The organism is Streptomyces sp. CNB091, assembly GCF_000377965.1.
This window is the reverse complement of the sequence record NZ_KB898990.1, coordinates 1-461,373: the sequence shown is the minus strand read 5'-3', so window position 1 is coordinate 461,373 and position 461,373 is coordinate 1. Positions and strand designations below refer to the sequence as shown.

At 71.9% G+C, this 461,373-nt stretch carries 365 protein-coding genes, 3 tRNA genes, 10 pseudogenes and 1 riboswitch (1 of these 379 only partly in view); of the genes and pseudogenes, 146 read left to right on the top strand and 232 right to left on the bottom strand.

The window, feature by feature from the left end; all coding sequences use genetic code 11:
• From D581_RS0101900 to D581_RS0101870, 8 genes are all read left to right on the top strand, one after another.
• Positions 1-645, top strand: partial view of a hypothetical protein gene (locus D581_RS0101900; protein WP_018955532.1) — the 3' portion only. Its footprint begins 276 nt before the window's first position; only the last 645 of its 921 coding nucleotides appear in the window; its start codon lies off the left edge, out of view; the stop codon is at positions 643-645.
• A gap of 72 nt (positions 646-717) precedes the next feature.
• Positions 718-906 (top strand): hypothetical protein, encoded by a 189-nt coding sequence (locus D581_RS1000000141170; protein WP_158688567.1) that lies wholly within the window; start codon positions 718-720, stop codon positions 904-906.
• Between the two features lie 374 nt (positions 907-1,280).
• Positions 1,281-1,544, top strand: coding sequence for an acyl carrier protein (locus D581_RS0101895; protein WP_063738186.1), 264 nt, complete (start codon positions 1,281-1,283; stop codon positions 1,542-1,544).
• A 39-nt stretch (positions 1,545-1,583) separates the two neighbouring features.
• Positions 1,584-2,555: a chlorinating enzyme gene (locus D581_RS0101890; RefSeq protein ID WP_018955530.1), complete on the top strand. Its 972-nt coding sequence runs from the start codon at positions 1,584-1,586 to the stop codon at positions 2,553-2,555.
• A gap of 295 nt (positions 2,556-2,850) precedes the next feature.
• Positions 2,851-3,576: a thioesterase II family protein gene (locus tag D581_RS1000000138900; protein ID WP_018955529.1), complete on the top strand. Its 726-nt coding sequence runs from the start codon at positions 2,851-2,853 to the stop codon at positions 3,574-3,576.
• A gap of 19 nt (positions 3,577-3,595) precedes the next feature.
• The gene (locus D581_RS01000000136690) at positions 3,596-5,137 is read left to right on the top strand and encodes an amino acid adenylation domain-containing protein (RefSeq protein WP_078625545.1); all 1,542 of its coding nucleotides are present in this window, start codon (positions 3,596-3,598) and stop codon (positions 5,135-5,137) included.
• A 44-nt stretch (positions 5,138-5,181) separates the two neighbouring features.
• The gene (locus D581_RS0101875; protein ID WP_018955527.1) at positions 5,182-6,522 is read left to right on the top strand and encodes a cation:proton antiporter; all 1,341 of its coding nucleotides are present in this window, start codon (positions 5,182-5,184) and stop codon (positions 6,520-6,522) included.
• Positions 6,519-7,802: a LuxR family transcriptional regulator gene (locus D581_RS0101870; RefSeq protein WP_026290095.1), complete on the top strand. Its 1,284-nt coding sequence runs from the start codon at positions 6,519-6,521 to the stop codon at positions 7,800-7,802. Before D581_RS0101875 ends, D581_RS0101870 begins: the two co-directional genes overlap by 4 nt.
• Here the strand turns inward: D581_RS0101870 and D581_RS0101865 are convergent.
• The 9 genes from D581_RS0101865 to D581_RS0101825 all read right to left on the bottom strand — a co-directional run bounded on the left by D581_RS0101865 (position 7,737) and on the right by D581_RS0101825 (position 25,371).
• Positions 7,737-9,167, bottom strand: a complete 1,431-nt coding sequence (locus D581_RS0101865) for an amidase (protein ID WP_018955526.1) — start codon at positions 9,165-9,167, stop codon at positions 7,737-7,739. The two genes, D581_RS0101870 and D581_RS0101865, sit on opposite strands and share 66 nt — an antisense overlap.
• 33 nt (positions 9,168-9,200) lie before the next feature.
• The gene (locus D581_RS1000000140530) at positions 9,201-10,547 is read right to left on the bottom strand and encodes a phthiocerol/phthiodiolone dimycocerosyl transferase family protein (RefSeq protein ID WP_018955525.1); all 1,347 of its coding nucleotides are present in this window, start codon (positions 10,545-10,547) and stop codon (positions 9,201-9,203) included.
• 12 nt (positions 10,548-10,559) lie between these two features.
• Entirely contained in the window at positions 10,560-10,955 is a 396-nt protein-coding gene (locus D581_RS0101855) for a cupin domain-containing protein (RefSeq protein WP_158688566.1), read from the bottom strand.
• Between the two features lie 44 nt (positions 10,956-10,999).
• Positions 11,000-12,208 carry an acyl-CoA dehydrogenase family protein gene (locus D581_RS0101850; protein ID WP_018955523.1) on the bottom strand — a complete coding sequence of 403 codons (1,209 nt, stop codon included), beginning with the start codon at positions 12,206-12,208 and terminating at the stop codon, positions 11,000-11,002.
• Between the two features lie 13 nt (positions 12,209-12,221).
• Positions 12,222-12,716: a flavin reductase family protein gene (locus D581_RS0101845; protein ID WP_018955522.1), complete on the bottom strand. Its 495-nt coding sequence runs from the start codon at positions 12,714-12,716 to the stop codon at positions 12,222-12,224.
• Between the two features lie 226 nt (positions 12,717-12,942).
• Positions 12,943-13,866 (bottom strand): SDR family oxidoreductase, encoded by a 924-nt coding sequence (locus D581_RS01000000136685; protein WP_018955521.1) that lies wholly within the window; start codon positions 13,864-13,866, stop codon positions 12,943-12,945.
• Positions 13,863-15,059, bottom strand: coding sequence for an FAD-dependent monooxygenase (locus tag D581_RS0101835; RefSeq protein ID WP_018955520.1), 1,197 nt, complete (start codon positions 15,057-15,059; stop codon positions 13,863-13,865). Before D581_RS0101835 ends, D581_RS01000000136685 begins: the two co-directional genes overlap by 4 nt.
• A 1-nt stretch (position 15,060) precedes the next feature.
• Entirely contained in the window at positions 15,061-22,308 is a 7,248-nt protein-coding gene (locus tag D581_RS0101830) for a non-ribosomal peptide synthetase (protein WP_026290093.1), read from the bottom strand.
• A 228-nt stretch (positions 22,309-22,536) separates the two neighbouring features.
• Positions 22,537-25,371 (bottom strand): BTAD domain-containing putative transcriptional regulator, encoded by a 2,835-nt coding sequence (locus tag D581_RS0101825; protein WP_018955518.1) that lies wholly within the window; start codon positions 25,369-25,371, stop codon positions 22,537-22,539.
• A gap of 100 nt (positions 25,372-25,471) precedes the next feature.
• Here D581_RS0101825 and D581_RS0101820 point away from each other — a divergent pair, with 100 nt between their 5' ends.
• Positions 25,472-27,040, top strand: coding sequence for an MFS transporter (locus D581_RS0101820; protein ID WP_026290092.1), 1,569 nt, complete (start codon positions 25,472-25,474; stop codon positions 27,038-27,040).
• A gap of 63 nt (positions 27,041-27,103) precedes the next feature.
• Here the strand turns inward: D581_RS0101820 and D581_RS0101815 are convergent, their stop codons facing one another.
• Positions 27,104-27,967, bottom strand: a complete 864-nt coding sequence (locus D581_RS0101815; RefSeq protein ID WP_026290091.1) for a LysR family transcriptional regulator — start codon at positions 27,965-27,967, stop codon at positions 27,104-27,106.
• 497 nt (positions 27,968-28,464) lie between these two features.
• Here D581_RS0101815 and D581_RS1000000141165 point away from each other — a divergent pair, with 497 nt between their 5' ends.
• From D581_RS1000000141165 to D581_RS01000000136680, 3 genes and pseudogenes are all read left to right on the top strand, one after another.
• Positions 28,465-28,608 (top strand): hypothetical protein, encoded by a 144-nt coding sequence (locus D581_RS1000000141165; RefSeq protein WP_018955515.1) that lies wholly within the window; start codon positions 28,465-28,467, stop codon positions 28,606-28,608.
• Between the two features lie 927 nt (positions 28,609-29,535).
• The gene (locus D581_RS0101805) at positions 29,536-31,119 is read left to right on the top strand and encodes an amidase family protein (protein WP_026290090.1); all 1,584 of its coding nucleotides are present in this window, start codon (positions 29,536-29,538) and stop codon (positions 31,117-31,119) included.
• Between the two features lie 140 nt (positions 31,120-31,259).
• Positions 31,260-31,768 (top strand): annotated as a pseudogene (locus D581_RS01000000136680) (tyrosine-type recombinase/integrase); the annotation flags it as partial.
• A 133-nt stretch (positions 31,769-31,901) separates the two neighbouring features.
• Here D581_RS01000000136680 and D581_RS0101795 read toward each other — a convergent pair.
• Positions 31,902-31,975, bottom strand: a tRNA-Pro gene (locus D581_RS0101795).
• A gap of 49 nt (positions 31,976-32,024) precedes the next feature.
• Entirely contained in the window at positions 32,025-34,679 is a 2,655-nt protein-coding gene (locus tag D581_RS0101790; protein ID WP_026290089.1) for an ATP-binding protein, read from the bottom strand.
• Positions 34,680-34,789: 110 nt separating this feature from the next.
• On the opposite strand from D581_RS0101790, the gene D581_RS0101785 reads away from it, so the two are divergent.
• Positions 34,790-35,269, top strand: a complete 480-nt coding sequence (locus D581_RS0101785; protein WP_018955511.1) for a DUF309 domain-containing protein — start codon at positions 34,790-34,792, stop codon at positions 35,267-35,269.
• Between the two features lie 87 nt (positions 35,270-35,356).
• Complete coding sequence (locus D581_RS0101780; RefSeq protein ID WP_026290088.1) at positions 35,357-35,806, top strand: hypothetical protein; 450 nt, start codon at positions 35,357-35,359, stop codon at positions 35,804-35,806.
• Positions 35,807-35,832: 26 nt separating this feature from the next.
• Here D581_RS0101780 and D581_RS0101775 read toward each other — a convergent pair whose 3' ends face one another.
• A complete protein-coding gene (locus tag D581_RS0101775) occupies positions 35,833-36,639 on the bottom strand; it encodes a sulfite exporter TauE/SafE family protein (protein WP_018955509.1) in 807 nt (268 codons plus the stop codon).
• Positions 36,640-36,774: 135 nt separating this feature from the next.
• Here D581_RS0101775 and D581_RS0101770 point away from each other — a divergent pair, with 135 nt between their 5' ends.
• On the top strand, positions 36,775-38,700 hold the full coding sequence (locus tag D581_RS0101770) for a DUF2264 domain-containing protein (protein WP_018955508.1): 1,926 nt from the start codon (positions 36,775-36,777) through the stop codon (positions 38,698-38,700).
• A gap of 236 nt (positions 38,701-38,936) precedes the next feature.
• On the opposite strand, the gene D581_RS0101765 is transcribed toward D581_RS0101770, so the two are convergent.
• Positions 38,937-39,224: a DUF3040 domain-containing protein gene (locus tag D581_RS0101765; protein ID WP_018955507.1), complete on the bottom strand. Its 288-nt coding sequence runs from the start codon at positions 39,222-39,224 to the stop codon at positions 38,937-38,939.
• A gap of 278 nt (positions 39,225-39,502) precedes the next feature.
• Between D581_RS0101765 and D581_RS0101760 the strand changes: the two genes are divergently transcribed.
• The 3 genes from D581_RS0101760 (at position 39,503) to D581_RS0101750 (ending at position 42,132) form a co-directional block, all read left to right on the top strand.
• Positions 39,503-40,456: a HAMP domain-containing sensor histidine kinase gene (locus tag D581_RS0101760; RefSeq protein WP_018955506.1), complete on the top strand. Its 954-nt coding sequence runs from the start codon at positions 39,503-39,505 to the stop codon at positions 40,454-40,456.
• Positions 40,457-40,458: 2 nt separating this feature from the next.
• Complete coding sequence (locus D581_RS0101755; protein WP_032752453.1) at positions 40,459-41,151, top strand: response regulator; 693 nt, start codon at positions 40,459-40,461, stop codon at positions 41,149-41,151.
• 75 nt (positions 41,152-41,226) lie between these two features.
• Positions 41,227-42,132, top strand: coding sequence for a DUF2510 domain-containing protein (locus D581_RS0101750; protein ID WP_078625579.1), 906 nt, complete (start codon positions 41,227-41,229; stop codon positions 42,130-42,132).
• 95 nt (positions 42,133-42,227) lie between these two features.
• Here the strand turns inward: D581_RS0101750 and D581_RS0101745 are convergent, their stop codons facing one another.
• Both D581_RS0101745 and D581_RS0101740 read right to left on the bottom strand, forming a co-directional pair.
• Positions 42,228-44,294 carry a phosphocholine-specific phospholipase C gene (locus D581_RS0101745; protein WP_026290086.1) on the bottom strand — a complete coding sequence of 689 codons (2,067 nt, stop codon included), beginning with the start codon at positions 44,292-44,294 and terminating at the stop codon, positions 42,228-42,230.
• Positions 44,295-44,385: 91 nt separating this feature from the next.
• Positions 44,386-45,042, bottom strand: a complete 657-nt coding sequence (locus tag D581_RS0101740) for an alpha/beta hydrolase (RefSeq protein ID WP_078625577.1) — start codon at positions 45,040-45,042, stop codon at positions 44,386-44,388.
• A gap of 64 nt (positions 45,043-45,106) precedes the next feature.
• Here D581_RS0101740 and D581_RS0101735 point away from each other — a divergent pair, with 64 nt between their 5' ends.
• On the top strand, positions 45,107-45,823 hold the full coding sequence (locus tag D581_RS0101735; protein WP_026290084.1) for a DUF899 domain-containing protein: 717 nt from the start codon (positions 45,107-45,109) through the stop codon (positions 45,821-45,823).
• A 16-nt stretch (positions 45,824-45,839) separates the two neighbouring features.
• On the opposite strand, the gene D581_RS0101730 is transcribed toward D581_RS0101735, so the two are convergent.
• The 7 genes from D581_RS0101730 to D581_RS0101700 form a co-directional block, all read right to left on the bottom strand.
• On the bottom strand, positions 45,840-46,151 hold the full coding sequence (locus D581_RS0101730) for an NIPSNAP family protein (RefSeq protein ID WP_018955500.1): 312 nt from the start codon (positions 46,149-46,151) through the stop codon (positions 45,840-45,842).
• Positions 46,148-48,064 carry a hypothetical protein gene (locus D581_RS0101725; protein WP_018955499.1) on the bottom strand — a complete coding sequence of 639 codons (1,917 nt, stop codon included), beginning with the start codon at positions 48,062-48,064 and terminating at the stop codon, positions 46,148-46,150. Before D581_RS0101725 ends, D581_RS0101730 begins: the two co-directional genes overlap by 4 nt.
• Positions 48,061-52,092, bottom strand: a complete 4,032-nt coding sequence (locus tag D581_RS0101720) for a DUF5682 family protein (RefSeq protein ID WP_018955498.1) — start codon at positions 52,090-52,092, stop codon at positions 48,061-48,063. Before D581_RS0101720 ends, D581_RS0101725 begins: the two co-directional genes overlap by 4 nt.
• A gap of 3 nt (positions 52,093-52,095) precedes the next feature.
• On the bottom strand, positions 52,096-53,346 hold the full coding sequence (locus D581_RS0101715) for an ATP-binding protein (RefSeq protein WP_018955497.1): 1,251 nt from the start codon (positions 53,344-53,346) through the stop codon (positions 52,096-52,098).
• A complete protein-coding gene (locus D581_RS0101710) occupies positions 53,343-58,550 on the bottom strand; it encodes a hypothetical protein (RefSeq protein WP_018955496.1) in 5,208 nt (1,735 codons plus the stop codon). Before D581_RS0101710 ends, D581_RS0101715 begins: the two co-directional genes overlap by 4 nt.
• Positions 58,547-59,407, bottom strand: a complete 861-nt coding sequence (locus D581_RS0101705; protein WP_018955495.1) for a DUF4132 domain-containing protein — start codon at positions 59,405-59,407, stop codon at positions 58,547-58,549. Before D581_RS0101705 ends, D581_RS0101710 begins: the two co-directional genes overlap by 4 nt.
• Positions 59,408-59,833: 426 nt before the next feature.
• Positions 59,834-60,769, bottom strand: a complete 936-nt coding sequence (locus D581_RS0101700; RefSeq protein WP_018955494.1) for an NADP-dependent oxidoreductase — start codon at positions 60,767-60,769, stop codon at positions 59,834-59,836.
• Between the two features lie 280 nt (positions 60,770-61,049).
• On the opposite strand from D581_RS0101700, the gene D581_RS0101695 reads away from it, so the two are divergent.
• Positions 61,050-61,523, top strand: a complete 474-nt coding sequence (locus tag D581_RS0101695) for a MarR family transcriptional regulator (protein WP_018955493.1) — start codon at positions 61,050-61,052, stop codon at positions 61,521-61,523.
• 75 nt (positions 61,524-61,598) lie between these two features.
• On the opposite strand, the gene D581_RS0101690 is transcribed toward D581_RS0101695, so the two are convergent.
• Genes D581_RS0101690 through D581_RS0101665 form a run of 6 tightly spaced genes read right to left on the bottom strand, consistent with a single transcriptional unit; the run spans position 61,599 to position 74,766 of the window.
• Positions 61,599-62,744: a cytochrome P450 gene (locus D581_RS0101690; RefSeq protein ID WP_018955492.1), complete on the bottom strand. Its 1,146-nt coding sequence runs from the start codon at positions 62,742-62,744 to the stop codon at positions 61,599-61,601.
• Complete coding sequence (locus tag D581_RS0101685) at positions 62,741-63,715, bottom strand: methyltransferase (RefSeq protein WP_486585779.1); 975 nt, start codon at positions 63,713-63,715, stop codon at positions 62,741-62,743. The genes D581_RS0101690 and D581_RS0101685 overlap by 4 nt, the downstream gene beginning before the upstream one ends.
• Before the next feature lie 2 nt (positions 63,716-63,717).
• Positions 63,718-71,223, bottom strand: coding sequence for a non-ribosomal peptide synthetase (locus D581_RS0101680; RefSeq protein WP_018955490.1), 7,506 nt, complete (start codon positions 71,221-71,223; stop codon positions 63,718-63,720).
• On the bottom strand, positions 71,220-71,792 hold the full coding sequence (locus tag D581_RS0101675; protein ID WP_018955489.1) for a DUF6875 domain-containing protein: 573 nt from the start codon (positions 71,790-71,792) through the stop codon (positions 71,220-71,222). Before D581_RS0101675 ends, D581_RS0101680 begins: the two co-directional genes overlap by 4 nt.
• Positions 71,786-73,054, bottom strand: coding sequence for an FAD-dependent oxidoreductase (locus D581_RS0101670; RefSeq protein WP_026290082.1), 1,269 nt, complete (start codon positions 73,052-73,054; stop codon positions 71,786-71,788). The genes D581_RS0101675 and D581_RS0101670 overlap by 7 nt, the downstream gene beginning before the upstream one ends.
• On the bottom strand, positions 73,051-74,766 hold the full coding sequence (locus D581_RS0101665; protein ID WP_018955487.1) for a non-ribosomal peptide synthetase: 1,716 nt from the start codon (positions 74,764-74,766) through the stop codon (positions 73,051-73,053). The genes D581_RS0101670 and D581_RS0101665 overlap by 4 nt, the downstream gene beginning before the upstream one ends.
• Before the next feature lie 340 nt (positions 74,767-75,106).
• Here D581_RS0101665 and D581_RS1000000139235 point away from each other — a divergent pair, with 340 nt between their 5' ends.
• Complete coding sequence (locus tag D581_RS1000000139235) at positions 75,107-76,120, top strand: ParB/RepB/Spo0J family partition protein (RefSeq protein ID WP_078625539.1); 1,014 nt, start codon at positions 75,107-75,109, stop codon at positions 76,118-76,120.
• On the opposite strand, the gene D581_RS0101660 is transcribed toward D581_RS1000000139235, so the two are convergent.
• Positions 76,028-77,383, bottom strand: coding sequence for an MFS transporter (locus D581_RS0101660; RefSeq protein WP_026290081.1), 1,356 nt, complete (start codon positions 77,381-77,383; stop codon positions 76,028-76,030). The two genes, D581_RS1000000139235 and D581_RS0101660, sit on opposite strands and share 93 nt — an antisense overlap.
• Entirely contained in the window at positions 77,380-78,534 is a 1,155-nt protein-coding gene (locus D581_RS0101655) for a sulfatase (protein ID WP_018955485.1), read from the bottom strand. Before D581_RS0101655 ends, D581_RS0101660 begins: the two co-directional genes overlap by 4 nt.
• 173 nt (positions 78,535-78,707) lie before the next feature.
• Here D581_RS0101655 and D581_RS0101650 point away from each other — a divergent pair, with 173 nt between their 5' ends.
• From D581_RS0101650 to D581_RS0101620, 7 genes are read left to right on the top strand one after another with little or no spacing between them, the layout of a single operon-like run.
• Positions 78,708-80,372 (top strand): B12-binding domain-containing radical SAM protein, encoded by a 1,665-nt coding sequence (locus D581_RS0101650; RefSeq protein WP_018955484.1) that lies wholly within the window; start codon positions 78,708-78,710, stop codon positions 80,370-80,372.
• A 3-nt stretch (positions 80,373-80,375) separates the two neighbouring features.
• A complete protein-coding gene (locus D581_RS0101645) occupies positions 80,376-81,395 on the top strand; it encodes a sulfotransferase family protein (protein ID WP_018955483.1) in 1,020 nt (339 codons plus the stop codon).
• Positions 81,392-82,135 carry a class I SAM-dependent methyltransferase gene (locus D581_RS0101640; RefSeq protein WP_018955482.1) on the top strand — a complete coding sequence of 248 codons (744 nt, stop codon included), beginning with the start codon at positions 81,392-81,394 and terminating at the stop codon, positions 82,133-82,135. The genes D581_RS0101645 and D581_RS0101640 overlap by 4 nt, the downstream gene beginning before the upstream one ends.
• 1 nt (position 82,136) lies before the next feature.
• The gene (locus D581_RS0101635; RefSeq protein WP_018955481.1) at positions 82,137-82,589 is read left to right on the top strand and encodes a rubrerythrin family protein; all 453 of its coding nucleotides are present in this window, start codon (positions 82,137-82,139) and stop codon (positions 82,587-82,589) included.
• Positions 82,586-84,517, top strand: a complete 1,932-nt coding sequence (locus tag D581_RS0101630) for a methyltransferase domain-containing protein (protein WP_018955480.1) — start codon at positions 82,586-82,588, stop codon at positions 84,515-84,517. Before D581_RS0101635 ends, D581_RS0101630 begins: the two co-directional genes overlap by 4 nt.
• On the top strand, positions 84,510-85,763 hold the full coding sequence (locus tag D581_RS0101625) for a sulfotransferase (RefSeq protein WP_026290080.1): 1,254 nt from the start codon (positions 84,510-84,512) through the stop codon (positions 85,761-85,763). The genes D581_RS0101630 and D581_RS0101625 overlap by 8 nt, the downstream gene beginning before the upstream one ends.
• Before the next feature lie 37 nt (positions 85,764-85,800).
• A complete protein-coding gene (locus tag D581_RS0101620; protein ID WP_018955478.1) occupies positions 85,801-86,691 on the top strand; it encodes an arginine deiminase family protein in 891 nt (296 codons plus the stop codon).
• 23 nt (positions 86,692-86,714) lie between these two features.
• Here the strand turns inward: D581_RS0101620 and D581_RS0101615 are convergent, their stop codons facing one another.
• Entirely contained in the window at positions 86,715-87,125 is a 411-nt protein-coding gene (locus D581_RS0101615; protein ID WP_026290079.1) for a DUF6027 family protein, read from the bottom strand.
• Positions 87,126-87,200: 75 nt separating this feature from the next.
• Here D581_RS0101615 and D581_RS1000000141810 point away from each other — a divergent pair, with 75 nt between their 5' ends.
• The 3 genes from D581_RS1000000141810 (at position 87,201) to D581_RS0101600 (ending at position 89,720) form a co-directional block, all read left to right on the top strand.
• On the top strand, positions 87,201-87,332 hold the full coding sequence (locus D581_RS1000000141810) for a hypothetical protein (RefSeq protein ID WP_018955476.1): 132 nt from the start codon (positions 87,201-87,203) through the stop codon (positions 87,330-87,332).
• A gap of 125 nt (positions 87,333-87,457) precedes the next feature.
• Entirely contained in the window at positions 87,458-87,685 is a 228-nt protein-coding gene (locus D581_RS0101605; protein ID WP_018955475.1) for an MbtH family protein, read from the top strand.
• A 178-nt stretch (positions 87,686-87,863) separates the two neighbouring features.
• On the top strand, positions 87,864-89,720 hold the full coding sequence (locus D581_RS0101600; protein ID WP_026290078.1) for a KedN5 family methylcobalamin-dependent radical SAM C-methyltransferase: 1,857 nt from the start codon (positions 87,864-87,866) through the stop codon (positions 89,718-89,720).
• Positions 89,721-89,799: 79 nt separating this feature from the next.
• On the opposite strand, the gene D581_RS0101595 is transcribed toward D581_RS0101600, so the two are convergent.
• Complete coding sequence (locus tag D581_RS0101595) at positions 89,800-90,564, bottom strand: hypothetical protein (protein WP_026290077.1); 765 nt, start codon at positions 90,562-90,564, stop codon at positions 89,800-89,802.
• 93 nt (positions 90,565-90,657) lie between these two features.
• Complete coding sequence (locus tag D581_RS1000000141530) at positions 90,658-92,526, bottom strand: NACHT domain-containing protein (protein WP_486585786.1); 1,869 nt, start codon at positions 92,524-92,526, stop codon at positions 90,658-90,660.
• Between the two features lie 433 nt (positions 92,527-92,959).
• On the opposite strand from D581_RS1000000141530, the gene D581_RS0101580 reads away from it, so the two are divergent.
• Positions 92,960-93,184 (top strand): hypothetical protein, encoded by a 225-nt coding sequence (locus tag D581_RS0101580; protein ID WP_018955470.1) that lies wholly within the window; start codon positions 92,960-92,962, stop codon positions 93,182-93,184.
• A gap of 160 nt (positions 93,185-93,344) precedes the next feature.
• On the opposite strand, the gene D581_RS1000000141525 is transcribed toward D581_RS0101580, so the two are convergent.
• The 7 genes from D581_RS1000000141525 to D581_RS01000000136665 all read right to left on the bottom strand — a co-directional run bounded on the left by D581_RS1000000141525 (position 93,345) and on the right by D581_RS01000000136665 (position 103,562).
• A complete protein-coding gene (locus D581_RS1000000141525) occupies positions 93,345-94,520 on the bottom strand; it encodes a flavin reductase family protein (protein WP_018955469.1) in 1,176 nt (391 codons plus the stop codon).
• A 67-nt stretch (positions 94,521-94,587) separates the two neighbouring features.
• Positions 94,588-95,679 carry an acyl-CoA dehydrogenase family protein gene (locus D581_RS0101570; RefSeq protein WP_199787759.1) on the bottom strand — a complete coding sequence of 364 codons (1,092 nt, stop codon included), beginning with the start codon at positions 95,677-95,679 and terminating at the stop codon, positions 94,588-94,590.
• 39 nt (positions 95,680-95,718) lie between these two features.
• Positions 95,719-96,573, bottom strand: a complete 855-nt coding sequence (locus tag D581_RS0101565; protein ID WP_018955467.1) for an alpha/beta fold hydrolase — start codon at positions 96,571-96,573, stop codon at positions 95,719-95,721.
• Between the two features lie 17 nt (positions 96,574-96,590).
• Complete coding sequence (locus D581_RS0101560; RefSeq protein WP_018955466.1) at positions 96,591-97,700, bottom strand: DUF3419 family protein; 1,110 nt, start codon at positions 97,698-97,700, stop codon at positions 96,591-96,593.
• Positions 97,701-97,842: 142 nt separating this feature from the next.
• The gene (locus tag D581_RS0101555) at positions 97,843-100,458 is read right to left on the bottom strand and encodes an aminotransferase class III-fold pyridoxal phosphate-dependent enzyme (protein WP_018955465.1); all 2,616 of its coding nucleotides are present in this window, start codon (positions 100,456-100,458) and stop codon (positions 97,843-97,845) included.
• Positions 100,459-100,473: 15 nt separating this feature from the next.
• Positions 100,474-101,517, bottom strand: coding sequence for a 3-oxoacyl-[acyl-carrier-protein] synthase III C-terminal domain-containing protein (locus D581_RS0101550; RefSeq protein ID WP_018955464.1), 1,044 nt, complete (start codon positions 101,515-101,517; stop codon positions 100,474-100,476).
• Complete coding sequence (locus D581_RS01000000136665; RefSeq protein ID WP_018955463.1) at positions 101,514-103,562, bottom strand: AMP-binding protein; 2,049 nt, start codon at positions 103,560-103,562, stop codon at positions 101,514-101,516. Before D581_RS01000000136665 ends, D581_RS0101550 begins: the two co-directional genes overlap by 4 nt.
• A gap of 817 nt (positions 103,563-104,379) precedes the next feature.
• Between D581_RS01000000136665 and D581_RS0101540 the strand changes: the two genes are divergently transcribed.
• The 3 genes from D581_RS0101540 to D581_RS0101530 all read left to right on the top strand — a co-directional run bounded on the left by D581_RS0101540 (position 104,380) and on the right by D581_RS0101530 (position 106,916).
• A complete protein-coding gene (locus D581_RS0101540; protein ID WP_018955462.1) occupies positions 104,380-105,387 on the top strand; it encodes a beta-ketoacyl-ACP synthase III in 1,008 nt (335 codons plus the stop codon).
• A 63-nt stretch (positions 105,388-105,450) separates the two neighbouring features.
• Positions 105,451-105,693 (top strand): acyl carrier protein, encoded by a 243-nt coding sequence (locus D581_RS0101535; protein ID WP_018955461.1) that lies wholly within the window; start codon positions 105,451-105,453, stop codon positions 105,691-105,693.
• Positions 105,690-106,916 carry a beta-ketoacyl-[acyl-carrier-protein] synthase family protein gene (locus D581_RS0101530; protein ID WP_018955460.1) on the top strand — a complete coding sequence of 409 codons (1,227 nt, stop codon included), beginning with the start codon at positions 105,690-105,692 and terminating at the stop codon, positions 106,914-106,916. The genes D581_RS0101535 and D581_RS0101530 overlap by 4 nt, the downstream gene beginning before the upstream one ends.
• A gap of 121 nt (positions 106,917-107,037) precedes the next feature.
• On the opposite strand, the gene D581_RS0101525 is transcribed toward D581_RS0101530, so the two are convergent.
• The 4 genes from D581_RS0101525 to D581_RS0101510 are packed head-to-tail and all read right to left on the bottom strand — an operon-like array spanning position 107,038 to position 111,009.
• Positions 107,038-107,862: an S-methyl-5'-thioadenosine phosphorylase gene (locus D581_RS0101525; protein WP_026290076.1), complete on the bottom strand. Its 825-nt coding sequence runs from the start codon at positions 107,860-107,862 to the stop codon at positions 107,038-107,040.
• Positions 107,859-108,617 (bottom strand): acireductone synthase, encoded by a 759-nt coding sequence (gene mtnC, locus D581_RS0101520; RefSeq protein WP_018955458.1) that lies wholly within the window; start codon positions 108,615-108,617, stop codon positions 107,859-107,861. Before mtnC ends, D581_RS0101525 begins: the two co-directional genes overlap by 4 nt.
• Positions 108,614-109,192, bottom strand: a complete 579-nt coding sequence (locus tag D581_RS0101515) for a hypothetical protein (RefSeq protein ID WP_018955457.1) — start codon at positions 109,190-109,192, stop codon at positions 108,614-108,616. The genes mtnC and D581_RS0101515 overlap by 4 nt, the downstream gene beginning before the upstream one ends.
• Before the next feature lie 26 nt (positions 109,193-109,218).
• Positions 109,219-111,009: a bifunctional S-methyl-5-thioribose-1-phosphate isomerase/methylthioribulose 1-phosphate dehydratase gene (locus tag D581_RS0101510; protein ID WP_018955456.1), complete on the bottom strand. Its 1,791-nt coding sequence runs from the start codon at positions 111,007-111,009 to the stop codon at positions 109,219-109,221.
• 1,120 nt (positions 111,010-112,129) lie between these two features.
• Here D581_RS0101510 and D581_RS1000000141805 point away from each other — a divergent pair.
• Positions 112,130-113,305, top strand: a complete 1,176-nt coding sequence (locus D581_RS1000000141805; RefSeq protein WP_018955455.1) for an RsbRD N-terminal domain-containing protein — start codon at positions 112,130-112,132, stop codon at positions 113,303-113,305.
• A gap of 296 nt (positions 113,306-113,601) precedes the next feature.
• Here the strand turns inward: D581_RS1000000141805 and D581_RS0101500 are convergent, their stop codons facing one another.
• Positions 113,602-114,735, bottom strand: a complete 1,134-nt coding sequence (locus D581_RS0101500; protein WP_158688565.1) for a PucR family transcriptional regulator — start codon at positions 114,733-114,735, stop codon at positions 113,602-113,604.
• 138 nt (positions 114,736-114,873) lie between these two features.
• On the opposite strand from D581_RS0101500, the gene D581_RS0101495 reads away from it, so the two are divergent.
• Positions 114,874-116,391 (top strand): amidase, encoded by a 1,518-nt coding sequence (locus D581_RS0101495; protein WP_063738185.1) that lies wholly within the window; start codon positions 114,874-114,876, stop codon positions 116,389-116,391.
• A gap of 427 nt (positions 116,392-116,818) precedes the next feature.
• Positions 116,819-118,432, top strand: coding sequence for an FAD-dependent oxidoreductase (locus D581_RS0101490; RefSeq protein ID WP_078625525.1), 1,614 nt, complete (start codon positions 116,819-116,821; stop codon positions 118,430-118,432).
• Positions 118,433-118,779: 347 nt separating this feature from the next.
• Here the strand turns inward: D581_RS0101490 and D581_RS0101485 are convergent.
• A tRNA-Pro gene (locus D581_RS0101485) sits at positions 118,780-118,853 on the bottom strand.
• Positions 118,854-118,980: 127 nt separating this feature from the next.
• On the opposite strand from D581_RS0101485, the gene D581_RS0101480 reads away from it, so the two are divergent.
• Entirely contained in the window at positions 118,981-119,691 is a 711-nt protein-coding gene (locus D581_RS0101480) for a transketolase (RefSeq protein ID WP_018955451.1), read from the top strand.
• Between the two features lie 65 nt (positions 119,692-119,756).
• The gene (locus tag D581_RS0101475; protein WP_018955450.1) at positions 119,757-120,659 is read left to right on the top strand and encodes a transketolase family protein; all 903 of its coding nucleotides are present in this window, start codon (positions 119,757-119,759) and stop codon (positions 120,657-120,659) included.
• 274 nt (positions 120,660-120,933) lie between these two features.
• On the opposite strand, the gene D581_RS01000000136660 is transcribed toward D581_RS0101475, so the two are convergent.
• The 7 genes and pseudogenes from D581_RS01000000136660 to D581_RS0101435 all read right to left on the bottom strand — a co-directional run bounded on the left by D581_RS01000000136660 (position 120,934) and on the right by D581_RS0101435 (position 125,843).
• Positions 120,934-121,344, bottom strand: coding sequence for an MmcQ/YjbR family DNA-binding protein (locus D581_RS01000000136660; protein ID WP_018955449.1), 411 nt, complete (start codon positions 121,342-121,344; stop codon positions 120,934-120,936).
• Between the two features lie 43 nt (positions 121,345-121,387).
• Positions 121,388-121,643 (bottom strand): annotated as a pseudogene (locus D581_RS1000000139220) (ABC transporter ATP-binding protein); the annotation flags it as partial.
• 56 nt (positions 121,644-121,699) lie between these two features.
• Positions 121,700-122,284, bottom strand: a complete 585-nt coding sequence (locus D581_RS0101455) for a GAF domain-containing protein (protein ID WP_018955446.1) — start codon at positions 122,282-122,284, stop codon at positions 121,700-121,702.
• Complete coding sequence (locus tag D581_RS0101450) at positions 122,281-122,904, bottom strand: GTP-binding protein (RefSeq protein ID WP_018955445.1); 624 nt, start codon at positions 122,902-122,904, stop codon at positions 122,281-122,283. Before D581_RS0101450 ends, D581_RS0101455 begins: the two co-directional genes overlap by 4 nt.
• Entirely contained in the window at positions 122,882-123,253 is a 372-nt protein-coding gene (locus D581_RS0101445; protein ID WP_018955444.1) for a DUF742 domain-containing protein, read from the bottom strand. Before D581_RS0101445 ends, D581_RS0101450 begins: the two co-directional genes overlap by 23 nt.
• A 2-nt stretch (positions 123,254-123,255) precedes the next feature.
• A complete protein-coding gene (locus D581_RS0101440) occupies positions 123,256-123,690 on the bottom strand; it encodes a roadblock/LC7 domain-containing protein (protein ID WP_018955443.1) in 435 nt (144 codons plus the stop codon).
• Positions 123,687-125,843, bottom strand: coding sequence for an ATP-binding protein (locus D581_RS0101435; protein WP_026290073.1), 2,157 nt, complete (start codon positions 125,841-125,843; stop codon positions 123,687-123,689). Before D581_RS0101435 ends, D581_RS0101440 begins: the two co-directional genes overlap by 4 nt.
• Before the next feature lie 423 nt (positions 125,844-126,266).
• Here D581_RS0101435 and D581_RS0101430 point away from each other — a divergent pair, with 423 nt between their 5' ends.
• Positions 126,267-127,718 carry a glyceraldehyde-3-phosphate dehydrogenase gene (locus tag D581_RS0101430; protein ID WP_018955441.1) on the top strand — a complete coding sequence of 484 codons (1,452 nt, stop codon included), beginning with the start codon at positions 126,267-126,269 and terminating at the stop codon, positions 127,716-127,718.
• Positions 127,719-127,809: 91 nt separating this feature from the next.
• Here the strand turns inward: D581_RS0101430 and D581_RS0101425 are convergent, their stop codons facing one another.
• A complete protein-coding gene (locus D581_RS0101425) occupies positions 127,810-128,283 on the bottom strand; it encodes a nuclear transport factor 2 family protein (RefSeq protein WP_018955440.1) in 474 nt (157 codons plus the stop codon).
• Positions 128,284-128,455: 172 nt separating this feature from the next.
• Between D581_RS0101425 and D581_RS0101420 the strand changes: the two genes are divergently transcribed.
• On the top strand, positions 128,456-129,235 hold the full coding sequence (locus tag D581_RS0101420) for an SDR family oxidoreductase (RefSeq protein ID WP_018955439.1): 780 nt from the start codon (positions 128,456-128,458) through the stop codon (positions 129,233-129,235).
• A gap of 90 nt (positions 129,236-129,325) precedes the next feature.
• Here the strand turns inward: D581_RS0101420 and D581_RS0101415 are convergent, their stop codons facing one another.
• Entirely contained in the window at positions 129,326-129,754 is a 429-nt protein-coding gene (locus D581_RS0101415) for a pyridoxamine 5'-phosphate oxidase family protein (protein WP_018955438.1), read from the bottom strand.
• A gap of 151 nt (positions 129,755-129,905) precedes the next feature.
• On the bottom strand, positions 129,906-130,385 hold the full coding sequence (locus tag D581_RS0101410; protein ID WP_018955437.1) for a hypothetical protein: 480 nt from the start codon (positions 130,383-130,385) through the stop codon (positions 129,906-129,908).
• Between the two features lie 148 nt (positions 130,386-130,533).
• On the opposite strand from D581_RS0101410, the gene D581_RS0101405 reads away from it, so the two are divergent.
• Both D581_RS0101405 and D581_RS0101400 read left to right on the top strand, forming a co-directional pair.
• Positions 130,534-131,031 carry a hypothetical protein gene (locus tag D581_RS0101405; protein ID WP_018955436.1) on the top strand — a complete coding sequence of 166 codons (498 nt, stop codon included), beginning with the start codon at positions 130,534-130,536 and terminating at the stop codon, positions 131,029-131,031.
• A 145-nt stretch (positions 131,032-131,176) separates the two neighbouring features.
• On the top strand, positions 131,177-131,938 hold the full coding sequence (locus D581_RS0101400) for a MerR family transcriptional regulator (protein WP_018955435.1): 762 nt from the start codon (positions 131,177-131,179) through the stop codon (positions 131,936-131,938).
• Between the two features lie 187 nt (positions 131,939-132,125).
• Here the strand turns inward: D581_RS0101400 and D581_RS0101395 are convergent, their stop codons facing one another.
• Both D581_RS0101395 and D581_RS0101390 read right to left on the bottom strand, forming a co-directional pair.
• On the bottom strand, positions 132,126-132,590 hold the full coding sequence (locus D581_RS0101395) for a GNAT family N-acetyltransferase (RefSeq protein ID WP_026290072.1): 465 nt from the start codon (positions 132,588-132,590) through the stop codon (positions 132,126-132,128).
• 459 nt (positions 132,591-133,049) lie between these two features.
• Complete coding sequence (locus tag D581_RS0101390; RefSeq protein ID WP_018955433.1) at positions 133,050-134,279, bottom strand: GNAT family N-acetyltransferase; 1,230 nt, start codon at positions 134,277-134,279, stop codon at positions 133,050-133,052.
• A 384-nt stretch (positions 134,280-134,663) separates the two neighbouring features.
• Here D581_RS0101390 and D581_RS0101385 point away from each other — a divergent pair, with 384 nt between their 5' ends.
• Positions 134,664-135,137 (top strand): hypothetical protein, encoded by a 474-nt coding sequence (locus tag D581_RS0101385; protein ID WP_018955432.1) that lies wholly within the window; start codon positions 134,664-134,666, stop codon positions 135,135-135,137.
• 349 nt (positions 135,138-135,486) lie between these two features.
• Here the strand turns inward: D581_RS0101385 and D581_RS0101380 are convergent, their stop codons facing one another.
• The 5 genes from D581_RS0101380 to D581_RS0101360 form a co-directional block, all read right to left on the bottom strand.
• Positions 135,487-135,984 carry a hypothetical protein gene (locus D581_RS0101380; RefSeq protein ID WP_018955431.1) on the bottom strand — a complete coding sequence of 166 codons (498 nt, stop codon included), beginning with the start codon at positions 135,982-135,984 and terminating at the stop codon, positions 135,487-135,489.
• A gap of 537 nt (positions 135,985-136,521) precedes the next feature.
• Positions 136,522-137,718 (bottom strand): MBL fold metallo-hydrolase, encoded by a 1,197-nt coding sequence (locus D581_RS0101375; RefSeq protein WP_018955430.1) that lies wholly within the window; start codon positions 137,716-137,718, stop codon positions 136,522-136,524.
• A gap of 104 nt (positions 137,719-137,822) precedes the next feature.
• Positions 137,823-138,263 (bottom strand): PPOX class F420-dependent oxidoreductase, encoded by a 441-nt coding sequence (locus tag D581_RS0101370; protein WP_018955429.1) that lies wholly within the window; start codon positions 138,261-138,263, stop codon positions 137,823-137,825.
• Between the two features lie 353 nt (positions 138,264-138,616).
• Positions 138,617-139,618, bottom strand: coding sequence for a DUF6745 domain-containing protein (locus D581_RS0101365; RefSeq protein WP_018955428.1), 1,002 nt, complete (start codon positions 139,616-139,618; stop codon positions 138,617-138,619).
• Between the two features lie 66 nt (positions 139,619-139,684).
• Positions 139,685-140,011, bottom strand: a complete 327-nt coding sequence (locus tag D581_RS0101360) for a hypothetical protein (protein WP_018955427.1) — start codon at positions 140,009-140,011, stop codon at positions 139,685-139,687.
• 176 nt (positions 140,012-140,187) lie between these two features.
• Between D581_RS0101360 and D581_RS0101355 the strand changes: the two genes are divergently transcribed.
• From D581_RS0101355 to D581_RS0101330, 6 genes are read left to right on the top strand one after another with little or no spacing between them, the layout of a single operon-like run.
• Entirely contained in the window at positions 140,188-141,138 is a 951-nt protein-coding gene (locus D581_RS0101355; protein ID WP_018955426.1) for an STM4015 family protein, read from the top strand.
• A gap of 5 nt (positions 141,139-141,143) precedes the next feature.
• On the top strand, positions 141,144-142,103 hold the full coding sequence (locus D581_RS0101350) for an STM4015 family protein (protein WP_018955425.1): 960 nt from the start codon (positions 141,144-141,146) through the stop codon (positions 142,101-142,103).
• The gene (locus D581_RS0101345; protein ID WP_026290071.1) at positions 142,084-143,241 is read left to right on the top strand and encodes an STM4014 family protein; all 1,158 of its coding nucleotides are present in this window, start codon (positions 142,084-142,086) and stop codon (positions 143,239-143,241) included. The genes D581_RS0101350 and D581_RS0101345 overlap by 20 nt, the downstream gene beginning before the upstream one ends.
• A 43-nt stretch (positions 143,242-143,284) precedes the next feature.
• Positions 143,285-144,115, top strand: coding sequence for an STM4013/SEN3800 family hydrolase (locus tag D581_RS0101340; RefSeq protein ID WP_026290070.1), 831 nt, complete (start codon positions 143,285-143,287; stop codon positions 144,113-144,115).
• On the top strand, positions 144,112-145,494 hold the full coding sequence (locus D581_RS0101335) for an STM4012 family radical SAM protein (protein WP_018955422.1): 1,383 nt from the start codon (positions 144,112-144,114) through the stop codon (positions 145,492-145,494). The genes D581_RS0101340 and D581_RS0101335 overlap by 4 nt, the downstream gene beginning before the upstream one ends.
• 7 nt (positions 145,495-145,501) lie before the next feature.
• Positions 145,502-146,425 (top strand): STM4011 family radical SAM protein, encoded by a 924-nt coding sequence (locus D581_RS0101330; protein ID WP_018955421.1) that lies wholly within the window; start codon positions 145,502-145,504, stop codon positions 146,423-146,425.
• A 12-nt stretch (positions 146,426-146,437) separates the two neighbouring features.
• Here the strand turns inward: D581_RS0101330 and D581_RS0101325 are convergent, their stop codons facing one another.
• Entirely contained in the window at positions 146,438-147,265 is an 828-nt protein-coding gene (locus tag D581_RS0101325; protein ID WP_018955420.1) for an SGNH/GDSL hydrolase family protein, read from the bottom strand.
• A gap of 186 nt (positions 147,266-147,451) precedes the next feature.
• The gene (locus D581_RS0101320) at positions 147,452-148,390 is read right to left on the bottom strand and encodes a M23 family metallopeptidase (RefSeq protein WP_018955419.1); all 939 of its coding nucleotides are present in this window, start codon (positions 148,388-148,390) and stop codon (positions 147,452-147,454) included.
• Positions 148,391-148,392: 2 nt separating this feature from the next.
• A riboswitch (cyclic di-AMP (ydaO/yuaA leader) is annotated at positions 148,393-148,553 on the bottom strand.
• A gap of 444 nt (positions 148,554-148,997) precedes the next feature.
• Between D581_RS0101320 and D581_RS0101315 the strand changes: the two genes are divergently transcribed.
• Entirely contained in the window at positions 148,998-149,810 is an 813-nt protein-coding gene (locus D581_RS0101315; RefSeq protein WP_018955418.1) for a tyrosine-protein phosphatase, read from the top strand.
• A 49-nt stretch (positions 149,811-149,859) separates the two neighbouring features.
• Here D581_RS0101315 and D581_RS1000000141520 read toward each other — a convergent pair whose 3' ends face one another.
• From D581_RS1000000141520 to D581_RS0101230, 17 genes are all read right to left on the bottom strand, one after another.
• Positions 149,860-150,033: a DUF6126 family protein gene (locus tag D581_RS1000000141520; RefSeq protein WP_018955417.1), complete on the bottom strand. Its 174-nt coding sequence runs from the start codon at positions 150,031-150,033 to the stop codon at positions 149,860-149,862.
• Between the two features lie 65 nt (positions 150,034-150,098).
• Complete coding sequence (locus D581_RS0101305; RefSeq protein WP_018955416.1) at positions 150,099-150,707, bottom strand: helix-turn-helix domain-containing protein; 609 nt, start codon at positions 150,705-150,707, stop codon at positions 150,099-150,101.
• Positions 150,708-150,789: 82 nt separating this feature from the next.
• Positions 150,790-152,187, bottom strand: a complete 1,398-nt coding sequence (locus D581_RS0101300; protein WP_026290069.1) for an aspartate aminotransferase family protein — start codon at positions 152,185-152,187, stop codon at positions 150,790-150,792.
• A 91-nt stretch (positions 152,188-152,278) separates the two neighbouring features.
• Positions 152,279-153,298 (bottom strand): adenosyl-hopene transferase HpnH, encoded by a 1,020-nt coding sequence (hpnH, locus tag D581_RS0101295; protein WP_018955414.1) that lies wholly within the window; start codon positions 153,296-153,298, stop codon positions 152,279-152,281.
• Positions 153,299-153,303: 5 nt separating this feature from the next.
• Positions 153,304-153,951, bottom strand: coding sequence for a phosphorylase family protein (locus tag D581_RS0101290; protein ID WP_018955413.1), 648 nt, complete (start codon positions 153,949-153,951; stop codon positions 153,304-153,306).
• Positions 153,951-155,948 carry a squalene--hopene cyclase gene (gene shc, locus D581_RS0101285; RefSeq protein WP_018955412.1) on the bottom strand — a complete coding sequence of 666 codons (1,998 nt, stop codon included), beginning with the start codon at positions 155,946-155,948 and terminating at the stop codon, positions 153,951-153,953. Before shc ends, D581_RS0101290 begins: the two co-directional genes overlap by 1 nt.
• A 107-nt stretch (positions 155,949-156,055) precedes the next feature.
• Complete coding sequence (locus D581_RS0101280) at positions 156,056-157,159, bottom strand: polyprenyl synthetase family protein (RefSeq protein WP_051114522.1); 1,104 nt, start codon at positions 157,157-157,159, stop codon at positions 156,056-156,058.
• Positions 157,156-158,541 (bottom strand): hydroxysqualene dehydroxylase HpnE, encoded by a 1,386-nt coding sequence (gene hpnE, locus D581_RS0101275; RefSeq protein ID WP_018955410.1) that lies wholly within the window; start codon positions 158,539-158,541, stop codon positions 157,156-157,158. Before hpnE ends, D581_RS0101280 begins: the two co-directional genes overlap by 4 nt.
• 118 nt (positions 158,542-158,659) lie before the next feature.
• Complete coding sequence (gene hpnD, locus D581_RS0101270; RefSeq protein WP_199787767.1) at positions 158,660-159,580, bottom strand: presqualene diphosphate synthase HpnD; 921 nt, start codon at positions 159,578-159,580, stop codon at positions 158,660-158,662.
• A 29-nt stretch (positions 159,581-159,609) separates the two neighbouring features.
• The gene (gene hpnC / locus D581_RS0101265) at positions 159,610-160,521 is read right to left on the bottom strand and encodes a squalene synthase HpnC (protein WP_018955408.1); all 912 of its coding nucleotides are present in this window, start codon (positions 160,519-160,521) and stop codon (positions 159,610-159,612) included.
• Positions 160,522-160,935: 414 nt separating this feature from the next.
• Complete coding sequence (locus tag D581_RS0101260) at positions 160,936-161,721, bottom strand: ABC transporter ATP-binding protein (protein ID WP_003964853.1); 786 nt, start codon at positions 161,719-161,721, stop codon at positions 160,936-160,938.
• Complete coding sequence (locus D581_RS0101255) at positions 161,714-162,643, bottom strand: ABC transporter permease (protein WP_018955407.1); 930 nt, start codon at positions 162,641-162,643, stop codon at positions 161,714-161,716. The genes D581_RS0101260 and D581_RS0101255 overlap by 8 nt, the downstream gene beginning before the upstream one ends.
• Before the next feature lie 101 nt (positions 162,644-162,744).
• Positions 162,745-163,617 carry a glycosyltransferase family 2 protein gene (locus D581_RS0101250; protein WP_018955406.1) on the bottom strand — a complete coding sequence of 291 codons (873 nt, stop codon included), beginning with the start codon at positions 163,615-163,617 and terminating at the stop codon, positions 162,745-162,747.
• 8 nt (positions 163,618-163,625) lie between these two features.
• Positions 163,626-164,405 (bottom strand): CDP-alcohol phosphatidyltransferase family protein, encoded by a 780-nt coding sequence (locus D581_RS0101245; protein WP_026290068.1) that lies wholly within the window; start codon positions 164,403-164,405, stop codon positions 163,626-163,628.
• Complete coding sequence (locus tag D581_RS0101240) at positions 164,383-165,444, bottom strand: iron-containing alcohol dehydrogenase family protein (RefSeq protein WP_018955404.1); 1,062 nt, start codon at positions 165,442-165,444, stop codon at positions 164,383-164,385. The genes D581_RS0101245 and D581_RS0101240 overlap by 23 nt, the downstream gene beginning before the upstream one ends.
• A complete protein-coding gene (locus D581_RS0101235; protein ID WP_018955403.1) occupies positions 165,432-166,169 on the bottom strand; it encodes a phosphocholine cytidylyltransferase family protein in 738 nt (245 codons plus the stop codon). The genes D581_RS0101240 and D581_RS0101235 overlap by 13 nt, the downstream gene beginning before the upstream one ends.
• Positions 166,166-167,920: a DUF5941 domain-containing protein gene (locus D581_RS0101230; protein WP_018955402.1), complete on the bottom strand. Its 1,755-nt coding sequence runs from the start codon at positions 167,918-167,920 to the stop codon at positions 166,166-166,168. Before D581_RS0101230 ends, D581_RS0101235 begins: the two co-directional genes overlap by 4 nt.
• A gap of 306 nt (positions 167,921-168,226) precedes the next feature.
• On the opposite strand from D581_RS0101230, the gene galE reads away from it, so the two are divergent.
• The 4 genes from galE (at position 168,227) to idi (ending at position 172,572) form a co-directional block, all read left to right on the top strand.
• Positions 168,227-169,204: a UDP-glucose 4-epimerase GalE gene (galE, locus tag D581_RS0101225; RefSeq protein WP_026290067.1), complete on the top strand. Its 978-nt coding sequence runs from the start codon at positions 168,227-168,229 to the stop codon at positions 169,202-169,204.
• A gap of 179 nt (positions 169,205-169,383) precedes the next feature.
• Complete coding sequence (locus D581_RS0101220) at positions 169,384-170,325, top strand: cation diffusion facilitator family transporter (RefSeq protein ID WP_026290066.1); 942 nt, start codon at positions 169,384-169,386, stop codon at positions 170,323-170,325.
• Positions 170,326-170,562: 237 nt separating this feature from the next.
• Positions 170,563-171,831: a bifunctional class I SAM-dependent methyltransferase/N-acetyltransferase gene (locus D581_RS0101215; RefSeq protein WP_018955399.1), complete on the top strand. Its 1,269-nt coding sequence runs from the start codon at positions 170,563-170,565 to the stop codon at positions 171,829-171,831.
• A 147-nt stretch (positions 171,832-171,978) separates the two neighbouring features.
• On the top strand, positions 171,979-172,572 hold the full coding sequence (idi, locus tag D581_RS0101210; RefSeq protein WP_018955398.1) for an isopentenyl-diphosphate Delta-isomerase: 594 nt from the start codon (positions 171,979-171,981) through the stop codon (positions 172,570-172,572).
• Positions 172,573-172,599: 27 nt separating this feature from the next.
• Here idi and D581_RS0101205 read toward each other — a convergent pair whose 3' ends face one another.
• Positions 172,600-173,055 (bottom strand): ATP-binding protein, encoded by a 456-nt coding sequence (locus tag D581_RS0101205; RefSeq protein ID WP_018955397.1) that lies wholly within the window; start codon positions 173,053-173,055, stop codon positions 172,600-172,602.
• Positions 173,056-173,201: 146 nt separating this feature from the next.
• On the bottom strand, positions 173,202-173,825 hold the full coding sequence (locus D581_RS0101200; protein ID WP_018955396.1) for an HdeD family acid-resistance protein: 624 nt from the start codon (positions 173,823-173,825) through the stop codon (positions 173,202-173,204).
• Positions 173,826-173,905: 80 nt separating this feature from the next.
• Between D581_RS0101200 and D581_RS0101195 the strand changes: the two genes are divergently transcribed.
• Positions 173,906-174,670, top strand: a complete 765-nt coding sequence (locus tag D581_RS0101195) for an enoyl-CoA hydratase-related protein (protein ID WP_026290065.1) — start codon at positions 173,906-173,908, stop codon at positions 174,668-174,670.
• On the opposite strand, the gene D581_RS0101190 is transcribed toward D581_RS0101195, so the two are convergent.
• Positions 174,660-175,295 carry a DJ-1/PfpI family protein gene (locus tag D581_RS0101190; protein ID WP_018955394.1) on the bottom strand — a complete coding sequence of 212 codons (636 nt, stop codon included), beginning with the start codon at positions 175,293-175,295 and terminating at the stop codon, positions 174,660-174,662. The two genes, D581_RS0101195 and D581_RS0101190, sit on opposite strands and share 11 nt — an antisense overlap.
• Positions 175,296-175,342: 47 nt before the next feature.
• Positions 175,343-176,305 (bottom strand): GlxA family transcriptional regulator, encoded by a 963-nt coding sequence (locus tag D581_RS0101185; protein ID WP_018955393.1) that lies wholly within the window; start codon positions 176,303-176,305, stop codon positions 175,343-175,345.
• A 235-nt stretch (positions 176,306-176,540) separates the two neighbouring features.
• Between D581_RS0101185 and D581_RS0101180 the strand changes: the two genes are divergently transcribed.
• Positions 176,541-177,410: an SCO6745 family protein gene (locus D581_RS0101180; protein ID WP_018955392.1), complete on the top strand. Its 870-nt coding sequence runs from the start codon at positions 176,541-176,543 to the stop codon at positions 177,408-177,410.
• A gap of 188 nt (positions 177,411-177,598) precedes the next feature.
• Positions 177,599-180,046 carry a Tex family protein gene (locus tag D581_RS0101175; RefSeq protein ID WP_018955391.1) on the top strand — a complete coding sequence of 816 codons (2,448 nt, stop codon included), beginning with the start codon at positions 177,599-177,601 and terminating at the stop codon, positions 180,044-180,046.
• A gap of 59 nt (positions 180,047-180,105) precedes the next feature.
• Here D581_RS0101175 and D581_RS0101170 read toward each other — a convergent pair whose 3' ends face one another.
• Positions 180,106-181,743: an ABC-F family ATP-binding cassette domain-containing protein gene (locus D581_RS0101170; RefSeq protein ID WP_018955390.1), complete on the bottom strand. Its 1,638-nt coding sequence runs from the start codon at positions 181,741-181,743 to the stop codon at positions 180,106-180,108.
• A 129-nt stretch (positions 181,744-181,872) separates the two neighbouring features.
• On the opposite strand from D581_RS0101170, the gene D581_RS0101165 reads away from it, so the two are divergent.
• Positions 181,873-182,796 carry an FAD-dependent oxidoreductase gene (locus D581_RS0101165; RefSeq protein WP_018955389.1) on the top strand — a complete coding sequence of 308 codons (924 nt, stop codon included), beginning with the start codon at positions 181,873-181,875 and terminating at the stop codon, positions 182,794-182,796.
• 217 nt (positions 182,797-183,013) lie between these two features.
• On the opposite strand, the gene D581_RS0101160 is transcribed toward D581_RS0101165, so the two are convergent.
• Entirely contained in the window at positions 183,014-184,780 is a 1,767-nt protein-coding gene (locus tag D581_RS0101160; RefSeq protein WP_018955388.1) for a BCCT family transporter, read from the bottom strand.
• A gap of 73 nt (positions 184,781-184,853) precedes the next feature.
• On the bottom strand, positions 184,854-186,245 hold the full coding sequence (locus D581_RS0101155; protein ID WP_026290064.1) for a M14 family metallopeptidase: 1,392 nt from the start codon (positions 186,243-186,245) through the stop codon (positions 184,854-184,856).
• 255 nt (positions 186,246-186,500) lie between these two features.
• Here D581_RS0101155 and D581_RS1000000141150 point away from each other — a divergent pair, with 255 nt between their 5' ends.
• Positions 186,501-186,638, top strand: coding sequence for a hypothetical protein (locus tag D581_RS1000000141150; protein ID WP_018955386.1), 138 nt, complete (start codon positions 186,501-186,503; stop codon positions 186,636-186,638).
• Positions 186,639-186,668: 30 nt separating this feature from the next.
• Here the strand turns inward: D581_RS1000000141150 and D581_RS0101145 are convergent, their stop codons facing one another.
• The 3 genes and pseudogenes from D581_RS0101145 to D581_RS01000000136655 all read right to left on the bottom strand — a co-directional run.
• Positions 186,669-187,568 carry an oxygenase MpaB family protein gene (locus D581_RS0101145; protein WP_018955385.1) on the bottom strand — a complete coding sequence of 300 codons (900 nt, stop codon included), beginning with the start codon at positions 187,566-187,568 and terminating at the stop codon, positions 186,669-186,671.
• 119 nt (positions 187,569-187,687) lie between these two features.
• Positions 187,688-187,867 (bottom strand): annotated as a pseudogene (locus D581_RS1000000139095) (Appr-1-p processing protein); the annotation flags it as partial.
• Positions 187,868-187,929: 62 nt separating this feature from the next.
• Positions 187,930-188,364, bottom strand: a pseudogene (locus D581_RS01000000136655) (TipAS antibiotic-recognition domain-containing protein); the annotation flags it as partial.
• Between the two features lie 197 nt (positions 188,365-188,561).
• On the opposite strand from D581_RS01000000136655, the gene D581_RS0101130 reads away from it, so the two are divergent.
• Positions 188,562-189,293 carry a MerR family transcriptional regulator gene (locus D581_RS0101130; RefSeq protein WP_018955382.1) on the top strand — a complete coding sequence of 244 codons (732 nt, stop codon included), beginning with the start codon at positions 188,562-188,564 and terminating at the stop codon, positions 189,291-189,293.
• A gap of 24 nt (positions 189,294-189,317) precedes the next feature.
• Here D581_RS0101130 and D581_RS0101125 read toward each other — a convergent pair whose 3' ends face one another.
• The 4 genes from D581_RS0101125 to D581_RS0101110 form a co-directional block, all read right to left on the bottom strand.
• Positions 189,318-191,489 (bottom strand): 3-hydroxyacyl-CoA dehydrogenase NAD-binding domain-containing protein, encoded by a 2,172-nt coding sequence (locus D581_RS0101125; protein ID WP_018955381.1) that lies wholly within the window; start codon positions 191,487-191,489, stop codon positions 189,318-189,320.
• A 34-nt stretch (positions 191,490-191,523) separates the two neighbouring features.
• The gene (locus tag D581_RS0101120) at positions 191,524-192,738 is read right to left on the bottom strand and encodes an acetyl-CoA C-acetyltransferase (RefSeq protein ID WP_018955380.1); all 1,215 of its coding nucleotides are present in this window, start codon (positions 192,736-192,738) and stop codon (positions 191,524-191,526) included.
• A gap of 70 nt (positions 192,739-192,808) precedes the next feature.
• On the bottom strand, positions 192,809-193,951 hold the full coding sequence (locus D581_RS0101115) for an acyl-CoA dehydrogenase family protein (RefSeq protein ID WP_018955379.1): 1,143 nt from the start codon (positions 193,949-193,951) through the stop codon (positions 192,809-192,811).
• Positions 193,952-193,959: 8 nt separating this feature from the next.
• Complete coding sequence (locus tag D581_RS0101110; protein WP_018955378.1) at positions 193,960-195,099, bottom strand: CaiB/BaiF CoA transferase family protein; 1,140 nt, start codon at positions 195,097-195,099, stop codon at positions 193,960-193,962.
• Positions 195,100-195,304: 205 nt separating this feature from the next.
• Here D581_RS0101110 and D581_RS0101105 point away from each other — a divergent pair, with 205 nt between their 5' ends.
• Positions 195,305-196,495, top strand: coding sequence for a saccharopine dehydrogenase NADP-binding domain-containing protein (locus D581_RS0101105; protein ID WP_018955377.1), 1,191 nt, complete (start codon positions 195,305-195,307; stop codon positions 196,493-196,495).
• Positions 196,496-196,532: 37 nt separating this feature from the next.
• On the opposite strand, the gene mmpA is transcribed toward D581_RS0101105, so the two are convergent.
• The 3 genes from mmpA to D581_RS0101090 all read right to left on the bottom strand — a co-directional run bounded on the left by mmpA (position 196,533) and on the right by D581_RS0101090 (position 197,960).
• Entirely contained in the window at positions 196,533-196,676 is a 144-nt protein-coding gene (gene mmpA, locus D581_RS1000000141515; protein ID WP_018955376.1) for a morphogenic membrane protein MmpA, read from the bottom strand.
• An 81-nt stretch (positions 196,677-196,757) separates the two neighbouring features.
• A complete protein-coding gene (locus tag D581_RS0101095; protein ID WP_018955375.1) occupies positions 196,758-197,195 on the bottom strand; it encodes a glutaredoxin domain-containing protein in 438 nt (145 codons plus the stop codon).
• A 72-nt stretch (positions 197,196-197,267) separates the two neighbouring features.
• Positions 197,268-197,960: an endonuclease V gene (locus D581_RS0101090; protein WP_018955374.1), complete on the bottom strand. Its 693-nt coding sequence runs from the start codon at positions 197,958-197,960 to the stop codon at positions 197,268-197,270.
• 107 nt (positions 197,961-198,067) lie between these two features.
• Between D581_RS0101090 and D581_RS0101085 the strand changes: the two genes are divergently transcribed.
• Positions 198,068-198,364, top strand: a complete 297-nt coding sequence (locus D581_RS0101085) for a YciI family protein (RefSeq protein WP_018955373.1) — start codon at positions 198,068-198,070, stop codon at positions 198,362-198,364.
• Between the two features lie 72 nt (positions 198,365-198,436).
• A complete protein-coding gene (locus tag D581_RS0101080) occupies positions 198,437-199,306 on the top strand; it encodes an alpha/beta fold hydrolase (RefSeq protein ID WP_018955372.1) in 870 nt (289 codons plus the stop codon).
• Positions 199,307-199,312: 6 nt separating this feature from the next.
• Here D581_RS0101080 and D581_RS0101075 read toward each other — a convergent pair whose 3' ends face one another.
• Positions 199,313-200,449 (bottom strand): oxidoreductase, encoded by a 1,137-nt coding sequence (locus tag D581_RS0101075; RefSeq protein WP_018955371.1) that lies wholly within the window; start codon positions 200,447-200,449, stop codon positions 199,313-199,315.
• Between the two features lie 207 nt (positions 200,450-200,656).
• Here D581_RS0101075 and ssgD point away from each other — a divergent pair, with 207 nt between their 5' ends.
• Together ssgD and D581_RS0101065 are read left to right on the top strand one after the other, a co-directional pair.
• Entirely contained in the window at positions 200,657-201,073 is a 417-nt protein-coding gene (ssgD, locus tag D581_RS0101070) for a spore wall synthesis regulator SsgD (RefSeq protein WP_026290062.1), read from the top strand.
• A gap of 210 nt (positions 201,074-201,283) precedes the next feature.
• Positions 201,284-202,915 carry an ATP-binding cassette domain-containing protein gene (locus D581_RS0101065; RefSeq protein ID WP_018955369.1) on the top strand — a complete coding sequence of 544 codons (1,632 nt, stop codon included), beginning with the start codon at positions 201,284-201,286 and terminating at the stop codon, positions 202,913-202,915.
• Between the two features lie 201 nt (positions 202,916-203,116).
• Here D581_RS0101065 and D581_RS0101060 read toward each other — a convergent pair whose 3' ends face one another.
• Positions 203,117-203,926 carry an alpha/beta fold hydrolase gene (locus tag D581_RS0101060; protein WP_018955368.1) on the bottom strand — a complete coding sequence of 270 codons (810 nt, stop codon included), beginning with the start codon at positions 203,924-203,926 and terminating at the stop codon, positions 203,117-203,119.
• A 290-nt stretch (positions 203,927-204,216) separates the two neighbouring features.
• On the opposite strand from D581_RS0101060, the gene D581_RS0101055 reads away from it, so the two are divergent.
• Together D581_RS0101055 and D581_RS0101050 are read left to right on the top strand one after the other, a co-directional pair.
• Positions 204,217-206,592 carry an excinuclease ABC subunit UvrA gene (locus tag D581_RS0101055; protein ID WP_018955367.1) on the top strand — a complete coding sequence of 792 codons (2,376 nt, stop codon included), beginning with the start codon at positions 204,217-204,219 and terminating at the stop codon, positions 206,590-206,592.
• Between the two features lie 176 nt (positions 206,593-206,768).
• A complete protein-coding gene (locus D581_RS0101050) occupies positions 206,769-207,743 on the top strand; it encodes an acyl-ACP desaturase (protein ID WP_018955366.1) in 975 nt (324 codons plus the stop codon).
• Between the two features lie 184 nt (positions 207,744-207,927).
• Here the strand turns inward: D581_RS0101050 and D581_RS0101040 are convergent, their stop codons facing one another.
• A complete protein-coding gene (locus D581_RS0101040; protein WP_026290061.1) occupies positions 207,928-208,182 on the bottom strand; it encodes a WhiB family transcriptional regulator in 255 nt (84 codons plus the stop codon).
• Between the two features lie 112 nt (positions 208,183-208,294).
• Positions 208,295-209,089: a VOC family protein gene (locus tag D581_RS0101035; protein WP_018955363.1), complete on the bottom strand. Its 795-nt coding sequence runs from the start codon at positions 209,087-209,089 to the stop codon at positions 208,295-208,297.
• A gap of 477 nt (positions 209,090-209,566) precedes the next feature.
• Here D581_RS0101035 and D581_RS0101030 point away from each other — a divergent pair, with 477 nt between their 5' ends.
• Positions 209,567-211,795: a DEAD/DEAH box helicase gene (locus tag D581_RS0101030; RefSeq protein ID WP_018955362.1), complete on the top strand. Its 2,229-nt coding sequence runs from the start codon at positions 209,567-209,569 to the stop codon at positions 211,793-211,795.
• A 145-nt stretch (positions 211,796-211,940) separates the two neighbouring features.
• On the opposite strand, the gene D581_RS0101025 is transcribed toward D581_RS0101030, so the two are convergent.
• Positions 211,941-213,017, bottom strand: a complete 1,077-nt coding sequence (locus tag D581_RS0101025) for a multicopper oxidase domain-containing protein (protein WP_026290060.1) — start codon at positions 213,015-213,017, stop codon at positions 211,941-211,943.
• Between the two features lie 257 nt (positions 213,018-213,274).
• Between D581_RS0101025 and D581_RS0101020 the strand changes: the two genes are divergently transcribed.
• A complete protein-coding gene (locus tag D581_RS0101020; RefSeq protein WP_486585778.1) occupies positions 213,275-215,779 on the top strand; it encodes a ThuA domain-containing protein in 2,505 nt (834 codons plus the stop codon).
• On the top strand, positions 215,776-218,013 hold the full coding sequence (locus tag D581_RS0101015; protein WP_026290059.1) for an OmpL47-type beta-barrel domain-containing protein: 2,238 nt from the start codon (positions 215,776-215,778) through the stop codon (positions 218,011-218,013). Before D581_RS0101020 ends, D581_RS0101015 begins: the two co-directional genes overlap by 4 nt.
• A 14-nt stretch (positions 218,014-218,027) precedes the next feature.
• Here D581_RS0101015 and D581_RS0101010 read toward each other — a convergent pair whose 3' ends face one another.
• A complete protein-coding gene (locus D581_RS0101010; RefSeq protein ID WP_018955358.1) occupies positions 218,028-219,095 on the bottom strand; it encodes a membrane protein in 1,068 nt (355 codons plus the stop codon).
• A complete protein-coding gene (gene ligD, locus D581_RS0101005) occupies positions 219,092-220,138 on the bottom strand; it encodes a non-homologous end-joining DNA ligase (protein ID WP_020679160.1) in 1,047 nt (348 codons plus the stop codon). Before ligD ends, D581_RS0101010 begins: the two co-directional genes overlap by 4 nt.
• Positions 220,139-220,214: 76 nt before the next feature.
• Here ligD and D581_RS0101000 point away from each other — a divergent pair, with 76 nt between their 5' ends.
• Both D581_RS0101000 and ppk2 read left to right on the top strand, forming a co-directional pair.
• Positions 220,215-221,276: an ATP-dependent DNA ligase gene (locus D581_RS0101000; RefSeq protein ID WP_018955356.1), complete on the top strand. Its 1,062-nt coding sequence runs from the start codon at positions 220,215-220,217 to the stop codon at positions 221,274-221,276.
• Positions 221,277-221,408: 132 nt separating this feature from the next.
• Complete coding sequence (ppk2, locus tag D581_RS0100995; protein ID WP_018955355.1) at positions 221,409-222,377, top strand: polyphosphate kinase 2; 969 nt, start codon at positions 221,409-221,411, stop codon at positions 222,375-222,377.
• Between the two features lie 83 nt (positions 222,378-222,460).
• Here ppk2 and D581_RS0100990 read toward each other — a convergent pair whose 3' ends face one another.
• The 17 genes from D581_RS0100990 to D581_RS0100910 all read right to left on the bottom strand — a co-directional run bounded on the left by D581_RS0100990 (position 222,461) and on the right by D581_RS0100910 (position 240,541).
• The gene (locus D581_RS0100990; RefSeq protein WP_018955354.1) at positions 222,461-223,759 is read right to left on the bottom strand and encodes a lytic transglycosylase domain-containing protein; all 1,299 of its coding nucleotides are present in this window, start codon (positions 223,757-223,759) and stop codon (positions 222,461-222,463) included.
• Between the two features lie 25 nt (positions 223,760-223,784).
• Positions 223,785-224,555 carry a hypothetical protein gene (locus D581_RS0100985; protein ID WP_018955353.1) on the bottom strand — a complete coding sequence of 257 codons (771 nt, stop codon included), beginning with the start codon at positions 224,553-224,555 and terminating at the stop codon, positions 223,785-223,787.
• Between the two features lie 59 nt (positions 224,556-224,614).
• Entirely contained in the window at positions 224,615-225,112 is a 498-nt protein-coding gene (locus D581_RS0100980) for a nuclear transport factor 2 family protein (RefSeq protein WP_018955352.1), read from the bottom strand.
• 179 nt (positions 225,113-225,291) lie between these two features.
• On the bottom strand, positions 225,292-225,879 hold the full coding sequence (locus D581_RS0100975) for a hypothetical protein (RefSeq protein ID WP_018955351.1): 588 nt from the start codon (positions 225,877-225,879) through the stop codon (positions 225,292-225,294).
• Positions 225,880-225,902: 23 nt separating this feature from the next.
• A complete protein-coding gene (locus D581_RS0100970) occupies positions 225,903-226,424 on the bottom strand; it encodes a hypothetical protein (protein WP_018955350.1) in 522 nt (173 codons plus the stop codon).
• Entirely contained in the window at positions 226,421-227,656 is a 1,236-nt protein-coding gene (locus D581_RS0100965) for an MlaD family protein (protein WP_018955349.1), read from the bottom strand. Before D581_RS0100965 ends, D581_RS0100970 begins: the two co-directional genes overlap by 4 nt.
• Positions 227,653-228,924 carry an MCE family protein gene (locus D581_RS0100960; RefSeq protein ID WP_018955348.1) on the bottom strand — a complete coding sequence of 424 codons (1,272 nt, stop codon included), beginning with the start codon at positions 228,922-228,924 and terminating at the stop codon, positions 227,653-227,655. The genes D581_RS0100965 and D581_RS0100960 overlap by 4 nt, the downstream gene beginning before the upstream one ends.
• Positions 228,921-230,075 (bottom strand): MCE family protein, encoded by a 1,155-nt coding sequence (locus tag D581_RS0100955; protein ID WP_018955347.1) that lies wholly within the window; start codon positions 230,073-230,075, stop codon positions 228,921-228,923. The genes D581_RS0100960 and D581_RS0100955 overlap by 4 nt, the downstream gene beginning before the upstream one ends.
• Position 230,076: 1 nt before the next feature.
• Entirely contained in the window at positions 230,077-231,096 is a 1,020-nt protein-coding gene (locus D581_RS0100950; protein WP_018955346.1) for an MCE family protein, read from the bottom strand.
• Complete coding sequence (locus D581_RS0100945; RefSeq protein WP_018955345.1) at positions 231,093-232,124, bottom strand: MCE family protein; 1,032 nt, start codon at positions 232,122-232,124, stop codon at positions 231,093-231,095. The genes D581_RS0100950 and D581_RS0100945 overlap by 4 nt, the downstream gene beginning before the upstream one ends.
• The gene (locus tag D581_RS0100940; protein ID WP_018955344.1) at positions 232,121-233,458 is read right to left on the bottom strand and encodes an MCE family protein; all 1,338 of its coding nucleotides are present in this window, start codon (positions 233,456-233,458) and stop codon (positions 232,121-232,123) included. Before D581_RS0100940 ends, D581_RS0100945 begins: the two co-directional genes overlap by 4 nt.
• A complete protein-coding gene (locus D581_RS0100935; protein ID WP_007454792.1) occupies positions 233,458-234,261 on the bottom strand; it encodes an MlaE family ABC transporter permease in 804 nt (267 codons plus the stop codon). Before D581_RS0100935 ends, D581_RS0100940 begins: the two co-directional genes overlap by 1 nt.
• 3 nt (positions 234,262-234,264) lie before the next feature.
• Complete coding sequence (locus D581_RS0100930; protein ID WP_018955343.1) at positions 234,265-235,137, bottom strand: MlaE family ABC transporter permease; 873 nt, start codon at positions 235,135-235,137, stop codon at positions 234,265-234,267.
• Positions 235,134-236,120: an ABC transporter ATP-binding protein gene (locus D581_RS0100925; protein WP_018955342.1), complete on the bottom strand. Its 987-nt coding sequence runs from the start codon at positions 236,118-236,120 to the stop codon at positions 235,134-235,136. Before D581_RS0100925 ends, D581_RS0100930 begins: the two co-directional genes overlap by 4 nt.
• A 577-nt stretch (positions 236,121-236,697) precedes the next feature.
• On the bottom strand, positions 236,698-238,194 hold the full coding sequence (locus D581_RS0100920) for a DUF6801 domain-containing protein (protein WP_018955341.1): 1,497 nt from the start codon (positions 238,192-238,194) through the stop codon (positions 236,698-236,700).
• Between the two features lie 544 nt (positions 238,195-238,738).
• Complete coding sequence (locus tag D581_RS0100915) at positions 238,739-239,395, bottom strand: hypothetical protein (RefSeq protein ID WP_018955340.1); 657 nt, start codon at positions 239,393-239,395, stop codon at positions 238,739-238,741.
• 210 nt (positions 239,396-239,605) lie between these two features.
• Complete coding sequence (locus tag D581_RS0100910) at positions 239,606-240,541, bottom strand: hypothetical protein (protein WP_018955339.1); 936 nt, start codon at positions 240,539-240,541, stop codon at positions 239,606-239,608.
• A gap of 806 nt (positions 240,542-241,347) precedes the next feature.
• Between D581_RS0100910 and D581_RS0100905 the strand changes: the two genes are divergently transcribed.
• From D581_RS0100905 to D581_RS0100880, 6 genes and pseudogenes are all read left to right on the top strand, one after another.
• On the top strand, positions 241,348-242,562 hold the full coding sequence (locus tag D581_RS0100905; protein WP_026290058.1) for a PucR-like N-terminal domain-containing protein: 1,215 nt from the start codon (positions 241,348-241,350) through the stop codon (positions 242,560-242,562).
• Between the two features lie 200 nt (positions 242,563-242,762).
• Positions 242,763-243,026 carry a hypothetical protein gene (locus D581_RS0100900; protein ID WP_018955337.1) on the top strand — a complete coding sequence of 88 codons (264 nt, stop codon included), beginning with the start codon at positions 242,763-242,765 and terminating at the stop codon, positions 243,024-243,026.
• 60 nt (positions 243,027-243,086) lie between these two features.
• Positions 243,087-243,263, top strand: a pseudogene (locus D581_RS1000000139210) (acyl-CoA dehydrogenase family protein); the annotation flags it as partial.
• Between the two features lie 414 nt (positions 243,264-243,677).
• Positions 243,678-243,854: a hypothetical protein gene (locus D581_RS1000000141145; protein ID WP_158688564.1), complete on the top strand. Its 177-nt coding sequence runs from the start codon at positions 243,678-243,680 to the stop codon at positions 243,852-243,854.
• Between the two features lie 66 nt (positions 243,855-243,920).
• The gene (locus D581_RS0100885) at positions 243,921-244,775 is read left to right on the top strand and encodes a hypothetical protein (RefSeq protein ID WP_018955334.1); all 855 of its coding nucleotides are present in this window, start codon (positions 243,921-243,923) and stop codon (positions 244,773-244,775) included.
• Between the two features lie 60 nt (positions 244,776-244,835).
• Positions 244,836-246,929 (top strand): MDR family MFS transporter, encoded by a 2,094-nt coding sequence (locus D581_RS0100880; protein ID WP_018955333.1) that lies wholly within the window; start codon positions 244,836-244,838, stop codon positions 246,927-246,929.
• 90 nt (positions 246,930-247,019) lie between these two features.
• On the opposite strand, the gene D581_RS0100875 is transcribed toward D581_RS0100880, so the two are convergent.
• From D581_RS0100875 to D581_RS0100860, 4 genes are read right to left on the bottom strand one after another with little or no spacing between them, the layout of a single operon-like run.
• On the bottom strand, positions 247,020-247,454 hold the full coding sequence (locus D581_RS0100875) for a YchJ family metal-binding protein (protein ID WP_018955332.1): 435 nt from the start codon (positions 247,452-247,454) through the stop codon (positions 247,020-247,022).
• A 28-nt stretch (positions 247,455-247,482) separates the two neighbouring features.
• Positions 247,483-248,292: an SAM-dependent methyltransferase gene (locus tag D581_RS0100870; RefSeq protein ID WP_018955331.1), complete on the bottom strand. Its 810-nt coding sequence runs from the start codon at positions 248,290-248,292 to the stop codon at positions 247,483-247,485.
• 44 nt (positions 248,293-248,336) lie between these two features.
• Positions 248,337-248,573, bottom strand: coding sequence for a DUF397 domain-containing protein (locus D581_RS0100865; protein WP_018955330.1), 237 nt, complete (start codon positions 248,571-248,573; stop codon positions 248,337-248,339).
• Positions 248,573-249,433, bottom strand: coding sequence for a helix-turn-helix domain-containing protein (locus D581_RS0100860; RefSeq protein WP_018955329.1), 861 nt, complete (start codon positions 249,431-249,433; stop codon positions 248,573-248,575). The genes D581_RS0100865 and D581_RS0100860 overlap by 1 nt, the downstream gene beginning before the upstream one ends.
• 207 nt (positions 249,434-249,640) lie before the next feature.
• Here D581_RS0100860 and D581_RS0100855 point away from each other — a divergent pair, with 207 nt between their 5' ends.
• Positions 249,641-250,117 carry an ATP-binding protein gene (locus D581_RS0100855; protein WP_018955328.1) on the top strand — a complete coding sequence of 159 codons (477 nt, stop codon included), beginning with the start codon at positions 249,641-249,643 and terminating at the stop codon, positions 250,115-250,117.
• Positions 250,111-250,551: a hypothetical protein gene (locus tag D581_RS0100850; RefSeq protein ID WP_018955327.1), complete on the top strand. Its 441-nt coding sequence runs from the start codon at positions 250,111-250,113 to the stop codon at positions 250,549-250,551. The genes D581_RS0100855 and D581_RS0100850 overlap by 7 nt, the downstream gene beginning before the upstream one ends.
• Positions 250,552-250,645: 94 nt before the next feature.
• On the opposite strand, the gene D581_RS0100845 is transcribed toward D581_RS0100850, so the two are convergent.
• From D581_RS0100845 to D581_RS0100810, 8 genes are all read right to left on the bottom strand, one after another.
• Positions 250,646-251,992 (bottom strand): 6-phospho-beta-glucosidase, encoded by a 1,347-nt coding sequence (locus tag D581_RS0100845; RefSeq protein WP_026290057.1) that lies wholly within the window; start codon positions 251,990-251,992, stop codon positions 250,646-250,648.
• Positions 251,993-252,125: 133 nt separating this feature from the next.
• Positions 252,126-253,751, bottom strand: a complete 1,626-nt coding sequence (locus D581_RS0100840) for a cytochrome P450 (RefSeq protein ID WP_018955325.1) — start codon at positions 253,749-253,751, stop codon at positions 252,126-252,128.
• Positions 253,752-253,978: 227 nt separating this feature from the next.
• Positions 253,979-254,593, bottom strand: coding sequence for a GTP-binding protein (locus D581_RS0100835; protein ID WP_003964952.1), 615 nt, complete (start codon positions 254,591-254,593; stop codon positions 253,979-253,981).
• A complete protein-coding gene (locus D581_RS0100830; protein ID WP_026290056.1) occupies positions 254,574-254,945 on the bottom strand; it encodes a DUF742 domain-containing protein in 372 nt (123 codons plus the stop codon). The genes D581_RS0100835 and D581_RS0100830 overlap by 20 nt, the downstream gene beginning before the upstream one ends.
• Positions 254,942-255,349, bottom strand: a complete 408-nt coding sequence (locus tag D581_RS0100825; protein WP_006128841.1) for a roadblock/LC7 domain-containing protein — start codon at positions 255,347-255,349, stop codon at positions 254,942-254,944. Before D581_RS0100825 ends, D581_RS0100830 begins: the two co-directional genes overlap by 4 nt.
• On the bottom strand, positions 255,346-256,986 hold the full coding sequence (locus D581_RS0100820; RefSeq protein WP_026290055.1) for a sensor histidine kinase: 1,641 nt from the start codon (positions 256,984-256,986) through the stop codon (positions 255,346-255,348). The genes D581_RS0100825 and D581_RS0100820 overlap by 4 nt, the downstream gene beginning before the upstream one ends.
• A 464-nt stretch (positions 256,987-257,450) precedes the next feature.
• The gene (locus D581_RS0100815; RefSeq protein WP_018955322.1) at positions 257,451-257,957 is read right to left on the bottom strand and encodes a MarR family transcriptional regulator; all 507 of its coding nucleotides are present in this window, start codon (positions 257,955-257,957) and stop codon (positions 257,451-257,453) included.
• Positions 257,954-259,669, bottom strand: coding sequence for an FUSC family protein (locus tag D581_RS0100810; RefSeq protein WP_018955321.1), 1,716 nt, complete (start codon positions 259,667-259,669; stop codon positions 257,954-257,956). The genes D581_RS0100815 and D581_RS0100810 overlap by 4 nt, the downstream gene beginning before the upstream one ends.
• 157 nt (positions 259,670-259,826) lie before the next feature.
• Here D581_RS0100810 and D581_RS0100805 point away from each other — a divergent pair, with 157 nt between their 5' ends.
• From D581_RS0100805 to D581_RS0100790, 4 genes are all read left to right on the top strand, one after another.
• The gene (locus D581_RS0100805; RefSeq protein ID WP_018955320.1) at positions 259,827-260,258 is read left to right on the top strand and encodes a hypothetical protein; all 432 of its coding nucleotides are present in this window, start codon (positions 259,827-259,829) and stop codon (positions 260,256-260,258) included.
• A gap of 123 nt (positions 260,259-260,381) precedes the next feature.
• The gene (locus tag D581_RS0100800) at positions 260,382-261,032 is read left to right on the top strand and encodes a thioredoxin-like domain-containing protein (RefSeq protein WP_018955319.1); all 651 of its coding nucleotides are present in this window, start codon (positions 260,382-260,384) and stop codon (positions 261,030-261,032) included.
• Positions 261,029-261,688, top strand: coding sequence for a DUF305 domain-containing protein (locus D581_RS0100795; RefSeq protein ID WP_018955318.1), 660 nt, complete (start codon positions 261,029-261,031; stop codon positions 261,686-261,688). The genes D581_RS0100800 and D581_RS0100795 overlap by 4 nt, the downstream gene beginning before the upstream one ends.
• Positions 261,689-261,824: 136 nt before the next feature.
• On the top strand, positions 261,825-263,072 hold the full coding sequence (locus D581_RS0100790; protein ID WP_018955317.1) for an ROK family protein: 1,248 nt from the start codon (positions 261,825-261,827) through the stop codon (positions 263,070-263,072).
• A 224-nt stretch (positions 263,073-263,296) separates the two neighbouring features.
• Here the strand turns inward: D581_RS0100790 and xylA are convergent, their stop codons facing one another.
• Positions 263,297-264,463, bottom strand: coding sequence for a xylose isomerase (gene xylA / locus D581_RS0100785; protein ID WP_018955316.1), 1,167 nt, complete (start codon positions 264,461-264,463; stop codon positions 263,297-263,299).
• A gap of 221 nt (positions 264,464-264,684) precedes the next feature.
• Here xylA and xylB point away from each other — a divergent pair, with 221 nt between their 5' ends.
• Entirely contained in the window at positions 264,685-266,169 is a 1,485-nt protein-coding gene (xylB, locus tag D581_RS0100780; protein WP_018955315.1) for a xylulokinase, read from the top strand.
• On the opposite strand, the gene D581_RS0100775 is transcribed toward xylB, so the two are convergent.
• Both D581_RS0100775 and abc-f read right to left on the bottom strand, forming a co-directional pair.
• Positions 266,156-267,331, bottom strand: a complete 1,176-nt coding sequence (locus D581_RS0100775) for a macrolide family glycosyltransferase (protein WP_032752475.1) — start codon at positions 267,329-267,331, stop codon at positions 266,156-266,158. The two genes, xylB and D581_RS0100775, sit on opposite strands and share 14 nt — an antisense overlap.
• A 145-nt stretch (positions 267,332-267,476) precedes the next feature.
• Positions 267,477-269,096 (bottom strand): ribosomal protection-like ABC-F family protein, encoded by a 1,620-nt coding sequence (gene abc-f / locus D581_RS0100770; protein WP_018955313.1) that lies wholly within the window; start codon positions 269,094-269,096, stop codon positions 267,477-267,479.
• 153 nt (positions 269,097-269,249) lie between these two features.
• On the opposite strand from abc-f, the gene D581_RS0100765 reads away from it, so the two are divergent.
• The 6 genes from D581_RS0100765 (at position 269,250) to D581_RS0100740 (ending at position 275,763) form a co-directional block, all read left to right on the top strand.
• A complete protein-coding gene (locus D581_RS0100765; protein WP_018955312.1) occupies positions 269,250-269,942 on the top strand; it encodes a TetR/AcrR family transcriptional regulator in 693 nt (230 codons plus the stop codon).
• A gap of 19 nt (positions 269,943-269,961) precedes the next feature.
• The gene (locus tag D581_RS0100760; RefSeq protein WP_018955311.1) at positions 269,962-271,242 is read left to right on the top strand and encodes a VWA domain-containing protein; all 1,281 of its coding nucleotides are present in this window, start codon (positions 269,962-269,964) and stop codon (positions 271,240-271,242) included.
• A complete protein-coding gene (locus D581_RS0100755; protein ID WP_018955310.1) occupies positions 271,242-272,099 on the top strand; it encodes a hypothetical protein in 858 nt (285 codons plus the stop codon). Before D581_RS0100760 ends, D581_RS0100755 begins: the two co-directional genes overlap by 1 nt.
• Before the next feature lie 99 nt (positions 272,100-272,198).
• Positions 272,199-273,779, top strand: a complete 1,581-nt coding sequence (locus D581_RS0100750) for an aspartate-alanine antiporter-like transporter (protein WP_018955309.1) — start codon at positions 272,199-272,201, stop codon at positions 273,777-273,779.
• A gap of 61 nt (positions 273,780-273,840) precedes the next feature.
• Positions 273,841-274,281 carry a hypothetical protein gene (locus D581_RS0100745; protein ID WP_018955308.1) on the top strand — a complete coding sequence of 147 codons (441 nt, stop codon included), beginning with the start codon at positions 273,841-273,843 and terminating at the stop codon, positions 274,279-274,281.
• A 114-nt stretch (positions 274,282-274,395) separates the two neighbouring features.
• Positions 274,396-275,763, top strand: coding sequence for a cytochrome P450 (locus D581_RS0100740; RefSeq protein ID WP_018955307.1), 1,368 nt, complete (start codon positions 274,396-274,398; stop codon positions 275,761-275,763).
• 49 nt (positions 275,764-275,812) lie between these two features.
• Here the strand turns inward: D581_RS0100740 and D581_RS0100735 are convergent, their stop codons facing one another.
• The 14 genes from D581_RS0100735 to D581_RS0100670 all read right to left on the bottom strand — a co-directional run bounded on the left by D581_RS0100735 (position 275,813) and on the right by D581_RS0100670 (position 297,893).
• The gene (locus tag D581_RS0100735; RefSeq protein WP_018955306.1) at positions 275,813-276,787 is read right to left on the bottom strand and encodes an ABC transporter substrate-binding protein; all 975 of its coding nucleotides are present in this window, start codon (positions 276,785-276,787) and stop codon (positions 275,813-275,815) included.
• A 1-nt stretch (position 276,788) separates the two neighbouring features.
• Complete coding sequence (locus D581_RS0100730; RefSeq protein WP_018955305.1) at positions 276,789-278,774, bottom strand: ABC transporter permease subunit; 1,986 nt, start codon at positions 278,772-278,774, stop codon at positions 276,789-276,791.
• The gene (locus D581_RS0100725; protein WP_018955304.1) at positions 278,774-279,934 is read right to left on the bottom strand and encodes a glycine betaine/L-proline ABC transporter ATP-binding protein; all 1,161 of its coding nucleotides are present in this window, start codon (positions 279,932-279,934) and stop codon (positions 278,774-278,776) included. Before D581_RS0100725 ends, D581_RS0100730 begins: the two co-directional genes overlap by 1 nt.
• Entirely contained in the window at positions 279,931-281,538 is a 1,608-nt protein-coding gene (locus tag D581_RS0100720; RefSeq protein ID WP_018955303.1) for a GMC oxidoreductase, read from the bottom strand. The genes D581_RS0100725 and D581_RS0100720 overlap by 4 nt, the downstream gene beginning before the upstream one ends.
• A 97-nt stretch (positions 281,539-281,635) precedes the next feature.
• Positions 281,636-283,138: an aldehyde dehydrogenase family protein gene (locus tag D581_RS0100715; RefSeq protein WP_018955302.1), complete on the bottom strand. Its 1,503-nt coding sequence runs from the start codon at positions 283,136-283,138 to the stop codon at positions 281,636-281,638.
• A 211-nt stretch (positions 283,139-283,349) separates the two neighbouring features.
• Positions 283,350-285,248, bottom strand: coding sequence for an aKG-HExxH-type peptide beta-hydroxylase (locus D581_RS01000000136650; protein WP_018955301.1), 1,899 nt, complete (start codon positions 285,246-285,248; stop codon positions 283,350-283,352).
• A gap of 66 nt (positions 285,249-285,314) precedes the next feature.
• Positions 285,315-285,503 carry a hypothetical protein gene (locus tag D581_RS1000000138460; protein ID WP_018955300.1) on the bottom strand — a complete coding sequence of 63 codons (189 nt, stop codon included), beginning with the start codon at positions 285,501-285,503 and terminating at the stop codon, positions 285,315-285,317.
• 105 nt (positions 285,504-285,608) lie between these two features.
• Positions 285,609-286,745, bottom strand: a complete 1,137-nt coding sequence (locus tag D581_RS0100700) for an effector-associated domain 2-containing protein (RefSeq protein WP_018955299.1) — start codon at positions 286,743-286,745, stop codon at positions 285,609-285,611.
• Positions 286,742-287,905, bottom strand: a complete 1,164-nt coding sequence (locus D581_RS0100695; RefSeq protein ID WP_018955298.1) for an alpha/beta fold hydrolase — start codon at positions 287,903-287,905, stop codon at positions 286,742-286,744. The genes D581_RS0100700 and D581_RS0100695 overlap by 4 nt, the downstream gene beginning before the upstream one ends.
• A gap of 94 nt (positions 287,906-287,999) precedes the next feature.
• Positions 288,000-292,454: an FxSxx-COOH system tetratricopeptide repeat protein gene (fxsT, locus tag D581_RS0100690; protein ID WP_018955297.1), complete on the bottom strand. Its 4,455-nt coding sequence runs from the start codon at positions 292,452-292,454 to the stop codon at positions 288,000-288,002.
• Positions 292,454-293,569, bottom strand: coding sequence for an AAA family ATPase (locus D581_RS0100685; protein WP_018955296.1), 1,116 nt, complete (start codon positions 293,567-293,569; stop codon positions 292,454-292,456). The genes fxsT and D581_RS0100685 overlap by 1 nt, the downstream gene beginning before the upstream one ends.
• Positions 293,566-295,131 (bottom strand): VMAP-C domain-containing protein, encoded by a 1,566-nt coding sequence (locus D581_RS0100680; RefSeq protein WP_026290052.1) that lies wholly within the window; start codon positions 295,129-295,131, stop codon positions 293,566-293,568. The genes D581_RS0100685 and D581_RS0100680 overlap by 4 nt, the downstream gene beginning before the upstream one ends.
• A gap of 210 nt (positions 295,132-295,341) precedes the next feature.
• Positions 295,342-296,595 carry a cytochrome P450 gene (locus D581_RS0100675; protein ID WP_018955294.1) on the bottom strand — a complete coding sequence of 418 codons (1,254 nt, stop codon included), beginning with the start codon at positions 296,593-296,595 and terminating at the stop codon, positions 295,342-295,344.
• The gene (locus D581_RS0100670) at positions 296,592-297,893 is read right to left on the bottom strand and encodes a cytochrome P450 (protein ID WP_026290051.1); all 1,302 of its coding nucleotides are present in this window, start codon (positions 297,891-297,893) and stop codon (positions 296,592-296,594) included. The genes D581_RS0100675 and D581_RS0100670 overlap by 4 nt, the downstream gene beginning before the upstream one ends.
• 300 nt (positions 297,894-298,193) lie before the next feature.
• On the opposite strand from D581_RS0100670, the gene D581_RS0100665 reads away from it, so the two are divergent.
• The 6 genes from D581_RS0100665 to D581_RS01000000136635 all read left to right on the top strand — a co-directional run bounded on the left by D581_RS0100665 (position 298,194) and on the right by D581_RS01000000136635 (position 305,529).
• Positions 298,194-298,916 (top strand): response regulator, encoded by a 723-nt coding sequence (locus D581_RS0100665; RefSeq protein ID WP_018955292.1) that lies wholly within the window; start codon positions 298,194-298,196, stop codon positions 298,914-298,916.
• Position 298,917: 1 nt separating this feature from the next.
• Positions 298,918-300,975, top strand: coding sequence for an ATP-binding protein (locus D581_RS0100660; protein WP_018955291.1), 2,058 nt, complete (start codon positions 298,918-298,920; stop codon positions 300,973-300,975).
• Positions 300,976-301,101: 126 nt separating this feature from the next.
• Positions 301,102-301,578 carry a hypothetical protein gene (locus tag D581_RS0100655; protein WP_018955290.1) on the top strand — a complete coding sequence of 159 codons (477 nt, stop codon included), beginning with the start codon at positions 301,102-301,104 and terminating at the stop codon, positions 301,576-301,578.
• Positions 301,579-301,712: 134 nt separating this feature from the next.
• Positions 301,713-302,375, top strand: coding sequence for a class F sortase (locus D581_RS1000000138895; protein ID WP_018955289.1), 663 nt, complete (start codon positions 301,713-301,715; stop codon positions 302,373-302,375).
• 169 nt (positions 302,376-302,544) lie between these two features.
• Positions 302,545-303,522 (top strand): sphingomyelin phosphodiesterase, encoded by a 978-nt coding sequence (sph, locus tag D581_RS0100645; RefSeq protein ID WP_018955288.1) that lies wholly within the window; start codon positions 302,545-302,547, stop codon positions 303,520-303,522.
• A gap of 117 nt (positions 303,523-303,639) precedes the next feature.
• Positions 303,640-305,529 carry a hypothetical protein gene (locus D581_RS01000000136635; RefSeq protein ID WP_018955287.1) on the top strand — a complete coding sequence of 630 codons (1,890 nt, stop codon included), beginning with the start codon at positions 303,640-303,642 and terminating at the stop codon, positions 305,527-305,529.
• On the opposite strand, the gene D581_RS0100635 is transcribed toward D581_RS01000000136635, so the two are convergent.
• Positions 305,444-307,630 (bottom strand): tetratricopeptide repeat protein, encoded by a 2,187-nt coding sequence (locus D581_RS0100635; protein WP_018955286.1) that lies wholly within the window; start codon positions 307,628-307,630, stop codon positions 305,444-305,446. The genes D581_RS01000000136635 and D581_RS0100635 overlap by 86 nt on opposite strands.
• A gap of 199 nt (positions 307,631-307,829) precedes the next feature.
• Between D581_RS0100635 and D581_RS0100630 the strand changes: the two genes are divergently transcribed.
• Positions 307,830-308,663 carry an N-formylglutamate amidohydrolase gene (locus tag D581_RS0100630; protein WP_018955285.1) on the top strand — a complete coding sequence of 278 codons (834 nt, stop codon included), beginning with the start codon at positions 307,830-307,832 and terminating at the stop codon, positions 308,661-308,663.
• Here the strand turns inward: D581_RS0100630 and D581_RS0100625 are convergent.
• Together D581_RS0100625 and D581_RS01000000136630 are read right to left on the bottom strand one after the other, a co-directional pair.
• Complete coding sequence (locus tag D581_RS0100625) at positions 308,623-309,243, bottom strand: Rv1352/Rv1906c domain-containing protein (protein WP_063738184.1); 621 nt, start codon at positions 309,241-309,243, stop codon at positions 308,623-308,625. The genes D581_RS0100630 and D581_RS0100625 overlap by 41 nt on opposite strands.
• 130 nt (positions 309,244-309,373) lie before the next feature.
• Positions 309,374-310,600 (bottom strand): DNA sulfur modification protein DndB, encoded by a 1,227-nt coding sequence (locus D581_RS01000000136630; protein ID WP_018955283.1) that lies wholly within the window; start codon positions 310,598-310,600, stop codon positions 309,374-309,376.
• A gap of 210 nt (positions 310,601-310,810) precedes the next feature.
• Here D581_RS01000000136630 and D581_RS0100615 point away from each other — a divergent pair, with 210 nt between their 5' ends.
• The 4 genes from D581_RS0100615 to D581_RS0100600 all read left to right on the top strand — a co-directional run bounded on the left by D581_RS0100615 (position 310,811) and on the right by D581_RS0100600 (position 319,620).
• The gene (locus D581_RS0100615; protein ID WP_199787757.1) at positions 310,811-313,024 is read left to right on the top strand and encodes an N-6 DNA methylase; all 2,214 of its coding nucleotides are present in this window, start codon (positions 310,811-310,813) and stop codon (positions 313,022-313,024) included.
• 88 nt (positions 313,025-313,112) lie between these two features.
• Positions 313,113-315,125 carry an HsdM family class I SAM-dependent methyltransferase gene (locus D581_RS0100610; RefSeq protein WP_018955281.1) on the top strand — a complete coding sequence of 671 codons (2,013 nt, stop codon included), beginning with the start codon at positions 313,113-313,115 and terminating at the stop codon, positions 315,123-315,125.
• Positions 315,122-316,438 carry a restriction endonuclease subunit S gene (locus tag D581_RS1000000139090; RefSeq protein ID WP_063738183.1) on the top strand — a complete coding sequence of 439 codons (1,317 nt, stop codon included), beginning with the start codon at positions 315,122-315,124 and terminating at the stop codon, positions 316,436-316,438. Before D581_RS0100610 ends, D581_RS1000000139090 begins: the two co-directional genes overlap by 4 nt.
• 2 nt (positions 316,439-316,440) lie before the next feature.
• Positions 316,441-319,620 carry a type I restriction enzyme subunit R domain-containing protein gene (locus D581_RS0100600; RefSeq protein ID WP_018955279.1) on the top strand — a complete coding sequence of 1,060 codons (3,180 nt, stop codon included), beginning with the start codon at positions 316,441-316,443 and terminating at the stop codon, positions 319,618-319,620.
• A 74-nt stretch (positions 319,621-319,694) separates the two neighbouring features.
• Here the strand turns inward: D581_RS0100600 and D581_RS1000000139205 are convergent, their stop codons facing one another.
• Positions 319,695-319,895: a DUF397 domain-containing protein gene (locus D581_RS1000000139205; RefSeq protein ID WP_078625519.1), complete on the bottom strand. Its 201-nt coding sequence runs from the start codon at positions 319,893-319,895 to the stop codon at positions 319,695-319,697.
• A 49-nt stretch (positions 319,896-319,944) separates the two neighbouring features.
• A complete protein-coding gene (locus D581_RS0100595) occupies positions 319,945-322,083 on the bottom strand; it encodes an AIPR family protein (RefSeq protein ID WP_018955278.1) in 2,139 nt (712 codons plus the stop codon).
• A gap of 207 nt (positions 322,084-322,290) precedes the next feature.
• On the opposite strand from D581_RS0100595, the gene D581_RS0100590 reads away from it, so the two are divergent.
• The gene (locus tag D581_RS0100590) at positions 322,291-322,590 is read left to right on the top strand and encodes an NIPSNAP family protein (RefSeq protein ID WP_018955277.1); all 300 of its coding nucleotides are present in this window, start codon (positions 322,291-322,293) and stop codon (positions 322,588-322,590) included.
• On the opposite strand, the gene D581_RS1000000138455 is transcribed toward D581_RS0100590, so the two are convergent.
• The 4 genes and pseudogenes from D581_RS1000000138455 to D581_RS1000000138450 form a co-directional block, all read right to left on the bottom strand.
• Positions 322,553-325,315 (bottom strand): WD40 domain-containing protein, encoded by a 2,763-nt coding sequence (locus D581_RS1000000138455; protein WP_486585785.1) that lies wholly within the window; start codon positions 325,313-325,315, stop codon positions 322,553-322,555. The genes D581_RS0100590 and D581_RS1000000138455 overlap by 38 nt on opposite strands.
• A 215-nt stretch (positions 325,316-325,530) precedes the next feature.
• Positions 325,531-326,001: pseudogene (locus tag D581_RS1000000141800) on the bottom strand (nSTAND1 domain-containing NTPase); the annotation flags it as partial.
• A gap of 537 nt (positions 326,002-326,538) precedes the next feature.
• Positions 326,539-326,739, bottom strand: a complete 201-nt coding sequence (locus tag D581_RS1000000139200) for a DUF397 domain-containing protein (RefSeq protein ID WP_078625517.1) — start codon at positions 326,737-326,739, stop codon at positions 326,539-326,541.
• Positions 326,736-327,520 (bottom strand): annotated as a pseudogene (locus D581_RS1000000138450) (helix-turn-helix domain-containing protein). Before D581_RS1000000138450 ends, D581_RS1000000139200 begins: the two are co-directional and overlap by 4 nt.
• 213 nt (positions 327,521-327,733) lie before the next feature.
• Between D581_RS1000000138450 and D581_RS1000000138445 the strand changes: the two are divergent.
• A pseudogene (locus tag D581_RS1000000138445) lies at positions 327,734-328,175 on the top strand (ATP-binding protein).
• Positions 328,176-328,321: 146 nt separating this feature from the next.
• Complete coding sequence (locus tag D581_RS0100570) at positions 328,322-329,308, top strand: hypothetical protein (RefSeq protein WP_158688563.1); 987 nt, start codon at positions 328,322-328,324, stop codon at positions 329,306-329,308.
• A gap of 44 nt (positions 329,309-329,352) precedes the next feature.
• On the opposite strand, the gene D581_RS0100565 is transcribed toward D581_RS0100570, so the two are convergent.
• From D581_RS0100565 to D581_RS0100555, 3 genes are all read right to left on the bottom strand, one after another.
• Positions 329,353-330,597, bottom strand: a complete 1,245-nt coding sequence (locus D581_RS0100565; protein ID WP_018955273.1) for a DUF2201 family putative metallopeptidase — start codon at positions 330,595-330,597, stop codon at positions 329,353-329,355.
• Complete coding sequence (locus D581_RS0100560; protein ID WP_026290048.1) at positions 330,594-331,871, bottom strand: AAA family ATPase; 1,278 nt, start codon at positions 331,869-331,871, stop codon at positions 330,594-330,596. The genes D581_RS0100565 and D581_RS0100560 overlap by 4 nt, the downstream gene beginning before the upstream one ends.
• Positions 331,872-331,977: 106 nt before the next feature.
• Positions 331,978-333,447 carry a hypothetical protein gene (locus tag D581_RS0100555; RefSeq protein ID WP_018955271.1) on the bottom strand — a complete coding sequence of 490 codons (1,470 nt, stop codon included), beginning with the start codon at positions 333,445-333,447 and terminating at the stop codon, positions 331,978-331,980.
• A gap of 309 nt (positions 333,448-333,756) precedes the next feature.
• On the opposite strand from D581_RS0100555, the gene D581_RS0100550 reads away from it, so the two are divergent.
• The 3 genes from D581_RS0100550 to D581_RS0100540 all read left to right on the top strand — a co-directional run bounded on the left by D581_RS0100550 (position 333,757) and on the right by D581_RS0100540 (position 340,998).
• Entirely contained in the window at positions 333,757-335,349 is a 1,593-nt protein-coding gene (locus tag D581_RS0100550) for a serine/threonine-protein kinase (RefSeq protein ID WP_018955270.1), read from the top strand.
• A gap of 77 nt (positions 335,350-335,426) precedes the next feature.
• The gene (locus D581_RS0100545; RefSeq protein WP_018955269.1) at positions 335,427-337,562 is read left to right on the top strand and encodes a UvrD-helicase domain-containing protein; all 2,136 of its coding nucleotides are present in this window, start codon (positions 335,427-335,429) and stop codon (positions 337,560-337,562) included.
• Positions 337,563-337,686: 124 nt separating this feature from the next.
• Positions 337,687-340,998, top strand: a complete 3,312-nt coding sequence (locus D581_RS0100540) for a type ISP restriction/modification enzyme (RefSeq protein WP_018955268.1) — start codon at positions 337,687-337,689, stop codon at positions 340,996-340,998.
• A gap of 13 nt (positions 340,999-341,011) precedes the next feature.
• Here the strand turns inward: D581_RS0100540 and D581_RS0100535 are convergent, their stop codons facing one another.
• From D581_RS0100535 to D581_RS1000000139195, 9 genes are all read right to left on the bottom strand, one after another.
• Positions 341,012-341,395, bottom strand: coding sequence for a hypothetical protein (locus tag D581_RS0100535; RefSeq protein ID WP_018955267.1), 384 nt, complete (start codon positions 341,393-341,395; stop codon positions 341,012-341,014).
• A gap of 120 nt (positions 341,396-341,515) precedes the next feature.
• Entirely contained in the window at positions 341,516-341,905 is a 390-nt protein-coding gene (rbsD, locus tag D581_RS0100530) for a D-ribose pyranase (RefSeq protein ID WP_018955266.1), read from the bottom strand.
• On the bottom strand, positions 341,902-342,831 hold the full coding sequence (locus tag D581_RS0100525; RefSeq protein ID WP_018955265.1) for a ribokinase: 930 nt from the start codon (positions 342,829-342,831) through the stop codon (positions 341,902-341,904). Before D581_RS0100525 ends, rbsD begins: the two co-directional genes overlap by 4 nt.
• Before the next feature lie 196 nt (positions 342,832-343,027).
• Complete coding sequence (locus D581_RS0100520) at positions 343,028-344,986, bottom strand: ABC transporter permease/substrate-binding protein (protein WP_018955264.1); 1,959 nt, start codon at positions 344,984-344,986, stop codon at positions 343,028-343,030.
• Positions 344,976-346,589, bottom strand: coding sequence for a sugar ABC transporter ATP-binding protein (locus tag D581_RS0100515; protein WP_018955263.1), 1,614 nt, complete (start codon positions 346,587-346,589; stop codon positions 344,976-344,978). The genes D581_RS0100520 and D581_RS0100515 overlap by 11 nt, the downstream gene beginning before the upstream one ends.
• Positions 346,586-347,602: a LacI family DNA-binding transcriptional regulator gene (locus tag D581_RS0100510; RefSeq protein ID WP_018955262.1), complete on the bottom strand. Its 1,017-nt coding sequence runs from the start codon at positions 347,600-347,602 to the stop codon at positions 346,586-346,588. The genes D581_RS0100515 and D581_RS0100510 overlap by 4 nt, the downstream gene beginning before the upstream one ends.
• 273 nt (positions 347,603-347,875) lie before the next feature.
• Complete coding sequence (locus D581_RS1000000138890) at positions 347,876-348,256, bottom strand: helicase-associated domain-containing protein (RefSeq protein ID WP_026290046.1); 381 nt, start codon at positions 348,254-348,256, stop codon at positions 347,876-347,878.
• A gap of 14 nt (positions 348,257-348,270) precedes the next feature.
• Positions 348,271-348,621, bottom strand: coding sequence for a hypothetical protein (locus D581_RS1000000141140; protein WP_158688562.1), 351 nt, complete (start codon positions 348,619-348,621; stop codon positions 348,271-348,273).
• The gene (locus D581_RS1000000139195; RefSeq protein WP_486585777.1) at positions 348,618-349,091 is read right to left on the bottom strand and encodes a transposase; all 474 of its coding nucleotides are present in this window, start codon (positions 349,089-349,091) and stop codon (positions 348,618-348,620) included. Before D581_RS1000000139195 ends, D581_RS1000000141140 begins: the two co-directional genes overlap by 4 nt.
• Before the next feature lie 439 nt (positions 349,092-349,530).
• Between D581_RS1000000139195 and D581_RS0100490 the strand changes: the two genes are divergently transcribed.
• On the top strand, positions 349,531-350,862 hold the full coding sequence (locus D581_RS0100490; protein WP_018955260.1) for a cytochrome P450: 1,332 nt from the start codon (positions 349,531-349,533) through the stop codon (positions 350,860-350,862).
• A 237-nt stretch (positions 350,863-351,099) separates the two neighbouring features.
• Complete coding sequence (locus D581_RS0100485) at positions 351,100-352,191, top strand: glycerophosphodiester phosphodiesterase family protein (protein ID WP_018955259.1); 1,092 nt, start codon at positions 351,100-351,102, stop codon at positions 352,189-352,191.
• Between the two features lie 172 nt (positions 352,192-352,363).
• On the opposite strand, the gene D581_RS0100480 is transcribed toward D581_RS0100485, so the two are convergent.
• Positions 352,364-352,451 (bottom strand) — tRNA-Leu (locus D581_RS0100480).
• Positions 352,452-352,614: 163 nt separating this feature from the next.
• On the opposite strand from D581_RS0100480, the gene D581_RS0100475 reads away from it, so the two are divergent.
• On the top strand, positions 352,615-353,919 hold the full coding sequence (locus D581_RS0100475; RefSeq protein WP_018955258.1) for a DUF2254 domain-containing protein: 1,305 nt from the start codon (positions 352,615-352,617) through the stop codon (positions 353,917-353,919).
• Between the two features lie 66 nt (positions 353,920-353,985).
• Here the strand turns inward: D581_RS0100475 and D581_RS0100470 are convergent, their stop codons facing one another.
• From D581_RS0100470 to D581_RS0100395, 16 genes are all read right to left on the bottom strand, one after another.
• Positions 353,986-355,068 (bottom strand): sugar phosphate isomerase/epimerase family protein, encoded by a 1,083-nt coding sequence (locus tag D581_RS0100470; protein WP_018955257.1) that lies wholly within the window; start codon positions 355,066-355,068, stop codon positions 353,986-353,988.
• A gap of 67 nt (positions 355,069-355,135) precedes the next feature.
• Positions 355,136-356,554 (bottom strand): alkaline phosphatase family protein, encoded by a 1,419-nt coding sequence (locus D581_RS0100465; RefSeq protein ID WP_018955256.1) that lies wholly within the window; start codon positions 356,552-356,554, stop codon positions 355,136-355,138.
• The gene (gene eboE / locus D581_RS0100460; protein ID WP_018955255.1) at positions 356,551-357,726 is read right to left on the bottom strand and encodes a metabolite traffic protein EboE; all 1,176 of its coding nucleotides are present in this window, start codon (positions 357,724-357,726) and stop codon (positions 356,551-356,553) included. The genes D581_RS0100465 and eboE overlap by 4 nt, the downstream gene beginning before the upstream one ends.
• Before the next feature lie 7 nt (positions 357,727-357,733).
• Complete coding sequence (locus tag D581_RS0100455; RefSeq protein WP_018955254.1) at positions 357,734-358,582, bottom strand: TatD family hydrolase; 849 nt, start codon at positions 358,580-358,582, stop codon at positions 357,734-357,736.
• Positions 358,582-359,271, bottom strand: a complete 690-nt coding sequence (locus tag D581_RS0100450) for an EboA domain-containing protein (RefSeq protein ID WP_018955253.1) — start codon at positions 359,269-359,271, stop codon at positions 358,582-358,584. Before D581_RS0100450 ends, D581_RS0100455 begins: the two co-directional genes overlap by 1 nt.
• Complete coding sequence (locus D581_RS0100445) at positions 359,265-360,137, bottom strand: sugar phosphate isomerase/epimerase family protein (RefSeq protein WP_018955252.1); 873 nt, start codon at positions 360,135-360,137, stop codon at positions 359,265-359,267. The genes D581_RS0100450 and D581_RS0100445 overlap by 7 nt, the downstream gene beginning before the upstream one ends.
• Positions 360,134-361,528: an SCO3242 family prenyltransferase gene (locus tag D581_RS0100440; RefSeq protein WP_018955251.1), complete on the bottom strand. Its 1,395-nt coding sequence runs from the start codon at positions 361,526-361,528 to the stop codon at positions 360,134-360,136. The genes D581_RS0100445 and D581_RS0100440 overlap by 4 nt, the downstream gene beginning before the upstream one ends.
• Complete coding sequence (locus D581_RS0100435) at positions 361,525-362,727, bottom strand: inositol-3-phosphate synthase (RefSeq protein WP_018955250.1); 1,203 nt, start codon at positions 362,725-362,727, stop codon at positions 361,525-361,527. Before D581_RS0100435 ends, D581_RS0100440 begins: the two co-directional genes overlap by 4 nt.
• 92 nt (positions 362,728-362,819) lie before the next feature.
• Positions 362,820-366,539: a ThuA domain-containing protein gene (locus tag D581_RS0100430; protein WP_018955249.1), complete on the bottom strand. Its 3,720-nt coding sequence runs from the start codon at positions 366,537-366,539 to the stop codon at positions 362,820-362,822.
• Positions 366,540-366,826: 287 nt separating this feature from the next.
• The gene (locus D581_RS0100425; RefSeq protein ID WP_018955248.1) at positions 366,827-367,831 is read right to left on the bottom strand and encodes a sugar phosphate isomerase/epimerase family protein; all 1,005 of its coding nucleotides are present in this window, start codon (positions 367,829-367,831) and stop codon (positions 366,827-366,829) included.
• 6 nt (positions 367,832-367,837) lie between these two features.
• Positions 367,838-369,082, bottom strand: a complete 1,245-nt coding sequence (locus tag D581_RS0100420; protein ID WP_026290043.1) for a Gfo/Idh/MocA family protein — start codon at positions 369,080-369,082, stop codon at positions 367,838-367,840.
• A 69-nt stretch (positions 369,083-369,151) separates the two neighbouring features.
• Positions 369,152-370,186 (bottom strand): substrate-binding domain-containing protein, encoded by a 1,035-nt coding sequence (locus D581_RS0100415; RefSeq protein ID WP_018955246.1) that lies wholly within the window; start codon positions 370,184-370,186, stop codon positions 369,152-369,154.
• 129 nt (positions 370,187-370,315) lie between these two features.
• Positions 370,316-371,368 carry an ABC transporter permease gene (locus D581_RS0100410; protein ID WP_018955245.1) on the bottom strand — a complete coding sequence of 351 codons (1,053 nt, stop codon included), beginning with the start codon at positions 371,366-371,368 and terminating at the stop codon, positions 370,316-370,318.
• Positions 371,365-372,888 carry a sugar ABC transporter ATP-binding protein gene (locus D581_RS0100405; protein ID WP_026290042.1) on the bottom strand — a complete coding sequence of 508 codons (1,524 nt, stop codon included), beginning with the start codon at positions 372,886-372,888 and terminating at the stop codon, positions 371,365-371,367. The genes D581_RS0100410 and D581_RS0100405 overlap by 4 nt, the downstream gene beginning before the upstream one ends.
• A 224-nt stretch (positions 372,889-373,112) precedes the next feature.
• Positions 373,113-374,294: an ROK family transcriptional regulator gene (locus tag D581_RS0100400; RefSeq protein WP_018955243.1), complete on the bottom strand. Its 1,182-nt coding sequence runs from the start codon at positions 374,292-374,294 to the stop codon at positions 373,113-373,115.
• Between the two features lie 240 nt (positions 374,295-374,534).
• Positions 374,535-375,494 carry a beta-ketoacyl-ACP synthase III gene (locus tag D581_RS0100395; protein ID WP_018955242.1) on the bottom strand — a complete coding sequence of 320 codons (960 nt, stop codon included), beginning with the start codon at positions 375,492-375,494 and terminating at the stop codon, positions 374,535-374,537.
• A 330-nt stretch (positions 375,495-375,824) separates the two neighbouring features.
• On the opposite strand from D581_RS0100395, the gene fdhD reads away from it, so the two are divergent.
• Entirely contained in the window at positions 375,825-376,673 is an 849-nt protein-coding gene (gene fdhD / locus D581_RS0100390) for a formate dehydrogenase accessory sulfurtransferase FdhD (protein WP_018955241.1), read from the top strand.
• A gap of 106 nt (positions 376,674-376,779) precedes the next feature.
• Here the strand turns inward: fdhD and D581_RS0100385 are convergent, their stop codons facing one another.
• Positions 376,780-376,995: a DNA-binding protein gene (locus D581_RS0100385; protein WP_018955240.1), complete on the bottom strand. Its 216-nt coding sequence runs from the start codon at positions 376,993-376,995 to the stop codon at positions 376,780-376,782.
• A gap of 89 nt (positions 376,996-377,084) precedes the next feature.
• Positions 377,085-377,399 (bottom strand): annotated as a pseudogene (locus tag D581_RS0100380) (bile acid:sodium symporter); the annotation flags it as partial.
• 311 nt (positions 377,400-377,710) lie between these two features.
• Here D581_RS0100380 and D581_RS0100375 point away from each other — a divergent pair.
• From D581_RS0100375 to D581_RS0100365, 3 genes are all read left to right on the top strand, one after another.
• Positions 377,711-379,510, top strand: a complete 1,800-nt coding sequence (locus D581_RS0100375) for a long-chain fatty acid--CoA ligase (RefSeq protein WP_018955238.1) — start codon at positions 377,711-377,713, stop codon at positions 379,508-379,510.
• Between the two features lie 115 nt (positions 379,511-379,625).
• On the top strand, positions 379,626-380,462 hold the full coding sequence (locus D581_RS0100370) for an aldo/keto reductase (RefSeq protein ID WP_018955237.1): 837 nt from the start codon (positions 379,626-379,628) through the stop codon (positions 380,460-380,462).
• A 107-nt stretch (positions 380,463-380,569) separates the two neighbouring features.
• Positions 380,570-381,037, top strand: coding sequence for an RICIN domain-containing protein (locus D581_RS0100365; protein ID WP_018955236.1), 468 nt, complete (start codon positions 380,570-380,572; stop codon positions 381,035-381,037).
• Positions 381,038-381,104: 67 nt separating this feature from the next.
• Here D581_RS0100365 and D581_RS0100360 read toward each other — a convergent pair whose 3' ends face one another.
• Complete coding sequence (locus D581_RS0100360; RefSeq protein ID WP_018955235.1) at positions 381,105-382,058, bottom strand: class I SAM-dependent methyltransferase; 954 nt, start codon at positions 382,056-382,058, stop codon at positions 381,105-381,107.
• 365 nt (positions 382,059-382,423) lie between these two features.
• Between D581_RS0100360 and D581_RS0100355 the strand changes: the two genes are divergently transcribed.
• The gene (locus D581_RS0100355; protein WP_018955234.1) at positions 382,424-383,386 is read left to right on the top strand and encodes a LysR family transcriptional regulator; all 963 of its coding nucleotides are present in this window, start codon (positions 382,424-382,426) and stop codon (positions 383,384-383,386) included.
• Positions 383,387-383,514: 128 nt separating this feature from the next.
• Here the strand turns inward: D581_RS0100355 and D581_RS0100350 are convergent, their stop codons facing one another.
• A complete protein-coding gene (locus D581_RS0100350) occupies positions 383,515-383,820 on the bottom strand; it encodes a 4a-hydroxytetrahydrobiopterin dehydratase (protein WP_018955233.1) in 306 nt (101 codons plus the stop codon).
• A gap of 100 nt (positions 383,821-383,920) precedes the next feature.
• On the opposite strand from D581_RS0100350, the gene D581_RS0100345 reads away from it, so the two are divergent.
• The gene (locus D581_RS0100345; RefSeq protein ID WP_026290041.1) at positions 383,921-384,751 is read left to right on the top strand and encodes a helix-turn-helix transcriptional regulator; all 831 of its coding nucleotides are present in this window, start codon (positions 383,921-383,923) and stop codon (positions 384,749-384,751) included.
• Between the two features lie 86 nt (positions 384,752-384,837).
• On the opposite strand, the gene secD is transcribed toward D581_RS0100345, so the two are convergent.
• The 4 genes from secD to ligA all read right to left on the bottom strand — a co-directional run bounded on the left by secD (position 384,838) and on the right by ligA (position 391,448).
• Complete coding sequence (gene secD, locus D581_RS0100340; protein WP_018955231.1) at positions 384,838-387,249, bottom strand: protein translocase subunit SecD; 2,412 nt, start codon at positions 387,247-387,249, stop codon at positions 384,838-384,840.
• Between the two features lie 35 nt (positions 387,250-387,284).
• Complete coding sequence (locus D581_RS0100335) at positions 387,285-387,845, bottom strand: hypothetical protein (RefSeq protein ID WP_486585784.1); 561 nt, start codon at positions 387,843-387,845, stop codon at positions 387,285-387,287.
• A 56-nt stretch (positions 387,846-387,901) separates the two neighbouring features.
• Entirely contained in the window at positions 387,902-388,618 is a 717-nt protein-coding gene (locus D581_RS0100330) for a rod shape-determining protein (protein WP_018955229.1), read from the bottom strand.
• A gap of 694 nt (positions 388,619-389,312) precedes the next feature.
• A complete protein-coding gene (gene ligA / locus D581_RS0100320) occupies positions 389,313-391,448 on the bottom strand; it encodes an NAD-dependent DNA ligase LigA (protein ID WP_032752449.1) in 2,136 nt (711 codons plus the stop codon).
• Between the two features lie 153 nt (positions 391,449-391,601).
• Between ligA and D581_RS0100310 the strand changes: the two genes are divergently transcribed.
• A complete protein-coding gene (locus D581_RS0100310) occupies positions 391,602-392,654 on the top strand; it encodes a LacI family DNA-binding transcriptional regulator (RefSeq protein ID WP_018955225.1) in 1,053 nt (350 codons plus the stop codon).
• A 210-nt stretch (positions 392,655-392,864) separates the two neighbouring features.
• Here the strand turns inward: D581_RS0100310 and D581_RS0100305 are convergent, their stop codons facing one another.
• Positions 392,865-395,042: a phage holin family protein gene (locus tag D581_RS0100305; protein ID WP_018955224.1), complete on the bottom strand. Its 2,178-nt coding sequence runs from the start codon at positions 395,040-395,042 to the stop codon at positions 392,865-392,867.
• A 285-nt stretch (positions 395,043-395,327) separates the two neighbouring features.
• Between D581_RS0100305 and D581_RS0100300 the strand changes: the two genes are divergently transcribed.
• Both D581_RS0100300 and D581_RS0100295 read left to right on the top strand, forming a co-directional pair.
• Positions 395,328-396,110, top strand: a complete 783-nt coding sequence (locus D581_RS0100300; RefSeq protein ID WP_018955223.1) for an MBL fold metallo-hydrolase — start codon at positions 395,328-395,330, stop codon at positions 396,108-396,110.
• A complete protein-coding gene (locus D581_RS0100295) occupies positions 396,107-396,745 on the top strand; it encodes a DedA family protein (protein WP_018955222.1) in 639 nt (212 codons plus the stop codon). The genes D581_RS0100300 and D581_RS0100295 overlap by 4 nt, the downstream gene beginning before the upstream one ends.
• Positions 396,746-396,827: 82 nt before the next feature.
• Here the strand turns inward: D581_RS0100295 and D581_RS0100290 are convergent, their stop codons facing one another.
• Positions 396,828-398,060 carry an aminotransferase class I/II-fold pyridoxal phosphate-dependent enzyme gene (locus tag D581_RS0100290; protein WP_018955221.1) on the bottom strand — a complete coding sequence of 411 codons (1,233 nt, stop codon included), beginning with the start codon at positions 398,058-398,060 and terminating at the stop codon, positions 396,828-396,830.
• A 368-nt stretch (positions 398,061-398,428) separates the two neighbouring features.
• On the opposite strand from D581_RS0100290, the gene D581_RS0100285 reads away from it, so the two are divergent.
• From D581_RS0100285 to D581_RS0100275, 3 genes are all read left to right on the top strand, one after another.
• The gene (locus tag D581_RS0100285) at positions 398,429-399,949 is read left to right on the top strand and encodes a bifunctional phosphatase PAP2/diacylglycerol kinase family protein (RefSeq protein ID WP_026290038.1); all 1,521 of its coding nucleotides are present in this window, start codon (positions 398,429-398,431) and stop codon (positions 399,947-399,949) included.
• A gap of 175 nt (positions 399,950-400,124) precedes the next feature.
• Positions 400,125-400,934, top strand: coding sequence for a methyltransferase domain-containing protein (locus tag D581_RS0100280; protein ID WP_018955218.1), 810 nt, complete (start codon positions 400,125-400,127; stop codon positions 400,932-400,934).
• 106 nt (positions 400,935-401,040) lie between these two features.
• Positions 401,041-401,394 (top strand): VOC family protein, encoded by a 354-nt coding sequence (locus D581_RS0100275; RefSeq protein ID WP_026290037.1) that lies wholly within the window; start codon positions 401,041-401,043, stop codon positions 401,392-401,394.
• Between the two features lie 22 nt (positions 401,395-401,416).
• Here the strand turns inward: D581_RS0100275 and D581_RS0100270 are convergent, their stop codons facing one another.
• The 7 genes from D581_RS0100270 to D581_RS0100240 form a co-directional block, all read right to left on the bottom strand.
• The gene (locus tag D581_RS0100270; protein WP_018955216.1) at positions 401,417-403,405 is read right to left on the bottom strand and encodes a DUF5107 domain-containing protein; all 1,989 of its coding nucleotides are present in this window, start codon (positions 403,403-403,405) and stop codon (positions 401,417-401,419) included.
• 166 nt (positions 403,406-403,571) lie between these two features.
• Complete coding sequence (locus D581_RS0100265) at positions 403,572-403,811, bottom strand: LapA family protein (RefSeq protein ID WP_018955215.1); 240 nt, start codon at positions 403,809-403,811, stop codon at positions 403,572-403,574.
• Between the two features lie 138 nt (positions 403,812-403,949).
• The gene (locus D581_RS0100260; protein ID WP_018955214.1) at positions 403,950-405,707 is read right to left on the bottom strand and encodes a CocE/NonD family hydrolase; all 1,758 of its coding nucleotides are present in this window, start codon (positions 405,705-405,707) and stop codon (positions 403,950-403,952) included.
• 219 nt (positions 405,708-405,926) lie between these two features.
• On the bottom strand, positions 405,927-406,889 hold the full coding sequence (locus D581_RS0100255) for an LD-carboxypeptidase (RefSeq protein WP_018955213.1): 963 nt from the start codon (positions 406,887-406,889) through the stop codon (positions 405,927-405,929).
• Complete coding sequence (locus D581_RS0100250; RefSeq protein WP_018955212.1) at positions 406,886-408,901, bottom strand: S9 family peptidase; 2,016 nt, start codon at positions 408,899-408,901, stop codon at positions 406,886-406,888. Before D581_RS0100250 ends, D581_RS0100255 begins: the two co-directional genes overlap by 4 nt.
• A 42-nt stretch (positions 408,902-408,943) precedes the next feature.
• Positions 408,944-410,287 (bottom strand): M20/M25/M40 family metallo-hydrolase, encoded by a 1,344-nt coding sequence (locus D581_RS0100245; protein ID WP_018955211.1) that lies wholly within the window; start codon positions 410,285-410,287, stop codon positions 408,944-408,946.
• Entirely contained in the window at positions 410,280-411,113 is an 834-nt protein-coding gene (locus tag D581_RS0100240) for a M55 family metallopeptidase (RefSeq protein WP_018955210.1), read from the bottom strand. Before D581_RS0100240 ends, D581_RS0100245 begins: the two co-directional genes overlap by 8 nt.
• A 236-nt stretch (positions 411,114-411,349) precedes the next feature.
• On the opposite strand from D581_RS0100240, the gene D581_RS0100235 reads away from it, so the two are divergent.
• Positions 411,350-412,756 (top strand): PP2C family protein-serine/threonine phosphatase, encoded by a 1,407-nt coding sequence (locus D581_RS0100235; RefSeq protein ID WP_018955209.1) that lies wholly within the window; start codon positions 411,350-411,352, stop codon positions 412,754-412,756.
• Positions 412,757-412,923: 167 nt separating this feature from the next.
• Here D581_RS0100235 and D581_RS0100230 read toward each other — a convergent pair whose 3' ends face one another.
• Positions 412,924-413,928, bottom strand: coding sequence for an aldo/keto reductase (locus tag D581_RS0100230; protein ID WP_018955208.1), 1,005 nt, complete (start codon positions 413,926-413,928; stop codon positions 412,924-412,926).
• 141 nt (positions 413,929-414,069) lie between these two features.
• Between D581_RS0100230 and D581_RS0100225 the strand changes: the two genes are divergently transcribed.
• Positions 414,070-414,996: a LysR family transcriptional regulator gene (locus tag D581_RS0100225; RefSeq protein WP_018955207.1), complete on the top strand. Its 927-nt coding sequence runs from the start codon at positions 414,070-414,072 to the stop codon at positions 414,994-414,996.
• 141 nt (positions 414,997-415,137) lie between these two features.
• Here the strand turns inward: D581_RS0100225 and D581_RS0100220 are convergent, their stop codons facing one another.
• From D581_RS0100220 to D581_RS0100210, 3 genes are all read right to left on the bottom strand, one after another.
• Positions 415,138-417,621, bottom strand: coding sequence for an MFS transporter (locus tag D581_RS0100220; RefSeq protein WP_026290036.1), 2,484 nt, complete (start codon positions 417,619-417,621; stop codon positions 415,138-415,140).
• A gap of 246 nt (positions 417,622-417,867) precedes the next feature.
• Positions 417,868-418,311 carry an SRPBCC family protein gene (locus D581_RS0100215; RefSeq protein WP_018955205.1) on the bottom strand — a complete coding sequence of 148 codons (444 nt, stop codon included), beginning with the start codon at positions 418,309-418,311 and terminating at the stop codon, positions 417,868-417,870.
• Between the two features lie 87 nt (positions 418,312-418,398).
• Complete coding sequence (locus D581_RS0100210; RefSeq protein ID WP_018955204.1) at positions 418,399-418,791, bottom strand: VOC family protein; 393 nt, start codon at positions 418,789-418,791, stop codon at positions 418,399-418,401.
• A 138-nt stretch (positions 418,792-418,929) separates the two neighbouring features.
• On the opposite strand from D581_RS0100210, the gene D581_RS0100205 reads away from it, so the two are divergent.
• Both D581_RS0100205 and D581_RS0100200 read left to right on the top strand, forming a co-directional pair.
• Positions 418,930-419,967, top strand: coding sequence for an Rv2578c family radical SAM protein (locus D581_RS0100205; RefSeq protein ID WP_018955203.1), 1,038 nt, complete (start codon positions 418,930-418,932; stop codon positions 419,965-419,967).
• A 155-nt stretch (positions 419,968-420,122) separates the two neighbouring features.
• A complete protein-coding gene (locus tag D581_RS0100200; RefSeq protein ID WP_018955202.1) occupies positions 420,123-421,709 on the top strand; it encodes an alpha/beta hydrolase in 1,587 nt (528 codons plus the stop codon).
• Positions 421,710-421,785: 76 nt separating this feature from the next.
• Here the strand turns inward: D581_RS0100200 and D581_RS0100195 are convergent, their stop codons facing one another.
• Positions 421,786-422,358, bottom strand: a complete 573-nt coding sequence (locus D581_RS0100195; protein WP_486585776.1) for an adenylosuccinate lyase — start codon at positions 422,356-422,358, stop codon at positions 421,786-421,788.
• 357 nt (positions 422,359-422,715) lie between these two features.
• On the opposite strand from D581_RS0100195, the gene D581_RS0100190 reads away from it, so the two are divergent.
• Positions 422,716-424,497: a 3-hydroxybutyryl-CoA dehydrogenase gene (locus D581_RS0100190; protein ID WP_018955200.1), complete on the top strand. Its 1,782-nt coding sequence runs from the start codon at positions 422,716-422,718 to the stop codon at positions 424,495-424,497.
• Between the two features lie 91 nt (positions 424,498-424,588).
• Positions 424,589-425,407, top strand: a complete 819-nt coding sequence (locus D581_RS0100185; RefSeq protein WP_018955199.1) for a TetR family transcriptional regulator — start codon at positions 424,589-424,591, stop codon at positions 425,405-425,407.
• On the opposite strand, the gene D581_RS0100180 is transcribed toward D581_RS0100185, so the two are convergent.
• Positions 425,394-426,197, bottom strand: a complete 804-nt coding sequence (locus D581_RS0100180; protein WP_018955198.1) for a restriction endonuclease — start codon at positions 426,195-426,197, stop codon at positions 425,394-425,396. The two genes, D581_RS0100185 and D581_RS0100180, sit on opposite strands and share 14 nt — an antisense overlap.
• 154 nt (positions 426,198-426,351) lie before the next feature.
• Here D581_RS0100180 and D581_RS0100175 point away from each other — a divergent pair, with 154 nt between their 5' ends.
• The 8 genes from D581_RS0100175 (at position 426,352) to pssA (ending at position 435,272) form a co-directional block, all read left to right on the top strand.
• The gene (locus D581_RS0100175; protein WP_018955197.1) at positions 426,352-427,149 is read left to right on the top strand and encodes a GNAT family N-acetyltransferase; all 798 of its coding nucleotides are present in this window, start codon (positions 426,352-426,354) and stop codon (positions 427,147-427,149) included.
• Between the two features lie 353 nt (positions 427,150-427,502).
• On the top strand, positions 427,503-428,840 hold the full coding sequence (gene ccrA, locus D581_RS0100170; protein ID WP_018955196.1) for a crotonyl-CoA carboxylase/reductase: 1,338 nt from the start codon (positions 427,503-427,505) through the stop codon (positions 428,838-428,840).
• A 9-nt stretch (positions 428,841-428,849) separates the two neighbouring features.
• A complete protein-coding gene (locus D581_RS0100165; RefSeq protein WP_018955195.1) occupies positions 428,850-430,862 on the top strand; it encodes a protein meaA in 2,013 nt (670 codons plus the stop codon).
• Entirely contained in the window at positions 430,859-431,833 is a 975-nt protein-coding gene (locus D581_RS0100160; RefSeq protein ID WP_018955194.1) for an HpcH/HpaI aldolase/citrate lyase family protein, read from the top strand. Before D581_RS0100165 ends, D581_RS0100160 begins: the two co-directional genes overlap by 4 nt.
• Before the next feature lie 2 nt (positions 431,834-431,835).
• A complete protein-coding gene (locus tag D581_RS0100155) occupies positions 431,836-432,339 on the top strand; it encodes a MaoC family dehydratase (protein WP_018955193.1) in 504 nt (167 codons plus the stop codon).
• Positions 432,340-432,388: 49 nt separating this feature from the next.
• The gene (locus D581_RS0100150) at positions 432,389-433,594 is read left to right on the top strand and encodes an acyl-CoA dehydrogenase family protein (protein WP_018955192.1); all 1,206 of its coding nucleotides are present in this window, start codon (positions 432,389-432,391) and stop codon (positions 433,592-433,594) included.
• A gap of 180 nt (positions 433,595-433,774) precedes the next feature.
• Positions 433,775-434,422 (top strand): phosphatidylserine decarboxylase, encoded by a 648-nt coding sequence (locus tag D581_RS0100145; RefSeq protein WP_003965076.1) that lies wholly within the window; start codon positions 433,775-433,777, stop codon positions 434,420-434,422.
• Positions 434,423-434,444: 22 nt separating this feature from the next.
• Complete coding sequence (gene pssA, locus D581_RS0100140) at positions 434,445-435,272, top strand: CDP-diacylglycerol--serine O-phosphatidyltransferase (RefSeq protein ID WP_018955191.1); 828 nt, start codon at positions 434,445-434,447, stop codon at positions 435,270-435,272.
• A gap of 115 nt (positions 435,273-435,387) precedes the next feature.
• Here pssA and D581_RS0100135 read toward each other — a convergent pair whose 3' ends face one another.
• The 3 genes from D581_RS0100135 to D581_RS0100115 form a co-directional block, all read right to left on the bottom strand.
• On the bottom strand, positions 435,388-436,140 hold the full coding sequence (locus tag D581_RS0100135; protein WP_018955190.1) for a PIG-L family deacetylase: 753 nt from the start codon (positions 436,138-436,140) through the stop codon (positions 435,388-435,390).
• Positions 436,141-437,106: 966 nt separating this feature from the next.
• Positions 437,107-437,997, bottom strand: coding sequence for an imine reductase family protein (locus D581_RS0100120; RefSeq protein WP_018955187.1), 891 nt, complete (start codon positions 437,995-437,997; stop codon positions 437,107-437,109).
• Entirely contained in the window at positions 437,990-438,886 is an 897-nt protein-coding gene (locus D581_RS0100115; RefSeq protein ID WP_018955186.1) for an NAD(P)-dependent oxidoreductase, read from the bottom strand. The genes D581_RS0100120 and D581_RS0100115 overlap by 8 nt, the downstream gene beginning before the upstream one ends.
• 163 nt (positions 438,887-439,049) lie before the next feature.
• Here D581_RS0100115 and D581_RS0100110 point away from each other — a divergent pair, with 163 nt between their 5' ends.
• Positions 439,050-442,181, top strand: coding sequence for a BTAD domain-containing putative transcriptional regulator (locus D581_RS0100110; RefSeq protein ID WP_018955185.1), 3,132 nt, complete (start codon positions 439,050-439,052; stop codon positions 442,179-442,181).
• 190 nt (positions 442,182-442,371) lie between these two features.
• On the opposite strand, the gene D581_RS0100105 is transcribed toward D581_RS0100110, so the two are convergent.
• Genes D581_RS0100105 through D581_RS0100085 form a run of 5 tightly spaced genes read right to left on the bottom strand, consistent with a single transcriptional unit; the run spans position 442,372 to position 447,349 of the window.
• Positions 442,372-443,622, bottom strand: coding sequence for an ABC transporter substrate-binding protein (locus D581_RS0100105; RefSeq protein WP_026290034.1), 1,251 nt, complete (start codon positions 443,620-443,622; stop codon positions 442,372-442,374).
• Entirely contained in the window at positions 443,619-444,875 is a 1,257-nt protein-coding gene (locus D581_RS0100100; RefSeq protein WP_018955183.1) for a branched-chain amino acid ABC transporter permease, read from the bottom strand. Before D581_RS0100100 ends, D581_RS0100105 begins: the two co-directional genes overlap by 4 nt.
• Positions 444,868-445,758 (bottom strand): branched-chain amino acid ABC transporter permease, encoded by an 891-nt coding sequence (locus D581_RS0100095; protein WP_018955182.1) that lies wholly within the window; start codon positions 445,756-445,758, stop codon positions 444,868-444,870. The genes D581_RS0100100 and D581_RS0100095 overlap by 8 nt, the downstream gene beginning before the upstream one ends.
• A complete protein-coding gene (locus D581_RS0100090) occupies positions 445,755-446,555 on the bottom strand; it encodes an ABC transporter ATP-binding protein (RefSeq protein ID WP_026290033.1) in 801 nt (266 codons plus the stop codon). Before D581_RS0100090 ends, D581_RS0100095 begins: the two co-directional genes overlap by 4 nt.
• Positions 446,552-447,349 carry an ABC transporter ATP-binding protein gene (locus D581_RS0100085; RefSeq protein ID WP_018955180.1) on the bottom strand — a complete coding sequence of 266 codons (798 nt, stop codon included), beginning with the start codon at positions 447,347-447,349 and terminating at the stop codon, positions 446,552-446,554. Before D581_RS0100085 ends, D581_RS0100090 begins: the two co-directional genes overlap by 4 nt.
• A 271-nt stretch (positions 447,350-447,620) precedes the next feature.
• Here D581_RS0100085 and D581_RS0100080 point away from each other — a divergent pair, with 271 nt between their 5' ends.
• On the top strand, positions 447,621-448,340 hold the full coding sequence (locus D581_RS0100080; protein WP_018955179.1) for a PucR family transcriptional regulator: 720 nt from the start codon (positions 447,621-447,623) through the stop codon (positions 448,338-448,340).
• A 174-nt stretch (positions 448,341-448,514) separates the two neighbouring features.
• On the opposite strand, the gene D581_RS0100075 is transcribed toward D581_RS0100080, so the two are convergent.
• The gene (locus D581_RS0100075; RefSeq protein WP_018955178.1) at positions 448,515-449,633 is read right to left on the bottom strand and encodes a glycerate kinase; all 1,119 of its coding nucleotides are present in this window, start codon (positions 449,631-449,633) and stop codon (positions 448,515-448,517) included.
• Between the two features lie 138 nt (positions 449,634-449,771).
• Between D581_RS0100075 and D581_RS0100070 the strand changes: the two genes are divergently transcribed.
• A complete protein-coding gene (locus D581_RS0100070) occupies positions 449,772-450,269 on the top strand; it encodes an NUDIX domain-containing protein (protein ID WP_020679157.1) in 498 nt (165 codons plus the stop codon).
• Between the two features lie 86 nt (positions 450,270-450,355).
• Here the strand turns inward: D581_RS0100070 and D581_RS0100065 are convergent, their stop codons facing one another.
• The gene (locus tag D581_RS0100065) at positions 450,356-450,556 is read right to left on the bottom strand and encodes a type II toxin-antitoxin system VapB family antitoxin (protein WP_018955176.1); all 201 of its coding nucleotides are present in this window, start codon (positions 450,554-450,556) and stop codon (positions 450,356-450,358) included.
• Between the two features lie 65 nt (positions 450,557-450,621).
• Between D581_RS0100065 and D581_RS1000000138435 the strand changes: the two are divergent.
• A pseudogene (locus D581_RS1000000138435) lies at positions 450,622-451,348 on the top strand (SIR2 family NAD-dependent protein deacylase).
• A 149-nt stretch (positions 451,349-451,497) separates the two neighbouring features.
• Here the strand turns inward: D581_RS1000000138435 and D581_RS0100055 are convergent.
• Positions 451,498-451,905 (bottom strand): (2Fe-2S) ferredoxin domain-containing protein, encoded by a 408-nt coding sequence (locus D581_RS0100055; RefSeq protein ID WP_018955173.1) that lies wholly within the window; start codon positions 451,903-451,905, stop codon positions 451,498-451,500.
• 377 nt (positions 451,906-452,282) lie between these two features.
• Here D581_RS0100055 and D581_RS0100050 point away from each other — a divergent pair, with 377 nt between their 5' ends.
• The gene (locus tag D581_RS0100050) at positions 452,283-452,867 is read left to right on the top strand and encodes a TMEM165/GDT1 family protein (RefSeq protein WP_018955172.1); all 585 of its coding nucleotides are present in this window, start codon (positions 452,283-452,285) and stop codon (positions 452,865-452,867) included.
• Positions 452,868-452,914: 47 nt separating this feature from the next.
• On the opposite strand, the gene D581_RS0100045 is transcribed toward D581_RS0100050, so the two are convergent.
• The 5 genes from D581_RS0100045 to D581_RS0100025 form a co-directional block, all read right to left on the bottom strand.
• Entirely contained in the window at positions 452,915-453,451 is a 537-nt protein-coding gene (locus tag D581_RS0100045) for a methylated-DNA--[protein]-cysteine S-methyltransferase (protein ID WP_018955171.1), read from the bottom strand.
• A 36-nt stretch (positions 453,452-453,487) separates the two neighbouring features.
• Positions 453,488-454,960, bottom strand: coding sequence for an AlkA N-terminal domain-containing protein (locus tag D581_RS0100040; RefSeq protein WP_018955170.1), 1,473 nt, complete (start codon positions 454,958-454,960; stop codon positions 453,488-453,490).
• 112 nt (positions 454,961-455,072) lie between these two features.
• Positions 455,073-455,606 carry an O-acetyl-ADP-ribose deacetylase gene (locus tag D581_RS0100035; protein ID WP_018955169.1) on the bottom strand — a complete coding sequence of 178 codons (534 nt, stop codon included), beginning with the start codon at positions 455,604-455,606 and terminating at the stop codon, positions 455,073-455,075.
• 45 nt (positions 455,607-455,651) lie between these two features.
• The gene (locus D581_RS0100030) at positions 455,652-457,070 is read right to left on the bottom strand and encodes a phytoene desaturase family protein (RefSeq protein WP_018955168.1); all 1,419 of its coding nucleotides are present in this window, start codon (positions 457,068-457,070) and stop codon (positions 455,652-455,654) included.
• Positions 457,071-457,166: 96 nt separating this feature from the next.
• Entirely contained in the window at positions 457,167-458,012 is an 846-nt protein-coding gene (locus tag D581_RS0100025; RefSeq protein ID WP_018955167.1) for an inositol monophosphatase family protein, read from the bottom strand.
• A gap of 399 nt (positions 458,013-458,411) precedes the next feature.
• Here D581_RS0100025 and D581_RS0100020 point away from each other — a divergent pair, with 399 nt between their 5' ends.
• Complete coding sequence (locus tag D581_RS0100020) at positions 458,412-459,107, top strand: type 1 glutamine amidotransferase domain-containing protein (RefSeq protein WP_026290032.1); 696 nt, start codon at positions 458,412-458,414, stop codon at positions 459,105-459,107.
• 44 nt (positions 459,108-459,151) lie between these two features.
• Here the strand turns inward: D581_RS0100020 and D581_RS0100015 are convergent, their stop codons facing one another.
• Together D581_RS0100015 and D581_RS0100010 are read right to left on the bottom strand one after the other, a co-directional pair.
• On the bottom strand, positions 459,152-459,532 hold the full coding sequence (locus tag D581_RS0100015; protein ID WP_018955165.1) for a Zn-ribbon domain-containing OB-fold protein: 381 nt from the start codon (positions 459,530-459,532) through the stop codon (positions 459,152-459,154).
• A 125-nt stretch (positions 459,533-459,657) separates the two neighbouring features.
• The gene (locus D581_RS0100010) at positions 459,658-460,464 is read right to left on the bottom strand and encodes a TetR family transcriptional regulator (protein ID WP_018955164.1); all 807 of its coding nucleotides are present in this window, start codon (positions 460,462-460,464) and stop codon (positions 459,658-459,660) included.
• A 169-nt stretch (positions 460,465-460,633) separates the two neighbouring features.
• Here D581_RS0100010 and D581_RS0100005 point away from each other — a divergent pair.
• On the top strand, positions 460,634-461,373 hold a 740-nt coding region (locus D581_RS0100005; RefSeq protein ID WP_051114528.1), incomplete at its 3' end, for an electron transfer flavoprotein subunit beta/FixA family protein.

Genomic DNA, 461,373 nt, shown 5'->3' with positions numbered 1-461,373 from the left:
GACCGGCTGTGGAGCGGCGACTGGCCACGCGTACTTCGGTGGCCCAGTGCACGACTGACCCGCCGCCGGAGAGCGCGGTGGGCCCTCGCCGACGAGCGGGTCAGGGATGCCTGGCGTGCTCACGCCCGGCTCCGCGACACCCCGGAAAGCGGCCGGACGGAGTTCAGCGACCAGGAACCGGCACGGTTGATCGCGGAACGCGACCGAGTCTGTCTCGTCCCACCGGAGGGGCCCACCTGGGCGGGTGACCGCGTCCGCGCGGCGGACCGGAGGGTCCTCACCACGTACGGATTGGATCTGGGTGCGGCCTGGCCCCGACTGTGGCTGCTGACCTCCGAGGACGTCCACGCGGAGTTGCGCACGGCACGCCAGGCGTACGACGCGGCCTCCCAGCTCGTCGCCTGGTCAACGCTCTATCTGGCACTCGCCGCGTGGTGGTGGCCCGCGCTGCTGGTCGCGGCAGCCACCTGCGCGGTCGGCATCCGGCGCGGCCACGCGGCGATGGAGACGTTCTGCCTGCTGGCCGAGTCCGTGGTCGATCTTCACGGCCGTGGTCTGGCTGCCGCACTCGGATTCCCCCACGCGGGCCCGCTGCGCCCGGGCGTCGGACGGGACGTCACCATCCAGCTGCGCAAGGACGTGTAGGCGGCCCCGCTTCGCGGCCTCCGCGCTCACCTGCACCACTCCGGTAGCGCGGTCCCGGCCCGCGTCGGCGGGGTGATCCGCGCGGCGGGCCGCATCCCGCTGCTCGTGGGGCTGACCGCCCGCGCCGGACCCGCAAGACTCCGGCCCGGCTGGAACGCCGCCGTGCCGTGGTCGACCACCGTCATGGTCCGACGCGCCGCCGCGCGTACGGCGATCGGCTCCGCCCTCGGGGCGGAGCCCCGTCCTGGTTGCCCCGGCTGAGTGGTCGTCCCGTTCCCCGACGGTGCACCGTGGGCCTCGGTACGTCGGCGGAAGACCGATCCGGTCCGGCCACGACCGACCGGGCGTTCAGCCGTTCCGGCGCTCCGGCGCTCCGGAACGAGAGGGCGGAACTCTCGTCCGGCAGAAACCCGCACCATGTTCGTGGCGCAATTTCCTGGCGTATGTTCGCGGGGCATACCCCCCAATTATCCGGCATTACCGTGCTCGCCCAGGCGGCCATAGAGTGAGGCGCGCAGCAAGCCATGCACATTTGCCTGGCCCTGCGCGAAGTGTACGGAGACGCTCCGGCTCGCAAATGATTCCGACTATGGCCGGAGGCCCGTACGGGACCCTACGAGAGGAGTCTGGCGACCATGCCCGTTTCCATTCCTGAGGGCGTGCACGAACTTCAGAAGCTGCTCGTCGACTGGGTGGGCGAAGCCGTCGAGAGTCCGGATGTGTCCCCCGAGGACAACTTCCTGGATCTCGGCGGTCACTCGCTCCTCGCCATGAACCTCAACACACTCGTCCAGCAGCGCTTCGGACACGAACTGGACGTGAAGGTCCTGTTCGAGGAGTCCCTCGGCAGCGCGATCGCAGAACTGCACGAGCGGATGGCCGGACAGCCTGCCACGTAATTCGTTCACCCAGTATTCAGACCAGAGACTGGAGTCGCCGTGAATGACCGCACCGCTGATTTCCGACTGAGCCCCGAAGAACTCGCCACGTTCGAGGAGCAGGGCTTCATCGGCCCCATCAAGGTGTACGAACCCGAGGAGATGGAGAAGCGCTGGAACCAGATACGCCGAGCCATTCCGGACCGTTCACGGGCGATCTACCCGGAAGACGCGCTGGGCGCGGTGACCAACCTCTCCAACTACGACCGGCACCTCGACATAGACCTGCTCAGCGAGCACATCATGCAGCAGGCGATCGTGGAGCGGGTGGCCTCCATCCTCGGCCCGGACCTGCTGTGCTGGCGCACCGAGTTCTTCCCGAAGTACCAGGGCGACGAGGGCACCGACTGGCACCAGGCGTCGACGTTCGCCCACTCCAGCGGCCGCCCCCAGATCCGGTGGCCCGCGGAGAACAACGCGCCCGCGTTCGGCGGCACGATCACCGCCTGGACGGCGTTCACCCATTCGACCCGTGAGAACGGCTGCCTCCAGCTCATGCCGGGCACGCACCGGGTGATGAACTACGACGAGTCCCTCGGCATGTCCTACAACCCGGACTCGATCAACAAGCGGGAGAAGGACAGCGTCCGGCGCGGCTTCTTCGGATACGACTACCGCGACCTCCAGAAGGACCCCGACTGGCGCCCCGACGAGTCCAAGGCGTTCTCCCTCGTCATGCAGCCCGGCGAGTGCGTGATCTTCTGGTCGACCCTGATGCACGGTTCGCTGCCGCACACCGGCAGCAAGAAGGACTACCGCATGGGGTTCGCGACCCGGTACGTGCCGACCCAGGTCGAGGTCTACCCGGACCTCGGCGACGTGTCCGAGTACGGCGGCACCATCCCGCTGGACAACTTCGCCTCCGTGCTCGTCTCCGGCAAGGACGAGTACGGCCACAACACGGTCACCGACCAGAACCGTCGCGGCCGCAGGTTCAGCCCGTGGGACTTCCGGGAGGCATACAGCGGCTGACGCCCCGGGCCCGTGCCGGCGGCGGGCCGGCCGCACGGGCCGTGAGAGCCCGGCCCGCAGGCCGGTCCCGCAGCACGTGACCGGCGACGCCCGGAAGGGGCGCGGCGGTCCACCGCCCCGTCGCATCGCGGCCCCTGCCCCGGGCAGGGGCGGCGGTGCCGTGGCGGCCCACCGCCCCACCACCGCGGCTCCCACCCCGGCCGGCGCCGCGCCCGCGCGCCCGGCCCGGACCCCCGCGCCCCCGCGTCCCTTCCGGTCACGCTGCTCCGCCCCCACCTTTCAGGAAGGCGTACCGATGACCGTGCTCGCCCTGTTCCATCACGCCGGAGGCTCGGCGGCCGTGTTCCGCCGGCTGGTCCACCTGCTGCCCGACGACATCCGGCCCGTGGTGGCCGAGCTGCCCGGCCGGGGCCGCCGCTGGCGGGAGCCCGCCCCGCGCACCGCGGAGGAGGCTGTCCGGGATCTGGCCGACCTGCTCACCGCGGAGGTGCGACCCGACGAAGAACTGTCCATCTTCGGCCACAGCATGGGCGCCTACCTCGGGCTCGGCGTGGCCGCGGCCCTGGAGCGGCGCGGCGGACCGCGCTGCCAGACCCTCTTCGCCTCCGCCAACCTGGCCCCGCAGCTCGGCTCCCCGCTGTTCCCCGACGGCGTCGCCGCCGCGTCCGACGAAGAAGTACTGGCCTGCGCCGCCCGGTTCGAGGCACTGGACGAGCGGCTGCTCGGCCACCCCCACATCGCCGACCGCGCCGTGGCCCTGCTGCGGTGCGACTTCGACGTCTGCGACTCCTTCGTCCGCACCATGGCCGGGACCGTGACCGAGAGCCACATCGTCGTCTGCCGCGGAGAGCAGGACGCCTTCGGCGACGAGCACACCGACCCGTGGCAGTGGCGCAGCGTCCAGCCGCTCACCACCCTCACGTTCCCCGGCGGCCACCTCTACCTGGAGGCGGCCGGGGCCGAACCGCTCGCGGTGGCGATCGCTTCGGTCATGAGCGAACCGGCGCGGTCCCGCACCTGATCCGGCCTGGGAGCCCCCAATGAACGAGGCAGTGAGTTCCAACGGCAACCCCCCTCTCGCCCATGAACTGTTCGAGGCACGGCGCAGCTCCCACCCCGACCGCCCCGCCGTGCTGTGGGGCGAGCGGTCCCTCGGCTACGAGGAGCTGGGGCGCGACGCCGACCGGCTCGCCCACGCGCTGCGGCGGGAAGGCGTAACCGGGCAGCCCGTCGGGGTGTTCTTCGAGCGGGGCTTCTCCATCGCCGTCGCGGTCCTCGGCGTGCTCAAGGCCGGGTGCGCCTACGTGCCGCTCGACCCCGCCTATCCCGAAGAGCGGCTCGCGGCCATGGTGCGCGACAGCGGTACGCGGGTCCTGCTGACCGAGAAGGCGCTCATGGACCGCATACCGCTGCCGGACGGCACCCGCGCGCTCCTCCTGGAGGACGCCCTGTCCGCCGTCGAGGACGCGCCCCCGCCGACGGTGCCGGAGATCGGCCCGGACACCCTCGCGTACGTCATCTACACGTCCGGGTCCAGCGGGGTGCCCAAGGGCGTGGCCATGCCCCACGGCCCGCTCGCCAACCTGATCGACTGGCAGTGCGCCCACTCCGCCTGCGGCGCCGGCGACCGGACCCTCCAGTTCTCCGCGCTCAGCTTCGACGTCTCCTTCCAGGAGATGTTCAGCACCTGGGCGTCCGGCGGGGCCCTGGTGGTGGCCGACGACGCGACCCGCCGGAGCTGGCAGGCCCTGATCGACCTGCTGAACAGCGCCTCGGTGCGGCGCATGTTCCTGCCGTTCGTCGCGCTCCAGTCGATCGCCGCGCACGCCGACTCGGTCGGTGTGTGGCCGGCCTCCCTCCGCGAGGTCGTCACCGCCGGCGAACAGCTCCAGGTGACACCCGCCGTACGTGCCCTGTTCCGGCGCCTGGACGGGGCGGTGCTCGTCAACCAGTACGGGCCCTCCGAGACCCATGTGGTGACCTCGCTCGAACTCCGCGGCGACCCGGACGAGTGGCCCGACCAGCCCAGCATCGGCCGTCCCATCGCCCGCGCCGAGGCGTACGTCCTCGACGAGCGGCTGCGCCCGCGGCAGCCCGGCACACCGGGAGAACTGTGCGTCGGCGGCCCGGTGCTCGCCCAGGGCTACCTGGGAATGCCCGAGGCGACCGCCGCGCGGTTCCGGACCGTACCCGGCCTGGCCGGCGGCGGGCGGATCTACCGCACGGGCGACCTCGTCAAACTCCGGCCGGACGGCACCCTGCAGTTCCTCGGCCGGCTGGACGACCAGGTGAAGATCCGGGGCCACCGGGTGGAGACCGGAGAGGTCGAGGCGCACCTGCGGACCCTGCCGGAGGTCGCCGACGCGGCGGTGGTGGTGCGGGAGGGGCCCGGTGGCGTCAAGCAGCTGGTGGCGTTCTGCGTCCCGGCACGCGGCGCCGAGGTGGTGCCCTCCGCGGTCCGGCGCAGTCTGTCCGCACGGCTGCCCGACCACATGGTCCCGTCGTCGGTCCGTCCGCTGCCCGCGCTGCCGCTCACCTCCAGCGGCAAGGTCGACCGCAGGACGCTGGCGCGGGGTCTCTGACCGTCATCCGCTCCCCCTTTTTTTCGAGAAGGAAGAGGCCAAGCATGTCGACGCACGGTCCGGCCCCGCACGGTCCGGCCCTCAGCGCGGGAGAGGGTGCCGGCGTCACCGGGAGCGTCCTGGTGGGCGTGGCGCTGGTGCTGATCGCCGCGTTCCTGTTCTCCACCGCGGCCAAACGGGTCCGCCAGCCCGCGGTGATGGGCGAGATCGTCGCCGGAATAGCCCTGGGGCCGAGTCTGCTCGGGCTGCTGCCCGGCGATCCGCCCGGACTGCTGTTCCCTCCGGCGGCCCGCCCGTATCTGGAAGTCCTCGCCCAACTGGGCCTGGTACTCTTCATGTTCGGGGTCGGCTACCAACTGAGCCTGTCGCACGTGAGGGGCGTCGGACGGCACATCGCCCTGGTGTCGTTCAGCTCGGTGGCGCTGCCGTTCGTCATGGGCGCCGCACTCGCCGTCCTGCTCTACCCGTGGCTCGACACGTCGCAGCTGAAGACGGACGGGATGCTCGGCCCCGCGCTGTTCCTCGGCGCCGCGATGTCCATCACGGCCTTCCCCGTGCTCGCCAGGATCATCATCGAACGGGGCCTGCAGAAGCACCGGGTGGGCGCGGTGGCCCTGGTCAGCGCCGCCATCCAGGACGTGATCGCCTGGACCGTGCTGGCCGCCGTCGTCACCGTCGTCAGCGTCAGCGGCCTGTGGTCGCTCGGCCGGACCATCGGCGGCGCCCTGGCCTTCGGCCTCGTGCTGATCCTCCTGGTGCGGCCGGCCCTGGCCTGGCTGCTGGCCCCGCAGCGGTCCTGGGCCGGCAACACGCCGACCGTCCACGTCGTGCTCTGCTCCGGGCTGCTGGCCAGCGCGTGGATCACCGACGAGATCGGTCTGCACGCGGTGTTCGGCGCCTTCCTGTTCGGGGCCGTCGCGCCCCGCCGCCACATCGACGCGACCGCCCCCGAGGTGCCGGAGCGCATCGACCAGACGAGCCTGCTGCTGCTCCCGGTGTTCTTCACCGTCACCGGGCTCTCGGTGGACCTCGCCGGGCTCGGCGCCCAAGGGCTCGTCATGGTCCTGGCGACCGTCGCGGTGGCGTGCGCGGGCAAGTTCCTCGGCGCCGTGGGCGCCGCCCGGATCTCCGGCTCCGGCGGCCGCGAGGCCACCGTGCTGGGCATCCTGCTCAACGCCCGCGGACTGACCGAACTCGTCGTCCTCAACGTGGGGTTGAGCCTGGGTGCGCTCGACAGCCGGCTGTTCACCGCGATGGTCGTGATGGCCCTGCTCACCACCCTGATGACGGGCCCCCTGCTGAGCCGCTTCCCGCTCGACGCCGAGCCGGTCCCGGCGTCCGCGCCGCGGCCCGTGAAGCACGCCGGAAAGGACGCTGCCCGATGACCGGAACCACCACGGGGCAGCTGGCCTCGCCGCCCGCCACGCGGGTCATGTCCCTCTCCCCCGTCCCGCCGCGCCCGCCGCTCCTGCCGCTGCGCGGGCGTGAGGAGGAGATGGCCCGCGCGCGGCAGGCGCTGGAGTTCGGCGCCGACGGCGGCTGCGCCCTTGTGACGGTCGAGGGGCCGCCCGGCTCCGGCCGGACGCGGTTCCTCGACGAGTGCGCGGCCCTGGCGCGGCAGCTCGGCTATGTGACGGGCCCCGGGTCCGGGCATCCCGGGCCCGCCGCCGGCCCCCGGCTGATCGTTCTGGACGACCCGCACTTCCTGGCGGAAGAGCCGGGTGAGACCCTGCTCGCCCGGCGGCACGCCCCGTACGGCGACCGGGCGCTGGTCCGGCTGGTGGCGCGCCGCCGGGGCGCCGGGCCGGGGGGCGCCGGGCCGCTGGCCGACTGTCCCACCGGGCACCACGTGCGGATCCGCCTCGACGCGTTGTCTCCCCCGGCCGCCCTCCAGGTCGCCGCCGACCTGCTGGGGGTTGTGCCCTCCGCGCCGCTCGCCCGCGTCCTGCTGGGCGCGGGCGGGCATCCGAAACTGCTGGTGGAGCTGGTGGAGGGGATGCGCGAGGAGCAGTCGCTCCGGGTGGGGGCCCATGAGGCGCAGCTGGTCGAGGACCGTATCCCGCGCCGGCTGCGGGTGCTCCTGCAGTCGATGCTCCTGGACTTCCCGGACGAGTGCCGCCAGCTGCTGCGGGTGGCGGCCGTCCTCGGCAGGGAGAGCACGGTCGACGACCTGCTGCCGATCCTCCAGGTGCCGCCTTCCGCCCTGCTGCTCGCCCTGGACCGGCTGATCAGCACCGGCGTGCTGGCGGTCGGCAGCACCCAGGTCCGCTTCCGCAACGAGCTGCTGTGGCGGCTCGTCGTCGACTCGGTGCCGGTCCCGCTGAGGCAGGCGCTGCGCCGCCAGGCGGCCGACTGCCGGCAAGGCCCGCGTCCGGTGGCCCGGCCGGCGGCACCGGACGGGCCGCCGGACCTCAACGACCAGGAGAGCCGGATCGTGCAGCTGGTCGCCGAAGGGCTGACCAACAAGCAGATGGCCCGGCGGCTGGGGATCTCGCCCCACACCGTCAACTACCACCTGAAGAAGCTGTTCCAGAAGACCGGGGTCAACTCCCGCATCGCCCTGCTGCGGGAGACCGGCTGGAACGACCCGTCCGAGGAGTCACCCGAGCCGGGGCCGCGCGTGCGCCCACGGCCGGGCGCCCTCGAATGCGGCGGCCAGCTCTAGCAGCCGGTCCTCGGCCCCGGGGGCGCCGACGAGCTGGACGCCGACCGGCAGGTCCCCCGCGGCCGTCCCGGCGGGCACCGAGAGCGCCGGCTGGCCGGTGATGTTGAAGGGGTAGGCGAAGGCCAGCCAGTCGGCGTACTCGCGCCACCGCTCCTCGAACCCCGTGCCCTCGGGAACCGCCCCGAGGACCGGCGGGAGCACGGTGAGCGTGGGGGTGAGCAGGACGTCGTACCGGGTCCAGAAGCCCAGGACCTCGGCCGCCCGCCGCTGGGCGGCCGCCAGGGCGGCGCAGTAGTCGACCGCGCCGAGCCGTTCGCCGTGCAGGGCGATGTCGAGGCTCGTCGACTCCAGCTCGGCCAGCTCCCCGGGCGGTATGCCGCGGACCATGGTGGCCACGTTCGCGGCGATGACCGTCAGCAGCGGGTCCAGGAGTCCGCCGAGGTCGGGGGCGTCCTCGACCAGCTCGACGTCCAGCTCGCCGAAGGCCGACACCGCCCGCTCGAACACCTCCCGCACCGCGGGGACGACCGTGCCGTGCGGCGGTGTGCACGTGTAGGCCACGCGCGGCCGCCGCGACGGCCGCGCCCCGGGGGCGAGGAAGGGGGTGGAGCGCGCGGGCAGCCCGTACGGTTCCCCGACGGACGGGCCCGCCATCACGTCGAGCATCAGGGCCGTGTCGCCGACCGTACGGGCCATCGGGCCGTTGCTGACGTAACCAGCCCACTGCTCCTGTGAGGCGGGCGCCCACGGGATCCGGCCGCGGGTGGGTTTGAGCCCCACGACGCCGCAGGCGGACGCGGGGGCCCGCACGGAGCCGGCCCCGTCGGCGGCCAGGGCGAGCGGGCCGATGCCGGCGGCCACGGCGGCGGCCGCGCCGCCGCTGGAGCCCGCCGGGCTGTGCTCGGTGTTCCACGGGTTGCGGGTGGGCGGGAAGGCCCGGTTGTCCGTCGTGATCCGCAGCCCGAACTCCGGCATGTTGGTGGTGCCGACGAGGATGCCGCCCGCCCGCCGCAGCCGGGCGACCACCTCGCTGTCGAAGCCGGACCGGTAGCCGGTGAAGGGCCGCGACCCGTAGGCGGTCGGCAGGTGGGCCGACTCGTGAGCGTCCTTGACGGTGAACGGGACCCCGTGCAGCGGGCCCCGTTCCTCCGGCGGCAGGGCGTCCGCGGCACGGGCGTCGGCGAGCGCGCCCTCCGCCCGTACGGCGGTCACCGCGTTCAGCCGGGGGTTCACCTCCGCCAGGCGGGCGAGGACCGCTTCGGTGACCTCGAGGGCGGAGAGTTCCTTGTCGTGGATCAGGTCGCGCAGCTCGGAGGCGGGCCGGAAGACCGGGGACCCGGTGGGCGGGTGGGGCGGTGATTCCATCGGAAGGTGCTCCCTTGCGGTTCGTGACGGGCTTCAGTCGTCCGCTCGTACGAGGGCGAGGACGAGCTCCACACAGCTGTCGGCGAGCCGCTCCGCGCGGTCGTCCCGGACGATCCCCTGGGCGTAGGTGAAGTTCCAGGCCAGCTGGTGGTGGGTGGAGTTGACGGTGGCGACGAACGCGCCCACCACCGAGAGCGAGGCGACGAACTGGGCGCCGGACGCCCGCAGCGGTCCGATGGTGTCCGGGAACGGGAACCTGCCGATGTTGGAGAGGCAGAAGTTGATCGGCCCCTTCTCGTCCAGGTGCCGCACGAACGGCAGGCTCTCGGCCAGGTTCCGGGGCCCGGCCCCGCCGATCCCGTTGATCATGGAGAACTGCTCGCCCCGCGCCTTGCGCGCCTTGAGGTCGGCGCTGATCTCCCGGGCCGTCTCCCACAGCGGGCGGTCCGCCCGGTGCTCGACGAGGGTGGGGATCGTCGCCACGTAGCTGCCCACGTCGTCGGGGCCCACCGCCGGCTCCAGGTCGCCCCGGAAGTCGACCGGGGAGCCGATCGAGTACCAGGCGCCCTCGTCGGCCCCGGCGTCCACGGCGAGCGCCCGCACCATCGCGGCGGCGAGCACCCCGTGAACGGTGACCCCGCGGGCCCGGCAGGCGCGGGCGAGCCGGTCCAGAGCCGGGCCTTCCAGCGACCGGTGGAGGAACCGGGTGCGGCGCTCCTCGAAGGGCACCGGCCGGTCCGCGTCCACCCGTCGGGGGCGCAGCCGTTCGAGGTCGCCCTCGTCGCGGTCGGCCTTCGCCTTCGCCCGTACCTGTCCCGCGGCGCCGCGGTGCTCGGGCGGGAACAGTTCCTCGGCCGGGGGCAGCACCGTACGCGGTTCCACGGTGCCGCCGACGGCCAGCTCCGCCCACTGCCGCAGCAGCGAGATGAGCGTGGTCCCGTCCGCGACGACGTGCAGCAGGCTCAGGATCAGGTCGTGCACCTCGCCGTCCGGCCCGGGGCCGCTGAGGACGACGGCCGTGGCGAGCGGGCCGGCCTGCGGGTCGATGCGGCCGTTGACGAGTTCCTCGTCCACGACGCGCCGCCAGCCGTCCTCCACGGCCTGCGGCGAGCCGAGGGTCCGGTGGTCGAGCGGGATAGGACGGTCGTCCACCGCGACGAAGCGCGGGTGCCGGCCCGTGGGGTCGGCCTCGACCGCCACCCGCAGCAGCGGGTGGCGGGCCTGGAGTCCGTCCAGGGCGGTGCGCAGCGAGGCGCGGGAGACAGGCCCGTGCAGGCGGACCCGTCCGACGACGTTCAGCGGTGAGATCTGGTCGGCTATCCAGTACCAGCGCTCCAGCGGGCTCAGTTCCCGCCGGACCGCCCCGGAGGTCGTGGACACGGGCGTCCCCGGTCAGTCGACCGGCGACGCGGAGAGCGGCCGGAACATGCCCGCGCTCGCCCGGGTCTCCGGGGTGGTCTGCCAGGGCGGGTTGGTGCCGAAGGCGATCAGGACCTTCTCGCCGTCGGCCCGGAAGGCGACGGGCTTGCCCTGCTCCACCCACACCATCTCGTGCGGGCCGGCGCTCACCGAGCCGCCTTCGAAGTCCACGGCGAACCGGCCGGTCAGCACGACGATGAACTCGTCGTAGCTGGGCACCCATTCCATGACATCGCCGGGGTGCAGGCAGGCGAAGCCCGCCCCCATCGACTTCGGGACGCCGTCGTCGGCCAGGTCGCCGATGTAGATGCGGGTGTCCGCGAACTGCTGCCAGTTCGCCTCTTTCGTTCCGTACGTGTGTGCGGCCATGTCCGACTCCTTCACGAGGTGTTCCGCCTGGCGGGCTGTCCGCGTCAGACCAGTGGAGAGATCTGCTCCTCCACGCCCAGCAGGGCCTTGCCGTACATTTCCTTGATCATCGAGGGCTGGAGGATGGCGTGCCGGGCGCTCACGGCCGAGTCCCGCCAGATCCGCTGGAGCGGGTTGGTCTCGGCGAAGCCGGCCGCGCCGTGCGCGGTCAGCAGGATGTCGATCGCCTCGGTGACGTGCCCGATCGCCCCGCTGAGGTCCGCCCGCGCCCGGATGCGCTGGAGCGGGTCCAGGGCCTCGCCGCGCCGCGCCGCGCCGTCGATGTCCGCGGTGGCGCGGTGGACGTGGAGGTGAGCGGTGTCGATCTTCTGCGCCGCTTCGGCGAACCGCAGTTGGAAGGCCGTCGAGTCGCGCTGCTTCTCGAAGTAGGTGAACGTGATGGCCTTCTCGGCGGACTTGCTCCTGACCAGCTCCAGCGCCGCACGGCCCAGCCCGAGCTGGGGGGCCACCAGGGGGGCGGCGGTGAGGAACTGCGCGAAGGCGGAGCGGGCGTGGGGTCCGCCGGACCGCTGCACCGGGTAGTCGCCTGCCATTGCCTTCGGCACCGACACCACCCGGTGCTCCGGTACGAAGATGTCCTGGGCCACCAGGCAGTTGCTGCCGGTCGCGCGCATCCCGGCGACGAACCAGGTGTCCTCCACCGTGTAGTCGGCGGCGGGGATCAGGGCGATGCCCTGGTCGACGATCTGCCCGGTGGAGTCAGGGACCGGGAAGCCGATCACGGACCAGCCGGCGTGCCAGGAGCCCGAGGCGTAGTGCCAGCGGCCGGAGACCCGGTAGCCGCCGTCGACCCGCTCGGCGGTCGCGCTGGGCGTCAGCACGCCGGAGATCCGGGTGTCGGGGTCGGCCCCGAACACCTCGTCCTGGGCCTGCTCCGGGAAGAGGCTGGTGACCCAGGCCAGCGAGCTGCCGACCCCGACCACCCACGAGGCGCTGCCGTCCCCCTCGGCGAGGGTCGCGGACACGTCGACCAGGGTGCGCAGGGACACCTCGTGGCCGCCGTACCGCTTCGGCACGGCCAGCCGGAACATGCCTCCGGCGGTGAGGGACTTGACGGATTCATCGGTCAGCCGGCGGTCGCGCTCCCCCTGCTCGGCATTGCGGGCGAGAAGCGGGACGAGTTCCCTTGCGGTGCGGAGCAGCTCGGACGATTCCGAGGAATGGAGTTCGTTCTCGGTCCGGGTGTCGGCCATGGAAATCTCCGTCTCAGTGGGCGAATGCCGCGATGTGGTCGGTGAGGGAACGGGTAGGCGTCGGTGCCGCCGCGGAATGCGTGCCGAACGTCCGGCGGCCGTAGACGAGCGGGGCGGCGCCCCGGGTTCCGGAGACCCGGGTCACCAGGCCGAGCAGCAGCAGGTGGTCCCCGCCGGGGACGTGCCGCTGGAGCTCGCACACGAGCCACCCCGGGGCCGTGCGCAGACGCGGGAGGCCGTCGTCCGGGCACCAGTCGACCCGGTCGAACCGGTCGGCGGCCGAGGAGGCGAACGCCCCGGCCACCTCCGCCTGTCCGGCCCCGAGCAGGTTCACGCCGAACCGCTCGGACCGCAGGATCTTCGGCAGCAGCCGGGAGCGCTGCTCCAGCGCGACGGTCACCATGGGCGGCCGCAGCGACAGCGAGGTGAGCGAGCCGACGGTCGTGCCGTGGGGCAGCCCGTCCGCCATCGCCGTGACCACCGCCACCGGGGTGCAGACATCGGCCATGAAATCCTTGAAATCTCGCTCCGTAACCATTCCTTCTCCCCAGAGCGTGAATGGGCCAGGCGTTTTCACGGGACCGTTCCGGCGGGTTCGCCGGCCGTGCGGAAATACGGCCGGGCTTTTCTTCCGTGCCGTGCGACGCTGCGTACGCTAGCCAGGGGCGCGGGGCGCGTACAGGCATATCCGCCCGGTACTACGCGAACACGCAGTCGCCCCGGGTCTGCCGCGGTTACCGGCCTGTGTCCCTGCCGCCGGGCGTGCCCACCAGGGCGGTGATCGCCCGGAACCGGCGGTCGAGCAGCGGGTCGGGAAGCAGCCGCGCCATCCGGGCCATCCGGCGGGCGTCCGTCCCCACCCAGTAGCGCGCCCGGGGGCGTACGTCGGTCAGGGCGCGCAGGACCGTGCGGGCGAAGTCCTCCGGGGTGGTCCTGCTCGCCATCGCCCCCTGCGCGTTGCCCTCCAAGAACCCCTGGAGGGCGGACCGGTAGAGATCGGCGACCGAGGGGGCGGCATCCGCCAGCGCCCGTTCGCCCGCCTGCGACACCTTGGTCCAGATCGGCGTGAGAATGGCTCCCGGCGCCACCACCGAGACGCGTACGCCGGTGGGCCCCAGCTCGCGCCGCAGGGCGTCGCTGAGCGCTTCCTTGGCGAACTGGGCGGCGGAGTAGGCCCCGAGGAAGGGGACCGCGGCCTTGCCGAGGCCGGACGTGACGTTGACGATCCGGCCGTTCGACCGGCGCAGCAGCGGGAGATGGGCCCGGATCATCGCGAGGTGCCCGACCACGTTGACGTCGAGCTGCCGGCGGAACTGGTCGCCGTCGATGCACTCCAGCGGGCCCGGTACGCAGATCCCGGCGTTGTTCACCAGGCCCCGCAGCCCGCCGTAGCGGTGTTCGACGAGTTCGGCCGAGGCCCGTACGGACGCGTCGTCGGTGATGTCGATGACGGCGTGGCGGAGCCTGCCGTGCTGCGACTCGGTGAGCAGCTTCTCGCCGTCCTCCTCCCGGCGGACCCCCGCGAGCACCTGGAAGCCCCGGTGCTCCAGCTCCAGGGCGCACTCGCGGCCCAGCCCCGAGGAGGCGCCCGTGACGACGACCGCGCCGCGCGGCGGGATGCTCCCGCCGCGCGGTCCGCGTACCGTGTTCCGGCTCATCGGCCCGCCTCCCCGCCCGCGCCGGCGGGAAGGCCGGCGCCCGGGAAGGTCAGCGCCGGTTCGAGCTTGCCCACCAGCTTCCGGTGGGACATCCACCGGAAGTAGCCGTCCCGGACCCGGCGGCGCACCGGGCCCTGCGACTGCTCGAACTCGCTGATGGCGCGGGTGGCCTCCACCATCGTCCGGGTGCGTTCGTACCGCGCCGACTCGTAGCCGCGCAGCCCTTGGGGCACGTCCGGGGCGTGCCGCAGGTGCTGGGCCAGGACCGCGGCGTCCTCCATCGCCATGGCGGAGCCCTGGCCGAGGCTGGTGAGCATGGGGTGGGCGGCGTCCCCGAGCAGGGTCACCGGCCCCGTGCCCCAGGGCTGGAGGAACGTCCGGTCCCGGGTGTTCAGCGTCAGCAGGTCCTCCGCCGGGGTCACCCGGATCGCCTCCCGGACCTCGTCCGGCCAGCCGGAGTAGGCGTCGAGGACCCCCGCCTTGCCGCCGTCCCAGGTGCTGGACTCCTCGAACGGCATGTTCTTCGTGCCCCACCAGTAGAGCCGGCCCCGGCCGATGTCGACCAGGCCGAACCGCATCCCGTCGCCCCACAGGTGGACCACGGAGCCGGGGGCGAACCGGGGGTGGCTGTACTCGGTGATACCGAGCCACGCGATGTACCCGCTGTCGTGCACGGGCTCGTCCGGTCCGGTCAGCCGGCGCCGCACGGCCGAGTTGAACCCGTCGGCGCCCACCAGGAGGTCGGCCTCCGCCTCCCGGCCGTCGGTGAAGTGCACCCGCGCCCGGTCGCCCTCCACCTCGAACCGGTCGGCGGCGGCGTTCAGCCGGATCGGGATGTCCGCCGTCTGGTCGAGGAGCGCGGCGAGCAGGTCGGACCGGCTGATGCAGACGCACGGGACGCCGATGCGCCGGGTGATCTCGGGGAACGGGAACTCCCGTATCAGCCTGCCCTTCCAGTCCTTGACGTGGTACGTCTCCATGACCCGGCCGCGCTTCTCCAGGCCGAGGTCGATGTCCAGGGTGGCGAGCGCGGCCGTGGCGTTGCTCATCACGGAGAGTCCGAAGCCGGCCGCCCGCATCTCCGGCGCCCGCTCGAACACCTCCACGTCGAAGCCGACGCGCCGCAGCGCGATGGCCGTGGTCAGTCCGCCGATCCCGGCGCCGACGACGATGGCTGTTCGTATGCTGCTCATGTCAGTCCTGCCCGCTTTCGCCCGTGAGGAGTCCCATGGCCCTGAGTACCGGGCCGACGACGTCGGCCACGCGTGGTTCCTCCATGATCGTGAGGTGGTCGCCCTCGGTGTCGATCACCGTGAGGCGGCCGGAGGTGCGCTCCCGCCACCCGTTGGTCTCGTCCGCGTGCATGCTGTCGATGGCGGTGTGCATCTCCAGGAGCACGCCCGGCAGCGGATCGCGGGCCCGGAGGAGGACCACGTCGTAGTCCACGACCCCGGGCCGGTAGTCGAAGGCGGAGCGCCAGTTCGCCTCGTACACCTTGAACAGCCTCCGCACCACGGCGTCGCCGCTGCCCGCGGGCAGAACGCCCTCGTCGATGGCCAGCCGGGTCATGAACGCGAACTTCTCGTCCAGCGTGGCCAGCCCGGGCGGCAGGAGGTCGCCGGCGGTGGCGCTGCCGTGCTGGAGCCAGAGCAGTTCCCAGAAGAACCAGCCGAGCAGGGCCTCGTCGTCGGTCCAGGGCCGCCGCCCCGGGTTGAGCGCCGTCGTGTCCAGGAGGACGAGGGAGGCGACGCTCTCCCCGGCGGCGTGCAGCTGGCGGGCCATCTCGAAGGCGACGAACCCGCCGAAGGACCAGCCGCCGAGGTGGTAGGGGCCGGACCGCTGGACCCGGCGCATCGCCGCGATGTAGTCGGACGCGAGCTGCTCCAGCCCGCGCACCGGCTCCGTGCCGACGTCCGCCCCGGCGGCCTGGAAGGCGTAGAAGGGCTGGTCCGGCGGGAGTTGCTTGGCGAACGGTACGTAGCAGAGCACGTTGCCGCCCATGGGGTGCGCGAAGAACAGCGGCGGTCGGGTGCCCTCCGGCCGGATCGCCACCAGCGGGTCGAAGCCGGCGGTCGTGCTGCCCGCCGAGCGGAGCCGTTCGGCCAGTTCGGCCACGGTCGGCGCCACGATGAAGTCCGACAGGGGGATCGCGGTGCCGAACCGCTCCTCCATGAGGACGACCAGCCGCATCGCCGTGATCGACGTGGCGCCGAGGTCGAACAGGTTGTCGTGGACCCCCACGTCCGGCAGGTGCAGCAGGTCGGCCAGCATCCCGGCCAGCACCCGCTCGTGGTCGTCCCGGGGGGCGACCTGGCCGGCCGGCCCGGTGCGGGCCGGCCGCACCTGCTGGAGCGCGGCCTCGTCCCGCTTGCCGTTCGGGGTGAGCGGGATGGCGGGCAGCCAGACGAAGTGCGCGGGCACCATGTACTCCGGCAGCTTCGCGCGCAGCCGGCGCCGCAGCTCGTCCAGGTCCGCGCGCTCGGCGTCGCCGACCAGGAAGGCGACCAGGGAGGTGTCGCCCGCCTCGTCGCGCCGGGCGATCACGGCGACGTCGGTGATCGCGTCGGGACCGCCCGCCGCCGCCCCGGCGGCGACCAGTTCGATCTCCCCGGGCTCGACCCGGTAGCCGCGGATCTTGACCTGCCGGTCGGCGCGGCCCAGGCAGACCACGTCCCCGCCGGGCAGCACCATGCCGATGTCCCCGGTGCGGTAGACCAGCCCGTCGCCGTCCGGGGCGGGCAGGAACCGCTCCTCGGTCAGGTCCGGCCGGCCCACGTACCCGTCGGCCAGGCCGGCGCCGCCGATGTAGATCTCGCCCCGGCTCCCGACCGGCGCCCGGCGCATCCCCTCGTCCAGGACCAGCACCCTGGCCCCGTGGATGGGCTGTCCCACCGGGGGCAGCGCGGGGAACGCGGCGGGATCGCCGGTCATCCCGTGGAAGGCGGCGGCGTGGGTCTCGGTGGGACCGTAGTGGTTGTCGAGCACCACGTCGCCGAGCGAGGCGCAGAACCGGCGGATCTCGTCCGTCGTGCGGAACTGCTCGCCCGACGAGCACAGCACCCGCAGGCTCCGCGGCACCAGGCCGAGCGTCACCGACGCCTCCGCCAACTGCTGGAGGGCCACGTACGGCAGGTGCATGCGTTCGACGCGCTCCCGGTCGAGCAGCCGCAGCAGACCGGGCATGTCACGCCGCAGCGCCTCCGTGACGACGACCAGGGTCCCGCCGCCGGCCAGCGTGGCGTACAGCTCCTGGAAGGAGACGTCGAAGCTGAGCGGCGCGTACTGCACCGTGCGGGCGCCCTCGGCGGTGCTGGCGATCCCGTTCTGCCAGGCCACCAGGTTGGACAGGGACCGGTGAGGCGCCGACACCCCCTTCGGGCGGCCCGTCGAGCCCGAGGTGAACAGCAGGTACACCTCGTCGTCCTCGGAGATCTCCGGCAGTTCGACGGTGTGCCCGGTGGCGGCCAGCGTCTCGTACGGGAGGACGGGTACGGGGGTCTCCAGGGCCTCCACGAGGCCCCGGTGCTCCGCGTTCACGACGACGCGGGCAGGGCGGCCCTGCTCGATCATGGCGCGCAGCCGGTCCACCGGATAGGCGGTGTCCAGCGGCATCGCCGAGCACCCCGCCTTCGCGGTGCCCAGGAACGCGGCGACGGTCCCGGCCGCCCGGCCCATGGCGAGGCCGACGCGGTCGCCCGGGCGCACTCCCGACTCCAGCAGACCCGTGGCGAACCGGGTGGCAACCCGGTCCAGCTCCTCGTAGGTCCACGTCCGGTCCTCGGAGACCACGGCCTGCGCCCCGGGGGCACGGCGTGCCCGTTCCTCGAAGGCGCGGACCACGTTGACCGGCGGCCCCCCGGTCCGCGGCGGCTCCGGCGCCGGAGCGAGGAAGCCGAACTCCACGGCGCCGTCCGGCTCCTCGGCGAGCCTGCGCAGGATGCGCACGTACGTGTCGGTGTACAGCCGCGCCTGCGCGGGGGTGAACGACTGCCCCGAAAAGTCGAGACGGAGCCGGATGCCCTCGTCCACCGGGTCGACCATGGCGTTGACGACCAGGGAGAAGTTCGTCTCCTCCCGGACCGCGAAACCTCGGCTGGCGATCCCGGGGGTCCGGAAGACCTCCCCGAGCTGGCGGAAGTGGATGAAGTTGAACAGGGTGTCGACCAGCGACGTCCGGCCGAGGTCCTCCTGGATGACCGCCAGCGGCACCCGCCGGTGGGGATAGCTCTCCCGCTCCCGGTCCAGGGCGCGTCCCACGACGTCGAACCAGGTGGCCCGCTCCGTGTCCACCCGCACGGGCAGGGTGTTGAGGAAGAGGCCGCAGGTGCGCTCCGCGCCCTCGACGTCCGGCCGGCTGTGGGTCACCAGACCGGTCATGACGTCGCGTTCGCCGGAGAAGGCCCGCAGCATCAGGACGTGCGCGGCGAACAGGACCGACTTGACCGGGACCCGCCGGTCGCCGGCGGTGGCGCGCAGGGTGTCGACGAGATCGGCGGGCAGCCGCAGGTCGCACTCCACCCGCTCGTCCGTCCCCGGCGCCTCGTGCGGACGGAAGCTCTCCAGATGGGGCTGCGTCGCGTCGGTCAGCAGGTTCCGCCAGTAGGCGCGGCCCGCCTTGGTGTCGATGGCCGCGCGCTCCTGGGCGACGTGCAGCGCGGCCGAGGGCGGCGCGGTGTCCGGCACCGGTTCCAGGTCCAGGCCCAGCAGGTGGCCGTAGTCCTGGAGGAGTTCGGAGACGAGGTTGGCGACGCTGCCGCCGTCGAGGATGGCGTGGTGGAAGCTGAGGACCAGCTCCACCGTGTCGGGCAGGGCGAACGCCCGGAAGTGGTACAGCGGCGCGTGGTCGAACCGGTAGTCGTACCGGCGCCGGGCGGCGATGTGCTCGTCGACGGCCGCCTCGGCCTCCGCGGCCGGAGCCTCCCTCAGATCGCGGACGCTCAGCCCGCCGTCGGCGCAGGAGCGGACGATCTGGAGCGGCTCGGCGTGACCGGCCAGGGCGAACGACGACCGCAGCACCGGATGGCGTGCGACGAGCCGGTCGAAGGCCGTCCGGAACTCCCGCTCCCGCCACGGCATGGCCAGGCTGTAGCGGAAGACGTCCTTGTACGTCGCGGAGTCCTCCTTCTCCCGGCTGTGGAACAGCAGGCCGAGCTGGAGACGGGTGATCGGGTAGGCGTCCTCGTACGTCTCCAGACGGGCCCGGTCCACCGGGGAGACCAGGGCGAACGGGTCCGGGGCCGCGGAGCCGGCCGGGACGGCCGAACCAGCGTCCTCGGCGCACGCGGCCAGCCCCGCCACGGTGGGGTTGCGCACGAAGTCGTCGGTGGTGAACCGGATGCCCGCCTTCTCCGCGAGCGCCCGCACCCGGAGCATGCTGATCGAGTCGCCGCCGATCACGAAGTAGTCCGTGTGGACGCCGACCCGGTCGACGCCGAGCACCTGGGCCCAGATGCCGGCGAGCACCGACTCACGGGGGGTGCTCGGCGCGCTGTCCGTGGCCTCGGCCGCGTTGGTGGACGGGGCGGGCAGGGCCCTGCGGTCCACCTTTCCGTTGGGCGTGAGCGGGAGGCTGTCGAGGCGTTCGAAGGACGACGGGATCATGTAGGCGGGCAGCACGTTCCCGAGCGCCGCCCTCAGGCGGCCCGGGTCGAGGTCCCGGTCGGCCGTGCAGTAGGCGACGAGGACCGGCCCCCGGCCGCCGCCGGGCCGGTGGTCGACGACCACGGCGTCGCGGATCGCGTCCAGCGCGACCAGCGCGTTCTGCACCTCGCCCAGCTCGACCCGGTTGCCGCGGATCTTCACCTGGTCGTCGTTCCGGCCGAGGTACTCCAGGTTGCCGTCGTTCAGCAGCCGGGCCAGGTCCCCGGTCCGGTAGAGGCGGCCGCCGGGGACGAAGGGGTCCTCGACGAAGCGCTCGGCGGTGAGTTCGGGCCGGCCGAGGTAGCCGCGGGCGACCTGGACGCCGCCGATGTGCAGTTCGCCGGGGACGCCGACCGGCTGCGGGCGGCCGTGCCGGTCGAGCACGTAGAGCGTGGTGTTCTCCACGGGACGTCCGATGGGCACCCGCGTGACGGGGCCCTCGGACGCGGGCGGGCAGTCGAAGCAGGTCACGTCGACCGCGGCCTCGGTGGGGCCGTAGAGGTTGACCAGGCGGGGCCGGTCACCGCCGTCGAAGATCCGGTTGAACTGGGTGACCCGCTCGGGGGGCAGGGCCTCCCCGCTGCAGAAGACGGAACGCAGTGAGCCGACCCCGGCGGCCGGCCCCGGGCAGTCCTCCAGCAGGTCCAGGAACGGGCCGAGCATCGAGGGCACGAAGTGGATCACGCTCACCCGGTGGTCACGTATCGTGCGCGCGATCCGCTCCGGGTCCTTCTCCGCTCCCGGCGGCAGCAGCACCACCCGAGCGCCCTGGACGGCCCACCACAGCAGCTCCCACACCGAGACGTCGAACGAGATGGGCGTCTTCTGCAGGAGCGTGTCGCCCGGACCGATGGGGTAGCGGCGCTGCATCCACGTCAGCCTGTTCCCCACCGCGTGGTGCTCGACCAGCACGCCCTTGGGACGCCCGGTGGAGCCGGAGGTGTAGATGGTGTACGCGACGTCCTCCGGGCCCGCGGTGCGCCCGAGGGACCGGCTGGAGCCCCGGTACAGCTCGGAGATCCGGAGCACCGGGGCGCCGGTGGGCAGGTCATCGGCCGCCTGCGCACCGCGCAGGACCAGCTTCGCCCCGCAGTCCTCCAGGAGCAGCCGGACGCGGGAGGGCGGGTAGCCGGGATCGACGGGTACGTAGGCGGCGCCCGCCTTGAGGATGCCGAACAGGCCGGGCAGCAGCTCCGGGCCGCGCTCCGCGAGGATCGCCACCCGGTCGCCGGGGCCGGCGCCCCGCTCGCGCAGCACCCGCGCCACCTGGTTGGACCGCCGGTCCAGCTCGGCGAAGGTCAGCGTGGCGCCGGAGGCGCCGTCGACCACGGCCGTCAGATCGGGGGTGCGCGCCGCCTGTTCGGCGAACAGCTGGTGGAGCGTCTTCTCGCGCGGGTAGGGGGCGCGAGCGCCTTGGCGGCGGCGGACGACGTCCTCGTACTCGTCATCGGTCAGCATGGGCAGCTCCGCGAGCGGCAGCTCCCGGAAGTCCAGTCCCCGGCGGAGGAGTTCCCCGACGTGCCCGGCGAGGGCCGCGGCCGTGAGGTGCCCGTCGAACACGTCGTCGGCGTACTCCAGGTCGACGCGCAGGCCCGGCTCGTCGTCGAACGCCTGCACCATGACGGAGAGCGCGTCGGCGGCGTGGACCGGGGCCATGATCGTGGTGGTCCGCTCCACTCCCGGGATCGCCTGCGGCCGGGGGAAGCGCAGGTAGGACGCGGTGACGTCGAAGAGTCGGCGGCCGTCGGCGCCCTGTACGGGGGCCTCGCGGAGGATGTCGCCGTACGGCAGCCGTTCGTGCTGTCTGAGCCGGTCGATCTGTCGGCGGACCCGCTCGGCGAGTTCGACCAGAGGCAGGTCCTCCGCCACCGGGATGCGTACCGGCAGGTTGTTGGCGAACTGGCCCACGATCGAGCGTTCGCCTTCGGTGCGGCGGTTGAGGAAGGGCACCCCGAACACGACCTCGTCGGCCTGGTGGATACGTCCGAGGCACACCGCGAACGCCGAGAGCAGGTAGGGGAAGGGGGACGCGCCCGCGTCGAGGATGCGCCGCACCAGCTCCTCGCCGACCGGGAAGGAGTGCCGGCCGCGGCCGGGCCGGGCGGCGCCGGAACGTGTGAAGAGAGCGGGCTCCACGCCCGTCAGATATTCTCGGTAGAACGCGCGGTCATTCTCGCGGTCCGCGTCACCGAAGGCGGAGTCGCCTTTCCGGATGGAATCCCAGTATGAGGAGGATGCGGTCCGTCCTGCCGAATCGGCTGCTTTTCCACCGGCAGCCGGAACGCTTTTTCCGGACAGGCGGGAGCGGTAGTCGGAGAGAATCCGCAAGGTCAGCGCGTTCAGGGCCCAGGCGTCGGTCACGATGTGGTGCGAGGTCAGCACCAGGTGGACGGCCTCCGGCCCCTCGGTGACCACGGCGGCCCGGAACAGCGGGCCGCCCTCGAGGTCCAGCGGCCGGCCCAGCTCCTGCTCGCACCGGATCCGCACGGCCCCGGCGGGGTCCGGCCCGCCGGAGAGGTCGATGTGCTCGAAGGGCGGCGCCCCGGCGTCCGGCTCCTCCGTGATCCGCCGGACCCGGGGGATGCCTTCGTCGTCCTCGCCGAACCGCAGCCGGAAGGCGTCGTGCTCCCGCACCGCACGGGCCAGGCAGGCACCGAGCAGCTCCCGGTCCACGGCCCCCGCCAGCCGCTCGTGGACCAGTACGTTGAATTGGCAGTTCCCCGGTGTCCTTGCTTCGGCCGCCCAGATGTCGCGCTGGTAGCCGGTTAATCCGAGGGCCCCTAATTCAGCTGCTATCCCCACGGAAAGCCACTCCTTCGCCTGCCATTCGTACGCGAATAAATAACGGCTCGGATCAGGCTAGGGCGAAGGGGTTGGTGCGGCTACTGCGTAATCGAGTAGGGCGTATTCGAGTAGGGAGCACGAACGAATACGGCCCGCTCCGGCGCACGCCGCCGGAGCGGGCCGGACCACCGGAGCGCGGGGCCTCCCACCCGGAAGACGCGCCGGCCACGCCCCCGGCGGATTCGGTCACGCCCGGGCGACGAGGTCCAGTTCCGCCAGCGCGGCCGCGGCGTGCGTGGCGTGTTCCGAGGACTGGCTCTTGGCCAGGGCGCGGTTCAGATGGGACGTGGCGGCGTCCCGGTCGCCGCGGAGCCGCGCGGCGTGCCCGAGGCCGATCTCGGCACGGATCTCGCCCCGGTGGTAGGCGCGTTCGGCCGACACGGACAGCGCGCGCTCGTACAGCTCCGTCGCCCGCTCGGTGAGTCCGCTCGTCAGCGCGGCCCGGCCGAGGAAGGTCAGCGTCTCGACGACCTCGGTCCACAGGCCGAGCTCCTCGGCCATCAGGAGCCCCTCGCGGTGCAGCCGTTCGGTCCGTACGCGGTCGCCCTCGCGTTCGGCCGCGAGTGCCAGGGACCGGGTGGCCCGGAGCTGACCCCAGCGGTCGTCGACCTCGCGGAACAGCGCGGCGCCCAGCTCCGCCGACCCGTCCCGGTCCGGGGCGTGGCTCGCCAGCTCCACCAGCGCCGCGGCCTGGCCCCAGCGGTCCCGGGCGGCGCGGGCGCCGGCCAGGCTGGCCTCCACCAGCCGCCGACCCTCGCGGGGGTGGCCGCGGCCGGTCAGCCCGGTGCCGACGAACCACTGGAGCCGGGCCTTCAGCACCGGGTCCTCGACCCCGGCGGTGGGGTCCTCGCCCGCCGGGCCGGGCACGGCGTCGGCCTGCGAGGTGCGCAGCTCGACACCGGCCAGCCAGACCCGTGCCGTCAGGCGCGCGGCCGGCTCGGCGCCGACGTCGGCCGTCAGCGCCGTCCGCAGCGACCTGCGGGCCTCGGGGAACCGTCCGCGCAGGAACCAGTACCAGGCAAGCGCGTTCACCAGCCGCACCGCGTACCCGGCGGGGTCCTGGGCGACCGCGAGGTCCAGTGCGCGGCGCAGATTGACGGTCTCCGCGTTGAGGCGTTCCAGGGAGCACCGCTGGTCCGGGCCGCGCAGCCGCTCGCTCTCCCGCTCGGCCGACTCGGTGCAGTACCGCACGAAGCGCGCGCGTACGGCGCTCTCCTCCTCCGCCTCCGCCAGCCGCTCGGCGCAGTAGGCGGCCACCGATTCGAGCAGCCGGAACCGGTCGCCCTCACGGACCACCAGCGAGCGGTCCACCAGCCGGGAGAGCAGGTCGGGGATCCGCTCGGCGGGCAGCTCCCCGTCGGCGCAGACCGCCTGGGCGGAGGGCATGACGCAGCCGTCGGCGTGCACGACCAGGCGGCGCAGCACGGTGCGCTCGTCCGGCGGCAGCAGCTGCCAGCTCCAGTCGAGCATGCCCCGCAGCGTCTGCTGGCGGCTCGGGAGCCCGCGCACCCGTACGTCGGGCCGGGCGAACCGGTCGTCCAGCCGGGCGGCGAGCTCCTGCGGGCTCAGCGTCCGCAGCCGGGACGCGACGAGTTCGAGGGCGAGCGGAATCCCGTCGAGGCGGCGGCAGATGGTGGCGACGGCCTCCGCGTTGTCCGTGTCCAGGACGAAGCCGGGCGCCGCCGCGGCGGCTCGCTGCACGAACAGCTCGACGGCGCTGGACCGGGCGACCGCTCGCGGATCGGTGTGCGCCGGCAGCGCCAGCGGCGGCACCGGGTGCACCACCTCCCCGGGGATGTCCAGGGCTTCCTGGCTGGTGAGCAGGAGATGGGCCGCCGGCACGGCCGACAGCAGGGACTTGGCGAGCACGGCCACCGGCTCGACGAGGTGCTCGCAGTTGTCCAGCAGGATCAGCAGCCGCTTGTCGGCCACCGCCTGGCACAGCCAGCCCACCAGGTCGTCCAGGTCCGGTTCGGTCGCGGCCGTGTCGCACAGGCCCAGCGTCGTGATGACGCGTTCGGCGATGTCGTCCGGGTCGGACGCGGCGCCCAGGCCGGCCAGCTCTACCAGCCACACCCCGTCGGCGTACCGCCCGGCCGCGTCACCCGCCGCGGCGATCGCCAGCCGCGTCTTGCCCACCCCGCCGAGGCCGGTGAGGGTGACGAGACGGGTGCTCGCGCCGGGGTCCAGCCGGGACAGCACCTGTGCGGCCGCCTCGCGCCGGCCGATCAGCGGGGTCAGCGGAGCGGGCAGGTTCGTCCGGCACGACCGCGACCCGATCGCCGGTGTGGCCAGCTCCGGCTCCTGGCGCAGGATCGCCTCGTGCAGCGCGGCGGCATCCGGACCGGGCGAGGCGCCCAGCTCCTCGGCCAGCTCCCGGCGCAGCTCCTGGAAGCTCTGCAGCGCGTCGCCCTGCCGCCCGGAGCGGTACAGGGCGCGCATGTGGGCCATGCGCAGCCGCTCGCGCAGCGGGTACCGGGCCACCACCGCCCCCAGTTCCGCCGCGAGTGCCGTGTGCTCGCCCAGGGTCAGCCGGACCTCGGCGTGGTCCTCGACGACGGCCAGGCGCAGCTCTTCCAGCCGTGCGATCTCACTGCGGGCGAACAGGGACTCGGCCACGTCCGCGTAGGCCGGGCCCCGCCACAGGGCGAGCGCGTCCGCGAACAGGTCCGCCTTCACCGCCGGCTCCCGGTGGGCGCGGGCGCGGTCGGCGAGCTCCTGGAACCTCAGTGCGTCGACCACGGCGTCCGCGAGCAGCAGCCGGTAGCCGGCGGGCTCACGGACCACCTGCTCCCGGCCCAGCACCCGCCGCAGCTGGGAGACCTTGGTCTGCAGGGTGTTGGCGGACCCGCCCGGCGGGTTGCTCGCCCACAGGTCCTCGATGAGGCGGTCCGCCGGCACCGGCCCGCCACCGTGGACGAGCAGGTTCGCCAGCAGGGCGCGCACCTTCGCTTCGGGGACCCTGATCAGCCGCCCCTCGGCGTCCCAGACGGCCAGCGGACCGAGCACCCCGTAACGCATGGCCGCAGTCTATCGCCGAACGACCCTCAGGAAACCGTGCGTGGTGGGCGGCACAGTGGCGATCGCATATCGACGATCCGAGAAAAAGGCAGGGAGTGCCATGAGCACAACGACCACAGGCAGAGCGGGAGCCCGGGAGTGGGGAGGGCTGGCCGTCCTTTCGTTGCCCACCGTGCTGCTGGGCCTCGACGTCACCGTGCTGTACCTGACCCTTCCCTCACTGGCCGAGGATCTGCGCCCGTCCGGTACCCAAGAGCTGTGGATCATGGACGCCTACGGGTTCCTGATCGCCGGTTTCCTGCTCACCATGGGCACGCTGGGTGACCGGATCGGCCGCCGTCGGCTGCTGATGATCGGGGCGGCGGCCTTCGGGATCGTCTCGGTGCTGGCGGCCTACGCCACCAGCGCCGACATGCTCATCGCCGCGCGAGCGGCCCTCGGGGTCGCCGGTGCCACCCTGATGCCGTCCACACTGGCGCTGATCAGCAATATGTTCGCCAACCAGCGGCAGCGCTCCCTGGCGATCGGTGTCTGGGCCACGAGCTTCGCGCTCGGCATGGCGCTCGGCCCGGTGGTCGGCGGAGTGATGCTGAACCACTTCTGGTGGGGTTCGGTGTTCCTCCTGGCGGTGCCGGTCGCGATCGTGCTGCTGGTGGCCGCGCCGCTCCTGATCCCCGAGTACTCGGCGCCGCAGAGCGGCAGGTTCGACCTGATCAGCGTGGCGCTGTCGCTGCTGGCGATCCTGCCGGTGGTCTACGCGGTGAAGCGCGTCGCCAAGGACGGCTTCGATCTGCCGATGATCGCCGCCACGGTGATCGGAGTGGTCTTCGCGGTGCTGTTCGTCCGCAGGCAGGGCAAGTTGGAGAGCCCGCTGCTGGACGTGCGCCTCTTCGCCAACCGGACCTTCAGCTCCGCGCTGAGCGTGCTGCTCATCGGTCTCGTCGGCGTCGGCGGCTCGATGCTGCTGATCACCCAGCAGCTCCAGTTCGTGGAGGGGCTGCCGCCGGTCGAGGCGGGGCTGTGGATGGGCCCGCCCGCCCTGCTGATGTTCCTGGCCGCGATCGGCTCGCCCCTGGTCGCGCGGCGGGTGCCGCCGGGCCTCGTGGTGGCGGCCACCCTGACGCTGTCCACGGTCGGATACGTCCTGCTCGCCCTGGTGGGTCCCTCGGGCGGCATCGCCCTGATGGTCGTCGGGTTCGGCCTCGTCTACCTCGGGCTCGGGGCGATCGCGGCCCTGGGTACGGACCTGGTGGTCGGGGCGGCGCCGCCGGAGAAGGCGGGCTCGGCCTCGGCGATGTCGGAGACCGTGCAGGAACTGGGCCTCGCGCTGGGCGTGGCGATCCTGGGCAGCCTGGCGACCGCGATCTACCGCGGCCAGATCGCCGACGAGATCCCCGCCGGCACGCCGGCGGACGTGGCCGACGCCGCGGGCGACAGCCTCGCCGGCGCCGTCTCCTCGGCCCAGCAGATGCCCGCCGGCTGGCTCGACCTCGCCAAGGAGGCCGCCACCTCCGGCATGAACACGGCGATGGTCGTGGCCGCGGCGTGCACGGTGGTCCTGTCGATCCTGTCCGCCGTCGTGCTGCGGCACGTCGGAGCCATCAGCGACGAACCGGAGCCCGCGTCGGAAGCGGAGCCGGAGGCGGAGCCGGCGAAGTCGCGGGTCTGACCGGCTGCGGCCCGCACCCGTCGCCCCCGCTCGCGGGGACGGCGGGGCGGCACGCGTGCGGGCCTACTCGGTTCCCTCCGCGACCACGTCCCGCGCCAACTGGATGAAGGAACTCAGCGCCGGATGTCGATTGTTGGAAGCCCAGACCAGGTACACCGGTACCGCGGGCGCGTCCCGCAGGGGGAGGTAGCTGATCTCGGCGTGCGGGTGCATCCAGGCGGTGGAGGCCGGGGTCACGCCGATCCCGACACCGGCGGCGATGTAGCTCTGCCAGTCGTCGATCGTGTCCACCTCCACCGCCACCACGGGTTGCCCGCCCTCCTCCCACAGGTCGAGGTTGGTGGTTCCGGAGAAGGAGTTGATCACCAGCGGGTAGTCGGCCAGGTCCCGCAGCACCACCTCGTCCAGATCGATCAGCGGGCAGTGCGAGGGCACCGCGACGACCCGGGGCTCCATGACGAGCAACTCCTCGTGCAGACTGCGCCGCCCGGTGTGCGTGCGCATGATCGCCACGTCCGACTGGCCGGTGGTGAGCCCGCCCGCGGGGTCGTCGACCCGCTTCAGGCGTACCAGGACCTCCGGGTTCGCCTCCTTCCACTGGCGCAGTATCTCGCTGGTGTACACGCCGATCGCCGACCAGGCGTGCCCCACTCGCAGGGCCCGCACCCGGTGCAGGTCCACGTGCATGGCGTCGTCGAAGGCGGTGACGGCGGCATCCGCCTTGGCGCAGAACATCTTTCCCGCCACGGTGGGCTGCACCCCCTCCGCGGAGCGTTCCAACAGGGTCTGTTTCACGTGGCGCTCCAACTCCGCGAGTCTGCGCGACACCGCGGACTGGGCCTCGTACAGACGGGCCGCGGCCTTCGAGATGCTGCCTTCGTCGACCGCCATGAGGAACGTCCTCAAGTGGTGGATTCCCACAGCCATGACGCTGCTTTCCTTTCGCAGAGAAATACGGGCAGTGCACGGAGACCGCACCGGCGCGCGTTCGACGAGAACGGGGGGCGCGCCGGGGAGAGGGCGCCGGTAGGCCAGGGCGGAAAGGCGGCCCGGCCCGGGGACCGGAGGACGTGACGCGGCCAGGAGGCTCACCCGGTCAGGAGCGTGCGAGGGTTCCCGGACATCGGAAGAAGCGCCCATCGGCGCCCGTCGTCCGCCGGTCCGCCCGCGGCGCCCGTGTCATCGCCGGCCCGGACGCGGCCGGCTCCGTACCCCACTCCACGAGACCGTCCCGGACATGTCGCCCTCACTCCGTCGCAGCACCGGTGCCATGCCACCCGCTCCACGGGCCGGCCCCGTAGGCGGGCCCATTCCCCTTACGGGTCGGGGAGATATCCCCGGGGCCGGTTCCCGGCAGGGGCCGACCATGGCTTTCGGGTCACGTCATCGCTTTCCAGGAAGAGGGCACACGTGCAATACCCCGCATGGGCGTAGAGGGAACGACGGATATCGGCGTGCAGGAGACCCTGGAGCCGACGAATCAGGCACTGCCCGTGCCCACGGCGGCTTCGGTCCTCAGTGTGACCGGTGGCGTTTACGTGTTCAACAGCGTCTCTGCGAAGGACTGATATACACCTGTCACGTGGCTCGCGTTCGGGTTGTGTGAAACGTCGGGCCGAAGCGTTTCGGTGCAGGTGAGGCGCTGAGTACGGCCGGCAGAACAGGGGACGATCGGTCGGCACGGACCGTTCATGGCGGCGAAAATGAGATGTGCCCCGTCCTGAATGGCGGAAAGTCGGCACATCACTTTTCGGACACCGGTCATCCGCCATCTCCACCTCCGCCCCGCCCATGAACGAGCGGTCCCACGGAAGTTGAAGTCTAGACAGTTCGCCGGCCGGTGAAGGTATTGCAGCAGTAAAGGGTGTGCCAGGAATCTCGTGGTCTGCACACCTATCCTTCGTAAGTCACGGAAACGGTGGGACGGCCCGGCGTATCTTTTCGTTCTTCACCAAGCATCAACGTGTGCAGTGAGTTCTCACCGGGTGTTCACCGGGGCCCGCCGACCCCGCCCGACGCCTCAACGCGACGCCCACCACCTGCCTGGCGAGGAGGAGAACGGGGTGCGCCGGGGCTCGGCAGCGGCAAGGGTGAACATCACGCGACGCGCCTGCGCGACCAGCAGTCAGGCGGCCTGGCAGCGGCCTGGCCACCCCGCAAGCCGATGTTCGGTGGCTCCCCCGCCTTCCCGAACCACCAGCGCGCCCGCCGGCCACGGTTCGCAGACCCGGTCAGGACGACGGACCTCCCGCCGGCCCCCAACTGGTCCTCCAAAATGATCAAGGGCTGGTTTCGGGTTGCTCCGAAACCGGCCCTGATCTACGACCAGCCCGCTGTGACGATTCCCTGAGTGGAACCCGTCAAGAGGGAGCGCGGCCCGCCCGGGCTGCGAACTCCGTTCCACGCGCGGGGCCTTGGGACATGCGGCCGGATACGCCGGGGCCGGCGGCGAGGCATGCTTGTGCCGCACGAGCCCCGTGTAGTGGGGTGTCCGCATGAAGATGAGAAGCATGGCGGCCCTGACCGCGATCCTGGTCGTGGCCCCGTTCGCAGCGGTGGCGCCCGGTCCTCAGGCAGCCGCCCAGAACCGCCCCGGCGGCTCGGCGCGATCCGTCGAATCGACGATGGTCGGCGGCATCGACCTCGACACCGTCACCATCCCCGAACTACAGGCCCGTATGGCCCGCGGCTCACTGTCCTCGGTCCGGCTGACCTCCGCCTATCTGCAGCGGATCAAGGCCGTCGACCCCAAGATCAACGCCGTCCTGCAAACCAGCCCGACGGCCCTGGGGCAGGCTGCGGCCAGCGACATCAGGCACCGCCTCGGCCGGACGCGCGGTCCACTGGACGGCATCCCCGTCCTGCTCAAGGACAATCTGGACACCCGAGACATGCCGACGACCGCCGGCTCCCTGGCCCTGGCGGGGAAGCCGCCGCGGTCCGACGCCGAACTCGTGGCGAAGCTGCGGGCGGGCGGCGCGGTGATACTCGGCAAGGCCAACCTCTCCGAGTGGGCCAACTTCCGTGCCGCGAGGCCAACTTCCGGCTGGTCGGCGGTGGGCGGCCAGACGCACAACCCGTACGTCCTGGACCGCAACCCGTGCGGCTCGTCCGCCGGTTCGGCCGCCGCCCTCGCCGCCTCGCTGGCGCAGGTGGCAATCGGCACCGAGACGGACGGCTCCATCGTCTGCCCCGCCGGGATGAACGCCGTCGTCGGCCTCAAGCCGAGCCTCGGCGTGGTCAGCCAGGCGGGCGTCGTGCCGATCTCGGCCGAACAGGACACCGCCGGCCCCATGGCCCGTAACGTCATCGACACCGCGCTCACCCTGTCGGTCATCGGCGGCACCGCCACGACCCGGGACCTCGCAGAGGCGGCGGCCCGCCCCGGCTCACTGCGCGGCAAGCGGATCGGCCTGTGGCGGCTGCCGGTGCTCGGCACCGAGGTGGAGGCCCTCATGACGCGCACCGCCGAGCAACTGCGGGGCGCGGGCGCCGAGGTCGTCGAAGTGGACCTCCCCTACCAGGACCGGCTGACCGAACTCGAATTCCCGGCCCTGCTCAGCGAGTTCCACCGGGACATCGACGCCTACCTCGCCACCCGGAAGGGCCCGCGCGACCTCGCCGAACTGATCGAGTTCAACCGGACGCACCCGCAGGAGCAGGCCTGCTTCGCCGGCCAGGAGCTGTTCGAACAGGCCCTTGTCGCGCCGCCCACCACGGACCCGGAGTACCGGGCGATGCGCGCGGAGCTGGCGGACCTGTCCCGCCGCTCCATCGACGAGGTCATGGCCGAGCACGACCTGGACGCGATCGCCTCCCCGGCGAACCCGCCCGCGTGGACGACGGACTGCGCGCGCGGCGACAACGACGTGATCCCGTCGTCCACGCCCGCCGCCGTGGCCGGCTACCCCTCACTGTCGGTGCCCGCCGGCTTCGTGGGCGAGCTGCCGGTGGGCCTGCTCCTCATGGCGGGCAAGGGCCAGGACGCAGACCTGCTGACCCTGGGCGCGGCCGTTGAGCACCGCCTGGACGGCCGCCAGGCGCCCCGCTACCTGCCGACGCTCCCGGCCGTCGGCTGAAACCCCGGCGACGGCACCGGACCCCAGCGGCCCGGTGCCGTCGCCCCACCCGGAGCGGCCCTGAGCGCGTACACACGTTCGACTGAGTGGCGCGGCCCATAAGGGCTTCGGCGGCTGTCGACGACCATCGGTCCATCTACCGCGTCGGAGGCATCGACACCACCCAGTGGATCTGGACCGCGCGGCGTCAGACCACACCCCGCGCCCGGCGGGCTGACCGACAAGGGCACCAAGGGCAAGCGGGCCCGGAAGGTTCCCATCGTCGAGGAGGTCCGCCCCCTCGTCGCCCAGCGCATCCTGTCCGCCGGCCCCCATCCGGCCGCGCGCCTGTTCACAGGCGCGCGGCCGACGCATCTCCACCGCCGTCCTGCGCGACGCCACACACTGGGACGACGTGGTCACCAAGCTCGGCTACGAGCATCTGCGCCGCCACGACCTCCGGCACACCGCACTCACCTGGTTCACCGACGCCGGGGTCCATGTACACGTCCTCCGCAGGATCGCCGGCCACGGTTCACTGGCCACCACCCAGCGCTACCCGCACCCGGACGTCCACAAGATCACGGCCGCCGGGGCGGCGCTCTCTGCCCACTTCAACGTGCTGCGCGCACCACGCTCACTGCCGAGCCCCATCGTCATGACCCGCTGACCCGCTGACCCGGTGACCCGTTGACCCGGTCGAGGACGCCGGATCCCAGCTGGTCCCCAACTGGTCCCAAAAATGATCAAGGGCTGGTTTCGGATTGCTCCGAAACCAGCCCTTGATCTACGACTGTCTCCAGTCGGGACGACAGGATTTGAACCTGCGACCCCTTGACCCCCAGTCAAGTGCGCTACCAAGCTGCGCCACGTCCCGTCGCGTTTCCCCGGTTTTCCCCGGTTGACCGCGCAGGACAAACATTACCTCACTCGGAGGACCGTATCGACGCCCGTGCCTGTTGGGCGCGGGCGGCGAGCCCCTCGGCGCCGCAGGCCATCGCCTGCTTCTGGGCGCGGGCGAGCTCCCGGTGCGAACCGATCGCGATTCCGTAGTCGACTCGGGCGAGGGCGTGCTCGTAGGCGGAGGAGGACTTCTCCAGGTGCCCCACCGCCTGGGCGAGCAGTTGCGCGGCCCGCTCCGGGGGTGCGAAGAGGGCGACGCAGCGGAGCGCCTCGCCCATGGCGGTGGGCGTCCCGAACCTCTCGGCGTGCACGCGGTTCCGGGCGGCGAGGTGGGCCGCGCGGGCCGGGTCGTCGTCGGCCAGGGCCCGCGCCAGGTCGCCGGCCCAGGGAGCCCAGACGCCGTTGAAGCGTTCACGCGACTCCAGAACCGCGCCCGCCGCTTCGAGCTCGGCGATCGCCTCCTCCTTGCGGCCCTCCGCCAGCAGCAGACGGCCCCGCATGGATGGCCCGTCGGGCAGCACCATGGCGCTGGGGTAGGGCGGGCCGAAGTCGTAGCGGTCGGCGATGCGGCGGGCCTCCTCAGTGCGCCCGCGGGCCAGCAGGGTGTCGATGAGCAGGCAGGCCGCGTCCCAGTGCACGGGGAGTCCGGAACCGACGCGGTCGGCGAGGCGGAGCCCCTCGCGCAGGAAGCCCTCGGCCTCGGCGAGGCGGCCGCGACGGCGGTGGACCATGCCGAGAAAGGTGTGCGCGAACGCCAGGTGGGCCCCGCTCCAGCCGGAGATCTCGAAGGCCCGTACCGCTTCGCCGAAGAGGCTCTCGGCGCGGTCCAACTGGTCGACGAAGGTGTAGGCGATGCCGACCATGGTGGGGAGTTCGAAACCCCACTCCGAGTCGGTCCAGCCGAGCCCCCGGGCGGGACTGCCGTCGATCAGGGCGCGTTCGCACAGGTCCACGATGAGCTGGGCGTTCTCACCGCGCATCATGGCGTCGAAGGCCCGCAGCGTGAGCAGCGCCCGCTCCGCGTTGTCGCGGCCCTTGAGGTGGTCGGCGTTGCGGGTGAGCCGCCGGGAGCGGGCGGGTCCGTCGTCCTCGGTGGCCTGCATGCCCTCCCACATGAAGTGCGCTGCCTGCAGCCGCATCAGGCCGGGGCCGGGTGCGGTGCGCGCTGCCTCGGCGGCCAGCGAGAGCGCCGCGTCCTTGAGCTGGTTGTTGTGGGCGAGCGCGGCGGCGAGGCGGAAGGTGGCGTCGACCCGCAGCCCGTCGTCGAGCCCCGGCATGTCCAGGGCGGCGCGCAGGTGCTGGACCGTGGTGGGCGGGGAGCTCAGCAGCGTCGCGCAGCCCAGCTCGTACAGCAGGACGGCCCGGTCCTTGGGGCGCGGCGGCTCCTCCAGTGCCCGTTCCAGGCAGCGCCGGGCCGCTTCGGGGGCACCGACGGCGAGGTGCTGGCCGGCGGCTTCCCGTAGTTGCGCGACCAGTTCCTGGTCGTCGTCCGGGTGGACCTCCAGCAGGTGCCGGGAGGCCGCGGCGGCGCCGAGGCCGGCCCGGGTGATCGCCCAGGCGGCGCGCCCGTGCATGGCGGTGCGGGTGGCCGGCGGGATCGAGCGGTAGACCGCCGTCGCGATCAACGGGTGGACGAACTCCAACGGGTCGAAGCCGCTGACGATACGGGCGTCACGCAACCGGGCCGTGCAGTCGGCGGCCTCCGCCGAGCTCATTCCGGCGAGTGTGGCGGCCAGTTCCTGCGAGATGTCGGTACCCAGCACGGCGGCTGCCCAGGCGAACCGGTTGGCGTTCGTGCCGAGCCGTTCCAGGCGGGCGACGAGGCCGCTGCCCTTGGCGGACGCGCCGAGTTCGCGCAGTTCGCCCGCGGATTCCTCCACCGGCGGCAGTTCGCGGTCCTGGACCTTGGCGACCAGTTCGACCGCCTCGTACGGATTGCCTCCGGTGACGGCCCACACCTCACGGCAGAACGGGTCGTCGGCATGATCACCGAGGCCCGCGCGGACCAGCACGGCGGTGGCGTCCGGGGTCAGAGCCCGCAGGGCGACCCGGATCACCGTCCCCTGACCGCCGAAGCCGCGCTCGGCCTCACGGTCGGCGATGTAGTTGGCGTCGCGCTCGGCCAGCTCCTGCGGGCGGTGGGCCTGCACCACCAGGAGCGGCAGTTCACCGAGACGGGCCGTGAACGAGGCCAGCCAGGCGAGGGATTCACCGTCCGCCCAGTGCGCGTCGTCCACGATGAGCAGTAACGGCCGGTGGCTGAGCCGGGACGCGAGTCGGCCGACGACGAAGTCCAGACCGTCGCGCACACCCTGCGGATCGGGCTGCGGCCCGCTCGGCTCGGCGAGTCCCAGGGCCGGGGCGGTCGTCTCGTACCAGTCGCCGAACAGGGCGCGGGTCTCGTCGGGCGGGAACTGATCGAGTGCGGGCTGCAACAACTGCCGTACGACGTGGAACGGTACGGAGGTGATGGTCTCGCCTCCCCGGGCGGACCAGACGGTGCAGCGGTCGGCGGCCATCCTCCGGATCTCCGCGAGCAGTGCGGTCTTGCCGATCCCCGCCTCTCCGCTGAATACCAGGAGTCCGCCGACGGCCTGCGCACCACAGAGGGCGTCCACCGCCTCCGCGGCGGCGGCGAGTTCCGGTTCACGCTCGTACAACGGTTGGGACGGCTTCATGCCCACCCTTCCCACAGAGGCAGTCTTCTCGACGGTCGAGCCTAGTCGTGCGCGGGTGCTCGTCGACAGGGTTCGCGCGATTCTCCGCAGGTGCGGGGCACAATCGAGGGGTGAACGAGACGCGCAGAGACCGTGATGCCGAGGGCCGGGCGCGCAACGCGCGCCCCCGTGACGGGCTGGGACGCCCCCTGCCGTACGGCACGCCCGGCGTCGAACGACAGCCGGAGGGGGTCGTCCGCACGCCCTCGGAGACGCTCCGGGAGGCGCAGCGACTGCTGGACGCGGGAATGCCGTTCCACGCGCACGAGGTCTTCGAAGACGCCTGGAAGTCGGGTCCGGAGGACGAGCGTGAGCTCTGGCGCGGCCTGGCCCAGCTCGCGGTGGGGCTGACCCATTCCGCGCGGGGCAACACCGCGGGCGGCGCGCGGCTGCTGCGCCGGGGCGCGGGGGCGCTCGCCCCGTTCACCGCGTCCGGGCCGCACGGGATCGCGGTCGCGGGACTGTCCGACTGGGCCCGGCGGTTGGCGAACCGGGTGGAGGCAGGCCCGACGGTTGACGCGGCGGCCGAGGCGCCCCGCCTGCGGAGGTAGCCCGAAGGCCGGGGCCGGGGCGCGGCCAGGAGCGGAAGAACCGGGTCCGCGGGTCCCGGCTCCGTGCAGCTACTACGATCCGGCTCCATGAGCACTTCTGACCAGGCCCAGGACCACGACCAGCACCGGGACCAGCACGCGAAGGACGGGGGCCCCGACTGCCTGATAGCCGACGCCGCCGCGGAGACGGAAGCGGCCACGGAGACGGCTACGGCTACGGTCGGAGTCGATGTTCCCGGTGGTGAGGACCGTGGGGACGGTCAGGACGGTCAGGACGGGAAGAGACTCACCCCTCGCCAGGCCCGGCGGCTGCGGATCGTGCTCTCCTCGGTGGGCATGGCGGCGATGGCCCTCGTGCTCGGGCTGCGCATCGCGAGCCGCTCGTCGGTGCTCGTCGTCGGCGTCTACGGGCTCGCGCTCATCTTGTGCGGCGTGGTCATCGAGCTGAGCAGGAACGGACGCACCCGGCTGGCCAGCTGGCTGCTGGGAACCGGGCTGCTGGCCGCCGTGGGAGCGGACTGGCTGCTGCTCCCCTGAGGAGGCGGTCCGGCGGTCCGGCCCCCTCAGATCAGCAGCAGTTGAAGTCCGCCGATCACCGTCGCGCCGATGACGATCCGGTCGAAGACCTTCTGGTTGATCCGGTCGACGCACACCCGGCCCAAGTAGGCGCCGGGCAGGACGAACAGCAGCAGGCAGGCGTCGAGCAGCAGGGAGCGGGCGTCGATCAGGCCGAGGCCCACGCTGAACGGCACCTTGGACACGTTCAGGATCAGGAAGAACCAGGCCGAGGTGCCAAGGAAGCCGAGCTTGCGGAAGCCGGCCGAGAGCAGATAGAGCGACATCACCGGCCCGCCGGCGTTGGCCACCATCGTGGTGAACCCGCCGAGAACCCCATAGCCGCGCGCGGCGGTCCGACCGGCGCCGGTAGCGGCTTCGTCAGCCGCGGCGGGACCGGTGCCCGCCTCGGTCCCGGTCTCCTGCTCCCCGGTCCCGGTCGTCTTCTCCGCGATCCGGCGGCGCCACAGGGTCACGCCCGTCATGAACAGCAGGATCGCGCCGATGGAGGTACGGACCGCAGCGTCGTCGGCCCACAGCAGGAACAGGGCGCCCGCCACGACGCCCACGGCGACGGCGGGGAACAGCCGGAGCAGGGTGGGCCAGTGCGCGTGACGGCGGTAGACGCGTACGGCGAGGAGATCGCCGACGATGAGGATCGGGAGCAGCACCCCGGTCGATTCGCGGGCCGGGAGAACGGCCGCGAAGACCGCGAGGCTGATCGTATTGGCACCGCTGACAGCTGTCTTGGAGAAGCCGACGAGGGTGGATGCCGCCGCGAGTGCGGCCAGTTGCCAGAGGCTGATGGTGTCCATGTCGGGAAAGATGCTAAGCGCACCGGTTTTTGGCCGCTGGGCCCTTACCCTCGCCCCTCCATGAGCGTTTGATCGATTTAGCCCGCTTTTGATTGATCCATTGACCCTCTTCGATCAGTCGCTCAGGATTCCCGCATGACCGTCTCCCCTGGCGCCCTTTTCGAACTCCTCCCGGAAGACCGCGCGTCGAGCCCGTACACCGGATACACCCGCGCCCACTGGGAGGCGGCCGCCGACGGGATGCTGGACGCCGCGTGGAAGTGGGCCACGCCGCGTGGCGCCCGGCTCGACCTGCCCGGTCCCCCGTCGCACTCGGGCGTCCGCTCCGACGGGCTGGAGGGGTACGCGCGCACGTTCCTGGCGGCCGGCTTCCGGGTCGCGGGGGCGGGTGGCAAGGACCCGAACGGCTGGCTGGAGCGGTACGCGGACGGGCTCGACGCCGGTACGCGGGCACCGGGCCGGGACGACGCGGAGTCCTGGCCGCTGATCCTGGACCACGATGTGCGGGGGCAGCCCATGGTGGAGTCGGCCTCGGTGGCCCTCGGGCTGCGGCTCACCCGGCCCTGGCTCTGGGACCGGCTGACGCCCGACGTGCGGGACCGGGCGGAGCACTGGCTGCGGGGCTCGCTGCGGCACGTTCCGGCGGGTAACAACTGGTACCTCTTCCCGTACACCGTGGCCGGCTTCCTGGATTCGGTGGGCCGGGGCGACGCGGAGACGGCACGGGCCCGGGAGCGGGCTCTGGAGCTGCTGGAGAGCTGGTACCGGGGCGACGGCTGGTACGCCGACGGGGACGGGCGCGCCTTTGACCACTACAACGGCTGGGCGCTGCACCTGTATCCCCTGCTCGACGCCCATCTCTCGGGCGACGCACGGGAGTCGGCGCGGCACGGGGCGCGGTTGCGCGAGCATCTGGAGAGCTTCGCGCTGATGTTCGGCGGCGACGGGGCCCCGCTGCATTTCGGGCGCTCGCTGACCTATCGCTTCGCCGCCTGCGCGGGTGTGGGTCTGGGCGCGGTGACCGGGCACACACCACTCGCCCCGGGGGCGTCCCGGCGGGTGGTCAGCGGGGCGCTGCGGTACTTCCTGGAGCGCGGCGCGGTCGACGGGAGCGGGCTGTTGAGCCTCGGCTGGCACGGCCCGCACGCGGCGACGCTGCAGTCCTACTCCGGCCCCGCGTCACCCTATTGGGCGTCGAAGGCGTTCGTGTCCCTGTTGGCTCCCGCCGAGCATCCATTCTGGTCGTCGCCGGAGGAGGCGGCCCCGAGCGAGGGGCCCGACCGGGTGTTGTCCGTGCCCGCGGCGGGCTTTCTGGTGCAGTCGACGCGGGCGGACGGCGTGGTGCGGCTGCACAACCACGGCAGCGACCATGTCCGCCCGGACGAGGGCGAGTCCGCGGCCGACGAGAACCCGCACTACGCGCGGCTCGCGTACTCCACCGTGACCGGGCCCACCTCGGCGGCGAACACCGCGGACAACCATCTGTCGTTGACGGTCGGCGGGGCGCGCAGCGCACGGCGGCGCATCCATCCGCTCGGGTCCGGGCACGGCGACGGCTGGGGCTGGGCGGCCTCCTGGCACCTGCCGGTGTTTCCGGCGGGCCCGCCCACCGTCCCCGGGCTGCGGGTGGAGAGCGCGATCGTGGCGCGGGGCTGCCATGAACTGCGGGTGCACCGGGTGCTGGGCGCGCCGGACGGGGCGCGGGCCGAGCTGACGGGCTGGGCCACCGACCCCGGCGGCACGGTGCGCTCACGGTTGTGGGGGCTGCACGGCTGGGAGGCTGCTGAGAACGTACGGGTCCCGCAGGGGACGGCGTTCGCCCGTTGGGCGACCGTGCCCCGGCTCGCCGCCGAGGTGACCGGCACGGTGGTCCTGGCCGCCCTGGCCTCCCTCACCGCCGGCCCGGAAGCCGACCCGGAGCCCGCCGAGGTGGTGGGCCGGGTGTGGGTGACCGGTGACACGGTCGAGGTGCGCTGGACGCAGGACGGGGCGCGGACGCGGATCACGTTCGGCGGTGCGGTGGTGACGGTGGATCACGGGCCGGAGGGCACCGACGCCTGAGGCCTCGCGGCGCGGGCACCGCCGCCTGAAGCCTCTCGTTCGGATCAGGCCGGATCGGCGGTCAGACCTGAACGCGTGATCGGGCCTCGTATGGTCCGCCCTCACCTCATGGACAGCGCTCCTCCCTCCCGTACGCGCGAAGGCCCCGCCCGGAGGTCCGGACGCGGCCTCGACGCCGGTCGGCAGGGGTCGGCGGGGGCGGTGCGTGCGGGCACCGCCGGGACGAGGGGCGCGGGTCAGCGGGCGCTGGGGATGTCCCGCCCGTGCAGACGTCCGCGCTGCGGGTCGAAGAGCTGCGCCGCCGCTCCGGCGACGACCAGGCCGGCGGCGATCAGAAGACCGTGGCCCACGGCGATCCCGGTGCCCAGTGCGGCGAGCCCGACGACGAGCCACACCCAGGCGTTGCGGCGGCGGTACTCGCGCGGGGGGCGCGGGGTCCCGCCGGACATCGCCTCGACGAACCCGGGATCGTCGCGACGCAGCTGCTCTTCGAGGTCACGCAACCGCCGGTCGTGCGTGGGCATGGTGTCTCCCTCCCGGTACGGAAACCCTCTCGGCTCCTGTTCTCCGGACCCCGCGGTGCGGCACGGGCCAGGGCCCCCTGGGGCCCTGGCCTCATGGTCGTCGGGGGAGGCCGCCGGGGACCATCGGGGACAGCACCCATTTCCGGGGGTGCGCACCATGCAGACCGGGCGCGCGGGGTGCCGGGGCTGGGCGGCGACGGCCGGCCCCGCGCGCGGCAGCGATAGTGGAGGCTGTCAGCGCGCCTGTCCGACCCGACCTCCGAAGGAGCCGTTCGACCTTGTCCCTGTTCTGGCGGATCTTCCTGCTCAACGCCGCCGTGCTGGTGGCGGCCGGCGCCCTGCTGCTGCTCGGGCCGATCACCGTCTCCACCCCGGTCCTGCTGACCGAGGCCATGATCCTGACCGGAGGCATCGCCTTCATGCTCGCGGCCAACGCGGCCCTGCTCCGGCTCGGCCTCTTCCCGCTCCAGCGCGTCACCCGCGCGATGACGACCACCGATCTGCTGCGTCCGAGCCCGCGCCCCGAGGTCGCGGGTCACGGTGAGATCGCCGCGCTGATCGAGACGTTCAACACGATGCTGGACCGGCTGGAGGCCGAGCGGGCCACCAGCAGTGCCCGCGCGCTCTCCGCGCAGGAGGCCGAGCGGCGCCGTGTGGCGCAGGAGCTGCACGACGAGGTCGGACAGACGCTGACCGCTGTCCTGCTGGAGCTGAAGCGGGTCGCCGACCACGCCCCGGAGCCGCTGCGCGGGGAGTTGCGGCAGGTCCAGGAGATCACCCGGGGGTCGCTCGACGAGATCCGCCGGATCGCCCGCCGGCTACGGCCCGGGGTGCTGGAGGAACTGGGCCTGGTGAGCGCGCTGACGGCGCTGATCACCGAGACCCCGACGCCGGACGGGCTGACGATCCGCCGCCGGATGGCCAAGGATCTGCCCGAGTTGGGCGCCGAGGCCGAACTGGTCGTCTACCGGATCGCGCAGGAAGCCCTCACCAACACCGTTCGGCATGCCCGCGCCACCCGGCTCGAACTGTCGCTGCGGCGCGGCCCCGGCGGAGTGGAGCTGCGCATCCGCGACGACGGCCGCGGCCTCGGGAACGCCCCGGAGGGGGCGGGCCTGCGCGGTATGCGCGAACGCGCTCTGCTGATCGGCGCCGAGGTCTTCCTCGGTCCGGGTCCGCAGGGCGGCACCGAAGTACGTCTCGATATGCCCGTCCCGAACGGAAGCAAGTGACCATGCCCACCTCACCGTCCATCGCCACACCTTCCAGGGGCGCGACCGCTCCGACCCGCATCCTGCTGGCGGACGACCACGCCCTCGTGCGCCGCGGCGTCCGGCTGATCCTCGACGGCGAGCCGGACCTGACGGTCGTCGCCGAGGCGGGCGACGGCGCCGAGGCCATCGAGATGGCCCGCGCCGAACGGCCCGACCTGGTCATTCTGGATATCGCGATGCCCCGCCTGACCGGCCTCCAGGCGGCGCGCGAGCTGTCCCGGGTCATGCCCGGCCTGCGGATCCTGATGCTCACGATGTACGACAACGAGCAGTACTTCTTCGAGGCGCTGAAGGCGGGGGCGGCCGGGTACGTCCTCAAGTCGGTCGCGGACCGGGACCTGGTGGAGGCCTGCCGGGCGGCGATGCGCGACGAGCCGTTCCTCTACCCGGGCGCGGTGACCGCCCTCATCCGCGACTTCCTCGACCGCGCCAGGGACGGCGAGGACCTGCCGGCGCGGGCCATCACGGAGCGTGAGGAGGAGATCCTCAAGCTGGTCGCCGAGGGCCACTCCTCCAAGGAGATCGCCGACCTGCTCGTCATCAGTGTCAAGACCGTGGAGCGGCACCGCGCCAACCTGCTCCAGAAGCTCGGTCTGCGCGACCGCCTGCAGCTCACCCGCTACGCGATCCGCGCCGGGCTGATCGAACCCTGACCGGCGGGATCGAGGGCGGCGCGGGCAGTTCATGTGATTCTCACCCGGTCCGCATAGGGTGCCCCCGTGACCCAGATGACCCCGCCCGGCTGGCATCCAGACCCCGGGCACTCAGGCAATGGCCCCGCTCAGGAACGCTGGTGGGACGGAGCGCAGTGGACCGGCCATGTCCGCGCGTCGCCCGGCGCGGCGCGCCGTCGCGGGATCCGCGTCGGCGTCGGTGTGACGGTGGGCGCGGTGGTGCTCGCCGCCATCGGGGGCGGTGTGTATCTGCTCGGCGAGGACAGCGGCGGCCGGCCGGACACCGCGGCCTCCTCGCCGTCCGCCGTCCCCGACCCGCCGGGCGCACCGGACGGCGGCGAGAAGGACGGCCAGGAGGGCGACGGGGAGAACGGCGGGGAGAACGGAGACGATCAGGGACCCGGCGACCGGCTCCCGCCGGCCGAGCCGGGCTTCGCCACCGACCTGGCCGCGGGGATCAGCCTTCCGGTGCCCAAGGGCTGGAAGGGAACCTCCGGGGCTGTCGGCGCCGGACTGACGACGGGTGAGCACGCGTGTCCCGGCGACACCGCCGAGACCTGTGTGCGCGGCGGGGTGTTCTCCGCCCCGGCGGCTGCCATGAAGCTCACCGCGGGGACGCCCGAGGAGGCGGCCAAGAAGGACATCGCCCTCAACGCGCAGGAGTCCTACGGCGGTAAGAGCTACGGGAAGATCTCCTCGCACGAGGAGCTGAAGTCCGAGGCCGTCACGGTGGCGGGCGGCAAGGGCTATGTCGTGCGCTGGAAGGTGGTGACGGAGAAGGGCGACGACGGCTACGTGGAATCGCTGGTGTTCCCCTCCCCCACGGCCAAGGACATGCTCGTCGTGGTCCGGTCCGGGTTCGACGTCAACAAGGACGCGCCGAAGCTGTCCGTCCTGGACGACATCACCCGCGGCATCAAGGCCGCGTCCGGTGCCGGAGGAGGAGGCGGAGCCGTCTGAACGGCCCCGCTCGGCTCGTGTGACCGGCGGGGCCCGGACCGGATACGCGGATACGGTCCGGGTCCCGCCGTTTCGCTGTCGGGTACTCCGTCCCGTCAGCCCGTGGCCGTTGCCGGGTCGCTGACCCCGGCGGCCCCCGTCTCGACATGACCGGCGAAGCGGCGCAGGAAGACCGGGTCGCCCTCGGCCGTGACGGACACGTCGTACCAGCGCTTTCCCGCCCTCAGGTCCATGGTGCGCGACACGGTGGCGCCGGGCCGGACGGTGACCGACTGCTCCGCTCCCCCGTAGGCGTCGGCGTTGGCGAGCGTGAGGCGGACTTCGGTGTCGCCGGGGTTGGTGAGGGTCAGGTCGAGGTTGCCGCTCCCGTCGTTGTGGCGGGCGGCGACCTCGGGACCGACGGTGGAACCCGGGCTCCTGAACGTACGGAGGAAACCGTTGGGGCCATGGACCGTGAGGTCGTGGGTACCGCCGGAGTAGGCGGAGTTCCAGGCGTCCGACACCGTCCGGCCGGCCTCGGCGGTGTACGTCCACGGGGCGTCGGTCCGGTTCCCGGAGGTGACGTAGAACTGCGCGCCGGCCGCCGTGCCCGGGCTGAAGGTGAGCGCGATCTTCCCGGTGCCCGCGTCGACGGCACCGTCGACGTACGGGGCGTACGGGAGCGGCCAGGCGGGTCGGCTGCCCGGCTCCTGCTTCGGCAGCGATCCGACGGCGGGCGGGGTGGGCCGGTAGTCGGGGTGACGTTCGCGGTCCGGGGGCTCGTAGGCGGAGGTGTCCGGCAGGTCGCCGGGGGCGGGCCCGGTGCGGGCGAAGTCGAAGGCGGAGGTCAGGTCGCCGCAGACGGCACGCCGCCACGGTGAGATGTTCGGCTCGCGCACGCCGAAGCGCTGCTCCATGAACCGCAGCACCGAGGTGTGGTCGAAGGTCTCGGAGCAGACGTAGCCGCCGGTGCTCCAGGGCGAGACGACCAGCATCGGGACGCGCGGCCCGAGGCCGTAGACACCGGGGCCGTACGAGGCGCCGCCCGCGTACACCTCGGTCGAGGTGTCGGCCGTGGACAGGCCCTGGTCGGCCGAGGTCGGCGGATAGGGCGGCACGACGTGGTCGAAGAAGCCGTCGTTCTCGTCGTAGGTGATGAACAGGGCTGTCCGGCTCCACACCCCGGGGTCGGACGTCAGCGCGTCCAGCAGCCGCGCGATGTACCAGGCTCCGTAGTTGGAGGGGAAGTTGGAGTGCTCGGTGAAGGCCTCCGGGGCGGCGACCCAGGAGATCTGCGGCAGTGTTCCGGCCCGGACGTCGGCGGCGATGCCGTCGAAGTAGCCGTCGCCGCCGGCCACGTCCGTGCCGGTGCGCGCCTTGTCGTACAGCGGGTTCCCGGGCCGGGCGTCGCGGTACGTGTCGAAGTAGAGCAGCGAGTTGTCGCCGTAGTTGCCCCGGTAGGCGTCGTCGATCCAGCCCCAGCCGCCGGGCCCGTCCAGGCCGTCGCCGATGTCCTGGTAAATCTTCCAGGAGACTCCGGCCTCTTCCAGTCGTTCGGGGTACGTCGTCCAGCCGTAGCCGCGCTCCTCGTTGCCGAGGACGGGTCCGCCACCGGTGCCGTCGTTGCCGGTGTGCCCCGACCAGAGGTAGTAGCGGTTGGGGTCGGTGGCCCCGATGAACGAGCAGTGGTAGGCGTCGCACACGGTGAACCGGTCGGCGAGCGCGTAGTGGAACGGGATGTCGTCCCGGGTCAGATGCGCCATCGTCGTCGGCGTCTTGGCCGGGATCCAGCGGTCGTACCGCCCGTCGTTGTACGCCCGGTGGCCGCCCGCCCAGTCGTGGTTGAGGCCCTGCAGGAACTGCATGCCCAAGTCGTCGGCGGTCGGGTGGAACGGCAGGGTCTCCTTGCCCGTCGCGTCGGCCTGATGCCAGACGGACTTGCCGCTCGGCAGCGTCACGGGCCGCGGATCCCCGAACCCCCGCACGCCTTTCAACGCCCCGAAGTAGTGGTCGAAGGAACGGTTCTCCTGCATCAGGACGACGATGTGTTCGACATCCTGGAGCGTCCCGGAGGCCCGGTGGGCGGGGATGGCGGCGGCGCGGTCGATGCTGCCCGACAGTGCGGCGAACCCCGCCGTCGCGCCGGCTATCCGGAAGAAGCGGCGCCGATTCATATCAGCCATGAGTGAGGGGCCTCTTGGAGTGTGGGGGAACAGAAGCGAACAGGATGTTCCAAGAGAATCGAACAGAAAGGAAGGGGTCGTGACGGACCGGTTAACGCCGTATGAGTTCCTCCAGGAGTTCGGCGAGGAGACCGGGGTGCCCCACGAACGGGGAGTGGCCCGTCCGCCACTCACGTACCTCCGTGCACCGTGCGGCCATCTTCCGTTGCAGAACGGGGTCGATGACCCGGTCCTGGCCGCAGACGACGTAGGTGGAGGGCGTGTCCTTCCAGCTGTGGTGGAGCGGGACTCCTCGTCCGCAGCCGGGGGCTTGCGGACGGAGCAGGCCGGCCGCCCAGGCGGCCAGGGGTTCGGAGCAGCCGTTGTAGAGAACCTCGGTGGCCGACTCGGGACGCAGACTGGTCGATCCGTCGGGCTCGGGGTTGATCGCCTCCTGGAGTCGCGGCGACGCCCCGCCCAGGGTGGCCGCGCTTTCGCCGGTGTCCGGCACGAAGGCCGCCAGATAGACCAGCTGTCCCACTCCGCGCACCCCGGTGATCACCGACCCGCCGTAGGAGTGGCCGAGCACGAGGGGAGGCTCCGCCAACGCGTCAACGGCGGCCTGGACCGCCGCGGTGTCGGCGGACAGCGAGCCTCGGTGGAGCTCGGGCACGACGACCTCGATTCCCGCGGTCCGCAAGCGTTCCGCCACCCTGCCGAAGTGCTCGGGACAGTGGTACAGGCCATGAACCAGCAGTACGACAGACAGAGCGTCCGCCTCCTCACGTAACCTTCCGACAGCTGGAAATATACGACGACAGCGAGGACCGAGAATGAACAGTCCGGCGATTGTGTCGAGAGAAGAATGGTTGGCGGCCCGGAAGGAACTACTGGCGCGGGAGAAGCAGTTCGACCGGGAACGGGACGCGCTCAGCGCACAGCGCCGGGCCCTTCCCATGGTCGAGGTCACCGAGCCGTACGTCTTCGACGGTCCGGACGGCACGGCAAGCCTCGTCGACCTGTTCGACGGTCGCAGCCAGCTCATCGTCTACCACTTCATGCTGGCACCCGACTGGGAGGCCGGCTGCACCGGGTGCTCGCTCCTCGCCGACAACATCGGCCACTTGGCGCATCTGCACGCGGCCCGGACATCATTCGCCGCGGTCTCGCGCGCGCCTCTCGCGAGGATCACGAAGTTCCGTGAACGCATGGAGTGGACCTTTCCCTGGTTTTCCTCCCACGGCACGTCGTTCAACTACGATTTCCACGTCACCATGGATGAATCCGTGACGCCCGTTCTCTTCAACTTCCGCACGAAGGAAGAGCTGCGGGAGGCCGGAGTCGGATCCTGGGCCCTGAGCGGCGAACAGCACGGCCTGAGCGTCTTCCTGCGCGAGGACGACCGGGTGTTTCACACCTACTCGACGTACTCGCGTGGCACCGATCTCCTCAACGGCACCTTCAACTACCTGGACCTGACCCCCCTCGGGCGCCAGGAGGAGGCCGGGATCATGGACTGGGTCCGCCACCACGACGACTACGGCGGTTAGCCGTCAGACGAGGTCGTCAGGCGAGGTCGTCGAGCGGCCGGAGGAAGCGGCGTTCGTACCGCTTGATGCAGCGGGTGTCACGGGCCAGCCGGAACGCCTCCTGGCACTCCGGGTCGGACATGCTGTCCTTACGGTACTGCTCGTACGCGGCAAGACCGGGAAAGGAGAAGAGGGCGTAGGCGATGTCGCTGTCGCCCTCACTCGGCAGGAAGTAGCCGTGGTGCGTTCCGCCGAAACGGTTGACGAGGCGGACCCAGCGGCGACCGTACTCCTCGAAGTCCTCGAGCTTGTCCGCGTCGATCTCGTACTTCAGATGAATGGTGATCATGCCTGCATGATGCCGTGTGCCGGTTCGGACCTCGTGAGCGGGGACGTCGGCATGGGCAACGCCTGGGCAAGGCCCTCCCGCGCCGGTTCCCAGGCCGCCGAGCACAGGGACTCGGCCACGGCGGCCGTGTAGCGGGCGGCGGCCAGCCAGTGGGAGGCGAACCCGTCCGTGTCGGCGGGGAGCAGGCGGCCGAACAGATCGCGGTCGCGTTGGGCCGCCGATGCGCACAGGGCGGTGAGGAGTCCGGCGGCCGTAGGGAGACCCGCGCGGCGGATCCGGCGGGTCTCGGCGGTGACGTCGCCGAGCAGGCCGAGGGCCGCACGGCCCGCCGGGACCGTCTGTTCCACCCGGCGCTCCAGGAGGTACAGCGGCGGGTGCGCGCCGGAGTCTTCGGGCCAGGGCGGGGCGGGGTGCACGGGGGCGTTCGGGTCCGGGAGGTCGGCCCGGCGCAGACGGTCGAAGCCGAGGTCGATCGTGCCGTCGCCAGAGGGATGCGAGCAGGCGAGAAGGGTGAGCCGGGGGTGGGGGGCGGGCACCAGACGGCCGATGATCCGCAGCCGCGTCCCCGGTGCCGCGGCCAGCAGCATCACGTTGTCACGATGGGCCAGCGCGGGGTCGTCGTCGGCGACGGCGAGCCGGACGAGAACGCCGCCCTCGCACCGCGCGAGCAGGCAGGAGCCGCCCGACTCCCGTACCGCACCGAGGAGTTCGACGTCCAGGAAGAGCAGGTCGCTGCCGCCGCCCGCCGGGTCCGCGTAGCGGGCGGTGGACCGCAGGGCGCGGGCGGCCTGTTCGGACGGCGGCGTCTCCCACAGGGCGGCGAGCGGCGTTTCCGTCCATGCCGCACCCCGGGCGGTCACGGCCTTGACGCCCTTCCCGGCTCCCAGTCTGCCGTCCGGCGACGCCGTCGCCCCGGAGACCGCCAGGCCGGCCCGGCCCAGCTCCCGGTGGGTGAGCGCGCTGTCCCCCAGGCGCACGGCCCGGTCGGCCACGCCCAGGGCGCGTCCGACGCCGCCGGGCGCCACGTCGCCGACCGTGAAGAGGCGGCCGTCCGATGCGGCGACCCAGGTACGGACGCCGCCGTGCCCCGAGTCGGTGACGACGGGTTCGGTGAACAGGCCGTACAGGCGCAGCGAGCCGTCCGGGCTGTACGGGCGGCGGGCCCGGCCTCGGACGGCGGCCAGCTCCGTCCCGGACGTCGTCCCCACCCGGTGCGCGGTGCCGAGGAGTTCGGCCAGGGCCGTGACGAGGTCGGCCGTGCGGTAGGACGGGTCACCTGCGCGGGCCGCTCGCAGCAGGGTGACGACGGACAGCGCGGCGGCCGCGGCACGGGGCAGCTGCCGGAGCCGGGCGGTGTGCGCGGCGCGGAGAAGGGCCGACTGGGTGACGGCGCCGGCCCCGTCGACGCCGGCCTCCAGCACGGCGGCGCCCGCCGACCACAGGGCGCCTGCGGCGGCGCGCTGGGCCGGGCTCGCCACCTCGGGCGGGGAAGCGGAGTCGGGAGCGGGAGCGGGAGCGGAGGCCGGGTCCGTCACGGAGCCGGGTGCACGGGCCGGGCCCGCTGGCGAGCCGGGTCCGGGGGCCTCCGCGGTGGGCCGGTCGACGGGCTCGGGCGGCAGGTCCGCCGCGGGGGCGGCGCAGGCGGCGGCCGCGCGGTGGACGCACGCGGGGGCGAGGAGGCAGCCGCAGGTGATGGCGTCGGTCGTCGCCACCACGCCGCCGCCCGGGGCGTGCAGGCGCAACTCGGTCTCGGCGTCGATCTCGATCGTCACCGTGTCCCCGTCGCGGCGCTTCGGGCGGGCGTCGATCTTCGTGACCGCCGCGTCCAGCCGCTTGCGCAGCCGGGGCGAGAGGTCCTCCACGAGCGTGGCCGTGACCTCCGGTGCGACGGGTGGCAACCGGTCGTCGTTCATGCGGTCTTCTCCCCTATCCAGCGGGCCAGTTCGAGTGGGCTGAGGGCCGCCACGGGCATGCCGGCGGCCACGAGCTGCCCGGCGACGCCCGTCGAGTAACGGGGCCGGCCGGCGTCGTCGAGGCTCGCGCACCCGAGGACGTGGCAGCCGGTGGTCACCAGGGCCCGCACCTCGGCCAGCAGTCCGGCGAGGGGCGCGCCCTCCTCGAAGTCGCTGATGACGACGGTGAGGGTGCGGCTGGGCACCTCGATCAGACTGCGGGCGTGCCGCAGCCCGGCGGCGATGTGCGTGCCCCCGCCCACGCTCACCTCCAGCAGGAGGGAGAGGGGATCGTGCACATGGCCGGTGAGGTCGACAACCTCCGTGGAGAAGGCCAGGAAATGGGTGCTCAGCGTCGGCACCCCGGCGAGCACCGAGGCGGTCAGCGCGGACCAGATCGTGGAGGACTCCATGGATCCGGAGACGTCGGTGACCAGGATCAGGCGCCAGTCGGCAGACCGGCGGGCACGGCTGCGGAACACGGGATTCTCCGGGATCACCTGGATCGTTCCGTCGGCCGTGCGGCGGGCGGTGGCCAGGTTGGCCCGCAGCGTGCGCGGCAGGTCCAGCCTGCCGCCCGGGCGGCGGGTGGGCCTGGCCGACATCGTGCCGGTGAGGGCGGGGCGCAGCCGGGTGGCGAGCTGCCGGGTCAGTTCGTCGACCAGGTGGCGGACCAGGGGGCGGAGCGCCGCGAGGCGGGCTTCGGGGAGCCCGCCGGCGTACCGCAGGATCGTCCGGAGCAGTTCCACGGAGGGGGTGGCGGCCGCCGGGTCGAGTTCGGCGAGGACGTCCTGTCGCCCTGTCACGGCCGCGGCGGCGAGGACCTCCTCGCGGACGCCGGGGCCGAACAGCGCGGCCAGCTCCTCGGACCACTCGCGGACGCCGGGGAACGACGGCTCCCGGCCACCGCGCGGTCCGGAGCCGCCGTGACCGGGCAGGCCGCCGCGGGATCCCTCGCCGTGTCCCGCGCCGTACAGCTCGTCCAGAGCGGTCGCCAGGCGGGCGGCGCCGGACGGCAGTTGATCGGCGCGCCGGCCGAGCACGAGCCGCCAGCGGTCGGCGGGCGCGAGGGTCCGCGCGGGGGCGCCCTCGGTGGAACCCGTGGAAGGTACGGGGGTGGGTGCGGTGTCGGGTGAGGGGGTGTGTTCGGCGGAGGGTACGGGGGCGGGGTCGGCGTCGGGCGGGATGGCGGGCTCGGCGTCAGGTGCGGCGGCGGGCTCGGTGCCGGGTGTGGCGGTGGGACTCGTTGTCGTGGGGCTCGTTGTCGTGGGGCTCGTTGTGGTGAGGCTCGTTGTCGTGGGGCTCGTTGTCGTGGAGCGGCCGGACTGCGGTGGGGCCGGGAGCCGGTGGTTCCGCTCGGGTGGCGGGACGGGCAGGCCGAGGCCGGTCAGGAGTTCGCGGGCCGCGAGGTCGGCTGTCGTCCGGCGGGCCAGCTCGATCGGGTCGTCCGCGTCGAGGGTGTCCACCCGTTCACCGAGCCGCTCCTCGACCGTGTCCAGCAGCCGGTCCCGGGCGGCCGGGCTCAGGGTGTCGAAGCCACCCCGCAGGGCCGGCAGCCGGGCAAGGAACGCGGTGTCGTCCAGCTCGACGACCCGGTGCAGCAACGGGTCCAGGGCACCGACGCCGACGGTCAGCAGCGGGCCGGCCACCGTCAGGACGCCGGTGAGGCGGGCGGTGAGCGCGGCCCTGGAGGCGCTGCCCACGGCTCCGTCCACCCAGGAGGCGACGCGCTCCCCGAAGGACTCGGCCTCCTCGTGGCCCGTGAGCACCCTGACCGCTCCGGCGGCCGCGGCGATCAACGGGGTGCCGTCGGCGGCCAGCCGGGCGAGGGCGCCGGTGAGCCGGATGCCGCCCACCCGGTCGGCCCGCTGGGCCAGTTCGAGCAGGGCCCGCGCGTCCTCGGGGTCCTCGGAACCGGTCAGACCGTCGACCTGGCGTACCGCGGCCGAGGTCAGCAGTTCGGCCGCGTGCGCGGTACGGGCGGCACGGGCGCTGGTGTCCGGGGCCGTGGAACCGTCGGGCGAGGCGATCCCGGGCAGGTGGCCGGCGTCCACACGATCCAGCAGGTCCAGCCCGGCGAGAAGTTCGGGAAGGGCCCCGCTCGCGGGGAGTACGGCGGCGAGTTCCGTCAGCCGCTCGTCGGCCAGGGCGGGGAGTCCGCACTCGGCGGCCTCCGCGAGGCCGCCGACGACCTGGGCGGCCGTTGGACCGCCCTCCGCGCGCTCGGCCGCGTGCCGCTGCCGCAGCACGCCCTCGGCCGCCTGGGCCGGGGTGACGCCGCGGGCCCCGGCAGCGGTGAGCATCGCGGCCGTCGCCGGGGTCCACCGCACCTGCCAGCGCGTCGTCAGTCCTTCACCGCCCGCCGCACCGGCCACCCCCTGCTCCTGCGCGTAGGGGATGCCGCACACCGTCAGTCTGCGCAGCAGCAGTTCGCGGCGTCGGTCCAGGGTGGAGCGCGCCGGGTCCAGCCGGAGGTCGCGCGGTGTCTTCTCGTGCGCGTCCTCCGGCCCGGGCAGCGCGAGCGCCGCGGCCTCGGCCTCCACGGCGGGGCCCAGTCCGCTGCGCGGCGCGGCTGGTGCGGGCCGCCCGGTGCGGGTGCCGACCAGTACGCGTTCGAGGGCTCCGGCGACGGCGCGGCCCGTGCCGTAGGTCTCTCCGCGCCCGAGCACCGTCTGTACGGCTTCGAGGAGTTCACCGCGACCGGGGGCGGGCAGGCCGCGCAGGCGGGCCAGGTCACCGGCCACCCGGACGACCTCGCGGCCGTCCGCCGGGCCGTAGGGGTGGCCCTGTTCGCGGAGGGCGGCGCAGACGCGGACCGCGGTGCGGATCAGCGCCTCGTGCAGCGCCGCCGGGTCCCCGGCCGCGTCCAGGACGGTGTGCTGCCACTCCGGGTCCCGGATGCCGGCCGGGTAGCCGGAGCGTGAGTCGAGCAGCGGGTACGTGTACGGGACCAGGGAGACCGTGCAACCGGTCGTCGTCCCGGCGGTGCCGTGCAGGTGGCCGTCCGCACCCTCCGCACCCGGCTCGGGCGCGGCGGCCCGGTTCGGCGTTTCCGTGCCGGTCGCCGCTTCCGGCGTTGCGGGTGCCTCCGGCGCTGCTGATGCTTCCGGCGCTGCCACCGCTCCGGGCGCAGCTGGTGCTTTCGGTTGTTCCGGCGCTTCCGGCGCTTCCGGCACTTCCGGCACTTCCGACGAGTGCGGCGCGCGGCTCTCCGTGGCGGACGTCAGCAGCGCCGGGGTGTGGAAGGCTCCCACCACCACGGCGGGCCGCCGCCCGCTCGCCAGGGCCTCGGTGACATGTCGGCGCATGCACGCCTCGCGCACCAGGTCCGTGCCGTGCACACCGCCCCGCGCTTCGGCCTCGTAGCGCAGTGCCCAGCCGGTGAGCAGGGCGGCGCGGCGGAGCGCCTCGGGTGTCGAACCGGGCGCGAGGGCCTCCACCAGCCGGTCCCACAGGTCGTCGCCCTCGCGGCCGGTGAGCCGGGACCGGAGCGCGGCGGACAGCCCGCGCCCCTCCTCCGGCGCCGGTGCGGAGTCGGCGCCGGGGACCGGAGCGGGGTTGTCGGGGCCGCCCCCGGCCCACGCCCGGTCGGCCAGCGGCAGATCGCAGGCCACGGCCGGGACCCCGTTTCTCGCCGCCCAGCGCAGGGCGACCAGCTCCGGCGAGAAGTCGGCGAACGGGTAGAAGGCAGGCCCCCGTTTGTCTGCCGGGCCGGCGCCGGGCCCGTCCGCGGGCACGGCGGCCAGCGCGACCGGCGCCTCGGTCTCCTCGTGGGCGAGCCAGCCCAGCCACGGCTGGAACTCGGCGGGAAGTTCGACGAGGAGGACGTCGGGGGCCGCCGCGTCCAGCAGCGCCGGGAGGGCGGCCGCCAGTGAGGGCGCGTGGTGACGCACCCCGATCAGGAACGGCTGCCCCGGGCCGGTCGCCGCGAGGGCCGCCACCGCGGCCTCCGAGGTGGACCGCGCCCCGGGGATGGTCGACTCGCTCATCCGTCAGTTCTCCAGCACCGCGCGCAGGTCCCACAGGGCACGCCAGGTGGCCGACCCCTGCTCGGCGCGTCTGCGCACCGGGCCGTCCCAGTACCCCAGCAGCCGTGCCGCGTCGGCGGGATCGTCCTTGCGGACGACGCCGAGCAGATGGCCGGGCAGGAGGGAGAGCACATCGCGGTCGCCGGGGAAGTAGGCGGCGGCCAGGCCGAGGGAGCCCGCGACGGACACCGCCTCCGCCGTGCTCATCACCGTGGAGGGGCGCTCCACCTCCCAGCCCTCCACGGAGCGGCCGTCGCGCAGGTCCCGGAAGGCGGTGACCAGGGCTTCGAGGACCGCGTCGTCCACCTGGTAGGCGGTGCCCACGCGTTCGACGGCTGCCCGCGACTGGCGCCGTACGAGCGCGGTCTCGGCGTCCACGTCCCCGATGGGGCCCACGGTCTCGAAGTTGAAGCGGCGCTTCAGCGCGGCGGACATCTCCGAGACGCCCTTGTCCCGCAGGTTGGCGGTGGCGATGAGCGTGAACCCGGGGGCCGCGTGCACCTGGGCGCCCTCGCTTCCCGCGAGTTCGGGGACCGCGATCCGCCGCTCGGAGAGCAGCGAGACGAGAGCGTCCTGGACCTCCGGCAGGCAGCGGGTGACCTCCTCGACGCGGGCGACGGCCCCCCGGGTCATGGCGGTGAGTACCGGGGAGGGCACCAGGGCCTGCTCGGTGGGGCCCTGGGCGAGCAGCAGCGCGTAGTTCCAGCCGTACTTGAGCTGGTCCTCGGTGGTGCCCGCGGTCCCCTGCACGGTGAGTGCGCTGGTCCCGCAGACGGCTGCCGACAGCAGTTCGGAGAGCATGGACTTGGCGGTGCCGGGTTCGCCCACGAGGAGGAGCCCGCGCTCCCCGGCGAGGGTGACCACGCACCGTTCGACCAGGGCGCGTTCGCCGACGAACTTCTGCTCGATCACCAGGCGGCGCGGCACCCCGGCACCGGGGGCGGCGCCCTTCGGCAGGCCCAGTGGCTCGCCCGCGCTGCCCGTCACGAAGGTGACGACGGCGCGCGGGGTGAGCAGCCAGCCGGGTGGCCGGGGGCCGGGGTCGTGGGCGGCGAGGAAGGCCAGCTCGGTGGCGTACCGGTCCTCGGGGAGCGTGATCTGGCGGCGCTCCCGGCCGGGCGCCTCCGTCTGGCCCGGGATGCCGCCCTTGGTGGTGCCGTCGGTGGTGGTGGCGCCTTCCGAGGTGGTCGTGGTGGTCGTGGTGTCGTTCGTCATCGACGGCGGCCCTTCCTGGTTGCGCGGGTGTCCAGTTCTTCGAAGGCGGGTGCGTCACCGTCGCGGACCCGTGTCCAGGCGGCCGCATACAGCGCGGGCACGGGGAGGTGGGGCAGGGTCCGGGTGGACCCGGCCACCGGGTACAGGCGTTCCTTCCAGGTCTCCAGCGGCAGTCCGGGGGCTCCGCGTTCCAGCCAGCCGCAGGGGAGGAACAGGGTGCGGCCGGCGCGGGAGCGCTTCGCCTCCACGACGAGGTCGGTGGCGGCGAGTTCCGCCCGGGCCTTCTTGATCCGTGCGGGCTTCCACTCGGTCCAGCGGGCGCAGTTGCGGTCCGTGGGGTCGGGCAGGGCGAGCAGCATCAGGTAGAGGGCGGCGGCGTCCGCGCTCAGGTCGAGGGCGTCCGCGGCCTCGGCCACCAGCTCCGGCACCGCACGCGTCGGGTCCTGGGCCGGGTGGTGCGGGGAGCCGTCGGGGGCGCCCACCGAGGCAAGCGCGTCGGTCTCCTCGCCCAGCAGTGCGCGCAGGGCGAGGAGATCGCCGGTGCCGTGTCTGGCGACGGTGCCCTCGACGAGGCCGAACGCCGGGTCGTCGGGGCCTGCCAGGCCGGCCGGGCGGATCAGCAGCTTCTCCTTGTCGCCGTAACCGGGGGCGAGGAGCAGCGCAGCGCCGGCCCGGACCAGTCCGTCGGCGTCGGCGCCGCCGGACTCGGGGAGCCCGTGGGCGGCGCGGACCGTGGCGCCGATCGGGCCTCCCGTCTCGGTCCAGTGCAGACCGAGGTCCAGCACCAGGTCCGGGTCGGCGAGGCGGCCGCGCAGGGCCGCGAGCCCGACGGGCAGGTGCACCCGCAGGGGGTGTCCGTACGGCAGCGTGTAGGCGAGGGTGTGCAGGGCGGTCAGGGCGGAGGAGACCGTACCGCGTGCGCCCGTCACGCGCGGGCCCGGGCGACCGGTGCCGTCCTGGACGGCGGTGCCATGGGCGAGCCAGGGTCGGGAGCCCGCGTTGAGGACCAGGTCGACGGCGTCCGGGGTGGTGCCCGAGAGGTCGAGCTCCAGTTCCTCGGGGACCCGGGCGAGGGAGGCCAGGTGCTCCTGCCAGACCTCGGCGGCGGCCCGGACGTCGGGGCCGGTGGACCACAGCTCGGCCGTGTCCTCGGGCAGCAGCGCCCGGAGCAGGGCGTGCCGGTCGTCGCGCGGCAGGGCGTCCAGCCGTGCCCCGGCTTCCTCGAAGGCACGTGTCTTCACACCGAGCAGCGCGAGCGCCTCGGCGCCGGGCTCCTGGACGGCCGCCGACAGCAGGGCGGCGGACTGGAGGGGCCCGATTCCGGTGGCGGTGTGGAACGCCTCGGCGGCCTCCGGGCGCCAGGGCGCCGGGCCCCGCTCCCGTACCAGGGCGGTGAGCCGGGTGAGCCGGTCGCGGGCGATGCCCTGCCGGTGAACGCGCTCGCGGTCCAGGGTGAAGCCGGGGACGGGGCCGAAGGCGCCGGTCGGGTCGTGGTCCAGGGCGAGCCAGCAGGCCGCGTCGTCCCGGGTGTTCCGGCCGCGGTCGGCGAGGACGACGACCGTGCGGGCGCCCTTGCGCAGCACCTGGCCGAGGCGGTGCACGGCCTCGGGGCGCCCCCGCCCGGGCGTCGCTCCGCCGAGCGGTTCGACGAGCTCCACCTGCCGGACCGTGCCCGCCGGGTCGGCCAGCGGGCCCGCGGCGAGGGCTTCCAGCAGCACGAGGAGTCCGGTGCGGTGCGCGGCCGAGGTGGTCTCCGAGGCGGCCCGGTAGGCCAGTTCGGGCAGCTTGTCGAGGAGGGAGAGCCAGCTGAGGGAGTCTCCGGGCACGGTGTACTCGTCCCGCTGCCAGCCGTCCACAGGGGTGAACGGGACCTTCGACGGGGTGGGCGGGCCGAACGCCGGCCCGCCGCCGAGAACATGGTTGACGGCGAGGATCTGGCGGATCACGGTCCACCGGTGCCCGCCTCCCCACCAGCTGCCGTGCATCCGCTCGGAGCCCCAGGCGGAGGCGTCCCGCAGCGTCGCGTCGTCGCCGTGCTCGGGCTCGTAGTCGAAGAACATGCCCTTCGTGCGCGCGGTGTCGCGGGGGGTGGCCGGCTCCACGGGCTCGGGCGGTTCCACATACCGGGCGGCGGAGACAGCCCGGTCCACCGCGTTCCGGACGAGCGCGGTGACGCCGGCGAGGAGCCGGGCGTCGGACACCTCGGGCAGCACCCGGGCGGCGGCCTCCTCGGTCAGCTGCCGCGAGGAGGGGCCTGTGTACTCCTCGACGGCCCGGAACGCCTCCAGGTGCCGGGCGACCGCGGCGGCGACCTCGTTGAACAGCTCCTCCGCCCGGGAGTCCGTCAGGTTCCGCAGGGCCAGGGAGCCCCGCTCGTCCCTCGGGCGCAGGGCGTGCCAGTAGGAGACGGGAGGCACATAGGGGGTGCCCGCCGCGTCGTTCCCGCCGGAGGAGTCGGTGGTGACGGACCACAGGCGGCCACCGGTGCCGTCCGTGTCCGCCGGGTGCGCTTCCACGGAGCGGTGGTTCAGGGCCGCTACCAGCCGTGAACCACCGGGCAGTGCGAGGGCGCCGAGCGGCACCGGGGAGCCGCCGCCGGGCAGCGGGTGCGGCAGGGTGACCGTGTGGCCGTCGGGGGTGCCGGCGATGATCCGGTCCCCGTCGGCGGGGGCGGCCGTGCCGGTCTCGGTGACCGTGCGGCGGACCCAGCGGCCGAGGACCGTGCCGTCCGTGCCGAAGGGGGTGGTCTCCAGGCCGGGCTGGAGGGGCAGTACCTGGCAGTGCTCGGCGAGCAGCCGGGCGCCGTCGCGCACCCCGGAGCGTAGGAAGGCGGGGAGGGAGGCGCGACCGTGCGTGCCGCCGGCCGGGTCGTACTCCAGCCACACCCGCTGGGTGCCCTGGTGGCCCTCGCGCCAGTGGCCGGTGCCGTCGGAGATGACGGCGCGCTGGGGCGGGAGGGAGGTGTCGCCCGCGTGAAGGGCCTTGCCGCCCGTGGCGCGGCCGCCGCCGGGCAGCGGCAGGCAGACCTCGTCCGAGGGGCCGGAGCCGCCCCAGCGGGGGAGTTGCTCGCCGCCGACGGTGAAGACCTCGGCGGGGCGGTGCGACCAGTAGCCGCGCTGCTTGCCGTCCTCCCACCAGATGACCAGCAACTCGCCGTCGACGTACCGCAGGGCGATGGTCCGCCAGTGGTCGACAGTGGCGGGCAGCCGCAGGGTGTGCCGCAGCAGAACGCCTTCCGGGCCGACGACGACGGCCCGTTCGAGGGTGTTCAGGATCAGTGCGGGCCAGGCGCCGGTGACGCCGGCGGTCTCCCGCCGGTTGTGTTGCCGGCGCCCGGCGGCCGCGGCCTCGGCGGCCAGTTCGGCGTAGGTCTCGTCGAGCGCGGGCCAGCCCAGTTCGTCGAGGACGCCGGTACGCAGGGTGGCAGCGAGCAGCGGTACGACGTCGTGGCTCTCGATGCGTCGTACGACTTCCGGGGCTACGTCCGCGACCACGGAACGGAACGACGAGAGCCTGTTGAGGGCGGTGCGCAGCCCGGGGAGTCCTCGCGCGGCCGTGTACTCATCGGCGCGGGCGGTCAGCCACTCCCGCAGGATGACGGAGAGCACCGGGTGCGCCACGAGCTTCACCAGGCCGGCGTCGCTCAGGCGCTGGCGGTTTCCGTCGCCCAGGTCGCCGACGTTCCGGCTCAGCAGGGCACGGAAGAACGGACGTCCGGCGACGGCGGTGAGATCACGCGCGCCGGGCGTGGTGTCGGTGAGCCACGGGCCGATCGGGAATCCGAGGGACCGCACGGTCCCCGCGTCCTGGTCGTCCGGCTCGGCGACGGGGATGCCGGAGGCCAGGCAGAGGTCGAGGAGGTCCAGGTCGGCGGTGCGCCGCCAGCGCCCCTGGAACAGTTCGACGGGGTGCCCGTCGGCGCGCAGCCGGTCCGCCATCCGGGCGGCCAGATCGAGGGTCCCCGGGCAGCGGCCCGAGGTGACCCGGCCGCGCCCGCGGTGTGCCTCCCAGCGGGCGAGCCAGTCCGCCGGGGAGACGGACGGGGTACGGAGGGCGGAGAGGGTGGCGGAGTCGGACGTGAGGGCGCCGGAGGGGTCCGGGAGGGCGGTCAGCAGCTCATCGGCGCCGGACTCGGCCAGCAGGGCGAGCCAGGCCGGTCGGCCGTGCGCGTCCCGGCCGCTCTCGCTGAAGGTCTCCGGGAAGAAGCCCAGGAGCCGGGCCCGCACGCCCGCGTCCCGTCGGGCGAGGTCGATGAGTGAGGAGCGGTAGGTCTCCCAGAACGAGGCGGGGGCGCGGACGACTCCCGGCGAGCCGATCAGATCGGCCACCAGTTCGCGTTCGGCGGCCTCGCGGTCCAGCCCGGCGGCCTTGACCAGCGCGCGCACGTCCTGCGGCAGCGCCGCGTACGGCGGCATGCCGGCCGCGCAGCGCTCGACCAGCAGACGGCGGAACTGCGCCCAGGCGTCCGCCGGTGCGAGCCGGGCCACCAAGTCCCGTACGTACTGCCGGAGCGCCTTGACGGTCAGCGCGCCGGCGAGGGCGAACTCCAGGAAGACAGCGCGCTGCCGCTCCTCGTCCACGACCAGCCCGTGCACCCGCTCGGCCTCACGGGCCTTGCCGAAGAAGGAGGCGGCGTAGCTGGTGTTCTCGGCCTGGAGGAAGAGGCGTGCCACCTGCTCGTAGTAGGTGGGAAGGAAGTGGGGCACGGCCCGGCCGAGCCGGGTGCCGAGTGCGTCGAAGCCCTCCTTGGCCGCTCCGGCACGGCTCCTGGCCTGCCGGCCCAGCCGCTCGATGTCCTTGACCAGGGCCAGGGCGTGGTGCCCGTTGGCCGGGTCGTTGACCAGCGCCCAGGCCGGGAAGCCCAGCGTCTCGCGGCGCACCTGACCCACGACGGGGGCATCGGCGGTCCGGGCCAGCCCGAGGAACTCCAGGGCCAGGTCCTCCGCTTCGCCGAGTGTGCCGGGCACGAGGCGGACCACGGGGCGGTCGCCGAGGGCGGTGTGCGTGTAGGTGCGGGCGGTCAGCGCGTCGGCGTCGTCCCGGTCGGTGGTGCCGGCCGGGAGGATCGCGCCGGCGTCCAGCAGGGCTGCCGCGCGGGCCCGGGCGGCGGGGCCGGCGGCGCTCCCGCCCCGGGCCTGGCCGGGAAGCGACGCCGCGTCCGCTGCCGTCGTGTTCGCGTCCGTGTTCGTCGTCGTGATGCTCATGCCGCCCGCTCCTCGTCCTCGACGTCGCGGCCGGCGTAGAGCGCCGCCGCCATCCGCATGCCCTCCGACCACGCCACGGGGCCGACCTCGGCCGCCGTCAGCGCGCGCCCCGCGGGGTCGGTCCAGCCCAGGGGGCCCGTCTCGGTGTCGTACGCGTCGTATCCGTCGTGTTCGCCGATCCAGATGCGTGCCTCGGCGGTGGCGCCGTCCTCGACCACCGGGCAGACCGCGTATCCCCCGCGTGACCGGTACCCGAGCTGAGTGACGCGGCCGTGCAGGAAGCGCAGTTCCTTGAACACGCCGCCGGCGTACGTATCCACGGAGGTGGTCTCCGGGGCGAGGCCCGGCGGACGGTGCCACACCTCGCGGAACAGCTGCTCCACGTTCTGGCGCACTCCCAGCTCGACCGCGAACTCCCGCAGTTCGTCGAGGTCGTCGAGGAGCACGGGATGGGGCACGCTGACCACGTCGGGGGTGATGCGGACCGTGTCGCCGTCCAGGTCGACGAGGCCGAGACCGCGCTCGGGATCGACGTCGCGCAGGAACCCGGCGACCCCGCCGTCCGCGCCGGTGACCACCACGTCCCGCAGGGCCGCCTGCCACGCCGGGTCGGGCCAGACCCTGGCGAGCACGGCTGTGGGAACGGGCAGCGAGCGCACCATCCACTGCTCGACGTCGGTCAGGCACCGGCGTTCGTGCCGCTCCATCCACTCGGTCAACTGCCGGAGACCCACGACCGCCGGATCGTCCTTCAACTTGGCCGGAACGGACTTCAGCCGCCGCCCCTTCCCGTTGCGGCAGACCACCTTGCCCGCCTCCAGAGCGACTTCGTAGTCGCCTGCCGACACCCACCCCATGCGCTGTTCTCCCCTGTTTCCGAACGGCCGCCGAACCGGTGGCACGCTGATGAGACCCGCCGACGGCAACGCACCGTGACGAGTGGAAGAGACTCTAAGCGGCCCCAGTGACAACGGGTTCGGACCCCCTCATCAGCGTCCTGCGGCGGGCGCCCCGGGAGGAGCGCCCGCCGGGGCGCCGAGGTCCGGTCCTCCACGTCGAGGGACCCGCCGGAGCATCGGGCGGAACGTCAGCCGTGAGCGGCGCCGACGGCCGAGGGCACCGCCGATGCCACGGGCGCAACGTCCGGCGTGTGCGGCGCCGACGGCCGAGGGCGCCGAGAGCCTCGACGTCCTCGGTCGGCTGCCGGGCCGAGAAGCTCGCGACGCGCTCGGCCCGGCTGCCCGCGCCGCCCAACGAACAGCGTGCGGCCCGCGCGGGTGCGGTCAGGGAGCGAGTACGACCGTCTTGCCGGGCAGGCGCCCGGCGCCTGCGTCCTCGTGTACGGCGGCCAGTTCGGCCACCGGGCGGTGGGCGGCGACGTGGACGCGGAGCTTGCCGGCATCCACCTTGGCGACCAGCTCGGTCAGCTGGGCTCCGTCGCTGCGGACCCACAGGCTCGCGCTGCGCACGCCCCGGGCGGGGTCTTCCGGGACCGGACCGGCCGTACTGGCGGAGACCCCGCCGTCGGCGACGTAACTCGTCAACTGCGCCAGCTCCTCCGGCGAGACACGAACGTGGTTCACCACGACCTGGAACGGGCCGCCCACGGCGCCCGGGCCCGCGGCGAGGTCGAGGGGGCCGGCGACCCGGTCGGCGCCGTAGCCCCGAAGGCGGTCGGCGTGCCGTGGTGCGTCAACCGCCGTAACGTGCGCCCCCGCGTCGACGGCGAGCTGCACCACGAGACTGCCGACCGCGCCCCCCGCTCCATTGACCAGCACGGTCTGACCGGACTTCAGCTCGGCGAGCTCGAACAGCGTCTGCCAGGCCGCCAGCCCGGTCAGCGGCAGCGCCGCGGCGTCGACCAGCTCGGTCGTCCGGGGCGCTGGGGCGAGCGACTCGGCCCGGACGAGCACGTACTCGGCGGCGCCACCGGCGGAGTCGAGGGGCAGCATCGCCACGACGCGGTCGCCGACCTCCGGGCCGGTCACGTCCGCACCGAGTTCGGCCACGGTGCCCGCCAGGTCGAGCCCCGGAACGTACGGGAAGGCGATCGGGATCATCTCGGCCAGAAGACCGGCGCGGATGTGGTCGTCGACCGGGTTGAACGACGTGGCCGCCACCCGCACCAGCACCTGACCGGCACCGGGGACCGGACGCTCGACGTCCTCGTGGCGCAGGACCTCGCTGCTGCCGAACTCGTGGAAACGTATGGCCTTCATGGCACTTTCCTCCAGGGTGTGTTGACGCCGCCGCCCACGGACGGTGCGGTCGAACGGGACGGTGCGATCGGGCGGGACGGTGCAGCGTTTCGGGGCACTCGGGGTCCGGCGGTCACACGACCGGAACGTCGGCCGGGCTGCTCGCGCGGCCGCCATCGAAAATCAACCCCTTCACTTGCCCGGGAAAGTGTATTCACTTGCCCAGGCAAGTCAGAAAGTAGCCTACAAAGGCTTGCCCAGGCAAGTGATGGAAGTTGCCTGGGCAAGTATGATGAGGCGCATGGACACTCAGTCACCCTGGCTCGACGACGACCAGCAGGACCTCTGGCAGGCGCTCCTCACGGTCGTCATCGCCCTCCCGGCGGCCCTCGACCGTCAGCTGCAGCGAGACGCCGGCATCTCCAACTTCGAGTACGGCGTCCTGGCCCAGCTCTCCATGGCCGACGAGGCCACGCTGCGGCTCAGCGAACTGGCCCGGCTCTGCGACAGCACCCAGCCCCGGCTCTCGAAGGTGATGGACCGGTTCGAGGCCCGCGACTGGGTCGCCCGCCGAACCGACCCCGGCGACGGCCGATACACCCTCGCCTCCCTGACCGACGCCGGCCGGCAGAAGCTCGTCGAGAGCGCACCGGAACACGTCGCGCAGGTGAAGCGACTCGTGTTCGATCCGCTCAGCGCCGCCCAGCGCCGCCACCTCGAAACCGCGCTGACCCGCATCGCCGCCACCGTACGCCGGGAACTCGAAGGAGGCTGAGCACCGGGGCCGCGGCGCCCGCACGGATGTACGCCGGTCCGTGCAGTGCGCTCCTCCTCGCTGAAGAAGGGCGTCTCAGTGGGGAGGGGACGGTCGGCTCATGGAGGGGGTGAAGGTGACCGGGAGGGCTTGGGGGCCACGGAACGTCGGGGCGTAGCCCCAGGCGACCTCGCCGCTCGGGATGTCCAGGGTCAGGTCGGGCAGGCGGCCGAACAACGTGGTGATCGCGATCTCCGTCTCCAGCTTCACCAGATGGCTGCCCAGGCAGGTGTGCGCGCCGTGGCCGAACGCCAGGTGCGGGCGGGCGTCACGGGTGAGGTCCAGGGCGCCGGGGTCGGGGAACCGGTCCGGGTCGCGGTTCGCCGCCGCCAGCGACAGCAGCACCACGTCGCCCTCCGCCACGCGGGTGCCCGCGATCGTCATGTCCTCGCCCGCGTACCGGTACTCCGCCACGTGCGACGGCGAGTCCAGGCGCAGCAGCTCGTTGATCGCCCGGGACCAGTCGATGTCTCCGCCGAGCAGGGCGGCTCGCCGCCCGGGGTGGCCGAGCAGGCGGAGGATGGTGGTCCCGAGGAACTGGATCGTGGTGATGTGTCCGGCGCCGATCAACGTCATGACCATCACCTCCAGTTCGTCCCCAGTCAGTGCGCCCGACTCGATCAACCGCGTCGGCAGGTCGTCCCCCGGGTGCGTCCGTTTGTAGGCCACCAGCTTCCGGACGTAACCCAGCAACTCGGCCAGCTTCGCCTCGTCGCGCGGCTGCTGGAACTTCGCGCAGTACCACAGGTCCAGCACGTCGGCGGCGGGCGCGCGCTCGGCTTCGGGGACGCCGAGCAGGTCGTGCATCACGGCGACCGGGACCTCCCGGGTGTACTCGGCGACGAGGTCCGCGTGCCCCCGCCCGGCGAACGTCTCCACGGCGTGTGCGCAGGTCCGGGCGGTGCGATCGCGCAGGCGGGACACTGCGGCGGGGGTGAACGCCGCGGCGACGAGCCGGCGCAGCCTGGCGTGTCCGGAATCATCGAGATGGGACAGACCGGGCGGGTGCGGGTCGGGGTTGACCGGGGCGCGGCTGCCCAGGCGGCGGTCCGCCAGACAGGCGCGGACGTCGTCGTACCGCGTCACCAGCCACATCCGGCCCGGTACGTGCGGGCCGCCGACGGGGCAGACCGGTTCGTGCTCGCGCAACCAGGCGTAGCCCGGGTACGGGTCGGCCGTCACGACGGCCGGCCGGCGATCAGCAGCTTCTCCAGCGGGGACGCGGTGAGCCGCACGACCCGCGTCTCGGTGAGCCCGGCCTCGCCCAGCCATGCCGCGAGGTCGGTGTAGCGGTGCACGCCGCCGGCGTGGCCCTGCCACAGGGTCAGGTCGAACATGGCGAGGTACCCGCCCGCGGCCGGGCCCAGTTCGGCCGGTGGTTCCCGGTCGTGGTCGAGGATGACGATGCTTCCGGTGGGGGACAACGATTTCGCCGCACGCCGGAACAGCTCGCGGCATTCCTCGGGGCGGTGGCCGTGCAGGACGTTGAACAGCAGCACCAGGTCGTGCCCGGAACCCAGGTCGTCGGTGAGGTAGTCGCCCGCCCGCCCCGTCACCTGGTCCGGCGGGGCGTCCTCGCGGAGGGCCGTGATCGTCTCGGGCCGGTCGAAGACGGTGACCCGCACGTCCGGGCGACGGCGGCACAGTTCGACGGCGTGGTCGCCGTGGCCGCCCCCGATGTCCAGGACGCTCGCCGCGGGAGGCAGCGCGGCGGCGATGTCGTCGGCCAGGTCCACGGCGGCGGCGGCGAGCATCCGGCGCAGGCGGGCGCCGGAGGCGGGGCGCTCCAGCCAGCTGTAGAAGCCGCGGCGGGGCGTGCCGGTACGGATGGTGTCCTCGATGTCGGCCCAGTGCTCGAACAGGACCTCGTGCCAGAACAGTTCGGCGTCCACCGGGCCGGGCTTCGCGACGGCCGCGACCCCGTCCTCGTCGTGCCGCAGGTAGCCGAAGGTCACCAGGACGTTCACCAGGCTGCGCACCCCGGCCGGGTCACCGCCGATCGTGGTGGCCAGCTCCCCCACGGGCAGCGGGCCGGCTTCCAGCGCGGTGAACACCCCGAGCCGAACGCCGGCGATCATGGCCCGGTACCCGGCCGCGGCGAGTCGGTCCAGTACCGGAGCCGGGACACCAGAGGATTCTTCGGGCAAGGGCATGATCATCCACTTCCGGAAAGCGCGCCGGCACCGGTGAGGAAGTCCAGGTGCCTGCGCAGCATTCGCTCGTCGGCCGGGGGGAACCCCACTCCCGCCCCGGCCGCGGCGGCCCAGGTGCGGGAGCAGTCGAACCGCGGGTGCGGTCGGGGGCGTTCGGGCAGGGAGAAGGCGAGCGGGGCGAAGGGCCCGGCCGGGTCGGCGAGCATCCGCTCCCGCCATCGGTGGTACGGCACCACCTCGACCGGGTGACCGGCCGAGGTGAGAGCGGCGGCGAGGGCGGCACGGGTGAGGCCGCCGTCGCCGTGGTAATGGTGGTCCCGGCCCATGTGGTTCGGGGCCTGTGAGAGCGCGACGATCGCCGCGGCCACCGTGTCGACGGGCACCATGTCCAACACCTCCGCGGTGTCCGGGACGGCGCCGGCGGCGACGCATCCGGTGAGCCAGCGGCTGAACGCGGAGCGCGGGTCGGCGGCGCCGGTGGCGGTGTCGCCGACGATGGCCGCGATGCGGTGGATCGAGACGGGCAGACCGTGGCCGCGGGCGGCGACGGCCATGGCGTCGGCCACCCATTTACTGAGGTCGTAGCCGCTGGTGAGGCCGCTCGGGTCGGTGGGAACGTCGGCCTCGGTGACGACGCGGCCGTCGTGGGCGTCACCGAGGAAGACGCCGAGGGTAGAGATCAGGTGCAGCGGGGCGCCGCCGGCGCCGGCCAGGCGCAGGATCGCCGCGGTGGCGTCGACGTGGGCGGGTTTGAGGGCGTCGTAGGACGCGGTGAAGTGCGGAACGGCGGCGTTGTGGTAGATCGCGTCCACGGTCGTGAGGGTGTCGTGATCCTCCGTGGACAGACCGAGGCCGGGAGCGGTCAGGTCGCCGGGGACCGGGATCACGCGGTCGGTGACCGGCAGCCGATCGATCGAACCCTGGCGGACGAGGCAGTGGACCTCGGCGTCGGTCCGGGCCAGGAGCTGGTCGAGGAGGTGGCGGCCGAGAAAGCCGGTGGCACCGGTGAGCAGGATCCGGCACGGCGTGCCGGCCGAGGGGATCCCGGGTGCGTGGACGGTACGCAGACGGATCTCGGGTGGGGGGACGGTACGCAGACGGATGTCGGGTGGGGGGACGGCGTCGGCACGCAACCGGTCGACCGTGGGCAGGTCCGCCGGGGCGCCGTCGTCGATGGCCGCCGCGAACGCCGCCACGGTGGGGGCGGTGAACAGTGTGCGCATCGGCACCGTGACGCCCAGGCGGTCGCGGACGGCGGCGAGGACGTGGGCGGCGATGAGCGAGTGCCCGCCGATGGCGAAGAAATCCGCGGCGCGGTCCACCTCGGACCGGTCGAGAACGGTGGCCCAGATGGTGGCGACGGCTCGCTCGGTGGCGGTCCGGGGCGGATCCACCGGGACGGAGGGGGTGGTGGGTGGCTCGGGGAGGGCTGTTCTGTCGACCTTGCCGGTGCTTGTGGTGGGAAGGGCGTCGAGGACGACCACGGTGTCCGGCACGAGATGCGCGGGCAGGCGGTCGGCGCAGAAGGCGCGCAGACCGGGAACGTCCGGGACGGCGACCCGCGAGTCGAGGGTGGTCGGGGCGGGAGTGTTCCCGGTGGGTGCGGTCGAGGCCGGACCGGAAGCACTCCCGGTGAGCGCCGCCGAAACCGGACCGGAAGCACTCCCGGTGAGCGCCGCCGAGGCCGGACCCGGAGCGCTCCCGGTGAGTGCCGTCGGGGCCGGGACGCCGACGTAGCCGATGAGACGGTCCCCTCTGGCCACCACCACGGCCTCCGCGACGGCCGGGTGGGCGGCGAGCACGGCCGCCACCTCCCCCGGCTCCACCCGGTTGCCGCGGATCTTCACCTGGTCGTCGGCCCGGCCGACGAACTCGAGCGTGCCGTGCCGGTTCAGCCTCGCGAGGTCGCCGGTCCGGTACATGCGGGCGCCGGGGCGGTCGCCGTACGGGTCGGCGAAGAACGCCGCGGCGGTCGCGGCCGGGTTTCCCCGGTACCCCCGGGCGGGCGCCCGCCCTCCGATGTAGACCTCACCGACCACGCCGACGGGTACCCGGCGCAGAGCCCGGTCGAGGAGGTGGACGCGGACGTGTCGCAACGGGCGGCCGATTGGCAGTCGGGAGGGGTGCTCGCGGCCGTCGACGGTGCGGTGGCTGGTCGCGCAGACGGTGGCTTCCGTCGGGCCGTAGTGGTTGTGGAGGGGAATGCCGTGCTTCGCCCACGCGCGGACGGTCGCCGCCGGGACGATGTCGCCGCCGACCATCATGAACTCCAACGGCAGGCGTTCCCCGGCGAGATCAGCCACCCAGCGCTGCCAGAGGGGGGCCGCCGTGTCCACCGCGGAGACCCGGTGCTCGACGCAGAGCCGGAGGAGGTCCGGTCCGGTGAGGCCGCCCGGGTCGGGGTGGATGACCAGGGTGGCCCCGGCCGCGAGGACCGGGAAGATGTCGCCGAACGCGGCGTCGAAGTGCGGGGGCGGAACCATGAGGAGGCGGTGCGCGGCGGTGAGGCCGTGTTCGGCGATGAACGCGGTGGTGAGGTTGAGGAGCGTGTCGTGCTGTACCTCGACGCCCTTGGGTTCGCCGGTGGAGCCGGAGGTGTGGACGACGTAGGCGAGCTGGGACGGGTGGAGGGGCGTCGGTTCGTGGCGGCCGGTGGCGGGGAGGGCGTCGCGGGTCAGGACGGTCCTCGCACCGCTGGCGGTGATCAGGGCACGTTGGCGGGAGGGCGGCTGGGCGGGGTCGATGGGGACGAAGCATCCGCCCGCCTTGAGCACGCCGAGGATCGCGATGATCGCGTCGGCGCTGGACGGGATGGTGATCGCGACCGGGTCCTCGCTCCGGATGCCGGCCTCGCGCAGGTGGCGGGCGACCGCTGAGGATCCGCGGTCCAGGTCGCGGTAGGTGAGGGGGGTGGCGGCGAGGTCGAGGACGGCGATGGCGTCAGGAGTCCGGGCGATCCGGGCCGCGATCAGGTCCACGACGGTCGTGGCCGCCGGTCGCGCGGGGGCGGCCGGGCCGGTAAACGGCGTGTCCGGTCCACCGGCAGCGGTCAGGCCGGTGCACGGCGGCGTGTCCGGTCCACCGGGAAAGGCCGGGCCGGTGCACGGCGGCGTGTCCGGTCCACCGGGAAAGGCCGGCTCGGACCGATTGCCGAGGGCGGTGTGGACGGCGTTGTCGGCCGGCGACAACAGGTCCAGGTGGGACAGGGGCAGACCGGGGTCGCGGGCCACGGCCTCCATGACCGCCAGCACCTGGTCGGCGATCCTGGTGATCGTGTCCGCCTCGTACCGGTCGGTGCGGTAGTCGATCAAGGCGTGCCAGTCGCCCTCGCGTTCCCTGAAATGGAGGGTGAGGTCGAAACGGCTGGTGGCACGGTCGATCGGCAGCGGGGTGGTGGTCAGGCCGGTGAGGGCGACGGGGGCCTGCTCGCGGTTGAGGACCAGCATCGTCCGGAACACGGGGTGGTCCTCCCGGGGGGTGGGGACCGTGGTGAGGATGTCGGCCAGGGAGATGTCGGCGTGGTCCATCGCGTCGGCCACCACCCCGGTGGCGTCGGCGAGCAGGTCGCGAGGGGTGGCTCGGCTGTTCGTGCGGAGCCGGAGCGGGAGGGTCGTGACGAACATGCCGACCACGTCGTCCCAACCGGTCGGGCGGGTGCTGACAGGGGCGCCGACGACGAGGTCCACGCCGCCGTCCCGGGTGGAGGAGACGATGGCGTAGACGGCGAGGAGGCCGGCGAAGGTGGTGGCCCGCTCGCCCCGGCACCAGGTGGCGAAGCGGCGGGCGAGCCCGGCCGGGACGGTGAACCGGTGGGTGGCGCCGGGGGCGGCGCCCGCGCGGCGGGGGCGAGCCGGGGCCGGGCCGGACTCCGGGGGCGGCGGTCCGCCCGGCGTGGGAGCCCAGGCCGGGCCGTACGGGTGGTCCGGCAAGGGTCCGGAGGCAGGTGGGGCGTCACGGAGTGTTTCGGCCCAGAACGCGGTGGTTCGTCGCCGTGGACCCACGGCTGCCGGCACGGGGACGAGTGGTCCCGGCGCGCCGGTTCCCCTGCTGAGCGCGGCCTGCGGCCCCTGGACGTCCGTGGCACCGGGCAGGGGCGAGGAGATCGGATCCGCGGTGGTCAGGGTCGCCAGCAGGATCGCCATCGATGTGTCGTCGCAGATGATGTGGTGAGCCGTGATCGTCAGGAGATGCGTCGTGGGGGCTGTTCTGATCAGGTGGGCCCGCACCAACGGGCGGCGCGTCAGGTCGAAGGGGTGGTCGGCGTCCCGGGCGGCCAGGCGTTCGGCCTCCGGCCACGGGTCCGCGTGGACGCTCAGGTCGGTGGTGCGCCAGGCCCGCGCCGGCAGTTCGTCCGTGTAGGGCGCCGCGATCAGCAGCGGGGTGTCGTCATGGACGACGATCGCCGATCGCAGGGCGGGATGGGTGGCCAGGGTGTGGGCGAACCTGGCGCGCAGGTCCGCCTCGTCGAGCGCGCCCTCCAGCCGGACGGCGGCGTGCACGACGTAGGCGCCGTTGTCCTGACCCGTCTGGTGGATGATCCAGAGTCCGTGCTGCGGGCCGGAGAGCCGCCCTGGTGAAGCGGGCACCGACCCGGAGTCGTCCGGAATGCCGGGATTCTCCAGGCCCGCATCGATCGCGCCGGCCAGGGCGGCGACGGTGGGGTTGGCGAACAGGGTTCTGATCGTCACCTCCACGCCTACCGCCGCCCTGATCCTGGCAACGGCCTTCGCCGCCGCCAGGGAGTGGCCGCCGGACAGGAAGAAGTCGTCGTCACGGTTGACCGGGCGAGCCAGCAGGCGGGCGAAGATCTCCGCGAGCGTGGTCTCCAGGCCCGGGTGGGGGGCAGGGGCGATGACGTCCGCCGCCGGTGGGGGCAGAGCGCGTACGTTGAGTTTTCCGGCGCTGGTCAACGGGAACGCGTCCACGGTCACCATCGCCGACGGCACCAGGTAGGCGGGGAGGACACGGCTCAGCCGCTCCCGCACCCTCGCCCAGCGGGGACGCCCCGCGGCCGGGATCACGTAGGCCACCAGGCGGTCGCCGTCCCCGGCCACGCGGGCGTCGGCGACCTCCGGGTCCGTGCGCAGCGCCGCCTCCACCTCGGCCGGTTCCACCCGGTGACCCCGTACCTTGAGCTGCGCGTCCACCCGCCCGACGAACTCCACGAGACCGTCCGGCCGGCGCCGCGCCAGGTCGCCCGTCGCGTACATGCGCGCGCCGGAGACCGGTGAGAACGGGTCGGCGACGAACCTCGTCGCGGACCGGCCGGGTGCGCCGAGATAGCCGCGCGCCAACGGGAAACCACCCAGGTACACCTCGCCGACCACGTCGTCGTCGACCGGTCGCAGGCCCGCGTTCAGCAGATGCACGGCCACACCGTCGAGCGGGTCGCCGATGCCGAACCGGCCGCCTCCGTGCACCCGTTCGGCGGTCGACCAGATCGTCGTCTCGGTCGGGCCGTACGCGTTCCACAGCGCGGCCCCGCCCAGCGACCCGGCGAGCTCCGGCGTCAGCACCTCCCCGATCGACACGCGGACCCGCACGCACTCCGGCACGCCCCCGGCCGCCGCCAGCACCGCCCACACCGACGGGGTGACCTGGACGACCGTGACCGCCTCGGCCCTCAGTCGCCGCGCCAGCGCGGGACCGTCGCCGACGGTCTCCGGCGGTATCGGCGCCACCCGGGCGCCCACCGTCAGCGGCGCCACGAGTTCCCACACCGAGATGTCGAACGCCGGGGAGGTCATGGCCGCCACCACGTCGCCGGCGGCCAGCCCCACCAACGCCGTCGACCGGGCCAGCATCCCGGCCACCGCCCGGTGCGGCACGCCCACCGCCTTCGGGCGGCCGGTCGACCCGGACGTGTGGAACACGTACGCCAGTGACTCGGGGGCGATTGCGGGTTCGACGCGCTCGAACTCCTCCGGCAGGTCCGGGAGCCCGGTCAGCACGACGCGGGCGGCCCCGGTGACGGCCCGACGCCTCGGCTCGGGCCACAGCGGTTCCACCGGCACGTACACCGCGCCCGCCCGCCAGATCCCGAGGATGGCCACCACCAGGTCCGTGCCGCGCGGCAGGTCCACCGCGACCCACACCTCCGGCCCGGCGCCCTTCGCCCGCAGCACCGAGGCCAGTGCCGCCGAACGGCGCTCCAGCTCGGCGTAGGACAACTCCCCCACCGCGAGGCCGTCCGCGCCGAACCGGATCAGCTCCAGCACGGTCGACGGCGCCGGAGCACCGGCCGGCCCGGCCACCGACGCGGCGACCGGAGTCCCCGCCGTCAACGCCGACAACCGGCGATCGGGGTCGGCGCACGCACGGTCCAGCAGGGCCAGCAGCCGCCCGGCGACACCGTCGACCGTCTCACCGTCGAACAGATCCGTGTCGTGCTCGGTGACCACGGCCATCTCCGTGCCGCCGGACTCCACCATCACGGTGAGGTCGACGTCGGCCGTGCCCGTGTCTGGCGTCATCCGCTCGGCCCGCACGCCGGGGAGCACCAGCTCGGGTGGGTCCTGCATCACGATGTGCGCCTGGCACAGCGGCGCGTGGCTCGGGTCGCGGGAGGCGCCGACCGCCTCGACGATCCGGTCGAAGGGGACCGCAGCGCCGCCCAGTCCCGCCGCTACCGCGCTGCGGGCCCTGGCCACCAGTTGGCGGAACGTCGGATCGCCGCCGATCCCCATCCGCAGCGGCACCGGGTTCACGAACATTCCGACGACGTCGGCGAACTCCGGGCCCGGCCGCCCGGACACCAGGGTGGCGACCACTACGTCGTCCTGACCCGCCGTCGTGCCCAACGTGGCGGCGTACGCGGCCTGCAGCACGACGAACCGGGTGGCGCGGGTGGCGCGGGCGAGCGCGTCGACCCGCGCGGTGAGACCCGCGGGGACGGCGTGGCGGCGCAACTCGCCCCGGAAGGCGCGCATCCTCGGGCGGGGCCGGTCGGTGGGCAGGGTGAGCAGGTCCGGCACACCGTCCAGATCGGACGCCCGGCGGGACGGGTCGTGGTCGATGATGTCCGGCGGCGCTCCGGGATCCGGCAGTGGCCGGGCCGGGTCGGCGTACAGGGCGCTGATCTCTGCGCACAGCACCGACAGTGACCTGCCGTCGACGACCGCGTGATGCGTGTTGATCACCAGGATGTGGTCGGTCGGCGTGATCCGGCCCAGGCGGATCCGGAACAACGGCCCGGTGCGCAGGTCGAACGGTTCCCGTGCGGCTTGCGCCGCGAACGACTCAACGTCCGCGGCCGGCACTGTACGTATGACGACGTCCGCGGCGCCCACCGGACCCGCCCGTCCGACCGGCTCGCCGTCGACCTCGTCGCATGTGGTGCGCAGCACCGGGTGGCGGGCCACCACCAGATCCGCCGCGCGCCTGAGCGCGTCCACCGACACCGGGCCGGCCAACCGGAACACCGCCGGGTTGTTGTGCAGGGGCGCGCCGTCGGCGAACGCCTCCAGGAACCACAGGCGCCGGGCCCCGGGCGGGAGCGGAACCGTCATCGGCCCGCTCCCCGGTCTCCGAACCGCCGCTGGTATGAGGCCAGTTGCTCCGGGTCGGCCCGTAGGAACGGCGCGTCGGCGGACACCATGTGCCGCACCGCCAGCAACGGCAGCGGGCTGCGCATCGGCCGGAAGTCGGCGTTCCAGAGACCAGGTGCGGACGGAGGTCCCGGGTGGAACTCTCCGATCATCAGGCCGCGTTCCACGAACCCGGGCTTCAGCTCCCGCTGCGTGCGGTCGATCTCCCCGGGCGGGACGTCCGGCAGCACCACCAGGACCGTCCGGTATCTGGCCCCCGGCCCCTCACGCGGAGGCAGGTCGGGGAACCAGTCGCGGTAGGCGGCCATCACCGCCCGCAGGTCCGGCCGGCCGGGGTGTACGGCGAGGAAGAGTCCGCCCCGTTCCAGCGCGCGGGCCGTGTACGGGCAGACGTCGCCGCCCCGTCCCAGATCGGGGTGCGGTCGGCACAGGTAGGACCGCGCCCACGCCAGCACCACCTCGGCGGCGGCAGGCAGGTCCGGGTGGTCCGGCTCGAACAGCGCGACGTCACCCGCCGGGTGGCTCAGCATCTCCCGCTCCGCTTCCGCCGCGCCGCAGCGAGCAACGTGACCGCGCCGAGCCCGGCGAGTCCACCGAGGAGGCGGTCCTGGCGGCGGGCCCGGGCGAGCGCGTCGCCGTACGGGAGGCTGCTGTGGCTGATCATCGCGTACAGCGTCCGCCACCCCGGTAACAGGCGGCCGAGCTCGAAGTCGATCCGTTTGCGGGCCCGGAACGCCGGTGACCGCACCCGGTCGCGCAGCTCCACGAAGTTGCGCGCGGACAGTTCGGCGAGCACGTCGGTGTGCGGGCGGCGGCGGGACTCGAACGCGGCGAGCGCGTCGCCCGGGGCGTGCTCCGCGAGACACGCGTCGAGCACCGCGCAGTCCTCGAACGCGGCGTTCATCCCCTGGCCGTAGAACGGGAACACGGCGTGCGCGGCGTCGCCGACGAGGACGACACGGTCGTGCTGCCACGGGGCGGTACGCACCGAGACCAGGGTGCCCGGTTCGTGCGCGAGGAACTGCGTGACCAGGTCCGGCACCAGATCGGTCAGGTCGCCGAACTCCTCGGCCAGGAACGCTCCGGCCCGCGCCGGGTCGCGCAGCCCCGAGAACCCGGTGTCGCCGTCGAACGGCAGGAAAACGGTGCCGGTCAGCGATCCGTCCGGGTTGGGGTGTGCCACCACCAGTCCCCGTCGGCCGGGCCACACGTGCAACGCCTCCGGTCGGTCGACGGCCGGGATGGTGAACTCCCGGTAGCCCCAGTCCAGGTGCGTCTGGTGGAACTCGGCGCGCACCCGGCGGTGCAGGTGCGTGCGCACGGTCGAGTACGCGCCGTCCGCGCCCACGACGAGATCCGCCGAGAACGTCCGGGCGGGGGTCAGCACCTCGGTACCGGTCAGTCCGGTGACGCGGTGCCCGAACCACAGCCGCACCCGGGGAACCGACGCGGCGGCGTCGAGCAGGGTGATGTTGAGGTCGTGGCGGCGGACCGAGTGCAGCACCTCGGTGTCGTCCGCGCCGTAGGGCTGGTAGCTGACCCGGCCGCTGTGGTGGACGATCCGCCCCCGCATGGGAACGGCTTTGGCCAGGGCCTCCTCCAGGAGGCCGATGTCGCGCAACGCCGCCCGCCCGCGTTCGGACAGCCCGACGCTGATCGATCCGGCGTCCGGGCCGTTCGTGCCGCGTGGGTCGCCGCGCCGCTCCACCACGTCCACCCGGTGGCCGCGGCGTGCCAGCCGGATCGCCAGCATCGTTCCGGCCATACCCGCCCCGACTATGACGACGTTCATGTCCGGCCCCGGGCCGAGTCCACCGGGGTCACCGGGGTCACCGAGGTCTCCGAGTCCACCGGGGCCGCCAGGTCCGTCGGGTCCGTCGGGTCCGTCGCGGAGAGGGCTTCGGCGAGTTCGGCGGGGGTGGAGGCGTCGAACACGGTGGCGACGGACGCTTCCACGGCCAGTTCGAGCCGGATCCGGCTGACCAGCGCGGTGGCCATGAGCGAGGTGCCGCCGAGGGCGAAGAAGTCGTCGTCCGGCGCGACCGAGTCCACCGACAGCACCTCGGCGAACAGCCGGGCGAGGTCGTCGGCGAGAGCGCCCGACGCCCGCGTCGCGGGCTCCGCGAACGCGGCCCGGTCCAGTTTCCCGTTGGGGGTCAACGGGAAATGCCCGACCACCTCGATCAGATCCGGGACGAGGTGGGCCGGCAGCCGCTCGGCCAGGTGCGCGCGGAGGTCCGGCACGCTCTCGCCGCGCGGCACCACATAGCCCACCAGGTAGGCGCCGAGCGGTCCGGGGCGGGCGACGACCGCCGCCCGCGCCACCGCCGGGTGAGCGCCGAGCGCGGCCTCCACCTCGGCCGGTTCGACCCGGTGGCCGCGGATCTTCACCTGATCGTCGGCCCGGCCGAGGAACAGCAGGTCGCCGTCGGGCAGCACGCGGACCAGGTCGCCGGTGCGGAACATACGCGCCCCGGGCGGCCCCCACGGGTCGGCGACGAACCGTTGCGCGGTCGGCCCGGGGCAGCCGAGGTAGCCGCGCGCGACCCCGGCGCCGCCGATGTACAGCTCGCCCTCCGCGGCCGGGGCGCACTTCTCGTCCAGCACCCGTAGTCCGGTGCCGGGGATCGCCGCCCCGATCGGCACCACCGGGCTGTCGGTGAGCGGCGCGCTCATGGTGGCGCACGCCGTCGTCTCGGTCGGGCCGTAGGCATTGATCATCCGGCGGCCGGGGGACCATCTCGCGACGAGGTCCGGGCCCGGGGCCTCCCCCGCGACGATCAGGCAGGCGACCGAGGGCAGCGCCAGGTCCGGCTGGGTGGCGAGCGCGCTCGGCGGCATGCACACGTGGGTGACGCCGTGCTCGGCGATGAACCGGGCGAACGGTTCGCCGGGCGGAAGGCCTTCGGGCGGCGCGAGAACGAGCGTGGCCCCGGTGAGCAGCGTCATGCACAGGTCGGCGACGGCCACGTCGAAGCCGACCGACGCGTACTGCAACACCCGGGCACCCGGTCGGGCGCCGAAGCGTTCCCGTTGCGCCGCGACGAGATGAGCGATCCCCGCGTGGGGAACGACCACGCCCTTGGGTTCTCCGGTCGAGCCGGAGGTGTAGATGACATAGGCGGCGCACGCCGGATCGGGTTCCGCCGCCGGGGCGGCGGACGCCTCGGCGGCCTCCAGCACCCGCAGCTCCCCCGGTGTCAGCACCAGGGCGGGGCGGGCGTCGGCGAGCAAGGCGGCCACCCGGTCCGGCGGTTGGGCAGAGTCGACCGGCAGGTACGCGGCTCCCGCGGCGAGCACGCCGACGACGGCCACCACCATGTCCGCGCCGCGCGGGATCACGACGGCGACGATGTCGTCCGGCCCGATCCCGCGGTCCCGCAACCCGCCGGCCACCGCGGAAGCACGGGCGTCGAGCTCACCGTAGGAGAGCGTGCCGTCAGCGGTGACCACCGCGATCGCCTCCGGGGCCCGGGCGACCTGGCGACGGAACGCCCCCACCATCGTCCCGGCCGGTAGGGAATTCACCGTATCTATTCGCGCGTCCACTGCCGTTTCACACTCCGTGACCCACGGAAATCTATGAGAGAGAACGGGGGAACTCTGTCTCATAAAGCAGATCGGTGTCAACGAGGTCGACGAGGCGCTTACCTCGACGCTAACCCGAAGCGCCGGCCGGGGCGATTATGAGAACTTGCTAAGGAAATCTTCGTCTCGTCGGCCTGTTCAGTGCCATAATCTGGCCAGTATCTTGTAGCCGCTTCCCGAGATCTGATCAGTCACGCTCTGCCGAGCGTGACCGCGTCGTGCTCGGAAATGGGTTGGCCCATCTGGAGGAGTTCGGATGAGCGGGACATCGCTGGATACGCGACCGAGGGACACGGCACCGACGTTCGTGCCGGTCGACCAGGTGACCGAAACGTCTCTCGTGCGGGTCGCCGGCTCCCTTCCCGACCACGTCAGCGCACTCGCGCAGTGCCCGGACGACCTCCCGCCGATCCTCGTGCACCGGCCGACCATGCAGGTGATCGACGGCGTGCACCGCCTACGTGCGGCCAAGCTGCGCGGGGAGACCACCATCGGTGTGCGGTTCGTCGACGGCACGGAGGAGGACGCGTTCGTGCTGGCCGTGAGCGTCAACGTGACCCAGGGGTTGCCGTTGACGCTGGCCGACCGCACCGCCGCGGCCTCCCGGATCCTGTCCTCGCATCCGCACCTGTCGGACCGCCTGATCGCGTCGACGGCCGGACTGTCCACCAAGACGGTGGCCGCGATCCGGCAGCGTACAACCGGGGAAATGACTCAGTTGCACACCCGCCTCGGCCGCGACGGGAAAGTGCGGCCACTCGACGCCTCCCACGGGCGCACGATGGCGAGTCAGGCGATTTCGAACAATCCAGATCTTTCCTTGCGTGCGATTGCCCGCATCGCCGGAATATCGGTCGGCACCGCCCGGGATGTCCGGGAAAGAATGCGCCGCGGCGAGGATCCTATTCCGCTGCGGTATCGCCTTTCCACCGGACACCGCACGGAAAGCGGCGCACCGGAGGACAAGGCATCGGGCCATCAAACCGGTGGTGACAACGGCGCCCCCGGCGCCCCCGGCACGCCTCGCGCCGAACGGGACCGGTTCCTGCTTTCGCTGCGCACCGATCCGTCGTTGCGGTTCTCCGAGATCGGCCGCGCGCTCCTGCGGCTGCTCGACGCCAACACCCTCGACAGCGCGCAGTGGGACCGTCTCGCCGCCGCCGTGCCCCATCGCTGGTCACCGGTGGTCGCCGACCTCGCCATGGACTGCGCGGCCGACTGGTCGGCACTCGCCTGCCGGGTCCGCGACCAGGTCCGCGTCAGCGCGTGAGTCCGGCGCGCACGCCACGGCGATCGCCGCCGCCAGCTGGACCACCGCGAACAGCGCGATCACCGGAAGCAGCGACGACGAATCGCCGGTGATCGCGACCGCGACCAGCGGCCAGAAGCTGGAGACCGTGACGCCCACCTGGTAGGTCACGGCGATCGCGGAGAACCGCACCATGGTCGGGAACAGGTCCACCAGGAACGCCGCCAGCCCACCGTAGATCGCACCGTGCGCGATGGTCAGCGCGGGGACGAGCACCAGGACGGCCAGTGTCGGATCGCCCGAGGACAGCCAGGCGCCCGCCGGGATCATCGCCGCCACCGAGACCGCGTAGCCGAAGATCATGACCGGCCGGCGGCCGAACCGATCGGACAGTGCGCCGAACACCGGCAGTGTCACGCACTCTCCCAAGGCCGCGATCATCAGCGCGGTCAGCACGGTCGACCGCACCTCCGGCCCGGCCTTCGCCGCGTGAGCCACCAGGAAGACGGTGAACATCGCGATCACCGACCCGGTGCCGAGCGAGGCGAGAATGCCGATCACCACGCGGCGCGGCCACCGCCTCAGCACCATGATCACCGGCACTTTGGCGGGGCGGTTCTCCGCCCGGCCACGCACGAACTCCGGTGTCTCCTCGATCCCCAGCCGGACCCAGATGCCGATGCCGACGAGGACGATGGACCCCAGGAACGGCAGCCGCCACCCCCAGGTCAGGAAGTCCTCCTCGGGCAGCTTGGAGATCAGCACGAAGGTCAGGTTGCTGCCGAACAACGCCAGCGCGAAGCCCATCGCGGGCCAGCTGCTGAAGAAGCCGCGACGTTTGGGCGGGCCGTGTTCGGTGCTGAGCAGCACCGCGCTTCCCCACTCGCCGCCGATGCCGATGCCCTGCGCGATGCGCAACGTCACCAACAGGACCGGCGCGAGGACACCGGCCGTCTCATAGGTGGGCAGCAGGCCGACGCCGAACGTGGCGATGCCCATGACGAGCAGCGTCCACACCATCATCGACTTGCGGCCCACCCGGTCGCCGAAGTGGCCGAACAGCAGGCCGCCCAGCGGGCGCGCGACGAACCCGGCCGCGTAGGTGGCGAACGACGCGAGCACACCGCCGGCAGCCGACGAGCCGGGGAAGAACAGCGGGCCGAACACCAGCGCGGACGCCGTCGCGTAGAGATAGAAGTCGTACCACTCGATGGCGGTGCCGATCGTGCTCGCGATGAGCACCCGGCGGACCGAACGGGGCGGCGAGGTCGCTCCTGGTGTCATGCGTCCTCATCGGACACGAGAACCCGCCCGCCGAACTCGTCGGGATCGGTGGCGAGGTCATAGGCCCACACCTGCCGCCCGTCCGCCTCCCAGATCACCTTCCGCCCGTCCGCCCGCACCGCGTGCAGCGCCTTCAGGTCCGGGTAGTCGTCCGAGGCGGCGGCCCTCTCCTGCGGGAAGTAGGTCTCCGAGTACGCCTCGCGGGACGCCCCGGTGCCGTCCGCGAAGAACTCGGTCAGCGAGGCGCCGTCCGACGACAGCGGGTCCAGCCCGAGATGGTCGAGGACGGTCGGCATGATGTCGACCAGCCGCACCTGGCTGTCCACGCTCATCCCCACCGGCACCCCGGGACCGCTGATGACCAGCGGCACGTGCTGGGTCGCGTCGAACAGCAGGCAGCCGTGGCCCTCCTCGTACGGGTGGCCGAGGTCGCCGGCGTGGTCGTTGGGGTACCACCCGGCCAGGTCCTCGCCGTGATCGGAGAAGCACACCACCAGCATCGACTCGATGTCGTGGCCCATCTCGGCGATGCGGCGCAGCAGGAGCTGGACGTAGTGGTCGGTGTAGGCGATCTCGCCCTCGTACGGGTTGGCCACCTCGACGCCGACGTCCTCCGGCGGCTCGTACGGCCAGTGCGCGTCGAAGAAGTGCGCGAACAGGAAGAACGGGCCGGCGCCGTCCAGCGACCCGAGCCAGCGGGTGGCGCGTTCGACCACCACCGGCGCGCGCTTGAGCGCCAGCCCGCGCAGCTTCACGTCGCCGACCGACAGCGGGTCCCGGCCGTCCGGCAGCAGCGGGATCTCGTCGTCGTAGAAGTCGAACCCGCGATCCATCCCGTACCACTGGTTCATACCGGGGCAGGACACCACCGCGCCGGTCGTGTACCCGGCCGCCGACAGGCGCTCCGCCAGCGTCGGTACCCGCTTGTCCAGCGCTTCGCGGAACAGGTGCCTGACCCCGTGGCGGGGCGGCTGGAGCCCGGTGAACACCGTGGCGTGGCTGACCGGCGTCAGGGGGCACGACGAGATCGCCTGCGTGAAGCTGACCCCGCTCGCGCGCAGCCGCTCGATGCCGGGGTACTTCCCCGAATAGGCCACGTCGGCGCGCACGGTGTCCAGGGAGATGAACAGGATGTTCGGCTGTGTGGTCACCGGGATACCTCGGTATTCCTCTGTCGACTCCAGCGGCCCCGAAAGGTAACAACGAGCTCGCGGCGTACGACAACGACGAGCTGTGCGACCTGAACACCCGTGCTGAACAGCGCGTCCGGCTCCTACAGTTACGCGGCGGAGACTCCACGACCGTGAAGCGAGGGAGCATTCACATGGCGCGTAAGTTGTCCCTGGCCCTGGAGCTGTATGCCGACGCGAACGGCACCGTCGACCAGCGCTACATCGATCAGATGCGCGACCAGGACGCCGAACCGGTGCCGCTCGATCCCACGTTGCCGAGGTTCACCCTCGTCGTCGGGCCCTCGCCGTTCACCATGCCGCGCGGTTGGGAGTTCTTCCTCACCTCCCCCTACGAGGGGGCGACGTACATCTCGACCGTGCTGCACAACGCCGGATACCCGGTGCGCATCGTCGACGTCCGCTACACCCCGAACCCCCTGCAGGCGGCGTACGAGCAGATCAACGAAGGCACCGACGTGCTCGGCATATGCACGTTCGAGGACAACTTCCCTTTCTGCCGCGCGCTGATGGCGATGGTCCGCGCATCGCACCCGGACGTACCGATCATCTGCGGCGGCTCGCTGGTCACTTCCGCGCCGGCGGTGTTCATGTCGGACACCGCCTGCGACATCGCGGTGATCAGCGAGGGCGAGATCACCATCCTGGAGCTGATGGAGAGTTACGCCCGCGGCTCGTGGAAGCAGGACCTCCCGACCGTCAAGGGCATCTGCTACCGGGACGAGAAGGGAAACGCCCGCCGCACACCGCCGCGTGGCCAGATGATGGATCTCGACGCGCTGCCCAGGATGCGTCTCGACCTGTGGCCCCAGTCGCGGTCGCCGCTCGGCATGCAGCCGCAGGTGATCTCGTCCTACAGCCGCGGCTGCAAGATGGACTGCTCGTTCTGCTACCGCACCACCCCGCAGGTGCGGGCGAAGTCGCCGGAGAAGATGGACCGCGACCTCGACTGGCTGAAGACCCAGTACGGCGTGGAGTTCTGCTTCTTCGTCGACCTCACGTTCAGCTCGCACCGCGGCCAGACCATCGAGATGTGCGACGTGATCTCCCAGCACGATCTGCGGTGGACCTGTCTGACCCGGTGCGCCGACATGGACGTACCGCGCATCGACGCGATGCGGGAGGCGGGTGCGGACATCATCCTGTACGGCGTCGAGTCGCTGGGGCGCGAGGTGTTGCGCGAGGCCCGCAAGGGCAGCAGCGAGAACCTGACCGTCCGCGCGATGCGCACCACGTTCGAGGGCGGCGTGCGGTTCGGCTCGCTGCTCATCGTCGGTCTGCCGAACGAGACCGAGGAGTCCCTGTCGGACATGGTGCAGTTCGCCGAGCAGTACAACCACGTGACCCGGGTGAAGTACCTGTCGGCCATGCCCGGCACGACGGTGTACCAGGACGCGGTGCGGAACAAGGTGATCCGCACCGAGATCGACCACCTCAACTGGCTGTCGGTCGAACAGGCGCTGCACGAGGACGAGTTCCTGAACGTGAGCGGGCTGCCCGAACAGGTCTGCCGGGACGCCTACAAGCGTGTGTACGACGCCTATCAGCCCGGCCCGGTGATGGACTTCCAGCACTGGCCGGAGCACTTCCAGTACTTCCACCCGCAGCCGGCCGACGGCACCGAGCGGTCGACGTCGTACGCCGGGAACGGCTGGCGCGCGGAGTGGAGTTCCGCCGCCGCGCCCCTGGTCCCCGGGTCCGAGCAGTACACCTTGGACAAGGTCGCCGACCCGGAGGTGGCCGCGGTCGGGAGCACGCTGATGGACTGCGGCGCGAAGAAGCTCGCGGTAGGGGGCTGACCCGTGTCCACCCAGGACGGCCCGATCCTGATCATCGGGACCGAACGCTCCGGGTCGAACCTGCTGCGGCTGGTGCTCGACGCGCACACGCGGATCGCGGTCCCGCACCCGCCGCACTTCATGCGGTACCTGTCCGGCATCCCGTACGACGGTGATGTCGACGCGATGGTGGGCGACGCGATGTCGTTGCTGCGCGACCACATCCACCCGTGGCCGCACGTGATCGACCGGGCCGCGGTGACCGGGGCGGCCGGCCCGTCGCTGTTCGGGGTGGTGGCGGCGATCTACGACCAGTACCGCGTCGCGGAGGGCGCGGCCCGGTGGGGGTGCAAGAGCACGTTCATGGTCGAGCACGTCGACGAGGTGCTCGCCGCACTCCCGGACGCGCGGTTCCTCTGGCTGGTGCGTGATCCCCGCGATGTGGCCGCGTCGGCGAAGCGGGCCGTGTTCGGCCACTGCCACCCCTATCGGATGGCGCTGCGGTGGACGGCCGAACAGGAGCTCGCCCGCGCGGCCCTGGAGCGGTGGGGGCCGCAAGTGGTGCACCTCGTGCGGTACGAGGACCTGGTGTCCGAGCCCGACCGGGAGATCCGGGCGATCTGCGACTTCGTCGGTGAGGCGTTCGAGCCCGCGATGCTGGCGCACCACCTCAGCGGCAACGCCAGGGTGACCGCGTCGCTGTCGGCGTCCTGGCGCACGGCGGGCGACCCGATCACCACGGCCCGGATCGGCGCCCACCGGCGGGGGCTGTCCGACCGGGAGCGGCGGCAGGTCGAGAGCGTGACCGCGCGGGCGATGGAGACGCTTCGCTACCCGTTCGACCGGGCCTCGCTGGACGAACCGGCTCCTGGTCCGCTCGGCGTCGCGCTGCGCGGGTTCGCGGTCCGGATGGCCGTGGAGGCGCGATCGCTGCGCACCGACCGCAACCACTTCCGGCGCTGGCGGCGCGACGCCACCGTCCGCCGGCTGCGCCGCCGCGCGAAGCCCCGCCGCGCCCTTGTTCCGGCAGGAGAGAGCAGATGAACGAAACGGGAAGCGTTCGCACGCACTTCGCCGACCGGGCGGGCACCTACGACCGGTCCAGCTCGTGGTGCACCGACGACGCGCTCGGCGAGCTGATGCTGTCCGCGGCCGCGCCCCGGCCGGGCGACGCGGTCCTGGACGTGGCGTGCGGCACCGGACTGGTGTCGAGGCTGTTCGCCGGGCGGGTGCGGCGGCTGGCGGGCGTGGACATCACGCCGGAGATGGCCGAGCAGGCGCGCGACGTGCTCGACGAGCTGGTGATCGCCCCGGCGGAGGAACTGCCGTTCGACGACGGCACGTTCGACATCGTGGTGTGCCGTCAGGGGATCCAGTTCATGACCCTGCCGGACGCGGTGCGGGAGATGGCGCGGGTGACCCGGCCTGGTGGGCGGGTCGTACTGACCCACCTGTGCGCCTACGGGGACGACGACCGCGACGAGTACGCCGAGATCCTGCGGCTGCGCAACCCGGCCCGGCGGCACTTCTTCCGGCCCGGCGATGTCGAGGCCCTGCTCGCCGGCGCGGGGTGCGGCCCGGTGCGGTCGCGGCGGTACGTGTCGGTGGAGGACGTGGACGTGTGGTCGGACAACGGCGCGATCGGCGAGGACGCGCGGGAGGCCATCCGGGACTGCTACAGGAGGGCGTCACCCGCGTTCCGCGCACGGCACGCGGTGGCGGAGGCGGACGGGCGGATCACCGACCGGATGCTGTTCGTCGTCGTCTCGGGAACGAGGGTCTGACATGGAACCGGACCAGTCCCCCGCCGACGGCGTACGGGCCGCGTTCCTCGCCGAGGCGGCCACCGCGGCGCGGTACACCTACTTCGCACAGGTCGCCGAGATCGAGGGTCACACCGAGGCGGCCCGGGTGTTCGGCGAGCTCGCCGAGAGCGTGGCCTGCGCCGCCCACGGCCACCTGGATCTGCTGCGCGACCTGCTGGGCGGCGACGACCCGGGCACCGGCCACGCGCCGGGCGACACCCGCCGCAATCTCGCCGCGGCGATCAGCGGCGACCTCGGGGAGGCCACCGAACGCTATCCCGGCCTGGCCGCGCGGGCGCACATGGGCGGCGTGGCCGATCTGGCGAGCTGGCTGGAGACGCTGTGCACGTTGAAGAAGACGCACGTGGACCGGCTGGAGCAGGCCCTCACCGGGCTGGACGAGCCGCGGTTCGCCGGGAACGGAGCGCCATGACCACCGCATACGACGCCGAGGCGATCACCGTCTACTCCGGTCTTGAGGCGGTGCGCCGCAACCCGTCGATGTACGTCGGGTCGACCGGCCCGGACGGCGCCCACCACCTGGTGCTCGAACTGGTCGACAACGCCGTGGACGAGGCCGCCGCCGGGCACTGCGGCGCGATCTCGGTGGAGCTGCACGACGACGGCTCCTGTTCGGTCACCGACGACGGCCGGGGCATCCCCACCGCCCCGCACCCGGAGGCCGGGATCCCGGCGTGTGAGCTCGTGCTCACCACGCTGCACTCGGGGGGCAAGTTCGACCACTCCTCGTACGCGACCTCGGCCGGGCTGCACGGTGTCGGCCTGGCCTGCGTGAACGCGTTGTCCCAGTGGTTGCGGCTGGACGTGTGGCGCGACGGCGCGCACCACAGCGAGTCGTTCGCCCGAGGCTCGGTCGAGACCCCGCTCAAGCGGGGCGGCGACAGCGGCCGCCGCGGCACGCGGGTGTGGTTCCGCCCGGACCCGGAGATCTTCTCCTCCTGCGTGCTCGACGCGGAGCTGCTGCACGCCCGGCTGCTCGACATCGCGTACCTGCACCCGGGCCTTCGGGTCGAGCTCATCGACCACCGCACCGGGCGAAACGAGTCGCTGTGCGAGATGACCGGGGTGCGGGGCCTGCTCACCTACCGCGCCCGCGACGCCGAGAAGGTGCACGCCGAGCCGACCACCATCACCTGGGCGGGGGACGGGTGTGTGATCGACGCCGCCGTCCAGTGGACCGAGGGGTACGCGGAGCAGATCTTCGCTTACGTCAACACCATCCGCACCGACCTGGGCGGGTCGCACGTGGACGCCCTGCGCGCGGCGCTGGCCGGGGTGGTGGCCGAACACCTCGGCCCGGCCGCGGACAAGATGACCGCGGTCGACATCCTGGAGGGGCTGACCGCGGTGATCGCGATCCGGATCCCGGACGCGCGGTTCGACGGCCAGACCAAACGGACCCTGCGCAACGACGAGGCGGGCGCCCGCGTGTTCGACGTCGTCACCGAGCAGGCGCGACGGGCGCTGGCGGCCGACCCGGAGCTGGCCCGCCGCATCGCCGAACGGGCCGTCGACGCGAGCCGGGCCCGGCTCGCCGCGCGGCTGGCCGGGCGGACGGCCCGCTCCCGGACCCGGGCCGTCGAGGTCGACTACGCGGTCTACCAGCGGCAGTTCGGGATCCGCTCGAAGGACTGGCACGACTCGTGCTCCTGGCTCACCGACGAGGACCTGCTCGGCAAGCACGCGGAGCTGTGCGCGGTGCCGCCGGACGCGCGGATGCTGGACGTGTGCTGCGGCAGCGGTGTCGTCGGCGGCGCGTTCCGCGGCCGGGTCGGCGAGATGGTCGGGCTGGACCTCACCCCGGAGATGGCCGCGCTCGCCGCCACCCGGCTGGACGTGGTGCACCAGGGCACCGTCTACGACCTGCCGTTCCCCGACGCCAGTTTCGACCTCGTGGTCACCCGGGAGGTGCTGCATCTGCTGCCTCAGCCGGAGCGGCCGGTGTCGGAGATCTTCCGTGTGCTGCGGCCGGGCGGGCAGTTCATCGTCGGGCAGATCGTGCCGTACGCGGACGTGGACGCGTTCTGGATGTTCCGCGTGTTCAAGAAGAAGCAGCCACTGCTCTACCAGATGTTCCGTGAGGAGGACTTCCGGGCGTTGCTCACCGGCGGCGGGTTCACCGATGTGCGGATGGAGGAGTACTTCCTGTGGGAGTCGATCGACCGGTGGATCGACACCCACGAGACGACACCGGCGAGCCGGCAGGAGATCTACCGCCTCTATTACGACGCGCCGCGCGAGGTGCGCGCCGTACACCCGTTCGAGGTGCTGCCGGACGGTTCGGTGCGCGACCGGTGGCGGTGGTGCGTCTACTCGGTGCGGAAGCCCGACCATGCCTAGCCGCACCGTGGACAGCCCCGTCGCCGAGGTCGTGCGCCGGCTGGAGGTGCTGCGGCCGCTGCGGGGCACGCCGGCGGAGCACTTCTGCGCGAAGGTGCGCGATCTCGTCATCGTCGCGTCGAGCTCGCGGGGCGGGTCGAGCATGCTCGCCGAGCTGCTGCGAACCTCGCCGCACCTGCTGCACCTGCGCGGAGAGCTGAATCCGCTGCTGCGGCTGGTCGGCCTCGACCACCCCCGCAGCGGCACCGGATCCGACGCGCTGGACGCGGCGCACTGGCACGGGCTTCCGCCACGGTCCCGGGCGTTGTTCGAGGCGGAACTGGCACTGGACGCGGGCTCTCCCGGGACCGACGTGGAGAACCTGGCGGTGGACGCGGCGTGGCGGCTGGTCGTGCAGTGGCCGGGGCGGGACCTCGATCCCGTCGGCCTGGTGCGGACCGCCGAGAAGGTGCTGGACCGTGATCTCCCCCGGTTCGCACGGGCGTTGATCGGCAGCGCCGGTGTGAACCCGTGGTACTACGACCTTCCCGGGCAGTCACCGGGACCACGACCGGCCGGGCCGCCCGGTGACGTGCTGCTCGAAGAGCCGCCCTTCGTCCTCCCCCGTCCGTGGCGGCCCGCGGACGAACACGATCTCGCCACGAAGCCCCTCGTGATCAAGACGCCGGGCAACGCCTACCGGCTCGGCTTCCTGCGGGCCGTCTTCCCCAACGCGCGCCTGCGGGTCCTGCACCTGACAAGGAACCCGGCCGCGTCGATCAACGGCCTGGTCGACGGGTGGCTGCACCACGGGTTCCACGCGTACCGGCTGGACGAACCACTGCGCATCGCCGGATACGCCGACGTGCGGCCGGCCGACCGGCACTGGTGGAAGTTCGACCTGTCACCCGGCTGGTACGCGTACACCGCCGCCGCCCTGCCCCGGGTCTGCGCCCACCAGTGGGTGTCGAGTCACCGTGCGGTCCTCGCGCACGGGGCGGATCACACGGTGCGATTCGAGGACCTGATCAGCGGTCCGCACGGCCGCGCGGACGCCGTCGAGCGGATCGCCGACTGGCTGGGGATCCCGTTCGACGGACCGCTGAAGCGGTCCGCGACCGACGGCATCGCCGCCACCGTGTCCACCGCCGCGCCACGCCCCGGCAGGTGGCGGGCGAGGGAAGAGGAAGTCCGGTCGGCACTGAGTACCGACGTGCTCGCGATGGCGGAGAGGCTCGGTTATGCCCGTGACGACCACTGGATCTGAGCTGAGCACCCACGGCGGCCCGGGGTGGGTCCCCCGCGTGGCGTCACACGTGGACGACGTCGCGGCCGGGAGTGTGTGGGCGCCGTGCGGGTACCGGTCGGAGACGGCCGCGCTGCGGTCCGTGCTGCTGGTCCGCCCGCCGGACAGCATCGCCGCGGTGCGACGCCCGGGGGCCTCGCTCATGCTCGGGCCGGTGGATCTGGCGGCGATGCGGGCCCAGTGCGACGCGCTCGCGGACCGCCTGCGGGGCCACGGCGTCGAGGTACACCTGACCTCCCCCGAGGCGACGCCGAACGTGGTGTTCGCGCGGGACCTGTTCTGGATGACCCCGGCCGGAGCGGTGGTGGCACGGATGGCGTCGGCGCAGCGGGCCGGTGAGGAACGGCATGCCGCGCTCGCGCTGGCCGGGGCAGGGTTCCCGATCCTGCGCACGGTGTCGGGCACCGCCGTGTTCGAGGGCGCCGACGCGCTGTGGATCGACCCGTCGACCGTGATCGTCGGTACCGGATTCCGCACGAACGACGCCGGCGCGGCCGAGGTCGCCTCGGCGGTCGCGGCACTGGGAGCGCGGGTGGTGACGGTGCCGCTGGCGCCGGGCGTACAGCACCTGCTGGGGACGGTGGTGTTCCTCGACCCGTCCACCGCCGTCGTCCACCGGGCCGCGACCTCGCCGCAGTTGGCGGCGCTCCTCGCGGAGTACGGCTATCGGGTGATCGCGCTGCCGCCGGACGAGGAACTGCTGGTGGGGCGCGGGATGAACCTGCTGGTACTCGCGCCGGGACGGGTGCTGATGCCCGCGGGCTGCCCGGGGATCCGCCGAACGCTGGAGCGGGCGGGCGTGGCGGTCGAGGAGATCGACGTCGGCGAGTATCTGTGGGCGGCCGGCGGGGTCGGCTGCGTGACCGGGGTGGTGCGCCGTGAGCACTGAGAGCCGACCGGTCACCGGGCCGGCTACTGAGCCGGGTACACCGTGGGGTCGTCCAGCGGCACCTTCAGCCAGGAGATCATCTGCCGGAGCTGGTGGTACGCCGCGAGCCGCTGCTCGTCGGAGTCGGCCTCCTCCGCGGCCGCGATCGGCTCCCACAGGCGCGGCACCATCACCGGCCCGAGTTCGAGCAGGCCGCCGCTGCCGCCGGTGGCCCACTTCGCCAGCACGTACCGGACGATCGCGCCGACCGGGATGTCCAGGTTCCGGGACATGCCGCGCACGGTCTCCAGCGGGTCGAGGAGCCCGTAGTCGACCACCTCGGCCTTGAAGTTGGCATGCGGGTCATCCGGTGGCCAGCACCGCTCCCACTGGCGCAGCCGAACCGCCGGCGTACCGGTCACGTCGTAGGCCAGGTCATCCATGTCGCCATCCATGCCGCCACCCTAAGGCGGCACCGAGCTTGTCCGACCGGGCAGGGATGAACACCGAAGTCAGGAAAGGAGAAACCAGTGAACGAGAACCTTCGTGAGGAGCGACTCGCCCTCGTTCCGGCCGACTCGGGCGCCGCGACCAGCGGCACCGCCACGGCCGACGACGAGGCGATCCGCCAGCAGCTGCGCAGCCTCGGCTACCGCATCTGACCGAACACCGCCCCGGTCCGCCCGCACGGGCGGGCCGGGGCGTCCCGAGCAGGGTCACCGTGCTGGTGGGCGGGGGTGTTGACCACCCGCCGGCGCGTTGTAGCGTGCGGCGACCTGGAGGCGGCATGGCTGAGACGACCAACCCGTTCGACGACGACAACGCACCGTTCTGGGTGCTGCGCAACGACGAGGACCAGCACTCCCTGTGGCCGGAGTTCGCTCCGGTGCCCGCCGGGTGGCACGTGGTGCACGGCCCGGACGGCCGGGCGGCGTGCCTGGCCTACGTCGAGGAGAACTGGACCGATCTGCGTCCGGCCTCCCTGCGCCGCGCCATGGACGACGCGACCGGGTGAGCTACCGGATGGATACGCGGTCTTCGCAGGGGCGGCGGCGTTGGACCGCTTCGTCACCCGCGTCGCCCGCGGGAACCTGGCGGCATGGCCGCATGGGGGCAGAACAGTGAGCCAGTCCGCACTTCCGTTTCCACGACCACGACCACGTTCACGGGAGAAGCGCGGGCGCGCGCTGATCGTGCAACAGGGCGCCTGGGACATGCCGAAGGAGTCGATGCCGCTCGCCGCCGGCTATCTGACAGCCGCGGCACGGGTCGATCCCCTGGTGGGACCCGAGTTCGACGTGGCGATACAGAACTTCCGCGGTGGAGAATCGCTCGGCTCGATGGCGCGCACGGTCTTCTCCGGTGTGGTGCCGGACGTGCTGGCGTTCTCGGTCCTCGGCTGGAACCTCAACCAGTTCGGCGCGCTCGCCGAGACCTACAAGTCGGTGCGCCCGGACGGCTGGGTCGTCTTCGGCGGAACGCACGTCGCCCACCAGGCGGAACGCGTCTTTAGGCGCTTCCCCGAGGTCGACGTCGTCGCCAACGGCGAGGGCGAGTTCACCTTCCGCGACCTGCTGCTCGCCGTCCTGGAGGAGAAGTCGCCGCACGATCTGGCCCAGGTGCCGGGAATCTCCTACCGCGACGAGGAAGGCACGATCCACACCACTGCCGAGGCACCGCGCATCGACGACCTGGACATCATTCCGTCACCCTTCCTCACGGGGGCCATCCCGCTGCTCGACCACCGTGGCCGGTTCCCCTACGACGTCGCGCTGATGGAGACCAACCGAGGCTGTCCGTACAAGTGCTCGTTCTGCTATTGGGGCGGCGCGGTCGGCCAGCGGATGCGCGACTTCTCCCGTGAGCGGCTGCGCGCGGAGCTCGACCTCTTCGGCTATCACCGGATTCCGACGGTGGTGCTGTGCGACTCCAACTTCGGCATGCGACAGCCGGACGCGGAGTTCGTCGAGGATCTCGTCAGGACACGCGAGAAATACGGGTTCCCGAAGTCGTTGGAGACGTCATGGGCGAAGAACAAGTCCAAGACGTTCCACGACATCATCCGCCGGATGAAGGCCGAGGGGTTCCAGAGCTCGTTCACCGTGGCGCTGCAGACACTGGACGACACGGCGTTGCGTGACATGGGCAGAAGCAACATGCGGCTCAACCAGTGGAAGGAGCTGGCGGCATGGCTCGCGGCGGAGGGGCTCGACGCCTACGCGGAGCTGATCTGGGGCGCGCCAGGTGAGACGGTCGACTCCTTCCTGGCGGGCTACGACCAACTGTCCGAACACGTGTCCCGTATCGCCGTTTACCCCCTGTTGCTGCTGCCCAACACGAACTACACGGAGAACCGCGAGGAGCACGGCTTCGTCACCGTCCGCGGCGACAGCGACGACTTTGAATACGTTCTCGCCAACCGCACCGTCACGGTCGCGGAGAACACGACGATGCAGCGGTTCATGTTCTGGGCCCGGATGATGAGCGAGAACATGTACTTCCGGCACATCTGGGTGCCGCTGCGGGAGCTCGCCGGGCTCACCCAGAGCGCCGTACTGCTGATCCTGTCGGACTGGTTCCAGGACTCGACCGACGCCGCCGTCGCCGAGTTGCTCGGCCACGGCCGCGAGTTCACCGACTCCGGCCTGGTCGTCGAGTCGCTGCACAAACTCTACGCCGACCCGCGGTTCGCGCCGGTCTTCCAGCGGTGGTGGGACGAGGCGATCCTGCCGAAGGCGCCCGAGCGGCACAGGCCTCTGCTCGACGAGATCTTCCGCTACGACAACGCGACCCGCCCGATCTACGCCGGCTCGGGCGCCGAGGACGCCGAGCTGTGCAGCATCGACGGCCTGCCGCACTACGTCCGCGGCGGCCAGCGGTTCCAGTACGCGATGCCGCACATTCTCGATGCCATCCGCACCGGCCGGCCGTTCGACGACGCACCCTCGCCGGTCGAACTCACGCTCGCGTACCGCGTCGGATTCGACGACTACCTCGACAACCACGAACTCGCGACCTACTACGCCGGTCGCTGCCTAGAGATCCGGTAGCCGACAGCGCCACGGACGAACGCTACGTGAGATCGCGGCCGCGGCTGCCGTCCCACGGTCGATGGCTCGTGGTCACCGGTCAGGATTCGACCTCGAATGCGAGTTCGTCGTAGCGGCGCTCCGCGATCTGCTCCCGAGACCCCGAGACGAGGGTGATGCAGTCCCCGCCGAAGACCGCGCTCTCCGGGATGGACATGAACAGGACGCTCCCCCGGTCCTCCAATGGATCGTGCCAGGCAGGAGAGAAGCCGCCGAGCTGAATGCCGTAGCCCCAGCGCACGGCGAGAACCGCCCCCATCTCCTCTATCAGGCTGTCCACGAGGCGGGCCCGCTCGGCGTCTCCCTCGGCGTAGTCGACCGCTTCCGCCACGTGCGACCGGTGGAGGGCGCCGGGCATGGTGGTTCCGGGCACCGCGTACAGCGGGAACGATTCGTCAGTGTTCAGGCCGCCCGGCTCCGCTTCCCGGGAGTGGCGTTCGACGGTTTCGGTCCCCACCGGCAGGTGGATGACGAAGCCTTCGTCCTGGTCCGTGACTTCGGCGAGGACGGCCACCTCGCCGTCGGTGGGAAAGTCGATGTCGAGGACGCCGGCGGGTATGGCCGCGCAGTCGACGGTCACCACGTGCGGCACGTACGCGGGCACGACCACATCCTCCGGCAGATGAGCGGGCCCGCCCGCCCGAGCGGCCGGAGCGGCGTTCATCCGCAGCTCTTCCGGCAGTTCCTCGTGGCGGCAGAGGTAGACGCAGGGGCGCAGGAGGCGGACGAACGCCTCGGTCACCGGCTCGGGTACGCCAAGGGCCCGCCCGGCATCGCGGACGCTTTCAGATGCGGTCGCAGTCATGGATGTCACCGTGCCATACCCCACTGACAGCACTGACACCACTGACACCACTGTGTGGTCGTCATCGCTACTGCCCTGCCCGGGCCGGACGCCTCAAGAACAGCATGAACCGCTCTCATCGGATGCGCGACGCCTCGGGTCCGCTTTCAGGTAGCTGGTGACTCGGCCGGAGCGGTCGTGGACGCGAGCGAGGTGTTGCCGCAACCGGATGTGCCGGAACTGGTACACGGCACCGGCCTGCCGGAGCACCCCTCGGCGATAGGCGTCATCCAGAAAGGCGGCGGTGTCCCACGGCAGCTTGCGCGTCAGCGGTAACCAGAACCGGGCCACCGTCACCCACTGCCCCCACGCCGTGAGTGCGAGCACGTACGTCGCGGAGCCGCCGAGCCCGCCGACCGCTCCCAGAAGCAGAGCCGTGTCCAACGGCCACACGACCGTCCAACGCAGCACCTGCTGGAGCAGGCCGACGACGACATGTCCGCAGACAGCGAGTCCGGCAGTGACAGCGGCAGCGAGCACGAGGAACTGCCGGGTGGCGGTTGCCCGGTTGACGGACAGCAGTCGCATCGGCGTGGCCGCGGCGGCGATGTCCACGGGTGCCTCGAAGGCCGCGAGGAGCCCGAAGGTCAAGCCGGCCGTCAGGCCGAAGATCAACCCCAGGATCAGCGTGTCCTGAATCGTCGCGCCGATCAGATCCGCGTGGGGGACTGTTCCGGCCAACGCCCGGGACATTGCGTTCGTCCAGCCGTGTGCGACCCCCAGCGCGGAGCCGCCCAGCACCCCTACTCCGAAGCGCGTGAGGATTTCACGAAGCGGCCTGTGCCCGTCCCGGGGGGCCACGGCCGCCAGCCGAAGACGTACCTGGGTCGGAACGGCCACGGCACGGCCCGCCGCGGCCAGGGCGCAGTGCGCGATACCGAAGACGACCGCAGAGCAGAGCCCGAACACCGCCACCTCGAGCTTCGCCGGCCTCTGCACGAAGGGCATGTACCCGATGGAAACGGCAAAAAGTATCACAAGCCAGTTGGCCGCGAACATGCACAGTCCGCCGAGCAGCGCGGTGTGCAGGACGCGCACCGGCAGCCGTACGGACGCGCCGAGGCGCCACCAGGCAAGGTCTCGACGCTCGTGGGCGCCGGTGGCCAGGCTGTGGGCGAGGTAGCCGAGCCAGCGTTCGGCTTGGTCGGGGTCGCGGTTGCGCTGACCGGGGGCGGGGGCGGCCCGTTCGCGGGTGCGGTGTCGGTAGACCGTGGGCACGAAGTTCGCCAACAGATGTTCCTCAAGGTGGCGCCCAGTGGGAAAGGTCGCGACGTCAAGCAGTTCGACGGGGTCGTTGCCGGGCACCTCGCTGTACATCGTCCGCGCCAGGGTGACCATCAGGGGCGTTCCCAGGACCTGTCCGAGCTGGATGCTCGCCGGGGTGTCACGGGCCCGCAGTTCGTCCAGGACGGCACCCCACACGCCGGTGGCACCGCGGTTGCCCAGAGAGTCGCCGAGGCGGTCGGTCCGGGGCAGGTACGCGGCCAGGTCTTCGACGGTCAGGTCGGCGAGTTCGACGCAGGCTGCCAGCACCAGAGGCGCGTGCACGTCGCGGACCGCTCGGGCGTACTCGTCCCGTCGGCTGGTCAGGACCACTGGGTGGGACGTGGCGTTGAGTGCTTCCAGCGCGGGGCCGCGCAGGGCTTCGGCGAGCTCGTCGAAGCCGTCCAGGACGGGCAGGATCAGATCGGAGTCGACGAGTTCGGCGGCCAGCGTCGCACCCTCGGGAGTCGTACGGGCCAGATGCGGGTGGTCCCGTAAAAGATGGTCGACCAGCAGGTCTCGCGGTGTGAGGGTCAGCGGGTCCCAGGATCCGATGCTGAGAATGACCGGCACCCGGAGGGCGGGGCTGGGGGCTGAGAGGAGTTCGAGGACGAACTTGATGGCCAGGATGGACTTGCCCGAGCCGGCGCGACCGAGAATGACCAGTCGCTGCGACTCGATACGACGACGGCCGCTACGTCTCCATCGTCACCAATATGTTGGTGACGATGGGCCAGCGCCCGGACGCGCAGCTACGGCAACTGCTGGACACGGCGCTGGGCGAGGACGCACCACAGCGCGACTGACGCCGGCACACAGCGTCCTCGCACCGTGTCCCCCTCACCCGCACCGTGGCACCACCGTCTGACGTGGCCGGTGTGCGCGTCGCGTCGGCCCCGTCTCCCGGGACGCGGCCGACGCGACGGGGGAGCGCACACCGGCCGCCCCTCCAGCACACGCCTTGCCGCGCACTCACTCCCCTTTCCTCTTGCCTACGAGCGCGCGCCCTCCAGCCCGGCTCTTCGTACGCCGGCGCTCGGTGTTCAGGCCCTCCTCCCCCATCCCCCGTGTCCCACGGCACCAAGGAGTTGACATGGCACACCGGTACCGGTGCGGCGAATGCAGGTTCGCCACCCGGTGGACCACCGAATCCGAGGTCGGCGATCTCGCGGCGGCCCACTACGCCGAGAACCACCCCGGTCTGGCACTCGGCGGCATCGTCGAGATCAACCAGAAGAACCCAAACTCCCTCAGGTTCCTCCAGATGCTCGGGATCGCGCTTCTCCTGCTCGTGATCGTCGCCACCTGCCGGCGGTAGGCGGCGTTGTCTTCCTCCGGCCTGCCGAGTCACTGCAGGCCAAGAGAGGTGCGGGGACGGCGATCGCCTCCCTGTTCCCCGAGCAACGGCAGCGGGTCGGCCACCGTTCGCGGGCCAGGTGGTGAATCCGCGCACGACGGGGCCGCACGTGGCGCCCGCCTCAGTTCGGTCCCGTGGTGACCGGGGGCGCCGCCGGCACCGCCAGGGGCCGGTGCCAGTTCCTCCGGTAATGGATCAGAGGCGTTTCGTCCAGGAGGGTGATGGCCTCCAGGCGGCCTATGAGGATGCTGTGGTCGCCTCCCGGGAGAACGTTCTCGCGCGTGCAGAGGAAGCGTGCCGCCACACCGGTCAGCCCTGGCAGCCCGCCCTCCAGCCGGGCGAGTTCCGCTTCCGCCTCCGCCCTGTCGTGCCGCGCGAACGCCTTTGCCACATGGGCCTGTTCGTGCGTGAGCACATTGACGAGGAAGCGGTCCGCCGTGGTGAAGACGTCATGGGCGCGGCCGGCCCGGTTGACGCAGACGAGAAGCAGCGGCGGATCCTCGGAGAGGCTGCACATCGCGCTCGCGGTGAAGGCGCGCGGTTTCCCGTCCTCGCGGCAGAGGGTGGTGACCACGGAAACGGGTGCGGCGACCCGCGCCATCGCCTCCCGGAACGCCTCCCGGGTCACAGGCGGGACGGATGGCGGCGCGGGATCCTCCGCCAGCACCGTACGAATCCGTCCGGCGATGCGCCGTGCGCGGGCATCCCCGTGCCCCTGGTCCGCGGTATCGGCCCTGAGGTGTGTCACGGGTGCCGCGGCACGTCCGGCCCACAGTTCGTCCGTGCAGCGTTCACACGCGGCGGACTCCTCGTGGCCCGCGATCACCGTGACCGGACACCGCAGCCGCGAGGGCCCGGCCGGATGACCGTAGGGACGGTAGCCGTCGTGGGGTTTGCGCGGGTCTGTGACATCGACGGCCCGGCCCTCCCCGGGGCACCGGCACTCCGCCGACGGACCAGCCGATACGAACAGGTGCCGCGGATCGCGGTGGCCGGCGGCCACCAGCGCATGCGCCAGGGCGTATCCGGTCTCGCCCCCGGGGCCGCAGTCGTAGACGGCGTAGTCCGCCTCGCCGAGCCGGCGCGCCGCACGGGCCGCCAGACCGTCGATGTCCTCACCCGGGATCATGTGCGGCCCGTCGCGGTGTCCGGCCGGTTCCGTCGTCAGGATCTCGGTCCCGGTGCCCAGGGCGTCCAGCACCCGTCGGCAGACGTGCGGGACCTGCTCGTCCCGGCAGGGAATCCACAGGAGCTTCCCGGCCGGCGGCTCCACGTCTTCGGTCCGTTGCGGCTTCACGGCTGATGCTCCTGACTCCCGGCAAGGCTGACGCGGTGGGAAGGGATTTCACGGCCCCCACGGCATGTCACGGCATCACGAGAGGTCCGCCCAGAATGAAGCGGTCGAGAGGCTCGGCCATGGCGCTCCTGGCCGGCGGGTGAAGCGCCAGGGCACGGGCCGACATGAAGTACGTCGTACTGAAGCCGCTGATCATGTACGACCCGCCGCCGAGCAGCTCGGTGGCGTGCGCGGCTATGCGCGCGACGGTGCGCTGTGCGGAGTACCGCACGTACAGCGCACGGGCGACGCCCTGCGGATCGTCGTCCTCCTGCGTCACCGCACGGGCCACGGCTTCCAGCGAGGCCATGGCGGTCTCCAGATCGCCGACGAGCTCGATCCGCTCCGCGGCGGAACCGCGACGCTGCTCGATCACCGCCTCGACCAGCCCGCTGGCCACCCCGATGTAGCTGGCCGAGACCATCAGCTCGAAGATGTGAAAGACCATCGCGAGCGCGGCGTTCAGGGTCTGGGGGTCGCCCAGGGACGATATGTGGCCGTCCGGCACATCGACGTCGGTCAGCACCACCTCACGGGTTTCGGACCCCGGCAGCACCTGCGCGTCCCCGAGCGGCCGTACCTCGATCCCCTCGGCACCGGCCGGGATGATCGCGAGGGCCATCTCCTTCTCGCCCGTGTCCGGCGACGTCACCATGACACTGGCCGTGAGGAAGTCCATCGACTCCGCGAGGCTGCAAGGCTTCTTCGCCCCGTTGAGGCGCCACCCGTCGCCGTGGCGCTCGGCCCTCAACATCGGTACGAGGATGCTGGCGGCCGGCTTGCCCTCACCGAAGCCTGACGCAAGGTACAGCTTGTTGTCCACGACCGCGGTGAGCAGTTCCTCCGTGGCGGGGCACGGCGGCATCGCCATGACCGTGCAGTGGTGCATGTTCGCGGCCAGGGCCAGGGACGGGGACCGCGCGCCCAGCAGCCGCTGGACGTGCAGGCCCTCCGTCAAGGAGGCCGCGAGCCCGCCGTATTTCCCGGGGACCATGAGAGCGGGCCCGCCGAACTCCCGGAATATGTCGAGTCCGGGGGACTTTCCGGACTCCAGCTCGGCTACAGGGACCTCGCGGAGCCTCTGATCGAGGCCGGGGAACAGGCGTTCAGCAGTGGACATTTCCCCGACCATGAAGTTCATGGACACGTATGCACCTCTCTACGTGGCATCGTGCGACGGCCCGCCGCCGTCAATGAATTCCGCGAGCCGCTCGGTGAGCCAGTCCGGCTCGTCGAGCGAGACGAAGGCACGCGATTTCTCGGCGATGGCGACCGAGCTCCGAGAAAAGCAGCCGGCCAGCTTCTCCGCGTGACCGAACGGGAAAAGGGGGTCCTTCCGCGACCAGACGATGAGGACGGGCCCCTTGAACCGGTGCAGTTCCTCCGCCACCGCTTTGGTGACCGCCGGCCGCAACCCGTCCAGCAACTTGACGAAATCCCGCTGCACACCGCGGTTGCTCGGCAGTTCACCCAGCATCTCGTCGATACGGTCCGTCGGGACCTTGTTGCGCGCCACCACCGCCATCAACGCCCGCTTGGCGAGGCCCAGCCTCAGCGCCCGCGCCACCACGCCGACGGTGCCGGGGATCCCGAGCAGTGCGCGCATGGGGACAAGGAGTTTCGGGGGGCAGTTGTCGAAGGCGTCCGAGGGGAGGAGCACCAGCCGCTCGAAGAGTTCCGGTTCCCGCGCCACGGCGATCTGGGCGATCGCCCCGCCGGTGTCGTTGCCCACCAGCACAATGGGCCCGGGAAGCTCCCGCGCGATGTCCAGGACACGCGCCGCATGCGCTTCCAAGGAGCAGTCCGCATCCGGGTCCAGGGGGGTGCGGTGCCCGCCTAAGGGCAGGTCGGGCAGCACCATGTGGCACCGGTCGCGCAGTCCCGCGATCAGCGGGTCCCACACGTGCCCGTTGACCATCAGGCCATGTACGAACAGGACGGTCCTGCCCTGCCCGACACGTCGGAGGTCGATCCGGCCGCCGGCCGTCTCCACCCTGGTGGTCTCGGTTGTCATTTCGGACACCTTCCCTTTCAGGCCGCCCTTGCGGGCGAGCCCTTTACTGTGAGCACCTCGATGTCGTAGACGAATGCCTTGTCGTCGTGAGTGAGCGACGTACTGAGCGCCTCGTCCCGGAACAACGTGGAGCGTGCTTCTTCAGGCACCTGGTGTTTCGCCAGAAAATTCCGGTAGCACACCCGCCCGCCGGGCCTGCCGGCACGAGCGATGTTCCGCATGATCTGGTCGAAACCGTCCTGGGGGATACAGCTTGTCACATCGGACAGGGAGAACTTGTCCAACGATCCGTCAGGAGCCTTCTGTATGTACTCGATGAGGTTCCCCGTCACGATCTCGACTTTCGTCGGAGCGGAGCGGATCGCCTCGTAGTTCTCCCGCAGCAGGTAGTGCGGCAGGGTGCCGCGGTGCGGATAGCGTCCCAGGAACGTGAACGCGAGCCAGTGGTTGTCCTTGGCGAGATGGTTCATGAACGTGTGGTGAACGCGCTCGAGTATGTAGCCACCCACGGAGTCCACATCGATCGTGATGCGGTAACCGGGGTCGTTCAGGACGAACTTGAGGATACGCTCGGAGAAGCCGTGGCGGACCAGGGTCCGCCACATGACGCCGTCGATCCTCCGCTGGTAGATGGCTCTCTGCTCCTCCAGCGTCTGCGCCGAGAACAGATCGCGCATGGCGCGGCCGTACAGGAGCCGCATCGAGGGGGCGACCACGCGCTTGTAGAACTTCTCGTGTCGGCCCGACAGGACCAGGCCCCGCCGGACCTCCTTGCGGTGCCGTGAGAAGTAGCGGAACGCCGCGGGACTGATCTTGCCCTGGAGCTGTACGAACAGCCGCCACCGGTCCGGACAGGGATCGATCCCGAGAAGGGCGAGGAGCGAGTCGTAGTCGAAGTGCCTGATCGCCGCCAGTTTCACTTCGAGCAGGTAGTTCTGGCCGGGGGCCATGTCCACCGAGATGACCGACCGGGGGTGGTTCGCGACCAGGCTCAGGGTGCGGCAGCCACTGCCCGTGACACTCAGCACGTCCTCACCCGCCGAGACGTCCAGGGCCCGCATCTCGGAGTCGGAGTCCTCGTCGCACGTGCTGTACAGAATCCACTTCTCTGAGCCCTTCGAGCTCATGGTCACCATCCTCATCGAGCGTACTGAACCTGGTACGGCGGCCGCGGAACGGCCGACGAAGGCATCCGGGCCGAAAGGGGTGCGGCCCGGAACCCCGTTGCGCGGTGCGCGGCGCCCCGGCGGAGCAGGGCGCCGCGGGCACTCACGTCATGAAGAAGCCGTCATTCGCCATGTCCGCCACACTGAGGTCGAAGGCCTTGCTCGTGGCGGCCAGGTCCTCGTCCGTATGTGCGGTGCTGAGCAGGAAGCTGTGCAACTCGGGCATGTACACGCCGTGCTGTCGCATGTAGTAGGCGAGCGCGATGGTGGCCTTGAAGTTGCTGCCGGCCATCCGCTCCCGGTAGATGCCCGCCGACCGGTGGCTGAAGTTGATCGAGAAGATCGAGTTGCGGGCGTTGATACGGCAGGAGATACCGCGTTTGCCGGTGCTCTCGGCGAACGCGTCCCGCAGCCATCGCGTCTTGGTCTCCAGCTCCTTGTACAGATGCTGGTTCGCACGCAGATGGGTGAGCACCGCCGTACCCGCCCGGCATGTCAGCGAGTTGCCGCTGAGCGTGCCGCCGGCGAAGGCCTTCTGCTCGTAGTCGAGGAAGGGGTCCTCGGAGCTCCTGCACATCTCCACCAGTGCGGCGCGTCCCACCACCGCACCACAGGGCAGGCCACCGCCGATGATCTTTCCCAGGCAGGTGAGGTCGGGCTCGATCCCGGCCATCGTCTGGGCCCCGCCGTACTCCACCCGGAATCCCGTGACGACCTCGTCGAACACCAGGGGAACGCCCGTCTCGGTGCACACCTTCCGCAGCGCGGCGAGGAATTCCAGGTCGAACGTCGTCGTCGAGGACGGCATCGGCTCCGCGATGACGCAGGCGAGCTCGTCGGCGTGCTCGCGCAGCCGCTCCAGACCGCCTATGTCCCCGTACTGGAGCACCATCGTGTTCTCCACGACGTCCGCGTTCGAGCCGAGGGTTCCGGCTATCGGCTCGGGTGCGTGCTTGTTTCCGGTGAAGCGGAACCAGGAGCTGACCATGCCCTGGTCCGAGAAGCCGTGGTAGTGGCCCTCGAACTTGGCCACGACCTTGCGCTTGCGGGCCGCGCGGCACAGCCGTATCGCCAGGAGTACGGCCTCGGTGCCGGAGTTGCACAGCAGTGCCCGGTCCGCCGCCGGGAAGGCGTCGACGAGCATTTCGGCCAGCTCCACCTCGGGCTCGTGGCCTATCCCGTTCACCAGGCCGGCCGCCACACCCGAGGTGATCGCCTCGTTGACCACCGGATGCGAGTAGCCGAGGATGTGCGGCCCGTACCCGCCGGAGAGGTCCACGTACTCATTGCCGTCGACGTCCCGGACCCGGCCGGCCTGGGCTTCCTTGACGAAGATCGGGTAGGTGCTGGGGAAGAAGTAGCGGTGGATATGGGTCGGCGCGACGAGCGAACGGTCCGCCCGGTCCCGCATCTTGAGGGAGCCCGGGATCTGGAGCGTGAACTGCTCGTCGAACCGTTCGCGCACCGCCTTGCTCATGTAGGGCGAGTACCGGTCCGTGAACTTGCGGGCGTTCTCCCAGATGTTGATCTCCGGGTCCAGCTGTGTGGCGAACCCCTCGCACGACAGGAAGACCAGCTCGACCTTGGTGAAACTGGTGGTGTACCGGGCGCCGTACTTCCGCAGGATGTCGCTGACGTCCCGGAAGTAGCTGATCGTCGACCACCGGTTCGAGGCGGTGTCGAAGTGGTGCTCCAGTGCCGCCACGAGTTCGGAGCGGTACTCGGCCCAGTTCTCGCGCAGCTGCTCGCCGCCGGTGACGAAGTGGGCGGTGAACCGCTCCACGGCGATGTCCCACTCCTTGCGGGTACACGCGTAGTAGAAGGACGACAGGCCCCACTTCTCGTCCTCGGTCAGTTCGACCGTGATCCCGAAGTCGAGCAGGATCAGGTCGCCCTCCTCGGAGAAGAGGATGTTCCCGGGGTGCGGGTCTCCGTGGGACAGGCCGTGCATGTACAGCATCGTGTAGATCGTGTCCTGCAGGCGCCGGGCCAGCTGCGCCGCCGGCAGCCGCACCTGGTGGGCGGCGTTCCCGCGGATGCCTTCCATGAACTCCATGGTGAGCATGCGCGGGGTCACCAGATCGGGAATCACGCGCGGCACCCGTACGTAGGGATGGCCCTGGAAGTTCCGGTACACCTCCTTCTGCCGAACCGCTTCCTGCAGCATGTCGGCCTGGGAGCGGAACAGCGAGGCGACCTCGGTGAAGCGCCGCAGACCGTCCGAGGCGGCCACGACCGGGACCACCTTCTCGGCGAGGCGGACGCCCCGGCCCATGATGCGCAGATTCTGCTCGATGTGCTCGGGAACGCCTTCCTTCACCAGCTTCACGGCGACCTGCTGGCCGTCCAGCAGCCGGGCCCGGTGCACCTGGGCGACCGAACCGCTGGCCACCGGTTCGAGGTCGAACTCCCGGAAGACGCTGTTCATGGGCGCGCGCAGTTCCCGTGTGACGACGGCATGGGTGGTGGCCGCGTCCATGTGCGGAGCGTCGTCCTGGAGTGTGCGGAGCTTGTCGGCCCACTCGGCGGGGACCAGGTCCGACCGTGTGGCGAGCAGCTGGCCCAGCTTCATGTAGATCGGCCCTGCCTCCACGAGGCAGTCCAGCAGCCGCTCGGCCTCCTCGGCCCGCAGCTCGTCGCGGTTGGACCGGAAGCGCGATACGGCGTACCCGAAACCGTGCCCCAACGCGTTGCCGACGGACTTCAGCGGTGTGCCCATTTTTTCGTCCTCCGGTCAGTAAACGAATGAGAAGGCGCTGAAGGACATGCCGGCGCTTCCGACCCAGCCGATCGCGCGGTCTCCCCGGCTCAGGCGCCCCTCGCCCACCGCGGTGGCGATGGCGGTCGGCACCGAGGCCGAGACGATGTTCCCGGTGTCCTGGAAGACGTGGTAGATCTGGTCGCGCAGGCCGACGGTGTCCGCCATCTCCTGCCAGAACCGTTTCGACGAGGCGTGCGTGAAGACCGCCGTGACCTCGTCCACCGGTGCGTCGAGGCGCTTGAACACCTCCATGGCCTCGATGCGGGCGGCCTCGTGCAGGTCGAATCCGAAGGAGGTGAACCGGCCGACCCCGTTCTTGGCCACCTTCTCCGACGGCAGGGAGAAGTCCGCGTAGCCCGCCATGGGGATGTTGCACAGCTCCGCCAGGTCCGGGCGAGACGAGAACTCGAAGGACCAGGGAGTCTCCCCTTCCGCGGTCAGGATCGTCGCGGACGCGGCCTCGCCGAGGGTGTAGGCGGGAAAGCTCCAGGTGATCTCGTCAGCGTGTCGCAGGGTGAACACGTCCGGGTAGACGGCCCCGCCCGGCCGCATGTTGAACTCGGCGTTGACGAGCATCGCCGTGCGGCACGCCCCCGAGGCGAACAGGCCCTCGGCCAGCTGGACCGCCCGCGTCCAGCTCATGCACGCGTCCAGGACGTCGAAGCACTGGGCCCGCTTGATGCCCAGGGCCGCTGCCGCGTGGTAGGCGCCGCCCGGCTCCAGGAACCCCCTGCCGATGCCGGTGTAGATGACGACATCGATGCTCTCGCGCGCCATTCCCGCCTCGTCGAGGGCCTGTTCGGCCGCGCGTACCAGCAGGTCGATCGGACGCTCCTGCTCGGTGGCCCACAGGCGGGCCTCGGATCCCGAGTAGGCGAGCCAGAAGCTGATCTTCCGGAGTGCGTCCTCCATATCGCCCTCGAAGCCGGCGGTGCTGTGCTCACGGACCAGGTCGAGGATGTCGTCGTTGGTGACGCGTCGGGACGGCAGGGCGGCGGAGACGGCGGCGATCCTCATCGGTTCACCCCCGCACCCGTGGTGTCCGCGGTGGGACGGGCCAGCCGGTCCGCGACCAGGCCGGCCAGCGCGTCGATCGACTCCGATTCCCACATCGACTCCGGTGGCAGCCGGAGTCCGCTCCAGTCCTCAAGGCCCTGGTGCAGTTCCAGCATGTGCCGTGAGGTGACGGCGTGGGCGGACAGCGGCAGTCGCGCGTCCACGTCCCCCTGTCCGTCCAGCACCCGTTCGACGATCCAGCTCTCGATGTACGTACGGCAGCCGAGGCGGAGCGCGTCGGCGGCGGAAGCGGCGGGCGCCGGGGCGGGCCGCGCGGACGGTGTGCCGTCGGAACCGGCCGCGCCCGCGTCGACACGGGCGAGAACGGCGATGCGGTCCTCCAGGACGTCGGCCTTGCACCGCGTCCGCTGGATCTTCCCGCTCGTGGTGACGGGGACGGAGCCCGCGCTGGTGATGAGGACCGAGGCGCCGATCTCATGGCGGCGCCAGACCTCGTCACGGATCACAACGGCGACCTCCTCGGCGCTGCCCTCCGCGCGGGGGGCGCACTCCGCCACCACCACGACGCTCTCGTGTCCGTCCTTCCGTACGCTGAACGCCGCGGTGCGGCCACGCCGGACGGCGGCGTGGCTCTCCTCGACGGTCAGTTCGATGTCCTGGGGGTAGTGATTGACGCCGTCGATGATGACCAGGTCCTTGAGTCGTCCGCAGATGTAGAGCTCCCCGTGGTGGAGGAAGCCCAGATCGCCGGTCCGGAGGTACGTGTCGGTGTCGTCGCCCTCGATGCGGGCTCCGAAGGTCTGCTCGCTCTCCTCCGGCCGTCCCCAGTAACCGCGGGCCACGGTCGGGCCGTTCACCCAGACCTCGCCGGCATGGCCGTCGGGGAGACGGCGACGCGTCTCCGGCTCGACGATGGCGACCCGGGTGTCCGGCACGGTCGTCCCGCACGAGACGAGGGGGCGTACGGCGTCGTCGGAGGGCAGTTCGGTGATGGGGGCACCTATGGTGATCTTGTCGAAGGTCCCCCACGAGGTGTCGGCGCCGGGCACTTTGTTGGTGACCTTCAGAGTCGCCTCCGCAAGGCCGTAGGAGGGGCACAGTGCCTCGGGCTTGAGGCCGTACGCGGTGAACGTCCGGCTGAACCGCCGGTGCGTGTCGGACTGCACGGGCTCGGCGCCGTTGCCGACCGTGATGAGCGAGCTGAGGTCCAGTCCCGCCCGCTGCTCCTCGGTGGTTCCGTCGACGCAGAGGTCGTACGCGAAGTTCGGCGCCCCGGTGTGCGTTCCGTGGTACCGCGAGATCGCCTGAAGCCATCGGACCGGGCGGCGCACGAAGGTCGTCGGTGCCATCAGTACGGAGTGGCAGCCGGCGTAGACGGGAAGCAGGACCGAGCCGATCTGCCCGTAGTCGTGGAAGTGCGGCAGCCACGACACCCACCGGCTGGTGCCGTCGACCTGCCAGGAAAGGGCTGCCTCGGCGCACTGGACCACGGCGTTGCGGTGGTCGATGACCACGCCCTTGGGGGAGGAGGTGGAGCCTGAGGTGTACTGCAGATAGGCGATGCCGTCCGGGGAGATGTCAGGTTCGGGCAGCGGGGGAAGGTCGCCCCCGAGCTCGTCCGTGGCCAGCCAGGGCAGGCCCGCGACCCGTGTGTCCGAGGCGAACAAGGACTTCCGCCGCACCCCCTGCCCTGTGGTCAGCACCGCGCCGGCCGCGCAGTCCCGCGCAATCGCCTCCACCGTCGGAGCCGTTCGCTGCTGCGGGACGTAGAGGGGGACGGCGATGATTCCGGCGTACAGGCAACCGAAGAATGTGACGATGTAGTCGAGGCCCGCCGGGTAGAGCAGCAGAACGCGGTCGCCGGGCGCAACGGCCTCCCGCAGCCGGCCGGCCAGAGCTCGGGCCCGGTCGTGCAGCTCCGCGTACGTCAGCGCACCCACGACATCGAGGTCGCCCTCAAGGAATGTGAACGCCGGCTCGTGCGGCTTCTCGTGTGCACGCCTCAGCAGAACGCGGACGAAGTCGGTTTCCGTTACAGATTCCACTTGGTTCCTCAATCTGAGGGCTACTAGTGAAGTTACCCGTCGGCTACAACCAGCCGACCGCCGATACATGCGGATTCGCACTGGAGGAAATGAGCGGGGTGAAGACAGGGTTTCTGCGGCCTCCACGCCAAAATTGGGTCCCCGCCCTTCCGTTCAGGGGACGCGGCCCGATGGCGCCAACGTTGTGATCCATGAGGCTGCCACAGGCCGACGTGCACAGACAATGACAACAGTCCGAAGAGATCTCCGGGAGAGCTTCCTAATGAGGGAAGCCGCACGGTGAATCCCCGTTGGCCCGCGGTTCGCGAAATGCCACGCCGGCACGGCCGCGGACCGGCCGACTCAGCTGGTCCGCCCGGCAGGCGGCCACCATTGCTCCCCACCCCATTACGGCCTTCCCGCTTTCCTCTCCCCCGGCAAATCCGGTACGAGAGACTCCGGTTATCGCGGCCCTCGCCACTCGGCCCGGGATTACTGCCCGGTACCCCGGCAGCCCAAAGGTTTGGGTACCAGAATTTCCTCACCTCCGAAGCAAGGAACCAGGAATTTCCGACTCCTGTTCTTGCTCGCACAAGCCGCCCGATGGAAGGATCATGGCGCTCTGGTCCACCTTTCCCCGCCCGGCACGAGAGGCGTCACGACTTCCGTTGGCCACGGCTTGTTCCAGGCCTGAGCACGCGGTCGACGCCCCCTCGATCAACGGACCGAGGGCCCACTCGTCCAGTGCCACGACCCCCCTGTGCCGACGTCGGTGGAGCCGTCCTCCCCGCCCGCCGCCACTTCCTCTTCGTCCCTCAGGACCACGGAGTCATCTGGTATGACCTACGCATCCCCACGTGCCGCCGTTCTGGCCGGCATCGGATCCTGGATACCGCCCGACATACTGACCAACGCGCAACTGGCGTCGCGGCTCGACACCAGCGACGAATGGATCCGCTCCCGAACAGGCATCGCGAGTCGCCACCGTGTCACGGCGGGTACGTCGACCTCGGACCTCGCCGTCGAGGCCGGCCGTCGCGCGCTGAAGTCCTCGGGATCGGACGCGGCCGACGCCCTGGTGCTGGCGACGTCCACACCGGACGAGCTCTGCCCGGCGACAGCGCCGTCCGTGGCGTCCCGGCTGGGCCTGGGCCAGGTCGCCGCCTTCGATGTATCCGCCGTCTGCGCGGGGTTCGTCTACGGCCTGGGCACGGCCGCCGGTCTCATCGCCGCCGGCATCGCCGAGCGGGTTCTGCTGATCGGCGCCGAGGCGTTCACCAGTCTCGTCGACCCCGACGACCGCACCACCGCCGCGATCTTCGGAGACGGCGCGGGGGCCGTCGTGCTGAGGGCCGGCCGGCCGGACGAGCCGGGAGCGATCACCTCCCTCGTGCTCGGCAGCGACGGCAGCGGAAGCGAGCTCCTGCACGTGCCCGCCGGAGGCGCCCGCCGACGCGTGCCCGCCGAAGGGGACTCCCGGTTCCTGCAGTTGCAGGGCCGGGAGATCTTCCGCCACGCGGTACGGCACATGGCGTCCTCCTGCCGCGAGGCGACGGCGAGGGCGGGCTGGGAGCTCTCGGACGTCGACCGGCTGGTGGCCCATCAGGCCAATGCCCGGATCACCGCGTCGCTGGGCGGCACACTCGGCATTCCGCCCGAGAAGGTGGCCTCCAACATCGCGCACATGGGCAACACCGCCGCCGCATCGGTGCCGGTACTGCTCGACGAGGACAACGCCGACGGCGGTCTGACCCCCGGCCAACGGGTACTGATCACGGCCTTCGGCGGCGGGCTCGCCTGGGGTGCGGCCACGCTCGTCTGGCCCTCGCTGGACAGCGTCGGCTGATCCGGGCCACCCGGCCGGGCCGCACGCTCACGATTTCACCGACACAACGGTCAAGGAGCTGACATGAACGGTTTTGAGGCGCTCAAGAAGATCTTGATTGACGAACTCAAGGTCTCCTCCGATCTGATACGGCCGGAGGCGACCCTGGAGGAGGTCGAGTTCGACTCCCTCACCCTGGTGGAGCTGACCGTCATCCTCGAACGCGATCTGGATGTGGACATCCAGGACCACGAGCTGCGCGACCTGGCGACCCTCGCCGACGTGGGCCGGCTGGTGGAGGACCGGGCAGCCCAGGGCGCGGTATGACGCTGCCGACCGACATCGCGGTCACCGGCCTCGGGCTCGTCACCCCGGCCGGGGTCGGCGTCGGGCACAACTGGGCGGCAGTGCGCGCGGCCCGAGGGACCGAGGCCGCCCTCGACCCCGAACTGAAGGGCATGCCGGTCGAGCTGTCCTGCCGGGTCCCCGGCTTCGATCCCGATCGTCTGCTGGGCGGCCAGAGGGCCCGCCGCCTCGACCGCTTCGTCCAGTTCGCCCTGGTCGCCGCCCGTGAGGCCCTGGCCGACTCCGGTCTGGACCCCGCCGGCTGGGACGGCGCCCGGGTGGGCGTGGTCCTGGGAAGTGCCGCGGGCGGCATCCACACCTACGAGCAGCAGCACGAGGTGCTCCTCGGCCAGAAGCCCCAGCGCGTGACACCGCTGCTGCTCGCCATGCATCTGCCGAACATGCTGGCCGGACAGGTGGCGATCGAGTTCGGCGCCACGGGCCCGAATCTCGTGGTGGCCACGGCCTGCGCCTCCGGCAGCACCGCCGTGGCCACCGCCTGCGACCTGCTGACGCTCGGGCGGTGCGATGTCGTCCTGGCCGGAGGCAGCGAGGCGATGATCACGCCGCTGGCGATGTCGGGCTTCGCCAATATGGGAGCCCTGTCCCGGCGCAGCGAACACCCCGAAGGGGCCTCGCGCCCCTTCGACCGCGAACGCGACGGCTTCGTCGCCGGCGAGGGCGCCGGACTCCTCGTCCTCGAACGCACCGCGGACGCGCGTGCCAGGAGTGCTCGCGTCCGCGCCCGGATCCTCGGCCACGGAACGAGCGCGGACGCCCATCACATCACCGCACCCCATCCCGAAGGACGCGGTCTGGAACAGGCCATGCGCCAGGCACTGGCCGACGCCGGCGCCACGCCGGGCGACGTCTCGTACATCAACGCGCACGGCACGTCCACGCCGCTCAACGACCTCGCGGAGGCGAGGACGCTGCGCAGAGTCGTTTCCGGCGGGCCGTTCGTCAGCTCCACCAAGGGGGTCACCGGACATCTCCTCGGTGCCGCGGGAGCGGTCGAAGCCGCCTACACGGTGCTCACCGTCGAGGAGGGCGTCATCCCTCCGACGGCCAATCTCACGGACCTGGACCCGGAGATCGACATCAACGCGGTCACGGCCCCGACGGCCCACCAGGTCGGCCTCGCGCTGAGCAACTCGATGGGCTTCGGCGGTCAGAACACCGTTCTGGCCTTCAGCCGCGTGTGACCGTGCGGTTCCTCGTGGCGCCGAACATCCCGCTTGTTCGCGGGGGACGTGGGCTCCGGCAGCGTACCGAACCGCTGCCGGAGCCCACGCGCCCCGGTCACGCGCCTGCCCGGCGCTTCGTTCAGCCGGCGAGGAAAGGCGCGTCCACGCCGTCCAGCGCGCGTGCGCAGTGGCAAACGCGGTCCTCGGGAAGCCCCGCCACGGTGGCCAGGACCAGATCGCGCAGGCGCCCGAGATTGCGGGAGAAGACCTCGTAGACGTCCTCCTGGGCCACGCTCTCCTCGGCGTCGAGTCCCGCGTCCAGATCCGTCACCAGCGCCACCGACGTGTAGCACAGGGCCAGTTCGCGGGCGAGGGACGCCTCCGGCATCCCCGTCATGTTCACCAGCGACCACCCCTGCGCCGCGTACCACTGGGACTCGGCGCGGCTGGAGAAGCGCGGACCCTCGATCACGACCATCGCTTCCCCGTCGACGAGCGGCTCGCCGCCGCTCTCGGCCCCCGCCTTGAGCACGGCGGCCCGGCCCGCGGCGCAGTAGGGGTCCGCGAACGACACATGGGAGACGACGTCGTCGAAAAAGGTCGCGGGCCGGCCCGCCGTACGGTCCACCACCTGATCCGGGACGACGACGGTGCCCGGCCCGAATTCGCGGCGCAGCGATCCCACGGCGCAGGGGGCGATGATCTGCCGTACGCCGAGGGAGCGCAACGCCCAGATGTTCGCCCGGTAGTTGATGCGGTGAGGCGGGAGGGAGTGGTCGCGGCCGTGCCGGGGCAGGAAGGCGACCCGCCGGCCGCCGACCGTGCCCACCGTCACGGCGTCGGCCGGGTCTCCGTACGGGGTGGACACGGTGACTTCCGTGGCGTCGGACAGCAGGGCGTAGAACCCGGTGCCACCGATCACTCCGATCTCGGCACGAGCGAGGGCATCACTAGCGGTGTTCATGCGGAGGGCACCTTTCCGGTGTTCTTCTCAGGGGTACGGTCGGAGTCCTTCGCCGGCCGCACGCTCAGGGCGGTCAGGGCCGGCACCGTGACGTGATCGGGCACACCGGAGCCGCGCGGATCGTCGTCCCTGCGGACGCCGACGCTGTGCCATCCCGCTGCGGTGGCGGCGTCCAGTTCGGCCCCGCTGTCGCTCAGAAAGACACACGTCCCGGCCGGAACCCCGATCATGTCCCGGATCCGCCGGTACGAGTCCGGGGCATTCTTGGGGCCCGCGGTCTCCAGGTCGAAGCGGCCGTCCAGCAGAACGGACAGGTCCCCGAACTCGGTGTGGCGAAACCAGTCGAGCTGGGCCTCCGCGGATCCGGAGGAGTACGTATAGAGGCTGATGCCGTCGGCCCGCCACCTGCGCAGCACCTCGGGCACCTCCGGGTACACATGCCCGTGCAAGGAGCCCGCCGCATAGCCTTCGGCCCAGATCCAGCCCTGGACCCTCTTGAGCGGGGCGGCCTTGACGTCCGCGTCCGACCAGGCTGCCAGTTGCGCCGCCGCGTCCGCGATGCCGAGTCCGGGGCGTCCCGACTCCTGCCGTATGTCGGCCAGCAGGTCCTTCAGGCGGGGGTCGTCCCGGTGCTCGTGGAGCCAGCCGGACAGCCTCTGTCGCGCGTAGGGGAACAGCACGCCCCGCACATGCGCCAGCGAGCCCGTGGTGCCCTCGATGTCGAGCACCACCGCGTTCGCGCGGAGACTGGTCACAGGGCGGTTCCCATCAGCTCGTCCAGCCGGGGGAAACGGTCGGCGATCGGCGCTCCGGTGAAGTCCCCCACCCAGCCGTCCTCCTCCTGGAAGAAGCGGATGGCCGCGAAGTCGGGGCGCTCCCCCATGTCGAACCAGTGGCGCACACCGGCAGGCACCGACAGCAGGTCTCCGGCCTCGCACAGGACGGCGAGAACATGCGTGTCCAGGTGCAGGGTGAACAGGCCGCGGCCGTGCGCGAAGAAGCGGACCTCGTCCTCACTGTGCTGGTGCTCCTCCAGGAAGGTCGTACGGGCCTTCGCTGCCCGTTCGCGCCATTCCTCGGTGGGGGCGGGATGCAGCCGGGCCACGTCGACGAGCTTCATGGAATCGCGGTCGCACACCTCTGCGATCTTGTCGCTGTACAGGTCCAGCAGGGCCTGATCGTCCAGCCCCGGCGTGTCGCCGGTCCGGAGCGGCCAGCGCCGCAACGTGACGCCGTGAGCGTCGAGTTCGCTGATGACGCGCTCGTCGTCACGGGTTCGCAGCAGCACCGTCTCCGGTGCGTCGTCCGGCATGATCTGCAGGAGAGTCACGTCGAATCTTCCTTTCGCATGGGGCGTTACGCGGCCGGACGGGTCGTGTCCGGCTCACCGGTGAGCAACAGCAGTTGGCACATGGCCTCGACGCACTCCAGACGGTTGCGCGCCTGCTGCAGATCGCAGCCCCAGACCGTCACCCCGTGGTCCGCCAGGAGAAGCACCGGCGGCGACTCGGGGCGGTCGGACAGATACGCGGCCACGTCGTCGGCGATACGGGCGACGTCCGGCCAGTTGGGGAAGATGGGCAGATCGGCGTGGGTGGAGTCCTTGAGACCTAGCCCCTTGAGCAGTTCGAGGTCCTTGAGGGCCAGCCAGGAGAGCCGGTCGGCCGCGCCCAGCCGCCGGGCCAGGGCCGTGGCATACGGTGAGTGCACGTGCACGACGGCGTTCGCATCCACCGAGCGGTAGACGGCCGCGTGGATGGCGGTCTCGGCGGACGGACGCGGTCCGTCCCCGACAGGCAGGACGGGCCGCCCGGTGCCGGCGTCCACCAGCACCATGTCGGCCGGTCCGAGGGAGCCCTTGGCGAAACCGCTGCCCGTGATGAGCGCTTGGGAGGGCTGTCCGGGCAGCCGCACCGAGAGGTTGCCCGAGGTCCCCGGCATCCAGCCCTGTACGTAGAGAGGGCGGCAGTGGTCGGCGAGGGCCCTGGCCGCGCGTATCCGGTGGCCGGACTCCGCGCCGCTGCCGCTCTGCCGTCCGTCCGTCTCCCCATCCGGGGCGGCGTCCGACTTCTGCGACGGCCGCAGGACCCGTGACTCGGAGACGATTGCCGTGATCAGCTCACGCGGTGTGACGTCGAAGGCCGGGTTGAACACCGGGGCGTCGTCGGGTGCGATCCTGACGCCGCCCAGGGTCGTCACCTCCTCCGCACCGCGTTCCTCGACGACGATCCCGGAACCGTCCGGCAGTCGGGGGTCCCACGAGGATTCCGGCGCCACGACGATGAACGGAATGCCGTGCCGCGCGGCTGCCACGGCCAGCGCATACGTGCCGATCTTGTTAGCCGTGTCACCGTTCGCGGCGATGCGGTCCGCGCCCACCAGGACGCAGTCCACCATGGACCTCGACATGGCCGCCGCGGCCGCGGAGTCGGGGCACAGCCGGTAGGGCACGCCCGCCTCCCGCAGCTCCCAGGCGGTGAGCCGGGCGCCCTGGAGAAGGGGGCGGGTCTCGTCCACCAGCACTTCGGCCACGCGGCCGCGGGCCGCCAGTTCCAGGATCGCGCCGAGCGCGGTGCCGACCGCCGCCGTGGCCAGACGGCCGGTATTGCAGTGGGTGAGGATGCGAAGGGGGCGGTCGGGCCGGATCGCCGTCACCAGGTCCGCGGCACCGACGGCGGCCCTCCGGTTCGTGGCGATGTCCTCCTCGATCGCCTCCTGTGCCGCGCTTAGCACCGCGTCGGGCCCCTCCGGCAGTCGTTCGAGCACCCGCGCGACCGCCCACGCCAGATTCACCGCGGTCGGCCGGGCGGTCGCGATCCTTTCGGCGTCGGCGCGGACCGCCGCCATGTCGGTGGTGCCGTTGTCCGCCGTGTGTGCGCGCGCGGAGAGGGCCACGCCGAGCGCTCCGGCCAGGCCGATCGCGGGGGCGCCGCGCACCGCGAGCGAGCGGATGGCTTCGATCACCTCGTCCACGGTTTCCAGGCGCGCCCAGCGGGTCTCGTGCGGCAGCACTCGTTGGTCGATGACGCAGATGGCCCCGTCGGACCAGACGAGCGAGGGAGCCACGTGCGGGCGTCGGACCTCGTCGGTCGACGGGGGCACGGCGGGGCCAGTGCCCGTGTCCGTGGAAGCGGGACGGGTGGTCATGATCCTCCCTTGGGACGAGCCGGACTGCTGTATGTCGTACGGAGGGGTATGTCCCCTCCGTACGCGAGGAGTGCCGGACGCCGAACACCGCATGACGGGCGGACGGTTCGCGGCACGGCGCATCGCCTCGGCTCGAACCGAGGCGTGCGGGGGAGCATGAGGAACGGGAGAATCGACGGGGGACGACCGGGACGCAACGGTGTGGGTGGCGGGGCCTTTTCGATATTGGTCAGCCTGCCATCGCCCGATGCGCCCGGACAATGACAGCAGCGGGAAATATATTCTGGAGATCTTCCCGGTCCGGGAAATCGGCGCGCTGCCGAAGCGCCCGGGTCCCTCGCGGGCGGCCGTGCCCCCTTTTCGGACAACGCCCGCGGGCGTTGTCCGAAAAGGGGGCACGGCCACTCCCGACGACGGCGTCCAGCGGAACCGGCGCCTCACCTTCCTCTCGCCTTCCCGCTCCCGCGCCGCCAGGTGTTACCGACCATTCAGTATTTGTTTTTTTCGGCCAAGCTCCGGCACGTGTGGCACCGGCCGCAGGCCGCGCTCTCCGGTGGCTCACGGGGCGGGCACACCCCCGGCGTTTTCATGGGAGTCATGCGCGTCCCGGAACAGACGTCGAGTCGACATACTATTGACCGGCCTGTACATTCACCCGGGCTCATATACTTGACGCCCGTAAGTGGAATGCTGACAGCCAAACGACGGGTGGGAGCAAGAGTTGGCGGGTATTGGCCGAGCCCTGCGCCCCACCGCCCCTCGCCGGCGTATGAACCACACGTACAAGCGAGGCATGGCTCCCGCCCTTCGGCGGCGGGAGACCTCGTCACCGCGAGCGGCCCTGCCACCGGGGCTCCAACGTCGCAGGCCCCACGCCCGCCGTCGCGCACCCCGCCCCGGGAAGAGCCTCACGAGCGGTTCCCCCCGTCCCACGGGCTGATGCCCGCCGGACGTCCGCGTCTGGACTCGCCCGGACTCCCCGCCCGGCAAGCCGTCCCGCACGGCCGCGCTCACCCCAACACCGCGCCGCCCTCCAGCCCCGCCCCCCGTCGGCCCGCAGCCGGCGGACACCTCCGCGACACAGGTCTGGTCACTCTGAGCATCGAAGGACGCGATCGATATGACGGCACCCGACAGCAGTATCCGCATCTTCACGGAATGGCTTCTGGAGCATCAGTCCGTCCTCGTCGACAAAGTACTCATAGCGATCTGGCGCGACGGAATACCCACGAGTCCGCTCGCGACCGATCCAGCGCTGACGGGGGTGGTCCGGCTGGAGACCGAGATGCTCGTCGCACAGTTCCTGCGAGGGCTCGGGAACCGGCAGAGAGTCCCCATACAGTCGCACGGGGCCCGGCATCTCGCCCGTCTCGCGGCGTTGCACGATACGCCGCTGGAGGATGTCATATCGAGTTACCGGATAGCGCACGGCGTGGTCCAGGACTCCTTCTTCCAAGCGGCACGGGAATCGGGAATAGGGCCCTCCTCCGCCTTGAGCGTCCTGCAGTTCTGTTGTCTTCAGTTACTGCGCCAGACGGAATGTCTCATCGGCCTCGTGACCACTGAGTACCTGGACGAGACGGAGATGATCGGAAGCGACGAGAACGCGCTGCGGCTGCAAGCGGTGCGGTCGGTTCTCGACGAGGCGGGGCCCGTACCCGAACTGCCCTCCTACGACCTGAGCGCGGAACATGTCGCCGTCGTGGCGCAGGGCCCGACGGCGACGAGCCTGGCGGCCTTCGCGCACCAGTGCAAGAACAACGCGATCTCCGTGTTCACCGACCGCAACATCGTATGGGCGTGGTTCAGCGGTTCCGTCGGTCCGGCGGACGTCCATGAGGCCGTGGCGGAACGGACGCAGCGCGGCTGTCTGGGTGCCGGTGAGCCGGGCAAGGATGTCGCGGGGTTCCGGCGGTCCCACCGGGAGGCCCAGTCCGCCTTCCGGGTGTGCGACTGGACGGGACGCAGGAGCGCGCGTTTCGCCGACATCGAACCGGAGGCCATCGGCCTCGCTGATGTCGATGCCACACGCGCCCTGGTCCACCGCCGCCTCGGCCAGCTGGTGGGCGGGAGCGCCCGGCACAAGTCGCTCCGGACGACGCTTGAGGTCTACCTCGCATCCGGACAGAACGCCCGGTCCGCGGCCTTCAGGCTCGGGCTCACGGAGCGAACGGTCGCCAACAGGCTTCAGGCGGCGCGCGCTCTCCTGCCGCCGGACACCCGGATCTCCTCCCTCGAACTCGGGCTCGCGCTTCGGCTGCTGCCCCTGACCATCAGCCGGCCGACGGTGCGCTAGGCCCTGTCGTCGAACTCCCGTCTGCCCCGCGAGGTCAGGTGCGTACTCTCGCCGCACGGGGCACCCGCCCAAGTACGTCCAGTACGAGGACGTGAGCCCGGCACGCCGAGAGCACGCACCTGACCTCGCGGGGCCGCCCTCCGGGCGACGACGGGAGTTCGACGACAGGACCCAGGGGGTGGTCTTGCCCGGGTGTCCCGCTCCACCCGGAGCCGCACACGGGCGGCGCCGAGACGGCGCCCCGTCGCGTCCCGGCTTCCGCGCCCCCGGGGAGGACCGGCAACGGCCCGCCGGTCTCAGGGCCGCTGGTCCCGGCCGTCCGGATCAGCGGCTCCCAGGGTCTCCAGCAAGCGCAGCGCGAGGGCGGTCTCCAGCGATCCCGCGTCCGTGCCCGGCGGAAGAAGGTCACCGGCGTGCCGGAGCCGGTAGGCGACGGCCCGGCTGCTGACGTGCAGACGCCGCGCGGTCTCCCTGGCGTTCGACCCGCAGCCGAGGTAGATGCTGAGCGTCCTGCGGGCGGTCGCCGCCTGGCGGGTCGGCTGCGACAGGTCCCCGAGCTGCCGCCGGATCAGGGTCCGCGACGCCTCGATGTCGGCCAGTGCTATGGCCTCGGGCGCCGAGGCGGAGAACCGCAGCACGGGCCGCTTCTGGTACGCGGCGACCCGGAGGGCCATGCGTGCCTCCGCGTGTGAATCGCAGAAGCCCTTGGGCCCCCGGGCCGGCTCTCCCACACCGACCCAGCAGCCGCTCTCGGCGGCTGCCTCCGCCGCGGCGATGACCACGTCCGCCTGGGGGACGGCGATCCACATCCAGCTGAGCTCCTCATCCGGCCGGACCACGCAGTGCGGTGCCTTGACCGCGCGCGCCAGCGTCCGTACGACCCGCTCGGACTCCGGACCCGAAGCGGCCAGCGCGACATGGTCACCGCGCACGTTGTAGAAATCCAGACTCGCGGGACGCTCCCCGCTCAGCACCGCCCGGACCGCGCGGAGCTGACGCGGGCCCCGGGCACGCATGATCGCCTCCGCCTCCTCCCGGTACTCGACGACCACCAGCTCGCAGAGGTGCTCGATCTCGGCGAACAGGCGCCTGGTGCCGAGCCGTACCGCGCCGAGGGCCGCGTACGTGTCCGCGGAGTCCGGTATCGCGTCGATCAGCGCCTCCTCCAGGAAGCGATGGCCCACGCGGTAGGCGTCCAGCACGTCGCGCTCCGGTGTGCCGTTGCGCGCCGCCAGCCGGGCTATGTGGCGTGTCTCCGGGGGGCACAGGGGCTCCGCGTCGTCGGTCAGCGCGTTGATCAGCTGGTGGAGCACCGCACGGGTCTCGGCCACCACCGTCTCCGCGAGCCCCGGCTCGTCGATCAGTTCCCGGCCGACGCCTAATCGTCTGATCCCGTCGATGACCCTCCCCGTCAACACATCTCTGGACACAAGGAGTTGATCCCTGGCAACACACAGCAATTCGGCCTCGTCAGTCACAGGTGAAGCTTCTCAGGGTGCGCAGCTTTACGTCGAGGCTTGCCCACCCTGCACATGGCATGGCGCGCATCGAGCCACCACAGTTGGGTCATGAGCAGCACCGAAAACAAGCCGCGGGCTTCGTTGTCCGAGATCACCGAGTTATGTCTGACCCCGGCGACCGAACTCGCGAGCCGGATCCGCCGGCGTGACATCTCGCCACGCGAACTGACCGCGGCGTTCCTCTCCCGTATCGAGCAGCGCAATCCCGCGCTCAACGCCTACGTTCACGTGGCGGCGGACCAGGCACTGGCGGCAGCGGCCGAATCGGAGCGGCAGCTCATGCGCGGGCGCCTCGCCGGCCCCCTGCACGGGGTGCCGATCGCCATCAAGGATCTGTTCGACTACAAGGCCGGCATGCCCAACACGTATGGGGTCACGGCGTTCCGGGATTACGTGCCGGAACAGACCGCCCGGCATGTCGCCGCGCTCGAGAACGTCGGGGCGATCGTGCTGGGGAAGACCAACACGCCCGAGTTCGGGCACAAGGGACTCTGCGACAACAAGCTGTTCGGGCCGACCAGTACGCCGTTCGCCCTGGGAATGAACTCCGGTGGTTCGTCGGGCGGTTCCGCCGCCGCGCTGGCCGATGGGCTGTGCGCGCTGTCGCAGGGCTCGGACGGTGGCGGGTCGGTGCGGATCCCGGCCGCTCTGTGCGGCGTGGTCGGGTTCAAGCCGAGCTTCGGCCGTGTCGCCGACGCGGTGCGTCCTGACGCGTTCCTGTGCCAGATCCCGTACATGAGCAACGGCCCCTTGGCGCGTTCGGTCGAGGACTGCGCACTGCTGCTGTCGTGCATGGTCGGCGACGACCCTCGCGACCCGAGCAGCGTCCCCCATGACGGTACGGACTTCCTGGCGGCCACGCGCAGCGATCCGGGCGGTCTGCGCGTGGCCTACCTGCCCACGCTGGGCGGGTTCCCGGTCGAGGCCGGTGTGCGCGCGGTGGTCGATGACGCGGTGGCGGCCCTGGAGGAGGCCGGCGTTCACGTGGACAGGCCGCGGTTCGTGCTCCCGGTCTCGCACCGTGAGGCCACCGACCTGTGGGTGCGCAACGCGGGCGCCATCGCGTCGACCGTCGTCGAGGCGTTCGCCGCCGAGGGCGTCGACCTGCGCGACGAACCGTGGGAGGACTTCCCGTGGGCCCTGCGCGCGATGATCGAGCGCACCGACGGACGCACTCTGATGGACGGACGCCGTGACCAGGTCGTACGAACGGTGATCTACGACGCCTTCGCCGACCTCTTCGACCGCTACGACCTCGTCATCAGTCCCACACTGGCCATCGCCGGCTGCGACAACGCGGACGACGGATGGACCGTCGGCCCGGACAACGTCGACGGCGAGGACGTGGATCCCATCCTGGGCTGGTGTCTGACCCAGGTGTTCAACTTCACGGGGCATCCGGCCATCTCGGTGCCGGCGGGGCTCACCGACGACGGCCTGCCCGTCGGCCTGCAGATCGCGGGCCGCCGCTTCGCGGACGCCGACGTTCTCTCGGCAGCGGCGGCCGTCGAGCGCATACGGCCCTGGGCCCCGCACTACCGCACGATCGCGGCGGTCAGCCGCTGAGACCGTCCTCCCGCGGCCGGATCCAGGCCGGGGAGGCGTACAGGTACGGCCGGCGCGTCGTCCGCAGCGGAGAAGGACCGCGCGGGCGGGAGGGCGGGGTGAAGGCGCATGGACTGGACTGCGCCCACCGCCCTCCGGTGCCGGGCCGGACCATCAGGCGTCGCGTCGCCTCGCGACGCGATACGACGGCCGGACCATCCGTTGGGTGTCCTCATGACGGATCGGTGCGCTCGTCACACCATCGCCCGGCCGGCACGGCCTCGGCACATGCCGCGGCCTTGCCCGGGGCGATGAGCACGGTAAACACGTTCACGACACAAAGCCCATGGAGCCTCTCCGGGTGCACGGCCACTGTCACGCCTCCCCCCACACGGCCAGAGCGTCACCGAGAAGCAGCACCGGACGAGGTATCCCGGGCCCTGGGGGAATGGAGAAAATGGTGGCACAGACTTCTCGACGCAATTTCCTGAGATCGGTGGGGGTATCGGGGGGCGCCGGTGTGCTGTATTCGGCCATGGGGGCACTCGGGTTCGCACCAGCTCCTCAGGTGCACGCGAGTGAATTCCGTTCGCCGAGGCAGGGCGACTTCACCTCGGTCGGCAGGCGGAACGGCAGGAAGGTCATCATCCTCGGTGCCGGCATCGCCGGCCTCGCCGCGGCGTACGAACTGGGCAAGGCCGGATACAACTGCCGCGTCCTGGAAGCGAAGGACCGTCCGGGCGGCCGCAACTGGACGGTCCGCGGCGGAACGAAGGAGACCGATCTCGACGGCCGCACCCAGACGGCCAATTTCGCTCCCGGCCACTACATGAACGCCGGACCGGGCCGAATACCCCAGTCGCACGTGACGCTGGAGTACTGCCGTGAACTGGGCATCCCGCTGGAGGCGTTCGCGAATCAGAACGCCAACGCGTACATCTACCACGAGAACAGCGCGGCGCTCGCCGGGAAGCCGGTACGCTGGCGGACCGCGAAGGCCGACGTGTACGGCTATGTGTCCGAACTCCTCGCCAAGGCCACCGACCAGGGCGCGCTGGACCAGGCGCTGACCGCGACCGACAAGGAGCGGCTGCTCGAATTCCTTAAGGACTTCGGCGACATCAAGGGCCGGGACGGCAACTGGGCGTACACCGGCAGCAGCCGGCGCGGCTACTCGGTCGAGCCCGGAGCCGCTTTGGAGGCCGGTACGGTTCTCACCCCGCCTCCCTCCCTCTCCGATGTCATCGCGAGCGGACTGGGACTCCGCTTCTCCTTCGAGTTCGACTACCAGCAGGCCATGATGATGTTCCAGCCGGTGGGCGGCATGGACGCCATTCCCAGGGCGCTGGCCAGAGCGATCGGCAGCGGCCGCATCGAGTACGGAGCCCGTGCGACCGCCGTGGCCAACCGCTCGGACGGCGCCTCGGTCACCTGGGTGAACGCACAGGGGGGGTCCGTCACGGAGCACGCCGACTTCGTGGTCGCGGCCATCCCGCCGATGGTGATGGCCCGCGTCCAGCACAACCTCGGCTCGGACGTCACGGCCGCGCTCCTGTCACCCCAGCCATGGGAGGCCGGCAAGATCGGCCTGGAGTACCGGAGCCGGTGGTGGGAGACGGATGAGCGCATCTACGGCGGCGTCACACCGACCGACAACGACCTGAGCACCATCTGGTACCCGTCGCACGGCTATCACGCCAACCGCGGTGTCATCATCGGCTACTACAACGCCCTGGAATCCGCTGCCGCCTACGGCAGGCTGTCACACGCCGACCGTGAGCGCAGGGCGGTCAGCCAGGGGGTGAAGATTCACGGCGAGAAGTACCGCACCGAGCTGGCCTCCTCCTTCAGTGTGGCGTGGCATCGCACCCCGTTCATCGAGGGCGGCTGGGCAGGATGGTCCTCACAGACGGGGATCGAGTACCAGACCCTGAACCGGCCGACCGGGAACGTCTATTTCGCCGGTGACTGGCTCAGCAACACCGTCGCCTGGCAGCACGGAGCGTTCACCTCCGCCCGCAAGGTCGTCACGGAGATCCACACCAGGGCGCTGGCCCGATAGGCCGGTGCGGCGTCGCCGTCCCAGCGGACTGCGAGAGGCGACGGCGCCGCCGCGCGTGGGCGGATCGTGGACGCGATCATCCATGTAGTACGCACCGGGTGCGCCTGGCGTCGTGCTACCGAAGGACATCCCGCTCCGGTCGACGGTGTACCGGTATGTCACTGCGGGATGATGGACGCGCAGCACTGGTCACCGCCGCCGGCGTCTCCGACAACGCCGGCGGCATCCACCCGCCCCTGACGGCAAAGGACGCCGGACCCCAACTGGTCCCCAACTGGTCCCCAAAAATGATCAAGGGCCGGTTTCGGATTGCTCCGAAACCGGCCCTGATCTGCGACTGTCTCCAGTCGGGACGACAGGATTTGAACCTGCGACCCCTTGACCCCCAGTCAAGTGCGCTACCAAGCTGCGCCACGTCCCGCTGCCCGTCTGACCTGGGGTTTCCCCTGGCTGAACGCGCATGAGAACAATACCGCACTCCAGCAGGTGGTCACCAACACCATTCCGTGCTTGACCTCAACCGTGGTTGATGTTGAACGCTCGGTGTCATGACGAACACGACCGCCTCGACGGTACGCGGCCCCCTCGCATTCCATGACCTGGACCGCCTGATCGCCCTGATGACCGGCGCCGAGAAGCACGCCCCCGCCGCCCATTCCACGCTCGACGCCCTGTGGGTGCTCTACGACAGGGTGCTCCGCGTCACACCGGACACGGCCGACGCCCCCGGGCGGGACCGCTTCCTGCTGTCCAAGGGACACGGGCCGATGGCGTACTACGCCGTCCTCGCCGCGCACGGCTTCTTCGGCGAGGAGCTGCTGCCCGGCTTCGGAGCGTACGACTCGCCGCTCGGCCACCACCCGGACCGACTGCTGGTGCCGGGGGCGGAGATCGGCAGCGGATCCCTCGGTCACGGGCTGCCGCTCGCCGTCGGAACGGTGCTCGGGCTGCGCGCCCAGGGCCTCACCGACCCCCGGGTGTGGGTCCTGATCGGCGACGCCGAGCTGGACGAAGGCAGCAATCACGAGGCCATCGCCCACGCTGGCCCCGCCGGGCTCGAACAGCTGCACACACTGGTGATCGACAACGCGTCCGCCACCCACGGCTGGCCCGGCGGCATCGCTTCCCGCTTCGCGTCCGCCGGGTGGGCGGCGGTGACCGTGGACGGTCGCGACCACGAGGCCCTGTACACGGCGTTCACCACATCCCACCCGGGTGAACCCCTGGCCGTCGTCGCCCGCGTCGAACCCAAGAGCTGACCGCACCGACCGCCCCCCGCACCACCACCGCTGCGCACACCGGAGCCCCCGGGAAGGACCCCTTCATGGACACCATGCGTGACCGATTCATCAGCACCGCTTCGCGGCTCCTGGACGAGGAGCCCCGGCTGGCCGTCGTGCTCGCCGACATCAGCGCCGACGGCTTCGCCCCGGCCCGGCGCGCCCACCCGGACCGGGTGATCAACGTCGGAATCCGGGAGCAACTGCTGGTCGGGGCCGGTGCGGGGATGGCGCTGACGGGAATGCGGCCGATCGTGCACACCTTCGCCAGCTTCCTGGTCGAGCGACCGTTCGAGCAGGTCAAGCTGGACTTCGGACACCAGGGGGTCGGGGGGATCCTGGTGAGCGCCGGCGGCTCGTACGACTGGCCGGCCGGGGGCTTCACGCACATGTCCCCCGGTGACGTGGCCCTCCTGGACACGCTCGACGGCTGGACCGTGCATGTGCCGGGCCATCCGGACGAGGCCGAGGCCCTGCTCCGGGAGTCCGTCGTCGGCGACGACCGGGTGTACGTACGCCTCTCGCTCCAGGCGAACCGGGAGGCGCTGCCGGTGAGCGGCACGGCCGGGTTCACCGTGGTGCGCGAAGGGCGGCGCGGGACCGTGATCGCGGTCGGCCCCATGCTCGACAACGTCCTCGCCGCCACCGAGGGGCTGGACGTCACCGTGCTGTACGCGACGACCGTGCGGCCGTTCGACGCGGCGGGGGTGCGCCGGGCCGCCGGTGCGGCCACGACCGCGGACGTGGTGATCGTGGAGCCCTATCTGGCGGGCACCTCCGCCACCGCGGCGGGCGAAGCGCTGATCGACCTGCCCCACCGGGTGCTCGGGCTGGGGGTGGGCCGCGCCGAGCTGCGTCGGTACGGTCAGCTGGAGGAGCACCTCGCGGCGCACGGTCTGGACCCGCAGGGCCTGCGGAAGCGGATCACCGCGTTCCTGCACCCTTGATCCGCAGAGCCCACCCACCAACCCGACCCACTGGCTCCGCCCGCCCCGTCAGCCCGGCCAGGCCGGGCACTCCCCCGTGATCGGGCCGCCCCGTCAGCCCGGCGGAGGCAAGCCCGCGCGATCGGGCCGCCGCGCGCCCCCGCAGTCGGCCCGCCCGCCGGTCCCCGCACACTCGCACCGCCGGCCCGGCCCGCACTCCCGCACCGCCGGCCCGGCCCACCCCACCGACGCGGCCGCACACCCCCGGCCGCCCGCGACCGGTCACCCACCACGCTCACCCCTCGGCCTCACCCTCGCCCTCCTTCGCCACCCCGCCCCCCGGCCCGTCCAGCTCCGGGTGCGCCGCCACCAGTCGGTGCGAGGCGACCTGCCGCCAGGCGTCGGCGAGGATGGCGGCCAGTTCATCCGCGTCCTCCAGGGCGGACAGCCGGACGCGCATCCAGGCGTAATGGTCGTCGTGCCCCTCACGGACGAAGAACTTCTCCGGCTCGGCGGCGATCAGCTCGGCACGGTCCTCCCTGGGGCACTTCACTCCCATCGCCGTCTCGTCGTCGCCGAGCGAGGCGAAGATCTTGCCCGCCACCCGGAAGGTGGGCTGCCCCCAGGCGAGCTTCTCCGTGGTGTCGGGCAGGGACAGCGCGGCCGAGCGGACATCGGCGGCGGTGATCGCGGCATGTTCGGTCATCCCGGGCCTCCGTTTCCCCGCGCCCAGCAGATCACGGATGTACGCGGAACGCCGGGCGGCCCAGCGTCTCGTCGTAGTCGCGCTCGACGGGCGGGCCCACCTCGATGATCTCCGTGAGGGTCCCGGGGCGCGGCCTCATCACCACGACCCGTTCGGCCAGGTGGGGCTGCCTCCGGGATGGAGTGGGTGACCAGGAGGACCGTGGTGCCGGTGGTGCGCCGGATCCGGTTCAGCTCGGTGTTCATCTGCTCGCGGGTGAGGGCGTCGAGCGCGCCGAACGGCTCGTCCATCCGGAGGACCCGCAGCGTCGGTGCGTCGCCCGGGAGTTGAGTACGGCACCACCCGCGGGGGGATGTCAGAGGGGGTGGTGGCCCTCCCGGCCGTCGATCTGGCGGACGAGTTCATGGGCGAGTGACTTGATGGTGTCGAGCCCGGCCCGGCCCCAGGGGCGCGGCACGGTGTCGACGGCACAGACGGTGCCCAGCGCGATGCCGGTGCGGTCGATCAGCGGCGCCCCGAGATAGGAGCGGATGCCTATGTCGTCCACCACCGGATTGCCCGCGAAGCGGGGGTAGTCGCAGACGTCGTCCAGGACGAGGGCCTTGCGCCGGACGAGGACGTGCGGGCAGTAGCCGTGGTCGCGGGCCATGTACCGGCTGCTGCGGTTGCTGCCCGCCGCGGCCGAACCGAGGTCCTGGCCACCGCGGTTGCCCGCCGGAGTGTGCAGTCCCGCGAAGAACTGCCGGTTCTCGTCGATGAAGTTGACCATCGAGAAGGGCGTGGCGGTCACTTCGGCCACCTTGTCGGCGAAGGCGTCGAAGTTGTCGTAGGAGGCGTCGGGGCGTTCGCCGAGATCCAGCTTGCGCAGCCGCTCCGCGCGGGCCGGGCCGTGCCGGTCGGTGGGCGTCAGGAGCATCCGGCCGGCGGCGAAGGATGTCACGGGCGGGCTCCGAAGGTCTGTAGTGGGGCGGGCGCCGTGGTGGCGTTGATGAGGTGTTGTACGAGGGTGACGAGGGCGCCCGTTCCGGAGCTGGCGATCCGGGCGTCGCACAGGACCACGGGTACCTCGGGCCCGAGGTCGAGCGCGGCGCGGACCTCGTCCGGCTCGTAGCGGTAGGCGCCGTCGAACTCGTTGACGGCGACGATGAAACCGATGCCGCGCCGTTCGAAGAAGTCCACGGCGGCGAAGCATTCGGCGAGGCGCCGGGTGTCGGCCAGCACCACGGCCCCGAGCGCGCCCTGGGAGAGTTCGTCCCACATGAACCAGAAGCGTTCCTGGCCCGGTGTGCCGAACAGATAGAGCACGTGCTGCTCAGAGAGGGTGATGCGGCCGAAGTCCATGGCGACGGTGGTGGCCGTCTTGGACTCGACGCCCTCCAGATCGTCCGTCCCCACACTGACCTGGGTCAGCAGTTCCTCGGTGCTCAGCGGCGCGATCTCGCTGACCGCGCCCACGAACGTCGTTTTGCCGACTCCGAATCCACCGGCGACCAGGACCTTGAGTGCCACGGGGAAGAACTCGGAGGTTCGGGTGCGGTCAGAGCTGTCGTCGTAAACCATCGAGCACTGCCTCCAGCAGGGATCGGTCGGTGGGCATGTCTTGGAAAGCGGGAGCGTGCGCGGTGACCGCGCCGCAGGCGACCAGGTCGGAGAGGATGACCTTGGCGACGACCGCGGGCAGCCGGAGGTGTGCGGCGATCTCGGCGACGGACATCGGCCCTTCGCACATGCCGAGGGCCACGGTGTGCTCCGGGCCGAGCGGAATGTCCGGCTCGATGCCCGTGGCCATGATCAGGGACAGCAGGTCGAACGCGGTGGACGGCCGCGTGCGGCCGTTGCTGATCGTGTACGGGCGGATCAGCCGGCCGGCCGCGTCGTCGAGCAGGGGTCCGTCCTGCGGAGCCGGCATCCTCAGTGCCCCGGGGTGAACGGCGACCCGGTCGGCTGCCGCGGCGGGGTCGCCAGATAGGGGCGGACACTCTTGACCAGCATCGCCATCTCGTAGCCGAGCACCGCGGCGTCCGCCTCGCGTCCCGAGAGGACGGCGAGACAGGTGCCGGATCCGGCGGTGGAGACGAACAGAAGGGTGGAGTCCAGCTCGACGACCACCTGCCGTACGTCCCCGTTGTCGCCGAAGCGGGCCCCGGCACTGCGCCCCAGCGAGTAGAGGCCGGCGGCCAGGGCCGCCATGTGGTCGGCACTGTCGGGGTCCATGCCGTGCACGGATTTCACCAGCCCGTCGGCGGAGAGCAGGACCGCGCTGCGTGTGTAGGGCACGCGTTGGACCAGTCCGCTCAGCAGCCAGTCCAGGTCCGAGACCTGACCGGACGGCATTTCGGTCGTCATGGTGTCTGCTCCTTGAAGGTGGCGTCTTTTCGGGGTTCCGGGACGACCCGGCCCGGCAGGAAGGGGGCGGACGCGGACGCTCCGGGCTCGCCCGGAGCGCGGTTGTGGGCGCTCTCGGCGTAGGTGTCGCGCCGGTACGCGGGGCTGTCGTGCGGGTACGCGTCGGGCGGGTACGCGTCGGGCGGGTGGCCGTCCGGCATGGGCAGACCGGCAGCGGGCAGTGCGTGGTCAGCCCGTGACGCGTCGGCCGGGCCGGGGAGGTCGCGCGGGGCGGTGGCTCCGCGTACGGGTAGGGGCGAGAGGGACTCCAGCGGGGCGTCGAGGGCGGTCTGTCCCCCGGTCCCCGTGTCGCCGGGGCCCGCGTATCCGCCGCCGGGGCTCTCTTCCTGGGCGGTCCGGGCCTCGGCGAGATCGACGCCGCGCCGGAAGGCCGCCATGAGACCCGGGTCGTGCAGGGCGTGTTCGTCCTCGACGCGGGGGGCGGGCGCCTCGCGCAACTGCGGGACGAGAGACTCCTGGTTCGTCCGCTTGGGCAGTTCGGGCCGGGAGCGGGACGGAGCCGGACGGTCGTCGCGCTCCTGGGCGGCCGCCGGGGCGCGCCGGCCGTCGTGCTCGGGCGGGGAGGCGTGGGGCGTGGGCCGGTCGACGCGTTCGGCGCGCAGCGGGAGGGGCGGTGCGTCGCCCGCGGGCGGCTGCGGGCGACCGTTCGGCGGGTGATCGCCGGCCGCCGAATACGGGCTGCCGTTCTGCCCTTGGCCGGGCCTCTGGTGCGCTCCGTCCGTGGACGCCCGGGCCGGATGCGAAGGCCGGGCCGTACCGCTCTGCGGCGGGGCGGCGGGGGGCTGGGCCTCCACGGGGGGCCGGTGCACGGCGCCGGGGGGCGGCACGGGCACGGCGTCGGGCGACCGCGGAGCGTCGGGGTCGGTCCCGAGCAGCGACTGCGGGAGTACCAGCACCGCCTGCGTACCGCCGTAGATGTTGCTCTGGAGGCGGACTGCGATGCCGTGGCGGCGGGCCAGGGCCGAGACGACGAACAGCCCGATCCGGCCGTCCTGGAGCAGGTGGGCGACGTTGACCTGGTCGGGGTCGGAGAGCAGGGCGTTCATCCGCTTCTGCTCGTGGTCCGGCATTCCCAGACCGCGGTCCTCCACCTCCAGGGCGAGGCCGGCCGTGACGTGCTGGACGCGCAGCAGGACCTGGGTGTGCGGGGCGGAGAACACCGTGGCGTTCTCGACCAGCTCGGCCAGCAGGTGGATCACGTCGGCGACGGCGTGGCCGCGCAGGGTGCCCTCCATCGGCGGTACCAGCTTGACCCGGGGGTACTGCTCGACCTCGGCGATGGCCGAGCGGAGCACCTCGGTCATGGTGACCGGGTTGCTCCACTGCCGCCGGGAGACGGCCCCGCCGAGCACGGCGAGGTTCTCCGCGTGGCGGCGGATCCGGGTGGCGAGATGGTCGACGTGGAAGAGTCCCTTGAGGAGGTCGGGGTCCTCGACCTCGTGCTCCAGCTCGTCGAGGATCTGGATCTCGCGGTGGACGAGGGATTGCAGCCGTCGCGCGAGGTTGACGAAGACCTCGACCTTCTGGTCGTTGCCGGTGCTGCTGAAGAGCTGGGACGCCTGGACGACGGCGGCGAGGGCGGCTTCCTGGGCCCGCGCCATCTCCTGTCCGAGCAGGTCGAAGGCGTCGGCCCCGGGCGCGGGGGGCTGCGCGGGCGGCCGGGCGGCGACGGCTTCCCCGTTGCGCAGCTGTTCCATCACCCGTTGCAGCTCGGCCTGGCCCTGGGCGCTGGCGCGCCGGAGCGCGAGGGCCCGGTCGAGCACCTGGCCCGCGACGCGGTTGGCGCCGAGGTAGGCGGCCGCGACGGCTGCGACGGCGAGCGCGCCGGATCCGCCGAGTGCCGCCCAGAGGCTGGACGAGGCGTCGACGGCGCCCGCGCGGACGGTGAAGATGACGGCCGCGGCGCCGCTGAGCACGGCGGCGATGGCGGGGAGCAGTGCGGTCCGCAGCAGCTGGGGCCGTATGCGGGCGTCGGGGGGAGGCCCTGCGGCGCGCGGCCTGGTAGTGGCCGAGTGGGCGCGCGTGCCGGGGCGGCCGTGCCGCCCGCCTTCACGGCGGTCCGGTCGCGCGTCGGGTGCGCGAAGTTGAGACATCAGCGTCCTCGGTACAGGGGGCACCGGGGATCGGCGGTCGTGCCGGCGTCCATGCGGTGGCCCCTACGGTGGTCGGTCAGGCGCGGGTCATCGGTCGGGCAGGCCCGAACGTCATGAGCCCACCGTTGATCACCGGGCACACACGGTAGTCGTCAATGACGTATGCGCGACGGGCAGTTGTCGAACTTGCCCGCCATCCGTCCCACTCTGGTATGACGTCTCGCACGCGCGCCCGATTGCGCCGCCTTGGCCCCGATGCGTCCCGAGACGTCGCCAGGCCGCCCAGATGCTGGACACTTCAGGCCCGCCGGGGCCGCCCGACGGGTGCCTGCGCGGGGTTTACCCGCAGGCAGGGGACCACCCGATGGGGCGAGGACGCGGCCGGTTACCATATGAGCGCCGCCTAGCTCGAAAGATAAACTTGTGACTGTCAATGACGACTCGTTCACCAACTGGATGCACCGCGAGGAGATCGCGGAGTCGATGATCCCGATCATCGGGAAGCTGCACCGCGAGCAGGACGTCAATGTCCTGCTGCACAGCCGCTCCCTGGTGAACAAGTCGGTGGTCAGCATCCTCAAGACGCACCGCTTCGCCCGGCAGATCGCGGGCGAGGAGCTCTCGGTCACCGAGACGATGCCGTTCCTGAAGGCTCTGACGACGCTCGATCTCGGCCCCTCCCAGATCGACATAGGCATGCTGGCCGCGACGTACCGGGCCGACGGGCGCGGACTCTCCGTCGAGGAGTTCACCGCGGAGGCCGTCGCCGGGGCGACGGGCGACAACAAGATCGAGCGCCGCGCCTCGCGTGACGTGGTGCTCTACGGCTTCGGCCGCATCGGCCGGCTCCTGGCCCGCCTGCTCATCGAGAAGGCCGGCTCGGGCAACGGCCTGCGCCTGCGGGCCATCGTCGTCCGCAAGGGTTCCGGCCAGGACATCGTCAAGCGCGCCTCGCTGCTGCGACGCGACTCGATCCACGGCCAGTTCCAGGGCACGATCACCGTCGACGAGGCGAACAGCAAGATCATCGCCAACGGCAACGAGATCCAGGTGATCTACTCCGACGACCCGACGGCGGTCGACTACACGGCGTACGGCATCAAGGACGCCATCCTGATCGACAACACCGGCAGGTGGCGCGACCGTGAGGGCCTCTCCAAGCACCTGCGGGCGGGCATCGCCAAGGTCGTGCTGACCGCACCCGGCAAGGGCGACGTCCCGAACATCGTACACGGCGTCAACCACGACACGATCAAGCCGGACGAGCGGATCCTGTCCTGCGCGTCCTGCACGACCAACGCGATCGTGCCGCCGCTGAAGGCGATGGCGGACGAGTACGGCGTGCTGCGCGGGCACGTGGAGACCGTCCACTCGTACACCAACGACCAGAACCTGCTGGACAATTACCACAGCTCCGACCGCCGTGGCCGTTCGGCGGCGCTCAACATGGTCATCACCGAGACCGGTGCCGCCTCGGCCGTGGCGAAGGCGCTGCCCGACCTCGACGCCCCGATCACCGGCAGCTCCATCCGCGTCCCGGTGCCGGACGTCTCGATCGCGATCCTCAGCCTGCGGCTGGAGCGCGAGACCACCCGTGAAGAGGTCCTCGACTACCTCCGCAACGTGTCGCTGACCTCGCCGCTCAAGCGTCAGATCGACTTCATCAGCGCGCCCGACGCGGTCTCCAGCGACTTCATCGGCTCGCGCCACGCCTCGATCGTCGACGCCGGCGCCACCAAGGTCGACGGCGACAACGCGATCCTCTACCTCTGGTACGACAACGAGTTCGGCTACTCGTGCCAGGTCATCCGGGTCGTCCAGCACGTCTCCGGAGTGGAGTACCCGACGTACCCGGCCCCGGCCCCGGCGGTCTGACCCCGGAACGCCTCGTGCGCGTACGTCCCCGGTGCCCGGCAGGCCTCCTGCCGGGCACCGGGCAGGTGAGCGGCGCGGGCCGATGGCCGCCTCAGCCCGGGGCGGCCGGCTCCAGCCGTTCGGTCGGCCCTCCGAAGTCGAGGAACGTGGCCCGCTCGGCGAGGAGCCACCGTCCGTCGACCTTTCGGAAGGTGTCCTCGTAGTGTCCGACCTGGACGGGAAGGCGCGGCGGAAGCATGGCGCCGGCATGGCCGTCCACGCGGTACGTCGTGAAGAACGTGCTCGCGCTCGCCGACGTCGCGGACGTCAGGTTCACGAGGATGTTGGTGCACAGGCGACGGGAGAGCCGGTCGGCGGGACGCCCGCCGAAGTAGCCCCGCAGAGCGTCCCGGCCCTCGATCCGCCGGTCGCCCTCGGCCCATTCCCAGACCCCGTCGGGGGTGAACAGCTCTGCCACGTCGCCGGGTTCACCCAGATCGAGGGTGCGGACGAACTCGACGACCAGCCGCTCACAGGCTCGCTCGGCGATCAGACGGTCCAGGGGATCCAGCGCATCGGCTTCCATGACCCCTTCCTACCAACGCCCCACGGGGGCACACGACTTGTTTTCGGCAGCCCTGGAAAGCCTCACGCGGCGTCGCCGTCCGGTCCCGTCAGCGGCCGGGCGTAGCGCGCTCCGGACGCATCGGGTTCGAAACGGCTTGCGTGGGGGCCGACGCGTCCCCGACGCTTGAGGAATGATCGATACACGTCTCGCCGAACACATCGTGCTCGTGACCGGGGGGAGTGGGGGAATCGGCAGAGCGATCAGTCGTGCCTTCGCCGCCGAGGGTGCCCGCGTGGCCGTGCACCACTACGTCCCGGAGCAGGCACCTCCTCCGGGAAGGCGCTGGGAGCATGCGATTCCGCCGGCCGAGGAGGCGGTGGATCTCGTACGGGAGCTGGGCGACGCCATCACCGTCGCGGCCGACCTTTCCGCCCCGGACGCCGCGGATCGCCTGTTCGACGAGGTCGAAGGCCGGCTCGGGCCCGTTGACGTGCTGGTCAACAACGCCGCCCACTGCGAGAGTCCGGACACCGTCGACGCGTTGACCGCGTCCGGTCTGGAGCGCCACTACCGGGTCAATGTCGCCGCTCCGGCGCTGCTCACGTCCGCGCTCGCCCACCGTGCCCGCGCCGACCGGTCGCCCTGCGTGGTGAACATCTCCACCGATGCCGCACGCGCCTTCCCCGGGCAGATCGGCTACGGCACGTCCAAAGCGGCACTGGAGGCGTTCACCAGGGCTGCCGCGCTCGACCTCGGACGCTCAGGGATCAGGGTCAACGCCGTGGCCCCCGGGCCCGTGCAGACCGGCTGGATGGACGCGGCGCTGATCGACGGGGCCCGGCGGGCCATCCCCCTGGGGCGGGTGGGCGAGCCGGAGGACATCGCCGACGCCGTCGTGTTCCTCGCCTCCCATCAAGCGCGGTGGATCACCGGACAGGTGCTGCAGGTAGCCGGCGGGCATGCCTTGTGAATTCGTCTCCGGCGAAAGCGAGTCGGTACCGAAGGCGCGTCCGGGCGAGGCCGGCGGGAGAACCCGCCGCGCGGGCCGCACGGCCGAGGCTCAGACCTGGCCGAGGTCCGAGCTGACCCAGCGCTCGGGGCGCAGGGTGATCACCACCTGCTCGCCGTGGTTCTCCCAGGCGAAGTCCACGTAACCGGCGACCTTCTCGGCCGCGAGGTAGCGCGCCGACATCTCCTCCAGGTCCGCGCGCGTGGCGGGGCGGGTGTCGACGACGGGCCCCTCGACGGAGACGTAGCGGATGGTCGGCTCCAGCCGGTCGACCAGGAGCGTGAACCGGCCCGCCGCGTCGATCAGTCCGGCCTTGCGGGAGGTGCGGCCGGTGAGGATGCGCACGTCGCCGCCCGGCACGTACTGGTACCAGATGGGAACGCTGAGCGGGGCCCGGTCGCTGTCCCGCGACGCGACGGCCAGGGCGGCGACATGGGGTTCGGCGAGGAACTGTTCGCGCTCTTCACGGGTGAGTGCCACTGCACGCTCCTTCGTACGGGGGTTCCGGGGCTGCCTCAGTGTGCCCCGCGCTCCGGCGTGTCTCCCGTCACCGGCGCCGGAGTGTGCGGCGTGTCGTACGGGGCGCCGCGCGGCCCGCCGCGAGACACCCCGCGGTCCGGCGCGCGGGACTCTAGGAGACACCGGGAGCGTCCTGGGACCGTCGTACGACGGCCGCCCCACGCAGGGCCACGGCGCACCAGACGGCCACCAGGAGCAGCGCGGCCGCGGCGAGGCCCGTGACTTCGAGGGGCTCCGGCCGCCACCCCAGAGACAGCCGGGTGCCGATCATGACGGTGCCGAGGAGGACCTCCGACGGGGAGTAGACCGGCACCTTGGCCGCCACGAACCGCAGGATGGCGCCCAGCACCAGACCGATCACGGCCCAGGCGAGCAGATAGGGCCAGAGCGCTCCCGGAGCGGCGGGCGGCAGGCCGTACTCCTCCGGGCCGATGCGGAACAGGGCGCCCAACCATCCCAGCGTCACTCCGGCGGCGGTGACGAGCGCCGCCCACAGCGCATGACGCCACAGCGGGCCGGACCGCACGCGCTCGTCCTCGTGCTCGTGCTCGTCCTGGGTGTCGACGGGGTTCGTGGTCTCGGGAAGATCCATCACACCCGATGAGACGCTCACCGGCCGCCGATCGTTGCGTCGCGGGCGGTGTCGGGTGCATGCCGAAAACGCAACGGCCGTCCGGAGGGCCGTAGCTCGTCGGCGACGAGCCATCCATGATCCAGACGGAGGCTCTACGCTCCCGTACATGAGCAAGGACCATGACGACGAACCGATATTCGTCCGCTCGAACTCGGGGACAAATCGATACGTCTACAACCCGAATAATCCGGTCGGTGTCGCCCTCATCATCGGATCCCTGCTGTTCGCCGCCGGGGGCATGTACTACCTCCACGCGAGTTCTTCGTGGAGCGAGGGCGAGCTGCGCGACGCCGTGCACACGGCCGTCCGGGACCTGGAGTCGGAGCGGCACACCTTCAGCACCTGGACCGGCGGTTACGACCGTCTGATCCGCGACGCGCTGGAGGAGAGCGGCGAAGCCCCCTCGACCGGCGGCATCGTGTACGTCGACGACGCGAACGACCCCTACGACGAGGACCCGGACCCGTCCGTCGACCTGTTCGAGGTCACGGCGAAGGACGTCGACGCCACGTTCTGTCTGAGCGTGTCGCCGCCGGAGCCCGAGTCGGCGCTGGAGAACATCACGGTGAGCCTCTCCATCACCGTCGAGGAGGGCCGGTGCTGAAACCGGCCGCCACGCCCCGGCGAGCCGGTCTTCCGACCGGCGCGGACGCGGGCTTGCAGTTGCCGCAACGGCAGCTTCTACGGTCATGACCAGGGCCGGAGGAACCGGCCCCGTGAGGCGCTCGTGAGGGAGTGAGGAAGTGGCGATGGACTGGCCGATCTCCGAGGTCGCCCGGATGTCGGGGGTGACCGCCCGGACCCTGCGGCACTACGACGAGATCGGTCTGCTGCCACCGGCCAGGATCGGCTCCAACGGCCACCGCTACTACGAGGAGCACCAGCTCCTGCTGCTGCAGCAGATCCTCGTGCTGCGGGCGTTGGACGTCGGACTGCCGGAGATCGGCAGGGTCCTCGCCGACCAGGTGGACACGGTGGAGGCCCTGCGCGGACACCATCGACGGCTGCTCACCGAACGGGAGCGGCTGGACAGCCTGGCCGCGACCGTCTCCCGCACGATCGCCGAGCTGGAGCAGTCCAGAAAGGACGGTACCGCCATGACCGCCATCAGCCGGCCGGAGAACCTGTTCGAGGGCGTTCAGCCCTCCCGGTACGAGGAGAACCTGCGCGACTTTCCCGGCCTCGCCGAGGAGGCCGGCCGACGGGCCGCCACCATGACCCCGGCGGAGACCGAGGCCGGGCAGCGCGAGCGCACGGCGCTGATGATCCGGCTGGCCGAGCACATGGCCGCCGGCTCCCCGGCAGACGCCGAGCCCGTACAGACCGAGATCGAAGGTCAGTACCGGGCACTCACGGCACTGCACCCGGTGTCCGCCGACGAGTTCCGTGCGATCGGGCGCTCCTGCGTGGACAACGAGCAGTGGCGCGCCGCGTACGAGGCGATCGCCCCGGGCCTGGCCGCATACCAGCGGACCGCCATCGAGGCGTACGCCTCTTCCCGGCTCGCCTGACCAAGACGGCGCCGCCGCAGGACGAGCCGGCGGCGGCCCTCAGCCATCAGCGGCGCGGACCGGAGGCGTCCGTGCCGCGCGTGGCCGGCGCTCCCCAGCCAGGCCGAGACCGCTCCGCGCCACCGGTACGGGGCCGAGGCCGGCCGGCTCCTCGACCTCGACGGCACTCGCTGGGGAGCGCAACAGGTCACGGGTGCATCGTCCTGGTGTGCTGCCGACAGAGGTAGAACAGCTCGGGATCTCCCTCATCGAGGCCGTGGAGAAGGCCGACCGGGCTCCATCCGTTTCGTTGCAGCAGCCGCTGCATCGGCTGGTTGGACACGTTCGTCGAGGTGAAGAGCTTCGGGGTGGTGCACGAGGCTGCCGCGGCGTTCAGCAACCGATGGCCAACGCCTCTGCCGCGGGCGGAGGGAGTCACCATCAGCATCGTCACGAAGCCCTGCTCGAAGAACGTGTACTCAACCACGCAATAGCCGAGCGGGCCGGACGCACCCTCCGCTACGACCGCCAGGCCCTGCCGACACCACCTTCGGATGCTCGCCCGCCGTTCGCCGTTACCTTCGACCGCAATCGCGTCGATCCCGATCAGCGTGTCCGCCTCCGACTCACTCGCGCGGCGCACACCGAACTCGCCCGGATCCACTGCATTCATGTGGCCATGTTGTCAGCTCGCAGCAGTCCGCCCTGCATCCGATCGTCCATCGCGGACCAGGTAGTCGTCGTGATCAAGGAGCAGGGAATGCCGTGGCAGGCAGGGTCGCCGACGGGCCGCAGTGAAGTTCCGGCCCAGCGGCTCCTCGCTGGTCCCGCTGACACGCAGTCGGCAGCACGTGGTCGTTGCTCCGGTCGCCCCGTCGAAGTCGAAAGTCGGGGACATCGTCCTCGCCCGTGTCACCGGGACCTGCCACCGGTTCACGGGCCCTGCGCTGCTTCACCCTCGATGGCACCGACCACGTCGGTCACAAGGAAGCGGGGCAGTCTGATCCGTCGCTTCATCATCTGGCGGAAGCCCATCCCGACGACGGCGCCTGCGTGCCGCCGTCGCAGGGCAAACGTTGCTTGATGCGGCACGGGGATTTCAGTGCTCGGACCAGGGTCGGCGTGTGCGTGGTCAGAACCAGTGCAGGCAGTGCGGGGAGCGCTCGGCGCGGAAGAGGGCGTCAGCAACGGTGGCCGCGCCCGGTCGGTGAGCCTTGATGTGTCCGGCACGCACGAGCGTGCTCGGGGCGGTGCCGCCGAGGTAGACCGAGCCCAGGTCGCGCACGTCCAGGGACAGCTCGGGCTCCCGGTCCGTGGGGACACAGTCGGCCTTTCTGTCCCGGATGGTCAGCAGGTAGCGGTCGTGTTCGCCGAGGAACGGGTCGTCGATGTCGAGGACGAGCTCGCCGTCGGTGAACCAGCCGCGCGCGGCCAGTGCACGCGGGACGTCCAGCAGCCGCACCCAGAGCCAGTCGGTGTCGCCGCTCACCTCGCCGGCGCGTAAGTCCGCGAACTGCCAGCGCAGCGGGTGTTCGGGCGGGACGTGCTTGAACACGATCCGGGAGACCAGGTCATGTCCGAGTACGAACCGGGCCAGTGCCGTGAAGACGGCGTCGTCGGTGACGATGGTCTCGTCGACTGTCAGGGTGTCGGACTCGATCGAGTAGCTGGCATATCCATCCGGGACGCCGTCGGCGTCCCGGTGGACGGCGACGTAGCGCGGCGCCGGCGATACCGGCGGCTGGCCCGCGCGCAAGGCCCACCAGCGGTGCGGTCGGGACAGTGCGCCGGGCTGGGCGCGGCGATACCGGTCGTAGACCTCTTCGAGGATCTCTCCGCACTCGGCACGACGCAGCACCTCGACCGAGTCGTTGTTCGAGCCGGTCGACGGAACGTCGGCCGTTCCGCGCGCCCGGGGAGCGGCGAGGGCGGCCTTGTGGCGCGGCACCGCCAGCCGTGCCGTGTAGGTCGCCGGTCCGTAACCGAACCTGCCGTAGATCTGGGCCTCGGAGGCCAGCAGCACGGAAAGGAACTCCCCGCGGGTCCGCAATTCGGCGAGCTGATGCCGCATCATCGCGCTGAGCACGCCCTGGCGCCGGTGCGAGGGCAGCACGCCGACGGCGGTCACCCCGGAGGCCGGTACCAGGGTTTCACCGGGCAGCGTGAGCTCGAAGGAATGCGCGGCCGCGGTGCCGACGGGCCGCCCATCCGGCGTCAAGGCCAGCAGGCAGCGGTCCATTTCGAGCGCCGACCACCACAACCCGCCGCCCTCGACCGGGGTCTCCGGAAACCGCCCGAACGCCGCATGGACCGTGTCGACGAAGACGTCGAAGTCCTCATTGGTCGTGGGGCGAATCTCCATTGCCGCCGCTGCCTCCTCGACATGCCGGGCACCACGACTCGTGATGTCCGGCCACCGTGCAGCAGACCTGCGGCCAGGGCAAACGAATTACGGTCCGGCCCGAGGCCGGTCCCAGACCCGCCGCGGGCGAGTTGCAACGATCGGGTTCAGCGGCAATCACCTCCGCCACCGACCTGAGTGTCCGCGCCTGCGTCGGCCGTGCACCTCGCGGCCAACCCAACCGATCGGACCTCGGGCCCCCCCGCCCGTGCCGTCACCCGGTGTGGAGCGATTGCTCTCCGTCGCCGTATTACTGCGGGCAGGCGCTCGGTCGGTGAGATTTCTCGACGAGCCGCAGGAGCTGCGGGCTCGGCATGTCAGAGGTGACCAGTAGCCTCAGGCTCCATGGGCATACAGATCGATGTAGTGGCCGGTTACCCGATCAACGATGAGATGGAGAGGGTGCTCGGATTGGCCGAAGCGGTCGGCGAACCCGTCTCTGTCACGTTCATGTGGGAAGGGCGTGAACAGCCGGAACGCGCGGTGCTGGTGCCCGCGGCCACGCTGGCGCTCTGGGAGCACTGGGCCCCCACCGCGCACCCTACGAGCGGAGCTGAGGACGAGGACCAGCCTGCGGCGGAGGAGCCGGAACTGGCCCATCCCAAGGAATTCGGCGCGTTCACGCTCTTTCGTCGTCGTGCGGGAGGGCGTACGGCGGTTGCCCGCGAAGGCGTGGTGGTCGCCGAGCTGTTGGCCCCCGACGAAGCTCACTGGCTCCAGGAGAAGGCCCGCAATGTCCGCCAAGGCTTCATGGATCCGAAGCAGAGTGCGGCGTTCGAGGAGTTCCTTGCCCGGCAGTCGTCCCTGGACGAGCAGTGAAGCGCCGACTCTCGCAACGTAGCCGTGTCGTAAATCTGCGGCTCTTGGGTCTCACGAGATCGTCTGGAACCTGCCGGCACCGTTCGCGTTCGGCTTGATGGTTCTGACGGCGCGCAAGGTACGGCTCAGGCTGGAAAAACTGCTCTTCCCGGCGGATCCGGAATCAGGGCAGAGTCGGTGGAGGACGACGGCGAGGTAGTTCGATTCGGTGCCAGATGCCGGACTGCCAGGGCTCGGCGCCCAGGCTGCGGAAGCTGGTCGAGGCGGGTGCACGGCCCTGCCAAGTGTACGGCCGGATCGGCTTCGGCCTCTTGCGGTAACGAGTCCTGCAGGCATCCTGACGGAACGGTCACGAGCTCTGCTGGAGCCGCTCCGCAGCTTGAGCAGGGGTGTCGTCATAGCCGGGCCGAGCCAGCAGGACCGAGCTGAAGTAGTAGCCCTGCTCTTCGTCCGGCTCGTCATCGGCTGCGAACGGACGCCAGAAGCTCACCAGCAAGTCCCGGGCAATGAAGGAAGCATCGTCGTCAGGATCCTCCACGATCGAGGCGAACTCCCCGACGCGCCGGACAACCTCGCGGGCCGGAAGCGCGAATACGTCCACACCCTGGAGCAGGACGCGGTCCGTCCGGGACGACGGCCTTCCCAACTCGGTGGCTTCAAGCATGTCGCGCACGCAGTGGATGCTGATCATCAGCCCACTGGGACGAAAGACGTGCTGCCCCGGCCGATCGGACTCCGAGATCTCAGAAAGATCCCTGAGCGAGTCCAGCGCCGTACTGGCCGCATGTCGAGTCATACCGATGCGCAACGGGCCGACGCCGGCCGGCGGGGCGAGGTCGAAGTCCATAGGGGCATGATCCCAAACAGACCTGTCAGCGAGCCACGAAGGGCCATCCCGCCCCGACAGGTTACGGACCGTAAGAGCTCCACAGAATGTGGACCGGACCCCGTGAAGGGGCAACGGGCACCGCACCCCCCGGCTACTACTCAGGGCCCGGCACCCAGGCGTCTCACCGGCCGCTCAGGGGGCCGGGTCTTTGCACTGTCCCGCATGATGCGCTCGAACGCATAGATGCCACAGAGGCGAGGTTCGGTGCGCTGGAGGAGTCGCACCGGACAGCGGACACCCTGTTCGCGGACTCGTAAACGATCACGCGCCCCGCGCACAGCGCCCCAGCCGCGGCTCAGGCGCATCAGAGCGTGCGGGTTTTCACCGAGATCCGCGCTGTCCCCTGCGTGGAGGGCAGCGGCTCACACTGTCGCGGCACAGTCGGCCGTCCGCCTCAGGAGAGCGCATCCACAGCTGCCCGTGGACCGGCCCTCTGTTCGCGCGGCAGATCACTCAACAGCTGAGGGAGCTGTTCGAGACCAGCCTCGTCCTTCATCACCGCTCACCCGCGAGGTCGACCTCCTCCCGATGCACCGGTGGCGCATCCGTCACCTTCGGACGGCGCCACGGGGTCGCGATCGGCTGGGACACCGCACGCCACCACGGCTCGGTCGGCAGCTTCCCCGCCGGCTCGAACGGCTCGCCCGGCCGGGGGAACGCCACCGACTGCCCGGCCTCCTCGCCGGCGTCCTTCGTCCACTCGCCCGGCTCCGCCCAGGGGTGCGGGGCCAGATTGAAGGTGCCCCAGTGGATCGGCAGCAGTACGCCGTGCGGGCGACCGCCCTGGAGGTCCAGGTGGGCGCGCATGCCTTCGGCGGGGGTCATGTGGATGTCCGGCCAGTACTCCGAGTACGCGCCGATCTGGATCATGGTGGCGTCGAAGGGCCCGTGCTCGGCCCCGATGTCCCGGAAGCCGGGGAAGTAGCCGGTGTCCCCGCTGTGGTAGATCCGGTGCTCCGGACCCGCGACGGCCCACGACGCCCAGAGCGTGTGCTGCTGGTTGCGCAGTCCGCGGCCGCAGAAGTGGCGTGCGGGGGTGGCGGTGAGGCTGATTCCGGCGACGGTCGCGGTCTCGTTCCAGTCGAGCTCGCGCATCCGGCTCGTGGGGACGCCCCAGCGCTCCAGATGGGCTCCGACGCCGAGGGGCACGGCGAAGACCGTGTCGGTGCGGGCCAGTGCGCGGATCGTCGGCAGGTCGAGGTGGTCGTAGTGGTCGTGGGAGATGACGACCACGTCGACGGGTCCGAGCGCGGCCAGCGACAGCGGAGCGGGGTGCAGGCGCTTGGGCCCGGCGAAGGGGAACGGGGAACAGCGCTCGCCCCAGACCGGGTCGAACAGGATCCGCCGCCCGTCGATCTCCGCCAGCACGCTGGAATGGCCCATCCAGGTCAGCCGGAGCCCGGTGGCGGGGGGTACGGCCAGATCGGCGAGGGTCGTGGCATGGACGGGCACGGTGCCCGTCGGCGTCCTGCGGGCCCGCTGCTCCTTGTGGAAGTAGATCTTGGCGAACTCGACGGTGGACCCGGACGGCCTGGTCCGCGCCCCCACCGGGTTCTGGAACACTCCGTCGACGAAATGAGGCGAGCGGCGGATGCGCTCCATCCGCGCTCCGGCCGGATCGGCCCCGAAGGACTCGGTGCGCATCGAGCGCAGTTTCGTGCGGAACGGAAGCAGGTAGTCAGCGCCGGTCACAACATCTCCTGGGGGAGTCGGTGTCGTCTCATTATGGTCGGCCTGTACGACAGGGCGAGCCCAGAAGATGCTGAACGGGGCAACCGGCCCGGCCGGCGGCGACGTCAGCCACGCGGTTGCCCGTAGACATGGTCGATGCGCAGGGTGAGCAGCACCCTGCGGTCCTCGACCATGGCCCGCCGGTAGTCGTCCCAGTCGGGGTGCTCGCCCCTGACGTCCCGGTAGAGCTTGATCAGCTCCTCCACGGTGGCGTCGTCGGGCGCCGCGGCGGGCGGGGTCAGTTCGGCGGTCCCGTCGGCGACGGTCCAGGCCCAGCGGTCGTCACTGGTGACGTGGTAGCTCGCCCGGGGGTCGCGCCGCAGGTTACGGGTCTTTGCGCGGTCCTCGGTGATCGAGACCCGGACCACCCGCTCCTCGGGATAGAAGGCGTGATTGACGTTGGACAGCTGGGGGCGGCCGTCCTGTTTCAGAGTGACCAGGACTCCGCCGTCGTGCTCACCGAAGAGACGGAGCAGTGCTTCCTGTGCCGGTTCGATTCGCGTCATGCAGGATGCAACGTCAGGGCCGTCCGGAGGATTCCGGTGCGCCGCGTCCGCCGATGCGTCCGTCGGACGCCGTCCCACCGTCGCTGACCTGGCGTATGGGGCAGGGGGCGAGGGTGGCCCGGTGGCTGGAGTCCGGTTGAACGTGGCGGAGCGGCGTGAGGAGCTGTTGCGCGCGGCGGTCGGGCAGACCGAAAGCCCCTTGGGGACTCGAAGGCGCCCGCACGTGGGCTGGTGGGCATCGGCCGGGCGGAGCTGACCGGTCGGTCCGCCGACCGCCGAAACCCCACGGCACGGATCCTTCCCGCGGCGGGCTGACGGCCCCGCCCGAACGCCCGGCGCACCAGCTCCTCGGGTCAGGTCTGACGCACCGGTGCGTAGGCCGCTCCGTCCAGTCCGAACGTCCAGGCGACCCCGTCCTTCGCGGTCCGGGTGGCGGGCGGCACGCGCAGCCAGTAGGTGCGGTACGTGCCGTCCGGCTCGGGGGTGGAGTTGACCACCTCGACCATCACCACGTCCTCGTCGCCCGCGAGGGAGATCCGCCAGAGGATGCCCGTCTCGTCGCGGTGGACAGGTTCGGCGCCCGACTCGGTGAGATAGCGGTCGTAGCCGTAGTACTCCAGCATCACGCGGCGCAGCTCCGCGTTCTCCTCGGCGCGGATCCGCTCGGGGGTGAGGGAGGACAGCTCGGCCAGGAACGTGGCGGGAACGGGCATGCCGCGCCAGGCGTGGAGGGCGAAGCCGTCCCCGTAGGCGAGGGCCGGTCCCTCGCCGTGGTCGAGCCGGCCCGCCTCGTCGCGGTGGAGGACGTCGGGCCGCTCGCTGATGACCGCGGCGTGTTCGTAGGGCCACCACCAGCCGGCGTTGCGGGCCACCTCCGCGAGGCCCGTCAGCCGGTCGCCCCGCCCGTCGAAGGCGGCGAGCCAGGCGGCGTCGTGCTGGCCGAGCACGGCGTCCAGGAGCACCAGCCGCACGGCGCCCTCGTCCGCGGGCCGCGGCGCCAGGTCCGCGACGACACCGGTCCGTATCCGCTCGGCGAGTGCACCCGTGGTCTCCCACAGCTGGGCCCCGGTGGCGGACCACAGCGCCGACCAGCCCGCCGGGCCCAGCTCGTCGTACATCCGGCGGCGTTCCTCGGCCCATGGGCGGGTGCGGACCTCCTCGCGCACCGACCGTCCGGCGTCGGCCAGCTTCTCCACCGTCTCGACAGCGGCCCGCGGCGATGCGGCCCAGATGATCCGGTCCGGCTCGGCCAGGCCCGCGGTGCGATAGGCGCGCCGCACACCGGCCTCGGCCGCCGCCCGGTCCGCCCGGCCGGTCGCCGCCGCCACGCTCCGCCAGGAATTCACGTTCTGCATCGGTTGTCCCCGTCCCCTGCTGTGCTCGTTCTGGAAAGCTGTGCTTGCTCCGGCATGGCGGAGCGGTCAGTCCGCCACGATGCGGATCGCGCCGGGTGCGTACTCCCGCTGCCGCACGACGCGGAACCAACCCTCGGGGAGCGGGACCACCGCGTGCTCCTCGTGCACCACCCGCCCGCCCTCGGGGAGATGGAGCAGCATCGGGCCGAACTGACCCGCTTCCCGGATCAGCCGGCCGGGACCCTGCACGGCGTGCGCGTGTCCGGTGACCTCTCCCAGCGCGAGCACCAGCCGCCCCCGCCCGTCACGCAGTTCCCCCGGGGCCTCCAGGAAGGGAGCGGGCACCGCCGACTCCTCCAACTCCATGATCAGTACATCGCCCTGCCGGTACACAGACGTCTCCCCTCGGTCGCGGCACCCGCTGTGCCGACCATGGGAAAAACGCTACGGGCAGGGTCTGACAACGGACCGCCGCGACGGCCCCGGCCGGGTCCCGGTCGCGGCGTTGTCAGTGCGGCTTGATAAACCTTGCGGACATCAGCAGTCCCCAGGATCAGGAGTTCAGGGCCATGTACGGTGCGCAGCATCTGCACGAGTTCGGCGGCCTTCCGGTCGTCGACTTCCAGCACACGTCCGACGGGGGCCCCCGGCCCGCCGCGCACGCCGTGGCCTGGCGCGTCTCCGTCGACCCGTACGACGACGACCGGCCCTGGGAGGAGGAGTTCGCCGACTTCCTGGACAAGGTCGACCCGGCCGGCGTCCGGGCCCTGGTCATCGGCCAGTGGGGCGAGGCGTACGAGGAGACCTCCTCCGTGCCGATCGGCCTGGTGATCGCCGCCGCCGACCGGCTCACCTCGCTGGAGGCGGTGTTCGTCGGGGATCTGGAGGCGGAGGAGGCCGAGATCACCTGGATCCAGCAGTCGGACGTGACCGTGCTGCTGGCCGCCTTCCCCGCGCTGACGGAGTTCGGCGTGCGCGGCGGCTCCGAGCTGGTGTTCCCGCCGACCAAGCACGACCGGCTACGGTCGCTGACCGTGCAGGCGGGCGGCCTTCCCGCCGAAGTGGTGCGGGGTGTGCTGGACAGCGAACTGCCCGCGCTGGAGCGGCTCGACCTCTGGCTCGGTGTGTCCGCCTACGAGGGCGACACCGACCTCACCGACCTCGCTCCGCTGCTCGCCGGCACCCGTTTCCCCCGGCTGAACCACCTGGGAGTGCGCAACAGCGAGATCGAGAACGAGATCGCTTCGGCCATCGCCTCGGCTCCGGTCGTCGCCCAACTGCGCGTGCTCGACCTGTCGAACGGGACGCTGGGCGACGAAGGCGCGGCCGCCCTCCTCGAAGGGCAGCCGCTGACCCATCTGGAACTCCTCGATCTCCACCACCACTTCCTCACCGATGCGATGGCGGAGCGGGTCCGTTCCGCCCTGGAGCCGCACGGCGTGCGGGTCGACCTCTCCGAGAAGTGCGAGCCCTGGGGCGACCGGGGTGCCGAGGGCCGCTACACCGCCGTCTCGGAGTAGGCGCCATGACGTATATCGGCATTCAGCACCTCGACCGTTTCCACGGGCTGCCCGTCCACACCCCGGCGCCGTCGTCCGGGTTCCTGCCCGCCGCCGAGACCGTGGCCTGGCGGCTGGAGGGCGACTACGGCGAGGACAGGGACTTCGCCGGCTGGTGGCAGGAGTTCCTGGACACAGTGGACACGGCCCGGGTCCGGGCGCTCGTCGTCGGCCCCTGGTGGCATGACGGCCACACGCCGTTCGCCCCGGTGATGGAGCTGATCGTCGCCCACGCGGACCGCTTCCCCGGGCTGCGCGGGCTCTTCCTCGCCGACGTCACGGATGAGGAGTGCCATGTCTCCTGGTTGCAGATGTGCGACATCACCCCGGTGCTCGAAGCACTGCCGCTGCTGGAGGAGTTCGCCGTGCGTGGCTGCGGCCGGGAGGGGCTGGGGCTGCGCCCCCTGCGCCATGCGTCGCTGAAGTCGCTGCGCTTCGAGTCCGGCGGCCTGCCGGGCGAGGTGGTGCGGGCGGTCTCCGCGAGCCAACTGCCCGCGCTGGAAAGGCTGGACCTGTGGTTCGGCAGTTCGTGGTACGGCGGCGACGCCACCGTCGACGACGTCCGGCCGGTCCTGTCAGGGGGCGTGTTCCCCCGGCTGCGCCATCTGGGGCTGCAGAACAGCGAGATACAGGACGAGATCGCCGCCGCGGTCGGTTCCGCGCCGGTCGTCGCCCAGTTGGAGACCCTGGCGCTGTCGATGGGCACCCTGAGCGACACGGGCGGCGAGGCCCTGCTCAACGGGCAGCCCCTGAACCACCTGGCCACGCTCGACCTGCGCCACCACTACCTCACCGAGCCGGTGCTGGACCGCGTCAGGACCGCGTGTGCCCCGGCCGTCGTCGAGGCCGGCGAGGCCGAGGAGGACTACGGGGACCCGGACGACGAGGACTACGAACCGGAACGCTATGTCGCGGTCAGCGAGTAGCGGCGGGGACGGCCCGGTGCCGCGCTTCGCGGTCGTCGGCAATCCGGACAACCGCCGGGTCGCCTTCTTCGAGGAGGCCGTGCGCTCCGCCGGGCTGCCGTCGGCCCGGGTGGTGCCCTGGCTCCGGGTGCTGCGCGGCGAGGCGGTGTTCGCGGCGGGCGAGAGCGTACGGATCGATTCGCCCGGTGAGGACGCCGAAGTGGAGCGGCTGCTCCGCGGGGTCGACGACCCGACCCGGGTGGAGGGTTCGGCCCGGTGGTACGCGCGCTTCACGGCGGCGGTGGACGCCGTGGCGGGCGTGGCCTCGGCCGCCGGCGCGGAGGTGCTGGGCTCCCCCGGTGACATCGCCGTGCTCTTCGACAAGCGGCTGTGCCACGGGGTTCTCGACCGCGCGGGGGTCCCCGTGCCCGCCTCGCCGACGTCCGGCCCGGGGGCGGCCCCGGTGCGCGACTGGTCCGACGTACGGGAGTTGCTGCGCGAGCACCGGATGCCCCGGGCGTTCGTGAAGCTCGCGCACGGCTCCTCCGCCTCCGGGGTGCTGGCGGTGGAGACGGCAGGTCCCGGCCGGGTCCGGGCGAGCACCTCCGTGGAGCGGGACGCGTCGGGTCGGCTGTTCAACTCGCTGCGGGTGCGGCGCTACACCTCGGAGGCGGAGGTCGGCGCCGTCGTGGACGCGCTGGCCCCGGACGGGCTGCACATCGAGCGCTGGCTGCCGAAGGCGTCCCAGCGTGGTCGGGCCGCGGATCTGCGGATCGTGGTGGTAGGCGGCCGGGCGACGCACGCCGTGGTGCGGACGAGCACGAGCCCCATGACCAATCTGCATCTGGGCGGAGCGCGCGGCGACCTCGACGAGGTCCGGGCCGCCGTGGCGGCCGCCGGCGGCTGCTGGCGCGAGGCGCTGGTGATGTGCGAGCGGGCGGCGGCCTGCTTCCCCGGGACGCCCTGCGTGGGTGTCGACCTCCTGCCCACGGCCGGCTGGCGGCGTTTCGCCGTCTGCGAGGTCAACGCCTTCGGCGATCTGCTGCCCGGACTGACCGGTCTGCCGGGCAGCGGCGCCGAGGGCCTGAACACCTATGCGGCGCAGGTCGCCGCCGTACTGGACCGAGCAAGGAACCACCGTGCCGTCACCCCTTCCTGACCCCGACATGTCCCCGCTGCCCGTCGATGGTGGCCGGCCCGACATGGGCGAGGTCGTGGGCAGCCACGATCTGCTGCTGGTCACCCTGGACACTCTGCGCCACGACGTCGCCGTCGAGCTGGCGGCCGCCGGGCGGCTCCCCAACCTCGCCCGGCATCTGCCCGGCGGCGTCTGGGAGGAGCGGCATGCTCCGGGCAGCTTCACCTACGCCTCGCACCAGGCGATGTTCGCCGGGTTCCTGCCGACGCCCGCCTCCCCGGGACCGCATCCCCGGTTGTTCGCGGCGCGGTTCGCGGGCAGTGAGACGACGGCGGACGGCACGTTCGTGTTCGACACGCCCGATCTGGTGTCGGGGCTGGCCGCCGAGGGCTACCGCACGGTGTGCGTCGGCGGGGTCGGCTTCTTCAACCGCCGGGGACCGCTCGGCTCGGTGCTGCCCGGGATGTTCCAGGAGAGTCACTGGGAACCCGGCTTCGGCGTCGCCTCGCCCACCTCGTTCGAGGAGCAGGTGGCCAGGGCGGAGCAGGTCGTCGCGGCGCTCCCCCGGGAGCAGCGGCTGTTCCTCTTCGTCAACGTGTCCGCCCTGCATCAGCCGAACTGGTTCCATCTGCCCGGGGCGACCCGTGAGGCGGGTGACTCCCGGGCCACGCACGCGGCGGCCCTGGAGTACGTGGACCGGCACATCGGCCGGCTCTTCGCCGCGGCGAGCAGCCGTCGCCGGTGCTTCGCCATCGTCTGTTCGGACCACGGCACGGCCTACGGCGACGACGGCTACACCGGTCACCGGCTCGGCCACCCGGCCGTCTGGACCGTCCCGTACGCCCACTTCTTCCTCGAACCACCCGCACCGCTCGCCCCGGGGGCCGCCCGATGACCACCACCGTCGCCGCCGAAGCGGCCACCGCCGTCCGGCCGTACGAGAGTTACGTCTACGCCTATCCGCACAAGACGGCCTACCGGCCGCTGAAAGACCGCCCGTCACTGCGGTCACTGTGGGCGGCGGAGCCCAAGGACGCGCTCTCCCTCTACCTCCACATACCGTTCTGCGAGGTCCGCTGCGGTTTCTGCAACCTCTTCACCCGGATCGGCGCGCCCGAGGAGCTGACGACGCGCTATCTGGACGCGTTGGAGCGGCAGGCCGTCGCCGTGCGGGACGCGCTGGGCGACGAGGAGCCGGTGCGGTTCGCCGCGGCGGCGTTCGGGGGCGGCACGCCGACGTTCCTGACCGCGGGTGAGCTGGAGCGGCTCTGCGACATGGCGGAGAAGCGGATGGGCGCCGACCTGCGCTCGGTGCCGCTGTCGGTGGAGACCTCCCCGTCCACGGCGACGGCGGACCGGCTGGCGGTGCTGGCCGACCGGGGCACGACGCGGATCAGCATCGGTGTGCAGAGTTTCGTGGACGAGGAGGCGCGGGCTGCCGTCCGCCCGCAGCGCCGCGCCGATGTGGAGGCGGCGCTCGGCCGGATCCGCGAGGCCCGGATCCCGGTGCTGAACATCGACCTGATCTACGGCATCGACGGGCAGACCGAGCGCAGCTGGCTCGTCTCGCTGGACGCGGCGCTGGCCTGGCGCCCGGAGGAGCTGTATCTGTATCCGTTGTACGTCCGCCCGCTCACCGGTCTGCACCGCCTGGGCGCGGCCACCGGCGCCGAGGCGGAGGCCCTGGAGCAGGCCGCCTGGGACGAGCAGCGGCTGCGGCTGTACGCGGTGGGGCGGGACCACCTGCTGGCGCACGGCTACGAGCAGGTGTCGATGCGGATGTTCCGGCGGTCCGACGGACCGCGGGAGCAGGAGGGTCCCGAGGACTACGCCTGCCAGACCGACGGCATGATCGGCCTCGGCTGCGGTGCCCGTTCGTACACGGCGGCCCTGCACTACTCCTTCGACTACGCGGTGGACATGCGGGAGATCCGGTCGATCATCGACCGGTTCACCTTCGCCGAGGACTTCTCCCGGGCCGAGGTCGGCCGGTACGTCGACGCGGACGAGGCGCGACGGCGGCATCTGCTGCAGTCGCTTCTCCAGGCGGCGGGGCTGCCGGTGGCGGAGTACCGGGCGCGGTTCGGCACGGATCCGGGCGCGGATTTCCCGGCCGAGCTGGCGGGGTTCGCGGCCCGTGGCTGGCTGGACGCGTCGGCGCCGGACGGTCTGCTGAGGCTGTCCCCGTCGGGCCTCGCCCACTCCGACGCGCTGGGTCCCGCGCTGTTCTCCCCCGGGGTGCGGGCCGCGATGGCCGCGTACGAGCGGAAGTGACGGGGCCATGGACCTGACGATCCTCTACCGGGGCCCGCTCGCCTCCTGCGACTACGACTGTCCGTACTGCCCGTTCGCCAAGCGGCGGGACAGCCGCGCGCAGCTCACGGCGGACCGGGAGTCGCTGGAGCGGTTCACCGGCTGGGCCGCGGAGCGGACCGGCGACCGGCTGTCCGTGCTGTTCACCCCGTGGGGCGAGGGCCTGGTGCGCTCCTGGTACCGCCGGGCGCTGACCGATCTTTCACGGCTGCCGCACGTCGGGCGGGTGGCGATCCAGACGAACCTGAGCGGCCGCACCGACTGGCTGGCCGACGCCGATCCGGAGCGGATCGCGCTCTGGTGCACGTACCACCCGGGGCAGACACCGTACGAGCGGTTCCTGGGCAAGTGCCGGGAGCTGTCCGCGAAGGGGATCCGCTACAGCGTGGGCGTGGTGGGGTTCGACGAGCACCTCGACGAGGCGAGGCGGCTGCGGGCGGCGCTGCCGGAGGAGGTCTATCTCTGGGTGAACGCCGCCGAGGGGCACACCTACACCGACGAGGAGGCGGCGCGGTGGACGGAGCTGGATCCGCTGTTCCCCTTCAGCCGTGATCCGCACCGTTCGGCGGGGCTGCCCTGCCGGACGGGCGAGTCGGTGATCTCGGTGGACGGCGACGGCACGGTGCGGCGCTGTCACTTCGTCAAGGCGGAGCTGGGCAATCTCTACGACGGCAGCTACCGCCGGGCGCTCGGCCCGCGGGTCTGTCCGCTCGCCGTGTGCGACTGCCACATCGGCTATGTGCATCTGGAGTCGCTGCCGCTGTACGACGTGTTCGCGGGCGGTGTCCTGGAGCGGATACCGGCAGGGCACCCCCCGGGCGGGGGCACGCCGCCGGACGGGCTCGTGGTGCCGGGCCCGTCCCGGCGTGCGCTTCCCCTGCTGGGGCCCTGACCGGCTCGACGGCTACAGCGGCAGGAGGTCCGGGCGCTTCGCCTCGACGTGGTCGCCGGAGGACTCTCCGCGCAGTCGGCGGCCGATCCAGGGCACGAGGTATTCGCGGGCCCACTGGATGTTGTCGCGCCGTGCGTCGAAGGGGCGGCGCTGGGCCTGCGGCGGCCAGGGCTGGTCGGGGTCGGCGGGCACGTCGTGGCCGAGGACCTGGGCGGCGCGCAGCGCCACGCGGGTGTGGCCCTCGGGCGACAGGTGCAGCCGGTCGTTGTCCCACGCGCGCCGGTCCTGCACGGAACGCAGCGACCACAGGTCCAGCACGGGGCAGTGGTAGCGGTCGGCGATGGCCCGCAGATGGACGTTGTACGTGGCGATCTTGCCGCGCATGTGGCGCAGCACCGGAACGCCCCGGGTGTCGAAGCCGGTGGTGACCATGACCGTGCCGACGGCGTTGCTCAGGTCGGCGACCGCCCGCTCGAAGCGCTCGGCGAGGTCGTCGGGGTCGGTGCCGGGCCGGATGATGTCGTTGCCGCCCGCGCAGAAGCTGACCAGGTCGGGGGCCAGTTCCTTGGCGCGCGGGATCTGCTCCTCGACGATCTGGTCGAGGAGACGTCCTCGTACGGCGAGATTGGCGTAGCGGAAGTCCCCGTGCGGGGAGTCCAGGGGGCCGGTCGCCCCCTCGGGGGCCGGGAGCCGGTCGGCGAGGAGCACCGCGAAGCGGTCCGCCCAGCCGAGATACGTCCCGTCGGGGCCGGGATCGCCGACGCCCTCGGTGAAACTGTCGCCAATCGCCGCGTACGACCCGATGGTGTGCTGCTGGTTGTTTCTCGAATCGTCTGCCACAAGCACTTATCCTGCATCGTGCGATGTGACCTACGCGACCGTAATACGGGGTTGACGGGTGGTGAGATAGACCACCCGGTCAGTTTTTGGTAAGCCGGAATAAGTGGAGGGGCGGTGCGCCGCCGCGCACCGCCCCTCGATCACTTCTCGCCGCGTCCGGTCGGACGGAGCCGTCGGACGAAGACGTCAGACAGAGACGCCGTGCTGACGCAGGTACGCGATCGGGTCGATGTCCGAGCCGTAGCTCGGGCCGGTGCGGACCTCGAAGTGCAGGTGCGGGCCGGTGGAGTTGCCGGTGGAGCCGGAGAGGCCGATCTGCTGGCCGCCGGTGACGGTCTGGCCGACGGAGACGTTGAGCGAGGACTGGTGGGCGTACTGGGAGTACATGCCGTCCTCGTGCTGGATGACGACCTCGTTGCCGTAGGAGCCGCTGTTGCCGGCCGAGACCACGGTGCCCGGGCCGATGGCGAGTACGGGGGTGCCGGAGGCGGCCTGGAAGTCCGAGCCGGTGTGGTAGCCGCTGGACCAGCTGGCGCCGGAAGCCCGGTACTGGGTGGTGACGTTGGCGCTGGCCAGCGGGGCGGACCAGCCGGAGCCGGTGGCCTCGGAGGAGCCGGTCCGCGAGGAGCTGCCGGAGCCCTCGGAGTCGTCGGCGGAGACGGTGTCCGCCTTCGGGGCCTCCTTCGGCGCGGCCTTCTTCGGGGCGGCCTCGGGAGCCGCGGACTTCTCGGCCGGGGCGGAGCCCTGGGCGCCGAGGGTCAGCTTCATGCCCGGGTGGATCAGGCCGGGGTTCTCGCCGACGGTGGAGCGGTTGTCCTGGTACAGCTTCTCCCACCCGCCCTTGAGCTGGTGCTCGGCCGCGATCTTCGCCAGGTAGTCGCCGGAGACGACGGCGTACGTCTTCGGGGTGGCCTTCGACGCGGCGGGGGCGGCGGCCGGGGCGCTGTGCGCGGCGGCGACCGAGGCGGCGGCGGACTTCGCGGCCGGAGCGGCCTGGTCCGCCGCGTTCGCGACGGTGGCCCCGATGAGCGGGAGGACGAGTGCGGCGCCTCCGGTCCCTGCGACGAGGACGCCGCGGGAGATCGGGCCGGACTTCGGACGACGGTGCTTACCCTTTGCGGGCATGGGAAGTTCCTCTCCGGCGCCTGCGAGGTGAGCTGTCGGGTTCGGGCTGGAGATGCCCGGTCGCGTTGCGGCGACTTCACCCCGAGCCGGTCCGGATCGCTCCGGATCGGCGGCTTACCTGGTTCCCCCGCTCCTGCCACGCGTGAGTGGGTGGGTGCGAATTCCGGGCGGCGGCAGGATTAGGCGGTCCGTCCGGATTGCGGCGACCGTAAACGAGTCAGGACGAGCTGAACAAGCCATCGGTTGCTCGCCGGAATCATCGGTTCACTATCGCCCCGGAATTCCCGTCACACTCCGTGGATTACGGATCTTGGATTTCCGTGCGGGCAACGGGAATGCCTTGGGGCGCGCCCACCACGGACCGTCACGGATATGATCCCGCTCACCTCCGAAATCCCATCTCCCCCATTAGCGGGGCATGTTCTGCGAAATGCACCAATACGGACATTGGGTCAACCTCCCCCCTGACGCCGGGTCAGCCTGGACGTCTCGGCACCCCGCACCGGAGCTCTCGACCGTGATGATTTTCCGTCGAATCGATGTCGTATCGTCACGGGAGCGCCCTCGCCGGCGAGCCGCGCCGACGCCAGAGATCCCAGGAGCCACCGTGACGCAGCAGGTGCCGCAGGTCCCGCCGACAGAGACCGCGCTGACCGGAGTCCGCAACTTCCGCGACGTGGGCGGGCTCCCCACCGCGGACGGCCGGCGCACCGCCTTCGGGCGGCTCTACCGGAGCGGCCACCTGGCGCACGCCACGGCCGAGGACGCGGCCTTCCTCGGCGGGCTCGGGCTGCACACGATCTTCGACTTCCGCCACTCCGCCGACCACCGGCTCGACGGCTACGACATCGAGCTGGCCGGTGTCCGCAATGTCAGCATTCCGCTCTCGGACCCGGCCGACGGCGCCGAGTTCTGGCGGCTGGTGGGCGACGGAAACATCGAGCAGCTGCGCTCGGCCCTCGCGAACGGCCAGGGCGTCGACCGCATGATCCGGATGTACCGCGCGACGATTCTGGACCGCACCGCCGAGCACAGCCGGGTGCTGCACTCCCTGGCCGAGGACAGCGTCCCCGCCCTGATGCACTGCGCGGCGGGCAAGGACAGGGCCGGTCTCTCGATCGCGGTCACCCTGCTGGCGGTCGGCGTCGAGCCGGAGGCGGTCGAGGAGGACTACCTCAAGTCCAACGACCTCCACCGCCGCTACGCCGTGAAGCGCTCCGACGCGTCCGGCACCGGCATGTCGCCCGAGGTGCTGGAGCTGCTGGACCCGCTGTTCGGGGCGCGGCCCGCCTACCTCGCGGCGGCCTTCACGGCCATCGAGGAGAACTGGGGAACGACGGACCGCTACCTGTCGGAGGGGCTGAAGGTCTCCCCCGAGACCCGGGAGCGGCTGCGCGAGCGCCTGCTCGACCAGGGCTGACCCGGACGGGAGGCGATCCGTCCGGGGGTGGTCGGTCGTCCGCCCGGCGTCACTTGCTCCCGGCCACCACGAAGAGCAGGTAGAGGAAGCCCGCGATGACGTGGCCCGCCACCAGGTAGGCGAAGAGGCGGATGATGACACCGCGCGGCATCCGCTTCTCCTGCGGGTCCTCGTTCGGGCGGCGGCCGGGGCCCAGCGGGTCGTAGTGCTCGGAATCGGACATGACGGTCCTCTCTGTCGGCCTCGCGGCCGGTGGAGCGAAGGAGGGAGCCGGCCGGGACGGCCGGTTCAGCGCGCGTGGAGGGCGTTGCCGAGGCACAGCTCGGCGGCGGGGCTCTGGAGCAGGGAGTGGACGAAGAGCAGCTCCGCGCCGCAGCGGTCGACGGCCGCGATCCGGTGCGGGGTGAGCGAGTCGAAGTGGGCGCTGTCGCCGGGTTCGAGGTCGTGGACGGTGTCGCCGAGCCCGATCCGCAGCCGCCCCTCCAGGACGTACAGCCACTCCTCGCCGGGATGGACCCGGACCAGGTCGCCCTGGGCCCCGTGCGGAACGCGCACCCGCAGCGCCTGCATCGCGCGACCGGATCCGCCTGCCTGCCGGTACATCCAGCCGTCGGCCTCCGCCCCCTCGAAGCCGCCGCCGCGGACGATCGCGTCCCGTTCGGGAGGCTGCTCGCCGAGCAGCTCGGAGACCGTCGTACCGTAGATACGGGCCAGGCCCAGCAGCATCGGCAGCGAGGGCTGCCTGCGGCCGGTCTCCAGGCGGGAGAGATGGGCCGGGGAGAGCCCGGCCCGGCCGGCGGCGGTCTCCAGGGTGAGGCCGCGGTCGCGGCGCAGGTCGCGCAGTCGGGGTGCGACGCCGGGGAGCTCGTCCGGCGCCCCTTCGTCCGGAGGGTTCATGGCTCCATTGGGCCAGGATCTTTCCTCTGAGGCAAATAACTTGCCTCAGAGGCAATTCTCATCGTCCCATCGCGGAAGCCGGTCAGCGATGGGCCACGGCCTGCTTGACCAGCGTCCGGCCGAAGTCCCACATCAGTCCGCCCCCGCTGTGCGCGTCGTCCATCACGGACGTGAAGGCCGCCACGAAACGGTCCACCTCGGCGTCCCCGATGACCAGCGGCGGGATCAGCTTGATCACTTCGAGGTGGTCGCCGGAGACCTGGGTGAGGATCCGGTGCCTCTGGAGCAGCGGCACCACGACCATCTGCGCGAAGAGGCCCTTGCGGGCCGCCTGGAGCATGGTCCAGCGGCTGCGGAGCCTGAGCGAGGACGGCCTGCCGAACTCGATGCCGATCATCAGCCCGCGCCCGCGGACCTCGTGCAGCAGCTCGTAGCGGTCCACCAGGGCGGCCAGCCGCTCGCGCAGCAGGTCGCCGGTGCGCCGGGCGTTGGCGACGGTCTCCTCGTCCTCCATCACCGTCAGGACGGCGAGCCCGGCCGCCATCGCCTGGGCGTTGGAGCCGAAGCTCGCGGAGTGGACGAGGACCCGGTCCATCGAGGAGTAGACCTTGCGGAAGATCCAGTCCTTGCCGAGGGTCGCGCCGACGGGCACATAACCGCCGGAGAGCGCCTTGGCGACGCACACCAGATCGGGCTCCACCCCCTCCTCGTGCTGGTAGGCGTAGAAGTCCCCGGTCCGGCCGAGGCCCGTCTGTACCTCGTCGACGATCAGGAGCGCCTTGTGCCGGTGCAGCAGTTCCTGCGCCCCGCGCAGATAGCCCGGCGGCGCGGCGTGCACGCCCTTCCCCTGGATCGGCTCCACGACCAGGGCCGCGACGTCACCCCGCCTCAGCTCCCGCCGCAGCGCTTCCAGGTCGCCCAGCGGGACGGCCGTGTCCGGCAGCAGGGGGGCGAAGCCGTCGCGGAAGCCGCTCTCCCCGTTGACCGAGAGGGAGCCGGTGGTGAGCCCGTGGAAGGCGTGGTCGCAGTAGAGGACCCTGGGCCTCCCGGTGGCGTAGCGGGCGAATTTCAGCGCCGTCTCGACCGCCTCCGTGCCGCTGTTCCCGAAGAAGACGCGGTCCAGGTGCGGGCTGTGGGCGAGGAGCTTCTCGGCGAGCAGTCCGGGCAGCGGCTGGCAGTCGAAGCGGGTGAGGTCGGCGAGCTGGGCGTCCAGGACGTCGTGCAGGGCCTGGCGGACGACGGGGTGGTGACGGCCGAGGCCCATGACGCCGAACCCGGCGAGCATATCGAGGTAGTCGTTTCCCTCCGCGTCCCAGAAGTACGCGCCCTCGGCCCGCTCGTAGACCTTGTCGAAGCCGATGGTGTGCAGCATGCGCGGCAGTTGGTGGTTGAGGTGGCGTGCGTGCAGGTCGTACCGTTCGGCCCCGCGCTCGGCGAGGAGCCGAGCCAGGTCGAAGCCCTGGGATCCGCCGTCCGTCATCGCCCGCTCTTCCCTTCGGGTGTGCTGCGCCATGAGGGCCGGCCGCCCCGGGAGAACCGTGGCGGCCGGCCGTACCTCGTCGGACACCGCCTCAGCGGTTGCTGCTGATGGTCTCCCTCGCCGCGCGCAGGGATTCCTTCAGGGACCCCATCGTGGCGAGCACCGCCGTGGGCTCGTAGCCGCAGTGCGCCATGCAGTTGGCGCAGCGAGGGTCCTTTCCCCGGCCGTACTTCTCCCAGTCGGTCTCCTCGATGAGCTGACGGTACGTCGGTACGTAGCCGTCGTTCATCAGGTAGCAGGGGCGCTGCCAGCCGAAGAGCGAGTAGTTGGGGATCGCCCACGCGGTGCACGGGAAGTCCGCCTTGCCCTCCAGGAAGTCCAGGAAGAGCGGTGAGTGGTTGAGCCGCCAGCGGGCCCGGTTGCCGCCCGCGAAGGCCTTCTTGAACAGCTCGCGGGTCTGCTCGACGCCGAGGAAGTGCTCCTGGTCGGGGGCCTTCTCGTAGGCGTAGGCGGGAGAGATCATCATCTCGTCGACGTGCAGGTCGTCGTTGAGGTAGTTGAGGACCTCGATGATGGTCTGCGGGGTGTCGGTGTTGAAGAAGGTGGAGTTGGTGGTGACCCGGAAGCCGCGCCGCTTGGCCTCCTTCATCGCGGCGACGGCCTCGTCGAAGACGCCTTCCTTGGCGACCGACTCGTCGTGCCGCTCGCGCAGTCCGTCGATGTGCACGGCGAAGGCGAAGTACGGGGACGGGGTGAACTTGTCGAGCTTCTTCCGCATCAGCATCGCGTTGGTGCAGAGGAAGACGTATTTCTTCCTGGCGACGAGCTGGCGCACGATCTCGTCGATCTGGGGGTGCATCAACGGTTCGCCACCGGCGATGGACACCATGGGAGCGCCGGATTCGAGCACCGCGCCCACCGCCTGGGCGACCGGCATGCGCTGCTTCAGGACACCGGCCGGGTGCTGGATCTTCCCGCACCCCTCGCAGGCGAGGTTGCAGGCGAACAACGGCTCCAGCTCGACGATCAGGGGGAACTTCTCACGCTTGCGGAGCTTCTGTTCGAGGAGATACGTCGCGACCTTGATGGACTGACGGAGCGGCATGGCCATCTGGCTCACCTCCTGGGGAGCGTTAAGGATCGGTGCCATTCGTAGAAAGCCGGAAGGACGGCACGAAGAACGCGGAACGCCGATATTCCACCGCGTACGGTGCCGATACGGACGAGCTCATGCTCTGGAGCGTCCACGACCACCCGGACGGCCGCAACCGGGCGCGGCCCGTGACACAGGGCGGTACGCAGCGTCGCGGCGGACTCCATGTCCACCGCGATGGCCCCGCCGGCTCGCAGCGCGGCCCGTTCGGAGCCCCGTACGACGTGGTCGGAGCCGGTCAGCGGGCCGGTGTGGACGGTACCGCCCGGAACGGCCCTGGCCAGCGCGGCGACCAGGACGCCGGTGCCCGTGCAGGGTGTGGTGCCGTCCGCGTCCCGGGTCTCCTCGGCGACGACCAGGTCCCCCGGGTGCATCCCCGGGGCGAGGCCGGCGCAGAAGCCGGAGGCGATGACGGCGGCGTCGGGGACCCCGCCGGGGCCCAGGAGACGCGCCACGGCCGCCTCCGCCGCCCGGGGGCCCATGCCGGTGCGCAGGACCCGGACCGGGCCCGGGGCACCCCTGCCGCTGCGCAGGGCCACCTGCTCGATGCCCAGCGCGCAGGCGACCAGCAGGGGCGTCGCGGGACTCCCCGGCCGTCTCGGATCGCCCATCAGGCCCCCTCGGCCGCGGTCGCGCGGTCGGCGAACGGGTCGCCGTACACATAGCGCCCAAGAGCGGTGAGAGGGAAGACCTGGCGGTAGAGGTGGTAGTTGATGGAGAAGTCCCAGGGGAAGCCGGTCCCGGTGAAATACGGCTCGTCCCAGGAGCCGTCGGCCTGCTGCGCCTCGGTCAGCCAGGTGACGCCGCGGGCGACCGGGCGGGTGTCACGACGGCCGGCGGCGAGGAGCGCGAGGAGCGCCCAGGCGGTCTGGGAGGCGGTGGACTCACCGTGCCCGATCCACTTCTCCTCCTGGTAGGAGCGCAGGTCCTCGCCCCAGCCGCCGTCGTCGTTCTGGACGGACTCGAGCCAGGCGACGGCCCGGCGGACCGCGGGATGCCCGGCGGGCAGTCCGGCGGCGATCAGGGCGGGCACCACGGACCCGGTGCCGTATACGTAGTTGACCCCCCAGCGGCCGAACCATGCTCCGCACGCCTCCTGTTCGGCGAGCAGCCACGCGATGCCCGCGCGGGTACGGGGGTGGTTCACGAGCCCTTCGACGGCGAGCATCTCCACGACATGGCCGGTGACGTCGGCCGACGGCGGGTCGATGACCTCGCCGAAGTCGCAGAAGGGCAGGCGGTTGGGGAAGGGGCTGGTGTTGTCGGCGTCGAACGCGCCCCAGGCGCCGTTGCGGGACTGCATCCCGAGGCTCCAGCGGACGCCGCGGTCGATGGCCGCCTGCATGCGGGCGGGGTCGGGGTGGCGCACCCGGCGCAGCGCCAGGACGACTTCCGCGGTGTCGTCGATGTCCGGGTAGTTGTCGTTGTGGAACTCGAACGCCCAGCCTCCTGGGGCGAGTCCGGGCTTCCGCACCGACCAGTCGCCGGGTCTGGTGATCTCCTCGGCCAGCATCCAGTCGGCGGCCTTCACCAAGGCGGGGTGGTCGGGTCTCAGTCCGGCGTCGGCCAGTGCGATGGTGGCGAGGCAGGTGTCCCAGACGGGCGACTGGCATGCCTCGACCATGCGGGCGCCGTCCTCGCGCCGGACGGCGAACCGGTCGAGCGAGGCCAGGCCCGCCTTCATCACCGGGTGGTCGAGGTCGTAGCCCAGCAGGTGCAGGGCGATGACGGAGTAGACGGCGGGCGGCTGGATCCCGCCCCAGCAACCGTCGTTCTCCTGGCGCTCGATGATCCAGCGGGCGGCCAGGTTCATCGCGATGCGGCGCAGTGGGCGCGGGGCGACCTTGTGGTAGAGGTGCAGCCCTTTGTCGAGGCGCTGGAAGATTCCGTCCCAACTGGCGGGCGGGGCAAGCTTCCTGGGCGGGTTGGGGTGGGCCGGGTCGGTGTGCAGCTCGTCCAGGGCGAAGGGCGCCGGACGCACCGGGCGTTTGGCGGAGACGATGGTGAGCGGCACGATGGTCTGCCGGGCCCAGCAGCCGAAGTCGTAGATGTTCAGCGGGACCCACTTGGGGAAGAACATCAGCTCGGGCGGCAGCTCGGGGAGGTCGTCCCACTTCCACCAGCCGAACAGCGCCAGCCAGATGCGGGTGAAGACGCGGGCGGCCGCGATGCCGCCCTGTTCTCTGATCCAGCCGGAGGCGCGGGCCATGTGCGGTTCGTCGGGGCGGTCCCCGGCCAGCCGCAGCGCGACGTACGCCTCGATCGTGGCGGAGAGGTCGCCCGGTCCGCCGTAGAAGGTGTTCCAGGTGCCGTCGCCGAGCTGTTCGCCACGGATGAAGAGGGCGGCCGCCCGGGTGGTCTCGGGGTCCTGGATGGAGAGGAACTGACGCAGGAGCAGGTCCTCGGCGTCCATCGTGACGTTGGTGGCGAGGTCGCCCTTCCACCAGCCCTGCTCGTCCTGTCTCCCGAGGAGGTGCTCCACCGAGCGTTCCGCGGCCCGGCGCGCGGCGACGGTCACGTCGTCCGCGGCGGTTGTGGTGTCGGTCGGATCGTGGGCCGTGGCCTCGGGGTTCGCGGTCCCGGTCGATCCGTCGGTCGTCGCTGTCATGAGCTTCCCCTTACGTGCAGTCGGTTCTCTGCTGTGCTGGGGTCACCGTCGGCCGGCGCCCGGCGAGGGGCGCCGGCCGGCGACTGCGAGTCATATGCGAAGCGTTGTCATCTCTTTCGTACCACCACGAAGTCGGCAAGCTCGGTGAGCTGTTCCCTCACCCGGTGGGGCATGTCGACGGCGTGCAGGGCCTCGATGGCGTTTCCGTGCTGACGACGGGCTTCCTGGGCGGTCCACTCGCGGCCGCCCGCCTCCTCGATGAGTGCCGCGCGGGCGGCGAACTCCTCTTCGGAGAAGCTGTCGAAGTCGTTGCTCTTGGCGTCGGCGGCGAGCAGTTCGCCCAGCCGGTCGGAGGCCTCGCCGCCCGCGGCGAGCGCCGCGACGACGGGCAGGGACTTCTTGCGCTGGCGCAGGTCGCTCCAGGTCTGCTTGCCGGTGGCCTCCGGGTCGCCCCAGATGCCGAGGAGGTCGTCGACGGCCTGGAAGGCGAGGCCGAGGTGGTAGCCGTAGGACTCCAGGGTGTCGGCGGTGCGGTCGTCGGCGCCGCCGAGCACCGCGCCGATGGAGACGGCGCAGGCCAGCAGGGCGCCGGTCTTGTTGCCCTCCATCTCCAGGCATTCCTCGACGGTGACCCGCTCGCGGTGCTCGTAGGAGATGTCCTGGGCCTGCCCGTCGATGAGCTTGCGGGTGGCGGTGGTCAGCCGGCGGGCCGCGCGGCCCGCCTCGACGGTGCCGAGCTCCAGCAGCAGGTCGTAGGCGAGCGCGAAGAGCGCGTCGCCGACGAGGATCGCCTGGGCGGGGCCGTGCACCTTCCACACGGTGTCACGGTGGCGGCGCTGCTCGTCGCCGTCCATCAGGTCGTCGTGCAGCAGCGAGAAGTTGTGCACGAGTTCGACGGCCACCGCGCCGGGGATGCCGGCCTCGGCGGGGGCCCCCGCCGCCTCGGCGGACAGCAGGGCGAGCGCGGGGCGCACGGCCTTGCCCCCGTCGCCGTCCGAGGGCCGCCCCTCCGCGTCGATCCAGCCGAAGTGGTAGGCGGCGACGGTGTCCATGGGCGGCGCGAGCCGGCCCACGGCAGCCCGCAGGACCGGCGCTGACAGGGCTCGTCCGCGCTCCAGAAGCGCGGTGACGTCCGCGGTGTCCGCCACGGTGTCGAAAGCCGGATTCGCCGGGGTCACAGACTCTCCTCTTGTTCCGGTGGTACTGCTCATGCCGCCTCCTGCAGCGGATGTCCTGGGGGGCGGCCGAGGTCGTGGAGCGCCGCGTCGGCGGCGCCGGCGCCGCTGCGCACGGCACCCTCCATCGTCGCGGGCCAGCCGGTGTCGGTCCAGGCCCCCGCCAGCTGAAGTCCGGACAGCCGGGTGCGGGGGCCGGGGCGCAGCCACCCGACGCCCGGGGCGGGCGCGAAGGTGGCGGTGCGCTCCCGGGTGACGAAGAAGTCGCGGATGCCCGCGCCGCGGGCGGCGGGGAGCAGCCGTTCCAGCTCGGGCAGGTAGCGGGAGCGCAGTTCGGCGACGGGCAGGTCGATCTCGTCCTGGGCGGCCGACTGCGAGACCGCCAGATACTGCCCGGGGCCCGTCAGCCCCGAGGAGTGGGTGCGGTCGAAGACCCACTGGACCGGGGAACCGATCGCGGCGAAGAACGGCCTGCGCAGCACCTTGCGGTCGTAGATCACGTGCACGTTCAGGATGGGCGCGTAATCGATGTCGAGCAGCAGGTCCGGTTCGTCCAGCGCGCCCGTGGGCAGCAGGTCGTGGGTCTCGGTCTGCGGCACGGCCAGGACGACCGTGTCGGCGGTGATCCGCTCCCCCGCCGTCTCGACGATCCAGCGGCCGTCCTCGGTGCGGGTGAGGGAGCCGGCCTTGGCGCGCAGTTCGGTGCGGACGCCCGCGGTGTCCAGTGCCTTGCGGGCGAGGGTGTCGTGCAGCTCGCCGAGCGGCACGGTGGCCCAGCCGATGTCGGCGGCTCCGGGCTCGGAGAGCAGGCCGGTCTTGAAGACCTTCGCCGCGAGGGCCATGGAGGCGTTCGGGGCGGTGGCGTTCAGGGTGGCGACGCCGACGAGGTCCCAGAGGGCCTCGATCGTGCGCTCCGACTGGCCGTGCCGCCGCAGCCAGGTCGCGAAGTCGACGCGGTCGAGCTCGGGGTCGGCGGGGTCCAGGCGGCCGAGCGCGAGGGCGGCGCGACCCACGCCCGCCTTCTCGGCGAGCGAGAGGTGGGGATAGGCGGCGAGTCCGCCGGCGAGGTGCAGCGGTACGGGCAGACCGGTGCGCCGCAGCCGTCCCAGGCGCGGTCCCGCGGCCCGGCCGACGTCCAGCACGGGCACGTCGAGGCGGTCCTGGACCGGTGCCAGGTGGGCGGCGTCGATCCGGTCGAGGAACCAGCGGTAGCCGGTGCAGCAGCGCAGATAGACGTGCTGGCCGTTGTCGACGGTGAGGTCGCCGCGCTGGAAGGAGAAGGCGAGGCCGCCGAGGCGGGGCCGCCCTTCCAGGAGGGTCACGTCGAGTCCGGCGTCGGCGAGGCGGAGCGCCGCCGTGACGCCGGCGAGTCCGCCGCCGACGACGACGGCGACGGGGCGTGGGCTCTCGTCGTTCATGCGTGCCCCTCTCGTCGGGTCGGTGCGCTCTGCCGGGTCCTCATCCTGGAGATCGTCGCAGTCGGTGACGCGCCGGGCCACTGGAAGGTTGCCCGGGAGCCGGGGCCACGGAGACGCATCAGTCCCGCCCCCTGGCGGTGAGCTTCGAGATGTGGCGGGCGTCCAGTCCGGACAGGCCGCGCACCGCGACGTAGGCCTTCTCGTGGCCGGGCAGCGAGACCCGTCCGCGGAGCACGGCCTCGGGGTCGCGCTCGATCCGGTCGAGGAGGCGGCGGTAGATCCCGGCCATCGCCGCGACGCAGGCGCCGCTGCGGCGGTCGAGCATCGGCAGCAGCCGGTACCCCTCGGCGAACAGGGCTCGGGCGCGCCGGACCTCGAAGTGGATGAGGCCCGCGAAGTCGGAGCCGGGGGGCGGGGTGGTCCGGTGGAACCCTGCCGAGCAGCCGAATTTGGCCAGGTCGTCGGCGGGCAGGTAGCTGCGCCCGTTGCCGGCGTCCTCGCGGACGTCGCGCAGGATGTTGGTGAGCTGGAGGGCGAGGCCGAGCGTGTCGGCGTACTCCGCGGCGCGCTCGGCCCCGCGGGCGCCGGGCGCGGTGCCGAAGACGCCGAGGCTGAGGCGTCCGATGGCTCCGGCGACGCACCGGCAGTAGGCCTTCAGGTCGTCCCAGCTCTCGTAGGTCGCGCCCCGGACGTCCATCAGGACGCCGTCGATCAGCTCGTCGAGCCCGCCGAGCGGCAGCGGGAACCGCTGGGCGGCGTCGGCGAGCGCGACGGCCACCGGGTCGGTGTCGTCCTCGTCGACCGCGTCCTTGCGGATCCGCTCCAGCAGTTCGCGGGTGCTCTCCAGCCGGGTCCGCTTGGTCTCCGGGTCCAGCTCCCCGTCGCCGATGTCGTCGACACGACGGGAGAAGGCGTACAGCGCCGACATGGCCTGCCGCTTCTCGTACGGCAGCAGCCTGATGCCGTAGGCGAAGTTACGGGCCTGCTGTCCGGTGACGGCCTCGCAGTAACTGTATGCGGCCTGCACCGGCGGCGACATGTACGTCGTCTGTCCCTCCACGGTCCGGCTCACCTCTCTCCACGCGCTCTTCGCAAGACGAATCCCACTTCGCGCAGCAGGCTGGGCTTGGTGGGCTTGGGCGGTCCGGGCAGTACGTCGAACCCGGCGGCCGAGATCGCCGTGAGCGCGCTGCGCCCGCCCGCGACGAATCCGGCGAGGAGCAGCTTGAGCCGTCCGTCGACGCTGCCCACCAGCGGGGGGCCTTCGTTCAGCAGCTCGCTCGCACGCTGGGCCTCGTACGCGATCAGGGCCCGCACCGAGGCTCCGGCGGAGGGTGCGGCCAGGTCGGACTCGGTGACCCGGAAGCGTTCCATGTCCTCGGCGGGCAGATAGATCCGGTCACGTTCCAGGTCCTCGGCCACGTCCTGCAGATGTTCGACGATCTGGAGCGCGGTGCAGACCGCGTCGGAGCGGCGGACGCGTTCCGGGCTCGTGGTGCCGGTGAGGGCGAGGACCAGGCGGCCGACCGGGTTGGCCGAGAGTTCGCAGTAGGCGGCGAGGTCGGCGTAGGTGCCGTAGCGGCGGATCCTCTGGTCCTGGCGGTTGGCCTCGATCAGGCCGAGGAAGGGCTCGGGGGTGAGCGCCCGGCGCCGCACGGTGGGGCGAAGGTCGCGCAGCAGCGGGTGGTGCGGTTCCTCACCGGTGGTGGCGAAGACGCGGTGGAGGTCGGTCTCGAAGGCGTCGAGCATGGCGAGGCGGTCGTCGCTCTGCTCCGGCTCCAGACCGAGCCGGCGGGCGTCGACGCCGCCGGGGGCGAGGTCGCCGTCGCCGATGTCGTCGACGAGCCGGGCGAAGCCGTAGACCGCCATCAGGTCGTCGCGCCAGGCGCGGGGCAGGAAGAAGGGCGCCACGGGGAAGTTCTCGTCCGCGGCCTTGCCGAGGGTGGCGTCATCGATGCGCGTCTCGGGGGTCGAGGTCACCGCGGGCCGCCCGGCGGGGGGACGGCGAGACCACGCCGGAGCTGGAGATCTTCCGTCATTGCCGTCACATCTCCCGTTCTACACTGCTGATCCAAAACAACCCTTTTCGGACACGCCGCTCGGTCTTCCGAGTGCACTGCGGCAGAGCGGCCGGTGCCGGGGCGTATCGCCCTACTTGCCATGAATCAGCACCGCTATAGCTTACGTTGTACAGCTCACAGGGGGTCGGCGGGGTGGAGGGCCCCCCGCGGCTTCTCGGCCGTTCCCGTCAACCTTCCCCGCGCGTGGCCGAATTGACGTCATCCGCCGGGAGGAGATCACCGCCGGGCCTGTACTACGGACGGTCGGCACGGTGCCGGGCACCACGCGGCCCCCGCCGGACCGGTCCGGCGGGGGCCGCGGCGAACATTCTGGCTACTTGCCCGTTTCGCGCTCGTACGCCTTGAGGACTTCCTCGGTGGGACCGTCCATCAGGAGTTCGCCCTTCTCCAGCCACAGCGCGCGGTCGCAGGTGTCCCTGATCGACTTGTTGTTGTGGCTGACCAGGAAGACGGTGCCCGCTTCCTTGCGCAGCTCGCGGATCCGCTCCTCGGAGCGGACGCGGAACTTGCGGTCTCCGGTGGCCAGTGCCTCGTCGATCATGAGGACGTCGTGGTTCTTGGCCGCGGCGATCGAGAAGCGCAGCCGCGCCGCCATGCCGGAGGAGTACGTCCGCATCGGCAGGGTGATGAAGTCGCCCTTCTCGTTGATGCCGGAGAACTCCACGATGTCCTGGTAGCGCTGTCGGATCTCGTCCTGGCTCATGCCCATCGCCAGTCCGCCGAGCACGACGTTGCGCTCACCGGTCAGATCGCTCATCAGCGCGGCGTTCACCCCGAGCAGCGAGGGCTGGCCGTCCGTGTACACCTGGCCGGATTCGGTCGGCAGCAGGCCGGCGATGGCGCGCAACAGCGTCGACTTGCCGGAGCCGTTGGTGCCGATGAGACCGATGGCCTCGCCGCGGTAGGCGGTGAAGGAGACACCGCGCACCGCGTGCACCTTCCGGACGCCGCGCGGCTCGCCCTTGCCCCGCCGCATCATGCGGCTCAGCGCGGCGGTGGCGCTGCCCCGGCCGCCGCCCGTGCCGTTGACCCGGTACACGATGTGCACGTCGTCGGCGATCACCGTGGGGATGCGCCCCTGTGCGTTGTCCTCAGCCACGGCCGTACCGTTCCTCTGCCTTCCAGAAGTACACGAATCCCACGACGCCCAGCAGCACGGCCCAGCCGACGCCGACGGCCCAGACGTGGTCCGGCAGGTTCTCGGAGCCGTACCCGTCGATCAGGGCGAAGCGGACCAGGTCCATGTAGATCGCCGCCGGGTTGTACTGCAGGACGTCCGCGATCCAGGCCGGCTTGTCCTTGAGCATCACGGGGATGGAGAACATGACGCCCGAGGCGTACATCCAGGTCCGCATGACGAACGGCATCAACTGCGCGAGGTCGGGGGTCTTGGAGCCGAGCCGCGCCATGACGAGGGCCAGGCCCGTGTTGAAGAAGAACTGGAGAATCAGGGCGGGGATCACCAGCAGCCACGACAGCGAGGGGTAGCTGCCGAAGATGACGGCGACCGCGACCAGCACGATCATCGAGAACAGCAGCTGCTGGAGCTGCTGGAGCGAGAAGGAGATGGGCAGCGAGGCCCGGGGGAAGTGGAGGGCCCGGACCAGTCCGAGGTTGCCGGAGATCGCGCGGACGCCCGCCATCACCGAGCTCTGGGTGAAGGTGAAGACGAAGACACCGGTGACCAGGAACGGCACGAAGACGTCGTGGGAGATCCCCTCCCTGGTTCCCAGGATCAGCCCGAAGATCAGGTAATAGACCGCGGCGTTCAGCAGAGGCGTGACCACTTGCCACAGCTGGCCCAGTTTGGCCTGGCTGTACTGCGCGGTCAGCTTCGCCCGGGAGAAGGCCAGGATGAAGTGGCGTCGTCCCCAGAGCTGTCGCAGGTATGCGAACAGCCCCGGCCTGGCGCCGCTCACGGTCAGGCCGTACTTGGCGGCCAGCTGGGCCGCGTCGAGGCCCTCGTCGGCGGACGGCGGGGTCCCGAGGGCTACCCCACCGTCGTGGGTCGTGTCACTCACAAGTTGAAACTCTCGTCTTCACGCGCAGCCAGTCGCGGGCGCGGCTCAGGCGGACAGGTTCCGGAAAGAAAATACGCCTCATGCTCTCAGAGGAAAGCCTCTCAGATGACCGGAGGTCGGCCCAGCCTCGTCAGCCGCCACACCGTACGCCACTTCATCGGGCGCCGGGGCCCGCAGGGGGTCGACCAGCCTTCCCGGAATCCGCCGAACCAGGCCTTCAGCGCGGGCGCCGAAGGACGTCTGACCAGGGTCAGCAGCAGCCAGACCCCCAGGTAGAGGGGGACCAGGGGGGCGGGCAGGTTCCGGCGGGCGAGCCAGACCCGGTTGCGGGCGACCATGCGGTGGTAGACCGCGTGCCGGGAGGGGGCGGTGGTGGGGTGGTTCAGCACCATGTCCGCGCGGTAGTCGATCATCCACCCCGCGTCCAGCGCCCGCCAGGCCAGGTCCGTCTCCTCGTGGGCGTAGAAGAAGTCCTCCGGCAGTGGACCGACCTCGGCGATGACCCGGGTGCGTACGGCGTTGGCGCCGCCCAGGAACGTGGTCACGCGCGAGGAGCGCATCGGGTCGGCGGCCCGCAGCCGGGGCACGTGCCGCCGCTGGGTGGCGCCCGTGTCCGGGTCGGTGATCCGGAAGGTGATGATCCCGAGCTTCGGGTCCGCCGCGAAGGCCTGTCGGCACAGCTCGGCGGTGTCCCGGTTCGGGAGCAGCCCGTCGTCGTCCAGGAAGAGCAGCGCGTCCACGTCCGCCCCGCAGGGGCCGAACGCCTCGATGCCGACGTTGCGGCCGCCGGGGATGCCCAGGTTCTCGGGCAGTTCCACCGTGCGCACCCCGGCGGGCACCTCGGGGACCGGGGCTCCGTTGCCGACCACCACGACCTCGATCCGGTCACCGTGCTGGGCGGTGACCGAGTCGAGGAGGGCGCGGAGCTCCTGCGGGCGGTTGCCCATGGTGATGACCACCGCGCCCAGTTTCATGGGAAAGGTCACTTCAGCCTGCTGGACGCCAGGACGGACACCAGGTGCAGCAGGGTCTGCAGCAGCGCGATGCCGGCCATCACCGCGACGGTCAGGCGGGTGTAGAAGAGGTCGCCCCCGATCGCGTCGACCACGGCCACCAGGAGGATCACCAGCGAGGCCTCGATGCCGAGGATCAGCCGGTGGAACTTGAGCGCCCCGGCCGCCCGGCGGGCCAGCGCCATGCCGGAGGAGCGCGGCTCGGACGCCGCCTCCTTGACCGGTGGCAGCCCGCCCTGGTGGCGGGCCACGCCGACCAGGTCCGTCTCGGCCTTGATGAGGATCGCGCCGAGCGCGGCGAGGGTTCCGAGGAAGGCCCAGAGCCAGTCGATCCGGCCCTCGCCCCAGATGTCGGCGGCGCGCAGGCCGAGGCCGACGAGCACCGCCGCGTCGCAGAGATAGGCGGCGACCCGGTCCAGATAGACCCCGCTGAGCGAGTACTGCTTCTTCCAGCGGGCCAGCTCGCCGTCCACGCAGTCGAACAGCAGGTAGAGCTGGACCATCACCACGCCGAGCACCGCGCCCCAGATGCCGGGCACCAGCAGCGCCGGGGCGGCCAGCGCCCCGGCCAGCGTCATCACGTACGTGACCTGGTTCGGCGAGACGCGGGTGTTGACCAGGTAGCGGTCCACGCGCAGCGAGACCTCGCGCATGTACATGCGCCCGGCCCAGTGCTCGCCGCTGCGCCGGTCCTTCACCCCCGGGGGGTGAACGACCGGACGGAGTTCAGCTACTGATGGTCGTCGCATAGTCGGCGTACGCGTCCCTGATCTGGTCGGTGGACAGGTTGAGGTGCTCCAGGACGGTGAAGCGTCCCGGACGCGTCTGCGGCGCGTAGTCGACGGCCTTCACGAACTCGTCGACGCTGAACCCGATCTCCTCCGGCAGGACCGGCAGACCGTGGCGGCGCAGTATCGATGCCATCAGGAGCGACTCCTGGCGGGCACCGCGCAGATGCATGGCGAAGCAGGCGCCGAGGCCGACCTGCTCGCCGTGGCTGGCCGCGCGCTGGGGGTAGAGCAGGTCGAAGGCGTGGTTGATCTCGTGGCAGGCGCCGGAGGCCGGGCGGGAGTCGCCCGCGACCGACATCGAGATGCCGGTCAGCACGAGCCCCTCGGCCAGCACCTTCAGGAAGGCGTCGTCGCCGACCCCGCCGGGGTGGCGCAGCACGGCCTCGCCCGCCTGGCGGGCCATCGCGGCCGCCAGGCCGTCGATCTCCTCGCCGTTGACCTCGTGGGCCAGCTCCCAGTCGGCGACGCAGGAGATGTTCGAGATCGCGTCGCCGATGCCGGAGCGGACGTAGCGGGCGGGCGCCTCACGGATCACGTCGAGGTCGATGACCACGGCGATCGGGGTGGGGACCCCGTAGGAGCCACGCCCGTTGTCGTTGTCGAGCGTCGCGACCGGTGAGCACAGGCCGTCGTGCGAGAGGTTCGTCGCGACGGCGACCATGGGCAGCCCGACCCGCGCCGCGGCGTACTTCGCCACGTCGATGATCTTGCCGCCGCCGAGGCCGACGACGGCGTCGTACCGGTTGCCCTTGATGCCGTCGGCGAGCTTCACCGCCGAGTCGATCGTGCCGTCGGACACCGGATACCAGTCGGCTCCCGGCAGGACCGGGGCGAGCCTCTGCCGCAGGGCGCGCCCGGAGCCGTCGCTGATCGCGATGGCGAGCTTGCCCGAGGAGGAGATGCGCTGATCGGCCAGGAGACCCGCCAGATCGTCCATGGCGCCGCGCCGGATGTCGACGACGACCGGGGACGGAATGAGCCGGGTCAGTACTGGCACGCGATCTCACGGCCCTTCTTGAGGTCGTCGTGGTTGTCGATCTCGACCCAGGTCACGGTGCCGATGGGGGCCACGTCGACGGTGAAGCCGCGGTTGACCAGCTCCTGGTAGCCGTCCTCGTAGTAGAGGTCGGGGTCGCGCTCGAAGGTGGTCTTCAGCGCGTCCGCCAGCTCCTCGGCGGCCTCGGCCTCGATGAGGGTGACGCCGATGTACTCGCCGGTCGCGGTGGCCGGGTCCATCAGCTTCGTGATGCGCTGGACGCCCTTGCCCTCCGCCGTGATGACCTTCATCTCCTCGTCGGCGAGGACCTTCTCGGTGTCCAGGGCGAGGATGATCTTCTGGCCCTTGCCGCGGGCGTCCAGGAGGGTCTTCTCGACGGAGACCGGGTGCACGGTGTCGCCGTTGGCGAGGATCACACCGCGCTTGATGACGTCACGGGCGCACCAGAGGGAGTAGGCGTTGTTCCACTCCTCGGCCTTGTCGTTGTCGATGAGCGTGAGGGTGACGCCGTACGTCGCCTCCAGCTCGGCCTTGCGGGCGTAGACGGCTTCCTTGCGGTAGCCGACGACGATCGCGACCTCGGTGAGCCCGACCGCCGCGAAGTTGGCCAGCGTGAGGTCGAGGACCGTCTTGTCGCCGTCGACAGGGACGAGCGCCTTGGGAAGCGTGTCCGTGTAGGGGCGCAGACGTCGTCCTGCACCGGCTGCCAGTACGAGGCCGATCATGCGAGTTCTCCTTCGTCGTGTACGGCGGGGGCCGAGGAGGACACCCAGAAGCGGATGGACTCCACGAGCACCACCAGAGCCACGGCGACCGCGAGCGCGGTCAGGGCCGTGGTGAAACCTGAGGTGTGGGTGAGTACGGCGGCGAGTACGGCCACCAGCGCGGTGCGGCCCTCGTGTCCACCGATCGTCCGCACCAGCCACTGGGGCGGCGCGCCGGTGCCTCCGCGAATGCGGTACACCGTGTCGTAGTGATGGTAGGCGACGGCCGAGACGAGCCCGAAGGCCGCCGGAACGGCGTGCGGGACGTCGCTGCGGGCCGCCAGCACCAGGATCGTGACGTACTCCGCGGCCCGGAAGAACGGCGGCGCGAGCCAGTCCAGCGCGCCCTTGAGCGGGCGGGCGACGGCGAGGCCGGAGAGGACCACGTACACCGCAGCCGCGGCGACGGTGAGCCGGCTGCCGTACGGGAGGAGGAGGGCGCCGCCGATCATGATCAGCGTGCCGAGCAGGGCGACGGCCGGAGCCGTGAACGCGCCCGGGAGCCCCGGCGCGACCCTCGCGACGCCCTGGGCGAGGGGCCCCGAGTCGGCGAGGTCCGCCAGCGCCCGCGCGGCGCGGTCGGTGCGGCCGGCCCTGCGGGTCAGCGAGCGCAGCAGGCGGCCCGCCGTGGTGTAGCAGGCGGCCAGGGAGCAGCCGACGAGCAGGGCGTAGAAGACGATGCGCGGGGTGGTGAGCGCGGTGAGCACGGCGATCATGGCCCAGCGCTCGCCGATCGGCAGCACGATCATCCGCCGTACCCAGACCGTCCAGCCGACGTTGTCGAGCTTGTCGGAGAGGGCTGCGGTGGGGCTCGTGTTGGCGACCGCGTCGTGGTTGGCCTCGTTGAACGAGAAGTCCACGACGTGGCGGCAGGCCTGGAGGACCATCGCGCCGAGCGCCAGGGCCCACACGTCGTCGCCGCCGCGCACGGCGCCGATGGCGAGCCCGGCGTAGTACGCGTACTCCTTGGCCCGGTCGAAGGTGGCGTCCAGCCAGGCGCCCATCGTGGAGTACCGCAGCGAGTAGCGGGCGAGCTGCCCGTCCGTGCAGTCCAGCACGAAGGAGACCAGGAGCAGGATCCCGGCGGCGACGTAGCCGCCCCGGGTGCCGGTGGCCGCCGCGCCCGCCGCGATGAGCGCGGTGATCAGGGAGGCGGTGGTGACCTGGTTCGGGGTGAGGTCGCGGCGGGCGCACCAGCGCGCGATGTAGCGGGAGTAGGGGCTGATGCAGTACGTGGTGAAGAACCCGTCGTGGGCCTTGACCGCGTTGCGCAGCCGCACCGCCTCGTCGTCGACCGAGGCGAGGCCCGCCTCGGCGGCGGCCCGCTGCTCCGGGTCCGTGGGGACGGCCGCGACGAGCGAGCCGAGGGCGGGGCGCTGTACGGCGGTGCCCTCGGCCTCCAGCGCGACGGCGATCCGGCCGGGGACGGTGCGGTCCTCGGGCGCGGGGTCGGCCTCCGGCGCGACGACCGGGGCGCCCGCGCCGACGGCGGCGGTGGTGCGGTCCAGGGCGCGCAGTAGGGCTCCGCGCGCCTCGGGCTGGGCGGTGAGCGCGCCGGGGACGGTGGCGGCGGGGAAGCGCGGGTCGGTCAGCCCGAGCCGCAGCGCGTGGACGTGGCCCACGAAACGCGGGTCGACGAGGGCGACCCGGCGGCCCGCCGGGACGGCGGCGAGGAGGGCCGCGGCGTCAGCGGCGTCGGCGGCGGTCTGCACGTCGAAGCCCAGGGACCGCAGATCGTCCGCGAGCGACGACCCGGGTACCGGCGTACCGGTGAGAATGGCGGTCGACAGACGAACTCACTCCTTGGCACTGACGTGGACGACACACGGCGGCACGGCCACGAGGGGGCCGGCGGCGTGTCGGCTGAGGCTATCGGATGAACGGAAGACCGAGTTCACCGCCCGTTTGCGCGCCGTACGGGTGGACCCGCGGGCCGGGGGCGGCGTTGGCGATCATCATCATCGATCGGGGGCCCGGGCCACAAACCGCCGGTGGGTGGGCGGCTTAGGGTGTCGGTCATGACATGGCTGATCACAGGTGGGGCGGGATACATCGGGGCACACGTGGCACGGGCCATGGTGGCGGCGGGCGAGCGGGTCGTGGTGCTCGACGACCGCTCCAGCGGCGTCGTGGACCGGCTGCCGGACGCCGTCACGCTGGTGGAGGGCTCGGCCTCCGACCGGGCCCTGCTGGACCGGGTGCTGGCCGACCACGCGGTGAGCGGTGTGGTGCATCTCGCGGCGAAGAAGCAGGTCGGCGAGTCCGTGGAGAGGCCCCTGCTGTACTACCGGGAGAACGTGGCCGGACTTGCCGTGCTGCTGGAGGCCGTGGTCGCGGCGGGGGTGCCGCGCTTCCTCTTCTCGTCCTCGGCGGCCGTCTACGGCGTACCGGACGTGGACCTCATCACGGAGGAGACCCCCTGTCTCCCGATCAACCCGTACGGCGAGACCAAGCTCGCCGGTGAGTGGCTGGTGCGGGCCACCGGGAAGGCCCACGGGCTCTCGACCGCCTGTCTGCGGTACTTCAACGTGGCGGGCGCCGCCGCGCCGGAACTCGCGGACACCGGGGTCTTCAACATCGTGCCGATGATGTTCGAGCGGCTGACGCGCGGCGAGGCCCCGCGGATCTTCGGTGACGACTACCCGACGCCGGACGGCACCTGTGTCCGTGACTACATCCATGTCGCCGATCTGGCGGAGGCGCATCTCGCCGTCGCCCGGCGGCTGGACGGGGCGGGCGCCGGTGAGCTGACGCTCAACGTGGGCCGGGGCGAGGGCGTCTCGGTCCGGCAGCTGGCCGAGGTGATCGGCGAGGTGACGGGTCACGGTCCGAAGCCGGTGGTCGAACCGCGCCGGGCCGGTGACGCGCCGACGGCGGTGGCGTCGTCCGCGCGGATCACCGAGGAGCTGGGCTGGACGGCACGACGGGGCGTCCGCGAGATGGTGGAGTCGGCCTGGGAGGGCTGGTGCCTGCGCCACCCCGAGGCGCGTTCGTGATCGGTCACGAGGGGCGTCGGTGATCGTGTCAACGCCCTGACCTGCGGAACGTTTCCGCAGGTCAGAGCCAATGACAACGGTGTTCAGTCCCGTGTTGCCCGATACCCCCCACCCGTAGTTCACTGGCCACGTCGAGGCGGTTTCGCCCGGCGCGTCGCAGGGACCTGGAGGCGTTTCGCATGGGGGCTGGACACGATCACGGGCATACACACGGCGGGCCGCCCCCCACGGGCACGGCGGCCGCCGCGTACCGGGGCAGGCTCCGGGTGGCCCTGGGAATCACGCTGAGCGTGATGGTCATGGAGATCGTCGGCGGGGTGCTCTCCGACTCGCTGGCCCTGATCGCGGACGCCGCCCACATGGCCACCGACGCCCTGGGGCTCGGGATGGCGCTGCTCGCCATCCACTTCGCCAACCGTCCGGCCGGGCCGAACCGCACCTTCGGCTTCGCCCGCGCGGAGATCCTGGCGGCGCTCGCGAACTGTCTGCTGCTGCTGGGGGTCGGCGGCTATCTGGTCTTCGAGGCGGTCGAACGGTTCATCACCCCGGCCGAGACGAAGGGCGGCATGGCCATCGCGTTCGCCGCCGTCGGCCTGGTGGCCAACGTCGTCTCCCTCTCCCTGCTGATGCGCGGGCAGAAGGAGAGCCTGAACGTACGGGGCGCCTATCTGGAGGTGATGGCCGACACCCTGGGCTCGCTCGCCGTGATCATCTCGGCAGGCGTCATCATGGCGACCGGCTGGCAGCCCGCCGACCCGATCGCCTCCCTGGTGATCGGCCTGATGATCGTCCCCCGGACCGTGAAGCTGCTGCGGGAGACCCTGAACGTGCTGCTGGAGGCGGCGCCCAAGGGTGTGGACATGGCGGAGGTGCGGGCCCACATCACGGAGCTTCCCGGGGTCCTGGGCGTCCACGACCTGCACGCCTGGACGATCACCTCGGGTATGCCCGTGCTCTCCGCCCATGTGGTGGTGCGCCAGGAGATGCTCGACTCGATAGGGCACGAGAAGGTGCTGCACGAGCTGCAGGGCTGCCTCGGGGACCACTTCGACGTGGAGCACTGCACCTTCCAGCTGGAGCCGAGCGGTCACGCGGTGCACGAGGCGCGGCTCTGCCACTGAGGCGTCCCGAGTGCGGGCCGCGCTGGTGCTAGGGTGGGTTTCGCTGAGACGTTCGAGTCTCACGGTGGAGCGGAACCCGGTGACACCGGGACCCTTTCGAGAGGAGCTGAGGTTGATGACGGTCGCGACGACGCCTTCACGGCGCGGCAATCGGTCCTTCCTCATCTCCCGGGTTTCCGGCTAGGTCCACTCTCTTCCCGGATCGGGTCGGAGCCCTCACACCCAAGGGTTCCCACGTTGACCGACCACACTGACGACGCCTCGCGCACCGAGGCGTTCTTCACCCTGCACCACCGTCTTCCCCGGCAGAGCCCCGGCTCCGACGCGACCACGCGTCGGCTGCTCGCTCTCGCCGGCCCGCTGCCCGACCGCCCGCGCGTCCTCGACCTGGGCTGCGGTCCCGGCCGGGCGGCTCTGCTGCTCGCCGCCGAGGCGGGCGCCGAGGTGACCGCGGTCGACCTGCACCAGCCGTTCCTGGACGAGCTGCGCGAGGCGGCCGGGGCCCGTGGCCTCGGCGATCGCGTCCGTACCGTCAAGGCGGACATGGGCGACCTCACCGGGCCCGGGTTCCCCGCGGGGTCCTTCGACCTGATCTGGGCCGAGGGCTCCGCGTACTTCATCGGGTTCGACACCGCCGTCCGGGACTGGCAGCGCCTGCTGGCGCCGGGCGGCGCGATGATGATCTCCGAGTGCGTCTGGACCACGGACGCGCCGTCCGCCGGGGCGCGCGGCTTCTGGGACCGCAACGGCTCCCCGCGCACCCTGCCGGAGACCACCGCGGCGGCCGTCGCCGCCGGCTGCACGGTCGACGCCGTGCTGCTCCAGCCCGAGAGCGACTGGGACGAGTACTACGTACCGCTCGCCGAACGGGTCGGGAGCGCCGACCCCGGCACTCCCGGTATGGAGTGGGCGCTCGCGGCCACCCGTGAGGAGCTGGCGGTGCGGCGGGAGCACGGCACGGAGTACGGCTACGCCGCGTACGTGCTGCGCCCCGCCGATCCCCGGTGGACCACCCGTCCGGAGACACCGGCGGACCGTGCGGCCGTGCACGCGGTCAACACGGCCGCGTTCCCCACCCGGGGCGAGGCGGACCTCGTGGACGCCCTGCGGGCCGACTCCGAGGCCTGGCTGCCGGAGCTCGGCCGTGTCGCCGAGGCCCCGGACGGTTCACCGGCGGCGTACGCGCTGCTCACCCGCTGCCGGGTCGGCGACGCCCCGGCGCTCGCCCTGGCCCCGGTGGCCACCTCTCCCGCGTACCAGCGGCAGGGTGCGGGGCAGGCCGTGGTGCGGGCGGTGCTGGATGCCGCCCGGGTGCGCGGGGAGGCCCTGGTGCTGGTGCTCGGTCATCCCGAGTACTATCCGCGCTTCGGTTTCGTGCCGGCCTCGCGCTACGGGATCCGGCCGGGTTTCGAGGTGCCTGACGAGGCGATGATGGCCCTGGTACTGGACGACTCCGTCCCTGTTCCGGCGGGCATGATCCGCTATCCGGCGGCCTTCGGGGTCTGACGCTCCGTCCGCTCCGCCGCGCTCCCGGGGCGCGGCGGGGCGGACATGCCCGGACCCGCAGTGCGGACAAGCGGCTTTTGTACGGCAGACTTGACCGGACTCCAGGGGCCCGGCGCACGAGGCCGGGGACCAAAGCGAAGGATGGGTATGCCGACCACACCAGCCACCGCGACGCACAGCTCGTCGAACGGCACCGCAGAAGCGATCATGCTCGAACTGGTCGACGAGAACGGCACCACGATCGGCACCGCGGAGAAGCTGGCGGCCCACCAGGCCCCCGGGCAGCTGCACCGCGCGTTCTCCGTGTTCCTCTTCGACGAGCAGGGGCGGCTCCTGCTCCAGCGCCGGGCACTCGGCAAGTACCACTCCCCCGGTGTCTGGTCGAACACCTGCTGCGGACACCCCTACCCGGGCGAGGCCCCGTTCGCGGCCGCCGCCCGGCGTACGTACGAGGAGCTGGGGCTCTCCCCCTCGCTGCTGGCCGAGGCCGGAACGGTCCGCTACAACCACCCGGACCCCGTGTCGGGGCTGGTGGAGCAGGAGTTCAACCACCTGTTCGTGGGGATGGCGCAGACGGCGCCGGAGCCGGACCCCGAGGAGGTCGGGGAGACGGCCTTCGTGACGGCGGCGGAGCTGGCGGAGCACCACGCGCGGGCGCCGTTCTCGGCGTGGTTCATGACGGTGCTGGACGCGGCACGGCCGGCGATCCGTGAGCTGACGGGCCCGTCCGCGGGCTGGTGAACCCTCGCTCGTATTCGTACGGGGCGGTCAGAGCTGCGTCTTCAACGGCAGCGCCGCCCAGATGATCTTGCCGCCGCTCGCGGTGTGCTCGACGTCGCAGGTGCCGCCCGCCTCCGCGGTGATCACCTTGACCAGCAGCAGACCCCGGCCGCCGGTCTGCGCGTAGTCCGTCTCCAGCGCTGTGGGGCGGTAAGGGTGGTTGTCCTCGACCGAGACCCTGACCCAGTCGGCGGCGATGGCCACCTCGACGGCCAGTTCGGGCGAGAGGAGCGCCGCGTGTTTGACGGCGTTGGTGACCAGCTCCGAGACGATCAGCAGGAGCCCCTGGAGGATGTCGTCCTCGATCGGCACGCCCTGCCGGTCGAGGAGGTCGCGTACGGCGTGCCGGGCGCTCGGCACGGACGCGTCCACGGCCAAGGCGGTGAAGCGCCACACCCCCTCGTACGACAGGGGGTCGGCGGGGGCACTCCCGAGGCTCTCCATCGTCCGGCACCAGCTCTCACTCGCACTGCACTGACCGTCGAGTAAAGAGTGTTGGGAATGGCCTGGTCGGGCCCGTGCCACTGATCGGAAGTAGCCAGGTATCGGCGCTATTTGACCAAACATGCGTGATCTTGGCGGCCCGGGGACTACTTCCGCTCGTCTTCTGGTGACGTGATCGGCTCGTCCGGGGGCGGGGCGGTTTCATCGAGCCGCTCCGAGACCATGCTCACGATGCGTCGGCCGCCCACGCCGATGGCGATCAGGCCGAGCCCGTCGAACAGCAGGGCCAGCGAGAAGAAGCAGCCGAGGACGTAGAGGCTGCTGTGCGGCCAGTCGAACAGCACCAGCAGGCCCAGCAGCAGCCCGAAGGCGCCCTGCAGCAGCGTCCAGCCCATCTGCGGACCGCGCACCACGACGCTGCCGACCAGCCGGAAGACGCCGCCGGTCAGGAAGAGCAGGGCGGCGAACATGGTCAGCGCCTCGGCCGTGCCCTCGGGGTGCTTGATGACGACGACGCCCGCGGCGATGTTGAGGGCCGCGACCACCACGCCCAGCCAGAAGTAGTTCGTCCCGCGTGACTCGATCGCGTGCAGCAGCCCGACCAGGCCGCCGACGAGCAGCAGCCAGCCGAAGAGCAGCATCGAGGTGAGCGTGGCGACGCCGGTGTAGACGAGACCGATGACGCCCGCGATCACCAGCAGCGTGCCGAGCAGCGCGAGCCAGCCGAAACTGCGGCTGAGCTTCCGGCCCTCGGCGGTGGATTCGTTCATCGACGACTCCTAACGGTGCGCGCCCGCCCCGCGACCCCTTCTTGATCATAGGTTCGAACCTTCCGGATAGCATCCGGCGCATGGACCCTATGGACCCCCGCCTGATCACGACCGTCGAGCGCGGCGTCGCCACGGTCGTGATCGCGAACCCCGCCAAACGCAACGCGATGACCACCGCGATGTGGCGGAGTCTGCCGGAGCTGCTGGAGCGGCTCGCGGCAGATCCGGCGGTCCGGGCGCTGGTGCTGACCGGAGCCGGGGACACCTTCTGCGCCGGCGCCGACATCTCCACGCTGCGGGAGGATGCGGACACCGCCCAGGGCCTGGCGGTGGCGGCCGAGGAGGCGCTCGCCGCGTTCCCCCTGCCGACACTGGCCGCGGTGCGCGGCTACTGCGTGGGCGGCGGCGGCCAGCTCGCCGCCGCCTGCGATCTGCGGTTCGCGGAGGAGGGGGCCTCCTTCGGGGTCACCCCGGCCAAGCTCGGCATCGTCTACCCGGCCTCCTCGACCCGCCGACTGGTCGCCCTCGTCGGTCCGGCCACGGCCAAGCACCTGCTGTTCTCCGGCGAGCTGATCGGCACGGAACGGGCGCTGCGCACCGGCCTGGTCGACGAGGTGCTGCCCACCGGCGGCCTGGACGGGCGGGTCGAGGAGTACGTACGGGTCCTGGCGTCCCGGTCCCTGCTCACCCAGGCCGCGGCGAAGGAGTTCGCCGCGGGCCGGACGGACCGGGACGCCCACTGGGCCGCTGAGGCGCGGGGCAGCGGTGACACGGCGGAGGGCGCCGCCGCCTTTCTGGAGCGGCGCGCGCCCCGGTTCACCTGGAGCGCGGGACCTACCGGGTGATGTGGCGGCTCCTGGCCCGCCATTCCTCGACGAGGGCGGCGGGGGCCTTCTCCGGCGATCCGCAGTCGTAGGGCGGCTGCGGGTCGTACTCCGTGAGCAGCTGCACCGAGCGTGCCACGTCGTCGCCCGCGATCCGGCCGAGCAGGGTCAGCCCCATGTCGATGCCGGAGGAGACCCCGGCGGCGGTGACGTACTTGCCGTCCAGGACGACGCGTTCCCCGGTGGGCTCGACGCCGAACTCCCTCAGCGTCTCCAGCGCCAGCCAGTGCGAGGTGGCCCGCCTGTCCTTCAGGAGCCCGGCGGCGGCCAGCAGTAGCGACCCGGTGCAGACGGAGGTCGTCCAGGTGCTGGTGGCGTCGGCCGAGCGCAGCCAGCCGAGCAGGGCCTCGTTCTCCATCTGGTCGCTCTGGCCGGGGCCGCCCGGGACGATCACCAGGTCCGGGGAGGGCACCTCGGCGAGGGTCTTCTCCGCGACGAGCGAGAGGCTCCCGCTGTCATTGCGGACGGGGCCGGTCCGTGTCGCGACGAAGACGGGCTCGGCGCCGGGCGCACGGCTGAGGATCTCGTACGGGCCCACCGCGTCCAGGGCGGTGAAACGGTCGAAGAGCAGGATGGCGATCTGCACGGGAGCTGCCTCTCGGTTCGGTCGGTCACTCGGTCGGACGGTGCGGTTCAGCTGCTGGACGCGGGGGTGCGGAAGCGGCGGCGGTATTCGGCCGGCGCCGTCGCGAGGGTCTTCACGAAGGCACGGCGCATGGCTTCCGGGGTGCCGTAGCCACTGGCGCGGGCGACCCGCTCGACACCGTCGGCGGTGTCCTCCAGGAGCCGGCGGGCGTGCTCCAGGCGGACTCGCTCGACGTACCGCCCCGGGGTCGTTCCGGTCTCCGCCCGGAACGCGCGGGCGAAGTGCCGGGGCGAGAGCCGGGCGCGGGCCGCGAGGGCGGCGACCCCGAGGTCGGCGCCGGGGTGCTGGGTGATCCAGTGCTGGACCTCGCGCAGCGGTTCGCTCCGTGCTGTCTGGGCGGAGAGCTGGGCGCTGAACTGGGCCTGGTTGCCGGGGCGGCGCAGGAACACCACGAGGTGCCGGGCGATGTCCAGCGCGAGGTCCCGCCCGTGGTCCTCCTCGACGAGCGCGAGGGCGAGGTCGATGCCCGCGGTGACGCCCGCCGAGGTGGCCAGCCTCCCGTCCCGTACGAAGATCGGGTCGGGATCGACGTGGACGGCCGGGTAGTCGCGGGCCAACTGCTCGCAGTGGTTCCAGTGGGTGGTGACCCGGTGGCCGTCCAGCAGGCCCGCCTCGGCCAGCAGCAGCGCGCCCGTGCACACGGAGACGAGCCGCTCCGCCCGCGGCGCGTGCTCGCGCAGCCAGCCGGTCAGCTCCGGGTGGGAACCCCGGGTGCCGTGCCCGCCGGGCACCAGCAGGGTGTGCGGTACGGGCGCGTCGGCGAGGCTGCTGTCGGGCATCAGGGTCAGGCCGCTGGTGGAGCGGACGGGGCCGCCGTCGAGCGAGGCGGTCCACAGGTCGTAGGAGACGCCCGGAGCCCGGGAGGCTCCGGCGAAGACCTCCACCGGGCCGGTGACGTCGAGACTCTGGATGCCGTCGAAGAGGACGACGAGCACGGTTCGCTGCTGCACATCCGCCATCCTGGGCGGTGGGCGGCGATGGCCGCAATGACGAGTACCCCACGTTTCCTGCCACCGACCGGCCTCGGCCCGCGCCGGACCTGCCCTGGACCTCCCCTGGAGCTGTCCTGGAGCTGTCCTGGAGCTGTCCTGGAACCGCCCTGGCCCTGTCGTTGGGCCCGTCCTGGTGGATCGTTGGGCTCCCCCGGGGTTCCGCTCCGTACCGACCAGTCGGTAACGTGGCGGTATGAGTACTCTCCCGGCCCGCGCGGAGCGCCGCTGCCACAACGCCGTCAACCCCTTGCACTCCTGCCTCTTCTTCTCCCCCGACCTGGGCGCGGAGATGGCGAAGATAGGCATCGAGGACCAGAGCGCCGTCTACTTCGCGACCCGGGCCGCCGCACTCGGCGCGGTCGGGGCGGGGACCGTCAGCGCCACCTTCTACAACTTCAACCCCGCGCTGGTGGCCCGCCATGTGCCCGCCGTCTGGGAGACCGCCTCCCCCGACGTGGTCCTCGGGGCCCGGCTGCGGGCGGCGGACACGACGCTGCGCCGGCTGCTCGGCGAGGAGGTCATCGCCTCCGAGGCGATGGCGGAGGCGGCCCGGCTCGCGCTGCGCGCCACCGAGGCCTGCACGCCGCACGCCCGCCCGCTCTACGCCGCGCACGCGGATCTGCCGGTGCCGGAGGAGCCGCACCTGGCGTTCTGGCACGCCGCGACCCTGCTGCGCGAGCACCGGGGCGACGCGCATCTCGCCGCCCTGCTCGCGGCCGGTCTGGACCCGCTGGAGTCGCTCGTCAGCCACACGGCCACCGGCAAGGGCATGGCGATCGGCTGGCTCCTGTCCACCCGTGGCTGGCGGCGCACCGACTGGGAGGCCGCGTCCGGCCGGCTGCGGGAGCGCGGGCTGCTGGCCGACGGCGAGGAGTTGGCGCTGACCGAGGCGGGCACGGCGCTGCGCGCGGAGGTCGAGGAGGCGACGGACCGCATGGACACCGCCCCGTACGAACACCTGGGCGCGGAAGGTGTGGAGCGGCTCACCGAACTGGGACGCGGCTTCCTCTTCACGGCCGCCGCCGCGGGGGCTTTCCCGGCCTCGGCGACCGGCCAGGGCTGACCCCGCACCGCTCGGGGCCCTCGCACACGCCGGGGGCTCCGGGCGTGTGCGTCGAGGTCACGCGACACGACGCCCGGCCACCCGGCACAATGCAGGCCAGGGGGGACACCCCCGGCAAGCAAGAACGTGCTCATCGCGACACGAGCACGGCCAGCACAGCCAGTACGAGAAGGCGAGTCGGGAAAACCGTGACGACGTCCATCGAAGGCAGGATCGCCGAGGAGCTCGGCGTACGGGAGCGACAGGTCAGGGCGGCCGTCGAGCTGCTCGACGGCGGATCGACCGTGCCGTTCATCGCGCGCTACCGCAAGGAGGCGACCGAATCCCTCGACGATGCGCAGCTGCGCACGCTGGAGGAGCGGCTGCGCTATCTGCGGGAGCTGGAGGAGCGGCGTACGTCGATCCTCGAATCCGTACGCGAGCAGGGCAAGCTCGACGCCGCGCTGGAGGCGAGCATCCGGGCCGCCGAGACCAAGGCGCGTCTGGAGGACATCTACCTGCCGTTCAAGCCGAAGCGGCGGACGAAGGCGCAGATCGCCCGGGAGGCGGGGCTCGAACCGCTGGCGGACGGCCTGCTCGGTGACCCGTCGGTCGATCCGCTCGCGGCGGCCGCCGCGTTCGTGGACGGTGACAAGGGCGTCGCGGACGCGGCGGCCGCCCTGGACGGGGCCCGGTCGATCCTGACCGAGCGGTTCTCCGAGGACGCCGACCTGACCGGCGAGCTACGCGAGCGCATGTGGACGCGCGGCCGGCTGGCGGCGAAGGTGCGCGAGGGCCAGGAGGAGGCGGGCGCGAAGTTCGCCGACTACTTCGCCTTCACGGAGCCGTTCACCGCGCTGCCTTCGCACCGGGTGCTCGCGATGCTGCGCGGCGAGAAGGAGAACGTCCTCGACCTGGTCCTGGAACCGGAGGAGCCGGAGGCCGCCGAGCGGCCGGGCCCGTCCGCGTACGAGAGCATGATCGCCCGTCGCTTCGGGATCGCCGACCGGGGCCGCCCGGGCGACAAGTGGCTCGGCGACACCGTGCGTTGGGCGTGGCGGACTCGGATCCAGGTGCACCTGGGCATCGACCTGCGGTTGCGGCTGCGCACGACGGCGGAGGACGAGGCGGTGCGGGTCTTCGCCTCGAACCTGCGCGATCTGCTGCTCGCCGCCCCGGCCGGGACGCGGGCCACGCTGGGCCTGGACCCCGGATTCCGTACGGGGGTGAAGGTCGCGGTCGTCGACGCCACCGGCAAGGTCGTGGCCACCGATGTGATCCACCCGCACGTGCCCGCGAACAAGTGGGACCAGGCGCTGGCGAAGCTCGCGCACCTCGCGAAGGAGCACGCGGTCGACCTGGTCGCGATCGGCAACGGCACGGCGTCCCGTGAGACGGACAAGCTCGCCGGTGAACTGATCGACAAGCACCCGGAGTTGAAGCTCACGAAGGTGATGGTCTCGGAGGCGGGCGCCTCGGTGTACTCCGCCTCCGCGTTCGCCTCGCAGGAACTGCCCGACATGGACGTGTCGTTGCGCGGCGCCGTCTCCATCGCCCGGCGGCTCCAGGACCCGCTGGCCGAGCTGGTGAAGATCGACCCGAAGTCGATCGGCGTCGGGCAGTACCAGCACGACCTGTCCGAGGTGAAGCTGTCGCGTTCGCTGGACGCGGTCGTCGAGGACTGTGTCAACGGGGTCGGTGTGGACGTCAACACCGCGTCCGCGCCCCTGCTGTCACGGGTGTCGGGGATCAGCTCGGGGCTCGCCGAGAACATCGTCGCCCACCGGGACTCCAACGGGCCCTTCCGGTCGCGCAAGGCCCTCAAGGACGTCGCGCGGCTCGGCCCGAAGGCGTACGAGCAGTGCGCGGGCTTCCTGCGGATCCGCGACGGCGACGATCCGCTCGACGGCTCCAGCGTGCACCCCGAGGCCTACCCGGTGGTGCGGCGGATGGGGAAGACGGCGGGCGGCGAGGTGGCCTCGCTGATCGGTAACGCGGAGGCCCTACGCGCCCTGCGCGCCGCGGACTTCGTGGACGACATGTTCGGGCTGCCGACCGTGACGGACATCCTCAAGGAACTGGAGAAGCCGGGGCGCGACCCGCGTCCGGCGTTCCGGACGGCGACCTTCAAGGAGGGCGTCGAGAAGCTCGGCGACCTGGAGCCCGGCATGGTGCTGGAGGGCGTCGTCACCAACGTGGCGGCGTTCGGCGCGTTCGTCGACGTCGGCGTCCACCAGGACGGTCTGGTGCACGTCTCGGCGCTGTCGAAGACGTTCGTGAAGGATCCGCGCGACGTCGTGAAGCCCGGGGACATCGTGAAGGTCAAGGTCATGGACGTCGACGGGCCGCGCAAGCGGATCTCGCTGACGCTGCGTCTGGACGACGAGCCGGGCGCGGGCGGCGGTTCCGGCGGCGAGCAGCAGGGCCGCGGCGAGCGCGGCGGCCGTCCCCCGAAGCAGCGCCAGGGGCAGGGCCAGGGTCAGCCGTCCGGCAGCGGCCAGGGCAGGCAGGGCGGCGGCGGCCGGGACCGGCGCGGTGGTGGCGGTGCGTCCCGGCAGGGCCAGGGGGCCCCGGCTCCGGCGAACAGCGCCATGGCGGACGCGCTGCGACGGGCCGGGCTGACCGATCCGAAGCAGGGCGGCGGCCGGGGCCGCTGAGACGGACAGGGGTGGGGGCGGGCCGCCGTGTGCGGCCCGCCCCCACCCCGTGACTCCGCTCAGACTTCCTTGACCTGGCCGTCGGCCACCTCGATGCGGCGGGTCGTGCGGACCGCCTCCAGCATCCGCCGGTCGTGGGTGACCAGCAGCAAAGTGCCCGTGTACGTCTCCAGGGCCGCCTCCAGCTGCTCGATGGCGGGCAGATCCAGGTGGTTCGTCGGCTCGTCGAGCACCAGGAGGTTGACGCCCCGGCCCTGGAGCAGGGCGAGGGCGGCGCGGGTGCGCTCGCCCGGGGACAGGCTGGTCGCCGGGCGCGTCACGTGGTCGGCGCGGAGGCCGAACTTGGCGAGCAGGGTGCGGACTTCCGCCGGTTCCGTGTCGGGCACGGCGGCGCAGAACGCGTCCAGCAGCGACTGCGCGCCCAGGAACAGCTTGCGGGCCTGGTCCACCTCTCCGACGACGACGCCCGAACCGAGGGTGGCGTTCCCGGAGTCCAGCGGCAGCCGCTCCAGCAGGGCGGCCAGCAGGGTGGACTTGCCGGCGCCGTTGGCCCCGGTGATGGCGACCCGGTCCGCCCAGTCGATCTGGAGCGAGGCAGGGCCGAAGGAGAAGTCGCCGCGCACCACGCGGGCGTCGCGCAGGGTCGCGACGACGGATCCGGAGCGCGGGGCGGAGGCGATCTCCATGCGCAGCTCCCACTCCTTGCGCGGTTCCTCGACGGCGTCGAGGCGTTCGATCATGCGCTGGGTCTGGCGGGCCTTCGCGGCCTGCTTCTCGCTGGCCTCGCTGCGGGCGTTGCGGCCGAGCTTGTCGCCGTCGGTCGCCTTGCGGCGGGCGTTCTTGACGCCCTTGTCCATCCAGGAGCGCTGCATATGGCCGCGTGCTTCGAGGGACGCCTTCTTGTCGGCGTACTCCTCGTAGCCCTCGCGGGCGTGCCGGCGGGCGGTCTCCCGCTCCTCCAGGTAGGCCGCGTAGCCGCCGCCGTACAGGTTGATCTGCTGCTGGGCGAGGTCCAGCTCCAGCACCTTGGTGACCGTGCGCATCAGGAACTCGCGGTCGTGGCTGATGACGACGGTGCCCGCGCGCAGACCGGACACGAAGCGCTCCAGGCGCTCCAGGCCGTCGAGGTCGAGGTCGTTGGTGGGCTCGTCCAGCAGGAAGACGTCGTAGCGGGACAGGAGCAGCGAGGCGAGTCCGGCGCGTGCGGCCTGCCCGCCGGAGAGCGCGGTCATGGGCCGGTCGAGCCCCACGGTCAGGCCCAGCTCGGCGGCGACCTGCTCGGCCCGTTCCTCCAGGTCCGCGCCGCCGAGGGCGAGCCAGCGCTCCAGGGACTCGGAGTAGGCGTCGTCCGCGCCCGGGGCGCCCGCGACCAGGGCCTCGGTCGCCTCGTCCATCGTGCGCTGGGCGTCGGCGACGCCGGTGCGGCGGGCCAGGAACGCGGACACCGTCTCACCGTCGCGGCGCTCGGGCTCCTGCGGGAGGTGGCCGACGGTGGCGGTGGGCGGGGAGAGCCGCAGCTCGCCCTCCTCCGGGTGGTCGAGCCCGGCGAGCAGCCGGAGCAGGGAGGATTTGCCGGCGCCGTTGACTCCGACGAGACCGATCACGTCACCCGGGGCGACGACGAGGTCGAGCCCGGCGAAGAGCGTGCGGTCGCCGTGTCCGGCGGCGAGGTCCTTGGCGACGAGAGTGGCAGTCATCAGGGTGCCGATCCTAGTCTCCGGCGCTCCATGCCCATCGCCCTGTGCCCCTGGCCTCCGGATTCGGGCTCCGTTAGCGTCCACGAAGCGACCGGGTGCACCGGTGGCACTGTGACAGGAGTGACCGTGATGGCGGATGTGATCGTGGTGGGCGGCGGGGTCGTCGGTCTGACCACCGCCGTGACGCTGGCGGAGCGCGGGCCGCGGGTGCGGGTCTGGTCGCGCGATCCGGCCGGGGCGACGACGTCGGCGGTGGCCGGGGCCCTGTGGTGGCCGTACCGGATCGAGCCGGCGGAGCGGGTGGGCGACTGGTCGCTGGCGACGCTGGCGGTCTACGAGGAGCTGTCGGGCGCCGCGGAGGAGACCGGCGTACGGCGGGTGGCGGGGCTGCACGGCGGGGAGCGGCTCGCGGCGCTGGGCGACTGGTCGGCCGGGCTGAAGGACGCCGTGGAAGTGCCTGAAGGGCTGCGGGTGACCTTGCCGCTGCTGGACATGCCCGTCCATCTGGCGTGGCTGGAGCGGCGGCTCGCGGCCGCGGGCGGCACCGTGGAGCGGCGGGCGGTGACGGGGTTCGGCGAGGCGGCGGAGCGGAGCCCGGTGGTGGTGAACTGCACGGGGCTCGGGGCGCGCGAGCTGGTGCCCGACGCCGGGGTGCGGCCGGTGCGGGGGCAGCTGGTCGCGGTGGAGAACCCGGGGATCGAGGAGTGGTACACCGAGGCGGATCCGGCGTCGGCCGCGACGACGTACTTCTTCCCGCAGCCGGGCCGGCTGGTGCTGGGCGGTACGGCCGAGGTGGACGATCCGCGCACGGAGCCCGACCCGGGGACGGCGCGGGACATCGTGGCGCGGTGTGCGCGGATCCGGCCGGAGATCGCCGGGGCCCGGGTGCTCGGGCACCGGGTGGGGCTGCGCCCGGCGCGGGAGGCCGGGGTGCGGATCGAGGCGGAGGCGCTGCCGGGCGGCGGTCTGCTGGTGCACAACTACGGGCACGGCGGCGCGGGCGTGACCGTGGCCTGGGGGTGTGCGCGGGCGGCGGCGGCGCTGGTGGGCTGACCGGGGCCCCGGGCACGGGCCCGGAGGGTGGTGGTGCGCGCGCGGGCCCGCCGGTTGCTGCATGCGGGCCCGCCGGGAGCGGAACTGCCCGGTGGTGCGCGGATGCCTGCCGCGGCCGGGCCCGCCCGGCGGCGCGAGGGACACGACGTACCGGAGCCCGCGGCCTGTCGGCGCTCGCGGGCTCCGGTACGGGTACGGAGGGGACGGAGGCCCCCGGTCAGTCGGAGGGGCGCTTCTCCGTGGCCGTGGAGCCCGATCCGGTGGTGTCGGGCCTGTGGCGCTCGTCCACGATGGTCGTGGTCCCGGGGCCGATGCGGATCTCGAAGTCGCCGTCGTACTTGGCGTGGCCCTCGATCACCGCGGACTCGACCGCCTCCACGCCGAACTCCTGGCGGACGATCTGCGGGTCCTTGCGCAGGTCCCGCATCAGGGCCACGCACATGCCGATCATGACGAGGGCGAAGGGTGCGGCCACCAGGATGGTGAGGTTCTGCAGCCCTTGGAGCGCGTTCTCCTTGCCGTCGCCGATGAGCAGCATGATCGCGGCCACGGCCCCGGTCACGACACCCCAGAAGATCACGACCAGCTTGCTCGGTTCGAGGACGCCCTTCTGGGAGAGGGTGCCCATGACGATGGAGGCGGCATCGGCTCCGGAGACGAAGAAGATGCCGACGAGGACCATCACCAGAATGCTCGTGAACGTGGCGATCGGGAACTCCTGGAGGACGCCGAACAGCTGCGCCTCCGGGGTGTCGGCGCCACCGAGCTTCCCGGCCTCGTCCAGCTTCATGGCCGATCCGCCGAAGACGGCGAACCAGATCAGGCTGACGGTGCTGGGCACCAGGATGACGCCGCCGACGAACTGACGGATCGTGCGGCCGCGGCTGATCCTGGCGATGAACATGCCGACGAAGGGCGTCCAGGAGATCCACCAGGCCCAGTAGAAGACGGTCCAGCTGCCGAGCCAGTCGGCCACGTCACCGCCGCCGGTCGCCTCGGTGCGTCCGGCGAGCTGCCCCAGGTCGGTGATGTACGCGCCGAGGGAGGTGGGCACCAGGTCGAGCACGAAGATCGTGGGACCGGCGATGAAGACGAACACGATGAGGAGGAGGGCCAGCACCATGTTGATGTTGGACAGCCACTGGATGCCCTTCTCGATGCCGGAGACCGCGGAGGCGACGAAGGCGACGGTCAGCACGGCGATGACGGTGACGAGAAGTCCGGTGCCCGCCTTCTCCAGCCAGTCCAGCTCCTGGATGCCGCTGCCGATCTGGAGCGCGCCGAGGCCCAGGGAGGCCGCGGAGCCGAACAGGGTGGCGAAGATGGCCAGGATGTCGATGACGCGGCCGACGCCGCCGTAGGCATGACGCTTGCCGATCAGCGGTTCGAAGACCGCGCTGATCGTCTGCCGCCTGCGCATCCGGTAGGCGCTGTAGGCGATGGCGAGGCCGACCACGGCGTAGATGGCCCAGGGGTGCAGCGTCCAGTGGAAGAGCGTGGTGGCCATCGCCGTCTGCATGGCCTCGGCCGAGTCGGCGGGGTCGGTGCCCGGCGGCGGGGTGCGGAAGTGTGCGAGGGGCTCGGCGACGCCCCAGAACATCAGCCCGATGCCCATACCGGCGCTGAACATCATCGCGATCCAGGAGATGGTCCGGAACTCCGGCTTCTCGCCCTCCTGGCCGAGGCAGATCTTCCCGTACCGGCTGACGGCCAGCCACAGGGCGAAGATGACGAAGGCGGACGCGGCCAGTATGAAGGCCCAGCCACCGTTGTGGATCAGCCCGGTGAGCAGCTTGCCGGAAACGGTCTCCAGGGAGTCGGTGGCGATCGCGCCCCAGACGACGAAGGCGAGGGTGAGGACCGCCGTGACTCCGAACACCACCCGGTCGGTGGTCGGCGTCCTGGTACTGAGCGGTTCGGGAGGAAGGTCCGCCGTGACCGACAGCCCTTCCCGCCCGTCCGTTGTCTGGTCGTCCTGGGGCACTGATGGCACCTTTCACCGAGTCTGAAAAACGCTCTCCGTAGGCAGTACCACACCTGCCCAGGATCTCCAGGGATCAACAAGCCGTTCTGGCTTGACCGTTTGCGAGGTGATATGTCGCCCGCTGATCGAGAAGCAGCGGAATCAGGCGTCGAGCCGACTGGCGCAAGGGCACGAACGCGCCACCCTCCTCCGGTCGGGCCGTGACGCCGTGCAGGGCCAGCTCGTCCTTGACCGCCGCGTACTGGGCCGCGTCCAGCCGGTAGCCGCACGGCGGGTCGGCGAGGATCTCCGCCGGCTCGGCCGGGTCGTTGTCGGCGCCGCCTAGATACACCGGTCCCCGGTCGGCGAGGCCGGACAGGCGGGCGAGGGCGGTGGCCGTCCGGAGCCGGACGCGCTGCTCGTCGGTGAAGGCGAAGAGACCGCCGAGCGCGGTCTGCTGGGAGTGGACCCGGCGCCGGTGGTTGAGCGCCTGATCAGCCTTCTCCGCGTCGCTCAGCGCGTCGGTGCGGGACTCGATGAGCAGGCCGACCGCGTGCTTGAGGCCGGAGGTGTTGCGCAGGATGCGTTCCTGGCCGTCGCCGGCGACCTGTTTGACGGGCTCCCCGGTGGCCGGGTCGGTCCAGATGCCGTAGTGGCCGTTGCTGTAGCCGCCCGCCGTCGCGGCGGGGCGGACGTACCGCTCGGAGAGGGTGCGCGAGACGTCGTGGACCCGGTCGTCGACGTTGAGGTTCCGCGGCCACAGCGCGAACAGGTCCTTGTCGTAGTACGGCGGGGTCGCGCCGTACTCGTGCAAGTCGTAGATCAGCTGGGGCCGTTCGTCGCGTACGACGGTGGCGACGGCCCGCGCCTCGGCGGTCTCCAGGGCGATGTGGTCGCGGTTGACGTCGACCCCGTCGGCGTTGCCGCGGGTGTCGGCGGCGCGTCCGTCGGGGTTGGCCGTGGGCAGCACCAGCAGGGTCGTACGGGCCAGGAAGGCGCGGGTCGCCGGGTCCTCGGCGAACGCCAGGTCACGGATGGCGGTCAGACAGGCCTCGCGCCCGGCGGGCTCGTCCCCGTGCTGGCTGCAGACCAGGAGCACCGTGGTGGTGGCGGCCCCGGGGCCTTCCTGGCCGACGCGTACGAGCCGCAGGGGGCGGCCCTGACCGGTCGTTCCGACGTGGTCCACGGAGACCCGGCCGCTCCCCCGGTCCACCGCGGCGAGGAAGGCCCGCTCCTCCGCCTCGCCGGTCCAGCGGGCCCCCTCGCTCGTCTCGAACCCGGTGCGCGGCGGGCGGTGCGCGGCCTCGGCGGGCGCGATGGCGAACGGGAGGGCCAGCCCGGCGAGTGTCGCCGCCACGGCTGTCCGGCGCATCGCTCTCGCCCTGCGGCGGGCGGGTGCCGACTGCGGCCGGGCGGGACCGGCGACCGGCGCGAGCCACGGATGCGGGCTGAGCATGCGGAGCGCACGAGCGACGCGAGGGGTCATCAGCGGCCTCCGGAGCATGCGGGCGGGCGCCGTGACGCCCGTCCGGCTGTCGGCAATGTGCGGACGTTACCCCGCTCAACTCCTGGGCGACAGGGGTTGATCACCGCTGTCGTACGTGTCGTACGGGCCGTCCGCGACGACCGAACGGCGATCGTGTGACAGAGGCGCCCGGGCAGGGCGCCTCCTGCTCCGCCCCGTGCAGGGCCTCATGACGTCCGGTCGGGAGATCATCCGAGCCGACGCTGTGGAGTTCGTGTGCACCGCGGATTCTCCGTCCGCAGCGCGCCGGCGGCCGGTCAGGACGTGAAGATCGCGGCGCCGAACGCCGTGCTCGACCACGGCGACCACGGCGATGGAGCCGACCGGGAACACGCGGGTCACGATCACCGCTGACGTGTCCCGGGGCGGCGGAACGGCGGGCGCTCAGCCGGTCCGACGCGCCTCGGCGGCGCGGGTCCCGTGCCCCGCCGTACGCGACGCGGCGCGGGCCGCTCGCGCCCGGGGCAGATAGCGCAGCCGCTCCGGGAGGACGGGGACGACGACGCGCAGCACCGCGCACATGCGGCGCAGCCGCTTCTCCTGGTCCGGGGTCCACGGCAGTCCGATGGCCAGGCGGGCGTCGGGCGGCATGAGCCCGATGGTGACGAAGCGGCGGAAGCGGGCCAGCGGCGGCAGCAGCACCGGCCACAGCGCCCGCAGCAGCAGTCGGAGGGGCCACGGCCCCCGGTCCGGCGGCGGGACGGACTGGTCGGTGGCGACGAGCTCCCGGACGACGGGGGTCGCCTCGATCTCCCCGGCGAGCATCTTCTCCCAGTACGGCCAGAAGTCCTCGACGGTCTGGGGCATGTCCCGGTCGTGGATGCCCAGGATCCGGCCGACCTGGAGCCACTCCGCGTACAGGGCGCGCTCCTGGGCGGGACTCATGGGGCGGATCAGATACCGGGCCGCGTGCTGGTACACGGGGAAGCCGGTGGCGTGCACCCAGGCGTAGTTGGCGGGCGTCAGAGCGTGGTAGCGGCGGCCTCGGGTGTCGGTCCCCTGGACGGTGCGGTGCAGCACCCGCAGCCTGCGGCCCTCCTCGGCGGCCTCCGCGCCGCCGTAGACCCAGAGCTGGAGCGAGCGCAGCGAGCGTTCGCCGCGCCCCCAGGGGTCCGTACGGAAGACGGAGTGCTCGTCGACGCCGGCGCCGACGGCCGGGTGGGCGACCTGGAGCGTGAGGGCCGCGGGCAGCATCAGCAGGGCGCGGATGTCACCGGACAGGCTCCAGAGCACCCCGCCCGGCGGGGGCGGCTCGGGGTTCTTCGCGTCGGTCGCGCTGCTCATCCGTGCTCCCGCGGTCCCGGCGGGCCTGCCGTGCGCTACCCGTGCCCTGTTCCTCTCCTCCATGATCCCTCGCCCCCGGGAGAACCCCCGGGCGGGGTCGGAGACCGCCGACGGGCCGGTCAGCCGTGGTCGTACACCGTCACCGGTATGCCCGCGGATATCAGGCGTCGCTCGGTCAGCGGCTCGATCCCGGCCCACGTGCCGCCCGCGAGCCCGCAGCCGATCCGGGGCATATGGACCGAGGCCCCCGGCTCGCCCGCCTTGGCGGCCACCGCGCCGAGCGCCGCGTACCGCACGGGCCGCCGCTGACAACGGGCTTGGGGATGACCCGTGCGGGGAGTCGGCGGCGGCCCCGACCGGATCAGCGCAGCCGGGTCGTCGCGTAGGTCACGATGGCGTCCCGCTGGTATTCGGGCAGCCCCGGCGTGATCGCGTCGTAAGCGGCGCGCCACTCCTCGTTGTCCACGCAGGAGCGCCCGATCGCCCGGTACTCCTCGGCGGTGACCGTACGCACTGCGGACAGGGCCCGGTACTGGGCGTCGATCTCCGCCTGGACCGCGTCGGCGTCATGAGGCGTACCGGCCATCAGCAGCTCGGCCAGCCGGATCATCTGGGCCGTGCGCTCACGCTGCCCGGCCTCGATCTCGGCCTCACTCATCGCCGAGGCGCGTCGCCCGGCCTGCTCGGTCAGCGCCGGGAAGTCGCGCATGCCGTCTTCGTACCGTTCGGGCCGCATGCCCTCGAACAGGTTCTCCGGTCGGTTGATGGCGTCCATGGATCTGCCGTCCTTCCTGGAACAGCTACCTCACAGGGCCAGTGTCTCCGGCCCTGGCCACGACGTTAGGAGCTGCCGCAGCGGCAACCTCAAGCCCGGAACTACGGCGCCTCCCGGGCCACGGGGTGGACGGGGCCTTCCCGGTGGCGGACACTTTCACAGTGCTGGTGAGACACCAGCACTGTCCGATACGCGGAACAGACCGGCGGGGAGCAGAGATGGCGACGGGGACCGGCGAGCCGACGCTCACGGTGGACGAGCTGGCGGCGCGCGCCGGGGTCACCGTGCGCACCGTGCGGTTCTACAGCACCCGGGGCCTGCTGCCGCCCCCGGTCATCGGAGCCCGCCGGGTCGGACACTACGGGCCGGATCATCTCTCGCGGCTCGCGCTGATCGAGGAGCTCCAGCAGCAGGGCATGACGCTGGCGGCGATCGAGCGCTATCTGGAACAGCTGCCGCCCGACCTGAGCGCCCACGATCTGGCGATCCACCGGGCGCTGGTCGCGTCCTGGGCGCCGGACCGGACCGAGGATCTGCCCCGGGCCGAGCTGGAGCGGCGGGCCGGGCGGGCGCTGTCGGAGGCGGATGTGGAGCGGCTGGCGGCGATGGGGGTGCTGATCCGGCCGCAGGAGGACGGCGGGGCGTACCGGGTGGATCCGGGGCTGCTGCGGCTCGGGGTGGAGCTGCTGGACGTGCCGATCGCGCACGAGACGATCCTGGCGGCGCGGACCGTTCTGCTGGAGCACACCCGCTCGGCCGCCCAGGAGATGACCCGGCTCTTCCGCGACGAGGTGTGGAGCCCTTATCGGGAGCGTGAGGGCGACCCGGAGCACGTGGCGGCGATGAAGTCGCTGTCCGCCGATATGCAACCGATCGTGGTGCAGGCGCTGGTGACGGCGTTTCAGCGATCGTTGAAGGAGGAGCTGCGGGCCGCGTTCACCGCCGAGTGACGGTGAACGCGGTGCACGGGCGCCTCAGTCGTGGAAGGTCTCACCCTTCTCCGCCTTCTCCACCAGCAGCGCGGGCGGCAGGAAGCGGTCGCCGTAGCGCTCGGCGAGTTCCCGGGCGCGGGCCACGAAGCCGGGCAGGCCGCCCTCGTACCCGTTGATGTACTGGAGGACGCCGCCGGTCCACGGCGGGAAGCCGATGCCCATGATGGAGCCGATGTTGGCGTCGGCGACGGAGATCAGGACGTTCTCCTCCAGGCAGCGGACACTGTCCAGGGCCTCGGAGAAGAGCATCCGCTCCTTCATGTCCTCGAAGGGCACGTCGGCGTCGGGCTTCGCGAAGTGTTCGCGCAGTCCGGGCCAGAGACCGGCCCGCCTGCCGTCCTCGTCGTAGTCGTAGAAGCCCGCTCCCCCGCTGCGCCCCGGGCGGCCGAACTCGTCGACCATGCGGTCGATGACCTCGTCGGAGGGGTGGCCGGGCCAGCTGCCGCCGGCCTCCTGGACCGCGCGCTTCGTCTCGTCGCGGATCTTGCGCGGCAGGGTCAGGGTCAGCTCGTCCATCAGGGAGAGCACCTTGGCCGGGTAGCCGGACTGGGCGGCGGCCTGCTCGATGGAGGCGGGCTCGACGCCCTCGCCGACCATGGCGACGCCCTCGTTGATGAACTGGCCGATGACGCGCGAGGTGAAGAAGCCGCGGGAGTCGTTGACGACGATCGGCGTCTTCTTGATGCGTCGTACGAGGTCGAAGGCGCGGGCGAGCGCCTCGTCGCCGGTGCGCTCGCCCTTGATGATCTCGACGAGCGGCATCTTGTCGACGGGCGAGAAGAAGTGCAGTCCGATGAAGTCGACGGGGCGCGAGACGCCTTCGGCGAGGACCGTGATCGGGAGGGTGGAGGTGTTGGAGCAGAGCAGCGCGTCCGGCTCGATGACGCCCTGGATCTCCTGGAACACCTTGTGCTTGAGGGCGGTGTCCTCGAAGACGGCCTCGATCACCGCGTCGCAGCCCGCGAGGTCGGCCGCGTCACCTGTGGGGGTGATCCGGGCCAACAGCTCGTCGCGCTTCGCCTCGGTCGTACGGCCCCGGGAGAGCACCTTGGCGAGCAGTTTCTCGCTGTACGCCTTGCCCTTGGCGGCCGCCTCGGTGGAGACGTCCTTGAGGACGACCTCGATCCCGGCCCTGGCGCAGGAGTAGGCGATGCCCGCGCCCATCATGCCCGCGCCGAGGACGGCGACCTTGCGGACGGGGCGCTCGGGGATGCCCCTCGGTCGGTTGGCGCCGGAGTTGACGGCCTGGAGGTCGAAGAAGAACGCCTGGATCATGTTCTTGGAGACCTGGCCGGTGACCAGCTCGGTGAAGTACCGGGCCTCGATGGTCAGGGCGGTGTCGAAGTCGACCTGGGAGCCCTCGACGGCCGCCGCGAGGATGTTGCGCGGGGCGGGCATCGGCGCGCCCGCGAGCTGCTTCTTCAGGTTGGCCGGGAAGGCCGGCAGGTTGGCGGCGAAGCGCGGGTTGGACGGGGTGCCGCCGGGGATCTTGTAGCCCTTGACGTCCCAGGGCTGCCGGGACTCGGGATGGGCGTCGATGAAGGCGCGGGCCTTCTCGGTCATCTCCTCGCGGGTGGCGGCGACTTCGTGGACGAGCCCGTTCTCCAGGGCGCGCCGCGGCGTGTACTGGGTGCCCTGGAGCAGCACCTTGAGCAGGGCGTCGGCAATGCCCATGAGGCGTACGGTCCGGGTGACGCCGCCGCCCGCCGGGAGCAGGCCGAGGGTGACCTCGGGCAAGCCGATGCGGGAGCCGGGGACGTCGAGGGCGACGCGGTGGTGGCAGGCGAGCGCGATCTCGTAACCGCCGCCGAGGGCCGCGCCGTTGATGGCGGCGACGACGGGCTTGCCGAGGGTCTCGATGCGGCGGAGCGAGGCCTTGATGGCGTTGCCGGCGTCGAAGGCGTCCTGGGCGTTCTCCGGGCCGGCCTTGACCATCTCCTTGAGGTCGCCGCCGGCGAAGAAGGTCTTCTTGGCGGAGGTGTAGATGATGCCGCGGATGGAGTCCTTCTCGGCCTCGGCGCGGTCGGCGACGGCCGCGATGGAGTCCTTGAAGGCCTGGTTCATCGTGTTGGCCGACTGGTTCGGGGCGTCGAGGACGAGGGTGACGACGCCGGTCTCGTCCTGTTCCCAGCGGATGGTCGTGCTCTCGGTCATGTCGGTGTCTTCTCCGTAAGCGGGTAGGGCCAGGTCAGATGCGTTCGACGACGGTGGCGACGCCCATGCCGCCGCCGACGCAGAGGGTGACCAGGCCGAACCGCTGGTCGCGGCGCTCCAGTTCGTCGATGACGGTGCCGAGGATCATCGCGCCGGTCGCGCCGAGGGGGTGGCCCAGCGCGATCGCGCCGCCGTTGACGTTGACCTTCTCCAGGGTCAGGCCCATGTCCTTGACGAAGCGCAGGACGACTCCGGCGAAGGCTTCGTTGATCTCGACGAGGTCGATGTCGTCGATGGTCAGCCCGGCCTTGGCGAGTGCTTTGCGGGTGGCGGGGGCGGGGCCGGTGAGCATGATGGTGGGCTCGGAGCCGGAGACGGCGGCGGAGACGATACGGGCGCGCGGGGTCATGCCGTAGCGCTCGCCGACCTCCTGGGAGCCGATGGCGACGAGCGACGCGCCGTCCACGATGCCGGAGGAGTTGCCCGCGTGGTGGACGTGGTCGATCTTCTCGACCCAGTGGTACTTCTGGAGGGCCACCGCGTCGAAGCCGCCCATCTCGCCGATGCCCGCGAACGAGGGCTTGAGCGCGGCGAGGGAGTCGGCGGTGGTGCCGGGGCGCGGGTGTTCGTCGTGGTCGAGGACGAGGAGGCCGTTGCGGTCCCTGACGGGGACGACGGAGCGGGCGAAGCGGCCGTCCTTCCAGGCGGCGGCGGCGCGTTCCTGGGAGAGCGCGGCGTACTCGTCGACGTCGCGGCGGCTGAAGCCCTCGATGGTGGCGATGAGGTCGGCGCCGATGCCCTGCGGGGCGAAGCCGGTCTCGAAGCTGGTCATCGGGTCCATGGCCCAGGCCCCGCCGTCGGAGCCCATCGGCACCCGGGACATCGACTCGACGCCACCGGCGAGGACGAGGTCCTCCCAGCCGGAGCGGACCTTGGCGGCGGCCAGGTTGACCGCCTCCAGGCCCGAGGCACAGAAGCGGTTCTCCTGGACCCCGGCGACGGAGTCGGGCAGGCCGGCCGCGATGGCGGCGATACGGGCGATGTCGGAGCCCTGGTCTCCGAGCGGGCTGACCACGCCGAGGACGATGTCGTCGATGGCGGCCGGGTCGAGGTCCGGGAAGCGGCCCCGGATCTCGTGGATGAGGCCGACGACCAGGTCGATCGGCTTGGTCCCGTGCAGGGCCCCGTTGGCCTTGCCGCGGCCGCGGGGGGTGCGGATCGCGTCGTAGACGAATGCTTCGGTACTCAAGACAGCTGCCTTTCGAGGGTGGTTGCCGGCCCGGGTGAGGGGCGGCTCGGGCCGCCCGGTGCGGGGCGGCTCAGGCGAGCAGCGAGCGGCCGATGATCTCCTTCATGATCTCGGTCGTGCCGCCGTAGATGGTCTGGACGCGGCCGTCGGTGAACGCCTTGGCGACCTTGTACTCACTCATGTAGCCGTAGCCTCCGTGGAGTTGGAGGCAGCGGTCGGCGACGCGCTTCTGCAGTTCGGTGGCCCACCACTTGGCCATGGAGGCGTGGACGGCGTCCAGGACGCCGTCGGAGTGGTCGACGATGCACCGGTCGAGGAAGGTCCGGGTGACGGCGCACTCGGTGGCCATCTCGGCGATCTCGAAGCGGATGTGCTGGAGCTTGGAGAGCGGGCGTCCGAAGGCCTCGCGCTCCTTCACGTACCGGGTGGTGATCTCCAGCAGGTGTTCGGCGGCGGCGATCCCGGCCACCGCTATGCCCATGCGTTCCTGGGCCAGGTTGGTCATCAGGTGGATGAACGCGCCGTCGCGTGTCCCGAGGAGGTTCTCCTTGGGGACGCGGACGTCGTCGAAGAACAGTTCGGCGGTGTCCTGGGACTTCTGGCCGATCTTGTCGAGGTTGCGGCCACGCTCGAAGCCCTCCGCGCCGCGTTCGACGACGATCAGCGAGAGGCCCTTGGCCCCGCCGTCAGGGGTGGTCTTCGCGACGACGACGACCAGGTCGGCGAGGATGCCGTTGGAGATGAAGGTCTTGGAGCCGTTGAGCAGCCAGTGGTCGCCCTTGTCCTCGGCGGTGGTGCGGATGGCCTGGAGGTCGGAGCCCGCGCCGGGCTCGGTCATCGCGATCGCGGTGATGGTCTCGCCGGAGCAGAATCCGGGGAGCCAGCGCCGCTTCTGCTCGTCGGTGGCCAGGCCGGTGAGGTAGGGGCCGATGATGTCGTTGTGCAGGCCGATCGCGAGCCCGGGGGCCCCGGCCCGGGTGAACTCCTCGGCGAGGACGGCGCTGTAGCGGAAGTCGTCGCTGCCGCCGCCTCCGTACTCCTCGGGGACGGCGAGGCCCAGCAGTCCCGCGCGCCCGGCGGCGAGCCAGGCGTCGCGGGAGACGATGCCGTCCTGCTCCCACTGCTCGTAGTACGGGAGGACCTCCTTGGCGAGGAAGGCCCGGACGGTCTCGCGGAAGGCTTCGTGCTCCTCGGTGAAGATCTGGCGTTGCACAGGGTCTCCTAGTCGTGAGGGTCGGGCCGGAGCCCCGGTACGCCCCAGTCGGCGGCGACGGCGGCCGTGTCGGCGCCGGGCAGGGCGGGCCCGCCGCGTACGGAGACGGGGGTGGCCGAGAAGCGCGGGGCGGGGGCGGGCTGGGTGAGGCCGCTGTGCTCGACGAAGGTGGAGCGGGCGGCGAGGTGCGGGTGGTGCGGCGCCTCGGTGAGCGAGAGCACGGGGGCCACACAGGCGTCGGTGCCGTCGAACACCTCGGTCCACTCGGCGCGCGTACGGGTCGAGAAGCGCTCGGTGACGGCGGCGCGCAGCTCGTCCCAGCGGGCGAGGTCCCAGCGGTCGGGGAAGGCGTCCGCGATGCCGAGGAGGCCTGCGAACTCCGTGTAGAACTTCTCCTCCAGCGGGCCGACCGCCATGTGGCCGCCGTCGGACGTGGCGTAGGTGCCGTAGAAGGGGCAGCCGCCGTCGAGGAGGTTCGTGCCGCGCCGGTCCTGCCAGCTCCCGGCGGCCAGCATGCCGTGGATCATCGTGGCGAGATGGGCGGCGCCGTCCACGATGGCGGCGTCGACGACCTGCCCCTCGCCGTGGGCGCGGGCGTGCTGGAGGGCGGCGAGGACGCCGATGACGAGGTAGAGCGAGCCGCCCGCGTAGTCGCCGAGCAGGTTGGCGGGGACCACGGGCGGCTCGTCCGGCTTGCCGATCATGGACAGGGTGCCGGTGAGGGCCAGGTAGGCGATGTCGTGTCCGGCGCGCTCGGCGAGCGGCCCGTCCTGGCCCCAGCCGGTCATCCGGCCGTAGACGAGTTTCGGGTTGCGGGCGAGGCAGGCCCCGGGTCCGACGCCGAGGCGTTCGGCGACGCCGGGGCGGTAGCCCTCGACCAGGATGTCGGCGCGTTCGACGAGGTCCAGGACGCGGGCCGGCCCCTCGTCGCTCTTGAGGTCCAGGAGGACGGAGCGCTTGTTGCGGTTGGTGAGGTCGGAGGCGGGATCGATGCCGAGCCCGGCGCCGCCGGGACGGTCCACGCGTACGACGTCGGCCCCGAGGTCCGCCAGCAGCATCGCGGCGAACGGTCCGGGTCCGATGCCCGCCAGCTCGACGACGCGGACACCGGTCAGCGGACCGTGCCCGGGCCTTGGACCTTTCGCCATCTGTGACCCCCCAAGAGGTGTGACACAACCGATGTAACATCAGTGATGCTAAGAACGCGCCCCGCTCCGCACAACCCCTCGGGCCGAGCAAGCGCTTAGTTCTTTCCCTCGATCCTCTCGCATCCGGCCCGGCCGGGCGGCGCCACATCGCTCTCCGCTAGCCTCTGCCTGCCACGTCGGCACCCGGCTCGCAGCGGAGGTACTCGTGAACAGGCAGAACGACGCGACACGTCCCTTGGACGTCGTCCTCTTCGGTGCCACCGGCTTCGTGGGGACGCTCACGGCCGAGTACCTGGCGGCCCACGCCCCCGCCGGCCTGCGCTGGGCGCTGGCCGGTCGCAGCCGGGCCAAGCTGGAGGGGCTGCGTGAGCGGCTCACCGCGATCGCCCCCGGCTGCGCGGACCTGCCGCTGCTGGAGACCGACGCGGACGACGCGGAAGCCCTGGCCGAGCTGGCCGCCTCCACCCGGGTGGTGGCCACGACGGTGGGGCCGTACATCCGTTACGGCGAGAAGCTCGTCGCCGCGTGCGCGGAGGCCGGAACGGACTACGCGGACCTCACGGGCGAGGCGGAGTTCATCGACCGGACCTACCTGGAGCACGACGCACGGGCCCGTGAGACGGGGGCGCGCATCGTGCACGCCTGCGGCTTCGACTCCGTCCCCCACGACCTGGGGGCGTACTTCACCGTCAAGCAGCTGCCCGAGGACGTCCCCCTGGCCGTCGACGGCTTCGTCCGTACCGACGCGGTGTTCTCCGGCGGGACGTTCGCCTCGGCGCTGACCGCGATGGGCCGGGGCCCGCAGCTGCTGGCCGCCGCCCGGGAGCGCCGGCTGCACGAACCGCGCCTGGTGGGCCGGCGCGTCCGCACTCCGGCGGGCTCCCCGCACTTCAGCGGAGCCGTCGGCACCTGGGCACTTCCGCTGCCGACGGTGGACCCGACGATCGTGGGCCGCTCGGCACGGTCCCTGGAGCGGTACGGCCCCGACTTCCGCTACCGGCACTTCGCCTCGGTCAAGACCCTGCCGATGGCACTCGGCGCCCCGCTGGCGATCGGCGCGCTGGTGGCCGCCGCGCAGGTGGAGGGCGCCCGGGAGTGGCTGATGGGGCGTTACGAGCCGGGGCAGGGGCCGGACGAGGAACGCCGCGAGCGGAGCTGGTTCAGCGTCCGCTTCGTCGGCGAGGGCGGCGGGCGGCGCGTCTTCACCGAGGTGTCGGGCGGCGACCCGGGTTACGGCGAGACGGCGAAGATCCTCGCCGAGTCGGCGGTGTGCCTGGCCCTGGACGAGCTGCCGGAGACCTCCGGGCAGGTGACCACGGCGGTGGCCATGGGCGACGCGCTCCTGGAGAGGCTGACCGCGGCGGGACTGCGGTTCCGGGTGGCGGCGGTGCGGTAGCCGACGCCCGGGGGGCGACCGGGGCGACCGGGGGCGTCTAGAAGATCCAGTCGGCCAGCGTGTAGAGCATCGCGCCCAGCCAGACGAGGCCCGCGGCGCTCCCGAGGAGCATGCCGAGGGCCGTACGGCGCTGAACGGGGTCGAAGGGCGCGGTGCGGACTGCTGCGCGAGAGGCGTTCATGCGTTCTAGCCTGCCCAGCTGTGCTGATCTACGCCATCCGTACGGGTACTCAGTTGCAGGACTGTTCCACGCCCGGGACCGTCACGCGGCGGGCGGCAGCTGTTCGCGTACCCACGACGGGTCGGGATTGGTGTGCGGCCGCTCCGCCACGAGGACGGTCGGCACGGTCTCGTCGCCGCCGTTGGCCGCCCGCACCTCGGCCGCTCCCGCCGGATCGCGCCAGATGTCGACCCAGTGCAGCCGGGAGGCGTCGCGACCCAGCCGGAGGCGGAGCCGCAGACAGTACGTGCAGCCCGGACGCCAGTAGACGACCGGGCGGCCGTCGACGGCGCTGCGCCGCCGGGCCTCGGCGGCGGGGACCGGCCTCGGGAAGACCAGGGGCGAGGTCACCCCGGCGAACAGCAGGAACAGCACGAGAAGTGCGGCCGCCAGGACGGGGTCGCCGCTGCGGGCGGGCCCCGTCGCGACGGCGGCACCGCTGAGCACCAACAGGATCGGCGACAACCACACACGCATCATGACGACGCACGCTATCTCCGCGCGGCCCCGCCCATCGAGGCGGGCCGCCCGCCCGGGGCCGCGGGGCCCGCGTCAGGCGGTCGCTTCCCGCAGGGTCTGCCGGCACAGGGCGTCCGCCCGGCGGGTGCTCTCCGGCTGGCGGAACCGGCCGGCGAGGCGGAGCGTGTGGGCGCAGGCGTTGTCGAGGCTGACGCGGTGACCCACCGAGACGAACACCGGGTTGGTGTTCTCCTGGGTGCGCAGCGCCCTGCCGACCACCTCCTCGCCGTCCAGCAGCGGCGAGAAGTCACCGCGCCGGGGGCCGGGGGCCTCGTACGTGAACGTGAACGGGTTCTTGCCGACGCCGATCACCGGCAGCCCGGTCAGCACGCCCAGGTGGCTGGCGAGTCCGAAGCGGCGCGGGTGCGCCAGACCATAGCCGTCGCAGATGACGAGGCCCGGGTCGACGCTCAGCCCCTCCAGGGCCTCCAGCGCCGTCGGGATCTCCCGGAAGGCCAGCAGTCCGGGGACGTACGGGAAGGTGATCCGGCCGACGGCGGTGGCCTCGTCGATCGTCTCCAGGGTCACGGCGTCCAGCACCACGGCCGCCGCGACGACGACGTCCTTCACGTCGTCGTAGGCCACGTCCACCCCGGTGACCAGCCCGGTTCCGGGCTCGGGCCCCGTCTCGTCCAGGATCACCCGGCCGCGCAGCCGGTCCTGGATCTCCCGGCCCTCGGCTTCGTCGGCAGGGGTCTCGTGGGCGGGGGTGGGGGAGGTCGTCATGTCCGGAAGCTTATGCGGTGACGGGCCCCGGTCCGTTACGCGGTGTCCGCCGGCCGCCCGTCGCGGAACCCCGGGACGGGCGGCCGGAATCCCGTAGCCTGACGATCATGTTCGTACTCGAATTGACCTACACGGCTCCGGTCGAACGCGTCGACGCCCTGATGCGGGAGCACATCGCCTGGCTCGACGAGAGTTACGCGGCGGGCGTCTTCATCGCCTCGGGGCGCAAGAACCCCCGGGACGGCGGAGTGATCCTGGCCGTCGGCGAGGACCGGGCGGAGATCGAGGAGATCGCGGCGGGCGACCCGTTCGCCGAGCACGGTGTGTGCGCCTACCGGATCACCGAGTTCATCGCCACCAAGACGGCGCCCGGACTCGCTCTGTACCAGCAGCCGTTGGCGTAGTTCGCGGGCCCCGCCCACTCCCGGTCCGGACGCGGCCGATGAGTTTCCGGGACGGGGCCGGTCTGCACGGGTATGGAAACGTACACACTCGAAACAGCCGGCGCCGACCTCGTCCACGACGTTCGCGGGCCGCTGCCGACCGCTGACGGCCGCCCGCCGTTGTTCATGATCGGGCAGCCCATGGACGCCACCGGATTCGTCGCGCTCGCGGCACGCTTCCCGGGGCGGACCGTGGTGACCTACGACCCCCGGGGGCTCGGCCGCAGCACCCGCAAGGACGGGCGGACCGACCACACGCCCGAGACCCAGGCGGACGACGTGCACGCCCTCATCGAGGCGCTCGGGGCCGGGCCGGTCGAGATGTTCGCCAGCAGCGGCGGGGCGGTCACCGCTCTCGCCCTCGTGGCGCGTCACCCCGGTGACGTGACCACCCTCGTCGCACACGAGCCGCCGCTCATCACGCTCACCCCGGACGGTCCGGCGGCCGTCCGGGCGCGGGCCGGGGTCCGGGACGCGTACGAGAAGCGCGGGTGGGGGGCCGGGATGGCCGCGTTCGTTGCGATGACCTCGTGGGAGGGCGAGTTCACCGACGCGTACTTCGCACAGCCCGCGCCCGATCCCGCCGCGTTCGGCATGCCCGCCGAGGACGACGGCTCACGCGACGACCCGCTGCTGTCCGACCGGTCGTGGGCGATCAGCGGCTACCGGCCGGACGTCGACGCCCTCGCCGCGGCCGCCACCCGCGTGGTGATCGCCGTGGGCGAGGAGTCGCGGAGCGTCCAGACGGGGCGGACGTCCGCCGCGACGGCCGAACTGCTCGGGCAGCGGGTGTCCGTCTTCCCGAGCCATCACGGCGGCTTCCTCGACGGGGAGTTCGGCTATCCGGGGAAGCCGGACGAGTTCGGGCAGCGGCTGCGGGAGGTGCTCGACGGCGCCTCGTAGGACCGTTCAGAACCCCAGCCGGGCCACTCGCCCCTTCTCGCCCGCCGCCCAGCAGCCCAGGTCGGGCGTGCAGTCGACGGTGTCGTACGAACCGGGGTCGACCGTCCGCCAGGTGCGTCCGCCGTCCAGGGTGAGGTCGGTGCCCGTCGGGCCGACGGTCAGGGCGACGGAGCGGCTGTGGGGCAGCCAGGCGACGCCGGAGCGGTAGGCGGGCGGCGGGGTGGCGGACGCCCGCCAGTTCCGGCCGCCGTCCCCGGTGACGGCGGCGGCCTTCGGCGAGGCCTGGTCGGGGCGGTAGTCCCCGCCGACGGCGATGCCGTGCCCCCGGTCGCGGAAGGCGACGGCGAAGACTCCGCGGGCCGGGTCGCCCGCCGGGATGGTCGACGCGCTCGCCGTCCAGGTCAGGCCCCGGTCCCGGGAGTGCAGGACCCGGGCGGTCGCCGCTCCCCCGGTGGTCAGCCAGACGTCCTTGGGGCCGGAGCTGACCAGGCACTGGCCGCTCGCCGCGAAGCCCGCCTCGCCCGGCTGGGCGGCGGGCATCCCGGCGTCGGGCAGGACCCGCCAGGAGCGGCCGCCGTCCGCCGTGGACAGGACCCGGAACTTCCCGTCCACCGGGTCGCCCGCCGCGAGTCCGTGCCGGCTGTCGAAGAACGTCAGGCAGTTGAAGAAGGCGCGGGGGTCGGTGTTGCGGAAGGACTCGGTCCAGGTGGCCCCGCCGTCGTCGGTGCGCAGCACCCGGGAGGCCTCGCCCTCGCCGATGGCCAGGGCGACGGCCCGGCGGCCGTCGAACGCCTCGATGTCCCGCAGCTCCAACTCGGCGGCGCCCGGCGGTGACACGTCGCGCCAGGTACGGCCGCCGTCGCCGGTGCGCAGGACCGTGCCCTTCGACCCGGCGACCCAAGCGGTGGTGCGGCTGACCGCGGCCAGCCCCCGGAAGCGGGCGTCGGCGGCGGTCTCGGTGAGCTGCCAGCCGGGCAGAGGGCCGCGGGCGCTCGCCTCCCGGGACGCGGCCGTCCCGGGAGGCGTCCCGGGCGTGCCTTCCGTCGACGCCGCGTGTGCGCCCGGTGCGACCAGTGCGGCGGCCAGGGCCGCGCCGCCGGTCACCAGTGCCATCAGCCGTCTCGTGTTCCCCATGGCCTTCATGGCGCTGGAAGCTAGCCGACGGGTTCCGGCCCGTCCAGGGTGCGTCGCCGCCGAGCGGGCAGGAGAGCGGGGGTGCGCCAATTCCGGGCGGGACCGCCGGGAGCCGGTGACGCAGCTCACGCCGCGCGCCGGTGCACGAAACCAGGAGTTCCGTCGTCTACTCCAATGCCGGGAACCGTTCATCCGGCCGCGCGAGAGGGAGCAGGTTTGTCCAGCGTTATCGAGCAGTCCGTGCAGGCCCGCATGGTCGCGTCCGCACCGCGGATGGAGACCCTGCCCGCCACTCTTCAGTACGACCGCCAGTACCCGTTCGCGGTACGCATGGCGTTCCCGGCCCCGGCGACCCTGGAAGGCACCGAGGTGTCCTGGGAGTTCTCCCGCGAGCTGCTGACCACCGGGGTGGACTCCCCCGCCGGGCAGGGAGACGTACGCGTACGGCCGTTCGGGTACGAGCGGACCGTGCTGGAGTTCCACGCCCCCGAGGGCATCGCCATGGTCCATGTGCGCACCGAGGAGCTGCGGCGTTTCCTCCAGCGGGCGCAGGAGCTCGTGCCGATGGGCGACGAGCACCGGTATCTGGACCTGGACCGGGGTCTGACCGATCTGCTCGGCGGTCCTCGCTGACGTCGTAAATCCGGTTGCCGGGCCCGCGCCCCCGGCCCTACCTTCGTGACGGTTCCTGTTGTCGTCGATCGGAGTGGGACGTTGCTGATCTGAGGTCCTGTGCACACCGTGCAGCGCCCGCCGCGCCTTGCCGCGGCCCGGAGCGCCCGTGTGCGATCTCAGCTTCCGCCTGCCGTCCCTGTCGTTCCCGACGCACAACGGGAGATCCGTATGTCCACCACCGACACCCACATCAGCTGTACCTCCCTCGCCTTCTCCTGGCCCGACGGCAGCGAGGTCTTCACCGGTCTCGATCTGGCCGTGGGGCCGGGCCGCACCGGTCTCATCGGCCTCAACGGCTGCGGCAAATCGACTCTGCTGCGTCTGATCGCCGGTGACCTCGCCCCGCGGTCCGGCGTGATCAGGACCCGTGGCGAACTCGGCTACCTTCCCCAGAACCTGATCCTGGACACCGCGCTGCGGGTCGACGAGGTGCTCGGCGTCGCCGACCGGCGCGCCGCGCTCGACGCGGTCGAGTCGGGCGACGTCCGGCCCGAGCACTTCGCGGTGATCGGCGACGACTGGGACATCGAGGAACGCTCCCTCGCCACCCTGGACGGGCTCGGGCTCGGCCACATCGGGCTCGACCGCGCCATCGGGGAGATGTCCGGCGGCGAGTGCGTCCTGCTGCGGCTTGCCGCGCTGCTGCTGGAGCGGCCCGGGGTGCTGTTGCTGGACGAGCCGACGAACAACCTGGACGTGTACGCCCGGCGGCGGCTCTACGACGCGGTCGACGCCTGGACCGGTGCGCTGCTCGTCGTCAGCCACGACCGGGAGTTGCTGGAACGGGTGGACCGGATCGCGGACCTGCGCGAGGGTTCGGTCACCTGGCACGGCGGGAACCTGTCGGCGTACGAGGAGGCACTCGCCCTCCAGCAGGAGGCGGCGCGGCGCATGGTGCGCGTCGCCGAGTCGGACGTACAGCGTCAGAAGCGTGAACTGGCCGACGCCCACATGAAGTTGGCCCGGCGCAAGCGCTACGGGCAGAAGATGTGGGACAGCAAGCGCGAGCCCAAGGTCGTCATGGGGCAGCGCAAGCGCTTCGCGCAGGAGTCGGCCGGCAAGCACCGCATCCTGCACACGGAGCGGCTGGCCGCGGCCAGGGAGCGTCTCGACGAGGCGGAGCTGGCGGTGCGGGAGGACGAGGAGATCCGGGTCGAGCTGCCGGGGACCCGGGTCCATCCGGGCAGCGAGGTGCTGCTGCTGCGCGATCCGGTGCCGCCCTACGGCCCGCCGCTGCGGGGCGAGTTGATGGTGCGGGGTCCCGAGCGGATCGCGCTGACCGGTCGCAACGGGGCGGGCAAGACCGCGCTGCTCCGGTTGATCGCGGGGCAGCTGACGCCCGTCTCGGGCGAGGCGACCCCCTTGGTCGCGACCGGGTTCGTGCCGCAGCGGCTGGACGTGCTGGACGACGCGTCGTCGGTGGTGCGGAACGTGGCACGGTCGGCTCCCGCCCGCACGGACAACGCCGTGCGGGCGCGGCTGGCCCGTTTCCTGTTCAAGGGGGCGGCGGCGGACCGCCCGGCGGGGACCCTTTCGGGCGGCGAGAGGTTCCGGGCGACGCTGGCGATGCTGCTCCTGGCCGATCCGCCGCCCCGGCTGCTGCTGCTCGACGAGCCGACGAACAGCCTGGATCTGGCGAGCGTACGGCGGCTGACCGAGGCGCTGGGGGCCTACGAGGGGGCGTTGATCGTGGCGAGCCACGACGTGCCGTTCCTGGAGTCGATCGGGATCACCCGCTGGCTCCGGCTCGACGGCGGGCTGTCGGACACGACGGCCCGGGCGGTGCGCGAGGGCGGCTGAGGCGGTGCGTGGGCGATGACGGCGCGGCCACGGCCCAGAGCCCGGCAGGCGGGGCCGCGGCCGGAACGAACCCGCGCGGCCGCGCCTCTCGCACGGTCGCCGCTCACGGCTCGAGCCGACCCGCGTGCCGGGGCACCGCGCCTTCCACCGACGACCGGTCGGGTGGTGATTCGGTGAGCCTCACGGCGCCGGGTTGGAGGGTCAGCCGACCGTCGCCATGAAGTCCAGCAGCAACTCGCCCGTCTCCAGGGGCGCTTCGAGCATCGGGAAGTGCCCGACACCGGGCAGCCGCTCGACTCGCGTGTTCGGTGCCGCTTCGTACAGGTGCGCCGATTCCGGGTCCCAGCGGGGGTCGGCGGTGCCGAAGATCACGAGAGCCGGGACATCGAGTGTGCCGAGACGCCTGGGTACGCTCCGCTCGGCGATGTACGCGCTGTAGTGGCGCAGCACCGTCCTGAGGGTGCGGTAACTGATGCCCCGGACGTCGGCGACCAGATCGTCCGGGACGCTCACCGGGCGGTTGCAGACCGCGGTCACCCCCCGGCGGAGCATCGCGTCGGAACGGACGCGCCACAGGAGCGGGCCGAGCGGCGGGGCGGTGAGCGCCCGAAGGAGAGCGGGCTGCGGGAGGAGCGCGTCGAGGCTCGGGCCGCTGCTGATCAGCGCGAGGGATGCCACCAGGTCCGGGCGCTGTTCGGCGAGGGCGGTGGCGATGTACCCGCCGCTGGAGTGTCCGGCCACGGTCACGGGACGCGGCCCGAGTTCGTCGAGCGTCGCGGCCAGGCCCGCCGCCTGCTCGGCCACGTCGTACGACGCCGCGGGCGGGGACTGGCCGTGGCCCGGCAGATCGACCCGGATGACGTGGTGCCGGCCGGCCAGTGCCGGCACCACCGGGCCCCAGGAGCTGCCCGAGGCACCCGATCCGTGGATGAGTACGAGCGGCGGCGCGTCCTGCGGGCCGCCGTGGACGACGTGTATTCCGTGCACGTGCGTGCTGTCATGGATACCCATGCGGGCAAGGATGACCGCGCCGCCGCCCCTCGGTCTTGAACGAATGTCGCCACCCGGTCCGGCGTCCGGTCCGGCGTCCGGTCCGGCGTCCGGCGCAGTGCGGTGCGGTGCGGTGCACGGTCACCGTCCGAGCGCGTCCACGGATCGCCGTCCCCGGGATCCGTCCTCGGGATCCGTCCTCGGGATCCGTCCTCGGGATCCGTCCTCGGGATCCGTCCTCGGGATCCGTCCTCGGATCGTCCAGGAAAAGGAGACAGAAGCTGTCGGGTATCCCGCCTAGCGTCGCGCTCATGGATCGCTTCCCCGAGCGCGACGCGGAGCCGTACACCCCCGGCTCCGCGCACCGCGACATCGTCATCACCGGCGCGCGCGAGAACAACCTGCGCGACGTCTCCCTCCGCATCCCCAAGGGCCGCATCACCGTCTTCACCGGTGTGTCCGGTTCGGGCAAGTCGTCGGTCGTCTTCGACACGATCGCCGTGGAGTCGCAGCGGCAGCTGAACGAGACCTTCACCTCGTTCCTCCGTAACCGGCTGCCGAAGTACGAGCGGCCGCACGTCGAGTCCGTCGAGGACCTGTCGGTGGCCATCGTGATCGACCAGAAGCCGCTGGGCGGCAACGTCCGCTCCACGGTCGGCACGGCGACCGACATCTGGTCGGTGATCCGGGTGCTGTTCTCCCGCTGCGGAACCCCGAGCGCGGGCGGGGCGACCGCGTACTCGTTCAACGACCCCAGTGGGATGTGCCCGGAGTGCGACGGGGTGGGGCGCACGGTCCAGCTGGATCTCGACCGGGCGATCGACTGGTCGAAGTCGCTGAACGAGGGGGCGCTGCTGCTGCCCGGCCTGACGGTGGGCAGCTGGGAGTGGAATCTTTACGGGGGGTCGGGGCGGTTCGACAACGATCTGCCCCTGTCCGAGTTCGGCGAGGAGGAGCGGCGGACCCTGCTGCACGGTTCGGGGTTCACCGTCCGCCTCGACATGAGGACCGGCGCGGCCGACATGAAGTTCGAGGGTGTGGTGACGCGCTTCGAGCGCCTGTACCTCAAGCGCGACACCGCCTCGCTGTCCGAGAAGCGGCGCGAGGCGGCCGCCCGGTTCACCGTGGAGCGGGTGTGCGGGGCCTGCGGCGGGGCACGGCTGAACGCGGCGGCGCTCGCCACCCGGGTCGACGGGCTCTCGCCCGCCGACTACGGGCGGATGGAGGTCTCCGAACTCGTCGGCGTCCTGGAGCGGATCGTCGATCCGGTCGGCGGGCCCATCGCCGCCGCGGCCCGGGAACGGCTGGAGCGGCTGGTCGGCATCGGGCTCGGGTATCTGAGCCTGGACCGGGAGACCACGACCCTGTCGGGGGGCGAGGGCCAGCGGCTCAAGATGGTGCGGCACCTGGGCAGTTCGCTCACCGGGCTGACGTTCGTCTTCGACGAGCCCAGCGTCGGCCTGCATCCGCGCGACGTCGGGCGGCTGGGCGATCTGCTGGTGCGGCTGCGCGACAAGGGCAACACGGTGCTGGTCGTCGAGCACGACCCGGACGTGATGGCCGTCGCCGACCACATTGTCGACATGGGGCCGCGGGCCGGGGCGGACGGCGGACACATCGTCTTCGAGGGGACCTTCGAGCGGCTGCGCGAAGCCGACACGCTCACCGGCCGTTCGTTGCGCGGCCGCGCCCCGCTCAAGGAGACCGTCCGCTCCCCCACCGGCCGGCTCCCGGTGCACGGGGCCGACCTGCACAACCTCAAGGGCCTGGACGTGTCGTTCCCCACCGGGGTGCTGACCGCGGTGACGGGGGTGGCGGGATCCGGGAAGTCGACCCTGGTGTCGCGGGTGTTCACGGCGGCGTACCCGGAGGCGGTGGTGATCGACCAGAGCGCGATCACGGCCTCGTCGCGCTCCACCCCCGCCTCGTACATCGGCGCGCTGGACGCCATCCGCAAGGTGTTCGCCCGGGAGAACGGCGTGGACGCGGGGCTGTTCAGCTTCAACTCCACCGGGGCCTGCGCGGGCTGCTCGGGCCGGGGCGAGATCTCGACCGATCTGGCGTTCATGGATCCGGTCACCACGACCTGCCCGGAGTGCGAGGGCCGCCGGTTCCACGACGATGTGCTGAAGCACCGGGTCGCCGGCCGGTCGATCGTGGACGTCCTGGACATGACGGCGGCGCGGGCGGCCGGGCTGTTCGAGGATCCGGTGCTGCTGCGGAAGCTGCGCACCCTCGACGCGGTCGGCCTCACCTACCTCACCCTGGGGCAGCCGCTCTCCTCCCTCTCGGGCGGTGAGCGTCAGCGGATCAAGCTCGCCACCCAGCTGCACCGCACCTCCAGCGTGTACGTGCTGGACGAGCCGACGACCGGGCTGCACCTGGCGGACACGGGCCCGCTGGTGGATCTGCTGGACCGGCTGGTCGACGCGGGGAACACGGTGATCTGCGTGGAGCACAACCTGGATGTCGTCAAGCGGGCGGACTGGGTGATCGACCTCGGTCCGGACGGCGGCAAGGGCGGCGGGGAGCTGGTCTTCGAGGGAACGCCCGCCGATCTGCTCGCTCATCCGACGTCCGTCACCGGCCACTATCTGCGGCGGGACCCGGGGGTGGCACCACGCCCGGGCGCCGGGGTGAAACGGCCCCAGGACCCAGGGGTGGAGCAACCCGTTCCGCAACGGTGAGCCAGGGCCCGGAAGGGCTGCGGGAGGGCTCTCGCACACCCTCTCACCTGGCCGGATGACTCCGTGTATCCGGCCGTTCCCGGGGACGGGCTTGGCTTTCACCTTACGGTCGCCTTAACCTACGGTCACGTAACCTACGAAGCCGTAGGTAATTCTCCCGTCCCCAGGAGCTCCCCGTGACGATCGCCTCTCCCCACCTCGGCAGTTCGAAGGCGTGGACCGACGCCCAACTGCTGTACGCGCTGGAAGAGGTGGTGGAGAAGGAACTCAACCGCCATCTCAAGGTCGCCAAGGACTGGATGCCCCACGAGTACGTCCCCTTCTCCGACGGCCGGAACTTCCCCGGTATCTTCGAGGACGGCGAGGCGTGGTCGGCCGACCAGTCGAAGGTCACCGACATCGGCAAGATCGCCCTCGTGGTGAACCTCCTCACCGAGGACAACCTCCCCAGCTACCACCACGAGATCGCCTCCCTCTTCGGCCGCGACGGCGCGTGGGGCACCTGGGTGCACCGCTGGACCGCCGAGGAGGGCCGCCACGGCATCGTGATGCGCGACTATCTGCTCACCTCGCGCGCCGTGGACCCGGACAAGCTGGAGCAGTTCCGCATGGCGCACATGGCGGAGGGCTTCGAGTCGGACAACCGGCACTCGATGCTGCACTCCGTCGCGTACGTCGCCTTCCAGGAGCTGGCCACCCGCGTCTCGCACCGCAACACCGGCCACCAGTCCGGCGACCCGGTCTGCGACCGGATGCTGGCCCGGATCGCGACCGACGAGAACCTGCACATGGTCTTCTACCGCAACCTCCTGGGCGCCGCCTTCGAGCTGGCCCCGGACCTGACCATGCAGGCCGTGCGCGACGTCGTCGTCAACTTCCGGATGCCCGGGCACGGCATGCCCGGCTTCGAGCGGGCCGCCGCGCAGATGGCGATCGGCGAGATCTACAACATGCGCATCCACCACGACGACGTGATCCAGCCCGTGCTGCGCTTCCTGAAGGTGATGGACATCGACGGGCTCGGCCCGGAGGGTGCGAAGGCCCAGGAGGAGCTCGGTCTGTACATGGGCGGGCTGGACAGCGAGGCGTCGAAGTTCGACGAGAAGCTCGCCGCCCGCAAGGCCCGTATGGTGGCGCGCGGCCGCGCCTGATCCCAGCCCCCGGCAGGTGCTTCGATCCGAGCCCGGGCCTCACTCCTCGGCGGTGACCCCGGCGTACGCCATGTCGCGCACGTCGTCCGAGGAGTGCTGGCGGAGCATCCGCAGCTGGGTGCGCCACGGTCCGGTCCACCCGGTGCGCAACACCTCAGGGGTTTTACGGTGTGGCCGGGGGCGTTCAGCCCCGGTCGCGGCCTTCTCTGCGCAGCCGCTCGCGCTCCTTCTCCGACAGGCCGCCCCAGACGCCGAACCGCTCGTCGTTGGCGAGGGCGTACTCCAGGCAGGCCAGTCGGCCTTCGCAGGCGTTGCACAGCTGCTTGGCCTCGCGGGTCGAACTGCCCGGGGCCGGGAAGAAGAACTCGGGCCCGGCCTGCGCGCACAACGCGGACTCCTGCCAGGCGAGCGCGTCGTCGGTCACGGTGTTGATCAGCATGGTGCACACGGTGCCCAGTGGCGATAAACAACTGATCAACGATTCATCAATGTGCTCCGGCCGCGGCCACGAGTGCGCGCCGGAGCCCTCGGGGCCGCGGCCCCGCCCCTGGCTACTGCCTCGGCTCGGGCCTCATGACCGCGAAGACCGCCCCGTACGGATCGGCGACGTTGGCCATCTTGCCGACGCCGGGCACGTCCATGGCGGCCAGGGTCTCCGTGCCGCCGAGCCGCTTCGCCCCGGCCACCGTGGCGTCGACGTCGGCCACGGCGAAGTACGGCAGCCAGTGCGGGCCCCGGGCGGCCTCGGACGGGACGTCGCCCATCCGGACCAGGCCGCCGAACGACGCGTCCGGGCCGGCGCCGGCCGGGTGGACGGTGGTGTAGGTGTAGTCGGTGCCCTCCACCTTCAACTGGTCGGTCCCCCAGCCGAAGACCGTTCCGAAGAAGGCGGCCGCCGCCGGGACGTCGGAGGTGTACAGCTCGGCCCAGAGGAACGAGCCGGGCTCCTGGGCGACGCCGAAGCCGGAGTGCTTCTTCGGCTGCCAGGCGCCGAAATACGCCCCGGCCGGATCCGTGAAGCCGCCCATGCTGCCGAGGTCCAGGACGTCCATCGGCTCGAAGGCGGCGCCGCCGCCCGCCCGCTCCACCGCCGCGGCGGTGGCGGCGATGTCGGGCGACTGGAAGGAGACCGACCAGGCGCTGGGCGATTCCTCCTCCGACACCGTCATCACACCGCCGACGTAACGGCCGTCCAGGGTGAGCATTCCGTAGCCACCGACCTCGGGGCCTCCGGGGACCAGACCCCACCCGAACAGCTCCCGGTAGAAGGCGGAGGCCCCGTCGAGGTCGGGGGTGCCGAGATCGACCCAGTTGGGCGCTCCGTCGAGGAAGGTGGGGCTGATCATGGCGTGCTCCTCAGTCGGTCCGGGTGGTCTGGCTCGTCCGGTGCTGCCAGGTGGTTCCTCTCGTTCCGAGTCTTGCACCGGGCACCGACGACCGCAGTCCGCGCGAGGCCGACCGGGGTGCGATACACCGCCCGGAGCCGCGGGGCCCCGGCTCCGGGCGGCCCGGTGGGAGCCGGGGCCGACGGTGATCGCTTCTGTCACGCGGTTCAGCGTAGACAGCACCGGGGGGCCGGGGCTAAGCGTTGGACCGGCGCGTCGCCCGGGCCGTCGGGGGCGGTGGTCGTTCGGCGCCGTACGTCAGCGCCCTGCCGCCCGACGCGTCCCGTGTCGGGCGGGGGTGAGCGGCAGCAGTGCACGCCCGGGGCCTGTCGGAGGTGCGTGGCACGATGGCGGGAAAGCCGACGGAGCGGGTCCCGGGGCGGTGAGACACCCGTCCCGGAGCGGTGAGGCACTCGCTCCGGGAACAGAAGGACGCATATGAAGCAGAGCGGGGCGGCGGGCGGCACGGCCCTCGGGACACTCGCGCACGGGACCGCCGCGAGCCCGGTGCCGACGGGCGGCGCGGTCCGGGAGCTGCTCGCGCGGGCGGAGCGGCTCCTGGAGAGCGCCCGTGCCGTGCCGGCGGACCGGAAAGCCGCGGTGGACGCCGTACGTTCCGTGCTCGATCCGCTGCTCGACTCCCTGGTGGGCCGGGAGCTGGCCGCCATCCCGGTGTCCCGGCTCAAGGACGTCACCGAGGGACGGCTGCGGCTCGGGGCGCTGGAGCAGGCCGGGTTCGGCACGGTCGGGCAGGTCCACGGCACGGACCGCTACAAGCTCCGGCAGCTCCCCGGCGTCGGCGCGCACACCGCCGATCAGGCGCTGGCCGCCGCCGCGCAGCTCGCCCACGCCGTGCGGGACACCGTCTCGGTGCGGATCGACGTGGACGCCCCGGACGACACCAGCACCGCACTGGTCGTCGCCCTGCACCGGCTGGCCGAGGCCGGTACGGACGCGCGGCGGGCGGTGGACGCGGCCCGCCGGCTCGCCGAGCGGCTCGGCCCCCCGGTGACGGCGGCCGCACCGGCCGGGAGCCGGCTGCGCATGCTGTTCACGGGGCGTCAGGCGCGGGCGCGGGCGCGCGAGGCCGTCGGCGCGGTGCACGCGGCCGTGACGGACGCCGTGGAGCGGGAGCTGCCGGTGCTCTTCGCCCAGGCGTCGGCCGACCTGCTGCGGTCACCGGCGTCGCCCGCCGAGGCCTGGGTGGACTTCGAGCTGCGCTCCGCCGAGTACTACAGCCTGCTCGCCGAGCTGTCCGGCAGCGGCCCGGACCGGGACGCCGCCGAGGGGTTCCTGCCCGCCGGGATCGCGGACCGGGTACGCGCGCTGCGCCTGGACGACACGCATCTGCGGGTGTCCCTGCGCGGCTACCAGGCGTTCGGGGCGCGCTTCGCGCTGGCACAGAAGCGGGTCGTCATCGGGGACGAGATGGGGCTCGGCAAGACCGTGCAGGCCATCGCGGCGCTCGCCCATCTCGCCGCACACGGCGAGAGCCACTTCCTCGTGGTCTGCCCGGCGAGCGTGCTGATCAACTGGACGCGGGAGATCCGGGCCCGCTCCACCCTGCGCGCCGTGCCGGTGCACGGTGCGGAGCGGACCGAGGCGTTCGCGGACTGGCGGGAGAACGGCGGGGTGGCGGTGACCACGTTCGACGCGCTGCACCTGCTGCCCGGGGCGGCGGCCTCGGTGCGGCCCGGGATGCTGGTCGTGGACGAGGCCCACTTCGTGAAGAACCCCACGGCCCGACGGTCACGGGCGGTCGCCGGCTGGGCGGAGCACGTGGAGCGGGTGCTGTTCCTCACGGGCACCCCGATGGAGAACCGGGTCGAGGAGTTCCGCAGCCTCGTACACCAGCTCCGCCCCGAACTCGCGCCGTCGGTCAGCGGTACGCACGGCGCGGCCGGTTCGCGGGCCTTCCGCCGGGCCGTCGCCCCCGCCTACCTGCGCCGCAACCAGGTCGACGTGCTGGCCGAACTCCCCGCGCTGGTCCACGTGGACGAGTGGGAGGAGTTCAGCGCCGAGGACCGGGACGCCTACCGGGAGGCGGTCGCCTCGGGGCGGTTCATGCGGATGTGCCGGGCCGCCTATGCCGCGCCCGAGGCGTCCGCCAAGCTGGAGCGGCTGCGCGAGCTGGTGGACGAGGCGCGGGAGACCGGCCTGAAGGTGGTCGTCTTCTCCTACTTCCGCGAGGTCCTCGCGGCCGTCGGCGAGGCCCTGGGCCCGGACGCCTTCGGGCCCCTCTCCGGGAGCGTCCCGCCGGCCCGGCGGCAGGAGCTCGTCGACGCCTTCTCCGCCGTGGACGGGCACGCGGTGCTGCTGAGCCAGATCCAGGCCGGGGGGACCGGTCTGAACATGCAGGCCGCCTCCGTGGTCATCCTGTGCGAGCCGCAGATCAAACCCACGCTGGAGCACCAGGCCGTGGCCCGCGCGCACCGGATGGGCCAGGTGCGCACGGTCCAGGTGCACCGGCTGCTGGCCACGGACAGCGTCGACCAGCGCCTGGTGGAGCTGCTGGCCCGCAAGGACCGGCTCTTCGACGCGTATGCCCGGCGCAGCGATCTCGCGGAGACCACCCCGGACGCGGTGGACGTCTCCGACGCCGAACTGGCCCGGCGCATCGTCGAGGAGGAGCAGCGGCGGCTCGCGGACGACGCCCGCCGTCCGTGACCGGAGCCGCCCGCCGTCCCTGACCAGGTCCGGCCCACCGCCGTGACCGGGGCCGCCCGCCGTCCCGGACCGGGTCTGGCCCGGCGTCCCTGACCGGGCCCGCCCCCTCCGCGGGCCCCCGTGGCGGACGGGGGCACGGGCGGGGTCAGTGCTGGTGCTCCCCGGCGCCCGTCCCGGACTTCCCCTCGGCGCTATTCGCACCGGCCTTCTCCTCGGCGCTCTGCGTGCCGCTCTTCTCCTCGGCCTTCTTCTCCGCGCCGCCCGCCGCGTGGTGGGGTTCGTACCCCGGAATGGTGCCGTCGGGCTTCTTGATCAGCAGGAGCCCGGCCATCCCCATGTCGGAGTGGCTCTGGACATGGCAGTGGTACATCCAGGCGCCCGCGCCCACGCGTTCGCCCGCGATGATCTGGAGTCCGAAGGAGTCCGCGGGGCCGCAGATCTTGTTGTCGATGACCCGGCTCGGGTCGTCGGGGCCGGTGAGGATGCCGGTCCGGTTGTCCGCCCAGCGGTGACCGTGGATATGGAAGGTGTGGTAGTACTCACCGTGCGTGATCATCACGAATTCGAGCCGGTCACCCACCGTGGCCTCGAAGTTGACGCTGTTGTGGGCCGTCTTGTTGTTGATCATCATGTCGTTGAAGACGACCGTGCAGGTCTGGTCAGGCAGGATGTCGCCCTTGCGGCGCACGACGACCGGCCCGTACAGCCCCTTGCGGATGCCGCCGGTGCCGTGGTCCGTGCCGACGACGTGGTCGTGGTAGTGCCAGTAGCCCGCGCTGCCCGGCTCGTACGTGCCGTCCTTGCGGAGGCGCGGGGCGTGGGTGCGCCAGGTGTACGTACGGGTGCCGCCGGGCTCGACGTGGCTCCTGTTCATCCGGGTGCCGTCGTTGGCGATGTCGTAGTCGACGCCGTGGACGTGGAGGCTGGCGTCGACGTCGGTGAGGTTCTCGAACTCGATGTGGACCGTGTCGCCCTCGTTCAGCTCGATGAGGGGGCCGGGGATCGAGGCCTTGCCCTTCTCGAAGCCGTAGCCCAGCTCGCCGTTCGGCAACTTCTCGGCGTACATCCTCAGCCGTCGCACCACCCCGCCGGCCGGGGCCGTACGGGGCGGATTCTCGGCCGAGCTCGCCTCCACCGCTCCGAGCGACAACGATGTCACCCCAGTCGCGGCCGCGGCCGCACCACCGACCAGCATCCGTCGGCTGAAGGTCCTTCGGTCCATGTCGAACTCCCCACTGCGATAAGGAAACCGGTGAAGCCGCCCACAAGAATGGCCGGAACGGGCCACACCGTAGCCGGGGCATCTCGGTTTATCCACACCCAGGACAAAGTTCACACGATTGCTGCCATACCTATTGGCGTACCGCGAAAAGAGGTCTAGCTTCGTGCGCTGTCACAGTGAATCAAGAGGTACTGACGAAGAGTGAGCAAGCCACAGTCACCGAGAGGTGCAGTGACCACAGAGGGGTGGGTGACCACATGCAGCGCGCATCACATCACCGGTCCAGATCACGACGCGGCCTCGCGGCGGCCGTGGCGGCCGGCGCACTGACCGTGTCCATGCTGGGCGGTGGCGGCCCGGCCAGCGCGGACCAGTCGCCGGACCGGGCCCTGGTCGAGAAGATGGCGACAACGTTGTCCCTGCCGACTCCGCCCGGTTCCGCCAAGCAGGTCAAGGTGCTGGTCTTCCACGCCTCGGCCGGCGACGAGGCACCGTACACGGACGCCGGTATAGCGGCGATCGAGAAGATCGGGCTGAGCGGCCCGGAGGCCGGACGGTTCGCCACCGTGGCCACGGCCGACCCGAGGGTCTTCACCAACGGCAAGCGGCTCGGCTCGTTCCACGCCGTCGTCTTCCTGACCGGCGGGGGCGACGTCCTCGACCCGGAGCAGGAAGCGGGCCTGGAGGCCTACATGGAGGCGGGCGGCGGTTTCCTCGGCATCCATGACGCGGCGCGGACCGAACCGTACTCGGACTGGTTCACCGGTCTGGTCGGAGCGCGCCCCGCGGCGAACAGCCCGGCTTCCACGCAGCGTGCGACCGTGGAGATCGGCGACCGGGTCCACCCGGCCACCAAGAACCTCCCGTTGGAGTGGAAGCGCCCCGACAAGTGGCTGAACTGGACGAAGAACCCGTCCGGTGAGGTACACACCGTGGCGCGCGTGCGGGAGTTGACGTACAAGCCGGGTGCGAGCGCCAACGGCTGGGACCACCCGGTCTCCTGGTGCCGCGACTACGACGGCGGCCGGTCCTTCTACACGGCCATGGGCGGTACGGCGAACAGCTTCGCGGAGACCGACTTCCGCGACCATCTGCGCGGCGCCCTCGCCTGGACGAACCGGACCTCGCAGGCCGACTGCAAGGCGACGATCACCTCCAACTACACCGCCGAGCGCGTCACCCAGCCCAACCAGCCGGGCCAGAACGACCAGATCGGCGAGCCGCACGGCCTGGTGACCGCACCGGACGGGCGGGTCTTCTACATCGGGCGCGGCGGGGCCGACAGCTCCGTCCCGGTCGTCACCGACTGGAACGACCCGGACATCGGCAAGGGCAAGGGCGAGATCCACGTCTACGACCCGGAGACCAAGAAGGTCACCCTGGCGGGTGCGCTGGACGTCTTCGGCAACAAGGGCGGCGGCGACGAACTGGTCAAGGTCGAGGAGGGGTTGCTCGGCATCGAGCTGGACCCGGACTTCGCGTCCAACGGGTGGGTGTATCTGCACTACACCCCGCACGCGAAGATCGACCGCGACAAGCGCATGGCGACCCGTCAGGTCTCCCGCTTCACCTTCGACTCCGCGACCGACAAGCTGGACCTGGCCTCGGAGAAGGTGCTGCTCGGCTGGCCGGTGCAGATCAACAGCTGCTGCCACGCGGGCGGTGGCATGGCCTGGGACTCCGAGGACAACCTGTACATCGCGACCGGTGACAACAACTCCTCCGGTTTCAGCGGCGGTTACTCCGGCAACAACCCGGAGCCGAACTACAAGGGCGTCGGCTTCGCCGACGCGCGGCGCACCGCGGGCAACACCAACAACCTCAACGGGAAGATCCTGCGGATCCACCCGGAGGACGACGGCACGTACACCCTGCCGGCCGGCAACCTCTTCACCGGCGAGGAGCCGGACGAGGGCGGCGGGAAGACCCGCGGCGAGATCTACGTGATGGGCGTGCGCAACCCGGCCCGGATCTCGATCGACACCGCGACGGACACGCTGTACGCGGGGTGGGTCGGCCCCGACGCGGGCGCCCCGTCCACCACCTGGGGCCCGGCGAAGTACGACACGTTCGCCGCGATCACCAAGGCGGGCAACCACGGCTGGCCGTACTGCATGGGCAACAACCAGCCCTACCGGGACCGTAATCTGCCCGACCCGAGCAAGCCGCTGGGCTGGTACGACTGCGACGCGCCGAAGAACGAGTCGCCGCACAACGACGGCCTGGTCAAGATCCCGCCGGTGACCCCGAACACCATCTGGTACTCCCCGCAGGGCGGCGGGGTCGACTACCCGCGCGACGAGAACGGCGTACCGAGCTACAAGACGGAGGAGGGCAAGGAACTGCTGCCCTGGCTCAAGGGCGGCGGGCAGGCCACGATGAACGGCCCGGTCTACCGCTACGACGCCCAGAGCGAGTCCACCGCCAAGTGGCCCGCCTACTGGGACGGCAAGTGGTTCGTCGGCGACTTCTACGACGCCACCCAGCCCCGGCACGCCGTGCTCACCGACCCGAGGACGGTCGGCAAGGGCGGACTGCCCACGCACGCCGAGTCGTTGAAGAAGATCATCCCGGTCGGGGCAAACGGCATCCGCAACCTGATGGACTGGAAGTTCGCGCCGGACGGCTCGCTGTACGTCCTGGACTACGGGCGCGGATTCTTCACCTCCGACCCCAAGTCCGCGCTCTGGCGCGTGACGTACAAGGGCGGCGCCGCGACCCCGGCCGCCAAGGATCTCGTCGGAAAGGCGGCAGCGAAGTGAGACACCATCCGCACCTCGCACGCGGGCGGCACCGTCCGCCGAGCTTCTGGGTGGCCCTGCTGGCCTCCCTCCTCATGGTCCTCGGACTGACCTCGACGGCCGCGTACGGCAAGGGGGACGACGCTCCCCCGGCGGCCGCTGCCGACCAGGTGCTGACCTGGACCGCAGGCGACCCGATCGACCGCTATCTGTCCGCGCCGAAGACTGCGGTGGCCGGCAAGGCGACCATCGTCTTCGAGAACAGCACGGCCACCGGGAACACGACGAGCATGCCGCACACGCTGACGTTCGGCGTGTCGGACCCGGAGTTCAACAACGACGTCCAGCTGAACATCCTGGCCAACCCGGGCGACGCCGAGGGCGGCAAGCACAGCGTGGAGGTCACGCTGTCGCCCGGCCGGTACTTCTACCACTGCACGATCCCCGGCCACGGCATGATGCAGGGCATCCTGACCGTCACCGAGGGCAGCGGCGAGGACACCGAGGCCCCCGCGACCTCGGCGAAGATCGACGGCGACCAGAACGGCGACGGCGCGTACATCGGCCAGGCCACCGTCGCCGTCGAGGCCACCGACGCGGGCTCCGGCGTCGACACCGTCGAGTTCGCCCTCGGGGCGGACGGCGCGTGGCAGCCCTACACCGCGCCCGTCGTGGTGAACGAGGTCGGCGACCACACGGTCCGCTACCGGGCCACCGACAAGGCGGGCAACGTGGCGGCGGAGAAGTCCGTCGACTTCGCGGTCGCCGCGCCGCCGACCGACGACAAGACGCCGCCGGAGACCTCGGCGACCGTCTCGGGCGAGAAGGACGACGCGGGCGCGTACCTGGGCATGGCCACGGTCACCGTGACCGCGTCCGACACCGGGTCCGGCGTCAACACCATCGAGTACGCGCTCGGCGCGGAGGGCGCGTGGCAGCCGTACACCGCACCGGTGATGGTCCACGAGCTGGGCGAGCACCAGGTCCGCTACCGGGCCACCGACCGGTCGGGCAACGTGGCGGACGAGAAGGCCGTCGACTTCACCGTGGTCGAGCCGCCGTCCCAGGACCAGGCGGCTCCGGAGACCTCGGTGAAGGTCGAGGGCGACAAGAACAGCGACGGGGCGTTCATCACCAGCGCCAGGGCGACCGTCTCGGCGACCGACGACGACTCGGGCGTGGACAAGGTCGAGTACAGCCTCGACGGCGGCCCCTACCTGGCGTACACCACCCCGGTGATCGTCGACCGGGTCGGCTACCACTCCATCGCCCACCGGGCGACGGACAAGGCGGGCAACACCTCCGAGGCGAGGAAGGTGTCGTTCACCATCGCCCAGGGCGGTGGGGTTCCCGCGCCGAACTGCGCGGAGTTCGACGAGCGGCACACCGTCTTCGTCGGCACCATCGACACGGGTGTGCCGAACCGGATCACCCGTAACCGCTGCACGATCAACGAGCTGATCGAGGACGAGAAGGACTGGTCCTCCCACGCGCTGTTCCTCAAGCACGTGACGACGGTGCTCGACAGGCTGAAGACCGACGGCGTCATCGACCAGCGCGAGCGCAGGGCGATCAACCAGGCCGCCAAGCAGTCGGGCATCGGGAAGCCGGGCCAGGTCGAGGGCTACACCAAGCTCTTCGACGGCACGGCGGCCTCGCTCGCCAAGTGGAGCCACGTGGGTGGCGGCAAGTTCGAGCTGAACGAGGAGGAGGGCTCCATCACCAGCTCCACCACGGTGGGCGGGATGGGCATGCTGTGGCTGCCGAACCGGGCCTACGGCGACTACTCGCTCAAGCTCCAGTGGCGGGACGACGCCCCGGGCTCGGGCAACGCCAACGGCGGGGTCTTCGTCCGCTTCCCGAACGTCCACGACCACCCGGAGGAGTCGCGTCCGGAGTGGGTCGCCATCAAGTACGGCCATGAGATCCAGGTCAACGACCGGCCGGACGGCGACATGTACAAGACCGGTTCGGTGTACGGCTTCGACCGGGTGGGCCTCGGCGGCGCAGGCGTCACACCGAAGGGCACCTGGAACGACTACGAGATCAAGGTGGTGGACCAGCACTACGAGATCTACCGCAACGGTGTCCTGATCAACGAGTTCGACAACACCGGCGGTCAGCTCTTCGAGCCGCCGCGGGGCGACGACCCGGGCACCGACGGCCGGCGGTTCGCCTCCGGTCACATCGGGCTCCAGGTGCACGGCGTCACCGACGTCATCTCGTACCGCGACATCCGGATCAAGGAGCTGTAGACCGCGGGGCCCGCTCAGGTGGCCGCGTCCGCATGCTCCGGCGTGCGGGCGCGGCCACCGGGGTGCCGGTGGCGCCACACCCAGAACACCGTGCAGGAGACCAGCGCCCAGCCGGCGAGGACCAGGTACGGGAAGACGAACTGGTGGCCCTGGTAGTAGACGGCGGTGTGCTGGGCGTTGACGGAGGCGCCCGGCGGCAGCCAGCGGCCGATGTGCCCGAGCGCCGAGGGCAGCAGCGGCCAGGACACCGCGCCGCCGGAGGACGGGTTGCCGAGCAGCACCATGACGCCCCAGGTGGGGATCATCGCCCAGCGGCCCATCAACGTGTTGAACATGGTGAAGACCATGCCGGAGGTGAACATCGTGAACGCCAGGATCAGCCAGGACTGGACGAACGGCAGGTCCACCGCCCCGAGCCACCAGTCCACGGCCGCCGCGATGGCGAACCCGCCGAGCAGGGCGTAGGCGACGGTGAAGGCGATCCGCTCGGCCGGGTTCAGGCCGTGGGCGTGCACGCTGAGCTGGATCGCGCCGAGGAAGCCCATGATCACGGCGGCCAGCGAGATGTAGAACAGGGCGAGTCCGCGCGGGTCGCCCCGCTGGAGCGGCTTGATGTCCCGGACCGTGACCTCGACCCCGGTGGCCCCGCCCACCTCCAGGCCCGCCTTGCCGAGCAGCTCGGCCACGGACGCGCCGGAGGCTCCGGCCACGTCGAGCGCCACTCCCCCGTCGGACGCGCGCACGATGGCGAAGATCTTCTGCTCGTCCAGGGCACGGCGGGCGTCGGCGACGTCGGGGTAGTCGCGCAGTTCGAGGGAGGCGTCGAGGGCCTTCTCCATGCCCGCGACGAACGCCTCGCCGCGCGTCGCCTCCGGCCGGGTGACCAGGGCGGCGGGGATGCGGTGCGGGGTGGGGTCGGCCATCGCGTACGTGTAGGAGCCGGCGAAGAGACCGGCCGCGGCGGCGACGATCAGGACGAGGACGGTCGCGGGGAGGAACGGGCTGTTCTTGTACGCCTCCCAGCGCTCGCGGAGGGTGAGCGGCCGCCCGTGCGCACCGTGCCGGTCGCCGCTCCCGCTCACGCCGGCCCGCCGTCGCCGCCGCGGTCGTCACCGTCCTCGTCGTGGCGGGCGCGGCTGGGCTGGACGCGCTTGGGTTCGCCGGGCATCTTCGGGTACTCCGGCGGATAGGGCATGTCGCCGAGCCCGCGCTCCTTCTCGTCCCGGTCGGCCAGCTCCAGCAGGGCGTCGAGCCGGAACGCCTCCTGGTCCATGTCGGCGTGGACGTCGCCGAGTTCGGCGTAGCGCGCCGGGAGGGTGACGATGTCGAAGTCGCGCGGTTCGGCGTCGTCGATCTCCTCCCAGCGCAGCGGCGCGGAGACCGGGGCGTGCGGGAAGGGGCGTACGGAGTAGGCGGAGGCGATGGTGCGGTCGCGGGCGGTCTGGTTGAAGTCGACGAAGATCCGCTCGCCGCGCTCCTCCTTCCACCAGGCGGTCGTCACCCGCTCGGGCATCCGCCGCTCCAGCTCCCGCCCGGCGGCGATGGTGGCGCGCCGCACCTCGGTGAAGGTCCAGGCGGGCTCGATGGGCACGAAGACGTGGATGCCCCGGCCGCCGGAGGTCTTGGGCCAGCCGCGTACGCCGTGGTCCTCCAGGACGGAGCGCAGCTCATGGGCGGCGGTGACGGCGTCGGCGTAGTCGGTGCCGGGCTGCGGGTCCAGGTCGATGCGGAGTTCGTCCGGGTGGTCGGTGTCCCCGGCGCGGACGGGCCAGGGGTGGAAGGTGAGGGTGCCGAGGTTGGCGGCCCAGATCACGGCGGCGACCTCGGTGGGGCAGATCTCGTCGGCGGGCCGGCCGCTGGGGAAGGCGATCCGGGCGGTGGGGATCCACTCGGGGAGGTTCTTCGGGGCGCGTTTCTGGTAGAAGAAGTCGCCCTCCACCCCGTCGACGAAGCGCTGGAGCGTGGTCGGCCGACGGTTCAGGGCCCGGGTGATCCCCGGCCCCACCGCCAGGAAGTACTCGGCCACGTCCCTCTTGGTGTAGCCCTTCTCCGGGAAGTACACCTTGTCCGGGTTGGACAGCCTCACGGCCCGTCCGCCCGCGTCCAACTCCACCGCTGCTCCCATGACGGCCACCGTAGGCCGGTCGCACATATGCCGCACATCGGGAGACACGGGCGGGGTCGCGGTCCAGAATCGGCCCATGGACCTGCCGGTGATGCCGCCCGTGAAGCCGATGCTCGCCAAGTCGGTCTCCAAGATCCCGCCGGGCATGAGCTACGAGGCGAAGTGGGACGGCTTCCGGGCGATCGTGTACCGGGACGGGGACGAGGTGGAGATCGGCAGCCGCACGGGCAAGTCCCTGACCCGCTACTTCCCCGACCTGGTCGACGTCGTACGGGAGAACCTCCCGCCGCGCTGTGTGATCGACGGGGAGATCGTCATCGCCCACGAGGGGCGGCTCGACTTCGACCGGCTCAGCGAGCGCATCCACCCGGCGGACTCCCGGGTGCGGCTGCTCGCCGAGCAGACCCCGGCGAGCCTGATCGCCTTCGATGTCCTCGCCGTCGACGACACCTCCCTCCTCCCCACTCGGCAGGCGGACCGGCGGGAGGTGCTGAGGGCCGCGCTCTCGGAAGCGTCCGCGCCCGTCTTCCTCGCCCCGGCCACCACGGACATCGAGGTCGCCCGGGAGTGGTTCGCACGGTACGAGGGGGCCGGGCTCGACGGGATCGTGGCGAAACCGCTCGATCTCCCCTACCGGCCGGACGCCCGGGCGATGTACAAGATCAAGCACGAGCGGACCGCCGACGTCGTGGTGGCGGGCTATCGCGAGCACAAGAGCGGCCCGGTGGTCGGCTCGCTCCTCCTCGGCCTGTACGACGCCGACGGCGTGCTCCACCACGTCGGGGTCTGCGCGGCCTTCCCGATGAAGCGGCGCGCCGAGCTGGCCGAGGAACTCGCCCCGCTGCGCGTCGAGTTCGCCGAGCATCCGTGGGGCGCCTGGGCGGACGCGGCGGCGCACGAGCAGTCCCGGCTGCCGGGGACGCAGAACCGCTGGTCGGGCAAGAAGGACCAGTCCTGGGTGCCGCTGCGCCCGGAGCGGGTGTGCGAGGTGGCCTACGACCACATGGAGGGCGACCGGTTCCGGCACACCACCCAGTTCCGCCGGTGGCGGCCGGACCGGTCCCCCGCCGGCTGTACGTACGGGCAGTTGGAGGAGGTCGTCTCCTTCGACCTGTCCGAGGTGCTGTCAGGCGGCTGACCCCTCACCGGGCCCGCTCGGACATGCCCGGCGGCTGTCGGGGAACATGCTCGTGCGGGAGAGGGCTCATCCGCGGCGGGTGGGCCCTCTCCCGCCGCACCGGACCATGCGAAGCGAACGGGGAACACGACCATGACCGACGACGGCCGGAGCACCGACCCCGCGGAGCTGCTGAAGGGGCTGACCGTCGACGGCCGGCGTCCCGAGCAGCCCGTGCTCCTCGACGAGCAGGGCCGTCCTCTGGAGACGTGGCGGGAGAACTATCCGTACGACCGGCGGGTGCGCCGCAGGGAGTACGAAAAGGAGAAACGGTTCCTCCAGATCGAGCTGCTGAAGCTCCAGCGGTGGGTCCGCGAGAGCGGGCAGCGGCTGGTGGTCCTGTGCGAGGGCCGCGACGCGGCGGGCAAGGGCGGGACGATCCAGCGGTTCACCGAGCGGCTCAACCCCCGTGGGGCGCGCGTGGTCGCCCTGGAGAAGCCCACCGAGCGGGAGAGCGGGCAGTGGTACTTCCAGCGGTATGTGGCGCATCTTCCGACCGCCGGCGAGATCGTCTTCTTCGACCGCTCCTGGTACAACCGGGCCGGGGTGGAACGCGTGATGGACTTCTGCACACCGCGGCAGTACGAGCACTTCCTGAAGCAGGCCCCGCAGTTCGAGCGGATGCTGGTGGATGACGGTGTCCTGCTGGTGAAGTTCTGGTTCTCGGTCTCCCGCGCCGAGCAGCGGACCCGCTTCGCGATCCGGCAGGTCGACCCGGTACGCCAGTGGAAGCTGTCGCCGACCGACGTGGCCTCCTTGGACCTCTGGGACGAGTACACCACCGCGAAGGTCGAGATGTTCCGGGCCACGGACACCGAGTGCGCGCCGTGGACCGTGGTCAAGAACAACGACAAGAAGCGCGGCCGACTGGAGGCGATGCGCAGCCTTCTGTGGCGTTTCGACTACGACAGCAAGGATGAGAAGGCGGTGGGTGCGCCTGATCCGCTCATCGTCGGTCCCGCGGACACCTTGTTGGAGCCGGGCGAGGAACGGACGGATCTCTCGCCCACCCCTCTGACCGGCAGGGCCCACGGGCCGGGCGACCATCCCCGACGGGAGTGATCCCCCGTCCCCGCCACGGCGAACGCGAACGCGGGGGGCGGGGGCCGGGAGTCACCCCGTACGAGGGGCCCTACTGGTTCGAGTCAGGAGCCCGGGTTCCCCTCCGGTTCGCAGGGGTCGGCGGAACCGTGCGCCCCTGCCGGGGCCGGCTCGGCCGGCGAAGGTTCGGACGGGGACGGCGACGGGGTGGCGTCGGGGCAGCCCGGTCCGGTCTCGCCGGGGTCGGGCGAGGGGGTGGGGCCGGGGTCCGTCGGGTCGGGGGTGGGACTCGGGCCCGGATCGGTGGGACCCGGGTCGGTCGGGCCGGTCGGGTCGGGGCTGGGGCTCGGTCCTGGGTCGGTGGGGCCGGGGTCCGTCGGGCCGGGGTCCGTCGGGTCGGGGTCCGTCGGGTCGGGGCTCGGGCTCGGTGAGCCGGGGCCCGTGGGGCGGGGAGTGGGCGTCGGGCTGGGCGGCCGGGTGGGCTGCGGGCCGACGACGACGCCTCCGTCGCCCTTGCCGGGACGGGCCGGAGCACCGGGTCCACCGACCGGCGCCTTGGGCGGGGTCTTCCCGCCGGGGCCGGGGCCGGCCGGGAGGACGCCCTGGCCGTCGGCGACCGCATGGCTTCCACCACGGTAGAACTCCAGCCAGGACAGCACGGTCCGCAGATACGTGTCGGACCGGTTGTAGCTGAGGATCGCCCGGTCCAGGTCGGCGCGGCGGGTCAGATCGCGGGACCCGGCACAGAGGTAGCGCCCGGCGGCGAGCGCCGCGTCGTAGATGTTGTCCGGGTCCCGGCGGCCGTCGCCGTTTCCGTCCGCGCCCCAGGCCGCCCAGGTCGAGGGGATGAACTGCATGGGCCCGACGGCCCGGTCGTAGGCGCGGTCGCCGTCGTACGCCCCGTCGTCGGTGTCCCGGATCAGGGCGAAGCCGTTGCCGTCGAGCGCGGGGCCGAGGATCGGGGTGAGCGTCGTGCCCCGGGCGTCGACCCTGCCGCCGGACGCCTGGCCCGACTCGACCTTGCCGATCGCCGCGAGCAGCTGCCACGGCAGCCCGCAGCCCGGGTCGCCGCGGCGCAGCGTGCTCTCGGCCTTGCGGTAGGCGGCCAGCACGGTCGCCGGGATGCCCGCCTGGGACCAGGCGCGGGCCACGAGCGGATCGGGCTTCGTCCCGGGCTTCGGGGGAGCGGGCGGCTTCGGGGACCGCAGCGGAGGCAACTCGGTGTGGTAGACGTCGTCGCCCGGCACATCGCTCCACACGACGTCGTCCGATGCCGCCGCCTTCCCCGGCCGGGGCTCGGGCAGCGCGACCCCCGGGGCCTGGGAGGCGGTGAGCGCGGTCATCGCGGCGACCGCGGTGGCCGTGGTGCCGAGCCGTCGGCGCACGGTGCGGTTGAAGCTCATCTGGTCTCCACTCCCTCTCCGGGGCTCAGCGGGTGAACGTGTCGATGGCGGCGATCAGCCAGGTGTCCCCGCGGCGGACGGCGTCCACGGCGAACATGGCCGCCGCGTACGTCGTCTCCTCGTCCTTGCCGGTACGGGTGTTGCTCTGGTCGGCGAAGATCAGCAGCCGGGCGCGGTCGCCGTCGAGGAACTCGACCCCGCCCCCGGTCACGGTGGTGGTCAGGACGAGCTTCTGCTTCGGGGCCTGCTCCCGTACGTCGGCGAGCATGTCCTTGTGCTGGCGCACGGCCCGGCCGGTCAGATAGGTGCTCGCGGCGCGCTCGGACCGGGCGGGCGAGGCGTAGTCGTAACTGAACACCGCGCCGACCGCCTCGCTGATCCGGCTCTTCACCTCACTGGTCCGGCCGATGTCGGTGAGCGCGGTGTTCTGCCGGGCCGGCTCGTCGCGGAGGCTGCCGGCCGAGGTGAACGCCCAGGCGGCGAAGGCTCCGAGGAGGACGGTGAGGGCGCAGAGCACAGCGGGGAGTCCGACGCGCAGGCGGGACGCCGTGGCACGGGGGGCGTCCGCCGGGGCGTCGGGAGCGGCGTCGGACCCGGCGGTGGCGTCGGGGTCGGGGTCGGGGTCGGTAATGAGATCGGTGGCGGTGCTCTCCGCTGTCTGCGGCGGTTCGGCAGCGGTGGTGGCTGTGGTGGCGGTGGTCTGTTCGGGTGCCGGGTCGGTCTCGGCCCCCGGTGTGCGCGGTGGTGCCGTGGCCAGTCTGCGGCGGCGGTTCACGAGGTGACGGGTCGTCGACATGGGCGGGGTCCTCTCCGGGGCGCGTGGGGCAGGCGAGTGCGGGCGGGTGGGGGGTGAGGTCAGCCGCCCGTGCCGCCGACGGGCGCCTGCCCGAGCGCGCTGAGCTTCCACCCGTCCGTGGTGCGGGTGAGGCTCCCGAGCAATCGGCTCTCTTTCACCGCCGGTTCGCCCTTCGGCGCGGTCACGGTGATCCGTAGCGCCACCATCACCCCTGCCCGGCCCGCCCGTTGGTCCAGCTCCGTCACCGCGCCGGAGAGGACCTTCGCGGTGCTCACCGTCTTGGCGGCGGCGATCTGCTCGGCGAACGCGTCACGTCCGTCGACGAGTTGGCTGTGCAGATCGCCCGTGGTGGACTGCTCCCAGCTGTCGAGCCCCTTCTCCAGGGAGCGGTGGTCCAGGGTGTTCATGTTCTGCACCGCCTGCTCGCCCGCCGCCAGTGCGTCGTCCCGCGCCTGCGCGAAGGACGCCGCGTCGTCGTGGGTGGCCTCGTAGCGCAGCCAGCCGCCCCAGCCCGCCGCTCCGGCCGCGCAGACCGCCAGGGCCAGTGCGGCGATCACCAACGGGTTCCGCGCCCCTGCCCGTACCGCCTGCGCCCGTTCCGTCCCTGTCGGCGCGGGGCTCTCCTGTGCCGAGTCCTGCCCTGCTGGGGCCTGCTGTGCCGTCCGCTGCCGTGCCATGTGCTGCCTCTCCCCTGCCTGCCGAACCGGACCGGTGCGCCATCGCCTCCGGCCCGCCGTCATGTGGAGCCGATCTCGACGATCCACCAGCGTCCGTCGCGCAGTCGCGCGGTCACCGTGAGCTGTGCGGAGGCGGTGGTGGGGGCGCGGCCCCGGCGCTCGTAGACCTGGTCGAGGAAGACCAGGAGGTGGGCGCTGCCGCCGGTCAGCCGGGTCACCCCGGCCCGGACGACCTCGGTGGTGAGCGTCAGTTTCTGGTCGGCGGACTGCCGCTCGACCTGGCCGAACAGCGTCGCGTACTGCTGGAGCGCCTTGCCCGCCAGGACCTCTTCCGCCGCCGCCCTGGTGACGGTGGTGGCCCCGGGACCGTACGAGAAGATCTTCCCGAGCGCGCTGCTGACGTCACCGGTGACGCGGGCGGTCGCCTCCGCGTCGGTGAGCGCGAGGTTCGCCGTGGCCGGGGTGTCCCTCAGGTGGCGTCCCTCGGCGTACAGGGCGCCGCCCGTGGCGATCAGGGCGACCGTCAGGAGTGCGCCGAGGACGCGTGGCCACCGGCGGAGGTGTACCTCCGCCGGTCCGTCCGGCTCGTCCGTCCCCGTTTCCGCTTCCTGGTCCGCGTCGGGATCAAGGACCGTGTCGCTCTTCATCGTCGCCGTTCCTCCTCGCGGTCTCATCGGCCGCCGCCCGTTCCGATCGCTGTGAGCGCCTTGACCTTCCAGCCGTCGGCCGTACGGGCGAGGGTCGCCCCGAACCGCTTGCGCTGGGTGCCGGCCGCGCCGGAGCGCGGGGTGACCTCGACGTCCACGGTGGCGATCAGCTCCGCCGTGCCCGTGCGCTCGTCCAGTGCGGTCAGCGCCGCCGAGGTGACCTTGCCCCGGGCCGTGTCGCCCGCGGCCGTCAGGGACTTCGCGTCCGCTTTCCGGGACCGCGCCAGCTGGTCGTGCAGCGGGCCCGTGGAGGAGTCCAGCCAGGCCCGCAACCCGTGCTCGACCCGCTTCGCGTCCTCGCCGTCGAGGCTGTTCAGCGTCGCCAGGTGCGCTCTGCCCTCGGCCAGGGCCGTGTCGCGGGCCTTCGCGTAGGACAGGGAGCGGTCGCCGCGCGCCTGCCCGTACGACCAGGCTCCCAGGCCGCAGAGCAGTGCGGCGACGAGCAGGACGGCCCAGCCGGCCCGGCGTCGGGTGCGGGGGGTCATGAGCCGCCTCCCAGGCCCAGCAGCCCGGCCATGCCCTCGGTCGGCGGCTGTGCGCTCGCGGACCCGGTGTCCACGGTTCCCGGCAGCTTCATCGAGCCCGGAACGGCCGGCTTCGGCACCGGGCCGCCCTTGGGGGCGTTGGCGCTGCCCCGGACGTTGATGCCGGTGCCGGGCGAGGAGGTGCAGCGGGCGGCGGTGTTCACGGCGGGCCCGTCCGAGGTGTTGAGGCCGTTGCGGTAGACCGTGCCGCCGTAGCCCGCGGTGCAGGGCAGCGGTTCGAAGAAGGTGACGGACATCCCGAACCGGGCGCCGTCGTCGTCGACCGCGCTCGCTCCGGCGGCGGCGACGGCGGGCAGCTTCACGAGAAGTTCCTCCAGGCCCCGTTGGCGGGTGACGGCGACCTCCGAGGTGGTGAGGAGGTTGGCCACGACGACGCCGAAGGCGGGATCCAGGTCGCGCAGCAGCCCGCTGATCTGGACGGCGGCGTCCGGGGCGGTCGCGATGAGGCGGCGCAGGTCGGCGTCGGAGCCCTTGAGTTCGGCGGCCAGTTCCCTGGCCCCCGAGGCGAAGCCCTTGAGGGCCTGCCCCTGTTCGGCCTGGGTGCGCAGGACGCGCTCGCCGTCGGCCATCAGCCGGGTGGTGACCGGCAGGGCCTTGTCGGCGGCCTTGACGAAGTCACCGCTGGTGTCCAGCAGGACCTGGAGGTCGTCGCCGCGCCCCTCGAAGGCGGCCCCGAACTCCTCGACGACGGTCCGCAGGCTCTCCGGGTCCACGCTGCTCGCCAGGTCGTCGACGCTGGTGAGGACGTCAGTGGGGGGTGCGGGGATGGTGGTGTCGGCCTCGTCGATGACCGAGCCATTGCCCAGGAACGGCCCCTCCCCGCGGGTGGGCCGCAGATCGACGTACTGCTCGCCGACCGCCGACAGGTTCGCGACGACGGCGGTGAGGCTGTCCGGGATCGACGGCGCGTCCTTCTCGATCCGCAGTTCGGCCTCGACGCCGTCCTCGGTCAGCTCGATGGGGCCGACGCGGCCCACGGAGACGCCCCGGTAGGTGACGTTGGAGTGGGTGTACAGGCCGCCCGTCTGCGGGAGCTGGACCGTGACGGTGTAGTAGCTGCGCAGTCCGACGTAGTGGCCGAGATCGGCGTACCGCACCCCCAGGTAACCGAGGGCCAGCGTGGCGATGACGAGGAAGGCGAGGTTCTTCAGCCGGATGGCGAGGGTGATCACGGTGTCGCCCCCTTCGCGGGGTTCGAGGCCCCCGAGGCCTTCGGCGCGTCGGGCGCGTCGGTCTTCGGCGCCCCGGTTCTCGGTGCCCCGGTTCTCGGCGCCCCGGTCTTCGGCGTTCCCGACACGGCGGGCAACGGCAGGGGCAGGGGCAGCGCACCCCGGGCCGCCGCGCCCTCGCCCTCGGCCGGGGGCAGCGGCGGGATCCCGGGGGGATCGGGGGTGAGGGCGGGGATGATCTGCGTACCGGGCAGGGCCGTCACGTCCAGGTAGACGTTGAGGTAGTCGCCCTTGACGCCGCGCAGCACCTCGTCCGTGAAGGGGTAGGTCAGCAGCACCTGGAGGGAGTCGGGGAGGTCCTGGCCGGAGTCGGCGAGCGCCTTGAGGGTCGGGGCGAGCGCCTTGAGGTCGGCGATCATGTCGGCTTTGCTCCGGTTGATCGTGTCGACGGCCACGGTGGAGAGGGTGTCGAGGGAGCGCAGCATGGTCAGCAGCGAACCGCGCTGTCTCTCCAGGACCTTGAGTCCGGGACTGAGCCCGGTGAGGACCGTGCCGACGTCCTGCTTGCGGGTGGCGAGTGTGGCGGCGAGGCGGTTGACGCCGTCCAGGGCCCTGGTGATGTCGCCCTTGTTCCCGTCCAGGTTGGTCACGAGGGTGTCGACCCGGTTGAGCAGGGAGCGGATCTGCGGTTCCTGCCCGGCGAGCGCCTTGTTGAGTTCGGTGGTGATGGTCTTGAGCTGGTTGACGCCGCCCCCGTTGAGGAGCAGGGACAGGGCCCCGAAGACCTCTTCGACCTCCGGGTTCCGGTTGGTGCGGGAGTGCGGGATGCGGCCGCCGGAGGCGAGCGACCCGCGTGCGGTGCCCTCGGGGGGCGGGGCGAGCTGGATGAACTTCTCGCCGAGGAGGCTGGACTGTTCGAGACGGGCGTAGGAGTTCGCGGGGAGCTTGATCTTCCCGTTGACCCGCATGGTGACCCGGGCCCGCCAGCCGTCCGGGGCCAGCGCGATCTTCGTGACGCGCCCCACGGCCACGTCGTTGACCTTGACCGAGGACTGCGGCGCGAGGCTGAGGACGTCGCCGAACTCGGCGGTGACCTCGTACGGCCGGTCTCCGAGGTCCGCGCCGCCGGGCAGCGGGATCTGCTCGATACCGGTGAAGGAGGGGCCGTCGGGGCGGACCACGACCAGGGCGATCAGCGCACCGGTGGCGAGGAGGGACACGGCCGCGACGGCGGCCCGTACGACGGGTCTGCGCCGGTCGTCGTCGCTCATCGTCGCGCCCCCTTCTGCTTGCCGGGCTGTTCGCCGGTCTGCTTGCCGGGCTGCTTCTCGGGGGTGCCGTAGACCGTGCCGACCTCCGGGAGCGGCAGGACGGGCAGGGCCTTGCGGCGGGTCGCGTCGACCGGGGCGAGACCGGTGAGCCGGCCGGCGGCGGAGGCGGCCCCGGGGTCGACGAGCGGTCCCCCCATGGACAGTTCGTTGAGGTTGGTGCGCCCGTTGAGGGTGCGGTTGGCGGGGTCGTAGGCGTTCAGGACGTTGCCCGCGGCTAGCGGGAGGGTGTCCATCGCCTCGGCGAGCGAGGCGCGCTGGTCGACGAGCGCCTGGGTGACGGGCACCAGCGCCTCGACGTTCTTCTTGAGCGCGCCGCGGTTCTTGGCGATGAACGTCTTGACCTGGCCGAGTGCGGTGCCGAGTTCCTTGAGGGCCGCGCTGAGGTTCTTCTTGTCGTCGGCGAGGAAGGAGGTGACCGTGTTCAGCTGCTGCTCGGCGCTGCGGACGTTGCCGTCGTTCTTCTTGAGCATGGTGGTGAAGGACTGGAGGTGGGCCAGGGTGTCGAACAGGTCGCCGCTGGACTTGTCGAGCGTCTTGGTGGCCTTGCCGAACTGCTCGATGGAGTCCCCGATGGCCTTGCCGTTGCCGTCGAGGTTCTTCGCCCCGGTGTCCAGGAGCCGGGCGAGCGCGCCGTCGGCGTTGGCGCCGTTCGGGCCGAGGGCGGTGGAGAGTTCGGTGATGGAGGCGTACAGCTCGTCGACCTCGACGGGGGTGGCGTTGCGGGCTGCGGGCAGGACCGCGTCGTCGGCGAGCCGGGGGCCGCCGTCGTAGGCCGGGGCGAGCTGGACGTAGCGGTCGGCGACGAGGCTGGGGGCGACGACGACGGCGTGGGCGTCCTCGGGGACGTCGATGCCCCGGTCGAGGCGCAGCACGACCTTCACCTCCTCGCCGCGCGGCTCGACGGAGGCGACGGTGCCGACCTTGACGCCGAGGATCCGCAGGTCGGATCCGGCGTAGACGCCGGTGGCGCGTTCGAAGTAGGCCGTGACGGTGGTCTTCCCGTCCTCCTCCAGGGCGCTCACGCCGGTGGCGGCCGCGACGGCGACGAGGGCGAGTCCGGCGGTGATGCCGGTGATGCGGGTGCGTCTCATGTCAGCGGCCCCCTTGCTGCCGGGGAGGCATACAGCCGGTCGCCGGGGGTGTGCCGGCGGGGAGGTAGTTCTTGGGCACGACTCCGCAGACGTAGTTGTCGAACCAGCGCCCGCTGCCGAGGGTGTTGCCGACGAGCCGGCTGTAGGAGCCGGTCATGGCGAGGACCTTGTCGAGGCTCTTGCGGTTCTTGACCAGGACGGCGGTGACCCGGCCGAGGGACTCCAGGGTCGGCCCGAGCTGCTTGTCGTTGTCCCGGACGAGTCCGGTGAGCTGGGTGCCGAGGTCGCGGGTGCCGGTGAGCAGCAGGTGGATGGAGTCGCGGCGAGCCTGGATCTCGCCGAGCAGCAGGTTCCCGTCCTCCAGGAGCGTTTCGAAACTGCTCTTCTTCCCGGCGAGGGTCTTGGTGAGCTTCTTGCTGTTGCGGAGCAGGGTGGCGAGCTGGGCGTCGCGTTCGGAGACCGTACGGGAGAGGGCGGAGAGCCCGTCCGCGGCGCTGCGGACGTGCGGCGGGGAGTCCTTGAACGTGGCGGAGATCGTCTCGAAGCTTTTGGCGAGCTGTTCGGTGTCGATCTCCCCGATGGTCTCGCCGAGGCCGTTGAACGCCTGGGTGACGTCGTACGGGGAGGTGGTGCGGCTCGCGGCGATGCGGGAGCCGGGGTCCTGCGGGGCGTCGCCGAGGGGGTCGACGGCGAGGTACTTCTCGCCGAGCAGGGTCTTGACGGCGATGCCCACGGTGGAGGAGTCGCCGATCCAGGCGCCTCTCACCCGGAAGTCGACGCGGACCTTCGCGCCGTCGAGCCAGACGCCGGTGACCTCACCGACCTTCACTCCGGCGATCCGCACCTCGTCGCCGTCGGTGAGCCCGGCGGATTCGGTGAAGTCGGCGCTGTAGGAGGTGCCGTCCTGGACGAAGGGCAGGGAGTCGACGCGCCAGGCGGCGAGGCCGAGCAGGGTCAGGACGAGGAGCCCGACGACGGCGACGGCGACCGGGTTGCGTTCCCGGATGGGGGTGATGCTCATGCCAGGCACCTCGGTTGGGTGATCGCGATGCCGCCCGGCGGCTTGCTGCCGTCGTCGTGGGTGACGCCGCTGACCTTCGCTTCGCAGAGGTAGAGGTTGAGCCACGATCCGTAGGACGTCAGCCGGCTGATGGCCGCCATCTTGGCCGGGGTCTTCTCCAGGAAGTTCTCGATCTGCGGAGCGCCCTGCTCCAACTGGCCGCTGAGACGCCCGAGTTGACGGATGCCTTCCTTGAGCGGCTTCCTGCCGTCCTGGAAGAGGTCGGCGGTGACGGTGGTGAGCGCGCCCATCGCGGTGATGGCCTCGCCCAGGGGTTCGCGGTCGCCGGAGAATCCGGTGACGAGCTTCTCCAGGGTGACGACGAGGTCGTCGAAGCCGGCCTCCCGGTCGTTGACCGTCTTGAGGACCGTGTTGAGGTTCTTGATCACCTCGCCGATCACCTGGTCCTTCGCGGCGACGGTGGTGGTGAGCGAGCCGACGTGCCGCAGGATGCTGTCGACGGTGCCGCCCTCGCCCTGGAGCACCTGGACGATGGAGCCGGCGAGCTGGTTGACGTCGGGCGGCGACAGCCCTTCGAAGAGGGGCTGGAAGCCGTTGAAGAGCTCGGTGAGGTCGAGCGCCGGGGTGGTGCGGGACAGCGGGATGGTGTCGCCGGGCGCGAAGGCCCGGCCGACGGGCCCGGGGCCCCGGTCGAGGTCGACGTACCGCTGGCCGACCATGTTGAGGTATTTGATGGACGCCGTCACCGAGGCGGGGAGGCTGCGCCCCTTGCGTACGGCGAAGGCGACCTCGGCGACCCGGCGGTCGGCGACCTTCACGGATTCGACCTGGCCGACCTTCACTCCGGCGATCCGGACGCTGTCGCCGGGGATGAGGCCGGTGGCGTCGGTGAACCGGGCCCGGTACGTGGTGGTGTCCCCGACGCCGGTGTTGGCGATGGAGAGCCCGAGGACGGTGGTGGCCAGCACGGTGACGACGATGAAGACGAGGGACTTGACGACCGGTCCCGCGAGCGAGCGGCGTTTCACTTGAGCTTCACCTCCGCACCGCGGAAGGCCGGGCCGATGAGGACGCTGCTCCAGTCGGCCAGGTCTCCGGGCCTGGCCTTCAGCGAGGGTGCGACCAGTTCGTTGACGAGCCGGGACTCCTGGGGCGAGTTGGGCAGTCCGAGCCCGGTGTCCGCGTCGCCGCCCTGGTCCGCCGGGGGCGCGGTGACGTCGGTGGCGCGGCGGGTGTCGGCGGTCGGGGCGTGCTTGCCGACGTACGGCACCGAGTAGCAGGCGGGCCCGCCGCTCGCGCCGTAGACCGGGGCGTCCTTGCCGGGGAGGTATTTGCCCTTGGAGGGCACGGACTTGATCGACACATGCAGCCCCGGTCGGTCGGTTCCCTTGCCCAGCGCCTTGTCCATGGCGGGCACGAAGCCGGCCATGGTGCGCAGCGTGCAGGGGAACGACTCGGCGTATTCGGCGAGGAGTTCGAGGGAGGGGCGGCCGGCGGCGGAGAGCCGGATGAGGTTGTCCTTGTTCTCCCGGAGGAAGGAGGTCGTGTCCTGCGCGGCGGCCGTGGTGGTGCCGTAGAGCCCGGCGAGCCTCGCTTCCTGGTCGGCGAGGGTGGAGCTGGTGACCGTGGCGTCGGTCAGCGCGTCGAGAACGTCCGGCGCGGCGTCCGCGTACAGCGTGCTCACCTTGACGAGTTCCTTGATGTCGGCGTTGAGGGTGGGGAGTTGGGGGTTGAACTTCTTCAGGTGGCCGTCCAGCGTGGTCAGCGTCTCGCCGAGGCGTGTCCCCCGCCCCTCCAGCGCCTGGGAGACGGCGTTGAGGGTGGCGGAGAGCTTCTCGGGCTTCACGGCGGTCAGCAGCGGCAGGACGTTGTCCAGGACCTGTTCCAGCTCGATGGCGTTGCTGGAGCGGTCCTGCGGGATGACCGCCCCGGCCCGCAGGGTGGTGCCCGTGGGGATGCGGGGCGGGACGAGCGCGACGAACCGCGCGCCGAAGAGAGTGGTGGGCAGCATCTGGGCGGTGACGTCGGCGGGCACCTGATGGAGCTTGTCCCGGTCGATGGCCAGGGTGAGGCGGGCGCCGTCGCCGTCGGTGGCGATGGAGCGGACCTGTCCGATGACGACGCCGCGCAGCTTCACGTCGGCGTTGTCGTGCATCTCGTTGCCGACCGCGCCGGTGCGGACGGTGACCGTGGCGTCGTCGGTGAAGTCCTTCTCGTACACGGAGACCGAGACCCACACCAGGACGGCGGGCACCACCAGGAAGGCGACTCCGGCCAGGCGTCGGCGGACCGTGCGGGTGGCGCTGGAGGTGCTGGTGGCGCTGGAGGTGCTGGAGGTGCTGGAGGTGCTGGAGGTGCGCATCAGCCGGCCACCTTCACCGTCGTCGTGGCGCCCCAGATGGCGAGCGAGAGGAAGAAGTCGGTGACGCTGATGAGGACGATGGCGTTGCGCACCGACCGGCCGACCGCCACGCCCACTCCGGCCGGGCCGCCGGTGGCGTGGAAGCCGTAGTAGCAGTGGGCGAGGATCACCAGCACGCTGAAGATCAGCACCTTGAGCACCGACAGCAGCACGTCCTCGGGGGAGAGGAAGAGGTTGAAGTAGTGGTCGTAGGTGCCCGCGGACTGCCCGTTGAAGAAGATCGTGATCCAGCGGGAGGCGACGTACGAGGAGAGCAGCCCGATCGCGTACAGCGGGATGATCGCGACGACTCCGGCGATGATCCGGGTGGTGACGAGGTAGGGCATGGAGCGGACGCCCATCGCTTCCAGGGCGTCGACCTCCTCGTTGATCCGCATCGCGCCGAGCTGGGCGGTGAAGCCCGCGCCGACGGTAGCGGAGAGGGCCAGGCCGGCGACCAGGGGGGCGATCTCCCGGGTGTTGAAGTAGGCGGAGATGAACCCGGTGAACGCCGAGGTGCCGATCTGGTTGAGGGCCGCGTAGCCCTGGAGTCCGACGACGGTGCCGGTGAACAGGGTCATGGCGACCATCACGCCGATGGTGCCGCCGATGACGCCGAGTCCGCCGCTGCCGAAGGCGACCTCGGCCAGCAGCCGCTGCACCTCGCGCAGATAGCGGCGCAGGGTGCGCGGGATCCAGACGAGCGCCTTGACGTAGAAGGTGAGTTGGTCGCCCGATCGGTCGAGCCAGCTGAGCATCGCCATGGGTCAGCTCCCCTTCGCGGGGACGATCTGGAGGTAGATCGCCGTGAGGACCATGTTCACGAAGAACAGCAGCATGAAGGTGATGACGACGGACTGGTTGACCGCGTCGCCGACGCCCTTGGGGCCGCCGCGTGGGTTGAGGCCCCGGTAGGCGGCGACGATGCCCGCGATGAAGCCGAAGATCAGGGCCTTGAACTCGCTGATGTAGAGGTCGGGGAGCTGGGCGAGGGCGGAGAAGCTCGCGAGGTACGCGCCCGGGGTGCCGTCCTGCATGATCACGTTGAAGAAGTAGCCGCCGAGGGTGCCGACCACGGAGATCAGGCCGTTGAGCAGGACGGCGACGAGCATGGTGGCGAGCACCCGGGGGACGACGAGGCGCTGGATGGGCGAGACGCCCATGACCTCCATCGCGTCGAGTTCCTCGCGGATCTTGCGGGAGCCGAGGTCGGCGCAGATCGCGGATCCGGCGGCCCCGGAGATCAGCAGCGCCACGATGATCGGGCTCGCCTGCTGGATCACCGCGAGGACGCTGGCGCCGCCGGTGAAGGACTGGGCGCCGAGCTGCTGGGTGAGGGAGCCGACCTGGAGGGCGATGACCGCGCCGAAGGGGATGGAGACGAGGGCGGCGGGCAGGATCGTGACGCTCGCGACGAACCAGAACTGCTCGATGAACTCACGCACCTGGAAGGGGCGGCGGAAGATCGCCCGGGCCACCGCGACGGCGAGGGCGAAGAGCTTCCCGGTCTCGCGGAGCGGGGCGAGGAGCCGGGAGGGCCGCCGCTGCTCGGGCGCGGACGGGTTGGTCGTCCCGGGCTCGGGGGGCGGCGGGGGCTTCTCGGGCGGCTCGGGCGGCCGCACCGGCATCGGGGCGGTCACGCGCGCGCACCTCCCGCGGCCGGGGCGTAGCTGTCGAGGATCGCCGTACGGGCGGCCTCCGGCAGCCGGCCCATCATCGCCATGACCCGCTCCCGGCGGCGCAGCGCGCCCTGGCGTACGGGCATCCCGGGCGAGGGCTCCAGCTGGGGGACGACGGTGCGGGGCCCGGTGCGCGGCGGGGCGGTGTCGGCCAGCTGCTCGGCGGCGAGGGTGGCGGCGTCCTTCTCCTCGGACATGCCGATGGGGCCTTCGCGGCGTCCGGCGAGGAACTGGGAGACGACCGGGGTGTCGCTGGTGAGGAGGACCTCGCGCGGGCCAAAGGTGACGAGGTTGCGGCAGAACAGCATCCCCATGTTGTCGGGGACGGTCGCCGCGATGTCGAGGTTGTGGGTGACGATGAGCATCGTCGCGTCGATCTGCGCGTTGAGGTCGATGAGGAGCTGCGACAGGTAGGCGGTGCGGACCGGGTCGAGGCCGGAGTCCGGCTCGTCGCAGAGGATGATCTGCGGGTCCAGGACCAGGGCGCGGGCGAGGCCGGCACGCTTGCGCATGCCGCCGGATATCTCGCCCGGCAGCTTTCCCTCGGCGCCGAGGAGCCCGACGACGTCGATGCGCTCCATGACGATGCGGCGGATCTCGGATTCCTTCTTGCGGGTGTGCTCGCGCAACGGGAAGGCGATGTTGTCGAAGAGCGACATCGAGCCGAAGAGGGCGCCGTCCTGGAACATGAGGCCGAAGAGTTTCCGGGTCTCCATGATGTCGCGCTCGGAGCTGTTCACCATGTCGACGCCGTCGATGAGGACGCGTCCCTGTTCGGGCTTGAGCAGCCCGATGATGGATTTCAGGAAGACGGTCTTTCCGGTCCCGGAAGGGCCGAGCATGACGCTCACTTCACCGGCGGGCAGGGTGAGGCTGACGTCCTGCCAGATGTTCTGCTTGCCGAAGGACTTCGTCAGGCCCTCGACGACTACTTCGATTCCCATCGGCCCTCCCTCGAAGTGGCGGTGAACGTGTTCATCGATTGGCGCTCCGGCTCTGAGAAAAGCGATGGCGGCTCGTCACACATGCACCAGGGGGCGCACGTTATGTCCGCCGAAACCGCCAGGGCAAGCCGTTGAACAGCGAAGATCGGCGAACGCGGGGCTGAGAATGGATCAGTTGTCATTCGATGACAAGGCCGGTTCCCGTCCTTGTCGGAATCTGCGCAAACAGTGGGCGGTTGATCCGGGGCGCCCCTGGACCGGAGCGGAGCGAACCGGGCCCGGGTGTGCCTGCCGAACAGGCACGCAGTCGGTTTCGATCGGCACGTCTGGGACGCTACGGGCCGGTAACCTGACTTCGCAATACTGGGTACAGACTTTCCTCGGCGAGAATTCACGCGGGGCGAAGAATTGTTGACGGGTGAGTAATACGCGTGTCAAACCTGTCGGATGATGAGGAATCACACGGCGTCCGGTGGGCGGGAAAGAGCCCTTCCGGTCGGGAAACCGGAAGGGCTCGGGGGTGTTCGGGTCAGTGCTCGGGGGTGTTCGGGTTCTTCAGCGCTCGGGGGTGTTCGGGTCAGCGCTCGGGGTCGGGCACCCTCGGCGGGCAGTCCGGCCCTTCCGGGTTCGTGGCCACGCACAGGGGCGCCTGCGTCATCTTCGTGTAGTTGTCGGCCTTCTTGCCCGGGCTGGAGATGGCCGAGGTGAAGATCGGGTCGAGGTCCTCGCCCACGCCGCAGCCCTCGAACGGCGGGATGTGGGCGTACCCGGTCAGGCTGCCGCCGGTCGCCACGAGGTAGCCGGCCGGCGGATAGCTCTGGCCGTACCCTCTCAGCACCTGCTCGAAGGGGCGTGCCGTGCGGCAGTCGGGGCCCACATCCAGGGGGACGCCGTTCACCTCGACGTCGGAGAGCCGCATCACGAGCTGGGCCGTGACGGTCGTCTCCTCCGGGTAGGTGGGCGTGTTGGTGACCGTGTGGGTGTGGATCGCGGCCGGCGGGCCGACCTGCTCCAGCGTCATGGTCGCGGTCGTCGGCATGAAGCCGTAGCTGAGGAACGTGGCCTTCGTCGGGGGGAGTTGCCGGCGCCCCTGGTAGTCGAAGTTCACCTCCGAGCTGACGTCGACGGTCGAGGCGCAGGAGTCGTTGATGTAGCGCTTGTTGAGCACCACCTTCATGAACGCGGGCCCCAGCGCCGCCGCGCCGTCCAGCTTGGCGGCGTTGGCGAAGCCGGCGGCGTAGGTCTCGGCGGTGGTCATCACCCACTCGGGCGGGATCTCGATCGGGCAGCTGCCCGGGTCCTCGCCGTCCAGGGCTTCGAGCCGTTCGTCGGTGAGGGCGTCGATCTTCTCCCGGGCGCCGGGCGACAGGCCCTCGGCCGGCCGGGTGGGGGCCGGGTCCGGTGCGGGGTCGCTCGCCGACGGCTGCGGAGCGGGGGCCGTGGGGTCGCTGTAGCCGCGGACGGTGATGGCGGCGAGTTCGGGTTCCTGGCCCGGGGCCGGTTCGCAGGTGACGTCGAGCCCGGGGGGCGTGGTCGGCTCGCCGGCGCCGGTGAGCGAGGACAGCGAGAGGGCGAGCTCGGTGGGGGCCAGCGTCGCGCGGCCGGGGCTGCCGAAGGAGACCGTCGGCACGTCACCGGTCGCGGTCAGGGCCAGGCCGCCCCCGTCGGGCCCGGGCAGGGCGACGGGCGGAGCGGTCAGATCCTGCCAGGAGGCGTCGGCGGACCGGTCGCCGACGGTGTTGCGGACGGTGAGCCGCGCGACGGCCGACAGGGTGGCGGCGTCCAGCTCCCCGAACCGGGCGAGCGCCGTGGGCTCCAGGTTCACCTCGACGGAGACCTGGGACGGGCGGATCTCCTCGCCCGTGCGGACCGAGGTGGGGAGCACCGCCGAGACGACGACGTCCACTTCCTCGGGCCCGGAGGGGAACGGGCAGGCGTAGCGGAGGGCGACCTCCGAGGTCTGTTCCGCGGCGGCCGACTCGGCGCTCGGGACGAGCGCGGTGGCGACGACGAGCGCCCCGCCCACGGCCCAGTGGATCGGTCGTCTCGCTGCGGCGCGTGCATCGACGGTCATAGGGATGTGTCCTTCCGGCGCGCGTGGGCCGGGGGCCGGCTACGGAAAGCGGGTCCGCTTCTCGGCAACGGCCCCTGCGGGCGGACGTCGAGCGGAGTTCGAACGGACGTCGGGCGGGCTTCGGCGGTACGTGGGGCGGGCTCGGCTGTACGTCGTCCGGGCTCGGCCGTACGTCGTCCGGGCGGGGGTGCGGCCCCCTACCGACGGGTACGGTACGCACGCCGACGACGCCTGGGAAGGGCCGGGCTCCCCTTCGGATCACGGGGGCTCGGGCTTTGGCAGCCGATGACAATCCCCGGCCGCGCCCTTGTCGGCGGGTGCGCGAAACGGGGCGTGCCGGGCCGGTGCGGTGGAGCGGCGCGTGCGACTTTGGCCGACGCGGGTGAGGCGGTACGTGCGGCTCCACCGCACCGGCCGACGCGGATGAAGCGGTACGTGCGGCCCCGGCCGACGCCGGTGGAGCTCCCCGCTCGCCGTCGTGCCCGGCCGTCGGGTGCGCACGGCCGGGCACGACGCTCACGTACGGGACGTCATCGGCGGTGGGTCACCCGCTGATGACCGGGGACTTGCCCGATGCCGTGTTCACGATGGTGTACAGGCCCTGGAAGCTGGCGGTGGTGCCGACGATGCCGCAGCCGCCGCCGACCTTGTTGGCGATGGCGAGGGTGAGCCCGCCGCCCGCGGTGTTGAGGGTGCCGTTGCTCCCGTTCAGGGTCGGGTTGTTGTACTTGGCCGCGACCTTGCCGGTCACGTCGAAGGTGCACGGGCCGAGGACGCTGTTCCCGGACACCTTCGCCTTGATCGTTCTGATCTCACCGGTCACCTGGCCCGTGGAGTTGGTGCCGGCGCCCGCCGCGTAGTCCAGGCCCCAGATCTCCCACGGCGGTGTGGTGGCCACCGTCCACGTCGAGCTGAACGGCCCGGTGCACGGCGAGTTGAACGAGATCGCCGAGATCGACGCGAGCTTGGCCGGGCTCCCGGCGACCGGGGAGGTCGGCGCCGATCCCGAGGCGGTGGAGGTCGCGCACTGGATCTTGTTGCCGTTGTTGTCGGTCAGGACGGTCACTCCGGCGGTGCCCTTGAAGGCACCGGTCGGGCTGATCGTCCAGCTGGTCGGCGCGGCGACGGCCGACGGGGCGGCCAGGACGACGGATGCCGCGGCGGCACCGATCGCGGTCAGGACACCGGTTCGCTTGAACATGGGGGTACTCCCTTTTCTCGTCCCGTTGGGGATTGGACTGAACGTGACTGGAGAGGCGCTTGCTCGGTTGCTCGCCGTGCCGGACGGTGCGGCACTCGGCGGGTCCACGGCACCGGCTCGTGTCGAGGTGCGCGGACAGGGAACGGGGGAGGTAGCGCATCACCTCCTCGGTACGCGGCGTCAGGGCGGTCCGGCGGACCGGGACCGGGGCTACCGCTTCGCGGAGTGCCAGAACTCGGACAGCTTCCTGCCCTCGTTCGGCGCGAGGCCGGCGGGGTCGTAGGGGCTGCCGAAGTACGTCGTGGTGGCGTCGAGCGTCACGCTGTTCTTTCCTGCGGCGGACGGGAGACCGGTCTTGAGGTTCACCGCCCAGTCCAGGAGCCCGGCACCGCAGCCGCTGGCCCCGGGGACGCCGAACGTGGGGTCACCCTGATCGGCGCCGTCGAAGGTGTAGCGCCCCATCTCGCCCTCGTCGTCGTTCGGGGTGCCGTCGGCCGAGAACCGCTGCAGCGAGAGGCTCGGAGCCGTCACGTTCCGGGGCTTCAGCAGCACCGGGTTGGACGTGGTCCCGATGTAGCACTTGTCACCGAGGAACGGATTCCTGAGGTGGATGCGGACCGGGATGGTGAGAATGGGCTCACCGGTGGAGAATGCCGCGCTCATATTGAAGTCGCGGGGCGCTCCGGCCGGTTCGATGGTGGCCGTCACCCGGTTGAGATTGTTGTCCGTCAACTGACGGCAGATTGCCGATACGAGCGGAATTCCGCTGGGACACATGAGTCCGATCAGCCCGCCGGGGATCTCCGCCGGATCCGCGGTCAGCGCCCCCTCCGGAGGGGCCACCAGGGATGCGGCGCCGTCGGGGCGCTGGATGACTCCGAGCTGCAGATCGGTGTCGCCGGTGGAGACCTTCGTCTTGCCCAGCGTGATGGTTCCGGTGGCCGAGCTCGACGCTATGCAGGTCGCGATGGTGTTGAGGCCGTCCGCGGCCAGCATGGGGGCCGCGTCGACCGGGCAGCGGTCGAAGGGCGCCCAGTCGCCGTTGAGCTGGGTGGCGGCGGCGGCCGAGCCGGTGGAGAGCAGAGCGCTGAATGCCGTGAACGCCGCGAGCAGACCTACGCGGGTTCGATTGGAAACGGATCTCATGTCGTCCCCTCTGTCGGCCGCCGTGGCGCGGCCTCGTGCACGAAGTCGAGCGGTTCCGCAATGCGAGCCCGCACCGCGACGACTTCTCGACGGTGTGGGAGCCGGGTGGGCCCGGGGGCGGAGGATCGGAGCATCAAATTTCGGGCAGATTTCGTGACCGAATTGATCGAGGCGTGATGTTACTCGCGGGAAACCGGGCGACACAATCCGTCCGTCTAAGATTCTTTGCATCGCACTCTTTTTGATCCGGAAATGAGCATCGGGACACCGTCCCCTTGTCAAGGAATGCGCACCCGGGGGCAGGGAATTGCGCAGCGGCGGCCGGAACCCCGCGCGCCGTGCGCACGCGGCTCCACGGAGACGGGGCGGCGGACGTCCCGCCTCCACTTACTCTCGGATGGCGCGTAAATCAGCCACTCGGCCGAAAAGGCTCACCGAAGACCGGCCACCCGCCCACATTCGCCGTGGTGAGCCGCTTGCGCGCCGGTTCGCCACAAGGATCGACCGACACCACGGACATCACGCCGAGAACATCTCCGGCAGCGGAAGGGCTTTGTTGTCATCGCCGGAGCACGCGGCCGAAATTCATTGTCCGAAAGCGCGTAACACCGCCCGACCTGCACGGAAGTCTCACAGCGCGGCCGGGATGTGTGCCCCCTGCACTTCGATCTTGCCCAAGTGGTGTGCAGTGCCTGTTCGTTGGTCTATCTTCGTCGCGAACTTGGTACGCACCTGTCGGTTCGTGGGAGCGCTTTCCCCCCACCGCCTCACCCCACCACCGGGCGCCGAGAGCAAGGGGACCTGTCATGCCACATCTCATACAGCCGTTGGATACCGAAGACCCGCTGGGGCCGCTCCCCCAGGAATTCGCGGCGATCATGCGGCCCGAACTGCCCAGCCTCATCAAGGAAATCGGCGTGGAGGTCACCCGGGCCTATCCGGAATACGCCCGACTGCTCGACGGCCCGAACGGGCAGGCCATCCGGGTGGGCGTGGAGCAGAGCCTCGCCTCCTTCGTCGATCTGGTGGCCGAGCCCTCCTCCCCCACCACGCTCCGCGACGACATGTGCCGGCGCTTCGGACGGTTCGAGGCGTACGAGGGCCGGAGCATGGACACCCTCCAGGGGGCCTACCGGCTGGGCGCCCGGGTGGCCCTCCGGCGGGCGAAGAAGGTCGGGCAGAGCTACCACCTGTCCCCCACCCTGATGCTCAGCTTCGCCGACGCGCTCTTCGCCTACGTCGACGAACTGGAATCGCTTTCCCGGGAGGGATTCCAGGAGGTGCGGTCCCAGTCGGGCGAGCACAGCGAGGCGTTGCGCCGCCGCCTGCTCCACCTCATCCTCGCCGGGCGCCCGGCCCCCGGCAGCGCCATCGCGGACCTGTGCGAGCAGGTCGGGTGGGCGCTGCCGGAACAGGTCACGCTGATCGCCGTCCGTGCCCCGGCGGAGCTGGACCGGCTCCGCGCGGACCGCGACCTCCTCGTCGATCTCAGCGCCCCGCAGCCCCATCTGCTCATCCCCGGAGCACTGGACGACGCACGAAGATCCATGCTGGAGCAGGCCCTGCCGGCCGGCCGCGCGGCGATCGGTCTGACCGTACCCACGGCGCTGGCCTGCGAGTCGATCCGCTGGGCCCGCCGGGTCCTGGAGCTCGTCGACTCCGGCGTGATCGACGACGCACCGCTGATCCGCTGCGAGGACCACCTCACCACCCTGTGGCTGCTGTCCGACCCCGCCCTGCTGGACCAGCTCGCCCAGCGGGAGCTGGCCGCCGTCGCGGGGATCAGCGCCACCCGCCGGAACCGGCTGGTCGAGACGCTGCGGATCTGGCTCGACACCCGGGGCACCGCGGCCCAGATGGGCGCACTGCTGGATGTCCACCCGCAGACCGTGCGCTACCGCATGCGGAGCCTGGAGACCATCTTCGGAGACCAACTCGTCGATCCCGAGAGCCGCTTCGCCACCGAGGCGGTGCTGCGCGCGTTGCGGCTGCGCTCCCGCGCCACGGGCACATCCCCCTGATCCGGATCACGTCCGGCGCGGCAGGTCAACTTACCGGCGCGTAAGACGAAATAGACGGTCAGTCCCAAACGGTTGCGACACGGAGACGTATCCGACGAGAAACCCGGAACCGCGTCCCGTACACAGGAAGGAACCTGCCGCCCATCAGGTGACAGGCCCGTGCGCCGCCTCCTGGCCAACCATCCGAGAGGGAACGTCCCATGACCGCCTCGCACCTCCTCGTCCCCGTGCCGATCCCGGACCGGGTCGCCGCGCTGATCGGTTCGTGCATTCCGCCGCACATCCTCCGGGCGGAGTTCGACGCCGACTGCGCGGCCCGGGAGGTACGCAGGTTCCGCGGCCCCCGGCTCGGCGTCGAGGACCAGGCCGACCGCGAGCAGGCTCTGTCCGACCTGGCCCGCGCCAACAAGACGCTGGCCGCGCACCACCCCGGACTCGCCGTGCTCCCGGGCTCACCCTTCTGACCGCCTCTCAGCCCTCACCGCCCACCCGCCCCTCTCGCCGTAACCTGCCGCGGACCGGCCTTGCGGGGCGCCGCCACGGAGAAGGCGGTCCAGGTCCTCGGCGGAGCCGGCTACAGCCGGGAACATCCGGTGGAGCGGATGTACCGCGACGCGAAGATCTACACCATCTTCGAGGGCACCAGCGAGATCCAGCGCCTCGTCATCGCGCGGGCGATCTCGGGCCGGCACATCCGCTGAGGCGGAGGCAGAGGCCGGGGTGGCGGCCTGATCCGGCCCTGATCCTGTCCTGATCCGGTCCTCATCCGCCCAGAATCCGTGTGATCCTCGTCGCCCTGAAGACGTACACCGATGGGGAACGGAGCCGCGGAATTCTCCGTCGGGCCAGGCCGGACGGAGATCGTCACCGAGCGCGTCGGGACGTGTACGCAACAGCGCCGAGGCCGCGCCGCACACCGCCGACGTGCGGCAACAGGGTTCGGATCGTCCGGTCGTGACGATGCGCGGCGATCGGTGACGACGGTGTGGAGAGCGTCGCGAGACGGGACGACAGCGGGTCGGCGCCGCCTCGGGGCCGACGGCAAACGGTTCCCGTGGTGGGCCCCACACGTTTGACCGGTGCCTCTCCGGCTCCCCTGCCACTAGCCTCTTCACATGACCTCCACTTCGACCGAGCCGACGCCTGCCCGCCCGATGGTTGAGCTGAACGCGGAGATCCGCGCTCTGGTCGCGGACGGCGGTGTGGTGTCGCCCGAGGGTCGCCGGGAGTACGAGCGGCTGCTCGTCGAGTGGGTGGCGGCCGTACGGGGCGGCTCCACGGACGCTGTCTGACCGCGGGGCCTGCCGGGCGTCGGCGATAGTGATCGTCCGTCCGCGTCCTGACCCCGGGAGAACCTCATGACCGCCGCGTCACCCGCCGGCGCACGCCGCCCGTCCCTCCTCCTCGTCACCGATCTCGCGTACGAGGCCCGCGGCCGCCGCTACTGCGACGAGGACATCTACCTCGGCTCCCGGCTGCGCGAGTCGTTCGACGTCGCTCTCTGCCACCCCCGGGACGCGGCCGCGCTGCTGGAGGGCTTCGACACGGTACTCATCCGCAACAGCGGGCCGGTGCTGCACCACCGGGAGGCGTACGACGCGTACCGCTCCCGGGCCAGGGAGCTGCGGACGCCGGTCTACAACCCGCTGGACGGACGTGGTGACATGGCGGGCAAGGAGTATCTGGTCGAGATGGGCCGGGCCGGCCTGCCGGTCATCCCCACGGTGGACCGGGCGGCGGAGCTGCCGAAGCTCCCCGACGCCCCCGCCTACGTGGTCAAGCCGAAGCTGGGGGCGGACTCGGTCGGGCTGCGTTTCGTCACCGCGGCGGAGGCGGCCACCGAGCTGGATCGGGCGGCCGAGGGCTCGCTCCTCGTCCAGCCCCGCGTCGACTTCCGCCACGAGGTGTCCTTCTACTTCATCGACCACGACTTCCAGTACGCGCTGTACGCGCCGGACCCGGAACGGCGCTGGGTGCTGGAGCCGTACGCGGCGAGCGCGGCGGACCTGGAGTTCGCCCGGCGCTTCATCGCCTGGAACTCCCTCACCCACGGGATCCAGCGGGTCGACGCCTGCCGGACGGCGGACGGCGCGCTGCTGCTCGTCGAGCTGGAGGACCTCAACCCGTATCTGTCGCTCGACCGGGTCGGCGAGGACGTCCGCGAGGCGTTCGTGGCGCGGCTGAAGACGCCGATCGCCTCGCTGCCCCGCTGACCACCCCCGTCCGGCCCGCCCCGGCATGCGGGGGTCATGAGCCGGTGTGAGGGTGCAGAGGTGACCACTGCCAGCGAGCAAGCTCCCGCCGCGCAGAGTGCCGCCGCGCCGCCGCCCGTCCTCGACCGGCGGCGGCGGAACATCGTCTTCGCGACGATCGTGCTGGGCATGCTGCTCGCGGCCCTGGACCAGACGATCGTAGGCACGGCCCTGCCGACGATCGTCTCGGAGCTGGGCGGGGCCGCGCACATGTCGTGGGTGGTCACCGCCTATCTGCTGGCGGAGACGGTGGCCACCGTCCTGGTCGGCAAGTTCGGCGACCTGTTCGGGCGGAAGCTGGTCTTCCAGGTCTCGGCGATCATCTTCGTCACGGGTTCGTTCCTGTGCGGCCTCGCGTCGGACATGCTGCTGCTGATCATCTGGCGCGGCATGCAGGGCATCGGCGCGGGCGGCCTCATGGTCACGTCGATGGCGCTGATCGCGGACGTGATCCCGCTGCGCGAACGGGGCAAGTACCAGGGCGCGATCGGGGCGGTGTTCGGCATCTCGACGGTGATCGGGCCGCTGCTCGGCGGGCTCTTCACCGACCATCTGACCTGGCGCTGGGCGTTCTACGTCAACGTGCCGATCGCCATCGTGGTGGTGATCGCCGCCGCCCGGAACATTCCGTCGGTGAAGGCCTCCGGCAGGCCGGTCATCGACTACGCCGGGATCGCGCTGGTCTCCGTCGGGGCGAGCGCGCTGATCCTGGCGACGAGCTGGGGCGGGAACGAGTACGCCTGGGGCTCGCCCATGATCATCGGGCTGTTCGCCGGCGGTCTGATCGCGCTGGCGTTGTTCTGCGTGGTGGAGACGCGGGCGAAGGAACCGATGCTGCCGATGCGGCTGTTCCGCAACCCGGTGTTCACGGTCTGCTCGATCCTCAGTTTCATCGTGGGCTTCGCGATGCTCGGCTCGATGATCTTCCTGCCGACCTATCTCCAGTACGTGGACGGGGACTCGGCGACGCTCTCGGGGGTGCGGACGCTGCCGCTGGTCGTCGGTCTGCTGGCCGCCTCGATCTTCAGCGGCAACGTGGTGAGCAAGACGGGCCGCTACCGGGTGTTCCCGATCGTGGGGACGCTGGTCATGGCGGCCGGACTGTTCCTGCTGTCCCGGATGGGGCCGGGGACCGGCGTCTGGTTGGAGTCGCTCTACATGGTGGTGCTGGGGCTCGGCATCGGTCTGGCCATGCAGGTGCTGACGATCGCCGTGCAGAACACCGTCGACTACGAGGACCTGGGCACGGCCACGTCGGGCGTGACGTTCTTCCGCACCCTGGGCAGCGCCTTCGGCACGGCGGTGTTCGGCACCATCTACGCCAACGCGCTGAAGCCGAACCTCACCGACGGCGTCGCGCGGGCGGTGGCGGCGGGCGGCGACCCGGCGACCCTGGCCCGCGCCTCGCAGAACCCGCAGGCGCTGCACGCGCTGCCCGCCGCCCAGTCGGAACCGCTGGCCTTGGCCTACGCGGACACCCTGCACACCGTGTTCCTGTGGACGGTGCCCATCGCGCTGATCGGCTTCGTCGTCGCGCTGTTCCTGAAGGAGGTGAAGCTGCGGGACTCGGCCCGGCTCGGGTCGACGGACATGGGCGAGGGCTTCGCCCAGCCGGGCAGCGGGGACTCGGCGAAGGTCCTGGAGTACTCCGTGGCCACGATCCTGCACGGCGCGGGCCCGGACACCGCCCGGCAGATCACCGCGGCATCCGACACCCGCCTCGACCTGGCGGGCGCCTGGGCGGTGATGCAGGTGGACCTCTTCACCAGGATGGTCGGCCACGCGGGCCTCGGGCTGATCGCGGCCCGGCACCGCATCCCGCCGGAGGTGCTGGTGCCCGTCTTCGACCGGATGATCGAGGAGGGCTATCTGACGGGCGACGGCCGGATCTTCTCGCACACGGCGGCGGGCCGGCGCGAGGCCGCGGTGATCTCCGACGCCTGGGGCCGCTGGCTCAACGAGCGCCTGGCCGAGGACGGCGCCCGCCCCGACGACCGTCAGCTCCGGGCCACCGTGGACATGATCGCCAAACGGCTGCTGGCGGAGGACCTGGCCCAGGAGCTGTCCCCGGCGACCGGCCCCGGGGGGGCGAGGCGGGTGGGGGCCCCGGTCTGAGGTCCGGGCCCGCGCCCGGTCGCGGCCCCGGTCGCGGCCGTACGGGCGGGCTCGGTCGACGAAGACCGGGCCACGGCCGTACGGGCGGGCTCAGTCGACGAAGACCGCCGTCGTGTAGACCCAGGCGCCCTCGTGCCGGACGAAGCGGCTCTTCTCGTGGAGGGAGTCGGGGCGACCGTCGTCGGTGTAGTGGGCGCGGAAGGTGACCGTTCCGGTGGAGTGGAAGGCGCTGCCCTCGGTGGTGTCCAGGATGTCCAGCCCCGTCCAGCGCATCGCGGGGTCGAATTCGACCCCGGGCGGCCGGGTCCCGGGGTGCCAGGTGCGCAGCAGGTACGCCGCGTCCCGGACGACGAAGGCCGCGTACCGGGAGCGCATCAGGGCCTCGCAGGTCGGCGCGGCGGCGCCGGCGTAGTGGAAGCGGCCGCAGCACTCCCCGTAGGCGGCGGGCAGGCCGCAGGGGCACGGGGAGGCGGGGGTGATCCGCGCGGCGGCGGGCCCCCGCGGCCGGGAGGTACGTCGTGACATGGGTCCATTGTGACGCGTGGCAGCGGGCTCAGGGTTTGCGGGCCACGCCGGCGTAACCGGGGATCGGCTCGTCGCCGGGGACGTCGATGACCTCTCCGAGCTCCGGATGCCAGTCGGCGGAGAGCGAGACGCCCGGCTCGACGAGTTCGAGACCGTGGAAGAACGCCGTGAGTTCGGCGCGGCTGCGGGGACGCAGTGTCATCCCGCGCGCCTTGTACATGGCCCGTGCCTGCGCGGCGCCCTCCGGGTTGAAGTCGCCGGTGGTGTGCGAGAGCACGAGATAGCTGCCGGAGGGAAGCTGCCCGACCAGCTTGTCGACCAGTTCGCCCGCGCCGTCCTCGTCGTCGATGAAGTGCAGCAGCGCCAGCATCGACAGGGCGATCGGCTCGTCGAAGTCCAGGACTTTGCCGGCCTCCGCCAGGATGGTCTCCGGCCTGCGGGCGTCGGCCTGGATGTACTCGGTGGCGCCCTCGGGCGTGGAGCGGAGCAGCGCCGCCGCGTGGGCGAGCACGATGGGGTCGTTGTCGCAGTAGACGACGCGCGCGTCGGGGGCGGTCCGCTGGGCGATCTGGTGGAGGTTCGGCTCGGTGGGTATGCCCGTGCCGATGTCCAGGAACTGGCGCACCCCGCTCTCGGCGAGCCGGCGGGTGGCCCGGTGCATGAACGCCCGGTTGACCCGCGCCATGTCACGGCCCCGTGCGTCCAGGGCGAGCAGCTGTCGCGCCATCTGTTCGTCGACCGGGTAGTTGTCCTTGCCGCCGAGGAACCAGTCGTACATCCGGGCCGGATGCGGCTTGCTGGTGTCGATCTCGATGGAGTGGGGTTCTTGCCCGGTCATGGCGCGCTCCGTGGTCGGGTCTCCGTACAGAGAGGAGGGGGGTCTCAGGTGAGAAGGAAGTCGGCCTGGCCTGCCTTGGCTCCCTGGATGAACGCGGCGATCTCGCCGTTGGAGTAGATGAGCGCGGGGCCGTCCGGGTCGGCGGACTGGCGTACGGCGACCCGCCCGTCGGCGAGCTTCATGGCCTCGACGCAGTTGCCGCCGTTCCCGCCGCTCCACGGCTTGTACCAGCCTTCGGAGCCGAGGTCACCGGCGGGCATGCCGTTGTATATGTGGTTCATCACAGCTCCTTGCGGAAGTCCCGGAGGATTTCCTTCGTGCGTTGTGCAGTCGCGGCCTGAGCCGCCATGCGGTCCATGACTTCGAGATAGGAGGCCACCTCGGGTCGGGCGTCGAAGTAGACGGCTCCGGTCAGGTACTCGCTGTAGACCATGTCGGGGAGTTCGGGGATAGCGAACCGGAAGAGAACGAACGGCCCATAGGTTCCCGGGTGGTGGCCGGTGGCGAACTCCGCGATCTGCAGCGTGACGTGGGGGAGCTCCGTGGCTTCGAGCAGCTTGTCGATCTGCCCGCGCATCGCCTGCGCGCTGCCGACGGGTCGCCGCAGGACGGTCTCGTCCATGATCACCCACAGTCGGGGGGCGTCCTCCTTGGCCAGCAGGGACTGGCGCTCCATCCGCAGCGCCACATGGCGCTCGATGTCCTCGGGCCGGGTCTGGCCGACCGCTCCGGTCCGCATCACGGAACGTGCGTAGTCCTCGGTCTGGAGGAGTCCGGGCACGAAGTGCGGCTCGTACATGCGCAGCAGGCTCGCCGCGCCCTCCAGGCTGACGTACATGCTGAACCAGTCGGGCAGGACATCGTGGAAACGCTGCCACCAGCCCGGCTTGTTCGCCTCCTCGGCCAGGTCGACGAAGGCGTCGGCCTCCTCGTCGGCGATGCCGTACGCCTTCAGCAGCAGCTGGACGTAGGGGATCTTCAGCCCGACTTCGGCCGTCTCCATTCTGCGTATCGTCGCCGGGGCGACCCTGAGCACCTTCGCCGCCTGGTCACGGGTCAGGCCGACACGCTCGCGCAGATCTTGCAGGCGCTTGCCGAGAACGACCTGGCCCACGGTCGGGGCGGACCGCGGTTCGCTCACTTCAGACCTCCCCATGCGCTGTTTTGCGAGCAGTGTGCCATGCGTGCGCCCCCAACGACACAGTCACTCTGGAAATTTCAGAGTGCCTCTTGCCAAGTGTCATCGTCAGGGGGAGAGTTGACCCCCGAACCAGTTCGCTCAGTCACGTCCACCCCCGAACACCCGGGGAACGAAGCGTGACGCAGCCCCCACTGTGAGGAATCGGTCGTGGCACCTGGCAGTGCGCTCATCCCCCGGCTCATGGACTTCAGTCCCGGGACGGAGGCGCTCCGTTACTGCTTCGCGCTGCCGGCGCACCCCGAGTCGGTGGCCGGTGCGCGCGAGCTGACGCGAGCCCGGACGGACGCCTGGAAGCTGGGCCCTGACACCGGTGACGCGGCTGTCCTCATCGTCTCCGAGCTGGTGACCAACGCCGTCGTGCACACCGCGAGCACCCGGGTGGTGTGCGAGCTGAGCCGGCTCGGCAGACGCCTGCGGATAGCCGTGCAGGACCAGGGGCACCAGCCCGACGGTCCGCGGCTGCGCCGCTCGTCCGACGACGAGCACGGCCGCGGTCTGCTCCTGGTCGACGCGATGAGCAGCGCCTGGGGTTCGCACGACGCCCAGAACGCCTCCGGACGCATCGTCTGGGCGGAGCTGGCGGCCGACGCGGGGCAGCCGTCCGGCACGGAGCGGCCATGCTGAAGAACGCGCTGGCCAGGCTGCGCTCGGCACACCGGGCCCGGACGCCCGAGCAGGCCCGTGGCGGCGGCCGGGTGCGGCTGGTTCTGCCGGCCTCGATGTCGACCACCCTGGGATGTGACGCGGTCGGGGTGCCCGCCCGGCACGGCTTCCGCCTCATGTCCCATCTGCCGCGCACCGGATGCGTCTTCGCCGACGCGGACCGCTGGTGGTGGATCGTCCCGGCCGGCTCCGACCTGGATCTCGACTGGCCCGAGCAGGTGACGTACGCGCGTGACGCCGACGTGCCCGGCGGGCGGCCCCGGCTGATCCACTCTCCGGACGGCCTCACCCCGTACACCCCGCCCATTCCGCTCTTCCTGATGGTCTGCCAGGTGACCGGGGTGACGCCGAGCTGGGCCACGGCCGGCAGGCCGAGCGTCGTGTCAGCGCCGTAGCTTCCTGGCGACCGGGCGGCGGGGCCCGCGTCGGAACGAGCCGGGCCCGGTCAGGTCGGGCCCGTACCGTTCCGACGAGGGCCCCGCGGGGTGGTCAGGGCCCTCCGAGGTACGCGAGACCGGGGTGCACCTCGGCGTACCGGTCGAGCAGCCGCCGGGCCACTGCCACGGAGTCGACCAGCGGGTGCAGCGCGAACGCCTGGACTGCCGCCGTGCGGGACCCGCTCTCCGCGGCCTCCAGCACCGCCCGTTCCACTGCCTTCACGGCGGTGACGAGGCCGACCGCGTGGTCCGGGAGGGGGGAGACGGCCACCGGGTGGGCCCCGTTGGCGTCGACGAGGCAGGGCACCTCGACGACGGCGTCCGCGTCCAGGACCGAAAGGGCCCCGCGGTTGCGGACGTTGAGGATCAACGAGGTGCGTTCGTTGCGGGCGACGGCCCGCATCAGGGCGAGCGCGACCTGTTCGTAGCCGCCGGACTCCAGATCGCTCTCCTCCCTCTCCCCCGCCCCGGCGACCTCGCGGTTCTCCGCCATGTACGTCGCCTCGCGTTCGGCGCGGGTGCGGTCCCAGGTGGCCAGGGCAGGGGTGCCGGGCTCCCGCATGCGGGCGTAGAAGCCCTCCTGCTGGTCCCGGAGGAAGGCGCCCCGGGTCTGTTCGGCCTCCTGGTACGCGCGTACGGCTTCCCGGTTGAAGTAGTAGTAGTGCAGGTATTCGTTGGGGATCGCACCCAGCGACCGCAGCAGCTCCGCGCCGAAGAGGCGGCCCTCCTCGAAGGACGCCAACAGCTTCGGGTCGGCGAGCAGCCGGGGCAGTTCGTCCCGCCCGTCCACGTACAGCCCCCGCACCCACCCGAGGTGGTTGAGCCCGGCGTAGTCGATCCAGGCCCGGTCCGGGTCGGCGCCCAGGACGCGGGCGATGCGCCGCCCGAGACCGACCGGCGAGTCACAGATCCCGATGACCCGGTCGCCCAGGTGCCGGGACATGGCCTCGGTGACGAGGCCCGCCGGGTTGGTGAAGTTGATGACCCAGGCGTGCGGGGCGAGCCGGGCGACACGGCGGGCGAGGTCGAGGGCGACGGGGACGGTGCGCAGCCCGTACGCGATGCCTCCGGCGCCGACGGTCTCCTGGCCGAGGACGCCTTCGTCGAGGGCCACCCGTTCGTCGGCGGCGCGTCCGGCCAGCCCGCCGACCCGGATGGCGGAGAAGACGAAGTCGGCGCCGCGCAGTGCCTCGTCGAGCTCCGTGGTGGCGACGACCGCGGGGGCGTCCGCGATGCCCCGCCCCTGTTCCTCCAGGACGCGGGCGACGGCGGTGAGCCGGTCGGCGTCGGTGTCGTACAGCGTGACCCGGGAGACGCGGCCCTCGGCGTGATCGCCGAGGAGGGCCCCGTACACGAGAGGCACCCGGAATCCGCCACCGCCAAGAATTGTCAGCTTCACGCTGCTCGATGGTACGGGCAGCTCCGGGCTCCCCGGCGCTGCCCGCGCCCATGGCCCCCGAACGCGACGCGGCGGCCCCGGGCCCGTGGGCGTGATCCGGGGCCGCCGCGGCCTGAGCGGGGTCGACGGCGTGTCAGTAGCCGCTCCACCAGCGGACGACGGCCTGCCAGAGCCGGGCGGGGGCGGCCGGCCGGCGCTGCTGCGGGATCGTCGCCACCGGAGCGGGGTCGGGGGAAGGGGCCGGTTCGGGGGAAAGGGCCGGTTCGGGGGAAAGGGCCGGTTCGGGCACGAGAGGTGCGGCCGGGGCGTGGGCGGGTGTGACGCCCGGGGCGGGAGCGGGTGTGACGCCCGGGGCGTGGGCGGGCTGCGCCACGGCCGCCTCGTGCCGGGGCTCGGGGACCTGCCTGGCCGGGGAGGAGATCTCCCAGGCGTCGGCCGGGCGGGCGGCGCGGGCCATCACCGAGAGCGGGTCGGCGTCCAGCTTCTGCTGGGGGCTGGGGGCGAACTTCACCGGCAGCTCGACCAGGTGACGGGACATGATGTTGCCGACCCAGCGCAGCTCGCTCTCCCCGACACCGAGCTCCAGGTCGGGCAGGCGCATCAGGAGGGCGTCGATCCCGACGTCGGCGATGGCGCGGCCGATGTCCTGCCCCGGGCACTCGTGGGGACCGCCGCTGAAAGCGAGGTGGGCGCGGTTGCCGCTCATGTCGGCGGCCAGGTCCGGGCGGACGGTGGGGTCGGTGTTGGCCGGGGCGATGCCGACGAGCAGGGCGTCGCCCGCCTTGATCTGCTGGCCGCCCAGCTCCGTGTCACCGACCGCCCAGCGGCCGAACACGGCGGTGAACGGCGGCTCGTCCCACAGGGTCTGCTCGACCGCCTCGGGGACGGTCATGTGCCCGCCGCTGAGTCGGGCACGGAAACGCGGGTCGATCAGGACCATGCGCAGCACGTTGGCGATGAGGTTGGCGGTGGACTCGTAGGCGGCGATCATGATCAGGCGCAGATGCTCGATGACCTCGGTGTCGGCCATCGACGCGGGGTGGTCGACGAGCCAGGAGGTCAGGTCCGGCGCGGATTCGGCACGGCGGCGCTCGACCAGGCGCGTCAGCACGGACACGATGTGGGCGTTGCTGGCCACGGCGGTCTCGGTGCCGCGCGTCATGTCCCGGGCCGCCTGGACGAGACGCTCGTCGTACTCCTCCGGCATGCCGAAGATCGCGCACACCACCATCATCGGCAGATGCTCCGCGAACTGGCTGACCAGGTCGGCGGTGCCCTTCTCGCAGAAGTCGTTGACGAGGCGGTTACTGAAGCGGTTGATGTGGCGGCGCACCCCGCGGGTGTCGATGCGCTCCATGCTGTCGGTGACCGCGCCGCGCTGCCGTTCGTGCTTGGCGCCGTCGGCGAACACGCAGACGGGCTGCCAGGTGAAGATCGGGGCGAGCGGGTGGTCCGGGGCGACGCTGCCGTCCTGGAGGGCCCGCCAGCGCCGCGAGTCCCGGGAGAACTGGGAGGGCGTACGGGTGACGTGGAGATTCTCGCTGTGGCCGAGCACGAGCCAGGCGGGAACGTCGCCGTGGAGCAGGATCGGGGCAACCGTGCCGTGTTCGGCGCGGAGCTTGTCGTAGAGGCCCGCCGGGTCGTTCTCCGCCTCGGGGCCGTGGAGCCGGCGCAGTCCGCCGGGGCCGATGTCGAGGTTGTGGGCCGGGCACTGGGGCGGGGGCACGGCGCCGGGTTCGTGGTGGAAGGGGGTTGTCACAGGGGCTCCAGGGATCAGGATTCCAGGGCTGGTGCGCGAGTGGGCGGGACGGGTCGACGGTTCGCGGCCGGGGCCGGGGCCGGACCGGGGGCAGGCGCGCCGCGGGATGGCGCGCGCCCCCGGTCGTAAATCCGGTCGTGGATCCGGTCGTGGATCCGGTCGTGGATCCGGTCGTGGATCCGGTCGTGGATCTGCTGGACCGGGGTTGTCCCGAGGGAGGTTCGGTGTCAGGCGAGGGGGACGGCCAGGCTGTGCAGATAGCGCATCAGGGTCATCAACACATCGCGGCTCGATGCCCGCAGCCGGGCGTCGCAGTCGATCATCGGGACCTCGTCCGGCAGGTCGAGGGCTCTGCGCAGGGCCTCGACCGGGTGGTGCGGCGCGTCGGGGAAGGTGTTCACGGCCACCACGAAGGGCACTCCGCGCTCCTCCAGCCGGCCGATGACGTCGAAGCTGACTTCGAGCCGTCTCGTGTCGATGAGGACGACCGCGCCGAGGGCGCCCTCGAAGAGGCCGTTCCAGAGGAACCAGAAGCGTTCCTGGCCGGGGGTGCCGAAGAGATAGAGGATCAGTTCCTCGCTGAGACTGATCCGTCCGAAGTCCATGGCGACCGTGGTGGCGGTCTTCGTCTCCACCCCGGCGTTGTCGTCCACACCGACGCCGGCCTGGGTCATGGTCTCTTCGGTCGTCAGCGGCCGGATCTCGCTCACCGAGCCGACCATGGTCGTCTTGCCGACGCCGAACCCGCCGACGATCACGACCTTCACCGCGGCGGTGGCCGTGGTGGGAAGGACGTCCTCGCTGCGGGGTCCGGTGATCGTGTCAGAGCTTCTGAAGTCCATGCATCACCGCTTCGAGAAGGGACCTGTCGGGGAGCGTGGCACGGACGATCGGCGCACGCGACTGGATGAGATCGGTCGCGAGGAGATCGCTCAGGAGCGAGGTGACCACGCTGAACGGCAGGCTGAGGTAGGCCGAGATCTCGGCGACGGACAACGGCGCCTGGCAGAGCCGCAGGATGGCCGCCTGCTCGGGCTGGAAGGTCGGCGAGGGTTCCGCCTTCGCGACGACCATCGTGACCAGGTCGAGCGCGGACCGTTCACTGTCGTCGAGATCGCCGGTGATCACGTACAGCCGTTCCGGATCGTGCAGGTCCGGATCGGCCTTCCGGCGTTCTCGTCGAGGACCACTCATCCGGACTGCCCGCCGTGGCGGGGCGGGCTGGTCAGGTGGGCTCCGATCCGCACGACCATGTCCCGCATCCGGGCCCCGACGAGTCCGGCGTCGACGGTCTCGCCGGCCAGGACCGCGAGATAGGCGCCGGTCCCGGCCGCCATCAGGTAGAAGAACCCGCCCGTCACCTCGATGACCACGAGCTTCATGAGGCCGTCGCTGTACGGGATCTCGGTGGCCACGGCGGCGGCCAGGCTCTGCAGCCCGGCGCAGGCCGCCGCGAGCCGGTCGGCGACGTCGGGGTCGCCGCCGTGCATCGCGATGCGCAGGCCGTCCGACGAGAGCACCACGATCTGGTGAATGCTCGGAACGTCGTCGGCCAGTTCCTTGAGCATCCAGTCCATGTTTCCCCGCTGCTGGATCACTTCAGGTCTCCCTTGTCCCACGCGTCATCGGTGTCTTCGCCGTGCTTTCGTTCCTGCGGTACGCCGTTGACGGCCTTGGTGAAGGCCTCCAGCCAGAGGCCGGGGGGCTTCTCCTCGCCGCGTCCGCCGTCCGCGCCCTCGTCCGCGCCGGGGTGGAACCCGTTGGCGGGGGCGGGGGGTGGTGGGGGCTGCTGCGGGAGGTTGTGCGAGCCGAGCGGGGCGCGGCCCCGGCTGCGGCGCTGCGGCAGCCCGTTCTCGGTCCACTCGGTGACCACGGGAAGGTCGTCCTCCATGGCTGCCGCGGGAGGGGCCTGGTGCGACGTGACCGCGGGGGCTCCGGTGGAGACCGGTGCGGCCACGGACGGCACGGGGCCGGTGGCGGCGGGCTTGGACTTGCGCTTGCCGGGCGGCGGCACCACGTGCTGGAGCTGCGACATGTCCAGGGAGCTGGTGGGCCGCGAGGTGGCGCCGATGCCGTGGGCGATGCCCGGGGCGGGCCCGGTGGTGATCATGTCGCGCGGCACGATGAGGACGGCGCGGACGCCGCCGTACGCCGACTGACGCAGCGACACCTGGAGCTGGTACATCCGGGAGAGCCGGCCGACGACGGCCATGCCGAGGCGCGGGGACTCCCCGAGGTCGTTCATGTTGATGCCGGCCTGCGCCTGGGCGAGCATGTTCTCGGCGCGGGCGCGGGCCTCCTCGCTGAGGCTGACGCCGCCGTCCTCGATCTCGATGGCGATGCCGGTCTGCACCTCGACCGCGGTGACGTGCACCCGGGTCTGGGGCGGCGAGTAGCGGGTCGCGTTGTCGAGGAGTTCGGCGCAGGCGTGGATGAGCGGTTCGACCGAGGTGCCGACGATGGCGACCTTGGCGATCGAGTGCAGATCGACGCGCTGGTACTCCAGGATGCGGGACATCGCCCCGCGCAACACGCTGAACAGCGGTACGGGCTTGGGCCACTGGCGGCTCGGGCGGGCGCCGCCGAGCACGGCGATGGAGTCGGCGAGGCGGCCGATCAGCGCGGTGCCGTGGTCGATGCGCAGCAGGTCGTCGAAGACCTCGGGGTTGCGCCCGTAGTGGTTCTCCATCTCCCGCAGTTCGCTGGCCTGGCGGTTCACGATCGCCTGGACGCGGCGGGCGACGCTGACGAAGGCGCGCTGAGCGGAGTCACGCCGCGCCTCCTCGTTGTCGATGACTTCGAGGACCTGGTAGACCTGCTCGCGCAGCGCCTTGGGCAGATGCCGGTTGGCGGCGTCCGCGTCGACGACGTCGCGCATCACCTCTTCGGGCGAGTTGCCCACGCGCAGCCGGCGGATGGCGGCGGGCATGACTTCCTTGGTGAGCCGTACCGTCTCGGCGTCGTGCGAGAGGATGCGGTGTTCCAGGTAGGCGATGCGCTGTTCGTACTCCGCGCGCTGGACGCGCATGGCGCGTCGGCGGCGGTGCAGCGCCACGGTGAGTACGGCGACCACGAGCGTGGCGATCGCGCCGCACACGGCGACTGGTATCCGCGCGGCCTGTGCGACCACGGCCGAGCCGGCGGCGGTGGCGCCGAGGAGCAGGGCCACGGGCAGCAGGACTACGCGGACGACGGGAACTTCTCTGTCGGTCGGCGGTGATTCAACACGGACCATCTAAAACCCTCTGGCGGTTGATTCCGGGATGTATGCGCACGTGAGCGGAGACTCAGGAACAAGTGCTCGAATTCATCTCAACTCGACTTCACTGCGCGTGAGCTTAGCCAGATCAGAACAGTGCTTCGGCATATTCACCCAACCCCCTGCGGAAGCTCTCCGAGAGGAATACACTCGCCAGTTTTTGCACGCTGCGCTGCGGGGCGTGCGCGGTGAGTGATTGTGGCTGAAATCGCTCCCCCGAGGGAGGCTCCCCGGGCCCGAGAATCCGAGCATTCACTACCAGTTAAGGGTGATTTCCAGGGTAAATCGCCCTCACGTAGGCGACTTTCGTAGGGCGGAACAGGACAACGGCACAGGTGATCGAACCGGATCGAAAGGTGCAGATTCCTGACCGGCGATTGAGTGACGCGCGAAATCGCCGCGCTGACGCGGCTGCGAAGCCCCTGGGCCGGGCCGCCGGGTCAGCGCCGGGCTCCGCCGAGCCGCCCCTCCAACTGGACGAGCAACTCGCCCAGCCTGGAGCCGAGTTCGTCGCGCGCGCCGCCGTCCAGACCGGCGAGCACCGCGCGTTCGTAGGCGAGCTGCTCGGGCAGGATCCGGTCGACCAGGGCCCGTCCGTCGTCGGTGAGCCGGACATGGGCGACCCTCCGGTCGCGGGCGTCGCCACGGCGCTCGACCAGGGCGCGGTCCTGGAGGGCGCGCAGCCGCTTGGTGACGGCCGCTCCGGAGGAGAAGGTCTCGCGGGCCAGCTCACCGGGGGTGAGCTCCCGGTCCGTCCTGCGTACGGCGCCGAGGAGGTCGAATTCGGCGCGGGTCAGTCCGGCGGAACGCAAGGGCGCGTCCTCCGCCTGCTGGAGCAGGGCGGCGCAGCGGTTGATCCGGCCGATGATCTCCATCGGTCCGGTGTCGAGCCCGGGGTTGACGGCCTGCCACTGCCGGACCACCGAGGCAACGATGTCGTCGGTCACTCCGCTCCGATCGAAGGGGCGTGGGCCGCGGGAGACGTGTCGCCCCCGGGCCCCCGCCGTATGTCTGTCGCGGCGAGCGTACGGTGTCCGGCCCGCTCGGCCGCGAGGAGGCGCTGCTCGGGCAGGGCGCGCTGCCACCACTCGCCCGCGGCGGTGTCGCCGGCCTCGCGCAGTTCGACGAGGCTCGCGGTGAGCGTCCGGCGCGCCCGGTCCCGTGTCGCGGGCGCCGCCCCGGGGTCGGCTCCGGTCCGTTCGGCGTCGGCGCGGGCCCGGTCCAGGCCGTCGAGCGCCCGCTCGACGCGCCCCGCCGCCCGCCGGTTGGTGACCAACGTCGCGGCCAGAAAGCCGACGACCGCTCCGAGGACGGTGTCCAGGACCCGGTCGCCGATGAGCTCCCCGGCGGGATGGGCGCCGCCGAACTCCAGGACCAGCAGGGCCATCGGGGTCACCGCGACGGAGCCGAGCCAGTAGTTGCGGGTGATGAGGGCCTCGGCGGCGAAGCTGAAGAAGAGGCAGCAGCAGACGAGGGCGAGCGGGCTGATCCGGGACACGGGCAGGGCCGCGGCGAAGACGAGCACGCCCAGGAGGTTGCCGAGAGTGCGCTGGAGGGCCCGGTTCCACGACAGGGTGATGTTGGCCTGGTAGAGGGAGGCGGCCGTGACGATCGCCCAGTAGGGGCGTCCGACGCCGAGCGCGACGCAGAGGTATCCGGCGAGCGCGCAGCCCGCCAGGGTGCGGACGGCGACCGGCAGCAGCGGCGACCCCGGGCCGAGACGGCCGAGCAGGGCGCGACGGGCCGCGCGGCGCCCCTCGGGGGCCCGCCGGGCGGCACGCTCGGCGTCGATCCCGTTCAACTCGTCGGCGGTGCCGGGGGCCGCCGGCGGCGTGGGCACGGGGCCGCGGGCCCGGGTCAGGGCGGCCCAGGCGCGCAGCCGGTCCGGATCCACGGTTCCGCCCCCGGAGCACGGGGCCGCGAAGGCCGCCTCGGCGTGCACCACCAGGCGTTCCAGCGACCGGCGTACGGGGGTGGGGCTGCCGGAGGCGAGCAGACACTGCCAGGCGGCGTGCACGGCGGCGGCGGCCGCGTTGCGGGCACGGGGGCCGGGGTCGGCGGCACACGCGGCCGCGGCCTCCAGGGCGCGCGCGACGGCCCGGCGTTCGGGGCCCTCGCGACGGACCAGGGCGGGGGCGACGGCGACCAGCCAGGCGAACGCGCCCGCGCCGAGGGTCAGGGCGAGGTGGCCGGGGATCTGCTCCGGGCGCTGCGGGGCGAAGAGGGCGGCGGAGCTGACGAAGGTGAAGATCACATGGCCGGGCGGTCCGATCCGGGTGGCGTCGCACAGCACCTTCTGGGCGGCGGCGAGCAACGCCCCGACCGCGATGAGCACGGCGGTCGATCCGGTGAGCGACGCGGTGACCAGGGAGACGGCGAGCGAGGCCGTCATGCCGAGCACCACGCCCGCGACGGCCCCGGCCCGCCGGGCGTACGGCAGACCGTGCCCGTAGAGCGCGCAGAGCGAACCGGCCATCGTGTACATCACGAGGTCCAGCCGACCGATGGCCAGGAGCGTCAACTGGGGCGCGGCGGAGGCGACGACCACGCTGAGGGCGGGCTTGAACCAGGTGTCCGACGGCCGCGAGAGCCGGAGGGCCGAGGCCAGCGGGAGGGCCCGGACGGAGGGCCGCCCCGAACGGGTAGGTGTATCGGTCACTCATATACGCTAGCAGGTATTACACCCGTAAATCACCTGACGATCACCCGTAGATCCATGGGGCTCTGTTCGAGCGACGGCGACTCGGGCACACTGTCCCGCGGACAGCGCGACCCATATTCTTTGAATCTTCATGCACCTACTACGATGACGGGCGATGACCAGGGTGAGTACGCGGGCGGACCGGCAGCGGTACCGCTCCCGCACGCCCCTCGCTCTGGGCTGGGTGTTCTTCCTCCTGGCCATGCTCTTCTGCTGCTCGGTCACCACCTCGGCCGTCGGCGCCCCGGTGGCCGCGGGCCCTGCCGGGGCGAGTGCCGTCCGGGCTTTCACCCCGACGCCCGACGCCGCCTTCGAACCGGTCGTCCTGGCCTCTCCCGCGGACCGCGGCCTCGGGACGTCGTGCCACGGCGGCTCGACGCACACGGCGGCCGTCGTGGTTCCGGCGTCCTCCGCCCCCGTCACCGTTCCCTCGCCCGTGACCTTCGTCCCCGCCACCCCGCTCACCGGCGCGGCGGCCATCCGGGGTCCCGCGCACGACGGTGTGCGTTCCGTCGATCAACTACGTCTTCAGGTCCAGCGGATCTAGAGGCCGGGTCCGCTCTCCCGCCGCGCCCCGGCGCCGGTCACCGGGAGCGGTTCTCCGCCTGCCCCGCACCCCTTCCCTTTCATGCATCGCCCGTATGCATCGGTTGAACGACGAGGACTCCCCATGGCTTCCGCCAAGAACCAGAACAACCCGGCCTCAGCGCGTCGCGCCAAGCTCGAGGAGGCGCGACGCAAGGAGCGCGCCCGCGAGCGGCGGGTCCGCATCGTCACCATCAGCGCGTCGGTGGCCGTGGTCGCCGCGCTGGTCGCCGGGGGCGGCTATCTGATGTCGCAGGCGAACGAGAAGGAGGAGAAGGAGAATCAGGCCAAGACCTCGCCGGTCACCGGCGAGCGCAGCTGGGACGACCTGGGGCGGGAGCACGTGACGACCAAGGTCGACTACCCGATGAACCCGCCCGTCGGCGGCGACCACAACCAGGTCTGGATGAACTGCAACGCCGACGTCTACACCGACGAGATACCGAAGGAGAACGCCGTGCACTCGCTGGAGCACGGCGCGGTCTGGGTCACGTACAACGACAAGGCCTCGGACTCCGACATCGAGGCGCTCACCAAGAAGGTCAAGTCGACTCCGTACTCCCTGATGAGTCCGGTCAAGGACCAGAAGGACCCGCTGATGCTCAGCGCGTGGGGCAAGCAGGTGACGATCAAGAACGCCACGGACGACCGGGTCGCGCAGTTCTTCACCAAGTACGTGCAGGGCCCGCAGACCCCTGAGCCGGGGGCCGCCTGCACCGGCGGACTGGACAAGTGACCGCCCTGACCCCGTCCGGCTCCATGCGTCGGATGGTCCTCGCGGGGGCCGCCGTGCTGCTCCTGGCGCTGGGGCTGGTGGCGCTGATGGTCGTACACCCCTCCGCGGCCTCCCCTTCCGGGGCGTCCTCGGCGGCACGGTCCGCTCCGGCGGAGGACTCCGTGGACGCGGGCTTCGCCCGGGACATGGCCATCCACCACCAGCAGGCGGTCGAGATGTCGTTCATCGTGCGGGACCGCACCGACGACGAGGACGTGCGGCGTCTCGCGTACGACATCATCAACACCCAGGCCAACCAGCGCGGCATGATGCTGGGCTGGCTGGAGCTGTGGGGGCTGCCGAAGAGCGCGGCCGGGCCGCCGATGGAGTGGATGGGGCACACCCTCACCCCGACCGACGACGGTTCGCTGATGCCGGGCATGGCCACCGACGCGGAGCTGGCCGCCCTCACGGCCGCGAAGGGCGAGAAGGCCGAGGTGCTGTTCCTGCGGCTGATGACCGTGCACCACCGCGCCGGTGCGGACATGGCGCAGGCGGCCGCCGGTGCGGCGAAGACGGACGCCATCCGGGACCTGGCGGCGGGCATGGTCAGCGGCCAGCAGTCGGAGATCGGCCTGATGGCGAACATGCTGAAGGACCGGGGCGCCAAGCCCTGAGCCGATCAGAGGGGGGCGGTTCGGGCCGGACGGCCGGAACCGCCCCCTTCCGTGACGTCTCCCCCTCCGCCGGCGCGGTACCGCCCGTCCCCGCACCCCCGCCGGGAGCCCCGCATCACATAGGCTCGGCGACGATATGAAGAGCATCCTCACTCCGCTGGGGCCCAAGGCCGACAAGGACACCGTGCGACGGCACAATCTGAGCCTGGTACTCCGCGCCGTACGGGACGAGGGCGAGCGGGGCGAGGCGACCCGGGCCGGAGTGGCCGCCCGGGTCGGACTGACCCGGGCCGCCGTGTCCTCGCTCGTCGAGCAGCTGATGGACAGCGGGTTCCTCACCGAGTCGGGCAAGACGTTCAGCGGGCAGGCGGGCCGCCCCGGCACCGCGCTCAAGGTGGCCAGGACCGGACCGGCAGGGCTCGGCGTGGAGATCAACATCGATTACGTCTCGGTGTGCGTGGTCGACCTGGCGGGCACCGGCCGCGTCCGGCAGACCGAGCACCTCGACAACCGGGGCGCGCCCGCCGAGGAGGCCCTGGCCCGGGCGGCCCGGATCGCCGCGCGGACCCTGGAGTCGGCGTACGAGCAGGAGTTGCGTCCGGTGGGCGGGGCGCTTGCGCTGCCGGGTCTCGTCTCCGGCGGATCGGTGCGGCAGGCCCCCAACCTCGGCTGGAACAAGGTCCCCGCGCAGGAGCTGTTCGCCGAGGCGCTGGCCGCCCTGCGCCCCGGCCACCCGGTGCTGCCGGTCGCCTCGGAGAACGAGGCCAATCTCGCGGCCCTGGCCGAGCTGTGGTTCGGCGGCCTGGGGGATGTGCGGAGCTTCCTCTATCTGACCGGGGAGATCGGGGTCGGCGGCGCACTCGTCCTGGGCGGCGAACTGCTGCGCGGTGCGCACGGTTTCGCCGGGGAGATCGGGCATGTCGTGGTGGATCCGGCGGGGCCGGAGTGCCGGTGCGGGTCACGGGGGTGCCTGGAGCAGTACGCCGGTCAGGCGGCGCTGCTGCGGGCGGCCGGGATCGAGGGCCTCGGCGGCGCCTCCGGGGTGCTGGAGCTGGAGCGGCGCGCGGGCGCCGGGGACCCGCGGGCGGTGGCCGCGGTCGGTGAGGCGGGCCGGATGCTGGGCCGGGTGCTGTCGGGCGCGGTGAACCTGATCGACCCGGACGCGGTGGTGCTCGGCGGGATCTACCGAGGGCTGATGCCGTGGCTGGCGCCGCCCGCCGACGAGGAGCTGACCGGCCGGGTGGTGTCGGGGCTCTGGACCCGGGGCAGCGGCCGGCTCCGGGCGTCGTCGGTGGCGGGCGACGCGGCGCGGGGCGCGGCGGCGCTCGTGGTGCAGGACGTGCTGGACGACCCGGTGGCGTACGCGGAGCCGTCCGGAGGCTGAGCCGGAGCCGTCCGGCGGCTGAGCGGGGGCCGTCCGGCGGCTGGGCCGGGGCCGGACAGCTCCGGCCCAGCCGGTGGGACGGACCGGGGTGCGGCCCCGTGGGACGGGCACGGTGAGCCGGACCCGGTGGGTCGGGCCGGTGGCTCGGCACGGCGGGTCGGGCCCATCGGGTTCAGCCCCGTGGCTCAACCCGACGGGTCAGCCCGATGGCTCAACCCGACGGGTCAGCGCACGGCGAGCAAGTGGTCCATGGCGAGCTGGTCCAGTGCCTCGAAGGCCATGCCGCGTTCCGCGGCGGCGTCCACGTCGAAGTCCTCGTACGCGCTGCGGTCGGCGAGCAGGCCCTCCAGCCCCTCACCGGCGGTGGGGCGCGCCAGTTCGTCCAGGCGGGACGCGCGCAGGGCCGCCCGCACCTCGGGGTCGGCGCGGAAGGCGGCGGCCCGCTCCTTGAGGATGAGGTAGTTGCGCATGCAGCCCGCGGCGGAGGCCCAGACACCGTCGTAGTCCTCGGTGCGCGGGGGCTTGAAGTCGAAGTGGCGGGGGCCTTCGTAGCCGCTCTCCAGCAGGTCGACGAGCCAGAACGCCTGGCGCAGATCGCCCGCGCCGAAGCGCAGGTCCTGGTCGTACTTGATGCCGGACTGGCCGTTGAGGTCGATGTGGAAGAGCTTGTCCGCCCACATGGCCTGGGCGATGCCGTGGGGGAAGTTGAGCCCGGCCATCTGCTCGTGCCCGGTCTCCGGGTTGACGCCGACCAGCTCGGGGCGCTCCAGGCGCTCGATGAAGGCCAGGGCGTGGCCGATGGTGGGCAGCAGGATGTCGCCGCGCGGCTCGTTCGGCTTGGGCTCGATGGCGAAGCGGAGGTCGTAGCCCTGCTCGACGACGTACTCGCCCAGCAGGTCGAAGGCCTCCTTCATCCGGTGGAGGGCGAGGCGGACGTCCTTCGCCCCGCCGGACTCGGCCCCCTCGCGGCCGCCCCACGCCACGAAGGTGCTCGCGCCCAGCTCGACGGCGAGGTCGATGTTGCGCAGGGTCTTGCGGAGCGCGTAGCGGCGTACGCCACGGTCGTTGGCGGTGAATCCGCCGTCCTTGAAGACGGGGTGGGTGAAGAGGTTCGTCGTCACCATGGGCACGACGAGCCCACTGTCGTCGACCGCCGTACGGAAGCGCTTGACGATCCTTTCGCGCTCGGTCTCGGGCGCCCCGAAGGGGATCAGGTCGTCGTCGTGGAAGGTCACCCCCCAAGCGCCCAGCTCCGCGAGCCGCCGCACCGACTCCACGGGGTCGATGGCCGCGCGGGTCGCGTCGCCGAAGGGGTCCCGGCCCTGCCAGCCCACGGTCCACAGACCGAAGCTGAACTTGTCCTCGGGGGTGGGGGTGAAGCGTTCCGTCATCGTCGTCCGACCGCCTTCGCCTGCCGTCGGGACGCCCGGCCGCCAGCCCGGCACCCCTATTTGTTCAGTGTCATGACTAATCAAGCACACCACACCTCGACCAGGGAACCCCCCTGCCGGGCGAAGCCGACCCGCGCCCCCTGTGCAGGGCGGCGCTCATCCCGTAATTTGTTCGTGCCCCAGCCAAATGATCAGGCCGTCCCGTGCGAAAGAGGCTCCCCATGCCGTCACCCGCCGTCGTCATCGGCGTGGACAGCTCGACCCAGTCCACCAAGGCCGCCTTCGTCGACGCGGCGAACGGCGAGCAGCTCGCCGTGGGGCGCGCCCCGCACGTGGTCACCGGCGAGGCCGGGGCCCGGGAGAGCGATCCGGAGATCTGGTGGCGGGCCCTGTGCGAGGCGGTGGCCGCCGGGCTGAAGGAGTCCGGCCTCCCCGCCCGCGCGGTCACCGGCATCGCGGTCGCCGGACAGCAGCACGGGCTCGTCGTCCTGGACGGGGCGGGCCGGCCGCTGCGCCCCGCGCTGCTGTGGAACGACACCCGCTCCGCGCCGCAGGCCGCCGCGCTCACGGACGCGCTCGGCGGGCCGGGGGCCTGGACGGAGCGGACCGGGTCCGTGCCGGTCGCCTCGATCACCGCGTCCAAGTGGCAGTGGCTGCGCGAGACGGACCCCGCGAGCGCCGCGAACGCAGCGGCGGTCCGGCTCCCCCACGACTTCCTGACCGAACGCCTCGCGGGCATCGCAGCCACCGACCCCGGGGACGCATCGGGCAGCGGCTGGTACTCCACCGCGACCGGCGCCTACGACCCCGACCTGCTGGAGTTGCTCGGTCTGGACGCGGCGCTGCTCCCGGAGGTCGCGCCCACCGGGGCGGCCCGGATCGGTTCGCTCACCGAGTCGGCGGCGCGAGCGCTCGGGCTGCCCGCGGGCATCGCGGTGGCGGCCGGCACCGGCGACAACATGAGCGCCGCCGTGGGCCTCGGGCTCGGCGGCGAAGGGCTGCTGGACCACCCGGCCCTCAGCCTGGGCACCTCCGGCACGGTGTTCGCCGCCTCCCGCACCCGACCCGCGTCCACCGCGCTGAACGGGTTCGCCGCCGCCGACGGCACGTACCTCCCGCTGGCCTGCACCCTCAACTGCACGCTCGCCGTGGACAAGGTGGCCGCGCTGCTCGGCCTGGACCGTGAGGACGCGGCGCCCGGCGGCGAGGCCGTCCTGCTCCCCTATCTCGACGGCGAACGGACCCCCGACCTGCCGACCGCCTCCGGGCTGCTGACCGGCCTGCGCCACGACACGACCCGGCAGCAACTGCTGGGCGCCGCCTACGAGGGCGCGGCCGTCACCGTGCTGCGGGCCATGGACGAACTGCTGTCGGCCTGCGGTCTCGACCCGCACGCACCCGAGGTCGCCGCGCGCCCGCTGCGCCTGATCGGCGGCGGGGCGCAGGGGCGGATCTGGGTGGAGTCGGTCCGCCGGCTCTCCGGCCGGCCGCTCGTCATCCCGGGCAGCGGCGAGCTGGTCGCCCTCGGTGCGGCGGCGCTCGCCGCCTCGGCGGCGGGCGGTGGCGATCCGGTGGCGCTGGCGACGGCCTGGCAGGAGTCCGGGACGGACCGCCGGCTGCCGCCGGTGGAACGGGACGTGGCGACCTGGGAGCGGGTCACCTCGGTCCTGGAGCGCGCCTCCGGGCCCCTGCTCACCGGTTCCTGACACCCCCTGGGGCCAGGGCGACCATGGACTCGATGAGGCCGACGGCGCGCGGGGTGCCGCCCTGGCGCCGGGCGGCGGCGCGCAACCGCGCGGACCGGCGGGCGGTTTCCGGGTCGTTCACCAGGGCGTTCAGGGCCGCCCGCAGCGTCTCGGCCGTGGCGTCCGGGGTGTCGATGCGGCGGGCGACCCCCAGCTCCACCAGCCGGTCCGCGTTCATGAACTGTTCGGCGCCCTGCGGTACGGCGATCATCGGGACGCCCGCGAGGAGTCCGTCGCCGCAGCCGCCCATGCCGGCGTGGGTGACGAAGGCGTCCGCCTGTTCCAGGATCGCCCGCTGCGGGACCCACGGGTGCACTTCGACGCCTGGCGGGATGTCGCCGAGCTCGCGCGGGTCGGTGTGCCTGCCGATCTGGAGCACGACGTGCCAGCCGGGCAGGTTCCCGTACGCCGCGAGGCACTGACGGTAGAACTCCGGCCGGTGCGTGTACGCCGAGCCGAGGGAGATCAGCAGGACGTTCTCCGCGCCCTCGGGCCGGGTCCACCGGCCGGTGTCGGCCTGCGCGTCGAAGCAGGGCCCGACGAAGGTCACTGTCTTGGTGTCGACTCTGTCGGCGCTGGGCTGCATGGCCTCGGGGATCAGCGCGAGGGCCCGCGCGGGCGGACCGGAGAAGGCGTCCACGTCGAGGGTGGACGCCCCGCAGCCGGCGAGCCAGCGGCCGAACCTCTCCCGGTGCGCGGGAGCGCCGGGCAGCCCCCGCAGGTGCGCCGCGACCTCTTCCTCGTACCCCTCCCAGGCCACGAACGACGGGGACAGCTGCATGAGGGGCCGCCCCTGTGATTCGGCGAGGGCGCGGGCGGCGTAGGCGCCGATGTCGTACAGGTACAGGTCGGCGGGATCGTCGTCGTAGGCGGCGCGCAGTTGGGGCAGTGCCTGCATCGCCTCGTCGAGGAAGAGGTCCATCGCGGCGACGGGGTCGGTCGGCCAGTTGTTGTCGGCGACCGGCAACACCGAGGCGCAGGGGACGAGTTCGGCACCGGTGGCCTCGATCCGGTCCGCCACGAACGGGTCGTTGGCGTAGGTGACCCGGTGGCCGCGGGCCACCAGCTCACGGATGATGCCGAGGCCGGGCAGGACGTGGCTGACGATCGGGATGCCGATCATCGCGATGTGGGAGCGGCGCGGGGACAAGGGTGATCACTCGCTTCGGGAGGGGTACGGAGGCCGACCCGGCCTCCGTTTCGGGTAGGGGTACGGAGGCCGGCGCGGGCCTCCGTTTCGGGCAGGGGTACGGGGGCCGGCGCGGGCCTCAGTCTTCGAGCGCGGGCACCCGGGCGGCCCGCAGGTCCAGTCGGGCGCCCCGCCAGCGGCTCCGGAGCAGCCGGTCGTGGCTGACGAGGACGACCGTGCCGGCGAAACCGGCCAGGGCGGTCTCCAACTCCTCGGCGAGGGCGGGAGAGAGGTGGTTGGTGGGCTCGTCGAGCAGCAGGACGTCGGCGGGCCGGCTGACCAGCCGCGCCAGGGCGAGCCGCTGCCGCTGGCCGGTGGAGAGCCGCGCGACGGGCACCGACAGGCGGTCACGGTCGAACAGCCCGAGGGCCAGGAGCCGTTCGGCGTGCTCGTCCGCCTGGCCGGTGAGCCCCCGGGCGTAGGCGGCCAGCAGGCTCTCGTGCGCCGAACCGGCTGCCGGGTCCTGCGGGAGGAAGCCGATCCGGCCGCGTCTGACGACGTGTCCCCCGTCGGGGGTCAGGTCTCCGGCGAGAACGCGCAGCAGGGTGGTCTTGCCCGCGCCGTTGTCGCCCGTGATCAGCAGGTGCTCGCCCGCCCGGACCGTCAGGCCGACCGGGTCGAGCCGGCCCGCGACGGCAACCTCCGCGGCGTCGAGCACGGTGCCGGAGAGCGGTCCGGCGCGCAGCACGGGCGAGAAGCTCAAGGGGTCCGGCGGGGCCGGCACCGGGTCGGCCAGCAGGCGGTTCAGCCGTTCCTCGGCGTTGCGGACCTGGCCGGCCAGGGACTGCTGCACCCGGGCTCCGGCCTGGTTGTAGGAGAGTTTGTCGCCGTCCTTCATCGGCCGGCCCGGGGCGACCCGGCGGGCGGTGACAGCGGCCGACGCGCGCGTCCGGTCGACCTCCTCACGCCATCGGTCGTGGTGCCGGCCCCAGCGCTGTCGTGCCGCCGCCCTCTCCGCGAGGTAGCCGGTATAGCCGTTGCCGTACCGGACGACACCGTGCCGGTCCCCGTCCACCTCCAGGAGGCTCGTGGCGACGTGTTCGAGGAAGCGGCGGTCGTGGGAGACGGTCACGGTGGTGCCCCGGCGGCCGCGCAGGTGCTCCTCCAGCCAGCTCAGGGCGGCCTCGTCCAGATGGTTGGTCGGCTCGTCGAGGAGCAGCACCTCCGGGGCGGCCGCCAGCACCGCGGCCAGGCGGAGCCGGGCCCGTTCGCCGCCGGAGAGGGCGCCCAGGGTCGAGGCGCGGTCCACCTGTCTCAGGCCGAGGCCGTGCAGGGCGCGCTCCAGCCGGGCGTCGGCGTCGTAGCCGCCGCGCAGCTCGAAGGCGGAGACGGCCTCGCCGTACGCGTCGAGCGCCGACGTGTCGCCGTCGGTCATCGCCGCCTCCAGGCGGCGCATCCGTGCCTCGATCGACCGAAGGTCGCCCAGCGCCCGGTCGATGACCTGCTGGGCCGTCATATCGGCGGGCAGGGCCTCGTCCTGGGCGAGGTAGCCGACGCCACCGTCGGCCCGCAGAATGACGCGTCCCCGGTCGGGGCTGACCCGCCCGGCGAGCAACCGCAGCAGGGTCGTCTTGCCGGAGCCGTTCTCACCGACGATTCCGGTGCGCTCGCCCTGTGCGAGCGAGCAGCTCACCGAGTCGAGAACGGGCCTGCCGTCGAAGGCCTTGCTGACGGCGAGTGCGGTGATCTGTGTGGGCATACGGGCGACTCCGAAGCTGTCGTGGACGAAGCGGTGACGGCGGACCGCGAGGCCGGGGGAAAGCTTCGGAAGAGCATCAACGACTCCACTAGTGCGACAACTGTTGCTTTAAGATGGTGCCATGACCCACACCGCCGGGCAACCGGATTCCCGATGACCGACGCACCGGCCGACGCACCGGCCGAACCGCCGGAATCCGCCCGCGCCGCCCCGTCGCCGGGCCGCAGGCCGGGTGGCCGCACCGCACGCGTCCGCGGGCAGGTGCTCGACGCGGTGCGCGCCGAACTGGGCGAGCACGGTTACGAGGGGCTGACGATGGAGGGTGTCGCGGCCCGCGCCGGCGTCCACCGGACCACGGTCTACCGGCGCTGGGAGGACGTCGGAGGGCTGCTGGCCGATGTCCTCGACGCGGCGGGCGAGGACGACTGGGCACCCGCGGACACGGGCTCGCTGCGTGGCGATCTGACGGCCCTCAACGACGAGATCCAGGAGTCGCTGGTCGTGCGGCCGTCGATCCCCCAGGCGCTGGTGGCCGCCTCGTTCCGCTCCGCGCGGGCGGCCGACGCCCAGCGGCGGCTGTGGGAGGACCGGTACGCGCGCTGCGAGATCATCGTCGAGCGTGCCGTCGAACGCGGCGAACTCCCTTCGCACACCGACGCACGGCGGCTGCTGATCGCCTCCACCGCACCGCTGTACCACCAGTTGGTGCTCCTGCGGACCGCTCTCGATCCCCAGCTTCCCGCCCATGCCGCGACCACGGCGACCCTGGCCGCCGCCGCCGGCGCGTTCGACCGTCCCGCACCGGAGGGGGAGGCCTCAAGTGACCCGGTTGGGAATGCGAACTGATTTTCCATAAGATCCTGCGATGATCATGAGAAAACGGCTGACGACCGGGGTGGGCCTAGCGCTCGCCACCCTGGCCGCCGGCCTCGGCACCGCGATCCCCGCCGCCGCCGACGAAGCCCCCGCCGCCCCCGCCCCCAAGGTCGAGCTGGTGCTCGACGTCAGCGGCTCGATGCGGACCCGCGACATCGACGGCCAGTCCCGGATGGCCGCCGCCAAGCAGGCGTTCAACGACGTCCTGGACGCGGCGCCCGAGGAGGTGCACCTCGGCATCCGGACGCTCGGGGCGGACTACCCGGGCGAGGACCGCAAGGTCGGCTGCGAGGACACCAAGCAGCTCTACCCGGTCGGCCCGCTGGACCGCACCGAGGCCAAGGCCGCGGTCGCCACCCTTGCTCCGACCGGCTTCACCCCGATCGGCCCGGCCCTGCTCGGCGCGGCCGACGACCTGGAGGGCGGGGAGGGTTCGCGCCGGATCGTGCTCATCACGGACGGCGAGGACACCTGCGGTCCGCTCGACCCGTGCGAGGTGGCCCGGGAGATCGCCGCCCGTGGCACCCACCTGGTCGTGGACACGCTGGGCCTGGTGCCCAACGCCAAGATCCGCCAGCAGCTGACCTGCATCGCGGAGGCCACCGGCGGCACGTACACCGCCGTCCAGCACAAGGACGAACTCTCCGGCCGGGTCAAGCAGTTGGTGGACCGGGCCGCCGAGCCCGTCGTCACCCCGGTGGCCACCGAGGGAGCCGGGAGCTGTTCCGCCGCGCCCGAGCTGAAGCCGGGGCTCTACACCGACCGCGCGGAGATCGCCCAGCACCGCTGGTACCGCGTCGACGTGCTGCCCGGTCAGGAGCTGCGCGCCTCGGCGAGCGTGGCGGCCGACCGCGCCGTGGACGACGACTACGGCGTACTGCTGCGCGCGGTGACCGTGCACGGCCGGGAGATCGTCCGGGGCTCCGAGGCCGGGACCGGCCGCACCGACGTGATCTCGTCCGGGCTGCGCTATCCGAAGCCCGAGGTGGACGGCGGCGACGACGGCGACGGCAAGCCCGCCGCCGAGACCGTCTGCCTCCAGCTCGCCCACTCCTTCTCCGCGCCCGCCTCGGTGAAGCGGTCCCCTGGTCTGCCCGTCGAACTGACCGTGGACCTGGTGGACGGCCCGGAGAACGCCTCCGACGTGGCGGCCTTCGGGCTCGGCCGCGGCTGGTGGCTGCTCGGCGTGCTCGTCCTGACCGGACTGGTCGCGGGCCTGCTGACCGGCTGGATCTCGCGCTGGCGCGTCGCCGTATGGAGGACCAACTGATGCGCACGAACCTTCGCCGTACCCACGGCGCCCGACGCGCGCTGACCGCAGCGCTCCTCGCCGGTCTGACCCTGCTCACCTCGGCGGGCGCGGCCGTGGCCGACGACCCGTCGGCGAGTGGGAGCCCCGCCGGCGACGGGGCGGGCCCCACCGAGGCCGGGACCACGTTCCGTACGGCCACCGCCCTGGAGCAGGGGCAGACCGGCACCGCCCGGGCCTCGGCGGGCGACTACCTGTACTGGGTGTTCCCGGCCGACGCCGGTCAGCGGCCCACTGTCAAGGCCACCGTGAAGCTGCCTTCGAGCGCCCGCAGCTCCACGTCCACCTGGCAGATCGACGTGTACGACGGACTGCGCCGCCGCCAGGCCTGCATGTACGGGCACCAGACCAGGAAGGCGGCGGCCGACGCGGCCTCCGTCGAGCTGTCCTGTGTGCTGCGGACCGTGCGGTCCTGGTCCGAGCCGTGGGCGAGCGACCCGCTGCCCGGCAGCTACTACATCCGCCTCACGGTGGTGGACCTGCCCGCCGCCGACCTCGGGCTGCCGGTCGGCGTCGAGGTGAAGGCGGTCTCGAAGGAGCAGGGCGGGGCCCACGACGTGGACGGCGCGCTCTCCGAGCCGCTGGTACCGGGCGTATCGGTGGCCTCGGCGGGCGACGCGGGTTCGGCGGGCGACGCGAGTGCCGCGCCGCGGGTGCCGTCCGCCGGTGAGCCGGAGGACGGCTGGGCCTCGGGCTGGTGGACCGACCGCTGGCTGTGGACCGTGGGCGGCGGCGTGCTCGCCGCGCTGGCGGCCGTGTTCGGCTACTCGCTGACGCGGGGCCGGGGCCGGCCGGCCCACGTACCGCCCGGCGTCTGAGAGACGTGGCCGCCGCTCCCCGGGTGGCGGCCTCCCCCGACCTCGAAGATCCTGACCCCCGACAGGGACGGGATCTTCGAGGTCGGGGAGGCACGGCCGGTGTGGCAGTTCTTCGCGGACAACCCGTGGGTGGCGGTGTTCGCCGTGATCACGCTCGGCTCGCTGCTCGGCATGGTGCGCTTCGGCCCGGTCCGGCTCGGCGCGGCCGGAGTCCTGTTCGTCGGCCTCCTCGTCGGGGCGCTCGACGAGGACATCGCCGCCGCCGTGCCGACCGGGGTCTCGGCGCTGGGCCTGGCGCTGTACGTGTACACGGTCGGCCTGGAGTCGGGTCCCGCGTTCTTCCGTGAACTGCGCGGCCAGCTCCCGGTGATGGCCGGGGCCGTGGTGGCCCTGGCCATCACCGCGGCGGTGGTCGGCCTCGTCGGACACCGCTGGTTCGGCATCGACGGACCGTTCCTCGCGGGCGGATACGCGGGGATCGGGACCACCACCCCGGGTCTCGCAGCCGCTCAGGACGCCTCGGAGGACCCGACGCAGCCTGCCGTGGGGTACGCCATCGGCTACCCGCTCGCCGTCGTGATCACGATCATGTTCGTCTCGGCGATCGCGGCCCGCCGCCACTGGGCCGCCCGCCGGGACCCCGACCCGGGCCTGCCGGCCACCCTCGTCACCCGTACGGTCCAGGTGGCGCGTGCTCTGCGCTGGGCGGACGTGCCCGGCGTCGCCGCGCACCGGGTGCTGGCCAGCGAGTACCGCCCGGCCGACGGCGTGACCCGGGTCGCCCGGGAGCTGGGCCGCCTCTCCCCCGGCGATCAGGTCGTGCTGGTCGGCGGCGAGGACGACGTGCGGGCGGCGGCGGACGCGCTCGGAGCCCTCGCCCCGCGCCATCTGCTGGACGACCGCAGTGCGGTGGACTACCGGCGGGTCCTGCTCACCAACCCGGACCTGGCCGGACACACCGTCGGGGAACTCGGGCTCGGCGAGAAGTACGGGGCCCTCGTCAGCCGGGTACGGCGCGGCGACCTCGACATGCTCGCCCACGACGACCTGCTGCTCCAGCTCGACGACCGGGTGCGGGTGGTCATGCCGCGCGAGCGGACGGGCGAGGTCACCACGTACCTCGGGGACACCGAGGCGAAGGTCAGCGAGGTGAGCGCGGTCAGCCTGGGCCTCGGGCTCACCCTGGGCTTCCTCGTCGGCATCCCCTCCCTCACCCTGGGCTCCACCACGCTCGCCCTGGGCACCGGGGCGGGACCGCTGGTGATGGGGATGATCCTCGGCCGGCGCCGGCGCACCGGCCCGCTGGTGTGGACCCTGCCGACCCGCGCCAACCTCACCCTGCGCCAGATCGGGCTGCTGCTCTTCCTCGCCGTCGTGGGACTCACCTCGGGCTACTCGTTTTGGGAGAACGCCTTCTCCCTCTTCGGGCTGAAGCTGGCGGCCGTGCTGGCGATCGGCGCGGTCGTCAGCTACACCCTGCTGGTGCTGGTCGCGAAGGCGCTGGGGCAGAGCCGGGAGCGGACCATGGGGTTGCTGTCGGGCTACGTCGGCAACCCGGCGATCGTGGCGTACGCCAACAGCCGGGCGAGCGACAGCCGGATCAACAACGGCTACTCGACGCTGTTCGCGCTCGCCATCCTGGTCAAGATCGTCTGCATCCAGCTGATCGTCGGCCTCTGAACCACGCCTTCGATCCGGGCCTACCCTGAACCCTTCACCGGCCGCGACGGAGGGAGACAGGATGGGCGGGACGACGGCGTACGTACGGTTCCAGAGCACCGAACGGAGCCCCCGGGGACACTTCCCCGGGATCTTCGCGCTGGCCAACGGCCTGGCCCGGGAGGGCCGCCTGACCGAGGAGCAGCAACGCTTCTGGCGGGCGGCGAACGACTGGTACGACGCCGCCTACACCGACCCCTCGCGGGTCGACCCGACGGTGTACGACCCCGGGGTGAACCCGAGGGCGGTGGCCTGGTTCAAGGGGACGGCGACCCATCTGCTGGACCGGATCCCCGGCTACCTGGCGCTGCTGACCGCGCACGGAGTGCCGTGCGAGCGGCTGGAGTCGGCGGATCCCGGCAGGGTCGTTTACGAGGACGAGCATCAGGTCGTCGTGGTGCCCCACTCCGGCCGAGCGCACCCGGAGGCGGCCCTCAACTCGCCCGCCCCGCAAGGCACCTGATGGATTCCGGCCACGCCGGTCGTCGCTCTGGCGAAGCGCCACCCCCACCCTGTTCGATGGAGTTCGAACAGTCGCGCGCCGGCAGTGGCGTGCCCCAGGGAGCGGAGTTCCTCGATGTCCACGCAGACCGGTCCGGCACGCGACACCCAGCCTCGCGGCCATGCGTTCGTGCCGGGGCCCAAAGGGCTACCGCTCGTGGGGAATCTGCCGCAGTTCGGCAAGAACCCGCTCGCCTTCTTCGAACTCCTGCGCGGCCACGGGGACATGGTGCGCTGGCGGTTCGGCCGCAATCGCTGCGTCTTCATCGCCGACCCGGACCTGGTGGGCGAGTTGCTCACCGAGACGGAACGCACCTTCGACCAGCCGAAGCTCGGCATCGCGTTCCGTACGGTGCTGGGCAACGGGATGCTCGTGGCGCGGGGCCGGGACTGGCGGCGCAAGCGGTCGCTGGTGCAGCCCTCCGTGCGGCCCAAGCAGGTCACGTCGTACGCGACCACGATGGCGGACTGCGCGGTGGAGCTGGCGGACCGCTGGGCGGACGGCCAACGGGTCGACGTCAAGCGGGAGATGTCCGCGCTCACCCAGAAGATCGCGGTACGCACGATCTTCGGGGTGGACACCCCCGCGGACTCCGAGGCGATGGGGCGGGCGATGGACATCGCCCAGATGGAGATCGGCAAGGAGTTCGCCGGGCTCGGCGCGCTGCTGCCGGACTGGGTGCCGACCCCGGGCCGGGCGCGGATCAGGAAGGCCGCCGCCGTCATCGACGCCGAGGTGCGCCGGGTCGTCGCCCGGCACCGGGGCGGCGAGGAGGAACGCCCCGATCTGCTCAGCCGGTTGCTCACCGCCGTCGACGAGAGCGGGACGCGCCTCAGCGACGAGGAGATCCGGGACGAGGCGGTCACGCTGTACATCGGCGGCCATGAGACGACGAGTACGACGCTGGTGTGGGCGTGGTACCTGCTCGCCCGCAACCCCCGCGTCCGCGGCGCGCTCGCCGAGGAGCTGGACCGGGTGCTCGGCGACCGGGAGCCCGGCATCGAGGACTACGCACGACTCGACTACGCCCAGGCCGTGGTGAAGGAGACGCTGCGGCTGTTCCCGGCGATCTGGCTGATCACCGGAATCGCGAAGGAGGGGGCGACGATCGGCGGCCTGCCGGTCGAGGAGGGCACCCGGGTGTGGAGCAGCCAGTGGGCCACGCACCGCGACGCACGGTGGTTCCCCGAGCCGGAGGAGTTCCGGCCCGAGCGCTGGGGCGCCACGGGCGGCGACGAGATACCGGAGTACGCGTGGTTCCCGTTCGGCGGCGGTCCCCGGGTCTGCATCGGCACGCGCTTCGCGATGGTGGAGTCCGTCCTGCTTCTCGCCGTGCTGGCCCGCCGTTTCACCCTGGAGGTGGACCCGGGCGAGATCACGCCGCTGACGGGCCTGACGCTCCAGCCGGACCGGGACGTGCTGGCGACGGTCCGGGCGCGGTAGCGGGACGCGCGGTGCCCGGCCCTCTCAGGGAGAACCGGGCGGCGCGGCCTCAGTCCCGCGGAAGCCAGTTCTTCCAGACGTCCGGGTGGCGCTCGATCCAGCGCTCCGCCGCCTCCTGGGGGTCGAGCTTCTGCGAGGCGATCATCTCGGAGACCTCGTTCTGGTCCGTCTCCGACCAGTGGAACTTCTTCAGGAACGCGGACGCCTCGCCGCCGCGCTCGGCGAAGTCGGCGTTGAGGAACTTCTGCAGCGGTGTCGTCGGGTAGGCGCAGTCGATGTCCGCCGGGTCCTTGGCGGCGCACGCGTCGGTGTACTCGGGGAGCTTCACCTCGACCATCGGCACCTCGTTGAACAGCCACTGCGGCTGGTACCAGTAGCTGAGGAAGGGCTTCTTCTCCTTGGCGAACTGCTGGATCTGGGTGATCTGGGCCGCCTCTGAGCCGGCGAAGACCACCTTGTAGTCCAGGTCCAGGTTCTTCACCAGGGCCACGTCGTTGGTGACGTAGGAGGGCGAGCCGTCCATCAGCTGGCCCTTGCCGCCGCTCTCGGCGGTCTTGAGCTGGTCCGCGTACTTGTCGAGGTTCTTCCAGTCGGTGACGTCGGGATTCTTGTCGGCCCAGTACTTGGGGACGTACCAGCCGATGTGGCCGGTGACCCCGAGGTCGCCGCCCCGGACGATGGTCTTCTTCTCGTCGACGTACAGCTTCTCCTGGTCCGGGTGGCCCCAGTCCTCCAGAATCGCGTCGACGCGGCCCTGGCTGAGGGCGTCCCAGGCGGGGACCTCGTCGGTCTGGACGAGGTCGACGCGGTAGCCGAGCTTCTCCTTGAGGAGATGCTCCGCCACGGCGACGTTCGCCTGGGCCCCGACCCAGGACTGGACGGAGAGCGTGACCGTCTTGACGCCGGCAGGGGCCGCGAAGGGCGAGGCCTGCTTGGTCATGTCGGCGGCGCCGCAGCCGGCCGTGGCCAGCAGGGCCCCGGCCGAGGCGAGCGCCACGAGCAGGCGGGTGCGGGAGCGGTTCATCTCAGCTCTCCTGTCGCTGGCGGCGGGCGGTGGGCTGGGTGACCCGGTCGAGCATCAGGCCCAGGCAGACGATCGCCGCTCCGGCGACGAGGCCGGTGGCCAGGTCGCCCTGGGCGAGGCCGAGGACCACCTCGTAACCGAGCGCACCCGATCCGACGAGTCCACCGATGATGACGACGGCGAGGACCAGCACCACCGCCTGGTTGACGGCGAGCAGCAGGGCGGGCCTGGCCAGCGGGATCTGGACCTGGCGCAGTTGCTGGCCGGGGGTCGCGCCGAGCGAGCGGGCGCACTCCATTGCCGCCGGGTCGACGCCCCGCAGGCCCTGGGTGGTGATGCGGATGACGGCGGGCAGCGCGTAGATCACCGCGGCAGCGGCGGCGGGGGCGCGGCCGACGCCGAAGAGGGCGACGACGGGGATCAGGTAGACGAACTGCGGCATGGTCTGGAAGACGTCCAGGACCGGTCGCAGCAGCCGCTCCAACCGTTCGCTGCGGGCCGCGCCGACGGCGACGGCGAAGCCGAGGACCAGGGTGACGGCGACGGCGGCGAGCACCTGGCTGAGGGTGTCCATCGAGGGTTCCCACACACCGAGTACGCCGATCGCGGCCATGGCGAGGACGGCGGTGGCGGCGGTGCGCCAGGTGCCGATGGTCCAGGCGAGGGCGGCGACGATCAGCAGCACCGACCACCAGGGCAGGCCGGTGAGCCCGCCGCGCAGCGGGTTGAGGACGCCGCTGGTGAAGTGGGCGGCGAGGTCGGCGGTGCCGCCGACGACGGGCACCCCGGTGTAGAGGTGGTCGACCATCCAGTCCTTGGCGGTGTTGACCGGTCCGGCGATGGCCACGGTCACGTCCTCGGGCCAGACCCGGCCGTCGGTGGCCCGTCCGGCGACGGCGACGGCCGCGGTGACCACGGCGGCCAGGGACCAGCCGCGCCAGCCGCGCAGCAGGGCCGGGCCGGTGGGCTCGGCGCCGATGCGGCGGCCCGCCGCCTCCGTCGTACGGTCCAGCACGACGGCCAGCAGCACGATCGGGATGCCGGCGGCGAGCGCGGCGCCGACGTCCACGGAGGACAGCGCCTGGTAGACGCGGTCGCCGAGGCCGCCCGCGCCGATCACGGAGGCGATGACGGCCATGGAGAGCGCCATCATGATGGTCTGGTTCAGGCCGAGGAGGAGTTCCTTGCGGGCCAGCGGGAGCCGGGCGCTCAGCAGCCGCTGCCGTCCGGTCGCGCCGAGCGAGGCGACGGCCTCCATCACGCCGGCGTCCGCGCCGCGCAGGCCGAGTGCGGTGAGCCGGGCCATCGGCGGAGCCGCGTAGACGACGGTGGCGAGGACGGCTCCGGGCACGCCGATGCCGAAGACCAGCACCACGGGGAGCAGATACGCGAAGGCGGGCAGCACCTGCATGGTGTCGAGCACCGGGCGCAGGACGCGGAACGTGCGGTCGGACAGGCCGGCCGCCAGTCCGAGGAGCAGTCCGAGCACGACGGAGGCGAGGACGGCGACGGCCATCAGCGCGAGCGTCTGCATGGTCGGCACCCACATGCCGAGCAGCCCGCAGACCAGCAACGAGACGGCCGCGGTGAGGGCGAGCCGGACCCCCGCGACGCGCCAGGCGACGGCGGCGGCGAACACGGTGACGCCGGCCCAGCCGAGGGCCAGGAGGACCAGGTAGACCCCGCGTACGGACAGCACGACGGCGTTGCTGATGTGGCCGAAGAAGTAGAGGAACAGCGGGTGGCTGTCGCGGTTGGAGACGATCCAGTCCGTCACGTCGCCGAGCGGCGCGGAGAGGTCGGCGGTCAGCGCGTCGGGCCAGACACCGCCGCCCCAGCGGCCGTGCACGAGGGGGACGACGACGGCGGCGACGAGAGCGAGCAGCAGGAGTTTGGCCGCTGCCGGGCGGTCCCGGAGTACGGCCAGCGGTCCCCGGCGCGCGCCCGCCTGCGCGGGGCGGGCCGGGGTGGCCTGGGCGGTGGCCATCAGAGGGTCACCTCGCGGGAGCCGTCCGGCGCGTCGGGGCCGGCGGGGGTGTCCGGGGCGCCGGACGCGGAGGCGGCCCCGTGACCGGGTCCGGTCGTTCCCGCGACGACGTCGAGCAGGCACGCGTGGTCGACGACGCCGACGAGCCGGCCGCCGTCCATCACCCGGGCGGCGGGGTCGCCGGAGCGGGAGACCGCTTCGATGGCCTCGGAGACGGTGGCCCCGGGGCGTACGGCCGGGCCGCGCTCGCTCTCCCCGGCGAGCGCGGGCCGCATGGCCGTGGCGACGGTGAGGACCTGCTCGCGCGGCACGTCGCGGACGAACTCGCGCACGTAGTCGTCCGCGGGCGAGCCCACGATCTCCTCGGGGGTGCCGAGCTGGACGATGCCGCCGTCGCGCATCAGCGCGATCCGGGTGCCCAGGCGCAGTGCCTCGCTGAGGTCGTGGGTGATGAAGACCATGGTGCGGCCCTCCTCGCGGTGCAGCCGGACCACCTCGTCCTGCATCTCGCGGCGGATCAGCGGGTCCAGCGCGCTGAACGGCTCGTCGAAGAGGAGGACGGACGGGTCGACGGCGAGCGCGCGGGCGAGCCCGACGCGTTGCTGCTGGCCGCCGGAGAGCTGGGAGGGGCGGCGGTCCTCCAGACCCGCGAGGCCGACCTTCGCCACCAACTCCGCCGCCTTGGAACGGCGTTCGGCCTTGCTCAGGCCCTGGATCTCCAGACCGTAGGCGACGTTGTCCAACACCGTTCGGTGCGGCAGCAGTCCGAAGTGCTGGAAGACCATCGCGGCGCGGTGGCGGCGCAGTTGGCGCAGCCGGGAGCGGTCCATCGCGAGGACGTCCTCGCCGTCGATGGCGATGGTGCCGCTGGTGGGCTCGATCAGCCGGGTCAGACAGCGTACGAGGGTCGACTTGCCGGAGCCCGACAGGCCCATGACGACGAAGACCTCGCCCTTGCGGACGTCGAAGGAGACGTCGCGTACGGCGGCGGTGCAGCCGGTGGCGGCTCGCAGTTCGGCGGGTGGGAGCGCGGCGTGCTCGCCGCCGGGGATCCGGTCGGCCTTGGGGCCGAAGACCTTCCAGAGGTCGCGCACGGAGAACACGGGGCTCCCGCCGGCCTCGGCCGGCCCGGTGGCCTTGAGGGTCTCGGTTCCGCTCATCGGACATCGCCTCCGGTGCTGGTGCTGGTGACCGGCGCGGTGTCACGCGCCCGGTCCGCGAGGAGTTCGGCGCACTTCTCGCCGACCATCAGGACCCCGATCATCGGGTTGACGGCCGGCATGGTCGGGAAGACGGAGGCGTCGGCGATCCGGATGCCTTCCAGGCCCCGGATGCGCAACTGCGGGTCCACGACGGCCTGCTGGTCGTCGGCCGCGCCGATGCGGCACGTGCCGGCCGGGTGGTAGACGGTGTGGGCGACCTGACGGGCGTACTCGCTGATGTCCTCGTCCGAGGTGACCTCGGGCCCGGGGCAGACCTCGCGCTTCAGCCAGTGGGCCAGCGGTTCGGTGGCCGCTATCTCACGGGCGAGCTTGATGCCGTCGACCAGGGTGCGCCCGTCGTGGTCGTCCTCGTCGGTGAAGTAGCGGAAGTCCAGGGCCGGCTTGACCTCGGGGTCGGCGCTCGTGAGGTAGAGGCGGCCCCGGCTGCGCGGCTTGGGGATGTTCGGGGTCATCGACACCCCGTGCTCGGGCTTCTCGTAACCGAGCCGCTCAGGGTTGTCGGTGAACGGGATCTGGTAGAAGTGGAACATCAGGTCCGGGCCCCGGGATTCGGGGTCGCGGCGGACGAAGAGTCCCGCGTCGGAGTCCATCGCGGAGTTCTCCGGGATGGGCCCGTCGGTCTCCCAGACGATGACGGACTCGGGGTGGTCGAGCAGGTTCTCGCCGACGCCGGGGAGGTCGTGGCGTACGTCGATGCCCAGTGCGGCCAGGTCCTCGCGCGGACCGATCCCGGAGTGCAGCAGCAGCCGGGGCGTGTCCACCGCGCCCGCGCAGACGATGACTTCGCGGGCGGCGCGCAGCAGGATCTTCTCGCCGTCCTTCGTCCGCACGTGTACGCCGGTGGCGCGGGTGCCCTCGAACTCCAGCCGGTACGCCCAGGTCTCCAGCATGATCCGCAGGTTGGGGCGGTCGCCGGCCTCGATGTGCGGGTGGAGGTAGGCGACCGAGGCGGAGGAGCGCTTGTTGTTCTCGGGGTGGTAGGCGAGGTCGAAGAAGCCGACGCCCTCGTGGAACGGCTTGCTGTTGAAGCTGTCCACGCGCGGGACGCCGGCCGCCTGCCGGGCGGCGTCGACGAAGTCGCGGGCGATGGCGTTGCGGTCCTTCTCGTCGACCGGGACGATGTTGTTGCGCAGCTTGGCGAAGTACGGGTCCATCGCGGCGGCGCCCCAGCCCTCGGCGCCCGCCTCGGCCCACTCGTCCCAGTCGCCGGGCAGCGGCTTGAAGCTGATGAGGGTGTTGTGCGAGGAGCAGCCGCCGAGGACCCGGGCCCGGCTGTGCCGGATGTGGGAGTTGCCGCGCGGCTGCTCGGTGGTGGGGTAGTCGTAGTCGAGGTCGCCGCCGAGCAGGCCGAGCCAGCGGCGCAGGGTCAGCACGTCGTCGCGGTCGATGTCGGTGGGGCCGCCCTCGATGACCGTGACGGTGACGTCGGGGTCCTCGGTGAGCCGGGAGGCGATGACCGATCCGGCGGTGCCGCCGCCGACGATCACGTAGTCGGCCGCGGGGCCGTCGGGGACTGCGGTGCTGCGGGGGGTGGAAGGCATCGGTCACTGCTCCTTCTGCAAGGTTCGTGCGTGTACGTGGTGCTGCGAACAGCCGGTCGGGGCACCGGGGTTGACGGTTCCCGGGCCCCCGCAGGCGTCAGCCGGCGAACCAGCGCTGGGGGCGCGGGTTCAGGTTCTGGTAGATGTGCTTGGACTCGCGGTACTCGGCGAGCCCCGTCGGGCCGAGCTCGCGCCCCGTGCCGGACTTCCCGAAGCCGCCCCACTCGGCCTGCGGCAGGTAGGGGTGGTAGTCGTTGATCCAGACGGTGCCGTGGCGCAGCCGTCCGGCGACCCGGCGGGCCCGGCCCGCGTCGGTCGTCCAGACGGCGCCCGCGAGGCCGTAGTCGGTGTCGTTGGCCAGCGTGATGGCCTCTTCCTCGGTACGGAAGGTCTCGACGGTGAGGATCGGGCCGAAGGTCTCCTCACGGACCACCCGCATCTCACGGTGGCAGCCGTCGAGGACGGTCGGCCGGTAGAAGTAGCCGCCCTCGGGCCGTACGTCGCTGGGGGCCGGGCGTTCGCCGCCGGCCCGGACGATCGCGCCCTCCTCCCGGGCGGAGGCGACGTACGCCTCGACCTTGGCGAGCTGCTGGGCGGAGACGAGGGGGCCGCACTCGACGCCGTCGAAGGTGCCCCGGCCGAGGCGGATGGCGTCGGCGCGGCGGGCCAGCTCGGTGACGAACCGCTCGCTGACCGAGTCCTGGACGATCAGTCGGGCCCCGGCGGAGCAGACCTGGCCGCTGTGGAAGAACGCGGCGTTCAGCGCCTGGTCGACGGCGGTGTCGAAGCCCTCGTCGGTGGCGCAGGCATCGGCGAAGACCACGTTGGGGTTCTTGCCGCCCAGCTCCAGGGCGACCTTCTTCACGGTCGGCGCGGCGGCCCGAGCCACCTTCGTACCGCTGGCGAGGCCGCCGGTGAAGGAGACCAGGTCCACGTCCGGGTGCTCGGAGAGACGCGCGCCCACCGGGTCGCCCGCGCCGGTGACGAGGTTGGCCGCACCGTCGGGGAGACCGGCTTCGGAGAGCAGCCGGATCAGGTGGACGGTGGAGAGCGGGGTGACCTCGCTGGGCTTGAGCACGAAGGTGTTGCCGGCGGCGAGGGCCGGGGCGATCTTCCAACTGGCCTGGAGGAGGGGGTAGTTCCAGGGGGCGATCAGGGCGCAGACGCCGACGGGCTCGTGGACGACGATGCTGTGGACGTCGGGGTCGCCCGCGTCGACGACCCGGCCGCCGCTCTCGTTCATGACGAGGTCGGCGAAGTAGCGGAAGGCGTTGGTCACGTCGTCGACGTCGACCCGGCCCTCTTCGAGGGTCTTGCCGGTGTCGCGGCTCTCGGTGATCGCGATCTCCTCGCGGTCCCGCTGGAGCAGCTCGGCGACCCGGCGCAGCAGCCCGGCCCGCTCGGCGACCGGCTTGTGCGGCCAGGGGCCGTCGTCGAAGGCGCGTCGCGCCGCCGCGATCGCCGCGTCGGCGTCCTTCGCCCCGCCCTCCGCGACGACGGCCAGGACCGTGGCGTCGGCGGGGTCGATGACCTCGCGCGTCGCGCCGGATCCGGCGGCCCGCCAGGTGCCGTCGATGTGGATGGTGTTGAGCGCCGACATGTCGATTTTCGCCTTCCGTGCCTGAAATGCCCCCTCCGGTTCGGCCGGGGCGTGCTGCGCGGTGAACCGGGGTACGGCCGCACCAGCGGCCTGGACCCCTCCCCGGTCCGGCGGAATGTATGCCGAGAATTTCACGCAGAGTGACGCGCCTCACGCGCGCAGGCCTCCCCGAGGGACTCCCGGACCCTCCGTGCGGGCCGCCCGGTGCTGGTCAGGCGGGAGGTCGTGCGGCGGTCAGCCGGTGGGCCGCGTGCTCCCACAGCTCCGGCCCCTCCCCCGCGACGGCGGCGGCGAACCGCTCCGGGCGGGCGAGGAGCCGCCGGTGGCCGGGGTGGAGCGCGGTGTGCGCCAGCAGCCAGCCGGCCAGCGGATGGGGGTCCCCCGGCGCCTCGGACCAGCGCTCCCGGTACGCCTCCCGTGCCGCGGCGGCCTCCCCCCGGACCAGCAGCACATCCGCGCGGAGCGGTGGCGTGGCCCGGGGGCGCACGCCGCGGGCGACGGTGACCGACGCGGCGTCCGGAGCGGCGACCGACGCGGCGCCCGGCCCGGTGTCCGCGACGGTGACGTGCAGCGCGCCGTCCGGCGCGATGTCCGGGCGGAGGTACAGCGCGCCCCGCACGTCCTGCCAGTGGGTACGTTCCGAGGCCGGGACGAGCAGGGGCTGTCCTACGGGCGGCGGCGGAGCCCCCGTGCGCAGCGCGGCGCCCAGGCCGGCGCGCTCCTCGTCCGCGCACCGCAGATTGCGCAGCCGCCACTCGACCCGGTGACCGGCCGCCGCCGCGCGGGCCCGCGCCACGGCCCGCCCGTCCACGGGTTCGCGGAGCCAGCCGTCGACGGTGCGGGTCAGTCCGGCGACGAGCCGACGGCCGGGTCCGGTGAGCGCGGCGCGGGTCGCCAGGGTCCGCAGGACCGTACGGGTCTGGAGGCGGCGGAGCGCGAACCGGAAGGGTGCCAGATCCAGTGGATCGGCCGCCCGGTCCCCGATCCGGTCCCGCCAGAATCCGGCGACGCCGACGAAGGCGTACGCGCCGTGGAGGAGCCCCGGCAGATGGCGTGGGTCCGGGCGCCACGGGGCGTAGTACTCCTCCTCGCGGTCGTCGTCGAGCATCGCGAAGAGGTGCAGCAGCGCGCCGAGTTTGCTGTGCTGGAACTCGTGGACCATCGTCTCCGCGAGCGCCGCGCCGTCCGGGGGCCGGGCGACCACCATGGAGCCGAACGCATCGCCGGTGGAGGCGCTGAGCCCCGCGACGGGGCCGTGTCGCAGCCGTCCGGGCCAGGGCACGATGCGCCCGATCTCCTCGGGGCGCAGCGTGCCCGGCCCCGTACCGCCGGAACGCGGGCCAAGGCCGGAGGCGGGGTCGAGCAGCGCGACCGCCGCGGCGAACAGGCTCTGCCAGGAGTCGAGTTCGCACGGGGTGAGCCGCTGGGGCGGGATGGGGCGATCGAGGTCGCGGTACGGGTCGGTGTCGTCGAGGGCGACCTCGGGCCCGCCCGGCCGGACCGGCAGCCGATGCGTCGGCCACCACAGGGCGCTCGGCGGCGCGGTGAGCGGTCGCACGGTCAGCGCCGTCGCCCCGGTGCCCCGTCCGGCCGGGACGAGCAGTAACTCGCCTTCCCGTACGTGCGCGTGGACCGGCTGGAAGCCCAGCAGCGGGGTGCCCGGCAGCCGGGCGAGGCCGAGCGTCGGCAGGGCCACCGCGCCCTCCCTCGCGGGCACGACGAGCTCGGCGGCCGTCCCGGCCCTCACCGCGGCCACCAGGGCGACGGCGGCCAGGTGTCCGGCGTCCACCCACAGCGGAGAGCCGGCGGCGGTGCCGTGCAGGCGGCGCAGCGTATGGGCGAGCCAGCTCCCCACCTGCGGGCTGAGCAGCAACTCTTCCACACAGCCGGGATTTTCGAGCTCGGCCCGCTCCACGGTCCGCCAGATGGAGCCCAGGTCGGCGGGGCCGAGCAGCGCGGGCCGCTCCTCCAGCCGGCCCAGCAACTCCCGGAGCAGGACGAGGCGTCGGGCGCGCTCGCCCTCCACGAGGAAGCCGACGGCCTCCGCCGAACCTCCGCCCGCGGCGAGTTCGTCGAACCAGTGGCCGGGCATCCGCATCGGTCCGTGCACCCGTGCTCCTCCGTCGTGGTCCCGAAGCGGCCCGGGGGCCCGCTTCCGGGGAGGGCCGCGCAGCGCTCAGACAGCGCGAGGGCCAGGGGGTTCCTGGGACAGCGTGCTGGTGCGCGCTCTTCGGATCTCCTCCAGCAGACGCTGTCCGGGCGCGGGAGCGAGGGCGCGCGCGGCGGCGACGCCCACTTCCGCGAGGTCCGCCACATCGGACTCCAGGTAGTCGACCGAATCACCGGCCGATGCCGTCTGCTGCAAGGCCTTTTCCCCCTTTTTCGGTCCGGCGGCACACGATGCCACCCGTCCCTTCCCATCATGACGAATGGGTTGCCTTCCGGAAACCCGTGCGATCACGTCGTTCGATCACGGTCCCGGCGGACCGGGCCGGTCCTCGGCCAGGAACTCCCGCAGGGCTTGCCCCAGTTCGGCAGCCCTGCCCGGGTCGTCGTCGAGCAGGGTGACGGCCCGGTAGAGGTCCCAGGGCCCCTCCGGGCGCCGCCTCAGCGTCCGCAGAATGCCCAGGACGTCCGTACGGGGCACCGCGTGCCGCGGCATCCGCGCCACCAGGACCGGGTCCAGCTCCCCTACCATCGTCTGGCGTTCGTCCCGGTCGCTCATCAGCGGATAGGCGAGGAGCGCTTCGACCACCCGGACCAGACCGCCGCCCGCCCGGTCGGGCCCCGGACGGACTCCGTTCGCCGACGGTGTCGCCGGACGGCCGGGCAGGTGTTCCGAGTGTCCCGGGCGGTGCAGTTGAAGCGTGGGGAACTGGGTATGGCTCGCCTCGGCGCGCAGCCGGTCGAACCGGTTCCGGACGGCCGCGAAGAGCGCCTCCGGGTCGGGGGCCGGACCGCCGGGCAGGGCGGCCAGCTCGTGCAGGAGGATGTCCGAGAAGACGCCCAGGCCGCGTACGGGGTCGTTGGCGGCACGCTGCCCCCGGTCGGCGGCCAGCAGTACGTTCTGCCTGTGCACCCGCTGTCGCTGCCCGGCGGGGAGGCTCCCGTCGGGGATCGTGACCGCCGGGCGGTGGCGCTCCTCGAAGGTCTGGCAGGCGTCGACGACCCAGTTCTGCTCCGCGAACCCGGGCAGGACGTCGCTGCTCAGACGGCGGCGGGCGGACTCCAGGTCGATGTTGCGCCGGTCGTCGTCCGTGGCGTCGGCGCAGTAGAGCCGCAGGTGTTCGTCCCGGTCCAGGACGCCGTGCCCGCCCCACCAGACCCAGAGCACGTCTCCCTGGCGGGCGGGCAGTTCGTGGACCAGGACCCGCCGCAGGGTCTCGTGGTCGGCGTCGCGGTGGCCGGTGGCCGCATGCGGCTCCTCCGCCGGGGCGAGGTGCAGCAGGATGTTGGCGTCCGGTACGCCCGTGGCCCGCAGCCAGTCCCGGAAGCGCAGCGCGTCGCGGACCGGCCCCGGCAGCGTCCAGTGCGGGCCCGCCGCATACGCCTCGACGCCGACGACGAGCGCCACCACGCGTGCCGGGTCGACACCGCCCGCGCTCACGGCAGCCGCTCCGCGATGACGCGGTAGACGGCCGGATCGGTCCAGTAGGCGCTGTGGGCGGCGGGGAACGGCTGCCGGTTGTCGGTCGCGACGTCCTCGGCCCGCCCGGGGAACAGCGGGGCGGCGGCGAAGCCGAGCAGGTCGCGGCGGTCGTGGATGTTCAGCCAGGCGGGGACGTGGGCGGGCAGCGGCTGAGGGTGTTCGAGGTGGGGCAGCGCCCCCGTCTCGTACAGGAACGGCCCCTGCGAGCCCACCGTGACCAGCAGCCGGACGCCGGGCAGCGGGGCCTCGATCAGGGTGTCGAGGGCGATGATCCCGCCGAGGCTGTGGCCGAGCAGGACGACCGGGGGCTCCACGGCGGCGACCAGCTCGCGCAGCGCGGAGCGCAAGGGGCCGCCGCGGACGAGGAACGTGAGCACGTCGCCCGCCGCCGGGTGGGCGGCCCCGGTGAGGGCCCGGCGGCGGCGCACCGCGTAGCGGGAGCCGAGCCGCAGCACGGGCCGGGCGACCAGGCGGCCCACCGGACCCCTGCTCGTACCGGGCGCGGCACCGCCGAGCGCCTGGGCGACCCGGTCCACGGCGGCGTCGCGGGTGGCCCCGTCGGGGATCACCGGCGCGTCCTCGGCGAGGGCCGCGCCGATCACGGCGGCGACCAGCGCGCGGGCCAGGGACGTCGCCAGGGCTTCGGGGTCCACGGCTTCGGCGGCTGGGGCGAGCAGAGGACTGCGGGCCAGGGCCGCGGCCCGCGCGCCGAGACCGGGGCCCAGTTCCGGGGCGACCGCCTCGCCCCGGGCTGCCAGCTCCGCCAGCCGCTCCCGGAACTCCTCGTCGGGGCAGGCGGCCCCCGGCGGTATCTCCCCCGAGGAGCCGCGTGCGGCGGCGAGGGCCAGCTCCGCCTCCGGGTGGCGGTAGAGGCGCTCCCAGGCGGCGGTCTCGTCGTCCTCCTCGCTCTCCGCGTCCCGTTCGGTGGCTCCGGCCCCCTCGTACGGAATGCTCGCCCCGCCCGCGGCGAGCCGAGCTCCGTACCGCTCACCCCAGTCGAGCGGCACGACCCGCACGCCCGGGGCGGCCTCGGCGAACGAGGCCGTGACCCGTGCGTACAGGGTCTCGGCGTGCGGTGGCCGCACACCCGTGCCGTGGATGAATATGACCGTGGTCATGCGTCGCCCCCGTCAGTGGTCTCCCGGCCGGCCGGTCCGGGCCGGGTCCCGTGGTCCGCGTCCGGACCGGGCGTCGGAGACCCGGCCCGTCGCCTCACAGCGGAATCACCGTCACGTCGTACTCGATGCGCTGGTGCAGCCGGGCCGAGGTCCGCCACGGATGCTGATCCCCCAGGACTCGCGTCAGGCCCTCCACCGCGCGGGCGTTGAGCCGGTCCGCCTCCTCCGGACGGCCGAGTCCACGCTGGTCCAGGGAGAGGTTCGCGACACAGACGAGGGTGAAGGGATGATCCTCGCCCGCCACTTCGGTGAGCAGCGGCAGCGTGGCGCTGTCCACCTCCAGGGCACCCGCGAAGTCCAGCCGGGCGTAGTGGTCGTTGGCCCGGCCCAGCGCGGCGCCCAGCGTGTAGACGTGCCGCTCCCCCAGGTCCGCCCGGAGCCGGGTCCCCGCGACCGTGTCCAGCCGTTCGGCCTCCTCCACCTCGCCCAGGGCCCGCAGGGTGGCGGCCACGTTGACCATGGCGCACAGGGTGTACGGGTGGTGCTCGCCGAAGATCTCCCGGTAGCGGTCGAGGATCTGCCGGCCGAGGCGCCGGGAGTCCTCCAGCCTGCCCGCGATCCTGCGCTCGACGACCGCCGCCAGGGCGGCTCCCAGGGTCTCCGGGTACTCCGCGCCGTACCGGGTGGTGAAGCGCTCCAGGATGTCCTCGACCAGCTCGGCCGCCTCCTCCGGGAAGCCTGCCCGGCGTCGGCAGATCGCGAGGTTCAGCGCGGCCCGGATCGTCGCCGCGTTGGTGGGGCCGAAATGGGTCCGGTAGGTCTGGTAGGTCGACTCCTGCAGGACCCGGGCACCGGGGAAGTCGCCCGCCTCGCGGGTGTCCACCGCCAGGGCGCTCAGGGTGTTGAGGGTGAGGCCGCTGGTCGGTCCGTAGAGCAACTGGCGCTGCCTGGCGGTCTCTTCGTCGATCTCCTTCGCCTGCCGGAAGTCACCGTTCACCCGCAGCGAGATACCGTAGCTGTGGGCCGCGCTCAGTGCCGTCGGGTCCTCCGGACCGTAGAGGTCGTTCGACCGCTCGAAGGCCTCGGCGCTCAGCTCCCGGGCGGCGTGAAAGTCACCCCGGTGGAGCAGCGACCCGGCCATCTGGAGCATGGAGTTGATGAGCTCCTCCTCCGGAATCGGCGCCCTGCGCGAGACCTCCATGGCCTGCTCGCTCAGCGCCGCGGCCTCCGGGATCCGGCCGAGTTGCTGGAGGTAGAAGCCGAGCATCTTGGTGATCCGGATGACATGCAGGTCCTCCTCGGCCGACTGCTCGCTCCAGGCCTGCCACGCCCGACGGGTCAGGTCCTCGCCCGCCTCGTGGGCGCCCCAGTAGTAGAGGAAGGTGACCATGTCGAACACCAGGTCGCGCACCCAGCCGTCGGAGCTGTCGACCGCGTCGGAGGCGATCACGTGGGGCAGCAGTCCGAGGTAGGCGGGCCACTGTTCCGGTGAGGCGGGCAGCCCTGGCTTGGCGGTGGTCAGGAGCAGGTGGGCGGCGTTGCGCATCGTCTCCCGCTCCTCGGGATCCAGCCGGGCGACGATCACGGTCTGCATCAGCCGGTGCATCTGGAGCGTGCCGGCCTTGTGGTCCAGGCGCACCAGCGAGAGCTTGCTCAGGTCGCGGGTGGCGCGGGCGAGCAGCAGCGGGTCGCGCAGCACCCGGTCCAGCTCCGGGGTGATCTGGACGTTGCGGCCGCCGCGGAGCATGTTGAGCGGGATGGGCTCGGGCGCCATGCAGGCGCAGATCTGCAGCAGTTGGCGGGCGGCCGGGTTCTCGGCGGACAGCCGGCCGAGCGAGATGTCCCAGACCGCGGCGACGGGCAGGGGGTAGTCCGGGGACGGGGCCAGTTCGAGGATCTCGGGGCGCCGTTCGTCCAGCAGCTGGAGGTACTCGTCGACCGGCATGCCGGTGGCCGCGTGCCAGGCGCCGGCCTGTTCGACGGCCAGGGGCAGATCGCCGAGCGCCTCGGCGAGGCGGCCTGCGTCATGGGTGCTCAGGCCCCGGGCCCGGCGCTGGAGCAGGGAGATGCTCTCCTCACGGTCGAAGACGTCGACACTGAGGGGGGTGGCGACGCGTTCCCACTCCCGGTTGCGCGAGGTGACGATGATCTTTCCCGGTCCGCCATGGGGGAAGTACGAGCGCACCGACTCGATGTCCTCGGCGTTGTCGAAGACCAGCAGCCAGTTGTCGAAGGGCTTGCCGGTGCGCAGGGCCTCGCGGACGGCGGGCACGGCGGTGTTCGCCTGCGGTCCGACCTCCAGGCCGAGGGCGGTCGCCAGCTCGGCGAGCGCGGCCAGGATCAGGCTCTCCTGCTCGGCGGGGATCCACCAGATGACGTTGTACTCGCCGCTGTGGCGGTAGACGTACTCCACCGCGATCTGTGATTTGCCCACGCCGCCGAGGCCGTGCAGTGCGTGCGGGAGGACCGCCGTCGTCTCGTCCTCGGTCAGCTGCCGTTCCACGGCGGCGAGAAGGGGCTCCCGGCCGGTGAAGTTGGGGTTCTTGGGCGGCACGTTGCCCATGATCCTCGGCTGGCCCGAACGTACGACGCGTGCTTGCGGCGCTTTGACTTCCATCTCCTCGTGAGCCCTCCGGGCGGTGTCGTCAGCTGGTGCCGAGAGGTCAGCTGCTGGTGGTGTCGTGGGCGGCACAGATCCTCCTGGTGAAACGACGCTGTCCGGTGGCAGCCTTGCCCATTTCGGGGCGGCTTTCAGCACATCCGCATCGATCTCACCCGGCCGGGCAGGGGGGTCGTCCGGCGAACGCACCAGTCGGGCGGCCACCCTGGCGGCCCGGCCGGCGTAGGGGCCCGACAGCGCCCGCAGCACCGCCAGCTCGATGCGGAGCCAGGGACGGACGCCGGGGTCCGCGCCGGGGAGGGCGGTGCGCACCGGGTCGTGGAGGGCCGCGCGCAGTAGCGCACCGTGGCCCTGCCCCGTCCGCAGCTCCGCCAGCAGGCCCACGGTGCGGGCGAGTTGGGTCCTGGTGCTGGTGGCGAGCAGCGCCTCGCGCACATCGTCGGCGAAGTCCGGACCGCTCCCGGCGCCGGCGTCCCAGTCGATCAGCCCGCCCATCATGACCTCGGCGAGGTGCTCGGGCCCGGCGTCCGGCAGGGCCAGGTCGCGCAGCTCGTCGACGACGGCGAAGTCCAAGGGGGCGAGGGCCAGCAGGACGGCGAGCTGCCGGGCCAACGGGCTGGCGAGCGCGCGGAACCTGCGTACGGCGGCGGCCGCCGCCCGGGGGCCGTCGACGACCGGGGTGCGCAGCCCGGGGGCGGAGGCGCCCTTGGCCATCGCGCCCGCCAGGACCACCGGCAGTGTCCGCCGCACGCCGCGTTCGCCGGTCACGAGGTCGGCCCAGGCGCGGAAGGACCCGGCGCGGGCGCTGAGCACCGGTACGGGCACGGTGTCGTCGTCCGGTTCGGGCAGCGGCCGGACGGGGTCGTGCGCATCGAGGGGCGGACGGAAGCGGAAGCGGCCGTTCGGCGCGCCGAAGCCTCCGGCGTCCAGTTGGGCGCGGAAGGGGAAGAGCGAGGAACGGTGGCGCAGATAGGGCGGCAGGAGGTGGACCAGCGCGGTGGGCCCGCCGGAGGTGAGCCGCTCCAGCAGTCGGTCGGCTCCGGGGCCCGCCCAGCCGTGGGCGAGTCCGTCCGTCACGACGAGGAAGAGCCGCGCGCCGCGGCCGTCGAGCAGTTCGGCGGGGTCGCCGTCGCGTCCGCCGGGCCAGCGCAGCGCGGGTTCGCCGGCCCCGGCGGGCAGGGCCACCCCCACCGTGCGGACATCGCGGAAGGCCCCGCTGCGGGCGGCCTCTTCGGCGATCTGCCGGACGGTGCGCTGCCACGGCGGCATGGTGGGGGCCCGGTCGACGAGGAGCACCAGGTCGAAGGCCCGCTCGCGGTCGGGGAGGAAGTAGGGAACCCACAGCCCGTCGGTGAGCCCGTGCTCGGCCGTGCTCTCCTCGTCCAGCGCGCTCCGGCCCCCGGTGGGTACCCTGCGGCCCAGCCCGCGCAGCGACCTGGCCAGCCGCGGCGTGGCCGTCCGCGCGGCCCGGGGGCGGGGTCCCGGCAGCCGGTCCGGGCCGGTGCGGGTGCGCTCCTGGACGGTCCTGATCTCCCGTTCGTACGCCGGTGGTCCGGGCAGCCCGGAGACCCCGGGCACGGCGAGGGGCGCGGGGACGGACGCCGTGCCGGGGGCCGGGCCGAGCAGCGGTTCGGGCCCTTCGGCGGGCTGCGGGCCGGCGGCCGGGGGCTGCCCGGAGCCGGGCGTGTCGGAGCCGGGCGTGTCGGGGTGCCGTTCGGCGCGGGGCGGGTGATCCGGGGTGGGCCCGGGGGTGCGCTGCGCGTCGAGGCGGGCGGCGGCGAGCCAGGCGGCGTCGGCGAGCTCCGTCCAGTCGGCTCCGCCCGGATCGGGCAAGCCGTCGTCCTCGTACCGGTCGCCGGCAGTGGGATCGGGGGAGTCGGCCGGCACGGACGCGGGGTCCGGAGCACGCTCCCGGGGCAAGCCGTTCATCAGCGGCCCTTCGAGAGGTCTCGGAGGAGCATCTCGACGAGTTTACGCCCGTCGGCATCCGCTTGAAAGCCGCCCGCGTTCGTCAGCTGGACGGCGTTGAGCAACTGGTCGATCGACTGGGTGCCGCCGCCGCGCAGACGCTTCTCGAACTCGTCCACCAACGCCTCGACGCCTTCCGGGCGCTGCCGCAGATGGCTGACGACAATGCCGATCAGCTGCTCGCGGCCCGGCGGCAGCATCTCCAGCGGCAGGCAGCGGCGGCGGAACGCGGCGGGGAACTCCCGTTCGCCGTTGCTGGTGATGACCACGACGGGGAACTGCGCGCACTCCACCCGGCCGCCCTCGACCCGTGCCGAGCCACGCGGGTCGTCCGTGAACACGGTCGCCGACTCCTCGTTGCTGCGCACGAGTTCGGGGATCTCGTAGCTGCCGTTCTCCAGCACGTGCAGGAGGTCGTTGGGCAGGTCGATGTCGCTCTTGTCCAGCTCGTCGACGAGCAGCACCCGGGGGCGCGCGTAGGCGAGCAGGGCGGTGCCGAGCGGGCCGAGGGTGACGAAGTCCCCCAGTGCGGGCGGCGCTTCAGTGCCCGGGCCGCGCCCGTCCGCGTCTGTGCCGACGGCGTCGGGAGCGTTCCCGGCGGCGGGGCCGTGCGCGCCGCCGCCGCCGTCGTCGGCCGCCCGCCAGGCCGCGATCGCCTGGGCGCGGCCGATCGCGTCGTACGCGTACAGGCCGCCCTTGAGCGTGCTGCGGCTGACGACGCTCCAGGGCAGGACCCGGCCGAGCCCCAGCTCGCGGGCGATCAGATAGGCGAGGGTGGACTTGCCGACGCCCGGCGGGCCGGTGATGAGCAGCGGGCGGCGCAGCAGCAGGGCGGCGTTGACCGCGTCGATCTCCTCGCGGCGCAGCTGCGGCCCGTCCTGGATCCGGCCGAGGCGACGCTCCGCGGCACGGTCGTCCTCGGGTGGCGGCGGCTGGAGCGGGCCGCCGGGAAACGTACGCCACGGCGGCGGCGTCGGCAGCGTGGGCGGCTCGCCCGCGGGCGCCCTTCCGGTCGCGTGGAAGACCCACCACGGGGGCGGCGGCGACGGTGGTACGGCAGCGGCCTCTCCGGTCATGCCGACAACAACTCCTCACGATCGACCAGTCGGTACGGGTCGTCCCAGAAGAACGCGATGTGCCTGCCCACCCACAGGGGGCCGTCCTCCTCCCTCTCCGCCCCCGCTCTCAACCTGTGCACTTTTTCCGGCAGTTGTGCGTACGTGTGCCCCAGAAGCAGCGTGAGCAGTTCGCTGGACCGGGAGGAGCTTTCGGCCCTGCGGTCCCAGGCGGCGACCCCCACGCCCTCGACGACGGCGGCCTGCAACGCCTCCAGGCCGTGCCCCTGGACGGCGGGCGCGTCGAGGATGACCGCGGTGAGCGACTCGTCCCCGGCGAGGTGGGCACGCCAGCGTTCGAATCCTTCCCGGTCCGCGGCCTTCCAGCGGTGCGGGGCCGGGGCGGTGGCGGCCCGGAGCTGATCCCAGCGGGCCTGCCAGCGGCGCAACTGCCCGGCGTCGCCGCGCATCCGGTCCAGGCTGCGCAGATGGACCCGGTAGTGCATGCCGATCGGCCGGGGCCTCGGGTCTCCGGTACCCAGTTCCAGGCGGGCCATGTCGTGGTTCAGCAGGTCGAAGGGGAGCAGGAACTCGACGTGGACCGGCCCCCCACCGGCCCCCGCCTTCTCCGCGCGACCGCCTGGCTCCGGCTGCCCCGCCTGTCCCTTCGGAGGGTCGGCCCACAGCGCCTCCCCCCGCTCGACGGCGCGCTCGACCGCTCCGGCCAGGGTGTCCAGGGTGACGGTCTCCATGGCGCCCTGCTCCGGCCGCCAGTAGCCGGAGACCTTGTTGAGCCAGTGCCGGACGAAGACGTCCGGGGAACCGTCCCGGGCCGGTTCGATCATGACGACCAGACACCGGGGCACCGTCGGGTCGGGGGCGGCGGGCCGCTCCAGGCGCCGTCGGCAGACGGCGAGCGCTTCCCGCGCCCCGGCGACCGCCGCCCGGGCGTCGCCGGCCGGCCCGGCGGGGCCCTCCGCCTCCGCCCAGCGGTCCGCCCACCGGCGCAGCGCCACGCCCTGACCGGCCGACAGGACGGCGGCCGCTTCGACGAGGACGACGGCTGCGGGGAGACCGTCGGCGCGTGCGGTCATGTCCAGTGCGTGGTCGAAGAGTTCGGCCGGAGTTCCGTGGTCCGGCAGGTCCCCGGGCAGCTCGTCGCCGAGGAGGGCGGCGAGCCGGCCGCCGTCGATGTCCTTCGCCTCGACGAGCAGCCGGCGCGCCTGCCGGGCGATGTCCTCGGCGAAGACGGGCGCGGGCCAGGGCACCGGCCGGCCGGCGCCGGTCCGGATGCCCGCCTCGGCGGCGATCCACTCGGCCTCGTCCGGGCCGGAGACGGTGCGGACCGCGTAGACGAGCGCCTCGGGGCCGCCGGGCCGGTGGATCACCTTGCGGACCAGATGCGTCATGGCGACCCGGGGCGTGCTGTCCGGGTAGGTCAGTTCGACGCCGAGTCGGTACGCCACCGTCTCCACGAACTCGCCGCGCTGAGTCCGGTCCTTGACACATTCGAGCAGGGTCAGCGCGTCGACCAGGGTCTGCACCAGGTCCGGTCCCGGGTGCCCGTGCGGGACAGCATTCATCGCCGCCCATCCCCCCGCCGAGTCGGTCCAACTCACATGGCTGCACGCGAAGTTACCACGATCGAATCTTCGGTAACCAGGATCTTCACGCGCCCCTTCGGCCCCGTCCGGGGCGCCGCCCCGGCCCCTGGAGATTGCGGCGGGAGCGCCAGGAAGACCGGTCCGGACGGCATACGGCCTCTCCCGTCCCGCTCCTGGCCGGCTTCGCCGTCAGCCCAGGAGGACCGGGAAGGCGGTCATGTCGTTCTGCGTCATCACCGGAAGCTTGGTGATCTCCTCGTCCGGGACGGCGAGGCGGAGTCCGGGGAAACGCGTGAACAGAGCGGGCAGCGCGATACCCGCCTCGACGCGCGACAGGGCCGCGCCGGGGCAGATGTGCGGGCCGTGGCCGAAGGTCATGTGGCGGTTCCGGGTGGGCCGGGTGATGTCGAAGGCGTCGGCGTCGGGGCCGTGTTGCTCGATGTCGCGTCCGATCGCCCGGTAGGAGACGACGACTCCCTCGCCCTTGCGGATCACCTCGTCGCCGGCGGTGATGTCCTCGGTGGCGAACCGCATCAGCAGGTGGGTCGTGGGGGTGTCCCAGCGCAGCGTCTCCTCGATCACCGCGTCCCAGTCGGCCTCCCCGGCGAGCACCTTGCGCAGCTGGTCGGGGTGGGAGAGGAGGGCGCGTACGGCGTTGAGGACGAGTCCGATGGTGGTCTCGTGCCCGGCGGCGACCATGGCCTTGAGGTTGCCCACCACCTCCTCCTCGGTGAGCGGCTCGCCGCCCTCCTCGGCCAGGATCAGCGCGCTGGTGAGGTCGTCCGTGGGCCGGGCGGTCTTCTCCCGTACGAGGTCGGTGTAGAAGACGTCCAACTCGGCCAGCAGCGCGAGGCGTTCGTCCTGCGGGGTGAGCATGGAGAAGAACGCCTTGTACTGCCTGGTCAGCATGGCGTGCTGGGACTCGTCCACGCCCATGAGCATGCCCACCACCCGCATCGGCAGCGGCTGGGCGAAGACCGCCTTCAGGTCGACGACCCCGTCGTCCCCCCGCGCGGCGTCGAGGGCGTCCAGCAGCTCCTGGGTGAACGTCTCGATCTCCGGGCGGATCGCCTCCAGGCGGCGGGGGGTGAGCGCCTGCGAGGTCTTGGTGCGCAGCCGTCGGTGTTCGGCTCCGTCGACGGTGAACATGGAGCGCCCGGCGTCGATCATGCCGATCAGCGGCCACGCGTGGGTCACCGCGCCGCTCTGCCAGAGGCCCCAGGCGTCGATGTCCTTCACCAGCCGCGGGTCGAGGAGGAGTCGGCGTGCCTCGGCGTGCCGGGTGACCGTCCAGGCCGGTACGCCGAGCAGGTCGATCCGGGCGAGGGCCCCGGCCTCGCGCAGCCGGGCGGTCTCGCCGTCCAGGTCCTGGACCAGGGGGTCGATGACGACGGTCCCGGCGCCCCGGTCGGCCGGCGCGGCGGCAGTGTGCGGGCAGTTCACAACGCGTCTCCTGTCGTGCGTACGGGAGTGAAGCGGACGGGCAGGGCGGTCGTCCCGCGCAGGAACGCGGACGGCCGGCGGACCAGTTCGGTGGCGGGGACGGCCAGTTCGAGGTCGGGCAACCGGTCCAGCAGCACCTCGATGCCGGTACGGGCGATGATCTCGGCGATCTCCTGGGCGGGGAAGGGGCAGCGGTACTCGCCGTGGCTGAAGGCCAGGTGCGCGCTGTTGCCGCCCTGCCCGGAGCGGACGGCGGAGGCGGTGACCTGCTGCCGGATGTGCGGGTCAGCGTTGGCCGCGCCGAGGCCGAGGAGCAGCATGTCGCCGCGGGCGATGTTCCGTCCGCCGAGCCGGGCGTCGCGCGCGGCCCAGCGGCCGGCCAGGATCTGGGTGGGGCCGTCCTCCCACAGCACTTCGTTCATGGCCTCCGCGACACTGTGCCGGCCGCCGGACAGGGCGTCGGCGAACTGGTCCTCGGTAAGCATCAGCCGGGTGGAGTTGCTGATCCAGTCGGCGGTGGTCAGGTGGCCTGCGGCCGTGATGGCCATCAGGTCGAGCGCGTACTCCTCGTCCGTGAACGGTTCGGGGTGGGCGAGCATCCGGGACGTCACGTCGTCACCGGGCCGGGCCCGCTTCGCCGCGACCAGGCGCCGCATGTGCTCACCGAAGCTCAGGTGCGCCTTCTGCGCGCCGGGGCCGCCGTCGGCGAGGTCCTTGAGCACCCGCGCGATGTCGGCGCCCTCGTCGTCGGGGAAGCCGACGAGCCGGGCGAGCACGAGGACGGGCAGCGGTTCCGCGAACTCGGCGACGAGGTCGGCGGTGCCCCGGGTGCAGACGGCGTCGATGAGGCGGTCGGCCAACTGCTCGCAGTGCTGCCGGATCTCGAAGGGGTCGGTCCCTTCGAGAGCCGGTACGACCATGTCGACGTGCCGGCGGTGCTCGGCTCCGGCGGTGAAGTAGATGGACGGCATGGGGGTGCCCACCATGGGCAGCAGCGGCCAGTCGGCGGGGACGTGTCCCCACTGGTTCCACAGGGAGACGTCCCGGGGGAACAGCTCCCCGTCGCTGGTGACCTGGTGGAGTTCCCGGTAGCCGATCACCAGCCAGGCGGGAAAGCCGCCGGGCAGCTCGACGGGGACGACGGGGCCGTGGTCGCGCCGCATGGACCGGTAGAGCTCCTGCGGCTCGGTGGGGAAGCCGGGCCCGCCGAGCGCGACGGCGCCGCTACCGGCGCCCACGGGGCAGCCTCCTCCGGCGCCGGCCGTGGACGCGGGCGTGGCGGACGAGGGGTTCGTCATCGTACGGACTCCAGGGGCGGCGGCTTCGCGCGTTGCGACCATACGATCAACGCGGCACCACTATAAGGAGGTTGCGTGAACCACCGGAGCTGTTCACGCCCATATTCGCCCTACCTCCGAACGATTCGACCTCATGTTCCGCCCGTTTTCCCATGACATCTGCACACCTTTGATCACAAGGTCGGCATCACCGCGGAGGCCCCGCCGGGCGCCGGCTGCCGTCGGACCCGGTCGGGACGCGGGCCCCGTGGTGACCGCCCCGGGCTCGCACCGCGTTCCCGCCGCTCTACGATCGGGGGCGTGTGCGCTGACGTCATAGTTGCCGAGGACGACGAGAAGCAGGCCGAGCTCGTACGCCGCTATCTGGAACGGGAAGGACACGCCGTACGGATCGTGGGCGACGGCCTCGCCGCGCTCGACGCCGTCCGGCACCAGGAACCCGACCTGCTCGTTCTCGATGTGATGATGCCCCGGGCCGACGGCCTGGACGTGGTGCGAGTGCTGCGGTCCGAGAACCGCGAGCTGCCGGTGCTGATGCTGACCGCCCGCTCGACCGAGGACGACCTCCTGCTCGGTCTCGACCTCGGCGCCGACGACTACATGACCAAGCCCTACAGTCCGCGCGAGCTGATGGCCCGCGTCCGTACCCTGTTGCGGCGCACCCGGCGTACCGCCGCCCCGGAGCCGGTGGCCGAGGACCCGGTTCTGCGGGTCGGCGCCCTCGTGGTCGACCCGGCGCGGCACGAGGTGTCCGTGGGCGGCGGGCCGGTGGAGTGCACCCCGGGCGAGTTCCGGATCCTGGCGGCCCTGGCGGCGGGACCGGACCGGGTGTTCAGCCGTCAGCGGCTGCTGGAGGAGCTCCACGGGTTCGACCGCTACATCAGCGCCCGGACCGTCGACGTGCACGTCATGAACCTGCGCAAGAAGATCGAGCGGGCCCCGCGGCGGCCGGAGCGCCTGCTCACCGTGTTCGGCGTCGGCTACAAGCTCACCGATCCGGCGAAGGCGGTCCGGCGTGCGTAGGGTGCGCGACGGGGACGACGGTGCGGTCGTGCGCGGGACGGGCGGGGACGGCGAGAGCGCCGGCCGACCCGGGCGGCGCGGCGGCAGGCGGGAGATGGCGGGCCGGACGCGGCTGCCGCTGCGCCGGAGCCTGCTGGGGCGGCTGCTCGCCGTTTCCGCGCTGGTGGCCGCGTGTTCGGTGGCGGCCACCGCCTGGATCGTTGTGCAGACCACCTCGGGTGCGATCAAGCAGGAGCAGGGGCAGAACCTCACCGCGGACGCCCGGATCTACGACACCCTGCTGGAGTACGCCGCCCGCCATCCGACCTGGGACGGGGTCGGTGCGACGGTGCGCGAACTGGCCCGGGAGTCGGGCCGCCGGGTCGCCCTGACCACGCAGGGCAGGCAGCCGCTCGCCGACTCGGCCACCGCGGCGACCGCCCCTGCGCTCGGGCCGCAGGCGTCCGCCGTGGTCGACCCGTTGTCCGTGGACACCGTTCTGGCGGCGCGCGGGACCGACGGGCAGGGCACGGCGGCCGACCGCATCGACCCCCGGGCGGTGGGGCCGTTCCGGCTGTCGGCGGCGGACGGCAAGGCGTTGCGGCGGCTTGCCGACAGCAAGGTGGAGTGCCTGAACCGGGCGGGCATCGCCTCGGACGTGGTGGTCGGCCCGAGCGGCCGCCCCCGGGTGCAGATCGTGGGCAACGACCCCGAACGCGCGCTGGGCACGCGTTGTGATCTCGCCGCTCTGGACACACCCACGCCTTCGGAACGCAAAGCGCTCGACGCGCTCACCGAACTGGCCGACGCCTGTCTGAAGCGCCAGGGCCGCGAGGGCGTACGGCTGAACAGCGACCTGTCCTGGGGCGATCCGGCGCGGGTGTCCCTGGCGCCCGAATCCGGTCCGCGGCCGGACGAACCCGGGCCGCTGGTGCCGGAGCCGGCGCCTGTGCCGACGCCGCGCGACGCCCCCGCGGAGGAGGCCGAGCCGTCCGTCGTGACGCCGGAACGCACCGGGGAGAACGACCGGGCCATCGCGTCCTGTGTGGGCACGGCCCGGAGCGAACAGCTCAGCTCGTACGTGGCCTCCCCCGCCCTCCTCTTCATCGGCGACGAGGGCGGCGCGACGCTGCCCGGGTTCGACCTGTCCCCCGCGAACACGGCCAGGATCGCCGGGGCCGCGGCGCTCGTGCTGACCCTCACCGTGGGCGCGTCGGTGTTCGCCGGAGCCCGGCTGGTGCGCCCGCTGCACGCCCTGACCGGCGCCGCGCAGCGTATGCGCGACGGGGAGCGGCCGGAGTCGGTGCCCGTCTCGGGGGACGACGAGGTCGGCCGGCTCGCCGCGGCGTTCAACGACATGTCCGCGCACCGGGCGCGGCTGGAGGAGCAGCGCAAGGCCATGGTGAGCGACGTCGCCCATGAGCTGCGCACCCCGCTGAGCAACATCCGGGGCTGGCTGGAGGCCGCCCAGGACGGGCTCGCCGACCCGGACCCGGCGTTCGTCTCCTCGCTGCTGGAGGAGGCCGTGCTGCTCCAGCACATCATCGACGACCTCCAGGACCTGGCCGCCGCCGACGCCGGCGTGCTGCGGCTGCATCCCGAACCCGTAGGGGCCCGGGAGCTGCTGAGCCAGGCCGCCGCCGCCCACCAGGCGCGGGCGGAGAACGCGGGCGTCACCCTCGCCGTCACGGGCGCCGCCCCGGGGCCCGCCCTGCGCGCCGATCCGGTCAGGCTCCGGCAGGTGGTGGGCAACCTGGTGTCCAACGCCGTACGGCACACTCCGGAGGGCGGCCGGGTGACGCTGCGCGCGTACGTCTCCGACGACGGTGACGGGGCGGTGCTGGTCGAAGTGGCGGACACCGGTTCCGGCATCCCGTCCGAGGACCTTCCCCATGTCTTCGACCGGTTCTGGCGCGCGGAGAAGTCCCGCAGCCGCCGTACGGGCGGCAGCGGCCTGGGCCTCGCCATCGTCCGCAAACTGGTCGAGGCGCACGGTGGCACGGTGGAGGCGACGAGCGTCGAGGGCAAGGGGTCGACGTTCGTCCTCCGGCTGCCCGGGACCACGCCGTCCGGCCCCTGATGGGATGACCACAGCGCTCTGACAGCTTCTTCATATCTCCACGCCAGCCTGGCGGCATGCCCCGTCCCCGGTGCGAACCGTCATCCGGGGCCGTCACGGGGCCGACTATGGAATGGAGCCATCCGTATGACCGCTTTCACCTCTCGTCGTACCCTGCGTGCCGCCGTACTGGCCGCCGTCGCGGCCGGCGCGGTGCTGGTCCCGTCCGCCGCCGCCTTCGCCGACTCCTCCCCGAAGCCGTCGGAGCCCGCCGTCGTCGACCTGTCCGAGAGCAAGCCCCCCGTGGTCGACCTGTCCGAGAGCAAGCCCCCCGTGGTCGACCTCTCCGAGCGCAAGGCCGCCGATGACGCCGCGAAGGAAGCCGCCCGGCCGGCGGTGACGCCGCGCGGCGGCGTCGCGGCGGGCGAGGACCCCGCGCCCGCACCGAAGGAGGCCGCCCCGGTGGTCACCCCGCGCGGCGGTGTCGCCGCGGGGGAGCGCCCCGCCGGAAGCGGTGACAACAGCACCGCGGTGCTGGCCGGTTCGGTGGCCGGGACCGCGCTGCTCGCCGGCGTGGGCACGATCGTGCTGCGCCGCCGCTCGGCGGCCGGCCTCAACGGCTGACCCGCACCGCTCACCACAACTGACCGTGGCGCCGCCCCCACACCGGGGCGGCGCCACGCTCGCGCACCGGCCCGCACCGCCCCGTCCCGCCGCCCGTCCCGCCGCCCTGTCCCGCCCCGATCCCGGAGTTCTCTGTGCCGTCCCGTACGCCCCACCGCTTCCGGCGGACCGCCGCCCTGCTGACCGCCGTCGTGGCCTGCGTCGCACTGGCGGGGTGCTCGTCCGCCGAGCCCTCCTCCTCGTCCTCCTCCGCCGCAGCGGGAGCGCCCTCCGCCTCGGCCTCTGCCGCACCGGGCGAGGCGGCATCCGGATCGAGCGGATCGACCGAACCGTCCAGGACGGGCGAGCCGGATCAGCCGGCTCCCGCCCACGTCTCCATCCCCTCGATCGGCATACAGAGCACCCTCATGGAGCTGGGACTCAACCCGGACGGCACGGTCGAGGTCCCGCCCGCGGAGAAGGGCATGACGGCGGGCTGGTACAGCGGCGGTTCCGTGCCCGGCACACCGGGGCCCGCCGTTCTGATCGGCCACAACGACACCCGCTTCGGCCGTGCCGTCTTCCACGACCTCAAGAACATCCGCGACGGGGCCGAGGTCCTGGTCCGCGACGGGGCGGGGAAGACCCTGCGCTACACGGTCACCGGAAAGGAAGCGGTCAGCAAGAAGGCGTTCCCCACCGACAAGGTCTACGGCCCGACGAAGGACAGCACGCTGCGGCTCATCACCTGCGACGGCGAGTTCGACGCGGACGGTCATACGGTCGACAACCTCATCGTGTACGGCGCTCTCGCCTGAAACGGTCTGCCGCCACGGGAATCCCGCGAGCGACAGCCCACACGTGGCGTTGACGCGACGGATGGCAGCCGGCCGGACAGACTCGGGCCACCCGATGTCTACCCGTGGGTAACTCCCGCTGCTTGGATGGGGTCGACCGGTACGCCCCCACTCGACCACAGGAGCCCCCGTGCCGAACCCCGCGTTCCGCCTGACCGGCGTGGCCTTGTCCGCCACCCTCGCCGCCGTCACCCTCGCCGTGAACGCGCCACAGGCGGCGGCTGCCGAGACCCCGTCGCTGCGGGTGCTCTCGTACAACGCGTTCCTCTTCAGCAAGACCCTGTACCCCAACTGGGGCCAGGACCACCGGGCGGCCGAGATCCCGAAGACCTCGTTCTTCCGGGGCAATGACGTGGTGGTGATCCAGGAGGCCTTCGACAACGGGGCCTCCGACGCGCTGCTGCGGAACTCCGCGTCCCCGTACCCGTACCAGACCCCGGTGGTCGGCCGGAGCAAGAGCGGCTGGGACGCGACGGGCGGCTCGTACGCGGCGACGACGCCGGAGGACGGCGGCGTCACGATCCTGAGCAAGTGGCCGATCGTGCGCAAGGAGCAGTTCGTCTTCAAGGACGCCTGCGGCGGCGACTGGTTCTCGAACAAGGGCTTCGCCTACACCGTGCTGAACGTCGACGGCACCCGGGTCCACGTCGTCGGCACGCATGCCCAGTCGACCGACCCCGGCTGCTCGGCGGGCCAGGCGGCGCAGACGCGCAGCCGGCAGTTCCAGCAGATGGACGCGTTCCTGGACGCGAAGAACATCCCGGCCTCGGAACAGGTCGTCGTGGCGGGCGACTTCAACGTCGACGGGCACTCGGCCGAGTACGCCTCGTTCCTCTCCGACGCGGGCCTGAGCGCACCGGAGACCCGGACGGGCCACCCGTACTCCTTCGACACCCGCGACAACTCCATAGCCTCCGAGCGCTACCCCGACGACCCGCGCGAGGACCTGGACCACGTCCTGCACCGCACGGGCCACGCCAAGCCGGCAGGCTGGAAGAACGACGTGATCAAGGAGGAGAGCGCCCCATGGACGGTGTCCAGCTGGGGCAAGGACTACACGTACACGAACCTCTCCGACCACTACCCGGTGATCGGCTCCGGCCGGTAACCGCACCCTGACCTCGCCGTCCCCCTCCGCTCGCCGCGGGAGGGGGACGGCGCGTCGCCCGGATCCCGTCGATATATCGTGGCCAGCGCTTGTGTCCGGGAGCGCGAGAGGGCCGGTATGGACGAGGAGCGGGACCAGTGGATACGGGTGCCGGTCGGGGACGACGCGGCCCGCTGGGCCACGCGGGTGCGCTGCCGTCGCGTACTGCTCGTCGTGCACAACGTCACCTCGGCGACCCGGCTGCTCGACGTCCTGCCGCTGTTCCACGACGATCTCGGGGTGCAGCTCCTCGCCACCTGCACGGGGTCCTCGGTCTTCCGGTCGGGCGTCGCGGAACTGCTCGCGGACACGGGGGTGCCCGTACTGCCGTGGGAGCAGGCCCTCGCGACACCGGTGGACCTTGCGATCTCGGCCAGCTTCGGCGGCGAACTCGGCGCCATTCAGGGTCCGTTGCTCATACTTTCGCACGGTATCGGCTATACTAAAAGACTGGCGGCACCGAGCACCGACGGGGAGGCGGCTCCGCCTCAGGGTTCGCCTCCCCCGGTCTTCGGGCTCGCGCCGGACTGGCTCCTCGCGGACGGTGTCCCTCTCGCCGACGCACTCGTCCTCTCCCACCCCGAGCAGTTCGACCGACTGGCCGCCGCCTGCCCTGAAGCGCTGCCCACCGCCGTGCTCGGGGGCGACCCCTGCTTCGACCGGATGCTGGCGGCACGTCCCTACCGCGACCGGTTCCGCAGGGCGCTCGGCGTGGGGCGCGGGCAGCGGCTCGTACTGCTCAACTCCACCTGGGGCCCCCGGTCGCTGCTGGGCGACGGCGAAGGGGAAGGAGCCGCCGGCGAGGGCGGGGGCGGTGACGACACGCTGCCCGCGCTGCTTCCGCGGCTCGCGTCGGAGCTTCCCGCCGACGAGTACCGCATCGCCGCCGTCCTCCATCCCAACATCTGGCACGGTCACGGCCCCGGCCAGATCAGGGCCTGGCTGGACCGGGCCAGGCGCGCCGGCCTGGCGCTGATCGACCCGCTGGAGGACTGGCGTCAGGCGCTGCTCGCGGCCGACGTCGTCATCGGGGACCACGGTTCCGTCACCTATTACGGCGCGGCGCTCGGCACCCCCGTACTCCTCGGAGCGGCGCCCCTGGGCAGCCTCGATCCCGACGCGCCCATCGCCGACTTCATCCGGACCGCGCCCGGACTCGACGCGCGGGCTCCCCTGCGCGGTCAACTGGACGCGCTGATCGAAAGCCACATCCCGCAGCCGGGTCCGATGCGCTTCACCTCCTCCGTGCCCGGCGAGGCGGCGGTACGGCTGAGGCGGGCCTTCTACGGACTGATGGGCGCCCCCGAACCGCCGGGCCCCGCCCTGCTCCTGCCGCTGCCGCTGCCGGACCCGGAACCCGCCCTTCGTACGGCTCCCCTGTACGTGCTGACGCGCTGCCTCGCGGGGCCGGAGGTCGTCGTGACCCGGTACGCCGATCCCGCCCGGGAGCCCGACGGGGCGGGGGACGCCCATCTGGCCGTCCATGAGGACACCCGCGATCCGGGGCAACTCGGCCTGGCCGACGTCGTCTTCCGGGACGGAGCTCCGGACGACCCGCGGTTCGGCCCGCCCGGCCGATGGGCCGCCGAGGTACTGGACCGGCACGAACACTGCGCACTGGCGGCCTACGTCACCGGACCCTCGTCCTGCGTCGTCCGGACCCGTGGCGGCGCCCTGCTCCGGCTGACCGGAGGGCCGGAAGCCGACGCGGACCCGGCGGTGTACGCGTCGGCGGTGCACGCCTGGCTCGCGGCGGGCAGGACCCTGACCGTCCTGGTCGCGGGCGGACTGACCGTCCGTACGGGCAGCACAGCCCACCACGTGGTGGTCACGGCCGAGGCGGACGGGCCGGCGGCGGGCGGAACGCGGCTGCGCCCCTCGCCTACTCCTGCGGGCCGGAGCAGCGCTCACGCAGGCGACGCAGATACTCCACGTGCTGACCGGCGTTCTCCTCGGACAGGATTCTGATCGCCTCGTCGGTCAACGGCAGCGCCGCTGTGGGCTCCTCACCGGCGAGCAGAATCTCGGCGAGGTCCGTGAGAGCCCGTGCGGTGTTGTACGCGTCGCCGTTCGCCCGGAAGACGGCCAGGGCACGCCGCACGTGCTCCTGGGCCTCGTCCAGCCGCCCTAGGCCCCGCAGGGCCCGGCCCCTGTGGCGTTCCAGCAGAGCCCGCGCCCGGGGCACGTCCGCCGCACCCTCGTCGTCGGGCCCGATGCCGTCGAGGACGGCGTAGGCCTCGCCGAAGCAGTCGTACGCGTCGGCGAAGCGCCACTGCCGCAGTCGCAGCAGCCCCAGGATCTCGATGGCGGAGGCCAGACCTCGGGTGTGCCCCGCCGCGCGCTCGTCGCGTGCGGCCGCCGCCGCTTCCGCACCGGCCTCGTCTCCGAGCTGCAACTCACCCAATGTGTGGGCGAGTTGCACGTGAAGGGCGCCTGCGGTCCGGCTGCCGGGGACCTGCGCGTCGGCGACGGCCGCCCCGATCCGGAGAGCCGGCAGCACCGCCTCGTGGTGGCCCGCTTTGAGCTGGAGCGGCCACAGGGCGCGGCAGAGCGTCAGCACCGTGTCCGGCTGTCCGAACTCCTCGGCCGTCGCGACGGCTTCGACGAGGTTGGGCAGCTCGGCGGCGAGACGCGCCACGGCGTCACCGCGCCCGGCGTAGACGCCGCCCGGTCCGCCCGTCAGGGCGTCCGGCACCCGCCAGCTCTCCGGGAGTGCGGCCCGCGCCGCCGTCACCGACAGCCTCAGGTAGTGCTCGACCGCGCGGGTCGTGGCCGCCGAGCAGCCTGCGATGCCCTCGTGACGGAACGCCGCTTCCTCCGCGTGGGCGCGTACGGACGGCCGGTAGCGGTAGCGCCCGTTGTCCGCGTGCTCCAGCAGCAGTACGTCGGCCAGCCCGCCGAGCAGTTCCTCGGCGGCGTCGACGTCGATGCCCGCGACCCGCGCCGCGGCCTCCGCGTCGAAGGCGGGCCACTGCCGCAGCCCCATCAGGCGGTACAGCCGGGCGGCGTCCGGCCGCAACAGCCGGTAGGCGTCCTCCGCGGCCGTGCGCACCGGGTCGCTGTCGCTCATGGTGAGGCCTCCCGTCGGTTCGTCCGTCGGTTCGTCCGTCGGTTCGCCATGGGGCAGCGGTGGCGGCGGGGCCACGGTGAGCTGCCCGGGATCGAGGAGCCGGGGCGCTGCGGCGCGCAGGGCGTACGGCGATCCGCCGCACCGTGCCAGAACGGCGGGGAGAGCCGCACGGGCGGAGCGCATGACCTGCTTGCCCACGATCTTGGTGAGCAGGCGCGCCGCGTCCCGGTCGCTGAGGGGCCCCACGGGCACCGGAAACGCGTCCAGACCGGAGAGCGGTCGCCGGGCCACGACCAGGGTGAGGACGGAGGGAGCGGAGGTGAGCAGCGGTGCGATCTGCGCGGCGGACCGGGCGTGGTCGAGGACCAGGAGCAGTCTGCGGTCCGCGACGACTCGGTGGAAGGCGTCGATGCGCTCCGCCTCCGAGGGCGGGATCCGCTCGTCGCGCAGCCCGAGCCGGAGCAGCAGTTCCCGCAGGGCGCTGCCGGCGGTGCGGGCACTGCCCGTGCCCCGGCGGCCGAGGTCCACGTAGAGCTGCCCGTCCGGGAACAGGCTTTCCGCCCGCCAGCCCCAGTGCACGGCGAGGGCGCTGGTGCCCATGGAGTCGTCCCCGTACAGAAGGGCGACCCGGGGGCGTCCGTCCGCCTTGCGGCCCGCCTCGCGGTCGAGCAGCCTCATCGCTCCCTTCCGGTCCGTGAAGAAGCGTACGGAGGAGGGCAATCGGGGCCGCCCGACCGTTGTTCCCGTGGTCTGTACCGTGCGGGCGAAGGCGCTCCAGGTGCGGGCCAGTTCGGGGTCGCTCCGCACGCTGTCGTGGACGATCCGCGCCACGGCGTCCCGTTCCTCGGGCCGGGTCGGCGCGGCGACCTCGCGTCCGGCCATCCGCCGCACCAACCCGCCCGCGGTCTCCCAGGCCCACTTGCCGGCCTCGCTCGCCACGCCCGAACCGACGGCGCCGAGGACCGCCGTGATGGCGGCCATCGATATGGGATCCAGCATGCGGTGCGCCCCCTGCTTCCCGCCGGTTCGCCCGGTGCACCCCTCCCGGGCACCGCCACGACCGATCGCGAGGATAAACGGTAGCGGCTGGCGGGGCGCGCTGACGGCCTGCCAGAAGAACGGGGAGCCCCCGATGTCTTCCGGGGGCGGTCCGGGATGCTGGTGCGGGAACGAACGAAACACCTCGAAGGAGTCACCCGTGAGTGATCCGCAGCCGTTCACGCTCGTCCCGGGAGCTGCCGACTCGCCGGTCCTCCTGCACGTCCCGCACGGGTCCCGCCGCATCCCGCGAGAAGTACGCGAAGGGATCACGTTGGACGATGCCGCCCTGGAGCGCGAGCTCGACCACATCACCGACGCCCACACCGCCGAACTGGCGGCCGCGGCGACGGTGATCGCCCCGGCCGCCGCGTGGCGCTTCGTCAACAACCTGTCCCGGCTGGTCGTCGACCCGGAACGCTTCCCGGACGAGCGGGAGGAGATGCTCGCCGTCGGCATGGGCGCCGTCTACACCCGCACCACCCACCGCGAACGGCTCCGCCCGCAGGAGGCGGACCCCGATCCCTTGCTGGAGGCGTACTTCCAGCCGTACGCCGCCGCGATGACGGCGGCGGTCGAGTCGCGCCTCGCGGCTGCGGGCCGCGCGGTGATCATCGACGTCCACTCGTACCCGACCGTGCCCCTCCCCTACGAACTCCACGGCGCCGGCCCCCGTCCGCCCGTCTGCCTGGGCACCGACCCGTTCCACACTCCGCCGGAGCTTCTCGCGGCGGCGGAGGCGGCGTTCGGGAGCCGGGTCGGCCACGACGGTCTCGGACACGACACCCCGTTCGCGGGTACGTACGTCCCTCTCCGGCACTACGGAACGGACCGCCGGGTCACCGCGCTGATGATCGAGATCCGCCGCGACACGTACATGAGCGAGCCGGGCGGCCCGGCGGGGCCGGGGCTCGACATGCTGGCGGGGGCGCTGGCGGAGCTGGTGGGGGCGCTCAGCCGGCCTTCTTCCAGTCCTGGCAACCGGTGGACTTGAAGATCTCCCCCTTGTTGACGGTGACCCGCCCGCTGCCTTCCAGGTTGCCGTTGGCGATGATGGCGTCGAACTCCCCGCTGGAGTTCCTCGCCCGCTCCCAGTAGCACCCGAAGGACTCACCGGGGCCGCTCGTCCTGTAGGTCCCGGCGCGCATCTCCTTTCCCACCAGGTATTCGCCGTCCCCGTCCACGGTGGTGGGCGGCCCCTTGGGCTTCGGCGGCTTCGGCGGCGCGGCGGTGACGGTGGCCGTCTTCGTGACGGTGACCTCCGGGCCGGGCACCTCCACCTCCTTGGTCACGGTCTTGGTCACGGTGATCCTCGGAGTGGGACCGGCGTCCGAGGCCTCGGCCCGGGCCTCGTCGTCCGAGATGCCGATGCCGACGCCGAGGAACAGGGCGACGGCGCCGACGGCTCCATGGGTCACCCATGCCTTGCCTCGCGACGGCTTCCGCGGGGCGGAGGGATCGGGCAGAGCCCCTTGCGGAGGCGCTCCCCAGGGCGTGGTGGGCCGGCCGTGCTGATCGGGGTGCCCACCGAGCGGTCCCTGGGGCGCGTGCTGGTCGGGCTGGTGCGAGTTCATGGGTGTGCTCCAGGTCGTGGTGATGCGACAACAGGGGGAAGGCCGCTGGGACGCGTCGTCCACCGACACGCGGGCCCAGTGTCTGGCGGGGCGACGACGATCCGTGCGACCGGCAGACGGGGGTGGACGGTCACCGGCCGCGGATCCGGCGCCCGGTCTCCGTGGCCGGGTAGAGGATCGCGTCGGCGACGCGCCCACCGGAGTCCTTGACCCCACCGCTGAAGTTGAGCCGCCCGGAGGCGCCCGCCTTCGCCGCCACCCCGTCCCAGTAGCGGGCGTCCCGCTCCCACCGGATGTCCGACAGCAGCCGGTTCAACTGATCGGCGCCGAGCGCGTTCGACGGCTCGGCCCAGGGCGTGGTGTGGTGCACCGCGATGCCCAGCCCGGCGAGCACGGCCGGGGCTGTGAGGGCGCTCCGCGCGAGGAAATGGGCGCTGTGGCCGGAGATCAGACCCGCGAGCAGTGGCAGGACGCACGCTTCCACCTGCTGGGCGTCCGACCCGGTGGGCAGCTCGTCCTCGTGCACGGTCTCCGCCGAGCGGGAGAGACCGCCACGCCCGTAGATCGACGTGATCACGAGGGCCCGGAGCGCGGAGAGGGTGATCACCTCGGGGTCGGTCTTTCCCACCTGGCGCTTGCTCGCGTTGACCAGCTTGGCGAACGACACGATCCTGTCGTCGATCTCGACCTTGACGGCGTCGGCGACACGGTGGGCGAGGCGCGTGGCGAAGTCGCGCTGGTCCATCGACATGGCCAGGTTCTTGGCCACCACGACGCCCTGCACGTTCCGGTCGTAGAAGATCTGCCGGGCATCGGCCACGGACAGGTCCACGTACAGCTCGAAGGGGATGCGCACGGCGGCGAGTTCGGCGTACGTGAGGCCGAAGCGCTCCGGGTCGTCGTACAGCTCGTGCCAGGCGGTGGTCTGCGTCTCGCCGTCGATGGCGACGATCGAGGTGCCGGGCGTGATGGTCAGGGTCCGCAGGCCGGTGCCGGCCACCAGTTCGTCGCTGAGGGCGGCGAGCGGTCCCGCGTGCCAGAACGTGATGGGCGGGGTGGACCAGCCGGCGCCCAGCTCTCCCTTGACGCCGTCGGCGATGTACTCGGCGTACGAACCGACGTTCTTCCCCTTCTGCGTGGACTTCAGCGCCCGCTGGACCAGCGACCGCAGTTCGGCGTGGCGGCGCACGGCCCCGGACGCGGCCTTCAGGGTCTTCACGTCCTCCTCGCGGCGGGGCGACGGAACGAGCTGGACGAGCGTCGGTACGGACATGGTGCCGATCACCGCGTCCGCCCGGAACGGCATGACGGTGAGCTGGGTCCCCTCGATGACCGTGGTCGGCATGGTGATGCGCATGGCGATTCCCCCCTGGGATGGATGCCCCCACTGCGGAAGCATCTCAACCTAAGCACTCACCTGAAAGCACTGTCAAACAGCTTGACGCGTTTACTGGCTGATGTAGATTGTGAGCTGTTCAGCAGCAACGGCCACTGACCGCGGGAGTCGCCGACAGGTCGTTCACCGTCGTTCGCTTCGTTCGCAACCGAGAGGTCCGGGTCTTCCGCCATGCCCCAGCCATCCGCACAGGTGACGGCAGCCGAGATCTCCCGCATCGCGGGAGTCACGCGCGCCACCGTCAGCAACTGGCGCCGTCGGCACGACGACTTCCCGGCGCCGACGGGAGGCAACGAGAGCAGCCCGCTGTACGACCTGCCGTCGGTACGGGCCTGGCTGGCCGCGCGCGGCCACGCGGCGGCGACCAACGCCCTGGAGGAGTTGCGCACCACCTTGCGCCTGCATCCCCGGGGCAGCGTCGCGGTGGCGAGGCTGCTTCCGCTCGTACTCGCCGCGGCTCACCGCGCTCCGGATGAGCTGACCGCGCTGGCCGAACTGCCGGACGCCGCCCTCGTCGCCCACGCGGACGGCTCGGCCGCCCGGCTCGCCGACAGCGTCCCCGGCCCGGAAGCTGTCCGCTTCTCACCGGAGGACACGGCGGTGCTGCGGGCGCTAGCCCTGTGCGTGCGGGACGAGGGCGGCGAGGCGGCCCTGGGCGTCCTTGCGGAGCGCGAGCTGGAGGACACGGCCGCGAGTGGCACGTACGTGACCCCGGTGCAGCTCGCGGATCTCGTGGCCCGGCTGGTTCCCGGCCGACCCGTCCGCGTGCTCGACCCCGCCTGCGGTAGCGGCTCCCTGCTCGCGGCGGCGTCCCGGCGGGGCGCGAGCGAGCTGTACGGCCAGGACAGCGTCCCCGTGCAGGCCCGGCGCAGCGCGGTCGCCCTGATGCTGGCGGCTCCGCAGGCGGCGGTCACCGTACGCATCGGGGACAGCCTCCGCGCCGACGCCTTCGAGCGGCTCACCGCGGACGCGGTCGTGTGCAACCCGCCCTACGGGGACCGGGACTGGGGTCACGACGAGCTGGCCTACGACCCGCGCTGGGCCTACGGTGTGCCGCCGCGCGCCGAGTCGGAGCTGGCCTGGGCCCAGCACGCGCTCGCGCACCTGGAGCCGGGCGGCCACGCGGTCATGATCCTCCCTCCGGCCACGGCGTCCCGGGCGTCGGGCCGACGCGTACGGATGGACCTCGTACGCAGCGGAGCCGTACGGGCCGTCGTGGCCCTGCCGCCCGGCACGGCGGCCCCCTTCCACGTGGGCCTCCAGGTCTGGGTGCTGCAACGTCCCGAACCGGCGGGCCCCGAGCGCAAATCGGTGCTGTTCGTCGACACGACGGAGGCAGCGGCGGCGGGCCACCCCGGCGACGACCGCTCTTCCGGCGTGGCGGGCACGGGCAGACGTGGCGGCGGCCCCAACTCGGGCTCCTCCCGGGCCGGCCGCCCCACGTTGGACTGGTCTGTGCTGTCGGAGACCGCGCTGACCCATTGGGAGGCGTTCACCGAGGCTCCGGACGATTTCGTCGACGAGCCGGGCACAGCGCGCGTCGTCCCGGTGGTCGACCTGCTCGACGATGTCGTCGACCTCTCCCCCGCCCGGCACGTGCTGGTCGCCCGGACCGACGTAGAACCGGCGGAGCTGGCGCGGGAAGCGGACGAGGCCCGACGCCGCCTCATCGCCGGGACGGAATCCCTGGGCGAGGCGGCGCGCTCGGCCGACTGGCGAGCCGCGCCCGGCCGGTCGCCCCGCGAGTGGCGTACGGCCACGGCGGCGGACCTGGCCAGGGGGGGCGCGCTCACCCTGCTCCGCAGCGCGCCGGAGACGCGGGAGCCCGATCCCTCCGTCCCGGCGCTTGCCGTGCTCACGGGCATGGACATCGCCCGGGGCACGGGGCCGACCGGCGACCCGACGGGCCTGCGTACGGAGTCGACGCCGGTGGTCGCGGTGGGCGACGTGGTCGTACGCGCGGTCGCGGGCGGCGGCGGGGCGATGGCCCGCGTGGCGGACGAGGCGGACGAAGGCGCGTTGCTCGGCCCCCAGGTCCATCTGTTCCGGCCCGATCCGTCACGGCTCGACGCCTGGTTCCTCGCCGGTTTCCTGGGTGCGGAGGAGAACATCGCCGCGGCGTCGACCGGCAGCACGATCGTGCACGTCAGCCCGGGCCGGCTGCGCGTACCGCTCCTGCCGCTGGAGGAACAGCGCCGCTACGGCGAGGCCTTCCGCCGCGTGAACGAGCTACGGGCGGAGGCACGGCACGCCACGGAGCTGGCCGAGCGAACGGCGGGGCTGCTGGCGGGCGGGCTGACGGGGGGCGGGCTGGTACCGCCACCGGGGGCGGGGGGCGCGTCGGCCGTCGGTGCGCCTGGCTCCACATCCGGCACTTCGGCCTGAATCGGCACCACGAACGTCACGTACCGACCACACTTGTACGCACCCGTCCCGGTGAGGGCGGGGGTCCGAAAGGAATCCGGGGAACCCCTTGAACAGCAGCAAGCACACGGAGCTGGCGAACCACGCCTGGTCCGTCGCCGACCTCCTGCGCGGCGACTACAAGCAGTCCGACTACGGAAAGGTCATTCTTCCGTTCACGGTGCTGCGCCGCCTGGAATGCCTACTGGAGCCGACGAGGCAGAAGGTCGCCGAGACGGCGGCCCTGTACGAGAGCCAGGAGATCGACGGAGACTACTTCCTGCGGAAGGCGTCGGGTCACTCGTTCTACAACAAGAGCGCGCTGACGCTGAAGATGATCGCCGCCGACCCGCAGAACGCGGCGAAGAACCTTCAGGTGTACGTCGGTTCGTTCTCGGAGAACGCGACCGAGGTCCTGGACAAGTACGAGTTCGCCCAGCAGATCAAGAAGCTGGACAGCACGAACCTGCTCTACCAGGTGATCGGCAAGTTCACGGACCTGGACCTGCACCCCGAGGCCGTGTCCAACCACAACATGGGCTACATCTTCGAGGAGCTGATCCGCCGCTTCGCGGAGCAGTCCAACGAGACCGCGGGTGAGCACTTCACCCCGCGCGAGGTCATCCGCCTGATGGTCAACCTGCTGATCGCCCCGGACGGCGACGCCCTGAGCCTGCCCGGCGTGGTGCGCACGGTCATGGACCCGGCGTGCGGGACGGGCGGCATGCTGAGCGCGGCCGAGGAACACATCAAGGCGCTGAACCCGGACGCCACGGTGGAGGTGTACGGGCAGGAGCTCAACCCGGAGTCGTGGGCGATCTGCCGGTCCGACCTGATGATCAAGGGGCAGGACCCGGAGAACATCGCGTTCGGCAACTCGTTCTCGGACGACGGCCACCAGCGCGAGAAGTTCGACTACCTGCTGGCGAACCCGCCGTTCGGGGTGGAGTGGAAGAAGGTCAAGGAGGACGTCGAGTACGAGCACACGAACCTCGGCGACTCCGGCCGCTTCGGCGCGGGCCTCCCGCGCATCAACGACGGCTCGCTGCTCTTCCTCCAGCACATGATCTCAAAGATGAAGCCGGTGGACGCGAGGGGCGGGGGCGGCTCGCGCATCGCGATCGTCTTCAACGGCTCCCCGCTCTTCACGGGCGCGGCCGGCTCGGGTGAGTCGGAGATCCGCCGCTGGATCCTGGAGAACGACTGGCTGGAGGCGATCGTCGCCCTCCCGGACCAGCTCTTCTACAACACCGGCATCTCCACGTACTTCTGGATCCTGACGAACCGGAAGGACTCCCAGCACAAAGGCAAGGTGGTGCTGCTCGACGCGCGCGACCAGTGGGTGAAGATGCGGAAGTCGCTGGGCGACAAGCGCAAGGAGCTGGGCGACGGGTCGAGCGGCAGGCCGAACCACATCGGCGACATCACGCGGTTGTACGGGGACGCGGTGGCGGCTGCGGCGAACACGGAGCACCCGCTGCACGGCAAGGTGAAGGTCTTCGACAACACGGCGTTCGGCTATCAGCGGATCACCGTGGAGAGGCCGTTGAAGCTGCGGTTCGAGCTGACGGAGGAGACACTGGCGGCGGTCGAAGCGTCGAAGGTGGTTCAGAAGCTGCCGAACGCGTCGGCGCTGGTGGATGCCTTCAGGGCGATGGAGGGCCCCCGGTCCTGGGGGACAAAGTCCGAGGCGTGGGTTGCGCTGAAGGACGCGGCGGTTGCGGCCGGCACGACGTGGCCGACCGGGGCTCCGTTCAGCAAGGCGTTGCGGGAGGCGGTGGGGGTACGGGACCCGGGGGGCGAGCTCCAGATGGTGAAGGGGCAGCCGGAGCCGGACAGCGAACTGCGGGACTACGAGAACGTGCCGTTGGGCGAGGACGTGGAGGAGTACCTGAAGCGGGAGGTGCACCCGCAGGTGCCTGACGCGTGGATCGACCACACGAAGACGAAGGTGGGATACGAGATCCCGTTCACGCGACACTTTTATGTGTACGAGCCGCCGCGGCCGTTGGCGGAGATCGACGCAGAGCTGAAGACGCTTGAGGATGAAATTCAGACGCTGCTGGGCGAGGTGACGGGATGACCCAAAATCTGGAGCATCTGCGAGCGGGATGGAGCGCGACTCGGCTGGACCGTGTAGCGACCGTGAACGCCCGCATCGGATGGAAGGCGCTCACCGCATCAGAATACCAGCCTGACGGATACGCCTTTCTATCCACGCCGAACATCAAAGGCCCGGAGATCGAGTTTGAAAACGTCAATTTCATCTCAGATTTCCGATATCGAGAATCGCCCGAATTGCAGCTCAGGGAAGGCGATGTCCTGCTGACTAAGGACGGGTTCACCCTCGGAACCGTTAATGTAGTCCGACACCTCCCTCGCCCCGCCACAGTGAACGGATCGATCGCTGTTCTACGCCCGTTCGGTATCGACCCACGCTTCCTTATGTACACCCTATCCGGCAGCGCAGCCAGACATCACATGTGGTCGGTCAAGAATGGCATGGATGTCCTTCACCTATTTCAACGGGATATCAAGAAGATCCCGATCTTGCTACCGCCAGTCGAGGAACAACACCGCATCGCCGACTTTCTCGACAGCGAGACCGCACGCCTCGACCGTATCGGGTCAGCACGGTCCTCTCAGCGCAGACTGCTCAGTTTGCTCCTGGAGCAGACTATCGAGCGCGCCACGGGAGGTGACCCTGCAACCCTCAAGAAGCTCGGAGTACCAACCGATACCGCAGATTGGGCAACCGGCAAGGTGAGTCGCCTCTGCGAAGTCATCCCGGGTTACGCCTTCCCTAGCAAAGAATTTTCACCGGCAGCCAGAACCCGCCTCCTCCGCGGGGTGAATGTCTCTGTAAGTAAAACATCATGGGCGGACTCTGTCTGGTGGGACGAAGACGCGATGCCAACACCCAGGAGATTCCATCTTCGCACTGGCGACTTGGTTGTCGGAATGGACCGCCCATGGATCTCCAGCGGCATGCGGATTACGTTCATCAGCGAAAAAGATCTTCCAGCCTTGCTGCTTCAACGCGTTGCCTGCATTAGACCAAAGTCGACAAACATCGCAATGGAATATATCTACTGGACCTTGCGTTCATCTTCATTCCGAAAAACCGTGGAAGGAGAGCTCACAGGCGTCTCGGTACCGCACCTCAGTGGCGACCAAATTGGCAGCTTCCCCTTCACTCTTCCGCCGGTTTCCACTCAAATGGCAATCTCGGATCAGCTCGCGATGCGCGCAACCCGCACCCGCGAGCTGCAGTCCGCCATGGACCGTCAGGCCAATTTGCTCACCGAACGCCGCCAAGCCCTCATCACCGCCGCCGTGACCGGTCAGTTCGACGTCTCCACTGCTAGCGGCCGCAACGTAACGGACGGAGTGTAGGTATGCCCCCCATCCACCACGAGTCCGCCTTCGGCGAGGCCATAGTCGCCGCCATGTCCGAGCGCGGCTGGCGCGAGGCGCGGCCCGAGGACTACCGGGCCGACCTCGGCCTGGACACCAACGAGCTGTTCACGTTCATCGGCGAGACGCAGATCGACGAGTGGAACGACCTCCTCGCCGTCTACGGCAACAACGTCAACGAGGCCCAGCGCGGCTTCGCCCAGCGTCTCGACCGGGCCATCAGCGACGACGGCCTGCTCACCGTCCTCCGTAACGGCGTCAAGGACCGGGGCGTCCGCCTCCGCGTGGCCTACTTCAAGCCGAATCTCGTCGCCGCCGACTCCGTCCTCGACGGCTACCGGGCCAACCGCCTCACCGTCGTACGCGAACTCGTCTACGCCACCAAGCAGGCCGACTGGGGGAACAAGCTCGACCTGACCCTGTTCCTCAACGGCATCCCGCTCGCCACCGCCGAGCTGAAGAACCCGCTCACCCGGCAGGGTGTCGAGGACGCCAAGGAGCAGTACCGCACCGACCGCGACCCCACCGAGCTGATCTTCACCCGCCGGGTCATCGCCAACTTCGCGGTCGACCCGGACCTCGTCTTCGTCGCCACCCAGCTCCGGGGCAAGAACACCCGCTTCCTGCCGTTCAACACCGGTTCCAACGGCGCCGGCCAGCCCGGCGGAGCCGGAAACCCGGACCCGACCGCGTACGGCACGTACGCCACCTCCTACCTGTGGGAACAGGTCTGGGCGCGGGACAACTGGCTCGACCTGATCCAGCGGTTCGTGCACCAGCAGAAGAGCAAGACGCCCGGTGGGGGCACCACAAAGACGACGATCTTCCCGCGCTTCCACCAGTGGGACGTGGTCAAGCGGCTGACGGCCCACGCCGCCACCCATGGCGTCGGGCGAAACTACCTCGTCATGGCCTCGGCCGGTTCCGGGAAGTCCAACACCATTGGCTGGCTCGCCCACCGCCTGAGCGACCTGCACGCCGACACCGACCCGCGCACCCTCGACACCGAGGCACTGGCGGCCGGACGAGTCAAGCCGGGGGCTCCGGTCTTCGACAAGGTCATCGTGATCACCGACCGCCGCAACCTGGACGCCCAGCTCCGCGAAACCGTCGGCAGCTTCTCGCAGACCGAGGGCCTGGTCGTCAAGGTCGACGAGAAGCACGGGGCCAAGAGCGAGCAGCTCGCCCGCGCCCTCTCCCGCGACACCGGCAAGATCGTCACGGTCACCCTGCACTCGTTCCCCGCGCTGCTGGACTACATCAAGCGCAACCCGACCGAGCTGACCGGCACCAGCTTCGCGATCATCGTGGACGAGGCGCACTCCTCCCAGTCGGGCGACGCCGCCACCGCCGTACGGGCAGCGCTCCGGGACCTCGGCCTGGACTCCGACTCGGAGGACCAGGGCACGACCGCCGTCACGGTCGACGAAAAGCTCAAGAAGAAGGCCATCGAGCGCTCGCGGGCCGCGAACCTCTCCTACTTCGCGTTCACCGCCACCCCGAAGGCCAAGACGCTCGAACTCTTCGGCACGGAACACACCGTGGACGGCAAGGCGGTCTACCGGCCCTTCCACACGTACTCCATGCGCCAGGCCATCGAGGAAGGCTTCATCCTCGACCCGCTGCGGAACTACGTCACGTACAACACGTACTGGAAGCTGGTGAACCAGAACCCGGACGAGCGTGAGGTCGACCCCGCGAAGGCGAACGGCCTGCTCGCCCGGTACGCGCTCACTCACGAGCACACCGTCTCCCAGCACGCCCAGGTGATCGTCGAGCACTTCCTCGCCCACTCCCGCGGCCGGCTCGGCGGGCGGGCCAAGTCCATGGTGGTCACGGCTTCACGGGACTCGGCCGCGCAGATGGCCCGGGCCATCAAGAGCTACATCAAGGACCGCGACTACGACACCAAGTACCCGGACCTGGGCGTGCTCGTCGCGTTCTCAGGCTCGCTCACCATCGACGGCGAGGAGACGACCGAGCCGAAGGAGAACGGCGGGATCTCGGAGAGCGCCCTCCCCAAGGCGTTCGCGTACACCCGTGCCGACGACAAGGCGGTGAACGCGGGCGGACGGGGCCAGCAGGAGTACAAGATCCTGGTGGTCGCGGAGAAGTACCAGACCGGCTTCGACCAGCCGCTGCTGACGACGATGTACGTCAACAAGAAGCTGACCGGCATCTCCGCCGTGCAGACCCTCTCCCGCCTGAATCGCACCGCCGAGCGCAAGGCCCAAGCCGACCTCGCGGTGCTCGACTTCGCCAACGAGGCCGAGGACATCCAGGACGCTTTCCGCCCGTACTTCGAGGAGGCGATGACCCTCCCCTCCGACCCGAACCTGCTCTACACCGCGCAGAGCCGGGTCATGTCGGCGCCGATCATCTCGGAACCGGAGATGGACGAGTTCGCCGCCGCGTACTTCGAGGCGAAGGAGAAGGCGGCCGGATCACAGGCCAAGTGGGAGAAGCTGCACGCCGAGTTGTACCGGCTCCTCTCCCCCGCCGTCGCCCGCTTCACCCCGCTCCTGGAGAGCGAGGAGGAGGACGACGTGGAGACGGCGGAGGACTTCCGCGCCGATCTCAACGACTACGTACGCAAGTACGGCTTCCTCGCCCAGATCGTGCCCTACCGCGACGCCGAGCTGGAACGTCTGCACCTGTACGGGCGCTACCTCCTCAACCGGCTCCCCCGCCGGGCCGACGGTGGCGTCGACATCGGTGAGATCGACCTCAGCCACCTGCGGGTCGAGAAGACCGGCGAGCACGACGTCTCCCTCGCGCCTGAAGGCGCCGCCGAGTTGAAGGGCTTCGGGGACGGTACGGGTGGGGCCGCGGAGGCTGAGACGTCGCTGCTGTCCGAGCTGATCGACAAGTTCAACGCCAAGTTCGGGACGGACTTCACCGAGGAGGACGTGCGGAAGCCGTTCAACGAGGCGATGGCCGAGGGCAAGGTGCGGGCCGCCGCCGTCGTCAACGACGAGAACAACTTCGGCAAGGTCTTCGACAAGGTCTTCGCCGACAAGATGGCCGACCACATCGAGTCGACCGCCGGCATGGGACGTCAGTACTTCGGCCCCGACAAGAGCTTCCGGTCCAACCTGGACCGCAGCGCCCGTCGGGCGGCCTGGCGGATGATCCGCCGCGACGAGGGCGTGGACGAGTAGTCGCCCTTACGTGGGAGGGCCCCGCCGCGCGCCGTACGGGCGTTGCGACGGGGCTCTCGGTCTGTCTCTGTGCCTCAAACACCTGGCCGTCGCACAAACGCCGCCCACGCCTCAGGGCCAAGCGCCACTATGGGGCCCTGAACCAGCTTCGAGTCGCGTACGAGCACGTGCGTGGGCATCGAGGCAACCTCCAGGCATTCGCCGCCTTCAGCACCGCTGTAGCTGCTCTTGCACCAAGACAGCTCCTGTGCCGCACCAGCATCCATGGTCTTCATAGCTCTCCCAGCCGCTTCTCGGCGAACCGCAGGGACTCTCGACCGCTGCTCACTCCTGCTCGGCCTGTTCGTCCAGCAACACTCGCGCCATGTCCGAGAGAGTCGAACTCCCTCCGTCGAGCGTCCATCGGGCTGGCCCCTGGACTGCCACGGGGGCATCCTCCCAGCCTGCGAGTTCGTACATGTGCAGCACCAGACGCGTAGGTGAGTAAGCGCGGTTGTCCGCCGCCCAGAGGAGACACTTCGAACGATCGTTGACCCAGGTCGCCACACTCCGCCGAGGGTCCTGGGCAAGCCACGATTCGAGGGCTTTGGTTTCAGGCTTGTTTCCCAGCCGAAGTCGCAGTGGGGTGCCGTCCACGATCTTGCGGTGATCCACGAGCGTGGGTACCGCGTTGGGCCGTCGGCTCTTCCGCTGGACCGCGCTGGAGGGCCGGTATTCGGCGGGCAGAGCGGGGATGACGCCTGCACGCTGTGCGTCACGGAGTACCAGGGCCGCGAGCTGTTTGCAGCGAACCACGTCCGTGAGAGTGCCACTCAGGAACGATGTCGACCCGAATTTGCCATCGATGTGGTGAATCAGCCACGCCAGCACCCGAGTGGTCAGTTCAGGCACATCCGCGAGAACCGTGTCCCAGTCGAAGTCGGGATCGTCGATCCGATCCTGCTCGATGAGTTGGAAGACGAGATGCGTGATCAGCAGGTCACCTCGCTGGGCGACATCGGCTGCACGCTTCTGGAACTTCTTGCGCTCCTCGTTGAGAGCCGCTCCGACAGCGCGGTGAACCAACACCGAACGCCAGATCTGGAAGGCGCTCGGCCGCTCTCCGAACAGCCGCGGATAAGCACCGCCGCTTCCTCGCTCCCAGAGCAGGTCAGTGTCCCGCTTGGCGCGCACAGTGAGTTCGGTGCCGTGGTGTGCACACGCCAGGGCGGTAGCGGCCTGCACCACCGAGCACCCTTCCTCGGGAGCGGGATCCGACTCGCCACGCTTGTACACATAGGTCTTCTGCAGCGACAGGGCGAAGTCTTCCCGGATCATCGCCTGGACCTCATCCAAAGCGATGAAATCTCTTTGCTCCACGTGGTTCTGGGTGTTGGTCGTCTCCGTGATCCGCCGCGCGAAATCCGGCATGTTCTCGTCGACGACGATGACCTTCACCGTGACTTCAGCGTCCTCGACTGCCTCAGGGGACGACTGCATCGCCCTGTGTGCCGCACTGACGGTCTGCGCTCCGTTGACCACGCTGACGCCGCTGAGCCGCAGATGCACCGGTTCGTCTGGCCTGCGCCGTCCAGGCCAGACCTCCTCCAGGCCGTCACACAGCACAGTCACACCGTTGTTGAAGAGCCAGAAGTTCTCCGGCTCCTTTGCGAGCGTGCCGAGCATGCCGGAGTTGACCCGCGTGGCACCTAGGTTCTGCCGCAAATTCTGGGAGTACAGGCGGTCCTCGTGGTCCCCGTACCACTCAGCGATGTTGCTGGCCGGAACGGTTCCCTGGTAGGCCACAAGAGGAGTGTTCCGCTTGAGCCAGTTCGTCATCCGTACGGTGACACGCACCGGCTCGGGGGCGAGGTCCTCCTGGACCTGCCGCAACACGTGCGCCGCGTTGACCACACGGTAGTCCAGGACCGGGCCGAGCCCGTTGAACTCCTTCCGGGCGTCTTCCAGGACCGCAACCACCTCATCGCTGAGGACCCCTGTGCCCATAACTGCGATCACCAGGGTGACCTTCAGCCGGGCGTCATGCATGGCGGAGTTCACGCGGGCCACGATGGGGTCAAGGCGGTCGTTGAAGCGGTCGTAACTACGCTGCTCGATGAGGCGAAGACCGTGTATGAACTTGTGGGCCGCGTCGGTGTTGAACTTGCCCTTCCCCTCGTCACTCCACTTCGCCTGGGCGAGCCAGACCTCCTGCGTGCCCTCGGTCACCGCCACGCCGTCGATGCCTTGGTCAAGTTCCCCGTCGATGACCGACAGGCCGGCAGTCCTGTGGTCGCACCCGGTGACGACCCGGATCGCCGCAGCCGTGAGTGCGCGGGACAAGAACCGCTGCTCGTAGCCATGCTGGTCATACGCCTTCAGGTCGTCGTCGTAGATAAGACCGGCATACTGCTTTAGCAACGCAGCCCGGATCTGATGTCGCCGGATCGGAGTCGTAGCGTTCCTGCGTTCTGTGTCGTCCATGCCGTACCCCCTGAAGCGCCCAACTGGCCTGTTGACACATAGTAATGACTTCGTTGCACTAGCCGAAAAGCATCCCCCACCCCAGGAGGGCCCCCTACGCTTGGGGCCGCCCTGTGTCCCCTCTCGGCATACTCGAACGCCGGCCTGGAAGACCTTGCTGCATTGGGTAGGGGCGACCCCGACCGATCGACCCAGGAGCACCTCACGATGGCCAAGACCACCCAGCTCCGTACCTATACCGTGCGCGACGGCCTGCTGGACGAGTGGATACAGCGGTGGAAGGCCGACATCCTGCCCCTTCGCCTTGAGTTGGGCTTCACGATCGGCGGCGCCTGGGTAGACCGGGAGCACAATCAGTTCTTCTGGCTGATCTCCTACCAAGGCGCGGAGACGTTCGCAGAGCGCAACGCGATGTACTGGGACTCACCCGCTCGCGTATCGATGGATCTCGATCCGGACGACTACCTCCTCAGCACCGACGAACGGACGGTGGAGGAGTGGTACTGAGCCGACGTGCAGGCTGCGCCCCTGCCGGTGGCAGCAGGTGTCGTCGCCGTTCGTCCTCATCGAGGGTCCGGAAGACACGCCCTCGGGCGTGGGCTTCGAGCTGGTCGTAGTCGGGGTCGGCGTGCCAGATACGAGCGGTTCCGTCGAAAGATGCGGTGAGCAGCCGGGCGCTGTCGCGGGACCAGGCGACCGAGGACACCTTGTCCTGGTGGACGCCTACGACGGCGACCTCCTCGAAGGTATCGGCGCACCAGACACGTACGGTCCGGTCGTCCGAGCCGCTGGCGATGAAGCGGCCATCAAAAGACCAGGCCACGCAACGGACCCGTCCCTCGTGGCCCTTGAGCACATCGAGACGGCGGCCCGTGTTGGCCTCCCACACCGCCACCGTCCAGTCGCCGGAGGCGGTGGCGATCCGCTGTTCGTCCGGAGACCAGGCCACGTCGTCGACGTAATTGTCGTGGCCTCGCAGGACGGTGAGCTGGCGGCTCTCCGCGACGTCCCAGAGGCGGCAGGTACGGTCGTCCGATGCGCTGGCGAGGAATCGCCCGCCGGGCGACCACGCGATGCGTCCCACCCAGTCCTGGTGGCCGGTGAGGGCGGCGAGCTCGGTTGCGGTGTCCGCCTCCCGTACACGCACGGTGCCGTCGTGTCCGCCGGTGGCGATGCGACGGCCGTCCGGAGACCAGTCGCACGATTCGACGACCGCCCCCCGCTGCTCGACCAGCACCGTGCCGGTGCCGTCCAGGATGCGAAAGAGACCGTCGTTCGTACTGAGTGCGAGCCTGCCGTCCTGGGGAACCGGGGACCACGCCACGCTCCAGACCCGGTCGTCGAGCCTAAGCGGTTCCCCTGCGGGGGCCCCGTCGTGGGAGGACCAGTGGCGGACGGTCGCGTCGTCACAGGCGGTGGCGATCCGTAGTTCGTCGGCGGACCAGGCTGCCTGGTTCACCGGGCCACGGTGGCTGTCGGCCACGACGACCTCCGCTCCTCGTGGCCGTAGGTCCCACACGATCGCCGAACCGTCGGTCGAACTCGTGGCGAGCTGGGTGCCGGACGGCGACCAGGTCACGCCCCAGACCGTGTCGCTGTGGCCCCGCAGCACGACCAGCACCTTCGCGTCATGGGCGCTGACAAGGCGCACGGTGTGGTCCGAGGACGCGGATGCGAGGACGCGACTGTCCGGGGACCAGGCCAGGTTCCACACGTAGTCGGTGTGGCCGCGCAGCAGCAGCCGCATGGCACCAGTCCCGGCGTCCCAGATGCGGACCGTGTGGTCACCCGACCCTGTAGCGATCGAGAGGCCGTCCGGTGACCAGGCGACACCTTCGACGAAGTCCGTATGACCTTCCAGGACCACGGCGGCGGAGCCTGTGGCGAGGTCCCACATGCGGGCTGTCTGGTCATGCGATGCCGAGGCGAGTCGGGTACTGTCCGGCGACCAGGTGACGCCCCAGACATCGTTCCTGTGCCCTTCCAGGTCCTGGGCGAGGATCCCGGTCCCGGCCTCCCATACACGTACAACACAGTCCTTCGAACTGGCTGCGACATACCGTCCGTCGGGCGACCAGGCCACCTGTCTCACGATGTCTGTAGGACCTGTCAGCAACCGGACCGGCTCGCCCGAGACGGCGTCCCAAATGCGTACGACACGTTCACGCCCAGCGGTCGCGACGTATGCAGAATCCGGCGACCATGCGACCGACTCGACCATCGCTCCGTCGGACGGCAAAACGAGCAGTGACTGTCCGGACCGGGCGTCCAGCACGCAGGCGCTGCCGTCGCGTGAGGCGGTGGCCAGTCGTCGGCCGTCCGGGGACCAGACGATGTGCCGGACGGTGTCCGTGTGCGCATCCACTCGCGTACGGAGGTGGCTCGCTGCCAGCGCCGCCATGAGGCCTCGGCGGGCGGAGGGCGTCGGCGTGCATTCGCCGAGCGCGGCCAGGGACAGGAGTATGGCTCGCTCCGGGTGGGTTTCCGCACTGCCGATCGCGTACTGGCCGATACTGTCCGACACACGGCGGAGAAAGGCCAGATCGCGTAGCTGCGAGGATTGCACGAGCACGCGGACCGGCTCCGAGGCGATGCCGGATTCCTCCAGCGCGGTGAGCCTGCGCTGGGCCAGGGTGAGCCTCTCCCCGGTGAGAAGGTAGTCGTCGCTCCGGCCGGAACGTTCCCAGTCTTCGGCCCACCGCTCCAGCTCGGCGCGCTCACGCAGTTGGTCCACCTTGGACTCGACCTCCTGGCGCAGCGGAGCCCACTGGCGGAACAGCGCCTCGTGCGTCACCTGTGCGTATGGCGCCTCCTGGCCGGTGGCTCCGCCGTCGGCCACGTCTGACACCAGCAGACGCGCATCGACGAAGGCGTCGACGACGCGCCGTTCCCGCTCGGTGAGCGCGGACAGAAGGACACGCTTTCGGGCCACTCCCTGTCCCTGGACCGTGACGAACTGGAGGAGGACCCGCAGGACGAATGCGATCCCGTCGGCCTGGTCGAGTTCGGACACCGTGTGGTCCGCCTGCCGTGCGAGGGCTCCCGCCACGCCGCCGAGATCTCGGTACAGCTCTTCGGTGACCATCCCGCCGGGGCCGGAGGCGAAGTAGAGCTCCTGGAGGAGATAGGCAAGCAGTGGAAGGGCGTCATCCGTACCGGCGTCGTCGATGATCCTGTCGACCACGCCCGGTGCGAAGGAAAGGTCCACCAGCGCGGCGGGGCGTTCAACGATCTGCGCGAACTAGGTCCTTCCGAGCGCGCCGATGGTGACGGGGTGCTGGCAGATCTCAGCGTGTCCAGTGGCCAGGATCCGGCCGAGGAAGTCCACTCGGAGGGTGGCCAGTACGCGGACACTCGCGTCCTGCTCCACGCAGAAGCGAAGTGCGTCGAGGAACTGGGCACGCTCCCGATCACCGGCGAGGGTGATGACCTCTTCGACTGGTCCACCACCAGCAACACGCGCCGGAGCCGGCCGCCGCGCAGTCGGGTCAGTTCGGTCCGCAGCGCGGCCGGGCCCTGCCGCAGTCGGCGTAGGACCACACTCGCGGATTCTCGCTCTCCACCTGCGGACGCGATAGCTGCGGCCATCGCACCCAGCGGATTCGTCCCCGGGGAGAACGCGGGCACCAGCGTCCATCGGCGACCCCGTAACCGGGGCATCACGCCAGCTCTGACCAATGAGGACTTTCCGCTTCCGGATGCGCCGACAAGCACCAGGAACCGGCCGGTCGGCCTGTCCGGCGAAGTGTGTAGCCTGCGCGTCAACTCGGTAGCCAGGACGTCCCGGCCGAAGTACACGGCCGCCTCGTCCTCCGCGAAGGCATCCAGTCCAGGGTAGGGAACTCGCTCACGCGGCCAGTCGACCCGCGGCAGCGCCGGATTCTCCAGTCGGTACACAACAACCTGGCCCACCACCATCGCGACGACCAGCACGCCGATAGCGGGGACGGATGCCTGCTGGATAGCCTTCAACAGCCACGGAGCTTCGTCGACGCCAGTGGCGTAATTCGTGACGATACCGAGCAGGCTCGCGACCAGTACCACCATCACCTGAAGCGCGAGCTGCAGGTGATGCCTCATGACGCACCGACGGTTGGCCCGTCATCGCTCCGCAGCACTGTGCCCCCCATTCCATTTTGCCCCAGCCATCTTGAGGCCCGCAGTAGTCGATCTCAACAATGCGTGACAGAACAAGCCATCCGCGCGGTCAAGGCTGCCTGGTTCGAGCGGGAGTCACCCTGAGCCCCCCGGGTCCGGCGGCGGCCGCCTTCGGCGACGAGACCAACTTGGGACTCGACAAGAGCTTCCGGTCCAACCTGGACCGCAGCGCCCGTCGGGCGGCCTGGCGGATGACTCGCGCGACGAGGGCGTGGACGAGTAGTCGCCCCTTACGTGGGAGGGCCCGCCGCGCGCCGTACGGGCGTTGCGGTGGGACCCTCCTGGCCTCTTGCCGTCTCAGGCCGTACCCAGCCGCACGAACATCGCCCAGGCCTCAGGCCCCACAGACAGCTGCGGGCCTTCCAAGACCTTCGAATCCCTTACGTGAACCTGCTCAGCCAGTGTGGCGACTTCCACGCATTCACCACCCTCACCACTGCTGTAACTGCTCTTGAACCATGCCAACTCGGGCACAGTCTGCGGCCTCTTCCGACTCATCGATTCTCTCCCAGGAGTCCCTCGACGAAGGCCAGGGATTCCGGCGGAGTCAGTGCCTGAGCCCGGAGCAGCCCGTACTGCTCGTAGAAGTCCCTCACCACCGTGAGTGCGGTATACAAACGGCTGTCCCGCTGGACCTCAACGTAGGCCATCCTTCGCCCGTCGTGCTTCTCGATCAAGGTGAAGGGTCCTGCGAGGCCACAGTGCTCTGTGCGATCGTTGGGCATGACCTGCAAGTCAACGTTGCGCCGCCGCGCATGAAGGACAATCTGCTCCAACTGTCCGCGCAGCACCGACCAGCCGCCGATGGGCCTGCGCAGGGCAGACTCCTCGATCACGAAGCTGAGTGTCGGCACCGGCTTACGCTCGAAGATCTTCTGCCGAGCCATGCGCGCGACGACCCGCTGCTCCACCGTCTCATCGTCGAGGAGCGGACGCCGCATGGCGAACACGGCACGCGCGTACTCCTCGGTCTGCAACAAACCAGGTACCGCCAGAGCGGCGTAGAGATGAAGTGAGGCCGCTACGGCCTCCAACCGCGCCGCATCCCGGAAGAACGCCGGATACTGCGCCCGCGCCACCTCCTCTTTCAGCGCCAGCAGCAACCCCCGGCGTCCAGCACCGGGTCCGCCTGGTCGATGGACCCCGGCTGCGGGATCCGCCGGCCCTGCTCGAAGGAGGCCACCGACTGGGCCGCGTAACCCACCCGGTTGCCGAACTCCGTCCGGTCCAGCCCCGCCCGCATCCGCAGGAGCTTCAACTGCCGCCCGAACGCGACCATCACCCCGGACCCCGGCTCGTCCTCGGGCCGCGCTCCGGGCTCCGGGCTCCGGGCCCGCCACGCTTCCCGTGCCGCCCGCCTCGTCGTCCCGCGCCGCCATCGTCACCACCACCTGTCCCACGTACGTACACGCCGCGCATCTCCGCGTCCAACAGCCCCACGACGGCGCGTCACCTCTGGTCACGCTACGCCACGAGTCGTCACCGTGGAGGCATGACCAGCAACCCTTCACCCCTCCCCGTACGTGTCGCGCGGCCCACCCAACCCCACTTCACCTGGCACCACTTCACGATGCGGTTCAGCTCCACGCCACGCGGCGCCCGCCTCGCCCGTCACCTGGCCGGCGAACGGCTCGACGCCTGGGGCATCCCGTACGCAAGTGACGCCCACGAACGTGGCGGAGCTCAGCGTCAACGCCGTCAGCCACGGCCTCGTACCGGGACGTGACTTCCGCCTCCGGTTCTCCGCCGAGGACGCGACCGTACGCGTGGAGGTCACCGACACCCGGGGCGAGCGCCTCCCCGTGCTGAACGACTCGTCGGCCGAAGACCAGGAGGGCGGCCGAGGGCTGCTCCACGTCGCCGTCCTGGCCGACGACTGGGGCTGGTTCCCCCGCACCGCCGGCCCCGCCTCGCTCGACGTCCGACCTGTCTGATCCGGTCCGAAACGCATGCGTTCGCTGCCGACAGAGGCGCCGACTGCGGCAACGTCGGCGAAACTCGGCGAGAGGGGAAGCCGACGCGCCCCGGCACGCGGAGCGCCTAGGCTCCAAGAGCCATCGTGGGGTGAAGGGGGCCGAAGATGCGTAGGACCGGGCGAAGAGATCGTGAGCGGGAGCTGGAAGCCGAAGTGACGGCCTTCGGCGAGTTGTTGGCCGAGCACAGCTTCGCTCCGGGCGATCCCGGAACACCGTCGAAGGCGGTGGACGACTGGGCACGCGCCCTCGACGCGTACGACGCGGCCTCCAGGGCCTTGCACCGCCGCAAGCAGGTGAAGCTCGTTCCCCAGCTGTTACAGCAGGGCATGAGCTCTCTGGTGGACCTGGAGGCCCGTGTCGCCGGCGAGCCGCTGCCCCAGCGGCTTCCGCCCTGCTTCTTCGACTCCCGGCACGGGCAGGCGACCGTCGAGGTCAGGTGGGCCCCCAGCGGCGGTGTGGAACGCCTCATCGTCGTGTGCGCGGCCGACGCTTTACGGCTCCGCGCGGGTTCGCCCCATCCGCCCAGCGGGCATCCCACCTCGGCCGAAGAGGTCGACAGCCTGCCGCCGCGCCCTGCCGACGACCTGCCCCTTCCGTGGGCGCTCGGGCTGCTCGCGCTGCTCATCGGCTACGTGGTCGCCCTGGCCGCCGCAGGAGACGGACCAGGAGCCTTCGTCGCCGTCATCGCTGTTGGGGCCTCCGGCCCGTTGGCCGCTCTCTCGGGTGTTGTCGTCGCGAGTGCCGCAGTCGACCTGTGGGCGCTGATGCGCCGTGGCCATCGGACGCAGGCGACTTTCGCGCGATCGGCGGTCAGTCCGCACGGGGCTCACCAGCACGTCTACGTGGTCACCGACGCTTCTGGCCGACAGCGTGAGTACCCGCGGGCGGCGGGGAGCAGAACCGGGAAACCCGTGCCGATCCGGTCCGTCTGGCATCTGCCGGAGACGGACGGCGAAGGCAAGGTGGTGAGTTCCTGGGCCCCGGTCTGGCTGCCTCTCCGTATTCTCGTCGGCCTGCCGATCCTTCTGGGCAGCACGGTTGGCACGCTGTACCTGATCCCTGGGCGTCTGATCATCGCTCTCCTCTCCTGAGGGCCCCACCCGCCCTGTCCCCGGCGGCGCGGAAGGTGTCGCTGCTAACCGATCTCCACCACCCGCGCCCACGCCGGCGGCCGACGGGGGACGTAGTCGGGGTTGTCCTCGTCCCAGGAGCGGCGCCTGTGGTCCCTCGGGAACAGGCCGACGACCGTCCGGCAGGCCGGTTGCGCGGTCGGCCAGGGTGTCTGTCCGTCGGTCAGGATCACGATGGCGTCGGGGCGGGGATGGGACCGGAGCGCCTTGGCGAAGCCCGTACGCAGATCCGTGCCGCCGCCTCCCACCAGCGGGATGCCCTCGGCCTGGCACAGCGGGTGGACGACCCGGGTCGCCGCGTCGCAGGCGAGGACGGTGACCAGGTCGCGGCGGCCGCCCACCGCGCGGGAGATGGCGGCGACCTCCAGGAGGGCGCTGCCCAGTTCGGCGTCGCTGACCGAACCGGAGGTGTCGATGACGACGGAGACCCGGGGCGGTCTGCGGCGGAGGCTCGGCAGGACGACGCCGGGCAGTCCGGTGGAGCGTCGCGACGGGCGGCCGTAGGTGTAGTCCTCCCCCGCACCGGGCCCCGATGCGGCCGAACGTACGGCCGCGCCCAGCAGATCCCGCCAGGGCTGCGGCGGATGAAACGCCTCTTCCGCCCACCGCTTCCACCCTTTCGAGGCGTTTCCCGGCCGGCCCGTGATGCCCTGCGCCACTCGGAAGCGGACCGCGTCCTGTTCATGGGCGCTGAGCCCGTGCGCGCCGTCGGGCCCCACGTCCCATTCCCTCTCCAGCCCGTCGGCGCCGCTTCCGCAGTCCAGCCAGGCGAGGTCCTGGGTGCGCGATCCGAGGCGGAACTGGTACAGGTAGTCCTCCATGAGTTCGCCGGGCTGAAGGTGCAGCGTCGACGGGTAGACGATGCCCTTCGGGCTGGCCAGGCCGTCGCCGTACACGTCGTCGTTGATCTCGCAGTCGGCGGCGATGTTCATCCGCAGCCGCTCCCCCGGTCCGGTCAGTCCGCGCTGCCGGGCGACCCGGTCGCTGCGGCCGTGGTGGTCGCGCAACAGGTGCGACACCTCGTGGACCCAGACCCCGGCCAACTCCTCGACGGGGGTACGGGCCACGAAGGACGGTGAGACGTAGCACCGCCAGTACCGGTCGACGGCCATGGTCGGGACCTGCCGTGACTCCACGGTGTGCAGGGCGAACAGCGCGGTCGCCAGGTAGGGGCGGACCCGGGCTGCCTGGAGGCGGGCGGCGAAGAGTTTGTCCAGGTCGAGCGCGCTCGGCGCGTCCGTCGTCGTCATCGGCCCGCCGTCGCCTTCGTCTTCGCCTTCGCCGTGACCTGGGCGGCTGCCCTGTCCGCGCGCCCGGACAGGGACACGACGCCCGCGAGCTGTTCGATGGAGGCCGGTACGTCCCAGTTCTCCTGGCGCAGCGCGGCGAGGGTCGTCGCCGGGACGACCACCAGGTCCGGGGCTCCGTCCTCCAGCGCCCGGACGAGCAGCGCCCACGCCGCGTCCCAACGGGCCCGGTCCGGGCGGGTGCGGACCGCCGCGACGACCCCGTCCAGCGCGGCCTGCCGGAGATCGCCGCGCTCGGGCAGCACGGCGCCCGCCGGGTCGGCGAGGAGGTCCTCGGGGTCCGGAAGGTCCATCCGGTCCAGGCTCGCCAGCAGTTCAAGACCCGGGCCGTCCCCGACCGTCCCCCTGACCAGCAGGGACAGCACGTCCCGGGAGGATCCGGCGGCGGTCGCGAAGGCGATGAGGCTCAGCGTCATGTCCCAGCTGCGCGGCGAGGGCCACGGGCCGCCCCGGCGCGTCTCCGTCGTGGGCAGCCGGTGGACGAGCGTGGGGCGGGCGGAGAGGAGCCCGCACACCGCGCGCCGGGCGAAGTCCACCGCCTCGGGCAGCTTGTCGGGGTCGAGGCGGGGCAGCGTCGCGCGGGGCCAGGTGCCGGCGAGGCCGGGTACGACGACCTCGTGGTCGTGGGTCCACTGGAGGTGGACGAAGCGGTTGGCGAGCGGCGGGCTCAGCTCCCAACCGTCGGCCGCCGAGGAGCGCGGGTTGGCGGCGGCCACGATCCGTACACCGGGCGGGAGTTGCAGTGCCCCGATCCGCCGTTCCAGTACGAGGCGGAGGAGGGCGGCCTGAACGGCGGGCGGCGCGGTGGAGAGCTCGTCGAGGAACAGCAGCCCGCGCCCGGCCCGTACGAGGCGAACGGCCCAGTCCGGCGGGGCCATCGGGACTCCCTGTTCCGCGGGGTCGTCGCCGACGATGGGCAGTCCGGAGAAGTCGGACGGCTCGTGGACGCTGGCGATGACCGTGGTGAGCGGCAGGTCCAGGGAGGCGGCGAGCTGGGTGAGCGCCGCGGTCTTGCCGATCCCCGGCTCACCCCACAGCAGCACGGGCAGGTCGGCGGAGACCGCCAGGGTCAGCGCCTCCAGCTGGGTGTCGGGGCGCGGCTCGGTGGCGGTGTCGCGGAGCAGGCTCATCAGCGTGTCGGCGACAGCGAGTTGGGAGATGGGAGCAGAGCCCCTGGAAACGGGTGCGGGCGTGGCGGACGGAGTGCTCGTGAGCATGAGTGATCACCTGGGGGTAGGAGAGAGGGCGAATGAGCAGGGGTGGGTGCGGGGTTGGGCCAGGACGGTCACGGCGCGGGAGCTGACAGGACCGGCAGGCCCGGGGTCAGCCGACAGCTGTGTGGCGCGGGCGTCGGGCCCGACGAGGACGGGGGTCGACGGGTCGGCGGGCGTCGGAGCGGTGGCGGACAGGTCCGGGACCGAGCAGATCGGCCCGGAACAGCCCGTAGGTGATCCGCCGTTGCGCGGCAGCCTCCAGCTCGTCCCGCAGAGGACCTTCGCGCAGCAACGCCCCAGGGCCGAGCAGCCCCTCGACGACGGCCAGCGCACCGGCGATGTCGCCGTGGTCGAGGCGTTCCCGCACACCGGTGAGGCAGTCCGGCCGCCGGTGCGCCTCGTCGATGGCCTGGAGGCAGGGCAGCGGAGTACCGGTCAGGGCGACCAGCAGTTCTTCGCGGCGGACCTCGGCCGGGTCGTGGTCCAGCGGCGCGAGAACCCCTTCGACGAGGCCGATCCGGTGCTGCGCCCCCCGGCATTCCACGAGACGCGACGCTCCCGCCCGGTCACCGCCACCCGCACGAGCCGATGTGGGGGCAGGCGGCGGCAGGCCCGGCACGAGGGCCCGCGCGACCAGCGGGTGCAGCTGACCGGCCTCGATCTCCCCGGTGCGGAGCAGGTCGAGGTCGGGCAGCACCCAGGTCGCCGCATCCGGCAGCACCGGCGGCGTGGACGCGCCCGGGTCCGGGGCCGCCTCCGCGACCCGCGCGACAGGCGTCCCCCGACCGTCCGCGCCGGCCTCCAGTCGCAGGAGAAGCCGACGTCGGCCGCCCAGCCGCACACTGAACGCTCTGCCCGGCCCCTGCCCCTCGGCGCGGAGCAGGATCGCCGCCTCCGCCGCCCAACGGTCGACGGCACAGCGTCGGTCCGGCGGGACGGCGCCCCACGGTTCCGGGTCGACGGCTTCGACGGCTTCGACGGCTTCGACGGCTTCGACGGACGGCAGATCGTCCAGGCCGCAACGGATCCGTAGTTCATCGGCCCTGCGCGCATCCCACAGGTGGCGGTGCAGGTCGAGGCGGAAGCGCCGGTTCGGATGCGGGTGGGGGTGGCGGCGGGCGCCCGGTTCGGTGTGCGACCCGTCCCACAGTGCGAGGCTGATCCGCTGCCCGGCGTCCGCCCAGGCGGGCGGGGTCCGGACGACCAGGTGCAGGGGGCCCGGGGCGTCACGCTCCGTTGGGTCGTAGCGGGCCAGTTCGATCGTCAGCCCCGGGCGCAGCAGGCCGTGCGGGGCGATCCTCGGCATGTGCCAGCGCAGCAGGTCGGGAGCCAGATGGCGAAGGTCCGCCCGGATGCGGGCGGCGAGTTCCGGGCCGTGGCTGCGCACCACGGACCGGAGGCGGAAATCGATATCGACGCCTGCTGCGGCGCACGCTCCTGCCCAGTCCCCGGCCTCACGGCGGGCGGTCGCAGTCTCGATCATCGGGGCCGGCACGGCGAACTCGCGCACGCGCGGCCAGAAGGACGGGGAGGAGAGAGGAGACGGGTAGGAATCCCGGTTCGCGGCCGAAGTGAGCATCAGCACTCACCTTGCGCGGACGGGTCCCCCAATCTGTTCAGGGAGAGAGTCATCGCGGGGAGCCTAGCTCCGGTCACCGAGATCTGCCAGAACTTTCTTCTCCGACCGTGCGCCTTCCGCAGCCGACAGGGCGACCTCACCGCCCTGAGCAGCACTAACGAGCCACGCCGTTGACCGGAACAAGACGGCTCGTCCCTCGCCCCGCGCCGCCGGTGGACCTGGCACACTCCCACCGGCGAGACTCGTCCCCAACCACGTCGTGGTCGGCCCCGTGCACGTCGACCGCATCCGCACAAGCCCGGGGGAACGGTGTCACAACAGGCGATCGCCGGTCGGTACGAACTGCTGGAGGGGCTCGACAGCGGCGGCATGGGGGATGTGTGGCGCGGCTACGACGCCGTGCTCGACCGGCCTGTCGCCGTGAAGCTGATCCGACAGCAGGCCGTCCTCGGCTCGCCGCAGTTGGCCGAGGAGTTCGCGAAGCGCTTCCGTCGCGAGGCGCGCATCACCGCGAGGATCAGGCATCCCGGGGTGCCCCAGGTGTACGACGCGGTGCTGGACGACTCGTACGAGCGGCTGTACCTGGTCATGGAGCTGGTCGACGGGGTGGCACTGTCCTCGTACATCCACCCGGAACGTCCGCTGCCGGTCAGCTGGGCGGTCGCCGTCGCCGCGCAGGTCGCGACCGTGCTGTCGTACGCGCACGAGGTGCCGGTCATCCACCGCGACCTGAAGCCGGGCAACATTCTGGTCGCCCGGGACGGGACCGTGAAGGTCCTGGACTTCGGGATCGCGGCGATCCTGCGGAGCGACGTCACCAAGCTGACCGCGACCGGCACCCCGATCGGGACCTACCAGTACATGGCGCCGGAGCAGGTACGGGGCGGGCGCACCAGTACGCAGACCGACCTGTACGCCCTCGGCTGCATTCTTCACGAACTCCTCTGCGGAAGCCTGCTGTTCACGGGCGGCAGTGAGTACGTGGTGATGTCCCAGCACGTCAACGCGGCGCCCAGCCCGCTGCGGGCGCTGCGACCCGACGTGCCCGCCGAGCTGGAAGACCTTGTGCTGCGTCTGCTGCTCAAGGCGCCGGAGTCCCGGCCCGCCGATGTGCAGGAGGTGTACGAGCGGCTGCGTCCCTTCCTGCCGCCGCCCGGTCACAAGCCCTCGCCCGGTGAGGTTCATTGGGACGGTGCGCCCGACCCGACCGGGATCTTCCGGAATCCGTACGCACCGCGGGCTCGCGCCGGTGAGGGCGACCGCCCTGGGCCGACCGCCGTGAGCCCGGGCATCGCAGCCGCCGGGCCCGTCCCCGTACCGGGACAGCTTCGCGCGGAGATCGAGGAGGCCTACCAGCACTCCGACGCCCTGCTGGAGGAGGAGCGGTACGCCCAGGCCGCCGAAGTACTCGGAGAGATGATCGGGCCCGCCGCCCGCGCTCTCGGGGAGGAGAGCAGGAAGGTGCTGGACCTGCGGAGGCGGCGCGCCGCGATCCAGCTGCTCGGCGGGGACTTCCGGGCCGCGCTGCCCGAGTTCGAAGCTCTTGCCGACGCCTATGGGCGGACCGGCGGGCCCACCGGGGAGCGGGCCCGCGGCTGCCGTGCGCAGGCGGCCCGGTGTCGGGGCGAGCTCGGACAGGTGACCGACGCGCTGGCCTCGCTGCGCGGTGTCCTGGAGGTCGTCCGCGCCGTGGACGGAGACGTGAGCGACGAGGCGGTCGAGCTCCGTCGCGACATCGGGATGCTGCTGCTCGCCCAGGGGCTGGCGTCCGAGGCCGCGCGGATCCTGGCTCCCCTGTACGACGATCTGTGTCTGGTGTTCGGCTCCGACGACGAGATGACGGAGGAGGTCGCCGAGGCGCTGGCTCTGATACGTCTCAACCTCGACGGCCCGACGGGCTGAGTACCCGGTCTGCTGTCGTTCGCCCCCCTGCCCCACCCGTTCGCTCCGTTCCGCCCGCACCTCGGGAGAGTTCACCCATGCCCCACCTCGCGTTCGACATCGGCTTCTGTTCCCAGCTCGCCAAGCTTCAAGGGACGGTCAAACAAGGGGTGTTCGACGCCTGGGAGAAGTTCGAGCGACTCACGCTCGACCAGTTGTTCAAGGACCCGGGGCTGAAGCTGGAGTCGCTGAAGCGCGCCCGCGATCCGCACATCCGCACCATCCGCATCGACCAGGGGACGCGGGGTGTCGTGCTCGCGCCCGCCAGCGGTGACACGTACGTGCTGCTCCGGGTGATGCCGCACGACAAGGCGATCGACTGGGCGATCAAGCAGAAGGCGAGCATCAACACCGTCACCCGGGCGGTGGAGATCCGGGACATCGCCATGCTGGACGAACTCACGCCCGCCTACGAGCGGATCGCGCCGGCTGCCGATCAGCGGCTGTTCGCGAAGGTGTCCGACGGAGACCTCGCGGCCCTGGGCATCGACGCGACCACACTGCGTCAGGCCCGTGCGCTGACCGATGCGGAGCAGCTGGAGGTCTTCGCCCCCTACTTCCCGCAGGACCAGCGAGAGGTGCTGGAGTACCTGGCGGCGGGGTTCAGTGTGGAGGAGGTGTGGCGGGACGTCGTCTCCGTCAGCCTCGCCCAGGTGGCGCCGGGCGACGCTCCGGTGGACACGGACGACTTCGCCACGGCCATTCACCGCACCCGGACCCGCATCGCGCTGGTGACCGCCTCCGAGGAGTTGCGGGACATCCTCGACAAGCCGTTCGCGGCCTGGCGAGTGTTTCTCCACCCCTCCCAGCACCGGATCGCCTACCGGGCTTCGTACTCCGGCCCCGCCCAGGTCACCGGTGGCCCGGGCACCGGGAAGACCGTCGTCGCACTGCACCGGGTACGGCATCTGCTGGGGCACCTGCGCGACGGCGACCGCATCCTGCTGACCACGTACACGAACACGCTCGTGGCCGCCCTGCGCAACGGGCTGGCCGCCCTGGTGGAGGACGAGGCCCTGCGCGACCGCGTCGACATCATGACCGTCGACGCGTTCGCGGGGCGCGTGGTGTCCACGTCGCGACGGCCCCTGCGAGGCGGCGAGGAAGAGACGCGGTGGGGGCAGGCCGCGCGGGCGACCGGCTTCTCGGGGACCGGGCAGTTCCTGGCCCAGGAGTACAAGCACGTCGTCCTGGCGCAGAATGTGCGCACCCTGGAGGAGTACGAGAGCTGCGAGCGGCGGGGGCGCGGCAGCGCCCTGCCCATCGCCTCGCGCGCACCGGTGTGGCGCACGATCCAGGAGTTCACCGGCCGGCTGGCAGCCGACGGACGGCGCACCTATCTCGGTACCTGTGCGGAGGCGGCGGATCTGCTGGAGTCGGGTGGCCCGCGCTACCGGCACGTCGTCGTGGACGAGGCGCAGGATCTGCATCCCGTGCAGTGGCGGCTGCTGCGGGCTGCCGCCCCGCCCCGGCCGGACGACCTGTTCATCGCGGGCGATCCGCACCAACGGATCTACGACTCGAAGGTCTCGCTCAAGGCCGTCGGGGTTAGGGTCGCCGGGCGCTCGACGAAGATGCGCAAGAACTATCGCTCCACGCACGAGATCCTCAGCTGGTCGACGGCGCTGCTGGTCGGGCGGCCCTTCGAACAGCTGGCCGACGACGCACGGAACGAAACCCTGCTGGGCTACCGCTCGTCCCTGCACGGCACACGGCCCGAGATGCTCGGAGCCGCGTCGGAGGCAGCGGAACTGGACGGACTCGTGGAGCGGGTGCGCGGCTGGCTCGACAGCGGAATCGCCGCAGGCGAGATCGGGGTCAGCGCCCGGTTCAACAAGAACGGCGACAAGGCGGTGGAGCGGCTCAGCCAGGCCGGTATCCCCGCGGCTCGTCTGCGGGGCGACACGGCCGCGGCGGCGGACGCCGTCCAGGTCGGTACCATGCACGCCTTCAAGGGGCTGGAGTTCCGTTGCGTCGCGGTCATCGGCGCGAGCGCCGGCGCCCTCCCGTTCGCCAAGGCGGTGACACCGGTCGAGATCGACCGCCTTCAGCACGCCGCCGACCTGCTGGCGGAACGCTGCCTGCTCTTCGTGGCCTGCACGCGGGCACGGGACGACCTGTACGTGTCGTGGACCGGGGAACCCAGCGCCTTCCTGGTGGAGGCCGGGGTGTGAACGGTGTCCGTCCCGCATCACCGTCCCCTCAGTCCCTGCGGCCCCCTCAACCTCCCTGGTAACAGAGCGTCTTCCGCTGTGCACCATGCGTAGCTAGGCTCGTCTGACGCGACCCGGGGGGAATATGTCAGAGGGGCATTACGGTTGGCTTCTGGCCGCCGTAGCGGAGTTCGGCCGTCAGTCGAAGACCAAGTTGTCCGGTGGCGGCAGCGAGGAAGCCGCAATCCGTGGACCGCTCGAGAATCTGCTGCGGGCGGTCGGCGAACGGCACGATCAGCACGAAGTCACCTGGCACGACGAGTACCGCATCGCCGACCTCGGTGTCCGCCCCGACTACGCCGTCCGGGCCGGCGGCGAACTGACGGGCTACATCGAGCTCAAGAAGCCCGCGCTGTCAGTGGATCCGGACACCTTCAACAAGGCGAACCGCGCACAGTGGGAGAAACTCCGGAACCTGCCCAACCTGCTCTACTCCAACGGAACGGAGTGGCGTCTGTTCCGCGACGGGCGCCAGCTGGGCGAGACCGTCCGCTTCACCGGCACGCTCCGGAACGCGGGAGACAGCCTGGCTCCCGCCGATCCAGCGGCTTTCGATGCCCTGTTGAGCATATTCCTCAACTGGAAGCCTCCCCGCATCTCCAACGTATCCCGTCTGGTGCAGCATCTCGCCCCGCTGTGCAGGCTCCTGCGCTCGGCCGTGCTGGAACAGCTGGCGGCCGAGGCCACGTCGTCGGCCCCCGACGACGACCTGCGCGCCAGGCCGTTCACCGGGCTCAAGAACGAGTGGCGGCGGCTGCTCTTCCCCTCCGCCGACAACACCACCTTCGCCGACGGCTACGCCCAGGCGGTCACCTTCGCGCTGCTCCTCGCCCGCTCGGAGGACCTCCTCCTGGAAGACGTCGGGCTGCACGAGGTCGGCCGTGGCCTCAACGCGGATCACGCGCTCATGGGCCGGGCACTCCAACTCCTCACGGACAACGTCAACGAGCGTTTCAGCGTGACGCTCGATCTCTTGCAGCGGACGATCGCCAAGGTGGACTGGCCAGCGATCAGGGCCGGAAACCGGGACGCCTACCTCCATCTCTACGAACACTTCCTCACCGTGTACGATCCCGCACTGCGGCAGCGGAGCGGCTCGTACTACACACCGCATCAGGTGGTGGAGGAGATGGTTCGTCTCACGGAGGACGTGCTGCGCACCCGCCTCGCGCAGCACGCCGGTTTCGGTGAGGAAGACGTACGTATCGTGGACCCGGCCATGGGCACGGGGACGTATCTGCACACCATCATCGACCGGGTGGCCGAGCAGGCCGCGGACCGCTCCGGCCCGGCCATGGCCGCTGACGCCATATCGCGCCTCGCCACCCGCCTCTGCGGCTTCGAGCTCCAGATGGGGCCCTACGCCGTGGCCGAGCTGCGCACGTCGGACCTGCTGAAACGCCACGGATCAGCGCTGCCCGAGGGCGGCCTCAGCCTCTTCGTCACCGACACCCTCGACAACCCCTTCATCGAGGAGGAGTACCTGTCCTACGACGCGTTGGCCGCATCCCGGCGCCACGCCAACAGGATCAAGGCCAGCACGCCGGTCAATGTGGTCATCGGCAATCCGCCCTACGACGACAAGGCCGAGAACCGCGGCGGCTGGGTGGAGAAGCACGACCACGGCCAGGCCGCGCCGCTGCTGGACGGGTTCCGGCTGCCGGGCAACGGCCGCTACGAGCACGTGCTCAAGAACATGTACATCTACTTCTGGCGCTGGGCGACGTGGAAGGTGTTCGACGCGCACCAGGACGACCGGCACGGCGTCGTCTGCTTCATCACCCCGTCCGGATGGACCACGGGCCCGGGCGGGCGGGGCATGCGCAGCTATCTGCGCCGGACCTGCGACGAGGGCTGGATCATCAACCTCTCGCCCGAAGGACACCGCGCCGATGTCATCACCCGCGTCTTTCCCGGCGTCGCCCAACCCCTCGCCATCTGCCTCTTTGTCCGGAAAGCCGCGGAGGCGGACCGGATGGGCAGCAGCCGTCGAACGCGGGTGCACTACCGTGCCGTGGCCGGCAGTCGCGACGAGAAGTTCCGGCAGCTGCGCGACATCGGGCTGGACGACGACGGGTGGAGGGACACCCACGACGAGGGAGTGCTTCCGTTCACGCCGCTGACGTCATCCGGCTGGCAGGACTTTCCCGCCCTCAACGACCTTCTGCCATGGGGCAGTCCCGGAATCAAGGCGAACCGCTCCTGGGTCAGCAGCCCCTCGGCGGAGACCCTGCGGCGCCGGTGGGCGAGGCTGGTGCGCGAGGCGGACCGAGCGGACAAGTCCGTGCTGTTCAAGGAGACCCGCGACCGCGACCTGAACAGCAGACGCGAACCGCTGCCCGGACTGCCCACCCGTCCCCGCACGGTCGCCAACGAGGCCGACACCCGCCCGGGGCTGACGCGCGTCTCCCTGCGCAGCTTCGACCGGCAGTGGCTGATCGCCGACAACCGTGTGATCGACTACCCGCGGCCAGGTCTCTGGGCATCGGTTCAGCGCGATCAGCTCTTCCTCAACCAGCAGTCGTCGCACGAGATCGACTCGGGCCCGGCGGTCGTGGCAACCCATCTCGTACCGGACACACACCACTTCAACGGCCGCGGCGGCCGCGTGATGCCGCTCCTGCACCCCGACGGTACGCCCAACGTCCCGGCGGGCCTGCTGTCGCATCTCTCACGCAGTACGGGCTCGGGACCGGTGAGTCCGGCAGACCTGTGCGCCTACATCGTCGCCGTCACCGCGCACAGCGCCTTCACCGAGCACTTCGCGGAGGAGCTGCTCACCCCGGGCGTACGTCTGCCACTGACCCGGGACGCGGAACTGTGGCGCCGGGCGACGGCGCTCGGGGCCGAGATCCTGTGGGCGTCGACGTACGGAGAACGGTGCGCCGATCCGGGGGCCGGCCGCCCCTTCGGCGACGTACGGTTTCCCTCGGGGGATCCGCGGCAGGTCCGCTACGAGACCAACATCGGCCGCGACGTCCCGGACCGTGTCCGGCACGACGCGGAGACCCTGGCACTGCACCTGGACAACGGGACGTTCACACCCGTCCCCGAAGCCGTCTGGACCTACCACGTGGGCGGCATGAGGATCGTGAACAAGTGGTTCGGCTACCGGAAGGCGAAGCCGACCAGCAAGAGGACGAGCCCGTTGGACGATCTGCACGTGGAGAGCTGGCCGACCGAGTGGACAGAAGAGCTGCTCGACCTTCTCTCCGTACTGCGCCGTCTCACCGATCTGGCCCCGGCGCAGAGGGACCTTCTCGCCGAGATTCTGGCGGGGCCCGTCTCCACCCGTGACGAACTGACCGGGGCTGGCGTACTGCTCGGTCGGGAGAGCGACCGGAAGCCGCGCCATCCCCCTGCCGACAGCCTCTTCACGGACCTGGGCAGCGAGTAGTCCCGCCCGTGCCTCACACCGTGCGCCGGAACTCCTTCATGGCCTCCGCGAGCGGCAGGGAGCCCTCGGCGAGGCGGCGAACGTTGCGCGCGAACCGCGGCGCCGCCGGCTCGTTGGCTGCCGCGTACCTGACCACCTCGCTCAACCGGAGCTCCAACAACTCCTGAAGGCGCCGGTAGTGGAGGGCGGACCCGAGGTCGGTCGCCGTCAGTTGTTCGCCGCTGTGTGCGGCCAGCTTCATCCAGGTGAGGAGGGCGGCATCGGCCGTCAAGAGTCCGGGGTCGAGGCCGCGCGCCGCAGCCGCGGCGGCCGTGCTGTCGACGCTGCGGGACGGGTCGGGGAGGGCTGCGGAGACCAACTCGCCCAGGAGTTGCCACTGCGTGGCCGTGAGGTCCACGTGTGGCAGAGGAGCTGGAGAAGACATGCGGACATGCCTAGCACATGACGCGCCCCACGCGGGGGCGTGCCCCGCTCTCGTACCGCCGTCAGATCGGCGGCCCGGACAGCGAGTGCTCGCTCAGAAGAAGACCCCGCACCGCAGCAGTACGTTCGCGTACGGCCGGGCCTCCCCCGTCCGTACGACCAGCCGGGCAGCCGCCGTGAGCGCCTTCAGTTCATCGTGCGGGACCACTTCCAGCCGGGGGAAGTGCCCGTCCAGGAGCGCCGCGGCCTCCGGGTTGGCGTCACGGATCTCCTGGGCGGCCGTCGCGCCCTCCACGACCAGCTCGTCGAGCAGGCCGTCCAGCACCTCGGCGAACGACGGGGTCCCGGCGCGGAAGGCCAGGTCGATCACGCGGGGGCCGGGTGGGATCGGCATGCCGGCGTCGCAGACCAGGACGCCGTCACCGTGGCCGAGTTCGGCGATCGCGCCCGCCAGGTGGCGGTTGAGGATGCCCGACTTCTTCACAGGGCGTCGACCTCCTCCAGCGTCGGGAACGACTCCTGCGCCCCCCGCGCCGTGACCGCCGCCGCGCCCACCCTGACCGCGAAGGCCGCCGCCTCCCGCAGGTCGTCGCCACGGCCCAGACGCCAGGCCAGGGCAGCCGTGAAGGCGTCTCCGGCACCGGTCGTGTCGAGGGCTTCGACCTTCGGGCTGACCAGGTGGTCCAGGGATTCCGTCCGGCTGTCCGCCACCAGGGCTCCGGCCGCGCCCAGGGTGATCACGACCGAGCGCGGGCCGAGCGCGAGCAGCGCCGGCGCCCAGTCGTGCGGGGACTCCCCCGCCCCGTCGCCGAGGATGTACCGCGCCTCGTGCTCGTTGACCACCAGCGGATCGCAGGCGGCGAGCACCTCCTCGGGGAGCGGGGCGGGCGGGGACGGGTTGAGGACGAGCCGGGTCTCCGGCCCCCGGCCGCGTACCGTCGCGGCCACCGTGGCGAGCGGGATCTCCAGCTGTACGGAGATGACCCGGGCGGCGGCCAGCAGCGGGGCCGCCGCCCGGACGTCCTCGGGGGTGAGGCGGCCGTTGGCTCCCGGGGAGACCACGATGCTGTTGTCGCCCGAGGGGTCGACGGTGATCAGGGCGACGCCGGTGGGGGCCCCGCCCACCAGGACGGCGTCCGTGTCCACGCCCGCCGCGCGCTGGGTCTCCAGCAGGAGGCGTCCGTGGTCGTCGTCGCCGACCCGGGCGAGGAGGGCGGTCCTGGCGCCGAGGCGGGCGGCGGCCAGCGACTGGTTGGCGCCCTTGCCGCCGGGGTGGACGGCGAGGTCGGAGCCGAGGACCGTCTCGCCGGGCGCGGGGCGGCGCTCGACGCCGATCACCAGGTCGGCGTTGGCCGACCCGACGACCAGCAGGTCGTACCGGTGCCGGTCGTCGGGGGCGTTGTCGTGCATGTGCGTGCTTCCTGCTTTCGTCGGTCCGGGGTCAACAGGCCGGTTCACGAGCGGGGTTCGACAGGCTGGTTCACAAGCCGGGTGGCGGTCGGGCTGGTTCACGCGCCTGTTTCAACAGGCCGGTTCACGAGCCGCGTCCAACAGGCTGGTTCACGCGCCGGATAGCGGTCGGGCCGCTTCACGCGCCGGGCGGCGTTCAGGAGAAGTCGGCGACGTTCTCCCGGGTGACCACCTTGACCGGCACCTTCACCGTGCTCTCGACCTCCTCGTCCTTCGCGGCCTTCACGGCGTTCCGCACCGCGATCTTGCCCAGCTCGGCGGGCTGTTGGGCCACCGACGCGTAGAGCGTTCCGGCCTCGACCGCCTTCAGGCCGTCCGGGGTTCCGTCGAAGCCGACGACCGAGACGGACTTCCCGGCCTTGCCGCCGAGTGCCTTGGCCGCGCCCAGCGCCATCTCGTCGTTCTCGGCGAAGACGCCGGTGACGCCGGGGTGCGACTGGATGAGGTTGGTCATGACGTCGAGGCCCTTGGTGCGGTCGAAGTCCGCGGGCTGCTTGGCGACCACCTTGATGCCCGGGTACGCCTTGAGTCCCTCGGCGAAACCGGCCCCGCGCTCGCGGCTGGCGGAGGTGCCCGCCGTGCCCTGGAGGATGACGATGCTGCCCTTGCCGCCGAGCTTGTCGGCCAGCGCGTCGGCGGCGAGCTTGCCGCCCGCCATGTTGTCCGAGGCGACGAGCGTCGCGGTCTCCGCCTCGTTGACGCCGCGGTCGGCGGCGATCACGGGGATGTCCGCCTTGTTGGCGCTGCGGACGCCCGGGCCGACGGCGTCCGAGTCCACCGGGTTGACGATGATCGAGGAGACGCCGGAACTGGTGAAGTTCTGGAGCTGATTGGCCTGCTGGGAGGCGTCGTTCTGGGCGTCGGTGACGGTGAGGTCGAGGCCTGCCTTCTCCGCCTCCGCCTGTGCGCCTTCCTTCATCTGCACGAAGAAGGGGTTGTTGAGCGTGGAGAGCGACATGCCGACCTTCGTCGTGCCGACGGACGAGCCGGAGTTGAAGAAGGAGACCGCGCCGACGACGACGGCGACGCAGAGTGCCGCGCCGGCCAGTTTGAGCGCTCCCTTGCGGCCGGCCCCGGGCGCGCCGGGGGCGGTGCCCGCGGAGGAGACCGCTCCCGAACCGGCCTTGCGGCGCAGGGTGTCCAGCAGGACGGCGAGCGCGATGACGACGCCGATGACGACCTGCTGCCAGAACGCCGACACGGAGAGGAGGTTGAGACCGTTGCGGAGGACGGCGAGGATGAGCGCGCCGATCAGGGTGCCGGACGCCTTGCCGACACCCCCGGCCAGGCTCGCCCCGCCGATGACGACCGCGGCGATGGCGTCGAGTTCGTACCCCTGGGCGGCCTGCGGCTGGGCGGAGACGAGGCGCGAGGCCAGGACGATGCCCGCGACGGCGGCGAAGAGGCCGGACAGCGCGTAGATGACGATCTTCTGGCGCTTGACGCGGAGCCCGGAGAGCCGGGCCGCTTCCTCGTTGCCGCCGATCGCGTACATCGAGCGGCCGATGAAGGTGCGGCCGAGGATCAGTGCGGTGATCAGGCCCATCGCGATCATCACGAGGACCGGTACGGGGAGCCACCCGCCGAGGGTGTCGCCGAGCACCGAGACGGAGTCGGGGAAAGCGATCGGACTGCCCTGCGAGATGACGAGGGAGAGGCCGCGGGCGATCGAGAGCATCGCCAACGTCGCGATGAACGGCGGGAGTTTGCCGTACGAGACGAGGGCTCCGTTCACGAAGCCGCAGGCGATGCCCGTGACGATCGCGAGGACGACGGCCAGCACGACCGGCACGCCGGCCGATGTCGCCGACCAGGCGAGGACCGTCGCGGACAGGGCCGCCACCGAACCGACGGACAGGTCGATGCCCGCCGAGACGATGACGAAGGTGACGCCGAACGCGAGGATGGCGGTGACGGCCGCCTGGACGCCGACGTTCAGCAGGTTCTGGGTGGTCAGGAAGTCGCCGGAGAGCAACGACATCGCCACCACCAGGACGACGAGGGCGCTGAGCGCGCCGTTGTCGAGCAGGACGCGGCGCATCACGGAGACTCCGCCGCCCGTTCCCGCGTCACTCTTGGCTGTCTCAGTGGCCACGGGGGCCCTCCTCTTCCTTCTTCGGTGCGGGGTGTTCGGTGGACGTCGGTACGTCGGTGGGGGCGTGGCCCTGGGCCGCGGCCGGGGTGCCGACGGCGAGAGCCATGACGGAGTCCTGGGTGGCCTCGTCGGCGGGGAGTTCACCGGCGATCCGGCCCTGGGCCATGACGAGCACCCGGTCGCTCATGCCGAGGACCTCCGGCAGATCGCTGGAGATCATCAGGACGGCGTGCCCGGAGGCGGTCAGCTCGTTGATGAGCTGGTAGATCTCGACCTTGGCGCCGACGTCGATGCCCCGAGTGGGTTCGTCGAGGATGAGGACCCGGGTGTCGGCCAGCAGCCACTTGCCGATGACGACCTTCTGCTGGTTGCCGCCGGAGAGGGTGCGCACGTGCTGGCCGAGGCCGGACATGCGGACGCCGAGCTGCTGGGCGATGCGGGCGGCGGCCGTGCGCTGCCCCTTGAGGTCCACGAGCCCGGAGCGGGTCGCGGAGCGCAGGGTGACCAGGCCGAGGTTCTCCTGCACGGAGGCGTCGAGGACCAGGCCCTGGCCCTTGCGGTCCTCCGGTACGAGTCCGATGCCGGCGCCCATCGCGGCGGGCACGTCGTGCCGGACCAGGCGCTCGCCGCGTACGTCGACGGTGCCCGCGTCGTACGGGTCGGCCCCGAAGACGGCGCGCGCCACCTCCGTGCGCCCGGCGCCGACGAGTCCGGCGAGGCCGACGACCTCGCCCGCGTGCACGTCGAAGCTGACGTCGTGGAAGACGCCGTTACGGGTGAGCCCGCGCACCGACAGCAACGCGGCTCCGGTGTCGGGGAGGTCGGGTCGTTCGCGCGGGTACTGCTGTTCGATGCTGCGGCCGACCATGAGCTGGACGAGTTCGTCCTCGGGGGTCGACGCCGGGACCTGGCCGATGCTGCGGCCGTCGCGGAGGACGGTCACACGGTCCCCGAGTGCGGCGATCTCCTCCAGGTGGTGGGTGATGAAGACGATCCCGACGCCGTCCTCGCGCAGTTGGCGGACGATCGCGAAGAGCTTGTCGACCTCCTCGGAGGTGAGCACGGCGGTCGGCTCGTCCATGATCAGGACGCGGGCCTCCAGGCTGAGCGCCTTGGCGATCTCCACCATCTGGAGCCGGGCGATGCCCAGTTCGCGGACCTTGGCGTCGGGTCGCACGGTGACGCCGACCCGGCGCAGCAGCTCTGCCGCGTCCTCGCGCATCCGGCGGTGGTCGACGAGCCCGTAGCGGCGCGGCTGGCGGCCCAGGAAGATGTTCTCGGCGACGGTGAGGTCGGGTACGAGGTTGAACTCCTGGTAGATGGTGGCGATCCCGAGCCGTTCGGCGTCCTGCGCGCCCTCGATGCGGACCTCACGGCCTTCGGCCAGGATGCGGCCTCGGTCGGGGCGGTAGGCGCCGGAGAGCATCTTGATGAGGGTGCTCTTCCCCGCGCCGTTCTCGCCGAGCAGGACATGCACTTCGCCTCTGCGGAGGTCGAAGTCGACGTTGTCGAGGGCCACCACGCCGGGGAAGGTCTTGCGCAGACCCTCGATGCGCAGCAACTCGTCCGGTGCGGTCACCCGTGGCTTCTCCGGTGCGGTCACCGGTCGCTCCTCTGGTTCGATGCGGCCCCGCCGCACGAGCGGCGTACGACGAGACGGGCGGGCAGGATGACGGACTGCGGGGCCCGTCCTTCGATCCGGTCGGCCAGCGCGCGCACGGCGGCCCGCGCGAGGTCGGCGGTCGGCTGGGCGATGGCGGTGATCGGCGGGTCCGTGTGGACGAACCACGGGATGTCGTCGAAGGCGGCGAGCGCGATGTCGTCGGGGACCCGCAGCCCTCGGGCCCGGATCGCGTCCAGCGCGCCGAGCGCCATCAGGTTGTCCGCGGCGAACACGACCTCGGGCGGCTCGGCCAGGGCGAGGAAGCGCTCGGTGGCCCTGCGGCCGCTGGCCGCCTGGAAGTCGCCCTGGCCGATATGGGCGTCGGGCAGGGCGAGCCCGAGCTCGCCCATCGCGTCCCGGAAGGCCTGGACACGCTCGTTGCCGGTGGTGGTGGCGGCGGGCCCGGCGATGATGGCGAGCCGGCGGTGACCGAGGCCGTGCAGATGCGCGACGAGGTCCTTGACCGCCCCCGTACCGTCGGCCCGGACGACGGGGACGTCGATGCCGGGGATCCAGCGGTCGACGAAGACCATCGGCGTGCCGCTCAGGGCGACGTCCCGCAGCAGCGGGGAGCCCCCGTCGGCGGGCGAGACGAGGAGACCGTCGATCCTGCGGTCGATGAGCGTGCGGATGTGGTGGTCCTGGAGCTCGGGCCGCTCGTCGGCGTTGCCGATGATGACGCTGTAGCCGAGGGCGCGGGCCTCCTCCTCGACGAAGCGGGCCAGCTCGGTGAAGTACGGGTTGAGCACATCGCTGATGACCAGGCCGAACGTGCGGGTCTGCGCGGTGCGCAATGAGCGGGCGACCGCGTTGGGCCGGTAGCCGAGGGCCCCGACGGCAGCGAGGACGCGGGTACGCGCCTCTTCGCTCACGGACGGATGGCCGTTCAGCACGCGCGACACCGTGGCGGCGGACACACCCGCCTCGGCCGCGACATCCTTGATGCCCGCCATGTCCGGACCACCTCCTTGTGGTTTCCGTACACCTCGAACCCCTTGCGCCGACCGGTGGCGGACCAGCCGCTCGACGCCTTGGAATCGATTACACGGACGATTGGAATCGATTCCACGAGCAAAAACAAGCCCCCCTCCCGCCTCCGAGACCGGATCGTGACGGGAAAGCCGGAGGCGCAGGGCCTTCAGCCCGGCTCCTCATTGACCGGCCGCGAGTGGTCCAGTGCTCGTCGGGGATGTCCACCCCTCCGTCGAGGAAATGGCTCGTCGCGCTCACGTCGGCAGCACGTACCCGCAGTACTGGACTCGCTTGCGGAAGGCGGGCAGGTCATCGGGGCGTACGGCGAGGTGGAGTTCGCCCAGCGGCGTGCACAGGGTGCGGAGTCTGCGGTCCCCGGCAAGGAGCAGGCTCAGCGCGCGGTCCGTGCATTCGATCAGGTGGACAGGGCCCCGGTCGGTGAGCCTGCCGGAGCGCGCCTCGACATCGGCGAGGAGAGTGGACACCGTGTCGGGCAGAACGTGGTCACTGCGGTCGGTGAGGAATGCGCGCAGCTCCCGCAGAGTGCGGCCGATGCCGAGAGCAGCGAGCAATGAGCCGGAGCTGAGCTGCCAGACCCGGTCGGCGGTCTGCGCGGCGTAGGCGCGAAGCAACAAAGTATCGGCGGTCGTCAGGCCGTCGGGGGCGACGATGTCGAAATTGCCGAGGACCTTGACACGTCGGACGTCGGCGGCGTCCTGCGTGCACGCTGAGGCGAGGTAGGCGTCTGCGGCGCCGGTGGCGTAGACGCCGAGGGGTTGAGGCGCACGGCGAGCAGACCGCCGTAGCGGGTGAGGCAGTCGAGATGGTCGGCGCCCCACTGGTGGTGGTAGTCGGTGCGGGCCCCGGCGGGCGCGGTGTGCCGGATGTCGATCAGTCCGAGGGCGGCGGCGTACTCCACGATATGGACGTCGACTCCGCGTGCCACGGCAGCGGTGAGCGCGGCGGTCAGGGGTGGGTAGTGGCGGGCGGAATAGGTCATGGCGAGGACTTCGGTGTGGGCGGAGTCGACCACTTCGACCAGGACCTGGGTGGTCGAGCGGGCCGGGACGCCGGGGGCACGTGCTCGCAGAGAAGTTGGTGTCCCGCCCGCCCGAACATCTGGCGCTTGAGCATCTTGATCCGGTTGACATGGCCTTCGACCGCGCCCGAGCTCCAGGGCAGGGCGAGACCGGTGATGACGGCATCGCGGTCGCGGTCGATGCCAGCGGCAAGCTTGGGGAGACCGGGCAGATCGTCCTGCTGGACGGCGGCGAGCCAGTCCGGGAGACGCTCGCCCTGGCGCTCGGTCAGCATGACCGCGAAGGCGCGGACGTGCCGGGTGGGCGCGTTGATCTCGGGGCAGTGGGTGCGCACGGTTCTGAGCAGCAGTTGTTCGGCCTCGGGAAGGGTTTCCGGTCGCCGGAGAATCCAACCGGTGACCGTTCGGGGTGAGGGCGGCCGGGCGACCACCGGTCGCGGGGAGGTGCGCTAACTCGCCGCAGGCGAACGGCCTGCGTCGGCACTTTCGGCCCGCGGCCGCAGTGAGCGGGAGGTTTGGCGTCCGCCATGTACACGATCGGAGTAACCCGGCCGGAGCTCTCTTGTCGTCCCGTCCGCCACGCGGGCACAGTGGAGCTGTTCGCCCTTGCCGACTGACACCCCCTTGAGGGGACGTGGCCACCCGAACCCAGGCGGCCCGACCGACGAAGCGATCGAGCAGACCACCGAGCCGTCGACCCGCGGTCGTCCTGCTGCCTGCACAGCAACTGCTTCGGAACAGGGCCATCGGATTCGTCAGGATGCGGGTGCCGCACCAGCGAGGAGTGAGCGCCAGTACGGCACTGAGTCAAGGGACAGCCTGTATTCAGGCCCTGGAGGCTCGACGCCATATTCGAGGAAAAGTGTGTCCATGACGGAAGAGACCAACACCGAACCGACCACAGCTCCCGGGCAGGGCAAGGCCGCCAAAGCCGCCGCACCCGAGCGTGACGCCGATGCCGGCACGCGTTTCGCGGCCGAGACGATCGACCTGCTTGATCCGCAACTGATGCGCGATCCGGTCCGCGCGTTCTCCCCGGTGCGCGAGCGGGCGCCGCTGGTCCGCGGTGTGATGCCCGGGGTGGAGCCGATGTGGGTGGCGACCCGTTACACCGATGTGCGCCGGGTGCTGTCCGATCCCCGCTTCGTCGCCGATCCCGCCCGCGTGCCCGGTGCCGAGCCCGGCCACCGCATCGAGCAGTTGTGGCGCGCCCGCGGTGCTCGCCCCGAGGACGCGAAGTACCTGCGCACCTCCCTGTTCGGTACCGACGGGCCCGACCATCATCGCCTGCGCCGCAGGGTCGTCCGGGCCTTCACCGCGGGCCGCGTCAACCGACTGCGCCCCCGTATCGAAGACATCACCCACGCCCTCCTCGACGCCCTCCCCGCCCACACCGGCCCGGACGGCGTCGTCGACCTGATCCCCCACCTCGCTCACCCCCTGCCGCTCAGCGTCATCTGCGAGCTCGTCGGCGTCCCCGAATCCGAGCGCCCGAACTGGTCCGCCTGGGGCGGTGTGATCACCGACGGAACCACCGGCACCGCCCTGGGCGATGCCCTGCACGCCCTGATCACCTCCGCGCACACGCTCGTCGACCACCACCGTGCCTGCCCCGGCGACGACCTCGTCTCCGCCCTGCTCGCCGCTCACGACGACCCTCTCACCCCCACCGAGAACGTCGCGCTGATCCTCAACATCGTCTTCGCCGGACACACCACCACCGCCAGCCTCATCGCCAACGGCATCGCCGCCCTGCTCACCCACCCCGGCCAACTCGCCCTGCTGCGCGACGACCCGACCCTGGCACCCGCCGCCGCCGACGAACTCATGCGCTGGAGCGGCCCCGGCCCCCGCGCCCTGCCCCGCTACGCAACCGAAGACCTCCACCTGAGGCAGTGCCCGATCCGTCGAGGCGAGGCGGTCCTGCCGGTCCTGGCCGCCGCCGACCGCGACCCCCGCGCCCACCTCGATCCCGACCGCCTCGACATCACCCGCCACAGCTCCCCGCACGTCGGCTTCGGCCACGGCCCCCACCGCTGCATCGGCGACCACCTCGCCCTCCTGGAGGCCCAAGTCGCCTGGACCGCGCTGTGGGACCGCCTCCCCGGTCTCGCTCTGGCCGTCACCCCGGACGAACTGGTCCGTGAAGCGGCCCCCAACTCCTGGAAACTGGCCAGACTGCCCGTCCGCCTCCACCCGTGATGAACCAGCGCCCCGCCCGCACCTGCACCTGCACCTGGTCGGACACCGGATGCGCTGGCTCCCGCCCGCTCAACGAGCCTGTTCATGCCCTCGACGCCTCTGACCGCGGCGCCGGTCGTACCGACTTGGGTTGGCAGGCCACTGTTCATGTCTGCGTCGGAGCCGGATGGCTGTCGTGTTCGCTCCCTCGCCTACCTTCTCGGGCGGAAGTGTAGAACGACTGAATAGAGGTTCCTGATGTCCCTGCGCCGTGTTCTGCTGAGCCTGGTGCTGGTGCCGTTGCTCGCCGCTCCGGTCACCGCCCGCGCGGCAACGGCCGACAGCCCCGAGAAGGCGTCGCACCAGAAGAAGCGCTTCGACCTTCAGGCGCACCGGGGTGGGCTCGGCATGACGACGGAGGGGTCCCTGGAGGGCTTCGGCAAGGCGCTGCGCCTCGGTGTCAGCACCCTGGAATTGGACACCCAGGTCACCAAGGACTCCAAGGTCGTCGTCACCCACGACCGCAGGGTGAGCGCCCAGAAGTGCCGTGACACCGCACCGGTCACGCCGGGCGACGCCATGTACCCCTATGTCGGCAAGCTCATCAAGGACCTCACGCTGCAGCAGGTCAAGACCCTGGACTGCGGATTCCAGCAACTCCCCGGACACCCGAACCAGGAGGTCGTCAAGGACTTCCGGATGGTCGAACTCAGGGACGTCCTGCACCTCGTCAAGCGCTACAAGGCCCACAAGGTCACCCTCAACGTGGAGACCAAGATCGAGGCCGGCGCGCCTGAGGAAACCGCACCGCGCGAGCTGTTCGTCCGCCGCGTGTTCGAGGAGATCAAGCGCTCGGGGATGGCGAAGCAGGTGACGATCCAGTCCTTCGACTGGGGTTCCCTGCGGGCGATGCACCGGCTCGCTCCCCGCTGGCCGCTGGTGGCCCTGACCAACCACGACTTCCTCCAGGTGGGCAAGCCCGGTGCCTCCCCGTGGCTCGGTGGCATCGACGTCGACGACTTCGGCGGCGACTTCGTGGACGCGGCTGCTTCCATCGAGGGCGTCAAGGCACTGTCACCCAACTACGGCTTCCCGCAGAACGGGAAGATCGGCGACCCGGGTTTCCGCTTCTACCCCGACAAGGCCATGATCACCAAGGCTCACGCGCGGGGCTTGAAGGTCATTCCGTGGACCTGCAACGACCCGGACACCATCGCAGCGCTCATGGACATGGGCGTCGACGGCATCATCTCCGACTACCCGAACCGGGTCCGCCAGATCATGACCGACCGCGGCATGCCTCTGCCGAAGGCGTACGAGCCTCGCTCGAAGGCTTACGAGCCCCGCTGAGGACGAGCCCGGACGTTCCGGCGCGCAGCGACGGCGAAAGCGAACCGCGGGCACCCGGACTCGTTCTCGGCGAACCCGCGGAGGGCCGGATCACATCACATCCACCGCAACAACAAAGCCGGCCAAAGCGACGAAGTGTCGCTTTGACCGGCTCTATTTGGTCGGTTGACCTTGGTGTCCGAGGGGGGACTTGAACCCCCACGCCCGATAAAGGGCACTAGCACCTCAAGCTAGCGCGTCTGCCATTCCGCCACCCGGACAAGGTGTCTGTCGTTCGCGGTGTGTTCCCCGCGGCGACATGGAAAACAATACCAGGGGTTCGGCGCGCCCTTCACCCGCATATCCGGTGGTCAGTGCGGTGCGCGTGCCGGTGGGAGCCCGGCCTCCCCGGTCCTCGGAGGTCCCGGGGCTACCTTCGCGTCCATGAGTGATCGCGGCTACCGCCGGCCCCGCCCGCTGTCCCCTCTGCGCGAGCATCTGCGCGACACGTTCTGGTCCGCCCCGATCATGGGGTTCGTCTGCGTGTTCGTGCTGTGGTTGATCGCCACCGGACTGGACGACGCGATCGTCACGCTGCTCCAGCGGGAGGAGGCGTACGAGGAGCTGGGCGAGCTGATGGCGTTCTCCCAGGACGCGAAGACGATCGTCACCACGATCAGCTCGGCGATGATGACCTTCATCGGCGTCGTGTTCAGCATCTCGCTGGTGGCGGTGCAGATGGCGAGCGGCCAGCTGACGCCCCGGGTGGTGCGGATCTTCGTCAGGAGCCGGATCAGCAAGCTCACGCTGACGGTGTTCCTGGCGACGTTCCTCTTCTCACTGCTGGTGCTCTCCTCCTACGAGAGCGAGAGCGATCCGCGCCGGGTGGTCTCGGTCCCGTTGGTGCAGAGCCTGCTCATCCTGGTGATGCTCGGGCTGAGTCTGCTGCTCTTCGTCGTCTACGTGAGCGCGACGCTGCGGCTGATGCAGGTGGGGCCGGTCGTGGACAGGATCGCGCGCGACTCGTTCCGGGTGCTGGGCCGGATGCCGAGAGGGCCGCGGGGCGATGACGAGCCGGGGCCCGAGACCGCGCGGGTGCTGCACGAGGGGCGGGCCGGGGTGCTGCGGGACGTGAACACGGCGCGGCTGGTCCGGGCCGCGCGGCGGCAGGGCGTCGTGCTGCGGCTCATTCCCCGCGTCGGGGACTTCGTGGTGCCGGGGACGCCGGTGCTCGCCGTCCACGGCGGGTCCGTGCCGCCGCCGCGCCGGCTGCGGTACGCGGTCTCCGTCTCGGTGGAGCGGACCCTGCACCAGGATCTGGCGTTCGGGCTGCGTCAGCTCGCGGACATCGCGCTGCGGGCCCTGTCGACGTCCGTGAACGATCCGACCACCGCCGTGCAGTGCCTGGACCGGATCGTGCAGTTCCTCGCGGCCGTGGCGCACCTGCCGCTCGGCGCCGTCCACCACCGGGACCGGGACGGGCGGGTACGACTGGTGCAGGACGGTCCGGAGTGGGACGACCTGGTCGATCTCGCCTTCGAGGAGATCCGGTGGTGTGTCGCCGGCAGTCCCCAGGTGACGCGCCGGCTCATGGCGGGACTGGACGACCTGCTGCTGCTCGTCCCCGAGGAACGGAAGAAGTCGCTGGTCAGGCATCGTGCGCTGCTCGTCCAGACCGTGGAGCGCACGGTGACGGTGGCCGCCGACCGGGAGTTCGCCCTGCAGCCCGACCGGCAGGGCATCGGGTAGGGCCGGGCCGTGGTGAGCGGTGCGACCGGGCCGCCGGAGGGACTCCGGCGGCCCGGGCTTCACGCATCAGTCGGCGCAGCGGCCCTCGCGCAGCGAGTGCAGGTGCTCGCTCGACTTGCGGGCGAACGCGAGCGACGCGACCGGGTTGTCGTGCTCCGCCTGCCAGTGGTGGTAGGTCCGGCCGCGGTGGGTGCGCCCGGTGACCTTGGACAGGAAGGTCTTGTAGTCGATGTCCCCGTCGCCCACGTCCGACATGCGGTAGCCGTCGCGGGTCGTCTCGTCGCGGACCCCGTCCTTGACGTGGAAGAGCGGGTAGCGGTCCGGGTGCTTCAGGACGTACTTCAGCGGGTCGAGCGGGGCCGGGCTGCCGTCCACCCGCTTGCTGAACCGGAACTGCGCGCAGTAGGCCCAGTAGATGTCCAGTTCCAGGTAGACGAGGTCCGGGTCGGTCTCGGCGAGCAGGACGTCGTAGAGGCGCACGTTCGGCTTGTCGGTCGCGAAGGAGAACTCCTCGGCGTGGTTGTGCTGGTAGAACTTCATGCCGCGCTTGCGGGCGGCCGCCCCGTAGGTGTTGAAGTCCTCGGCCGCCCGCTTCCAGCCGTCGACCGTGGAGCCGTAGCGGAACGGGCCCGAGGCGGTGCCGATGTGCTTGAGGCCGAGCGCCTGGGCGTCGTCGAGGACCCTCTCCAGGTTCTGGGCGAAGGTGTACGCGCCGGGGTTGTTGTCGTCGTAGTAGCCGACGTGGCTGCCGATCGGGTTGAGGCCGTGGTCCCGGGCCAGCCGCTTGAGCTGGGCCAGGGTGATGGGACCGGCCGAGCCCTGGGTGTAGCCCGCGAGTTCGATCTCGTCGTAGCCGTACTTCTCCAGTTCGGCGAAGACCGGCGCGAAGCCCAGCGTGGAGATCTGGTCGCGGAGGCTGTAGAGCTGGATGCCGAGGCGGCCGGGCGGCAGGACGGGCTTGCCCTTGCCGTGCCCGTGGTCATGCCCGTGGCCGTGGCCGTTGCCGTGTCCCTGGCCTCGGTCGCGGCTGTCGGCCTGGGCGCTCGCCGTGCCGATGATGGTGGCGGCGGTGGCTCCGGCGGCGACACCGAGGATGTTGCGGCGGCTCAGTCTGCGGGCGAGTTCGGTGTCCTTGGAGGTGCGGCTCATGTTCGGGTGTCTCCCTTGCTGGCCTGACGGGGTGAGTGGTGCGGTGCCGGGCGCGTGACGGGGAATGTCAGTGCAGTCCGGCAAGCTGGAGGAGCAGGGACTTCACTTCGGTGGCCCTGACCCGGTCGGTGAACGCGTGGGGGGTGGAGCAGAGGATGAGCGGACCTTCGTCGTCGCTCTCGGGGAGGCGGCCGTGGCTGCCGCGAATAGGTGAGGGGTCCAGGGGGACGACCGCCATGCGGTAGCGCATGCCGAGCTTCTTGCGGGCGACCGCCGAGACGGCCTTGACCCGGACGTAGGGGTCCTGGGGGTCCATGAAGAGCTCGACGGGGTCGTAGCCGGGTTTGCGGTGGATCTCGACGAGCTGGGCGAAGTCGGGGGCGCGGGCGTCGTCGAGCCAGTAGTAGTACGTGAACCAGGCGTCCTTCTCCGCGACGGCGACCAGTTCGCCGGAGCGGGGGTGGTCCAGGTGGTGTGCCTTCTTGCCCTGGTCGTCGAGGAGCTGCTCGATGCCGGGCAGGTCCGCGAGGGCCTCCCTGGTCGCCTCCAGGTCCTCGGGGCGGCGTACGTAGACGTGGGCGAGCTGGTGGTCGGCGACGGCGAAGGCCCGGGAGGTCATCGGGTCCAGGTATTCCATGCCGTCCTGGGTGTGGACCTCCAGGAGGCCCGCCCGGCGCAGGGCGCGGTTGATGTCGACGGGGCGGTCGACGCGGGTGATGCCGTATTCGGAGAGGGCGACGACGGTACGTCCCTCGGCGCGGGCGTCGGCCAGGAGCGGGGCGATGGCCCGGTCGAGGTCGGTTGCGGCCCGGTGGGAGCGGGGGTCGTCGGGGCCGTGGCGCTGGAGGTCGTAGTCGAGGTGGGGCAGGTAGCAGAGGGCGAGGTCGGGGGTGCGGGTGGCGATGATGTGGCGGGTGGCGTCAATGATCCACTGGGAGGAGACCAGGTCGGCGCCGGGGCCCCAGAAGTGGAAGAGCGGGAACGTGCCGAGCTTGTCGGTGAGTTCGTCGTGCAGGGCGGGGGGCCGGGTGTAGCAGTCGGGTTCCTTGCGGCCGTCGGCGTAGTAGACGGGGCGCGGGGTGACCGTCCAGTCGGTGTCGGCGCCCATGGCGTACCACCAGCAGATGTTGGCGACGGTGTAGCCGGGGTGGGCGCGGCGGGCCGCGTCCCACAGCTTGTCACCCTCGACGAGTCCGTTGTGCTGGCGCCAGAGCAGGACGTCGCCGAGCTCGCGGAAGTACCAGCCGTTGGCGACGATGCCGTGTTCGGCGGGCGTCGTGCCGGTGAGGAAGGTCGACTGGGCGGCGCAGGTGACGGCCGGCAGGACGGTGGAGAGCGGTGCTCTCGCGCCCTGCTCCCCCATGGCCCGGAGGTTCGGCATGTGGGCCAGGAGCTGCGGGGTGAGGCCGACGACGTCGAGGACCAGGAGGGGGGTGGGGCCGCTGGTCTCCTGTGCGGTTTCCGTGCCGGGTTCGGGAGTGCTCATGGCAGTTCCTTGAGGCCGAGGTCGACCAGGAGGTCGCGGGCGAGGGTGAGTTCGGCGGCGATACCGTCGGCGAGCTGGGTGCGGGTGCGGGGGCGCAGTTCGGCGGGCAGCGCCTGCCAGGTGTACGTCTCCACCTCCAGGTGCCGGGTCAGGGGCACGGGTCCGCCGACGAGCCGCGTGAGGGTGTCGCGGAGCACGGGCAGTGTCGAGGTCAGCGGGGGCGCCGGGGGCGCGTGGAGCGGTACGTGGAAGTGGGCGCGCCACGGGGTGCTGTCCGGGAGCGCCCGGCCGGTGACGGCTTCGTCCAGGTCGTCGGTGCCGCGCAGGCCTGCGGCGGTGCTGGTGCGGGTCTGGTGCAGGAAGCGGGGTTCGGCGAACGCGGCGAGCGCGGTGCGGACCTCGGGCAGGTGGGGGTGGTCGGCGTGCAGGGCGGCGGAGAGCTGGGACTTGACGACGCGGATGCCGGCGGCGGCCAGGGCGTCGAGTGCGGTGCCGGGGTCCTCGAAGGAGGTGGCGAGGTGGCAGGTGTCGACGCAGATCCCGATCCGGTCGTGGGCCACGTCGGTGAGCGGGGCGATGGCGTCGGCGGTGGTCTCGACCGTGCAGCCCGGTTCCGGTTCCAGGCCGACGCGGATGGACTTGCCGGTCATCTCGGCCAGGGCGTCGAGGCGTTGGGCGAGTGTGGTGAGGGCGGAGCGTGCGGTGCGGGCCGCCTCGGGGTCGCCGTCGTAGGGGGTGCGCCAGGCGAGCGGCAGGGTGGAGATGGTGCCTTCGGTGACGTCGTCCGGGAGGAGGGCGGCCAGGAGGCGGGCGAGGTCGGTGGCGTGGGCCAGGCGGTCCGGTTCGGTCCAGTCCGGCCGGTAGACCCGGTACTTGACCTCGTCGGCGCCGAATCCTTCGTAGGGGAAGCCGTTGAGGGTGACGACTTCCAGGCCGCGGCTGTCGAGCTCGGCGCGCAGGGCCCGGAGTTCGGCGGGGTCGTTGATCAGGGCGCGGGCCGCGTCCCGGGCGAGCCAGAGGCCGATGCCGAGCCGGTCCCGGCCGAGTCGGCGGCGGACGGGTTCGCAGTGGTCGCGGAGCTGGGCGCGGACGCCGTCCAGGGTTTCGGCGGGGTGGACGTTGGTGCAGTAGGCGAGGTGGATCGTCGAGCCGTCCGGGTGGCGGAAGCGCATGGCCGCCTCACTCCCCGCCGCGCAGGATGGAGTTGCCCTCGTGGAGTGGATCGGGGGCCGGGACGTCGAGGTGGAGGCGGCCGCTCTGGCCGTAGAAGGCGACCGGGTTGCGCCACAGCACCTGGTCGACGTCGTCCTCGGTGAAGCCGGCCTTCAGCATGGCGTCGGCGACCTTGCGGGTCTTGAGGGGGTCGCTCTTGCCCCAGTCGGCGGCCGAGTTGACGATCATCTTCTCGGTGCCGTGGTTCCGGAGGATGGTGACCATCCGGTCCTCGTCCATCTTGGTGTCCGGGTAGATGGAGAAGCCGGCCCAGCAGCCGCTGTCAGTGGCGGTCTTTACCGTTGTCTCATTGAGGTGGTCGAGCAGGACGTGCTCCGGGGGGAGGTTCGATTCGCGGATGACGTCGATGGTGCGGTGCAGACCGGCGAGCTTGTCGCGGTGCGGGGTGTGGACTAGGGCGGGCAGCCCGTGGTCGGCGGCGAGCTGGAGCTGGGCGGCCAGGGCGTGGTCCTCGGCCGGGGTCATGGAGTCGTAGCCGATCTCGCCGACGGCGACGACGCCGTCCTTCACGAGATAGCGGGGCAGCGCGTCCAGGACGGGGGTGCAGCGGGGGTCGTTCGCCTCCTTGGGATTGAGGGCGAGCGTGCAGTGGTGCGCGATGCCGTACTGGGAGGCGCGGAAGGGCTCCCAGCCGAGGAGCGCGTCGAAGTAGTCGAAGAAGCTGGCGGGCGAGGTGCGGGGCTGGCCAAGCCAGAAGGAGGGTTCGACGAGCGCGCGGACGCCCGCGTCGTACATCGCCTGATAGTCGTCGGTGGTGCGGGAGGTCATGTGGATGTGGGGGTCGAAGATGCGCATCAGGACTCCTCCGTGGGGGCGGGGGCTGTGGGAGCCGCGGTCGGCGGGGCCCGGTGGGCGCCTTCGTCGGCCGGGGCGGTGAGGTCGACGACCGTGCGCAGGTCTTCGGGGACGGCGCGGCCGGCGGCGGTGCGTTCGGCGGCGAAGTCGCCGAGCATGCGAGCGAGTTCGGCGTCTCCCCGGGCCCGGTTGCCGAGCCGGGCGACCGCCGCGACCGGCACCTCGGTGAACAGGCACTTGAGTACGGCGTGCCGCCAGGCGTGGGTGTCCAGGTGGTCGGCGGCGTAGGGGCCGACGGCCGCGGCGACCAGCCGGGTGTCGTTGGTGCGCAGGGCGTCCTCGACGAGCGGGAGCGCGGTGGAGCCGAGGTCGAGGCGGTGCAGGGTGAGCAGGACGGCGCGGCGTTCGGCGGCGGTGCCCTGTTCGTAGAGACGGGTGACGGAGGGCAGCGTGGCGCGTGCCTCGACGAGCAGGAGGGAGCGTACGGAGTCGGCGTGCTCAAGGCCGCAGTGCCGGCCGGCGGCGGCGTAGCGCAGCTCCCAGGGCGGGGAGGTGTACGGGCCGGCCGCCTCCCGGCCGGGGGCGTCGGGCGTGGCCGCGTCGTGGGCGGCCTCGGCCAGGGCCTCGTCGAGCCAGGCCCGGGCGGCTCCGCCGAGTCGGGCGTCGAGTTCCTCGCGGGAGTTCAGCACGGGGCGCCTCCCTGGGGCGCGGTGCCGCGTGTCAGGGCGTCGCGCAGGAAGTCGATCGAGGTGCGGGCCAGCTCGGGGCCGGCGTGGGAGTGGCGGGGCAGTTCGACGACGGTGAGGCCCTGGTAGTCCGATGCGGCCAGGGCGGCGAGCACGGGCGGGAAGTCGATCTCCCCCTCGCCGAACGGGAGGTGTTCGTGGACTCCGCGCCGCATGTCCTCGATCTGGACGTGCCGGAGCCAGGGGGCGGACTCCACTACGCACTCCAGGGGGGTCGCCTCCTCCAGACACTGGCAGTGGCCGATGTCGAGGGTGAGGCCGAGCGGTCCCGGGTCACCGAGGAGGCCGCGCAGGTGGTGGAAGTCGGCGAGGGTGGCGAGGAGGTGACCCGGTTCGGGCTCGATGGCGAGGGGGATGCCGGACCGGTCGGCGGCTTCGAGGACGGGGGCGAGCGCTTCGGTGAGCCGTTTCCAGGCGGTGTCGGTCGAGGCGCCGGGCGGGGTGACGCCGCTGAAGCAGTGGACGGCGTGCGCGCCGAGTTCGGCGGCCACGTCGACGGCGCGGACCAGCAGAGCGGTGCGGGCGGCCCGGGCGTCGGGGTCCGGGTCGAGGAGGGAGGGGCCGTGCTTGCGGCGCGGGTCCAGGACATAGCGGGCGCCGGTCTCCACGGTGACCCGGAGGCCGAGGGAGGTGAGCCTGCGGCGGACCTGGCGGGTGCGCTCGGTGAGGTCCGGGGCCATGGGGTCCAGGTGCATGTGGTCGAGGGTCAGGCCGACGCCTTCGTAGCCGAGGTTGGCGAGGAGGCCGAGGGCGTCGTCGAGGCGGAGGTCGGTGAGCCCGTTGGTGCCGTATCCGAGGTGGAGGGTCATGTGGGGCTCACCTTCCGGGAGAGGCTGCGGGCGAGGGGGACGAGGCCCATGACGGCGAGAGCGGTGACGGGCGCCCCGGCGCGGGCGGCGAGCGCGGCCTGGAGAGGGATCATGGCCCGGATGCCTCCGCCGACCGCCCGCTGGGTCAGGGGCGGGGACGGGTTGAGCGCGGCGTGCAGGAGGGGTGGCCCGGAGGTACGGAGGTAAGCGCCGGTGAGCGCGATGACCAGGAGCCGGACGGGGTCGGCGACCTTTCCGAGCGGGCCTGCGTCGAGACGCCGCGCGACGGCGTTGGTGCCGGCGCCGGTGTAGGCGTTGGCGTTAGCGCCGGTGTAGGCGTTGGCGTTGGCGCCGGCCCTCGTCGCACCGGGCCGGTCCGGGGTCTGCCCCCGCGACTCCCGCAGCACCGCCGCCGCGATTGCCGTCGTCGTGGCCAGCACCGCGAGCGGGGTGCCGGTGGAACCGCCCTGCGCCTCGTGGCGCGATACGGCGGTGACGCCGTAGGTGTGGGTCCCGAGCACCAGGGCGGCGGGCAGGGCGGGCAGGCATGCCGCCAGGCCGCCGCGCGCCGGAGCCGATGTCGCCGCGTCGCGCGCCGCTGCCGGGGCCGTCGCTCCGGCAACGTTGTCGGGCCGGCCTCCCCCGCCCGGCGTTCCGGGCCCGGTCACGGGCGCCGTCGCCGTCGCCTTGGCCGTCGCCGTGGCCGTCGCGCCCAGCAGCAGGTCCAGTGAGCGGGCCGCCGCCATGGCCGCCGGGCCCGCCTTCGTGTGCTTCAGGTGCAGGTCGTAGGCCCAGACGGTGGCGGCCAGGCCCGTGGCGACGGTCAGCGCGGGGCGGCCGGCCCGGGCCGCCAGGGCGAGGCCCGCAGCGGTCAGCGCCCCGGCCGCGCCCAGGGCCGCCGCCGGGCTGATCCGGCCCGAGGGGATCGGGCGGTGCGGGCGGTCCACGGCGTCCTCGTCGCGGTCGGCCCAGTCGTTGAGGGCCATCCCGGCCTCGTACAGGCACAGGGACGCGCCCATCGCCAAGACGGTGCCCCGGCCGGGCCGGCGGCCCACCGCCGCCGCGCCCGCCAGGGCGTCCCCGGGCACGGAGAACAGCGCGGAGACCCGCAGCAGTTCCGCCCAGGCCCGCAGGCGCTCCCGGGGCGCGCCCCGGTCGGCTGTCCGGCCGGGCCGGCCCGGGCCGGCGTCCGCGCCCCGTTCCCCGTTCCGGCCCGCGGTGGGAGGTTCGGGCCTGTCCGGTGCGGGCGCAGTCCCGCCGGCACCGGACAGACGATCATCGGTCACGGCGGTCGTTCCCACGCCGTGTGCGAAACCGTTCGCCCGCCCGGCCGGGAGTACCGGCAGGGCCGAGGCGAGAGCGGCCCGGAGGGCGTTCCGTCGCCACCTCACGCCTGGTCCCGCAGCCGCTCGGCGAAGGTGAGCAACGTGGCGTACTGCTCGGCGAGCGCCGCCGACGTGCCGCCGTCCGGGTCCTTGAAGTAGAAGCCGAGCTCCGGTAGGGGGCCGCTGATCCCCTTCTCGTGGGCGCGGGCGAGCAGCCGTGCCAGGTCCAGGACCAGTGGGGCCGCGAGTGCCGAGTCGCAGCCCTGCCAGATGGTCTGGAGGATCATGCGGGAGCCGAGGAAGCCGTCGAAGGCGATGTGGTCCCAGGCGGTCTTCCAGTCCCCCATCGCGGGGACGTCGTCGATGTGCACCTCGCCCTCGGGGGCGGCGCCGAAGGTGTCGGCGAGGACGCGCTCCTTGCCGGCGTTCTTGGCCGCGGCGGCCGCCGGATCGGCCAGCGCCGCTCCGTCGCCGCCGCCCAGGAGGTTCGATCCGGACCACGCCCGTACGGCGAGGGCGCGCTGGAGGAACATCGGGGCGAGTACGGAGCGGAGCAGCGTCTGGCCGGTCTTGCCGTCGCGTCCGGCGTGGGGAAGTCCGCTGGAGGCGACGGTGTCGGTGAGCGCGGGGGTGCGCAGGCCGGTGGACGGGGTGAAGTTGGCGTAGGAGCAGCCGGCCCGCAGGGCGGCGGCCGCGTAGAGCGAGCTGGCGGGCAGCCGGGTGTCGCCGGGTCCTGGTGCGGGCTCGGTGGAGGCGACGTTGACGACGACGGTGCGGGCCAGAGCGTGGCGGTGGGCGAAGTCGGTGAGGTCGGCGGCGAACGCGGCGATGAGCTCCTGGTCGGTGCGGGTGTCGCCGGGGAGCGGTCCGCCGGGGCGGATCTCCGCGTCGGCGGCGCCGAGTTCGGCGCGTACGGCGGAGGGCAGTCCGTACGGCAGTACCCCGCCGTCGGCGAGGGCCTCGGCCCGCTTGGCGAGCGGGCAGTCGAGGGTGTCGTGGCCGCCGAAGACCAGGCTGGTCAGTTCGGGCAGGCCGCTGTCGGCGAAGGGGGGCGTCTCGGTGACCATGCCGGTCGGAGGGTGCAGGCCCGCGGCGATGGCGGCGCAGCCCGCGGTGGCGGTGGTCGCCACGGAGCCGCGTGCTCCGATGAACCAGACGCCGGTGCGGCCCGCGGCTGCGTCGGGGCCGGTGGCCTCCGAGGGGTTCGGGGCGTTGCTGCGGTCCGGGGCGTCGGTTCGGCCTTGACGATCGGCGCGTGCGGTCACGGGCTGCCTCCCTGGGGGATGTCGGGGGTGGAGGACGACGGGCGGGGGAAGGTGTGTGCTTCCCCCGCCCGTCGTCGGCAGAGGCGGCCGCCCTACTTCGAGGGCAGCTCCTTCAGTTGGATGTTGCGGAAGGACACCTGGTCGTCGGCTCCGTGGTTCTGGAGGCCGATGTAGCCGTCCTTCAGACTGCGGGCCGGGTCGGTGTTGGTGAAGTCGTTGATCTTCGCTCCGTTGAGGAAGATCTGCAGACGTTCGCCCTGCACCTTGACCTCGTAGCTGTTCCACTGTCCCGGCGGCCGCAGGACGCGGTCACGGGCCTTGATGTTGGCGGATTTGAAGGTGTAGACGGCGCCGGTGGTGCGGTCGGCGGCGTCGGTGGCGTCGATCTGTATCTCATACCCGTTGTTGACCGCCGACCACGGGTCGTCGGACTCCGGGAAGCCCACGAAGATGCCGGAGTTGTCGTCGCCGGTCATCTTCCAGTCGAGCTTCAGCGAGTACGACTTCAGCTCCTTGGCCTGGTAGGTGAGCAGACCCATGCCGCCCTCGGAGTGCAGGGCGCCGTCGCTGACGGAGAACTTCCCCGGGCCCGCCTGCTTCCAGCCTTCCAGCGTCTTGCCGTTGAAGATCGGCCGGTAGTCCTTGTCCGGCTTGCAGTCGGCCTTGACCTGGCCGGTGGCGTAGCGCAGGCCGCCCAGCACGTGGCTGCGGAAGGCCGGCTCGGCGTAGGACTCCTTGGTGTGGCCGAGGCCGGTGTAGAAGGAGCGGCCGCCCTCGTAGGTCTGGCACCAGGAGATCGGGTGATCGCCCTTCATGTTCCCGCCGGTGTAGGTGGTCTCGTCGAGTGTGGCGAGGACCTTGGCCTTGTCCCGGGGGTTGGTGCCGTAGTTGTACCACTCGTCGGTGCGCTCCCACTCCTCGTCCAGGTGGGCGGTGGCGGGGTGGTCGTGGTCCTCGACGCGGACGGTGGCGGGCTGGATCTGCGGGTGGGAGTCGAAGTAGGCGCCGACGAGGCCGCCGTAGAACTCCCAGTCGTACTCGGTGTCGGCGGCCGCGTGGATGCCGACGTAACCGCCGCCGGTGGCGACGTAGTTCTCGAACGCCTTCTGCTGCTCGGCGTTGAGGACGTCACCGGTGGTGGAGAGGAACGCGACGGCGTCGTAGCGGGCCAGGTTGCTGGTGGTGAACTGGGCGGCGGACTCGGTGGAGTCGACCGTGATGTTGGTGTCCTTGCCGATCTCCTTCAGGGCCGCGATGCCCGTGGGGATCGAGTCGTGGCGGAAGCCGGCGGTCTTGGAGAAGACCAGGACACGCTTGGCGGTCTTGTCGACGGGGGTGTTGGACAGTTCGAAGTCGTCGACGTCGTAGAGCGCTCCGTCGCCGCCCTTGAAGACCAGGAAGAGTTCGCTCTGCTTCTTGGGCGCACCGCGCAGCGGGATGTCGATGTCCTGGAAGGTGTCCCAGCTGCCGGTCACCGGGACGGGTCCCGAGCCGAGGATCTTGCCGGTGGGCGATCCGGTGCGTACTTCCAGGAAGCCGCCCGAACCGGCCGACGAGACGCGGGCGGTGAGCTTGGTGGTGCCGCCCAGGACGTACGTCTTGAAGGAGATCCAGTCGTCGTTGTGGATGTCGCCGACGGTCTTGCCGCCGTGCGCGCTGGACTTGGCCGGGGTGGTGACGCCGGAGGAGGCGTCGAAGTGCTCGGCCTGGCGGTGCTTGGGCTGGAGCCGGGCGGCGTCCTTGCCGGTCAGCTTGGCCTGGCCGCCACCGCCGTTGTCGGTGTAGGAGGCCGAGATGCCGCCGTAGATGTTGGCGTTGGGGTCGTGGCCGCCTTCCATGGCGGTCTTGATGGTGCCCTCGCAGCCGTGCTCGGTGGTGATGTCGTGGCCGTGGCTGTCGTGGCCCAGGGTGAACTTGACCTCGACCTCGGTGCAGTCGATGGTCCCGTCCTCCGGGTCGCTGACGTTCACCTTGAACGGCACGGCGTCACCGAACTCGAAGAGCTGTCCGTCCTCGGGGAGTTCCAGCTCCACGGTCGGGGCGGTGTTGCCGACGGTGACATGGACGCTGGCGGAGCCGGTGCGGCCGGTCGGGTCCTTGGCGGTGAGGGTGGCGGTGTAGGTGCCGTTCTTCTTGTACGTGTACGTCGGGTTGGCGGCGGTGGACGTTCCGCCGTCCCCGAAGTCCCAGGCGTAGGTGAGCGGGTCGTCGTCGCCGTCGGCGGTGCCGGCCGAGGAGAACCTCACCTTCAGGGGTGCGGTGCCGGACGTCTTGTTCGCCGAGGCCTCGGCGATGGGCGAGCGGCCTCCGGTGGCGTTCTCGATGCGGTAGAGCGCGGAGTTCTCGTCGCCGCCGAACCAGGCGAGGCCGTAGTCGAGGACGTACAGGGCCCCGTCGGGCCCGAAGGCCATGTCCATGATCTGCGTGCCGGACCACGGGACGTCGTTGATGGACTGGACGCCGCCGTCGGCGTCCTGCTCGATGCGCTTGATCCACTGGCGGCCGAACTCACCGGCGAAGAAGTCGCCGTCGTAGGCCTCGGGGAACTTCACCGGGGAGTCCAGGTCCGCGTCGTAGCGGTAGACGGGTCCGCCCATCGGGGACTCGGAGCCGGTGCCGAACTCGGGCAGGGAGCCACCGTCGTACGGGATCCACGCGGCCTCGGCCGGCGGCAGGTCGACGAGCCCCGTGTTGTGCGGGGACTCGTTCTTCGGGGCGGCGCAGTCGAAGGCGGCGCCCGATTCCTTGGTGCCGAAGTCGTAGTCGACGTAGGGCTCGTTGTCGCCCACGCAGAAGGGCCAGCCGAAGTTGGCGGCCTTCGTCACCCGGGCGAACTCGACCTTCCCGGCGGGTCCGCGCTGGGGGTCGGCCGCGCCGGCGTCGGGGCCGTAGTCGCCGACGTACACGGCGCCGGTGGCCTGGTCGACGGAGAAGCGGAAGGGGTTGCGGAAGCCCATCGCGTAGATCTCGGGGCGCGTCTTGTCCGTCCCGGGCGCGAAGAGGTTCCCCTCCGGAATGGTGTACGAACCGTCCTCGGCGACCTTGATGCGCAGGATCTTGCCGCGCAGGTCGTTGGTGTTGCCCGAGGTGCGGCGGGCATCGAACGCCGGGTTGCGGTCGGGGCGTTCGTCGATCGGGGTGAAGCCGTCGGAGGCGAAGGGGTTGGTGTCGTCGCCGGTGGAGAGGTAGAGGTTGCCCTCGGCGTCGAAGTCGATGTCGCCGCCGACGTGGCAGCAGGTGCCGCGCGAGGTGGCGACGTCCAGGACCTTTTTCTCGCTGGCGGTGTCGAGGGTGCCGTCCTCGTTGAGGACGAAGCGGGAGAGCCGGTTGACGCCCTCGAACTTCGCGAAGTCGGCCGCGGTGCCGGTCTCCGGGGCGTCGCCCGCGGGAGTGTCCATCGGCGGTGCGTAAAAGAGGTAGATCGCGCGGTTCTCGGCGAAGTCGGGGTCGACGCCGACGCCTTGGAGGCCTTCCTCGTCGTGCGTGTACACGGGGAGGGTGCCGGAGATCTTGGTGTTGCCGGCGCTGTCGGTGATCCGCAGCTCGCCGCTGCGCGAGGTGTGCAGCACGCTGCGGTCGGGGAGGACGGCGAGCGACATGGGCTCGCCGGTCTCCTCGGCGCCCTTGGCCAGGGTGACTTGCTGGAAGTCCTCCGCCACGGACTCGTCGTGCCCGGGGTGTCCGGGGTGGGCGGTGGCGCCGGGGGCGGAGCCGAGGGTCAGGGTGGCGGCGGCGAGCAGGCCGCCGGTGAACAGCGCGAGCGATTTACGGACGCGGGTCCGGGCCAGGAGCCGCTTTCTGGTTCTGTGCACGTAGGTCCTCCGGAGAGTGCCGGTTGTACGGGCGGGTGTAGCCGTGCCGTGCCGCGCGGGGACTGCCGCGCATGCGTCACCGGGGACGGGAGCGACCCCGGTGACGCGAGTCATGTCGTGTACACGAAATGGACGGTAGACCTGTTCGTCCTCGACGGAAAGCCCTTGTGCGAGAGATAAGTCGAACTTCTTCTTCCGCCAGGACAAAGGAGTTTCCGGGCAGGGCGAGGCAGCCCCGGGGCGCGGAGCCGTGAACCGGATCGCGCCCCGGGGCTCGGCCGGGCGTCCTACTCCCGGCCGCCGAAGGCCGCGTCGAAGGAGGCCGACGGCGGGTCGAAGTCGAACCGCTTGAGGCTGGCGAGCGCTTCGGGCGCGCCGTGCAGCCGGTCCATGCCGGCGTCCTCCCACTCGACCGAGACCGGTCCCTCGTAGCCGATGGACCGGAGCATCCGGAAGACGTCCTCCCAGGGCACTTCACCGTGGCCGGCGGAGACGAAGTCCCAGCCGCGCCGGGGGTCGCCCCACGGCAGATGCGAGCCGAGGCGGCCGTTGCGGCCGTCGAGGCGCTTGCGGGCCTCCTTGCAGTCCACGTGGTAGATCCGGTCGCGGAAGTCGTAGAGGAAGCCGACCGGGTCGAGGTCCTGCCAGACGAAGTGGCTCGGGTCGAAGTTCAGCCCGAACGCGGGCCGGTGGTCCACCGCTTCCAGGGCACGCTGGGTGGTCCAGTAGTCGTACGCGATCTCGCTCGGGTGCACCTCGTGGGCGAAGCGCACCCCCTCGGCGTCGAAGACGTCCAGGATCGGGTTCCAGCGCTCGGCGAAGTCCTCGTAGCCCCGCTCGATCATGTGCGGCGGGACGGGCGGGAACATCGCGACGAGGTGCCAGATGGAGGAGCCGGTGAAGCCGATGACCGTGTCCACCCCGAAGGCGGCGGCGGCCCGGGCGGTGTCCGCGATCTCGGCCGCGGCCCGCTGCCGTACGCCTTCGGGCTCGCCGTCGCCCCAGATGCGGGCGGGCAGGATGCCCTGGTGGCGTTCGTCGATCGGGTGGTCGCAGACGGCCTGGCCGACCAGGTGGTTGGAGATCGCGAAGCACTTCAGCCCGTACTTGTCGAGCAGTTGGTGCCTGGTGTCCAGGTATCCGGGGTCGGAGAGCGCCTTGTCGACCTCGAAGTGGTCTCCCCAGCAGGCGAGTTCGAGACCGTCGTAGCCGAAGTCCCGGGCGTGCTTGCAGACCTCCTCCAGCGGGAGGTCGGCCCACTGGCCGGTGAACAGGGTGAAGGGGCGGGGCATGGGCGGCTACCTCCTGAGGTCCGAGGACGGGACCGGGGTGTGTACGGAGTTCTTGGCGGCGCTCTCCTCCACGGCGGCGAGCACCCGCTGCACCTGGAGCCCGTCCGCGAACGACGGTACGGGAGGGGTGCCTTCGGCGATCGTGTTCACCACGTCGCGGGCCTGGTGGACGAAGGTGTGCTCGTAGCCGAGGGCGTGGCCCGGGGGCCACCAGGCCTCCAGGTAGGGGTGCTCGGGTTCGGTGACGAGGATGCGGCGGAAGCCCGCGGTGGCCGCGGGTTCGGTGTGGTCGTGGAAGGACAGCTCGTTGAGCCGTTCCAGGTCGAAGGCGAGGGAGCCCAGCTCCCCGTTGATCTCCAGACGCAGGGCGTTCTTGCGTCCCGCCGCCATCCGGGTCGCCTCGAAGGAGGCCAGTGCCCCGGAGGCGAGGCGGCCGGTGAAGATCGCCGCGTCGTCGACGGTCACCTCGCCCCGCTCCGCCGTTCCGGCGCTGCCGGAGAGCCCGGCGGACGCCCCGGCGAGCAGGGGCCTCTCCCGTACGAAGGTCTCGGCCACGGCGGACACCCCGGTGAGCAGTTCGCCCGAAAGATACTGGGCGAGGTCGACGATGTGCGCGCCGAGGTCCCCGAGCGCGCCGGACCCGGCGTGCTCGCGCTTGAGCCGCCAGGTGAGCGGTGAGGCCGGGTCCACCAGCCAGTCCTGGAGGTAGGTGGCGCGCACATGGCGCAGGGGTCCGAGCCGGCCCTCGGCGATGAGCTGCCGGGCGAAGGAGATCGCGGGCACCTTGCGGTAGTTGAAGCCCACCATCGCCACCTGCCCGCGGACGGAGGCGGCCTCGGCGGCGCGGACCATCGCCTCCGCCTCGGCGACGGTGTTGGCGAGCGGCTTCTCGCACAGGACGTGTTTGCCCGCCTCCAGGGCGGCGATGGCGATCTCCGCATGGCTGTCGCCGGGGGTGCAGATGTCGATCAGCTGGACGTCGTCCCGGGCGATCAGTGCCCGCCAGTCGGTCTCCGCGGCCGCCCAGCCGTGCAGGGCCGCGGCGGCGTCGACCGCCGCGCGGTCGCGTCCGCAGATCGCGGCGAGAGCGGGTCGCAGGGGCAGGTCGAAGACGTGTCCGGCGGTGCGCCAGCCCTGCGAGTGGGCGGCGCCCATGAACGCGTATCCGACCATGCCGACCCCGAGCGTTCCCGGCGCCTCCTGCGGCGAAGGGGCTGGGGCTTGCGTTTCCGTCTCTTGACTACGGGCCATGCGGACTTCCTCCTCATCGGTGTGCGGTAACGGGCCGGGGGTGCGCTCCGCGCACCCCCGGAGTCCCGGTCAGTTGAAGCCCGTCGGCAGGTACTGGTCGATGTTGTCCTTGGTCACGACCGCGGAGTACAGGGTCAGGGAGGTCGGGATCTCCATCTCGGAGAGGCCGCTGACGCCCTTGCCCTGGCCCAGTGCCCGTGCCAGGTCGATCGCGGACGCGGCCATCGTCGGCGGGTAGAGGACGGTGGCCTTGATCACCGAGTCGTCGGCCTTGATGGCGTCCATCGCGGACTTGGCTCCGGCGCCGCCGACCATGATGAACTCGTCGCGGCCCGCCTGCTGGATGGCGCGGAGCGCGCCGACGCCCTGGTCGTCGTCGTGGTTCCAGAGGGCGTCGAACTGCTTCTGCGCCTGGAGGAGTTGCGCCATCTTGGCCTGGCCGGACTCGACGGTGAAGTCGGCCGCCTGACGGGCCACCAGCTTGATGTTGGAGTAGTTCTTCAGGGCGTCGGCGAAGCCCTGGCTGCGCTGCTTGGTCAGTTCCAGGTTGTCGATCCCGGCGAGCTCGACGACCTTGGCGTTCGGCTTGTCCTTGAGCCGCTCGCCGATGTAGTGCCCGGCGTTGAGTCCCATGCCGTAGTTGTCGCCGCCGACCCAGCAGCGGTACGCCTGCGGGGAGGCGAAGATGCGGTCCAGGTTGACGACGGGGATGCCCGCCCTCATGGCCTCCAGGCCGACCTGGGTGAGGGCCTTGCCGTCGGCGGGGAGGATGACGAGAACATCGACCTTCTTGTTGATGAGGGTCTTGATCTGGCCGATCTGGGTGGCGGTGTCGTTGGAGCCCTCGGTGGTCTCCAGGGTCACGTCGGAGTACGTCTCCGCCCGGGACTTGGCGTTCACGTTGATGGCGTTGGCCCAGCCGTGGTCGGCCTGCGGTCCGGAGAAGCCGATGGTGACGGCCTTGCCGGGCTTGTCGTCGGCGGGGGCGCTGTTGCCGGCGGGCTCGGTCTTCTTGGGCTCGTTGCTGGTGCAGGCGGTGAGGAGCGCGCCCGCGGAGACGGCGGCGGTTCCGAACAGCAGCCCTCTGCGGCTGGTTTCTGGCATGACGGTCTGACCCTTCGTCCGGTGGGTGCGTAGGAAGTGCGGGTGCTGGGGTGCGTTGTGGGGCGCTCGGTACTGGGGTGCGTTGTGGGGCGCTCGGTGCCGGGCGCTCGGTGCCGGATGCTCGGTCGCTCAGGTTTCCCTGCCGCGCATGGTGCGGCGCTGGACGAGGACGGCGGCGACGATGATGGCGCCCTTGGCGATCTGCTGGACGTCGCTCTGGAGGTTGTTGAGAGCGAAGATGTTGGTGATCGTGGTGAAGATCAGGACGCCGAGGACGGAGCCGACGATGGTGCCCCGGCCGCCGCTGAGCAGGGTCCCGCCGATGATCGCGGCGGCGATGGCGTCGAGCTCGTACAGGTTGCCGTTGGTGTTCTGGCCGGAGCCGGCGAGCACGATCAGCATGAAGGCGGCGATGCCGCAGCACAGCCCGGACAGCAGGTAGAGGTAGAGGCGCTGGCGGCGGACGTCGATCCCGGCGAGCCGGGCGGCCTCCGCGTTGCCGCCGACGGCGACGGTGCGGCGGCCGAAGGTGGTCCGGTTCAGGATCAGCCAGCCGACCACGGTGACCACGGCGAACATGATGACCAGCGGCGGGATGCCCAGAATGTAGGAGTCGGGCAGGCCGAGGTCCAGGACCGAGTCCACGGTGACGATCTGGGTCTTGCCGTCGGTGATCTGGAGGGCGAGGCCGCGCGCCGAGGCGAGCATGGCCAGCGTCGCGATGAACGGGACCATCCCCCCGTACGCGATGAGGACGCCGTTCACGAGTCCGGCGGCGAGGCCGACGACGACCGCGGTCAACGCGATGCCGGCGAAGCCGTACTCCTGGGTGGCCAGGGTCGTCGCCCACACGGAGGCGAGGGCGACCATGGCGCCGACGGAGAGGTCGATGCCCCCGCTGATGATGACGAAGGTCATGCCGACGGTGACGACACCGATGACGGACGCCTGGGTCAGGATCAGTTGGAGGTTCCCGGTGTCCAGGAACGCGTCCGGTTCGGTGATGCCGCCGACCAGGATCAGGGCGGCCAGGACGCCGAGCAGGGACAGGATCCGGACGTCCAGCCGAAGACCGAGGGCCGGCACGCCACCGCCCGACTTCTGGGGCGGCGCGTCCGAGGGGCCGGTGAGGGCCCCCTTGTCCGGCCCGTTGTGCTGCGCCGACGGGGCGGGCTGTGTCATGGCGTCGGGCTCCCTTCCATCACGAGGTCGAGTACGCGGTGCTCGTCGAGCTCCTGGGCGGGGGCCGTGTGGACCACTTGGCCCTCGCGGAGCACCAGCACCCGGTCGGCGAGGCCCAGGACTTCGGGCACTTCGCTGGAGACGAGCAGTACGGCGAGGCCTTCGTCGGCCAGCCGGCGGATCACGGCGTAGAGCTCGGCGCGCGCGCCGACGTCGACGCCACGGGTGGGTTCGTCCAGCAGCAGGACCCGGCAGCCGCGCAGCAGCCAGCGGGCGAGGACGGCTTTCTGCTGGTTGCCGCCGGAGAGGGTGCGGACGGCGGCGTCCGGATTGTCGGGCCGCATCTGCAGCTCACGGGTGGCGCTCCGCGCGGCCTTCCGCTCCCCGCCCCGGTCGATCCAGCCGATCCGGGCGAAGCGGGAGAGGGAGGAGACGGAGACGTTACGGGTGACCGACTCGGTCATGAGCAGGGCCTGCGCCTTGCGTTCCTCGGGCGCGAGGCCGATGCCCGCGGCGACGGCGGCGCGGACACTGCCGGGGCGGAGCTGTTCTCCGGCGACGGTGACGGTCCCGCTGGTCGCCTTACGGGCTCCGTAGATGGTCTCCAGGATCTCGGAGCGTCCCGAGCCGACGAGTCCGGCGAGGCCGACGATCTCGCCGGGCCGCAGCTCCAGGTCGACGGGGGCGAACTCGCCCTTGCGGGAGAGACCTTGGACGCGGAGTACGGGTTCGGTGGTGGCGGGGGCCGACTCTTCCGGGCGCGGCGGGAAGACATAGGCGACGTCCCGGCCGGTCATCATGGCAACGATGTCGCGGGTGGGTGTGTCGGCGGCGGGCAGCCCGACGGCCACGGTCCTGCCGTCCTTGATGACGGTGACCCGGTCGCCGATGCGTCGGATCTCCTCCAGCCGGTGCGAGATGTAGACGACGGCCACCCCGTCGGCGGTGAGGCCGTCGACGATCCGGAAGAGGTTGTCGACCTCGTCGGGGTCGAGGGCGGCGGAGGGCTCGTCCATCACGATGAGCCGGACGTCGTGGGAGAGCGCCCTGGCCATGGAGACGATCTGCTGCTGGGCGGCGGAGAGGTCCCCGACGTGCCGGGCGGGGTCGATCTCCGGGTGCCCGAGACGCGCCAGGAGCGCTTGCGCGGCCGAACGCCCCTCCCTCGTGCGGACGATGAAGCCTGCGCTGGTCGGCTCGTGGCCGAGGAAGACGTTCTCGGCGACCGACAGGCCCTCGACCAGGTCGAGTTCCTGGTAGATGGTCGCGATGCCCAGGCGCATGGCCGCGATCGGCGACTTGAGCTGGACGGTTTCGCCGCGCCAGGTGATCTCGCCGTCGTTGGGCTGGTGGGCTCCGGCGAGCACCTTGATGAGGGTGGACTTGCCCGCACCGTTCTGGCCGAGGAGGCAGTGGACCTCGCCGGCCTGGACCTCCAGGTCGACGCCGTCCAGGGCGCGGACGCCCGGGAAGAGCTTGGTGATGCCGGACATGGTGAGCAGGGGTGGTTCTGGTGCCATGACGAATCCCCTCGGCGAATGGGGTCTCCCCTGCTCGGGCGGTGCCGAGGGGCCGGGGAGGGCCGGTGAGCGGACAGGGCGCAGGGCTGGAGGTGCCGTGGAGCCGGCGGCACCGCGAACGGCTGCTGACTGGTACCTGACGTGCGAGTACGGACGAGTACCTGACTATTACCTGGCTGATGCCGGGTACCTGACCAATGCGGTGGTGCGTTACGGCCCTGTGGTCAGGCCGGTGAGAAGAGGTGGTCGCTGATGAGCCGGGCCGCGCCGATCACTCCGGCGGTGGGCCCCAACTCGCCCAGCACGATGGGGAGGTTGCCCGTGGCCAGGGGCAGGGACTGCTTGTAGACCTGGGTGCGGACACTGGCGAGGAGGTTGTGACCGAGGCCGGTGACCCCGCCGCCGATCACCACCAGACCGGGATTGAAGAAGCTGACCAGGCTCGCGATCACCTGGCCGAGCCGGTTGCCGCCTTCGCGGATCAGGTCGAGCGCGGCGGCGTCACCGGCGGCGGCGGCGGCCGCCACGTCGGCGGCGGTGAGGCGGCCCGCCGCCTCCAGCCGGGCGGCGAGCTCGGGCGAGCGGCCCTCACGGGCCGCGTCCTCGGCGTCGCGGGCGAGGGCGGCGCCGCTGAAGTGGGCCTCCAGGCAGCCCTTGTTGCCGCAGGCGCAGGCCCGGCCGTCCGGGTCCACCTGGATGTGCCCGATGTCCCCTGCGCTGCCGGTCGTACCGCGGTAGACCTCGCCGCCGACGACGATGCCGCAGCCGATGCCCGTACCGATCTTGACGCAGAGGAAGTCGCCCACGGAGCGGGCCACGCCCGCGTGCTGCTCCCCCATCGCCATGAGGTTCACGTCGTTGTCGACCATGACGGGGCAGCCCAGCTCCTGGCTCAGCGCCTCGCGGACCGGGAAACCGTCCCAGCCCGGCATGATCGGCGGCGCGACCGGCACGCCCTCGGGGAAGCGGACGGGGCCGGGGACCCCGATGCCCGCGCCGTCGAAGCCCTCGGCGAGCCCGGAGGCCCGCAGCTTGGCGGCCAGCGACAGCACCTGTTCGAAGACGGCGACAGGGCCCTCGCGCACGTCCATCGGGTGGTTGAGGTGTCCCAGGACCTCCAGCTCCGCGTTGGTGACGGCCACGTCGATCGAGGTGGCGCCGATGTCGACCCCGAGGAACCGCAGTTCGGGAGCGAGCCGGATGTTGTGCGAGCGGCGCCCGCCGCGCGATGCGGCGAGTCCGTCGGCCACCACCAGGCCGGTCTCCAGCAGCCGGTCCACCTCGACGGCGAGCTTCGAGCGCGACAGCTCGACCTGATCACCCAGTTGAGCACGGGAGTTGGGGCCCCCGTCGCGCAGCAGCCGAAGCAGCCGCGCCTGATGCGCGTTCGCGGGTCGTGCCGTCATGCGTCTCACGCGTCCCTCCCCGCCACATCGGCCAGTCCGTCGGGCTTTCGAGGGGAACGTAGCAGCGCTTTCCCCGAGTGGGAAGAAGTTGCGCAGGAATCCGCTCCAACTTTCTCCACACTCAGGACAAAGGTTCGGGGTCGGAACGCACACAGGCGCCGCGGAAGGGGTCAGGCGCTGTGCGAGGAGTCAGGGGCGGCAGGCGGTCAAGGGCACCAGGCGGTCAGGGGCAGCAGGCGGTCAGGGGCAGCGGATGACCTGGCCCGCGTAGGAGAGGTTTCCGCCGAAGCCGAAGAGGAGGACGGGCGCGCCGGAGGCGACCTCGCCGCGCTCGACCAGCTTGGACAGCGCCATCGGGATGGAGGCGGCCGAGGTGTTGCCGGAGTCCACCACGTCCCGCGCGATGACGGCGTTGACCGCGCCGATCTTGCGGGCGACCGGCTCGATGATCCGCAGATTGGCCTGGTGCAGGACGACGGCCCCCAGATCCTCCGGGGCGACGCCGGCCTTCTCGCAGACCCGGCGGGCGATCGGGGGGAGCTGGGTGGTGGCCCAGCGGTAGACCGACTGGCCCTCCTGCGCGAAGCGCGGCGGCGTCCCCTCGATCCGGACCGCGTTGCCCATCTCCGGCACGGAGCCCCACAGCACCGGTCCGATGCCGGGCCCCTCCGGGGTGTCGGGGGCCGTCGGGTCGGCGGTGACGACCGCCGCGCCCGCCCCGTCGCCGAGCAGGACGCAGGTGGAGCGGTCGGTCCAGTCCGCGACGTCGGCCATCTTGTCGGCACCGATGACCAGCGCCCGGGTCGCCGCACCGGCCCGGATGGCGTGATCGGCGGTGGCCAGAGCGTGCGTGAAGCCGGAGCACACCACGTTGATGTCCATCACCGCGGGCGAGCCCATGCCCAGCCGCGCCGCGACCCGCGCCGCCATGCTCGGGGACCGGTCGATCGCGGTGGAGGTGGCGACGAGGACCAGATCGACGTCCGAGGGCGCCAGCCCGGCCGTGGCCAGCGCCTTGGCTCCCGCGTGCGCGGCCATCTCGTCCACCGGCTCGTCCGGGCCACCCACATGGCGGGTCTTGATACCGACCCTGCTGGTGATCCACTCGTCGCTCGTGTCGACCATGGCCGCCAGATCGTCGTTCGTGAGCACCTTGGCGGGCTGGTAGTGGCCGAGCGCCACGACACGTGAGCCGGTCATACGGGTTCCCATCGTCGGGTAGGGCAGGAAACCTCCAGTCTTGGTCGCTACCGCCGGGTACGGGGGCACGTGATCCCACAGGAATCCGGCCCACACGTTGGAGCGTTGACAACAGCCTGGTCAGCGTGCTTGGGCGGTGACTGCGACTCGCCGGTGCGGGTGCCGGACAATGACGGGGTCGGGTTCCGGCTTCGACAGGGTCGGGTTCCGGCTTCCACGGGGTCGGGTTCCGGCTTCGACGGGTCAGGTTCCGGCTTCGACGGGTCAGGTTCCGGCTTCGCCCATCCGGACAGAAGCCATCGCACACGGACAGAATCGGGGTTCACATCCATGGGACGGGCCACCGAACGCCGCCGCACCCTCCGTATCCGGGACGGTGCCGTCTCCTCCCGCGCGGACACCCTGGTGGCGGAGGAACCTCTGGAGATCCGCCTGAACGGCCGACCACTGGCCATCACCATGCGTACGCCGGGCGACGATTTCGCGCTGGCGGCCGGCTTCCTCGTGAGCGAGGGGGTGATCGCCGAGGGGGACGAGGTGCAGTCGATCGTCTACTGCGCCGGGGCGACGGCGGACGGGGTGAACAGCTACAACGTGGTGGACGTGAAGCTCGCGCCCGGCGTCCGCGTCCCCGACGTCACACTGGAGCGGAACGTCTACACCACCTCCTCGTGCGGCCTGTGCGGCAAGGCCAGCCTGGACGCGGTGCGCACCACGACCCGGCACCCCGTGGCTGACGCTCCCCCGGTGCGGGTCACCCCGGAGCTGCTGTCCGCCCTCCCGGACCGGCTGCGGGCCGCGCAGCGGGTGTTCGACCGGACGGGGGGCCTGCATGCCGCCGCGCTCTTCTCCGAGGAGGGCGAACTGCTGGACGTCCGCGAGGACGTCGGCCGGCACAACGCGGTCGACAAGTTGGTGGGCCGGGCGCTGACGGACCACCGGCTGCCCCTGTCCCGGGCCGTTCTGCTGGTGTCCGGGCGGGCCTCGTTCGAGCTGGCGCAGAAGGCCGTGATGGCGGGTATCCCGGTGCTCGCCGCGGTTTCGGCGCCGTCGTCACTGGCCGTGGACCTGGCCGCGGAGAGCGGACTGACGCTGGTCGGCTTCCTGCGCGGCCCGTCGATGAACGTGTACGCCGGTGAGCACCGGATCGTATTGGAGGCGGCGGCGCGCCAGGGCTGAGGCGTATTGGAGGCGGCGGCGCGCCAGGGCTGAGGCGGGGAGTGGGTGGAGCCCTGGAGTGGGCAGGCCCGGTGCGGGAAGGGGGAGGCCCGGGGCGTAAGGGGCCTCACTCCCCCGCGAAGGCCAGGCCCTCGGCGGCCAGCGCCTCGCGGAGGACCCTGATCGCCTTCGGGCCGACCCCGTGCAGCGCGAGCACCTCCGCCGCGGTCACGGTCGTGAGGTGGGCGAGGCTGGTGTGGCCCGCCGCCCGCAGGGCGCGCCGGTCCGGATTGCCCGCCCCGCGCGGAAAGTCGTCGGCGGGCGTACCGGACTCGTCGCTCATGTCACTTCCTCGCTGTCGGCTACCGGCTACCGGCTACCGGCTACCGGCTACCGGCTACCGGCTACCGGCTACCGGCTACCGGCTACCGGCTACCGGCTCACCGTAACCGGCGGGTCCGACAACGCGTCGGAAGCGGGATCCGAATCCGCCGGGTCCCCGGGCGGCTCAGGATCGCGTGAGCGGCGCTTGGCGATCACCGCGCAGACCATCAGCTGCAGCTGGTGGAAGAGCATCAGCGGCAGTACCGCGAGGCTCGCGTGCGCCCCGAAGATCACGGTCGCCATCGGCAGCCCAGCCGCCAGGCTCTTCTTCGACCCGGCGAACTGGATGGCGATCCGGTCCCCCCGGCCGAACCCGAGCCGCCGCGCCCCGTACCAGCTCAGGGTGAGCATCAGCGCCAGCAGGCCGCCGCCCTCGCGGTGGCCGCCGTCCTCGCAGTGATCGGCGTCCTCGCAGTGATCGGCGGTCACCGTGGTCGCCGCGGTCGGATTCGGTGGAGATTCCGGCGCGAGCCGCTTACCCCACCGTCAGAACTTGGCAGGACGGACGCCCGAGCCTTGCCCATCTGGCCGGATTTCGACGGTTGACCTGGGCGGACGACACGGTGTCCGAAGGGTCCGGGCCCCTCCCGCCGGGCCCCCGCTTGGGGTAGCGTCGCGGCGCTGTGCGGAGCGCCACGAGGAGCATGTCATTGCGCGATTTCACTGTCCCATCCATGCCGGCGGCACCTCAGGTCGGCGGTCTGGCCGATGTGGTCTTCGACTACGCGAAGGACGATCCGCACCGCGTCGCGCTCGGCCGCAAGGACGCCGGGGGCCAGTGGCGTGATGTGACCTCTGCGGACTTCCGCGATCAGGTGCTGGCCCTGGCCAAGGGACTGATCGCGCACGGGGTGCGGTTCGGCGACCGGGTCGCGCTGATGTCCCGTACGCGCTTCGAGTGGACGCTCTTCGACTTCGCGCTCTGGACCGTCGGGGCCCAGTCGGTGCCGATCTACCCGACCTCCTCCGCCGAGCAGGTCCTGTGGATGCTGCACGACGCCGAGGTGGTGGCGGTGATGGTCGAGCACGAGGACCACGCGATGACCGTCGGCTCGGTGATCGACCGGCTGCCGCGACTGAAGCGGCTGTGGCAACTGGACGCTGGAGCGGTGGACGAGCTGTTCGGGGCGGGTGCGGACATCGACGACGAGGTGGTGCAGCGGCACCGGCGCGCGGTGACGCCCGACTCCGTGGCGACCGTCATCTACACCTCGGGGACGACGGGCCGCCCCAAGGGGTGTGTGATCACCCACGCGAGCTTCATGTTCGAGAGCGACACGATGGTCACCCGCTGGGAGCCGGTGTTCCACTCCAAGCCCGGCGACAAGGCGGCCACCCTCCTTTTCCTGCCGCTGGCCCATGTCTTCGGGCGGATGGTCGAGATCGCCGCGGTCCGGGGCCGGGTCAAGCTCGGCCACCAGCCGGAGCTGTCCGCGAACGCGCTGATGCCGGACCTGGTGGCGTTCCGGCCGACGTTCATCCTGGCGGTGCCGTACATCTTCGAGAAGGTGTTCAACGGGGCCCGCCGCAAGGCCGAGGCGGAGGGCAGGGCCGGGCCGTTCGACAAGGCCGTCGACATCGCGGTGAAGTACGCCGAGGCCATGGAGCAGAAGGCGTTCGGGGACGGTCCCGGCCCCTCGGCCGGGCTGCGGATGCAGCACCAGTTCTTCGACAAGGTGGTCTACAGGAAGGTCCGCGACGCGATGGGCGGCCGGGTACGGCACGCCATGTCGGGCGGCTCGGGCATGGACCGCCGGCTCGGGCTGTTCTTCGCGGGCGCCGGGGTGAGCGTCTTCGAGGGGTACGGGCTGACCGAGTCGACCGCCGCGGCGACGGCGAACCCTCCCGAGCGCACCCGGTACGGCACGGTCGGGCAGCCGATTCCGGGGACGTCGGTGCACATCGCGGACGACGGCGAGGTGTGGGTGCACGGGCCGAACGTGTTCTCCGGCTATCTGGGCGACCCGGGGGCCACCCGGGCGGTGCTGCGGGACGGCTGGCTCGCCACCGGGGACCTCGGCGCGCTGGACGAGGACGGCTATCTGACGATCACCGGGCGGAAGAAGGAGATCCTGGTGACATCCGGCGGCAAGAGCGTCTCCCCGTCCGGTCTGGAGGAACGCGTACGGGCGCATCCGCTGGTGGCGCAGTGCATCGTCGTCGGCAACGACCGCCCGTACATCGCGGCGCTCGTCACCGTCGACCAGGAGTCCGTGGACCACTGGCTGTCGATGCAGGGCCGCCCCCCGCTCGGCCCGGCCGACCTGGTGCGCGACCCGGACCTGGAGATGGAGGTCCGCCGGGCGGTGGTGGCCGCCAACACGGCGGTGTCCCAGGCCGAGTCGATCCGTACGTTCCGGATCCTGGCCCATCCCTTCACCGAGGAGACGGGGCTGCTGACGCCCTCGCTGAAGCTGAAGCGCAAGGCGATCGAGACGGCGTACGCGGTCGAGGTCGACGCGCTGTACCACTGACCCGGCGGCGGCGCGGCGGCACGATCGAGGCTGCCGGAAGGGGCCGGGAATGCTGTGGCCTGCCCGGTCGTTGTCGTGGGGAGTTATCAACCGACGACGTTAGGATCGATCGCTCGTGAGCCAGGTCCCCTCCATCACCCTCAACAACGGCCTCGACATGCCGCAGCTCGGTTTCGGCGTCTGGCAGGTGCCGGACGACGAGGCGGAGAAGGCGGTCGCCACGGCCATCGAGACCGGGTACCGGAGCATCGACACCGCCGCGATCTATGAGAACGAGACCGGCACCGGCAAGGCCATCGCCGCCTCCGGCATCGCCCGTGCCGAGCTCTTCGTCACCACGAAGCTGTGGAACAGCGAGCAGGGCCACGACCGCGCCCTGCGCGCCTTCGACGCCTCGCTGGACAAGCTCGGCCTGGACTACGTCGACCTTTACCTGATCCACTGGCCGGTCCCGGCGAAGGACGCGTACACCGACACGTACAAGGCGTTCGAGAAGATCCTTGCCGACGGCCGCGCGAAGGCCATCGGCGTGTCGAACTTCCCTCCCGAGCACCTGAAGCGGCTGCTCGCCGAGACCTCCGTGGTGCCGGCCGTCAACCAGATCGAGCTGCACCCGCAGCTCCAGCAGGCCGAGCTCCGCGCCTTCCACGCCGAGCACGGCATCGCCACCGAGGCATGGTCGCCGCTGGGCCAGGGCAAGGGCCTGCTGGAGGTGCCGACGGTCGTCGCCATCGCCCAGAAGCACGGCCGTACACCCGCCCAGGCGGTGCTGCGCTGGCATCTGCAGACCGGCAACATCGTGATCCCGAAGTCCGTGACCCCGTCGCGGATCAAGGAGAACCTCGACGTGTTCGGCTTCGAGCTGGACTCCGACGACCTCGCCGCCTTCGCGGCCCTGGACGAGGGCAAGCGGCTCGGCCCCGACCCGGCGGAGTTCAACGTCGGCGCCTGAGCGTCCGGCCGATGGCGCCCCCACCGATCCCGGTGGGGGCGCCGTCGTCAGCCGGTGCGCCGGCGGCAGCACGGCAGTACACAGGTCGAACCGGGGAGACAGGGAACATGAGCGGCGAACTCGCGCCCGTCGTCGAGGCGGGTTCCTACCGCCTGCGCAACGTCGGCAGCAAGCTGGTCCTGGAGGTGTACGGCGCGGCCAAGGGCAGTGGGGCCCGGGTCCAGCAGGGCGCGGACGACGGGACGGCCGCGCAGGTGTGGCGGCTGGCCCCGGTGCACGAGGGCGCGGCCCTCTTCCACCTGGTCAACGAGCACAGCGGGAAGCGGCTTGACGTGGCCAATGCCGATACGTCGAACGGCACCCGCGTCCAGCAGTGGAAAGCCAACAACTTCGGCGCCCAGGAGTGGCTGATCGAGCAGCACGCGGAGGCGCCCGGGACGGTGACGCTGGTGAGTTTCATCAGCGGGCTCGTCATGGAGGTCGCGGACCGTTCCACCGAGGTCGGCGGCACGATTCAGCAGTGGGAGGACACCGACTCCCCCTTCCAGTGGTGGCGGTTGGAGTCGGTGCCGTAGGGCATTGGAGCCGGTTTCGTAGGGCATTGGAGCCGGTTTCGTAGGGCAGCGGGGCAGCGTCGCCGGTTCAGTCGCGGCGGCCGAGGTGGACCGTGCGGGCGGTGAGCAGGTGGACATCGGGGCGGTGGTGAAGGCCCTCGGGGTCCTCGGGGTCCAGGAGCCGGTCCAGTACCGCGCTGTCCTCGGCCGACAGCAGCTCGCCCAGGACCTCGCGCTCGCGGGTGATGCTCGCGACGACATGGTCGCGGGCGGGACCCGAGAGCGGTGCGGGCAGGTCGAGGAGGAAGCTCCGGGTGCCCTGCGGGACGAGGCCGACCGCGGTGAAGAGCGCGCTCCAGTCCTCGGTCTCCCGCTTCGCTCCCGGGAGTTCGGACCGCATGTGCTGGAAGCGCGTGGCGGCGGCCGCGCCCATACGGGCCTCCAGGCCGGGCTCTCCGATGCCGATGTCGCGGGGCAGCCGCCGGGTGGGCAGGCCGCCCTCGACGAGCGCGACCGTGCCGCCGGACCGCAGGAGCCCGGCGAAGCCTGCCAGAGCGGCGCGCTGGTCGCCCAGGTGGTGCAGGGAGTTGCCCGCCCAGATCAGATCGGCCTCGCCCAGCCGGTCGAAGTCCGCGGGAAGTTCGGCCTCCAGGGTCTGGAAGCGGTCGATCACGCCGAGCCGCCGCGCGCGGTTCTTCGCGCGTTCCAGAAGGGCGGGCGTCGCGTCCACCGCCACGACTTCGGCCTCGGGAAAGACCTCGGCCAGCAGGCAGGAGACGACGCCGGGGCCGCTGCCGATGTCCAGGACCCGGCGGACCTTCGGCGCGGTGGGCAGGGCGGCGATCCAGCGGGCCGCCTCCTCGTACTGTGCCCCGTTGAGTTCGGCCTCCTGCTCCAGCAGGGGCCCGAGGACGTCCCAGTCGATGTCCGTCGCAGGATCGCCGCCCGATCCGTGCACATGGGCGTGGGCAGGGACGTGGGCGGGTACGGGCGTGGCGGGTGCGTGCGCGTCGTGGTGGCCGTGACCGGCGTGGCTGCTCATGGGATCAGCCTCTCCGAAGGACGGTCGCCCGGCAATCTTCTTTGCCGGTCCGGCAAATCGAGGTGGCTGCCGACGGAGTTCGAGGGGGCGGCCCGGAGGGCGGAATTCCTGGCCGAACGGTTCTCGACGCCGCTGGACGGCCACAACGCGGCGACGACGGGCGGCGTGAAGCGGGCCCTGGGACGGGAGCCGACGAACTTCTCCGACTTCGTCTCCGAGGCCGCCGGGACGGTGCCTGGCAGGGCTGAAACCGGAACGCCCCACCCAGCCGACCGGGCCGGCGGAGTACACCCCGTGTACACCGACCGAACGGTAGGCGGAGCACACATATTGCCGGGGTGCTCCTGGGCCCATAACTTGCTTTTATGGAGCTCGAGTTGCGCCATCTGCGAACGGTCCGTGCCATTGCCGACACGGGCAGCCTCACCAAGGCCGCCGCCACCCTGGGGCTTGCCCAGCCTGCCCTCAGCGCTCAGTTGCGGCGGATCGAGAAGGCCCTGGGCGGCTCTCTGTTCGACCGCGACCACACCGGGGCGCGGGCCACCCCCCTCGGCGAACTGGTGCTGGGGCGGGCCCGGGTGGTGCTTCCCGCGGTCAGTGAACTCCAGGCGGAGGCGGTGCGGTTCGCCAATGCCACGGGGTCGCTGGACCGGTTCCGGCTGGGCGGCACGCACGGTCCGCTGCTCGGCGGCCTGGTGGACCGGATGGCCGCCGCCCACCCGTCGGTGCCGGTGTCGACGCACACCTCGTGGTCGGTCGGCGAGATCGCCTCGCTGGTGATCGACGGCCGGCTGGACTTCGCGCTGATCGGAACGTGCGGCGAGAGCCCGCCGCCGCTGGCGGACCGGCTGGTCTGGGAGGTCGTCGGGGTGGACCCGGTCTTCGTGATGCTGCCGGAGGATCACGCCCTGGCCACGGAAACGGAGCTGGAGCTGGCGGCCCTCGCGGACGAGTGCTGGGCGGACGTGCCCGGCGAAGGCTGCTTCGCCGACTGCTTCACCGCGGCCTGCGCGCGATCGGGCTTCACCCCGGTGTCGGTGTACGAGACGGACACCTCGTCCGTCGTCCATCTGGTGCAGGTGGGACGGGCGATCGGGCTGTGCCGGGCGACGTTCCCTCCGGCGCCCGGCCTGGTGACCAGACCGCTGGTCGGCGCACCGCTCAGCTGGCGTCATCTGGTGGGCTGGCACCCGCACTCCCCCGCCGCGGACGCCGCGGCCGGGACGGTGGCCGGAGCGACCCGCGCTGCCTACGCCGAGGCGGTGTCGCGCAGCCCGAGCTACGCCCGGTGGCTCGGCGCGCACCCGAGGTTCGGCACGGTGGCCTGAGCCCCCGGTCCGGGTCCGGGTCCGGGTCCGGGCAGCCCACCGCGGCGCGGCCCGGTGGGCTGATCGGACCCACCGGACCATTCGGCCCCGCCGGGCCACCCGCCCCGCCGGGCCATCCGCCCGTGGGACTATTCGGCCCCGTGGGCCGGGGCGGCGCCGGCCACCCGGGCGGCGAGCGCGAAGTCCTTCTCGGTGACCGCGCCTCCCGCGTCGTGCGTGTGGACGGAGAGGGCAACCGTGTCGTATCCGAGCGTCAGGTCCGAGTGGTGGTTCAGCTCGTCCTGGATCCGCGCGATGTGGACCGTCAGCGCGGCGGCGGCGAAGTGTGAGGGCAGCCGGAAGGTCCGGGTGATCCGGTCACCTTCCAGCGCCCAGCCAGGCAGTCTCTCCAGCCGGCGGTCGATCTCGGTCGGCGACAGCGGCTCTGCGCTCATGGAACGGCTCCCGTGGGTCTCGGTGGATCGGCGCCTGCGTCACAGCGGGCCGGGGCGGCCCGTACCGGCCCCGGCCCGCCGGTGACGTTACGGTCTTGGCATGACGACTGTCTTGCCCGACACGGGAGTAGGGCCACTGCTGCGGGACTGGCGGGAACAGCGGCGCATCAGCCAGCTGGAGCTGGCCCTTCGCGCCGACTCCTCGGCCCGCCACATCTCGTTCATCGAGACGGGCCGCTCCCGGCCCAGCGAGGACATGGTCCTGCGGCTGGCCGAGGAGCTGAACGTACCTGTCCGTGAACGCAACGCCCTTCTGGTGGTGGCCGGTTACGCGCCCCGCTACGCGCAGACGCCGCTCGACGACCCCGCGATGGCCGCCCTCCGCGAGAGCCTCGACCAGCTGCTCGCGGCGTACGAGCCGTATCCGGCACTCGTGGTGGACGGCATCTACGGGGTGGTGGCGGCCAATCGGGGGATCGCCCTGCTCCTCGAAGGGGTGCCGGAGAAGCTGCTGGCCCCGCCGGTGAACGCCATGCGTCTCACCCTCCACCCGGAGGGGCTCGCCCCGCGCATCGTGAACTTCCCGGAGTGGCGGGCGGACCTGCTGGCACAGATGGGCCGCCAGATCGCCCTCGTACGCTCACCGGAGCTGCGTGCGCTGTACGACGAGGTGGCCGCCTATCCGGTCCCCGCGCGGGCGGCCGGGGCGGGCCGTCGCGCCGACGGTGCGGGCCGCACGGGGCGGGAGCGCTCCGTCGCGTTCGCGCTGCCGATGCTGCTCGAACACGGGGGCCGGGTCCTGTCGTTCGTGTCGTCGATCGCGACGTTCAACACTCCGATGGATGTGACGGTGGCCGAGCTGGCCATCGAGACGTTCCTCCCCGCCGACCGGGAGACGGCCGCCTATCTGCACGCGCACGTCCCGTCCTGACCCTGCTCCCTGCACCTGCACCCTTTGGCCGCTGGCGCCACGACCTGCCGGGGCGGCCGGTCGTGGCGCCGGAGCGCGGGGTCACCTCAGACGCGCGCTCCGTTGTCGAGCGGATCGCGCCGGGACGCGCCCGCGCGCTCGCGCGCCGAGCCCTTCCCCTTCCCCTTGCCGGGGGCGGGCGGCGGGGCCTTGGCGTTCCGCTCCAGGAGGATGGCCCCGGGTACGGCGGCGAACACCGACGACCACGTGCCTACGACGATGCCGATGAGCAGGGCGAGCGCGAAGTCGGCGAGTGAATCGCCGCCCAGCACCGCGAGGGCGGCCAGGATGAACAGGGCGCCCACCCCGGTGTTCACCGTGCGCGGAACGGTCTGGAGGACGGCCCGGCGGGCGATGACGTCCAGCGGTGTCCGACGGTTCGCCCCCCACGTCTCCCGTACCCGGTCGAAGACCACCACCGAGTCGTTGACCGAGTAGCCGATCACGGTGAGCAGGGCGGCCAGGAAGATACCGTCCACCGGCCGTCCCAGCCAGGCGAACGCCCCCACCACGAGGATCACGTCGTGCACCATGGCCCCGACGGAGGCCACGGCGAACGTCCAGCGGAACCGGACCGCCAAGTAGGCCAGCTGAACGGCGACGGCCACCCCCAGGGCGATCAGGGCGTTGCGCCGCAGTTCGTCGCCGAGGCTCGGGCCGATCAGCTCGTCCCGTACCTTCGTCGTCTCACCGCCCTCCTCGGCGAGGGCGGTCCGCAGGGCGTGTTCGCCGTCGTTGTCGAGCTTCCCTGTGCGTACGGACAGGTCGCCTTCCCCGGCCGTGGTGACCTCGGCGTCCCCGAACCCGGCGGCGGCGATCGTGTCGCGGGCCGTCTCGACGTCGACCGGGCGGCTCGTGGAGTACTCCACCAGCCGGCCCCCGGTGAACTCCACGCCCAGATCGACGCCGCGCACCACGATCCCGGCCACCGCGACGGCGACCAGGGCCGCCGAGACGACGAGCCAGCGGACCGGCTTCCGGAAGAGCTTCGGGTCCTTGCGGACCAGCCAGGTCCGCACGGCGCCGGGGCGCGCGAGGCCGTTGACGCTCCGGTGGTCGCCGACGAAGCTGAAGTTCGCGGCGATCTCGGTGAGCGCGCGGGCGATGACCAGCGCGGAGAACATCGAGGCGACGACCCCGATGGCGAGGGTGACCCCGAAGCCCTTGACGGGACCCGAGCCCAGGAAGAAGAGCAGTCCGGCCGCGATCAGCGTGGTCGCGTTGGAGTCGGCGACCGCGCTCCACGCCTTCGTGAAGCCGGTGGTCAGCGCGGAGCGCAGGGAGCGTTTCGGCCGTTCGGCGCACTCCTCCCTGGCCCGTTCGAAGACCAGGACGTTCGCGTCGACCGCCATCCCGATCGCCAGGACGAAACCGGCGAGCCCGGGGAGCGTCAGCGTGACACCGAGGGCGACGAGCGCGGCGTAGGAGATCACCCCGTACGCGGCCAGCGCCACGGCGGCCAGCGCGCCGAAGAGTCGGTAGACGAACGTGATGAAGAGTGCGGTGGCGGCTGCGCCGATGAGGGCCGCCCGGGCGCTCGCGTCGATGGCAGCCGCGCCGAGCGTCGGGCCGACGGTCCGCTGCTCGACGATCTCGACGGGCACGGGCAGGGCCCCGCCCTTGATGAGCAGCGCCAGGTCACGCGCCTCGTCCGCGCTGAACGAGCCGGTGATCTGGGTGGCCCCGGACGGCAGTCCTGCCCGGCAGCCGACGGAGGGGTCGACCTGCGGCGAGGAGATGACCTTCTCGTCGAGGACGATGGCGACCCTCCGGCGGTCGTCCCCGGCGGGATGGCAGGCGGCCTCGCCGGTAAGCCGCTTCCAGTCCTGACCGGCGTCCTTGCGGAATTCGAGCGAGACGCTCCAGCCGGCACCGCCCTGCGCGTCGAAGCCCGCGGTGGCGTCCTCGACGCCCGCGCCGGAGAGCCGGGCGGGGCCGAGGTCGAGGGCCCGGCCCTGCTCGTCGGAGAGGGTCAGCCCGTCGGGGTCGGTGGTGGAACCAGGGTCGGCGGTGGAACCAGGGTCGGCGGTGGAACCAGGGTCGGCGGTGGGACTCGGGTCGGCGGTGGGGTCGGAGCCCGAGGGCTTCTCGTCCGGTTCCTCGGCCGCCGGGCCCTCCACCGCGTGGAAGGTGAGCTGGGCCGTCCGGCCGATCACTTCGGCGGCCTGGCGCGGATCCTGGACATCGGGCAGTTCGACGATGATCCGGTCCTCGCCGGACCGGGTCAGGGTCGGCTCGGAGACGCCCAGCGAGTCGATGCGCTGCCGCAGCACCTCCAAGGTGCGGTCGGTGGTCTCCCGGTCCGCCTCGACGGTGGCGGTGTCCCGGGCCTGGAGCACGATACGGGTGCCGCCCTGGAGATCGAGGCCGAGTCTGGGCGACATGGTCAGGCTGATGTAGACGGAGACGAGCAGCACGGCGACAGCCAGAACCGCTCGCACCACGGTGGCGCGAGTCATGGAAATCCTCCGGTGGGGCGCCGAGCGCCCTCACCTCAGTGAGGACGCGGCGCCGGATCGGCAGAACAGGACGGATGACCGGTCGTGGGACCGGTGGTCCTGCCGGGAGGTCCCCGGACGTCGGGGAGCGCGCCCCTGCGGCCGCCGGGTACGTCGGAGGAATCCGCGACGACGTGCTGTACGCCGGCGCGCGGCTCGGCCGCCCCCGGTGGAGCGGGCGTCAGCGCGTCGTGCGGCGGCGGTGGCGCGTGAAGAAGCAGGTACGCCCGGCCGGTGCCCACCCGCGGGGCCTGCGCCGGATCGGCCGCCGCCCTGGGCTGCTCGTGCCCGGCCTGCGCCACCGCGCCGGCTCCCGCACCCGTGTACGCCTCGGCCACAACCCCGCTCGCGCGGTCCGGCCCCCAGCGGTCGGATCCGCCGAGGCGCCCGACGCGGTGCCGGGAGTCGTGACCGGCGTGCTGGGGCTGCGGTGCGACGGGTGCCGAGGCGGCGGTGACGGCGGCGACGACGGGCGCGAGGCTCCGGGAGGTCGGCGGGGCGAGCACGGTGGCCGAGGCGGCGCCGCCGACCAGGGTGAGGACGGTGAGGACCAGCATGGCCAGCACGGACCGCACCTGGGACGCGTTCGGCCGGGACGGTCCCGGGTACGGCGTCACCTCGGTCGGCCGAGTCGCTCGGGCGACACCGTCGGATGGCGTAGCACGGAGCTGAGGATCTGTCCGGCGCCGCGGACGACCGTGGTCGACGGGTCGTCGGCCAGGCGCACCCGGGTGCCGAGGCAGCGGGCGATGCGGTCGGTGACGTCGGCTCGCAGCGCGCCGCCGCCCGCGAGCACGGGGCCCTTGCGCAGGGCTCCGCGGACCGCGCCGTGCCGGTCGTACCGCCACATGGACGTGACCATGTCGAGCACCGTGCGGACGAGGACGGCCGGCAGCTTCGCCGGATCGAGGCGGTCGAGGTCGTCGAGTCCGCTCTCGGCCTGCCGGGCGTCGGCCACCAGGCCGTTGACGAGGAGCGTGACCTCGGTCAGCTCGGCTCCCATGTCGACGACGAGAAGGGGGCCCGTCTCCCTCGGTCCGGCGTACGCGGCGGCGGCCCGGGCACTGCTGAGGACAAGGACGCGCGACGTCCCGAGCCCGGCGAGCAGGGCGCGCGCGGCGGTGCGGTGTTCGGCCCCGGCGAGCACGGGGTGGCTGAGAACGATCACGCTGTCGCTGCGGTCGGGCCCCAGGGCCACGTCGGCGATGCGGCCGAGCAGCCGGCCGCAGGACTCGGGGTCGACGATGCGCCCACGCCGGACCGGCCGCTCGTCGCCCCCGTGGGAACCGGAGCCGGGGAACGCGTCGAGAACCAGTCCCCGGCCGGGCACCCAGGCCCGGGTGCGGGAGCTGCCCAGGTCCAGGGCCAGCCCCCGGGCGGCCGGGGGAACGCCCGGTGCGCCCTGATCGCCCGGGGCGCGCAGCTGCTGGTGGCGTGTCCGTAGCCCCCCGTGGGAGCGCCCCGCCCCGAATGCCCCGGCACCGCTCCCGTCACGAAGCGGTCCGGGGCCCTTCCCCCATGGGCCCGCACCCGGGCGGAGCGGCCCTCGCCACTCGCCGGGCGCGGAAGTGAGCGGGCCGCGAACGGCCGGGACCGGAGTGATCGGGCGAGCAGCGGTCGGGGCGGGGACGGTCATGGCAGGTTCCACCCGGTCAGGTGCGTAGAGCCCGTGAGGGCCGTGAGGGCCGTGAAGTCCGTGAGAGCCGCGAGGGCCGTGAGGGCCGTGAGGGCCGTGAGGGCCGTGAGGGCCGTCGGGTGCTCCAGGTCCGCCGGGGACGGGAGGCCTCCGGCCCGGGCCGGCGTCCTCGGACGACGGCGGGACGGCGCGACCCGGTCGCTGTCCGTCGTGCACAGAACGCATCGTCCCTCACCCCCGGCCGCCCATCGCAGCCGCCCACGCACCCGTCGGCCCCACCGATAGCGAGGCACGACCGAGCCCTCACTATGCAATACGGGGTGGTGGAACGCCACTTCCTCACTGATTCACAGGCGCACCGGCGCGGCGCGCACGGCACCCGACCGGCTCAGGCCTCCTCCCCCGCCGCCAGGAAGGCGCCGACCAGCTCCGCGAACTCCTCCGGCACCGCGATCCGGACCCCCAGGCCCTCCGCCTTGGTCCGCTTGGATCCGGCCTTCTCCCCGGCCACCAGCAGACTCGTGCGCTTGGAGACGCTGGAGGACGACTTGCCGCCGGCCCGCTCGATCAGCTCGTTCATCTGGTTGCGCGACAGCTTCTCCAGCGCTCCGGACATCGCGCCCGTGACCACCACGGTCATCCCCGCCAGGGGTAGCGCGGGGCCCGTTTCGGTGTCGCCACCGGCCTCCGCGTCCCCGCCTGTCGCCGCGGCCTCCTCCTCCGTCCCCGGTTCCGGGGGCGGGGTGGCCCCCGGCTCCGTCATGGACACCCCGGCCGCGACGAGCTTGTCGATCAGCGGCGCCAGCTCCACCAGCTCGGCGACCACCGCGGCCGCCTTCTCCTTGCCGATGCCGTCGACCCGCTGGAGCGTCTCCGCGTCGGCGGCGACGATCCGGTCCATCGTGGCGAAATAGCGTGCGATGCGACGCGACATGGAGCGCCCCGTGCCCCGTACGCCCAGGGCGCAGAAGACCCGGGACAGCGGCCTGCTCCGGGCGGTTTCGATGGCCGCCAGGAGGTTGTCCGTGGAGGTCTCCCCCATCCGGTCGAGGGCGAGCAACTGCTCCCGCTCCAGAGTGAACAGGTCCGCGAAGTCCGCGACGAGGCCCGCGTCGACGAGCTGGACGACCCGTGTGGAGCCCAGGCCCTCGATATCGAGCTGATCGCGCCCCGCCGCATACGAGACGGAGGCGACCAGACGGCAGTCACGGCCCCGGGTGCAGCGCCAGCGCTGCTCGCTCGCGTCGATGTCGGAGCCGCACTGCGGGCAGCACTCGGGGAAGGCGATGGGCGTCTCGTCGCCGGTGCGCAGGTGCACCACGGGCGCCTCGATGCGCGGGATGATGTCGCCGGCCTTGTAGACCATGACCTGGTCCCCCAGCCGCAGGTCGCGGCGGGTGATGTCGGCCGGGTTGTGCAGGGTGGCGTAACCGACGGTGGAGCCGTCGATCTCCACGGGCTCCAGGACGGCGCGCGGCGCGATGATGCCCGTGCGCCCGACGTTCCACTCGACGGCCAGCAGGCGGGTGATCTTCTCCACGGCGGGCAGCTTGTAGGCGATGGCCCAGCGGGGCGCGCGGGTGCCGGAGCCGGCCTCGCGCTGGTCGGCGGCCAGATCGGCCTTGATCACGATCCCGTCGATGCCGAACGGCAGCGCGGCGCGCAGGGCGCCTATCGCGTCCACCCGAGCTTGGACCTCCTCGACCGTGGTGGCCCGGAGCGGCGCGACGTCGGTGCCCGCGGCCGTGTGCACGCCGAGATCGGCGACGTACGCCAGGGTCTCGCTGTGGGGCAGTTCGGCGAGGGTCGCGGCGACCTCCCCGGAATCGGGCAGCGGCAGCGCGCCGTAGGCGAAGAAGGTCGTCTCCACCCGGTAGGCGCGGTCCTTGGCGCGCAGGGTGCCCGCGGCCCCGTTGCGCGGGTTGGCGAAGGGGGCGCCGCCGTGTTCCGTACGGATCGCGTTGCCCTGCTCGAACTGCTCGTTCGTCATGAGGATCTCGCCGCGCACCTCGATCGTGACCGGGGCGGCCAGCCGCTCCGGCAGGCCGACGACGGCGCCGGCCGCGTGCGAGACGTCCTCGCCGGCCGTGCCGTCGCCCCGGGTGATGAGGCGCTCGAACCGGCCGTCCCGGTAGCGCGCGGCGACCGCCAGGCCGTCGAGCTTCGGCTCCACGCTCCACGCGGTCACCGGCCTGCCGATCCGCCGCTCCAGCGACGCGGTCCAGGTCACGAACTGCTCCGCGGAGAACACGTTGTCCAGCGAGAGCATGGGCACCGTGTGCGGCACGTCGCCGACGGCGGCCCCGCCCGCGACCTTGCCCGTCGGCGAGTCGGCGAGCACCTCCTCCGGGTGGTCCGCCTCGTACGCGGCTATTCCGCGCGCCAGCCGGTCGTAGGCGTCGTCATCCAGCGCGCTCTCGCCCGTGGCGTAGTACGCGGCGGCGGCCAGGGAGGCCTCTTCCACCGCGGCGGCATAGGCGGCGGCATCGGCGAGCACAGCAGCTGAGTTCGTCATGGCCACCATTCTTCCGCCCACCACTGACATTGATGCTGGTACCTGGGCCGAGGCCCTTCGTGACGGCGCGCGAGACCTTCCTCGCCGAGCCGGAACGGCTGCCGGGCGCGGTGCGGGCCCTCGGCTGAAGGGGGCGGCCGGCCCCCGGGTATAAAGGGCTGCATGACAGCCGAAGTCCCGCAGCCCGTACGCCCCGCGACCTTGGAGGACGTGGCGGCCGTGGCCGGTGTGTCACGGGCGACGGTGTCCCGGGTGATCAACGGGGCGACCACGGTGGACCCCGCCCTGCGCACCGTGGTCGAGGAGGCGGTGGCGACCACCGGTTACGTGCCCAACCGCGCCGCCCGCTCGCTGGTGACGCGGCGCACCGACTCGGTGGCCCTGGTGGTCTCGGAGCGGGAACGGCGGCCGATGTCCGAGCCGTTCGTCGGCCGGATGTTCTCGGACCCGTACTTCGGGCGGGTCGTCAGCGGGCTGCTGGAGGTGCTGCGCCCCGCGGGCATCCAGATGGTCGTGATGCTGGCCGACGACGAGGCGTCCCGGGGCCAGTTGCTCTCCTATCTGCGCCATGGCCATGTCGACGGGGTCGTGCTGATCACCACGCACGCCGACGACCCGCTTCCCGGGCTCCTCCAGGACACCAGGATGCCCGCCGTCCTCGCGGGCCGCCCCCACCGTCCCTCCCCGCTGGCCTATGTGGAGGTGGACCAGCACGCCGGGGCGCGGCTGGCGGCCGACCACCTGGCCGCGCTGGGGCGACGCCGCATCGGCACCGTCTCGGGCCCCCAGGACATGCCGGCGGGGCAGGTGCGGCTGACCGGTTTCCTGGAGGCCGTCGCCGCCCACGGCATCGAGGACGTGGCCTGTGCCGAGGGGGACTTCACGCATCTGGGCGGGGCCGCGGCGATGCGGCGGCTGCTGGCGGACCGCCCCGACCTCGACGGGGTGTTCATCGCCTCCGACCTGATGGCCCTGGGCGCGCTCCCGGTCCTGCTCCGGGCCGGGCGCGACGTGCCGTCCGACGTGGCGGTGGTCGGCTTCGACGACAGCAGCGCGGCGGCCGCCTGCGACCCGCCCCTGACCACAGTGCGGCAGCCGGTGGAGGAGATGGCCGCGGAGATGGCCCGGCTGCTGCTGAAGCAGATCGGCGAACCGCGCGGCCCCTCACCCTCCGTGCTCTTCCCGCCGACGCTGGTACGACGGCAGTCGGCCTGACCGGGCGGCAGTTCGCCTGATCCGGCGGCAGTTCGCCCGATCAGGCGGCAGACGACCTGATCCGGCGACGGAAGGCTCGTCGAAGAGCGAATCACCGGAGAGCGACGCCCCTGCCGGAGACGCGGCCTGCCGGAGAAGCGGCCCGCCGGCAGGCGGTCCGCCGGCAGGCGGTCCGCCAGTCAGGCCGTCCGTCGGCAGGCGGTCCGCCGGTCAGGCCGTCGTACCCGGCGCTTCCGGGACCGGGGCATCGCCCGGGAACGGCTCGTCCGTCAGGCCCGCCCCGCCGAACCCCTCGGGCCGCACCGGTACCTGGGGCCCGGAGGACTCCTGGAGCCAGCGGGTCAGCACCCGGTGCACCGCCTCGGCGCCCACCAGCCCGCCGCCCGGCGGCGCGGGCGCGCCCTCCGCGGTCTCGGCGGCCACGATGTCGAGCGGGTCCGTCAGCGCGCGCGGCCAGAGCAGGAACGGCCGGGACTGCTCGCCGCCGAGGCCGCCGTGCGAGCCGGCCTGCTCCTCGAAGGCGTGCACGGTTCCGGTGGCGGGGTCGTACATGGAGTTGACCATCACGTCGGCGACGTGCGGAAAGGTGTCGGTGCGCCGTACGGCGGCGGCCGCCCCGACGCCGAAGACCGCGAGCGGCCCCTCACCGTCGGTCAGTTCGGCGACGGGTACTTCGGCCCCGCCGGGCCCCAGCACCACGGAGCCGTGTTCCCCGGTGCGGACGAGGAGGAACCCGATCCCCGGATGGTTGGCGAGCGTGGAGAGCAGCGCCGGGTGGCGGCGCTCGATCTGTTCGCGGGAGGCACGGCCCTCGATGTCGGGGAAGGAGATCAGCCCGAGGTTGCCGGAGGCCAGCACGATCGGGTCGGAGAGCTTGGCCGGGTGCTCGGCCTCCTGTCCCTCGACGGGACGGTGCAGGGCGATCCGCACCGCGTCGCGGGCCTCGGAGGCGCTGGGCGTGCGCTGGGCCCGGCGGGGCACGGGAAGCCCGCAGCCCGCCCGGACGAGGTCCTTGAGCGTGAGCCCGTACTTTCCCGCGAACGTCTCGCCGGGGCTCTGGCCGTGGTCGGAGAGAAGCACGATCCGGTAGGCGCGCGGGGTGTGGTCGGCGATCTTGGCGATCAGCGCGAGGGACCGGTCGAGGCGTACGAGGACCTTCTCCGCGTCGCGGCTGTGGGGGCCCGAGTGGTGGGCGACCTCGTCGTAGGCGACGAGGTCGGCGTAGACGGCGGTGCGCCCGGCGAACATGTCGCCGAGGACGGCGGCGGCGACCACGTCGCGCTCCACGACGGTCGCGAACGCGCGGATGAAGGGGTAGAGCCCGCCGCGCTTGATCCGTGGTGTCACCTTCCGGGCGCGGGCCCGGGTCGACTCGCCGATCTCGCGGAGGACCTCGGCGACGAAGGACAGGGCCGTACGGGTGGCGTTGGCCGGGTCGGAGAAGTAGGCGAAGTATCCGGCGCGGGAGCGGCGGCCCTTGCCGCGCCGGGCGGCCATCGAGAGCACCAGGGCGAGCTGTCCGGCTCCGCCGCTGAAGAGGTTGCCGCGGCTCGCGCCGTCGACGGTGAGCAGACCGCCGTCGCGGGTGCGCTCGATGGCCCGGCGCTGCATTTCGAGGGCGCTCGCGGGACGGCTGGAGACCATGACGGTGCGGGTCTCCTTCTCGTACCAGCGGAACGCGGGCACGTCGTGGTTGCTGCCGTGCAGGATGGCGAGCTGGCTGGCGCCGGTCTGGCTGGACCAGTCGGTGCGCCAGGGGGTGAGCCGGTGTCCGGACGAGTCGTCGAGCCAGTCGGCGACGGTGGGCATGAGCCCGTCGGCCGCGGCCTTCACCAGGACGTCGTGGCCGACACCGTCGAGCTGGAGGAAGACGGTGCCGGGCGGTCCGTCGCGGCCCGGTTCCGGCGGGCCCGGGGAGCGGCCGCGCCGGCGGCGCCGGTCGGCGAGCCGGGACAGCCGTCGGCGGTAGGCCTCGTCGTCGCGGACGGCGAGGGCGGTGGAGGTGGCGGAGGCGACGGCGGACATCACGGCGGCGACGACGACCGCCGTCTCCGGGTTGGCGTCGCCGCGCCCGTCCGGGATGAGGCGCAGCGCTACCAGCAGCAGCGAGCCGTTGAGGAAGAAGACCAGGGCGCCCAGGACGATCGCGGGCACGATGAGCAGGGCCCGCACGAGGACGGGCCAGACCAGGGCGGACAGGAGGCCGAAGGCTCCCGCGCCCCAGGCGGCGGTGAAGGCCGTCTTGGTGGTGGTGTCGCCGTCGTCGGCCTCCAGCTGGAAGTCGGGCAGGGCTCCGGCCAGCACGAGCATGGTGAGGGTGGACACCGCCCAGACCGCGGTCACCCGCATCAGGGCGCTGCCCGCCGTACGCCACTTCCCGTCACCCACGCCGGTCCACCTCATGCCCTTCCGCGCCGGGCCCCGGTCGTCCGAAGCCTGACCTTCAGCTTTTCACAGCGGCGCCGCCGGTCAGCTGCTTCGGTGGGAGCGGCCGAGGCCCGGCGGGACGGCACGGGGGGCGCATAGGCTCGTACCGGCAGCGCGGGCGGACACGGCCGCGCGCGCCGCGCCGGGATCAGGAACGCACGGATCGCAGAGCACAGATCGCAGAACACAGATCAGTGATCAGTGATCAGTGATCAGTGATCACGAGGATCGAGCGAGGAGGCCGAGGTGCCGGTGGAGATCACCTGGTGGGGTCATGCCACCTGCACGATCGAGGACTCGGGGGTGCGGGTGCTGACCGACCCCTTGTTCGTACGGCGCTTCGCGCATCTGCGTCGCCGCCGGGGCGAGGTACCGCCACCGCGGGCCGCGGTCGCCGAGGTGGTGCTGATCTCCCATCTGCACTCCGACCATCTGCATCTGCCGTCGCTGGCCCGGCTGGCTCCCGGCAGTCGGCTGGTCGTGCCGAGCGGCGCGATCGCGGCCGTGCCGGGTCTGCGGGCGCTGCGGCGGACGCGGCAGCTGCACGTCACCGAGGTGGGACCGGGCGAGACGGTACGCGTCGGCGAGGTGCGGGTGCGGGCGGTCCCCGCCCTGCACGACGGGCGGCGGCTGCCGGTCGGGCCGCACCGCGCGCCGGCGCTCGGCTATGTGGTCGAGGGCGAGGCACGGACGTATTTCGCCGGGGACACCGGGCTCTTCGACGGGATGGCCGAGGCGGTGGGGCCGGTGGACGTGGCGCTGCTGCCGGTGGGCGGCTGGGGCCCCTACCTGGGGCACAGCCATCTGGACCCGGCGCGCGCCGCCGAGGCGCTGACCCGTCTGGCGCCGAGGTCAGCGGTGCCGGTGCACTACGGCACGTACTGGCCGATCGGTCTGGACGGGGTGCGCCCGCACGAGTTCCACGCGCCGGGCGACGAGTTCGTACGGCACGCGGCGAAGCGTGCGCCCGAGGTGACCGTGCATCTGCTGGGGCACGGCGAACGCGTCAGACCGGAGGGGGGCCCGTGATCCAGGAGATCCAGCAGGTGGTACGGGAACTGCCCACCGAGTCGGCCCAGCAGGCGGTCGGCTATCCGACGCTGTTCGCCCTGGTGGCGCTGGGGTCCTTGGTGCCCGTGGTGCCGACGGGGGCACTGGTGAGTTCGGCGGCGGTGGTGGCCTTCCACCAGACATCGCCGCTCACCCTGCTCTTCGTGTTCCTGACGGCGTCGACCGCCGCGTTTCTCGGGGACGTCTGCCTGTACTGGCTGGGGCAGCGCGGGGTCCGGTCGAGGAACGGCTCGAAGTGGCTGGAGGCGATCACCCGCCGGGCAGCGCCGGAGCGGCTGGCCCAGGCGCAGGAGAAGCTGGCGCGGCACGGTGGGATGGTGCTGGTGCTGTCCCGTCTCGTTCCCGCCGGGCGGATCCCCGTGATGCTGGCGTGCCTGCTGGGCAGGATGCCGTTGCGGCGGTTCGTCCGGGGCGATGTTCCGGCCTGCCTCGCCTGGGCGGCGACGTACCAGTTGATCGGGATCCTCGGCGGTTCGCTGTTCCCGGAGCCGTGGCAGGGGGTGGTCGCGGCGGTCGCCCTGACGTTGCTGATCAGCGGGGCTCCGGCGGTGTGGCGCAGGCTGCGGTCGCGGTTCGGCCCCGAGCCGTCGTAGGCCCTGTCGTCGAACTCCCGTCTCGCCCGCAGGGCCGCCCTCCGGGCGACGACGGGACTGTGACGACAGGGCCCGGCCGCGCTCAGCGCAGCGCGCCGAACACCGCCCCGAAGCCGTCCAGCGCCCGCGCCACGTGCGCGAGCCCCAGGGGCTCGGCCGCGGTGAGGGACTCCGTCTGCTCCTGTGTCGTGGCGCCCAGCAGCGGTCCGGTGCCCAGGCGTACGCGCAGGGCGCCCAGCTCGTCCCCGAAGCGGTGTCCGCCCGGGGCCGGTGCGCCGAGCCGGTCGGTGAGGTACTCCTCCAGCTCCATGGAGTCCGTCACGCCCATGTCCGCCAGCCGCGGGCGCAGCGGCCCGAGGTCGGCGTAGAGGTGGCGGCCCGCCTGCGGGGGGCGGGCCAGCGCGCCGGAGCCGAGGACCGCACGGTGGGCGGCGGCGGCCACCTGGGCCTGGAGCGCCGCGGCGCTCCGGATCCGCTCGCGCACGGACTCCGGCTCCCCCAGGGCGTGGGCGGCCGCGCGGGCGACCGGCGTCGCGACGAGGGCGCCCAGCGCGGTGAGGATGTCCAGGGTGCGGGCGTGCCGGACGGCGGCCCGGGCTGTGTCAGGGAAACGGGCGACGGCGACCGGCCAGGCGGCCGGCACGAGGGCTCCGGACAGGTCGGCGATCACCGTGACGTCGTCCGGGCACATCTCGGCGGGGCTGAGCAGGACGGTGTCGCGGGGCCGGTGCACGGTGTCGCGCCAGGTCTCGTCGCTGATGATGTGCAGCCCTTCGCCGACCGCCGCCTCGCACGCCTCGTGGACCAGCTCGGGCGGGGCGACGGTGGCCGTGGGGTCGTCCACGAAGGAGAGCAGCAGCAGTTTCGGCCGGCCGCCCTCCGCACGGACCCGGCGGACGGTCTCCAGCAGGGCGTACGGGTCGGGCACGCCGCCGCACTCGGCCGGGGTCGGTACGTGGTAGGCGGGGCGGCTCAGCAGGCGGGCCTGCGGCATCCAGGCGGCCGGGCAGGGGCGCGGCATGAGGACGTCACCGCCGTGGGCGCCGATCAGGGCCAGGAGGAGCGGCTGGGCGCCGGGGGCGGCGGCGATGCCGCCCGCCGCCCCGTGCAGTCCCCGCCGGTCCCAGTAGCCACGGGCCGCCTCGCGCAGCCGGGCCCCTCCGCCGGGGGGTTCCGGGCGGGTCAGGGCGGAGGCGGCGGCGAGAACCGCGGCCAGTTCCGGGAGGACCGGGAGGCCGGGGTCGGGGGCGGGCGGGCCGTAGCGGACGGGGCCGTGGTCCTCGTGCGCGGGTACGTGGTCCTCGGTCCCGTGCATCCGGCCCTCCTCCGCCGCTCTTCGCTTCCTCGCTCCGCGTCCGCGGAGTCTCCGGCGTCTCCGCCGCGCCGCCCGGAACATCGGCTCCGGGTCCGGGTCCGGGTCCGGGTCCAGGTGCTCCGGTTTCGCTCTTCGTTCTCCGGGTCGACGGCCTCTGGCTTCCTCAACGGCCTCTGGCTTCTTTATACGGAGGTTCCGGACGGCCCGCCCGCCCAGTCGCCCGCCCAGTCGCGCGCCCGCTCCCGGGGGCCGTCGCCGGGTTCGCCGTTCCGCCGGCCGGTGGCGGCGCGTGGCCGGGGTCTCAGCGCGCCTGCTGGTTCAGCGTGGCCCGGCCGGGTATTCGCTGATCCATGTCCTCACTGTCCTCACTGTCCTCACCGAGAACCTCACCCGCCACTGTCAACACCACGGCTCCCGCCGTGGCCCGGTTGCGCGGCTGGCTGCAGGAGCGGGACCTGGCCGTCTTCCGTAGCGTCGCGGACCGGCACTGGCCGGGCGCCGATCCGCTGCTGCCGAAGCTGAGCCGGAGCGCCAACCACGGGCTGCTCTGGTTCGGGGCGGCGGCCGGGATCGCGGCCCTCGGCAGCAGTGCGCGCTCACGCCGGGCCGCGCTGCGCGGGGTGGCGTCCCTCGCCGTGGCCTCGGCGGCGATCAACACGGTCGGCAAGGGCGCGGTGCGCCGAGAGCGGCCGATAGCGGACCTGGTGCCGGTGGTGCGGCAGCTCAAGCGGCAGCCGATCACCACCTCCTTCCCGTCGGGCCACGCGGCGTCGGCGGCGGCCTTCGCCACCGGGGTGGCCCTGGAGTCCAAGGGCTGGGGCGCGGTCGTGGCCCCGGTCGCGCTGGCCGTGGCCGCCTCCCGCGTCTACACCGGGGTGCACTATCCGAGCGATGTGCTGGCGGGTGCGGCGCTCGGCGTAGGGGCCGCGTTCGCGCTGCGCGGGGTCGTGCCCACCCGGGGCCAGCTGCCCGCTCCCGGCCGCCCGCCGGGCGAGGCCCCGGCGCTGCCCGCCGGCAAGGACCTCGTCGTGGTGGTGAACCAGGAGTCGGGCACGGCGACCGCGACCGCGTCGCTGGTGCGCGAGGCGCTGCCCGCGGCGGAGGTGGTGGAGGTGCCGCCGGAGGAGCTGTCGGCCGCGATGGAGAAAGCGGCGGGGCGGGGACGGGCGCTGGGTGTCTGCGGAGGCGACGGCACGGTGAATCTGGCGGCCTCCGTGGCGGCGACGCACGGGATGCCGCTGGCGGTCTTCCCCGGCGGCACGCTGAACCACTTCGCCTACGACCTGGGCATCGAGACCGTCCACGACACCGCCACCGCCCTCACCGCGGGCGATGCCATCAAGGTGGACCTCGGCCGCTTCCGGCCGGGGCCCAGGGGCGCGGACGGGGCGGACGGGTATTTCCTCAACGCCTTCTCGCTGGGCGCCTATCCGGAACTGGTACGGACCCGGGAACACTGGTCGCCGCGGATCGGCGGCTGGCCGGCCGGCGTGCTCGCGGCCTTCCACGTGCTGCGCGGCCGACGTCCTCTGGAGGCCGAACTCCAGGGACGCAGGCGGCCGTTGTGGCTGCTCTTCGTCGGCAACGGACTCTTCCAGCGGGTGGGCCCCGCCCCGGGGCGCCGCCACAACCTGGCGGACGGGCTGCTGGACGTCCGGGTGGTGCACGGCGGCCGGACCCCCGGGTTGCGTCTGCTGGCGGCGGCGGTGGCGGGACCGCTGACCCGCTCCCCCGCCCATGCCGCCGTGCGGCGGCGCCGGATGCGGATCGGCGGCCTCGCGCCGGGGACTCCGTACGCGTACGACGGTGAAGTGGCCCACTCCGGAACGGAACTGACGATCGACAAGCTACCGGAGGCACTGACCGTCTACTGCCCGATGCCGACCTGACCACCCGCGCCCTCCCCCGGGCGGAACCGGGCCGGCCCCTCGGGCAGCGCCCACCGGCCCCACCACCAGGCCGTCCGCATAGCAAGACGCCTATCTCATCATTCGACATGGCGGCGTACGGTGGTTCCTGTCGCCGCGCCCGTCGGCGCGAGGTTTCGGGAGAGGAAGCAACGCCATGCCGAAGGAGACCGCCGTGTACACGCACGGCCACCACGAGTCGGTCCTGCGCTCGCACCGCTGGCGTACCGCCGCCAACTCGGCGGCGTACCTCCTCGGCGAACTCCGCCCCGGTCTGGCCGTGCTGGACGTCGGCTGCGGCCCCGGGACCATCACCGCCGATCTGGCCGCGCTGGTCGCGCCGGGGCAGGTCACCGCGGTGGACACCGCCGAGGACATCCTCGGCCAGGCCGCCGCCGTCGCCGCCGAACGAGGCCTGGACAACGTCGGGTTCGCGGTGGCCGACGTCCACGCCCTGGACTTCCCCGACGACTCGTTCGACGTGGTCCACGCCCACCAGGTGCTCCAGCACGTGGGCGACCCCGTCCAGGCGCTGCGTGAGATGCGCCGCGTCTGCCGACCCGGCGGGGTGGTCGCGGCGCGGGACAGCGACTACGCGGCGATGACCTGGTATCCGGAGGCCCCCGGTCTCGGCGAGTGGCTGGAGGTGTACGGCCGGGTGGCCCGCGGCAACGGCGGCGAGCCCGACGCCGGCCGCAGGCTCCTCTCCTGGGCGCGGCGGGCCGGGTTCACCGACATCACCCCCACGGCGGCCGCCTGGTGCTTCGCCACCCCGGAGAGCCGCGCCTGGTGGAGCGGCCTGTGGGCGGACCGTACGACGGACTCGGTCTACGCCGAGCTGGCGGTACGGGGCGGGCACGCGAGCGCCGAGCAGCTCACGGCCATCGCCGGGGCGTGGCGCTCCTGGGGCGAGGAGGGCGACGGCTGGTTCATGGTCCCGCACGGCGAGGTGCTCTGCCGGGCGTGAGGCGAGGAGCGGCCGGCACAAGGGTGAGGCGGCGCGGGGCGAAGAGGGGATCCGGCCCGCCCGGAACCGATCACACCGGTGGCGGCCGCCAACTACCCTCGTGGGCATGGAGATCCTCGGAACCACGCTGCGTATCTGCGTCGACGACCTGGAGCCCTCGGTGGCCTTCTACGAGGGGCTGACGGGGACGTCGGCCCTGCGCTTCGAGCGCGGTGGGGTGTCGGTGGCCGCGATCGGCTGCTTCCTCTTGATGAGCGGGCCCGAGTCGGAGCTGGAGGTGCTGCGCAAGGTGAGCGCGACCATCGCCGTCAAGGACGTAGACGAGGCGAACGCGGCGCTGACCCGGGCGGGCGCGCGGGTCATCGCGGGACCGGTGCCGACCCCGGCGGGCCGCAACCTCATCGCGCTGCACCCGGACGGCTCGGTCTTCGAGTACGTGGACCGCAACGTCACCGTCTGACCGGCCGCCCGGGGCGCGTCGGTCACTCCTGGGGCGGGCGCATGCGGAAGTCGTAGGCGTCCGGCAGCGGTTCGTCGCTGACGGACGCCCACAGCTCGCCGAGGGTTCCGGCTCCTTCGCGCAGGTCGGCGACCTCGAATCCGGCGTCGAAGATCTCCCGGGCCGCCCCGGTGTCTCCCTCGGCGACCAGGGCCCGGGCGAGGAGCAGCCGGAAGCGTCCGCGCTCCCGGATCTCCCCCGGCAGTCCGGCGAGCAGCGCCCGGGCCGCCCCGGGCCGGCCGGCCGACAGGTGTGCCTCGACGGTCTCGCGGGCCAGGGCGACGAGGAGGGCTGTGCCCGCCTCCGACGCCGTGAGGTCCTCCGCTCCGGGGGCCCCGAGGTCCGCGAAGGCCTCGGCGTACAGTTCGGCGGCGTGGTCCGGCCTGCCGCTCTCCTCGGCGGCGACCGCGAGGCAGCGCAGCAGGGGCCAGCGCGGCGCGGGGCCGCTCTCCAGGCCGCGTTCCCAGCTGCGGACGGCCTGGGCCCGGTCATCCGCGTGCCACTGCGCGATGCCGAGGTGGTATTCGGTGTGCGGGTCGGCGTCGGCGGTCTCCAGCATGTCCCGCCAGGGCGGTGAGACCGGTGTCGGGCCGGGTATGCCGTGCGGGTCCGGCTTCGGCAGGGTGCCGTGCTCCAGCAACTCCCGCCAGGGGGCCTGCTGGGCGCCGATGGCGGAGGAGGGGAACGGGGTGCCGGGCAGCCGGTGGGCGCCCCGCAGCACCTCCAGCGCACCCCAGCCGGAGCCGGTGGCGAGCACCTCGCCCGGTTCGGCGTCGGCGTGCGGCAGCCAGGCCGCGTACGCCTCGTCCACCGCGCCACGCGGGAGAGCCTCCTCCAGCCGTGCGGCGGCCTCCTCGGTGGCCGCGGCCCAGTCCCGGCCGTGCACGGCGGCCGGGTCGGCGGAGAGCGGACCGTAGGACTCCAGCCAGCTGAACGCGGCGCCCGCCTCCAGCGGGACGTGCTCCAGCTGGGTACGGGACAGCCCGGCCTGGATCTCCGCGTAGCCGCCGTTCCCGGGCCCGTTCAGCCACTCCTGCCAGCGGCGGCCGCCCCTCCCGTGCCCCCAGCGGAACAGTTTGCGGCCGCGCAGCAGGTCGGTGGAGGTCTGGGCGAGCCCGTGGCCGTCCTCGTCGAGCGCGGCGATCCAGCGCCGGGCGCCGTCGTCGGGCAGCTCGTAGAAGTGGTCGGCGGGGTACTCGGAGCGCAGCGGATAGGTGTGGTCGAGGCCGCCCGACTCCGGGACGCCGACCCGGGTGAGGGCGTGGTCGTAGTCGAAGTGCCAAGCCTCGTCGGCCGGGACCAGTACGCGGGTGTCCGGGGTCTCCGGGACGGCGATGTTGGACCACCAGTAGACCGGTGCGGGCTGTTCGTGCGGGTTGCGTATCCGTACGCCGACGTGGAGGAAGTCGGATGCGTCGGGGAGCCAGAGGTCCACCTGGAAGGGCAGGTCGCGCAGCCGCTCCCATTCCCAGAGCCGGACCATCGTCCCGCCGTCCGGGGCGGGCACGAGCGCGGCGTGGAGCGGTGCGCAGGACAGGGTGGTGTGGCCGGTGGCGCCGATGTTCCACTCGATCCCGCCGGAGAACCAGGCCCCGTTGAGGGCGAAGGCGGCGGGCTGGAGAACCGGGTTGCGGTGGAGCAGTTCGCGCCCGGTGGGCTTGTGGTGCAGGGAGTGGATCCGGCCGCCGAGTCCGGGCAGCACGGTGACGCGCAGCCGGGCGTTCTCGATGACGACGGCGTCGATGTCGGTGGGGGTGCGCTCACGCCCGTAACCGTCGAGCAGCCGGGTGGGCAGGACGGTGCGCAGCGGCCGGTGGCCCAGCTGCCGGGCCATGTCGCGGGGCAGGTCCGCCCGTTCCCGGGGGTCGACCACGGGCGGCGGGGCGGGCGTCCGCAGCGGCGGGAGCGGGTTCTCCGGCCCGATCGGTGCTGCGGGCAGGTTCAGTACGGCACGTCGTACGGTCGTGGCCAAGGCACCCTCGTTCCCTCGCGGCGGGCCGCCGCAGGTCCGGGCGCCCCCGGTGACCATGGAACACGCAGGTGGCCGCGGGGGCCAGAGGCCCGTCGGTCAGACTTCCGCGCGCCCGGTCCTGCCGCCCCTGCCCGGGCCCCGCAGGAGGGTGGGGCCGAGGCCCTGGTCACTTGCCCTTCCGGCGGAAGAGGTAGCCGCCGCAGCCGAGGCCGATCAGGAACATGGCCAGCAGCGCGAACCAGAGGGGCATCGTCACCTCGGGGATCAGCACCCGGATGGTGACGTCGTTCGTGTTCACGCAGATGAACACGATGACGAGCACGACCACCACCGCGACCACGATGCGCCCCGGAGTCAGCCACCCCGTGCCGCGCCCGCTGCCGCTCGATACGTCCTTGGGGCTCATGTTCCGGCCCTTCCGCTCGCTTCTCGCCGTCCGGCCCGCCCGTCATGCACGCGACCGCCCCCGGGGTCCCAGCATGTCCGGCTGCCGGGTTCGGGGGGCGGTGCTGTACGGCCGTTCGGGTGAACGAGGTGAGGGCCGTCAGCCGGCCGGGACGACCGGGAGTTCCAGTACGCCGGTGTCCTCGGGGGCGTGGACGACGGTGACGGGCTTGACGCCCCGGTTGCCGAAGTAGGCGGTGTCGCTGGCGGCGATCACGAACTCCAGGCGGTGCCCCTTCTCGTACCGGTGGACGATGCCGGGCAGCTCCACCGTGAAGGGCCGGGTGACGTCGGGGACCCGGACCGGGGAGACGAGCCGGTTCACCAGCGTACGGCTGCCGTCGGGCGCGACGTCGTAGACCTTGGCGAACAGGACGAGCTTGTCGGAGGCGTCACCGCTGTTCTGGACCCGTTCCGCCTTCGGCGAGAGAACCTTCAGGGTGGCCCGCGGCGAGCCGACGACGTCGAGGGGCTCGGTGAGGGGTTCGCCGCGCCAGCCGAGGTAGGTGCCCCTGGTGTCGTACGGCTCGGGGTCGGGCAGTCCGATGAGCGGGGCGATGGAGCTCTCGGAGTGGCTCGTCGGCACGAGCCAGTTGGTGTACTGACGGCTGCCGCGCGCCACCTTGGAGCGGTTGTCGACCAGCTTGCCGTCGCCGGAGAGGTACAGGGACCGGGAGAGGGCGGGGACGTCGGCGGCGGAGCCGTAGCCGCTCCGCCAGTCGCGGTAGTAGGAGAAGGCGGGTCCGGTGTCGGTGTCCGTCTTCTTGTGGAGGTAGCGGTCGAACCAGGCCAGTACCCGCTGTCCGACATGGCTGGTCTCCAGATTGCCCTGGCTCAGGTCGAGTTCGCCGGAGACCTGACCGCCGCTGTGTCCCCAGGACTGCCAGATCATCTTGGTCTCGGTGCCCTGCGCCTTGAGCGTCCGGTAGGTGGCGGTGGCCTCGTTGAGGTTGAAGAGGCTGTCGGCCTGGCCCTGGACGATGAGCGTGGGGGCCTTGACCCGGTCGAGGTAGGAGACGGGCGAGACGCTGCGCGCGTAGGCGAGCATCTGAGCGGTGCGGTCGGCGGGGTAGCGGCCGGAGTTGAGCAGCCGGATGGTCTCGCAGGCGCGGGTGGCGAAGTGCAGGCAGTCCAGCCGGTTGAGGCGGGAGGGGTCCAGGCTCGGATTGAGGAGCGGCTGGCCCTCGCCGATCAGATAGAAGCCGTTGGTCCACTGCCACTTGAAGACGCCGGGGGTGTCGGAGGTGACGCCGGTGCGCGCCCCGGTGTTGTTGGGGGCCAGTGCGTAGCCGAGGTCGTTCCAGGTGATCAGCGGGACGAGGGCGTCGACCCGGGGGTCGACGGCGGCGGTCGCCAGCTGGATCGCGCCGCCGTAGGAGCCGCCGATCATGCCGACCCGCGGGTCGCCGTCGGCGTCCCTGGTGACGAAGTCGGCCTCGGTTCCGTCGTCGGCCGCCCGGACTCCCCCGAGGAAGTCCAGGAGTTCGCTCGCGGCCTTGCCGTCGATGGCGGGGTCGTCGAGGGTGATCAGGCAGCCGGACCCGCCGAAGCCGAGACCCGAGTAGACGAGCCCGACGTAGCCGCGCTCGGCGAAGGCCTTCCCGATGGTGTCGGTGGAACCGTCGGACTTGCTGCCGCCGAAGCCGTTGGTGGCGAGGACCGCGGGGGCGGGACTGTCCGCGTCGGCCCCGGCGGGCCGGTAGAGGTCGACGTCCACCGTGCAGGTGCGGTCGCCCGCCTCGACGGTGAACTCCAGCGGGGTGACGGTGTACGGGCCGGCCTCGGCACGGGCCGGGCCGGCGAGGACGAGGGGGGCGACGAGGGCCGCCCCGGCGACCGCCACGAGCGGGCCGCGCACTCTGGAAACAGCACCTGACACGAGGACCTCCACACCGAGGACTACTTACCGGCCGGTAAGTATTGGGCCGCGCTCATGCTGTGACACAGCTCATAGCCGTGTCAACGTGTCGGTCAGCGGTTCTTGACGGATGTTCACGTTCCGCGGGAGGACGCACACATCTGCGCGCCCGCGCGGACGGCGGCGCGGGCGCGAACAGCGGCGGAAGGGCCGAGGGGCTCAGCGCAGGGCGGGGGCCTCGACGGTCAGCGTGCAACGGCCGCCGTCCGCCGGGGCGTCGAGCACCGCCAGAACACCCAGGGGGATCGTCAGCGCGGTCGGACCATGGCCAAAGCCCAGCTCCTCGACCACGGGTATGCCCAGCGGGCCGAGCCGGTCGGCGAGCACGGCGCGGACCTTCTCGTACGGGCCGCACTCCTGCCAGGAGCCGCAGGCCACCCCGGCGACTCCGTCGAGGACTCCGGACCGCAGGAGCCGGGTGAGGATGCCGTCCAGCCGGTAGGGCTCCTCCCCGGTGTCCTCGATCACCAGTAGTCCGCCCCGGGCCTGGGCCCGGCCGCCCGGGGCGCCGGCCCCGGCGGCGAGCAGGCTGACGCAACCGCCGTACAGGACGCCTCGCGCCCGGCCGGGGACCAGGGCCCCGGCCGACTCCAGGCCGAGAGTGGTGACGGTCTCCGGGGCGAAGAGCGTGGCGCGCAGGTGCTCGCGGGTCGCCGCGTCCTGGAGGAACGTATCGGTGGCGATCATCGGCCCGTGCAGGGTCGTGAACCCGGCGCGCAGGGCGAACGCCTCGTGCAGCACCGTGATGTCGCTGTAGCCGACGAACACCTTGGGCCCGGCGGCCCGGACCGCCGCCCAGTCGACCAGGTCGACCATCCGGTGGGCGCCGTACCCTCCCCGGGCGCAGAGCACGGCCTCCACGGTGGGGTCGCACCACGCCTGTTCGAGGTCCTCCGCACGGCCCGCGTCCGACCCGGCGAGGTAGTCCAGCTCCGGGTGCGTGGTGCGGACATGGGCGCCGACGACGGGTTCGAGTCCCCAGTCGCGCAGGACGGCGAGCCCCTCCTCCAGCCGGTCGGCGGGGACGGGGCCGCTGGGCGCGACGACGGCGACCCGGGAGCCGCGGCGCAGCCGGGGAGGCCGGGCGAGGGGCGTCGCCGGGCCGTGGTCAGCACGGGTCACGTGGTCAGCTCCAGAGGCGGCACGTCGGGACGGTCGATACCGAACGTCTGCGCGTAGAGGGAGAGTTCGGCCTCCAGCGCGCGGACCAGGGTCTCCACGCGCCGGAAGCCGTGACTCTCCCCCTCGAAGGCGATGTAGGCGTGGGCGACGCCCCGGCCGGCGAGGGCGGCGAGGAACCGCTCGCTCTGAGCGGGCGGGCAGATGACGTCGTCCAGGCCCTGGAGCAGCAGGAAGGGGGTGTTCAGCCGGTCGGCACGGTGGAGCGGCGAGCGCTCCCGGTAACGCTCGGGCACCTCGGCGAACGGGCCGACGAGGGATTCCAGGTACTGCGACTCGAAGTCGTGGGTCCCGTCCGTGGCCCACCCTTCGAGATCCAGGACCGGGTAGAGGATCGTCCCGCAGGCGTAGATGTCGGTGCTGGTCAGCGATGCGGCGGTGGTCCAGCCGCCCGCGCTGCCGCCCCGGATGGCGAGCTTGTCCGGGTGGGCGGCGCCCTCCTCGACGAGGGCCGAGGCGACGGCCGCGCAGTCGGCCACGTCGACCACGCCCCACTGGCCGCGCAGGAGTTCGCGGTAGCCGCGGCCGTAGCCGGTGGAGCCGCCGTAGTTGACCTCGGCCACCCCGATGCCGCGCGAGGTGAAGTAGGCGATCTCCAGGTCGAGGACGAGCGGGGCGTGGCCGGTGGGCCCGCCGTGCGCCCAGACGACGTACGGGGGCTTCTCGCCCTCGGGGCCGGTGCGGTCGGGGCTGCGGGGCGGGTAGAGGTGGGCGTGGATCTCGCGGCCGTCGGGGCCGGTGAAGGTGCGGTCCTCGGGCACCGGGTAGTACGCGGGGTCGACCGCGTCCCGGTGGGGTGCGCCGATGACGCGGGTGTGCCCGGTCGCGGTGTCCAGCTCGACGATCTCGGGGCCGCTGCGGGGGCTCGCCGCGACGCCGACGACCCGGCTGCCGTGGACGGCGAGCGTGTCGGCCCAGGAGGTCCAGGGGCCCGGCACGTCGGCGAGTTCGCCGGTCTCCGGGTCGAGGATGCCGAGCCGCATGCCGCCCCTGCCGTGCAGGACGGCGATCAGTCCGTTGTCCAGCGGATGGAACCAGCGCAGCCCGATCTTCCAGAGGGCTCCGCCGAACTCCTCGCCCCGGGGCGGCAGGAGGCGGCTGCTGGGGACCGCGCCGCCGGGAGGCGCGTCGGGGCGGATGCGCTGGAGCTCCCACCAGTCGGCGAGGTCGGAGACGAACAGGAGGCTGCCGTCGCGGTCCCACTCCACCTGGCAGACCGATTCGTCGTGGTCGCCGACGAGAGGCCGTACGCCGGTGAACCCGCCCGTGTCGTCGATGTCCGCCAGCATGACCGCCGTGCCGTCCCACGGCATCCGGGGGTGGTCCCAGGCGATCCAGGCCGCCCGCCGCCCGTCGTGGGAGACCTTGGGGCCGGTGACGAACCGGTGCCGGTCGTCGGAGAGTTCACGGACCGCCGCCCGCTCGTCGGCCGCCGAGCCGTCGAGCGGTACGGCGGCGACGACGCGCCGTACGTCGGTCGGCGCGGGCCCGGTGAACTCCTCCAGCACGCACCAGACCTCGCCCGCCGCCCCGTGCTCCGGGCGCACCTGCGGGTCCACCCAGCGCAGCCCGCCGCCGACGTCCGAGACGGGGGTGAGCGGCCACGGCCCGTCGGGCCCGTCGGGGGCGTAGGCGTACAGCCGCTGGTCGGTGAAGTGGACGAACACCACGAGGAGTTCGCCGTCCTCGCGCAGGGTGCCCGTCCAGGGCTGTCCGCCGTACTCGATCACCCGGCTGCGGGTGTTCCAGGGGGCGGGCAGCACGGGGGCGGTGGCGCCGTCGGCGCGGCGGCGCATCAGGGCGCGCCGGCCGTCCTCGGCGGGGCGCGGCTCGGTCCACCACACCTCGTCCCCGATGGTGCCGAGGTGGTCGGGGCGGCCGTCGTGCGAGGCGGCGAGTGCCGCGTCGACCGGCGACGGCCAGGTTCCGTACGGGGCTGCTGGCACGGTGTTCACGTAGGTCGGTCCCCCCGGGGCGCGGATCGGGTCGGCAGGCGGTCAGGCGGTACGCAGGTAGTGGTCGAGCACGCGGACGCCGAAGTGGAGGGCGTCGACGGGGACGCGCTCGTCGACGCCATGGAAGAGCCGCTGGTAGTCGAAGCCGACGGGCAGCTTCAGCGGGGTGAAGCCGTAGCCGGTGATGCCGAGGCGGGAGAACTGCTTGGCGTCGGTGCCGCCCGACATGCAGTACGGGACGGTGTGCGCGTCCGGGTCGAACCGCTCGACGGCGGCGCGCAGTTTGGCGTACGTCGGGGAGTCCACGGGGGCCTGAAGGGCCGTCTCGCGGTGGTAGAACTCCCAGGAGACCGAGGGGCCGGTGAGCCGGTCCAGGGTCGCGTGGAACTCGTCGTCGCCGCCGGGGACCATGCGTCCGTCGATGAAGGCGGCGGCGTGGCCGGGGATGACGTTGACCTTGTAACCGGCGTCCAGCATCGTCGGGTTGCTGCTGTTGCGGACGGTGTTCTCGACCAGGGACGCGGCCGGGCCGAGCTTGCCGAGGAGTTGGGCGACGTCGAAGCCGGGGTCGTCCAGGTCGGCGGTGATGCCGTGCAGGGCGGCGATCTCGGTGATCGCGGCGCGGACGGTCGGGGTGAGGCGGATGGGCCACTCGTGCTCGCCGATCCGGGCGACGGCGGCGGCCAGGGTGCTCACCGCGTTCTCCCGGTTGACCTTGGAGCCGTGCCCGGCCCTGCCCTCGGCGGTCAGCTTCAGCCAGCCGGTGCCGCGCTCGCCCGCGGCGATCGGGTACAGCGAGAGACCGGGGCCCGCGTGGAAGGTGAAGGCCCCCGACTCGCTGATGCCCTCCGTGCAGCCCTCGAACAGCTCCGGGTGCTGATCGGCGAGGAAGCCGGAGCCGTCGGCGGCGCTGTCCTCCTCGTCGGCGGTGTACGCGATGACGATGTCGCGCCGGGGGCGGAAGCCCTCGCGGGCCCAGCCGCGTACGACGGAGAGGACCATCGCGTCCATGTTCTTCATGTCGACGGCGCCCCTCCCCCACACGACCCCGTCGCTCACCTCGCCCGAGAAGGGGTGCACGCTCCAGTCCGCGGGCTCGGCGGGCACCACGTCCAGGTGGCCGTGGACGAGCAGCGCGTCGGCCGACGGGTCGGTGCCGGGGATCCGGGCGACCACGTTGGTCCGGCCGGGGGTCCGCTCCAGCAGCGTCGGCTCGATCCCGGCGTCGGAGAGCCGCTGGGCGACGTACTCGGCGGCCGGCCGCTCCCGGCAGTCGCCGCCGCCCCGGTTGGTGGTGTCGATGCGGATGAGTTCGGAGGTGAACGTCACCACCTCGTCGAGCGCCTGCCGGTCAACGGGTCCGAGCAGGTCGGGGGCGTCAGCCATACTGTTCCTCCACAGCGGCCGACACGATCGTCGTCACCGCCTTGAACGTGCGAATTCCTTCGTACATCGTCGCGCTGGTGTACGCGACGCGCCTCTCCCCGCTCGGCGCCACGCCGGGGACCACGGTCGCCGCGGCTGCCAGATGTTCGGCGTCGAACTCCAGCTCGATGGTGAACGTCTTCCCGGTGACGGGATCCCGTCGCCCCGCCAGCTCGGTGGCCGTCTTCGCCGCCGCCCTGATGTCGGCGGCGGTACGGGCGGGGGTGCGGCACACGGCGGCGTAACGGGAGACGTGGTCCTTGACGGCGACCTTCCGGGCGTCGGGGGCGTATCCCTCGGCGTCCACGCAGGTCAGGTCGTCGCCGGTGACGAGGACGACGGGCACGCCGTACTCGGCGGCGACGTGCGCGTTGAGCAGCCCCTCGCTCGCGCGGACATCGTTGAGCCAGACGCCGGTGATGGAGTTGGCGAGGTAGGTGTGGGCGAGGACGCCCTCCGTGCCGGCTCCGGTGTGGTAGCCGACGAAGGCCACCGCGTCCACGTCGCCGTGCTGGATGCCCTCGACCATGGACAGGGACTTGTGTTTGCCGGTGAGCATCTGGACGCGTTCGTCCATGTGCTCCAGCAGCAGGTTGCGCATCGACCAGTGGGCCTCGTTGACCAGGACCTCGTCGGCGCCGCCGTCGTAGAAGCCGAGCGCGGCCGCGTTCACGTCGGAGGTGAACATCGACCGGCAGCGCTCCCACTGCGGCGTCCCCGGCAGCACGTCGGCCGGCCAGGTCACTCCGGTGGCGCCTTCCATGTCCGCGCTGATGAGGATCTTCATGCCGCCACACCGTACGCGCCGTGAGCGGCGCGGGCCAGGGAGGGGCGGCCCGTCAGAGGTCCAGTCCGCCGAAGGTCCCTCCAGCGGTCCTGCCGGTACGCCGCCGGCGCTCACGTCGTCGCTCCCGCGTACCGAGGACCGGCCCGCATGCCCGTAGCCCCCGCGTACTGAAGACTGGAAGAGGCCTGACGACTCACGTCCCCGGCGTCACGTGCGAGAAAGGCGAGGAATCCAGTATGTGCGCGATGCAGGACGACGCGGGTGCCCCGCCTCACCACGGGCCCGGCACGGAACGGGACACGGACGGCTCGGACCGCTCGGACCGCTCGGACCGCTTCGAGGTCGACGAGGAGGTCCAGCACGCCCTGGACCGGCTCACGCTGCTCATCAACGCGGCAGAGGCCCTTTCCAGCACGCTCGAAGTGGACCAGGGGCTCCGTCGACTCTGCCGCACACTCGTCCCCGGTCTCGCCGACTGGTGCGCGGTGGACCTGGTGGACGACCACGGACGGCTGCGCAGGATCGTCGTCGAGCACCGGGACGCCGATGTGACGTCCCCGGGCCTGGACGAGGGACTGCTGCCTCCGGCGGAAGGGTCGGCGGCCTCGGTCGCCCGGGCGCTACTCGGTGTGGGTCCCGTACTCCTCACGGACTTTCCCCCGCCGAAGGGCGAGGACGACCCCCTGTGCCTCCGGGAGAAGCAACTTTTCGAGCGGCTCGCGGCCGACACGGCGGTCGTCGCCCCGCTGAGAGCCCGGCGGCAGGTGTTCGGCGTGCTGACCCTGGCCCGCACCCGCAGGGAAGCCCGGCTGACCGAGGACACCCTCTCCCTCGTCGAGGACCTCGCCCACCGCGTGGCGCTGGCCGTCGACAACGCGCGCCTGCACGCCGAGGCCCAGCACACGGCCGAGCGGTTGCAGCGCTCCCTGCTGCCCGAGCTGCCCACGGACGGGCCGCTCGAAGTGGCCGCCCGCTACCAGCCCGCGAGCACCACGGCGCGCGTCGGCGGCGACTGGTACGACGCCTTCGTGCTGCCGGACGGGGCGATGACACTGATCATCGGTGACATCGCGGGACATGACCTGCGGGCCGCGGTCATGATGAGCCAGACCCGCAACATGCTGCGCGGCATCGCCTGCGACCGCAAGGAACCGCCCGGCAAGATCCTCGCCCGGCTGGACGCGGCCCATCACATCCTCTATCCGCAGCAGACGCTGACCTGCATCTACGCACTGATCGAACGGATGAGCGCGGACGAGCCGTGGCTGCTGCACTACGCGGTCGCGGGCCATCCCGCCCCTTTGCTCGTGACCCACGACGGGGAGACCCGCTTCCTCACCGGTGGCCGCAGCGTCATGCTCGGGGTGGAGCCCGAGGTCCATCGCCCCGCCGAGACCGACACCCTGCCGCCCGACTCGACCGTGCTGCTGTACACGGACGGCCTCGTCGAGCGGCGCGAGGAGGACCTGGGCCGGGGTCTGGCGCGCCTGCGGCAGCACGCGGCGGCCCTGGCCCGCGAGCCGCTCACGACGTTCTGCGACGAGATCCTGGAAGGCATGGCCGGAGGCGGCTCGGACGACGTCGCCCTGATCGCGGTCAGAACGGCGCCCCCGCATGCCGGGCCCACCGTGGCCACAGCCTGAGCAGCCGGGGCCGACCTCTCCCACGACGAGTTCGTGGACTACTGGACGCAGAAGCACACCCCTCTGGGTCTTCGGCTGAGCGGCGCCGTCCGCACCGCGCACGTCCTGCCGGCCTCGCCGGCGGTACGGCCCTCTCCGGCCGTACCGCCCTCACGCGCCTGGCGTCGTCAGCCCGTCTTCGTGTCCCGCAGCAGCTCCTCGATCCGGGACAGCTCGTCCTCGGTGAAGTCCAGGTTCCGGGCGGCCTCGACGCTGTCCTCCAGCTGGGCGACGCTGCTCGCGCCGACGACGGCGGAGGTGAGCCGGCCGCCGCGCAGCACCCACGCCAGGGCCAGCTGCGCGAGCGACTGGCCGCGCTCCTTCGCCAGCGCGTCCAGCGCGCGCAGCCGCTCCACCAGCTGCGGGGTGACGGCCTCGGCGCTCAGGAAGGGGCTGGCGCCCGCCGCCCGGGACCCGGCCGGAATGCCGTTCAGATAGCGGTCGGTCAGAATCCCCTGTTCCAGCGGCGAGTACGCGATGGATCCGGCGCCCAGCTCGTCGAGGACGTCCGGCAGCCCGTCGTCCTCGATCCGGCGGTCGAGCATCGAGTAGCGGGGCTGGTGGATGAGGAGCGGGGTTCCGAGGTCCTGGAGGATCGCGGCGGCCTCGCGGGTCTGCGCGGCGGAGTAGTTGGACAGACCGACGTACAGCGCCTTGCCCTGCCGTACGGCGGAGTCGAGCGCGCCCATCGTCTCTTCGAGGGGGGTCTCGGGGTCCGGCCGGTGGGAGTAGAAGATGTCGACGTACTCGACACCCAGGCGCTGCAGGCTCTGGTCGAGCGAGGAGCGCAGGTACTTCCGCGAGCCCCACTCCCCGTACGGCCCGTCCCACATGTGGTAGCCGGCCTTGGTGGAGATGACGATCTCGTCGCGCAGACGGGCGAAGTCGGTCGCCAGGGCCCGGCCCAGGGTGAGTTCGGCGGAGCCGGGCGGCGGGCCGTAGTTGTTGGCCAGGTCGAAGTGGGTGATGCCGAGGTCGAAGGCGCGGCGCAGGATGGCGCCCTGCGTCTCGGGCGTCCGGTCGCCTCCGAAGTTGTGCCAGAGGCCGAGGGAGAGAACGGGCAGCTTCAGACCGCTGCGTCCGGTGCGCCGGTAGGGCATGGCGGAGTAGCGGTCGGGGGACGGAAGGTACATATGGGCTCCGCGGGAGGGGTACGGGGGTGGGGCACGGGGTGGCGCGTCGGGACCGGCGCGCACCCGGCCCAGGCTTCCGCAGATGGATCCAGCAGTCCAACAGGAGATTCCGCTCGCATTCATCGCCTAGATTGCTCAATCATGGAACTGCGTCAGCTGGAGCATTTCGTCGCCGTCGCCGAGGAGCGGCACTTCACCCGCGCCGCCGAGCGCCTCGCCGTGTCGCAGTCCGGGCTCTCCGCCTCCGTACGGGCGCTGGAGCAGGAGCTGCGGACCCCCTTGTTCAGCCGCACCACGCGCACGGTCCGGCTCACCGAGGCCGGGCGGGCGCTGCTGGTGGAGGCGGAGCGCACGCTGGCGGGCGCGCGGGCGGCGCGGGACGCGGTCGACGCCGTACGGGGGCTGCTGCGCGGGACGCTGACGGTCGGGGTCGAGCAGTGCGTGGCGGGAGTGAGCCCGGCGCGGCTGCTGGCGGCGTTCCACCGGGAACATCCGCAACTGGAGCTGAGGCTGCGGCAGGAGGGCACCAGCAGCCTGCTGGACGGCGTGGCCGGCGGGCGCCTCGACCTGGCGTTCGCCGCGACGGTGAGCCCGGCGGAGTGGCGCGGGGAGCTGGTGCCGCTGGCCCGGGAGCCGATGGTGCTGCTGTGCGCGGCGGGGCACGCGTTCGCCGGGCGGCCGGAGGTGGGGTGGGAGGAGCTGTCGGGGTCGTCGTTCATCGACTTCCATCCGGACTGGGGTCCCCGGCGGGCCGCCGACGAGGCGTTCGCGGCGGCGGGGGTGCGCCGGACGGTGGGTCTGGAGGTCAACGACGTGCACAGCCTGCTGGAGCTGGTGCAGGAGGGGCTGGGGATCGCGGTGGTGCCGCACCACTTCTCCCGCAAGCCGGAGGCGTCCCGGCTGGTCACCGTGGAGCTGACGGGCGCCCGCCGGCCGGTGTACGAGAGCGTGGTGGTGCTTCCGGCGGCGCGGGGCCTGAGCCCGGGGGCCCGGGCGCTGCTGCGGCTGGTGCGGGAGGACCCGCTGCGGGAGCCGGGGCCGGCTCCCGCAGGGCCGGCGGTGCGCTGAGCCCCCGGAGCCGCACCGGACCGGCTCCGGCGCCCGTCCCGTTCCCGTACGTCCCGATCCCGTACGCCCCTTCCCGCACGTCCCGGTCCCGTACGCCCCTTCCCGTACGCCCCGGTCCCGTACGTCTCGGTCCCGTACGTCTCAGTCCTCGTGGCCGAGTTGGAGATCGCGTTCGGTGCGGCCGCCGCCCGCGACCTGGAGGACGGTGGCGACCGGAGGGTATCCGGCGGCGATCACGGTGTACTCGCCGGACGACAGGTCGACGAACCGGAACGATCCGTCCGGTCCGGTGGTGAGGGTGTCCACCACGTTGCCCGCCGCGTCGAGCAGGGTGACCCGGGCGTCCTCGACGGGGCGTCCGCCGGTGGCCCGGACGGTGCCGCGCAGGACGGCCCCGCCCGCCAGCTCGATGTCCTGCCGGGTCTCCCGGGCGGCCTGCACGCTGACCGGGAGGGCGGCCGGGCGGAAGGCGGGGGCGCTGGCCGCGAGGGTGTACTCGCCGGCGACCAGTTCGCCGATGACGTAGCAGCCCTCGTGACCGGTGCGGGTGGAGGCGACGACCTCGCCGCGTACGTCGGTCAGGGTGACGGCGGCGTCGCGTACGGGGGCCCCGTCGGGGGTGAGGACGGATCCGGCGAGGCGCCCGGCGCCGCCGAGCACCACGTCCAGCTCGACGGGACGCTCGCCCACGGTGACGCTGACGGCCTGCGGCTGGTGTCCGCCCGCGGCGGCGATCAGGACGTAGGAGCCGGCGCCGGGGACGCTCAGCGCGTACCGCCCGTCCTCGCCGCTGGCCCCGCGCCCGATCTGCCGCCCCTGGACGTCGATGAGGGTGAGGGCGGCGCGGGGGACGGTGGTGCCGTCGGGGTGCTGGACACTCCCGTGGACCGGGACGCCGGAGAGGTAACCGGAGGCGGGCCGGCCCGAGTCGGCGCGGGCGGCGGGAATCGGGGAGGTCATGGCCTCGGCGGCGGCTTCGGGGCTGTGGTGGGACACCAGCGGTTTCTCCTTGAGGCAGAAGGCGAGGATCAGGCCGAGCACGAGCACCGGCACGAGGTACAGGAAGATGCGCGGCATCGCGTCGACGTACGCCTGGATGTAGGCGTCGCGCAGCGCGGGCTCCATCGCGTGGACGATCTGCGGGGTGATCGACTCGGGGTCGGGCAGCTCCGCACCGGCGGGCAGGCGCGCCCCGAGCGCGTCGGAGAGCCGCCCGGCGAACAGCGTGCCGAAGATCGCAGCCCCGACGCTGCCACCGATCTGGCGGAAGTAGTTGTTGGCACTGGTCGCGGTGCCGAGGTCCGAGGGGCGTACGGAGTTCTGCACGGCGAGGACGAGGACGGACATGACCAGTCCGATGCCGGTGCCGAGGACGGCCTGGTAGAAGCTGTACGCCAGGGGGGAGGTGTCCGCCTCCAGCAGGGACAGCAGCCCCATGCCGACCACCGAGACGGCGCTGCCGACGATCGGGTAGATCCGGTAACGGCCGGTGCGGGTGATGAGCTGGCCGGAGACGATGGAACCGCCGACGATGCCCATCATCATCGGGAGCATCAGCAGCCCGGACTCGGTGGCGCTGACCCCGTCGACCATCTGCAGGTAGGTCGGGAGGTAGCTGGCCGCCCCGAACAGCGCGACGCCGACGACCGCGCCGACCAGACCGGTGACGTTGAAGACGGAGTCGCGGAACAGCCGCAGCGGAATGATCGGTTCTGCGGCCCGGTGTTCGGCGGCGACGAAGAGCGCCGTCGTGACGACCGCGCCGGCGGCGAGCCCCAGGATGGTGCGCGAGCCCCAGGCGTACTCGGTGCCGCCCCAACTGGTGACCAGCACCAGACAGGTGGAGGCGACGGCCAGGAGCACCGCGCCCAGGACGTCGAGCCGGGGCCGGACGGCGGGTTTGGGCAGCTTGAGGACGACGGCGATGACGGCCAGGGTGACCAGGCCGAAGGGGACGTTGATGTAGAAGCACCAGCGCCAGGAGACGTGGTCGGTGAAGAACCCGCCCAGCAGCGGGCCGGCGACCGAGGCGAGACCGAAGACCGCGCCGATGAGGCCCATGTAGCGGCCGCGCTCCCGGGCCGGGACGATGTCCGCGATGATCGCCTGGACGCCGATCATGAGGCCGCCGCCGCCGATGCCCTGGAGGGCGCGGAAGGCGATCAGCTCGTCCATGGTGCGCGACCAGCCCGCCAGGGCGGAGCCGATGATGAAGACCACGATGGCGAACTGGAAGACGCCCTTGCGGCCGAAGAGGTCGCCGAGCTTGCCGTAGAGCGGCAGGACGATGGTGGAGGCGAGGAGGTAGGCGGTGACGGCCCAGGACATCTTCTCCAGGCCGTGCAGCTCACCGACGATTCTGGGCAGGGCGGTGGCGACGATCATCTGGTCGAGCGCCGCGAGCAGCAGGGTGAGCATCAGCCCGAGGAAGACCATGCGGACCTTGCGGGGGCTGATCTCCGCCGCGTCCGGGCCGGGCCCCGCCGGAGGGGGTGGCGGGGGCGGTGCGGCGGGAAGTTCGACCGTGGCCGCCGTGCCGTCCTGCGGCACCGGGCCATCCGGTCCCGGGCCATCCGGTCCCGGGCCGTCCGGCTCGTCCTTCACCAGCGTGATACCACCCACCACGTAACGCTCCCCTCGTCGCACCTGCGCCGCCCATTTCTCGCATCGCGCGGTAAGGCAGGGCAAACGTGTCGAGGGGCGTACGCGGCGCGCACGGAGGGCTTATGCGCCGGTGGGAGGTGCTACGGCGCACAACCGGCCTCACCGGAAAACCACCCGTTCCGGTGAGGCTGAACGTCCCGCGGAGGCCGGACCCCGTCCGGCCTCCGGTGCGGCGAGGGGAGTCGGAACACCCCCTGCCGGCCGGTTCTACTTCTCGACCTCGGTGGCGAGGTTCTGGAGCAGCTCGTCGTAGATCCGGCCGAGACCCTTGGGCGCGAAGGTCCGCTCGAAGAACCCGCCGATGCCGCCCGCGCCGTCCCAGACCGTGGTCACGACGGCCTTGGACTTCCCCTCACCGGCCGGGGTGACGGTCCACGTGGTGACCATGGAGGAGTTGCGGTCCTTCTCGACGAGCTGCCCGTCCGTCGGCTCGGTGACCTCCAGCAGGCAGTCGCGGACGCGCTTGCTGGTCGCCTGGAGCTTCCAGTGCACGAGGCTGCCCTCGCCGTCGCCGCCCTCCCGGACCTCGTACTCACTGAAGTGCCCGGTCAACACCTTGCCCCGGACGTCCTTGTAGTCGGCCAGCGCGTCGAACACCGCCTCTGCGTCCGCCGCGATGATCCGCTCCGTCGTGGCCTCGACCTGCGCCATGGCTGTTCCTCCAGCAGTCGGTTGTTCGGTGGGTGAGCTGAGCCAACCACCTCGGGCGCAGCCGCTCAAAATCGGGGCCGTCCGGGGTCAGGGGCGGCGGTCCCCGAGGACGCAGAACTCGTTGCCCTCCGGGTCGGCGAGCACGACCCAGCTCGCGTCGCCCTGGCCGACGTCGGCGCGGCGAGCGCCCAGGCCGATCAGCCGGCGGACCTCGTCGTCCTGTTCCCGGTCGTTGGGACTGACGTCGATGTGGAGCCGGTTCTTGGCGCTCTTGCCCTCGGGCACCCGCGCGAAGGTCAGCACCGGCGGCACGGGGCCGGGGCGGTCCGCTCCCTCACGCGGAGCGGGCGGGCCGATGGTGACGACGCCTTCCTCCGCGTCCCCGTCCCGCGCCTCGTAGTCGAGGACCGAGCACCAGAACCGGGCGAGGCCGACGGGATCCGCGCAGTCGATCGCGAGCTCGGTGAACTTGCTGGCCATGGTCGGGACCTCCCGGTCGGTCGGATACAGCGGGTCTACCAGGGCGACACGGTAGTCGTGGGGCGCCGTGGGCAGCGCCTCGCACGATCAAGGGAACAAGTGTTCTATTCTGCGGTGAGTGCTACCGAGGAGGCGTCCATGCGCTGGGACAATCTGGTCGAGAAGAACTCGACGGCCGGGAACAGCGCGCTCTTCGCCGCGGACGCGGTGACCACGCGCACGTTCGACACCCCGGAATTCCGGGGCATCACCTTCCACGAGATCCGGGCCCGTTCGATCCTGAACCGGGTGCCCGGCGCCTCGCGGATGCCGTTCGAATGGACGGTGAACCCGTACCGGGGCTGTACGCACGCCTGTGTGTACTGCTTCGCCCGCAAGACCCACAGCTACCTGGACCTGGACACCGGCATCGGCTTCGACTCCCAGATCGTCGTCAAGGTCAACGCCGCCGAACTGCTCCAGCGGGAGCTGGCCTCCCGGCACTGGCGGGGCGAGCACGTCGCCATGGGCACGAACGTCGACTGTTACCAAAGGGCGGAGGGTAGATACCGGCTCATGCCGGGCATCATCGCCGCCCTGCGCGACCGGGCGAACCCCTTCTCCGTCCTCACCAAGGGCACGCTGATCCTGCGGGACCTGGAGCTGCTGCGGCAGGCCGCGGAGGTCGCCGAGGTAGGTGTCTCGGTCTCCGTGGGCTTCACCGACCGGGAGCTGTGGCGGACGGTCGAACCGGGCACCCCCTCCCCCGAACGCCGGCTGGACGTGGTGCGCGCGCTCACCGACGCGGGGATCGGCTGCTCGGTCCTGATGGCCCCGGTCATCCCCTTCCTGGGCGACCGCCCGGAGCAGCTGCGCGCCACCGTCGCCGCCATCGCGGAGGCGGGGGCGGCCTCGGTGACCCCGCTGGTGCTGCATCTGCGCCCCGGCGCGCGCGAGTGGTACCTGCACTGGCTGGGGCAACACCATCCGCAGCTGGTGGAGCGCTACGAGCGGATGTACGCGGACGGGGCGTACGCCCCCACCTGGTACCAGCGCCGGATCACGCGTCAGGTGCACGAGCTGGCGGACGAGTTCGGGATCGGCCCGGCGCACCGGGGCGAGGCCCGGCGGATCGGCCCGGCTCCCGCGTCGGCCGACACACCCGAACCGGGCCCCACCCAGCTGACCCTGCTGTGAGGTCCGCGGCGGAGCCCGGGCGACCGCCCGCAGGGCCGATGGCGTGACCGTACGGGGCGACTCCGCGCGGAACAGGCCCTTCCGCACGGGTATTCGGGGAGCATGCGGCGGGGACCGGCGATCCGGCGCCGCGTCCCGTCACCCCGGGAGTCTCCATGACGAAACGTGCAGGAATCCTGGTCGCCGTCGGCGCGACCGTCGCCGGTCTGCTGACCGCCGCGCCCGCGCCGGCCGCCGCCACCGCGGCGAGCACGCCGCCCGCGCCGAAGCCGCAGTGGACGGACTGTCCCACCGACAGCTATCCGACGCTCCAGTGCGCGAAGGTCAAGGCCCCGCTGGACCACCGCCGCCCGTCGGGCCGTCAGATCACGCTCGCCCTGTCCCGCGTCCCGCACACCGCGAAGACCTTCCAGGGACCGCTGCTGGTCAACCCGGGCGGCCCCGGCGGCAGCGGCCTGTCGATGGCCGGGTTCGTGGCGTCCTCGCTGCCGAAGAAGGTCGCGGCCCAGTACGACGTGATCGGTTTTGACCCGCGCGGGGTCGGCAGGAGCACCCCGGCGCTGAACTGCCTGCCGGGGCACTTCGATCCGGTGCGCCCCGACACGGTGCCGGACTCCGCCCGCTCGGAGCGGATCAACCGCGACCGGGCGGAGTCCTTCGCGCGGGCCTGCGGCGAGAAGCACGGCGACGTGCTGCCGTACATGGACACGGTCAGCGCCGCCAAGGACCTCGACGTGATCCGCAGGGCGCTCGGCTCCCGGCAGATCAACTACTTCGGCTACTCCTACGGCACCTACCTCGGCGCGGTCTACGCCAAGCTGTACCCGGAGCGCGTGCGCCGTCTGGTCCTGGACTCGGTCGTCGACCCGGACGACGTCTGGTACGAGGGCAACCTCGGCCAGAACCACGCGTTCGACGACCGCCACAAGGCGTTCGCCGCCTGGGTCGCGAAGCACGACGCCGCGTACGGCCTGGGCAGCGACCCGGCCGAGGTCGAGGCCGCCTGGTACCGGATGCGGGCGGACGTGGCGCGGGAGCCGGCGGGCGGCACGGTGGGCGCGAGTGAGCTGGAGGACGCCTTCATCCCCGGCGGGTACTACAACGGCTACTGGCCCTACCTCGCCGAGGCGTTCGCCGCGTACGCGAAGAGGGGGGACGCCGAGGCGCTGGTCGAGGTGTACGAGAACTTCGGCGCGGTGGACGCGAGCGGCGAGAACGGCTACTCGGTCTACACGGCCGTCCAGTGCCGCGACGCCGGCTGGCCCGAGCACTGGAGCACCTGGCGCAACGACAGCCGCCGGATCCACCGGAAGGCGCCGTTCATGACCTGGAACAACACCTGGTACAACGCGCCGTGCGCGAGCTGGCCGGTGGGGCCGCTGGAGCCGGTCCCGGTGAACAACCGTCAGCTGCCCCCGGCGCTCATCCTCCAGGCCACGGACGACGCGGCGACCCCGTACGGCGGTGCGGTCAGCATGCACCGCAAGCTCAAGGGCTCCAGCCTCGTGGTGGAGGAGGGCGGCGGCAACCACGGCATCACGCTGAGCGGCAACGACTGCCTGGACGAGCACCTGGCGGCGTACCTCACCGACGGCACCGTCCCGCGCGGCCGGGGCGAGGCGGACGCGGTCTGCGCCGCCCTCCCGGAACCGAAGCCGCTGCCGGCCGAGAAGGCGGCGGCCCAGTCGGTGGACAACAGCAAGGGCAGCCGACTGCACGGGCTGCTGGGCTTCCGCCGCTGAGCGGTACGGAGCGCCCGCGCACCTGCCGGGAACCGGGTGCGCGGGCGGTCCGGCCGGCACCGGGCCGTCCGCCCGCTCACTCCCCCGGCAACCGCCGGAGCGCCTGGGCCGCGGCCGTGCCCAGGCGCGGGTGCGGCAGGGCCGCCGTGAGGACCGGGCGGGCCTGTTCGTCGGCGAGGCGGCCGAGGCCCTCGACGCAGGCGAGGGCGACGCGCCAGTGCGGATCGCCGGGGGCCAGCAGGCGCTGGAGGGTGGCGACCAGGGCGGGGACCGACTCGGGGGCCCGCAGGTCGGCCAGCAGGCGCACCGGGTGCAGGGCGTAGGCGGTGCGCAGGGTGTTCGTGGCGAGGGCGGCGGCCGCCCTCGGGGTGCGCGGGTCGTCCAGCCGGGCCAGGGCGTGGGCGGCGGAGACGCAGCGTTCGGGGTCGCGGTGGTTGAGCAGGAGCACCAGCGTCTCGAAGGCCCGCCGGTCGCCCGCGCAGCCGAGCCGGAAGGCGGCTATCTCGCGGGCCCAGAGGGGGCGGTGCGGCTCCACGAGGACCCGGGCCAGCTCCTCGGGGTCCTCGGCGGCGACGAGCCGGGCGTACTGCGGCGACCCGGCCGCCTCGGGTTCCAGCCGGTCCATGAGTGAACGGAACTCCTCATCCATGACGTTCAGCGTATCGACGGACACGCTCCGTGCGGGGCGGCATCGGGGAGTTCATGTGGTCCAGCGCACAGGGATCCAGGGGTGGCGCGCTCGTTACTCGCCAGTTACTCTCATTTGAGCGGGACACACTCCCCGCAGGCTCCGGTGGCCTGGTGACGCAGCCATCCGGAGAGCTTGTCGGTTCGGCTTCTCCGTGCGACGCGACCCCGGGACAGGGTCCGTCACCCCACGGCCGGGCGCGCTCCCCGCGCGACGGCCCCGTGCTCCACGACACGCAGCTTCCGTACGCCACGCGCCGCTCCCTCATCGCCGCGCGTTCCGTGCTCCCCCAGTCGTCACTCACCCTGGAGTCCCCTGATGGACACCTCTCTCTCCACCATCGCCGTCGTCGGCCTCGGCACCATGGGCACCGGCATCGCCGAGGTCCTGGCCCTGGCGGGCCGCGAGGTCATCGGCATCGACATCAGCGAGGCGGCCGCCCTGGGGGCCGTCGCCGCCCTCGAAGCGTCCACCGCGCGGGCCGTGCGCCGTGGCCGGATCACCGAGCGGGAGCGGACCGACGCGCTGGCCCGGTTCCGTATGTCCGACGACCTCGGCACCGCCGCCGGTGCCGAGCTGGTCATCGAGGTGGTGCCCGAGACGTACGAGATCAAGCAGCTGGTGTTCCGGGAACTCGACGCGGTCGTCTCCCCCACCGCGATCCTCGCCACCGGCACCAACGCCCTGTCGGTGACCCGGCTGGCCGCCGAGTCCCAGCACCCCGAACGCGTCCTCGGCCTGCACTTCTTCAACCCGGCGCCCGCGATGAAGCTGGTCGAGGTGGTCTCCTCGGTGCTGACCGCGCCGCCGGCCGTCGAGGCCGTCACCGCGCTCGCCCGGGAGCTGGGCAAGGAGCCCGTCGCGGTCGGCGACCGGCCCGGGTTCGTCGCGGACGGGCTGCTCTTCGGCTACCTCAACCAGGCCGCCGCGATGTACGAGGCGAACTACGCATCCCGCGAGGACATCGACGCCGCGATGAAGCTGGGGTGCGGGCTGCCGATGGGGCCCCTCGCCCTGCTGGACCTGATCGGCATCGACACCGCCCGCACCGTCCTGGAGGCCATGTACGCCGAGTCGCACGACCGGCTGCACGCCCCGGCGCCCGTCCTCGGCCAGCTCAGCAGCGCGGGGCTGACCGGCCGCAAGGCCGGGCGCGGCTTCTACACGTACGACGCCCCGGGCGGCCAGGACGTGGTGCCCGACGCGCTGACCCCGGCGGCGGACGCCGTCTCCGGAACCGGGCGCGATGTGACGTCCGTCGGCGTCGCGGGCTCGGGGACGATGGCCTCCGGGATCGCGGAGGTCTTCGCGAAGGCCGGATACGACGTGGTGCTGGCCGCCAGGTCACAGGAGAAGGCCGACGTCGCCAGGGGCCGGATCGCGAAGTCGCTGGAGCGTTCGGTGGCCAAGGGGCGGCTCACCGCGGAGGCCCGGGACGAGACGCTGGCGCGGATCACGGCGGCCGGTTCGCTGGACGCGTTCGCCGAGGTCGACCTCGCCGTCGAGGCCGTCGCCGAGGACCTGGAGGTCAAGCGGCAGCTGTTCGCCGCGCTGGACAAGGTCTGCCGGCCGGGCGCGGTGCTCGCGACCACCACCTCCTCGCTGCCGGTCGTCGCCATCGCCCGGGCGACCGCGCGCCCCGAGGACGTGATCGGGATGCACTTCTTCAACCCGGCGCCCGCGATGAAGCTGGTCGAGGTGGTCCGCACCGTCCTGACCGCCGACGACGTGCACGCCACGGTCCGCGCGGTGTGCGCGAAGATCCGCAAGCATCCGGTTGACTGCGGGGACCGGGCCGGTTTCATCGTGAACGCGCTGCTGTTCCCGTACCTCAACAACGCGATCAAGATGGTCGAGCAGCACTACGCCTCGCTGGACGACATCGACGCGGCGATGAAGCTGGGCGGCGGCTACCCGATGGGCCCGTTCGAACTGCTCGACGTGGTCGGCCTGGACGTCTCGCTGGCCATCGAGAAGGTGCTCCACAAGGAGTTCCGCGATCCCGGCCTGGCCCCCGCCCCTCTGCTGGAGCACCTGGTCGCCGCGGGGTGCCTCGGCCGCAAGACGGGGCGCGGCTTCCGCGAATATGCCCGTCGCTGACCCGGGAGCCGGGTGGGGCGGGCTGCTGGGACCCTCCGGCGGTCCGCCCCCGCAGGCGCGCTCTCCTGCACCGATGCGTTACGTTCATGCCATGTCCCAGCCCGCCAAGTCACCCCGTGCCACCGCCGCGACCGACGCCCCGGAGACCACCACCGCGGGGACGCGCGCCGCCGCCCAACGGCTCAAGATGCGCCGTGAACTGGCCGCCGCCGCGATGGAGCTCTTCGCGACGAAGGGCTACGAGGCGACCACCGTCGACGAGATCGCGGGTGCCGCGGGCGTCGCCCGGCGGACCTTTTTCCGCCACTTCCGCTCCAAGGAAGAGGCCATCTTCCCGGACCACGACGACACCCTCGTCAGGGCCGAGGCCGTTCTCAACGCCGCCCCCGCGCACGAGCACCCGCTCGACACCGTCTGCCGGGGCATCAAAGAGGTCATGAAGATGTACGCGGCCAAGCCCGCCGTCTCCGTGGCCCGCTACAAACTGACCCGTGAGGTGCCGACCCTCCGGGAGGCCGAGATCGCGTCGGTGGCCCGCTACGAGCGGCTGTTCACCCGCTATCTCCTGGGCCACTTCGACGAGCGCGACCACCATGTGGGCAACGACGACCCGCTCCTCGCGGAGGTCGCCGCGTCCGCCGTGGTCACCGCGCACAACCATGTGCTGCGCCGCTGGCTGCGGGCGGGCGGGCAGGGTGATGTGGAGGCCCAGCTCGACCGCGCCTTCGCCATCGTGCGCGACACCTTCGGCACGGGCATCGGAGCGGGCCGGACCGCCGGGGCCGAGCCCGAGCGCGTCCCGGCCGCGACGGTGGCCGCGGACGGCGAGGTGCTCGTCGCGGTGGCGCGCACCGACGCCCCCCTCGACGAGGTCATGCGGACGATCCAGCAGGCGCTCAAGGACCGCTGAGCCGGGCGTCCTGCTCGGCGGCGACCTCCGCCGCCGCCTCCCAGGGCGGCGGCGCGGTGCCCTCGCTCCAGGCGGCCAGTTCCTCGGGGCCGTAGCAGAGGATGGCGCACTGCTCCGCGTAGTCGAGCGCGGGTTCGGTGAAGCCTCCGGTGGACACGACGAGAGCGACGTCCGCCTCGTGGACCGCGTAGCAGGTGCCGCCGAAGCGCTGGAGGTCCTGGGAGCCGACCCGGTTCCCCGGCCCGTAGCGCTTGCACTGGACGACCAGGCGGCGGCCGTCCGGGGTGGTGGCCAGGACGTCGGCGCCGAGGTCGCCCGCGCCGCCCACCACCTCGGCGTCCGCGCAGCCGTCGCGTCGGCAGAGCGCGGCCACGGCCTCCTCGAAGGCGTACGGGTCCAGCTCCGCGTGGTCGACCGGCTCGGCGGCCTCCGGGGGCGCCGCGCGATCCCGGGCCCGGGCCTCTTCGCGGGCTTCCGCGCGGGCCTCCTCTGCGGCGTCCAGCTCCGCCAGACCCGCGTCGACGATCCCGTACGCGGCATCCGTGACGGTCTCCGCGACCCGCCGCGCCCGACGGCGGCGGCGCAGCACCACGGAGGCCGCGACGAGGACCAGGACAGCCAGGAGCACGGCGACGGCCGGGTGGCGGCCGGCGCTCCGCCAGGCCGCCCGCAGGGCCAGCCCCCCGCCCGCGAGGACCAGGGCGAGCAGGGCGAAGCCGAACGCGGTGCGCCGGAGGTCGAAGGGAGCACCCCCCTGCCGGTCGCTCCGTCTGCGTATCGGTATGCCCATCGGCGCCCCACCCCTGCTCTCTGTCCACTTCAAGATCACTTGGTCTCGTCCACCTGCCCCGAGCTGGGCTTTCGACGCGTCCGGGAACACCGGCCCGGGCGAACCCGGCCGAAATTCGTTGGTTCGCCGATCGCCGCTGTGCTGAGGTGCGCGGATGCGAACCGACGAAGTACGCGACCTGTACGACCGCGCGATGCGCGAGCACGCCCGCCCTGACGGGCCCGGCGTACGCGTGGAGCGCGCCGGGCCCCTGGTCCGCCAGGTCGGCGGTCCGGACGACTGGAACGGGATCGTCTGGTCGGACCCGGAGCTGGACGCCACGGGGGCCGAAGCGGCGATCAGGGCCCAGATCGGGCACTACACCGCGCTCGGCCACGGGGAGTTCGAGTGGAAGCTCTACTCCCATGACCGGCCGGCCGACCTGGGCGACCGGCTGCGGGCGGCCGGTTTCGTACCGGATCCGCCGGAGACCCTGCTGGTCGCCCCGGTCGAGGCGCTGACCTCCCTGCCCGGGGCCGGGTTGCCGGAGGGCGTCGTCCTGCGCCCGGTGACCGACGCGGCCGGGGCCGAGCTGATGGCGCTGGCCCACGAGCGGGCGTTCGGTACGGACGCGGGCCGGTTGCGCCACCAGGTGCTGACGCGGCTGGAGCGGGCTCCGGACGACTTCGTGGCGCTGGTGGCGATGGCCGGCGGGGAGCCGGTCAGCTCGGCCCGTATGGAGCTGTACCCGGGCACGGGTTTCGCCGGGCTCTGGGGCGGCGGAACGGTCGCCGAGTGGCGCGGCAGGGGCCTGTACCGGGCCCTGGTCGCTCACCGGGCCGCCGTGGCCGCCGAGCGCGGCTACCGCTACCTCCAGGTCGACGCGACGGACATGTCGGCCCCGATCCTGGTCCGGCTCGGCTTCACGGCGCTCGGCACGACGACGCCGTATGTGTACCGCCCGGCCGGGTAACCGCCTGCCAGCAGGACAGAACGTCCCGTAACGCCCATCGTGTTGCTCATGCGTGCCCACGGGATGACAAGTGAGGGAAATTATTGGCACTGGGTGCCTTGTCAGGTGTCACGGAGTGCCATACGTTGAAGGTGTCCGGGCGGCCGGCGTGCTGAGACCTCACACGTACGCCGGCTGTCCCCGCAACCACCGTGCTGCGCGCCCGGACGCCTGCGTCACAGGCACCCTTCTGCTCCACCGGGCAGAGCCGAGCTCCACCCGCCGAACCGACGGCAACCACCTCCACACCGCTCCCCCCTGCCAGCAGGGCCCCTCAAGCGTTCCCTCGACGCCGCATCACCGGAGGCAACACCGTGAAGGAAATCCTGGACGCGATCCAATCCGAGGACAGCACCGCCGCGGACTTCGCGGCCCTGTCCCTCCCCGAGTCCTACCGCGCGATCACCGTGCACAAGGACGAGGCGGAGATGTTCGCGGGGCGAGAAACCCGCGACAAGGACCCGCGCGAGTCGATCCACCTGGACGACGTCCCGGTCCCCGAACTCGGCCCCGGCGAGGCCCTCGTCGCCGTGATGGCCAGCTCGGTGAACTACAACTCCGTCTGGACCTCGATCTTCGAGCCGGTGTCGACGTTCAGCTTCCTGGAGCGCTACGGGCGACTCAGCGAGCTGACCAAGCGCCATGACCTGCCGTACCACGTCATCGGCTCCGACCTGGCGGGCGTCGTCCTGCGTACCGGGCCCGGCGTGAACGCCTGGAACCCGGGCGACGAGGTCGTCGCGCACTGTCTGTCGGTGGAGCTGGAGTCCTCCGACGGCCACAACGACACGATGCTCGACCCCGAGCAGCGGATCTGGGGTTTCGAGACCAACTTCGGCGGGCTCGCCGAGATCGCGCTCGTCAAGTCCAACCAGCTGATGCCCAAGCCCCAGCACCTCAGCTGGGAGGAGGCCGCGTCCCCGGGCCTGGTCAACTCGACCGCGTACCGCCAGCTCGTCTCGCGCAACGGCGCGGGCATGAAGCAGGGCGACAACGTGCTGATCTGGGGCGCCAGCGGCGGACTCGGCTCCTACGCCACCCAGTTCGCCCTGGCCGGCGGCGCCAACCCGATCTGTGTCGTCTCCAGCCCCGAGAAGGCCGACATCTGCCGGGCCATGGGCGCCGAGGCGGTCATCGACCGCAACGCCGAGGGCTACAGGTTCTGGAAGGACGAGCACACCCAGGACCCCAAGGAGTGGAAGCGCTTCGGCAAGCGCATCCGCGAGTACACCGGCGGCGAGGACATCGACATCGTCTTCGAGCACCCCGGCCGCGAGACCTTCGGCGCCTCGGTCTACGTCACCCGCAAGGGCGGCACCATCACCACCTGCGCCTCCACCTCGGGCTACATGCACGAGTACGACAACCGCTACCTGTGGATGTCCCTCAAGCGGATCATCGGCTCCCACTTCGCCAACTACCGCGAGGCGTGGGAGGCGAACCGGCTGATCGCCAAGGGCAAGATCCACCCCACGCTCTCCAAGGTCTACTCCCTTCAAGACACCGGACAGGCCGCGTACGACGTCCACCGCAACCTGCACCAGGGCAAGGTCGGCGTCCTCGCCCTGGCCCCCCGCGAGGGCCTGGGCGTGCGCGACCAGGCCATGCGCGAGCAGCACATCGACGCCATCAACCGCTTCCGCAACGTCTGAGGTTCTCCGATGAACGAACGTCAGAAGGACCGGCCCTGGCTCATGCGGACGTACGCCGGTCACTCGACCGCCGAGGCGTCCAACGAGCTGTACCGCCGCAACCTCGCCAAGGGCCAGACGGGTCTCTCGGTCGCCTTCGATCTGCCCACGCAGACCGGATACGACCCGGACCACCTTCTCGCCCGCGGCGAGGTGGGCCGTGTCGGTGTTCCCGTCTCGCACCTCGGTGACATGCGGCGACTGTTCCAGGACATCCCCCTGGAGCAGATGAACACCTCGATGACGATCAACGCGACCGCCATGTGGCTGCTGGCGCTCTACCAGGTGGTGGCGGAGGAGCAGGGGGCCGACCCCGCCGGGCTCCAGGGGACCACGCAGAACGACATCGTCAAGGAGTACCTCTCGCGCGGGACGCACGTCTTCCCGCCGGTGCCCTCGCTGCGGCTGACCACGGACATGATCACGTACACGGTCGGCCGCATCCCCAAGTGGAACCCGATCAACATCTGCAGCTACCACCTCCAGGAGGCGGGGGCCACCCCGGTCCAGGAGATCGCGTACGCCATGTCGACCGCCATCGCGGTGCTCGACGCGGTCCGCGACTCGGGCCAGGTGCCCGAGGAGAAGTTCGGGGACGTGGTCGCCCGGATCTCGTTCTTCGTGAACGCGGGCGTCCGCTTCATCGAGGAGATGTGCAAGATGCGCGCCTTCGGCCGCATCTGGGACCGCGTCACCCGCGAGCGGTACGGCGTCGCCGACCCCAAGCAGCGCCGTTTCCGCTACGGCGTCCAGGTCAACTCCCTCGGCCTGACCGAGGCCCAGCCGGAGAACAACGTCCAGCGCATCGTCCTGGAGATGCTGGCCGTCACCCTCTCCAAGGACGCCCGCGCCCGCGCCGTACAGCTGCCGGCCTGGAACGAGGCGCTGGGGCTGCCCCGGCCCTGGGACCAGCAGTGGTCGCTGAGGATCCAGCAGGTACTGGCGCACGAGAGCGATCTGCTGGAGTACGAGGACATCTTCGCCGGTTCGCACGTCATCGAGGCCAAGGTGGACTCGCTGGTCGAGGAGTCGCTGGCGGAGATCGACCGGATCCAGCAGATGGGCGGCGCGATGGCGGCCGTCGAGTCGGGCTACCTCAAGTCGGAGCTGGTCTCCTCGCACGCGGCCCGGCGGGCCCGGATCGAGGGCGGCGAGGAGAAGATCGTCGGCGTCAACATCTACGAGTCCACCGAGCCGAACCCGCTCACCGCCGACCTCGACGGCGCGATCATGACGGTCGACCCCGAGAACGAGGCCCGCGTCGTGGCCGCCCTGCACGAGTGGCGGGACAACCGCGACGAGACGCGCGCTTCCGAGGCGCTGGCCGCGCTGAAGAAGGCCGCGGCCGGCACCGAGAACATGATGGAGGCCACCGTCGAGTGCGCCCGCGCGGGCGTCACCACCGGCGAGTGGTCCTGGGCGCTGCGGGACGTCTTCGGCGAGTTCCGCGCGCCGACCGGGGTCTCCTCGGCCCCGGTGGCGGTCACCGCCGAGCCGGGCAGCACGCTCGCCCTGGTCCGTGCGAAGGTCACCCGCACCTCCGCCGACCTGGGCGTGGGGCGACTGCGACTGCTGGTCGGCAAGCCGGGCCTGGACGGACACTCCAACGGGGCCGAGCAGATCGCCGTACGGGCCAGGGACGCCGGGTTCGAGGTCGTCTACCAGGGCATCCGGCTGACCCCCGAGCAGATCACCGACGCGGCGATCGCCGAGGACGTGCACTGCGTGGGGCTCTCCATCCTGTCCGGCTCGCACGCCGAACTGGTGCCCGACGTCCTGCGCCGGCTCCGCGAGGCCGGTGCCCCGGACATCCCGGTGATCGCGGGCGGCATCATCCCGCCGGCCGACGCCGCCGCACTCATCGAAGCCGGTGTGGCGGCCGTCTTCACCCCGAAGGACTTCGGCATCACCGAGATCATCGGCCGTATCGTCGACGAGATCCGGAAAGCGAACAAGCTCGACCCTCTGGAGGTCCCCGCATGACCACGCCTACCCCGTCCGTGAACCGGCTGCGCCCCCGCCGTTCGTGTCTCGCGGTCCCGGGCTCGAACCCGCGTTTCCTGGAGAAGGCCCAGGGCCTCCCGGCCGACCAGGTGTTCCTGGACCTGGAGGACGCCTGCGCGCCGCTCGCCAAGGAGGGCGCGCGCCACACCATCGTGGACGCGCTGAACAACGGTGACTGGAGCGGCAAGACCCGGGTCGTGCGGGTCAACGACTGGACGACGCACTGGACGTACCGGGACGTCATCACGGTCGTCGAGGGCGCGGGGCCGAACCTCGACTGCATCATGCTGCCGAAGGTCCAGGACGCCCAGCAGGTCGTGGCGCTGGACCTGCTGCTGACCCAGATCGAGAAGACGATGGGCTTCGAGGCCGGGAGGATCGGCATCGAGGCGCAGATCGAGAACGCCAAGGGCCTGGTGAACATCGACGACATCGCCGCCGCCTCGCCCCGCCTGGAGACGCTGATCTTCGGCCCGGCCGACTTCATGGCCTCGATCAACATGAAGACCCTGGTCGTCGGCCAGCAGCCGCCCGGCTACCCGGCGGACGCCTACCACTACATCCTGATGCGCATCCTGATGGCGGCCCGTACCCACGACCTCCAGGCGATCGACGGCCCGTTCCTCCAGATCCGTGACGTGGACGCCTACCGCGAGGTGGCCGGCCGCGCCGCCGCCCTCGGCTTCGACGGCAAGTGGGTGCTGCACCCGGGTCAGGTCGACGCGGCGAACGAGGTGTTCTCGCCCTCGCAGGAGGACTACGACCACGCCGAGCTGATCCTCGACGCCTACGACTGGTGCACCTCCGAGGAGGGCGGCAAGAAGGGCTCCGCGATGCTCGGCGACGAGATGATCGACGAGGCCAGCCGCAAGATGGCGCTGGTGGTCGCGGGCAAGGGCCGGGCCGCCGGAATGCGGCGCACCTCCAAGTTCGAAGCCCCGGAGGCCTGATCGTGCAGTTCGGACGCACCTTTGAGGAGTTCGAGGTCGGTGCGGTCTACAAGCACTGGCCCGGAAAGACGGTCACGGAATACGACGACCACCTGTTCTGTCTGTTGACCATGAATCACCACCCGCTGCACATGGACAGCAACTACGCGGAGAGCACGACCGACTTCGGAAAGAACGTGGTCGTCGGCAACTACGTCTACTCACTGCTGCTCGGCATGTCGGTGCCGGACGTCTCCGGAAAGGCGATCGCCAACCTGGAGGTCGAATCTCTGAAGCACATCGCGCCGACCTTCCACGGCGACACGATCTACGGCGAGACGACCGTGCTGGACAAGACGCCGTCGAAGTCCAGGAACGACCGCGGCATCGTGTACGTGGAGACCAAGGGCTACAAGCAGGACGGCACCGTCGTCTGCGTGTTCCGGCGCAAGGTGATGGTCCCCACCGAGACGTACGTCAAGGAGCGCGGCGGAGAGCAGCCCGGCCGCCCGACGCCCGCCAAGTAACTGTGTGAAGCCTTAAGGCCATCCGCGTGAAGCCACAGGAGAAGCAGCCATGACGCGACTCGCCCAGACCGCCGGTCTGAACGACATCCAGCGGGAAATCCTTGCCACGGTCCGGGATTTCGTCGACAAGGAGATCATTCCGGTCGCGACCGGGCTGGAGCACCGCGACGAGTACCCCACGGAGATCGTCGAGGGGCTGAAGGAACTCGGCCTGTTCGGGCTGATGATCCCCGAGGAGTACGGGGGGCTGGGTGAGTCGCTGCTCACCTACGCGCTGTGCGTGGAGGAGATCGCGCGCGGCTGGATGAGCGTCTCGGGCATCATCAACACGCATTTCATCGTGGCCTACATGCTCAAGCAGCACGGCACCCAGGAACAGAAGGACACCTTCCTGCCGCGGATGGCGCTGGGCGAGGTGCGCGGGGCCTTCTCGATGTCGGAGCCGGCGCTCGGCTCGGACGTCTCGGCCATCTCGTCGAAGGGCGTCAGAGACGGCGACGCATACGTTCTCAACGGCCAGAAGATGTGGCTGACGAACGGCGGAACGTCGAATCTGGTGGCCGTACTCTGCCGAAGTGACGAAGGCCACCCGGAGGGCACCGCGCCCCACAAGTCGATGACGACCTTCCTCATCGAGAAGGAGCCCGGCTTCGGAGAGGTCCGGCCCGGGCTGACCATCCCCGGAAGGATCGACAAGATGGGCTACAAGGGCGTCGACACGACCGAGCTCATCATGGACGACCTGCGCATTCCGGCCAATCGCGTCCTCGGGGGCACGACCGGCCGAGGCTTTTACCAAATGATGGACGGCGTCGAGGTCGGCCGGGTGAATGTCGCCGCGCGTGGCTGCGGTGTCGCACAACGTGCATTCGAGCTGGGCGTTTCGTACGCGCAGCAGCGTCACACCTTCGGCAAACCGATCGCCCAGCACCAGGCGATCCAGTTCAAACTGGCCGAAATGGCCACCAAGGTCGAAGCCGCTCATGCGATGATGGTCAATGCGGCACGCAAAAAGGACTCCGGGGAACGAAACGACCTGGAGGCAGGGATGGCGAAGTACCTCGCCTCCGAGTACTGCAAGGAAGTCGTCGAGGACGCCTTCCGTATCCACGGCGGTTACGGCTTCTCCAAGGAGTACGAGATCGAGCGCCTCTACCGCGAGGCACCGATGCTGCTGATCGGTGAAGGTACCGCCGAGATCCAGAAAATGATCATTGGCCGGCGCCTCTTGGAGGAGTACCGATTCCAGGGCTGATTGTCCCTTTAAGGGTGATTTGGTGGCGAAGAACATCACACCGGGTCACCCTCGACGGGTGCCTTTCCGCCGTCCGACTCGGCTGCTGGCTTGCCCAGTTGCGCCCGGCAACCGATAGCATCGCCGGAAAGCCGCCGTCCCCCGTTGCCAGCGCGGCATCATCCGCTACGAAGGTCATCCATGCCCGACAGCACTTCCTCCGCATCCCGCGGCGGGGTCCGCATCGCCCGCGGAGCATCGCCGTGGCTCCTGCCGACCGTCGCCACCGCAGCCCTCAGCCTGGCCCGCGCCCGCAAGTCGGGGCGCTGGGCAGCAGTGGCCGTGCCCACCACCGCGCTCGCGGCGGGCATGCTGTGGTTCTTCCGTGACCCCGAGCGCGAGATCACTGACGGCCGGGTCATCTCCCCGGCCGACGGTGTGGTGCAGAGCATCATGCCGTGGAAGGACGGGCGCACCCGCGTCGCGATCTTCATGAGCCCGCTCAACGTTCACGTCAACCGCGCTCCGCTGGCGGGCACCGTGACGTCGGTCGAGCACATCCCGGGCGGCTTCGTTCCGGCGTTCAACAAGGAGAGCGAGAACAACGAGCGCGTTGTCTGGCACTTCGACACCGAGCTCGGCGACATCGAGATGGTGCAGATCGCGGGAGCGGTCGCCCGTCGGATCGTGCCGTACCTCCCCGAGGGCACGAAGGTGGAGCAGGGCGAGCGCATCGGCCTGATCCGCTTCGGCTCGCGCGTGGACATCTACCTCCCGGAGGGTATCGATGTCGCGGTCGAGGTCGGACAGGCCACCACCGCGGGGGTGACTCGAATTGACCGTGATTGATCCTGATACCAAGGCCGGCTGGGTGCCGGAGGCCGACGACGAGAACGACGTCGACGGCGCGGAGGACATGCCGCTCTCCATGCGGCTGTCGATAGCGGACACGCTCACGCTCGGTAACGCGACGTGCGGATTCATGGCGGTGTACTTCACCACCACGGGCATCCTCATCCCGCACCTCACGGGCAGCGAAGAGACGGGCATGGCCCGGCACTCGGCCGCCACCGCCGTGATCCTCATGCTGATGGCCGCGATCTTCGACCTGTTCGACGGTCTCGTGGCGCGCAAGCTGCGCTCCTCGCCGATGGGCGCCGAGCTGGACAACCTCTCCGACCTCATCAGCTTCGGGCTCGCACCGGCCTACTTCGTGCTCGTGTACGGCATGGTCGCCGACGACGCCCATCAGCGGGTGTCGGCACTGGCGGCGATCGTCGTGTTGCTGGCGGTGGTGCTCAGGCTTGCGAGATTCTCCTGCGTGACGCTGAAGGACGGCATGTTCCAGGGCATGCCGAGCCCCTTCGGAGCGCTGACGGTCGTCTCGATCGTGCTCCTGGAGCTGCCCTTCCCGCCCACCCTGCTGGCGATCGTCGGTGTGGCGTGGCTGATGGTGAGCCGGGTGGAGTACCCCAAGCCGCGGGGCGTCCTCGCGGTGGCGATGCTCGGCTGGATCGTGGCCGCGATGGGGCTGCTCGCCGCATGGGCTTTCGACGCGCCCGGCGGTCAGCTGCTGCTCCAGACCGGCTGCGCGCTCCAGGTGGTGCTCGGCGCGGTGATCCCGCTGTTCGCCACGGCGCGACGGGTGAACACGTTCCGTGACAACCGGCGCGAGGCGCGGGCGGCACAGCTGCCGTAGCGGCGGATACGCGAACCAGGGCGAGGGCCCCGGATGCCCCCCGGCATCCGGGGCCCTCGTGCGTCCCCCGGCGCGGACGCGGCGGTCGGGCCGGCGAGCGTTCCCCGGCGCCGCGTCAGCCGTCGTCGCGGGGCTCCAGGCTCCAGATCAGCTCGGCGCGCAGCGGGCCCGTCCGGGACAGGACCGCTCCGTGGCCGGGGGCGAGCGCGGCGAGCTGGGAGGCGTGGCACAGGACCGCCTCGCGCTTGGCCGCCCACTGCTCGTCGGAGAGCACCAGCTCATGGCGGACGGTGAGCCGGTGGGTGCGGTTCAGCTCCTGGTAGGCGCGCCCCCGGTCCTCGCTCGCGGCCAGTGCCTCGCCCGCCCCGGGAGTGCCCCATTCGGGGAGGTGTCCGGTGTAGGGCAGGTCGGCGTACACCCAGGGCTCGGGGGCCCCGGCCGCGGCGAGGACGCGCTGGGTGCGCAGCCGGACCGCCTCGTGGTCCGGCTGGTTGGTGGCGAGCGGTACGAGCACCCGGGTGCCGGGGGCCAGCGAGCGCAGCAGAGGGTCGAGGCCGACGGGCTCGTCGCCCTCGCCGACGTACGGGCTGTCGGGGTGGTCGACGAGGACCTGCTCGGCCCCCAGGAGCTCGCAGGAGCGGGCGTCCTCGGCCCGCCGCGCCCGGTACGCCTCGACGGCGGAGCTGAACCCGCAGAAGGCGTCCCACCCCGAGACCGTGAGGCCGGGGGCCGGGGAGCCGCCGTGGACGGTGACCACCGCGAGGGGGCCGGGCAGGGTGGGCAGCAGTCCCGCGAGGGAGAGGGCGGCGTCGTCGAAGTGCGGCGAGATGACGACGGTGCGCCAGGGCGGGTGTACGGCGGTGGGCACGGTTCCTCCGAGGAGGTTGCGGGTGGCTCGGCGGGCGGGTGGTAAGGGCCAGGACGGTTCGGAGGCTGGGCGGACCCGGCCCGAAGGCGCGGGGTCCGGAATGAGCTAATCACCGGCCCATCCATGTGGTACAGACCAATTTTCCGCCGATCATGCGGCCCGGGAAGAGCGGCCGCCCGAAGCCGGAGCCCCACTGGCGCCGCGCCAGCACCGATTCCCGCTCACGTCCGATGGTTGAGAACCGGCCATCCGCGGTCGTCCCTCCTGTCCGGCGTTCACCTTCCCGCACGCCGGTTCACCGCGGACCCGCTGCTGGTGGCCGCCCTGGGCGCGACCGGCACGGACACGGCGCGCGAGGCACCGGTCGCGGCCCTGTTCTCGTATAGCTACGGCCAGGTGGCGTGTAGCGCTGAGTAACCGTCCTATGCCTTCGTCTCCCTGCTCCAGCGACTGGCAGCGGCGGTGGTGGCGCGGTGCCGTAACGACCACATAGAGCCACCGTCCCCGGGACAGGTCGGGCGGCTGGTGGGCAAGGCGGTCAAGGACTTCGAGGTTCGGTTCTGCCGCAGCCCGGTGGAGCGGATCTCGCACGCGGCGCGCTCGCGCCTGGAGGACCTGGTCGCTGGCAGCGAAGACGAGAGAGGCGAAGCAGCGGACGGTGAGGGCACGGTGTCGGGCGGCGGGCGGTCGCACTTCGCGGAGTTGCAGGCCGCCCCGGGGCGGAGCGGAAGGTCGACAAGGAGCTGAACGCCGAGCTGAGGAAGGTCCGGGGCAAGGAGGGCATGCTGCTGCGGAGTGCGGAGGCGGCGCTGTCCGAGCCGTCCGGCACGGTGCGGGCGTAGGCCCTTGGTGGCGTGGCCCGGAACGCCGGTGAGGCCCGGGCTATGAGGCTGGAGCGAACTCGCGCCAGTTCGGAGGCGCCTCTCGTCAGAAGTGCACGTCGCTCAGTCGTCCCGCGCTCTGCGTTCATTGCGCCGCAGTGCCTCGTGCTTTCAGCAGCTCGAACACGCTGGAGAAGCTGTCCTGCCCGTGGCCGTCGGCCGCCCGTCTGTCGAGCAGGGCCTTCAGCGGCTCATGGACGTCGGTGGCGATGCCGCTGGCTCTGCTGAGCTGGATGAGGCTGTCGACCCCGGCCCGGTTGAGGTCGACCGTGGAGACCCCGCCTGCATACGCCGATTCGCCTGCCTCGCGTGCCAGTTCGGGCAGGAACTCGGCCATCCCGTACAGCCATCGGGCGGCCAGCGGGGCGAACACCTCAGGGGTGGTACCGGCCTGTTCGAGCAGTGCCGCGGCGTGCAGAAACCCGGTGAGGGCCGCGTACCCCGTACCGAGCAGGGCCAAGTCGTGGATCTCCGCAGAGCCGGGGTCGATGCCGAAGTAGTGGGCCGGCGCCATCACCTCCAGCTCGCGCCGGTATGTGGTGTAGGCACGCCGGGAACCGCTGTAGAGGAAGAAGCCCTCCGGGGTGGCGACGGTCTCGGGGAGGGCCATCATGGCGCCGTCGAGGTAGTCGGAGCCGTGCCCGGCGGCCCAGGCGGCCAGGTCACGGGCGTGGTCGGGGGTGCTGTTGGCGAGGTTGACCAGGGTGCGGCCCCGCAAGGTGGAGGCGGTGGGGCCGACGGCCTGGCGGACCGCGGCGTGGTCGAGGAGCGGGGTGATCACCAGTGAGCCGGCCGCGACCGCCTCGGCCGTAGTGGTCGCGCGGATCGCGCCTCGTGCGACGAGCGCATCGGCCTTGGCGGCGGTGCGGTTCCATACGGTGGTCGGGTAGCCGGCGTCGAGGAACGCGGAGGCGATCGGGGCGCCCATGCGGCCGAGGCCCAGGACCGTGACGTGGGGCTTGGTCTGTTCAGGCATTCCGCTCGCCCTTCGTGATCGTCTCGATGACGCTGGCGATGCCGCTGGAGCCGTGTCCGGTGGCTGCCGCCCGTTCCAGCAGGCTCCCGATCAGCTCCGGAACGTCGGTGCCGAGGCCCGCGGCCCGGCTGGTGTCCGAGAGGTGCTCCATCGCTGCCGCGTGCACCTCCACCGTGCCGTCGTCGTCCGGGAAGTTCCCGTTCTCGATCTGGCGGGAGTGGTCGGCCATCAGCGAGGTGACGAACGGCATGTGCCCCGTCGCCACCGCCGCGAAGGCGACCGGGTCGACGCCTGCCGAGCCCGCCAGGGCGACGGCGTGGTAGAAGCCCGCCAGCGCACCCCAGGCCAGACCGAAGAGCGCCGTGTCGTACACCGGGGCCAGCGCCGGATCGGCGCCGAGGTGGACGGAGTTGCCCAGGCTCGCCAACACCGTCCGGTGGGTGGCGAAAGCATCCGGGGAACCGCTGAAGACGAACAGTGCCTCGGGCCGCCCGACAAGGCGGGTGCCGCTCATGGCAGCGCCGTCGAGGTAGCCGGCGCCGTGCCCGGCCGCCCAGTCGGCCATCCCCGCGGCGTCCTCCGGAGTGCCGGAGGTCAGGTTCACCAGGACCCGGCCGCGCAGGCGCGGCGCCACTGGCGCGAGCAGATCGCTCACGGTGGCGTAGTCCGGCAGACTGACCACGACCAGGGGACTCGCGGCGACCGCCTCATCCACGGTCGTCGCACGGACGGCGCCCTGGGCGTCGAGTGCGTCGGCCTTCGCGGCGGAGCGGTTCCATACGGTCGTGGCGTAGCCGGCGGTGAGGAACGCCTGGGCGAGCCGGGTCCCCATCTGTCCCAGGCCGATCACGGACACCGTGGACTGCTCGTGGTTCTCGTTCTCCGACATGAAGTGTCTCCTGGTTCCTTGCTTCTTCGGCTGGGGGCACCGGACGGTTCGTTCGGTGTGTCCTCACTGTGCCGACCGGTGCTGGCGGGGCTCTGTCGGTGCGCTGTCGGTGCGCTGTCGGTCCCTGGACGGCGGCTGTCAGCCGGCCGGATACCGTGCAGCCATGTACTTCTCGGTGCTCGGCCCGCCCACTGCCCGGACAACTGACGGCCAGGCGGTCGACGTGCCTGAGGCGAAGGTGCGCGCCTTGCTGGCCGCTCTGCTCGTCCACGCGGGACAGCCGGTCTCGGCCGACCGGCTCGTGGACGACCTGTGGGGCGAGCGGCTGCCCGGAAATCCCGCCGGTGCGCTGCAGACGAAGATCTCGCGGCTGCGCCGCGCCCTGGCGCGGGCCGAACCCGGGGCCGAGACGCTGGTGGAGTCGAGGCCCCCGGGATATCTGCTGCGTACCGGCCCCGGAGATGTGGACTCCCACCGGTTCAGCGACCTGACCGCCACCGCGTACGGCACCGAGGACCCGCGCACCAGGGCGGATCTGCTGACCGAAGCGCTGGAGCTGTGGACGGGAGAAGCCTTCGCCGGCCTGGGCGACCTGACGTTCCTGCGCGCTGCGGCCGGACGCCTTGACGAGCAGCGCCTCACCGCCCTGGAGACGCTCGCCGAGACCCGTCTTGAGCTGGGTCAACACCACGCGCTGATCGGCGAGCTGGGGGAGCTTTCCACCCGTCACCCGTTGCGGGAGCAGCTGCGCGCCGTCCAACTGCGTGCGTTGTACCGGGCCGGGAGGCAGTCCGAAGCGCTGTCCGTGTACGACGAACTGCGCAAGCCGCTGGCCGACGAACTGGGCGTGGACCCCGGGCCGGAACTGGTCGCCCTGCACCAGTCGATCCTCGAACACGATGCGGCCCTTCAGCCGCCCCCGGCCTCCCCGAAGAGGAGGTACGGCGACCTGCCGGCTCCGCTCACCGAACTCATCGGCAGGAAGGAGGCGCTGTCCGCACTGGGTGAACTTCTCGCCGCCCGCCGGCTGGTGACACTCACCGGCCCCGGCGGGGTGGGCAAGACCCGCCTGGCGGAGGAAGCGGCCGGTCTTGCCGCCGGCGCCTACCCCGACGGCGTACGGATGGTCGGGCTCGCCGGATCCACCGCGGTGGCCGAGCAGCTCAGCGCCGCCCTGGGCGTACGGGAAGAGGGGACGGCAGGGCTGGAGGACGCGCTGCGTTCCAGGCGACTCCTCCTGCTCCTCGACAACTGCGAGCACGTGATCGACTCGGCGGCCGACGTCGTACGCCGGGTCCTGGCAGCCGCACCCGGGCTCAGCGTCCTGGCCACCAGCAGGGAACCTCTCGGCCTGGCCGCAGAGATGGTGTGGACCGTGCCACCTCTGCCGCAGGCCGACGCCGAGGAGCTGTTCGCCGCGCGGGCCGCAGCCCATGCACCCGGATTCGCCGTCACCGAGGAGAACGCGGAGGCCATCGCGACGATCTGCCGCCGCCTCGACCGCATACCCCTGGCCCTGGAACTGGCCGCCACGCGCGTCCATGCGTTGGGAGTGCACGAACTGTGCTCCCGCCTCGACGACAGGTTCCGTCTCCTCGCCGGCGGCCGACGAGGCGTGCCACCGCGCCAACGCACCCTCCGAGCGGTGATCGACTGGAGCTGGGAGCTGCTCAGCGACGACGAACGGATTCTCCTGCGCCGGCTGGCCGTCTTCGCCGATGGCTGCACCCTCGAAGCGGCCGAGGCGGTGTGCGGCGGCGGTGACCAGGACGTCCTCGGCCCGCTGATCCGCCTGGTGGACCGCTCACTCGTCACCGTGACCGACGGCCGTCGCTACCGGCTGCCGGAATCGATCGCGGCCTACGCCCATGAACGCCTGACGGAAGCGGGCGAGACCAGGGCCCTCGAACTGCACCACCAGACCCACTACACCGAGCTCGCCGAGCAGGGTGCGGCCCGACTCCGCGGCCCTGAGCAACAGGGCTGGCTGTCGCGCCTCGACCAGGAAAGCGCCAACCTGCGCACGGCCCTGGAGCGTGCCGTCCAGCGGAAGGAGGCCACCGGGGCCCTGCGCATGGCGCTCGCCTCGACCTGGTACTGGTTCCTGCGCGGCCGGCTGAGCGAGGCCCGGCGGTCACTGGGGGAAGCCCTGCACATCAGCGGCGACACGCACCCGACCCTCCGTTTCCAAGCTGCTGTCTGGTGCGCCGGATTCACCCTGCTGACCGGGGAGGGACAGAACAATGCGGTCCATCCGCCCGACGGAACAGCCGACGGCGAGGCCGGTGGCGCACGTGCGGCGTGGTTCCTCGGCTACGCCGCGCTCAACGCGGGTGACGATCTGGCCCGCAGCGAGACTCTGGTGGACCACGCCCTGACCGACTTCCGCACAGCAGACGACCGCTGGGGCATCGCCGCAGCACAGAGCACCCGGGCCACCCAGGCCCTGCTGCGCGGCGACCTCGCCGCACTGCGCCGCAGTGCCGAGGAAAGCCACGCGCTCTTCACGGAACTCGGCGACCGCTGGGGGCAGTTGCAGACCACCTACCCACTGGCAGCACTGGCCGCGATCACCGGCGACTACACGCGCGCCGCACGGCTGCACCAGGACGGTCTCCACCTCGCCGAGGAACTGGGCTTCTGGCCGGACGCCGCCGACCGGCTCACCGGACTTGGCCGGGTCGCCCTCCTGACCGGTGACTTCCCTCAGGCCACCGAGCTCCACCGCAAGGCGATGGCCCTGGCCGCCGAACACGGCTACACGGCGGGTGAGATCCACGCCGAAATCAGCCTCGCCCTCACAGCCCGGCGCGAGGGCGACTTCGACCGCGCCGAGAAGCACCTCCGCAGAACCCTCGCATGGCACCGCGAAGTCGACTTCGGCCCCGGCCCCGCACTCCTCCTCGCCGAACTCGGCTTCCTCGCCGAACTCGGCTTCCTCGCCGAACAACGCGGTGACGCATCCGCGGCCCTGTCCCTGCACCACCAGGGCCTCTCCGTCGCCCGTGACAGCGGCGACCCCCGGGCTCTGGCTCTCGCCCACGAGGGCCTCGCCGGGGCATACGCCCTCGTGGACCAACCCGTGCAGGCCGCCCGCCTCCTGGGCACAGCTGCCCGGGCCCGGGAGTCCGCGGGCGCCGCGCTCCCGGAGGCCGAGCGCGGCAATGTCGAACGCATCACCACCAAAACCCTCGCAGCGCTGGGCACAGAGATGTTCGCTGCTGAGTTCTCTGCCGGCACCGACGACGATCGCCATGTGGAACATCCTGACGGGGCGACGAGCAGAGAGGGCTGAGGAGCCTGACACGGTCACCATGGCCGAGGCCGATCACACGAAGGGGGCGACTCCCCCGGCTTCGTCCATGAGCCGGGATCATCCGGCACGACCGGGATCCCCTGTCCGTCACCTCCTGGACACGGGTGTGGGCCCGGCTGTCACCCGTGTTCAGGAGGTGACGGCCGGGCCCATACCCGTGCTCAGCGTGTCACTTCAGGGGGAAGGACTTCGCCGCCGGCGAGACCGACGCCGGGCGGATGACCTTCAGACCGCCGGGGGCCGTGGCGTCCGGCTTCATGATGACGCTCTCCCGGGTGGACGGCGCCGCGGGGTCGGAGAAGTCGTGGGTGACCCCGAACTCGGTTCCGTAGCCCTTGATCGTGAGCAGCGCCTTGTCGATGCCCTCGCGGGTGAGGTCCTTGTCGTCACAGGCCTTCGACAGGGCTTCGCCGAACAGGGAGGCCGCCGTGTACCCGGCGACGACGCCGTTGTCGAGCACGTCCTTCGGGTACTGGGCGGCGTACTCCTTCGCGAGCTCGGCAGGGCCGTCTCCCGGGTCCCCGATAGGCAGCGTGGAGGCGGCGACGTAGTAGTCCTTGAGCAGTGCGGGGGCCGCCTGGGTCTTCAACAGCTGCGGGGCGAAAGCCGAGTTGTTGCCGACGACCGGGACATCGAAGCCGGTGGCCGCCGCGACGCCGACGAGCGAGGCCGCCTGGCGCGGGCCCGCGCTGACGATCACGGCCTTGACCCCGGCCTGCTTGAGGGCGGCGACCTGGGCCGTCATGTCGTTGTCGGTCGGCTTGATCTTCTGCTCGACGACGGTGAGACCGGACTCCTTCGCCGCGTGCTTCGAGCCGACGAGCGCGTTCTCGCCGTAGTCGCCCTCGAAGTACACATGACCGATCTTGTCGCCCTCGGCGATGCGCTTCTCGGCGAGGAGATAGTCGATCAGGTTGATCGTCTCGACGTCGTAGGTGGCGCCGATGACCCGGATGTACGGGGAGCCCAGCAGATTCGCCGACCAGGCCTGCGGCAGCACGAGGCCCTTGTCCTGGCCGTCGACGCGCTGCTCGACGGCGGCGACGAACGGGGAGCCGATGAACTGGGCGAAGCCCACCACCTCCGGCTCCAGCTCGGTGTACGCGGCGATCGCCTTCTGCGGGTCGTACCCGTGGTCGCGGACCGTCAGTTCGATCTTCCGGTCGCAGATGCCGCCCTCCTTGTTCGTCTGCTCGACCCACAGCTGCTGCGCCTGGGTGACGCTCTTGCCCAGTGAGGCGTAGACGCCGGTCATGTCGGTCAGCACGCCGAGGGAGATCGTCGAGGAGGAGACCCCGGGGCCCGTCTTGATCCCGCCCTCGCCCTCCTCGGTCGCCTTGCCGTCGGTCGCCTTGCCACTGCACCCGACGAGGGTGACGGCGAGGGTCGCGACCACGGCCGTGAGCACTCTGAGTTTCATGACTTCTCCCCTGAATTCTTCGGAGCCGCTGGCTTCTTCGGAGCTGCTGGCTTCTTCGGAGCTGCTGGCTTCTTCGGAGCCGCCGACTTCTTCGGAGCCGCCGACTTCTTCGGAGCCGCCGGCTTCTTGCGGACGAGGCCGAGCCGGGCCAGGCCGCCGGGCAGGAACAGGACCACCGCGACCACCGCGGCGCCGTACAGATAGCGGGACGCCTCACCGGGCGCCAGCCCGCCCGTGCCGGGGGCGGAGACCAGCGGCAGGGAGTCGCTGTAGTGCGTGAACACCTGCGGGAGCAGGGTGACGAAGGCCGCGCCGATCACGGCTCCGCCGACGCTGCCCAGCCCGCCGATGACGATCATGGCGAGGTATTCGAGGGAGAGGATCATGCCGAAGTACTCGGGCACGGTCCGCTGGAAGACCAGGGCGAGCAGGACGCCCGCGAGGCCCGCGTACATGGAGGACAGGACGAAGACCCCGGCCCGGTAGCGGGCCACGGGCACGCCCATCACCCCGGCCGCGATCCGGTGGTCGCGGATGGCGTTCATGGCCCGTCCGGGCCGGCCGCGCAGCACCCCTCGGGCGAACAGCGCGCACAGCAGGAGCACGACCAGGCCCGCGTACCACAGCTTCTCCGAGGAGCCGAACGGCACGGCGGCGACGACGAGTTCGGCGTCGTCGAAGGTGAACCCGAAGACGGACAGCGGTGGTACGGCCCGGCCGTTGTAACCGCCGGTCAGCGAGCCCGCGTTGAACAGGACGTGCTGCCCGATGAAGATCAGCGCGAGGGTCGCGATGCCGAGGTACGCGCCGCGCAGCCGCCCGGCGATGGGGCTGAAGAGCCCGCCCGCCGCTCCGGCGAGCAGCACGGCGAGGATCGCGGCCAGCCAGGTGGGCAGCCCGAGTCCGGTCAGCGTGTGCCCGTCCTCCGTGCTGCTCTCGCCCGCCAGGACGCAGTAGCCGTACGCGCCGACGGCGAGGAAGAACGCGTGGCCCATGGAGAGCTGCCCGGTGGCGCCGGTGAGCATGTTGAGCCCGATGGCGCCGATCGCCGCCGCCATCGCGAACAGCCCGGCCTGGAGCCAGAAGCGGTCCAGGTAGAAGGGGAGGACGAGGAGCAGGAGGGAGCCGATGAGGACGGCGTACGTACGGGGTCGGCGCAGCCGGTCGGTGAGGCCCTCGGCGCGGATGGATGCGCGGGCCGGTGCGGCAGGGGCTTCGGGAGCGGGGGCGGCTTCGGGGGTGGTGTCAGACACGGGCCGGCTCCTTCGTCCCGAAGAGGCCCGCGGGCCGGATGAGCAGGACCGCCACCATCACCAGGTAGGGCGCCAGGTCGCCGATGCCCCGGCCGAGGAAGGCGAGGTCGCTCTGGTAGCCGGTGGCGAGCGACTCGGTGACGCCGACGATGAGTCCCCCGGCGAGCGCCCCGGTGGTGGAGTCGAGCCCGCCGAGGATCGCGGCGGGGAACGCCTTGAGCGCGGCGAGCGAGGTGGCGCGCTCCAGGCCCGGGGTCGGGAACACCGTGAGGAAGAGGGCGGCGACGGCGGCGAGCGCTCCGGCGACCGCCCAGGCGGCGAGCGAGACCCGCCCCAGCTTGATGCCCATGAGCGCCGCCGTCTGCGGGTTCTCGGCGGCGGCCCGCATCGACACGCCCCACGAGGTGTGGCGGAAGGCGAGCAGGAACACCGTGATCAGCAGCCCGGCGGCGAGGAACGCGGCGATCCGGGTCTGGGCGAGGGTGATGCCGCCGACCGTGACGACCTCGTTGCCCCAGGGGTCTCCGAGGGCGAGCACGTCCGTGCCCATCCGGCGGGTGAGTTCGGTGATCAGGAGGATGTCGACGCCGATGGTGACGATGGCCAGGACGCTGTGGTCGCTGCCCCGGTAGCGGCGCATCACGAAGAACTCGATGCCCGCCCCGACGCTCGCCGCCCCCGCGATCCCGACGAGCAGCGCGGGCCAGAACCCGATGTCGTCGTGGAGCACGGCGGTGACGTATCCGCCCGCCAACAACAGGGAGGCGTGGGCGAAGTTGACGACTTCGGTGGCCTTGAAGATGACGACGAACCCGAGCGCGATGAGGGCGTAGACCGAGCCGATCGACAGGCCGCCGAGGAGGAGTTCGACGAAGGTGGTCATTGAGGTGCTCCCAAGTAGGCCTGCACGACGGCCGGGTCGTTCTGGACCTCGGCGGGGGTGCCCCCGGCGATCCGTCGTCCGAAGTCGAGTACGGTCACCGCGTCCGCGAGCCGCATCACCACCCCCATGTCGTGCTCGACCAGCACGATGGAGATGCCGAGGCTGTCGCGTACGTCGGCCACGACGGCCGCGGTGCGGCGGCGCTCGATCGCGGTCATCCCGGCGATCGGTTCGTCCAGCAGCAGGACCTTCGGCTCCATGCAGAGGGCGCGGCCCAGCTCGACGAGCTTCTGCTGCCCGTACGGCAGGGATCCGGCGGGGCGCTCCAACTCCACGCCGAGGCCGATGAATTCGGCGATCTCCTGGACCCGGTCGCGGTGGCGTCGTTCCTCCCTGGCGGCGGAGGGCAGCCGCAGGCCGGTGGCGACGAACCCGGAGCGGGTCAGCCGGTGGCGGCCGAGCAGGAGGCTGTCGGCGACGGTCGCGTGCGGCGGCAGCGCCAGGTTCTGGAAGGTGCGCGCGACCCCGAGGCCCGCGATGGTGTGCGGCGGGAGTCCGGTGAGTTCGGTGTCGCCGAGGCGGACGTGTCCGGAGGTGGCGCGGTAGACGCCGGACAGGACGTTGAAGCAGGTGGACTTGCCCGCGCCGTTGGGCCCGATGACGGCGTGCACACTGCCGGGTTCGACGGTGAAGGAGACGCCGTCCAGGGCGGTGAGCCCCGAGAAGCGGACGGTGACGCCCTCGACGGCGAGTGCGGCCGGCGTGCTGTGCGCGGAGGCCGTGGCGGTGGTGGTCACGCGGACCACCTGTTCAGGGTGCGGCGGTTCCGGTCGGCCGGGTCGGTGTCCGCCGCCGCGTCCTCGTCGACGACGCCGAGGTAGCGGCGGCGGACCTCGTCGGACGCGGCGAGGTCGTCGGCGGGCCCGGACAGGGCGACCTCGCCGACGTCGAGGACGTACGCCGTGGAGGCGAGCCGCAGCGCGATCGCCGCGTTCTGCTCGACGAGCATGACGGAGGTGCCGCTCGCGTTGATCTCCTGCACGGTCTCGGCGATCCTGGCCGCCATCAGCGGGGCGAGGCCGAGCGAGGGTTCGTCCAGCAGCAGCATGCGGGGTCCCGTCATCAGGGCGCGGCCCATCGCCAGCATCTGCTGCTCGCCGCCGGACAGCAGCCCGGCCCGCTGGTGCGCGCGGTCGGCGAGGACCGGGAACAGCTCGTGGACCCGGGCCAGCGTGGCGCTCACCCCCTTGCGTCCGCCGCGTGCCCCGAGGGCTCCCGCCCGCAGGTTGTCGGCCACCGTCATCCGGGCGAAGACCTGCCGGCCCTCCGGCACCTGGACCACTCCGGCGGCCACCACCTGGGCGGGCCGCAGCCCCTCCAGGGGGCGGCCGTCGAACCGGATGGTTCCGGTGCCCGTCCCGCGGTGGAAGCCGAGGGTCCGCGAAACGGCCCGCAGCAGCGTGGTCTTGCCCGCGCCGTTGCCGCCGAGTACGGCGGTGATCCCGCCGTCCGGCACATCGACGGAGATGTCGCGCAGCGCCCGGACCGGGCCGTAGCCGACGGACAGCCCGCGGATCTCTAGCGTTGCCATGCGTCCTCCTCCTTCCGCCTTGTCGTGCTTGTCGTGTCGTGCTGGTCGTGTCGTGCTCGTCTGTCGTCTGGTTGGTGGGGGTGGTGCCACAGACCAGCACCGGGTGGGACGTGCGTCCACGGCGCGGGACCGACTCGATGCGGGCGACCAGCGAACGCAGGACCTCGTTGTGCACGCGCACAGACGCGGTGACGGGCGGGCGCCCGCCCGTCCGGCCGCTGGCATCCTCATCGGTCATCAGGAACGCCCGGACCGGGGGACGGAGCGGCGGATGCGGTGTGGGACGCGGTACGGGGCGCTGCTCGGCCCGCTGCTGGCGGGCGGGGCGCCGCCGGGCCTGGTGGAGCGTGCGGCGCGCGGCCTCGGGCTGCCGGAACGGGGGCGTTACGCGGTGGTGGTGCTGGGCGCGCCCGTGCCGGAGGCCGCGGTGGCGGAGGGCGCGGACGCGGACGGGGCGCGCTGGTGGTGGTGCGGCGCGGGGGACGGGGACGTCGCGGTGGTGCTGCTGGGTGCGGCGGGTCCGGCCGGGGCGGTGGCGCGGCTGGGTGAGCGCGGTGCGGGGCCGGGAGGCATGAGTCCGGTGGTGGGATCGCCGGGACAGCTGGGCTCGGCACGGCGGCTCGCGGGCACGGCGCTGCTGACGTGCGCGCCCGGCAGCCGGGAGGTCGTACGGCTCGACGAGCGGCTGGCGACGGCCCTGCTGGTGAGCGGCCCGGAGCTGTCGGCCCGGCTCCTCGCGGAGGTGTTCGGTCCGCTGCTGGCGCTGGCTCCGGCGGAGCGTGCGGTGCTGGTGGGGACGTTGGAGGTGTGGCTGGAGTGCGAGGGTTCGGTGGGGCGGGCGGCGGTAGGGCTGCGGTGTCATCGCAACACGGTGTTCAACCGGCTGCGGCGGCTGGAGCGGCTGACCGCGCGCTCGCTGTCCCGGCCGCGTGAGCTGGTCGACCTGGTGCTGGCGCTGGACGTGCTGAGGCTGTCGTCGGCGCCGCCGTGAGGCGGGAGCGCGAGGCGGGAGCGCGAGGACGAGGTCCGGGGAGCGGTAGCCCGGTGTGCGGGAGGGGCCCGGCGTCTGTCCCCGGGTCCCTCCCTGTGCCCCTGTGCTCTCCCGTACGCCTGGGCCGCGTACGCCTGGGCCGCGGACGCCTGGGCCGCGGACGACCGCTCCGCGTCAGCGCAGCAGGAAGTCCCGGGCGATCGACTCCGCCGCCCGCTCCAGCAGCGGCCCGGCCTGGGCCATGGACACCGCCGGGTCCGGTTCCAGCTCGGCCAGGGCGTAGGCGCGGCGGATGCCCGCCTTCTCCAGGGCCTCCGGGGGCAGGGCGAGCCGGCCGCAGACCGCGACGACCTCGATCCCGGCCGCCCGGGCGGCGGCGGCGACCCCGGCCGGGGCCTTGCCGTGCAGCGTCTGCTCGTCCAGCGAGCCCTCGCCCGTGACGACCAGGGTGGCGCGGGCGAGCGCGGGGGCGAAGCCGAGCACGTCGAGCATCACCTCGATGCCGGGGCGGAAGCGGGCGCCGAGGGCGACGAGCGCTCCGTAGCCGATGCCCCCGGCAGCGCCCGCGCCGGGCTGGGCCGCCGTGTCCGGGCCCAGGATCGAGGCGTAGTGCGCCAGGGCCGCGTCGAGGACCGCGATGTCCTCCTCGCTCGCGCCCTTCTGGCGGCCGTACACCTCGGGCGCTCCCTTGGGCCCCGTCAGCGGGTTGTCCACGTCGCTGGCCAGGACCAGGTCGATGTCCGCCAGCCGGGGGTCGAGCCCCGTGAGGTCGGCCTCGGCCAGCTCCGCCAGAGGGCCGCCACCGGGGCCCACGGGCTTGCCGTCCGCGTCCAGGAAGCGGGCTCCGAGCGCGGCGAGCATGCCCGCGCCGCCGTCCGTGGTGGCGCTGCCGCCGACCCCGAACACGATCGTGGTCGCCCCCGCCTCCAGGGCTGCCAGCAGCAGCTCGCCCGAGCCGTACGTGGTGGCCGTGAGCGGGGCGAACACCCCGTCGGGCAGGTGCTGGAGGCCTGAGGCCTCTGCCATCTCCACCACGGCGGTGGACCCGCGCAGCGCGTACGCCGCCGTCACCGGGTCCCCGAGAGGTCCGGTCACCCGCGCCTCGCGGCGCTCAAATCCGGCGGCCACCGCCGCCGCGACCGTGCCGTCGCCGCCGTCCGCGACCGGCAGGGTCTCCACCCGCACGTCGGGGACGACGCGCCGCAGCCCGGCCGTCACCCGCTCCGCGACCTGCACGGCCGTGAGCGAGCCCTTGAACTTGTCCGCCGCCACGAGCACGCGGGCGGTCTCCACATCTGCTCCGTCCGTCACCTTGCATCCCTTGCTTTCGAACAGGCAGTCGCGCCGCCCCGACCTTATCCGCACACCCCCTGATCTGCCCATGGCCGTCCGCGGCCGTGCGGTCGGGCCCGCGCCACTACGCTGTCGGCCGTGACGACTCCCGATGCCGACTACGCCGTGTACATCGCCGGACTCCCCCGGGTCCTGTCCGGCGCCGCCTCCCTCTTCCGCGACGCGGAGGGACGGCTCCTCCTCGTCGAGCCGAACTACCGCGAAGGCTGGGCGCTGCCCGGCGGGACCGTCGAGTCGGAGACGGGTGAGGGGCCCCGGCAGGCCGCGCGGCGCGAGACGGCGGAGGAGATCGGTCTCGACGTGGCGCCGGGGCGGCTGCTCGCCGTGGACTGGGTGCGGGGCCCCGGCCGCCCGCCGATCGTGGCGTATCTGTACGACGGCGGGGTGCTCACGGCGGACCAGCTGGCGGCGGTCCGGATCCAGGAGGACGAGCTGCTGTCCTGGCGGCTGGTGGCGCCCGCCGATCTGGACGGCTTTCTGCTCGGCACGCTCGGGGGCAGGGTCCGGGCGGCGCTGGAGGTACTGAGCTCCGGCGCCGGGACCGTGGAGCTGGAGGACGGCGAGCCGGTCGCGTAGAACGCGAGGGGATCGGCCCTGCCCGAGCACGGCCGGCCGGCCGTACGGGCGGCCGGCCGTGCTCGGCCCGGCCCCGTACCCGGCGATCAGCCCTGCTGTGCCTCGGGCTTGACCTCCACGTCGCGCACCGCGCCCTCACGGTCGGCGACCAGGGCCTCGGTGCGGTGGCCGCGCGCGATGTAGTCGCGCACCACGAGTTCGACGGCGTCCTGGGGGTTGCCGACCCCCGCGAGCACCATTACTTCGACGACGAGTTCGGCGTCCAGACTGACGGTCACCTTGGCCATGCGCGGACCTTACACCGGCGAAACGCGCTCGCACGCCGGGTTGCCGATTCTCTAGGCTCGCCGGCATGGCTCTCGTCGCGATCCTCAGTGGTGCCGGCATCTCCACCGACTCCGGCATTCCGGACTACCGGGGGCCCAACGGCGTGTGGCGCACCGATCCGGAGGCGGAGAAGCTCGTCACGTACGGCTTCTACATGTCCGACCCCGCGATCCGCCGCCGCTCGTGGCTGATGCGCCGCGACGCCGCCCTCCGGAAGCCCGAGCCGAACGCCGCCCACCGGGCGGTCGCGGAGCTGGAGCGGTCCGGCGTACCGGTCCGGGTGATCACGCAGAACATCGACGGGCTGCACCAGCGGGCCGGCCTGCCCGACCGCAAGGTCCTCGAACTCCACGGCACCGCGCACCGGGTGGTCTGTACGCGCTGCCACGCACGGTCCTCGATGGCCGTGGCCCTGGAGCGGGTCGAGGCGGGCGAGGCCGACCCGGCGTGCGGCGTGCGGCGGGGTCCTCAAGCCGGCGACGGTGATGTTCGGCGAACGGCTGGACCCTCAGGTGCTCGCCGACGCGATGGCGATCGCCAAGGCGTGCGAGGTGTTCGTGACGGTCGGCTCGACACTGCAGGTGCAGCCCGCCGCTTCGCTCGTCGGGATCGCGGCCGAGCACGGGGCCCGATTGGTCGTGGTGAACGCGGAGCCGACCCCGTACGACGAACTCGCCGACGAGATCGTGCGGGAGCCGATCGGTGTCTCGCTGCCGAAGCTGCTGGCCGGGCTGAGCGGCTCGGACGGCTGACCTGCCGACCGAGCCGTCGGGGCGGGTGATCGTAGTCGTACCCCTTGTCCGCGTGCGGCTTCTCCGGCGCCGCGCTCGTCGGGCACCAACCGCGTGCTCAACCAGATCCGTCGTGCACGGCTCGACGAACGAGCGCGCCCTACGGCCTCTCAGCCGTCCAGACCCGCCCGGACCCGGCGCGAGGGCTGGAAGACGTACAGGTCGAGGATGTCCGGGGCGTCCGCGAGCCCCGGGCCGCCCGCCGCCGCCCACGTCACGATGTCCCGCTCGGCGTGCTCGTCGTTGACCAGGCCCAGCCAGACCGGCCGGCCCCCGGCTCGGCGGCCCTCGGCGGAGGGCTGCACGACGATGACGTTGCCCTGCTCGCAGGCGTCCAGGCACTCGACCGCCCGTACGGTGGCGGCGCCCTCCAGGCCGGTGCGCAGCCGGGTCAGCTGGGCCGCGTGGTCGACGCCCGGGATCTTCTCCGTGCCGCAGCAGCACCCCCGGCAGACGCTGACGGTGGGCCGGGGGGCGGCGCCCTGGGCGGGCACGTCCTTGCGGGTGCGGCGGCTCATGGGGGCACTTCCCGTCGCGGTGGGGTGGAGTCGGATGGCGGCGGACCACCACCGGTCGGGTGATCATCACGATGCTACCGAGGCGGTCACGGTTCGAACACCAGGCGCCGTCTCCGGCAGGGTGGGGTAGTGTTGACGGCTGCGAAGGGGAGTAGCCCCGCAAACCGGTCGTCGACATACTGGAGCCCTCGGGTTCCCGGTGGCCGGGCTCGTGTGTCCCGCGAGGGACGGCCACGGGCGGGCGAGACCTTCGGTCCTGTATGACACGTCCACGTCCTGTGGGCGGAGCCGTCATGCCGGGCCGAGTGGTCCTCCGAAAAGCCCGAGCGGCGCTTCGCGACGATCCGGGGCCCGGCTCGAACAGAAAGCCACCCCGCATGCACCTCGACCCTCTGGCGATCCTCACCGCCTTCGGGCTGATCTTCCTCGCGGAGCTCCCCGACAAGACGATGTTCGCCTCGCTGGCCATGGGCACGCGGATGCGGCCGCTCTACGTGTGGTTCGGCACCTCGTCCGCGTTCGTCGTGCACGTCGCCATCGCCGTCGGCGCGGGCAGCCTCATCGGGCTGCTGCCCGACTGGACCGTCAAGCTCGTCTCGGCCTCGCTCTTCGCGTTCGGCGCGTTCATGCTGCTGCGCGGCAGCGGCGGGGACGACGACGAGGACGCCGAGGTGAAGACCGTGACCGGGTTCTGGCCGGTCTACACGACCGCGTTCATGGCGGTCTTCATCAGCGAGTGGGGCGATCTGACGCAGATCACCACCGCCAACCTGGCGGCGAGCAACGGCACCTGGTCCACGGCGATCGGTGCGGCCGCCGCCCTGATGTCGGTCTCGGCGCTGGCGCTGCTCGCGGGGAAGTTCATCGCGAAGCGCGTACCGCTGAAGACCGTGCAGCGCGTCGGCGGGATCTGCATGCTGGGCCTCGCCGTCTGGACGACCGTGGAGATCTTCACCGGCTGAGGAGAGCGGGCGGGGCCGTGCCGGCTTCGGCACGGCCCCGCCCGCTCTCAGAACAGCGCCTGTACCCCGTCGTCCGTCCCCCCGCTCTCGAAGGCGAGCAGCCGCTGCTTGCGGTCCAGGCCGCCGCCGTAGCCGGTGAGGCTCCCGGAGGCTCCGATCACCCGGTGGCACGGCACGATGATCCCGACGGGGTTCTTGCCGTTGGCCAGTCCGACCGCCCGCGAGGCGCCCGGCTTTCCGAGCTCCTCGGCCAGTGCGCCGTACGTACGGGTCTCGCCGTACGGGATCTTCAGCAGCTCCGCCCACACGCTCCGCTGGAACGGCGTGCCCGCGAGATTCAGCGGGAGGTCGAAGGTGGTGCGTTCCCCGGCGAAGTACTCGGTGAGCTGCTGGATCGTCTCGGTGAAGGGCTCCGGATCCGGGTCGCCGAAGGTCTCCTGGGGCGGGCGGTGGCGCTGGTCGGTCATGTAGAGGGCGGAGAGGACTCCGTCGGTGGCGACGAGCGTGAGCGGGCCGTAGGGGCTGTGGAGGACCGTGTGCTGCTTGGTCGCCGGTGAGGTGGGGGCGGTGCTGGTCGTGGTCATGGGAGCCGTGTCCTTGTCAGCGTCAGGCGTCAGGCGTCAGCCGGGCAGGTGGTTGATGGGGTGGTCGTCCACCGTCCAGAGGTACTGCACGGCGTACGCCCGCCAGGGGCGCCAGTCGGCGGCCCGTGCGGTGAGGGCGGCGGGGGTGGCCGGCAGGCCCAGCCGCTCGGCCGCCCGGCGGATGCCGAGGTCGGTGGGGAGGAAGGCGTCGGGGTCGCCGAGGGCCCGCATGGCGATGGACTCGACCGTCCAGGGGCCGAAGCCGGGCAGGGCGGCCAGTTCGGCGCGGGCCCGCTCCCAGTCGGTGTCGGTGTCGAGCCGCAGCCGGTCCTCCGCGAGGGCGGCGACGAGCGTGGTGAGGGTGGTGCGGCGGGTGCGCGGCAGGGCCAGGGCCTGAGGGTCGAGTCCCGCCAGCGCCTCCGGGGTCGGGAAGAGGTGCGTCAGCCCGCCCTCGGGGTCCTCGACCGGGACGCCGTGGGCGGTGACCAGCCGGGCGGCGTGGGTGCGGGCGGCGGCGGTGGAGACCTGCTGGCCGAGCACCGCGCGTACGGCGAACTCCGCCCCGTCCACGGTGCGGGGCACCCGGCGGCCGGGGCCCGCGTCGACCAGCGGGGCGAGCAGCGGATCGGTGCGCAGCTGGGCGTCGACGGCGACCGGGTCCGCGTCCAGGTCGAGGAGCCAGCGGCAGCGGCTGATGGCCCGGGTGAGGTCGCGGGGGTCGGTGAGGGAGAGCCGGCAGGCGATGTGGTCGGGCGCCGGACTCAGGGCGACGACGCCGTGCCCGTACGGGAGGGTGAGGGTGCGCCGGTACGCGCCGTCCCGCCACTCCTCGACGCCGGGGACGGCGGTCGCGGCGAGGTGGCCGAAGAGGTTGCTGGGGTTGAGCGGGGCCCGGAACGGAAGGCGGAGCGCGATGACGCCCGGTACGGCGGCGGGCCCAGGGCCCCGGGCGGCTCGGGTGCGCAGTTCACCGGGTGCCAGGCCGAAGACCTCGCGGACCGTCTCGTTGAAGGTGCGGATGGAAGAGAAGCCGGCGGCGAACGCGACCTCGGCCATGGGCAGCGCGGTCGTCTCGATGAGGAGGCGGGCGGTCTGCGCCCGCTGGGCGCGGGCCAGGGCCAGCGGACCGGCCCCCAGCTCGGCCAGCAGCTGGCGTTCGATCTGCCGCGCGGAGTAGCCGAGCCTGGCGGCGAGCCCGGGTACGCCTTCGCGGTCGACGACCCCGTCCCGGATCAGGCGCATGGCGCGGGCGACCGAGTCGGCGCGGGCGTTCCACTCGGGGGAGCCGGGGCTGGTGTCGGGGCGGCACCGCTTGCAGGCCCGGAATCCGGCCTGCTGACAGGCGGCGGCGCTGGGGTAGAAGGTCATGTTGCGGACCTTGGGCGGCACGACGGGGCAGCTGGGGCGGCAGTAGATCCGGGTGGTGAGGACCGCGGTGAAGAACCAGCCGTCGAAGCGGGCGTCCTTGGACTGGACGGCCCGCACGCAGCGCTCGGTGTCGGTGTGCATGGTTCCAGGATGGTGCACCGGTCAGCGGCTTGGCTGGCGGAAATCCGACAGGGTCCTCGCGCGGAAATCCGACAGGCGTCCGGACTCCTCCGGTGGTCGGCGGGGCGCGGCCTCAGCGCATCGCGAGGACTTCCTCGAACTCCACGTACGCGTGGGCGTCGAAGAGAACGAAGCGCACCTCTTCCACCGGCTCCACGGTCTCCGCCAGGACCGTGCGCACGGCGATCTTGGCCCCGTCGTCCATCGGCCAGCCGTAGATGCCGGTGGAGATCGCCGGGAAAGCGATGGACCGGGCCCCCAACTCGGCTGCCAGGCGCAGGGATTCGCGGTAGCAGGAGGCGAGCAGGGCGGAGCGGTCCTGGGCGCCGGAGAAGACCGGGCCGACGGTGTGCACGATCCACCGGGCGTCGAGGCGTCCCGCGGTGGTGGCGACGGCCTGCCCGGTGGGCAGTCCCTTTCCGTAGTGCGAGGCGCGCAGTTCACGGCAGGCGGCGAGGATGTCGGGCCCGCCGCGCCGGTGAATGGCGCCGTCGACTCCGCCGCCGCCGAGCAGCGAGGAGTTCGCCGCGTTGACGATGACGTCGACGGACTGGTCGGTGATGTCGCCGCGGACCAGACGTACGGCGGGGGAGACAGAGGTGCTCATGCGGACATCATGCCGCGCGCCGGGGGCCTTCGCCGCCCGGTCCGTTCAGGAGGAGGCCCGCAGCCTGCGCCATACGGCCTTGGCGGCGTGGTGGCCGGACATGCCGTGCACCCCGGGCCCGGGCGGGGTGGCCGAGGAGCAGAGGAACACCGCGGGGTGCGCGGTGGCGTAGGGGACGCGGGCGAGTTTGGGGCGGATCAGCGTCTGGAGGCCGGCGAAGGCTCCGCACGCGATGTCGCCGCCGATGTAGTTGGCGTTGCGCGCGGCGAGCTGGGGCGGGCCCGCGAGGGCACGGGCGAGCACCAGGTCGCGGAACCCTGGGGCGAAGCGCTCCAGTTGGCGTTCGATGACGTCGGTGGCGTCGCCCTCCCAGCCCGCCGGGACGTGCCCGTACACCCAGAAGACGTGGCGTCCTCCGGGGGCCCGGGAGGGGTCGGTCAGGCTGGGCTGGGCGGTGATGAGGAAGGGGACGCTCGGGTCGCGGCCCTCGACGGCCGCCTTCAGCGCGGTGTCGATGGTCCCGGCGTCGGGGCCGATGTGGACGGTGCCCGCGCGGCGGGCCTCGGACGCGGTCCAGGGGACGGGGCCCGACAGCGCGTAGTCGATCTTGAAGGCGGAGGCGCCGTAGCGGTAGCGGTGGTAGGCGGAGCCGAGGCCCGCGATCCGGGCGAGCGCGGAGGGCGAGGTGTCGAAGATGTAGGCGCGGGCGGGCGGGAGTTCGTCCAGGCGCCGGACCTCGCTGTCGGTGCGGATCGTGCCGCCCTGTTCCCGGAGGTAGGAGGCGAGGGCGTCGGAGATGGCCTGGGAGCCGCCGCGCGGCACCGGCCAGCCGTTCTCGTGGGCGGCGAGCGCGAAGACGAGGGCGATGGCAGAGGTGGCGAATCCGCTGGTGGGAGCTATGGCATGGGCCGCGAGCCCGGCGAAGAGGCCGGGGGCCTTCTCTCCTTGGAAGCGGCGGGAGACCCAGGTGGCGGGCTGGAGGCCGAGCAGGCCGAAGCGGGCCAGCCGGTAGGGGTCCCGGGGCAGGCCGTCCCAGGGGGTGCGCAGGAAGTCGGCGGCCAGGGTGTCCCAGCGGCCGAGGAAGGGGGCCATGAGGCGGCGGTAGGCGCCGGCGTCGGCGGCCCCCAGCGACATCGCGCTCTCGCCGACGGAGCGCGTGAGCACGGCGGCGGTGCCGTCCGGGAAGGGGTGGGCGAGGTCGATCTCGGGGTGCAGCCACTCCAGGCCGTGCCGGGCCAGGGGCATCGACCGGAACGCGGGTGAGCCGATCGCCAGGGGGTGCACGGCGGAACAGGGGTCGTGCCGGAACCCCGGGAGGGTCAGTTCCTCGGTGCGGGCTCCCCCGCCGACGGTGTCGTGCGCCTCGTGGACCTCCACCGCGAAACCCCGGCGGGCCAGTTCGGCCGCGGCGGTCAGTCCGTTGGGACCCGCGCCCACCACGACCGCATCGAGCATCGACGGCACCTTGGGACTCCTTCGTCGGCCGGCAGTCGGACCCCCAGGATATTCGCCGCCACCGACCGTGCGGACGCGGGTACCCCGGGTGCCCGGCCGGGCGGGTCAGCCGTCCGTGCGCAGGGCTGCCAGGACGCGCTGGGCGGTGGCCTCGTCACGGGCCGCCGTGAACGGCAGGTCGTTGCCGCCCGCGATACGGAACGGGGCGCCGGACAGGGTCGACTGGGCGCCGCCCGCCTCGGTGACCAGGAGCAGGCCCGCGGCGTGGTCCCAGGCGTACTCCCAGTCGAAGGCGGTGGCGTCCAGGGCGCCGCGGGCGACGGCGAGGTATTCGAGTCCGGCCGAGCCGCAGGGGCGGGCCGCGATGCCTTCGGTGCGCAGGCCGAGCAGGGCCCGCTTCTGGGCCTCGGTGGTGTGGTCGGGGTGCGACATCGCCACGTCCAGCACGGCGCCGGGTGCGGGCGCCCCGGAGCGTATCGGCACCCCGTTGAGCGTGGCGCCCCGGCCGCGTACGGCGACGGCCATCTCGTCCCGGACCGGTGCGTACGTCCAGGAGGCGTGCACCTCGCCGTGGAGGGCGAGGGCGACCAGGGTGCAGAAGCCGGCCTCGCCCCGGACGAACTGGCGGGTGCCGTCGACCGGGTCGACGATCCAGACCGGGGCGTCGCCGCCGAGGGCGTCGTAGACCGCCGGGTCGGCGTGCACGGCCTCCTCGCCGACGACGACCGAGCCGGGCAGCAGCTTGGTGAGGGCGGCGGTGAGGTGTTCCTCGGCCAGCCGGTCGGCGGCGGTGACCAGGTCGTGGGGGCCGCTCTTCTCGATGATCTCGTGGGCGGCGAGCTTCCGGTGGCGCGGCATGATCTCGGCCGCGGCGGCGGCGCGCACGGCGGCCTCGACCTCGGCCGGCGGTCCGGTGTGCCCGGCGGTCCCGTACAGGAAGTCATCGATCATGGCTCCAGCTAAGCACGGCCGTACGAGCGCTCGTCCCCCGGGTGAATGCGGACATCTCCGGCGGGGTGACGGGGCGATCCGGACGTCGCCGGGCCCCTGCGCAAGCTCACCGAGACGCCGTGATCGGGAATCCCGGTGGCCGGGGCGCTCGGTCCCCTGAGTCCGCCGCACCGGATGAGCCGGTCGACCGACTCCCCCGCACCGGATGAGCCGTCCGGCCGATTCCGCCGCACCGGATGATTCGGACCGTCCGCCTCGGGCAGGCGATCCGCCGGACGGCCGATCGCCGCCGCCCCGTCGGAAGCCTCTTTCCGGCACACGTGGGCGGGAGGCGGATTCTGGCCCGGCCGGGCCTACCGTCGGCCTGGTCAGCCACCCCGACCAACGGAGATGTACGACATGGCAAAGATCCTTTTCGTGGTGTCCGGCGCGGACCACTGGACCCTGGCGGACGGCACGGCCCACCCCACGGGCTTCTGGGCCGAGGAGGCCGTGGCTCCGTACCGGGCGTTCACCGGCGCCGGGCACGAGGTGGTCGTCGCCACCCCGGGCGGCGTCGTCCCGACCGTGGACCGCGGCAGCCTGGCACCCGAGGTCAACGGCGGCCAGGAGGGCGCCGACGCGGTGGCGGCCGGTCTTGAGGCGTTCGCGGAGCTGCGGCGGCCGGTCGCACTGGAGGACGTGGACCCGGACGCCTACGACGCCGTCTTCTACCCCGGCGGCCATGGCCCGATGGAGGACCTCGCGGTGGATCCCGTCTCCGGGCGGCTGCTCGTCCGGGTGCTGGCTTCGGGCAAGCCGCTCGGTGTGGTCTGCCACGGCCCGGCGGCGCTGCTGGCCGCGACCGGCCCTGATGGCGGATCCGCGTTCGCCGGGTACCGGCTGACCGGCTTCACCAACGCCGAGGAGACCCAGGCGGGCTTCGCGGACAAGGCCAAGTGGCTGCTCCAGGACCGGTTGGTGGCGCTGGGCGCGGACTTCCAGGAGGGCGAGCCCTGGGCGCCGTTCGTCATCACCGACCGGAATCTGATCACCGGTCAGAATCCGGCCTCCTCCGCGCCGTTGGCTGCCGAAATGCTCAACCGGCTGGGCTGACCGGCCGACCGGTTGTTCGCCGGCCGGCCGACCGGCCGGGACGTTCAGACCCAGTCGCGCCGTGCGGGTGGGTCACAGAGTTCCAGGACCACCTCGCCCGTCTCCGGCTTGCCCCCGGAGACGGGCCGGACGCGCGCGCCGACCGTCACCAGGTGCGGAGCCGCCCCCACGATCCGGCAGCGGAAGACGAACCCTTCGGAGAACCGCACGAGGGACTCGTTGCGCGCCGCCTCGGTGTAGCGGTGGACCACGGCGGTCCGGACGACCAGTCCGTGGCCGGTGGTGCGTTCGGGCTCCAGTTCGCTCGACGCGCACACCGGGCACAGCAGCCGCCGGAACGAGGCGGTGCCGCACCAGCGGCAGCGGTTGTAGGAGAGGCCGCACTCCTCGTGCGCCTTCTGGACGGTGCTCGTCACGGTGCCCATCGCTGTCTGGGACACGGCTCGACCCCCTGCGCTCGACTCGGACGCGCCGCACCTGCGCTGCGGGCGCGTCCGCACCATATGGCACTCAGTGCCGGATCGTAAAGGCACTGAGTTCCCATTGGCATTCAGTTCTCGCCGACGGCCGCCTCGATCTGCTGCACGACGCGCCACATCGGGGTGCCCTTCCGCGCGACCATCACGATCACCTCACCGTCGCCGGAGACGGGAAAGGGGGAAGCGGGAAAGGGGGAAGCGGGAAAGGATCCGGCGGACGAGGGGGCCACGGGGAGGGGCGCGTTCGAGCCGGGCACGGAACCGCCCGGAAGCCCTTCCGCTCCCCCGCTCCCCCGTTCCGGCGACGGCGCGCCCGCCTCCGCGGCAGTCCGCCCCCACACCTCGCGCACCAGGGCGAGCGCATGGTCGACGGCCGCCTCGGGGTCTCCCTCGCCGCCCGAACGCAGCCACAGCCGAAGCCCGTTGTTGTGCGCGGCGACCACCGAAGCGGCGATCACCTCGGCCCGCAACTCCCCGTCCCCGCCCTCGCCGAACCGGCCGCGCAGATGTCCGGCGAGGGTCTGCTCGTACCGGCGCACCACCGACAGTTCGTACGTCCGCAGCCCCGGCACCTCCCGGGTGAGGCGGTAACGCTGCACGGAGAACTCCGGGTTGGCCGCGTACATCCGCAGCACGATGCGGGCGGCGTCGCACACCGCACCGACCGGGTCGCTGTCGTCGACGGCGGCCAGGAACTCGGTCATCTCGACGAGGCAGCGCTCATGATCCGGGAAGACCGCGTCCTCCTTGGACGGGAAGTAACGGAAGAACGAACGCCGGCCCACCCCGGCCCGCGCCACGATGTCGTCCACGGTCGTCCGCTCGAAGCCCCGCTCCAGGAAGAGCTGGAACGCCGCCTGCGCGAGCACCTCCCGCATGGGTGCTTTCTTCTCGGGTCCTCGTGCCTCGCTCATGCGGCGAAACGTAGCACCGGAAGGAGCATTTTGGCACTGCGTACCTTTACAGAGGGTACTGAGTGCCATAATCTGTCCGTCAGTACGAATGACACCCAGGTGGGACCACACCCAGGTAGGCAGGAGAGCCGGCGTGAGCTTGAGGATCGTTGTCTGTGTGAAGTACGTGCCCGACGCGACCGGTGACCGGCGTTTCGCCGATGACCTGACGCTGGATCGTGAGGATGTCGACGGTCTGTTGTCGGAGCTGGACGAGTACGCGGTCGAGCAGGCGTTGCAGATCGCTGACGGGGCGGACGATGCGGAGATCACCGTGGTGACGGTGGGTCCGGAGGATGCCAAGGACGCGTTGCGCAAGGCGTTGTCGATGGGTGCGGACAAGGCGGTTCACGTCGAGGACGACGATCTGCACGGCAGTGATGTGATGGGTACGTCGCTGGTGCTGGCGAAGGCTGTGGAGAAGGCCGGGTATGACCTGGTGGTCTGTGGGATGGCTTCCACGGACGGTGTGATGGGTGTGCTGCCGGCTCTGCTGGCGGAGCGGTTGGGTGTGCCGCAGGTGACGCTGTTGTCGGAGGTCGCGGTGGAGGGTGGTGTGGTGACCGGGCGTCGTGACGGTGACACGGCCTCGGAGCAGCTGGAGGCCTCGCTTCCGGCGGTGGTGTCGGTGACCGACCAGTCGGGTGAGGCCCGTTACCCGTCGTTCAAGGGGATCATGGCGGCGAAGAAGAAGCCGGTCGAGTCCTGGGATCTGGGCGATCTGGACCTGGAGGCGGAGGAGGTCGGTCTGACGGGTGCGTGGACGGCGGTCGACTCGGCCGCGGAGCGTCCGGCGCGGACGGCGGGCACGATCGTGAAGGACGAGGGTGAGGG

Excerpts from the sequence above, each read along its gene's own strand:
- D581_RS0101895 (WP_063738186.1), top strand. The coding sequence starts at position 1,281 with ATGCCCGTTTCCATTCCTGAGGGCGTGCACGAACTTCAGAAGCTGCTC.
- D581_RS1000000138900 (WP_018955529.1), top strand. The coding sequence starts at position 2,851 with ATGACCGTGCTCGCCCTGTTCCATCACGCCGGAGGCTCGGCGGCCGTG.
- D581_RS01000000136690 (WP_078625545.1), top strand. The coding sequence starts at position 3,596 with ATGAACGAGGCAGTGAGTTCCAACGGCAACCCCCCTCTCGCCCATGAA.
- D581_RS0101875 (WP_018955527.1), top strand. The coding sequence starts at position 5,182 with ATGTCGACGCACGGTCCGGCCCCGCACGGTCCGGCCCTCAGCGCGGGA.
- D581_RS0101870 (WP_026290095.1), top strand. The coding sequence starts at position 6,519 with ATGACCGGAACCACCACGGGGCAGCTGGCCTCGCCGCCCGCCACGCGG.
- D581_RS0101865 (WP_018955526.1), bottom strand. The coding sequence starts at position 9,167 with ATGGAATCACCGCCCCACCCGCCCACCGGGTCCCCGGTCTTCCGGCCC.
- D581_RS0101855 (WP_158688566.1), bottom strand. The coding sequence starts at position 10,955 with ATGGCCGCACACACGTACGGAACGAAAGAGGCGAACTGGCAGCAGTTC.
- D581_RS0101850 (WP_018955523.1), bottom strand. The coding sequence starts at position 12,208 with ATGGCCGACACCCGGACCGAGAACGAACTCCATTCCTCGGAATCGTCC.
- D581_RS0101845 (WP_018955522.1), bottom strand. The coding sequence starts at position 12,716 with ATGGCCGATGTCTGCACCCCGGTGGCGGTGGTCACGGCGATGGCGGAC.
- D581_RS01000000136685 (WP_018955521.1), bottom strand. The coding sequence starts at position 13,866 with ATGAGCCGGAACACGGTACGCGGACCGCGCGGCGGGAGCATCCCGCCG.
- D581_RS0101835 (WP_018955520.1), bottom strand. The coding sequence starts at position 15,059 with ATGAGCAGCATACGAACAGCCATCGTCGTCGGCGCCGGGATCGGCGGA.
- D581_RS0101825 (WP_018955518.1), bottom strand. The coding sequence starts at position 25,371 with ATGCGTTACGGGGTGCTCGGTCCGCTGGCCGTCTGGGACGCCGAGGGG.
- D581_RS0101820 (WP_026290092.1), top strand. The coding sequence starts at position 25,472 with ATGAGCACAACGACCACAGGCAGAGCGGGAGCCCGGGAGTGGGGAGGG.
- D581_RS0101815 (WP_026290091.1), bottom strand. The coding sequence starts at position 27,967 with ATGGCTGTGGGAATCCACCACTTGAGGACGTTCCTCATGGCGGTCGAC.
- D581_RS1000000141165 (WP_018955515.1), top strand. The coding sequence starts at position 28,465 with ATGGGCGTAGAGGGAACGACGGATATCGGCGTGCAGGAGACCCTGGAG.
- D581_RS0101805 (WP_026290090.1), top strand. The coding sequence starts at position 29,536 with ATGAAGATGAGAAGCATGGCGGCCCTGACCGCGATCCTGGTCGTGGCC.
- D581_RS0101790 (WP_026290089.1), bottom strand. The coding sequence starts at position 34,679 with ATGAAGCCGTCCCAACCGTTGTACGAGCGTGAACCGGAACTCGCCGCC.
- D581_RS0101780 (WP_026290088.1), top strand. The coding sequence starts at position 35,357 with ATGAGCACTTCTGACCAGGCCCAGGACCACGACCAGCACCGGGACCAG.
- D581_RS0101775 (WP_018955509.1), bottom strand. The coding sequence starts at position 36,639 with ATGGACACCATCAGCCTCTGGCAACTGGCCGCACTCGCGGCGGCATCC.
- D581_RS0101770 (WP_018955508.1), top strand. The coding sequence starts at position 36,775 with ATGACCGTCTCCCCTGGCGCCCTTTTCGAACTCCTCCCGGAAGACCGC.
- D581_RS0101765 (WP_018955507.1), bottom strand. The coding sequence starts at position 39,224 with ATGCCCACGCACGACCGGCGGTTGCGTGACCTCGAAGAGCAGCTGCGT.
- D581_RS0101755 (WP_032752453.1), top strand. The coding sequence starts at position 40,459 with ATGCCCACCTCACCGTCCATCGCCACACCTTCCAGGGGCGCGACCGCT.
- D581_RS0101750 (WP_078625579.1), top strand. The coding sequence starts at position 41,227 with ATGACCCCGCCCGGCTGGCATCCAGACCCCGGGCACTCAGGCAATGGC.
- D581_RS0101745 (WP_026290086.1), bottom strand. The coding sequence starts at position 44,294 with ATGGCTGATATGAATCGGCGCCGCTTCTTCCGGATAGCCGGCGCGACG.
- D581_RS0101735 (WP_026290084.1), top strand. The coding sequence starts at position 45,107 with ATGAACAGTCCGGCGATTGTGTCGAGAGAAGAATGGTTGGCGGCCCGG.
- D581_RS0101730 (WP_018955500.1), bottom strand. The coding sequence starts at position 46,151 with ATGATCACCATTCATCTGAAGTACGAGATCGACGCGGACAAGCTCGAG.
- D581_RS0101725 (WP_018955499.1), bottom strand. The coding sequence starts at position 48,064 with ATGAACGACGACCGGTTGCCACCCGTCGCACCGGAGGTCACGGCCACG.
- D581_RS0101720 (WP_018955498.1), bottom strand. The coding sequence starts at position 52,092 with ATGAGCGAGTCGACCATCCCCGGGGCGCGGTCCACCTCGGAGGCCGCG.
- D581_RS0101715 (WP_018955497.1), bottom strand. The coding sequence starts at position 53,346 with ATGACGAACGACACCACGACCACCACGACCACCTCGGAAGGCGCCACC.
- D581_RS0101710 (WP_018955496.1), bottom strand. The coding sequence starts at position 58,550 with ATGAGCATCACGACGACGAACACGGACGCGAACACGACGGCAGCGGAC.
- D581_RS0101705 (WP_018955495.1), bottom strand. The coding sequence starts at position 59,407 with ATGGGGTGGGTGTCGGCAGGCGACTACGAAGTCGCTCTGGAGGCGGGC.
- D581_RS0101700 (WP_018955494.1), bottom strand. The coding sequence starts at position 60,769 with ATGAAGGCCATACGTTTCCACGAGTTCGGCAGCAGCGAGGTCCTGCGC.
- D581_RS0101695 (WP_018955493.1), top strand. The coding sequence starts at position 61,050 with ATGGACACTCAGTCACCCTGGCTCGACGACGACCAGCAGGACCTCTGG.
- D581_RS0101685 (WP_486585779.1), bottom strand. The coding sequence starts at position 63,715 with ATGCCCTTGCCCGAAGAATCCTCTGGTGTCCCGGCTCCGGTACTGGAC.
- D581_RS0101680 (WP_018955490.1), bottom strand. The coding sequence starts at position 71,223 with ATGACGGTTCCGCTCCCGCCCGGGGCCCGGCGCCTGTGGTTCCTGGAG.
- D581_RS0101675 (WP_018955489.1), bottom strand. The coding sequence starts at position 71,792 with ATGCTGAGCCACCCGGCGGGTGACGTCGCGCTGTTCGAGCCGGACCAC.
- D581_RS0101670 (WP_026290082.1), bottom strand. The coding sequence starts at position 73,054 with ATGAACGTCGTCATAGTCGGGGCGGGTATGGCCGGAACGATGCTGGCG.
- D581_RS0101665 (WP_018955487.1), bottom strand. The coding sequence starts at position 74,766 with ATGGTGGGGGCGTTCCGTCGCCAGGTCGCCCGGGCCCCGGAGGCGATC.
- D581_RS1000000139235 (WP_078625539.1), top strand. The coding sequence starts at position 75,107 with ATGAGCGGGACATCGCTGGATACGCGACCGAGGGACACGGCACCGACG.
- D581_RS0101660 (WP_026290081.1), bottom strand. The coding sequence starts at position 77,383 with ATGACACCAGGAGCGACCTCGCCGCCCCGTTCGGTCCGCCGGGTGCTC.
- D581_RS0101650 (WP_018955484.1), top strand. The coding sequence starts at position 78,708 with ATGGCGCGTAAGTTGTCCCTGGCCCTGGAGCTGTATGCCGACGCGAAC.
- D581_RS0101640 (WP_018955482.1), top strand. The coding sequence starts at position 81,392 with ATGAACGAAACGGGAAGCGTTCGCACGCACTTCGCCGACCGGGCGGGC.
- D581_RS0101635 (WP_018955481.1), top strand. The coding sequence starts at position 82,137 with ATGGAACCGGACCAGTCCCCCGCCGACGGCGTACGGGCCGCGTTCCTC.
- D581_RS0101630 (WP_018955480.1), top strand. The coding sequence starts at position 82,586 with ATGACCACCGCATACGACGCCGAGGCGATCACCGTCTACTCCGGTCTT.
- D581_RS0101625 (WP_026290080.1), top strand. The coding sequence starts at position 84,510 with ATGCCTAGCCGCACCGTGGACAGCCCCGTCGCCGAGGTCGTGCGCCGG.
- D581_RS0101615 (WP_026290079.1), bottom strand. The coding sequence starts at position 87,125 with ATGGATGGCGACATGGATGACCTGGCCTACGACGTGACCGGTACGCCG.
- D581_RS0101605 (WP_018955475.1), top strand. The coding sequence starts at position 87,458 with ATGGCTGAGACGACCAACCCGTTCGACGACGACAACGCACCGTTCTGG.
- D581_RS0101595 (WP_026290077.1), bottom strand. The coding sequence starts at position 90,564 with ATGACTGCGACCGCATCTGAAAGCGTCCGCGATGCCGGGCGGGCCCTT.
- D581_RS0101580 (WP_018955470.1), top strand. The coding sequence starts at position 92,960 with ATGGCACACCGGTACCGGTGCGGCGAATGCAGGTTCGCCACCCGGTGG.
- D581_RS0101570 (WP_199787759.1), bottom strand. The coding sequence starts at position 95,679 with ATGTCCACTGCTGAACGCCTGTTCCCCGGCCTCGATCAGAGGCTCCGC.
- D581_RS0101565 (WP_018955467.1), bottom strand. The coding sequence starts at position 96,573 with ATGACAACCGAGACCACCAGGGTGGAGACGGCCGGCGGCCGGATCGAC.
- D581_RS0101560 (WP_018955466.1), bottom strand. The coding sequence starts at position 97,700 with ATGAGCTCGAAGGGCTCAGAGAAGTGGATTCTGTACAGCACGTGCGAC.
- D581_RS0101555 (WP_018955465.1), bottom strand. The coding sequence starts at position 100,458 with ATGGGCACACCGCTGAAGTCCGTCGGCAACGCGTTGGGGCACGGTTTC.
- D581_RS0101550 (WP_018955464.1), bottom strand. The coding sequence starts at position 101,517 with ATGAGGATCGCCGCCGTCTCCGCCGCCCTGCCGTCCCGACGCGTCACC.
- D581_RS0101540 (WP_018955462.1), top strand. The coding sequence starts at position 104,380 with ATGACCTACGCATCCCCACGTGCCGCCGTTCTGGCCGGCATCGGATCC.
- D581_RS0101535 (WP_018955461.1), top strand. The coding sequence starts at position 105,451 with ATGAACGGTTTTGAGGCGCTCAAGAAGATCTTGATTGACGAACTCAAG.
- D581_RS0101530 (WP_018955460.1), top strand. The coding sequence starts at position 105,690 with ATGACGCTGCCGACCGACATCGCGGTCACCGGCCTCGGGCTCGTCACC.
- D581_RS0101525 (WP_026290076.1), bottom strand. The coding sequence starts at position 107,862 with ATGAACACCGCTAGTGATGCCCTCGCTCGTGCCGAGATCGGAGTGATC.
- D581_RS0101510 (WP_018955456.1), bottom strand. The coding sequence starts at position 111,009 with ATGACCACCCGTCCCGCTTCCACGGACACGGGCACTGGCCCCGCCGTG.
- D581_RS1000000141805 (WP_018955455.1), top strand. The coding sequence starts at position 112,130 with ATGACGGCACCCGACAGCAGTATCCGCATCTTCACGGAATGGCTTCTG.
- D581_RS0101495 (WP_063738185.1), top strand. The coding sequence starts at position 114,874 with ATGAGCAGCACCGAAAACAAGCCGCGGGCTTCGTTGTCCGAGATCACC.
- D581_RS0101490 (WP_078625525.1), top strand. The coding sequence starts at position 116,819 with ATGGAGAAAATGGTGGCACAGACTTCTCGACGCAATTTCCTGAGATCG.
- D581_RS0101480 (WP_018955451.1), top strand. The coding sequence starts at position 118,981 with ATGACGAACACGACCGCCTCGACGGTACGCGGCCCCCTCGCATTCCAT.
- D581_RS0101475 (WP_018955450.1), top strand. The coding sequence starts at position 119,757 with ATGGACACCATGCGTGACCGATTCATCAGCACCGCTTCGCGGCTCCTG.
- D581_RS01000000136660 (WP_018955449.1), bottom strand. The coding sequence starts at position 121,344 with ATGACCGAACATGCCGCGATCACCGCCGCCGATGTCCGCTCGGCCGCG.
- D581_RS0101450 (WP_018955445.1), bottom strand. The coding sequence starts at position 122,904 with ATGGTTTACGACGACAGCTCTGACCGCACCCGAACCTCCGAGTTCTTC.
- D581_RS0101445 (WP_018955444.1), bottom strand. The coding sequence starts at position 123,253 with ATGCCGGCTCCGCAGGACGGACCCCTGCTCGACGACGCGGCCGGCCGG.
- D581_RS0101440 (WP_018955443.1), bottom strand. The coding sequence starts at position 123,690 with ATGACGACCGAAATGCCGTCCGGTCAGGTCTCGGACCTGGACTGGCTG.
- D581_RS0101435 (WP_026290073.1), bottom strand. The coding sequence starts at position 125,843 with ATGTCTCAACTTCGCGCACCCGACGCGCGACCGGACCGCCGTGAAGGC.
- D581_RS0101425 (WP_018955440.1), bottom strand. The coding sequence starts at position 128,283 with ATGGAAGCCGATGCGCTGGATCCCCTGGACCGTCTGATCGCCGAGCGA.
- D581_RS0101420 (WP_018955439.1), top strand. The coding sequence starts at position 128,456 with ATGATCGATACACGTCTCGCCGAACACATCGTGCTCGTGACCGGGGGG.
- D581_RS0101410 (WP_018955437.1), bottom strand. The coding sequence starts at position 130,385 with ATGGATCTTCCCGAGACCACGAACCCCGTCGACACCCAGGACGAGCAC.
- D581_RS0101405 (WP_018955436.1), top strand. The coding sequence starts at position 130,534 with ATGAGCAAGGACCATGACGACGAACCGATATTCGTCCGCTCGAACTCG.
- D581_RS0101400 (WP_018955435.1), top strand. The coding sequence starts at position 131,177 with ATGGACTGGCCGATCTCCGAGGTCGCCCGGATGTCGGGGGTGACCGCC.
- D581_RS0101395 (WP_026290072.1), bottom strand. The coding sequence starts at position 132,590 with ATGAATGCAGTGGATCCGGGCGAGTTCGGTGTGCGCCGCGCGAGTGAG.
- D581_RS0101390 (WP_018955433.1), bottom strand. The coding sequence starts at position 134,279 with ATGGAGATTCGCCCCACGACCAATGAGGACTTCGACGTCTTCGTCGAC.
- D581_RS0101385 (WP_018955432.1), top strand. The coding sequence starts at position 134,664 with ATGGGCATACAGATCGATGTAGTGGCCGGTTACCCGATCAACGATGAG.
- D581_RS0101380 (WP_018955431.1), bottom strand. The coding sequence starts at position 135,984 with ATGGACTTCGACCTCGCCCCGCCGGCCGGCGTCGGCCCGTTGCGCATC.
- D581_RS0101370 (WP_018955429.1), bottom strand. The coding sequence starts at position 138,263 with ATGACGCGAATCGAACCGGCACAGGAAGCACTGCTCCGTCTCTTCGGT.
- D581_RS0101365 (WP_018955428.1), bottom strand. The coding sequence starts at position 139,618 with ATGCAGAACGTGAATTCCTGGCGGAGCGTGGCGGCGGCGACCGGCCGG.
- D581_RS0101355 (WP_018955426.1), top strand. The coding sequence starts at position 140,188 with ATGTACGGTGCGCAGCATCTGCACGAGTTCGGCGGCCTTCCGGTCGTC.
- D581_RS0101350 (WP_018955425.1), top strand. The coding sequence starts at position 141,144 with ATGACGTATATCGGCATTCAGCACCTCGACCGTTTCCACGGGCTGCCC.
- D581_RS0101345 (WP_026290071.1), top strand. The coding sequence starts at position 142,084 with ATGTCGCGGTCAGCGAGTAGCGGCGGGGACGGCCCGGTGCCGCGCTTC.
- D581_RS0101340 (WP_026290070.1), top strand. The coding sequence starts at position 143,285 with ATGGGCGAGGTCGTGGGCAGCCACGATCTGCTGCTGGTCACCCTGGAC.
- D581_RS0101335 (WP_018955422.1), top strand. The coding sequence starts at position 144,112 with ATGACCACCACCGTCGCCGCCGAAGCGGCCACCGCCGTCCGGCCGTAC.
- D581_RS0101330 (WP_018955421.1), top strand. The coding sequence starts at position 145,502 with ATGGACCTGACGATCCTCTACCGGGGCCCGCTCGCCTCCTGCGACTAC.
- D581_RS0101320 (WP_018955419.1), bottom strand. The coding sequence starts at position 148,390 with ATGCCCGCAAAGGGTAAGCACCGTCGTCCGAAGTCCGGCCCGATCTCC.
- D581_RS1000000141520 (WP_018955417.1), bottom strand. The coding sequence starts at position 150,033 with ATGTCCGATTCCGAGCACTACGACCCGCTGGGCCCCGGCCGCCGCCCG.
- D581_RS0101305 (WP_018955416.1), bottom strand. The coding sequence starts at position 150,707 with ATGAACCCTCCGGACGAAGGGGCGCCGGACGAGCTCCCCGGCGTCGCA.
- D581_RS0101300 (WP_026290069.1), bottom strand. The coding sequence starts at position 152,187 with ATGACGGACGGCGGATCCCAGGGCTTCGACCTGGCTCGGCTCCTCGCC.
- hpnH (WP_018955414.1), bottom strand. The coding sequence starts at position 153,298 with ATGGCCATGCCGCTCCGTCAGTCCATCAAGGTCGCGACGTATCTCCTC.
- D581_RS0101290 (WP_018955413.1), bottom strand. The coding sequence starts at position 153,951 with ATGGGCGATCCGAGACGGCCGGGGAGTCCCGCGACGCCCCTGCTGGTC.
- shc (WP_018955412.1), bottom strand. The coding sequence starts at position 155,948 with ATGACAGCGACGACCGACGGATCGACCGGGACCGCGAACCCCGAGGCC.
- D581_RS0101280 (WP_051114522.1), bottom strand. The coding sequence starts at position 157,159 with ATGAGCAGTACCACCGGAACAAGAGGAGAGTCTGTGACCCCGGCGAAT.
- hpnE (WP_018955410.1), bottom strand. The coding sequence starts at position 158,541 with ATGAACGACGAGAGCCCACGCCCCGTCGCCGTCGTCGTCGGCGGCGGA.
- hpnD (WP_199787767.1), bottom strand. The coding sequence starts at position 159,580 with ATGTCGCCGCCGGTGCAGGCCGCATACAGTTACTGCGAGGCCGTCACC.
- D581_RS0101250 (WP_018955406.1), bottom strand. The coding sequence starts at position 163,617 with ATGAAACTGGGCGCGGTGGTCATCACCATGGGCAACCGCCCGCAGGAG.
- D581_RS0101245 (WP_026290068.1), bottom strand. The coding sequence starts at position 164,405 with ATGCGACGACCATCAGTAGCTGAACTCCGTCCGGTCGTTCACCCCCCG.
- D581_RS0101235 (WP_018955403.1), bottom strand. The coding sequence starts at position 166,169 with ATGATCGGCCTCGTACTGGCAGCCGGTGCAGGACGACGTCTGCGCCCC.
- galE (WP_026290067.1), top strand. The coding sequence starts at position 168,227 with ATGACATGGCTGATCACAGGTGGGGCGGGATACATCGGGGCACACGTG.
- D581_RS0101220 (WP_026290066.1), top strand. The coding sequence starts at position 169,384 with ATGGGGGCTGGACACGATCACGGGCATACACACGGCGGGCCGCCCCCC.
- idi (WP_018955398.1), top strand. The coding sequence starts at position 171,979 with ATGCCGACCACACCAGCCACCGCGACGCACAGCTCGTCGAACGGCACC.
- D581_RS0101205 (WP_018955397.1), bottom strand. The coding sequence starts at position 173,055 with ATGGAGAGCCTCGGGAGTGCCCCCGCCGACCCCCTGTCGTACGAGGGG.
- D581_RS0101200 (WP_018955396.1), bottom strand. The coding sequence starts at position 173,825 with ATGAACGAATCCACCGCCGAGGGCCGGAAGCTCAGCCGCAGTTTCGGC.
- D581_RS0101195 (WP_026290065.1), top strand. The coding sequence starts at position 173,906 with ATGGACCCTATGGACCCCCGCCTGATCACGACCGTCGAGCGCGGCGTC.
- D581_RS0101180 (WP_018955392.1), top strand. The coding sequence starts at position 176,541 with ATGAGTACTCTCCCGGCCCGCGCGGAGCGCCGCTGCCACAACGCCGTC.
- D581_RS0101170 (WP_018955390.1), bottom strand. The coding sequence starts at position 181,743 with ATGACTGCCACTCTCGTCGCCAAGGACCTCGCCGCCGGACACGGCGAC.
- D581_RS0101165 (WP_018955389.1), top strand. The coding sequence starts at position 181,873 with ATGGCGGATGTGATCGTGGTGGGCGGCGGGGTCGTCGGTCTGACCACC.
- D581_RS0101155 (WP_026290064.1), bottom strand. The coding sequence starts at position 186,245 with ATGACCCCTCGCGTCGCTCGTGCGCTCCGCATGCTCAGCCCGCATCCG.
- D581_RS0101145 (WP_018955385.1), bottom strand. The coding sequence starts at position 187,568 with ATGAGCAGCGCGACCGACGCGAAGAACCCCGAGCCGCCCCCGCCGGGC.
- D581_RS0101130 (WP_018955382.1), top strand. The coding sequence starts at position 188,562 with ATGGCGACGGGGACCGGCGAGCCGACGCTCACGGTGGACGAGCTGGCG.
- D581_RS0101125 (WP_018955381.1), bottom strand. The coding sequence starts at position 191,489 with ATGACCGAGAGCACGACCATCCGCTGGGAACAGGACGAGACCGGCGTC.
- D581_RS0101110 (WP_018955378.1), bottom strand. The coding sequence starts at position 195,099 with ATGGCGAAAGGTCCAAGGCCCGGGCACGGTCCGCTGACCGGTGTCCGC.
- mmpA (WP_018955376.1), bottom strand. The coding sequence starts at position 196,676 with ATGAACGCCTCTCGCGCAGCAGTCCGCACCGCGCCCTTCGACCCCGTT.
- D581_RS0101095 (WP_018955375.1), bottom strand. The coding sequence starts at position 197,195 with ATGATGCGTGTGTGGTTGTCGCCGATCCTGTTGGTGCTCAGCGGTGCC.
- D581_RS0101090 (WP_018955374.1), bottom strand. The coding sequence starts at position 197,960 with ATGACGACCTCCCCCACCCCCGCCCACGAGACCCCTGCCGACGAAGCC.
- D581_RS0101085 (WP_018955373.1), top strand. The coding sequence starts at position 198,068 with ATGTTCGTACTCGAATTGACCTACACGGCTCCGGTCGAACGCGTCGAC.
- D581_RS0101080 (WP_018955372.1), top strand. The coding sequence starts at position 198,437 with ATGGAAACGTACACACTCGAAACAGCCGGCGCCGACCTCGTCCACGAC.
- D581_RS0101075 (WP_018955371.1), bottom strand. The coding sequence starts at position 200,449 with ATGAAGGCCATGGGGAACACGAGACGGCTGATGGCACTGGTGACCGGC.
- D581_RS0101065 (WP_018955369.1), top strand. The coding sequence starts at position 201,284 with ATGTCCACCACCGACACCCACATCAGCTGTACCTCCCTCGCCTTCTCC.
- D581_RS0101060 (WP_018955368.1), bottom strand. The coding sequence starts at position 203,926 with ATGGGTATCCATGACAGCACGCACGTGCACGGAATACACGTCGTCCAC.
- D581_RS0101055 (WP_018955367.1), top strand. The coding sequence starts at position 204,217 with ATGGATCGCTTCCCCGAGCGCGACGCGGAGCCGTACACCCCCGGCTCC.
- D581_RS0101040 (WP_026290061.1), bottom strand. The coding sequence starts at position 208,182 with ATGCTGATCAACACCGTGACCGACGACGCGCTCGCCTGGCAGGAGTCC.
- D581_RS0101035 (WP_018955363.1), bottom strand. The coding sequence starts at position 209,089 with ATGATCAGCCCCACCTTCCTCGACGGAGCGCCCAACTGGGTCGATCTC.
- D581_RS0101030 (WP_018955362.1), top strand. The coding sequence starts at position 209,567 with ATGAAGCAGAGCGGGGCGGCGGGCGGCACGGCCCTCGGGACACTCGCG.
- D581_RS0101025 (WP_026290060.1), bottom strand. The coding sequence starts at position 213,017 with ATGGACCGAAGGACCTTCAGCCGACGGATGCTGGTCGGTGGTGCGGCC.
- D581_RS0101020 (WP_486585778.1), top strand. The coding sequence starts at position 213,275 with ATGCAGCGCGCATCACATCACCGGTCCAGATCACGACGCGGCCTCGCG.
- ligD (WP_020679160.1), bottom strand. The coding sequence starts at position 220,138 with ATGGGAGCAGCGGTGGAGTTGGACGCGGGCGGACGGGCCGTGAGGCTG.
- D581_RS0101000 (WP_018955356.1), top strand. The coding sequence starts at position 220,215 with ATGGACCTGCCGGTGATGCCGCCCGTGAAGCCGATGCTCGCCAAGTCG.
- ppk2 (WP_018955355.1), top strand. The coding sequence starts at position 221,409 with ATGACCGACGACGGCCGGAGCACCGACCCCGCGGAGCTGCTGAAGGGG.
- D581_RS0100990 (WP_018955354.1), bottom strand. The coding sequence starts at position 223,759 with ATGAGCTTCAACCGCACCGTGCGCCGACGGCTCGGCACCACGGCCACC.
- D581_RS0100985 (WP_018955353.1), bottom strand. The coding sequence starts at position 224,555 with ATGTCGACGACCCGTCACCTCGTGAACCGCCGCCGCAGACTGGCCACG.
- D581_RS0100975 (WP_018955351.1), bottom strand. The coding sequence starts at position 225,879 with ATGAAGAGCGACACGGTCCTTGATCCCGACGCGGACCAGGAAGCGGAA.
- D581_RS0100970 (WP_018955350.1), bottom strand. The coding sequence starts at position 226,424 with ATGACCCCCCGCACCCGACGCCGGGCCGGCTGGGCCGTCCTGCTCGTC.
- D581_RS0100960 (WP_018955348.1), bottom strand. The coding sequence starts at position 228,924 with ATGAGCGACGACGACCGGCGCAGACCCGTCGTACGGGCCGCCGTCGCG.
- D581_RS0100955 (WP_018955347.1), bottom strand. The coding sequence starts at position 230,075 with ATGAGACGCACCCGCATCACCGGCATCACCGCCGGACTCGCCCTCGTC.
- D581_RS0100950 (WP_018955346.1), bottom strand. The coding sequence starts at position 231,096 with ATGAGCATCACCCCCATCCGGGAACGCAACCCGGTCGCCGTCGCCGTC.
- D581_RS0100940 (WP_018955344.1), bottom strand. The coding sequence starts at position 233,458 with ATGCGCACCTCCAGCACCTCCAGCACCTCCAGCACCTCCAGCGCCACC.
- D581_RS0100935 (WP_007454792.1), bottom strand. The coding sequence starts at position 234,261 with ATGGCGATGCTCAGCTGGCTCGACCGATCGGGCGACCAACTCACCTTC.
- D581_RS0100925 (WP_018955342.1), bottom strand. The coding sequence starts at position 236,120 with ATGGGAATCGAAGTAGTCGTCGAGGGCCTGACGAAGTCCTTCGGCAAG.
- D581_RS0100920 (WP_018955341.1), bottom strand. The coding sequence starts at position 238,194 with ATGACCGTCGATGCACGCGCCGCAGCGAGACGACCGATCCACTGGGCC.
- D581_RS0100915 (WP_018955340.1), bottom strand. The coding sequence starts at position 239,395 with ATGTTCAAGCGAACCGGTGTCCTGACCGCGATCGGTGCCGCCGCGGCA.
- D581_RS0100910 (WP_018955339.1), bottom strand. The coding sequence starts at position 240,541 with ATGAGATCCGTTTCCAATCGAACCCGCGTAGGTCTGCTCGCGGCGTTC.
- D581_RS0100905 (WP_026290058.1), top strand. The coding sequence starts at position 241,348 with ATGCCACATCTCATACAGCCGTTGGATACCGAAGACCCGCTGGGGCCG.
- D581_RS0100900 (WP_018955337.1), top strand. The coding sequence starts at position 242,763 with ATGACCGCCTCGCACCTCCTCGTCCCCGTGCCGATCCCGGACCGGGTC.
- D581_RS1000000141145 (WP_158688564.1), top strand. The coding sequence starts at position 243,678 with ATGACCTCCACTTCGACCGAGCCGACGCCTGCCCGCCCGATGGTTGAG.
- D581_RS0100885 (WP_018955334.1), top strand. The coding sequence starts at position 243,921 with ATGACCGCCGCGTCACCCGCCGGCGCACGCCGCCCGTCCCTCCTCCTC.
- D581_RS0100875 (WP_018955332.1), bottom strand. The coding sequence starts at position 247,454 with ATGTCACGACGTACCTCCCGGCCGCGGGGGCCCGCCGCCGCGCGGATC.
- D581_RS0100870 (WP_018955331.1), bottom strand. The coding sequence starts at position 248,292 with ATGACCGGGCAAGAACCCCACTCCATCGAGATCGACACCAGCAAGCCG.
- D581_RS0100865 (WP_018955330.1), bottom strand. The coding sequence starts at position 248,573 with ATGAACCACATATACAACGGCATGCCCGCCGGTGACCTCGGCTCCGAA.
- D581_RS0100850 (WP_018955327.1), top strand. The coding sequence starts at position 250,111 with ATGCTGAAGAACGCGCTGGCCAGGCTGCGCTCGGCACACCGGGCCCGG.
- D581_RS0100835 (WP_003964952.1), bottom strand. The coding sequence starts at position 254,593 with ATGGACTTCAGAAGCTCTGACACGATCACCGGACCCCGCAGCGAGGAC.
- D581_RS0100830 (WP_026290056.1), bottom strand. The coding sequence starts at position 254,945 with ATGAGTGGTCCTCGACGAGAACGCCGGAAGGCCGATCCGGACCTGCAC.
- D581_RS0100820 (WP_026290055.1), bottom strand. The coding sequence starts at position 256,986 with ATGGTCCGTGTTGAATCACCGCCGACCGACAGAGAAGTTCCCGTCGTC.
- D581_RS0100805 (WP_018955320.1), top strand. The coding sequence starts at position 259,827 with ATGACCAGGGTGAGTACGCGGGCGGACCGGCAGCGGTACCGCTCCCGC.
- D581_RS0100800 (WP_018955319.1), top strand. The coding sequence starts at position 260,382 with ATGGCTTCCGCCAAGAACCAGAACAACCCGGCCTCAGCGCGTCGCGCC.
- D581_RS0100790 (WP_018955317.1), top strand. The coding sequence starts at position 261,825 with ATGAAGAGCATCCTCACTCCGCTGGGGCCCAAGGCCGACAAGGACACC.
- xylA (WP_018955316.1), bottom strand. The coding sequence starts at position 264,463 with ATGACGGAACGCTTCACCCCCACCCCCGAGGACAAGTTCAGCTTCGGT.
- xylB (WP_018955315.1), top strand. The coding sequence starts at position 264,685 with ATGCCGTCACCCGCCGTCGTCATCGGCGTGGACAGCTCGACCCAGTCC.
- D581_RS0100775 (WP_032752475.1), bottom strand. The coding sequence starts at position 267,331 with ATGATCGGCATCCCGATCGTCAGCCACGTCCTGCCCGGCCTCGGCATC.
- abc-f (WP_018955313.1), bottom strand. The coding sequence starts at position 269,096 with ATGCCCACACAGATCACCGCACTCGCCGTCAGCAAGGCCTTCGACGGC.
- D581_RS0100765 (WP_018955312.1), top strand. The coding sequence starts at position 269,250 with ATGACCGACGCACCGGCCGACGCACCGGCCGAACCGCCGGAATCCGCC.
- D581_RS0100760 (WP_018955311.1), top strand. The coding sequence starts at position 269,962 with ATGATCATGAGAAAACGGCTGACGACCGGGGTGGGCCTAGCGCTCGCC.
- D581_RS0100755 (WP_018955310.1), top strand. The coding sequence starts at position 271,242 with ATGCGCACGAACCTTCGCCGTACCCACGGCGCCCGACGCGCGCTGACC.
- D581_RS0100745 (WP_018955308.1), top strand. The coding sequence starts at position 273,841 with ATGGGCGGGACGACGGCGTACGTACGGTTCCAGAGCACCGAACGGAGC.
- D581_RS0100740 (WP_018955307.1), top strand. The coding sequence starts at position 274,396 with ATGTCCACGCAGACCGGTCCGGCACGCGACACCCAGCCTCGCGGCCAT.
- D581_RS0100735 (WP_018955306.1), bottom strand. The coding sequence starts at position 276,787 with ATGAACCGCTCCCGCACCCGCCTGCTCGTGGCGCTCGCCTCGGCCGGG.
- D581_RS0100730 (WP_018955305.1), bottom strand. The coding sequence starts at position 278,774 with ATGGCCACCGCCCAGGCCACCCCGGCCCGCCCCGCGCAGGCGGGCGCG.
- D581_RS0100725 (WP_018955304.1), bottom strand. The coding sequence starts at position 279,934 with ATGAGCGGAACCGAGACCCTCAAGGCCACCGGGCCGGCCGAGGCCGGC.
- D581_RS0100720 (WP_018955303.1), bottom strand. The coding sequence starts at position 281,538 with ATGCCTTCCACCCCCCGCAGCACCGCAGTCCCCGACGGCCCCGCGGCC.
- D581_RS0100715 (WP_018955302.1), bottom strand. The coding sequence starts at position 283,138 with ATGTCGGCGCTCAACACCATCCACATCGACGGCACCTGGCGGGCCGCC.
- D581_RS0100695 (WP_018955298.1), bottom strand. The coding sequence starts at position 287,905 with ATGACCACGGTCATATTCATCCACGGCACGGGTGTGCGGCCACCGCAC.
- fxsT (WP_018955297.1), bottom strand. The coding sequence starts at position 292,454 with ATGAACGGCTTGCCCCGGGAGCGTGCTCCGGACCCCGCGTCCGTGCCG.
- D581_RS0100685 (WP_018955296.1), bottom strand. The coding sequence starts at position 293,569 with ATGACCGGAGAGGCCGCTGCCGTACCACCGTCGCCGCCGCCCCCGTGG.
- D581_RS0100680 (WP_026290052.1), bottom strand. The coding sequence starts at position 295,131 with ATGAATGCTGTCCCGCACGGGCACCCGGGACCGGACCTGGTGCAGACC.
- D581_RS0100670 (WP_026290051.1), bottom strand. The coding sequence starts at position 297,893 with ATGACGAACCCCTCGTCCGCCACGCCCGCGTCCACGGCCGGCGCCGGA.
- D581_RS0100655 (WP_018955290.1), top strand. The coding sequence starts at position 301,102 with ATGACCGCTTTCACCTCTCGTCGTACCCTGCGTGCCGCCGTACTGGCC.
- D581_RS01000000136635 (WP_018955287.1), top strand. The coding sequence starts at position 303,640 with ATGGACGAGGAGCGGGACCAGTGGATACGGGTGCCGGTCGGGGACGAC.
- D581_RS0100635 (WP_018955286.1), bottom strand. The coding sequence starts at position 307,630 with ATGCTGGATCCCATATCGATGGCCGCCATCACGGCGGTCCTCGGCGCC.
- D581_RS0100625 (WP_063738184.1), bottom strand. The coding sequence starts at position 309,243 with ATGAACTCGCACCAGCCCGACCAGCACGCGCCCCAGGGACCGCTCGGT.
- D581_RS01000000136630 (WP_018955283.1), bottom strand. The coding sequence starts at position 310,600 with ATGCGCATCACCATGCCGACCACGGTCATCGAGGGGACCCAGCTCACC.
- D581_RS0100615 (WP_199787757.1), top strand. The coding sequence starts at position 310,811 with ATGCCCCAGCCATCCGCACAGGTGACGGCAGCCGAGATCTCCCGCATC.
- D581_RS1000000139090 (WP_063738183.1), top strand. The coding sequence starts at position 315,122 with ATGACCCAAAATCTGGAGCATCTGCGAGCGGGATGGAGCGCGACTCGG.
- D581_RS0100600 (WP_018955279.1), top strand. The coding sequence starts at position 316,441 with ATGCCCCCCATCCACCACGAGTCCGCCTTCGGCGAGGCCATAGTCGCC.
- D581_RS1000000139205 (WP_078625519.1), bottom strand. The coding sequence starts at position 319,895 with ATGAAGACCATGGATGCTGGTGCGGCACAGGAGCTGTCTTGGTGCAAG.
- D581_RS0100595 (WP_018955278.1), bottom strand. The coding sequence starts at position 322,083 with ATGGACGACACAGAACGCAGGAACGCTACGACTCCGATCCGGCGACAT.
- D581_RS0100590 (WP_018955277.1), top strand. The coding sequence starts at position 322,291 with ATGGCCAAGACCACCCAGCTCCGTACCTATACCGTGCGCGACGGCCTG.
- D581_RS1000000139200 (WP_078625517.1), bottom strand. The coding sequence starts at position 326,739 with ATGAGTCGGAAGAGGCCGCAGACTGTGCCCGAGTTGGCATGGTTCAAG.
- D581_RS0100570 (WP_158688563.1), top strand. The coding sequence starts at position 328,322 with ATGCGTAGGACCGGGCGAAGAGATCGTGAGCGGGAGCTGGAAGCCGAA.
- D581_RS0100565 (WP_018955273.1), bottom strand. The coding sequence starts at position 330,597 with ATGACGACGACGGACGCGCCGAGCGCGCTCGACCTGGACAAACTCTTC.
- D581_RS0100560 (WP_026290048.1), bottom strand. The coding sequence starts at position 331,871 with ATGCTCACGAGCACTCCGTCCGCCACGCCCGCACCCGTTTCCAGGGGC.
- D581_RS0100555 (WP_018955271.1), bottom strand. The coding sequence starts at position 333,447 with ATGCTCACTTCGGCCGCGAACCGGGATTCCTACCCGTCTCCTCTCTCC.
- D581_RS0100545 (WP_018955269.1), top strand. The coding sequence starts at position 335,427 with ATGCCCCACCTCGCGTTCGACATCGGCTTCTGTTCCCAGCTCGCCAAG.
- D581_RS0100540 (WP_018955268.1), top strand. The coding sequence starts at position 337,687 with ATGTCAGAGGGGCATTACGGTTGGCTTCTGGCCGCCGTAGCGGAGTTC.
- D581_RS0100525 (WP_018955265.1), bottom strand. The coding sequence starts at position 342,831 with ATGCACGACAACGCCCCCGACGACCGGCACCGGTACGACCTGCTGGTC.
- D581_RS0100510 (WP_018955262.1), bottom strand. The coding sequence starts at position 347,602 with ATGGCGGGCATCAAGGATGTCGCGGCCGAGGCGGGTGTGTCCGCCGCC.
- D581_RS1000000141140 (WP_158688562.1), bottom strand. The coding sequence starts at position 348,621 with ATGACCTATTCCGCCCGCCACTACCCACCCCTGACCGCCGCGCTCACC.
- D581_RS0100490 (WP_018955260.1), top strand. The coding sequence starts at position 349,531 with ATGACGGAAGAGACCAACACCGAACCGACCACAGCTCCCGGGCAGGGC.
- D581_RS0100485 (WP_018955259.1), top strand. The coding sequence starts at position 351,100 with ATGTCCCTGCGCCGTGTTCTGCTGAGCCTGGTGCTGGTGCCGTTGCTC.
- D581_RS0100475 (WP_018955258.1), top strand. The coding sequence starts at position 352,615 with ATGAGTGATCGCGGCTACCGCCGGCCCCGCCCGCTGTCCCCTCTGCGC.
- D581_RS0100470 (WP_018955257.1), bottom strand. The coding sequence starts at position 355,068 with ATGAGCCGCACCTCCAAGGACACCGAACTCGCCCGCAGACTGAGCCGC.
- D581_RS0100465 (WP_018955256.1), bottom strand. The coding sequence starts at position 356,554 with ATGAGCACTCCCGAACCCGGCACGGAAACCGCACAGGAGACCAGCGGC.
- eboE (WP_018955255.1), bottom strand. The coding sequence starts at position 357,726 with ATGCGCTTCCGCCACCCGGACGGCTCGACGATCCACCTCGCCTACTGC.
- D581_RS0100455 (WP_018955254.1), bottom strand. The coding sequence starts at position 358,582 with ATGCGCATCTTCGACCCCCACATCCACATGACCTCCCGCACCACCGAC.
- D581_RS0100445 (WP_018955252.1), bottom strand. The coding sequence starts at position 360,137 with ATGACCCTCCACCTCGGATACGGCACCAACGGGCTCACCGACCTCCGC.
- D581_RS0100425 (WP_018955248.1), bottom strand. The coding sequence starts at position 367,831 with ATGCCCCGCCCCTTCACCCTGTTCACCGGCCAGTGGGCCGACCTCCCG.
- D581_RS0100420 (WP_026290043.1), bottom strand. The coding sequence starts at position 369,082 with ATGGCCCGTAGTCAAGAGACGGAAACGCAAGCCCCAGCCCCTTCGCCG.
- D581_RS0100415 (WP_018955246.1), bottom strand. The coding sequence starts at position 370,186 with ATGCCAGAAACCAGCCGCAGAGGGCTGCTGTTCGGAACCGCCGCCGTC.
- D581_RS0100410 (WP_018955245.1), bottom strand. The coding sequence starts at position 371,368 with ATGACACAGCCCGCCCCGTCGGCGCAGCACAACGGGCCGGACAAGGGG.
- D581_RS0100405 (WP_026290042.1), bottom strand. The coding sequence starts at position 372,888 with ATGGCACCAGAACCACCCCTGCTCACCATGTCCGGCATCACCAAGCTC.
- D581_RS0100400 (WP_018955243.1), bottom strand. The coding sequence starts at position 374,294 with ATGACGGCACGACCCGCGAACGCGCATCAGGCGCGGCTGCTTCGGCTG.
- D581_RS0100395 (WP_018955242.1), bottom strand. The coding sequence starts at position 375,494 with ATGACCGGCTCACGTGTCGTGGCGCTCGGCCACTACCAGCCCGCCAAG.
- fdhD (WP_018955241.1), top strand. The coding sequence starts at position 375,825 with ATGGGACGGGCCACCGAACGCCGCCGCACCCTCCGTATCCGGGACGGT.
- D581_RS0100385 (WP_018955240.1), bottom strand. The coding sequence starts at position 376,995 with ATGAGCGACGAGTCCGGTACGCCCGCCGACGACTTTCCGCGCGGGGCG.
- D581_RS0100375 (WP_018955238.1), top strand. The coding sequence starts at position 377,711 with ATGCCGGCGGCACCTCAGGTCGGCGGTCTGGCCGATGTGGTCTTCGAC.
- D581_RS0100365 (WP_018955236.1), top strand. The coding sequence starts at position 380,570 with ATGAGCGGCGAACTCGCGCCCGTCGTCGAGGCGGGTTCCTACCGCCTG.
- D581_RS0100360 (WP_018955235.1), bottom strand. The coding sequence starts at position 382,058 with ATGAGCAGCCACGCCGGTCACGGCCACCACGACGCGCACGCACCCGCC.
- D581_RS0100355 (WP_018955234.1), top strand. The coding sequence starts at position 382,424 with ATGGAGCTCGAGTTGCGCCATCTGCGAACGGTCCGTGCCATTGCCGAC.
- D581_RS0100350 (WP_018955233.1), bottom strand. The coding sequence starts at position 383,820 with ATGAGCGCAGAGCCGCTGTCGCCGACCGAGATCGACCGCCGGCTGGAG.
- D581_RS0100345 (WP_026290041.1), top strand. The coding sequence starts at position 383,921 with ATGACGACTGTCTTGCCCGACACGGGAGTAGGGCCACTGCTGCGGGAC.
- secD (WP_018955231.1), bottom strand. The coding sequence starts at position 387,249 with ATGACTCGCGCCACCGTGGTGCGAGCGGTTCTGGCTGTCGCCGTGCTG.
- D581_RS0100335 (WP_486585784.1), bottom strand. The coding sequence starts at position 387,845 with ATGCTGGTCCTCACCGTCCTCACCCTGGTCGGCGGCGCCGCCTCGGCC.
- ligA (WP_032752449.1), bottom strand. The coding sequence starts at position 391,448 with ATGGTGGCCATGACGAACTCAGCTGCTGTGCTCGCCGATGCCGCCGCC.
- D581_RS0100310 (WP_018955225.1), top strand. The coding sequence starts at position 391,602 with ATGACAGCCGAAGTCCCGCAGCCCGTACGCCCCGCGACCTTGGAGGAC.
- D581_RS0100290 (WP_018955221.1), bottom strand. The coding sequence starts at position 398,060 with ATGCACGGGACCGAGGACCACGTACCCGCGCACGAGGACCACGGCCCC.
- D581_RS0100280 (WP_018955218.1), top strand. The coding sequence starts at position 400,125 with ATGCCGAAGGAGACCGCCGTGTACACGCACGGCCACCACGAGTCGGTC.
- D581_RS0100275 (WP_026290037.1), top strand. The coding sequence starts at position 401,041 with ATGGAGATCCTCGGAACCACGCTGCGTATCTGCGTCGACGACCTGGAG.
- D581_RS0100265 (WP_018955215.1), bottom strand. The coding sequence starts at position 403,811 with ATGAGCCCCAAGGACGTATCGAGCGGCAGCGGGCGCGGCACGGGGTGG.
- D581_RS0100245 (WP_018955211.1), bottom strand. The coding sequence starts at position 410,287 with ATGGCTGACGCCCCCGACCTGCTCGGACCCGTTGACCGGCAGGCGCTC.
- D581_RS0100240 (WP_018955210.1), bottom strand. The coding sequence starts at position 411,113 with ATGAAGATCCTCATCAGCGCGGACATGGAAGGCGCCACCGGAGTGACC.
- D581_RS0100235 (WP_018955209.1), top strand. The coding sequence starts at position 411,350 with ATGTGCGCGATGCAGGACGACGCGGGTGCCCCGCCTCACCACGGGCCC.
- D581_RS0100230 (WP_018955208.1), bottom strand. The coding sequence starts at position 413,928 with ATGTACCTTCCGTCCCCCGACCGCTACTCCGCCATGCCCTACCGGCGC.
- D581_RS0100225 (WP_018955207.1), top strand. The coding sequence starts at position 414,070 with ATGGAACTGCGTCAGCTGGAGCATTTCGTCGCCGTCGCCGAGGAGCGG.
- D581_RS0100215 (WP_018955205.1), bottom strand. The coding sequence starts at position 418,311 with ATGGCGCAGGTCGAGGCCACGACGGAGCGGATCATCGCGGCGGACGCA.
- D581_RS0100210 (WP_018955204.1), bottom strand. The coding sequence starts at position 418,791 with ATGGCCAGCAAGTTCACCGAGCTCGCGATCGACTGCGCGGATCCCGTC.
- D581_RS0100205 (WP_018955203.1), top strand. The coding sequence starts at position 418,930 with ATGCGCTGGGACAATCTGGTCGAGAAGAACTCGACGGCCGGGAACAGC.
- D581_RS0100200 (WP_018955202.1), top strand. The coding sequence starts at position 420,123 with ATGACGAAACGTGCAGGAATCCTGGTCGCCGTCGGCGCGACCGTCGCC.
- D581_RS0100195 (WP_486585776.1), bottom strand. The coding sequence starts at position 422,358 with ATGGATGAGGAGTTCCGTTCACTCATGGACCGGCTGGAACCCGAGGCG.
- D581_RS0100190 (WP_018955200.1), top strand. The coding sequence starts at position 422,716 with ATGGACACCTCTCTCTCCACCATCGCCGTCGTCGGCCTCGGCACCATG.
- D581_RS0100185 (WP_018955199.1), top strand. The coding sequence starts at position 424,589 with ATGTCCCAGCCCGCCAAGTCACCCCGTGCCACCGCCGCGACCGACGCC.
- D581_RS0100180 (WP_018955198.1), bottom strand. The coding sequence starts at position 426,197 with ATGGGCATACCGATACGCAGACGGAGCGACCGGCAGGGGGGTGCTCCC.
- D581_RS0100175 (WP_018955197.1), top strand. The coding sequence starts at position 426,352 with ATGCGAACCGACGAAGTACGCGACCTGTACGACCGCGCGATGCGCGAG.
- D581_RS0100165 (WP_018955195.1), top strand. The coding sequence starts at position 428,850 with ATGAACGAACGTCAGAAGGACCGGCCCTGGCTCATGCGGACGTACGCC.
- D581_RS0100160 (WP_018955194.1), top strand. The coding sequence starts at position 430,859 with ATGACCACGCCTACCCCGTCCGTGAACCGGCTGCGCCCCCGCCGTTCG.
- D581_RS0100150 (WP_018955192.1), top strand. The coding sequence starts at position 432,389 with ATGACGCGACTCGCCCAGACCGCCGGTCTGAACGACATCCAGCGGGAA.
- D581_RS0100145 (WP_003965076.1), top strand. The coding sequence starts at position 433,775 with ATGCCCGACAGCACTTCCTCCGCATCCCGCGGCGGGGTCCGCATCGCC.
- D581_RS0100120 (WP_018955187.1), bottom strand. The coding sequence starts at position 437,997 with ATGCCTGAACAGACCAAGCCCCACGTCACGGTCCTGGGCCTCGGCCGC.
- D581_RS0100115 (WP_018955186.1), bottom strand. The coding sequence starts at position 438,886 with ATGTCGGAGAACGAGAACCACGAGCAGTCCACGGTGTCCGTGATCGGC.
- D581_RS0100110 (WP_018955185.1), top strand. The coding sequence starts at position 439,050 with ATGTACTTCTCGGTGCTCGGCCCGCCCACTGCCCGGACAACTGACGGC.
- D581_RS0100105 (WP_026290034.1), bottom strand. The coding sequence starts at position 443,622 with ATGAAACTCAGAGTGCTCACGGCCGTGGTCGCGACCCTCGCCGTCACC.
- D581_RS0100095 (WP_018955182.1), bottom strand. The coding sequence starts at position 445,758 with ATGACCACCTTCGTCGAACTCCTCCTCGGCGGCCTGTCGATCGGCTCG.
- D581_RS0100085 (WP_018955180.1), bottom strand. The coding sequence starts at position 447,349 with ATGGCAACGCTAGAGATCCGCGGGCTGTCCGTCGGCTACGGCCCGGTC.
- D581_RS0100080 (WP_018955179.1), top strand. The coding sequence starts at position 447,621 with ATGCGGTGTGGGACGCGGTACGGGGCGCTGCTCGGCCCGCTGCTGGCG.
- D581_RS0100065 (WP_018955176.1), bottom strand. The coding sequence starts at position 450,556 with ATGGCCAAGGTGACCGTCAGTCTGGACGCCGAACTCGTCGTCGAAGTA.
- D581_RS0100055 (WP_018955173.1), bottom strand. The coding sequence starts at position 451,905 with ATGAGCCGCCGCACCCGCAAGGACGTGCCCGCCCAGGGCGCCGCCCCC.
- D581_RS0100050 (WP_018955172.1), top strand. The coding sequence starts at position 452,283 with ATGCACCTCGACCCTCTGGCGATCCTCACCGCCTTCGGGCTGATCTTC.
- D581_RS0100045 (WP_018955171.1), bottom strand. The coding sequence starts at position 453,451 with ATGACCACGACCAGCACCGCCCCCACCTCACCGGCGACCAAGCAGCAC.
- D581_RS0100040 (WP_018955170.1), bottom strand. The coding sequence starts at position 454,960 with ATGCACACCGACACCGAGCGCTGCGTGCGGGCCGTCCAGTCCAAGGAC.
- D581_RS0100035 (WP_018955169.1), bottom strand. The coding sequence starts at position 455,606 with ATGAGCACCTCTGTCTCCCCCGCCGTACGTCTGGTCCGCGGCGACATC.
- D581_RS0100025 (WP_018955167.1), bottom strand. The coding sequence starts at position 458,012 with ATGATCGATGACTTCCTGTACGGGACCGCCGGGCACACCGGACCGCCG.
- D581_RS0100020 (WP_026290032.1), top strand. The coding sequence starts at position 458,412 with ATGGCAAAGATCCTTTTCGTGGTGTCCGGCGCGGACCACTGGACCCTG.
- D581_RS0100015 (WP_018955165.1), bottom strand. The coding sequence starts at position 459,532 with ATGGGCACCGTGACGAGCACCGTCCAGAAGGCGCACGAGGAGTGCGGC.
- D581_RS0100010 (WP_018955164.1), bottom strand. The coding sequence starts at position 460,464 with ATGCGGGAGGTGCTCGCGCAGGCGGCGTTCCAGCTCTTCCTGGAGCGG.